The sequence below is a fragment of the Gleimia hominis genome (assembly GCF_032085515.1).
In the GTDB taxonomy this organism is placed as follows: Bacteria; Actinomycetota; Actinomycetes; order Actinomycetales; family Actinomycetaceae; genus Gleimia; species Gleimia hominis.
In genome coordinates, this window is record NZ_JASXSX010000001.1 from 656,980 (window position 1) to 1,118,352 (window position 461,373).

The window sequence follows — 461,373 nt, forward strand, 5'->3', positions numbered from 1 at the left end:
CGATCTGAATGTGGCCGGTGGGATGGCTGTCGTGTGGGACCGGTTGAAAACGGGAAACCAGGCTCTGGCGCAAACTGGTGAGGCGGCTGTGGAAACGGTGCGCGAAGCCCTCTTGGATGTGCGAGTCATGATGAGTGTGCTTGGGCTTGATCCCCTGTCTGAGCAGTGGTCGGCAGCGGAAGTTAGTGACGTGGATTCGCGTGGCGAAGCTGCGTTAGACACCTTGGTGACCCAGTTGATTGAAGAACGAGCTAGGGCGCGATCCGAGAAAGATTGGGCAAGCGCCGATGCGATTCGTGATCAGTTAACACATGCGGGAATCGTGGTTGAAGACGGGGCTCAAGGTGCACGCTGGCACCTAGCCTAGGTCTGTGACTAGTTCCTGGCTAGTACCCGGATTCTAATGCGTGTCCGGTTCCTGCTACATGTCTGGCACCTGGTTCGCGTCCGTATCCAATTTTTGTGTTTCGTGAGGTACTGGGTTTTCGATTACGTGAAAAGCTGGTTCCTCATACGGGTGGGCTCCGCGCAATGCTGCGAGTACTCGTGTGCGTATTTTTCGGTCAAAGGTTAGTTCAACCCGGTTTTCTTCTACGCGTTCTAACTGGTTTAAGCACCCTACTGTTGGGTGCGCGCCCCGTAGTGGTCGGAACTGGCCGGTACCGGCAGTGATGAACGCGCATTCACTGTAGTCACCCACGCTTCCTGCTCCAACATCGAACAGGGCACGCAGAACCTCATGCGTGTTTTCTTTGGGAACGTAAAAAACTAAAACATCCAAAAACACCCTAAGTACCCCCGTTAAATTTGGCTAGCTTGTCTGAATTGTAGGAAATGTTGGCTAGAGAAAACGGTGTTTTACGAGTGGGGAACGCGTTTTGGAACCGAAAGACGCGTTTATAAAAGTCGTTGGTAAAGAACTAGGTGAGTTCTTAAAGAAGGTGCTAGCGGTTGAGGATGTATATAAGAGCTGTTTCAAAGAGAATTGATTACGAGGAATGGTGAACCATGGGGAAGAAAATAGGTATCGTTATTGCTTGCGGTGCGTTCGGCGGTTTGATTTATGCCATTGAAGCTGGTCTCGGAATTGATCTCCATCCCGCGACATCACATGGTCTTCTGGATGACCATTTCTCGTTAACGGGATTCGCCATCTGGGTGGGGGTTGGTTTAGCGGTTGGAATTGTGGGGATCATAATCAAGGAGTTCAAAAACCGTAAGGATCACTAACTAAATTATAGGTACCCCCGTGGAAGATACACTGCTTGATCAGTGAATATCCACGGGGGTACGTGAATGCTTAACGCGTTAGTCCGCTGCTGACGGGTGGGTCATGTCCGCCGGCACAACCCACTTGTCGAACTCCTCATCGGTCAAGAACCCTAGCTCTAACGCCGATTCCCGTAGAGAAATTCCTTTCTTATGCGCATTCTTCGCGATCTGCGACGCCTTATCGTAACCAATATGGCGGTTAAGTGCAGTCACCTGCATCAGGTTGATCTCCAAGTTATGGTCAATCTTCTGTCGGTTAGGTTCAATCCCAACCGCACAGTGGTCGTTAAACGACACGCACGTGTCCGCAAGTAGTTCAATGGACTCAAGCACTGCCCACGCCATCACCGGTTTAAACACGTTCAACTGGAAGTTACCTTGTGACCCTGCGAACCCAACGGTCGCGTCGTTACCGAACACTTTCGCCGCCACCATCGTCATCGCTTCACACTGAGTGGGGTTCACTTTGCCCGGCATAATGGAAGAACCCGGTTCGTTTTCTGGGATATTCAGTTCACCAAAACCATTCCGCGGCCCCGACGCATACCAGCGCACATCGTTCGCGATCTTCATCAGAGCGTCCGCCAGAACACGCAGCGCGCCAGACAAGTGCACGAGTGCGTCATGGGCCGATAGGGAAGCAAACAAGTTATCAGCCTGTCTAAATTCAATCCCCGTTTCCGCAGAAATCTTCTTCGCACACAATGCGCCAAAATCCGGGTGAGCGTTAAGCCCCGTACCTACCGCGGTACCACCGATCGCAAGCTCACGGACTCCTTCCTCAGCGTCTTTAACGCACTTAATCGCAAAATCAATCTGCGCTACCCAACCAGAAATAACCTGACCCAACGTAATTGGGGTCGCGTCCTGTAAATGCGTGCGGCCAACCATCACAACATCCGCGTACTCCTCTGACTTCTTCGCTAACGTGTCCCGCAGTTTCTGCACTGAATCGTAGAAATGACGGTTAAGCTCTGACACAACCGCAATATGCATAGCAGTGGGGAACGTGTCGTTTGAAGACTGCCCGCGGTTCACGTGGTCATTCGGGTGGACGGGCGACTTAGAGCCCATCTTCCCACCAGCAAGTTCAATAGCCCGGTTAGAAATGACCTCATTCGAGTTCATATTAGATTGCGTACCAGAACCCGTTTGGAATACGACCAGTGGGAAATCCGCGTCGAGCTTACCTTCTATTACTTCATCAGCAGCCTGCGCAATCAGGTCCGCCACATCTTGAGGCAGTTCACCCAACTGTGCGTTCGCAAGTGCCGCGCTTTTCTTAAGTACCCCCAGTGCGCGGATCATGGGGCGGTTCCACACGAAAGTGGACCGTCCGATGTCGAAGTTATGCAAACTACGTTCCGTTTGCGCACCCCAGTGGTGCTCGGCCGGAACCTCGATCTTGCCCATAGAATCGGACTCAGTGCGAGTAGTCACAATCAGCTCCTAAGAAATTGTGTTTAATACCATTTCCAAGGTTAGCCCAGACGCAGCAGCTAATGCGGGTAAAAAGTCTGACACCAGGTACCCCCAACCACTTTCACCCACCTCGTTACCGACAGCACCATCGTGGCTGACACGGTACCGGCCAGTGTAAACCCCGATCGTGCGGGTGAAAGTTCCGCATGGTGAACACTCAACCGGGGGACCGGTAAAATGTAAGCCAGTGTTGATTAGCGCGGGGGTACTTACGTGGTTTTGCTCGTACACCCGTGGCAAACGGTGTGGCGGATGCGCTACGGGAAAGGGAAGTCATGGCAGCAAAGGGATCGCGTAAAGGCGCTGGGGGGAAGGGCTCAAATAGGCGTGCTAAGAAAGGAACGGGAGGTCACTCCCGCCGCGGCCTGCGGGGTAAAGGGCCAACCCCAAAAGCGGAAGACCGCGTGTACCATCCCGCACACCAGCGCAAACTTCAGCGGGAACAGGAAGAAGCAAAACAGGCTCAGCGGGAAGCTTACCGCAACCGCACGTCTATTAAGATCACGCCGGGAAATGAACTTATAGTTGGGCGTAACCCGGTTTTTGAGGCCGTGGATGCAGGCATAGGGATTACCCGCGTATTCGTAGCATCCGGGATGAACGATGAGCGGGTCATGTCCGTGGTTCGAGCCGCCACCGCGCAGGGCGCCCCCATAGTAGAGGTAACAAAACGGGACCTCGAGAACGCGTCTGGCCAGCCAGCCCACCAGGGAGTGGGAGTTGAAGCTGAGGAATACAGTTACTGCACTGCGCAGGACCTACTGGATCGGGCGGATCGGAAGGGGGTACCTGCGTTAATTGTGGCTCTGGACCAGGTGACGGATCCGCACAACCTCGGGGCAGTGCTGCGCTCCGGTGGGGCGTTCGGAGCGACGGGGGTACTTACGACTGTGCGCCGGTCCGCAGCGGTCAATGCCACCGTGTGGAAAGTGTCAGCCGGCGCAGTTGCGCGCGTCCCCGTGGCACGTGAAACAAATCTAGTGAACGCTCTAAAAGAGCTGAAAACCGCCGGCTGCTTTGTGGTTGGGCTCGATGGGAACGCGGACTTGCCATTGGAAGAACTGGAACTCGCCACCCAACCACTGGTGCTAGTAACGGGCGCGGAGGGACGCGGCCTATCCCGCCTGGTGCGCGAAACCTGCGACCAAATCGTATCCATTCCTATCGCGTCCGCAGTTGAATCCCTCAACGCTGCCGTAGCTACAGGCATCACACTGTACGAGGTCGCTCGCAAACGCCGCGCAGCCTAAACAGCGTAGGTACCCTCAACGGAAAACAGCTGCAAGTACCTCAGGGGAAAACAACCCTAAGTACCTCAGGGGAAAACAACCCTAAGTACCTCAGGGGAAAACAATCCCATGTACCCCCGGAGGGCAGAACGGGACCAAGAAAGGCAGAACAGGTCTTCGGGGGAAACAGGGTCCGGAGGGTAATGGAAACCCGGGTGTGGGAAATAACAAGTGCATAACAATGTTCGACCTTAAGTATGTTGACGTCGAGATTCTGGTACGTTGAACTAACCGAGCAACGATGCCTAAGACGAAGAATTGCAAGGAGGCGCTGTGAATATCAGCAACTACCAAGCCATAGCGATGATCATTTATTTCGTTGTCATGATCATGCTGGGCTTGTTTGCATACAACCGGACAAATGATCTTGACGATTACATGCTGGGCGGACGTACCTTAAACCCGTTCGTAGCGGCGCTCTCGGCCGGGGCGTCAGATATGTCCGGCTGGCTACTAATGGGACTACCGGGCGCGATCTACTTAAACGGATTCATTGACGCCTGGATGGCAGTGGGCCTAACGGTGGGAACCTGGTTGAACTGGAAGTTCGTGGCCCCACGGCTGCGTGCCTACACGGAAGTATCTTCTAACTCGATCACAGTGCCCTCCTTCCTGCACTCGCGTCTGCGCGATAAGTCGAATATTATCCGCGTGGTCTCGGGCGTAATCATCATGGTTTTCTTCACGTTCTACGTGTCTAGCGGCATGGTTGCTGGGGGAACATTCTTCGAAGCATCTTTCGGCATGAACTACCACGTCGGCATGATCATAGTGTCCGCCATCGTAGTTCTCTACACGCTGATCGGTGGGTTCCTCGCAGTGTCGTGGACGGACGTAGTGCAGGGCCTGATGATGGTTACCGCACTGGTTGCGATTCCCGTGGTTGCACTCTGGCACCTCGGTGGTTTCTCTGAAATGTTCAGCGCTGTGCAACAACTCGACCCCACGATGCTGCGTTTCACTGGCGATGGCAGCCGCGCCGCCGTCATCACCATTATTGGGGGTATCGCCTGGGGGCTGGGGTACTTCGGGCAGCCGCACATTATTGTGAGGTTCATGGCGCTGCGCAGTGCTCGCGAAGCTAAAAGCGCCCGCCGCGTGGGCATAACCTGGTTGTTACTGGCGTTCTTAGGGGCCACGTTCACCGCCCTTTGTGGTGCTGCGATCTACCAGCACGACACCGGTAAACTTCCGAACGCAGAAGGTATTTTCATCACCATGGGGCAACTACTGTTCCACCCCCTGATCGCTGGTTTCATGCTCGCAGCCATTCTTGCCGCAATCATGTCGACGATTTCTGCGCAGCTGCTGGTGACGTCCTCCGCCATCGTTGAGGACCTGTACAAGGCGTTTACCAAACGCAAACTCTCGAGTAACGACGGGGTACTACTCGGCCGAATCGCGGTTGCTGGGGTTTCCATCTTGGCGGCATTGCTCGCATGGCCCCGGTCAGACACGATTTTGGGGCTGGTTGCGTTCGCGTGGGCCGGTTTCGGATCCTCATTCGGTCCCACTGTTCTCTTGTCCCTGTACTGGAGGCGGTTCACCGCTAAAGGCGCCATTGCCGGTATGGTCACCGGCGCCATCATCGTAGGCGTGTGGGGTAATATTTCCGGCGGCATCTTCGATGTTTATGAGATCGTCCCCGGCTTCCTCGGTAACCTACTGGTAGCTTGGGCAGTTTCGAAGGCCACTTACAAACCGAACGAGCAGATCGACAAGGAGTTTGACGAGCACCTCGAAGCTCTCGACGCCAGCTAACCATTCTGTGCGTAGCGCACACTACGTAAGCACACACTAAGTTGTTGGCGAAGCGCTTTGCTTTCGCGGCTACTGTGCAGCTACAGTTTTTCGTTCGCGTCCCTCAGGAATTATTTCTTGAGGGACTGGCCGCGAACGGGGCCGTAAACACGCACGTCTATGCGGCGGGGGTATCTGCTGTTCCCAGGGCTGAGGCTTACCGGTTCTCGAGGCAGGGGCCGGCTGGCTCCCGCGGGGTCTGACCGGTTCCCGGGCTGGTACCTGCTGGTTGGCTTCAAAAATGAATCAGTTATTGTGCCTTAGGTTTGTTGAGTAAAGCTGGGACTTAGGGCACTAAAAACGCGTGTAGGCAGTACACTGAAAGATATCTGAGCGACCGGGAAAGCAACGAATCGGCAATCCTAGTGCAACACACATAAGAAATTAAGAAGGGGAGTTATGACTGAAGTAGGCGAAATGCGGCAAATAGCGGATCGCGCCCTCACCAGAGCCCAGCGTTGGGCAGAAGAATCCACCAAGTACCCGGTCGATAAAGCAGCGAAGCTTCTGGCAGATGTGCTTGAAGATCCAGAGGGCCTGGATTACACAGTGCAGTTCGTCGACGGTGTTGTGCGCCCAGAAGACCAGGAGGTCGCGGCGCAACACATGGCGGAAATCGGGGCGAAAAACCCTGATTTCCTCCCGTGGTACCTAAGTGCACCCGCTCTAGTGGGCGGATTGGCTGGCAAGCTCGTGCCCGAAGCCGTTGTTCCAGCGGCGCGCAGAGTGTTCGCGCACCTGGTTGGTGACCTCGTTGTAGACGTCAGTGAAGGCAAACTTGGGCCAGCCATTAAACGCCTCAAGCAAGAGGGATCACGCCTCAACATGAACCTGCTTGGCGAAGCGGTACTGGGCGACAAAGAAGCGCAGAAACGCCTGCGGGATACGCGTGAACTCCTTGAGCGTGACGACGTGGACTACGTGTCCCTCAAAGTGTCCGCAGTTACCGGCCCACATAACCCGTGGGGCTACGACCAGGTGGTGGAACACGCAACTAAGCAGCTCCTCCCGCTGTACCAGTACGCAGCTAAGGCGCCAGGCCGCAAATTCATTAACCTGGACATGGAAGAATACCGCGACCTGCACCTCACGATTGACGTGTTTAAGAAAATTCTAGGGCGTGAGGAACTTCTGGGACTCGAAGCGGGAATCGTGCTGCAAGCGTATATTCCCGACACGCTAAATGCGATGAAAGACCTGCAGAAGTGGGCAGCGGACCGGCGGGCACGCGGAGGGGCGCCCATTAAAGTCCGGGTGGTGAAAGGCGCGAACCTGGCGATGGAACGCGTGGATGCGAAGATGATGAACTGGCCGCTCACCACGTGGGAATCCAAACAGGCAACGGACGCGAACTACCTGCGGATCCTCAACTGGGCGATGACGCCTGAACGCACTCGCAACGTGCATCTTGGGGTGGCGGGGCACAACCTGTTCACGATCGCGGCCGCGTGGGAACTGGCGAATGCCCGTGGGGTCACAAATAACGTGGAAGTCGAAATGCTGTCTGGGATGGCGACCCAGCAGGCCTCCGCGGTACGGGAGGACGTGGGCAACCTACTGCTGTACGTGCCGGTGGTGCGGCCCGAAGAGTACGACGTCGCAATTTCCTACCTGGTGCGCAGGTTGGAAGAGAACTCCGCGGACGACAACTTCATGGCGTCCATCTTCGACATCGGCACCTCCGCCGCAGCTTTCGAAAAAGAGAAGCAACGCTTCTTAGCTGCGGTGGAACAGATGGAACGCGAAGGCACGTCCCGGGTTGGGGCGAACCGGCACCAGAACCGGCTGATGGAAAACGCGGAACAAGTCTCAAAACCCGTGAAAACCCCATCGGGAGACTGGACGTTCGAAAACACGCCAGATTCAGACCCATCGCTACCTGCGAACCTGCAGTGGGCACGCGAGATAGCTTCGAAAGTACCCTCTTCCAAACTGGGGGAGGACACAATCGAAAAAGCACTCGTTAAGACCCCTAAAGAACTCGATGACAAACTCGCCCGCGCCTACCAAGCGTCGAAAGCTTGGGCGGCCCGGCCGGCACGGGAACGCGCTGACATTTTGCACCGCGCGGGCGTCGAACTTGGTTTGCGCCGCGGTGAACTGATTGAGGTCGCGGGTTCAGAACTTGGTAAATCACTGCAGCAAGTTGACGTGGAAGTGTCGGAAGCAATCGACTTCGCTCACTACTACGCCCAGCAGTCTCTGGAGTTAGAGAAACTACAGGGCGCGCGGTTCAGCCCCGTGCCGATAACAGTGGTCACCCCACCGTGGAACTTCCCGCTCGCGATTCCGTTTGGAGGCACCGCCGCCGCGCTTGCCGCAGGTTCAACCGTGGTGCTGAAACCCGCGCGGATCGCCAAACGCTGTGGCGCGCTGCTCGCGGAGTGCCTGTGGAAAGCCGGAGTGCCCAAGGACGTGCTGACACTTGTGGACCTGTCGGAGCGCGACCTTGGCAAACAACTCGTCACAGACGAACGCGTTGGCCGGGTGGTGCTAACGGGTGGTTCCGAAACCGCGCAGAAGTTCCGCAGCTGGGATCCGACCATGAGGATCATGGCGGAAACATCGGGTAAGAATGCGATCATCATAACCCCATCCGCAGACCTGGACCTGGCCGTGAAAGACGTGGTGGCATCCGCGTTCGGACACGCAGGGCAGAAGTGTTCCGCGTGCTCGTACGTGATCTTAGTGGGATCCACAGGGTTCTCTAAACGAGTGCACGACCAGCTGATAGATGCGGTTGAATCACTGCACATCGGGTGGGGCAACGATCTTTCTGCCGAAATGGGGCCGCTGTCGGATGAGCCTGGCGAGAAACTGATGCGCGGGCTAACTCAGCTGGAACCCGGGCAGCGGTGGGAACTGCAACCCCGCCGGCTTGATAACACGAACCGCTTGTGGAGCCCCGGGCTGCGTTCCGGAGTTGAAGTGGGATCCGAATACCACATGGTTGAGTACTTCGGCCCGGTGTTGGGAGTTATGCGGGTCGACACGCTTGAGGAAGCAATCGACGCTCAGAACATGACTGACTACGGGTTGACCGCCGGGTTGCATTCGCTGGATGCAGACGAAATCAACTACTGGTTAGATAACGTCCAAGCTGGGAACGTGTACGTGAACCGCGGTATCACGGGCGCGATCGTGCGTCGGCAACCATTCGGTGGGTGGAAACGCAGCGTGGTTGGTGAAGGCACGAAAGCGGGTGGGCCGAACTACCTGTTCGGTTTCGGATCTTTCGAAGCCGTGCCCGTCGCAACCGCGAAAGAACGCGAACACTCACCGTTCCCACCAGCGGTTAAACACGATGCGCACGTGCGTAAACCAGCGTTGCGCTCCCTGTTGAACGCGGCGGAACCAATCTTGTCGGACCGTGACTACGAAACACTCGTCAAAGCCATGGAGTCGGACCAACACGCCGCAGACACCGAGTTCGATGTCCAGCACGACCCCTCACAGGTAGAAGTAGAACGCAACATTTTGCGTTACATTCCCACGCCCGTGACGGTCCGGTTGGGGGCGGACGCCTCGCAGTACGAAGTGTTCCGCGTCCTCTCCGCGTCCCTATCCGCGGGGCACATAGTGGATCCGAAACGGATTGTCGGTGAAGTCTCCACCGATTACGCGGGCGAACCCGTACGAGTCTTCGCAGGTGGGGGAGTGGCCCCCATCGGGGTTGAGGTGTCGTCCGCGCGGGCGCTTCCTCAAGAAGTGCAAACCATACTGGACGACTACGGGATTGAATACAAAGTGGAAGCGGAAGACGCGTTCCACTCACGCATGTCGCACAAAACCTACGCGCTCGACGAACGCGTCCGCGTGGTCGGTGAGGATGGCGACGCGCTGCGTAAAGCAGTGAACGGGTCCATTGACGTGGCGGTTTACGACGAGCCGGTCACCAGCTGTGGGCGGATTGAAATCCTCCCCTTCGTCCACGAACAGGCCGTGTCGATTACGAACCACCGGTTCGGTAACCGCACTCCACTAACTGACGAGGTGATGGCGGACTAACCCTGCGCAGACTCACGCTAACCCAACGCAGACTCACGCTAACCAAGCGCAGACTCACGCTAACCAAGCGCAGACTCACGCGCGGGCGCGATTTTCAGTGCGTGCCCGCGCAGTGAGTACTGTGCAACAGAAAATCCGGTTTCGGAAAATAGTTGCGGGCGTTAAACACCTGCTGTGTAGGCTTCTTGAGGTTCTGTGACCGTCTTTGAACCGAGTTAAGCGGGGCTGGATCTACGGGACTCGTATGCGAGTGCCTGTAGATGCCGGCCTCGCATTTATTTTCGGGTAAACTCTTGGAGGTAGAACCGAAGTTTCTACCTCGCAAGGAAGCATCTTGCGGGAATAGATGCCCAAAGGGGCTAGCTTTGGAGGCAAATAATGCCAGCGGTGGTTGTCGTTGGAACCCAGTGGGGCGACGAAGGTAAAGGTAAGGCAACGGATCACCTCGGATCCGATGTGGACATTGTCGTAAAGTTTAACGGCGGTAACAATGCAGGACACACCGTGGTGGTGGATGGTGAAAAATACGCGCTCCACCTACTGCCCGCCGGGATCCTTTCCAAAGGCGTCACCCCAATTATTGGTAACGGCGTAGTAATCGACTTAGAAGTCTTGTTTGAAGAGATTGACGCGCTTGAGGCCCGAGGCATGGACACGTCGGCGCTGAGAATCTCGGCGGACGCGCACATCATTCCCTCATACAATCGGCTCCTGGACCGGACGAGTGAGAAGTTCCTCGGGAAAAGGCAACTGGGGACAACCGGTAGGGGAATTGGCCCAACGTACGCGGATAAGATGAACCGAATCGGTATACGCGTGCAAGACCTGTTTGACGAATCGATCTTGCGGCAGAAGGTTGAAGGGGCGCTGCTGAATAAGAACCACCTGTTCACCAAGGTGTTTAACAAGCCGAAAGTGGATGTGGATGAGGTGACGCGTGAGCTGCTGTCGTACGCAGACCGTGTTAAACCCATGGTGGTTGACGGTTCCCTGCTGGCAAACAATGCATTAGACGAGGGTAAAACCGTGCTGTTTGAAGCGGGGCAAGCGACCATGCTCGATATTGATCACGGCACGTACCCGTTCGTGACTTCCTCAAACCCCACCGCCGGGGGTGCTTGCACCGGTTCGGGTGTGGGACCAACGCGGATCGACGCGGTTGTTGGTGTGTCAAAGGCATACACCACGCGTGTGGGAGAGGGGCCGTTCCCAACAGAACTATTTGGCGCCGAGGGTGATGAGCTGCGTGAACGCGGCGGTGAGTTCGGAGTCACCACCGGGCGTCCGCGCCGCTGCGGTTGGTTCGACGCAGTGGTCAGCCGGTACGCGTCGCGCATCAACGGGCTCACGGACTTGGTGGTCACCAAACTGGATGTGCTCACCGGGTACCAGCAGATTCCTGTGTGTGTCGCCTACGAGGTGGACGGGCAGCGCGTAGACGAAATGCCGCTAGACCAAACCGCGTTCCACCACGCCAAACCCATTTACGAAATGCTCCCCGGGTGGAGCGAAGACATTACGGGCGTGCGGTCTTTCGACGACCTACCTGAAGCTGCGCGCCGCTACATCGAGCGCCTAGAAGAGCTTTCGAAGTGCCGCGTGTCCGTGATCGGCGTTGGGCCCGGGCGTGACGAAGTGATTGTCCGACACCAATTCGACCTCTGAGCCCCCAGGTACCCTCGCTCGTAAAGCCGTTTAAGACGCTAGGTACCCTCGCGTGCAATGCGACTAAACAGCTGGTCCGTGCCCCGAAATGCCAATCGCGGGTAGTCCAATTTGCGGGTCCACCCACTGCTTTTAGCGTCTCGATTGTGAAGGGGGTACCTCCCCCCTCAAGTGGGGGTACTTGGAAGCGAATCGGTGCGTTCGGTGAGGGTACCTACGGGCCGGGCGGGCGCCTCAGGTCGGGTAGGGAAAAGACGGGGAACGGCGCAAAAGGTATAAATCTCAACGCAACAATGAAATCTGCGCTTTTAACCTGTACTGTGGACTTGGACACACGTGTTTTTGGGACTCCCGGCCCGCAAAAAAAACGGTGAATGGGAGATGATTAAACATGTGATCCGAACCGTTCCAAAATCGGTTTGGAACCTAGCCAATGGATGCAAATCGCATCCAGGAAGTACAAATGCCCAGGAGGCTAAGTATGACCGTTACATTGCAGGACGTTAAAGCTGCCGCTCCGTCTAACGCACCCGAAGAAGTTGTTGAATGGGTCGCGAAAATTGCGGAACTAACCACACCGGAAAAAGTGGAGTTCTCTGACGGCACGCAGGAAGAATGGGACCGGTTGACCAGCGAAATGGTCGAATCCGGAATGTTCACAAAACTGAACGAGGAGAAGCGTCCAAACTCTTTCCTCGCCCGTTCACTACCTTCAGACGTGGCGCGTGTAGAGTCGCGTACTTTCATTTGCTCTGAGAAAGAAGAAGATGCTGGCCCCACGAACCACTGGGCCGATCCGAAAGAGATGAAAGAAACCCTCATCGGCGAAAACGGTGTATTCCGCGGCGCCATGAAGGGACGCACCATGTACGTGGTGCCATTCTCAATGGGTCCGCTGGGCGGCCCGATCTCTCAACTGGGAATCGAGATCACGGACTCACCTTACGTAGTGGTTAACATGCGGATCATGACCCGCATGGGTGCTAAAGCGATGGACCTCATCAACGAGGGACGTCCTTGGGTACCTGCTGTTCACTCAGTGGGTGCGCCGCTTGAGCCAGGTGAGAAAGACACCGCTTGGCCATGCAACGACGAGAAGTACATTACCCACTTCCCCGAAACCAACGAGATCTGGTCTTACGGCTCCGGCTACGGCGGTAACGCGCTGCTCGGTAAGAAGTGCTACGCACTGCGCATCGCTTCGACAATGGCTCGCCGTGACGGCTGGATGGCGGAGCACATGCTCATCCTGCGTCTAACCAGCGAAGAAACTGGAAAACAGTACCACGTGACCGCCGCATTCCCGTCGGCTTGTGGTAAAACCAACCTCGCGATGCTGCAGCCCACCATCCCTGGCTACAAAGTGGAAACGGTTGGCGACGACATCGCGTGGATGCGTCCAGGGCCAGACGGGCGCCTGCGCGCAATCAACCCTGAAGCAGGTTTCTTCGGTGTTGCACCCGGCACGAGCTACAACACGAACCCGATGGCAATGGAGACCGCAAAAGCGAACTCCATCTTCACTAACGTTGCGTTGACCGACGACGGGGACGTGTGGTGGGAAGGCATCGACGGTGAGATGCCTGAGCACCTGATTGACTGGCGCGGCAACGACTTCACGCCAGCTGACGCGAAGGAAGGTAAGGTTGCGGCTCACCCGAACTCGCGCTTCACAGTCCCGGCTTCGCAGTGCCCAATCATCTGTGACGATTGGGAAGCACCTGAGGGTGTGCCGGTAGACGCGATCCTGTTCGGTGGCCGTCGCGCCACGAACGTACCCCTCGTAGCTGAGCAGTACGAACCGGCTCACGGTGTGTTCATTGGCGCATCGGTAGCGTCCGAGGTCACTGCCGCAGCAACCGACGTTAAAGCTGGTTCACTGCGTCACGACCCGTTTGCGATGCTGCCGTTCTGCGGCTACAACATGGCAGACTACTGGGGCCACTGGCTCGAGATGCAGAAGAAGCTCGGCGACAAGTTCCCGAAGGTCTACCAGGTTAACTGGTTCCGTAAGGACGAGAACGGGAAGTTCCTGTGGCCCGGCTACGGTGACAACTCCCGCGTACTCGACTGGATCGTTCGCCGCGCAGCTGGCGAGGTAGAGGCGATTGAAGGCGTCACCGGCCTTTACCCGAAGTTTGAGGACTTCAACCTCGACGGCCTCGACATCGACAAGACTGTTTGGGACAAGATGTACGACATCGACCCAGACGCTTGGGCAGCCGAGATGGACTCCACCGAGGAGTACTTCGAACAGTTCGGCGACAAGGTACCGGAAGAGATCCGCGAACAGCTCAAGAAGTTCCGCGATCGCATCGCCGCTGCGAAGAAGTAGCACATAACCGCTGCTTTGAAGTAGCTTACTGCTCAAAAGTTTGCTGCTCTGAAGCGGTAACGCAGGGTTAAGTAGTTATCCATACCCTGGAGGGCCTGCACCCACTTGGTGCGGGCCCTCGTTTTATCTGCGGCTATGCCGGTGCGGGGCTTGGTTTCTGGCGGCTTGCTTTTTGCAGGGCTTGGTTTCTGGCGGCTTGCTTTTTGGCGGCTTGTTTTTTGTGGGGGGCTTGGCTTTTGGAGGGAAGCTGGGTTTTTAGCGGCTACTTTCTGAATATTGGCCATTGCGGTCGACCGTGAAAGAATGGGCGTTGTAGGCATTTCCCGCGATAGGTGCGAGTTAGTTGAGGTGTGGGTGTGAGCGAAGCAGTAGAACTAGAACGGTTATTGCGCGAAACCCGCCGGCGTCTTTATGCAACGGCCGCAAATACTGCTTCCGACCCGTTTGAAGCGGATACAGCGCTTCCAAATAGTGAGGCAGAAGCTTTAGAAAGGCGAGTTCAAGGCGGGTTGCGTGCCGCCGAACTTGACCACCGGCGTGCAGTGGCGAAACTTGCTAGTTCAGACACCCCGCTTCCGTTCGCCGACGCTGCCCGCCGTATTAACGCGGAACCTGGCGAGCGGCCCACAGATTCGGCGTCTACCTCCGTTGATTCGCAGTGGACGTTGAATCCCGCTTCCTCAAAATACGGGAAAGTTCTGCGCACATTAGGATTTCCTGAGGGATTACCCACCGGTGGTGTCCGCGTGGTTGACGCTGCTGCCGGCGACGTGGTGCTGGTAGTAGGCCAGCAAGGTGCTAGTGAAACCGCTGTTGACGTGGCCGTGCGGTTACGAGGGCGCTTAGAAGGACGCGGAGTAGACACAGAAGTCGTGCTAGGGGGCGCGCGAACCGTGCTGCCCGGTGAGCAACGCCGCGTGCGCAGTGCGGAAGAATTTGAACAATTGAGAGCGCAAGTACCTCAAAAAGCAATTGTTCTGACGTTAATAAACTCTAAAATCGCAACGCATCACCGGATCGCCAGTAGAATCGCGGCGTCTGTGGATTTTGTGCAAGTGTGGGTCTGTGTTGACGCGTTAATGCAAAAGGCTGCATTGGACAAAGCTGTGACGGACCTACCGGGGCAGGTTAACGCAGATGCGGTCGCGCTCACACATGCGTGGGATGCGCGCAAACCCGGGCAGGGACTAAACCTGGGCGTGCCGGTGGGCCTGGTGGATGGTGCGCCGTCCACACCGCACTTGTGGCAGCTGATAGTTGAAGACGCGGTCGCGCGCATGCAGCTGTGAGCAGCCGACCGAGTCTTACACGTTTGGGATTCAAATTTGGTGTGAAACTGTAATTTGACAACGCGCCTTACTAAGTTATCCACAGGCGTTTCCACAACTGTGTAAATAGTTTGTGGACTTATCCTCACACCTGTGGAAAAACCAGTGGATAACTGTGTGAAAACACCCATTTCCCTCAGGTACCCCCTTAGTAAAACGCGTCAACTACAGCATTTTCCCCGCTGCGAATGAAATGTGAAATTGTGTACACACCTGTGTATCTCCTCTGCGGAAACCGGCGTTAGTGGCAGAAATCTGTGCTTCGCGTGGTGGTACTCACAGGTGTAAATGTGGAAAACTCCGAATTAAAACTATCGCTAACTACGTTGGCTGCGGTTTACTCTTTAGTGACTATTGCTTTCCTATTTGAAAGTACCCTCTATGAGGTAATGCCTAGGTGTCGTAAACACCTGTAGGTACCCCCTGTCGAACGACACGATCTTGAGGGGCCACAGGAGGGAAGACGCATGAGTAAACGTAAGGCAGCTCGCGAGAGTCGGTCTTAAGGAGGCTGGCGAGAGTCGGTCTTAAGGAGGCTGGCGAGAGTCGGTCTGAAGGAGGAATTGATATATGAGCCGAGTCGAAGAGGTATTCGAAGAAGTTCAGCGCCGCAATCCCGCTGAACCAGAGTTCCACCAAGCGGTACGGGAAGTGCTGGAGAGCTTAGAGCCGGCCATTAACCGGCATTCACACTACGCTGACTATGCACTGCTGGAGCGCCTGGTGGAACCTGAGCGGCAAATCATCTTCCGCGTCCCGTGGATCGATGACGCGGGGAAAGTACGGGTTAACCGAGGGTACCGCATAGAATTCAACTCGGCTCTTGGGCCATACAAGGGCGGTTTGCGTTTCCATAAAACGGTTAATCGCAACATCGTTAAGTTCCTCGGGTTCGAACAGATCTTCAAGAACGCGTTGACAGGCCAGGGCCTCGGGGGTGGAAAAGGTGGTTCTGATTTTGACCCACATGGAAAGTCTAATAACGAAGTAATGCGGTTTTGCCAATCGTTTATGACCGAGTTGTACCGCCACATTGGTGAAGCCACGGACGTACCCGCGGGAGATATCGGTGTGGGTGGACGCGAGATTGGATACCTCTTTGGGCAGTATAAGCGTTTAACGAACCGATTTGAGGCGGGGGTACTTACCGGTAAAGGGCTTGGGTACGGTGGTTCGCTGGTGCGGACGGAAGCAACAGGCTACGGCGTAGTTATGTTTGCGCAATCCATGCTTGCGGTAAAGAACGAGTCGATTGAGGGTAAGCGGATAGCTATTTCTGGTTCCGGCAATGTTGCTACTTACGCGATTGAGAAAGCCCTCCAGCTAGGGGCGAAGCCAATAACCCTATCGGACTCATCGGGGTGGGTACATGATCCAGAGGGGGTAGACGTGGACCTGCTGAAACAAGTGAAGGAAGTTGAACGCGGGCGCGTTTCTGACTACGCGGAGCGTAAAGCCGGTGCGCAGTTCTTCGAATCTGGAAACGTGTGGCAGGTACCCTGTGACGTAGCTCTACCGTGTGCCACGCAGAACGAGTTGAACGAACGTGACGCGCAAACCCTGCTTAATAATGGTTGTCACGTGGTAGCAGAAGGTGCGAATATGCCAACTACACCGCAGGCGATAGAACTTCTGCAGTCCTCGCACGTACTGTTTGGTCCGGGTAAAGCGGCAAATGCTGGTGGGGTAGCGACTTCTGCGCTAGAAATGCAGCAAAATGCGTCGCGGGCACACTGGTCGTTCGACGTGGCGGAAGCGCAACTGTCGAAGATCATGCAGCAGATCCACGACGACTGTGTTGCGACCGCGCAAGAATACGGTCGTCCCGGAGACTACGTTCTGGGTGCCAATATTGCGGGCTTTGAACGGGTCGCTGATGCCATGCTTGCCCACGGAGTTATCTAACCAGCCCGTCTGAATTCTACCTACAATATTGAAGGTGAGATATTTTCGCCCAATATCTAGGGGGTACCTGAGGGAGTATGAAACGGCGGATAAGTGACTCGCAGGGTTTAAACGCGGTGGCGAGTTGGCGGGCGGGGGAGCGATCGCGCCCTACGGTCGCCACGGCCGTGCGGTGGAGCTTAGAGGAACTCGCGGCAACTGTGCCCGGGCGTTCTGTTGAGGTGAGGGTACCTCCGTATGGTGCGGTGCAAATCCTTGGGGGTACCACGCACCGGCGCGGTACCCCACCTGCGGTTGTGGAAATGCGTGCGGACGCCTGGTTGGGGCTCGTTACTGGACTTCAGCAATGGGGGTACCTGGTGGAAAACGGTGAGGTACAGGCGTCCGGGGAACGAACAGAATTATCGGCGTATTTCCCGCTCGTACCCGAGTAGAAATAACGCTCGGCAGATTAGTCAGCGCACTACTCAGCAGAAACCGTCGCCAGATTACTCAGCAGAAACCGTCGCCAGATTACTCAGCAGGAGCCGTCGCCAAAAGAAGGGTTAGATTTCGAATATGCGCCGAGCCCGGTGCCGCGCATCCCCCTGGTCGCGCGCGGCCCGAACTGCGCGCGCAGCTTCTTGGCACTGCTCCAACGTGAACTGGCTCAGTTGCGCGCCGACTGCTTTCAGAGCCGGAGGAGCCACGGATAGTGAAGTCACTCCCATGCCTACGAGCACGCAGGAAAGTAGTGGGTCAGCTGCGGCTTCACCACACACCCCGACGGGGGTACCTGAACGGATACCGGCGCGCGCCACGTTCGAAATGAGTGCGAGCGCGGCGGGCTGCCACGGGTCTGAGTACTCCGCTAAATCTGCGGACAGACGGTCAGCAGCCATTACGTATTGCGTCAAATCGTTTGTGCCGACAGAAACGAAGTCAACGATTTCCATGAACTGATCAATCAGCACTGCCACGGAGGGTACCTCGACCATGATGCCGGCTTTCAACCCGCGTTCGTGAACTAGCTTTGTGAACCACTCGGCCTCAGGAATCGTAGAAATCATGGGGGCCATAACCCACGTGTCCTCATGATTTGCGGCGTGAGCGCACTGGGCGATCGCGTCTAGCTGGTGGAGCAGCAACCCGGGATTATGCCCCGATGTGCGCAACCCACGTACCCCCAGTGCTGGATTCGCCTCATCCGTTAGGGTCGCGTAGGGAACGGGCTTGTCCGAACCAGCGTCTAGGGTTCGGAAAACGATTTTAGAATGAGGGAAGGCGTCGAACGCAGGCTGGTACAGTGCGCGCTGCTGCTCAACGGTTGGTTCTGCACTTGCCCCCAGAAAGCACAGCTCAGTGCGGAGCAGGCCCACACCTTGTGCGCCAACTGACCGGCCGTCACGGGCCGTATCACCATCGCGCACATTCGTTAGTAGCTCCACGGGGGTACCATCAGCTAGCTGCGCTGGACCCGCCCATTTCTGGATGAGTTCTACGCGCTCACGGTCTGCGTCGACGCGTCGCTGCGCTTCCTCAGGGGTTGCGTCCGTGCGGATGGTGCCGCGCTGACCGTCCACCAGAACGTAGGTACCCTCATGAATATTAGAAATGTCGCGGGCCGCAACGATGCAAGGTAGCCCGAGTTGGCGGGCAATGATGGAGGTGTGGGAAGTGGGTCCGCCAAGTTGGGTGACGATGGCGACGAACAGGGTGGGGTCTAGGTCGGCGGTGTCAGCGGGAGTGAGTTCGTCAGCGAATAGTACGACCCGTTCAGATGGGGTTGGGATACCCGGTTCCTCACGACCAAGAAGTTTCGCAATCACGCGGTCGCGCACGTCGCGCAGGTCAGTGGTGCGTTCAGCGAGGATCCCGCCGGCTTTTTCGAACTTGGTAACAAACCGGTCGGTTGCATGCATTGTGGCCTGTACCGCTGGAGTGCCGCGGCGGATCATCCTGGTTACTTCTTTACGCCAAGCTGGGTCGGATGCGATCGACGCGGTTACGGATAGAAGAGCAGCCGCGTGCCCCGTGGTGGAATCCGCTCTTTCTTGGAGTTTCGCAGTGACCTCATCGGCGGCCTGCGTGAATTTCTTGGCTTCCTCGCCGCGTCTTTCCTCAGGCAGGTCCGGTGATGTTAAATCTGGAATAGGGGGCCGGCGGGTCCAAACAACTGGTGCGTACGCGATCCCGTCTACCACTGGAGTGCCGTATAGAACTGTTTGTTCAGGCTTTTCCTGTGCCACCTTAGCCACGTCCTTTCTGCAAGGGGGTACTTGGGTACCTAAAACAAAGATACGTGTTTTCTTAATAGGGTTTGAGTATTTGTAATGAAAAGCACGAAAAAGGGGTTAGTAAAGATAAGGAAAATGTGGAAACCTATGGGAGGAGCGAATATTACTAAAACAAGGAGGTTCCCGTGGTTAAACGGAGTGCCACCGTAGCCTCCGAAGTGGGGTTACATGCCCGCCCAGCAGCGATTATTGCGCGAGAAGCGAAACGGGCCACCAGTCCGGTTTATATTTCGTTGGGGGAAGAAACTGTTGAGGCGCAGTCCGGCCTGATGATCATGACTTTAGGTGCGCAATATGGCGATGAGGTAACTGTTACCTCGGACGATGAGAAGGCTGTTGAAGCAGTTTGCGAACTCATCGCATCCCCCATGAGTTCAGTCTGAGTGCTTGGTTAAGATCAGCGTTAACGTCTAGTCGGGGTCTGTTCGGGCACGTGGCTGCGGGCGCGAGCACTTGGTTGGGGGGGGGGAGCGTAAGTACTTGGTTGGATCCTTCCGAGATGTCGGCCGGGGTTGTCTGATTTGTCGACAGGGCCTAAAGAGAATGTCGGTTAAAGCGAGGTTGAACCCCTCCGTTTTATTAACAGCCGACTACGTATCTAAAACAAAAGCGCGCCAGTTGTATAACTAAGGCGCACTTTATTGTTTTGATATCAAACGGCATTGTGTTTGCCGCCGAACCAGCTAAGCCGGAATCTAGATAAACCTAATTTGTATCAATATGGTCGAAGCCGGAACCTAGATGGATTTGGCGAAGGCCTTCTTGGTGCCACGCAGCACGTACCGGCGAGCCATTGTTGCTAATACGCCAGAAATAGCGGCGAAAACTAGTAGCTCAACTAGTTCAACCTGGTCTTCATCTTCATTTTGAGGGGACTCGTGCCCGGTGAATACCTTCCAGCCTTGGTTGACAATCTGGTTTGCCGCAAAGCCCGCAGCTGCTAGCGCACCGGCTGTAGCAAGTTTGTATGGGACGTTCATTAGTTCCTCCTCAATAAGATGAACATGGTTCGCTATCTACTTCTATCATGCCCAATTGAGACCGAGGGTGCGAATGCACTGCGGAAGAGTCCAACAACCCTTGCCTGCTCAAAGTACCCTCGTGTATCCAAAGTACCTCCGGCTCATTCAAAGTACCTCCGGCTCATTCAAAGTACCCTCGCTAGTCCAAAGTACCCCGTCTACCAGATGTCGCATGCTGCTAAGCGTGTGGGTGTCGTTTTGACCGCAGTGAATCCCAGGTTAGGAGCATTAATCCAAGCCAAATGATGAGGGTACCTACCCAGCGAGCAGGTTCCATCGGTTCGTGAAAAATGAACACGCCGATTAGCAGCTGCATAATCGGGGAGGTGTATTGCAGCAGTCCAAGCACCGTGAGTGACAGGCCTCTAGCAGCCATGGCGAACATGATCAGCGGAATAACTGTCACCAGTCCGGCACCCACTAAAAGGGCGAAGTGCCCAACCATGGCTTCTGCTCCTGCCCCGTTACGCGCCAGTTTATGAAACGAGGTACCCCCGGTGCACGCGAGGTAAACAAAATACGCAATCAAAAGCGGAGCGACTGCCATTGTTTCCAAAGCCATGCCGGTCACTACGGGGGCAGTGGTAGAAACCTGTTTCTTTATGAGGGAGTAAACCCCAAACGTTACGGGCAGGCCGATCGAAACCCAGGGTACGTACCCCAGCCCGGCGATCATCACAATAATCGCGATGGCCCCTAACGCCAGTGACAATGCCTGAAGAACATTCAATCGTTCGTGCCGCACGGTTGCCGCGAGAAACACGGTAACAAGGGGATTAATGAAGTACCCTAACGCCGCGTCCACGGTGTGGCCGTGCAAAATGGCCCAAACGTACACGCCCCAGTTGATAACAATGGCGTGCCCCGCGAGGACGAGGAACCAGAAGGTACGTTTGTCTTTCCACAGGGTCAGCAACTGCCTCAAGCGCCCGGTACATGCCATTAATGAAAGGCAGAAAATCAGGCCCCAGATGGCCCGGTGCGCAATAACTTCGAATGCTCCTGCGGGGGCGAGGCGCGAAAAGTAGAGTGGAAAGAACCCCCAGAGAACGTATACGGAAAGTCCGAGCAGAAAATTCTTCTGAGAGTTCAGTTTCAGTTCGCGCATATACGTAAAGTTAGCACGCTGGTTCAGGCCTGTAGAAAACTAGTTCATTCGATCAAGACAGAAGATCGGCTGAAACGTGGCATTCACTTCCAAGGGCGATATCTGAACTTATTTTTCCTGCGTCACGAAGTTGGTGTAGTTGCGGCAGGACGCGGTCGCGAACACCCCACGGGTCGATCGTATTGAGGTAGATTCTTGTTCCCCCTTCAAAACCAGCAAGAGTGGAGATACGCCATTTAAGCAGCATCCGCCAACGCATGGGCGTATTGATGTCTGGGGGGCGGTGGTACCACTCTTCGTTGCAGGGTACTTGGCTGCCTGTTGCGGCGTGTGCGGCGTGCACAATGTCTGACACGCCACGCATCGTTTCGGCCGAGACTTCCCACGGATTACGCGCCGGCCCCAATGGCCAGATTGCGATAGTAGGGTAGCGATGTCCCCACCCCGCCATGGCAATTGCGTGTTCGTTTTGGGCTAGTATGAGGTCCCCGGTTACTCCAACGGACAGGATCTGCTCGTAGATCTGTGGATCTTTGCGGATACGGCGTAGTTCCGCCGCAGTTTGCACGGAATGCGCGTCGATAGCCACCAGCTGTTTGTGGAGGTGGTCGAACGAGGCACCCGCGGGTTTCAACCAGTTTTGGAAGCAGGCGACGTATCGCACCGCGGGGTCGAGTCCGTATAGATCCTCCATGGTTTGAGCGGTGAACTGCATGTACTGGTAGTGTTCGTCTTCCGTGAGGGTACCTGACGATGCGAGTTCAACGTTTGTTTTAGCGTCGTCCGTGTAGTGGCGGCGGGCGACGATGAGGTCGTGTCCGCCCGAGAAGAAGCCGTTGGCGTGCGCTAACAGTTGGGCGTCGTCCAGGCTTGCGTAATCTTCTTCGGACATTCCGGACGCTTTCAACCTGGCTTTAACCACGCGCATCACGTGGTCGTACCCTTGCGGGTGGGCGAGGTAGTCAGCCATGCGGCGGTGTTCAGTTTCTGAGGGTACGTGGCCGTGGTTTAGGTGCCAGTAGTTGTAAGAGACGATCTCAAAGAGGTTCGGGATCCGGCGGAACTCAGCTACCGTCTGATTGAGTTCGGAAGCTGAGAGGTCTGTGAGGGTTTGCCAACTACCCGCTGCGTCGCGGATTACGCGGGCTTTCTCTGGAGGGGTTTCTATGTACCGGTCTTCGCAGAACGCGCAGTAACGCCCTGCCTGAGCTTGGTCGATGGGTTCGATACTAGGGTCAAGAGGCGCGAGAGGGCGGTGGTCACGCCCAGGTACCGTCCACACCTCTGTGCCTGTAAGTAGGTTCTTTTGCTTCACAGTCCCATCTGCGAGGCGGTCTATTGAATGCATCTTTGTGCGCTCTCTTGCCATATCCACCAGCCTATAACGTCTAGCGCACGATTTTGCGGAACCTTTGGGTAAGAAGATCCTTTCCCTTAGGGCCGACGCTTACGCATTGTTGAACTCTGCAGTGCCGGCCCTCAGGCGAAAACGGTGTATTATAACGGGTTATCGAATAAAAACGGTGTCTTTCAAAGATCTAATCAGTAAAAACGGTGTCTGTTAAATACCTAGCCAGTAAAGACAGTGTTGTTTAACGAGGCAACCAGCCTTTGGCTTGCTCTTTTAAGTCCCGCATGATTGACAGTGCCTCATCGGCTTTATCGACCTGAACAAACAGGTGTTCATGATGGAAACCAGCTAACTGGTTGCAGGTAATAGAGCGCGCTGCCAGGGTCTGGCCGATGGTGGCGGCAAGGCCAATCGAAAGCAGGGAAGAGGGCAGTTCTAAGGTTATTCGTGCGAAACGGTTATCGGTTGGAAGCCCAGCTTTTTCGGCTCGATCCTCCGAAATGACGATCGTGGTGCCTTCTTTTTCGCGCACGGTAGCGAAGGGTTCAACCCCCTCGGGAATCTCGTCAAGATTAGCGAAAACATAGATGCCCTGCGATTGGATGTCCATGTTCGCGAGCATCTCGTCGAGTGATTGAGTGTTATCCATACTTAGAAAATACCCGAGTTACCTGAAAGTTTTAATACTGTCTCACGTGTAGAAGCCAACGTACCCCCGGTTAAGCCGTCAGTGAATTACCGCGCGTTATTCAGGTTCAGCGGTGCTGCTTCACGCGCGTTATTCAGGTTGTTGGTGTTGGTCGATGTGTCTTGTTTAAGTTTGCGGGGATTGCTTTTTGCACGTGGTGCAGTTTGCTCATGCTTCCTTCAGCTTGCCTACGTATCCTTCAGCTTGCCTACGTCTCCTTCAGTTTGCGTACGTCTCCTTCGGCTTGCCTACGTATCCTTCAGCTTGCCTACGTTTTTCAGTTCTGCGGTTTCGATGAGCCTTATTTGGTTTGTGGGTGCCGATTCAAGCGTTTTGTTCAGCCTTGAGTGAATTGCGCTCAACTTTGCTTGGCACTCGAGGGGGAAGAGTGCCAGAATGGAAGTGTTGCAAGACAGAAAGGAAGAAAAATGGCTAGGTATTACGAACCGTTCCGCGACATGAACCGTATGATGGATGCGATGCTGCGCCAGACGCCGACGTCGCCGGCAATGCCACTCGACCTTTACCGCGATGGCGATAAGTACTATGCGCAGATGGATCTGCCAGGTGTGGATCCAAAGTCCATTGATATTGATGTTGAGGACCGCACGCTGACTGTGCGTGCTGAACGTTCCGAAGTTGAGGGTGAGAAGGTAGAGTGGCTCACTCACGAACGCCCGGTCGGCACGTTTGCTCGTCAACTGACGCTCGGTTACGGGGTTGCGCTCGATGCGATCGGTGCTAAGTACGAAGATGGCGTATTGACGCTGACCATTCCGGTTGCTGAGGAGGCAAAGCCTCGCAAGATCCAGGTGCAGCACAACACTGGCGATAATAAAGTTATCGATCAGTAACGCGTTATCGATCAGTAACGCCATTGCGTTAGCTTGTGCCGCAACCTTGCGGTTCAACAACATAAACCTGTCAGGTGCATGCGGGCAGGCTAGTGAATCAACGCTGGGTCCCGAGTGCATCAGGATTGGTTTTGAGCAACTTGTTTCGTTCGGAACTTGTTCTTGAAAAACTTGTTTTTGAATAAGAAACAGCTTGTTCCCAAGGAAGGGGCCGTCCACAGAAAACGTGGGCGACCCCTTTTTTGTCTGCAACTAAGGCGGTACCTACCTGCTACCTACTCGCTCATTGCTTGATTGGACCTTGACCGTTCTGGCTATGAGCGCTCACCGTGTTCAGGCTTACATGCGATCCATCGTGTCTGGGTGTGAGCCCGTCCGGCCCTCCTCACCTAAATCCAAGCCTTCAATGATGTGCTTGTCCTTGTCCGTGAGTTTGAAATCGAAAATGTCCGCATTTTCCGCCATCCTCTCTTTCCTGAGGGATTTGGGGAACACGATGTCGCCACGCTCAATAGCCCAACGCAACGCCACCTGCCCAGCTGTCTTCCCGTGCGCCTTCCCAACCTCTGTGAGTACCGGATCGTCGATCACTTTCCCACGTGCCAGAGGCGACCACGCCTCAATCGCAATATCGTGACTTTGGCAGAACTCCCGCACCTCGTTGTTCGGCAAGAAAGGATGTACCTCAATCTGATTAATCGCAGGCTTAACGCTGCCCTCATCCAGAACCTTTTGCAGGTGGTCAACCTGGAAATTCGACACGCCTATCGACTTCGCTCGGCCATCCGCGTGAAACTCCTCAAGAACCTTCCAAGTGCTGACAAAATCCCCGCCATAAAGCGTAGGAAGTGGCCAGTGAATGAGGAACAAGTCCACATAGTCCACCCCCAAGTCCTTCAAAGACTGGTCGAAACTGCGACGAGCATCATCGGGTTCGTGATTGTTATTGTTCAGCTTAGTTGTAAGAAAAAACTCCGAACGCTCAAGCCCTGCGGTCTTCAGCCCCTCACCAACTTCTTTCTCGTTGTGGTACATCTGGGCGGTGTCGAAATGACGGTAACCGAGGCCAGCCCCCTCACGAACCACACGCGCAGCATCCTCAGGCGCAACTTTATACGTACCCAATCCAAGCTGGGGAATCCCATGGCCATCATTCAGCGTAATTGTCGGTACATTCAGTCCAGTCATTGATGCCTCCTTGACAATCTCTAAGTACCCCCTAGTCTATACAGCCCCTAATCCCTATTCAGAAGGGGAAACGGCGGCCAAGCAGTGTCAAAATAACAAGCCGTGCGTAAAGTTAGGGGAACCTCAAATAACGCAAAAACAAGTCAGTTTTAGACGCAAATGCGAAAATGCTTAGAACTCAACTGCGCTAACACAATTCTTTGAGCGCTAACGAGCGTTTTTAAAGAATCTGTGCCCAGCTTCAAGAAATGTCTCGCAATTAATCCTAAATAGCGCTATGGTGCTGTCCATAATATTAGCCACGGTATAACGTTAGGAGGCGGTGAATGCAGCACCAATATGCAAATCTGGGAATTTGCTGAAAACCCGGGTTAATCCACTCAAGTAGGGTGTGATGTGGCTCGCCAATATGGTAACTTAGAGCCAGCGAATGGAAACCTTTTCTCAAAAACGAACGCTCTTGTGGACGGGAAGTGCTGAGAAAAGCAGCTCTGTTCGGCGTCATTGATGTGCAATGTTAGTGATGCTAAAACTCGGAACATAACGTTGCGTAAAATGATCTACTATAAGCAAATAGAAAGAATGTACGAGGCCTATTTGGTAGAAAGAAAGTGATTGCGAATTTGTGAAGTGATCTTTAATATCCGGTAAACATTTGGAAACATCTGGTTACTGGCAAAAGAACTTTTAGGGCAGTTTTGAAAGCCGTATTAGAGAAACTACAGACGCAAGACTGGGAATCTTTCGCTCCACTTCTTCATAACAGGCCGCTAACATTCGATCGGTTCAAATAACACAAGTTGGCCCGTGACTGTAAGGTAAGCCTCTAGGTCACGTGACGTACTAGAATGCAGGAGCTATCAAGTCGACCATGATACAAAAACAGGCGTTTTCGCAAGAGCTGCTACTGCTAACGCTTTGCTACATCTACGCAAATGGCGTTAACTCTGACGAGCTCGCATCATCTTCAAATAAGTTTGACGGAGAAGAGCTCACTAAAGTTCTGAAACGTCTGAGGGTAAACGACGCCGAAGAGATAGCCGGCAAAATCACCGAGCGCGCAAACCGCTCTTACGCGACGATCCAAAACGAAGGCGGAAAACTTTCCGTAACCCGTTACGATGCCGTCCGTCGACTAGTCCTGCGCGACCTGCGGCTACAATCCGCCAAAGGAAAGCAGCTGTGGCCTCCAACGTCGCAGACAATCATCGCCCGGCTAGGCGGGCGATGGTCGCTAGCGCTCGAGCAAGTCGGTTTAGACGCAGGCTCCGACGGAAAACTCGGCCGCGCAAACGTCACATTCTCACCCGAAGACCGCGTCAAGGCCCTTAGAACCTTCATCAATGAATGCGAAGAACAGAACCAGGTAGCCTCCTACGCGGCCTACACCGAGTGGGCCCGAGAATCCGATAACCGGGTCCCATCAGGCGCATCCATGCGCCAAATCTATGGCACGTGGAAACACGCGCTTGAGGTAGCTTACGGAGAAGACGAGTAAAACCACTCCGGGAACGCTAGCGGAACCTTCCCTCATTAGTGTCCCGACCACGCAGAGCGTCAAGCTGGCGACGTTCCCGCTTCGTCGGACGTCCACTACCCGGTAACCTACGCACAGGCATAAAAAACCGCATCGGCTCCGGTCGCGGCTCGGAGTGATCCGCGTAAGCCTGCACCGCCAACGGAGCTCCCACTCGGGTTTTTAGTACCTGAAGAACCTCAAGAACCCGGTCAAATCCCTGAACGCGGTACGTCACGGTATCACCCACCGCAACCTTCTGGCTAGGTTTAGCGGTCTTGCCATTGACTTTAACGTGTCCCGCACGGCACTCGGCAGAGGCCTTAGATCTAGACTTGACCTGGCGCACACTCCACAGCCACGTATCTACTCTCGCGGTATCATCGCTCATAGCGCAATGGTACCCGCGCAATCGTAGCCGTAACCACCGCGAGGGAGAAATATTGTTTCAACTACTTACAGAGCACCCGCTGCTCACGTTCTTTCTGGTTGTCGCACTTGGCGCCACGTTGGGGCAAGTGCGGTTTGGGCCGCTTCGGTTTGGGGCCGCGGGAGCACTTTTTGTAGGTCTCGCACTGTCGGCTGCGCATCCCGCACTCGGGGAAAACATGGCGCTGCTGCAAAGCATGGGACTGGCACTATTCGTCTACACCGTAGGTATTTCAGCTGGGTCCACATTCATGTCACAGCTTCGCCAGCAAACACCACTCATGGTCGCTGCGGCGCTGGCTTCGATATTAGGTGCGGTAGTTGCGGTCTTAGTGGCTCTCAGCCTGAATATGCCATTTGATTTAACTGCAGGGCTCTACACCGGAGCGCTGACCGCCGCGCCCGCGTTAGACACGGCATTACAACTAACTGACACAGCCGCCCCCAGCGCCGGATACGCAGTTGGGTACCCCTTCGGAGTCCTGGTCGGACTCATAGCAGTCAGCATGGTAGCTAGAGCTAAGTGGAAAGGTGAAAAAGACACCCCCTCAATGGCTGGGACTAGGCTGGAAGCGCGTACGGCACACGTTAAACAACAGGTCAACGTCCGTGATGTTAACGCGTGGAAGCAAGGTAGAGTGCGCATGTCATACCTGCGTCGCGCGGACCGCACGCGGGTCGTCGTCCCAGGGGAAGATCTGCTACCTGACGATAAAGTCGTTATTGTAGGCCCGCCTCAAGCAGTGGAAGCTGCAATACGGGAAGTGGGGGAAGAGGCGGCGCAGCACCTGGCTGACGACCGGCGCCATGTTGACTTTGAACGCATCACCGTTTCAAACCCCGACGTTGCCGGTAGGTCCATTGCTCACTTAAATTTGCCCGTGAAATTTGGGGCGGTTATCACGAGGGTACGTAGAGGTGATTTGGAAATACTTGCTACCGATGAGCTCCAACTACAGCCCGGAGACCAGGTTTCAGTGGCGGTACCTAGCGCAGAATTACGGGCCGTGTCCGCTTATCTAGGGGACTCGGAAAAACGAGTTAGTGAGGTGGATGCGCTAGCTTTAGGCCTCGGGCTTGTCTTAGGGATGTTCCTAGGCCTGGTGACATTCCCGATGCCCGGTGGGGGTACTTTCAGTCTGGGGGCCGCTGCGGGGCCGCTAATCGTTGGGATGGTGCTCGGCGGTTTACGCCGCACCGGGGTGCTGGTGTGGTCCATGCCGGAAGCGGCGAATCTGACCATCCGTCAGCTAGGACTACTGTTCTTCTTAGGAGCCCTAGGGCTCGGAGCTGGGTCAGAATTCTGGGGTATCCTCACCAGCCCCTTGGGGTGGCGGGCCGTGCTCCTGGCGGTCGTAACCGTAGCGGCTTCATTGATACTGATCGTATTTGCCGGGTGGTTCCTAAAACTTTCAGCGCCGCGCACCGCCGGAGCGGTAGCAGGGTTCCTTGGCCAGCCCGCCGTGTACCAAGAAGCGAGCGCCAAAGTTTCCGACGAACGCGTTGAAGCTGCGTACGCTGGTTTGTTCGCGTCTTCTATAATCACGAAAATCCTGCTCGTCCCCGCCATGGCGATACCGTTCTAAACAACGCCTCGCACGTCGAAACGATTTCTCGCACGTCTAAACGATTTCTCGCACGTCTAAACGGTTCCCCCCCTCCTTGCCACGGTGCCCGCGGGCAATCGCATTGTCTTCGCGCGAGGGTACCTGGGCGTGGTGGGGGGGGGTACCTGGGCGTGGTGGGGTGTTTTTGGGTGGGGGTACCTAGGGCACTCGGGGTGTTAAGCAACGGGCGCTAGGCAGCTTCCCAGTAGCTACGCAATCCGCGCGACAGGTAGTGAAGATCTGCCAGATGACACATTTCTCTAGCGGAATGCATAGAAAGAATTGGGATCCCAACATCCACAGTCGTTATCCCCAGCCGAGTAGCGGTAATGGGGCCTATGGTGGAGCCGCACGGAATCGCGTTATTAGAAACAAATGCCTGCGAGGGTACCTCGGCACTCGCACACGCACGGTTCCACAAAGCACTCCCCACCGCATCCGTGGCGTAACGCTGATTCGCATTAAGCTTCAGCACAGGGCCTTTACCCAAGATTGGATGCGTTTGAGGATCGTGATACTCCGAGTAGTTGGGATGTACCCCATGTGAAGCATCTGCACTAACACACGAAGAGTGGGCAATCATCTGCTGATAATACTGCGTGGAGTCGTCAAAAAGCGATGCCAACCTCCGCAAAGTACCCTCAAGAATTGGGCCAGCAGCACCCGAACGTGAGGCCGAACCAATCTCCTCATGATCAAAAGCAACAAAAACACAAATGTCTTCGTGCCGTGACATATCCAAATCGAGGAACGCCACCAAAGCAGGGTGAACAGAACTGAGATTGTCCAACCGACCCGAAGCCAAAAACTGCTTATCGTTACCGAACCGCTCAGGTTTCTGAGTCACATACGCAACTAAATCGTGCCCCAAAATCCGTTTTTGAGATCCCAAACCTGCCTGGTCAGCTACATAATCTAAGAAATTCAGATCCGTATCGAGAGTCCATACAGGATGCAGGTGCCGTTGATTGTCTAACTTCAACCCATTGGTGTTAACGCCCCGGTCAAGATGTATCGCCAATTGAGGAATGCGCGCCACCGCATCGGTACGAACCAGAACCTGGGTACCCTCGTCAGAAATAAGCCGGCCGGCAAACCCTAGTTCACGATCAAGCCAAGAGTTAGTAAGCATCCCGCCGTAAACCTCGACGTCAATCTGCCCCCATCCGTCAGCAGTTACAGAAGACCCCGACGGCTTCACCTTAAAAGTGGGGGAATCAGTGTGCGAGCCAACGATTCTGAAGCCCTGAGGTTTCTTGGTTGTATCCGGAATCTTCCATGCTAATACTGCGCCATCGCGGGAAAATAGGTAACTACCCGGTTCGGATGGCCACGATTCAACTTCAGCTACCTCTGTGAAACCACCTTGTTTGAAACGATTAACGAGCGCGTTAGCCGCGTGGTATGAAGATGGCGACTCCTCAACAAATCGCGCAAAATCTGCTGCATTCTTGTCAATAAGGGTTTGATCATTACTCATAACTCCGATCGTACCTTGGCACTACAGCATAAACGGGAAGTTATAGCCATGCGAAGTGATGTGAGTGTGGGAATGCGGGGGAGGGGTAGGTTTCTGAAACCTAGCTTAAGTAGTGCCGAATAGTGTTGGAAGAATCCGCTATCGTAAAAACGGTGCTTGTTACTACAACTCGTGAGGAGGGCGTTAAGGTACATGCACGAGTTGTTTAAAATGCTGGTTTTTGGCATGTCGCAGGTGGATGCCACGATACTGCTGGTCATAGTTGCGGGTATGCATGCGCATGCATCAAATGGAAAGCTACATTTCTTGGCTTGGGGAATGGTCCCAGCCACTGCTTTTGTGATGCTCAGTTTGCGTGCCTTACTCATAGCTGGGCATTTGAACATTTCTGCTGAAAGTGACGAAACCCCAGTCTGGATGGGGTTTTTAGAAGCGGGGGTACTTGCGTTTTTGGTGGTCGCGACGCTTATTTTACTGAGGTACCCGGGCAGAACCATTCGTAAACTCGTACGCGTAAGCAGCGATTTTGAGGGCCAAAGTGGCGGGGGTACCTGGGAGTCGGAGCAGACTCACGCTCAAGGTACCCCCATTCACAGAGGCGCAGAAGTGGGTGAAAGTGGTAACGAAGCAACAAGTGCCAACGCAACCAAAACCTCAGGAATTCTTAAAGACATAGTGGGTAGTGCAGTTACCGCGATTGGACGAGCTGTCACCAATTCAACGTGGGTACCCCCGCTGGCATGCTTGCTGGTCGCGTGCATCCTAGTCTTGGACCCATCCTTCTTAGCCGCCACAGCATCGCTCTCTACGCAGACGATTTTCATGAGTATCCTGGGAGCTCTCGTCTTCGGTGCGTGTGTAAACCTGCCCGCGCTAGTAACCTCAGTGCTGGCGCGAAAAAAGGGATTCAAAGAATCTATGAGCATCATCGCCAGTTTCACTTTGAAGCACGCACGGCTTTCTGGATGGGCGCTGTGCTTAATAACCGCTTTAGCAACCGCATACGTTGCGGCACATTTTTACGCGACGTGGCTCACCGTCTAAGTACCCCCGACGGTATTGCCACCCAACTGCGCGGAGTGTAGGTGCGATAACAAGGACAGCACCTGCAGGTACCCTCCTTGTTACCGCGTCATTGCGCGGCCCACTGTTATTAGGTTATGTGCCGCTGATGTGCGGTTATGTGAAAGAGAACTGACGGGGCTGCGAGAGGTTTGCCGAGTTGCTATGCGCCATACCGGTAAACGTTGGTTTCGCGCAACTCAAATCCGCACCGTTTGTAAAGCCGGTTAGCGGCTTCACGGGTAGGGCGTGACGTCAGGTCGATCGTCCGGCACTGGCTTTCTTCCGCTTCCTTAATCGCCGCTTCGACCAGCCTCTGGCCTGCGCCTTTGCCGCGCGTGGAATCTAAGACAACTACATCTTCGATCCAGGCTCGCCTACCGGTGGGAATGTCGAATATTACGAGAGTTAGCATCCCCTCAATATTTCCAGTGTCGGGTGAGCGGTAGACAAGAAAATGGACGCACTCTTGATCTAGTAAACGCTTGAGTCCGTCCGCTTCCAGTGGTTTTGATGAGCGTGAAAGCTGGGGGATCAAACGATCCATCGCTTGTTTCAGCTCGTCGGTCGGTGTTTTGATTCGCTCAATGGGCATAGGTACCCCCTTAATGGACGACTAATTCCACCTCAGTGTACGCGTTAAGCAGTTAATAGTGTGCGAATAAACCTGTTCGCAACCCAAATTATGTGGTTTTCAAGGAAAAACACTTGGGGGATGCCGGTTTGTTTCTAGCGTTGGTTCGCAGGGGGGGTACCGCAATCACCTTTGTTCGCTAAGTACCCTCATGCTACTTTTTCGCAAAACGGTAGGCTTAAGCCATGAGATACCGTTCTACCCGTGGTAAGCCCCAGGACCCTTCTTTGTCGTTTACGGAAATACTGTTGGCTGGTCTTGCGCCCGACGGCGGCCTTTACATGCCGGAGCACTACCCGCATCTGTCAGAAGAAGACCTTCTTGCGTTGAAAACGGTTTTTGAACGCAGGGGGTACCCGGGTCTGGCTTGCGCCGTAATGTCGTTGTACATCGACGATATTCCGCGTGAGGCACTGCAGCGTCTATGCCTAAGAGCGTACTCGGAAGCGAAGTTTTCGACGGCAAAAGTGGCTCCGGTGTCGAAAATTGATGAGGGTACCTGGATGCTCCACCTGTCGAATGGGCCAACTGCGGCGTTCAAAGATATGGCAATGCAGATGCTGGGCCAGTTGTTCGAGTACGTGCTGGCAGCAAACGAGACTGAACTAAATATCCTTGGTGCTACCTCGGGTGACACGGGGTCTTCAGCTGAATACGCCATGCTTGGGAAGAAAAATATCCGGGTTTTTATGCTCACCCCTGCTGGGAGGATGACGCCTTTTCAACAAGCGCAAATGTTTGGGATCGATGATCCGAGAATCATAAATGTGGCTTTAGATGGTGTTTTTGATGATTGTCAGGATGTAGTTAAAGCGGTATCGGCGGATGCGCGGTTCAAACGCAGATACTCGATTGGCGCTGTGAATTCGATTAACTGGGCTCGGCTTCTCGCACAAGTGGTTTACTACGTTGCTGCGTGGATTCAGGTTAGTGGCGATCCCGGACAGCGGGTTTCTTTTTCCGTCCCCACAGGCAATTTTGGTGACGTTTGCGCTGGTCACGTGGCACGAAGCATGGGGGTGCCTATTGAAAAACTCGTGGTGGCAACTAACGAAAACGATGTGTTGGATGAGTTTTTCCGCACTGGAGTGTACAGGGTACGTTCATCCGCGGAGACTTTAGAGACGTCTAGTCCCTCAATGGACATTTCCAAGGCGTCGAACTTTGAGCGTTTCGTGTTCGATCTGCTTGGGTGCGATACTGGCCGGGTTCGGGAACTGTTTGGAAGCCAGTTGAACACTAGGGGGTACTTCGATTTGTCTGCCCACGAGGCTGTGGAGCGTGCGCGGGAGGAGTTTGGTTTCGACTCGGGTTCCTCCACGCATGCTGATCGGCTGAGGGGGATCGCGGAGGTGCATCGCCAGCATGGGGTACTTATGGACCCTCACACGGCGGACGCTTGGAACGTCAGCAGGAAGCACCTCGGTGAGGAACCAATGATTGTGCTAGAAACCGCCTTACCCGTGAAGTTCGCGGACACCATTGAGCAAGCACTTGGTTTTACCCCCAAGGTACCCCCTCGGTTTGCCGGTATTGAAAAAGCGCCGCGACACGTGACTCACCTGCCGAAAAGTGTTGATTCTGTGAAGAATCTGATTCGGAAGACAGTCGACGGGTAGCGGCGCCCCTAAACGGTCACTTCGCTCGCCTTCCGGGCGCGTAGCGGTTACTTCGCTAGCTTGCCGGCAACCTTAAGAACTCGTTTGGTCATGTGCTTGAGAGCAGCCTTCGTGGACTCTGGCAGCTCTTTGTCGTTGTTGATTCCGGTAACGTGCCCCACGCCGTACGGGTTTCCGTCGGTGAACTTGAGCGGATCCGTGTACCCTGGTGTCACAATGTAGCCTCCCATGTGAATAATGGTTTGGTACATTTTCATCAGGGTGGTTTCTTGGCCTCCGTGCAGCGTGTTCGATGAGGTGAATGCTGCGTACACCTTGTCCGCCAGCTTTCCCTCTGCCCACAAGCCGCCGAGCGTATCCAAGAAAGATTGGAACTGGCCGGTCACGTTTGAGAACCGGGTGGGGGAGCCGAAGATTACCGCGTCTGCCCACTCTATGTCCTCTCCGGTTGCGGGTGGCAGATCCTTGGTGGCGTTGTAGTTCGCCGTCCACGCTGGGTTGTTGGCAAACACCTCGGGGTCCACTGTTTCTTTAATGTGCCGCACGCGCACGTCCGCACCGGCTTCTTTCGCGGCTTCTTCCACGATTTTCGCCATTTTGGTGCCATGTCCTGTTGCTGAGTAGTAAATAACTGCAAGTTTCGTCATTTTGAATGCCTTTCGTTGGTTCGCTTTTTAGCGGTCTGTTTTCGTCGATTGCTTTAACGATTGCACGCAAGTTTTCGGTTTGCAACAGGGCCCGGGGCGCTAATTCTCACTAACAACTTGGGAATAAAACTCGCCTTTTGGTGCGCTAGTTCGCCTGTTTCTCACTTGAGGGTACCTTCACCGTTTGGAAGTGAGCTAATGCACATGAGGTTCGCGGTGGGTTTGGAATATAAATGAAGGTCCTAACGTTGAGTTAAGTAGACTCAAGTTTGAGGCATTCGAGTTGACACGTGAATGCGTGAAAGTAAACTTGAGTGCAAGAGACTCAATATGGATTTTTAAGGAGGCCACAATGGCACGTGCAGTAGGTATTGACCTTGGCACTACAAACTCGGCTATCGCCACGCTCGAAGGCGGCGAGCCCACTATTATCGCTAACGCGGAAGGTGCGCGCACTACCCCTTCCGTAGTTGCGTTCTCCAAAAATGGAGAGGTCCTGGTAGGTGAAATCGCAAAACGCCAGGCAGTGACCAACGTTGATCGCACAATCATGTCGGTCAAGCGTCACATGGGCAGCGACTGGGACGTAGCTGTTGATGACAAGAAATACACGGCGCAGGAAATCTCCGCTCGGATCCTCGGGAAACTGAAACGAGACGCGGAAGAGTACCTTGGTGAATCCGTAACCGACGCCGTCATCACCGTTCCTGCATACTTCAACGACGCGCAGCGTCAGGCAACCAAAGATGCGGGTAAGATCGCGGGTTTGAACGTGTCGCGGATTGTTAACGAACCAACGGCAGCGGCTTTGGCGTACGGCTTAGCTAAAGGTAAAGAAGATGAACTCATCCTAGTGTTCGACTTGGGTGGGGGTACCTTCGACGTTTCACTGCTGGAAATCGGTAAAGATTCAGACGACGGAGACACGTTCTCTACCATCGAGGTGCGCGCCACCTCAGGTGACAACCACCTTGGCGGTGACGACTGGGATAACGCGATCGTCAAATGGCTGGTTGAGCAGGTGAAGACGAAGACGGGCAATGACCTGTCGAAGGACCCGGTTGCTATGCAGCGTCTGCGTGATGCTGCTGAGCAGGCGAAGAAGGAACTGTCGTCATCCACGGCAACGAACATTTCCCTGCAGTACCTAACTATGGTTGATGGGGTACCTGTTCACTTGGACGAAACGCTAACGCGCGCACACTTCGAAGATATGACTTCCGACTTGTTGGAACGTACGAAAGCTCCGTTTGAGGCAGTAATCCGAGACGCCGGTGTTGATATTAAAGACATCGACCACGTGATTCTCGTCGGTGGTTCAACGCGTATGCCCGCCGTGGGTGAAGTTGTTAAGAAACTGACCGGTGGTAAGGAACCCTCGAAGTCAGTGAACCCGGACGAAGTCGTTGCCATGGGCGCCGCGCTGCAGGCCGGTGTAATGCAGGGCGATCGTAAAGACGTTCTGCTAATCGACGTGACCCCCCTGTCCCTCGGGATTGAAACCAAGGGTGGGTTCATGACGAAACTAATCGACCGCAACACGGCGATCCCCACGAAGTCCACGGAAGTGTTCTCCACAGCCGAAGACAACCAGCCATCCGTGCTGATCCAGGTTTTCCAAGGGGAACGCGAGTTCGCGCGCGACAACAAACCACTGGGAACGTTTGAACTCACCGGAATTGCTCCCGCACCGCGCGGCGTCCCTCAGATTGAAGTGACGTTCGATATCGACGCAAACGGTATCGTCCACGTTTCTGCGAAGGACCGCGGTACGGGTAAGGAACAATCGATGACCATCACGGGTGGTTCGGCACTACCTAAAGATGAGATCGACCGGATGGTGAAAGAAGCTGAAGCGCACGCGGAGGAAGATAAGAAACGTCGTGAAGACGCGGAGGTTCGCAACACTGCGGAGCAGACCGTGTACTCGATGGAGAAAATCCTGAAAGACGAGTCGGAGAAGATCTCGGACGAAACGGCTAACACCGTTCGTGCGGATGTGGATGCCCTTAAGAAAGCCCTTGAGGGGGACGACTCGGACGCGGTCAAAACTGCTTTGGACAAACTGAACGAATCCAGTATGAAGATTGGTCAGGAAGTTTACGCAGCCAGCCAGCAAGAAGAGGCAGCAGGTGCTTCTGAGGCGGGTGAGCAGCCGAAGCAGGAATCCAACTCGGGTGACGATGACGACGTCATAGATGCTGAAATCGTTGATGAAGAGGAAGATAAGTGAGTAACGAAGAACTGAATCATGACCCTGAAAACCAGGATCGTGAGGAGGTTACGCGTGATCAGGGCGTGAACCCCGAATCCGCGCAAACCGATGGTGAGGTGGGGGGTACCTCGGAGGAATCCCCCCGCCCCACCCCTTCGGAACCCGCAGGTACCCCCGCGGGGGATAACCCGGAAACCGGTGCACAACCTCAAGAAGAAACTGATGGCACCGAGGAAACCTTGGACCCGGAGGACATCTCACACCTGGAAGAACAGCTCGCCGACGTTGACACGAGTGCGGACGCGAACGAATTAGACGCAGCTCGCGAACAGATGGCTCAGCTCGGTGACGATCTCGCTCGTGCCCGCGCGGACCATTACAACCTGCAGCAGCAGCACAATAACTACGTGCGGCGGTCTAAGCAGGACATTTCGGACGCGCGCAAACTCGGGCATGGGGAAGTGGTGGAAGCATTGATGCCGGTACTTGACGACATTGATGCAGCCCGAACTGCCGGTGCTCTGGAGGAAGGTACCCCCTTCACCGCGATCGTCACGAAGCTGGAAACTACGCTGCAAAACCGCTACGAACTAACGCGGTTCGGGGAGGAAGGGGAAGAATTCGACCCCGCCCACCATGAAGCAGTCATGGCTGTGCCAACTGAAGGTGTGGAACACCCAACGATTCAGCAAGTCGTGCAGAAAGGCTACCGAGTGGGCGAGCGCGTGCTCCGACCAGCAAAAGTAATCGTGGCGAACCCTCAATAAATGACTGAAAAATACGTTGAAGGGAGGTGAGGGAACATGGCTGGTCACGATTGGATGGACAAAGATTTCTACAAAGTGTTAGGCGTTAAGAAAGACGCGAGCGCAAGTGAAATTAAGAAAGCATACCGTTCTCTCGCGCGTAAACTTCACCCAGATAAGAACCCGGGCGACAAAAAAGCGGAAAGCCGGTTCAAAGAGGTCGGTGAGGCCTACAACGTTCTGTCAGACCCTGAACAGCGGAAACAATATGATGCGATCAGAGCCATGGCGGGCGGAGGGGCGAGATTCTCCGCGGGCCCTGGAGGGGCCGGCGCCGGTTTCGAAGACGTATTCGGATCCATGTTCGGAGGCTCCGGAAACGGGCATCGAGTACGGTTTTCCACTTCAGGCGGCGCCGGCGGCGGCTTAGACGACATCTTATCCGGGATTTTCAACGGTGGCGGCGGCGCCGGTAGGGGCGGGTTCGGTGGTTTTGGTCAACACGCTTACCAGGACTACCAATCTCCCTCAAAGGGCGCTGACCTAGCCGCATCCACGACGATTTCCCTGCGACAAGCCGTGCAAGGGGCGACGTTGAAAATGACCGTTGAGGGACGTTCCCTGACGGTGCGGGTACCTGCTGGGGTGAATGATGGGCAGAAAATCCGGATCCGTGGGAAAGGCCGTCCCGGCGTTAACGGAGGAGCTTCCGGTGACTTGGTTGTCGCAATCGGAGTTCGGAAAGATCCCGTGTTTTCCCTTAGTGGCAAGAACCTGCACATGAAATTGCCGGTTTCTTACCCTGAGGCAGTGCTCGGCTCTAAAGTCGAGGTGCCACTACTGGATGGTTCCACCGTAACCGTGAAAGTACCCCCGGGTACCTCGGGAGGCACCCACCTGCGGGTACGTCGACGCGGTGTGGATGACGGTAAACGGCGCGGTGACCTCATTATTGAGGTGGAAATAGCTGTCCCCAGCGTAACCTCGAAGGCATTCAAGGACTCCGTGCGTAAACTCTCCGAAGCGACACAAGGGTGGGATCCACGCGCGGACCTTAACGCCCACGTGTGGCAAAGCTAAGTAGGCCTAGGCGAAACGCGGGTTCGCTGGCGGACGTGAACCACTTGGGGGTACTTTGGTTGCATCAGTTCCCGATGATCAAGGTACCCCCTCGTATTTAACAGCGAAGGTGTTTAACGGTGACGCATCGGTGTGTTGTAAATCGGGCCTCTGTGTGCATTGATAAGCGCTCGCGGGTGGAACGATAAATTGGCGGAAAGGAGGAGGGAAATGGCAGTAACAACGTTTGTTATTTCTGTTGCGGCAGAACTAGCTGGAATGCATCCACAAACCTTGCGCCAATACGACCGGTTAGGACTCGTGACCCCGGCAAGAACCAAGGGGCGAGGACGCAGGTACACATACCAGGATGTTGAGAAACTCCGTGAAATACAACGCCTATCCCAAGAAGACGGCGTGAATCTTGAGGGCGTGCGCCAGATTCTGCAGTTGCGTGAAGAGCTGCTCGAAACTCAAGAGAAACTGCAACGCTTGCAGACAGTAGCGGAAAACGTGCGCAATAAGCTGTCCGCTTTTGAGGCTAGGCGCGATCGCGTGTTTACGGCGTCACCGCGCGGCGACGTTTTTCAGAGTCGGCGTGGCAAACGGCCACGAGCACAGGCAGGTGCCTTAGTACCCGCAACCGGGGCTCTGGTGCACGTGCCGAAACGAGGGTACAAAGCACTTATACGGTTCAACGACGAACGGCTACCGTGACGAAGTGTATGACGGTAGTTATCCAACGTGTGATCTACCGCAGGCTTGCTGTAGTAATGCACGTACCCCCATTTTTCTGACAGACTTTGGTGATCTGCCTCCCACACTGTTTTGAACAGCTGTCCCACAGGTACCCCCATCGATTTCGATGACTCTAATATCCACGCGGTACCTTCGACGATCAGAAGGTGCATCAGGTGGGGTACTTGGAACGTTTTACTACTTGGCTGCTACGGTGCGGTTGTGAAGTAGCGTTCGCGGATAGCCGCTGCATGAGGTTAAGGTAAAGACTGGGTAAGAAATACAGCAGGATTTCATATGGGTAGTTCTAAGACACAGATCAACTGATGCAGACACCCACCAAAGAACCAATAGGTGAGAGACCGTGAATGGTTCGCGGCGAACATGCGCCGATGAACGCAACCAAACCGGAAGGAAGAACAATTTCACCGAGCAGCTCAGCTACCAGAGCCGAAAATAAGGATATACAAGCGCGCGCGGACAGAGCGTTTCTCGGCCATCCACGCGGCTTAGCGACACTTTTCAACCTAGAACTGTGGGAGCGTTTCTCCTACCTAGGGTTTCAAGCAATTTTGGCGCTCTACTTTGCGTCCGCAATAGCTCAGGGTGGATTGGGATATGAGGAATCCACGGCCTCATCAATCGTCGCCGCCTACGGGGCGCTGGTGTATTTACTATCAATCGCAGGCGCCTGGATAGCAGACCGAGTTTCCGGTACCCATCATGCCGTTTTGTGGGGAGGGATAATCATCGCAGCGGGACACATCGCGATGGGGGTACCTACAGAAGTTTTCACCTGGGTGGGGCTGGCTTTAATAATCGTTGGAACAGGCCTGCTTAAACCGAACGTGTCAACAATGGTGGGGGAGCTTTACGAGAAAGGTGATCAACGCCGAGATGCGGGGTTCTCCATCTACTACTCCGGTATAAACATCGGAGCTTTCTTAGGACCACTCATTGCCGGTTGGTTGGGCCAAACCTACAACTGGCACTACGGATTTGCTGCTGCCGCAGTAGGAATGATCGCAGGCGTAATCCAGTTCATCGCAGGAGGTAAGTACTTAGCGGGGCGCGAAAAGGGAGAAGAAATCCGCGCTGCCTTCAGAGCGGATAAACACTTCTTTACTACTGTCGGGTTGGTGGCCGCAGCGGTGGTAGTAGCCGTGGTTTTCGCAGTATCCTCACGCGATTCCTTAGGTACCCTCGTGAACCTAGTGACTATTGTGACGCTACTCGTGCCGTTCTTTTACCTAGTGATGATGAGCCGATCTTCTCAAGTCACCCAAGCGGAGAAAAAGAACTTGTTTCCTTATTCTTTGCTGCTCGTGGCTCTCGTCATGTATAACCTCACGTACTTCCAAACGGGTAACACGCTGAACTTCCTTGCCTTAGATAAAACTAATAATTCAATCGGTAGCTTCACGTACCCCTCAACCTGGTACATATCTTTAACCGCGATAGTTGAAATCGTCATGGGGCCGGTGCTCGCGTGGCTTTGGGTAAAACTCGGTAAGAGGCAACCGCATGTATCTGCAAAAGTGGGCATCGGGGCGATGCTCGGTGGCCTGGCATTTCTAACCGTTGCACTTGGAGTAACGCTAACGCCGCATGGTGGTCTACTTTCCGCTGGTTGGATGATCTTGTGTTACGTGTGCTTGGGCTTGGGAGATCTGATCTTGCAAACATCTGGCATGTCGGCCACAACAAAACTGGCTCCAAGGGCGTTCGCGTCCCAAACCATGGCACTTTGGTTTGCCGCAATGGCGCTATCTCAGGGCATTCAAGCACAGATTGTGAAGTATTTTGACCTTGCCAACGCGGGAGGGTACTTCGGGATCCAAGGGTTCATTATCGCTGGTTACGGGGTTTTTCTAGTGGTTTTAACCCCTTGGATGAACAAGCAAATGAATATCGTAGGTTAGGAGTGTAGGTGCGAATACAAACAAAGTTCCCCTATGAGGTGAAAGTTAACGAAGGCTGGGTACCCCTCAGTGACGGAACCCAGCTTTGGATGAAAGCTTGGATGCCGGTAACAACAGAAAAAGTGCCGGTAATCCTGGAGTACTTGCCTTACCGGGCGGGGGATTGGACAGCTCCTCGTGATCATGAGCGTCATCCTTACTATGCGGGCCACGGTTACGCTTCTGTGCGCGTAGACATTCGGGGTCATGGTAATTCTGAGGGGGTACCTGGGGATGAATACTCTGAACAAGAACACGCTGACGGAGTGGAAGTAATCAACTGGCTCGCAGCTCAACCGTGGTCGACAGGCAAAGTCGGTATGTTTGGGATCAGCTGGGGAGGTTTCAACTCGTTACAACTAGCTGCTTTACGCCCCGAACCATTGAAAGCCATTGTCACCACGTGTTCAACCGATGATCGCTACGACAACGATGTGCACTACTTCGGTGGTTCCATGCTGGCAGTCGACATGCATGCTTGGGCTGCGACAATGCTTGCGTTTGAGTCTCGCCCGCCCGACAAACGGGTGTGGGGCGATAAATGGCGAGACCAGTGGTTGTACCGTTTGGAGCGGATGGACCCGTATTTGAATACTTGGATGAAACATCAGGTTCGCGATGAGTACTGGAAGCACGGGTCAGTGTGCGAGGATTACTCGCAAATAAATGCGGCGGTTATGGCGGTTGGTGGCTGGAACGACCCCTACCGGGACACAGTGCTGCGTTTAGTTAAGAACCTTTCAAGCTTAGGGAAAAATGTGAGGGGCATCTTGGGCCCGTGGGCCCATCAGTACCCCGATCGAGACCTCAAACCTGGTCCACACATAGATTTTCTGGGTGAAACACTGCGTTGGTGGGATAAGTGGCTTAAGGATGAGGAGACCGGGGTTATGAATGATCCCTTGCTCCGAACGTGGATTACAGATCCGATCCCACCCTCGTCGGTTTATGAGGAGTTACCGGGCAGGTGGGTTGCGGAAGAATCATGGCCGTCACCGAATATCACTCCTACGACGTGGAAGTTAACTGACGCTAAAGGTTACAGCGTTGAAAACGAGAGGTGCTGTGGGGAAGCAGGGGAATGCATTGAGGAAGACTCTGCGGCGGTACCTAATGATTCTTGGGGCGTGTTGAGCGTGAATTCCCCGCAGGATACCGGGCAGAATGCTGGGCGGTACTTTCCTTTCGGAAATGATGCTGATCTGCCTACTGATCAGCGTGCCGATGATGGGAGGAGCGTTACTTTTGATTTCCCCGTTGAGCAGCCGCTGGAGATTTTGGGGAACGCGGAGCTTAAGCTACGCATCCAATCAGGTACCCCCAAAGGTCAGGTGTACGTTCGACTGGTGGATGTAGCCCCTGATGGGGCAGCGACGCTGGTGACGCGTGGGAACCTGAACTTTTCTGCGCGCGAGGGGCGGGATAAACGAGTCCTCATGCCTGCCGGAGAGTGGGCTGACGTGCACCTACAGTTGACAGGCGCTGGTTATCATTTCGCACAAGGCCACCGGGTACGTGTGTCGATTTCTTCTGCGTATTGGCCTTGGATCTGGCCTCAACCTGGTGGTGAGGGGTTCAAACTCGATGTTGGAGCCTGTGAGATTACGCTGCCGGTGAGGTGGATTGCGTCAGAGGGGGTACCTGCGCGGCAGTTAGATGAGTCTGTAACGTTTGGTGAACCCGTGCAGCCTCCCGGGTTGCCCGTCAAGTACCCTCAGGAGGGAAAGGCTGGATCCAGGCGGCCTGAACGACTAACTACGACTGACGTGGTTGCTCAGGAAACAATGCTGCAGGTGGACCCGGCGTACGGAGGTACCCGCGTGTATCCTGATGGGCTTCACTTTGATGAAGACTCTGTTGAACGCTACTGGATAAAGTGGGACGATCCAACGTCCGCGCGAACAGAATCTATTTGGCGAGTGGGGCTCTCGCGGCCCGACATGGATTGGGACGCGCGTTTGGAAGCTGACACGTGGATTTCTTGCGATGAGGAAAATTTCTACACCAAATCTAGTGTCACTTGCTACGAAGGTGCAGAAGAGATTTTCGCTAGGACTTGGGAAGAAACTATACCTAGGTACGCCTCGTGATCAGGCCCTAGCGTGCCCAACCGGTGTCGGCAAGGTATCGCTTCGGGTTGGCGCCAGGAACGCCTCGTTTTGCAACACTCGAAACGTGCCTTCCCGACCAAAGCCAGAGACGAACTGCTACCGGTGGATGACAAAACTCCCGGTCAGGCAGCGGAAAAGTAGACCGGACCAGGTTACTCGATGGCACGAGGAGGTCGGAGTGCTCGTCGGGGAAACCACGACCTGACGAGCTGAATAAAGCTATCGCTCAGTACCTCGTGCCATCCGGACCGGTACAGATACGGGTATTTTGCCGTCATCTGTTCCTCACGCGCATTTTGCTGGGTAATCTTCCGCTGAGGATCGTGTCGGTACTTGCTTTTACCATCTACCTCCAGAACGGTTTTCTGGCGGTCCCAAGCGAAGTCTGCGTAATATGTCTGCCCATTTGCACGTACGAAACGCTGCTGCCTTGGTTTTGGAACACCAGCTTCGCGAAGACGCAAACGCGTAATCGTTTCGAGTGGTGATTCAGACCTCGCTGACAGCAAGTGAATACGGGATAGAATGCGTTTCTTATCTACATTATGAGGGAGGTTCTGCGCAACTCTGAAGAGTGAGTTGCGAAGCCTTTCTATTGTGCTGTCCAGCAGTGTGCGAGGATCCCCATATTTCCTAAGCAGGAAGCGGAAAATGGAGTCACCCGTGACGAGTGCACTGTATACGTTCGGGGTTTGCAGAACCTCAAAAAGAAGGAATTTCGGAGTTATTATCCGCACGCCTTTGACCTGTGAGTATGCCTCACGGGGAAGACGGTGGCGCCGCCGATGTACGGAGCACCCCTTGAAATATCGGCAGTGTGACCCCGCTGTAGTGCTGCGGCGGTGGTGCTTACAAGTCACTAGAAACTCTATGTCTGTGCGTGCAGTCAACACCGAAAACCCATACCAAAGAGCCGCAGTTACCCCCGTGAGGTAGGTGTCCGGAGCTGATCTGGATTGACTTTCTAGCGCGCGAACCAGGTGGATTCGTTTCTCAATATCCCAAAGTGGGAAGCGGTCGGATGATTCGATCGCTCTATTTCGCGAGATCGGCGTAATGTTGGGCTGCTGTCTTTTGTAACTATGACGACTCGCACAGTATGGCACCGTGGGGATGAGCCAGGAACTATCGATTTTCGGAAGAATGTTCAGCATGCCTAGATTCTCTACGTGACACGCAGTGGGAATCCAAGGTGGAACGCGTGGTTGTGGATAACTTTGCCTGTGTGCACAGCGAGTAAACACCTCCTATAGCCAGCGTTAATGCGAATTCCACCAAGGTACCCCCACCGATCGGCTGAAAATGGGTGGTGCGCGTTCAGAAAGAATGAGTTTAAACTTGTGTACGTAGCTTGTCTATTACTTCTTAAGGAGAGAATGTGACGACGCCTTCGGACGCCCAGAACAGTGGACAGCCCAGGTATGGCCGCCGTGCTGCAGATGAACCGGGTTTTATGCCTCCAAGCCGACGCCCAGAAAATGACGAGCCCCTCGGGGAGAACAATTACGGTGCCTCGCAAGAGTGGGGTACTTACGAACAGCAGCCTCAGAGCGGGCAGGGGTGGGGCCAGAATCCCGGAGCGCCAAATGGTAGCTTCACTCCAAACGCTCCCCAGCCTCTGCCTAGTAGGGGGATGGCGATCACGCTTACTGTAGTTGGTGCAGTTTTGATGTTGCTGGTTGCACCGATCGTGGGGCTTGTAGGTGCAGGAGTTTCAATCGTTTCTAATAGTGCGGGCATGTCGCGCTCGGACGTGCAGAACGGCTCGACTGTAGAGCCGGGAAGTCTAGGTACCTTTGCCTTGTCCGTAACGCCTGCGTCCGATGAAACCACGTGCATGCTGGTTAATGACCGCACTGAGTATGAACTCGAGAAAACTGTATCTTCAGAGACTGGCGAGAACGCAGCATTTTTCTCCGGATCTGACTTGTCGGGTAAGTACACTTTGAAATGCGATGGGGTGCCCGATGATGCGAAGCTTCGAGAGATGTCCGTAAATGACGTGTTCAAAGGCCTTGGGACGGTGAGCATCATCTTTGTGGTGCTTGAGATTATTGGCTTGGTGGTATTGATTTGGGGCATCGTGAAACTTGTTAAAGTGAACCGGCGGCGCAGAGAAATCATGATTCAGTCGTCTCGCGGTTGGTAATAATGCCCGACCCGACGGTCAGCGGTTTTGTAGAGGCACAGTGCGCTCCGCTGGATCGTTAGGGTTTCCATTGAGTTAGTTTGCGTTAGTTTAGTTGCTTGAATAATAGCGTCATGAATAGGCCGTAGATCTTGAGGTTGTCTAACGCTGTTTCTAGTTTTGAGGGTACCTACGTTTGAGTGAGGAGAAAATGCGGTCGTTCAGCTTAGGGGTACATGGCGATATCGCAGCGGTTGCAGGCAAGTTTGCTGGCTGGGTCTCGAAGAAATCTGGCTTGGGGGCCGGAGGGATGATTGGCGGCCGCGTCGCTAGATCGCTAGATAAGAACATATTGCGAAAGGCCGCGAAAGATAAGACAGTTGTGCTGGTTACGGGCACTAATGGTAAATCAACCACGACGCGGATGGTTAGTGCAGCGTTAAGTTCATTGGGGGATGTTGCAACTAATGAACGTGGTGACAATATGACCGATGGCGTGCTGACAGCTTTGTTGCGGAAACCGCAGGCAGAGTTTGCGGTGTTGGAAGTGGATGAACTGTATCTGAGAAGTGTTTCAGAGCAGGTAACCCCAGATGTGTTTGTTCTGCTGAACCTGTCGCGTGATCAACTTGACCGGATGGGGGAGACCGCAAGTGTTGAGAAGCATATCCGCGAAACCCTTTCCAAGTACCCTCAGGCGCAGGTGGTGGCTAACTGTGATGACCCGTTAATCGTTTCTGCTGCCTGGGATTGCCGGAATGTTACGTGGGTAGCTGCGGGGTTGTCTTGGTTTGATGATTCCACAACGTTTCCGCGTGGTGGGCAATCCGTGGTCCGGGAAAACGGGAGTTGGTATGTTCCTGGTACTGACTACAGGCGTCCTGATCCGCAGTGGTACCTCGATGGTGATGCTCTATGCAAGGCGGAGAAAGGGAGCGGAAAAGGCGTGGGGGTACCTACGGTTTTGCGCAGGGATTTGCGGTTGCAGGTTCCTGGGCGGGCGAATCGGGGTAATGCTGCGCAAGCGGTTTCTGCGGCGCTGCTGCTAGGTGTGGATTTTGACACTGCTGTTTCAGCGGTCGAAGGGGTTGAATCTGTGGCCGGCAGGTACTCTGTTGTGTCTGTGGATGGGCGTGAGGTCAGATTGTTGCTGGCGAAGAATCCAGCTGGGTGGCAAGAGGCCTTAACAATGATCGATTCGGACGCGAAGTCAGTGGTCATAGCTGTCAATGGGCAAATAGCTGATGGTACGGATTTGTCTTGGTTGTGGGATGTTGACTTTGAGGGACTGCGGACCAAGTCGGCGAAGATAGTTGCCTGTGGAGAGCGAGGAGCTGACTTGGCGGTGCGGTTGGATTACGCAGGTATCGATTCAGACCTTGTAGGTACCCCCCAGGTTGCGGTGGCTAACTGCGAACGCGGACGAGTGGATCTGATCGCGAATTACACGGCCTTCCGTGATTTCAAACGTCAGCTTGAGGCAGGTTCCGGGCGGAAGAAGGAGAAGTAATGGGGCTGAGGATATGTGTCCTATTGCCGGAGGTACTTGGAACGTACGGTGATGGTGGGAATGCTCTTGTGCTGGCTCAGCGGGCGCGGTGGCGGAATGTGGATGCTGAAATAGTCAAAGTTTCGCACGGTGAGTCAATTCCTACTGAAGTGGATCTTTTTACGATTGGTGGCGGTGAAGACACGGCTCAGGCGATTGCTGCGGAGTACTTGCGGAAGAACAACGTGTTTTTTGAGATGTTGGAAAGCAAGATCCCGGTGCTAGCAATTTGTGCTGGGATGCAGATTCTCGGGCGTTCTTACACAGATGCGCAGGGGCGTGAGGTGGAGGGTGCGGGGGTACTTGATTGCGTGACCCTCCCCGGTGGGAAACGCGCCATTGGTGAACTTGTTAGTACCCCCTTGCTACCAGGATTGACGGAACCGCTAACTGGGTTTGAAAACCACGGGGGAGTTACTGAAATAGGGGTGAACGCACGCACTCTTGGCAAGGTGCTTAGTGGAGTAGGCAATGGTGGTGGCTCAGCTGCAGATCGGGTTGAGGGGGTTGTTCAGGGCTCTGTTATTGCAACTTATATGCATGGACCCGTGTTGGCACGTAATCCGCAGCTCGCTGATTACCTTCTTACTCAGGCCGGGGTGGATTGCACTGCTGAGCTGGAAATGCCCCACGTCAATCGACTTAGAAAAGAACGGCTGAAAAATCAGCTTGGAGCAGCTTAAGCCGTAAGTTTTAGGTTGGCGGAACCGCTTGAGCATGGGGCGTCTTGGTGCATTAGTTTGGCTGTCTTTTGTAAGTACCCCCAGGTACCCCCTCAAGGGACTGCAGCATTAGATGATGTGGGTTTGTGTTGATTGTGATTTGAGGTACTCAAACTACTCTAAGTAGTGATGTATGACACTCATAAAAGAGGGTTGAGTGGAATAGACTCAACCTTTGTTTTGTTTACTCATTTAGAGACTGAACGAAAAGGGGTAAACGAAAGTGAACAATAACTTCACTACAAAATCGCAGGAGGCGTTGGCGGACGCGTTGCAAACTGCTGCAGCTGCTGGCAATCCGCAGGTAGAGCCGATGCACCTCCTGAATGCGCTACTTAACCAGGAAGAAGGTATAGCGCTGAGGGTACTTGAGGCGACGGGAGCCTCACGTAAAACTGTTGGGGCAAGGGTCCGGGCGGCGTTGACAGCCTTACCGAGCTCGCAGGGTACCTCTGTTAGCACACCGCAGTCCTCGCGTGCACTAATGGGCGTCCTGTCTAAAGCGGGTGAGATTGCTTCGCGCATGGGCGACCAGTACGTGTCGACTGAGCACCTGTTGATGGGGGTTGCTGAATCCAACTCTGATGCTGGCGAGCTTCTTCAAAGCGTGGGTGCCGACGCAGGTACCCTCGAGAAAGTAACGAAAGAGCTGCGGCCAGAACCGGTTGCGTCAGCGAATCCTGAGGGTACCTTCGAAGCGTTGAAAAAATACGGCCAAGATTTAACGGAACGGGCTCGGGAAGGCCAGATGGACCCTGTCATTGGTCGTGATGCGGAGATCCGCAGAGTTATTCAGGTGCTCTCGCGCCGCACAAAGAATAACCCGGTTCTGATTGGTGAACCTGGCGTGGGTAAAACGGCTGTTGTTGAGGGGTTGGCGCAGCGTATTGTCGCAGGTGACGTTCCAGAGAGCTTGAAGGATAAGAAGCTCATCAGCTTGGATATTGCTTCAATGCTTGCTGGCGCTAAGTACCGGGGTGAATTTGAGGAACGCTTCAAGGGGGTGCTTAATGAGATTAAGAACTCCGATGGGGAAGTAATTACTTTCATCGATGAGCTCCACACGGTGGTAGGTGCTGGTGGTGGCGCTGACGGTGCTATGGATGCTGGTAACATGCTCAAACCCAAGTTGGCGAGGGGGGAGTTGCGGCTCGTGGGGGCAACAACTCTTGACGAATACCGGGAGCATGTTGAGAAGGATCCTGCGCTCGAACGTCGGTTCCAACAGGTTTATGTGGGGGAACCTAGTGTTGATGATACTGTTGCAATTTTGCGCGGTATTGCCCCTAAATACGAGGCCCATCACAAGGTAACGATTTCTGACGGTGCGATTTTGGCGGCAGCCCAGTTGTCGGATAGGTATATTTCCGGGCGGCAATTGCCGGATAAGGCGATTGACTTAATTGACGAGGCGGCGTCTAGGCTTCGGATGGAGCTGGATTCGTCGCCGACGGAGATAGACGTGCTTCAGCGGCAGGTTAACCGGTTGCGGATGGAGGAGTCGTACCTGACGGAGTCGGATCCTAATAATGAGGATGAGTCTAGTCAGGATCAGTTAGAGAAGGTGCGTTCTGAGCTGGCTGATCGGCAGGAAGAGTTGAATGCTCTGACTGCTCGGTGGGAGCAGGAGAAAGCGGGGCGTAACCGCGTTGGTGATTTGAGGGTACGTCTCGATGAGTTGCGTACTCAGTTGGAACTTGCGATGCGTGAGGGCCGGTATGAGGAAGCGGGGCGATTGCAAAACGGGGAGATCCCGCAGATCGAGAGGCAGATTGAGGAGGCTGAAGCACAGGAAGATACTGCTGACATCGAACCGATGATTGCCGAGAAGGTGGGGCCAGGTGAAATTGCTGAGGTAATTGAGTCCTGGACTGGTATTCCTACTGGGCGGTTGTTGCAGGGGGAGATGGAAAAGCTTCTTTCGATGGAGGATGTGATTGGTGAGCGTCTAATTGGACAGCGAGCTGCCGTGACTTCGGTGTCTGATGCTGTTCGCCGTTCGCGCGCCGGGGTGTCTGACCCGAATCGTCCTACGGGTTCGTTCTTGTTCCTTGGCCCTACTGGGGTTGGGAAGACTGAGCTTGCGAAATCGTTGGCTGATTTTCTTTTTGATGATGAGCATGCGATTGTGCGCATCGATATGAGTGAGTATTCAGAGAAGCATTCTGTGTCTCGTTTGGTTGGGGCTCCTCCAGGGTACGTTGGGTACGATGAGGGGGGTCAGTTAACGGAGGCGGTCCGCCGTCGGCCTTACTCGGTTGTACTGCTTGATGAGGTGGAGAAAGCTCATCCTGAGGTTTTCAACATTCTGCTGCAGGTGTTGGATGATGGCAGGTTGACTGATGGCCAGGGACGGACTGTTGATTTCCGTAACACTATCTTGGTGTTGACTTCTAACCTGGGGTCACAATTCTTGACGGATCCGACTTCAAGTGATGAGCAGAAGCATAATCAAGTTATGGCGATGGTGAAGCAGTCCTTTAAGCCGGAGTTTTTGAATCGGCTTGATGAGATCCTGATTTTCGATCCGCTTACTCGTGAGGAGCTGGCTCAGATCGTTGATATTCAGGTTGCACGGATGGCTGCACGTTTGTCGTCGCGCCGCATTGAGCTGGTTGTAAGTGATGAGGCGAAAGCGTGGTTAGCTGACCATGGTTATGACCCGGCTTTCGGTGCGCGTCCGCTTCGTCGGCTGGTGCAACGAGAGATTGGGGACCGCTTGGCGAAGCTGATTCTTAGCGGCGGTGTTGATGATGGAAGTGTTGTTGAGGTTGGGGTCGCCGAAGGTGATGATGTTTTGTCGCTAGCGGTAACCGAGTAGAAGGTACCCCCGGTCCGTAACTGGGGGAATCTGTTGAAGTGCGCGCTCTTCCACTGGGAAGGCGCGCACTTCTTTTTACAGATATACCTGGCTGCGTTCTCGACTTTTCACCGTAGGTACCCCCGCTGAATAAGCTCCTTAGCTCCCCTCGTAGCCGGTTGGGCGTTACTGTATCAACTTTTGCTCGCGGTGGCCGAAAAGACGAAGGAGGGTACCTGCGGCATCCGTGAGGGGAAAGACGCGGCTTTAGGCACCCTAATAACTAGGGGTACCCGGAAGAAAAGGGGAGGGGTACCTGCGGCGCACAAAAGTCCGGAGCGGGTACCTGGAGGGGGTGAGGCTGAGGGGGCGTTAAGACCGGCGGTATGGCACTGAGTAGTTCGCGAATTTGTTTAGGTTAGTATGCAGATAGAAACGAAAGGTAGATGATGCTTGAAATACCAGATGAGGTGCAACCACCATTCGACTGTGCCATTGGCTGCATGCAAAAGAGTGGGGCGCAGATGGTTTTTGGTGATGAAACAGAGGTGTTTGACTACATGTCGGTCACCAAGGTTTTCGCGTCTATTGGCGTATTAGTGGCAGTTGAACGCGGCCATCTGGAGTTAGGTACCCCCGTTGAGGTCGCCGGCGAAACTGTCACCATCAAGCATTTGCTTGCTCACGCCTCAGGGGTAGCATTCGACAAAAATGAACGCCAAGCGGAACCGGAAACGCGCAGAATATACTCAAATTTTGGGTTTGAAAGTATGGCAAACGCGGTCGAAGAACATGTGGGAACGGCGTTTAACGACTGGTTAGAAACCGAGGTACTTGAACCTTTAGGAATGGTCGAAACGAGCATCACCGGATCCTGTGCTTACAGTGGAACTGGTTCGCTTCGAGATCTCATGGCGCTTGCGAACGAGCTCTTAGAACCAACGCTGATTTCCACTGACTTGCATGAGCAAATGTTGACTGAGACTTATCCGGGGATACGCGGGATAACTCCCGGGTATGGTTCCTATCGGGATAATGCGTGGGGGCTCGGGGTGGAAATGAAGAAGGATAAGCAGAGAACTTGGTTCCCGCCTCAAGCTTCAGAAGGTGCCTTCGGACATTTTGGCCAGTCAGGGTCTTTTATCTGGGTGGATCCTGCGCGGGGTGCAGCGGGCGCGTTCTTGGGAGATGAGCCTTTCGGCAAATGGCATCAGCAGCATTGGCAACAGCTGGGCGATTACCTCCTGCAATGCGGGAACTAGTTTTCCCCACTCCGCCCGCATAATGGTCACCGTGCCCGGAAGCCTGTAGCCGGAAGCTGGTGGACGGAAGCCTGTAGCCGGAAGCTGGTCACCGTGCCCGGAAGCCTATAGCTAGCAAACGGGAGTGGTTAGCGGGCCAGAGCAGCGTTTCCCATTAGTACCGCTTACGGACGCTAGGCCATTCTTGTGAGGCTATTGGAAGTCAACGATAACTGGAACGTGATCGGAAGCGCCTTTACCTTTGCGCTCATTCCTGTCGATGTCCGCACCGATAGCGCGTTCCGCCAGGTCTGGTGAGGCATAAACGAAATCAATTCGCATGCCTTCATTTTTGGGGAACCGAAGTTTTTGGTAATCCCAGTACGTGTAGTTTGTGACATATTCGCGGGTTAGTTCCTTCATCCCCAGGCGGGAGAATTGGTTAAATGCCATTCGTTCAGGTTCGGAAACATGCGTGTCACCTTCAAAAACACTGATATCCCACACGTCTTCATCCAGAGGAGCGACGTTCCAATCTCCCACTAACGCTAAGGGGGTAGTGGATTTCTCCAGGTACCCTCGAGTGTAGTTCGCGAGATTATTTAAGAATTCCAGCTTGTATTGGTAGTGAGGGTCCTGCAGGGTCCGCCCGTTTGGAATATAGAGTGACCACACCCTTACCCCGTCACAAACAGCGCTGATTGCACGCGCCTCCAACTTGTCTTTGAAGGTGGGTTGCGTGGGGAAATTGGTTTCCACGTCTTTTAATCCGACTCGAGAGGCTATAGCGACACCGTTCCACTGGTTCATGCCAGTCATTTTTACTTCATAACCGGCATCTTCGAACCTGTCGAACGGGAATTGGTCGGGCTTGCATTTTAGTTCTTGCATAGCAAGGACATCGGTGTTAGATCGCTCCAAGAACGCGATCACGCGGTCGATGCGAGCGCGGATTGAGTTGATATTCCAGGTTACAAGTCTCATGCCTAGATGGTAGCGGATTGAGGGGGTGCTTGCGCCAATGCATGGGGGTGCTTGCGCCAATGCATGGGGGTACTTTCGCCAATGCATGGGGGTGCTTTCACTAATGTATGGCGGGGGGACCTTCGCTAATGTGGAGGTATGGGAACAGCGTTAATCACAGGTGCAAGTAGTGGTCTTGGGGAAGAGTTCGCGTGGCAGTTAGCTACCGCAAAGCACAACGTGGTGCTTGTAGCAAGGCGCCGAGAGAAACTTGAGCATCTAGCGAATAAACTCGAGCAGGCATGCGGTGTGCGCGCGGAGGTCATTGTGGCTGATCTTTCTGCTAAGCAATATCGCCAAGAAGTGCAACACCGTCTGCGCGCCTCCAGGTACCCCGTTGGGCTGCTGGTTAATAATGCTGGTTTTGGTTTGGGGTCGTCGTTTCTTGAAAACTCTCTGGAGGACGAGAACTATGGCCTTGACGTGATGGTACGCGCAGTGATGGAGCTGTGTCACACTGCGGCGCGGGAAATGGTTGGGCGAGGTCGGGGAGCGATATTGAATGTATCATCTGTGGCTTCTGAAACGGGGATGGGTACTTATTCGGCGCATAAAGCCTGGGTGAGGTCGTTTTCTGAAGGATTAGCTGAGGAGCTGAAGGGTACTAATGTGACCTGCACGGCTGTGGTACCCGGTATGGTTCGGACGCATTTTCACGATAATTTTGTGCTTGATACCTCCCAGGTACCCCCGGTGGTTTGGGTGAGCGCAGACACGGTTGTGTCGGAGTCTTTGCGCGCTGTTAGTAGGGGAAAAACGTGGGTGGTACCCTCATTAAAGTACAAGGTTACTGACACGCTCAGCCGGGTATCTCCACGCCGAATTGTGCGGTATGTGACCCGGCATTTGCCGCACGTGTAGGGCTGGTTTTTACGAGGAGGTGCCGCTCGGTCTGGCCGGGGGTACCTCAGGCACCAACACAGATCGCGCAGGTGCGGTAATGCATTCAGCGTTTTCCAAGGACAGTGTCATGGATTAGTCAGAGTGGTTTCGTACACTTTAATCACCTTCAGGAAAGAAATCCTGTTTGAGGAGAGTTTGTGGTTGCTTTGAGCGGCACCTTACTCGCACTGTGTTGATGGGATAGTAAGAAGACCACGCTTAACGCGTGGTCTTCTTACTCAATTAGAGGACTTCCCCGTAGCAGTATTAGACGGCTTGTGGGCTATAGCCCCCGTCGTCCCAGCATCTGGCTTACAGGCCCAATTTCTTGAAACGGCTTGGAATCCTGTTCGTTCTGCGACGTACAATGCTTGGATCCCTGTTTGCTTTGTGGTCTACAAGTCTTGGATCCCTGTTTGCTTTGTGGTCTACAAGCCTTCGATCCCTGTTTGCCCTCCAGGCCGGTGAGCCGGTAGGCCGGGACCGCTAGGTTAGTTCTTCATTGCTTGGATAGCTTCATCTCTTTCGAATGAGGCGCGCGCGTTCTCACGAACAACGTCTACTAGATCGGCGATTGAGTCGTGCACTTTCCATGGGCGGAATGGGAACCGGGTGATTTCTTCTTCTGAGGTTGAACCGGTTAGTACTAGGTGGGTGCGTAGTCCGGCTTCAATCCCCGCTTGTACGTCTGTGTCCATCCGGTCGCCTATCAGCGCTGTGGTTTCTGAGTGGACGTCGATTTTGTTCAATCCGGTGCGTAGCATTATCGAGTTAGGTTTGCCGACGAAGTAGGGGGTTTTCCCGGTTGCTTTCGTGATCATGGCTGCTACAGAGCCGGTTGCGGGGAGGGTACCTTCTTTTGATGGGCCGGTTACGTCTGGGTTTGTGGCGATGAATTTTGCTCCTCTTTCGATGAATCGGATCGCCTGTGTGATTGCGTTGAATGAGTAGTTTCGCGTTTCGCCTAAGACCACGTATTCGGGGTTCGTTTCGGTCATTACGTACCCTGCTTCGTGTAGCGCTGTGGTTAAGCCTGCTTCTCCGATTACGAAGGCTGACGAATTCGGGGATTGTTGCGATAGGAATGCTGCTGTTGATAGTGCTGAGGTCCAGATGCGCTCTTCTGGTATTTGCAGCCCGGAGTCTTGCAGCCGTGCGGATAGGTCGCGAGGAGTGAAGATTGAGTTGTTAGTGAGTACCAGGAAGGGTACTTCGAGATCGGTGAGTGTGTCGATGAAGTCTTGGGCCCCTGGGATGGCGTGTTGTTCGTGTACGAGTACGCCGTCCATGTCGGTTAGCCAGGATCTTACTGGGGGTAGCTCGTCGAGCGTATATGCGCTGGTGGTCATTATTCCTCCGTTTGTGTGTCTTCTATTGTGAGCATAGTAAACTGCGATGCGGTTGTGCATTGACTTAGCTGAAAATGGTTTGGGGGTACCTGGTTGTCTGAAGAGGTGGAGCCGGTTCGTAAGGGCGTTGGTCCGTGGCCGGGTGGTGAAGGGAATTGGCCTGAGGAACCATGGTATGACCCTGAGTTTTTGAGGGGCGGCGATAGGCGCAACGTGGAGGATCGGTTTAGGTACTGGCGGATGAGTGCTATCCGGGAGCAGCTGGATCGTGAGGCGTTGGGGTTAGAAGTTGCGGTTGAGAATCTGGGGCATGATTTCAACATTGGATCTATTGTGCGTACCGCGAATGGGATGGGGGTACGTCGGGTTCATATTGTGGGGAAGCGACGTTGGAATCGGCGGGGTGCGATGGTGACTGATCGTTATCTTGAGGTGGTTCATCATCCGAGTGTTGAAGAGTTTCTTGAGGATGTGACTGGCCGGGGGCTTGAAGTGGTTGGTGTGGATAATACTGAGGGGTCTGTTTCACTTGAGGGTACCTCCTTGCGTAAGGAGACGGTTTTGGTGATGGGGGAGGAGTCCTCGGGATTATCTGCGGAGATGGTGGCAGCGTGTAATCGAGTGCTGCACATAACGCAGTTTGGGTCTACGCGGTCAATTAATGTTGGGCACGCCGCGGCGATCGCAATGTGGGCGTGGGGTGTTCAGAATCGTTCCTGGTAGCGCACTTTACCCCAGGTACCCCCGCCGTTGAGCCTGCACGTACCCTCGCGTTGAGATCACCCAGGTACCCCCGCCGCCGAGCAACTAAACACCCGGCTAGCACCCAGGTACCCCCGCCCCGAGTACCCAGGCACCTAGCGTAGAGACACCAGGTACCCTCAGGAAAAAGATGGTGGGGGAACAGGTGATGGGAGGGGGACTAAGTCCCCGGTGATATTGGGGTACTAGTGTGGGATAATTAGAGCGTCACTGACGTCTACATCGAAGGAGTCATCGAAAGTGGCTATTGCAACTCCAGAAGTTTACAACGAGATGCTGGACCGGGCGAAGGAAGGTAAGTTCGCTTACCCGGCGATTAACGTAACTTCGTCGCAGACACTGACCGCGGCTCTTCAGGGGTTCGCGGAGGCAGAGTCCGACGGTATTATTCAGGTTTCGGTGGGAGGTGCCGAGTACTGGTCGGGCTCCACAGTCAAGGATCGTGTTGCAGGTTCGTTGGCTATGGTCGCGTATGCTCGTGAGGTTGCGAAGAATTACGACGTGACTGTTGCTTTGCATACGGATCACTGTGCTAAACAGAATCTGGACAGCTGGGTTATTCCTCTGCTTGAACTTGAGGAGAAGGAAGTTAAGGCTGGGCGTGAACCGTTCTTCCAGTCGCACATGTGGGATGGTTCCGCGGTGCCGTTGAAGGAGAACCTCGAGATCGCTCAGAAGATGTTGGATCTTTCTCAGAAGGCCAACACGATCCTGGAAGTTGAGATCGGTGTTGTTGGTGGTGAAGAAGACGGTGTTGTTGGTGAGATCAACGAGAAACTGTACACCACCACTGAAGATGGTATTAAGACGGTTGAGGCTCTGGGATTCGGCGAAAAGGGTCGTTATATGACGGCGCTGACGTTCGGTAACGTGCACGGTGTGTACAAGCCGGGTCACGTGAAGCTGCGCCCGGAGATTCTTGGGACCATCCAGGAAGAAGTTGGGGCTAAGTTCGACAAGGGCAATCGTCCGTTTGACCTGGTTATGCACGGTGGGTCTGGTTCTTCTGCCGAGGAGATCAAGACGGCTGTGGAGAACGGTGTTATTAAGATGAACGTTGATACGGATACGCAGTACGCGTTTACCCGCCCGGTTGCGGAGTGGATGCTGCGTAAGTACGACGAGGTTCTGAAGATCGACGGTGAGGTTGGTGTGAAGAAGTCCTACGATCCACGTTCATGGGGTAAGGCTGCGGAAGCTGGTATGCGTGCCCGTGTTGTTGAGGCGTGTGAGCGTCTCGGCTCGACCGGAACCAAGATGAAATAAGGTTCTTCGTTAACCTGTTTTCTGGTTAGGGCCCCAACTTTAGCGAGTTGGGGTCCTTTCTTGTGGGGCGAAACTTCTTGTGGGCGAAGCTGACTGAAACGGTAGCGTAAGTGCCGTGGGCAGAGTAGCGGCAAAAGGGATTCAGCTGCGTCTGTGAGTCGCGCGACGGAGCTTTAGGATGAAGAGGGTACTTAGTTAGGAGCCGTATGATCGTTGCATTGCTCGTGGGTGTGCTGGTTGGACTCGTAGTAGGAGTGCTGGGGGCGGGCGGTGGTATTTTGGCGGTACCTGCGTTGACGTTGCTGTTGGGACAGCCTCCGCACGGGGCGGCCGCCGGGTCGTTGTTGATTGTTCTTGCCACTTCTTTAGTTGCGTTGCCGCACAGGTTTAATCGGCATGAGGCGCGGGTTAAGGAAGGTGTTGTCTTCGGCTTATTGTCTGCGGTTGGGTCTGTAGTAGGTGCGAGACTTTCCGCGTTTGTGCCGGGTTGGTTGCTGTTCACGCTCTTCGGTTTGATGGTTGGGGTCGTGGGGGTGCAGATGCTGGTGAAAACCCGTGCGTCTAGTGCCGGCGCGGAACAAGCAGCTTCAACCCCCCAAAGTACCCCCGCGGAAAGTAGGCCTGATCAGCAGTTAAATAGCGCCTCCGCGGATGTGACGGGGGTGCAAATACCTGGGGGTACCTGGAAGCGAAATGGGGTGAAACTGTTTTTTGCGGCACTGGTAACGGGCTTGTTAACTGGATTCTTTGGCGTAGGTGGCGGGTTCTTGATTGTGCCGGTCTTAACTTTGCTAATGCATTACCCGATTAGGGAGGCGTCTGGGACCTCGCTTATAGTAATGTCACTTGCCTCAGTTTTCGGCCTGATTGCTCGGATAGGTCAGCCGCTGAACGTTGACTGGGGCGTGGTGGTTTTTTTCATGGTGGGTTCCATGGTTGGTGGGGTCGTGGGTGGGCCGCTGTCGACGCGTATCCGCCCGGTGATGCTTCAACGCATTTTCGGATTCTTACTTCTTATTGTGTGCGCAGCTAGTCTCGCATCGGTCGTTGTGTAGTTCCGTTTTGCATGTTCGGATATGGGGAGAAACCGTTCTGGCTCGTTTGGGTGTCTTTGTGTTTTGATTTAGCGTTGGGGCACAACCACGCCAGGTACCCCCAACTTTGTTTTTCCTAGTAGAACCTCGTTCGTGTGAGGTCCTTGGCTCAAGATAAATGTCGCTCGCGCCACTCCTATTAAATGTTTAAAGGAATGCGAGTAGCTTAACTGAGCATATTAACGGAGTGAACTTGTATAAATCTCGATAAATCGCAGTGTTCGCCATATGCCGTATTTATGTGTGAACATTTTTTGTGTATATGCACAATATGTAGTTATATCCCCACCTAGTGTCTCTGCGCTATTCAGCGCCGAAGGTCCCACTTGTTAGGTGCTTAAACTGTTGGTCATGGAATGGGGCCTCGTCTTGAGTACGGATATTGCTTGGAATACTAGGGTTGACGTGCTTGTCTGGTCCGGATTGTGGGAATGTTTTCCACAGTTGGGTTTGGGCTCTGGTTTTATTTGTGGGGTTCGTTTATTGTTCTTTTTAGCGGTTGGTTTTGTTAGCTGGCGGCTTGTTCGTGTAGGCGAGTTTGAGGATTTTCGATGTTGCGGACCCTCTTTGGTAATCGTGTGTCTCGACTAGTTTTGCTATTGGCTTTCTTGTTGGTTTGTGTGCTTACTGTTTCTGCGTGTGGTGGTAAGAGTTCTGGTGAGGAGTCTAAGGGCGCGGTGGGGGCTTCTCCTGCAGTGTCTCCCTCTGGTGGGGGTTCGTCTTCCCCGTCGGTGTCGGCTTCTGAGGAGACAGTGGTTCCTCCGCCGCCGGTGTCACAGCGTTATCCGCATGATAAGCCTGAGTATCCGCAGGAAGGGTATGTGCATTCCCAAGAAGGGGGCGATTAAGGTTGCACAGTATTTTACGGAGCTGATTGGGTATTCCTACAGCACGTTGGATACCAGGCCTCTTGAGAAACTATGCGACAAAAAGACAGCGCAAAACTGCTTGGAACTAATAGAGAGTGTTACTAAGACTGTTGAAGATCGTTCTTGGTATAAGAATGTTGACACGTTGGATTACTCGTTTAAGGGCGCGTATCTTCCCAAAGAGGATATCCCAGGTGAGATTTCTTTCCGTTTTATCGTCAAGGGAAAAACCTACGAGTTCTACAGCGGCATACGTAAAGGACCATTAAAGAATATTACGGACCCGGATCAAGAGGTCGTGGTCAATCTCTCTTGGAAGAACAATAGCTGGATCGTCGCTGACGGCACGTCATGGTTCGTTGAGGAGAAAAAGTGATCAAACAATTATTGTGTTCTCTTTGCGTGTTCTCCCTAATGGGAGCACCTGTTCCCGATGGTAGCGGGGATGAGCGTAGAACGGACTATAACCAACCGGTTTTTGGAAGCAAAGGGAAGATGTCTTCTTCTAAGAGTTATATAGATATTAATGTTCAGTCTCAGAGTGTTATTTATTCGTATGATACGGGTGGTGAGGCTTCGGTTGCTCAGCCTAGTTATGAGGCTTCTGTCCCTGCTGCGGGTGGGGTGAGTGCTTACCGTGGGGGTGGGGCTAGTGGTGGTTGGGGTGGGGGTAGGGACTTGTCGTTTAAGTCTTCTGCGGCGCCTTCTGGCCTGGGGGAGGAGCCGAAGGTGGTGACTCCTTTTCAGAAGGCGATTGCGGCGGTGGCTGCTGATAGTCCGCCTCAACCACGGTTGCATGTCCAGCCTGATCGGGGGTGGGTGTGGACTGGGTTGCCAACTATTTTCTACTATACGAATACGTCTAAGACCTCGCGGGTTGATGGGGCGGAGGTTAGTTGGTATGTGACTACTCACCGGTTGGATTATGCGGATGGGAGGACGCAGTTGTTCAGTGGTGATGGTGCTCCGTATCCTAATCAGTCGTTGGTGCATGAGTATGTGGAGCCGCTGCGTAATATTGAGGTTCATTCCACTACGTTTTGGAGTGCGCGAGTGAAAGTCGATGGGCAAGTGTTCACGCTCGACACTAATCGCACTACCCATGAGGTCAGTAGCATGTTTGATGCTAAACGCCCCCGCTCATCCCTAGTCGTCACTCCCGGATGGGACGAATAACCAACCAGCCAGCCGAATAGGCCAAATAACCAACCAGCCCCCAAATAGGCCAAATAACCACCATCCAAAACCAAAACCACCAGATTTTCGAAAAGTTCAGTTCCCATACCTTGTATTAAGGAGAGTCAGTAATGCGTAATACTGTTAACAACCGCAAATCCCAGCTAGCTATCCTCAGTGCAATCCTCCTAGCATGCACACCGGCACTATCAGCTTGCAGCCACACAAGCGCAAATGAACTAGAGCAAAAAGCAGGCGGGGAGGCCTCTTCTCCACCACCGGCTGAACGCTACCCTCAAGAAAAACCTGAATACCCCGAAGAAGGCCGGGAACACACTGAACGGGGCGCGTTCAAAGTAGCTGCCTACTTCACGGAACTAATCGGATACTCATACAGTACCTACGACACAAAACCTCTCGAACAACTCTGTTCCGAAGAAACAGCTAAAGAATGCAAAAAAATCATTACAAATATCGACCAAGCTCGTGAAAAAGGCGAATGGTACAAGAACTTCGACACAAGCAATACGAGTATGGGCATAACCCATGCGCCCGAAAAAGGAGAAATCGGAGACCTTGTAATCACCTTGAGTCCAGATAAAGTCAAGTACGAATTCCACACTCCTGAACAAAAAGACGGAAAGCAAGTTATTAAATCTCCCCGCATCAATAATGAATGCAACCTCTCATGGAAAACAGATCACTGGGTCGTAGCAGACTGCAAAACCACGTTTGTGAACGACAAGTAAAGAAACGATACGAGTCCGACCTTCCACCAACGACTGTCCGCATCTAATAAAAGCTTATTCCGCTAAATATTCACGAGTAAATACTCACGTAAATGCTCACGTAAATACTCACGAGTAAATAGTCACGACCACACACCACTACATCTGACAAACACTTTCTTAGCTTGAGGAGTTGAAAATGCGCAATCAAACAAAACAAAGTCGCCGGCAGGCTCTAACCGTTGTCCCTCTTTTAGCATGTTCGATGACGCTAGCCGCCTGCAGCAGCGACAAAAACACTGCTGTGGAATCTCCTCAAGAGGAAAACAAGGGACACCTTAAAGACTTTGCAAAAACCACAGAAGAGAACTCATTTGCCCAACAAGCAGATGGAACCGACCCAAACCAGAGTGGATCAGGTGCGCCCAACGGTGCTCCAGGCAGTTATGACGAACTGGTCGAACCTCCACCGGTAGAAGAACGATACCCGTACGGCAAACCCAAATACCCGACAGAGGGGCGCACGCATTCGCGTGAAGGCGCGTTGGCAGTAGCGAAATACTACACTGAGCTAATCGGTTATTCATTCAGCACTCTTGACACGAAGCCGCTAGAGGAATTATGCGATCGGGAAACCGCACGGCAATGCCGCGGAATCATCAATCTGATCCTCGACAAGAAAAAACATGGTGCGTGGATGTTCCGCGTGGATACCAGGAAAAACGAGGTCAGCCGGGTTGAGAAACCTGAAACTGGTATGCCCGGCGAGATCCTCGTGCTCCACACCGTAAAAGACGTGAGATATGCTAGTTACGATATGAGGAACGGGCCGAATATTGAGATAAAGGTACACGACTCGCTAATCGCTTCCGCCTACCTCGAGTGGAAAGATAACCGCTGGGTTCTTGCGGACGGCAGGTACCTAACACTCACGCGGACGCAGTAACCTTAAGTTTCAAAATGCAAAGGATATTTGCACAGCCGTACTATCTACCTACCTTTAGGACCGTGAAAACGATATTGTTGAGGTAGTACAGTCACAAAAAGAAGAAACATAGGGCAGAGTGTTTCAAGGAGGCCCAAATGTCAACGAGTAAACAAGCATGGGAACGAGTTGAAGGAATCATTGTGGCTCCACAACTGGACCCACAAGCAGTGTCAGACTACATCGCCAAAACAAAAGCTGTAGCTACCATTGACTGGTTCGACGCCACCCCAAACCTGCTGGGCCTAACACTAGCTGCTGAAAACGGACGCCTAGCTACCGTAAACGCAGAGAACCAAATCGCCCCCCACATCGCGATAGAGGACTTCGCACTAAAACTAGCGCAAACATTCAAAGCAGACGTGATGATCGGTGACGTGCAAGCTGACGCCATGGAAGAAGATGCAAAAGTAACTCACGGTGAAGAAACTGAAGACGAACACTTCACCGCCATCGAGTTCACCCAAACTCCCGCCTCGTCCGTGCCGCTACTAGCAGCTCTGCACGATGTGGACATCGCAACCATGGAACTGTCAGAAGACCAACGCGTAATCATCTACGAATCAGACAACCCTCGCAACCTACTGCTCGGAGGTGAACCAGCAGTAGTCATCGTTTACTCCGACGGTGAGCTGAAAATACGTCTCCAACGCGAAGAAACTGACGAAGACGAAACCATGCCCATGTTCAACTGGTCCATGCGCACCCGCACCGTGGCGGGCGCGCACAAGGATGACGCGGTTGAACAACAAGCACAAGATCTCGTCGGAGCTAAAACGGATCTAATCGAAATCGGGCAAGCAATTCCCTCCGCCGATGTTGAAGCTCTGCTCGCAACCGTCGGTAAAAAAGGCAACGACCTATGCCGCTCCGTCGTAACTGCACTAGGTCTTCCCCCCGAGGTTGCTCTGGTGCTGCAAGGATACGCCCCACTACGTGACCTGCCTGGCGCGGACTTCAATGACCCACGCGGAATCGCGAACGCCATCGGTCGAAGTGTTGACCGGATGCTCAACGAACCCGAATCACGAGCCCGCTCATTCTGGGACGGATACAACGACGTAGTCACAGAAAAACCGTGGATGGTTTACGGCGCATCCGCCGCGGAAGCAGTCACCGGATCCCTCGCAATCGCCAACTTCGCAAGGAAGAACAAAACCGAACGCAACTGGCTAACAAAACTCGGACTCGGAATCGGAATAGTGCTACTAATCGACTCAGTTGCCGAACTATCACTAGCCAAATACGTGTCACTACGTGACAACCGAAAACAACACTAGCGCAAAAAACCGGGTGCACCTGGGGCTTCAACCAAGAGGGTAAGCCCCAGGTGCCTTGCCGGCACGCTGACAATACACGTCCCAGCCACCCAGAGCCTCAGGCAACACGGACACGCCTCACGGCCACGAGCCACCTACCCATAGTGCGAACTGGAATCCACTCCTATCGGCAAGCTACAACCGCTGCTGGCGCACTTCCTCAGGAAAATCCTGGGGTCTATCCGTGATAACCGCATTCGCACCCCACTGCGCAAGTTCCACCGCACGCGAAACCTCATTCACGGTCCAAACATTCACGTCAAACCCAGCATCACGCATACGCTCAACCTCATGCTCGCGTAAAGACTCAAAACTCGGATGAATCGCCTCCGCACCCAAAACTTTCGCATGCCGAATCCACGCATCCACACGCTCTTCGCCAGGGGAAACCAAGAAATCCTCCGACGGATCATAAAGGCACGCTAAACGCGCCTGCGGCATAATCGAACGCACCCCCTGAAGCAACTCCAAATCAAAACTAGAAATCAGAAGCTGCCGATCCGCATCAAGTTCACGCAACGACACGCTGATCCCCTCAACCAACGCATCCCGCAACCGCGTACCCCCACGGCAAGGTTTAATCTCCAAATTCGCATCCAACTGCGCGGAATTCATCAGTGAAATAACAGAAGCTAACTCCGGAACAGGTTCAAAACGATACTGGCGTGAAAACCACCCGCCCGCATCTAGTTTGCGCAGGTCAGAGAAACCCTTATTGTAAAACCCGCCTTTACCATTCGTCGTCCGATCGAACTTGTCGTCGTGAATAACAATGAGGGTACCGTCACCCATGATGTCCACATCGAACTCGAACGTAGGTACCCCCACCTCAATACATTTACTAAACGCGGCAATCGTGTTTTCAGGAGCAAGACTGCTCACCCCACGATGCGCAATGACCTTCGGAAAATCCATAAGTACCCCCTCATCCCGTGCACACCAACAGTGCGCCAAAACCAGTAACTAACTGTTCTGCACCAACATTCTCTTGCGGCCACCAGCCTCTCGCAGTGCCGCCTGCCGATCCGTTTCAAAGTACCCTCGTTTTTTACCACCCTCTCGCAGCATCGTTGGCTTCAGCCGCCTCAACGTACCCTCGCTCTACCTCCCTACCGTTCCCCATTTCCGTTCCTCCTGTGTGCTACCAAATCCGCTCCGCATCCCGCATCGTCGTGTCCCAGTCTGCATCGTCGTGTCCTGGTCTGTAGACAGCTCCGTCGTGTCCTGGTCTGTAGACAGCTCCGTCGTGTCCTGGTCTGTAGACAGCTCCGTCGTGTCCTGGTCTGCATCGTCGTGCCACGGTCTGCAGTCCCCAGTCCGCATCGTCGTGTTCCCGCTTTGCGGTCAGTACAGTGTGTCCTGCACACCGGGATCTAGGTATAGTTCCTCATCCACACGGCTGGGAAGCACGTTCTTGATATAAGACTTCGTTGCCTCAGGTAGGGGTACGTCGCGTTGTTGTTGTTGCGCTAGGTACCACCGGTGGTCTAGAACCTCATGGAAAATCTGGGCGGGTTCACGCTTGCCCTTCAACTCGTTGGGGACAGCGCGGACAGTTGGTTCGAAAACGTCATTTAACCACGCGTGTGCTACTAACTCCAACGGCTCATTATTCCTGCCCTGCAATGCCCGGTAGGTGTGAAGGTCGTTGAGCATCCGCCGGGCCTGGCGTTCACCCACGTCCAACCCGGTTAGTCGCATTATCTGACGGTGATGATGCCCCGCATCCACCACCTTCGGTTGAATCACAATGCGGGTACCATCCACGTCGGTTGTAATGTTCAGCTCACCGACGTCGAAGCCCAGTTCGTTCAACCGTTTAATCCGCTGCGACACCCGCCACCGTTCGTTCCCTTGGAAACTTTCCTCTTCCGTAAGTTCACTCCAAAGCTTGTGGTAGCGTTCTTCGATCCGGTTACCTACCTTGATCACGTCCACATCTTCGTCGAGGATCTCGCCACCCTGCAGATCCATGAGCTCGCCAATGATGTTGGTTCGCGCAAGGTCCACGTCGTAATTGCGTTGTCCGGAGGTGAGTTTTTCATGCAACTCACCGGTCTCCGCGTCCACCAGGTACCCCGTGAACGAATCGGCATCTCGCCGAAATAATGTGTTCGACAGCGACACATCCCCCCAGTAGAAGCCCAGCAAGTGCAGGCGCACCAGTAGTGCAGCCAGTGAGTCAATGAGGCGCGTAGCTGTTTCAGGCCTCATAATTTGTGAGAAAACCGCGCGATACGGCAGGGAGAACTGCAGGTGCTCAGTAACCAGTGCGGGAGTCAGCTCCTCCCCATCCCGACTACGCCGACCCGTGATCACAGCCGTGGGGGTCACGGACGGCGCGCCAAGCCGAACCAGGTCACGAAGCAGCCCGTACTCATGGTACGCAACGCTTTCACCAATTTCTTTCACGGCAATCACGCGGCCAGAGAGGTTCACGAACCGAACGGTGTGCCGGGAAATACCACGTGGCAGTGCTGCCAGAAGATCCTCCGGCCAATCCTCCAACGCAACATCCCAGGGGAGGTCCAACAACGCGGGGTCCAGGTTCGCCGCCGTAATCTGCATTCCTTGTGGCATGCTTCCATTGTTGCAAAAAAGTGCTTCCCGCATAGCGAACGCGCGGCACCAACCTCGTCTTGAGTATGTGCTGGCTTAATCTTGCGATTATTTTACCTGAGGTCCGGCCTTCCAATTATTTTCCTGAGGGTGGGCGGCGGACACGCGAAACTATGCTGCAAAAAGCTGGAAAAGATTTAACCGGTGTCGGACCAAAAAGCGCCTGTCGGCGCGAAGGCCGCTCGTAGCGGCAGATGTTGGAGCCCGGGGCTTTATTGGCCCGACACCTTGTGGTTAGTCTACTGCATATGACGTTTAAAATCGCGCCGGCATGCCCTCAGTGCGAGTGGTCGGAGTCCCTTTTGTGAACACGCGGCATTTCCAAGCTGGAGTGCCCGGCACGCCTCAGGAAATCCCAAAGTAAACAGGTTGACGTGCCAAACCTGCCTAACCGTCCAAAGCCGTCTGGCCTGTCAACGCAGCCAAACCCGCCAAACTGTCCAACGCGGCCAAACCTGCCAAACCGCGCGTTTGCATCCTGGAAAACGGTGTGGAGAATGTGGCACGATGCAGTCATGACCGACACGCGCGACAACCAGTTTCCCCGCAAACCCCCACGGCCGGGTATGCCACGCTCCGGTGCTAATAGCAGATCGGCCGGCCGAAGCCCTTCAACTTCAAGAAGGCGAGGGCCAACCCCAAGGGGCCGTGCCGCAGCCCCAAGCAGTCGCACTTCAACTTCAAGAAAGCGAGGGGCAACCCCAAGGGGCCGCACCGCAACCCCAAGCAGCCGCACCGCAACCCCAAGCAGTCGTGCAGCAACCCCAAACAGTCGGGCCTCAAAGTGGAATAACCGAACGAAAACGCGACGTGGCCGCGGCAGTGCCAGCGGAAGCGGTGGAAAGAAAAGCCGGTTTGATACGGTACTGCGCTTATCTGCACGGCATGTGTCCGCCTCGTGTGCAATCTTGCTAAGCGTGCTGATGGTGGTGCTGTATGCGGGTACGGGGAAGCAGGACGTGGTTACATTTGTGCTGCTTGTCGCGTTTTCAATCTTGTCGTACGGGTGGGCAGAATTGGTGGGGGTACCTGGGCGGAAAACCATTGGGGTAAGTGTTGCTTTAGTAGGTGTTTGCGCTTTGGTGGTAACGCGTTTAAGCGGTACCTTCGCGTGGGGTGCCGTTGCCGCGGTGTTCGCCATTGCTGTTTCCGCGGTAGGGCAAATGGTGCGCAAACCACCTCGGGAACACTTAACCGATTCTTTGGCCGCCAGCGTCTGCGGCGGTATTTTCACGGCGGTGGGAACCGTGTGGCTGTCGGCTGCTAGCTCACCTGACTGGCAGCCGGTGCTAACCAGTGCCGCACTAATCCTCGTTACGTGCGTGGTGGGTAACCAATGGGGTACCTCGGTTCGGTCGAACCTCATCGGCAGTGTCGTGTGCGGTGCTGTGAGCGGCCTGATTCTCGGTGGTGTAACCGTTGCGATGTCCCTACATTCCCGCGTTGTCCAGATGATGATGCCCTCCATTTCCAGTGGAATATTGAGCGCATTAACCACCCTGACGCTCACCATGCTTCTGGGAATAGGTATCGGACTCGTTGTTGCGGCAATAGATATTGTTTTCGGTGAACATGGCCGGCGCTGCAACGAAACGGGTGCGCTGGCTCGTGGGGCGTTGAAATTTGTTGCGTCCGGCATGCCCGTTTACGTACTACTGCGCATTGGGGGGATGTGACCGCGCGGTTTTGCAGCACACGGACTTGGGGGTACCTTGCGGGGCAGTACGCTTGTTTTGCGTTAAATGCGCTTGAGGTACCCGCTTGCTCAGAGCGTGTGATTAGATCAACGGGTTTTCTAACAGAGGGTGCCTTAGAGTAAAAGCATGATTGTTATTCCTGAGAACTTACCTCCAAAGCTAGCGAAACTAACGTGGCTGCTCGGGTCGTGGCGTGGATGGGGTACCTCCGGTGAAGGTGCTGGAGATCCCGTCTTGATCCGATTCGACGCGCAAATCCTGGGTGAACAAGTGCGCACAAATACGCAGCTAATAGCTGTTGAACAGGTGGGCGAACTGAGCGCAGAAACGAACGCGGTAGATGGGGCTGCTGCGCTGAAGCCTGTAAAACTGCTGTGGGAAGAATCTGCGTACTGGTCTGTTGTGGACCCAGACAAAGGCGTGCTGCAAATATCCTCAACCCGCAGTGACGGGCTCTGTGCCCTGTGGGCCGGCAAGGTTGATGGGCCGCGGATGCGACTACTCGTTGACACGCTCGTGAGAGCCAGTGGGGCACCGGAAATCAAGCAGGGTGAACGGCTCTACGGATTAGTGGAATCGGATGTGTTCTTCACAGAAACCCTGAAGGGCGCGGAGCAAATGGTGACTTCCGGCCGCGTCACCAGGGTTGAAGATCCGAAACCTGGTGGTGAGAACGGTCTTGCACCGAGTGAGGGTACTTCGGATGCAAGTGAGGGTACTTCGGATGAGTGAGCAGCAAGCTGAAGGTACCACTCCGCAGATAAACCAAAGTACCCCCGCCGGTAATCCAAGTACCCCCGCGAGTACCGAGGGTACCTCGGTAAATACCGAAGGTACCCCCCTGCATTTTGGGGACATGTCGGGCGAGCAGTGGGCATTAGAGAAGGGGGAGGCCGTTACCCCCCTGAGCCATCTGGGTGTCGTGAGGGTATCTGGGGCGGATCGGCAGTCTTGGCTCACGACGCTTTCGTCTCAGATAATTACTGGAATGCAGCCCGGGCAGTCGCGTGAGCTGCTGCTTTTGGATGTGCGCGGGCACATAGATTTTGCTGCGGCTGTGGGTGACGACGGTGAAGGTACCCTCCTGATTTTGGAACGTGAACGCGTGGATTCTCTGGTTGAATTTCTTAATAGCATGAAGTTCATGTTGCGCGTTGAAGTTGCGGATATTTCAGACGATGTTGAGGTCTTCGGTCGCGTGGTACCTAAGGGAACTGCGTTTGATGTGTTGGAGGGATCGGCTTTCACGTGGGTGGATCCTTGGCCTGACGTGCAGCCTGGGGGTGCTACCTATACGCCTGAGGGATTCAACCACCCAGCGGATTCACGTCGGCGCGTGTTAGATCTGATTCCGAAGGCGAAAGCGCAGGCAGTGAGCTCCAAGTACCCTCAAGCGGGAATGGTCGCATGGGAGGCACTTCGGGTGGAGGATTTGCGGCCCCGGTGGGCTACGGAAGTGGATGCGAAAGCGGTTCCGCACGAGCTGGATTGGCTCCGTACTGCAGTGCATATTGATAAAGGCTGCTATTGCGGTCAAGAAACGGTGGCGCGGATTCTGAACTTAGGGCGGCCCCCGCGACGTCTGGTGCTGTTGCAGTTAGATGGTTCGCGTTCGTGGCAGGCCCAACACGGTGATGAAGTCAAGGTTGGGGAGCGGCGAGTGGGAGTGGTTACGACTCCGGTTCGGCATGCGGATTATGGCCCCATGGCGCTCGCGCTGGTGCGTCGCGGTTTGGACCCGGCGGTGCAAGTGGATGTAATGACTGAGGATGGTCCGGTAGCTGCTGCGCAAGAAATAGTCGTTGACCCTCAGGGGAAATCGTCTGTATCTCCCGAAGAACGGCCTGGCGCAAATTTGCGGGGCGGACTGGGGCGGCAACTGCGGCGCGGACGCAAAACAAAGTGAGCCTAACGGTCAATCGCAAAACAAAGTGAGCCTAACGGTCTACCGGGGTAAGGAAGCTGGCTCAACGAAATCGTGTGGAAGTAATTGAGCTAAGGAAAGAGGGGTAATGCGGGCGTTAATTCAGCGGGTAAATGGTGCACAGGTGAGTGTCGACGGGGAAGTGATCGGCGCGATTGAGGGCGAAGGTCTGTGGGTGCTCCTGGGGGTTACGCATGCGGATGGGCCGGACCAGGTGAAGGTGATTGCCCGTAAGATCGCGTCTTTGCGTTTACTGCATGAGGAAAAGTCCGTGACCGATGTGGATGCACCCGTGCTGCTCATTTCGCAGTTCACCTTGTATGGCGATGCGCGGAAAGGTCGGCGTCCTACGTGGAGTAAAGCGGCTCCCGGTGAGGTTGCGGAACCGCTTGTTGATGCGGTTGCGAAGTCCCTGCGCGAAGAACATGGAGTGCATGTGGAGACGGGCCAGTTCGGTGCCGACATGCAGGTGCGACTAGTTAACGATGGCCCGTTTACCATAATGGTGGAATCCGAAGCGTAGCTCGTTGCGCTTGCGCGGCGAGTTTTGTGGTCGCGCACTTGGTCCTGGTTACGTGACGAGTTGTGACTGCCGAGTTAGTTGCGCTTGCGTAGCTCGTTGCGCTTGCGCGGCGAATTTTGTGTAAATCGACATTTTTGCTTATATAGCGGTTCAGCCTCGAGGATAAGTATCTTGAGGTGCTCGCGGTGAGGGTACCTAGCTTACGTTCCACGAGGGTACCTGAGCGGAAACCCTCGTTTGCCTGGTCCGTAAACCACGCGGGTACCTGGGCAGAAACTCCCACTTGGCGGGTTCGAAAACCACGAGGGTACCTGAGCAGAAACCCCCGCTTGGCGGGTTCGTGAACCACGCGGGTACCTGGGGAGTTTTCTTTCTCGCCCTTGGTGAACAGGCGGGACTTTGTGGGCGCAGTTAAATAGTCTTGTACCAGTTGTATAGGCAGGAGGATTCATGTTCGAACGGTTTACCGATCGTGCCCGTCGCGTTGTGGTGCTTGCACAGAACGAGGCGCGCAACTTGAACCACAATTACATTGGTACTGAACACCTTTTACTGGGGTTAATCCAGGAGGGTGAGGGAGTTGCGGCTAAAGCGCTCGAAATGATGAACATCGAACGCGAAGCCACCCGGAACGCTGTTATTGAAATAATTGGTGAGGGACAGCAGACAAGCACCGGGCACATTCCTTTCACGCCCCGGGCAAAGAAGGTGCTGGAGTTGTCGTTGCGCGAAGCGCTGCAGCTGGGGCACAACTACATCGGTACCGAACATATTCTGCTGGGTCTGATCCGTGAAGGCGAGGGCGTGGCTGCGAAAGTGCTGACGGAACTGGGGGCGGACCTGTCTCAGGTGCGGCAAACAGTTATTCAACTTCTGCAGGGGTACCAGCGTTCAGGTGCGGACGGGCGCGAAAGCGTGGGGGTTGGCGCGCCCACGCGCGGTGGTCAGCAGCAGGCTAACTCCGCGGTTTTGGAACAGTTCGGCCGGTCCCTCACGAATGCGGCGCGGGAAGGTGAACTAGACCCGGTAATTGGCCGCAAGAACGAGATGGAACGGGTCATGCAGATCCTGTCTCGGCGCACTAAAAACAATCCTGTGCTGATTGGTGAACCCGGGGTTGGTAAAACCGCGGTTGTAGAAGGGTTAGCGCAAGCGATTGTCCACGGCGAAGTTCCAGAAACGATCCACGATAAGCAGATTTACAGTCTGGACATGGGCTCCCTGGTGGCGGGTTCGCGTTACCGCGGTGATTTTGAGGAGCGCCTCAAGAAAATTTTGAAAGAGATTAAGAGCCGCGGGGACATCATTTTGTTCATTGACGAGATCCACACGCTCGTCGGTGCCGGTGCGGCTGAAGGTGCGATTGATGCGGCGCAGATTTTGAAGCCGATGCTGGCGCGGGGTGAACTGCAAACCATTGGTGCGACCACGCTGGATGAGTACCGGAAGTATATTGAGAAGGACGCGGCTTTGGAGCGGCGGTTCCAGCCGGTTAAGGTGGATGAACCGTCGGTTGATGAGACGATTCAGATCCTCAAGGGGCTGCGCGATCGGTACGAAGCACATCACCGGATCATTATTACGGATGAGGCCTTAGCGGCGGCCGCGCAGATGGCGGACCGATACGTGTCAGACCGGTTCTTGCCGGATAAGGCGATTGACCTGGTGGATGAGGCGGGTGCGCGGATGCGTATCTTGCGGATGACGGCTCCGCCGGAACTGCGGGAGCTTGATGAGAAGATCGCGGACGTGCGTCGGGGCAAAGAATCAGCGATTGACGACCAGGATTTCGAACGGGCCGCGTCACTGCGTGATGAGGAGAAGCAGCTGATTGCGCAGCGCGAAGAAAAGGACGCTTCTTGGCGGTCTGGGGACATGGATACGATAGGTGAAATTGGGGAACCTGAGATCGCTGAGGTTCTGGCCATGTCGACTGGGATTCCGGTGGTTAAGCTCACGGAGGGTGAGTCGAAGAAACTGCTGCGGATGGAAGACGAGCTGCATAAGCGGATCGTGGGGCAGGATGAGGCGGTTCGGGCGATTGCGCAGTCGATTCGCCGTACGGGTTCTGGTTTGAAGGATCCGCGCCGGCCCGGTGGTTCGTTCATTTTCGCTGGTCCCACGGGTGTTGGGAAGACGGAGTTGGCGAAGGCGTTGGCGGAGTTCTTGTTCGGTGATGAGGACGCGCTGATCCAGCTGGATATGAGTGAGTACTCTGAGAAGCACACGGCTTCGCGCCTGTTTGGTGCGCCTCCGGGGTACGTGGGGTATGACGAGGGTGGTCAGCTGACTGAGAAGGTTCGTCGCCGCCCGTTCTCCGTGGTTTTGTTCGATGAGGTTGAGAAGGCGCATGCGGACATTTTCAACTCGTTGCTGCAGATCCTGGAGGAAGGCCGGCTCACGGATTCGCAGGGCCGGGTCGTGGACTTTAAGAACACGATCATTATCATGACCACGAACCTAGGTACCCGCGATATTAACAAGGGTGTGCTGACTGGTTTCCAGGCTGAGGGGTCGTTGGTGAATGATTACGACCGGATGAAAGCGAAGGTTAATGAGGAGCTGAAGCAGCATTTCCGGCCGGAGTTCTTAAACCGTGTGGATGAGACGATTGTGTTCCCGCCGCTGACGAAGGAACAGATTGTGAAGATCGTGGATCTCATGATTGTCCAGTTGGAAGGCCGGATGAAGGAGCAGAACATGGGGCTGGAGGTCACGCCTGCTGCCCGGCTGCTGCTTGCAGATAAGGGGTTTGACCCGGTCCTTGGGGCCCGTCCGCTGCGGCGCGCGATTCAGCGTGAGGTGGAGGACGCGTTGTCTGAACGGATCTTGTTTGGCGAGATTCATGAGGGTGACACCGTGGTTGTCGACACGGAAGGTGAGAAGGGGGAAGAGGTTTTCACATTCACTCCGCGTCCGCACGCAGATGATGGTGAGAAAGCTCTGACCGCGGGATCTGATGACGCGGAGTCTGAGAAATAGAATCAGCAGCGCACCAAAAGTGGGCTGACTGCTCGCCGCTGGTGTTGCTATGTTGAGGTGCCGGTAGTTACCTGTCGGGTAGCTACCGGCATTCGCGTGCTTGGGCACTACGGCCTAGACACCCAGCTGCTAAGGTGACTTAAGTCGCACTAGTTTGGTAGTCTTGATGTCGCAAAAGAACAAACGTCGCGTAAAAAACGATGTGACAACGAAGCACATGAAAGGACCGTAAATGGTCAAGTACGTTTATGACTTCTCTGAAGGCGACAAGGACATGCGTGACTTGCTGGGTGGCAAGGGCGCGAACTTGGCGGAAATGACGAAACTGGACCTTCCAGTACCTCCCGGGTTCACGATCACAACGGATGCGTGCCGGGCGTACCTGGAGAAAGGGTCGGTTCCAGAGAAGCTATCCGTAGAGGTCACGAAGCACTTGCGGGGGATGGAGGACCTCATTGGCCGGCGGCTAGGGGATAGTGAAGATCCGCTGCTTGTTTCGGTGCGGTCGGGTGCGAAGTTCTCGATGCCCGGCATGATGGAGACGGTCCTGAACATTGGTTTGAATGACGAGTCCGTTTTGGGGCTGGCTAAAGTAGCTGATGACGAGCGGTTTGCGTGGGATTCGTACCGGCGTCTAATTCAGATGTTCGGTAAGACCGTTATGGATATTGAGGGAGACGGGTTCGAGGAAGCACTGTCTGCAATTAAGGAAGAACGCGGAGTGCGTTTCGACTATGAGCTGACGGCAGATGATTTGAAGGAACTCGTTTCGACGTTCAAGAAGATCGTTAAAGAAGAAACGGGGCGGGAGTTCCCGCAGGATCCTCGTGAGCAGATGGATCAGGGGATTGAAGCTGTGTTCCGCTCGTGGAATACGGAGCGGGCGAAGATTTACCGGCGCCGGGAACGGATTCCACACACTCTGGGTACAGCTGTGAACGTGCAGACAATGGTGTTTGGCAATATGGGGGAGACGTCCGGTACGGGCGTGTGCTTCACTCGCGACCCCTCCACCGGGCACTCAGGTGTGTACGGTGACTATTTGATGAACGCGCAGGGTGAGGACGTGGTTGCGGGGATCCGGAACACGGAGGCACTGGCGACTTTGGGTGAGCATGATGAGAAGTCGTACAAGGAACTGCTTGGGATTATGCGTCGGTTGGAGACGCATTACAAGGACATGTGCGACATTGAGTTCACGATTGAGCGGGGCAAACTGTGGATGCTACAAACCCGCGTGGGGAAGCGGACTGCGGCGGCTGCGTTCCGCATCGCGACCCAGCTTAACGATGAGCGTTTGATCACGCAGGATGAGGCGTTGGGACGCGTGTCGGGTGCACAGTTGACTCAGCTGATGTTCCCACAGTTCGACGACGAAGCGGAGAAAGTTCTGCTGACTCGTGCGATGGCCGCTTCCCCAGGTGCTGCAGTGGGGGAGATTGTTTTTAATAATGAGGAGGCTGAGGAGGCCGCAGCTGCGGGCCGCCCGTGCATCCTGGTGCGCCGGGAAACTAACCCAGAGGACCTGCCGGGCATGGTCGCTGCTGAAGGTGTGTTGACGTCACGCGGTGGGAAAACCTCGCACGCGGCAGTGGTGGCGCGCGGCATGGGGAAGACCTGTGTGACGGGTGCTGAAGCGCTGACGGTGGACGTCAATACGCACACCATCAAAGTGGGCGACAAGGTCTTGAAAGCGGGGGACACGATCGCTATCGACGGCACCACCGGTGAAGTGTTCGTCGGTGACGTACCGGTCGTTGATTCCGTGGTGACCACGTACTTGACGCGTGGTTTAGAAGAGGGATTGGCCGCAGCTAAGGGCGACAAGGACATGATTGAACTTGTGCATTCCGTGGATCGCCTGTTGACTCACGCTGATAAGGTCCGTCGTTTGGATGTGCGCGCGAACGCGGACACGCCTGAGGATGCAGCGCGTGCCCTCGGGTTTGGCGCCCAGGGGATTGGACTGTGCCGGACTGAACACATGTTCCTAGGGTCTCGACGGGCTCTGATTGAACGGGTAATTCTGTCTGAGGAAGGTACTAGCGACCGGCAGGAAGCGTTTGATGCGCTTGAGGCACTGCAGAAAGACGATTTCAAGAAGATCTTGAAAGAGATGGATGGCAAGCCCATGACGGTGCGTCTAATTGACCCGCCGCTGCATGAGTTCTTGCCGGATCTGACGGATCTGGAAGTGAAAGTCGCTGTCGCTAAAGCCACGGATGGGAAAGCGGATGAGAAAGACGAGCGTATGCTTGAGGCCGTGCGGCGGATGCACGAGTCGAACCCCATGCTCGGTCTGCGCGGTGTGCGCTTAGGGATTTACTTGCCGGGCTTGTTCACGCTGCAGATCCGCGCGCTCGTCGATGCGGCTGTGGAGTTGAAGAAGGAAGGTGCGGATCCGCATCCGGAGATCATGGTGCCACTGGTTGGGTCTGTGTCGGAGCTGGCGCATATTCGCAGTGAAGCAGAGCAGATCGTGGCTGAGAAGACGAATGGTTACGACCTGGACGTGCAGATTGGCGCGATGATCGAGCTGCCGCGCGCCGCGATTACAGCTGAAACGCTCGCGGAGGAAGCGGACTTCTTCTCGTTCGGCACTAACGACTTGACGCAGACAGTTTGGGGTTTCTCCCGCGACGACGTTGAGGGCGTGTTCATCCCGAAGTACATTGAGGAACAGATTTTCGGGGTGTCTCCGTTTGAAACCATTGACCAGCACGGTGTGGGCCGCCTCGTCCAAGAAGGGGTTGAGCGCGCCCGGTCGACGAAACCCGATATTAAACTCGGCGTGTGTGGTGAGCACGGTGGGGACCCAGATTCCATCCGGTTCTTCCACCAGGTTGGGTTGGATTATGTTTCTTGCTCACCTTTCCGGGTGCCTGTTGCCCGCCTTGAGGCTGGTCGCAGCGCAGTGCTGGACTAGGTGCTGACTCGGTGCTTGGCTGTACTCGGCTTGTTCCGTGTAAGTGCCTGACTGCACGTTAATGGTGCTGCGTTAGGGCCTGACTGCACGTTAATGGTGCTACGTGAGTGCCTGATTGCACGTTACTAGTGCTGCGTAAGTGCCTGATCTAGCGCTGGTTTGTTGCACAGCCTGCAATTTGAGTCCGTGCTGCAGGGCTGTCGCGCGAGCCGTCTTGGTGGGCCTCGTATCGGAATAAGAATAAAGCTCCCGGTCTCTACTCAGCTGTTTAATCGGTTGAGTAAAGACCGGGAGTTCTTGTTTGCGCCCCGTTAACTCAGCTCGGGGTGAGCCGCAATGACCTCATCGACATCATCACGGGATGGTGCGAACGCACCATTGTGGCTTACCGTGAGGCCAGAAGTTATGGTGGCGATGTGCAGCGCGGAGGTCACATCTGACCAGCGTGCGGAACGCAGCCGTGTTTTCGCGTCGGAACTCCCCAGCAGCCCCGCGTCGAGCAGGGCAGACAGCAGCCCTGCCATGAACGAATCCCCAGCCCCAACCGTGTCTGCCAGTTCCACATCGAGCGGGTCAATGACGAGCATGTCGCGCTCACCTTTGAGCATCACGTAGGCACCCCATGGTCCACGCGTCGTAATCATCATCGATACGCCCTCACGCAACCAGCGGCGCATAACCTCCTCAACGGGGGTATCTGGGTAAAGCCACTGCAAATCTTCATCGGAGGCCTTGACCACGTCCGCGAACCGCACAATCTGCTCAATTCGATCGCGGACTAAACTGGGGTTTTCCATAATCGCCGGGCGAATATTCGGGTCGTACGAAATCGTGGACGACAACGACATTTCCTTAACCGCGCGCAGAACCTTATCGGCGCCAGGGGCGATGGTGGCGGCCATCGACCCGGTGTGCAAGTGCCCGTACTCGCGTGCGTTAGAGATCGGGGGGACGTCCCACAAGATGTCGAACTCGTAGGTGGCGCGGCCCTGCTCATCCAAAGTGGCTTCCGCCAAAGTGGTTCGCTGCGCCCCGTCCACCCCCGGAACCGTACGTACCCCCTGCTGTTTGCAGTGTTCAGCGAGCCGGTTTCCACGCTCATCGGGCCCCCACCAGGCAGCTAACGTGGAGTCGTGGCCCAGCTGCGCAACCCCAACTGCAACATTGAGAATACTGCCGCCAACGAATTCAGCGGTGTCTGTACCTGGGCGTGACACCCGGTCTATGAGCGCTTCTCCGATGCTTAGAACCTGCGTTTTTGGTTGCGTAGTCAACGTTTTCTCCTTCAAATACGAAAGGGGGTACCTACCTATTTTATGGCCTTGAGGCACATGCGCCTGGGACTTGCGCGAACTAAAACGCACAATGCAAGCTGAAACCACTGCAATGCGGGCCTAGCGGTGCTGTGGACGAAGACGTGCCACACTGGAGGTATGTCCACACTACCGCTACCAGCATTATTCACTGACGCACCCGGAACCAACGTACCCCCACCCAGGGTCTACCAAAAATTCGCGGACGCGCTGGCTGGCTGCCGGGGAGAACTGGACTTCACAACCCTCGCGCGCACAATCTATTCTTCCGATGCAGGAAACTACCGGGTGGTACCCCAATGCGTTTTCGCTCCATTCAACAAAGACGAAGCAATCCTAGCTATTCGAAGTGCTCTCGCATTGGGGATCGCGATAACCCCTAGAGGCTCAGGTACCTCATGCGCTGGTAACGCGATTGGACCTCAACTAGTAATGGACTACGCGCGGCATATGAACCGCGTGCTAGAAATAGATCCGCACACCCGAACCGCGGTAGTAGAACCCGGTTGTATCGAAGGTACCCTCCAAGCGCAGGCAGGTAAATACGGGCTGCGGTTCGGACCAGACCCTTCCACGCAAAACCGCTGCACCATTGGGGGGATGGCAGGCAACAACGCTTGCGGCCCCCGGGCGATGGCGTGGGGGAAGACGAGCGCGAACGTGCTTGGCCTCGAGGTGATCGATGGTGCTGGCCGACACTATTACGCGGAATCTGGGGACTTGAGCGCTGTGAATGGGCTTGAGGAGCTCGTGGATGCGAATTTGGAACCGATCCGCAAGCACATGGGGCGGTTCAATCGGCAGGTGTCTGGGTATTCACTGGAGTATCTCCTTCCGGAAAACGGACGTAACCTCGCGTCCGCACTGGTGGGGTCTGAAGGTACCCTCGTGTCAATACTGCAGCTCAAAGTCCGTTTGGTGGAGGTACCCCCGAACCCGGTGCTGGTTGCCGTGGGGTATGCGGACATGATCGCAGCGGGCGATGATGTTCCCACGGTTTTGAAATACAAACCTCTGGCGGTGGAGGGGTTGGATTCGCGGCTCGTTGAAGTGGTGCGTGATCACAAGGGGCCTGGTGCTGTCCCCGCTTTGCCCGACGGCAACGGGTGGTTGCTGTGTGAAGTCGGTGGAGAGGACTTGTCCACAGCCATGGCGACTGCCCAGGAGCTCGCCGCAGCTGTGAATTCTGAGGATGTGCGCGTATATCCTCCTGGTGAAGATGCAGTTAGACTCTGGCGGATTCGGGCTGATGGAGCTGGGTTAGGAGGGCGCACCCCGCGCGTGCGGGACGAGCAAGGTAAAACAATAGGTGGTAATGAGCAGGCGTGGCCGGGGTGGGAGGATGCCGCAGTACCTCCCGAGTACCTCGGGGATTACCTGCGTGACTTCACCGCACTGATGCGTGAGCACGGTGTGGATGGTTTGCTGTACGGGCACTTTGGGGATGGTTGTGTGCACGTGCGGCTTGACATGCCGTTGGGCTCAAAAGCAGGTGTGGGGCGTTCGCGTGCTTTTCTTGAGGATTGTGCGCGCCTCGTCGGACGCTACCGCGGTTCTATTTCGGGTGAGCACGGCGATGGGCGTTCGCGTTCGGAACTGTTGCGGCACATGTACCCGGCGAAGATCGTGGAGTTGTTCGCGCAGGTAAAGCACTTGTTTGACCCGAATAACCTCATGAACCCGGGGGTGTTAACCAGGCCGCTCGCGGTTGACGTAAACCAGCGAGAGGGAACGCGGAAGAACGCGCAATCGGTTGCTCCGGACCCGTTCGATGTGGGGTTGCGGCGCTTGCACGCCCGCGCAGTTGATGTTGACGGCGGGTTTTTCTTCCGCGAAGATCATGGAGACTTCACGACCGCGGTGCACCGTTGCACTGGGGTTTCGAAATGCCGGGTGGATAACTCCGCGTCGGGTGGGTTTATGTGCCCGTCGTACTTGGCGACGCGGGAGGAAACGGATTCGACGCGTGGCCGCGCCCGAGTGCTTGAGGAACTAACAAACGGTGGTCTGGTGGCGCGTTGGGACGATCCGAATGTGACTCGTGCACTGGACCTGTGTTTGGCGTGCAAGGCGTGTGCAACAGATTGCCCCGCGGGCGTTGACATGGCTAAGTATCGCAGTGAGGCCCTGTGGCGGCGGTATCGTAATCGGATCCGCCCGTTGACTCACTATCTATTGGGGCGGCTTCCTTCAATAACGCGTTTGAGCGCGAGCATGCCGCTGGGGGCGAGGTTCATAAATGCGTTGATGGCGGTACCTACCCTCAAGAATATGGTGTTTAACCTGGTGGGGATCGATTCACGGCGGCCTATGCCGAAGCTTCAAGATCACCGTTTCAGCAAAGTCGCTAGAGGGTACCTGCGGCAAGAGCGAAAAGGTACCCCCAGCCAACATAAGGCGGACGTACACAAGGCAACACCCACACCAGGTACCTCCACGGAAATGCCAGATTCCCAAACGCGAACGCCAGGTACCCCCACTGATGCTGAGGGCCGTAGATACGTGCTTTTGTGGGCGGATTCTTTTTCTGAGGCGCTGGATGACGCGGGTGCGTACGATTCTCTGCAACTGCTGGTTAAGGCGGGGTATAAGCCGTTGCTCCCACCGGAGGACACGTGCTGTGGGCTGACGTGGATTACAACTGGGCAGTTGCCACAAGCACGGAAGAAGCTTGAACATTTGACACGCGTCTTGCTGCCGTTTGTGAGGGCGGGGGTACCTATTGTGGGGGTGGAACCATCGTGCACGGCGGTGCTGCGCGATGACATCAAGGATCTTCTGCCGGATTCAAAGGTGGCGGGGGAGATCGCTGCAGCAACGTGCACGCTCGCTGAATTACTCACTGATGAGCGCACACGGCCTGCGGACACCGGGTGGCTACCTAATCTTGAGGGGAAGACGGTGGTGGCGCAACCGCATTGTCACCAGTACTCAGTTATGGGCTGGGGAGCGGACGAACAACTGTTGAAGTTCGCTGGTGCGAATGTGATTAAGCTGTCTGGCTGCTGCGGATTGGCAGGCAATTTCGGTATGGAGAAAGGCCATTACGATGTGTCTGTGCAGGTGGCGAATCATTCGCTTTTACCACAGTTAGCTAAGTACCCTCAGGCAATTTTCTTGGCAGACGGGTTTTCGTGTCGAACCCAAGCGGAACAACTGGCGGGGCGGCGGGGGCGCCACTTGGCAACGCTACTCCTTAAGGGAGTGAAAGGGACGGCACTTGGCAACGCTACTCCTTAAGGGAGTGACGGATGAGGTTTCGTAAGTAACCTGCGAGTCCGCACCAGGTATATGTGAGTCTCCGCCGAAGTCTATGAACCTTTGCTAGATATACCTTTGCCAGATATACCTATGCCAGGGATTTATAGGTCGTCGCGGGGATCGAATGCGCGCAGAAAACGTGGGTTTCGCAATGGGGGTACCTTGGGCGTTTCACCTGGCGCCGTTACGTGTGATAATAGAACTTGGCGATTGATTTGGAAGGGCGTGACATGCCTCTGTTTGAGTTCGACGAGGGTCGTTTAGTTCCCGCTCAGTTCGGGCGGACTGTTGAGAATGGTCTGACTGATGACATCCTCACTAGCGTTCGTGAACAAGTCCTGGAGATTGTGGGGCGCCCCCTTTTCCCAATAACTTGGCAAGATACCGCACCGGTTGGGTCTGGGATGGATGGTGGGGCACCGCGTTTAACGGCGCTGGATGCGTCTGGTCAGGTTGTGTCGGTGGAGGTTTTCGCTTCACTGGACTCAAAAACGATGATAGATTCGCTTTCTCGCCTGGCGGACACGGCGTCACTTGGGTGGAATGATTTGGCGGCAGCGTACCCGGGTGGGATTCAGAATTTCCGGCTTGGATGGGCGGAGTTTCGTGATGCGATGCCACCTTCTCCCGCTCCGGGTCCGCGTCTAATCTTGGTTGTCGGGCAGATTGATGCCGCTGTCCGCCCCGCTTTGGATGTGCTCGCCACTTCTGGGGTTGAGGTCCATGAGATCGCGGTTCGTTCCATGTCTAACGGCCGCCAGTTTTTAGACGTTGAGGCTGTGGGCCCGCGGCTGTACGGCCACAACCCTAACTTGTTGGCCTCCACTGGGCAGATACCGCTGCTAACTGGTGCGGATCAGTCAGTTGTTGAGGAACGCGGTACCTCTCTTGGGAAAGAGGGTACCACTGCTCAGGAACGGGGTACCTCGGGGCAGGCAGCATCGCGACGAGTTGAAAAACCGCAGGTCACGGCCCCTTCACAAGAAAGTACCTCCGAGGAAGTTACTCCCGCAAATGAGTCGACTGCCGCCGCAGAACCGGAACCACACGCTGCGCAAAACGAGGTTGAACCTCAAGACGCAAGAGTAAAGCCAGAACCTCAAGATGGAAAAGTAGAACCGGAATCTCACGCTGCGGAAGATAAACCGGAATCGCATCGTCGTCTGGAAAACCAGGTGACACAGGAGCATCAAACGGGGGGTGCGAATTCCCATATTCCAACTCTTGAACGTGGGGCGCGAGCACTGGCGATTATCGGCCAGATTTTGACGGAAGATACCACTGTTGTGTGGCGTGACCAGGCGGATCAAACGGCGGTACTGACTGTTGATGGGCAACTGCGTACCGACCAGTGGTCAACAACCGACCCGAATGAGGCGGCGGCGATTGTAAGTGGTTCCTCCGAATATGACGGGTGGGCCGTGTGGAAGCTTGGGGACACGTCGGGCCCTTCCCTGGGGGAGGCGTTGGACGAAATTAACGACCAGATTCGCGCGGAATATGAAACTGTGGGGAAACCGCAGCGGGGTAGGCGAGCGCGCCGCGGGTAGCGTTCTAAGCGCGGGTAATAACTTAAGCTAGCGTCCGCCCATCCGACGACACGATTGCGCAACCTTCCCGTTATGAATACGCCAGGTTTATTGATTTTGCAGAATGGGTTACCTCACGCGTTTACCGGGCGTGCGAGTTCACCTGCGTACAGGTTGAACCTTTCAGCCCGTATAAATCCTGCGAGTGCCACGCCTGAGGCGGTTGCTAACTCCACGGCAAGACTTGTGGCGGCGGACAGGGACGCCACCGCGGGAATGCCCGCCATCACTGCTTTTTGTACTAGTTCAAATGAGGCTCTAGACGACATTACGAGCATGGTTTCACCGAGGGGTACCTGGTTGCTCATGACGAATGAACCAATCAGTTTGTCCGCAGCATTGTGCCTACCCACGTCCTCACGAAACCGTAAAAGCTCACCTGAAAGTGTGAATAAAGCAGCTCCATGACTCCCCCCGGTGCGGCGAAAAAGCTGCTGTTGCTGGGCAAGTGCGTCCGGCAGACCCAAAATCACCTGCGGGTCCAACGAAACCGACTCAAGCACACCATGCCGGCGGCCTAGTACCCGCTCAATCGAAGTGCTGCCACAGACCCCGCACGCAGAGTTCCCAGCGACGTTCCGGGCCGCGCTCTCCCACTCGACGTGCGGCGCTAACCGCACGTTCACCACATTGTAGGTGTTGTGGCCACTCACTTGTGCACCGAAAGTACCCCCGGCTAACCCACCTATTTCTTGGGCCCAGGTACCGCTGATACTGCCTTTGGACGCGAGGGTACTTTCGGTTGAGGCACCACCGAAACCGCTTTTGGACGCGAGGGTACTTTCGCTATAAATACCGCCTTTGGATGTGAGGGTACTTGCGTTTGAGGTTCCGCCAACATCTCCGCCAATACCACTGCGGGTACCTGCGGTTCGGTTGGCAATTGGGATGAGGTCCTCGGGCTTGCGTATCGTGGTACGCCCCGCGCAGTACTGCATGGAGAGCACGTCATCGCTGGAGCTGATAACACCTTCGGAAAATAGGAACCCGTGGATTAACTCGTAGTCATGCCCGGGGGTACGCATGGTGGTTGCGAACGCCTGTCCGTTTATGCGTATTTCCAGTGGTTCTTCCACAACAACGCGGTCTCGGCGTGCACGTACCCCCTGCGGGGTTACGCGCACCACCCGCACGTTTCTAGCTCCCTGAGCCATGCTACCTAGCTAAATCCTCACTCGAAATCCGCATCTACAATCTGCCCCAAAAGTACTCAAGCCCACTCAGACCTAACCGCAGAATCTTTTGACCACGCAACCGGGTCACTCCGGCCGGCCTAAAAGCTCACCGTAGCCCCTCTGGCCGACCCAAAACGCAGATAAGTTCCCTCACCCACATTGGCGCGGTCACTTCACCTACACTGCTGTGGTCACTTCACCCGGCCCAGCAGCCTCCCCGCCAGCCCCACGGCTAGACCCGGAAGCACCACCATCACCCAGCTCAGCAGCTCCAGCTACCACAGCAGAAGGATCAGCAGTGGCTTGGGCAAGCAGCGCGGGTTCCAGGCGTACCTCAATGGATTTCATGATCGGTGTTTCCGAAGAATCCCCAAAGGAATCCATAGAGATCAGCACGTTCGTTTCCGGCATGTAGGTTGCTAAGCAGCCGCGTGGGGTGTCGTACTCCACGATCCGGAAGTTCGGTGCCCGCCGCGTACCATCCTCGTAATCGGCATAAATGTCTACCAAGTCACCCTGCTCGTAACCGCACTGGCGCATGTCAGCTGGGTTCATCAGCACAACTCTGCGGCCACTGTGAATCCCGCGGTAACGGTCGGACATACCGTAAATCGTGGTGTTGTACTGGTCGTGCGAACGTAGCGTCTGCATCAAGAAGTACCCTTCACGAGCCCGCGTGGTATTCATCTTGTTAACCGTCAGGTTCGCTTTCCCATTCGGCGTGGTGAACTCTCGCACCCGCGGCCCGTTGTACAAGATCAGGCCCGCAGGGTCCTTCATCCGTTCCTCATAGTTCTCAAAGATTGGGAACACACCTTCAATGTGCTTACGGATCTCGGTCGTGTAGTTCCCCATGTCCCGCCAGTACTGCTCATGGTGAAGCCGGTACCCGATCTCCCCAAAAATCTTCATCTCACTAGGCAGATCCTGCAAAATCTTGTGCTTGCCATACGACGCGGTTACGTACCCCATGGAGTCCTCTGTAGACACCGCCTGCGGATTCCCCTCAGGATCCAAATTCAGATCAGAACGCGTCAAAACCGGCAAAATCAAACCAGTCTTCCCCGGGTACAAGTGCGACCGGTTCAACTTAGTGGACAACATGACAGTCATGTCGACCTGGTCAATCACTTCCTCCAGCACCGCCGTGTCTCCGGCCGCACGCAAAAAGTTACCGCCAAGCGACAAGAAAAATCGAACCTTACCATCCCGCATCGCCTGACACGTGCGGGTCACGTTGTAACCGTGGTGGCGCGGTACCTCGAACCCAAACTCTTTCTCCACGCCATCCAGCAGGGCTTCACTGGGCTCTTCCCAAACCCCCACGGTGCGGTCCCCCTGAACATTCGAGTGTCCGCGCACAGGGCAGGTACCCGCACCGGGCCGGCCAATATTACCAGTCAGCAGATGCATGTTAACGATCTCGCGTAGCAAGGGGACGGAGTTCTTATGCTGGGTGGCACCCAACGCCCAACAGGTCACGACACCGCGTTCACCAGCCTCGATAATGGACTCAGCCACCATCTCCACGTCTTCCCACGGCAGCCCACACTTGCGTACTACCTCATCGGGATCCACACTGCGCAAATACGCAATCGTTTCCTCATAATTTGCGCAGTACTTACGCAAGAAATCCCAGTCAATGTACCCGCGCTCAACTAGAACATGGTTTACGCCCTGCCAAAACGCCAAATCTCCATCCAGGCGAATCTGCAGATATTCATCCGCTAGCTTTTCCCCAATCCCCAGGGCGCCCACTGGTTTTTGCGGGTTCAAAAAGTTCTGCAATCCCGCTTCCTTCAGCGGATTTATAGCAATCATCTTCGCCCCATTCTTCTTCGCTTTCGCAAACGAAATGAGTTGGCGCGGATGGTTAGTGCCCGGATTCTGTCCAACGGTTACAATCAACCCGGTTTTCTCCAGGTCGTCAAGCGTAACGGTTCCCTTCCCAATCCCAATCGTCGGGCCGCACGCCTTGCCGGTGGCTTCATGGCACATATTCGAACAGTCCGGCAGGTTGTTAGTTCCCACGCGTTTTGCCAGTACCTGCAGCATAAACGCGGATTCGTTTGAGGCGCGCCCCGACGTGTAATACACGGTTTCGTCCGGGTGGTGTTTCTTAATTTCATCGGCGATGAGGTCGTAGGCCTCGTCCCAACCAATTGGTTCGTAGTGGTTGCTGCCTTCGCGAATGATCATCGGGGTGGTTAAGCGGCCCTGTCGGCTGAGCCAGTAATCCGTTTCTGCCCGCAGGTCCACAATCGAGTAATCCGCAAAGAACTGCGGTGTGCACCGCCGCCCCGTTGTCTCTTCCGCCAGTGCTTTCGCCCCGTTTTCGCAAAAGTCAACTACGCCACCTTCACCCGGTTGGGCGTCCGGCCACGCACACCCCGGGCATTTAACACCCTTGGGGGTGTTCAGCACGATGAGTGGTAGTAGACCGCGTTCACGCACCCCAAAGAACGCGCCGCGAACAGCTCCTTCGACGCCAGCGGCTTTCGTATGTGGGGCAGAAATGCGCGGGTGGTCAGGCACGTTTGCGGCAGCATCGCCGACGGCCTCAATAATATTGACCCTCTTAATGGCCTTATTTGCGGGAACAGTAGTAGACATACCTCCAGTTTAAGGCTTTTTTCCTATTGTTTCACGAGGCCTGAGGCGTATCTAAGCCACCCTCACACCCCTCAGGGGGCACCTGTCAAAAAGCGCCGCAAATGCGCTCTGAAATGTGTTAATGTGACGGGTTTGCGACCCCAATATAGTTGAGCCATTTTTGAGTGTCTCGCCACAGTGCCTCACGCGTGTCCGGAAGCGACAAAGTTAGGTCGTGCACACCGCGGTAACGGCGGATCGTTATCCACTCACCGAGCCGCGCAGCCCGCTCCACGATGTCACGCACGTTCAGCACCGCATCCGCGAACCGTACGTCCGCACTCCACTCCTCCCGGTCGTAAGAAGAAGCTGACGCGAGCGTCAAAATCGGACACGTGATGTCCAATCCTTTCGCTACCCGCTGATGCCCTTCTCCGATCGCCGCAAGCCATCCAGCGAGAGTTTGCCGGTTGTCAGACTTCCATTCCGGCAGAATCGACCACCCGCGGATCGCAGGGTCGTTGGCCCACTGCTGATACATCTGGGGCAGGGCACCGTCGCGTTTTTGCCAGCCCTGCAGTGACTCGCCGTAGAAATTGTTCCCACCCGTGTTAATCACCCACCGCGGGTCACGGCTCGCCATGATCTCAACCAGTTGCTGCGTTGCCGAGCGCATGAAGGGTGAAGTCTGCAGATCCAACCAAGGCGAGTTCAACCACAGTGCCGCGAGTGCCCCCGGGTTGCGATGCGCCCACAGCGAAGCCGTTAACCCACCTGTGGAGTGCGCCATCATTACCACGGGTAAATCCGTTCCGATGACGCTCAGCGCTTCCGAAATGTCCTCATCGTACGTGCGCAAGCTTGTGATCCACCCAAACGTCTGATTCTTACGCCACGAACGACCGTATTTACGTAAGTCCAGTGCGTAGAACTGCCCACCCATCAGTGCGATTGCGCGTGCCATTTCGCGATTAAAAAAGTAGTCGTTCCACCCGTGAATATACAGGGCGTTAAACAGCGGCTTCCCCCGGTGGGCAGGGAGGTTTTTCAGCACGAGGGCAGCCGGGTCCGCCTCGGGTTGACCTGCCTGCAAAGCCGGGCTCGCCTGCGCGTGTGCATCGCGTAAACCCGGGCCCGCCTGCGAGCTGGCGTCGTGTAAACCTGGGTCCGCCTGCGCGTGTGCATCGCGTAAACCCGGTCCCGCCTGCGAGCCGGCGTCGTGCAAACCGGGATTGAGGGCGCGCATAACTGGATCCGCCGCAGGCGTGTGCCGAACCAGCGTGGCGACAACCTCGCCTTCCTCATCCGGCAGTAGCTGCAGGGCCATCGCCTCGAAACCATCGCCAAGGATATCTGGAGTCCACACTCCCGCCCGGGGGATCGCAGTATTGCCAAATGCGCGCGTGGGGTCAAACGTTTCCATTCCTCTACTTTAGAAGAATCCGCTTCTTGACACGATTTCCCCGTGCCTGGTGCGAATCCAAATTAAAACTATGAGGTACTTAAAACTCGCCTGCCTCACGGTTTCGGTAAAGCCGGTTAGGCGCGTGGTTTTAGCTGTATTCTCCGCGTTAAAGACGCGCGGGCGATATTCCTCAAAAATAGTAAAATCAAGAGGACACGCCGACCAATCAATGGGACTAGTGTTAATGATGTTGCGATAGTTGTTGCTGTTGCGATAGTTTAGTTTCAACATAACGTTTTGGAAAAGAAATGTCTCGCGCGCCTGAGTGTGCGCGAGAGGTTTGGAATGAGGTTACATTGACGCGAATCCGGTCTAGAGGGACTATGGTAGTCACCTCTTTGTTGCTAACTTCTGGGTTGGTGTTAAGTGCAAACGCACTACCGTGGGGCAGCGAACAAACCACTGCTTTCGCAGCTACGGATCCCTCAGAAATGTCCGTCGCACAAATCGAAGTGGAACTAGCGAAAGTTCGCGCTAACGCTTCCCAAAGCGACATCAACGCCCGCATGGCGGAGGAACAACTCGCGCAATCACGCGACCGGCTCGACCAAGCGAACGCCCGCGTTAAAGAAGCACAAGACGCGGTCAACGCGTCAAAAGCTGACCTCGACAAAGCCCGCGACAACCTCGCGGAAGTAAGCCAAACTGCGTACCGCGCCGGCAACGGTGGACTCGACCAGTTCGCGCCCTACCTGAAAACAGATGGCCTGGCGGAACTGGAACGGTCCGACAAAGCAATCTCCACGTTCTCCGCAGAAGTAGACCAACGCATGCAACAAGTGTTGGCGCTAGAAAAAGTGACAAACACGCTGTCGGGGCAAGCACAAGAAGCGCAGCAGCAAGCGCAAAAAGCTAACGATCAGGTACAGGAAAAAACCACTCAGGCGCGTGGTGAAGCCAAACAGGCTCGCGACGAAGTGACGCAAGTGGAACGCCGCCGCGAAACCCTGATCAACGCGCTCGCGCAGCGCCGTAAGACCTCGGTGGAAGAAGAAACGCGTCGGCAAAACGAGCGTGACGAACAGCAGGCCCGCCGCGTTGAAGCAGACGAACGCATCCGCGTTGAGCAGCAGCAAAACCGGCCGCAACCAACCGCACCGGAAGCGACGCAAACTCCGCAGCCAAGCCCGTCCCGGCCCGCACCAAGCCAGCCGGCTCCCAGCCGGCCTGCACCGACGCGGCCCGCACCGACGCAGCGCCCAGCCCCGCGTCCAACCCCACCGAAACCGAAACCACAACCAGCACCGGCCCCCGCTCCAGCACCTTCACTGTCTGGAGCTCAGCAAGCGATCGCATTTGCCCGCTCTAAGATCGGTGCCACCTACGTGTGGGGTGGGGAAGGCCCCGGCTACGACTGCTCCGGTATCGTAATGATGGCTTGGCGTTCAGCAGGCCGCGCCTCGCTACCGCACTCCTCACAACAGCAGTACTACGCCACCGCGCGAGTACCGATTAGCCAACTGCAACCCGGAGACCTCATATTCTACGGTCGCGGCGGCAGCGCAAACGCGATCTACCACGTAGCGATGTACACGGGCAACGGCCGGATGATCGAAGCAGTTGACTTCGGGTACCCACTCACAGAGGGACCACTGCGTTACACCGGCCTGGTTCCCTCAGGCGGACGGGTACTGTAAAAAACTAAAAACCGCGTTAAAACGCCGGTGGTGACCTAAGCGTTACCCACCGAAACGAAAAAGTGGGGTACTGACACCAGTCGGTACCCCACTTGGCTTACCAGATAGTTTTAGTCGTAGTAACCTGCATCCTTAGCTCGCTGGTAAGAACGATTGACTTCCGCTTCCGCTTCCTCACGGCCAACCCAGTGCGCGCCCTCAACAGACTTACCGGGCTCCAAATCCTTATACACCTCAAAGAAATGCTGAATCTCAAGCCGGTGGAACTCCGAAATGTCCTCAATCTCAGTGCGCCACGACGCCCGCTGGTCGCCCGACGGCACGCAAATCACTTTGTCGTCGCCACCGTTCTCATCGCGCATCCGGAACATCCCGAGCGCGCGGCAGCGAATCACGCAACCGGGGAACGTGGGTTCCTCCAAAATCACCAACGCATCCAGCGGGTCCCCATCCTCACCCAACGTGTCCTCAATAAACCCGTAATCATCCGGGTACCGCGTAGAAGTGAAGAGCATGCGGTCCAAACGGATCCGCCCCGTCTCATGGTCCACCTCATACTTATTGCGATTGCCCTTCGGGATTTCAATCGTTACATCAAATTCCAAAGCCATTCCCTTCCCGTGTTGTAGGACTCCAGATTACCTGACTAAACCTTCAATGAATCACACTACACTTAGAACGGGACATAAAGGCACCAACGGAAGGAAAACATGGGGAAGCGACTGCGAATCATGCTGGTCGGCGCCGCCACCGCAAGCGTACTGGTAGGCGGATACGCGGTTGCGGACGCGTTCGACATAGTCCCCGGGTTCATAACTACTCAGCGCCCCCCAGTGGGTGCCCCACCGCCCACACCTTCCACTCTGTCTGCAGACCCGAACCTACCCACTCACATGGAGTTAAACCTGCCTCCAATCAGCGGCAAGGACCTCAGCAAACCGTGGCAAAACCTGCAAAAAGCGGCGAAAGATGGCAAATACACGCCCGCTGCCTACGTGGTGGACGCACTCACCGGTAACGTGCTACTGGACGGGAATGGACGCAAACCCCTCACGCCCGCATCCACCACCAAACTACTGACAGCCGTGCAGATCGCCAAGCAACTCAAGGCAACGGAAACGCTAAAAACCACGGTGTGGCAAGCAGCGAACGGTGACCTTCACCTGGTGGGTGAGGGGGACCTCATGCTCGCGGAAGACAAAGGTAACTCGCAAGCGGTCGTGGGACGTGCGGGGCTGGGGGACCTGGCGGAACAAGTGGTGAAAAACACGCAAAAACAGCGGACACCGCAGCAAACGCGGGGAACGCAGAACCCAGCGGAATCGCCCAAGGGAAAGAACACAGAAGAATCGCCTAAGGGAAATACGCCGGAGCCGGAGCAGCAGGCAACGAAACTGATTTACCACGACGCAATTTTTGATGGGGCCGCCCGAGAAAAACTTGCCGACGGGCTGACTAGGTGGGTCGGGCCGGCAGCAGCATTCGGCACTGACACTGGGAATAGTGAAGGTAAGTACACGAGTGCGGACGACCCCGGTGCGGATGCGGCTAAGACGCTGGCGAAACAGTTGGAACAGCGGGGAATCAAAGTGGATGTAAGCCGGTCGGCCACACCATTTACGGTAGGTACCCCAGGCGAGAAGGCGAAACCGCAGCAGGTGGGACAGGTGGAGTCCGCGCCAATTGCCGCTCTAACCCGCCGCATGCTCGAGTATTCGGATAACACGTGGGCGGAACAGTTGTGCCGGCTCAGCGCGCAGAAAGCGGGGAAAAAGTCGGATGTGAGCGGCGCGGCACAGCTCGTGCATGACACCATTTCGAAACACGGGGTTTACAGTGACGGGCTGGTGCTGCATGACTGCTCCGGGTTGAATGACGCCAACAAGATCGCGCCGCGCACCACCGTGGAAGTGCTGCGGTCCCTGTGGAACAGTGAAGACCCGCAGCAACGTACCCTGTCGCGGAGCTTGTCGGTCGGACATTTTGTGGGCACGCTCGAAGACCGCCTAGATAAAGCCCCCGCAGCCCGCGTGGTTGCGAAAACGGGGAGTCTAGACACTGTGTCTGCCATCGCCGGGTATGCGACCACCAAGTCCGGTCGCGTACTGGTCTTCGCGGTTCAAGCCGCAGATGCCGAGGAGGGTGCCTATATTGCACGCGAAGACATTGACGCTTTTATTAGAGAGCTTATTTCCCTATGAGGCACCCGGCCGAACCTAAGTACCCCCCGCTGGAACCTAAGTACCCCCCGCTGGAACCTAGGTACCCCCAGTGCTCGAAGGGGAAACAAAACACTGGGGCGGAGCACGCTGAGGCGCAAAACGGCCCTCGAACTGCTCGCTCGAAACGCGAAGAAACCCGCGGTGCCGCCCGTCCCGCGGTGTGTGATTTGGTGGGGGCAACTCCGCGCGGGAGTGTGCGGGCCGTGTCGTTGGCGTTGCGCCAGTGGATGTTACACCACCAGCCAAACCGCGTGGTGTGTGCGTGTTCAGGTGGGGCTGATTCGCTATCTTTGACGATAACGGCGGCTGACCAGGCGTTTCGCATGGGGGTACCTGTGGAAGCACGGATTGTGGACCACGGCTTGCGCCCAGAATCCGCGGACGAATCCGCAGGTGTTAAGCAGCTGCTAGAAAAACTGGGGGTACCTACACGGGTCTTGGCTCCCACTGTGGGCACGGATGGTGGGGTTGAAGCAGCGGCACGCGACGCCCGCTACAGTGCACTGCAGAGCGACGCCGCGCAAACCCCAGGAACTACCGTGCTGCTCGGACACACAATGGACGACCAGGCCGAGAGCGTACTGCTGGGCCTCAGCCGTGGTTCCGGAGCGCGATCAATCGCAGGAATGCGCCCGTACGCCCGCACCGACCACGGGGGTACCTCGGTGGGATGGGGCCGGCCCCTACTGGGGGTACGTCGCGAGCAAACACTGCAGGCGTGCGCAGAACTGGGGGTACCTGTGGTGCACGACCCCACGAATGAGCTCGACGGCCCATGGGAAACCGCACAAGGTACCCCCCGGCCCAGAATCGCATTACGACACCGTGCAATCCCAACGCTGTGCCAAGCCCTCGGGCAAGATATAGTCCCCGCCCTGGCGCGTACCGCCCAACTACTGCAGGCCGACACCCAGGCGTTAGATGCGATTGCAGCGAGGGTACTTAGCGACCACGGGTTAGATGTAGACGTGCTCGCAGCGCAAAGCCAGGCGGTCCGCACGCGGGTGCTGCGAATGGCGGTGCAGGCCGTGCAATCCCCCCAAGTACCCCTCACTTTGGAACACACGCGAGCGCTAGACAAACTGGTGACCGATTACCGCGGGCAAGGCCCCATCGTGCTGCCACGCAAGTTACGCGCCTGGCGAACCCAGCGGGACGAAAGTGGTAAACGGTGGATCAGAATACGTTTCGTCGAGTAAGTGTGGAAAACTGGGAAGCATCGAGTAACCGCGAGGGTACGTGCAAACCACCGGGTGGGGCGCGGACACTACCAGTTGGGCAGCAAACCGCGCGTGCACGCGAATGCGAGAGGAAAAGGATATGGACGCTCACGACATGGGAGCGGACCTGGAGAAGGTCCTGATAACACAACAGCAACTGAACGAACGCCTCACGCAGATGGCAGGCGAAATCGACCGGGACTACGCGGGCCGCGACATCCTCATGGTGGGGGTACTTAAAGGAGCGGTAATGGTGATGGCAGACCTGGCTCGCCTGGTGCACACGCCGCTGCAGATGGATTGGATGGCGGTGTCCTCTTACGGAAAAAGCACTAAATCCTCTGGTGTTGTCCGCATTTTGAAGGACTTGGACACGGACGTGGCGGGTCGGGATGTGCTGATCGTGGAAGATATTATTGACTCGGGTTTAACCCTTGCATGGTTACAATCAAACTTGTTAGAACGAGGCGCGGCTTCCGTTAGGATCGCCACCGCCTTGCGTAAACCGGATGCCTTGAAGGTGGACGTTACCGTTGACTACGTGGGGTTCGACATTCCGAACGAGTTCGTTATCGGATATGGCTTAGACTACGCAGAAAAGTATCGGAACCTACCTTTCGTAGGGACGTTGGCTCCGCACGTATATTCCAATTAGTAGAGGTACGCAGTGGCTAAAGGAAAAAAGAAACGTAACTGGCTTGCCGTTTGGATTCCTATCCTCGTTATTTTGGGGGTTGCCTTCACTATGTGGCAACTGTTCCAACCCGCGTCTATTCGCACGGATGAGGGGATGGAGCTGCTCAAAGGTAAGACGGTGGAGAGTATTGTTGCGAACGACCGCACCCAGGTGGTGTCGTTGGAGTTGACGCAGGATTTTGTGCATGAGGGCACGGGGCCGCGCGATCCGCGTAAGAATCAGGGTCGGAAGGTGACGTTCACGTATTCTCAAGCGCAGGCGGAGACGGTGTATAAACGCATTGAGAGCAACGATGCCCGCCTTGGTTACAATGTGGAGAATCCTCAGCCATCGGCGTTCGGGTCGATTTTGACGCTCGCGGTACCGATGCTGATTATCCTCGGTGGTTTCTACTGGCTTTCGATGCGCGCTGGTGGGCGCGGCCTCATGGGCGGTATGGGGCAGTCGAAAGCGAAAGATGTTACGAAAGAGAAACCGAAAACCCGGTTCAAAGACGTTGCGGGTGCGGATGAAGCCGTGGAGGAACTGCAGGAGATCCGCGAGTTCTTAGCGAAACCAGAGAAGTTCTTGGCGGTGGGCGCGAAGGTGCCGCGCGGCGTGCTGCTGTACGGCCCCCCGGGAACGGGTAAAACTTTGCTGGCCCGGGCGGTAGCGGGGGAGGCGAATGTTCCGTTCTACTCCGCGTCTGGTTCTGAGTTCATTGAGTTGTACGTCGGGATGGGTGCCTCGCGCGTGCGGGATTTGTTCCAGAAGGCGAAGAAAGCGGCGCCGGCAATTATTTTCATCGATGAGATCGATGCGATTGGTGGCCACCGTGGGCGCGGTGACGGTAGTGGCGCCACGTCTGAGCAGGAGCAGACTCTGAACCAGATCCTGGTGGAAATGGATGGGTTCGACGAGCGCACCAACGTGTTGTTGATTGCGGCGACGAACCGGCCGGATATTCTTGATTCCGCGCTGTTGCGCCCGGGCCGGTTTGACCGCCAGATTGGGGTGGAAGCGCCGGATATGAAGGGGCGTGAGGCCATTTTGCACGTCCACGCGCAAGGCAAACCGCTTACCGGGGACGTCGATTTGAAGATGGTTGCCAAACGTACCCCCGGGTTCACGGGTGCGGATTTGGAGAACGTGTTGAATGAGGCGGCTTTGCTAACGGCGCGTTCGAATGCGGATCTGATTGACAATCGGGCGATTGATGAGGCGATTGACCGGGTTATCGCGGGCCCGCAGAAACGCACGCGGGTGATGAATGCGCACGATAAGGCGGTGACTGCGTATCACGAGGGTGGGCACGCACTGTGTGCGGCTGCGCTTCGGTACACGGCTCCGGTAACTAAGGTGACGATTTTGCCGCGTGGGCGGGCGCTTGGCTACACAATGGTGATGCCTACGGAGGATCGTTATTCGAAGACACGCAACCAGTTGTTAGACGACCTCGTGTACGCGCTGGGGGGCCGGGTTGCGGAGGAACTAGTGTTCCGCGATCCGTCTACGGGTGCGTCGAATGATATTGAGAAAGCGACCTCTACTGCCCGCGCCATGGTGGTGGAGTACGGGATGTCGGACGTGATTGGCCCCGTGAAGGTGGGCAGTGCGGAGAACGACCCGTATGCGATGCGGGCTGGGAAACCGGTAATTGAACTGTCAGACGAAGTGACTGCGAAGGTGGATGTGGAGATCCGCCAGCTGATGGACACTGCGATGCGGGAGGCGTGGCAGATCCTGTCGAAGAACCGGGAGCTTTTGGACCGGTTGGCGGGCCGTTTGCTTGAGGAAGAGACGTTGAACGAGAACGAGCTGTCGGAACTGTTTAAGGATGTGATTAAGCAAGACGAGCGGCCCGTGTGGAACTACCAGTCTGATGCCGCGGTTGAGGGAGTTAAGTGGGGTGACCCCGTGGGGATGGAGTCGCAGTCACAAACCCCACCAACCCCGGAGCATCCGGCACCGCAGACCACGCGCGTGGCTGATCCGAATGCGGAACGTTTCGACTCAGCACCCATGCGCGGCGAGGCTGGCGAATAAGGCATGTATGACGAAGCTGGGGTGCGCACTGCCGTGACGGATCTGTTGCGTGCACTGGGTGAAGATCCGACCCGTGAGGGACTGCGTGAAACACCGGCCCGAATGGCGCGCGCTTGGAAAGAAATGGTTTCTGGTCTGGGGCAAGACCCGTCTAAGCATCTGGATAAGCTGTTCGACGTGCAGACGGAAGAGATGGTGTTGGTGCGCGACATCAAGTTCTACTCGGTGTGCGAACATCATTTGCTCCCGTTTTTTGGCCGCGCGCACGTGGCGTACATTCCGGCTAACAACCGGGTGACGGGGCTTTCTAAACTCGCGCGCGTGGTGGAAGGGTTTGCGCGCCGCCCACAGGTGCAGGAGCGGCTCACCACGCAGATTGCGGATGCACTCGTGGAGAAGCTCGAGCCTCAGGGGGCAACGGTGATTATTGAAGCAGAGCACTTGTGCATGACGATGCGGGGGGTGCGTAAACCCGGTGCCTCGACTGTTACCTCTGCGTTGCGTGGGGTTATGAACAATGCTGCGACCCGGCAAGAGATGATGACCCTCGTGATGGGAGGACGCCGGTAATGACCCAGGTAATTAAACGCAAACCGGTTTTTAAGGACGGGCACGCGTTCCCAGATCGCACGCTCGTAATGGGCATTGTGAATATGACGCCGGATTCTTTTTCCGACGGGGGAAAGTGGAACACGGTGGACGCCGCAGTGGAGCGCGCTCACCTGCTGGTGGAGCAGGGGGCGGACATTATCGATGTGGGTGGGGAATCAACTCGCCCGGGTTCGCGTCGCCTCAGCACTGAAGAAGAACTAGCGAGGATACTTGAGGCCGTGAAGACGCTGACGCAAGAGGGGATCGCGGTGAGCGTGGACACGGTACATGCGGGTACCGCGCAGCAGGTGGCGGCAGCGGGAGCAGCGATACTGAACGACGTGTCAGGGGGATGCTACGACCCGGACATGTTGCGGGTTATGGCGGATAGTGACGCGGTGGTTGTGCTGCAGCATTGGCGCGGTTTCCCGGGTAATCCAGATGAGCGGGTGCTTAAATCGGACGCGGTGCCAACGGTGATTGACGAACTGCAACGGCAGGTGGAAGCTGCCCTCGAGGCCGGGGTTAGACGTGAACGGATTGTGATTGACCCGGGTTTGGGGTTTGCCAAAACAGCGTCGATTTCTTGGGAGGTGTTCGCTGGCCATCAGCAGATTGAGGAGGCGCTGGATCTGCCGCAGCTGATTGGGGCGTCGCGCAAGCGGTTCTTGCAGACAATCAGTGGGCCGAATGCGAACGTGGACGATTTGACGCGGGCCACCACAGCGATTTGTAGTGCGCACGGCACCTGGGGGGTGCGGGTGCACGAAGCGGTGGGGAATGTTGCGGCGGTGCAAGCTGCGAGTACTTATTGCCATGCGAGAATGGAAATAGAATAATTTCGATATGAGGGGGATGCAGTGCAACGAAACGGCTTAGACGTTATCACCATCTCTGGTTTGCGTGGGCACGGCAGACACGGTGTCTACGACTTTGAAAACGAGCGTGGACAAACTTTCGTTGCGGACGTGTCTCTCTATTTGGATGCGGCTAGTGCTGCCGGTGGGGACGCGTTAGAGCGTTCCGTGGACTATTCACAGGTGGCGGTAGCGGTGGAGCACATTCTCACCGGCCCGGCGGTGAACTTGATTGAAACGCTCGCGGAACGGATTGCGCAGTGCGCCCTCGAATTCGAAGCCGTGCAGGCCGTTGACGTGGTGGTGCACAAGCCGCAAGCCCCGATTGACGTGCCGTTCGCAGACGTGACTGTGCGGATTCACCGGGAAAAACAAGGTGCGCGCGCGTCTGATGGCGAAGTGCGCGCGAACCGCATACCGGCGAGGGGTGCGCCCATTTCGCGGTCCCAGCGCCATAAACAGCATTCGCGCGTGCAGACAAGCGAGGACGCTTTCATCGCTTTGGGAGCGAACTTAGATCAGCCGTGGCGGCACTTGGCGCAGGCTGTGCTGGCTCTTGATCAGCTTGAGGGCGTTGAGTGCACCGGGGTGTCTGGATTGTTCCGAACCGAGCCTGTGCTGCGGGCCGACCAAGCGCCTCAACCGGATTATTACAATGCGGTGGTGCGGGTGCGAACGCAACTGGATCCGCACGACCTCCTGGCGGCTTTGCAGTATCTTGAGGGGCAGCACGGGCGGGCAGAAAAAGGTGGTTGGCAGCCGCGCCCGTTGGATTTGGACATCATTACTTACGGGCAGCAGCAGATCGACACACCGGAACTGCAGGTCCCGCACCCGCGGGCGTGGGACCGCGCGTTCGTGTTGGCTCCACTGTTGCAAGTGGATGCCGACGCGCACCTACCGGGGTACGGGGCGGCGCGCGACCTTCTGGCTGCGATTCGTGATCAAGAGATTGAACTGTGCGCAGACGTGTGGGTAGAACAAGCCGTGGCCGGACATGACTTCGACACCCCCAGTGAGCATTCCGCGGCCCCCGGGGCCAGAGAAACAGTACCTTCCGATGTAGCCGATTCGTTTGAGGGGGTGGGCCCGGCCGAGGGGAACGGGCGCGGGAGCGCGCGTGGGAACCACCGACCTGCACTGCGGATTGTTGATGACGCGGATGAGTTGCATCGCTTAGATTCAGACCCGGTGGTGAGGCAGCGGCGAACTCCGCGGTTAGAAACTGGGCTCCCCGAAGATTACGCCCGGGGTCTGCTTCCGGTGGACGGTGATGTGCGGGCGCGGCGAACCACAACGGTGCGGCCCACGGTTACTGGGGCGATTCCGGTTCAAAGACAGCGGGGGAAGCGGTGAAGCCACTTTCCCTAACCACCTTAGCTATTTTAGCTACCGTTGGACTCGCCGCTGGGGTGGCGGTTACGCAGACCCAGAAAATGGGGGCGTACTCGTACTGGTACATTTCCCCACTTCTGGCCGCAATGTTCCTGCTGGTCGCAGCGGTGCTTGGCGGGTTTGGGTGGCAAGTGAGGCAAAGTGAACGCTCGAAGCGGCCGCGTGTAGACCCCATGGTGGCGTTTAACACCGCCGTGTTTGCGAACTCGATCGCTTGGACTGGTGCTGGTACTGCCGGGTTCCTAGTCGGTATGGCAATTCCACTGGTGACGGAACTGAGTGTTTCTTACGCATCCCTCACGTTCTGGTGTGACCTGGCGAATGCGGTCGCGGCTGTGGTGATGATGATTATGGCTGTTGTAGTGGAACGCTGGTGTCAGATTGACGATGATGACACGGATGTGAGTGGTAAACCCACTAAGAATTTGAGTTAGAACGAGGCCCCGAGTATGCGACTAAGTGGTCACGAATCCCACCGCAAACCGACCCGCAAGTCTGCCCCCAGCAGAGCTGGGCAGAACGAAGCGAGTAAAAACCGGCTGCGCCCCAAACGAGGTACCCCCACGCGAACTGGGGCCAAGCCTAAGCGGGGTACCCCCGTGCGAACTGGGGCCAAGCCTAAGCGGGGTACCTCCACAAGAATCGGTGCCCGCCCCGAGGATGGTGCGTTCACAAGAAACCGAACTCGGCCCGGGCAGGTTACCCCCGTGCAAACTCGCGCGCGAGGGGTGGGGGAGAGGCAGCTGCCGGCGGATATTTATGTGCGGCGCGTCCTCTCGATTGTGCTGCTGCTGGTGTTGGTAGCTGCTTTGATTGGCGGTCTCATTTGGGTGGGGCACCAGATTAAAGCGGGGATCAACGCTACCGCGCAAACGCAGAAGAAAGCAGTTTCGAGCGCACCTCCAATCGTGGATTGTAAACCGCAAGACTTGTCAATCTCGTTCCTAGACGCGCCGGCGCAAACCCGCGTGGGGGAAGGTTGGGTGGGGCGCGTAGCCATGGTGAACCGTTCGAAAGAAGCGTGTTTAACCGATGGGGGGCCGGCCTCCGTGGGGCTCATCGTTAAATCTGGTGACCAAACGGTTGTAGACCAACCCAAATGCGCCTCCAAAGACGCAAAGAAACCACTGCTCATTGGGCCGGGACGCAAATGGGAAGCGGACCTGAAGTGGGATGGGCTCAGCTACTCGAACTGCGAGGGACAATCGAACTCTGGTGCCGGCACCTACGTGGTCGCGATCCAACACGCGGGCGAAAGTAAACCCGTAGACCAACGCGTCGTTATCGTCCGCTAACCCCGCTCGTGCGCGCAAAACAGTCCGCGAGCATCGGCGCGCATGTGCGTAGTACAGTCCGTGAGCATCGGCGCGCAGGTGTGCAAAACAGTCCGCGAGCATCGGCGCGCATGTGCGTAACACCGTCCGCTAGTAGCGCTTCGCATCCACCAGTAAAGCACGGTGCGCCGCCGCCTAGCGCCTACCGGCAGAGCGCAGCGTAACGCACCGGCAGCGTTTACCAGCCAACGGATTCGGGCGAAGACGCTTCCGCCTGGCGCACGAGTGAGTCGTGGATCAGTTGCGCCCGGTACGGCCCCACCCCTTCGATTTCTTGCAGTTCATCGCTTGAGGCTTCCCGCAGCTGCGTGAGGGTCTGCCAACGCTCCCCCAGTTTCTCAATAATTGCCCACTGCAACCGCGGCACCATCGTGAGGGCCCGCAACCCCCGTGTTTTCAACACTTGGTCGAGGTCCGACGCGTCCACCGTGGGGTGTCCAATGGCCTGAGCGATCGCATCCAGCCGCACCAGTGCCTCCCCATCCAGGTTCGCTAGCTCATCTTGAGCGCGATGCAGCGCCGACCGGGGGTGAACATAGTCGCACAGCACCAAGTTACGTTCCTGCGCCGCACCACTCACGAGGTCATCTAACTGTAGAGCCAGTAAACGCCCCTCAGTACCCAGTTCCTCAAGGTAACTACTAATCTCAGAATGAATCCGCCGAATCATCTCCATCCGCTGCAGTACCGTCGTTACCTCCCGCAGCGTAGCCGCATCCCGATGCTCCAAAACCGTGAGGGTACCCAGGTCCTCATCAAGACGCTGCGAATACCGCTCCAACGTGTCCAAAGCCAGGTTCGCGCGCGAGAGCAACACTTCAGGTTCCACCAAAGTCTTGCGCAAACCACCAACGTAAACGGTGATAACCCGCATGGAAGCTGACAGGGAAATCACCGGAATCCCAGTGCCACGCGAAGTGCGTTCCGCCGTGCGGTGGCGCATCCCCGACTCCGTAGTGGGAATAGACGAATCGGGAATCAACTGCACGTTCGCACGCCGAATCCGCCGGTGGTCAGACGAAATAATGACGGCCCCGTCCATCTTCGCAAGTTCGCGCAACCGCGCTGGCGAAAGCTCCACATCAAGCTCAAACCCACCAGAGCACAACTGTTCGATCTCGTCGTCATACCCCAAGACAATCAGGGCCCCCGTGTGCCCGCGTTGAATGCGCTCCAACCCTTCGCGCAAACGAGTGCCCGGCGCTAACGCCTGCAGCACCTTCCGCATATTCTGCGCGTCAAGACTCATGACCTGTTTTATTAACTCCGTTTCTCAAGTGCCTCAGTAGACGGTTTTGCCTGTAGCGCTACGCGTCCGGCCGACGCCAAATCGGCAATGGGGTAGATCGTAATGCCCGGGATGCGAGCTAACGCATCCGCCCCATGATCCGGAACGATCGCCTTCTTAAATCCTAACCGCGCGGCCTCACTTAAACGTCTGGATAAACCAATCGTGGCCCGTAACTCCCCGGTGAGGGAAACTTCCCCAACCGCAATCAAGTCTTTCTTAACGGGCCGGTTCGTGGTTGCAGATAGGATCGCCAACGCAGTCGCTAAATCCGCCGCCGGTTCCGAAGTGCGGGCCCCACCCACGGTAGAAACGTACACATCCGCCGCGGAAGTGTCCACGCCAAGACGCGACTGCATCACAGCTAGCATCATTGTAACCCGGTTGTGGTCGATCCCGGAAGTGGTGCGGCGCGGACTCCCCGCATTCGTGTGCGCAACCAGGGCCTGCACTTCCGTCGGCATGGGACGGCGCCCCTCCAGCGTCACCGTAACGCACGTGCCCGGCGTGTCCGCACTAGCGGCCGAGAGAAATAAGCCCGACGGGTCCGGTAGTTCCACAATGCCCGAATCGTCCATCTGAAAACATCCCACTTCGTCCGTGGGGCCGTAACGGTTCTTCACCGCACGCAGCAGCCGCAAACCCGCGTGCCGTTCGCCCTCAAACTGACACACGACATCCACCAGGTGCTCCAATATGCGCGGGCCCGCAATCCCTCCGTCTTTCGTTACGTGCCCCACCAAGATGACCGGGAGGTTCCGAGTTTTCGCCGCGGCAATTAGACGCGCGGCTACCCCTCTGACTTGCGACAAGCCTCCGGCCGCGCCCTCAATCTGGGAAGAGTACATGGTTTGAATAGAATCGACTATTAACAATGAGGGGGCGTGCGAATCCGCGTGTCCCAACGCGGTCTCTAAGTTGGTTTCTGCCGCCAACAGGAGGTGGTCAGTGATCGCTCCGATGCGCTCGGCGCGCAAGCGGATTTGTGAGGCTGATTCTTCCCCAGAAATGTACAGTACGGGTCCGCCACCTCGCTGTGCGGCGGCGCGCGCTGTTTTCGCCGCTACGTCCAGCAGGAGCGTGGACTTACCCACTCCCGGTTCCCCAGCCAGGAGCGTTACCGCGCCAGGCACGATTCCGCCGCCGAGTACGCGGTCGAGTTCCGCCACCCCGGAAGGGTAGGCGCGCGCGTTGCTGGCACTGACCTCAGAAATAGGGGCGGCTGGAGTGCGCGGCGCAATGGCTTGCACAACGCCGGACGCTACTTCGGTGGGATGGTCTTCCTCTAAGGTGCCCCACGAACCGCACTCGCGGCATTGCCCAACCCACTTTGTGGTGGTCCACCCGCATTCACTGCAGCGGTACTGGTCTTTCTTCTTAGCCATCAAAGTACCCCCAACTTTCCACAGTGCAACCTACCAACTATGGCCGGTTCGCGAAGTATTCCAGCAGGGCCCCTTCGCCTGAGACGATAATGATGTCTTCGCGGTCAATGCGGGTGGAACCGTCGGCGTATTCAAACCCGCGCCCAGGTTCAAGTACCCCCAGGACGTTCACCCCGTATTTAGCGCGCACATCCGATTCCGCCAACGTGAATCCCTGCACTTCTTTGGGAGGCCGCATCTTCATGATCGCGAACCCCTGCTTATCCATTTCAATGTAATCGAGCATGCGTCCCGACACTAGGTGGGCGGTACGCTGCCCCGCGTCGAACTCGGGGTAGACCACGTGGTGCGCGCCGATGCGCCGCAGAATCCGCCCGTGTTCACGCGACGTTGCTTTCGCCCAGATTGATGGGATTTCGAGGTCCACCAGGTTCGCGGTGATGAGCACGGATGCCTCCAGGGAAGTGCCGACCCCCACCACGGCGGAAGAGAAGTCACGTGCCCCGAGTTGCTCCAGTGCCTCAACGTTACTGGCGTCGGCTTCCACCAGGGGAACGCGGCCAGAGAACTGTTGCGCCCGAGTCGGATTCTTCTCGACAGCTAAGATTTCGCGGCGCAGACGATCTAGCGTTGCAGCTACGGCGGAGCCAAAACGTCCCAAGCCGATCACTAAAGTACCGCTGGATTGCTGCCAATCTGTTTCCGCCAAGACCTTCTCCTAATCACAGTTGCGTTGCTTATATTTTACCGGTAGTTCTTACCTGAGGTGCGGCGGCCTTCCGTACCTGAGGTGCAGCAGCGTCCCGGTGGCTAGCCAGGTTGGCGTGCAAGCCGAAGCTGGGCTAGCTAGCGCGGGTGAGTTGCCCACGTGCAGCCGCGCTAGCCGATAATGGGTTGTTCAACGGACATGCGGATTACGCGTCGGCGTTGTCGCAGTGCGAGGGCGGCGGCGACAGTCATGGTGCCGGTGCGTCCTAGATACATGAGGCCAATCAGCACGTACTTGCCGGCGGCCGGTAGTTCCGGCGTGATCCCGGTGGATAGCCCGACGGTGCCGAATGCGGAGATGGATTCGAAAAGCACCACGTCGAGTGAATACGGAGTAATGGTCAGCAGGATTAGGACGGCAACGGCCACCAGGAACGTGCCGATGAGGGCCACTGCGATGGCCAGGCGCACGGTGGTGTAGGGGATGCGCCGACCGAACGCTTCGATATCGCGGTCACCGCGTGCTTCCGCGAGCACCGCGAGGGAGAGCACGGCGATGGTGGTGACTTTAATGCCCCCGGCTGTGGATGCGGACCCACCACCGATGAACATGAGGATGTCTTGGATGAACCACGTGCCCTTGTGCATCTGCCCTACGTCTATAAAGGAGATGCCGGATGAGCGCGTATTCACGCCCGACAGGAGTGCGTGGGGGATCCGCTGCATGGCGCTTAGTTGACCGTAGGTTTCGGGGTTGTTCCATTCGGATGCGCCCACCAGGAGTGCCCCAATTACCGCCAGGGACAGGTAGGTGGTGAGGGTAATTTTTGTGTGCAGGGACAGGCGCCGAGGTTCGAACCAGTGGCGGCGCAGGTCCATGAACGCGGGGAATCCGATTGCACCCATTGCGGTACCGATTATTACCGGCACGATTATTGACAGGTCGGTGGCATGTGGGGCGAGCCCGTCGGGCAGGACAATGAGGCCCGCGTTGTTGAACGTGGACACGGCCATGAATAGTGCGTGCCAGGCGGCTTTCCCAACGGGGAGGTTGAGTGAGAGGAAGCGCGGGAGGAAGCAGATGAAGAGCAGCACGTCGACCCCGACGGCGGTGAATACAACGGCTTTTAGCAGGGAGCCGACTTGCCCGAGGCTGGAGGTTTTTGTTTCGGAGGCGGCGAGCATCCGCTGGGTTAAACCAATGTGGCGGGATACGGCGAACCCCAGGATGGACGCCAGGGTCATTACGCCAAGACCGCCAATGGAAATGCCGATCATCACCACGAACTGGCCGAACGTGGACCAGTAGGTACTCATGTCCACAGTGGTGAGGCCGGTGACGCATACGGAAGTGGTGGCGGTGAACAGGGCATCCACGAACGGGGGTACCACGCGGGCGCGAGTGGAGATCGGTAGGCACAGCAGCGCTGTAACCAGGGCGATGATGAGGGCAAACACGATCACCGCAAGCCGCGTGGGGTACTGCCGGGCAATGTGGTCTATCCACGCGCGGAACTGTGCGAGCCGCCCGGGTGCGCTTGCGCTGATGGCGACCCGCCGGTCTTTGGGAATGGAGGGGCCGCTAAAGCGTGCCGGCGGGGCAGTGTCAGGCCGAAAATGCGCGTTGCCGGACCCCGCGAAGGGAGGGGAAAGGCGTAGCCGATGCCACCACGACCCGCGGGGTGGTTTAGACTTTGGCGCCACACTTCCTCCTCATGCACAAATTTACGCCAAGCGGAAAGACACGCCATAAAACTATCCGTCGTTCGCTTCTTGTATTAGGATAGACCTATGCGCCCCGTTTGGGCACGTTAAACCCTACTTAACGAAATGGAAAGTGATGTCGCAGCAGGAAAGACCGCGTTTCGTCACTGTCGCAGAGGTAGCTGAGCTTATGCGGGTATCTCGGATGACGGTGTACCGGATGATTCATTCCGGTGATCTTCCGGCGATGCGTGTTGGGAAGTCTTTCCGGGTGCCGCAGGCTGCTGTGTCTCAACTTATCGATGCGGGTTTATCGGGTTGGGAAGAAAGTGGGACGGGTACCGAGAACCAGTAGGTTCTTGCCTGGCAGTACCCACGATTTCGCGTCAAAGTGCGTGCCGCGCTAGAGTATCAACAGTTAGTAGACGTGATTGCTAATTTATGTGAGGAGGGGTCATGGGCTCCGTAATTAAGAAACGCCGCAAGCGTATGTCCAAGAAGAAGCACCGCAAACTGCTGCGGAAGACGCGCCACCAGCGTCGCAACAAGAAGTAGCTTCGCAAGGCAGCCCCGATAAACCGGGGCTTTTCTTGTATATACCTTTATTGTGTGTACTTTTCTCGGGTAGTTGGCTTTTGTTTCCTAAAATCGTTTCAGGAGGGGACGTGCGAACGGTTGTTCATGTGATGCGTCACGGTGAGGTGCATAATCCGCAAGCCGTTTTGTATGGGCGCATGCCGGGGTTCCGACTGTCAGCGCTTGGCCAGCAGATGGCGCAGGCCGCCGCGCGGGGGCTGCAAGATGCGGGCGCGCAGATCACCGGGGTGGTGGCGTCCCCGCTGTTGCGTGCACAGCAGACGGCGCAACCTACCGCGGATGCGTATGGGCTGGAAGTGGAGTCTGATGCGCGTCTGATTGAAGCGTGGAATTCGTTTGAGGGCGTGCCCGTGAATCGTAACCGCGCGGTGTTGGCGAACCCTAAGTATTGGTGGCGCTACCGCAATCCGCTGCGTCCCTCTTGGTCTGAGCCGTACGTGGATTTGGTGCGGCGGATGCGCGCTGCGGTGGCGGCGGCGCGGAAGAAGTACGCGGGGGGTGAGGTGCTGGCGGTGTCGCACCAACTCCCGATTTGGACGCTGCGTTCGTGGGTTGAGGGTCGGCCGCTGGCACACGATCCGCGTAAACGCGAGTGTTCGCTGGCGTCAATAACTAGTTTCGAGTTCGACGACGCGACGTTGCGCTCCGTTACGTACTGGGAGCCGGCGAGTAAATACCTGGTTGATGCGGCGGATATGGTGCCGGGCGTGTCGGATGCGGCGCTGGCGAAACAGAACTAGGGGAGAACTAGGGGAGTAATTGAAAACGGGGGACCATAAGCACGTGGAACAGCAGGCGCGGCGCAACCAGATTGCGTCCATTGTGCTGTCAGAGGGAGAGACTTCAGTTGAGGAACTGAGCGAGAAGTCCGGCGTGTCCGTGATGACGGTCTACCGCGATGTGGCGGTGTTAGAAAACGCGGGGGTACTAGCGCGCGACCGCGGGAAAGTGTTCGCAACCGCATCGGGGTTGCACGAGGCGAGTGCGCGTTACCGTTTGATGCAAGAAGAACCTCAGAAAAAAGCGATGGCGCAGTGTGCAGCGCAACTGATTGTGCCCGGATCTTCACTGCTGATTGACGATTCCACGTCGGCGGTGTGGGCACTGCGGGAACTGTTGGATGGCCCGGCCCTTTCGGTCGTCACGAACTCCATGCTGGTTGCGGGCGAAATGGCGGGTAAAACAAAGCATTCACTGATGCTGCTCGGCGGGGAGTATCAGGCCTGGGCGGAGGCGACGATGGGGCCGGTTACGTGCGATACTCTGCTTGGAATTCACGCGGACGTGTGTATTTTATCGGCGTCCGGTGTTAAAAACCTCACGCTCTACCATCCGTATGCGGATGTGGCGGCGGTGAAGAGGCAGATGATGCAGGCGGCGTCGCGCACCATAGTCATGCTGGACCACACGAAATTCGCGCGGCGGGCACTGCACGCCTTTGGGTCGCTCGCCGATGTTGACACTGTGGTCGTTGATTCCCTAACTCCTCAAGAAACCCTTGACCGGCTCGAAGATGCGGGCGTGCATGTGCTCGTTGCGCCGTGCTAACGCAATTGGGCCCGGGTTTCGCCCATTGAGGTGAGATTACCTCAAGAATCTGAAACAATCGTTATGTGCGTCACGAAAAACGTGGATACTAGAAAGAACTAACAGGAAAGCTGTTGTTTTTATCTAACTATCTGATATGTTTGACGTGTTCGGTCACATTGACGGTCTACCCAAGGAAGGGGAAAAGATGGGTCTGAGGATTGTCGTCGCGGCTGACATCGCGGGGTACGAATACAAGGAGGTTCTAAAGCAGGACCTCGAACAAGACGATCGCGTTGATGAAGTGATTGACGTTGGTGTCCATAAGGATGAGGACGTGGACTACCCGCACGTAGCGGTTAAAGGTGCGCGTCTGATTGCGGATGGTAAAGCCGACCGCGGACTCTTCGTGTGCGGCACCGGGATGGGCGTCGCCATGGCAGCTAACAAGGTGCCGGGCATCCGCGCATCCGTGGCTCACGACTCGTTCTCTGTGGAACGCCTGATTATGTCCAACAATGCGCAGGTGCTCACGTTCGGTGAGCGCGTGATCGGGCTGCAACTAGCTCGGCGTTTGGCGAAAGAATGGTTGGGTTACGAGTTCGACCCGAACTCTGGCTCGGCGGTTAAAGTGGCGGCTCTGGAAGAGTACGACACGGGCAAGACCGATAGTGAAGCTGAGGGTGTTGGCGGTTGCTGACACGCTAATATTGTAGATTGTGTGGCCGCTGCAGCGGCCACACAATCTATGCCGCTACGCACAGCGGATGTGGCGAAGACGCCACAGTAGTTTGCCAACGGGTTGCGACCAAAGGGGATCGCAACAATATCGAAGGAAAAATTATGTTAGACATTTTGCCTGATGCGAGTATCCAGTTCCTGGGGAACATGGACCTGTTCTGGCTAATTGCTGCCGCTGGTGGTGGCTTTTTCGGTGCGGTGATCGGCGGTAACTTCGCCTTCGGATTCACCGGCGTACTTATTTTGCTCGGGTTCGGAATCGCATTCGCCACCGGGTCCGACGTGGGATTCACGTACTTAGCATTCGGACCGGTCTTCGGCCCGCACGTCGCCTTCGCAGGTGCTGCGGCCGCATCCGCATACGCTGCAAAGACCACGAACGCGCTCGACGACACCGGGTATGGACGCGACATCAACACTTCGCTGGCTGGGCTCGGGCACCCTGCGATCCTGTGGGTCGGTGCCCTGTTCGGCATGGGCGGATACATCGTGGAACGCCTCATCCAACACATTCCCTGGTTCGGATCACACACGGACACCGTGGCTGCCACCGTAGTTGTCTCCGGCCTCACCGCCCGCGCGATCTTTGGGCGCACTAAAGTGTTCGGCTGGACCAGCAAGCTCGAAGGTTCAAACCGCTGGCTTGAGTGGCAAGAAAAGCCTTCCCAGTACCTCACTCTCGGTTTCCTCTCCGGTATTTTCGGTGCCGGCGCTTCCCTCATGCTCGTTTCCTATGCGCAGGGCGCGGGCCTACCTGAAGGAGCGGAAGAAGTAATCCTCGCGAACGCAAAGACGCTCCCCTTCGCAATCTCTGCAATCGCGATCCTCCTGCTAGCCCTGGGCTCCACCATTGGCGTAACCCACCACATGACAATCATCGGTGGGCTCGCAGGTGTCACCTTCCTACCCATCGTTGGCAACGGCCTCGTCGCCCTCCTGCTCGGTGGGCTTTTCGGTGCGATCGCTGCGTGTGCCGGTGAGCTCTTCGCCCGGATCTTCTACGATCACGGCGACACTCACATTGACCCGCCCGCGTGGGCCATCTGGCCATGCACCACGCTCGTTATGGGATTGGGGGCAATGCTGGGATAGGACCTCAAGCTGAAAATGGTGGCGCTAAACAAGGTGTTGTGAAGCCGGTAAAGCCATACGCTACTAAGGTAATAAAAAGGCAAATCGGCTCGGTGCAACGCATGGGTTTAGCGCCCCATTCGACAGCGAACCACACCCCCAAACCCGACGGGGTTAAATCGGGAGTAAACAACGAGGAAACCTGAAGTGCAAATGCCAGCGGCACACAAGACGCAGCACAGACGTCAGCGGCACACAAGACGCAGCACAGGAGTCAGCGGCGCACAGAAGTTAGCGCACAAAACACAGTAAAAAACGACAGTAAGGAACTATCGATGACAGACGCGAATGCTCACATTTCGTTCCCAGAGGAGTTCTACGACGCCTACGTCTTTGACATGGACGGCACGATCTATTTGGGAGACCACTTACTGCCAGGTGCGAAGCGGCTGATCGAAGAACTTCGCCGCCGGGAAATCCCTGTGCGCTACCTATCCAACAACCCCACTAAAGACCCGCAGCAGTACGTAGAAAAACTACACAAACTCGGGATGCCCACGGACATATCTGAAATCGCGAACACCGTGGTGACCATGACCAAGTGGCTCAAACACAAGCATCCCGGCAAAGTTGTGTACCCCATTGCGGAACAGCCGCTGATCAATGCGTTCAAAGACGCGGGAATCAAAATGAGTGACGACCCGAAAGAAATCGACATCGTCGTCGCCTCCTACGACCGCACGTTTGAATACAAGAAACTGCAGATCGCTTTCGACGCCATCTGGTTCTACAAACGCGCGATCCTAGTAGCAACTAACCCGGATCCGTTCTGTCCTTTCCCCGGCGGTCGTGGCGAACCTGATGCCGCCGCCATCATCGCAGCTATCGAAGCGTGCACCCGCACCAAATGCCAAATGAACGTGGGTAAACCCAACCCCGTGATGCTTGAAGAAGCAATCTCGGGCCTGGACGTAGACCCAACGCACTGCATGATGGTGGGTGATCGCCTCTTGACGGACATCGGGATGGCGGTGAACACCGGCATGGTTTCCGCCATGCCACTGACCGGAGAGAACACTGTTGAAGACGCGCTCGCACTGCCGGCGCAGCAGCGCCCCACCTTTATTCTCGACCGGGTGGACCGCCTAATCCCCGCTCAAGAGTGGGAGTCACTGGGGTGGTCTGAAACGGACGAATAAACTTCCGGCGAGTAGACGCGCCAGAGCCGAACAACTGAACGGCCGGCCCCGTGCCGACCGTTTCGCTCGAACACTAAACAAAAGCAGCGTTGCTGAAAGGACAAAACAATGGTTACACCTGGATACGAGGGGCCCTACCTGCTGGGGATTGACTTCGGGACGGAATCGTGCAGAGCCGCGATTTTCGACCTGAGGGGCAACTCCATTGGGTTTGCCGCCACCCCGTACAAGACACACTTTCCCCGACCCGGTCGTGCCGAACAAGACCCAGTGGACTGGTGGGAGGCGCTGAAAGCCTCGGTTACGCGTGTGCTTGACCAAACGGGTGTGGCCGCGCGGCACATCGCCGGGATCTCCTACGACGCCACCACGATGACGGTAGTGGCCCTCGACAAACGCGGTAACGCGCTGCGCCCCGCCATCATGTGGATGGACGTGCGCGCCACCGAACAGGCAACCCGCGGGGACGAAATCGAACACTGGGCGAAGAAATACAACGGGGATAACACCATGCCGGTAACCGCCGAATGGTACCCCTTCAAAGCCACGTGGATTAAAGAAAATGAGCCAGAGGTCTACAAAGAGGCCTACCGGATTGTGGACGCTCCCGACTGGCTCACCTACAAACTGACGGGTGAGTGGACAGTCAACCTCAACACCGCGGCGATCCGCTCCTACTACAACGGAGATCACGGCGGCTGGCCCACGGACTTCTTTGAACACATCGGGTGCGGAGACGTGTTCGAGAAACTCCCCGAACGCGTGCTCGCACTCGGGGAAGTGGTAGGTACCCTCTCGGCCAGTACCGCGCACGAACTGAACCTTATCCCCGGTATTCCCGTGGCTCAAGGTGGGGGTGACGCGTGGCACGGACAGATCGGACTGGGGGTTGTTGAACCCGGGGCGCTCGCGGTGATTACCGGTTCGTCCCAGGTGATGACTGGGCAGAGCGCGGAACCGATCTACGGTAAGGGCTTCATGGGTTCGTACACGGACGCGGTGATTCGCGGCCAGTACACAGTAGAAGGCTCCCTGGTGTCTTCCGGGTCGGTGCTGAAGTGGTTCAAAGACGGTTTCGCCCGCGACATCGTGCAAGCCACGGAGCGGATCGGGTTGAACCCATATGAGATCTTGGACCGGCAGGCCGCGGAAATTCCGATTGGTTGCGACGGCCTCATTATGAATGAGTACTTCCAAGGCAACCGCACGCCCTACACGGATTCGAAAGCCCGCGGATTGATGTTCGGCCTGTCGCTGTCACACACGCCCGAGCACATGTACCGGGCGATTTTGGAGGCCGTTGCGTACGGGACGCAACACAACCTCTTGATGATGAAAGAATCGGGATTTGAACCGAACAAACTTGTGTTCTGTGGTGGTGCTACGAAGTCGCCACTGTGGATGCAGATGTACGCGGACGTGACTGGTAAGCCGATTACGTTAACGGAAGTTGGGGACGCGGTGGTGCTTGGATCGTGCATGCTGGCGGCTGTTGGGGCGGGTCTGTATAAGGATTTGCCGGCGGCGGCACGCAATATGGTGCACGAGAAGAAGACTATTGAACCGAACATGGATGCGCATGAGGAATACCAGTTCTACTTGCAGCAGTACATGGATGCGTACCCGCTAATGCAAGAGTTGACCCACAAGACTGTGGATCACATTTCTTAGAAGATTCACATTTCAAAGGGAGTAGTGAAAATATGACCACTGAACTGATTAAGAAGGCGCTGGGGACTGCCACGGAGACGCGTGAGATCGCGTTTGGTCGCGGCGTAGTCACCCGCACGGGGGAGATTTTTAAGAAGACATTCCCCGGGAAGAAAGTTCTGGTTGTTGCCGATGGGAATACGTTTGAGGCGTGCGGTGACGCGGTTGTGAAATCCCTGGTGGATGCCGGGGTGGAGGCGGTTGAGGAACCCTACGTGTTCCCAGGTACCCCCACGCTGTATGCCGGTTATGAGAATGTGACGAAACTGCGTGAACACTTGGAGCCGCTGGGTGATGGCGTGGTTGTGTGTTCGATCGCTTCGGGTACGTTGAATGATATTGCGAAGCTCACGTCGGGCGAGTTGGGCCGCGAGTACATGAACGTGTGTACGGCCCCGTCCGTGGATGGTTACGCAGCGTTCGGCGCGTCCATTGCGATTGATGGGTTTAAGATTACGCGTTCGTGCCCGGCTCCGGCTGCTTTGGTGGCGGATTTGAATGTGATTGCGCATGCTCCGAAACGGTTGGTGGAAACCGGATATGGGGATTTGATTGAGAAGATCCCGGCGGGTGCCGACTGGATTGCGGCTGACGAGTTGGGGATCGAAGCGATTGACGATTACGTGTGGGGCCTTGTGCAGGGTAATTTGCGTGAGGTTCTGGGTGATCCGCAGGCGATTGCTGATGGCGATGTGGATGCGATCGGTTTGTTAACCGAGGGGAATATCATGTCGGGTTTGGCGATGCAGGCGGCGCAGTCTTCCCGTCCGGCTTCGGGTGCGGGCCACCAGTTCTCTCACGTGTGGGAGATGGAGGGCCACGGCTTGGATTGGGAGCCGCCACTGTCGCATGGCAACAAGGTTGGTGTGGGCACGGTTGCGTCGTGTGCTCTGTGGGAGGAGCTCTTGAAGGTCGACGTTGCCGCGTTGGATACCGACAAGATTGTGGCTAACGCGAAGTCGGCGGATGAGGTGGAGCGCTACGTGCGGTCTATGCAGATTGATAAGATCGCAGACCAGGCGGTTAAGCATTCGTTGAATAAGCACCTTGAGGGTGAGGCTTTGCGTGAGCGCGTTGAGTTAATTAAGAAGCAGTGGCCTGCGATTAAGGAACGCGTATCCAAGCAGTTGATGTCTCCTCAGGAAGCGATGGATAAGTTGCGTACGGCGGGTGCGCCGTATCACCCGGAGATGTTGAAGATTGATTGGGAGCGGTTCCATAAGACGCATTTCCAGGCGCAGCAGATTCGGTCAAGGTACACGGTTTTGGATATTTTGGTGGATTTGGGTCTGCTGGATGAGGTTGTGGAGAACCTGTTTGCTGAGAATGGTTTCTGGGGGCGTCACCGTCACCCGGAAGATAAGTAGGTTGCCGTAGCGGGTACCTTTTTGAGCGGCCCTGGCCTGGGGGCTGGGGCCGCTCGTTTTCCGCCCCTTTGGTGGCTAGTGTTGTCTGCCTGGACGGGCACGATTTTGATTGTTTTGTGAGCGCGATCCACGCGGTCGGGCACGATCTCAATGAGGATGATACCGGTGAGTGAAAAAGAGAAATACGTTATTGGTTTAGATTTCGGCACTTTGTCGGGCCGTGCTGTTGTGATCCGCACGTCTGACGGCGCGGAGCTCGGGACCGCTGTGATGGACTATCCGCATGGCGTTATGGATTCGACGTTGACTGCGGGTGATAATCGCACGCTCCCACCCGAGTTTGCTTTGCAGGTGCCAGCGGATTACCTGGAGGTTCTGGCGCAGATCATTCCGGCGGCGCTGAAGGATGCGCGGGTAGAGCCGGAGGAGATCGTGGGGCTGGGTGTGGACGTGACGAGCGCAACCGTGTTGGTGACGGACGCGGATGGCACACCGCTGTGCGAGAAACCGGAGTTTAAGAATAATCCTCATGCGTATGTGAAGCTTTGGAAGCATCATGGGGCGGAGGAGCAGACTCGCCGGATCGTTGATTTGGCGAAGGAAATGAACGTGGGCTGGTTGGAGCGCTACGGCGGGACGCTGTCTTCAGAGATGCTGATGCCGAAGGCGTTGGAGACGTTGGAGAAGGCCCCGGAAGTCTATGAGGCTGCGGATCAGATTGTGAACGCTTTGGATTGGTTCACGTGGATGCTGACGGGCAACTTGACGTACGCTGCGGGCGATTCGGGTTATAAGCGCATGTATCAGGATGGGCGGTATCCGACTGAGAAGTTTTTGGCGCGTTTGAATCCGAAGTTCCAGAAGGTGTTTTCGCAGAAGATGTCCGCTGAGGTTCTTCCACTGGGCGCGAAGGTGGGGACTTTGTCAGAGCGTGGGCAAAAGTTGACGGGGCTGCCGGCGTATGTGGCGGTGGCGTCGGGCAACATTGATGCGCATGTGACGGCGCCGGCGGTGCAGGCAACGGAGTCTGGACAGTTGACGGCCATTATGGGGACGTCTTCGTGCTACGTGGTTTCGGGCCCGGAGTTTCAGCCGGTGCCGGGTACGTTCGGCACGGTTGATGGTGGTTTGATTGATGGCCTGTGGGGGTTTGAGGCCGGTCAGACTGCCGTTGGTGATATTTACGCGTGGTTTGTGGAGAACTGCGTGCCCGCGGAGTATTACGAAGAGGCTGAGGAGCAGGGCCTGTCGATTCACGATTTGTTGACGCAGAAGGCACAGCAGCAGGAAGTGGGGGAGCACGGCCTGGTGGCGCTCGATTGGCATAACGGGAACCGGTCTATTTTGGTGGATTCGCAGTTGTCAGGTTTGATGGTTGGGCAGACGCTTGCGACCCGGCCGGAGGATCAGTATCGGGCGATTATGGAGTCCACGGCTTTTGGGGCGCGGGTGATTATCGAGAACTTTGTGGATCACGGGGTTGAGATCACGGAGTTTGTGGCTGCGGGTGGGTTGATTAAGAACCCGTTTTTGATGCAGATGTTTGCAGATGTGACGCGTCTACCGGTGTCGACGGCGGAGTCGGCGCAGGCACCGGCGTTGGGGTCAGCTATTTTCGCGGCGTGCGCGGCGGGTGTGTACGAGTCGGTTGCGGATGCGGCGGCGCATATGGGCAAGCGGATTAAGGCGGCGTACGTGCCCGATGAGGAGCGTGCGAAGCAGTACGATGAGCTGTTTAAGCATTACAAGTATTTGCATGATTTGTTTGGTCGTGAAAATGATATGATGCACGATTTGAAACGGATCCGGGCGCAGGCGTTGAAACGTAAAGGAGAGAGGGCGTAGATGTTGGTGTTGTCTGATCAGCCTCTTGAGGTTCAAAAGGCGGTGGCGCACACCCGTGAGGTGGTTGCGGATCTGCATGCTGAGTTGCCTCGGTGGCAGTTGGTGGTTTGGACTGCGGGGAACGTGTCTGAGCGGGTGCCTGGCGCGGACTTGTTTGTGATTAAACCTTCCGGGGTTTCGTACGATGAGTTAGCGCCGGAGAACATGGTGGTGTGTGACCTGCAGGGCAATAAGATCGACGATGGGACGGCGCAGAATTTGCAGCCGTCGTCGGACACGGCCGCGCACGCGTATGTTTACCGCCATATGCCTGAGGTCGGGGGTGTGGTGCATACTCATTCGACTTATGCGACCGCGTGGGCGGCGCGGGGGGAGGAGATCCCTTGCGCGCTCACGATGATGGCTGATGAGTTCGGTGGTCCGGTGCCCGTGGGGCCGTTCGCGATTATTGGTGATGATTCGATCGGGCGGGGCATTGTGGAGACGCTGCGTGGCCACCGGTCCCCAGCGGTACTGATGCAAAACCACGGGCCGTTTACAATTGGGAAGGATGCGCGGGCTGCTGTGAAAGCCGCGGTGATGGTCGAAGAAGTTGCCCGCACCGTCCACATTGCTAAGCAGCTTGGAGACGTGATTGATGTGGAGCAACCCCATATCGATGCCCTGTATGACCGCTATCAGAACGTGTATGGGCAGTAAAGCCGGAGGCTGGATTAACGCTATCGCCGCTAACTTTGCAGCACATTCGAGCGAGAGTGTTCAGTGTTTTAACCTTTGAGGTATTGGGATACGGCTAAGGCGGCGCGCCAGCCGAACCGGTTGGCACCCACTGTGGATTGGCTGGGGCCGTATCCCACGAGGTGCAGGTTAGGGTACTTACGCACCCGTGTGTCATCCATCGGTATTCCGCCCTGCGCGTTTTCTAACCTCAGGGGCGCTAGATGCTTGAGTGCGGGCCGGTATCCTGTGGCCCACACGATCGCGTTCAGGGTTGTGAATGAACCGTCTGCCTCCACCACCCCTTTGGGTTTAATTTCGGTGAACATGGGGCGGCGTTTAAGCGCTCCCCGCTGCCACGCGGCCCGTGCGTAATCTGTCCATGGCAACGCCGTGAATGACACGATCGACCGGGGAGCCCCGCCTGCCTCAGTGTGCTGCGTAACCCGGCGGATGGTTTCGCGCCCCTCAAGTTCACCCCGAAACGGGGTATCCAAAAACTCGGGTGGCCGGCGCGTATACCAAGCGGTGCGCTGCGTCCGCGAAACCTGCTCCAGCAGCTGCACTGCAGAAATACCCCCACCTACAACCCCGACGGGGCCAAGTAGATTCTCTGCGTCACGCACATCGCGCGAATGCAGCTGCACTCCCGCAAAAGTATCCATCCCCGGGTAATGCGGGCGAACCGGGTTGTTCCACGTGCCTGTCGCATTAATAATGGCTGCGCACGTGAAAGTACCCGCACTAGTGCGGACACGAAAACCCGGTCGGTCCTTCGAGTTGGGGCTGCCAGGTAGGTCCGTCAAGATGGGACCGCTCGGTTCGCTCTTCGAGTTTAGACCGCCAGGTACCTCTATCAAGTTGGGCCCGCTACTGGTATTGGGGTCGCTGGGGGTACGTGCGGACGTGGCTTGAACGGGGGTACGTGCGAGCGTGGCTTGAACGGGGGTACGTGCGGAAGCGGTAGTATCCGAAAGCGCGATCGCCTCAACACTACTAACCGTGACGGGGCGCACAACCCCCAGGTTTTTCGCTTGTTCAAACGCAGCGAAATACTGAGGTACCGCCTGGTTCGCGGGCGTGTTCACGTCCGGCAGTCCCGCTTGCTTCACACTGAATTGCGGCAGGTCGAAAATACCGTTTAACGTCGTCATGGTCAGCGAATCGGGGCGGTGCAACCATGCGCCGCCAGCGGATTCTTCCGCGTCGAGAATCAGGTAAGTGGGGGAAGTGAGTGCTTGGGGTGCGTAAGTGGCGGGCCGCGGTGTCGTGATATCAGGGGGTAGGGTAGCGCGGGTGAATCCCCGGCGTTTGAGGTGGTAGCCCGCGGACAAACCGGCCCCTCCAGCGCCAATTACAATAACACTTACGTACACACCACAACCCTAGTGGCAAGTATTCACGGCAGCATGTTCACCGTGCGATCTGCGGTATGCACATCTTCGCGGTTGGTCTGCAAGATGCACATGTTTGCGGTTACGTCTGCTAGAAGCGCATGTTCACCGTGACGTCCGCCAGCTCCCGGGGGGTATTCGCCGCCCAGTGCGCGGATTCCTGCGCTGCCCAAATATCCCACCAAGCATCGAACGCACCTTGGTCGCGGGTTAATGCCCGTTTCTTACGCGCCTGAGGGGCCGCCGTCATCCACACTCCGGTAGATGCATACCGGCGGCTAACGCGGGTGAGGGACCCACACCCCTCCACAATTAAAGGCACGTCCGCGGGAACCCGAACCCAAGAGCCGGGTTCGTTATGCTCCCAGTCCCAACGATAATAACCCGGCTCGTCATGGTTGCCGTGCGCTGTGGCGCGGGGGGAAGTGCAGTCAGTTGGAGGATGCGCCGGGGTCGCATGAGGCGGTTGTGGCGCGTTCTGAGTTGTTGGGGTTTCAGAGCGGTACCTCAGAATACTCGATTCGAGAATGTGTGAACCAGCAGCTAGACCGTGCCAGCCGGGGTAGAAGTCATCTAAGTGAACCAGCTGCAACCTCGGAGCATAGGGGCAAAGTGCCTTAAGTAGCTGTTGCGCGAGCGTGGTTTTCCCACTCCCGGAACCACCATCGATAAGCACAAGCGGGAAGGCGTTCGGGAGCGGCGGTAACGCAGGGTGAGGTGCAGTTGAAATGCTGTGTTGCGGGTCTAACGCAAGGGGTTGTGTTGCGGACGGGGTGGGATGCGATTCAAAATCGCTTCGCGCTGCACGCACAATACGGTCCACTAACTGTTCAAAATCGCGGGGTAGTTCCAGCTGAATTTTTCGCGAGGCATCTTGGGGTGCGTTTAGCTGGCAGAGAGACCGAGGTGCCTTTTGCCGACAGGCAGCTTGGGGTGCGTTTAGCTGGCAGAGAGACCGAGGTGCCTTTTGCCCACAGGCAGCTTGGGGTGGGCTGTGCTGCGAGCTAGCTTGGCTGGCACTTTGCTGAGTGGAGCCGAAGCTTTGCCCGCCAGCGTCGCGCGTGAGGTGGTGGCCGGGCGTGCTGCTCCTCGTGTTGCTGGCAGCGGGGTCGGAAGCGTTCACGACAGCACGGTCCAGAATGTGCCCGCCCACACGGCAGATCCCAACGCAACCGCGGACCCCGCAATAGCTAGAACGAACGCGATCGTATCGGCCCTGTGGAACGTCGATGGGCGCGCCCAAGTGCGGGGGGTACCCTGGTCAAAACCACGCACCTCCATTGCAGCAGCGAGCTTCGTGCCTCGCCGAATCGCCAGTACCAGCAGCGCGAACACCATGGTTAGCCAGCGCCGTAACCGACCCGTGTCGCCTAAGCCGCGCGCGCGGCGGGCCATCGCCATAGTCCGCCAATCCTCAGACAACAAACCTGCCATCCGCACCGCAGCCAGCACGCCAAGTACAAACCGGGCCGGCAAGTGCACGCGTTGGGCCAGACCATCCGCCATCCGGGTGGCATCCACACTCCCCAGCAGTACGATTGCAGTTAACCCCAGCACCAGAACGCGTAGAAACACCGCTATTGCAAGGATTACCGACCGTTCAGACACGGTGATTAGCCCCCATGAGAACCAGACGGTGCCCTCCACCTTCCCGTACAAGGCCATCGAAACCGCGGCAAGCAAAGCGACAATCGACAGGCCCAGTGCGCGTTTCAAGAGCCACAGAAACGGCACGCGTGCCCACGCGAACGCGCACACTAAAAGTGCGAACATGACGCTCGCACTCACCCAATCCAAGGTGATCAAAATCGGTACGGACAACAGTAGGGTAAGCCCCAAGCGGGACACCGGGTTCAAAATATCAAACCGAGTTTTCATGCTCGCCCTCCCGCCTCAGAAGCGGTGCGCGCCGCGCTCCTATCAGGTTCCACGGAGTCAATGCGAGCCCTAGCTTCGGTGGGACTTGGTTGGGATCCGCTTGCAGTGGCGGTACCCCGGTGTCCAGGTTCCGCGTGGTCGCCACCGGAGTCGAGGTGAATATGGCGTTCTCCCAGCACGTCAATGAACTCCTCATCGTGCGTTACGGACACCACCGCGTGGTCCTCATCAATCAACTCCTGAATTAATTTGCACAACCCCAACCACGTGTTGCGATCCTGCCCGAACGTGGGTTCGTCCAAAATCATTACTTTCGGCGACGTTGCCAACACGGTCGCTACCGACAAGCGCCGCGCCTGCCCACCCGAGAGTTGGAATGGGTTACGGTCCGCCAGATCCGTCATCCGCAGCATGTCCAGCAGGTAGTCCCGCCGCTTCCCGATGCGCTTATCGTCCCACCCGAGGGCCCGCATCCCCACTTCAAGTTCACGCGCCACCGTGGATTCCACAAACTGGTGCTCCGGCTGCTGAAACACAGTGCCCACACGCGTCAGCAGATCTTTAGACGCCCACCTGGTCACATCTACGCGGCCTTTAGGTGGATCCAGAACCTCAGTGGCTTCCACCTGCCCAGACAAGGGGGGTAACAAACCCGCTAACGTCATTGCGAGGGTAGATTTCCCAACCCCGTTCGGCCCCGTGATCACCGTGGAAACTCCGGACTCCACCTCTAGGTCCAAACCGGTCGAAACCACGTGCTTGCCATGGCCCGTCGTTAGATCAACCGTGCGTAAACACGTGGGAAAGGTGGTACCTGCAGCAGAAGAATCCGCGGGGGTACCTAGAGAAGATGAATCGCGTTTTGACAGGCCGGTGGGGTGCCCGGGCACCCACACGCCCGCATCTAACAGACGCTGTGCCTCAGCCTCCAGCACTTCCTGCACCGGTCCGTCCGCAATGACTCCGTCGTGACCAATCACAATCAGCCGGTCCACCACATCCAACCACGGTTCCACCCGGTGTTCCACAATAATGAGGGTCGCATCCGCAGTCAGCGCCCGCTTTGTGGCATCACGAATCTCCGCGATACCTTCCGTGTCTAAGTTAGCGGTCGGTTCGTCCAAACACAGGATCCGATGATGCTCATCTTGCATCGCTAGGGTGGCGGCTAAGATCAAGCGTTGCTGCTGCCCACCGGACAGCGCTGCAGTAGGCCGATTCAGGGGTACCTCAAGCCCAACTTCTTGCAGCGCAGCTTCGACTCGGGGCCAAATCTGGTCTGGGCTAACTCCCATGTTCTCAAGTCCGAACGCAACATCATCACCCACGCGTTGCAAAATGACTTGGGACTGCGGGTCCTGCATCACCAGGCCCACCTGGCCTTTCATGCGCGAGGGATGCACGCCGTCAATCAGTAAAGAACCCGATTCAACTCCGTCGTGCTGCGACCCCAACAACCCAGCCAACGCTGTCAGCAAAGTGGACTTACCACTCCCGGACGGGCCCAGCAGAAGCACGCGTTCACCCTGCTCTACCTCAAAATCAATATGCTGAACCGCAGGCCGTGTCTGACCTTCAAACGTGTACCCCCAGTCGGTCGCTCGGATCAACGTCAACTCCCGCCTTACTAGAAACTCCGCAGAATACTTTCGCTATATATGTTCGCTAGATATTTTCGCGACGCGCACTCGCCAGCAAGCACTTAAGCCCGAGCACGCCAGCGTGCAACTAAGCCCGCACTCGCCAGCAAGCACTTAAGTCCGAGCACGCTGGCAAGCATCTAGCCGAACTCCCTGGCAAGAACTATGCCCGGGCTTTGCCAGCTGAATGGTGTTCTACGACTGGCGTCCAGAGTTAAAAGCCGCTAACGCCCCCGTCTTGCGCAGTGCCGCGACCAGCAGGTAGCCCAGCAGGCCCGCCAAGAAGAGTCCAGAAATGCACAGCGTCACCAGGTAAATCGAGTTGTACGCTAGGCCCTTAGGCAGGTTGGGGGACATGAACAGTTCCAGGAACCAACCACCTGCACCAGACAGAGCGCCGGACGCCAGAGCGATTGGGAGCGAGAACTTGCGGTACCGCGTCGCTAGGAACGGAATCTCACCGGCGATACCTTGCGCCAACCCCGAGTACAGCGTGGTGATTCCCCACACGTTCCCCAGCAGCGCTGACACACAGGCAGCTAGGACCTCAACAAAAATCCCGGCACCAGGTTTGCGAATAATCAAAGCACCCAAAGGTGCGCCCAAGAACCAGATCCCCGTGGCTATCCCACCAAACCCGGGTGTTACCGCGTCCATGGATTTGTACCAGGCGTACCCAACTGAGTTCCACGCGAAAAAAATCAGTCCCGTGGCAATACCTAGAATAGCGGCGACCACAATGTCTACTACGCGCCACCCCTGGGAAGAAACAGGTTTCGTGAGGTCTTCTTGGTTACTCATTTTGTGCCCTTTCAGTTGATCGGTGGGCACGGGTACAAGCCCACCCGAGTGGGCGTGTGAAGAGGTCTCCCTGCGCTGGCATTACCCAGATCAGGTTTGACGGTCGAAGGTCATGGCCTTCCTCTCAGCCATCCGGCTCCCGTGATTGCTTCTTTAGGTTAACAGAAACCACAGCGGCTCCTCGATCAGAAACCACAGTGGAAGATAAGGCGGCTACCGCGCCTCGTCCGGGCCATTATCGCACCTGTTCGCACGCGCTCGTAATCCTCGTCGACGCCACCCCTGCGTGCGTTCCGGTGCGCTTTTCAGCCAGCGCTGTCTTCGTTTGAATCGTCGTCGTTTCCGCGCTCGTTTGCGTCTTGGGATTTTCTGTCTGCACTTGGATCGTGGTCAGGTTCCCCTTCGCCTGGCCCCTCACCATTATTTTCCTGAGGCTGTTGCTCCCGCGGCAGATCCGGTTCCTGTTCGGCGTTCTTGCGGGCTTGACGTTCTGCGCGCAACTCTTTTTCTAACCGCCACAAGAACTCCGGGTCATCATCTGGACCCAGATCTCGAGGAGGGCGGTTGTGCTGATGCCCAAACTGGATGCCTTGAATAGAGGACTCGTCTGAAGACCAGATACTGGCATCGAGCCGGCCGCCATTGTTCTCTGCCCTCATGACCCGTGAAATAATAATCCACCCAATTGGCCCCAGTGGGGTGGTTAGCAAAATAATTAGGAGCCAAATAGGTTTCGGAAGGTGAGCGGGCATTTGGTCGTTAGGGGTGCGGGCGCAATCTGCAATCGCATAGATCGCCAACGCAATCGCGGCTGCAATCAGAAGTATCCGCCCCATTATGTCCTCTCAAAACGACTACTGCCCCAGTGTACCCACATGCGCTGATTGAATGCTGAACAGTGCCGCAAAGCTCGTGGATGATGCCAGCGGTAAGGCGCCGGACTGCTGGGAAAGGCCAGTGCAGCAACGCTAGAAACTGGCCAGCTCCAGTGCAGCAACGCTAGAAACCGGCCAGCGCTAGGGAAATGCCGACGCTAGAAACTGGCCAGCGCTAGGGAAATGCCGACGCTAAAAACCGGCCAGCGCTAAGAACCCACCAACTAGCAGGCCGTAGGCGAGGGTGAGGATCCCGGTCATCTTCAATGGGTGCAGCAAATCGCGTCCACTCGCTCCCTGCCACACTGGGCGGGCCGCTATCACCGCAAGTGCGGCAAGTACCACCAGCGTGCACAAGCTGCCTAAAAACCCAGGGGCCGCAACCGTGCCCGCGCACACCCCGACGATAACCAGGCCGTAATACGCTAGCCGCGACCGCGAATCCCCCAGACGTACCGGCAAAGTACGCTTGCCCGAAAGCTTGTCGGTAGGGATATCGCGAATGTTGTTAATGAACAGCAAGGCGATTGACAAGAGCCCTACGCCGGTAGCGCCAACCCACAGGCGGGCAGGCGCGGAGGGAACTTGCACCCACGTGGTCCCAACGGTGGCGAATAAACCAAAGAAGAGGAACACGAACAACTCCGATAGGCCCACCCCCATGTAGCCGTACGGATGGCGTCCACCCGTGTAGAACCAAGCGGCCACCACCGCTGCCACACCGGGAATCAGCAGTACCCACTGGCCGGAGATCCACAGCAGTACGAGGCCCAGCAGCCCCGCCAAACCAAAACACGACAGGGCTATCGTCAGTACGGTACGCGGGCTGGCTCCACCTCCGGCAGTTAAGCGTGGCGGTCCCGCCCGGTGCTCATCCGTGCCCCGCACGCCATCGGAGTAATCATTCGCAAAATTTACTCCCACCTGCAGTAAAAGCCCCACCAGCAAGGCCAGTGCAGACCGCCAGAAAGAGAAACCACCCAGGTACGCGGCCCCGCCCATACCGATAAACACAGGCGCTGCAGCAGCCGGGAGAGTACGCAGGCGCGCGCCCTCCACCCAATCGTTCAAGGAAGCCATTAGCGTTCCCACACCTTTCCGTCTCCGCGGGCATGCTCAATCAGGGTACGCACCTGCTTGCGGGGAATCTTTCCGATACCCGTGGTGGGCAGCTGCGCGGCTACTGCGACGACACGTGGACTTTGGTCTCGTCCCAATGCGTCCCCCACGCGGTCACGCAACCGCGGCCCCCACTCTTTGGCCGCCGCGGCGTCAAACCCATCCCCGTCCGTGTTCGCTGCCGTACCAGACGCAGTTTTCAATGTGACTGCAGCTGCTACTACGCTGCCCCAAACCGGGTCGGGCAGACTCACCACGCACACCTGGTCCACTTCCGGGCACGTGGCCGCGATCGCGTGCTCCACCTGGGTCGGATCAACGTTCACTCCACCGGAGATAATCACATCATCGGCCCGGCCCAACACGGTTAACTCACCATCGTGCAACCGCCCTCGGTCACCGGTACGCAACCACCGAGTGGTGCCCTCAAGCGAAATCTGGGCGCTACCGGGCGCATCAATATAATCGGAAAACAGCGTGTTACCCGCCAACTCAACGCACCCGTCTTCGATGCGAACGCGCGTACCAGGCAGCGGGCGGCCATCGTATACGCACCCACCCCCGGTTTCCGTCATCCCATAGGTGGCCACAACCGTCAGCCCCGCCTCGGTAGCACGCTCACGCAACTGCGGGTCAAACGCAGACCCGCCAACAAGAATCGCATCCAACTGCCCCAGCAGGTCAACCAACTCCCCACCGGTATCGAGCGCGTCACGCAACTGCTTCGGCACCAGCGAAAGGTACGTGCGCCCAGTTGGGTTGTTACCCGAACTCGGCAAAGCTGAGCGGCATGCGCGCGCCAAATTATCCGCGCTGAAACCATTGGACATATCCGCAATCGCCGGGGAAGTACCCGCCACGCACGAGCGCACCAGCGTCTGCAACCCCGCAATGTGATATGCAGGCAACGCTGTAATCCACCGGCCCGGACCCCCCAACACCTCGTGGGTCGCCCGCGCACTTGCCACCAAAGCTGAGTAGGACAATCCCACCAAATGCGGCGAGCCAGTGGCCGACCCAGACGTTTCCACAATCACATCCACATCTTCTGGAACCGCGCGGAACCGCGCCTGCAACGCTGCTGCATTATCCGCTAGCACGTCCGGATAGCACTGCTTGTCCGGGCGGGGCGCAACAATAATCCACTGCGCTCTGGCCTGCCCCGTTTTTTCCTCCCGCTCAAAAAACTCCCACAATTTATGAATAGCCGAATACGTGCGAGTCAACGCGAACGGGTCCGTACTCCCAGGCACCAGCATCAACTGTGGATCACTCAAAACACATCACCTTATTAATTTCCCTATCGCCACTTACGCGAGTTGTGAACAACGCTCCGTCAACACCCTAGTGCACCAACAAACCCTTGTGCGCCAGTGCAGCTACGACACGTGTTGCTAATAGTAATACGGGTAATCCGTCCAGTTCGGGTCGCGCCGTTCAACAAACGCATCCCGGCCCTCCTGCGCTTCGTCCGTCATATACGCCAGACGCGTTGCTTCCCCCGCGAACACCTGCTGGCCCGCCAACCCGTCGTCCGCCAGGTTGAACGAGAACTTCAGCATTCGAATAGCCTGAGGCGATTTCGTCGCAATGATCGCCGCGTACTCTAAAGCCTTGTCCTCTAATTGTGCGTGGGGTACCGCTTCGTTTACCACACCCCAGCGGGCGGCCGTTTGCGCGTCGTATTCGCGGGCGAGGAAGAATATTTCGCGGGCCCGTTTGTCACCTACCTGGCGGGCCAACAGCGCGGACCCGTACCCACCGTCAAAAGACCCCACGTTCGCATCCGTTTGCATAAACCGGGCGTGCTCAAGTGAAGCCACCGACAAGTCACAAATCACGTTCAGTGAATGCCCACCCCCGGCTGCCCACCCGGGAACCGCGGCGATAACAACCTTGGGCATCGTCCGGATCAGTCGTTGAACCTCCAAGATGTGCAACCGCCCAGCCCGCGCCGGGTCAATCGCTTCCCGCCGCTTCGCTACGGGCGCGTCCGCCCCCACCTCGGATTGTTCATACTGGTAACCGGCCTTACCGCGGATCCGCTGGTCCCCACCGGAGCAAAACGCGTAGCCCCCATCTTTAGGGGAAGGGCCGTTACCGGTCAAGATAACTGCCGCCACAGTCGGGGTTTGCCGCGCGTGGTCGAGCGCCCGGTAGAGTTCGTCCACTGTGTGCGGGCGGAACGCGTTGCGCAGCAGCGGGCGGTCAAACGCGATCCGCACCACCGGTAGGTCCGCACCCGCCGGGTGGCCATCGCCCTCACCGCGACTAATCCCTCGGTGATACGTAATGTCTGTAAAATCAAACCCTTCTACCGTCCGCCACCGCTGCGGCGTAAAAGTGTCCGAAACAAAAGGTAAAGCCGTCATGGCCTCTAGTCTAATCTTTAGGCGGCACACAGCCTCAAACGTAAATGTGAAACACCCCGCCCCGGTCGCAACTTAAGGTTAGGCTATGGTAACCTCGCGGTGAATGTCGCGCTACTTAGCTAGTGTTTCTCCCGCGACCAAAGGAAGAAACATGTTTTCAAGTGCACATTTAGGCCGGCGGCGCACAGACGTCGCATCGACCCAGACTGCAGAGTCTAGAAAAGGAAAACATGCGTAATAAGAAAATGATGAACCTGGCGGCAATCATCGCTACGGGTGCGCTCATGCTCGGAGCCTGCAGCTCCTCCACGTCCAACAGCAACGACGCCGACGGAACAAAAGATGCGAACGCTTCCAGCGCCTCAACCGTAGAAATTACGGACATGCGGGGCGAAAAAGTGGAGGTACCGGTAAACCCCAAAAAAGTTGTGGCACTCGACAACCGCACGTTCGACACGCTTGCGGATTGGGGAATCAAACCCGTTGCAGTACCGAAATCCGTGATGCCCGCCGACAACCCGTTTGTTAAGGACGATTCCATAACCGATATTGGCGACCACAAAGAACCAAAACTGGAAGCCATCACTGCGGCAGACCCCGACCTGGTGATCGTGGGGCAGCGATTCGGAAAATACTACGACAAAGTTAAAGAAATCGCGCCATCAGCAGCCGTCATTGACCTGAACTTGAAACTCGACGAAGAAGGATCCGGTAAAGCGCTCGTGGACGGCCTCAAGAAGGCAAACACGATCCTGGGGGACATTTTCGAAAAGAAAGATGAAGCGAAAGAACTGAACGACAAGTTCGACGCCTCAATCGCAGACCTCAAGGAAGCAAGTAAGAAACTTGGGGACAAAACCGTGATGTCCCTGAACGTGTCGGGCGGAAACATCGGTTACATCGCACCGCACGTGGGGCGTTTCTTCGGCCCATTCTTTGAGATTTTCGATTGGAAACCCGCGTTGGAACACGTTGAAGGGGAATCCTCCGACCACAAGGGAGACGAGGTTTCTGTTGAAGCGATTGCGCAGGCTAACCCCGACTGGCTGCTGGTTCTAGACCGTGACGCAGCGATCTCAGATTCAGATTCGAAGCCGGCTCGCGACGTAATCGACAACTCGCCGGCCTTGCAAAACGTGACTGCCGTGAAGGAAAAACACATTTATTACGCGCCGAACGACACGTACACCAACGAGTCCCAGCAAACCATAACTAAGGTCTTCGAAGAACTCGCTGAGGCACTCAACTCCTAATGCGCACAGCTAGCACCGCGGTGTCCGCGCAGAACGCCCCCGCCCGCGAGGGGGGACTTGCACCACATGGCGCACCCGCCCGCAAGGGGACGCCCGCTTCCAGGGGCCCCTCTCGCAAGGGGACGCCCGTTTCCAAGGCTGGCCCCACACGCAAAGGGGTGCGTTCGCGCGGACGCCTGTTCACGTGGCCGCTGCTGGTTGGCGTGGTGATTACGGTAGGGCTCATCTACTTGTCGCTGCGCACCGGCGTGTACGATGTGGACGGGCAAGCCGACGGTGCTGCTATCTTCCAAATCACCCGCATTCCTCGCACCATTGCCCTGGTGCTGTCGGGGGCCGCGATGTCGATGTGCGGTTTAGTAATGCAACTGCTGACGCAGAACAAGTTCGTAGAGCCCACCACCACTGGCACCACCGAGTGGGCTGGGTTAGGGCTGCTATTAGTGCTCGCAACCGTGCCGAATGCGTCAATCGTTACCCGCATGGCAGGGGCGATTGTTTTCGCATTTATCGGCACCATGGTGTTTTTTAGTTTCTTGAGGCGCGTCACGCTCCGTTCGTCGTTGATAGTGCCGATTATTGGGATCATGCTTGGCGCGGTAGTGAGTTCAATCTCCACATTCATTGCGTTGAAAACGAATCTGCTGCAGTCCATTGTAGTGTGGTTTGCCGGTAGTTTCGCCACGATCCTCAAGGGGCGGTACGAGTTCTTGTGGGTAATCGTGGCGGTCACTGTAATTATCTTTATCTCTGCGGACCGGTTGACTATTGCGGGCCTGGGGGAGGACATTGCCACGAACGTGGGGGTGAACTACAACCGGATCGTCACGTTTGGTACGGGCGTGATCGCGGTCGCCACGGGCGTGGTAACGGTGGTGGTCGGGAACTTACCGTTCCTGGGGTTGATTGTGCCGAACATGGTTTCGCTTGTTCGAGGCGACGACTTGCGCTCAAACTTGCCTTGGGTTTGTTTGGTTGGGATTTGCCTGGTGACGGTGTGCGACCTGCTGGCCCGTACGGTTATCCGTCCGTTTGAGGTACCCGTGTCCCTCATTCTTGGAGTGCTGGGCGCAGTTGTGTTCGTCGGCCTGATTTTGTACCGGAGGCGATCGATGTGAGTGTACGCAGTAGTTTACAAACCCGCGAACGGGTGCGTGGAAACACTGGTAGCCGCGAAAGATGGCGCGTTAAAAGCCCAGCGAATAGCTCGCGCGTTGAAATCCAGGCGGGCAGCGTGGGCGCTGAATCTGTCGCGACGCGCAGGGAGCAGCGTCAGGTGGGGGCGTTTGCCCGCCCGTTTCAACGTAGACGGTACTTTGCCTTGCTGGCGCTGATTGGTGGGTTGGGAGTACTGTTCGCAGCGGGCTTGCTGCTGTACAACAACCCGGTGCCGATTACGAAACCTGGGTTTTGGATTGTTGCGCGCCTGAGGGCCGACGCGCTGGTTGCGATCGCGTTCGCAGCAGTGTGCCACGCGTTGGCGACGGTGGCGTTTCAAACGGTTACGGCGAACCGGATCATAACGCCGTCGATCATTGGGTTCGAAGCCTTGTACACGCTTATTCACACGGCCACGGTTTACTTCTTGGGGCTGGGGGCGCTCGTGGCGTTCACCGGCGTGGTGCCTTTTTTGCTGCAGGTTGCGGCCATGGTGGTGCTAGCAGTGGTTCTGTACTCGTGGTTGCTGTCTGGTAGACGCGGGAATATGCAGGTGATGCTGCTGGTGGGGATCGTACTTGGTTCCGGTTTGGCGGCGATGGCTTCGTTTATGCGGCGCATGCTGTTACCGTCGGAGTTCGACGTACTGCAAGCGCGCCTATTTGGTTCTATTAATAACGCGGACCGGTCTTATTACCCGTATGCCCTGGTATTGGTGGTAGTCGCCGCGGCAGCGTTGTACGCGTATTCGCGTCAGTTGAACGTGATTGCCCTGGGGCGCGAGGCATGCACGAGCCTGGGGGTTAACCACCGGCGGGGTAGCGTGTATGTGCTCACGTTGGTGGCGGTGCTGATGGCGGTATCTACGGCGCTGGTGGGGCCGCTAACGTTTTTCGGGTTCTTGACCGCCACCTTGGCGTATCAGGCAGCGGATACGTACGACCATCGTTACTTGTTCCCGATGGCGATTGCGATTGGGTTCGCGATTCTTACGGGCGCGTATTTTCTGATGAACCACGTGTTTTATGCGCAGGGTGTGGTTTCGATAATTATTGAGATGGTGGGGGGACTAACGTTCCTGGTGGTGATCGTGAAGAAGGGGTACTTGTGATTGATATTCGCGGGGCACGCAAGGATTATTCCACCACTGTTCAGATTGGTCCGCTTGATATTCAGATTCCGCAGCGTGGTTTGACGGTGCTGATTGGGGCGAATGGGGCGGGTAAGTCTACGTTGTTGAATATGATTGGCCGGCTGCTTGATATGGATGCGGGTGCGATTGAAGTGGCGGGCTACGACGTGTCGACTACTAAGTCGAAAGACTTGGCGAAGATTTTGGCGATTTTGAAGCAGGAGAATCATTTTGTTACCCGCTTGACAGTGCGCCAGCTGGTTGGTTTTGGGCGCTTCCCTTATTCACATGGCCGGTTGACCGCCGAAGATGAGCAGATTGTTTCGCGTTATATTGATTTTTTAGGGCTTGAGGACCTGGAGTCTCGGTACCTCGATCAGCTCTCTGGTGGGCAGCGACAGCGCGCGTACGTGGCGATGGTGCTGGCGCAGGAGACGGAGTATGTGCTGCTGGATGAGCCGTTGAATAATCTGGATATTGCCCATTCGGTGCAGATGATGCGGCATTTGCGGAGTGCTGCGGATAAGTTTGATCGCACGATTCTAATGGTGTTGCACGATATTAATTTCGCGGCGCGGTACGCAGATCAGATTTGCGCTATGAAGGATGGGGAAGTGTACTGCCTAGGTACGCCAAAGCAGATTATGACGCCGCAGATACTTTCGGATATTTTTTCTTGCGAGATTGAAGTTATTGAGGGGCCGCGTGGCCCCGTGGCAGTCTACTAGCTGATCAAATGGTTTTTAAGACCGCGTGGGGGCATTAGCTGGGTGGTGCTTGCCCCGGGGATAACTGTGCGATAGCTAGGTTTTGGCCTGCAAACCGTGATTTGTTATCGCTTATTTTTTCCCCGGTACGGGCTGTTGATCCGCCATTTAGGTAGGAGCCATCGGGGAGTACTGGCGTTGAATAGTCCCATTAGGGAGCCGATTAAGCCGATGAGGGCGCTGGTGCCTCCAAGTATGAAGAAAATGATGCGCAGCGCAGGTAGTGAACCGGAGAGCATGCCGGCACCCACGAGAACTAGCCCGAGCAGTAGGGCGCTTAGGGCGGGTAGGAAGAGGAACGCGAAGGTTTCGTCGATAATACCGTTAGTGCGTTCCCACCATCGTGATCGCGGTGACCCGACGCGGAGGTAAACGGTGGCGGCCAGGCTGAATAGACCCAGGATAAACGCGAATAAGAACATGCCCGAAGTCTATCGTAGGGTCGGGAACGCGAGCGGACTAGATCCGAAGGACATGCGGGTATCTGGTGCGAGTGATCGACAAATAGCCCTCGTCACTAGGAGAAGCGCAACATATTGCCCGTAGGGATTGGTCTAAGGAGTGCCGGTGAATCCCTCAATGAGTTCGACGGTCTGAGTGTGGCTTGTCGTGAGTAGTGCTTGGATTTTATCTAGCGACACATCTTGATATTGTTCCCAGATTTCCTGGTTCAAAGCTGGTGTGGTGCGCCGCGATCATGGCGTTAGACTGAGCCATCAGAAACGGAACCGCACCAAGTGGCGGCGGTGTATATGACGAGCGTGGGCTGTTGTTAATTTAAGTGAAAAAACTATTGACGAGAAAATGGGACTTATGACACACTATTTTCAATCCTTGAAGATAAGGAGGTGTTCTCCGTCATCCCCACATACGGATGTGGCGAAACAGAGTCTGCCAGCATCGGACTGGCAGTGAGACACACAAGGAGAAAACATGAGTATCAAAAAGGCCGCTATCGTTCTGGTTTCTGGTTGCGTTCTAGCTTTTCAAGGCACAACGTTTGCTGTTGCAGACGAGATTCCTGATAGCATCGAGCCAAGTTCAGTGAGCTATCAGCAATCTGCGGGAACGCTCACGTATGTTGATGCGCGTTCAATGCTCTTCACCCCAGCCAGCGGAATTGGAGGGGGGCTAACCGGTGCGGCAACTTTTTGCTGGTAAGCGACGGGTCGCATGCTACCTGTGTGGCTCTGTTGGTTTCGCACTTGCTTCTGTGGTTCTTTTTATGGCGCTCGGAAGAACTGTGCTTGAGGCAACGCTACTGAATCCGATTTTTCTTTCCGGAGCAGGTTTAGCATTCGTTGTTTCCGTGATGCAACTGAAAGGAAAACAGCGAGAATGACCGTTAGTTAGCGACGTGTTAACGCTAATTGAGGGGCTTCGGTGAATGATCGGAGCAGTCTTGCTCATAGATGGGCACCTACCTGTATGTGTGGGTGCCCATTTTCATGTCTGCTCTTCCAGGAGGTAGGAATCACGGGTTTTCTTTACTGGCTACGCGGCGAAACGAAGCGCGAAGCAGTGGATCATGCGGTGTGTCGGATTTTGCATGATGAGTCGAACCCGGAGATGCCGTCCTCTGTGTTTCGTGAAACCCTGATGACGCATTTGTTGTTGTGGGGTAATGCGTTTGCTCAGGTGATCCGTAACGGCCGTGACGATGTCATCGGCCTGTATCCGCCCATGCCCAACCGCATGACCGTGGGGCGTGACGAAGCCGGCGTTGTTTGTGAAGTTCAACCTCGAAGGCTTACTACGCGGTGATTATGAGTCACGGATGAACGGGTATGCGGTAGGGCGGCGGAACGGGTGGATAAGCGCGAACGAGCCGTTTATAGTCAGCCTGAAACTGAGTGTCGAAGACGATTTTCATGACAGATTGTCCAAGAAGGCGGTCGCTTCGCCCGCACTGGTGAAATGCGCCCCGTCATCTGCATGGTGGCCATCGATAATGCTTTGGGTATGGTCGATAGCCTGCATGGTCTGCTGATTCGCTGACGTGCTCAAAGCCAACCTCGCCTCCAAAGCGATCGTCGCCAGGGTGCAGGCTATCGATTATGAACGACAAGATGGTAACCGACAAGTTCTACGGCTTCTTCTCTTTGGAATCAGAAAACTCGTTAAGAAGTAAGCACAAGAAGTGCAGGGTCTTACGCTAAGTGCCTTGTTCAAGCTCTAGGTACAGCTTTCATTACACGGGTGGGGAAAGCTCTTGGTAGACACACTCGCGAAGCTTCGTGTTGCTCAGTACTATTACTTACACGAGTTTGCGATCCAACTGCGCGCTGACTGCAAGTCTTCCGTAAAGATGTCTGGATAGATAAAAGCTTCGTGATCCTTACCTAGTTGTGGATTAAATTTCTTAATCGCTTCCAAGTGGGGGAATTTACGCACCATTTTCTCTGCATTTTTGGCACGCGAGTTGTCTTGTGCTTCACGGGCGCTGACATATTCACTTATCCACTTGCATTCCCAGTCATGCGCTGCAAGAACAGCCACGTCACCTTTATTAGTAACGACCCGCACTTTGTTCGACAGAGAATCGCGATCTGAATGATCCTTATCGTTATTTATTACTTGTCTTGCAGCTGGATTATCTTTTGGGGCAGAAAGCACCACGGTAGAATTGTCCATTTCTTCGATCTCGCTACCAACCGCCCAAGGTAAGAGCTCAGCTAGTAATGGGGCGCGCTCACCTGGCGGATATGCTTCGTTAACCATGCTTATTTCTGGTGCTAACTTGGTTAGTACTGGATCTGGTACAGGGTGTTCTTGCTCGTAACTATTAAGGGTGGGGTTGGTGAGTTTAGGCTTGTCAGCGTGAGCGGAGTTAGTTAACGTGCTCCAGGCAACAATAGCTGACACTGATAGCATCACAACAAGCACTATTATTAAAAGAAATTGGCGTGAAAAAGTGCGCATCATATTCTCTTTCTCTCGTTAAATAAACTGGCTCCACCTGGCTGGTGTGCAGCTACATAATCGGGCGCGCCCCCACATCTGCTTGTGTTGGTAGCTCCATTGCTCCATTTGGTAGTCCCGCCCTGGTTTTCCCAAGACATATTACCTGCGTGGTGTGTTCGCACAGTAGTGAATATGGTCCAAAATTTGTAATAAGTAGCGTAGGTGTTGCTCGATAAGGCAAAACTGGGCGCAAATGAGCTTACCCCAATGCAAGTTAACGTAGTTATGAGAATCGCGTAGGTTAACGTTCTTCTGCTGATCTCCAATGAACTCATGGTGCTCACCCTCATTGGTTCGTGGTATACGGAGCATCTTCTAGTGTATAATGCCTCTTTAACACTAGTAAAGTGTCCGACGGCCTTACATATATTGAGCGCGTAATCGGAGTTGTGCCTCACATATTTTGATCGCGTGCTCGGGTTTGCTGTGGGGGTGGTTGGCTGAGTATCTTGCATCTTTCTGCGTGTGAGGCACGTACTAGCCACCATCGAATAAAATAATACTGTCCAAAGAACGTGGGTAGCGGAGTTCCTCGTTGGCAATAAGGGGAGGGATGAGACTTCGCTGAGCTGCAGTCTGTCTGGTTTTCTTTTGCTTTACCCGTCCGGTTTTGGGTTTCTGAGGGACGTGTAGGTGAGGGCAAAAAATTCCGGAGCTTCTCATCCGGTGTTCTGGACCCCTCCGTGGCAGGTATTTGTTTGCCTAGAGTTAACAACTGATTTCTAAAAGGAAGAATCATGGCAGATTAAATGGTGTTGAAAACACAGCAATGGTTGAATAAGACCTATAAGAACCGCACCGGGTTCGGTTCGGTGGGCGAGGATGGCCAGACTGGGTGGGGTACGATCAACGCTCTTATCCGCGCGCTGCAGATCGAACTGGGGATCACGCATACGGCGAATAATTTCGGTCCTGGCACCCAGTCGCGTTTCACGAAGCGCTGGCCGGGCGGTATTAGCCAGTCAGACGCAAGAGATAATATCCATGGGATTATTCAAGGTGCCTTGTGGTGTAAGGGATACCCAGGCGAATACGGCGGAATCACCACCACATTTACAGATAACGTAGCCAGCTCTATTCGGAAGGTGAAATCCGATATTGGGCTCGCTGATACAAGCGCCACGGTTGATCTGGAGTTGATGATGGTATTGCTGTCGATGAAGCAGTTCCGGCTGCTATCGGCTTATGGTGGCAAGAGCACGGTTCGTACCATCCAGCAAGAGATTAACCGCCGTTATAGGGCATACACTGGCATCATTCCTACCGACGGTCTTTATGGCCGGGAGATGAACAAAGCCCTAATTCAGGTATTGCAAGCTATTGAGGGGTTCACTGCGGCTGAGGCTACTGGGAGTTTTGGGGCAGGTACCCGCTCGCGCCTGCAAACCATCAGCGGTGGTAGCAGTGAATGGGTTTGGCTCGGGACAACTGCACTCGTATGTAACGGGTTTGGAGAGCGTGCAGTCAAGGCGTGGGATTCTTCAATCCCCGATGGGATTAAGAATTTCCAAAACACTTATAAGATCCCGCAAACCGGTGTATTTGATCCGACCACGTGGATGAGCCTACTTACCTCGAAAGGTGACCCAAACCGGGCGTGCGTTGCCTGCGACACGCGTTTTGAGATTACCGATGAACTAGCTGGCTGTCTCAAAGCGGATGGATACCAGATTGTGGGACGCTACCTTAGTGAACCTAATCAGGCCAACAAGAAGGAATCAGATTATTTCAAGGCACTTCGTAGTGGCGAGCTTGAGGGCATCGTCAAGCATGGGTTGAAGTATTTCCCGATTTTCCAGGAATACTCTACGAAGCTTTCGCACTTCACACCCGAATCTGGTGCTAGGCATGCGCGTGAGGCTACTACAGCAGCGTTGCGCCTTGGCATTCCGGGAACCGTGATTTATTTCGCCGTGGATTTCGATGCTACCGACCCGCAAGTTACCAGTCATATTCTTCCCTACTTCAAGGCTGTTAAAGCTAATCTGGGAGGTGGTTATGGCGTTGGTATCTACGCTTCACGCAATATTTGTACGCGAGTAGCCGAAGCTGGGTATACGGTCTCGTCCTTCGTTTCAGATATGTCTACCGGATTCTCAGGCAACCTGGGCTTCCCAATTCCAAACAACTGGGCATTCGACCAATTCCACGAAATCAGTGGCTACCACGGCAGGTGGGATCTCGATCGAGTGGCCTACTCAGGACGTTCAACTGCATGTTCAACTGTTGTGGAAAACGTACACGCCGGAGAGTACAACTCCAGCCGAGATTGTTGCAGCGCGCCTGACGTGTAACGCAATATGCGATAAGCAACCAAAGATAAAAAACACTCTCCCGCGCCGAGACATAGCACATATGGCGGCAACTGCCCTCGGCTATTTAAACTGGGGCATTGAAGAAAACCAGTCAAACTACGGTCTGGGCGACCTTGGAGGCTGGCCTCTAGATCTGCTCCAAATCTGGGGGGCCTATCAAAACAAGGCTAATTCTGCTGACCTGTATGCGTGGATTAACTCTCATCTTGGAAATGTAAGTGACGGGCAGGGCTTTGGATATGCTGACGTTCTTGCTGACGCTGACGCCTGGTTGATTGCCAAGTACATGAAACTCCACCCAGGAGAGCATCAACTTTCGCAAGCAATGGCATATACATTCAAACAATCCGAAACCAATCGGATCAGGCGATTCTACCGTGAACGCTTCGCCGCGAGTGCTGACAACCTTGTTTTAGCGTTCCAAACAGTCTCTAATGGAATCGATGCGTTGGGGCTGACAAATATCGTTGGAACAGCGAAACTGCTTGAAATAGCGTCGCATGCTAGTTCTCTTCCTGACGCTCATGAGGCTGAGACCTTAGCACGTGCATACGCAGCATTTATTGCCTCCCCTCATCGCTGACACTCTCATTTTGGCCTGTAAGCCTCATACGTGCCCAGATGAATACACATGAAATATCTGGGCAAGCATGAGGCTTATTTATAAGGAGTCAGCAAAACATATCAGTCCAAATACGGCATAAATCCATAAAGTCAGGATAAGCGCAGAAAAAGTGACGAAGCAAACGATCGCTTTGTGAATAACTCTTCGGCTGCGCCAGCCATCAGATTTTTCTATTTCACTCTTACGAAATAATTCGAGAAGCCAAACCAGCCTATTAGTAATCCACATTATGTAACCAAGACTCGTTACGATGACAAGACGCTGCGAAGCTAGAACAATATAAGGCCAAGAACCTTTAGCGAACGATGAGACAGCCTCCGCGTTTCGTGCTCCTGAGAGCAGTGCCACTACGCCATTTTCGTCAATATACATCAAAAGTGCCGGTATGAAACATATAAGCCCAATCCACCATAAAGCCCTACGGGCATAAGGAGCGCCGGTTAGAAACTGCCCCTGATCCGAGGTGGTTGATTCAATGCTGTTCGGTACCAAGACAACAATCTCCGCCCAGAGTTCCGTGCCGAAGTATTTCTTTGGTCTCTAACATCCGGAAATCCTCCTACACTCCTGAACCTTCGTTCTTAACAGAGTCAGTGGCATAAAATATACATTTTCCTATCATACTGAAATGTTGCTATTCAATAGGATACGGCTCTGAACTCGACACCGGCGGATTCAAACTCCACTTACACCCCTAAACCGGATGCGTCACTTTAGGCTTGTCAGCGTGAGCGGAGTTAGTTAACGTGCTCCAGGCAACAATAGCTGACACTGATAGCATCACAACAAGCACTATTATTAAAAGAAATTGGCGTGAAAAGTGCGCATCATATTCTCTTTTTCGTTATTGGGCGTGTGCCGCAAATACTCGTGTTGGTAGGCCCAACGCTCCATCTTCTCCGGCTCTTCAATGAAGCCATCGTGCCCACCCTCGTTGATTGAATAGCATATGGAACACTGCTCAGTGTATAACCTCAATGCGGTGCTAGTGAAGTGTTTTGCGTAGGCCCCATTATTTGCGGTTGGACTCTATTTGCGGTTGGACTCCAAAAAGGGACAATGGGGACGTGACTACAATGGGTGAAGCCTGCAGCTGTGACCGCGCAGAGAATCAAGATAGAGTTGGTGCCTCACGTGCCGCCAAACGGGTTATGCATGAGGTTCCGGCGTCTCAGTGGCCTCCAGCGGCTCGGCGGGTGCTTAAAGGTGTGGACAGGGTTGTGTACTACTCTTTGCCTCTGCGGAACCGGTTCCGTCGCATTAACGTTCGCAATGGTCTGTTGCTGCACGGAAAAATGGGGTGGGCGGAATTCTCACCTTTTTGGAACTACGATCCACACGAATCCGCCCGGTGGCTCGCCGCAGCGCTAGCAGAGATCAGCGAACCACCCATGCCATTGCAGCGCGATCGGGTTCCTGTAAATGTGACGATACCCGTTGTGAATCCTGATCGCGCGCAAAGAATGGTTGCGCAATCGGGTGGTTGTACTACTGCGAAAGTGAAAGTGGCAGACCCGGGCGTGCCCCTATCGGAAGATCTGGAACGTGTCGCAGCAGTTAAGCAAGCTCTGGGGCCCCATGGGAAAGTCCGTGTGGATGCGAATGCGGCATGGACGGTGGAGCAAGCGGTGACGGCAGTGAAGGCCCTAGATACAGCGGCAGGGGGATTGGAGTACGTGGAGCAACCGTGTGCGACGGTTGCGGAATTAGCGCAGGTACGAAAGTGCGTGGATGTTCCGGTGGCTGCTGATGAGTCAGTGCGCCGTGCGGAGGATCCGCTCGCGGTAGCGCGGGCCGGCGCAGCCGACCTGGTGGTAGTAAAAATGCAGCCACTAGGGGGTACCAGAAAGCTGTTAGAGATTTGCGAACAAGCCGGGTTGCCAGCAGTCGTTTCTTCCGCTCTGGAATCCTCAGTTGGGATTGCTAGGGCAGTGGCTTGCGCAGCAGCATTGCCCCAGCTTCCATATGCGTGTGGGCTAGCTACCGCACAGATGTTCACTGAGGACGTGTGCGTGCCCCTGCGACCTCAAGACGGGGCGATATTAGTTGAGGACTGTGCGCCCGACGAAACGTTGATTGATACGGGGGAACGCGGCCCTCATGAGGAAATCATAAACAGGTGGATGCACCGCCTTGAAGCGATTGCGAATCTCAAGTCAGACGCGCACGGGGGAAAATAAAATGGTGGCGGCGGTAGAAGTTGCGCGTCAGATCGTGAAAACACTGCTGGAACTGGGGGTGCGCGACTGGGTAGTATGCCCGGGTTCGCGGAACGCCCCGCTGCTATATGCGCTCGCGGAAGCAGAGGCAGAAGCGGAAACGGAAGCTGCGATCAGTGTGGAAGCATCGGCAGCCACTGGTGCAGACCCGATTCGGGTGTATCCAGAGATTGATGAGCGTAGCGCAGGTTTCTTTGCGCTCGGTTTGGGGCGGGCCTCCGGTAAGGCTGCGGCCGTGGTGACCACGTCGGGTACAGCGCCTGCGCACCTGCTGCCAGCGGTAGTTGAGGCCTCGCACTCCCACGTTCCCCTCGTTGTTATTTCAGCGGATCGGCCGTGGGATTGGCATGGGGTGGGGGCGTCGCAAACAACGGATCAGACCGCATTGTTCACACCGTTTGCGCCGGGTTTGAATATTCCCGACCAGATGGTGGAAGGGCCCCAGTGGCGCCGAGGGCTGGTGAACCAGATTGTTCATAAAGCTGCCCGAGCTGTAAATATGCCGGGTGGTCCGGTCCATATTAATGTGGCGTTCCGCGAACCCCTGGTGCCCCCTTTGGCTTCCCCGCGTGTTGCGGTAGATTCTGTTCGTATTCCTGAGGTGCACGCCGCGCAGTCGAAGCCGGCCGCTTGGGAAGAAGTGGTGGATCCGTCTCTTAGAACCGTGGTTGTGGCGGGCAATGGGGACGATGGTGCCTCGGTAGCATATGCATCAGCCACGGGGTACCCCCTGTTAGCTGAACCGTCCGCACCCGCTTTTGGAAGCTCCTGGTGGACACCGCACCAGCAAGAAATGCTCCGGCGTTACAGCAGTGAAGTACAGCAGGTGGTGCTGGTGGGTACCCCCACTATTTCGAGACCTGTTTCCGCACTCCTTTCCCGGTCGGACGTGCGGATAATCGTAGTTGCTGAGGGTAGCGAGTGGCCCGATGTGCGCGGATACGCGGACGTGGTGGTTCCCCGTTTGGCGCCGCCGTGTAAACCAGGTGATGTGGCGGGGGTACCTGGCGAACCACGGGGAATAAACGAGGGCGAACGCAAAGAAGATGCTGGTGTCCCCGAGAAGGTAACGGCTTGGGCGCAGCAGTGGAAACAAAGAGCGGCTGCACTGCGAACCACGGGGGTGCCGGACGCTGCTCGAGCAGCGCAGCTGGTGTGGCGCGCATTTGCGCAGGGGGTACCTGAGCACGCGTTGGTACTTGGTGCGTCTAACGCTATCCGGTACGTGGATTTGCTGGCGAAAGAACCCGCTGGGGTCGAGCAGTCCTGCGTTGAGACCGGTAAACGGCGGGTTTACACGAATCGGGGTCAGGCCGGAATTGACGGAACCGTGGCGTTCGCGAAGGGGGTACATGCGGCGCTTGGGGTGCCGGTGCGCGTCCTGCTGGGGGACGTTACTTTTCTGCACGACGCCTCTTCGCTGCGGCAATCGCAGGACTGTGCGCAGTTGGACATCGTCGTGTTAGACGATGCTGGTGGGCGAATTTTTGAGTCCTTAGAGCACGGTCAGGCAGCCTCAAAAGAAATGTACGAACGCTATTTTGCGCAGAAACAGAATGTGGACTATGAGGCACTTGCTCACGCTTACGGGTATTCGTACCGGCATGTTGAGATGTCAAAAATGGCGGATGCACCCGGCGGGAAATTAGGGGAATTAAAAACGTCATCCGGCGTGGAACTAAAAACGCTGCGCGACGACGAGGCATTTTTGAAGATGCTGACCGCTCCGTTTGAGGGTGGGCGCATAGTTCACGTGGTCTGCAACCCACACGGCGCCGCACAAGCCCTGCGAGAAATGTTCACTAAATAACGCCCTCTGGGGTCGAGCAACAAATTGCTAGGTAATCTTTGGATAGCAACTTCTTGTCTAGATACCTGCAATATAGTTCGGGATCGGCTTACCCTGATTCGAATCGGGTACTTGTAGGGCAGGGGGCCTGAACACGTATTCGCCGCGGCAAAAACATACCCATGAGGCTTCCAGGAAACGTTCAGATGATACTTTATGGGTATTAAGTTTGGTGCGTAAACATAGCTACGTTGACAGTTTTAGAGGAAGCTCTAACTAAAGAGTAGGACGCTTAATGAATAACGATGAAACATGGGATCCGAACTCACCGACGTTTACCGGTGACAGCCAAACAGGGATCCCACACGTGAACCGTGAGGAAAACGACTCGCAGGCCAATGCTGAACAAGGCTTTCAAGCACCTTCGCAGGCACCCCGTGAGCAAACCGATACCCGCGAGATGCCCCGTGACAGCTACTCCGATGCGGAAGCGCAAACCTGGCCGCCTGTAGTACCTCAAGAAAAACCACGAAACAAAAATAAACGCGGTGGAAAGTCTAAAATCGTGGTGGGCGCAGCTGTTTTGGCGCTACTGGTCGGCGGCGTGTCCGGTGCTGGCGCAGGATACTACATGGCGAAAAACGCGTCACAACCAGTTTCTTCCCAAACCCAGACCCACGAACCGCAAGGTAAGTCCGCAGACATCGTCCAGGCTAAAGGGGATTCGCAAGACTGGCAGGCAGTAGCGAAAGCTGTGCGTCCAGCCACCGTTTCTATCCAGGTGTCAAATGGTAGCTCGGCTGACACCGGTTCGGGAGTGATTTGGGATGGGGAAGGGCACGTGGTCACCAACTACCACGTTGTTTCAAATGCCACGAACGGCGGGCAGATAATCGTTTCTCTAACCGACGGGCGGCTGTACAAGGCAGAAATCGTCGGAACCGACCCGGAAACTGACCTGGCGGTAATCAAGCTCGCCAACCCACCGAAAGACCTGACTGCTGCCAACATGGGGGACTCCGAGAAACTCTCGGTAGGCCAATCTGTCATGGCGATCGGATCTCCCCTTGGGTACAACGACACCGTCACCACGGGCATCGTGTCGGCTCTAGACCGGCCCGTAGCGGTTAAAACAGCGGTCCCGGACGACGAAATGGGATCGCTACCCAACCCGTTTGGGATGCAACGCGAATCCCGGCAAGCAGACACCGTGGTTACCAACGCGATCCAAATTGATGCGTCGATTAACCCTGGGAACTCAGGTGGCCCACTGTTCGACGAGACCGGGCGGGTGATTGGCATTAACTCCTCGATCGCTTCCACCGGGTCCAGTGAAAGCGCTGGGTCAATTGGGGTTGGTTTCGCCATCCCGTCCAACCTCGTTTCGAACGTGGTTAAGCAGCTGATTGAAAACGGGAAGGCGCAGCACGCGTTCCTTGGAGTGTCGATCAGTTCCTCACCCGTGCAAGTTGACGGGGTGAATCGCGTTGGAGCGCAAGTGCAGTCCGTTGTGCGTGGTGGTCCTGGGGAAGAAGCCGGCTTAAAACAAGGGGACGTGATCTTGAGTATTGACGGTAAAGCAGTGACGAACGCGCAAGCACTCACCGGTTTCGTCCGCCGATACAACGCTGGTGAACAGGTGACTATTGAGTTCGCGCGCAGCGGCAAAATCCAAAAAGTGCAAGCCACGCTGCAGGCCCGTAGCGAAACCCAAAGCTAGCATTTTGCGGTAGGTCGCTACCCGGCGACTGCACGTAAGTGTTTGTACCTAGGTGGCCGCACCTAATATTAGGGGAGCTCGGTAACCAGGAGCGTCTGGTTGCGCTCATTTTGCTAGACCTAGAGTGGTTTCGCCAGACCTAGAGCTGTGAGGACAGGGGCGAGTTTCGCTTCTGTCTCCGCTAGCTCTAGGTCTGGTTGCGAATCTGGCATAATGCCACCGCCTGCCACGACCTGCATCGCCTGCCCATCTGGGGTCAACTGTCCGCATCGCAACGCGATCGCGCATGCACCTGCCCCTCGCGCGTCCATCCACCCCACCGGCCCGGAATACCGGCCGCGCTCAGTTGACTCGTGTTTTACGATCAACTCGTATGCAGCTTGCGTTGGTGTGCCGCACACTGCGGCCGAAGGGTGGAGTGCACTGACCACATTCCACAACCCGACCGGCTGAGACACCCGCGCCGTACCAGTGTGTGGTCCAGCGCCTGCCAGTTCCGGCGCGTGTGCAGACCCGGCGCGTGATCCAGCGCCGGCCAGTTCCGGCGCGTGCTCAGACCCGGCGCGTGGTCCAGCGCCCGCCAGGGTAGTACCTGGGAGGGACGCCACCACGTCAGAGGCCAGGTGCGTAACATTCGGTAACTCTAAGAGGAACGGCACCTGGGGTGCGTGCACCTCACCGGCTACTTCCTGCAATGCGGCAACAACGGACTGGACGGCTAACCGGTGCTCCTCCCGATTCTTCCGAGAACGCATCAAAGCCGCGCCCTCACCCGGCGGGCACGTGCCAGCCAGAACGCGGGAGCGCACTTGCCTATCCCGTACACTCGCGAGCATTTCCGGGGAGGCACCCTGCAGGCCAGCGACTGCAAACACCCAGCACGTGGGGTACTGCTCCGCGAGCCGGTGAGCGAGGAAACGCGAATCAATATGGCTGCCAACTAGGTTAATATCACGCGCAAGCACAGCTTTTTCAGCCATACCACGCTTCAGGTCGGACACCAGGTTCTGCACCGCGGCCTGCCACTGCGTGGGCGTCATCTTCCCCGACTCTCGGCTAATCCCACTGGGCGCACACATAGGGGTCGGATCCATTCGTGGTGCGGTTGCTCCCGCTTCTGGCATGGCTGCTTCTGACGCTCGTGCGGCTGCATCAGTGCTACATGGGGCCGGATCCGCAGACCGCGAGGTGGAACTGCTTAGCGTAGCGTGGTTTTGAACAGCGCCGGAGGCGTCCACGTGGTGCGTTATCGACCATGCTTGGCCCGCATACTCTACGTACATGCGTTCTGGCACCACCGCGACGGCAGGCGTGTGTGGTCCGAACCCGCCGGAAATCAGCGTGAGAGGTAACTCCAGCCCCATTGCAGCTGTGAATGCCGCCAACCTTTCCGCATCAGAACGGGCAGCTGCATCTTGTGCCAGTTTGCGCCACGCTTGTCCAATTTTAGGTAGATGAGGTTGATGCCCCACCGAAGCAACCGGCGTGCCTGGACGAACCGGCCGCTCGGGCTCGCTTGCACGCGCAAGGTCAGATGCGGTTGGCTGCACCAGAGTCCGCACCGCAGCACCGTCGCTGATGAGTGCGAGTGCATACCCACTGCCCACAACCGTGGGTTGCGCCGCACCTGCGTAAGCGGGCCCCCGCCAAACCGAGAGGGTGGACGCATCGGCCTCACCTAGAACCTCATGAAAAGAACGAGGGGCAACGGTCTGGCACTGAACGGAAAACGAAATACTAGCCACGAGACCCTACTCTAATGGAAGCAAACGCGAAGACGTCTAATGGACGCGAACGGGAATGCGTCTAATGGACACCAGCGCGAGGACGTCTAAGGGACACCAGCGCGAGGACGTCTAATGGACGCCGGGGGAGACGCGAGAACTGGAATCCAGGGGGAGTGGCGAATGACCCGCGCGGGCACAAGACGCAAGTAACCCCGGGCGTGGCCCCAGCCCAAGTGGGTGAATGTGCACCCGAAGCTGACGGGCGTGCGCACGTTTCGACGCCATCGCGCTGAAAAGTGTAAGAATTGTGCCCATGAATGAAAAGATCAGTGCCGCAGACGTAGACCGCGCAAACCTAGACAAAAATCCCAGTGAAGTTGCGGGAATGTTCAACAAAGTCGCAAAACGATACGACGCCACCAACGCCGCCCTAAGCTTTGGAACGGTGTGGTACTGGCGCCACGAGCTAGTAAAAACTCTCGCCCCCAAAGCCGGACAAAAAGTGCTTGACCTCGCAGCGGGAACGGGACGCTCTACCGCGTCACTGGCAAAAACGGGTGCGGATGTGGTCGGCGCAGACCTGTCGGAAGGAATGCTAGACGTTGCTCGCAAAACGTACCCCGACCTCAAATTCGTACAGGCCAACGCCACCAACCTCCCGTTTGAAGACAACGCGTTCGACGCCGCCACCATTTCATTTGGACTGCGTAACATCGTCGACACGCGCGCTGCCCTCAAAGAAATGGCTCGCGTAGTTCGTCCCGGTGGCCGTCTTCTGGTATGCGAGTTCTCACACCCCCAAAATAAAGTTTTCAACGCCGCATACAGCACCTACAACCGATACGCACTCCCGCGAATCGCCCGCCTCGTCTCGTCCGACGACGTGGCGTACGACTACCTGACGGAATCGATCACCGATTGGCCCGACCAGGAATCCTTGAAACGCACCATCGGTGAATGCGGGTGGCGCAACGTGAAATACCGCAACCTAACCTTCGGGATAGTGGCCTTCCACACGGCGCTTGCATGGTAAAACACGCAAAGAATTTTGCGAAAAACATGCCAAGTTGTGGTGAAAAATAAATAAACAACACGAATGTGGCTTAAAGACGTTAGTCCCTTGCGAACCAGGCAGCCTACTATCCGGTAGAACAAGCGGATCATGACTACCTATAACCGAATAAAAGGCAAGTAGGTAGTGTGGAGTAGTGGCTGTGGGCCGTACCAAAGGTACACCCAGGCTTTAGGTAATGCGCCTGAGGGGCAACCATGATTGGAGGAACACCTGTTGGAGGCGAATGTGGCGGACGTGATTGACACCGACGTCCTCGTCGTAGGTGCCGGCCCCTCGGGGAGCGCAACCGCGTACTACTTAGCGCGCGCCGGTGTAGACGTCGCGCTAATAGAGAAATCAAAGTTCCCGCGCGACAAAATCTGCGGCGACGGGCTAACCCCCGCGGCCGTTGCTGAAGTGCACCTAATGGGCGTGGACACCACGGGGTGGACCCGCAACACGGGCCTGCACGTAATTGGCGGCGGACACTCCATTTACCTCCCGTGGCCAGAGCAGAAATCCACCCCGGACTTCGGCATGACCCGCACCCGCATGCAGCTAGACGAAGAGCTTGCTCGGCGTGCACAATCTGCGGGCGTACACCTGTATGAAGAACACGCGTTCGTGCGCGCCCTCGAAACTAAAACCGGGCGCGTGTGTGGAATCATCGCGCGCGTAGGGCGGGGCAAGCAGGCGCGCGAAGTCACGTTCCGCGCCAAAGCCGTGGTGGACGCCGGTGGGGTAGCCGCGCGCCTAGCAACCTCGCGCGGCATCGAAAAACTAGCGCACCGCCCACTGGGGGTAGCGGCCCGCGCCTACTTTAAAACCCCGCTTGGGGACGGCGACTGGATGGAGTCGCACCTAGAACTCTGGAGCGGCACACGCGGTGAATCCGAACTCCTCCCCGGGTACGGCTGGATCTTCCCCATGGGCAATGGGGTAGCAAACGTTGGGCTCGGCTCCGTGTCCTCAAACGCAAAAGCCACCACTTTGCCGTACCGCGACATCTTCCGCACCTGGACCGCGAACCTCCCCGAAGAATGGGAGCTGACGGAACAAAACCAGCAAGGACCACTGCGCAGCGCAGCTCTGCCCATGTCATTTAACCGAAAGCCGCATTACGAAAATGGCCTCGTAATCGTCGGTGACGCCGGTGGAATGGTCTCACCTTTTAACGGCGAAGGAATCGCCCCAGGAATGCGTGCTGGGCGATACGCCGCCGAATCAATTGTGTCCGCTCTGTCGCGCCGATCCGACGCCGGATTCGACCTCGCGATGGAAACGTATACGCAAGCGCTCGCGGAAGACTGGGGTGGCTACTATTCGCTCGGCCGCGTGTTCGTGCGCCTAATTGAGAATCCTAAAATTATGCGGTTGTGCACCAAATACGGTCTGCCCCGCCGCCGCCTCATGAAACTCGTACACAAGTTACTGTCCGACAGTTTCGAACGCAAAGGCGGCGACTTCGACGACCACCTGATTGCAACGCTCTCAAAGGTGGTGCCGAAAGTATGATCACACAGCAGCCGCACGCAGCCTACAATCTGCGTTTAATAGCGGGCATGCCTACACTGGCAGCAGAGTTCATGAACGAGCCGCAGGGCTCACCGAAAATTTCAAGCACGTATTGGAGAGGGGACGCGCAATGACCAATCCGTACATCCCGTTGCTAATAATGGCGGCGGCAGCGGTGGCTGTGGCGCTGGGAGGTTTGGGAGCCTCCGCGATTTTGGGGCCCACGGTCAAAAACAAAATCAAAACCGCTAACTACGAATGCGGTGTGGAACCCACCGAAGCGGAAGCAGACCACGGGCGTTTCCCCGTGAAGTACTACCTGGTGGCGATGACGTTCATCGTGTTCGACATTGAGGTCGTGTTCCTGTACCCGTGGGCGGTTTCGTTTGGAAAACTGGGTTTGTTTGGCCTGGTTGTAATGATGACGTTCCTACTATTAATCCTCGTGCCCTACGTCTATGAATGGCGCCGCGGCGGCCTGGACTGGACCTGATGGGAGGTATGACTAATGGGTCTTGAAGAAAGCTTGCCCGCTGGTGTCGGGCTGACGTCCATTGAGAAAGTACTGGGGCTTGCCCGTAAGCATTCCCAGTGGCCAGTAACCATGGGGCTTGCGTGCTGCGCTATTGAAATGATGGCAGCCGGTACCCCCCGGTTTGACATGTCCCGTTTTGGGCTTGAGGTGTTCCGCGCCTCGCCGCGTCACTCCGACTTGCTGATTGTGTCGGGGCGCGTATCCCACAAGATGGCGCCGATTGTGCGTCGCCTTTACGATTCGATGCCCGAACCCAAGTGGGTGATTTCAATGGGGGCATGCGCATCCAGTGGGGGCATGTTCAATAATTACGCGATTTTGCAAGGCTGCGACCACATCGTTCCAGTAGACGTGTACTTGCCTGGGTGCCCACCGCGGCCTGAAGCACTTATTAACGCGATCTTGGTGCTGCGCGAGCAGATCGGTAAGGAACCTCTGGGGGCGCACCGCGAAGAAATTGCGCGTAAGGCGGAGGCCGCAGCGCTCGCCGCCACCCCCACGCACGACATGAAGGGGCTGCTGGCATGAGTGAAAACATTCCATCAACCACAGGTGAGGGCGCAGTCCCAGAACCGCAGCAACCATCCGGACGGGCCCAGGCTCAACCGGAGCTGGTGGATATCCGCACCGGCCAGTGGGGAGTACACGGTAGTGGTGACACCACCGGGTTCGGTGGCTTAACCCGCGAAGTGCGCCTGCCCGGTGAGTCCGAACGCCCCTACGGCGGCTGGTTCGACACCGTTGTCGACGTGCTCGAAGAACTGATTACCGACGCGGGCGAGCAGGTTGCGGACGTGATTGAACGCGTCTCCATCTACCGCGACCAGATCACCATTTTCATTACCCGCGAGCACATCAAGCAGGTCTGTCAGTTCTTGCGTGACGATCAGGACCTGCGGTTCGAACTGTGCCTCGGCGTATCTGGCGTTAACTACCCGCATGACAAGGGGCGGGAACTGCACGCGGTGTACGCCCTCATGTCAGTTACGCACAATCGCATGCTGCGTCTAGAAGTCACGTGTCCGGAAGAGGACCCGCGCATCCCCTCGGTCGTTTCCGTCTATCCAGGTAACGACTGGCACGAACGAGAAACCTGGGACCTCATGGGAATTATTTTCACAGGACACCCCGGTTTAACCCGGACCGCGATGCCCGATGACTGGGTCGGACACCCGCAGCGGAAGGACTACCCGCTCGGTGGCGTACCCGTTGAATACAAGGGCGCTACGGTTCCCCCAGCGGACGTTAGGAGGTCTTACAACTAATGAAGGAAAAACCTGTTTTTCATGCTACGGCCTCCGCGTTGGACGTGGAGGAACTCCCCGAAGTTGTTGCCAACGGTGGGGACTGGGAAGACGTACTCGCAGAAATTGATGAGCTAAACAACGAACGCATCGTGCTGAACATGGGGCCAGTCCACCCCTCAACGCACGGTGTGCTGCGCGTAATCATCGAGCTAGACGGCGAAGTGGTGCGAGAAGCGCGCCTGAACACCGGGTATCTGCACACGGGTATCGAAAAGAACATGGAATACCGCACGTGGACCCAAGGCGTCACATTCTGCACGCGGATGGACTACGTTGCGCCGTTCATGAACGAAGCCGTGTACGTCAAAGCAGTGGAGGAACTGCTCGACATTGAAGACGACATTCCCGAGCGCGCCAAGTGGATCCGCGTCCTCATGATGGAACTGAACCGCATCGCCTCCCACGTGGTCGCGATCGGTACCGGTGGGAACGAACTGGGTGCCACCACGATGATGACCATTGCGTTCCGTGCGCGCGAAAATATTCTGCGCGTGTTCGAACGCGTCACCGGCCTGCGGATGAACCACGCGTATTTCCGTCCCGGTGGGGTAGCGCAGGATTTGCCTGAGGGCACCACTGATTACATCCGCGAACTGCTGCCGAGCGTGCGCAACGATATTGGGGAGCTGCAAGACCTGACGCTGCAGAACCCGATCTTCAAACTGCGTCACCAAAACGTGGGCTACATGTCTTTAGCGGCGCTCATGGCGCTCGGCACCACGGGCCCGGGTGTGCGCGCTGCCGGCCTGCCCCTGGACCTGCGGAAAATGCAGCCGTACTGGGGATACGACCAACTCGAGTTTGACGTGCCAGTACAGAACAAGTCTGACGCGTACAACCGCGTGCTCGTGCGTTTTGACGAGTGCTACCAGTCGCTGCGGATCATCAACCAGGTCCTCAAGAAACTCGACGCGACTGAGGGTGAACCGGTTATGGTTCAGGATCCGGCAATTAAATGGCCCGCACAACTATCTGTCGGAGCCGACGGTCAAGGCACGTCGTACGAACACATCCGCGAAATCATGGGCACGTCCATGGAATCGCTGATCCACCACTTCAAACTCGTAACTGAAGGCTTCAAGGTACCGGCCGGGCAGGTGTACTCCACGATTGAGCACGCCAAAGGGATTATCGGCTGCCACCTGGTATCCATGGGAGGCACCCGGCCGTGGCGTGCACACTTCCGCGACCCCTCCTACTCGAACCTGCAAGCCTTTGCCATGATGACTGAAGGAGGCCAGCTAGCGGACGTGGTTGTTGCAATGGCATCCATCGACCCGGTTCTAGGAGGTGTAGACCGCTAATGTTCGACGCTCAAACACAGGCGCGGTTAGAAGAAGAAGCAGCGCAGATCCTGTCTCGTTATCCCACGGGCCACGAACGCTCTGCCCTGTTGCCCCTGCTGCACCTCGTACAATCTGTAGACGGCTACGTTTCGGCAGACGGAATCACGTTCTGCGCGGAGCAGCTCGACATCACCAGAGCGGAAGTCTCCGCAGTCGCCACGTTCTACACGCAGTACAAACGCCACCCCAACGGTGACTTCAACGTGGGCGTGTGCACCAATGCGCTGTGCGCAGTGATGGGCGGCGACCAGATTTACGAGGCACTTGAAGGTCACCTCGGAGTGGGACATGACGAAACCACGGCCGATGGCAAAATCACCCTCGAACGTTTGGAATGCAACGCGGCGTGCGACTACGCGCCCGTGGTGATGGTCAACTGGGAGTTTTTCGACAACCAAACTCCCGAATCTGCGATCGCGCTGGTGGACGACATTACCGCAGGGAAAGACGTGCAGCCCACTCGCGGTCCCCACAAAGTGCGCACTTTCAAAGAAATCTCGCACCTACTAGCCGGTTTTGAAGACGGTCTAGTTGACGAGGGACCATCCGCTGGGGAAGCATCCCTGCGCGGCTTGAACATTGCCCAGCAGCACGAATGGGCCGCCCCGGTGCAAGCAGCTCCGGACGCAACTGGTGACGACGCACCCCCGCACGCAGGGGAACACGGTTCGTCAGCAGACCGCCCAGCGGTAACACCCGAAGATAAGGGAGGTAACGGACAGTGAGCGCCGTTAGTTTCAGTAAACCCGGTACCCTAACGCCGGTAGTTACGGAAGGATGGGGCGAAGACCGTTCCTGGACGCTCGAATCCTACCGTTCCCGCGGAGGATACTCGGGTCTGGAAAAAGCTATGCGCATGGAACCGAGTGACATCACAGAACTCGTGAAAAACTCCGGTTTACGCGGCCGTGGTGGCGCCGGGTTCCCCACGGGCCTCAAGTGGTCATTCCTCCCACCCGACGATGGGAAACCACGCTACCTCGTGGTCAACGCCGACGAATCCGAGCCCGGCACCTGCAAAGACATGCCGCTACTCATGGCGAACCCCCACGTCCTCATCGAAGGAATGGCGATCACCGCCCGCGCAATCCGCTGCGAACACGCATTCATCTACCTGCGTGGCGAAGTGGCGCACGTCTACCGTCGCCTGCTCGCCGCGGTGCGGGAAGCAGAAGAAGCTGGTTACCTGGGGGAGAACCTGGGGCCAAACAAAGACCAGACCCTGCGCATCACCGCGCACGCCGGGGCGGGCGCGTACATCTGCGGTGAAGAAACCGCGTTGCTCGACTCGCTCGAAGGCCGGCGCGGACACCCGCGGTTGAAACCACCTTTCCCCGCTGTCGCGGGCCTCTACGCCCGCCCCACCGTGGTGAACAACGTGGAATCAATCTCGCAAGTAGCGGGCATTTTCCGCCATGAAACCGGCTGGTTCAAGTCAATGGGCACAGAAAAATCCTCTGGCCACGGCCTGTTTTCCATCTCTGGACACGTGAACAACCCCGGCCAGTTCGAAGCCCCATTCGGGATCACGATGCGGCAACTACTAGAAATGGCAGGCGGAGTTCGCGACGGGCACAAACTCAAGTTCTGGACCCCCGGCGGGTCATCGACCCCACTGTTCACCGAAGAACACCTAGACGTGCCTTTGGACTACGAATCAGTGGTTGAAGCCGGCTCCATGCTCGCCACCCGCGCGCTGCAAGTATTTGACGAAACCACTTCCGTGGTTCGCGTCATCACCCGGTGGATCGAGTTCTACCAGCACGAATCGTGCGGTAAATGCACGCCGTGCCGCGAAGGTACGTACTGGATGAAGCAGATCATGCTGCGGCTAGAACAAGGCCAGGGCCAACCTGGTGACATTGACCTACTGTACGAAATCGCCGGAAACATCGCCGGCCGGTCTTTCTGCGCACTAGGGGACGCAGCCGCAACCCCGGTACGCAGCGGCATTGACCATTTCCGCGAAGAATTCGAAGCGGGCATGCACACGCCGGCGCGCGAAATGTTCCCGTACGAAGCATCCGCCGTCTTCAAACAGGGGGGAGTGCGATGAGTGAAGCACAAGAAATGGTGACGCTCACGATTGACGGCACCGAAGTTAGCGTGCCCAAAGGCACCCTGATTATCCGCGCCGCAGAACAAGCTGGGATCCGAATCCCCCGATTCTGCGACCACCCGCTACTAAAACCAGCGGGCGCATGCCGCCAATGCCTAGTGGAGGTCGCAGCCCCCGGGCGGGACGGCAAGATCTCCACCATGCCGAAACCACAAACCTCATGCACCATGACGGTTATGCCCGGCATGCAAGTAAAAACCCAACGCACGTCCGAAGTGGCGAAAAAAGCTCAGCACGGAATCATGGAGTTCCTGCTGATCAACCACCCACTGGATTGCCCGGTGTGCGACAAGGGTGGCGAATGCCCCCTGCAGAACCAAGCGATGACGGAAGGGCGCGAAGCCACCCGCTTCATCGACGCGAAACGCACATTCCCCAAACCCGTGCGGGTCACCTCGAACATCCTGCTGGACCGCGACCGCTGCATCCTTTGCCAGCGCTGCGTGCGGTTCGGCAAAGAAATCGCAGGGGACGCATTCATTGACCTGCAAGGCCGCGGCGGGGGCAGTTCCCCCACGGACGACCACTACTTCATGGGGGAGCAAGTTGGTGGTTTCGACACGCAAATCCTCGGTTACCACAACGAAGCCATCACCGATGGGGTCTTGCCTCCCGACCTGTCTGTATCCGGCCCGGAAGGTGACGCCGGTGTGGAAGCAGGTGTCGGCGCGGGCCCGCTTACGCAAGCGCAGCGGGACCAGTCGGACCGCCCGTTCGGCTCCTACTTCTCGGGTAACATCATCCAAATCTGCCCGGTCGGCGCACTCACGGCGGCGTCCTACCGGTTCCGCGGACGACCCTTCGACCTGGTGTCCACTCCGTCAATCACGGAGCACGACGCCTCGGGTTCGGCGATCCGCGTGGATATTCGCCGCGGCGAAATTGTTCGTCGCCTAGCCGGTAACGACCCGGAGGTGAACGAAGAGTGGATCACCGACAAAGACCGGTTCGCATTCGAATGGGCTACGGGCAGCGACCGGCTGCAAAGCCCGCTGGTGCGTGAAGATGGAAAACTGGTTCCCACGTCGTGGGGCGACGCACTGAACCGCGTTGCATCCGCTCTGAAGGATGCCAAAGCCGGGAACAACGTGCTGCTCCCAGGTGGGCGCCTGACCGTTGAAGACGCATACGCGTGGAGCAAGTTCGCGCGCGTCGCGGTGGGAACCAACCAGATTGACCAGCGCATGCGCAACACCAGCTTGGAAGAAACCCAGTTCCTCGGGGCGCGCGTAGCGGGCCGAGGCCTGGATGTGACCTACAAAGATCTAGAGAAGGCCGGGCGCGTCCTCCTGGTTGCACTTGAACCTGAGGACGAGATTGGCTCCGTGTTCTTACGCCTGCGCAAGGGCGTCCTCGCCGGGAAGACGCAGGTGACGACCGTTGCTCCGATGACCACTCCGGGAAGCCGCAAACTCGCAGCAAACGTGCTGCGTGCTGCTCCCGGAACAGAACCGGAAGTTGTTGCCGCGATCGACGGAGAGCTGGCGGACCAGCTGGCCTCGGGCATCATCCTGGTTGGTGAACGCGCCGCCACTGTGCCGGGGCTTTACACGCAGGTTGCAAAACTCGCTCAACGCACGGGCGCGCGGCTGGCGTGGATTCCACGTCGCGCCGGTGAACGCGGCGGCTTAGACGTAGGGCTCGTGGGTGGACTCCTCCCATTCGGCCGCAGCGTAGAAGACCCGGAAGCACGCGCCGACCTGTCGGCCGTGTGGGGTACCTCGGTGCCCGACGACACCGCCAAGTGCGCTGAAGGAATCGTGGCTGACGCCGCGCAAGAAGCGCGCGACGTAATCGTGCTCGGCGGGGTTGACCCCCGCGACGCAGCGGACCCACAAGCCCTGCGCACCGCAGTGCAGAAAGCGAAGTTCGTGGTCAGCCTGGAAGTGCGTCAGTCTGAACTAACTGAGATGGCGGACGTAGTCCTCCCGGTTGCACCCGCACCGGAAAAGAACGGGACCTACATTAACTGGGAGGGGCGCCTGCGTCCCTTCGGGCAAGTCCTATCTTCCCGGGCACTAACCGACCGCGAAGTCCTCAGCCGAATCGCAGAAGACATGGGCATCGACCTGGGCATTGCGACGCTGAAGGCAACGCATGCGGAAATGAACGAACTCATGAACTGGGACGGGAACCGCATGTCCGACCCGGACGTCCAGGCCGACCCCGTGGCCGCACCTGCAGCAAACGAAGCGGTGCTAGCCACGCACAAACCCATGCTCGACAGCGGACGCATGCAAGACAACGCCCCGACCCTCGCGGGAACCGGACGCAAACCGGTTGCCTACCTGTCGGCACAAACCGCGCAAAGCGTGGGCGTTACCGTAGACGAACCCGTCACGGTCGGTTCCGAACGAGGAACCATCACACTACCGGTCGCTATCGCGGACCTGCCGCAAAACGTCGTGTGGGTACCCGAATGCTCAGAAGGTAGCGTTGTACACGAAAACCTGGGGGCCCGCGCGGGCAGCGTGGTCTCGCTGGTAAAAGCGGAGGTGAAATAAGTGGCCCTGCTGGTACCGTTCGCACCGCCCACCACGGCGGCAGCGGACTTTAGTCAAGAAACGTGGTGGATCACCCTCATCAAGGCAATCTGCATAGTTTTGTTCTTGATCGTGTCCGTGATCATGGCACTGTGGGTAGAACGCCGCGGCCTCGGGCGCATGCAAACCCGCCCCGGCCCAAACGTTGCCGGCCCCCTCGGACTATTCCAAGCGTTTGCAGACGCCGGGAAGCTCCTGTTCAAAGAGGACATCTGGACCGACCGGGCAGAGAAGTTCATCTACTTCATCGCCCCGGCAATCTCCGCGTTCTCAGCGTTCATGGTGATGGCCGTGATCCCAATGGGGCCGAACGTGCACATCTTTGGCCGTTCAACCCCGCTACAGCTAGCGGACACCCCGATTTCCGTACTTTACATTCTTGCGATCGCCTCAATCGGTCTGTACGGCACCGTTCTGGGTGGCTGGTCAACCCGCTCGACACTACCTCTGCTCGGTTCCGTGCGTTCCGCAGCACAAGTGATTTCGTACGAGCTTTCAATGGGAATGTCACTCGTCTCGGTGTTTATTGTGGCGGGATCCATGTCCACGTCGCAGATTGTGGCGTCCCAATACCCAGTGTGGTGGGCCTTCGCCCTGCTTCCCGCGTTCGTGGTCTACGTCATTTCGATGGTCGGTGAGGTTAACCGCCTCCCGTTCGACCTGCCAGAAGCCGAAGGTGAACTGGTTGCCGGGCACATGACGGAATACTCATCCATGAAGTTCGGCTGGTACTACCTGTCCGAATACATCAACATGTTCAACGTCTCCGCCGTGGCAACCACAATCTTCCTCGGCGGGTGGCACGCCCCGTTCGGCTTAAGCTACGTCCCATTCATCGACTTCAATAGCGGCTGGTGGGGCTTCCTATGGTTCAACCTGAAGATGTGGACCATGTTCTTCTTCATGGTCTGGACTCGCGGTACCCTCTTGCGGTTCCGCTACGACCAGTTCATGCAGCTGGGATGGAAGATCCTTATTCCCGTCTCCATGGCCTGGCTCGTAATCGTCGCCGTAGTGCGCGGCGTACAGACCTGGGTGACCTCCTCCTACACCGTCCTCCTCGGCGGGGTTGCGGGAGTGTTCGTAATCGCCCTGATCATCTTGTGGATCACAGATAAACCCGAGGTGGAAACCCCACCGTCGGACGAACCATTGGATGCCTTCGCAGATGGTTACCCGGTACCTCCACTTCCGGGACAGCATTTACCACCGTCGCCACGCGCCGGTCGCGTGTCGGCCACGGCTAGTGGGAAAGAGACAGACAATGAGTGAGAAGAATCAAAAACACGGTGACGACGAAATGCGTTACGAACAAGATCCAAAAGGATTTTTCGGTTCGTTATTCGCACCCGTAGCGGGATACGGCGTGACCTTCACGTCGTTCTTCCGGCCCACAGTTACCGAACAGTATCCGTTTGAGGGCCCCTTCACAATGCCCCGGTTCCACGGCCGCCACCAGCTGAACCGCTACGCCGACGGCCTCGAAAAATGCATTGGATGCGAACTTTGCGCATGGGCTTGCCCTGCGGACGCAATCCTCGTGGAAGCCGGCGACAATAAACCCGGTGCGCAGTACTCTCCGGGTGAACGCTACGGCAGGGTCTACCAGGTGAACTATTCACGCTGTATCTTCTGCGGCCTGTGCATAGAAGCGTGCCCCACGCGAGCGCTCACCATGACCAACGACTTCGAACTGGCCGACTACACGCGCCGCGACCTCATTTTTGAAAAACAGCAGTTGCTCGCCCCCCTCGAAGAAGGAATGCTGAGTGCCCCCCACCCGATGGCGGAAGGTACCACGGACGACAACTACTATCGCGGTGAAGTAACCGGACCTCAGCAATCACAAGTGGACTGGGTGAAGAAACACCGGCCGCAAGACGCGACAATCGAATCGGCGCAAAGTGCAGTGACCGACCGCCAGCCGGCAACAAGCTCCGCGCAGGAGGCGAAGAAATGATGCTTACATCCGAAATGGCCACCGCGGCGGGCGCAACCATGGGCTCAACCGGTGAAGCCATCCTCTTTTGTGGCGTTGCGGTGGTAATGATCGCCGGTGGGCTAGGGGTCCTATTCTTCAAGAAAGCAGCGTACGCAGCGATCTCCATGGTGACCGTCATGGTGGGCCTGGCAGTCATCTACATCATGCAGTCCGCCCCCTTCCTTGGGATCGCACAAATCGTGGTGTACACGGGCGCAATCATGATGCTGTTCCTGTTCGTGCTCATGATGATCGGGATTCAAGCCTCCGACGAATACGCGCGTCAACGGCGCGGATACATAACCACCGCGGTGATCGCCGCGATTCTACTCGCTGTAGCGCTAGTGACCGCCGTAGTGTTCTCGAACCTCCCAGTCGCCCGCGGATTCGCAGAAGAAGCGGCGTCGGACCAACCGATTGAAGGGCTGGCCCAAACCCTGTTCGGTGGGCACTGGTTCTCAATGGAACTCGCGGCCGCCCTGCTGATTACTGCGGCGCTCGGCGCCGTGTTCCTAACGCACGCGGATCGGCTCACGCCGAAGCGGACCCAACGCCACGTTGTTGAAGCAAAAATGGCTGCCTACGCAGCTGAAGGTCGGCACATTGGCCAGCACACCGCACCCGGTGTATACGCTCGGACGAACGCGGCGGACATCGCGGCCCTGTCGGGCGAAACCGAACAGCCAGTTGAAGAATCTGTGCCGCGCGTACTGCGTGTACGCGGCCTAGACCGCGAACTATCCGCAGTGGACCCCAAGCTTGCCAGGCAGCTGGCGGAAGTGGCGCGCGGTGACTCCACGCAGTCGCTGCACGGAAAGGCAGCTAACGACCGGGTCGGTGCTTCGCAAGCGTGGGGCATGGCAGGTAAAGCAGCGCCCACCGGCCTGGAACAACAGGTCGCACCGACCGCTATCGAAGCGGGAGAATCCAAGAAAGAACTTGAGGAGGACGACCAATGAGCCTCGGTTACTACCTAGCGCTCGCGATAATCATTTTCTCCATCGGCACCGCCGTCGTGGTGGTGCGTAAGAGTGCGGTGATATCGCTCATGGGCGTGGAACTGATGCTGAACTCAGCTAACCTCACCCTCATAACTTTCGCCCGCATCCACGGGGACTACACGGGGCAAGTGATGGCATTCTTCGTGATGATCGTCGCCGCCGCCGAGGTTGTGGTCGGCTTAGCGATCATCGTCTCCATATTCCGTTCCCGTCGCACCACCTCGGTCGACGAAGTCAACCTACTGAAGAACTAGGGAGGTTCAGATGTCTTTAGTACCAACGCTTGTGCCTTCCCTAGCGTCCGTGGCGCCAGCTACTGGCGCGGCGCAATACGCGTGGCTCATGATCGCGATCCCCATGGCGGTTTCTGCGCTCCTACTTGTAATGGGGCGTGCCAGCGATAAGTGGGGACACGTTTTAGCCACAGTCGCGTCCTGGGCTTCGTTCGTGATCGGACTAGTAATCCTCATCCAAATGATTGGGGTCGGAGCCGGAGACCGGACCATGGTTTCCGAACTGTTCTCATGGATCCCAGCGGGCGACTTCGCAGTCAATGCGGGGCTCCTTGTTGACCCCCTATCGATGACATTCGTGATGCTCGTGACCTTCGTAGGGTCCCTCATTCACGTCTACGCAATCGCCTACATGGAACACGACACGGACCGGCGCCGGTTCTTCGCCTACTTGAACCTGTTCATCGCCGCGATGCTCACGCTCGTGCTCGGCTCGTCCTACGTCGTCCTATTCGTTGGCTGGGAAGGCGTCGGCTTGGCATCCTACCTCCTCATCGGATTCTGGAACCAAGTGCCAGACAACGCTACAGCCGCGAAGAAAGCGTTTGTGATGAACCGTGTCGGCGACGTCGGGCTACTCCTCGCCATGATGGTGATGGTGGCCCAGTTCGGTTCCGTTAACTTCACGGACGTGCTGGCCGGGGCGGAAACCGCGCCCCGCACCGCGATGACCCTCGCGGGACTTTTCCTTCTGCTCGCCGCCTGCGGTAAATCCGCGCAGTTCCCACTGCAAGCCTGGCTCGGTGACGCGATGGCGGGCCCAACCCCCGTGTCCGCACTGATCCACGCGGCCACAATGGTTACCGCCGGCGTTTACCTAATAGTGCGTTCCGGCGCGATCTACCTGGCCGCGCCCGCAGCCGCCACTGCAGTGGCAATCATCGGGCTAATCACCTTGCTGTTCGGCGCGATCGTCGGGTGTGCAAAGGACGACATGAAGAAGGTGCTTGCCGCCTCAACCATGTCGCAGATCGGCTACATGATGCTCGGCGCAGGCCTTGGGCCTATCGGCTGGGTGTTTGCGATCTTCCACCTGTTCACCCACGGGTTCTTCAAAGCCCTCATGTTCCTCGGTGCAGGTTCCGTAATGCACGGCATGAACGACTCTGTGAACATGCGTCGCTTCGGGGCCCTAAGCAAAGTTATGAAAGTCACGTGGATTACGTTCATGATGGGCTGGCTCGCGATCCTCGGGGTGCCGCCATTCTCCGGTTTCTTCTCGAAAGATAAGCTGATCGAAACCGCGTTCACCGCCAACCACTTCGGTGCGATCGAAGGCACCGCGTGGACCGGGTGGGTGTACGGGCTCATCGCCCTAATCGGTGCTGGTATCACTGCGTTCTACATGTCCCGCCTGTTCTTCATGACTTTCCACGGGGAAGCCCGGTGGGGAGACACGCTCGGCGGACAGAAAGTAGAACCTCATGAATCACCCGCACTGATGACAGTACCGATGATCATTTTGGCAATCGGAGCGGTGGCGATCGGTGGCCTGCTGACCATAAACGGCGTGTTCGTAGACTGGCTCGCCCCCGTAGTTGGCACCGCCGAGGAAGCACAACCCGTGCTCCCGGCAGTCGTGATTGAAGTATCGACCCTGGTAGTCGTACTGATTGGTGCTGTGTGGGCGTGGGCTAAATACGGTCGGCGCGAAGTGTCCGTGGCCATCCCAGCTGGGAACTCTCTGGTTCACGCCGCACGCAATGACCTGTACCAAGACACCCTGAATGAAACGATCTTCATGGCTCCTGGCCAAGCCCTCGTTAAGGGCACGGTCGGAAGTGACAAATACGTCGTGGACGGAGCGATCTACGGTGGGGCACGCCTCGCAGCCTGGTTTGGCCGCGTGGTGGCCTCGCTACAGACCGGTTTCGTGCGCGCTCACGCCGCCTTCATACTGGGTGGCGTCGTCGTTGCTCTTATCGTCGTCGCAGTGACCAGACTGTAGGAGCGGAGGAATACCCATGCACATGCTTGAAATAACCCATGCATCATTCCCATGGCTCGCAACCCTAGTGGCGCTACCAGCCATCGCGGGCATCGCAACCCTTTTGGCTGCGCCCCTGCGAGCAATCGGACGGCAAATCGCACTGGTCGTATCCTTAATCGAACTCGTGCTCGCAATCGCCGCTGGCCTCATGTTCAACTGGAGCGCCGCAGGCACCTACCAGCTGGCTGAAACCCACAACTGGATTCCCCAGCTAGGTATCTCTTGGGCACTTGGGGTAAACCAGTTGAGCCTCGCGATGATCCTCTTAGCAGCCGCTCTTGTGCCCCTGGTACTAGTGGCTGCGTGGAAAGAAGACGGAGCCAACCACGACAGCGCCGGGACCGCAGGTAACTACGCGGCGCTCGTGCTGATCCTCGAAGCGTTCATCATGCTGATCTTCGCTGCCCGCGACGTCGTACTGTTCTACCTGGTGTTCGAAGCGATGCTGATCCCCGTGTACTTCATGATCGGCCGCTACGGTGGCCCCCGCGCGGGCGCAGCCGCCCTCAAGTTCCTGCTGTACTCACTAGCCAGCGGACTCGTAATGCTAGGTGGCGTAATCGCTCTAGTGGTTTACGGTGGTAACGCCGAAGGAGCGTTCCTATTCGAAAACCTCGCGAACTTGCAGCTGCCGCACGCCGCAGAGATGGCTATCTTCGCCACCTTCTTCGTCGCATTCGCGGTGAAAGCACCCATGGTGCCCGTGCACACCTGGCTGCCAGACGCGGCTGAGCAAGCCCGCCCCGGCACTTCCGTACTGCTCGTGGGCGTGCTCGACAAACTCGGCACCTACGGGATGATCACGCTGTGCCTACCGCTGTTCCCACACGCGTCCGCGAAAGCCGCCCCCGTAATCCTGGTGCTCGCAGTGATCTCCATCCTTTACGGTGGGTTGGCCGCAATCGGACAAAAGAACCTCATGCGACTGATTTCCTACACCTCGGTATCCCACTTCGGATTCATGGTGCTGGGGATCTACATTGGCACGCACGTGGCCCTGGTGGGCGCGATGTACTACATGGTGGCGCACGGTATCTCGATCGCAGCCATGTTCCTCATCTCCGGCTTCCTCACGCAACGTCGCGGAAGCCGCACGATCGCGGACTTCGGCGGATGGCAACGGGTAACGCCCGTCCTCGCGGGCACCTGGCTCGTAACTGGGCTGGCTTCGATCGCGCTGCCCACACTGTCGGGCTTCGTCCCCGAATACCTGGTGCTAGTCGGAACGTGGCAAGTTAACCGATGGGTTGCGTTCTTCGCAGTGCTCGGCGTGATCCTCGCGGCACTGTACGTGCTGATTCCATACCAGAGGATGTTCACCGGCCCTGTGCCCACCGAAGGTACTGTGCCCACCGAAGGTACAGCGCCCACTGACGCGTCCGCACGCGAAAAAGTAGTGATCGCACCGCTGATCGTCGCCATGGTCATCTTCGGTGTGTGGGCTGCGCCGCTCGTGCAGTCCCTCAACCCGGTTGCGGACACCGCGCTCTCGCACCTAAACGCGGGGGCATCAACCAGCGCACCTGCTCATGAAGGGAGCGATAAGTGAGTCCGTTAATGAATGTCGAAACACTGCAGGCACCCCCGATTGACTGGTGGGCACTATCGCCCGTAATCGTCGTCCTCGGCGCCGGTGTACTGGGCGTGCTCGTCGAAGCATTTGCTTCGCGCAAAATGCGCCGGACCGCACAGATCCTCCTGTCAATAATCGCGGTACTATCCGCCCTCGTGCTGATCGTGTCCCGCTGGACAACCGTGCTAAAGGCACCCGCTTCACTCGGGGAGTACGTGGAAGACCCGCTGACCCTCGCGTCCCAAGCGATCCTGCTGGTCATCGGTTTCCTCTCTATCCTGGTGTTCGCCGACCGGTCCGAACTGGGCGACGGGTACTTCGCAAACCAACCTGCGGACGCCCCCGGATCCTCAAACGAAGACCAGAGCATTGCCGCGAACTACCAGCGGACGGAAATGTTCCCCCTCATGCTGTTCTCCCTGGGTGGCATGATGGTGTTCCCCGCTGCGGACAGTTTCATTACCCTGTTCGTAGCCCTGGAAGTCATGTCCCTACCGCTGTACATTTTGGCTGCGAGTGCGCGGCGTCGCCGGCAGCTTTCGCATGAGGCGGCGCTTAAGTACTTCATTTTGGGTGCCTTTTCATCTGGTTTCTTCCTGATGGGCCTGGCGTTCTTGTACGGTTATTCCGGTAGCCTGTACTTCTCGCGTGTGTCACGGCTCGCACCGGTCGTTCCGGGCATGGACTGGCTCCTGGTTGCCGGTGTGTTCATGGTGATGGTGGGCCTACTGTTCAAAGTTGGTGCTGCCCCGTTCCACGCGTGGACCCCAGACGTGTACCAGGGTTCCCCAACGCCCGTCACCGGGTTCATGGCGGCTGCCGTGAAGATCGCGGCGTTCGCAGCGATGATCCGCATTTACCTAACGGTCACCAACCAGTTCCGCTGGGACCTGCTGGTGATCTTCATGGTCGTGGCGGTGCTGACAATGCTGGTGGGGACGTTCGCGGGCCTGGTTCAAACCGACGTGAAACGCCTGCTGGCATACTCTTCCATCGCGCACGCCGGGTTCATTCTGATCGGCATCATTGCCGCGGACAAAGCCACTACCGCGTCCGTACTGTTCTACGCACTGGCTTACGGCATTGCGACGGTGGGCGCGTTTGGAGTGATCGCCTTGGTGCGGCACGCGGACGCGAACGCCAACATCACCGGTGAGGCCACAGAGCTGAAACACTGGGCGGGTGTGGGGCGTAAATCCCCGCTGGTAGCCGGTTCCATGCTCCTGTTCTTGCTGTCATTCGCGGGTATCCCCTTGACCTCCGGGTTCGTTGGGAAACTGTTCCTGTTCTCCGCCGGTATCGGAGGTGGGCAACTGGCGCTCGTAATCATCGCGCTAGTCTGTTCCGCGATTACCGCGTTCTACTACTTCCGGCTCGTTGTCCTCATGTTCTTTGAGAAACCGAATGAGGGCACGGTTGTAGTTAAGTCTGAGGGATACACCTACATTGCGGTGCTCATCGCTGCAGCGCTCACGATTGTGCTGGGGATTTTGCCCGGCCCAGTTCTCGAAGTCCTGTCGAATGTGGTTGTATTGCTACCGTGAGTGATATCCCTGTAGCGAGCCCACTAGAAGAGCAGATAAACGCGGACCTGGCGCGTGTGGAAGAACTGTTGTCCACAAGCGTGCGTGAATCCCGAGCGTTCGTTGACGAGTTGCTGTCGCACCTGTCGACCGCTGGAGGTAAACGCATCCGCCCCCTCCTGACCCTACTGTGCGCACACCTAGCGGGAGCGGGGGAGGCAGCTAGCGAAGAGGTGATTGCGGCTGCTACGTCCGTGGAGATGACACACCTGGCTTCGCTGTACCACGACGATGTCATGGACGCGGCCCCTCAACGACGGGGTGTCCCTGCTGCGCAAATGCAATGGGGTAACAACCGGGCAATCTTAGCCGGTGACGTCTTGTTTTCTCGGGCATCCAAGCTGACTGCCAGTTTGGGAACCGAGGCGGTGGACTACCACGCCCGCACGTTTGAACGGCTGTGCTTAGGACAGCTGAACGAAACGTTCGGCCCCGCAGATGGGGAAGACCCCGTGGATTTTTACGTGCAGGTGCTGGCAGATAAAACGGGCTCGCTAATAAACGCGGCCGCGGTGTTCGGCGCCATGTTCGGTGGGGCCCGGCCGCAAACCGTGGAAGCAGTGGGGGAGTACGGGGAGCAAGTTGGGATTGCGTTCCAACTAGCGGACGACGTGATTGACTTAACTTCCGATTCGGAGTTGACGGGCAAGACCCCGGGAACGGATCTCGTTGAGGGCGTCTCTACCCTTCCGGTGCTACTGCTGCATCAGGACCGCGAGCGCGGTGAACTGGATGAGTGCGGCAAGCAGATCCTGCAGGCATTAGAACACGAGGACCTGCGTGACCCCACGGTTTTGAGTGGTGTCGTGGAGAAGCTTGCGAATCACGCGGCGGTGGATCGCACTCGGTCTATGGCCCGCACGTATGTGAACAAAGCAATTGATGCGTTAAGTGCGGTGGAGGAATGTGAGGCGAAGAACCTCCTAGTCGATTTTGCTCATCAGATGGTGGATCGCATTTCGTAGAATTGTTACATGAAGGCCCGCGTGGGGTGCGAGATAGCGCCTGACGCGGGTTTTTCATAAACTAGATGTTGTTTTATTCTTCTGGCGTGAAGGTGTTTTGATTTAAAGTGACTGAGAAGAAACCACTGAACGTAGCTGTTGTAGGCGCAGGGCCGGCCGGTATCTACGCGTCTGACATCCTGTCGAAATCAGGTTTGGACGTGTCCATAGACCTGTTTGAGCGTCTCCCAGCGCCATACGGCCTGGTGCGCTACGGGGTGGCTCCTGATCACCCACGAATCAAACAGATCATCGTGGCGCTGTACAAGATTTTGCAGCGCGGGGACATTCGCCTGCTCGGCAACGTGAACATCGGTGAGGATGTGACTGTTGAGGAGCTACACGAGCACTACGATGCCGTGATTTTCGCGACCGGTGCGGACCGGGATCACCCGCTGGACATTCCAGGTGTGGAGTTGCCGCAGGTGTATGGGGCTGCCGACTTCGTGTCTTGGTACGACGGGCACCCGGACTACCCGCGGGAGTGGCCGCTGGAAGCGAAAGAGGTAGCGGTGATCGGCGTGGGGAACGTGGCTTTGGACGTGTCCCGGATGCTTGCGAAACACGTTGAGGACCTGTTGGTGACGGAGATTCCGCAGAACGTGGCGGAAGGCCTGGCTAAGAGCCCCATCACGGACGTGCACATTTTCGGTCGGCGCGGCCCCGCGCAGGTGAAGTTCACGCCGCTGGAGCTGCGGGAGTTAGGGAAGCAGCCGGACGTGGACGTTATCGTTTACGAAGAAGATTTTGATTTCGATGAGGCTTCTGAGGGTGCGATCGCCGGGTCGAATCAGACTAAGCAGGTTGTGAAGGCCCTCACGAACTATGCGATGGAAGAAGAGCATGAGGCGAGCCGGCGGATCCACATCCACATGTTCCACTCTCCGAACGCGGTGCTGGCGGACGACGATGGGAACGTGGCGGCGATCCGGACGGAACGGACCCGGCTGACGGGGGATGGTTCCGTAGAAGGCACAGGTGAGTTTGTGGAAACTCCGGTGCAAGCGGTGTACCGGGCGATCGGGTACTTCTCCAGCCCGATTGAAGGAATCCCATTTGACCACGTGCGCGGCATAATCCCCAACATGGGGGGACGCGTGCTGGGAGATGACGGTGAGCCAATTTTGGGTATTTACGCAACCGGTTGGGTGAAGCGTGGGCCGGTGGGGCTGATTGGTTCCACGAAGTCTGATGCGCAAGAAACCATCGGCCACTTGGTGGAAGATGCGCAGGCGGGCAAGCTGAAAGCCACGAGCGATAACGTGGGGCACGAAGCGATGCTTGAACTGTTGGATTCGCGTTCAATTGCGTACACCACGTGGCATGGTTGGGAACTGTTGAACGCGTACGAACAGCAACTAGGTGAGGACTACGGTGAGGTGATTGGTGACCGCGGCCCACGAGAACGCGTGAAAGTGGTGTCGCGCAACGCGATGACTTCGATTTCGCACGGCAAGGACATCGACGGTATCGACCTGATTGGCGTGCCGGAGGAGTAGGGGCACGATACGGGAGTAGGGGCACCAGGTTGACCGCCTGACACAGAGGTTTGGCATCTTAACCCAGCCAAGAGCTTGATCTCTTAACTCAATCACCAAGCCTGGCGGTCTGCCGTGCACCCCTAGCCTGGCGGTCTGCCTTGCGCCCTCTAGGGGACGCGCGTTTTGTTACAACAAAAGTGTCGGCTACGCGGTTTAGAGTGCGTAGCCGACACTTACTGTATGTAGCGTACTGTATCTAGCGGGCGCAGCAGGGGCGTGTTAGTTCGAGGCAGTCAGCGTCCTTTTTGACCGCTTGGCCCCGCCGCGACAGTCGGTTTGACGCAGCCAGTTCTGCGTTTGAAACCGCTAGATTCCAGACCGTTAGATTTACGCCGCTAGATCAAGCCGCTAGATTCCGGACCTCTAGATTTACGCCGCTAGATTCTAGCGCTGCTAGATCAAGCTACTAGATCTTGGTGCCGAAGGCCCGCCCGATGAGGAACGTCCCAGCCAGTGCCATCACTGCACCGAGGCCGTAGAGACTGCGGATGAGCCACGTGCGGCCCGGCGCGGCAGAGGTATTTGCCGAAGCGGGGCGGGCAGCTGGGTTCTGCCCGGCCGCGGATTCCCCGGGAGTACCCAGTTCTAGAGGCGCGTCGCCGGGCTCCGATTGATCTTCCGTAGCCTCTGCAGCTTTCGGCGCGCCCGGTGCTTCCGGTGCGGAAGCTGCGTTTCCAGCTTCCTGGCCAGCCGAGGGGCCTGAGGAGCCCGAAGGTGCACCGGCAGCAGAAGGCGATCCGCTAGCTGCAGCGCCCGCACCTGGTTGAGATCCAGCGTGGCCTCCGGTGTTCTCACCCGGTTTGGAGCCAGCGTAGCCTCCCATGTCACCACCTGCGTTATTGCCTGAGGGTGTGCCTTTGCCGGGGCGGCTCGGTTGCGCGGGTGCGGACCCACCGGGGCGGCTCGGTTGTGCAGGTGCGGACCCACCGGGGCCGTTCCCATCTCCCTGGACATTACCGGTTGCGAGGCAGTTTGCGGACGGACGCGTTTGCGTGCCCACCAGGAAGCACACGGACTCGCCCGGCGCCTCAACCGTATTGCCGCGAGTGGTCGTGCCTTTTGCCTGTAGCTCGAGGATGTACTCACCGGGTTTTGTGAACACCCAGTTCACATGCTTGTGAGTAGGGGATGAGCCATCGACCACCCCAGGCTTATCCGCCGACGCGATGTGCTCCACACCGCTGTTGAACCCCGCGGGAATCTCGAATGCCCACCACTTGCCGCCCTCAGGAATAGAACGAGATTTAAGCGTTAACTGCACGCCCTTGGGGAAATCTTGGTAATTTACGCGTTCGGTAGAAAAACCGGGCCACACTTTGGATCGCTCCTGGGTTTGCCCCAGGGCATACAGCTGCGTGCCAGTTGGGCCCAGAAAGTCGAAAGCACTGCCTGCGAATATCCGGCCGGAACGCTTGACTCGCGCATTGTCTTTAACCCGCAAGGCGACGGCACTTGGTTTGCGCAGCACTGCCTGATTAGCGTGGGTGCGTGAATCGTCTCCGACTGCGATACCTAAGTGCTGCGCGGACGGGTTGTACACGGCGATGTCGACGTGTCCGGTGGCGATTTCAACGGGGGTACTTTCGAGTTTGCTGGTTGTCTCCGGTGGTTTTTCTGACCCCCCGGAGCCGCCGGGTTTGGTGGGCGGGTTCGAAGACGGGGGAGTGTTGGGATTGCCAGACGACGGGGGCGTGTCAGGGTCCCCAGAAGAGGGCGGTACCTCCGGGTCACCAGAAGAGGGCGGTACCTCGGGGTCGCCAGAAGAAGGCGGTACCTCGGGGTCACCAGAAGGAGAGGGCGAAGGTGGGGTGGACGCGAAGTCGGCGGCCGCATCCATGGGTTCCAGTGAGTCCGTGGTGCGTGCCTGGAACGCTGCCTGCGGCATCTGAACTTCGGTGCGCATGCCGCGGTTCAAGTCGGGCTGTGCCGGCTTTGTGTTCGTAACTCCCAGGTTGGTGCGCGTGGTGGGGATTATCTGCAGTTTCAAAAAGTACTTGCCGTTGTCACAACCGTCCCACGTGACCACTTGGTCGCGGTGCCCGGGGGTGGACATGAAGTCGATGGGGCAGGATTCGTACTTCTCATCTGCCGACTCGTATAGGCCCCCGACCACGCGGGCGGAAACGCGCGGATCAGCGAGGTTCGTGTGAATCACCCCGGACCCGTCACCCGCACCACTGGGTTTCAGTTCGATCGTCATTTTCCCCGAAGCTGCGGCAATATCTGCGGTGTCATAGGTTTGCGCGCCGCGTTTCGGGGTGGGAAACGTTCCCGCATCAGTGGTTTCGCCGGCACCTGGTTTCCCCGCGTATTTGACGGGCGCGGTGACGAACCGCCTGCCGTTGTCGCCGCTACTGTTCGGAATGTACACGGCCTGCAGATCAGATTCGGTTGAGCCCAGCACCTCACTGAACTGTCCGATCCCGGCTTTCACGGGTACTTCCGCAAGAAAATACCCGTCTAGGTAGAACACCACGGTCCCTTGGTCGCTGTCGTTTCCAGTTTCAAATTTCATGAGGGTCTCTTGGTCCTCACCGGGTTTTTCTGGGTCGGGGCGTGGGGATAGCGAGAATCGGTAGGCACGCGCCTGCCCGGTTTGTTGAGAGGCGTTGAATGCGGTGGCGACATCCCCCAACCCGTCTTTGGATGGCTGGGTACCCCCGGCTTGCCACCGCAGCATCTGGGGTTTGGAGGCGATGAACCGGCCTTTTTTGTCGCGTGCCGTGACCCGGTAGGTTAGTTCGTACGCACCGGGTTTAGTGAAGGTCGTGATGTTGTGCGTGTGCTGACCGGGCGTGATCCACGCTTGGTTTAGGCCTTTTACGTGTGAGGACAGCATGTGCGTCAGTGGCCACCCCTGCGCCCAGGTGAATAGGTCCACGTCCCCCGGCCCGGCAAATCCAACGAGTTCGAGGTTAAATGAGGAGTCACGCATCCCCTCAACGGGAATGTTGGCGTCCGCCCCGAAACCAGAGAATATGGGGGAATTGTTAGGCCCAGCCACTTTCGGAGCGGCGTACAGGATCTGGCCGGGGGCGCCGATTGACGCGAACTGCGGGTCGGAGGGGATTTGGAACATGTGCAGAGGGGTTTCTTCGAAGGCGTCCCAGCCGTGTCCAACGTAGTTCACGGTTTCCTCAAGGCGAGGTAGCGCTCCTTTGAACTCGGAGTGCAGCGCGAAGTTCTTGCCTTCCCAGAAAACCTTCGGGGAGTCCACGTGTGCGGACGTGGCAACTTGGCGGTCGTCCGCGGGGCCAGCCCAGGCGGTGACGCCCGATGGGACGGCGGCGGCGAGTGCGGCGCACAGCAAAGTTGCGATGCTCAGTGCCAACGAGCGGGGTAGTGCTCGCGGTGAAAAGCGGTGTTCAAAGTTGTTGTTTAACATGGTTTCTTCCTAGCAGCGTGCAGTTTCACGTGCGCGTTCGTTCGTTTCTTCACATGCGTGTTCGTTCGTTTCTTCGCGTGCGGTTCCGCGTGCGGGCAGGTTCGTTTCTTCGCCTGAGGGCAGAGCGCGGTTGCGTTGGAACCGTGCGGTTAGAAGACCTCGGCGCGGGGCGACTAAAAACAGAACAATGAAGATGAGGGTGAGGACACAAACGATTGAGGCGCCGGTGGGGATGTCGAGGGCCCAAGAGAAGTACAGGCCGAAGAAGGAGCCGACTCCACCGAGTGTGGCGGCGAGCGCCATCATTGGGACCATCCGGTCCGTCAGCATCCGCGCTGCTGCCGGAGGGGCAACCAGTAGAGCTAAGACCAGCACGTTACCGATGGTGCGCACGGAAATGACTACCGCGCCGGCCACGCAGGCGTACAGGAGGATGTCGAGGAGCATAACGGGCAGTCCCATTGCGCGGGCCATTTCGCGGTCCAACGCGACCATCGTCAGGTGCTTGTGCCACACCATGAGGGGGGTGAGCACGAGCATGCCTATGCCCGCGGTCACGGCGATATCCCAGTTGGTTACGCCCGTGATTGATCCAAACAGGAACGAGGATAGGGACGCGGAGTACGCCTGCGAAGTGGAGATGACAATCACCCCCACTGCGAACGCACCAGCGAAAAGGATACCGATCAGAGCGTCTTCTTTGATCCGCCGATGCTGAGACAGGACGGCGACGAGTACAGCGACGCTCACGCCGGCGATCGCCCCTCCGGCTACTAGGGACCCGCCCAGTACGAAAGCGATGGCGATGCCGGGAAAAACGGCGTGCGCAACTGCGTCCCCGATGAACGCCATGCCGCGCAGCACCACGTGGGTTCCGACGATTCCGCACAGGGTCGCGGCTAGAACCGCGATTATCAGGGCTTTTGGGAGGAAAGACAAAACGGGGTTCGTCATGTCGAGTAGAAAATCGAAGAAGGAAATCACGACGCCACCTCCACGGCATGTGCGACGCGTTCGCGCCGAGAGATTACGGCGTGCACGGTTGCGATTAATGGTGAGGACGCGCGCACCCCGAACGCGTCGACCCACATCTGCGGGTCGGCAAGGCCCCGCGGATGTCCCTGTGCGTGCACCGTGCGGTTGAGGAGGATCACGCGGTCCGCAGTGTCGAGGGCCTGCCCGATGTCATGGGTGGACATGAGCGTGGTTTTCCCGGTTTCCGTAAGGTGTTGCAGCAGGTCTGTGAGCGTGTCGATTGTGGGTTGGTCCAGACCGGTGAACGGTTCGTCGAGGACGAGCACGTCCGGGTCTGTGACCAGTGCACGCGCCAGGAGTACACGTTGCCGCTGCCCACCGGATAGTTCCCCTACTTGGCGTTGGCTCATATTGGTCATGCCCACGAGGTCCAGGGCTCGCTCCACTCGTTCTATGTCGGCCGTGGAGGTTAGGTGTAGCAGCTTTTGTGTGGGAAGAAGGCCAAGTTGCACTACTTGGGCGACGCTCACTGGGAAGTCCCAGGCGAACGCCCGAGTTTGGGGGACGTACCCGACGCGGCCACGTACATACGCGCTACCAGTGGATTTCACGAGCCCCAGCAGAGCCCGGATGAGCGTGGTTTTCCCCGCTCCGTTTGGACCAATGAGAGTCGCGAACTCACCGGTGTGCACGGTTGCGTTCACGTTCTGCAACACGGACCGCCCACCTAGGTGCACAGACAGCGCTTCCACGCTTATGGCCGCGCGCTGATCATTTAAGCTCTTCACGCGCTTGCACCCCCAGCCGAGTCATCGCCCCCGCGTGGTCCCTGTGCCTGGTGGGTCCCCTCGCTCCCGCGGGTACTTTCGTTTTCGCGCGGGTCCTTGGTTGCGATCGGGAGCTCGGTTTCGGGGGTACGCTGGGTTTCACCTGTGGGGGTACCTTGGGTGCGGGCGCTTTGCCCCGTGGGGGTATCTTGAGTGCGGACGCGCATTTGCCGACGCAGTTTCGCATTGTGCCGCAGGTAGATACCGACGCCACCGGCGAGAATCAGTGCGCCCACCACGAGCACTACGATCAGCATCGTGGGCACCGAGTCTTGCTCCGCATTCTGCTGCGATTCCTGGCTGTTTTCCCGGGTGGTTGCGGATCCGGATGCACCCTGAGTTTCCGCCCCTTCCGACTGCGCGGCCCCAGCGCCATCCTGTGCTTGCCAAGTGGCGTCAAAAGCTTGCGCGGAATCCGCGCCTCCCACTGCGAACCGCAACGTAGCTTCCCCGCTCAGACCCGGGTTCTTCCCATCCCCATCCGTGGTGATGCGCATGCGCACTAAGTGCACGCCGGGGCGCGAGAACACCCAGTTCGCATGCGTGTGCGTGTTGCGTTCAACCCAGAGTTTGCGCGGCTGACCTTTTTGCGACGACCACAGCACTTGCGGCTGCGAGAACCCACCGGCTTGCTCAAACACCGTGAAGGTACCCTCACCGGAATGCCCCACGTATTCAAACGTGACCCCCCGCGTATCACCCAGGGTGGGGGACTGCGTATTCCACCCAATCCACGGCACATTCGCGATCTGCGCCTGCGGACTAGCCCACACGGCGTCCCCCGCTTTCGCCCCCGTGAACGTGAAATCCCCACTGTCGGGAAGCACCTGTTTCGCTGGTTCCCCCAGTTCGAACACGACGTCATCCAAACTGCGCCACACCGGTTTTTCTTCCGAATCGTCCCGCAGCTGCAAAGACAATTTCCCCTGTTCAATCACGGGCGAAATATCCATGTGCCCGGCCTTAACGACCTTGCGCGTCCCCGGTTTCGCCTGTTCTTCATCGCCGGAAACCGTTTGGTCCAGATCGTTATTGTCCATTGGCTGTGTGCCTAGCTGCGTACCCAGCTGCATGCGCGGCGTGGAATGGATTTGCTTGAGGGACTGCGCCGCTGCTTGCGCCCCCGTGACCGGTGCGACGGCGAAACACCCGCAGGCCAGGGTAGCTACAGCGCAAACGAGGGCGGTACGCAACCGGGGTTTTTGTGTCTGTGCCTGGCCTTGCCTCGCAGTGGTGGGGCGCATGCGTGTCGGTGGGATGGGCGGTGTCATCAGTGGTGTCCTCCTAGGCAGCGCAGTAGATTCTGCGCGTTCGCGGTCATCATTTTTTCGTAGCTGTTAACAGTTTCAGTAAAGGAATCCCCGTAGATCGGGCACACGCGAATGCCTTGCTGTTCGGCAGCGCGCTGCAGGTCATTGCTTGACCCGCTGGCGTTCGGTTCCAAGAACACTGCGTTCACTTTCAGATTCGTCAGTGTCCGGGTTAATGCGATCAAGTCGCGTGGTGACGGCTGGGTCGTTGGGGAAGAGGTGACAAAACCCGCGATGTTAATCCCATAGGCCGCGCTTAAGTACCCGTAGCCGTCGTGAGTTGTCACCAAGTTGCGTTTAGACGGGGGAATCTGTGCGATATTGGCCCGCATCTTCTGATCCACCTGCTCAAGGCGGCTTTGCAGCGCCTTCATGTTGCGCGCGTATTCCGCGGCCCCGTCTGGGTCCAGGCGAGAGAGCTGGTCCGCAATCGTTTGCGCGTACAAAATTGCGTTTTGCGCGTCGTGCCACAGGTGCGGATCCAACTCGCCGTGCACGTGTTTACCAATTACCCCTTGAGGCAGTAGGTAAACCTCAGAGTTTTGTGCCCCAATAAATCGAAACTGCGGGTCCGCGGGTACTTGCTGCAAAGTTTTGGATGGAACTGAAACCACCACGTCCTCTGGGGCTTGCGAGAACTGCGTGTCCGACGTCCGGGTGCCGTTGGATCGGTTTTGCTCCCCCGATTCCCCCTTTGCGGCGGCCTCGTTTTTGTCTGCGGTTTCTGCTGCGTCCTCATTCTTGCGCGTGGGGCGGTCCCCTTGGATGGTGATGGCCCCTCGGGTGAAGTCCGCGGTAATGTCCTGGTGTCCGCTAGTGAGCACGCGTTTATTCGAATCCGCAGGTACCCCCACTGCGAACGTGACGGTACGCGGCGGCAACGTTGTTTTTGTGCCGGTAACGTGGGCGCGGATTCGCGCGCGGTACACGCCGGGGCGGGTGAATGCCCACGACACATGCGTGTGCGCCCCGGCGGGTAGTTCCACTTCTCGGTGGCTTGTCGAAAGCAGTACCTGAGGGGTACCGAACGTACCGGTCAGGTAGGCGAATAGTTGCCCCGGCCCTTCTACGTGGTCCAAATGCATCGTCACTGTGCTCGCCGCAGCCGTATTGTCTGAAGTCCCAGAGGTGCCAGAGTTTTCAGCGCTCCCAGAATCTCCAGAGTTTTCAGCGTTCTTAGAGTCTCCAGAGCTCTCAGAGTCTCCAGCGGGTTTCCCGATGGTGCGTAGCCCCAGCCAAACGGTGTCTAGTGCCGCGTCCTCCACCAGGGGAATCAGGCGCGCCCCCTGATCTTGCGCGGCTTGCGCAAGCGCGATTGCCTGCACACCCGGTTGCAGGTTTGCATCAATCGCCCGGGTCAACGCCTGTTCTTCTAGCATGAGGCCGTTGGTGAACACCACGTCCGCGTTCGCCACATTGCGGATGTCACGCAAAGACGGCTCATAAGTGTGCGGATCAGACCCGGGTTTCATCAACCCGGTTACGCGCGCGCGGTTGCCCGCCACCTGCCGGGCGAGGTCCGTGATTATCGGGGTGGAGGTAACTGCGTTGATGCGCCCATCCGCCTCGAAGGTGTGCCGGTCGCATCCCACCGCGGTTAGGGGCAGTGCCGCGCACAGGCTAATAACGAGTGCGGGTAAACCAAAGTGGCGGACCCCAAACCGGGTGCGGATGCGAAAACGGGCAGACCTCATCGGTTGAAGCTACCCCGCTTCGCAGCGAGCTCACTGCGCCGCGTCGCAATAAAACCGAGCCCCAAGATCCCCATGCCTGCCGCAAGTACCCCCAGGGCAAGAGCAAGTGGAGAACTACCGGTTTGCGCCAACGCGCCGTTTTGCTGCTGGTCGGCACTGGGGGTACATTCTTCACCGTCGGGGGTTTGCCAAACGGTCTTGCTACCCACCGTGCTTCCCAGGTCAAAGTGGCCGGACATGGAACCGGAACCCACTTGGAACGACAGGTTCGCCACCGCAGTTTTCTTCTGCCCATTAATTGTTGCAGTTTGCGTGATCCCAACGCGGTAGGTACCCGGTTTTGAGAACACCCAGTTAGGGTGCACGTGCGTGTTGCGTGCGATCGTGACGGAACCGGAAGCTTTGTTGCCACTACCTTGGAACCATTCTTTCCCCACTACTTGCCCGAAGTTCCCAGATTCGTACACGAACATGGCGCCCGGGCCGCTGAATGACGTGAGTGTCCACGTGACGTCACCGGTGGATTCTTGCAACAGTTTCGGGTCCATCGTGTTCGCCCCGAGCCAAGGCACCCCCTGCTGCTGCGTGGATCCGATGGCCCACACGTCCCCGGCGGCAACCGGCCCAAGTGCTTGCGGTAGTTTCTGCTTCGCACTCTCACCCAGCTGAAACACAATACTGTCCGCCGGCACGTTCTTTGCGGGGCTGGAACGGTCGTCTTTAATCTGCGCAACTAGTTCGTTGCCTTCCGACTGAACTTGCTGACATTGATCACTGCCGCCCGCGTTTTTGCCCGCGTTGCCTGCCTGTTGTGCAGTTGCGCTTGCCGTTGCGTCCGCTGCCTGGGTTTTGTCCGCGGCCCGGTTTTTGTGGGCGTCTTGCGTGTTCGCCGCATTTTCCTGAGGGGTTTGCCCATCCGTGGGCTGCGCGGCCCACGGTGCAGACCTGTCGTTCGTGGTGGCATCTTCGCGAGCTTTTGCAGTCGGGGTAGCGGTGGTGGCTGTGCCGTCCTTGTCTGCTACTACCCACGTGTAGGTAACCGGGGCGGATTCCACGGTTTTCTGCGCACCAGATGCGCGTGCAACCACGGTCATTTTGTACGTACCCGGAGCGGTGAATGCCCAGTTCAACGCGTTTTTACCGCCAGGTACCCCCGCAAACTTTGCGCCGGGAGTAATGGCGTAAGACGCTGTCTTCGCTCCTTTTGCGTCCGTTAGGATCGGCGCCCGCCCGTCTTTCTGGTTACCACCGAGGAGGTAGGCATCGCCGGGTCCCTCAACAGTTTTGAAGGTGAATGTCAGGTCCTCAAACTCTTCTCCAAGCGCTTGCGCGTTCCAGCTCGTGCGCACACCCGTTGGAGCGTCAGCAGGGTAGAAGAACGTGGATTTGCCGATCCCACGAATTTGCTTGGTCTGGTCCGATAATGCGGTCGGGGCGGGACGCAGAACCGGGTTGGCAGATGCGGACGGTGCCGCTGTCTTGTTCGCGTTGGTGCCGGGGACCGCGGGCATTTCTAGCTTGAGGGTACCTCGGTGGGGTTGGACGAAGAACATGTCCAGATCACCGGAAGTGGGCGCATCCTGCGTGGGAGTGGTTTTAGCGGAAGCGTTAATCAGCGACCAGAAAGTGCTGGTGGAAAGCGCGGCGGCTGAGGAAGCGTGCGCGGCCGAGGGGGTGTGCGCGGCGGTTTGGGCATGCGCTGGAGCGCCTGCAAGCGGGGTGGTTGCAAGCGGAGTGGTTGCGAGTGTGGCCGGGGTCGATGCGGCAAACGCGGGGCCGGTGGTTAAGCACAGTGCGCAGCCGGTGGCCAGGAGGGCACGGGTTTGGGGTTTCATCACACCTCAATCTAAAAATCAATCAGTAATGAGAACAATTATCATTACAAGGTTAGGTTTGAGGGAATGAATGTGTCAAGCTCCGCCTGTTGGCATTGAGGTTTCTTTCAGCCAACTGTCGTAGCGTAGATTTGGCTAAACAAAGTGGGGAAGAGGACATATGGGTTCAAATAGGCTTAAAACCGCTCTGCTGTTCGGCGTTCTGTGGGGCCTGCTGGGCGCAATCGGCGCTGGGTTATCCGCGTGGCAATCAACGCCAACATTTTTCTGGATCTTCATGTTCGCGGGCGTGTTCATGTCCCTATACACGTATTGGAACTCAGACAAAATAGCGTTGCGGTCAATGCGGGCAGTGGCAGTGTCGTCGGAGCAGGAACCGCAGTTGTACGACGCAGTTGCGGAACTGTCTAGCAAGGCTGGTCAACCTATGCCAGCGATCTACATGGCGCCCACGCGCACACCGAACGCGTTCGCAACGGGTCGGAACCCGCAGCATGCAGCTGTGTGCGTAACGGAAGGTATCATGGAGCTTTTGGAGCCGCGTGAACTCCGTGCAGTGCTCGGCCACGAACTGTCACACGTGTATAACCGAGACATTCTCACGTCCACGATTGCCGGTGGGATCGCCTCTCTAATTACTTCGATCGCGCAGATCTTCATGTTCGGCAGCTGGCGCTTGCGGAACGCGAACCCGCTGATCCCAATGCTAATGATTTTCTTGGCGCCCCTCGCGGCGACAATGCTGCAGCTGGGGATCAGTAGGACCCGTGAATATGAGGCAGACCGCGCGGGCGCGTTGCTCAGTGAAGACCCGTTGGCGCTTGCGAGTGCTCTGCGCAAGTTGGAGCGAGGGAACACGCAGACACCGCTGCAGGCCACGCCGAACCAGCAGAACGTGGCTGCGATGATGATCACGAATCCTCTGCGTGGTGGAAAAGCGCAACTGTTCTCCACCCACCCACCAATCGCGGAGCGCATCGCTCGCCTCGAAAAAATCGCTGGCTACTAAAACGCCTAGGGGAATGCTGAGTGTCGTCCCGCCTGGAAGGTGGTAAGTAACCGGCCCGCCCGGAAGAGCCTGGCTACTGGCCGAAGTAGAAGGCGCCCTTCTACCCCATGTAGACGACAGCTCGCCTTCCGGTGGTTCCGCCTTCAGGCGGTTATCTCCTACCGATAGTTGGTTTTCGCCAACCGATAGTTGGTTCTCTTATACCGCTACGTAGCTCGCCTACCGGTAGTTCTTGAACTGCAGTGCGACGTCCAGGTCCGCTTTCTTCAGCAGTGCAATCACGTCCTGCAGCGTGTCGCGTGACTTGTGGGAAACCCGCACTGTGTCCCCCTGAATCTGCGCTTTCACACCTTTCGGTCCTTCGTCGCGGATAAGTTTCGTAATCTTCTTTGCTTGGTCTTGTGAGATTCCTTGCTTGAGGTCCCCGGTGAGCCGGAAGATCTTCCCCGACGGTTTCGGTTCCCCGTCCCCGAGGTCTAAAGATTTTAGTGAAACGCCGCGGCGAATCAGCTTTGACTGCAACACGTCCAAAATAGCCAATGTTCTTTCAGCCGTGTTCGCCTCCATCAGAATCTGATCCCCACTGAGTTCAATCCGCGCATCTACGCCGCGGAAGTCGTAGCGGTTTCCAACCTCCTTAGCTGCCTGATTTACCGCGTTATCCACTTCTTGCCGGTCAATTTCACTTACAACGTCAAATGATGAGTCCGCCATTTTCCCCTCCACTACTCTCGGTCGTTCCTAACGTCGGCGCGTACCCCCTCAAGGGTACCTAAATAATGCAATGTGGGAGCTTCGTCACGCCACCCTAGTGTAATTGGCATTTAAGGCGGGCGGTCTGATAATCTTTCCAAGCGTCGTTGAACGCGAGCTAGTGTTCAATCGTTAAAGGCGGAGTGCCCGAGTGGCCAAAGGGAGCTGACTGTAAATCAGCCGCGATTCGCTTCGGGGGTTCAAATCCCTCCTCCGCCACCATTTCGCAGTAGCGGAAGATGTGACGACAAACGCACCGCAAACGTTTGCCCGCAGGGCGCGTGTGCCGGTAAAGTTGTTCGCGTTGCCCCGATAGCTCAGTCGGCAGAGCGTCTCCATGGTAAGGAGAAGGTCAAGGGTTCGATTCCCTTTCGGGGCTCGGTTTGTGGTTTAGGGCCGCAACCACCCTTGCGGCGGGGTAGCTCAGTTGGTGAGAGCGCACGACTCATAATCGTGAGGTCGCGGGTTCGAGTCCCGCCCCCGCTACCGGATTTTCTACCCGGGCGTCATCCGAGGGCACTCAGGCGACTCCTAGGCGGGAAACCGATAACCATTCTCCGACAGATATAAGGAAGTTAAAGTGGCTAGCAAGTCGTCTGATGTTCGCCCTAAGATCACTCTGGCCTGTTCGGAGTGCAAGGAGCGGAACTACATTACGAAGAAAAACCGTCGTAATACGCCGGACCGCCTAGAGCTAAAGAAGTACTGCCCGCGTTGCCGCAAGCACACGGCTCACCGCGAGACCCGCTAGGCGTCACGGAAAACTTTCAACCCCTCACAATCGTGGGGGGTTGTTTTAACGTTTGAGGATCGCATTGACTGAAAAGCAGATCACCCGCGCGTCCATCGCCACGATGCTCACCTTCTTCCTCTCCGGGTTGTCGGTCGCGAGTTTCCTCGCCCGAATCCCCACCATCCGCAGTGAACTCGCGTTAGAACCCTCCCGCATGGGGCTGCTGCTCCTGATTGGTTCACTCGGTTCCCTCATCGCCCTACCTTCATCCGGTCCCGTCGTGGGCCGCTGGGGGCCACGAGTCACGATTTGGGGTGCGTACGCAGTATGGGCCACTGGGATCACGGGAGTGATTCTTGCGTATGAGGCCCGAGCAGCTGGCCTGCTTGCCCCCGCCCTGGCGTTCGCGCAAATCGGAATTGCGATGGCGAATGCAACTATGAATGTGGAAGGTGGCTACGTGGAAGTCGTGGCCCACCGCGTCCGCATGCCCTGGTATCACGCAGCGTATTCCGTGGGGACCGTGGTGGCAGCCCTGATTGGCGCAGCTTGTTCGTATTTCCACATCGGGGTGGCGCAGCACTTAGCTGCCGTTGTGGTGTGCGTCGTGCTGGGGATCGTTTGGGCGGGTTTGAACTACGTTCCGCAACCTATTATTGAGGATCTAGCTGGAACCTCAACGCGTGGAAACAAACGCACTTCCCGGGCGTGGCGCGAAAAACGTACGCTACTGATCGGCGTGTTCGTACTCGGCACCGGGCTGATGGAAGGGGCGGCGAACGACTGGTTGCCACTGGCGATGGTAGATGGGTTCCACGTTAGTGACACGTTGGGAACGGCAACGCTCGCGCTGTTCTTGACGGTGCTTACCTTCACGCGGTTCGCGTCCTCCACGTTGCTGCACCGCTGGCCGGTGGAACGCCTGGTGCCCACCCTGCTGCTCATCGCAATCGGCGGGCTGATCGTGCAGGCGGTAGCGCCCTGGCAGGCGCTGGCGCTGGTGGGCGTGGTTGCATGGGCAATTGGTGCGGCCTTGGGCTTCCCCTCGGCAGCGTCGGCGTTATCAAAAGAACCAGCCATGGCGGCGGCGCGCCTGTCCGTACTATCCACCATCGGTTACGGCGCGTTCCTCGCCGGACCTCCGCTAATCGGTTTCTTAGCCGAGCACTTGGGGTACCGCGGGGCATTGGGGTTCATTGCGATCCCAGTTGCCGTATCGGTGGTGTTGTCCGCACAGCTGAAAGACCCTCAAGAAGAAGACCCTCAAGAGGGTACGGTGGGCAATAAACCCCACTAAGGTGCGCGCCGCAATCGCCCCAATAACGAAAGTGAGCCGGGCGAATGACATACGTACTGAGCAATCTCCGTGAACTAGAGTGAGACATATGGAAGCATCCCTTGATTCATGCACTGACCGCATTGACTCGCGCGTCGGCGGTGTTGACTCGTGCGCTGGCGACTCTTGCGTCGACCGTGCTGACTCGCGCGCTGACGGTGTTCCAACTGGCAAGCAACCCGTGTCCGCACGGCCGTCACATCGGCAGTACCACCCGGATTCGCACCGGTTGGCGGACTGGACCACTCTCGGGGTGGGGGCGGATGCCGAAACGGTGGTGTGCGCCCGCAGTGAAGAAGAGATCATTGAAACGGTCACCGAAGCAGACCGGGTGGGCAAGCCGCTGCTCATGCTCGGTGGTGGGTCCAATATTGTGCCGTCCGACCAGCCGTTTGAGGGCGTCGTGGTGCGCGATATGCGCGAGGAACTCGAGGTTTTGCATAACTCCGGATGCGGTGGGGTAGAGGTGCGGGTAAGTGCCGGCCACGCGTGGGACACGCTGGTGGCGCGGGCAGTGCAGGAAGACTGGATGGGGTTCGAAGCCCTGTCTGGGATCCCGGGTACCGTGGGGGCCGCACCCGTGCAAAACATTGGGGCGTACGGGCAAGAAGTGGCGTCCCTCGTGTCGTCCCTGTGGGTGTACGACCGGCTCACTCGCAGCCGGCGGCAACTGTTCGTCGCGGACCTGCAAATGGGGTACCGCACGTCCGTGCTGAAACGCTCGCTGCACGACGCACGTATTTCGCAGGGGAAAACGTGGCGTAACACGGGGCGGTGGATCGTGCTATCCGTAGATTTCCACACTCCGCACGCGTCCCTCAGCGCCCCGATTGGGTACGCGCAACTAGCGAACGCGCTCGGTTGTGAGCTGGGGCAGCGGGTGGACAACCGGCAGGTACGCGCTGCCGTGCTGGCGTTGCGCGAATCCAAATCGATGGTGTTGGACGACGCGAACCAAAACACGTACTCCGCCGGATCCTTCTTCACCAACCCCATCGTCGATGCCGAGCGCGCGAGCCAAATCGACCCGCAAGCCCCCCGGTTTCCGGTGGGTGACGGGCAAGTGAAGCTATCCGCAGCGTGGCTGATTGCTCATTCGGGTTTCGACAAAGGATACCGGTTGAACCCGCAGGCACCAGCGAGCTTGTCCACCGACCACGTGCTCGCAATCACCAACCGTGGTGGTGCGCGAGCGCAAGATATTCGCGCTCTCGCCAGCGCAGTGCAGCAGGGTGTGCGTGCCCAGTGGGGGATTGAACTAGTTCCCGAACCCGTTTACCTGCAGTGAACGCATCGCGGTGAGCAGCGCTTGCGTGGCCTGCGGTTCGTCTAGAAGCCGGTTGTGCCCGTAAACCGGAATCGTGTCCACTGTTGCCCCCGGGAGCCAGGTTCCCGCTGGCACGTGCTCATCCCATTTGGCCTGTAAAGAAATGATGCGGTCATTAACCTCAGTGGACAAGAACTCAGAAATAATGTCCTGGTTACTGGGGCTGAGCCCGGCCATCCCTAAGAATCGGGGGACGTGGTCGGCTAGGGACGATCCGGAGTACGGCGTGCCAAGTGACACGAGTCCGCGGATGCGCCACCCCTGGGCCCGTCCCATTGCCTCTTTGGCCACCAAACCGCCCTTAGAGTGGGCAAATAAAGTGACGTCGCGTAAATCATTGTGCACCAAATAGTCCTCTAACCGGCGCGCCAGCAGCGTAACCGGCCCAAGCATGCGCCCAAAATCCGCGGGTAAATGCACATCCCAACCTTCGGCATGCAGTGCCTTTCCCCAAGTGGAGAGGTACCGCCAGTTCTCGTACACTCCCGGGATCCCGAGTGCCACCGGGCCACCGGGCGTGCGCAGCGACTGTGCATCCACCCCGGTGCCGAGCATGGTTTGCACCCCGCGTACCGCACTCAGCTTCAGTGACCGCGCGTAGTCTAACCCGATTATTCTTGCGCGCTTACACACCGGTGGTGACTGCGGCCGATTCTCCGTCAACGCCTCGTAAATACTCGTCCGATTCTCATCCGTAATTGTCCGCGCGGGACGGGGTGGCTGGTAGGGCAGAGGATCCGTGTTCGCAAGCTGTTTCAAAATCTCCGCCACCCGCTTATCGTTGTGCACCACCACCGCGTGCGCACCCCCGGGGACCGTAAACGCCGGTACTGGCGCGCCCGTGCGGTCCCGAGCTGCTAACTGCAGGTCGCGAATCCACCGCGGCGGCGCAATCTGATCGTGCTCGCCCCGAATGAGGGTGGTGCGCGCCGCCGCGTCCGCCACCCGGTGGCCTATCGGATACGTCATCATGGCCGGCAACGTCTGCGCAAACCAACTCAGCCCACACTTCGCGTACGCCCGCAACGCAAACAACGTCACGTCCCACGGTTCGTACACGGAAGACTGCAAGAACCGCCACGCAACTTGCACGAGCATGCGTTCCGTTGCGTTCACCGGCGGGCCAATCAACGCGAGCTTACGGAACACCCGCGGGTCCCGCGCCGCCACCTCCGTCACCACTTGGGCGCCCATGGAGTGGCCCACCAACACGGGGTGCGCCGCGCCCTCATGCCGACAAACTGCGTGTACCACCGCTGCGAACCCTGGAACCGACAGGTACCGCTTCGGTTTTGGTGCATCCCCAAACCCCGGCAGGTCCATCGTTAACACATTCCCCACGTCCACCAGCTGGTGGGCTAAGGCAAGAAAATATTTCGAAGAAACCCCAATCCCATGCACCATCACAAACGTGGGATCACTGGAGCGGTGATGCGGACGCAAGAACTTGTGCGTACGCACCGCAACCCCATCAACACTAATCAACGAGTTCACAACTCTGTACTCAGCCACCGCCGGATTCCTTCCTGCCACTGCCGTTTACACGCCGCCGGGGCAAACGACGCGTCAATCGAACTGCTCGCCAAGTGCGCCAACTCTTCGTCACTGAACCCAATCCGGCGCGCATACTCATACTGATCCAGTAGGCGTGAACGAAACAGTAGGGGGTCGTCCGCGCCCAACGCGATTTGCGCGCCCGCGTCAGACAGCACTCGCAACGGGACGCGCTCCAAATCCTCATACACGCCCAGCGACACGTTCGACGTTGGGCACAGTTCGAATGCAACCTCAGAGTCAATGAGCTGGCGCATCAACTCCGGATCCTCCGTTGCCCGCACCCCGTGGCCGAGCCGAGACGGTTTCAAATACTGCACTACCTCGCGCACGTGGCCAGGCCCCAGCAGCTCTCCTCCGTGTGGTACCCCCGGCAGCCCCGCCTGGCGCGCAATCCGGAAAGCAGCGCCGAACCGCGAGGTTTCCCCCGCAGTCTCATCGTTAGACAGTCCAAACGCCACCACTTCGCCCGGGCCATCCCCAGCGTACTGGGCAGCCAACCGCGCTAGGGTGCGCGCATCCAATGGGTGGCGCATCCGCGAGGCCGCCACAATCACCCCCACGGACACACCCCACTTGTGCGACGACTTCTTCGCCTGGTCCAGAACTATCTCCAACGCCGGAGTTAACCCACCCACGTGCGGGGCATAAGACGTTGGATCCACTTGGATTTCTAACCGCACCGACCCTTCTTGCGCATCGTCGGCCACCGCTTCGTCAACCAGACGGCGCATAACAGTTTCGCTGCGCACCAGGGCGCGAGCCGCATCGTAAGAGCGTTGGAACCGGAACCACCCGCGCGAATCCTTCGGCACACTCAGCGGATCATCCACCAGCAAATGCGCGGGTAACCGCACCCGTTCCGCCCGGGCGAGCTCCACCATGGTTTGCGGCCGCAAACTCCCCGTGAAATGCAGGTGCAGGTGTGCTTTCGGTAATGTCTTCAGGTCGCGCATCGCTCGCGGTCCCACGCCCCTTCCCATCTCTAAAGTTATTGCAGCACTAGAACGCCGATTCAGCTTACGTGCAGGTTATATGCGCTCATTTAACCATGCAATCAACTGGGCGCGCAGTTTCGGGGCTTGTGGCTCATTGAACACCTCATGGTAGGCATCCGCCACCGGCACGTACGTGACGTCCGCGCTCCCGCGGGTGGCGCTGCGCGCAAACCGCTCTGTTGCCCGCGGGTTCACCAACTTGTCGGCGGTACCTTGAAACACCAGCAGCGGCAGCGACCACTGCTGTGCCCTTCGCAGTGCCTGGTAACCGTTCCGCACCATCGTAATGGCCGTCAACACGGGAACCCGCCCGTGGTAGTTAAGGGGGTCCCGCTCGTAGTCCGCCACCACCGCACGGTCGCGACTCACTGCGCTAGCCTCAAGCGAAATCAACGGCAGACCCGGCAAAACCCGCGCCAGAATCCCCAGGGGAGCGAACGCCCAAGTGGGAACCGGTGCCGTTTCAAAAGCCGGCCCGGACAAACACACGCCCGCCACGCCCTGCGGGTGCAGCAAAGCCGAAGCGGCGGTAACTAAACCACCCATCGAATGCCCAAACAAAAACAGTTTGCGCGTGCGCATCTCGCGCAGTACTTGCCGGCGCATATCCTGATGCACCCGAATCAGATGCCCCACGTCCACCCGCGCTCGCGGCCCACCCGTATGCCCATGCCCCGGGTGGTCGTACCCATACACGTCGTATCCCGCGTTCTGCAGCGCCTTCGTGAGCGCGTGGTACCGCCCGTAATGCTCCGCGTACCCGTGTGCTACGAGCACGGTTGCGCGCGGAGATTTTGCCTTCGCGGATTTTAGTTCCGGTAGCATGTGCCACCTCCAGTGTTTCCTACCACCCCTGAGGTTCTGGCCGCTACCTTTGCCCCTGAGGTTCTTCGCTACTGATTGATGAGGCGCTTAATCCTCTCAATACCTTCTTCCAGGTTAGCGTCGGAAACCGCGTAGGACATGCGGATGAACCCCGAGGGGCCGAACGCCTCGGAGGGAACTACCGCAACTTCAGCTTCGTCCAGCAGGACTGCCGCGAGGTCTGCGGAAGAGTTAATCGTGCGGCCCGCAATCTTGGTCCCAAACAGATCGCTCACCGCGGGGAACGCGTAGAACGCTCCGTGTGGGGTGGGCACGTCAAAACCCTGCACCTGGCGGAGTCGACGCACCATCTCTTTGCGCCGCCGGTCGAACGCTTCACGCATCTTCGCTACCGCCGACAGGTCCGAAGACACCGCTGCCAGTGCCGCTGCCTGCGCCATGTTGCACACGTTAGACGTCAGGTGCGATTGAAAACTCGTCGCGGCCTTAATCACATCGGACGGCCCAAGCATCCAGCCGACGCGCCACCCCGTCATCGCGTACGTTTTCGCCACACCATTCATGATGATCGCCGTATCCGCCAGCTGCGGCACCAGATTCACAATATGTGCTGGCTGCGCCCCGTCGTACAGTAGGTGTTCGTAAATCTCGTCCGACAGCACCCAAATCCCATGTTCAAGCGCCCACTCACCAATCGCTTTCACTTCCTCGGGGGTGTACACCGCGCCCGTGGGGTTCGACGGTGAGCAGAACAATAGTGCCTTCGTTTTTGAGGTGCGAGCCGCTTCAAGCTGGTCAACGCTCACCTTGTAATCCTGCGTTGCGTCGGCGAAGACCTCAACCGTTTTCCCGCCGGCCAGCGCAATCACCTCGGGGTAAGTGGTCCAGTACGGTGTGGGGAGCAGAACCTCATCCCCGGGGTCAATTACCGCTGCAAACGCCTGGAACACCGCCTGCTTGCCCCCATTGGTTACCAAAATGTTTTGCGCCGGATCCACTTCGTAACCCGAATCGCGCAGCGTTTTCGCAGCAATCGCTTCGCGCAGCGGCGCTAACCCCTTACTCGGGGAGTACTTGTGCATCGCTGGATCTTGGGCGGCCTCAACCGCTGCCTGCACAATGTAATCAGGCGTGGGGAAATCGGGTTCGCCCGCACTGAAACTAATCACGGGCCGACCCTGCTCGCGCAGCTCACGGGCACGGCTAGTAACCGCCAACGTAGCGGACGGGGTGATCGCCCCGAGTCGAGATGACACGCGAGGTTTTGCTGCAGTACTCAAATTGGGAACTCCTTAAAACTTGGAAACTGCGATCCGGAAAACACTATAAAACGCGCTCCGAGAACACAAGAAAACACGATCCAAAAACACTATAAAACGTGGTTCGAAACCACATTGTATATTCTTCGCGTAAACCGCATCGAGACAGCGGGTGAAGAAATGGTGAACCACAAACCTGTGGGGTGCGGCATAGATTCGGACCACCAGTTGGACTTGTTCGCCGCGGACCTATAAACTTTTACCCGCACGCTAAGTGCACCAATCCGTCGCGTTAAAAGCGTGAGGGAAGGGCAGTGGCGCAATTGGTAGCGCACCGGTCTCCAAAACCGGCGGTTGTGGGTTCGAGTCCCTCCTGCCCTGCGGTATAATAACGAGTGTTTTAGATTTAAGGAGGTCGCGCCCGTGTCGAATCAGCCGTCCGCTGGAACCTCCGGTACTGACACGAAAACAGGTTTTTTTGGCCGCATCATCCTGTTCGTTAAACAGGTGATCGCCGAGCTCAAAAAAACTGTGTGGCCCACCGGGGAACAGTGGTGGACCTTCTTCCTGGTAGTGCTCGTATTCGTCCTTTGCGTCATGGCGTACACCGGGCTTCTAGACCTACTGTTCGGCTGGTTAAACAAACTAGTTTTCGCGTAATGGCGGTTTGAAACCCGATCGTTTATACTAGACACGTCGATTCACACACCCTAGTTACTAGGGTGTGTTCCTTTTTATACGAGCACTAATCCCCTGTGAGGTACAGGCATATGACTACAGAAGAAACATCACCTACCCCTGAGGAACAGGCCGAACCGGCCACCTCAGGTGAAACCACAGCTGAGACCACTTCTAACGAAGCTGCGGCAGCAGCCCCCTCAGGTGAAACCGGGGCGGCTGAACAGTCGGCCGACGCGGAGAACGCGGCAGAGCAGTCGGCTACCACCGAGCCAGCGGCAGAGCCTCAGGAAGAAAAAACTGCGGAAGCTGAAACTGGAGCGGACTCTGAAGCCGAAGCGGACGGTGAAGCGGAAGAAGTGGATCCCGTCCAGGCGAAACGGGAAGAACTTATGTACCTGCCGGGCGACTGGTATGTAATCCATTCCTACTCCGGGCACGAACGGCGCGTAAAAGCGAACTTGGAGCAGCGGATCACGTCGCAAAACATGGAAGACTACATCTTCCAGGTGGAAGTGCCGATGGAAACCGTTACGGAACTGACCAAAGCGGGGAAGAAGAAAAAGGTGGACCGCGTGCGCATTCCCGGCTACGTGCTCGTGCGCATGGACATGAACGAAGCCTCCTGGCGCGTAGTGCGCGACACCCCGGCGGTAACCGGGTTCGTGGGGGACGCGTACGACCCGTTCCCCCTCACACTCGACGAAGTTGTGAGCATGCTGACGCCCATGTGGGAATCGAAAGAAGAAGCGCAGCAGGCACAAGATCAGGTTGTTACCGCACCAGAAATCACCTATGAGGTGGGTGAATCCGTCACCGTTAAGGAAGGGCCGTTCGAAAACATGCCCGCCACGGTTTCGAGTGTGGATGCGGCGCAGCGGAAAGTCACTTTGTCCATCATGATCTTCGAGCGGGAAACCCCGATCGAACTGAGCTTCGACCAGATCGAGAAGATCGACTAGGTGATTTGCCGCACGCTTAGTGGCATTCAACGCCCTCAACGCGTTAAGATAATCGATCGTGTAGTGTGCGAAAACGCGGCCCAAAACCGGGAAGCATTCCGCTTGGGTGGGTGGAGCGCACGCACGCCCGTGGGCACAACGCCTCGGGAAACGAGTAAGTATTAAGGACCCTTATATATGGCACCGAAGAAAAAACCAGTGGGCCTAATTAAACTCCAGATTCAGGCTGGTGCAGCTAACCCAGCGCCTCCGGTTGGTCCGGCGCTGAGCCAGCACGGCGTGAACATCATGGAGTTCTGCAAGGCCTACAACGCAGCAACTGAATCCCAGCGTGGCGACATCGTTCCCGTTGAAATCACGGTTTACGAAGACCGCAGTTTCACGTTCGTAACGAAAACCCCGCCGGCCGCTCAGATGATCAAGAAGGCCGCTGGCGTGGCGAAAGGTTCGGGCACGCCCCACACGGACAAAGTGGGTAAGCTCACCAAGGCGCAGGTACGCGAGATTGCTGAGACGAAAATGCAGGATCTGAACGCGAACGATATTGCAGCCGCGTCCAAGATCATCGCCGGCACCGCCCGCTCCATGGGGATCACCGTAGAATAAGCAAGTGTTCGTGGGAGGGCCACGCTGCCCAAACCGCAACTGCAGAAAGAGAAGAGCAGATGAAAAAGCGTTCCAAAGGCTACCGGAAGGCAGCTGAAAAACTACATGAGGGGGAGGTTTACGCTCCTCTTGAGGCGTTCCGCCTCGCTAAAGAAACGTCAACTGTTAAGTTCGACGCCACCGTTGAGGTCACGTTCCGCCTAGGCGTTGACCCGCGTAAAGCCGATCAGATGATCCGCGGCACCGTTTCGTTGCCGAACGGTACGGGCAAGACCCAAAGGGTCCTGGTTTTTGCTCAGGGTGACCGCGCGCAAGCCGCTATCGACGCGGGTGCGGACGAAGTTGGATCTGACGACCTGATCGAGAAGGTCGCGGGTGGGTACACGGACTTTGACGTGGCCGTCGCAACCCCAGACCTCATGGGTAAAGTTGGTCGCCTCGGCCGGGTGCTGGGTCCGCGTGGCCTCATGCCTAACCCGAAAACCGGGACGGTGACGATGGATGTGGCGAAAGCCGTTAAAGAGATTAAGGGTGGGCGGATTGAGTTCCGCATCGACAAGCACTCGAACCTCGCGTTCATCGTTGGGAAAACCTCGTTCACCGCGGAAGCTCTCACGCAGAACTACGCGGTCGTGCTCGACGAGATCCTGCGCCTGAAGCCAGCTGCTTCGAAGGGCCGTTACATTCGTAAAGCAACGGTTTCCACCACGATGGGGCCGGGTATCCCACTGGATGCCACGAAGACACGGAACCTCGACAGCGACGACGCCGCGTAACGCGTTTTAACACTGAGTGGTGGGAGCTTCTAGTTCCCACCACTTTTTGTTACCCACCCGACCGGCCTCCATTACTTTGGTGGGGTGGCGGTGGTTTCTCGAAGTGCTCGCTTGTGAGTAGGTCTGGTTGGCGCCGCGTTTGTGAGTAGGTCTGGTTGGCGCCGCGTTCGTGCGGTGGTGAGCAAAGCGCCTCAGGGTAGGGCCTGTGACTGAATGCACCTGGTGGTGGGTTGGCAAGCGCGAATACGCGGGCTAAGCTAATGATTAGCCAAAGACCGTTGGTACCCCTTGGGGTTAAATCCGTGATGGAGCCTACGCAGGTGAGTTACAAGCTGATTTTTCGTCCTTGTGCACCCGCGTGTGGCACAGGGATTTTTTAATTCCCGCACGTTTAACCACATTGGGGCCGCGGCTGATCACGGAAGGAGGACCATGGCAAGGTCCGATAAGGAAGCGACAGTAGCTCGTTTGGCGGAGCGTTTCCGCGAAGCGAATGCGCTTGTGCTGACTGAGTACCGTGGCTTGAGCGTGGCGCAGATGAAAGACCTGCGTCGCTCGATGGCCGGGAACGCCGAATACTCCGTGGTGAAAAACACGCTCGCTAAGATCGCGGCGAAAGAAGCCGGCTACGACTTCCTCGCTGAAGACCTGGTTGGCCCCACCGCGATCGCGTTCGTGACCGGTGAGGTTGTGGACGCCGCGAAGGCACTGCGTGATTTCTCCAAGGAGAACGAGGCACTGGTCCTGAAGTCCGGTGTCATGGAAGGCGCTCACCTGTCTGAGGAAGAAGTTAAGAAACTCGCGGACCTGGAGTCTCGCGAAGTTATGCTCTCCAAGACTGCAGGTGTGCTCAAGGCTGGCATGTCCAAGGCCGCATTTGCATTCGCTGCGCTACCCACGAAGATGGTTCGCACCGTCGACGCGCTGCGTGAAAAGCAGGAAGAAGCGGCTTAAAGCCGCGTAATAGCGAGATAATTTAAACCACCCCACCTGGGGTAAACGGAAGGAAGTGCCATTATGGCTAAGCTCACCGCTGAAGAGCTGATTGATGCTTTCAAGGAACTCACCCTTGTAGAACTGTCCGACTTCATCAAGAAGTTCGAGGAAGAATTCGACGTTGAGGCTGCTGCTCCAGTAGCCGCTGTTGCCGCAGCTCCCGCTGCTGGTGGCGAAGCAGACGCCGCTGAAGAGCAGACCGAGTTCGAGGTCGTCCTCGAATCCTTCGGCGACAAGAAGGTCGCTGTGATTAAGGCCGTTAAGGCGATCACGGGTGAGGGCCTGAAGGACGCCAAGGACCGCGTTGAAGGTGCGCCTTCCACGGTTGCCGAGGGTGTCTCGAAGGAAGACGCTGAGAAGATGAAGGCCGACATTGAGGCCGCAGGCGGTACCGTTACCCTCAAGTAACGAAACCAGCTTCAAAAAAAGGGAGGTTCCACGCCGGGGCCTCCCTTTTTGCTACCCGAATTTCGTTCCATTTGCCATATCCCTTATTCCCGCACACCAATGGCCGCACGTGGCCCGGTCGTGTCCTGCACCTGCCCGCTACTGCCTATTGCCGAGCGCATATGGCCACATGGATTGCAGCGTGCGAAATGCGTCCCAGTTTGGGTTGAACCAGGTGAGAAGTGACGTACTGAAGCGGCCAGAGTGTCGTGATTTGCCACACGATACAGTTAGTGGTATTGGCAAACACTATTAGTGCTGGTAGTGTAGACAGTTGCGCATATTGTCCGATGCTACCTGCTTCACGTACATGAAAAGAGCGCTAGTGTCCGTGAGTGGGGTTTAGCGAGGGGCATGGGCGCCGCGCGCATTAAATGAAAGCTGGGAAGGATTGCCCTTTGGCTGCACAGAGTCATTCTGCCGCTAACCATTTGTCGCCGCGCATCTCGTTCGCCAAATTCCGCGAACCGATGCAGGCCCCAAACCTCCTAAGCCTACAGACAGAAAGTTTCGAGTGGCTCCTCGGCACCGATCAGTGGCGTGCCCGAGTGGAAGCTGCAAACAGTTCCGGCCGGAAAGTGCTGCCGGAAACGTCTGGCTTAGAAGACATTTTCAACGAAATCTCACCAATCGAAGACGTGGCTGGCACCATGTCGCTCGCATTCCGCGAGTTCCACTTTGAACCACCGAAGTACTCCGTGGAACAGTGCCGCGAGAAAGACAAAACGTACGAAGCACCGCTGTACGTGCAAGCCGACTTCATGAACCACACCACGGGTGAGATCAAATCTCAAACCGTGTTCCTAGGGGAATTCCCCCTCATGACACCCCGCGGTACCTTCATTATCAACGGCACCGAACGCGTCGTCGTGTCGCAGCTCGTCCGTTCACCCGGCGTTTACTTCGAAGCCGGAGCCGACAAGACTTCCGACCGGACAATCTACACGGCCAAAATTATTCCCTCCCGCGGTGCGTGGCTCGAGTTTGAAATCGACAAACGCGACGCCGTGGGCGTGCGGATCGACCGCAAACGCAAACAGCCCGTAACCCACTTCCTGAAAGCCCTCGGCATTCCCGAATCAGAACTGCGAGACATGTTCGCGGAATACCCCGTGCTCATCGAAACCCTCGAAAAAGACACGGTATCCACGCAAGAAGAAGCGCTTACGGACATCTACCGCAAGATCCGCCCAGGGGAACAGGTTTCAGCGGAAGCCGCGCAGAACCTCATTGAAAACTTCTACTTCAACCCCAAGCGGTACGACCTAGCAAAAGTTGGTCGCTACAAGATCGACAAAAAACTGGGGCTTGAAACGGACCTCGACGAATCTGTGCTGCGTCTTGAAGACATCGTGCAGACCGTGAAATACCTGCTTGCACTGCACAAACGCGGCAACGCCACCGGTCGGGAACGTGAACAAATTAAATTCGCGGGGATGCGCAACGGGGAACCTGTTGAACTGCCCCTCGACGTGGATGACATTGACCACTTCGGTAACCGCCGGATCCGTGCGGTAGGCGAACTGATCCAAGCGCAAGTGCGCACCGGCATGGCACGCATGGAACGCACCATTCGCGAACGCATGACGACGCAGGATATCGAAGCGATCACGCCGACGTCACTGATTAACATTCGCCCCGTAACCGCGGCGATCAAAGAGTTCTTCGGCACGTCACAGCTGTCGCAGTTCATGGACCAGAACAACCCGTTGGCCGGGCTGACGCACAAACGCCGCCTGTCCGCCCTCGGGCCCGGTGGTCTATCCCGCGACCGCGCCGGCATGGAAGTGCGCGACGTGCACCCGTCCCACTACGGCCGCATGTGCCCAATTGAAACTCCTGAAGGTCCGAACATTGGTCTGATCGGTTCGCTCGCAACCTTCGCGCGCATCAACCCGTTCGGCTTTGTGGAAACCCCGTTCCGCGTCGTTAAAGACGGTCAGGTAACGGATGAAATCCACTACATGACAGCCGACGAAGAGAATGGGCACTTCATCGCCCAGGCATCCGCTGATCTGGACGAGCAGGGCCGATTCGTTGCCGAACAGGTGCTGTGCCGGATCGCTGGGGAAGACCCAGGCCTGGTACCCGCAGAAGATGTAGACCTCATGGACGTGTCTGCCCGCCAGATGGTGTCCGTCGCTACCGCGATGATCCCATTCCTCGAGCACGACGACGCGAACCGCGCTCTGATGGGTGCGAACATGCAGCGTCAAGCCGTGCCACTGCTCACCACGGAAGCTCCGCTGGTGGGTACCGGGATGGAACGACGCGCAGCAGTGGACGCCGGCGAAATGATCATCGCCAAGAACGCGGGCGTAGTCACAGAGGTGTCTGCCGACCTCGTGTCCATCATGACTGATGAGGGGGGAACGGATTCCTACCGACTCGAAAAGTTCGGGCGCTCCAACCCCGGTAACTGCACGAACCAGCGCGTAGTCGTAGATGAAGGCGACCGCGTTGAGGTTGGGGACTTACTTGCGGACGGCCCCGCCACACAGGGCGGGGAACTAGCGCTCGGCAAGAACCTCCTGGTCGCATACATGTCCTGGGAAGGTTTGAACTACGAGGACGCGATCATCCTGTCGGACCGCGTGGTCCAGGACGACGTACTCACCTCAATCCACATTGAGGAATACGAGATCGCGGCGCGCGAAACGAAACTGGGTTACGAAGAGATCACCCGCGACCTGCCGAACGTGTCTGAAGAGGCGCTCGCGGACCTCGACGAACGCGGTATTGTCCGTATCGGCGCAGAAGTGGAAGCGGGCGACATCCTGGTTGGTAAGGTCACGCCTAAAGGCGAGACGGAACTGACCAGTGAGGAGCGTTTGCTCCGCGCGATCTTCGGTGAGAAAGCCCGCGAGGTGCGGGACACGTCGATGCGCGTACCCCACGGTGAATCCGGAATCGTGATCGGGGTGCGCGAAGCGAACGCGGACGAGGACGAACTGCAGCCAGGTGTGCAGCAGAAAGTCCGGGTCTACGTGGCGCAGCGCCGCAAGATCCGCGTTGGTGACAAGCTCGCGGGCCGGCACGGTAACAAGGGTGTTGTGTCCAAGGTACTGCCGGTAGAGGACATGCCGTTCCTTGAGGACGGCACCCCGGTCGACATCATCTTGAACCCGCTGGGTGTGCCCGGGCGTATGAACGTTGGGCAGGTACTGGAATACCACCTGGGGTGGATCGCAGCGATGGGCTGGGACGCCTCCGCAGCGGTTGAAGCGGCGAAGGAATGGACGAAACACATTCCTGCGGAAGGCATTAAAGCGCCTGCACGCACCAACGTTGCTACCCCCGTGTTCGACGGTGTGGAGCAAGAAACCCTCATGGGGCTGCTGCGCAACACGCTGCCGAACCGCGACGGCCAGCGCCTCATTAACGACGAAGGTAAAGCCCAGCTTTACGACGGGCGCAGTGGGGAACCGTTCCCGTACCGCATGGCGGTGGGTTACACCTACATGCTGAAACTGCACCACTTGGTGGACGACAAGATCCACGCTCGTTCCACGGGTCCGTACTCGATGATTACGCAGCAGCCGCTGGGTGGTAAAGCCCAGTTCGGTGGCCAGCGTTTCGGCGAGATGGAAGTGTGGGCGCTGGAGGCATACGGCGCGGCGTACGCGCTGCAGGAACTGCTGACCATTAAGTCGGACGATATGAAGGGCCGCGTGTCGGTTGTGAACTCGATTGTGAAGGGTGAGGACATTCCTGAGGCAGGGATTCCCGAGTCCTTCCGCGTGCTCATGTACGAGATGCGTTCACTGTGCTTGAACGTTGAGGCACTGGACGCGGAAGGCAATGTGATTGACCTGACGACCCACGACACGGCGCGTTCAGCGACGGAAGAGTTGGGGATTACCCTCGACACCCGTCCGCAGGCCGGCGCCTTGATTGACGACATTTAATAAGGAGTTCTCATCGTGATCGATGCCAATACATTTGAAAAATTACATATTGGTCTGGCAAGCACCGAGGACATCCTGTCCCGGAGCCACGGTGAAGTTAAGAAGCCGGAGACCATTAACTACCGCACCCTGAAGCCCGAAAAGGAAGGTTTGTTCTGCGAACGCATCTTTGGGCCTACTCGGGACTGGGAATGTGCGTGCGGTAAGTACAAGCGGGTGCGCTACAAGGGAATCGTGTGCGAACGCTGCGGGGTTGAAGTTGCGCGTGCGGACGTGCGTCGTGAACGCATGGGCCACATTGAACTGGCCGCCCCCGTAACCCACATCTGGTACTTCAAGGGCGTGCCTTCACGCATCGGGTACCTGCTGGACCTCGCGCCAAAAGACTTGGAAAAAGTCATTTACTTCGCGGCGTACATGATTACCGAGGTGGATGAAGACGCTCGCCACGAGGACCTTCCCACCTTGAGTAATGAGCTTGAGGTAGAGCGCAAGCACATTGAGGATAAGCGTGACGGCGCGATTAACCAGCGGGCGCAGGCTCTGGAGGAAGAGCTCGCGCAGATGGAAGCTGATGGCGCTACCCAGAATGCGCGTGACAAGGCGCGTAAAGCTGGCGAGCGGGAGATGAATCAGATCCGCCGTGGTTTCGAACAGCGCTTAGAGCGGTTGGAGCAGGTTTGGGATCGGTTCCAGTCCCTCAAGGTCGGGGATCTGGAGGGAGACGAAGGGATCTACCGCGAACTGCAGGCCCGCTACGGGATCTACTTCAAAGGATCCATGGGTGCGGCAGCGGTGCAGGAGCGGTTGAAGAACTTCGATCTAGAAGCCGAAGCTGCGAAACTACGCGAGGTTATTAATACGGGAACGGGACAGCGCAAAACCCGTGCGCTCAAGCGTTTGAAGGTAGTGAACGCGTTCCTCACCACGGATAACAAACCGGAGTCCATGGTGCTGGACGTGATCCCGGTTATTCCACCGGACTTGCGGCCCATGGTGCAGCTCGACGGGGGGCGTTTCGCAACGTCCGACTTGAACGACCTGTACCGGCGCGTAATTAACCGCAACAACCGGTTGAAGCGACTGCTGGATTTGAATGCGCCCGAAATTATCGTGAATAACGAAAAGCGCATGCTGCAAGAATCTGTGGATGCCCTGTTCGACAACGGTCGGCGTGGCCGGCCCGTGTCCGGCCCGGGGAACCGTCCTCTGAAGTCCCTGTCTGACATGCTGAAGGGTAAGCAGGGGCGGTTCCGGCAGAACCTGCTCGGTAAGCGCGTGGACTACTCCGGTCGTTCCGTGATCGTGGTGGGCCCAAGCCTGAAGTTGCACCAGTGCGGTCTGCCCAAGCAGATGGCGTTGGAGCTATTCAAACCGTTCGTTATGAAGCGGCTTATCGAAAAGAAGTACGCGCAGAACATTAAGGCGGCGCAGCGGAAGGTGGACCGGCAGCGTCCTGAGGTGTGGGACGTTCTCGATGAGGTTATTGCTGAACACCCCGTTTTGCTGAACCGTGCGCCCACGCTGCACCGTTTGGGGATCCAGGCGTTCGAACCGCAGCTTATTGAAGGGAAAGCAATTCAGCTTCACCCCCTCGTTTGTGGCGCGTTCAACGCGGACTTCGACGGTGACCAGATGGCAGTGCACCTGCCGCTCGGCGCAGAAGCACAGGCTGAAGCGCGGATTCTGATGCTCAGCTCGAACAACATCCTCAAGCCGTCGGATGGTCGTCCGGTCACGATGCCTTCACAGGACATGGTGATCGGCCTGTACCACCTGACCAACGACCCGGACCCACGTCTGGAAGTGCCGCGCGACGAAGAAGGACACGAAGTGCTGCCGCGCTACACGTCCGTGTCGGAAGCACTCATGGCGTTTGACCTGGGTAAGGTGCATTTAAACCAGCGGATTCGCCTGCGTTTGGACAACGAGACGATTCCGCCGGCCGGTTGGGAACCGCAGGCGGGCTACCGCGAGGGGGACCCAATTGAGGTGGTCACCTCGCTTGGCCGCGCACTGTTCAACCAGCTATTGCCCGTGGACTACCCGTTCGTGGACAAGCTGGTGGACAAGAAAGCGCTTGGCAAGATCGTGAACGACCTCGCGGAACGCTACCCGAAGGTCCTCGTTGCAGAATCTTTGGACGCGTTGAAGGAAGCCGGTTTCTACTGGTCCACCTGGTCTGAGATCACGATTGCATTCTCCGACCTGGTTAGCCCCTCATCGAAAGAAGCGATCCTCGCGAAATACGAAGAAAAAGCCGCGAAGATCCAAGGTGACTACGACATCGGTAAGATCACCGACGACGAGCGCTACGCCGGCCTGGTGGAAACGTGGACGGAAGCGACGCGCGAAGTGGCGGATGCCATGGAAGACGCGTTCCCTGCCCGGAACACGCTGTACCAGATGGTGTCGTCAGGTGCGCGTGGTAACTGGGATCAGATCCGCCAGGTAGCGGGTATGCGTGGTCTGGTGTCGGACCCGAAGCAGAAGCTGATTGAACGGCCGATTAAGTCGAATTACCGCGAGGGCCTGTCTGTGCTGGAGTACTTCATTGCTACTCACGGTGCTCGTAAGGGCTTGGCGGATACGGCGTTGCGTACCGCAGACTCGGGTTACTTGACTCGGCGTCTGGTGGACGTGTCGCAAGACGTGATCGTTCAAGAAGAGGACTGTGGTACGCGCCGCGGGCAGACGATGACGATCGCGACTCTGGATGAAGACGGGGTGGCGCACGTGGCGGACAACGTGGAAACCACTGTGTACGCGCGTACGCTCGCGTCGGATGCGAAGGACGCGGACGGTAACGTGATCCTCGAAGCGGGAGCGGACGTTGGGGACGTGGCGATCGAGAAGCTCGTCGCGGCGAACATTACCCAGATTAAGGTCCGTTCCGTGCTCAACTGCGAGTCCGCAGTTGGGACGTGTGCGGCTTGCTACGGCCGCTCGCTCGCCACGGGTAAGCGCGTGGACATCGGTGAGGCCGTGGGGATTATTGCCGCGCAGTCGATCGGTGAGCCCGGTACTCAGCTGACGATGCGTACGTTCCACACGGGTGGGGCGGCGTCCGCAGCGGACATTACCCAGGGTCTGCCGCGTGTCCAGGAGCTGTTTGAGGCCCGCACCCCGAAGGGGGAGGCACAGATGGCGGAGGCTGCTGGCGTGGTTTCCATTGACGATTCGGACCCGGCGGTACGCAAGATCATCATTAAACGCGATGATGGGGAAGCGGACCTGGTGGTGGAGACGTCGCGGCGGCAAGAGCCGCTGGTTGCGGACGGCGAGCACATCGGGGTTGGCACGAAGCTCACCGAGGGCCGTTTGGACCCGAAGAAGATGCTGCGGATTCGGAACAAGTCGCAGACGCAGCGTCAGCTGGTGAACGAGGTGCAAGAGGTGTACCGCTCGCAGGGTGTGGACATTCACTCCAAGCACATTGAGGTGATTGTTCGCCAGATGCTGCGTCGCGTCACCGTGCTGGATGATCCGGGTGACACGAAGCTGCTGCCCGGCCAGTTGGTTGACGAGGTCGAGTTCAAACGCGTGAACCGCGCTACCGTGGCGGAAGGTGGCCGTCCGGCTGCTGGCCGTCCGGAGCTGATGGGGATCACGAAGGCGTCGTTGGCCACGGACTCGTGGTTGGCGGCCGCGTCGTTCCAGGAGACCACTAAGATCCTTACGGAAGCGGCGATGAACGCGAAGTCGGATCCGCTGGTTGGTCTGAAGGAGAACGTGATTCTCGGTAAGTTGATTCCCGCTGGGACGGGCCTTGCTCGTTACCGCGATATCCACGTGGAGCCCACGCCCGAGGCGATGGCGAACTCCGATTACGTGGAGGCGGATTTCCAGATGGGAGAGGTACCCGAAGATTTCCTCGCTTCTTTGAACGCGATTGATTTTGACGCGCCGTTCACGGAAGGTGAGTAGTCGGTTCAACTAGTTGAAGATGGCGGGAGCTCGGGCAGCCGGGTTCCCGCCATTTTGCGACCCGTACAATTGGGACTGAGCTTGGCTATTGGGACTGAGTTTGGCTGAGATTTAATTGGGCCGGGATTGACTTCGCAATTGAAACTATGCCTGGCAGTTGGGATTTAGTTCGGCTGGGATTGACTTCGCTATTGGGACTGAGCTTGGCAGTTGGAGTTGAGTTTGGTTGGTTTAGTTCTTGAAAGGAGTGTGGAGTAGCGTGCGTGTTGCGCAGCGCGGTTTCCGCCTATTTGTTGGCGTGTTCGCGTTTGTGCTGATTTTTTGTTGTGTGTGGACCGTTCAGGCGCGGGCCGTGTCACCGGATACGTCCGATGAGGTGACGCAGGCCGTTTTGTTTGATTCCCGTTCGTTTATGGATGGGTGCGAGGATGCGGATTGGGTAGATATTCCCGAGGTTGAGGGCGGCGTGTTCTACTACAAGGGGCAGCCGGCGCCGAAGCGGGTGACGTTGCGCGATGGGGAGACGTTGCAGCTGGTAGTGGGCTCGCGGATTGGGACGATTACGCGCAAGATGCTTGGGTTTACAAATGAGCCGTGCGATGACGATGGGGTTGGGGCCCGGTTGGGATACCGCACGGAAGTTTACGTTCCGATGTATCCGATTCATCGGTCTCCTTCGCCCGGTCAGTATGCTCCCCAGGCGGCAGTAAATACGCCTGAGGCGTCCGCGTCGGATGGTGAGCCGGGTCCGTCTGCACCTGCTCACCGGTTAAATTCGCATAATTTGGTTTATGAGGCGGTGGCCCTGGTGGGTGTGGTGGCTTTGTTCGCGGCCGGTACGGTTATTACGGTGAGGCGCAGACGCAAGTGAGGGGCGGGGCTTTGCGCGTAGAGGCGATGGTGCGTCTAAGTGAGTTTGATAACGAAGGCTGCTTGCGGGGAAGTAAATATTGACCTTTAGCGCGCAAAACCGTAGATTTATACACGGTGCCCGCGTCGCCGGGTATCATTTTTCAGCTTTAGTGCTGATAGCGGGCTCCTAGACGGTTCGTCGGAGCTCCGGACGTTACCTAAATGAGCGATCAACTTCAGGCTTTCCCGGGGTTATGCGTTTCAAGCGGTGGCGGGCCGGCCCTGACGGACACCGGTGTGTCCGAAATCAGTGCAGGGCCTGGCAGAGCCATTCCGGCGCCGCGAAGACTATTGAAAACAACGTGTAAGAAGAATACGGAGAAGTAGTGCCTACAATACAGCAGCTGGTGCGCAAAGGACGTAGCACCAAGCACGCGAAGGTAGCCACCCCCGCGTTGAAGGGAAGCCCTCAGCGTCGTGGCGTGTGCACCCGCGTGTACACCACAACCCCGAAGAAGCCGAACTCCGCCCTGCGGAAGGTGGCGCGTGTGCGCCTGTCCACGGGTATCGAGGTCACGGCTTACATTCCCGGTGAGGGACACAACCTGCAGGAGCACTCCATCGTGCTCGTGCGCGGTGGTCGTGTGAAGGACCTCCCGGGTGTTCGTTACCGCATTGTGCGCGGCTCCTTGGACACGCAGGGTGTGCGTGACCGGCAGCAGGCGCGTTCCAAGTACGGTGCGAAGAAGGAGAAGAAGTAATGAGTCGTAAAGGTCCAGCTCCTAAGCGTCCGCTCGTTGAAGACCCGGTATACGGCTCGAAGGTCGTGTCGCAACTGGTGAACCGCGTGCTCCTCGACGGTAAGAAGTCGCTGGCGCAGCGGATTGTATACGGTGCGCTCGAGGGCATTGGTTCGAAAACAGAGCAGGATCCGGTTGTAGTGCTCAAGCGCGCGCTCGATAACATTCGGCCGCAGCTTGAGGTGCGTTCGCGCCGCGTTGGTGGCGCTACGTACCAGGTGCCGGTGGAGGTGCGTGCTTCGCGCGCAACTACGTTGGCGCTGCGTTGGCTAGTGGATTTCTCGCGCAAGCGTCGTGAGAAGACCATGACGGATCGTTTGATGAACGAAATTCTCGACGCCTCCAACGGCCTTGGGGCCGCAGTGAAGCGCCGTGAGGACGTTCACAAGATGGCGGAGGCCAACAAGGCGTTCGCTCATTACCGCTGGTAAGAAACAAGGGTTAGGAAATACTTCGTGGGACAACAAGAGGTACTTACGGATCTCACTAAGGTCCGTAACATCGGCATTATGGCGCACATCGATGCCGGTAAAACTACCTGTACCGAACGCATTCTTTTCTACACCGGTATCAACTACAAGATGGGTGAAACCCATGATGGTGCCGGCACCATGGACTGGATGGAGCAGGAGAAAGAGCGCGGCATCACCATTACGTCAGCTGCGACTACTTGCTACTGGAAGAACCACCAGATCAACATCATTGACACTCCCGGTCACGTGGACTTCACGGTTGAGGTGGAGCGCTCCCTGCGCGTACTCGACGGTGCAGTAGCGGTATTCGACGGTAAAGAGGGCGTTGAACCTCAGTCGGAAACCGTGTGGCGTCAGGCTGACAAGTACAACGTGCCGCGCATTTGCTTCATCAACAAGATGGACAAGCTGGGTGCGGACTTCAAGTACTCACTGCAGACGATTCGCGACCGCCTCAAGGCAACCCCGATCGTGATCACCATGCCGATCGGTGCGGAGCACGATTTTGAGGGCGTCATTGACGTGCTCGAAATGAAGGCCCTGTACTTCCCGGAGAAGGACGACAAGGGTAACCCCACGTTCGGTGCGGTAGTGGAAGAACGTGAGATTCCAGCTGAGTTGAAAGATGAGGCTCAGGAATACCACGATGCTGCGATTGAGGCAGCTGCCGAGGCAAATGACGAGTTGATGGAGAAGTACCTCGACGAAGGGGAACTGAGCCTCGATGAGGTACGCAAGGGAATTCGCGACCTGACGATCTCCTCAACCGCATACCCCGTGTACGCCGGTTCTGCGTTCAAGAACAAGGGTGTCCAACCGATGCTCGATGGCGTGTTGGAGTACCTGCCGTCGCCGCTGGATGTAGAGGCCGTGCAAGGTCACGTTGCTGGCAATGAAGAAGAACTCATTACCCGTGAGGCGGATGAGAACGCTCCGTTCGCAGCGCTCGCATTCAAGGTTGCGGTACACCCGTTCTACGGCAAGCTCACCTACGTGCGCGTTTACTCCGGCAAGGTGGAGTCCGGCAGCCAGGTGCTTAACGCAACCAAGGGTAAGCGTGAGCGCGTTGGCAAACTTTTCCAGATGCACTCGAACAAGGAAAACCCGGTTGACGTGGCTCACGCAGGCCACATCTACGCATTCATTGGTTTGAAGGATACGACCACGGGCGATACGCTTTCGGCGCAAGATAAGCCGGTTATCCTCGAATCCATGACGTTCCCCGAGCCGGTTATTCACGTGTCCATCGAACCGAAGTCGAAGGCGGACCAAGAGAAGCTTGGGGTTGCGATCCAGAAGCTCGCGGAAGAGGATCCGACGTTCACGGTGCGTTTGGATGACGAAACCGGCCAGACCGTTATCGGCGGTATGGGTGAGCTTCACCTAGACGTGCTCGTTGACCGCATGCGTCGCGAGTTCAAAGTGGAAGCGAACGTGGGTAAACCCATGGTTGCTTACCGCGAGACGATCCGAAAGACTGTCGAGAAGCTCGAGTACACGCACAAGAAGCAGACCGGTGGTTCCGGCCAGTTCGCGCGCGTGATTTGTAAGTTCGAGCCTCTCGAGGTTGATGACGAGAATACGTACGAGTTCGTGAATGAGGTCACTGGTGGCCGCATTCCGCGCGAGTACATTCCGTCGGTCGATGCGGGTATTCAGGATGCTATGCAAACTGGTGTGCTCGCCGGCTACCCGGTGGTGGGTGTCAAGGCTACGCTCCTCGACGGTGCGTACCACGACGTTGACTCATCGGAAATGGCGTTCAAGATTGCTGGTGTGCAGGTATTCCGCGAGGGTGCCCGCAAGGCTTCACCGGCTCTGCTTGAGCCGATTATGGCTGTTGAGGTTCGTACGCCTGAGGAGTACATGGGCGACGTTATTGGCGACCTGAACTCCCGTCGTGGTTCCATCCAGGCAATGGAGGATGCTCACGGCGTGAAGGTTGTACGGGCCCAGGTGCCACTGTCGGAAATGTTCGGGTACGTTGGGGACTTGCGTTCTAAGACGCAGGGCCGCGCTGTTTACTCGATGCAGTTCGACAGTTACGCAGAGGTTCCTAAGAGCGTTGCGGATGAAATCATCGGCAAGGCTCATGGCGAATAGCAATAGTTAAGCCAAAAGCGGCGTTAACCCGCGCACAATATGTAAACCCCGTAGTATCGATCACGTTTTTGGTGCTAGGCTAATTCCTAGCCAAAGGCTGTAATCATCTACCCGAGTCCAGGAGGACACAAGTGGCGAAGGCCAAGTTTGAGCGGACAAAACCGCACGTAAACATCGGTACCATTGGTCACGTTGACCACGGTAAAACTACGCTGACCGCGGCAATCACCAAGGTACTGCACGACAAGTACCCTGAGTTGAACGACTTCACGCCGTTCGATCAGGTGGATAACGCTCCCGAGGAGCGCGACCGTGGTATTACCATCAACGTGTCTCACGTTGAGTACCAGACCGATAAGCGTCACTACGCTCACGTGGACGCACCCGGTCACGCTGACTACGTGAAGAACATGATCACGGGTGCCGCGCAGATGGACGGCGCAATCCTCGTGGTAGCTGCAACTGACGGCCCGATGGCTCAGACGCGCGAGCACGTACTGCTCGCCCGCCAGGTGGGCGTGCCAACGATCATCGTGGCGCTGAACAAGTGCGACATGGTCGACGACGAAGAGATGCTGGAACTGGTTGAAGAAGAGGTGCGCGAGCTCCTCGACTCCCAGGGTTACGACGGTGAGAACGCGCCGATCATCCACGTATCTGCTCTGAAGGCGCTGGAAGGCGACGCGGAGTGGGTAGCTGCGGTTGAGAAGCTCATGGAGACCGTTGACGAATACATCCCGACCCCCGAGCGTGACATGGACAAGCCGTTCCTCATGCCGATTGAGGACGTCTTCACCATCACCGGTCGCGGCACCGTGGTAACGGGCCGTGTTGAGCGTGGTAAACTCCCGCTGAACGCGGAGGTCGAGATCCTCGGTATCCGTGATCCGCAGAAGACCACTGTTACCGGTATCGAGATGTTCCACAAGGCTATGGACGAAGCATGGGCAGGCGAGAACTGTGGTCTGCTGCTGCGTGGCACCAAGCGTGAGGACGTGGAGCGCGGCCAGGTTGTCGCAATCCCCGGTTCCATTACGCCGCACACGAAGTTCAAGGGCCAGGTTTACATCCTGAAGAAGGAAGAGGGCGGTCGTCACAAGCCGTTCTTCACCAACTACCGTCCGCAGTTCTACTTCCGTACCACGGACGTGACGGGTGTTATTGAACTGCCTGAGGGCACCGACATGGTTATGCCCGGCGACACCACGGAGATCACGGTTGAGCTGATTCAGCCGATCGCTATGGAGGTCGGCCTCGGCTTCGCTATCCGTGAGGGTGGCCGTACCGTCGGTTCCGGTCGTGTGACCGAGGTACTTTCCTAATCTGATTTAGGATTTACTGAATGTGGCCCGGATTCGGCCGGGCCACATTTTTGTACTTTGACGTGATTCACAGTCTAATTGCTGTTGTTCGGGTTGGAATTTCGCTGTGAATCTGAAAGACTGTCATGGTTGCGTCAAACGAGGCAATGCCTCGCTAGATAGATATCGTTACGCGACTTTGTCGCAAACGATGGGTAATCACCCAAAGTTCTTTGATCACAATACGGTCCAGCTCCTCCGTGAGGAAAGAGCGCCGCGCTAATGCGTCGCAAATAGCGACACGCCCGAGTGCGGGGACCGGTGAGTAGCTGTTAAGAGAGGAAAGACGGCATGGCGGGACAAAAGATCCGCATCCGGCTCAAGTCCTATGACCACGAGGTCATTGACAGCTCCGCGCGCAAGATCGTCGACACCGTGCAACGCGCCGGTGCGACGGTAGTGGGCCCGGTGCCGCTGCCGACTGAACGAAACGTCTTCGTAGTAGTTCGGTCGCCCCACAAGTACAAGGACAGCCGCGAACACTTCGAGATGCGTACACACAAGCGTCTCATTGACATCATCGACCCGACGCCCAAGGCAGTGGATTCGCTCATGCGACTCGACCTGCCCGCTGACGTGAAAATCGATATTAAACTCTGAGGAAACCTGTAAAAATGACTACTGACACCAAGCACGCGGTTGCGCCCGTTAAGGCGCTACTTGGCCGCAAGCTCGGCATGACCCAGGCGTGGGACGCAGACGGTAAAGTCGTTCCACTCACGGTCGTGCAGGTGGGCACCAACGTCGTCACGCAGGTGCGCACCGAAGAGACTGATGGCTACACAGCCGCACAAATAGGCTTCGGCGAGATTGATCCTCGCCGCATTACAAAACCCCTCGCGGGACACTTTAAGAAAGCGGGTGTAACGCCGCGCCGTCACCTCGTGGAAGTACGTACTTCCGACGCGGACAACTACGAAGTGGGCCAAGAACTGGCTGCTGATATCTTCGAGGTTGGCCAAAAGGTAGACGTTTCCGGAAACACCAAAGGTAAAGGATTCGCAGGCGTTATGAAGCGCCACGGATTCGGTGGTGCTTCCGCTTCGCACGGTGCACACCGCAATCACCGCAAACCCGGCTCAATCGGGGCTTGCGCAACTCCCGGACGTATCTTCAAAGGCCTCCGGATGGCAGGCCGTATGGGGAACAAGCGGCGCACAGTTCAGAACCTGCGCGTTTTCGGTGTCGACACCGACAAAGGCTTGCTGCTCATTAAGGGCGCCATTCCTGGCCCCAAGAACGCCGTGGTGCTCGTGCGCACGGCCGTGAAAGGAGCGTAACGATGGCTAACAAAGTTGACGTTCTAGACGTTGAGGGCAAGAAGGTTGAGACCGCGGAACTACCCGAACAGTACTTCGGCCGCGACGTCAACGTGCCCCTCATTCACCAGGTAGTGAAAGCGCAACTAGCCGCTTCTCGCGCGGGTACCGCGAAAGCGAAGACCCGCGGTGAAGTTTCTGGTGGCGGTAAGAAACCGTGGCGTCAGAAAGGCACCGGCCGGGCACGCCAAGGTTCAATCCGCGCACCCCAGTGGGCTGGTGGCGGTGTGGTTCACGGACCGCAGCCGCGCTCCTACGCGCAACGTACCCCTAAGAAAATGAAGCTCGGGGCTCTGTACAGTGCGCTTTCCAACCGGGCGGACGCAGACCGGATCCTCGTGGTCACCGGTTTCATCGCGGAAGACAAAATCTCAACAAAGGAAGCGCGCGTAGCGGTAGACCGCCTCACGGCGGGGGAACGCACGCTGTACGTAACGTTCCGCGGCGACGACAACAACATTTTGTCGGTACGCAACCTTCCTAACGTACACATCCTGTACGTAGACCAGTTGAACACGCTGGACGTAATGAACTCCGAGTACGTTGTCTTCCACAAGACCGCGCTCGAGCAGTTCCTTGCAGCTAAGGAGGGCAACAAGTGAGCCTGGAACTAGCGAAAAACCCTCGCGACATCATCATCGCGCCGGTCATTACCGAAAAGTCTTCGGGACTAATGGATCTGGGGAAGTACACCTTCCTCGTTGACCCGCGGTCGAACAAGACTGAAATCCGCCTCGCGATTGAAAAGATCTTCAACGTAAAGGTCTCGCACGTCGCGACGCAAAACCGACAGGGCAAAGCCTATCGCACGCGCGACGGGATCGGCCGCCGAAAGAACACGAAACGTGCCATTGTCACACTGCGTGAAGGCACGATCGACATCTTCGGTGACCTCGCCTGAGACACGAAGAGTAGAGGATAAACATGGGAATCCGTAGATACAAGCCGACGACGCCGGGACGTCGCGGCAGCTCTGTGGCGGACTTCGTGGAGATCACCCGGTCTACTCCGGAAAAGTCTCTGGTTCGCCCACTGACCAAGACCGGTGGTCGTAACAACCACGGTCGCATCACGGCACGTCGCCGCGGTGGCGGGCACAAACGCGCCTACCGCCTCATCGACTTTCGCCGTAACGATAAAGATGGCGTACCCGCAAAGGTCGCGCACATCGAATACGATCCGAACCGTACCGCGCGCATTGCCCTGCTGCACTATGTAGATGGGACAAAACGGTACATTCTGGCGCCAGCAAAACTGAACCAGGGTGACGTTGTGGAATCTGGTGCGAACGCGGACATCAAGCCGGGGAACAACCTGCCGTTGCGTAACATCCCCGTCGGCACCGTGGTTCACGCTGTCGAGATGTACCCGGGTGGGGGCGCAAAGATTGCGCGTTCCGCCGGTACTTCCGTGCGCCTAGTGGCCCGCGAAGGCCGTTACGCTCAGCTGCGCATGCCGTCCGGAGAGATCCGGAACGTCGAGGTCATGTGCCGCGCCACCGTTGGTGAGGTTGGGAACGCGGAACAGTCCAATATCAGCTGGGGTAAAGCCGGCCGGATGCGTTGGAAGGGACGCCGCCCGAAGGTTCGTGGTGTTGCTATGAACCCGGTGGATCACCCACACGGTGGTGGTGAAGGCCGCACCTCTGGTGGTCGTCACCCAGTGTCACCTTGGGGTCAGCCTGAGGGTCGTACTCGTCGTCCGAACAAGGCCAGCGACAGGCTCATTGTGCGCCGTCGCCGGACTGGCAAAAAGCGCTGATAGGAGCTGACAAATAATGCCACGTAGTCTGAAGAAGGGTCCTTTCGTCGACGAGCACCTGCTAAAGAAGGTGGACGCTCAGAACGAAAAGGGCACGAAGAACGTTATCAAAACCTGGTCACGTCGTTCCGTCATCACCCCGGACTTCCTGGGGCACACGTTCGCTGTGCACGACGGGCGCAAGCACGTGCCGGTGTACATCACGGAATCGATGGTGGGGCACAAGCTCGGCGAGTTCGCTCCCACTCGGACATTCCGCGGCCATGACAAGGACGACCGCAAAGGACGCCGTTAAGGCGCCCGATGAGAAGTGAGGCAAGGACAATGGTAGCTAAGGCGCAGGCGCGCTACGTTCGCGTCACGCCCATGAAGGCTCGCCGGGTTGTGAACGAGGTTCGCAACAAGCGGGTCCTTGAGGCAGCTGACATCTTGCGGTTCGCTCCGCATGCTGTAGCAACTGATGTGAACAAAGTATTGAACAGTGCCGTCGCTAACGCACGCGTGTTGGCACAAAACGCTGGGGAAACTTTCCGGGAGGAAGACCTGTACGTCGTGGAAGCCTTTGTTGACGAAGGTCCAACGATGAAGCGGTTCCGCCCCCGCGCACAGGGCCGGGCGGGGCAGATTCTGAAACGCACCAGCCACATCACTCTAGTAGTGGGCACGAAGGACGAGACTGGGAAGGAAGGCCGGTAATGGGTCAAAAAGTTAACCCCACCGGGTTTAGGCTGGGTGTAACAACCGAGCACCGCTCTCGCTGGTTCGCTGACTCCACTACTAAAGGGCAGCGTTACAGCGATTACGTAGCTGAAGACTTCGCGATCCGCGATTTCCTCAACGCGAACCTGGAACGCGCGGGTGTTTCCCGCATCGTCATTGAACGCACAACCGACCGGGTGCGAGTGGATCTGTACACCGCTCGCCCGGGGATTGTGATTGGTCGCCGCGGAGCGGAGGCCGACCGGTTGCGGCAGCGGCTTGAGAAGCTGACGGGCAAACAGGTTCAGCTGAACATCCTGGAAGTTAAGAACGCGGAAATGGATGCGCGTCTGGTTGCGCAAGGGATTGCAGAGCAGCTTGCGGCGCGTGTGTCGTTCCGCCGCGCTATGCGCAAGGGCATGCAGTCCGCTCTTCGTGCGGGCGCTAAAGGTATCCGCGTTCAGTGCTCCGGCCGTTTAGGGGGCGCGGAAATGTCGCGCTCGGAGTTTTACCGTGAGGGCCGGGTACCACTGCACACGCTGCGCGCGAATATTGATTACGGTTTCTACGAGGCCGTGACCACGTTCGGCCGCATTGGTGTGAAGGTGTGGATTTACAAGGGTGACTTGACGGAGCGGGAGTTCGCTCAGCAGCAAGTCGAGGCTGGTAACCGTGGTGGTCGTCGAGGCGAACGCCGTGGTGGTCGCCGGGGCCAGCGTCGCTCCGGTGGGCAGCGTAGGAACAATCAGTCAGAAAAGCGTGAGGCAGCACCCGCTGCGGACGCGAAGGCTGAGCAAAAAGGATCGGAGGGCTAGGCCGTGCTTATCCCAAGACGTACTAAGTACCGCAAGCCACACCGCCCAACACGTAGCGGTATGGCTAAAGGCGGCACCGAAAGTTCGTTCGGTGATTACGGCATCCAGGCATTGGAGCCGGCTTACATTACGAACCGTCAGATTGAGGCAGCGCGTATTGCCATGACTCGGTTCATTAAGCGTGGCGGTAAAGTGTGGATCAACATTTTCCCCGATCACGCGCTCACAAAAAAACCGTTGGAAACGCGTATGGGTTCCGGTAAAGGTGCTCCGGAGTTCTGGATTGCGAACGTGAAGCCCGGCCGGGTGATGTTCGAACTAGCTGGTGTGCCGGAGAGCGTGGCTCGCGAGGCCATGCGTCGTGCCCAGCACAAGCTTCCTATTAAGACTCGTTTCCTTGTTCGTGAAGGTGGTGACGCATAATGGCAGACAACAATCGTCTGACAACCGCCGCTCTCGATGAGATGGACGACACGCAGCTGGCTTCCGAACTAGAGAAGGCTAAGGCGGAACTGTTTAACCTTCGGTTCTCCAAAGCTCTCGGTCAGCTAGAGGATCACGGTCGCTTCAAGGCGGTGCGTGGAAATATTGCCCGTATTTACACTGTGGCGCGCGAGCGTGAGCTGGGGATCCGCACGGCGCCTGGGAGTGAGGAGTGATCTAAATGGCTGATGCAACGAAACCGGTGCGGGGCGAACGTAAAGTTCGTCGCGGCCACGTGGTTAGCGACAAGATGGACAAAACGGTCGTAGTGGAGCTGGAAGACCGGGTTAAGCACCCGCTTTACGGCAAGGTTATGACCAAAAAGAAGAAGGTTAAGGTGCACGACGAAAACAATGAGTTGCGCATTGGTGACCTTGTTCGGATCATGGAGACCCGTCCACTGTCGAAAACGAAGCGTTGGCGCGTAACCGACATCATCGAACGCGCGAAGTAACTTTTTGATTGTTACTGGAGGCCGCCCCTCGGGGCGGCCTTTCGCTTTATCGTGAGCAAAGGCACAGGCAGCGCGGCTAATCCTCCTTCCAATTGGGGAAGCGGATGGCATAGACTAATGAGGTTGCGTTTTTACGCGGAACCAGTGTACGCGCGCCTATTTTCAGAGCGTGGGGATACCGAGGTTTAGGCGTAAACGCGAGCCAGGCACTAACCGGCACCGCATCGCACGAGTGTGGTTCGTGTGCCGCACGTGCAGGAACTGGCGAAGAAGATGTGCAGCCACTTGGTTGCACGAGTCCGTATACGTTCGACAAGGCTCAGCCCGCTGGGCTGGAGAACCGGTTCGACGATTGGAGAACAACTAATGATCCAGCAGGAGTCGCGACTAAAGATCGCCGACAACACGGGGGCGAAGGAAATTCTTTGCATCCGCGTGCTCGGTGGATCCGGTCGACGCTACGCGGGTGTAGGTGACGTCATCGTCGCCACAGTTAAGGACGCGATCCCTGGCGGCAACGTCAAAAAGGGTGAGGTCGTTAAGGCAGTGATTGTGCGTACGCGCAAGGAACGCCGGCGTCCCGATGGTTCCTACATTCGTTTTGATGAGAACGCAGCCGTAATCCTCGGCACCAACAACGAACCTCGCGGTACCCGTATTTTCGGGCCCGTGGGCCGTGAACTGCGTGAAAAACAGTTCATGCGGATCGTGTCACTAGCGCCGGAGGTGCTCTAATGGCAGCAAAGATTAAGAAGGGCGATCTGGTTGAGGTCATCTCTGGCCGCACATCAGACCAGAAGAAGATTGATGCACGCAACGCCCGTCGTGCAGAGCAGGGACTAGAACCACTCAAACCCGGTGACAAGGGTAAGCAGGGGCGTGTCATTAAGGTATTCCCCAAAGACCAGAAAGTCTTGGTCGAGGGTGTGAACCTAAAGACGCGTCACGTGCGTCAAGGGCAGACGGCCCAGGGCGCGGCAACCGGTGGTATTGAAATGGTTGAAGCACCGATCCACGTGTCTAAAGTAATGCTCGTTGACCCCGATACGAAGCAGCGCGTACGCGTTGGCTTCCGCATCGATGTTGACGAGAACGGCAAGCGCGTTAACCGCAACCCGATCCGCGTTATCCGCGGTGGAGCGGCACGCGGCCTCGAGACCGGGAAGGAGATCGGAGCATGACCCCGCGTCTAAAAACTAAGTTCGTAGACGAGGTACGCCCGAACCTCGAGAAAAAGTTCAACTACGAGAACACCATGCAGGTGCCATCACTCGTGAAGGTAGTTGTGAACATGGGTGTCGGGGCTGCAGCGCACGACTCTAAAGCAATGGATGGGGCGATTCGGGACCTCACGGCAATTACGGGCCAGAAACCGTCTGTGAGCCGTGCACGTAAATCCATTGCGCAGTTCAAACTGCGTCAGGGCCAGCCAATTGGTGCGCACGTGACCATGCGTGGGGATCGCATGTGGGAATTCATGGACCGTCTGATTTCTACGGCTCTTCCCCGTATCCGCGACTTCCGCGGCATGAACCCCAATCAGTTCGACGGTCAGGGTAACTACACGTTCGGCCTCACGGAGCAATCGGTGTTCCACGAGATCGACGTGGATTCAATTGACCGCGTACGTGGCATGGATATCACGATTGTCACGTCAGCTAAGACCGACGAGGAAGGTCGCGCTCTGATTCACGGGCTCGGCTTCCCGTTCAAGGAGAAGTAAGCATGGCGAAGACATCTTTGAAGGTTAAAGCGAACCGGAAACCAAAGTTCAAGGTTCGTGGATACACGCGTTGCAACCGGTGCGGGCGTCCCCGCTCGGTGTACCGCAAGTTCGGACTATGCCGCGTTTGCTTGCGTGAGCTCGCCCTTGCGGGTGAACTCCCAGGCGTGACGAAGAGCAGCTGGTAAACCACTACAGCGCAGGTCCTTCACTGGAGGAAACCACGTTGAGGAAGGGGAGAAACCCCAATGACAATGACTGACCCGATCGCAGACATGCTGACGCGTCTGCGTAACGCGAGTCGCGCGCACCACGATTCCGTGTCTATGCCGCACTCGAAGTTGAAGGCAGCAATTGCACAAATCCTCGTTGCGGAAGGTTACGTTGCCGCGACGAAGGTAGAGGAAGCGCCGGTCGGTAAGACCCTGACGCTTGACCTCAAGTACGGCCACAACCGTGAGGCCGCCATCTCAGGTGTACAACGCGTATCCAAACCGGGTTTGCGCGTGTACGCGAAATCGTCCGAGCTGCCGCGCGTGCGTGGTGGTTTGGGTGTCGCGATTCTTTCGACCTCATCCGGTCTACTGACGGATCGTGAAGCGTTCAACAGGGGCGTAGGTGGGGAAGTCCTCGCCTACATCTGGTAAGGAGGAAACCAATGTCACGTATCGGTAAGACTCCTATCGCAATCCCAAACGGTGTGGATGTCACTATTGATGGCGCCCACGTGATTGTAAAGGGCCCGAAAGGCAGCCTTGAGCACACGATTGTTGAACCAATCACCGCTGTTGTTGAGGACGCACAGGTGTTTGTGAAGCGCCCTGACGAGTCCCGGGTGGCTCGTTCCCGCCACGGGTTGGAACGGTCCTTGATTGAGAACATGATCATCGGCGTTACCGAAGGGTACACGAAAGCCCTGGAGATCGTGGGTACCGGTTACCGCGTAGCAGCTAAAGGCAAGAACCTGGAGTTCGCGGTTGGATACTCTCACCCCGTGCTATTTGAAGCGCCTGAAGGTATCGAGTTCAAAGTTGAGTCTGCGAACAAGTTCTCGGTGGCGGGTATCGATAAGCAACTGGTTGGTGAAACCGCTGCTCGTATCCGTAAGATCCGCAAGCCCGAACCCTACAAGGGTAAAGGGATTCGTTACGCGGGTGAGCAGATCCGTCGCAAGGTTGGAAAGGCTGGTAAGTAATGTCTTACACCGTTAAAGGTAAAGGTAAGCGCGTTGCTCGGCTCCGCCGCCACCACCGCGTGCGTAACAAGGTTCATGGCACCGCTGAGCGTCCCCGCCTGGTTGTCACCCGGTCTAACCGCCACATGGTGGCGCAAGTGATCGATGACGACTTGGGGAACACACTCGCGTCGGCGTCAACAATGGAATCTGGCCTCGAGGGTGCGGAAAACAAAACCGATGCCGCCCGCAAGGTGGGCGAGGCAGTTGCACAGCGCGCTAAAGAGGCTGGAATCACCGCAGTGGTGTTCGACCGTGGGGGAAACAAGTACCACGGACGCGTAGCTGCTGTGGCCGAGGGTGCCCGTGAGGGTGGCTTGAAGCTATGAGTGAGCAGAAGAAAGAGAACACGCAGATGGCTGCAGAAGAGACGAAGAAGGGCGGCCAGCAGACGCAGGAGCGGCAGGATAACCGGCGGGAGCGTCGGTCGGGCCGTAACGAGCGTCGCGACAACCGCCGCAATGATAGCCGCGACCAGTACGAAGAGCGCGTGGTCACCATTAACCGCGTTTCCAAAGTGGTTAAGGGCGGGCGCCGGTTCGCATTCACCGCTCTGGTAGTGGTCGGTGACGGCGAAGGCACCGTGGGCGTTGGCTACGGTAAAGCAAAAGAAGTACCTCAGGCGATTGCAAAAGGTGTGGAAGACGCGAAGAAGAACTTTTTCCGCGTCCCCATGATTGGCCGGACGATCACGCACCTGGTGCGTGGCGAAGATGCGGCTGGAATCGTGTTGCTGCGCCCCGCTTCCCCCGGTACTGGGGTAATCGCGGGTGGTCCAGTGCGCGCCGTGCTGGAATGCGCCGGTGTGCACGACGTGCTGACGAAGTCCTTGGGATCGCAAAACGCGCTGAACATCGTTCGGGCTACGGTTGCTGGTTTGAAGGAATTGGAGCAGCCTGAGGCCGTGGCAGCTCGCCGCGGACTCGCACTGGAACGCGTTGCACCAGCTTCGATGCTGCGTGCCCGTGCTGAAGGTGAAGAGGCGGAGCGCCTCATGGCTGAAATTGCTGAGAACGAGGCAGCAGCAGGGGTAGGTGCGTAATGGCGAAACTGAAGATTACCCGTACGCGCTCGTCGATTGGTCGCACGCCTAAGCAGCGTGCCACCATCGTGACTCTGGGTTTGCGCAAGATCGGTCAAAGCGTTGTCCGTGACGACACGCCGTCCGTTCGCGGCCTCATCCAGGTTGTCCGCCACATGGTTGAGGTAGAGGAGGTCGAGTAACCATGGCTGAGAAGAAGGTTCTACGCCTGCACGACCTAAAGTCCGCACCCGGAGCTACCACGCGTAAGCAACGCGTTGGCCGCGGTGAAGGTTCGAAGGGTAAAACTTCGGGCCGTGGTACGAAGGGTACGAAGGCTCGTAACACCGTTCCCGCAGCGTTCGAGGGTGGGCAGATGCCGATGCATATGCGCATGCCGAAGCTGCGTGGGTTCAAAAACCCGTTCCGCGTTGAGTACCAGGTTGTGAACCTGGGGCGCTTGGAAGAGCTTTTCCCGGAGGGTGGCGACGTAACTGTTGACGCGCTCGTGGAGAAGAACGCGGTTCGTAAGAACTGTCCTGTGAAGGTACTTGGCACGGGCGAAGTTACGAAGAAGTTCAACATTACCGTCGACAAGTGGTCTGCTTCCGCTGAGGAGAAGATCACCAAGGCTGGCGGCACCATTCAGGCTCGGTAATTCGAGGCTGGTGAATATGTAAGGTGGCTCGATCATTCGTGGTCGAGCCACCTTGCTGTGTGAGCTTTCAGTTTTAGAGTTTGGGCGATTTACCGCCAGCGATTATTTTCCGGTACGCTAGGTCGTGCACTAGTGCGCATAATTTTGAGGAGGACGCGTGCTCAGCACATTTGCACAGGCATTCCGCACGCCTGATCTGCGGGGTAAACTGCTGTTCAGTTTGCTCATAATGGGGCTGTTCCGCCTGGGGTCTTTTATCCCTACACCGGGTGTGTCCACGCCTAACATTCAAACGTGTGTGGCGCAGCAGGGGGAGAACTCCCTGCTGGATCTCGTTAACTTGTTTTCCGGTGGAGCATTACTGCAGCTGTCAGTGTTCGCACTTGGGATCATGCCCTATATTACGGCGTCGATTATTGTGCAGTTGCTTCGTGTTGTGATTCCCCGGTTCGATGACCTCCATAAGGAAGGGCAGCAGGGGCAGACGAAGTTGACGCAGTACACGCGTTACCTAACTATTTTCTTGGGCGTCCTCCAGTCTTCTACAATGATCAGTTTGGCGATGGCAGACCGGTTGTTCCCCGGCTGTTCCGCCCCGGTGATCCCAGAGAAGAACGCTGGTACTTTCTTGATGATGCTACTGGTTATGACTGCCGGTACCGGCGTGATCATGTGGATGGGTGAGCTCATCACCGAACGCGGCATTGGCAACGGCATGTCCCTGCTGATTTTCACTTCGATTACCGCGACACTGCCGGCGCACTTGTTCTCCATTGGCCGCGCTGGGGCATGGGGGAAGGTCTTCTGGATTCTGGCGCTCATCTTGGTTATCACCATGGTGGTGGTTTACATTGAACTGGCGCAGCGCCGCATCCCGGTACAGTACGCGAAACGGATGGTGGGGCAGCGCCTCATGGGTGGGTCATCCACCTATATTCCACTGAAGATCAACATGGCGAACGTTATTCCCGTGATTTTCTCGACCTCAATTCTGGCGTTGCCGACTATGATCGCGAACTTCGGTAATCCCAATGACTCGTGGGTGCAGTGGATTCACGCTAACTTTGCGCGCACAACCGTTGTTTATCTGATTGCGAACGGGCTTATGATCCTGTTCTTCACGTTCTTCTACACGTCGATCACGTTTAACCCCGACGAGGTTGCGGACAACATGAAGAAGTACGGCGGGTTCATTCCAGGTATCCGCGCCGGGGTTCCGACTGCAGAGTACTTGCGGTTCGTTATGAACCGCATAACCACTGCGGGCGCCCTATATTTGGTGATTGTCGCTCTGCTACCTTCCATTGCGATGATTCCACTTCATCTTGAGGGCGGGCAGATGCCGTTCGGTGGGACTACGCTGCTGATCGTTGTGGGGGTTGGCCTGCAGACGGTGATGCAGATTGATTCACAGCTTCAAAAACACCATTACGAAGGATTCTTGCAATGAGCAAACCAGTGATCATTATGCTGGGTGCCCCAGGTGCGGGTAAGGGCACGCAGGCGAAGCGCATCGCGCAAAAACTTGGCATCCCAGCGATTTCTACGGGCGCGATTTTTCGAGAGAACCTGGCTCAGGACACGGTTTTGGGGCAGCAGGCCCGCGAGTACATCAATAAGGGTGAGTTCGTGCCCGATTCCGTGACGAACCCGATGGTTCAGGCTCGTTTGAAAGCACCGGACGTGCAGGATGGCTACCTGTTGGACGGTTACCCCCGCACGCTCGAGCAGGCGCATTTTCTGCGTGACGCCATGGCAGCGCTGCACCAAGAGATTACTTTGGTAATGGAGATTGCGGTTGATGAGGATTCGGTTGTTGACCGGCTATTGAAACGTGCTGAGGAAGAGGGTCGTGCCGACGATACTGAGCCGGTGATTCGCCACCGCCTGGAGGTCTACCACCGGCAGACGGAGCCGATGGCTACGTACTACGCGGACCAGGACATGCTAGTTCAAATCGATGGTACCGGCAGCGTGGATGAGGTTTGGGCCCGGGTCGAAGCGGTGCTTGATGAAGCGTTGAAGGAGAAGTAACGTTCTGGCGTCGGCAGTTTCGTATCTACTTAGCAGTGCTTTAGCTTAATACCAATGCTTTAACTAGTAACCAGTGCTTTAACTAGTTAACGGCGAGACGACATGCTAATAGCTTTGTAGGTCGGTTGCACTGCCTTATGGGCCAACTTTAGATCGTATTCCACCCGCTGTTGCCGCACGAACAGTGGGTGGTTTCACATAGTGAGGAGTTAACAGTGGCGCGGATTCAACGAAAAAACCGCAAGCAGATTGAGTACATGCGCGAGGCCGGTTTGATTGTCGCAAAGATTCACGAGGCCCTGAGGGAGGCGGCGCAGCCGGGCGTGACCTTGCTGGAATTGGACGCGGTGAGTGCGCATGTGATCGAGTCTTCGGGAGCGAAGTCGAACTTCCTTGGTTACTACGGTTACCCAGCAACCGTGTGCATCTCGGTAAATGACACGGTTGTGCATGGAATTCCAGATGAAACTCCGTTAAAGGCTGGAGACCTGGTGAGTTTCGACTGTGGCGCGTACGTGGAGCGCGAGGGGAAGCAGTGGCACGGGGACGCAGCGTTCACAATGATCGTTGGAGGTGACGAACATGGCAGTGAGGCCGCACGTCGTTTGAACCGAATTACGGAACAGTCAATGTGGGCGGCTTTAGCTGCAGTGGCGACGGGTAACCGCACTAATGACATTGGCCGCGCGGTGGAACAGGTGGTGGCTGCGAACCGCGATGGCGATTGGGAAGCGGGCATTATCGAGGAGTACACGGGGCACGGGATCGGGACCGCGATGCACATGGATCCCTCGGTATACAACTATGAGGTGACGGGCCGAACCCCGGCTTTGAAACGTGGCATGGTGCTGGCGGTGGAACCCATGCTGGTCGATGGCAAGATTGACACAAAAACGCTGGCCGATGAGTGGACGGTGAAGACGGTGGATGGCCGTCTGGCGAGCCACTGGGAACACACGATCGCTCTCACTGATAACGGGGTGTGGGTACTCACCGCGCCAGATGGTGGGGAGGCCGGGCTTGCGCCTTATGGCATTACTCCGCAGCCGTAACGTTTTCCTCAGACGTAACGATGCTTTGCAGATGTAGCGTTGCCTCGTAGATGTAGAGTTGCCTCGCAGATGTAGCGTTCACGCACTTCAGCCCTCTAGTCGTTTCGGTAGACGGCAAAGGGTTCTTGCAAGCGCGCCACGGGAGAGTGAGTAAAATAACAAGGTCTGCCCTGTAGTTGAGCTTGGTTTTCCATTAAACTGATTAGTCGGGTCATTGTCTGTATCCGCGGTATTTGTGGAGGCAGGCGGACCGGGCTTTGTGAACGCAAAGCTTAGATACACTTGAGGGGTTAGACAAAGCGTATGGCCAAAAAAGATGGCGTCATTGAAATGGAAGGCACCATTTCGGAGGCATTGCCGAACGCAATGTTCCGCGTGGAGCTTCCTAATGGGCACATCGTGCTCGCGCATATTTCTGGGAAAATGCGTCAGCACTACATTCGTATTCTGCCGGAAGACCGTGTTGTTGTAGAGCTTTCGCCCTACGATCTGACGCGGGGCCGGATTGTTTACCGCTACAAGTAAATAAGACACAATAACACCGATTGGCGGAGGTAAACCATGAAGGTACAGCCGAGCGTCAAGAAGATCTGTGACAAGTGCAAGGTGATTCGTCGCCACAGCAAAGTCATGGTGATCTGCGACAATCCGCGACACAAGCAGCGTCAAGGCCGATAGGGCACCGCTGTTCAATAAATAAAGATAAGCACTTTACCGGCCGCTTAGGCGGGACCCTCGGACCGGAGGCCGAGGCTGGTTGGCAGCGTCAGCTCGCTACCAGATGGTAAGGTGACCACCTCCCTTTCCAAATTTGGAGAACAAGTATGGCACGTATTGCCGGCGTTGACCTCCCCCGCGAAAAGCGGTTAGAGGTAGCGCTCACCTACATTTTCGGAGTAGGTCGTTCACGCGCTAAAGAAACTTTGAAAGCCACTGGCGTTTCACCTGATACGCGCGTTAAGGACGCTACCGAAGAAGAGTTCGTGAAGCTCCGCGAGTACATCGAAGGTAACTACCAGGTGGAGGGTGACTTGCGCCGTGAGGTGCAGGCTGACATCCGCCGCAAGATTGAGATTGGCTGCTACCAGGGTCTGCGCCACCGCCGTGGCCTACCCGTGCATGGTCAGCGCACCAAGACAAACGCGCGCACCCGTAAGGGCCCCAAGCGCACTGTTGCCGGAAAGAAGAGCGCGTAAGCTGCGGCTTCGCTGATACTCGTAGGAGAAAATGATCTATGGCTACTAAATCTTCAGTGGCGCGCAAAGGGAAGCGTAAGGAACACCGGAACGTAACCCACGGGCACGCCTACATTAAATCTACTTTTAATAACACGATCGTTTCGATCACGGATCCGACCGGTGGGGTGCTTTCTTGGGCTTCATCCGGACAGGTTGGTTTCAAAGGTTCGCGTAAGTCAACGCCGTTCGCAGCACAACTGGCGGCTGAATCTGCTGCTCGTCGCGCTCAGGAATACGGTGTTAAGAAAGTTGACGTGTTCGTTAAGGGCCCGGGTTCGGGCCGTGAGACCGCTATCCGTTCACTTCAGGCCACCGGCATTGAGGTGGGGTCAATCCAGGATGTGACGCCGCAGGCTCACAATGGTTGCCGCCCCCCGAAGCGCCGTCGCGTCTAAGGGAAGTACGAAGACTTCGCGTCTTCCACGTCGAGTTACGCACAACGCCTTTGCGTAACGCCGCACTTGTTTCAGGACTGACCTGTAACGTACCTGAAGCGTCATATGGCGGATGCTTCAGGAAGAAAGGACCAAAGACGTGCTAATTGCACAGCGACCCACTCTTACTGAAGAGCAGGTTAGCGAGTACCGTTCACGATTCACCCTGGAGCCGTTGGAACCAGGTTTTGGCTACACACTTGGTAACTCGCTGCGCCGCACACTGCTTTCCTCAATTCCGGGGGCGGCAGTAACATCGATCCGCATCGATGGGGTGCAGCATGAGTTCTCAACTATTCCCGGGGTTAAGGAAGATGTTGCGGAAATTATCCTCAACATTAAGGACCTCGTACTTTCCTCAGAAAACGACGAACCTGTCGTCATGTACTTGCGTAAGGCGGGTACTGGTGAGGTGACCGCAGCGGACATTACCCCGCCTGCGGGAGTGCAGATCCACAACCCGGACTTGCACCTAGCTACCTTGTCTGAAAAGGGCAAGCTGGAGATTGAACTGACAGTTGAGCGTGGCCGCGGCTACGTGTCGGCAGATCAGAACAAGGATCCGAACGCCGAGCTGGCGCGGATCCCGGTGGACTCGATCTACAGCCCCGTTTTGAAGGTGAGCTACAAGGTTGAGGCGACTCGTGTGGAACAGCGCACGGACTTCGACCGTCTAATCGTTGATGTAGAAACAAAACCAGCTATTTTGCCACGTGATGCGATTGCGTCTGCCGGCAAAACCCTCGTGGAGTTGTTCGGCCTGGCTGGGGAACTCAACACGGAAGCTGAGGGCATTGAGATCGGCCCGGCGGCGACGGATGAGACGCTGTCTGCAGACCTGGCACTGCCGATTGAGAACCTGGGGTTGCAGTCGCGTTCGTACAATGCGTTGCGTCGCCGTGGGATCCTCACTGTTGGTGAACTGGTTGCTCATTCAGAGGCAGACCTGTTGGACATCCGCAACTTCGGTTCCAAGTCGATTGAGGAGATTAAGGAACAGTTGGCGGGCCTGGGGATGACCCTGAAAGATCAGGCGCCAGCACCTGGCAGTGGTGATCAGTCCGGTTCCATTCAGTTCAGTGACGAGTAAACTCGTCCGTTAAGTTTTAATAGGAGTAACAATGCCCACACCTACAAAGGGCGCTCGTTTGGGAAGTGGTCCCGCACACGAGAAACACATTCTGGCTAACCTGGCCCGCGACTTGTTCGAGCACAAGCAGATCACGACTACGCGTGCGAAGGCTCGCCGTTTGCAGCCGTACGCGGAGAAGCTGATTACCAAGGCTCGTCGCGGTGACATTCACGCGCGCCGCACGGTTGCGAAGAAAATCCAGGACAAAGACATCCTGTACGTTCTGTTTGATGAGGTTGCGAAACAGATCGATCCGGAACGTGCCGGCGGGTACACCCGGATTGTTGACCTTCCGCCGCGCCGCGGAGACAACGCGCCGATGGCGCAGATCTCTCTGGTGCTAGAGAAGGTTGAGAAGAAGGCTGTTGTGAAGGAAGCGCAAAAGACCGCGCAGAAGGCAGCTGACAAAGCAGAAGCTGAGGAAGTGTCGAAATCTGCTGAGGATAAAGAGGCGCAGGAAGCTAAGGACGAGGCTGGTAAAGCTGCGCCCGCTGCAGAAGCGGAAACTGGCTCCGCTTCGGAATCTGAAGCTGCTGACACCAAGGATGCTTCTGAGGAGAAGTAACCGGCTTCGGTTGAACTTCTGCTTAGCGGCTGGCGTTCAGGTGGCTGCATTCGCTTAGTTCAGTCTCAATACTATAGGTGGCGTTCCTCCTTTTGGGGGAGCGCCACTTTTGTTGTTTGTACCAAGGCGTGCAGAAGCCGCTTCATATGCTCAGAAAGGTGCGGACGCCGGTTTGTTTCAGACAGTATGATCTAAGGCATGGACGATGTTAGAACGCTGGCAGTGGATTGTGGTGGTGGGGGGATTAAGGCCTCCGTGTTGGACCGTTCGGGAACCATGGTGGCGTCAGCGGTGCGGACAGCTACTCCGTACCCGTTGCCTCCCACGCTCCTGGTGTCCACGATCGAGGAGCTGGCCGGGCAATTACCCGACTTCGACCGAGTTACAGTTGGCATGCCAGGGATGATTCGACACGGCGTGGTGATCGCCACCCCGCATTATGTGACGCGTGACGGCCCGCGCTCAAGGGTGCTCCCGGAACTGGTGGAGCAGTGGGAGCGGTTTGACATGCGCAGTGCGCTCAAAGCCGCGTTGAACTGCCCTGCCCTGGTCTTGAACGACGCCGAAGTCGCAGGTGCTGGTGTGATCACCGGAACGGGCTTAGAGATGATTGTGACGCTTGGAACCGGGTTGGGTAATGCGGTGTTCGATGGTGGACGGTTAGCGCCGCATACAGAAATCTCGCAGGGCCCTGTGCGGTGGGGACTCACCTATGACGACTACGTGGGGGAACACGAGCGACTCCGATTGGGGGACGCGCACTGGTCGCGGCGGATCCGGCGCATAGTCGCAGCGTTGCGGTCGATGTACATGTGGGATCGGTTGTATTTGGGTGGAGGTAACTCGGTGCGGATCACGCCCACTCACCGGCAGCGGCTGGGGGACGAAGTGGTGATTGTGCCAAACGATGCGGGTATCCGCGGGGGTGTGCGCGCTTGGGACCTCTAGTTTCAGCGAGAGCGGTAAGCGAACCGGAACCTGGTTCAAAACGTTCCTTTGAGGATGGGGAACTGGTGCGTATCCGCTTGGATTTGGCGTATGCGGGCGCGGGGTTTCACGGTTGGGCAAAGCAACCGGGGTTACGGACCGTGCAGGGTGAGGTTGAGGCTGCGCTGCGAACCGTGGTGCGCGCTCCAGTGGAACTAACGGTCGCGGGCCGCACTGACGCGGGAGTTCACGCGGCTCACCAGGTGGCTCACTGTGATGTCCCAGCTTCTGCGTGGGCGAAGCTGCTTCCCGGAAATGATTCACCTGAGGCTCTTGCGAAACTGCGTAGGCGTTTTAACTCCCTGCTTGCGCGCGGCACTGAAACGCCGGGAGCTGATGTGGTGATACACCGCGTGCGGCGGGTAAGCACAGATTTTGACGCCCGGTTTTGTGCCCTCACGCGCCACTACCAGTACACGCTGTGCGACCGCGACGAAACGCTGAACCCAACCACCGCGCAGCTCGTGTGGTGGACGGGGGCGCAAGGCCTCAGGCTAGAAAAAATGAATGAAGCGGCGGGCTTGTGGGTGGGAGAGCATGACTTTTTGTCGTTTTGTAAACCCAGAGCGGGGGCGACGACGATCCGGACTTTGAAAACCCTGGTGGTTGCGCGCAATGCAAATGGTGAGGTGGAAGTGCAGGTGAGTGCGGACGCGTTTTGCCACTCGATGGTGCGGTCACTAGTGGGGGCGCTAGTTGAGATTGGGCGGGGCCGCCGCGACACAACTTGGGCGCGGACACTGGTGCGGGAACCAGCGCGGACTCATGGGGTGCCGATTGCACCGGCGCACGGGCTTACTCTTGTGGGGGTGGACTATCCGCCGCCGGCGCTGTGGGCTGAACAGCAGAGGAAAACCCGGCGTGTCCGCACAAGTCCGTGTGGGTGCTAGCTCGGGTTACGCGTAACGATTACTGATCGTTCCGCCTTGGAGCAACGGTTTTCCGTGCAGGTACGTTAGTTTTGAAACTGGATTATTTGGCGCCTACACGTGGGTGTGGTTGTGCTTGAGGAATGGACCACAAATGGGCATAAGCTTTGACGAGTAGCCGCCCGCGCGGTTAAGCTGTTAGATGTTGTGCGTCCTAGGGAGCACCAGACCGATATTTTCCCACTCGTCGGATGGTCGGCTCGGACGCAGACGTGAGCAAGATCTTATACGTGCGGCGCGCGAACCTCTGGAAATCCAGGTGGTATTCGTTGCGCCCCTGATTTGGAAGAAGAAGGCCACGCCCGTGCGCACTTATAGTCCTAAGCCTGGGGACCACGAGAAACAGTGGTATGTCATTGACGCCACTGACGTCGTCCTCGGCCGCCTAGCAACAAACGTTGCTACGTTACTTCGTGGGAAGCATAAGCCAATTTTCGCCCCGCATGCTGATCAGGGCGATTTTGTGATTGTCATTAACGCAGACAAGGTTGCGTTGACTGGTAACAAACTCGATCAGAAGTTCGCTTACCGCCACTCCGGGTTCCCGGGTGGGTTAAAGTCCATGTCTTACCGTGAACTGCTAGACAAGTTCCCAGAACGCGCCATTGAAAAGGCCGTTCGCGGCATGCTTCCACACAACAGCCTCGGCCGCGCGCAGATGCGCAAGCTCAAGGTTTATCGCGGCTCCGAGCATCCGCATGATGCTCAGAAGCCGATTCCCTACGAGATCACCAAGGTAGCCCAGCAGGCGTAACCCGCTGGACGATACCGGTAGAAACTGAGGATAACTGTGGCTGACACCACGCAAACTGACGTGCTCGAAGAGGAGAATGCCCCGAGCACTTACACATCTGAAACAGAGTCAGCACCTGAGGGTGCTGGACAGTCAATCACCGCTCCTGGTCACGGACTGGGCCGTCGTAAACGTGCGGTTGCGCGCGTGCGGCTGGTTCCGGGCACGGGGCAGTGGAAGATTAACGGCCATTCGCTAGACGAGTACTTCCCGAACAAGCTGCACCAACAGCTGGTGCGGTCGCCGTTCGCACTGTTGGATATTGAAGGGCGCTTTGACGTCATTTCGATTATCCGCGGTGGGGGTACGTCTGGGCAGGCGGGTGCGTTGCGTCTTGGCATCGCTCGCGCGCTGAACGAGATTGATCGGGATGCGAACCGTCCGGCTTTGAAGAAGGCTGGGTTCTTGACGCGTGACGCCCGTTCGGTGGAACGCAAGAAGGCTGGTTTGAAGAAGGCCCGTAAGGCCCCGCAGTTCTCGAAGCGTTAATCTTTGCTTCTTTAAAGGTCCCTGCGCTCTTTTGTTGGAGCGCAGGGATTTTTGTATGCCCGCAGGTTCGCGCGTGTTTGTAGGGTAGTTGGTGCATTATGATGGAGTGGTTAATGGTCGTTGAAAGGATCGATAATGCCTAGATTGTTTGGTACCGACGGTGTGCGCGGGTTAGCGAATCGTGACATTACCCCGGAGCTGGCTTTGCGGTTGGGTGAGGCTGCAGCCCGGTATGTGATGAAGGACCGCGCTGCGGATGCGGCCAAACCGAAGGCAATTATTGGGCGTGATACCCGTATTTCTGGCGAGTTTTTAGATCATGCGTTGGCAGCGGGTTTGGCTGCTGCGGGTATGGATGTGGAACGTATTGGGGTGGTGACTACCCCTACGGTTGCGTATATGACGGCAACGGAGGATGTGGCTCTTGGCGTCATGATTTCTGCTTCGCACAATCCGATGCCGGATAATGGGATTAAGTTTTTTGCGCATGGCGGTTTCAAGTTGGAAGACGCGGTTGAGGATGAGATTGAGGCTCTGTTGGAGTCGCAGTGGGATCGGCCAACCGGCGCGCTAGTAGGGCAGATTGAGCCGGGTGCGCAGCACGCGGAGCACGTGTACGTGGATCATTTGGTGCGTGCTTGTGGAACGAACCTTTCGGGTTTGAAGATTGTTATGGATTGTGCGAATGGGGCGGCATCTAGTTTGGGGCCGGAAGCTTTGCGTAAGGCGGGCGCTGAGGTTGTGGTGATTAACGCTAGCCCGGATGGCTTGAATATTAACGACGAGTGCGGGTCGACGCACCCGCAGATGCTGCAAAGCAAGGTGGTGGAGGAGTCCGCTGACTTTGGGGTTGCATACGATGGGGATGCGGACCGGTGCTTAGCTGTTGACCATGAGGGCCAGTTGGTTGATGGCGATAAGATCATGGGGGCTTTGGCGGTGGACCTCAAGAAGCGTGGGGAATTGAATAAGGACACGCTGGTGGTGACCGTTATGTCTAACCTGGGGTTGCTGTTGGCGATGGAAAAAGAGGGGATTAAAACGGTTCAGACTGCCGTGGGCGACCGGTATGTACTTGAATGCATGCGTGCTAATGGGTATGCGTTGGGCGGTGAGCAGTCTGGCCACGTAATTTCTGCCGAACACGCAACTACGGGTGATGGTGTGCTCACGTCGCTGCTGGTAGCGCGCATGGTGAAGGAGTCTGGGGAGTCGTTGGCGGCTCTTACAGGTTTTGTACAGCGTTTGCCGCAGACGCTGGTGAATGTGCCGGGTGTGGACAAGGTGCGTGCTTCTACGGATGAGGGGCTGGCTGAAGCGGTGGCGCAGGCGGAAGATCAGTTGGGTGAGACGGGACGCGTTGTGTTGCGTTCGTCGGGTACGGAACCGTTGGTGCGAGTTATGGTGGAGGCCGCGACGCAGGCGGAGGCGGATGAGCACGCGAATCGTCTGGCCGCAGTGGTGAAGGAACGGTTAGCCCTGTAGGGGCGCGCAGCATAGGGGCCTATCAGCGGGCGTCTAGCGGCCATTGATCGTTCTGACTAGGCGTCTCGCATCGTAATGTGGCGGGACTTTAGTCCCTTTAGTAGTGTGGTCTGGAACGCAAATGTTTCACTACGTTGTTTGGAGACTTTATGCGCCTGAGGAACCGGGTTATGGCCGTGTGGTTAGTGCTCTCGATTTCATTGCTGGGCCTTCTGCCTATAGCTACCACTGCGGTGGCAGACGATACGGAAAACCATGACTTCGATCCAGATAGGTGTTCTGAGTTCGTCAGCCGGGCCCCGATTCTTTCTGCTCCTAAAAATTGGAAACTTGGAAAATCCAAGCCGGAGCCATGGCGACAAAAGGCGGAAAAGGAAGAGGAAGTAGACAGGCGCCGGAAACCTACGATAACTGATATTCCTGTCGTGTTTGTACACGGTTGGGTAAGTAGTTCTACTCATAATGTAGAGCGAACAGGGGCGTTTTCGCGAGCAATTGATATGGGATCAGATCATGCATCGAACGTCATCGCTATGGGAGTCAATGCGAGGAAAGTTTCGCTGATTGACTGGGTTCAAGATCATACCGAAACTGTAGTCTATACATTTGATTATTCTAAGGTGAATGGGCGGTGGGTAACGGATAAGGATATTGGTCCTAAGTTGGCTCGCGGCTTGGAGTGTTTAGCGAAAACGTATTATCGTCCAGCAGTGGCGGTAGCTCACTCGATGGGAGGGCTTGCACTTCGCCAGGCAGCGTCAATGATTAACATGCCAATCAAGCGAGTACTGTCACACGTATTCACCATAGCGACGCCCAACGAGGGGTCTGATCTAGCTGCGGTTATCTCGAATAAGTTACTCTCTCCAACTGAGGCGCGGGAGACTGCTGTTCAGAAGTTATTAGTAAGCGCTTTACGTGAAAGTGCCCATTCATACGAAGAGAAATGCAAGGGAGATACTGGAGTTCCATTTGTGGATGCGTTTGAAGGAGAAGCGGGTAGGGCGCTCCGGACTGGTTCTCCTGAGTTGAAACAGCTTCCAAAAATGCCACGGGAAGTGGAAGTGCACGCAGTAGCCGGAGAAATAGAAATCAAGCAAGGCGTAACACTGTTTGGTTTTACGAAGTCGTCGTCTACTTCTGTTGGTGATGTGATTGTCTCTAAAGAATCTGCATTGAGTGGCGCCTCTGCGAATTTTAGATATTCGAGTGTATGTACTACTCGGATCGTTGTGAGGCCGATGATGGCCAAATCTCCCAGGATGCTGGGAGTCAACCTTTTATATCAAGGTAAAAAAGCAGTGTCGTCTAGTTTTCCTTGTTTTCACACTAACCTAACCCGGGAAACAAATGCCGCATGGAAAATGATTAACGTCTTAGACAGAGCGATGTCCTATGAAAATTTCGACTAGTAAACGTAAGCTCCTGTTTGTCATCTTGGGAGTCGTGGTGGTGGTGCTAGCAGTTCTACTAGTCTGGGCTATCCACCATCAGAGAACTACGTTGGCGGAAGGTGCTTCTGGTGGTGCGCAATCGCAGGCGGATAACGCCGACCCCACGAAGCGTAAGATCCAGCGGAGTAAACGCGAGGTTCAAAATACGGTTGCGAAGCTGGAAAACATTGTGGAGGAACCCGAAGCGATCGTGGATCCAGAAGTAGCAAAATCCTATGGGGTTGAAGTTAACCAGATACTTCCAGAGGGCACCAAAGTAGAGGTAGACCAGGAAAGCTGGACAGATGTCGATGAAACCACGGCGATGGTGCCCACAACTGTCAAACTTCCCGATGGGGAAGAAGAGCAGTACGCCGCCGTCGTTAGTAAAACTACGCGCGGCTGGCAACTCACAACCACCCTGCCAATAGAAGAAGCCAGCCCCGAATCTTAAATGCGGCGCAACCGAAGCTGTGACACGCGGTGGTCCGCACCTTTAGTAATAATCAGATCGGCCCGTCCCCGCGTGGGCAAAATATTCTCTTCCAAGTTCGGTAAGTTAACACTCTTCCAAATATGCCGTGCCCGCTCTATCGCTTCCGTATCCGACAACTGCGCATAGTTCTTAAAGTACGAGTCCGGTTCCGTAAAAGCGGTTGAACGCAGCTTTAAAAACCGTTCCACGTACCACGCTTCGATATGAGCGGGCTGTGCATCCACATAGATCGTGAAATCAAAATAGTCCGAAACAGCAACCACCCCAGTGCGTCCCTGCGCAGTACGGGCCGACTGCAACACGTTCAAACCCTCAACAATCAAAATATCTGGACGCGTAGTAACCTGCTTTTCACCCGGAATAATGTCATAAACCGTGTGGTCATAAATCGGGGACTCCACCCGCGGATACCCCGCTTTCACCGCAGCTATGAACTCAAGCAACTCCGCGCGATCGTAAGACTCCGGGAAGCCCTTGCGGTTCATAATGCCACGGCGCTTAAGCTCCCGATTTGGTAGCAAAAACCCATCAGTAGTAACTAACTGTACGCGGGGAATAGTGGGAAGACGCCGCATCAACTCCACCAGCAGGCGGGCCGTGGTGGACTTCCCCACAGCCACAGACCCCGCAATCCCAATCACAAAAGGTGGGCGCGGGCGGTTCGGCTCATGCAAAAAATGTCGCCGATCAAACGCCAACCGCTGCTGCGAATCAAAATACATCTGCAGCAAAGCCGAAAGCGGCCGGTAAATCGCATCCACTTCCCGCAAATCCATGGGGTCAGCAATACCCGCTAGGCGCCCCACTTCCGCTTCCGTGAGCGGCAGGGGAGTTTCTTTTGCGAGCGCGCTCCAAGCCTCACGCGTAAAAGTTTCGTAAGGGGACAAGCCGAGTTCTTTCATAATGTGCACACATAAATGGTGCCCCAAAATGGAACAGAATGCGCAATTAGTCGCAATACAGCGTGTAGTTACCCCCAATTCCCAGTGTCGTTACATCCCGCGGGCTCATGTGTGGCACCATAAAAAGCATGTGTGGAATTGTTGGATATGTCTGTGAACATGATTCTTCTCGCCCCCGCGACGTAGTTATGGGTGGGCTCGCCCGCCTGGAGTACCGCGGGTACGATTCCGCGGGGATCGCTGTTGGTTCCCGTAACCAGATGACGGTTGTGAAAGCGGTAGGCAAGCTTGCGAACCTGCAAGCCGAACTGGATAAGCTTGAGGACCTAGCTGGGCGCAGTGCGATTGGGCACACGCGGTGGGCAACTCATGGCCGTCCGTCTAACGAGAATGCGCATCCGCACGTCGCCCTGGGGGGTGCGTTGGCGCTTGTGCATAACGGGATCATTGAGAATGCGGACGCGTTGCGTGGCGAGTTGAAGGCCGATGGGATCACGTTCGTGTCGAACACGGACACGGAAGTTGCAGCGCACCTGCTGGGGCAGTTGTTCCTGGAGGAATACGGTAAAGGCGACTTGGTTGGGAACAAATTGTCGCTTGAGGGCGTGCCAGCTGACGCGCGGGTGGCAGCGGCTGCTTTGACGCGGGCGATGGAGCGGCTCACCCCGATGCTGCATGGCACGTTCACGCTGCTGGCAGTGCACGAGGACGCGCCGAGCGTGGTGGTGGCGGCGCGCCGTTCGTCCCCACTGGTGGTTGGCCTGGGTGAGGGAGAGAACTACTTGGGGTCCGACGTACTTGCGTTCGCGGAGCACACGCACCGGGCGTTAGAGATTGGGCAGGACGAAGTGGTGGTAGTTACCCCAACTGCGGTTACTGTCCTGGACGCAGATGGTAACCAGGTGGAACCCAAAGCATTCGACGTGGAAGTGTCAACTGACAACGTGGATAAGGCTGGTTGGCCTACGTTCATGGAAAAAGAGATTCACGAGCAACCGCTGGCAATTGCGAATACGCTTAAAGACCGAGTGGATGCGGAGGGCCGGTTAGCGCTCGACGAACTGCGGATCCCCTCCGAAGTGTTGCGCACGGCCGACAAGATGATCATCGTGGCGTGTGGAACCGCGGCTTACGCTGGGCAGGTGGCTCGCTATGCGATTGAGCATTGGTGCCGCATTCCCGTTGAAGTGGAGTTGGCGCACGAGTTCCGCTACCGAGACCCGGTGGTGAATGAGAAGACCCTGGTGGTTGCTATCTCCCAGTCCGGGGAGACGATGGACACGATCATGGCTATCCGCCACGCCCGGGAGCAGGGGGCGCGGGTGATTGCCATTGTGAATACGCCCGGGTCCACGATTCCACGTGAGTCGGACGCGGTCATTTTGACTCACGCGGGTCGCGAGATCGCGGTGGCGTCTACGAAAGCGTTTACCGCGCAAATCGGCGCGACCTACATTTTAGGTCTGTATTTAGCGCAGGTGCGGGGCAATAAGTACGTGGATGAAATCCAGGATTACTTAGAGAAACTGGCGCGCGTTCCCGCAAAAGCGCAGGTGGTGTTAGACCACGCGGAAGATATGCGCCAGATTGCGCGGCAGATGAAAGATGAGCAGTCTGTCATTTTCCTGGGCCGGCACGTGGGGTACCCGGTGGCGATGGAAGGAGCGTTAAAGCTCAAAGAGATCGCGTATATTCACGCGGAAGGTTTCGCTGCTGGGGAGTTGAAGCACGGTCCGATTGCTTTGATTGAGGAGGGGCACCCGGTGATCATTATTGTGCCTACGCCCCGCCGGCCGGAGCTGCATCGCAAGGTGGTGTCGAATATTCAAGAGGTGCGTGCCCGGGGTGCGCGGGCGATTGTAATTGCGGAGGAGGGAGACACCTCGGTGGATGAGTACGCGTCGTTCGTGTTCCGCGTGCCTGCTGTGCCCACGTTGTATGCCCCGCTGCTGTCGGTGATTCCACTGCAGATTTTCGCGTCCGAACTAGCCAGTGCGAAGGGGCTGGATGTGGATCAGCCCCGTAACTTAGCGAAGTCGGTGACGGTGGAATAGTTCGATGCGCACGACCCAACCGCACCAACCAGACTCCGCGGGCGCTCACAGGCCGGTGGAAGCCGCGGGCGAAGTGAACGCGGCGGTTGAAGTGAACGCTTCGAGCGAACCGCCGGAGCCTAGCCGCGCGAGCTGTGCGGAGGCCATTAATCGAGCGAGATCCGCGCGGGTCTTTAACCGCACGGACTTTGCGCGGGTTTACCGCGTGCCGGATGCGCGAGACCACAAGTACACGCGGGGAGTAGTGGGGCTTGTGGTTGGGTCAAATAAGTATCCGGGAGCAGCGGTGATGGCGGCCGCTGGGGCGTTGCGTGTGGGCGTGGGGATGGTGCGTTACCAGGGGCCGGACTTGCCCGCGCGGTTGGTGCTGAACCATTTCCCCTCTGCAGTGGTTGGGGGTGGTCACGTACAAGCTCATGTGGTGGGCAGTGGGATTGACGAACGCGAGTTCGACACCCGGGTGCGGCCCCTCCTCAAGCAAACCAATTCGGCACTGGTGGTGGATGCTTCCGCGCTTCCGGGGTACACGAAATTTGTTGCGCAAGAAGGTGGTCGTGAGCAACGTGCTGCCGCGCACACGGTACTAACCCCTAATGTGACGGAAGCCGCCCGGATGCTGTCGGTCTTGTCCGGGCGAAAGACCGCGTGGAATGAAGTTCATGAGGCACTTGCGGACTGTGCGGCAAAGCTCGCGGATTTAACTGGGGCAACCGTGGTGGTAAAGGGTGCGAATACGGCTGTGTGTAGCCCGGGTGGGGCTCCGCTTGTGATTACGGGGGCGACCCCGTGGGTAGGCACGGCGGGTAGCGGGGATGTGCTCGCTGGGGCGATCGGGGCGCGCGTGGCTGCGTGGCAGGCGGACCGTGAGAATGGTCGCACGGTTGAACCTTTGGACCTGGTGGTGGCCAGTGGTGTTTGGATTGTGGCTGAAGCTGGACGCGCGGCAGCAGAAGTGGAACGCTTTGCATGGGGCCACCCCGTAGAACCAATGGAAGTGGCAGATGCGATACCACGCGCTATTGCGCAGCAGTTAGAGGAGTGAGCATGCAGGCGGATGACAACGCGATTGCTTGGGCAACGGTGGATTTAGATGCGTTGAAGGCGAATGCTCGCAGGCTTGAAGAACTCGCGCAAATAGGTGAGCCACCTGGGAACGTTCCACGCGACGGTACGCGGGTTCACGAACCGACGCGGAACCAAACTGCACCGGTGCACATGGCGGTTGTGAAAGCGGATGCTTATGGGCATGGGCTGGTGCCAGCCGCTACCGCGTTAGCGCAGGCTGGCCGTAGCGTGTTTGGGATTGCTCAGATACCAGAGGCGATTCACCTGGCGCAAGCTTTGCGCGAAACCGAAGTTGGGAACGCGCGGATCTTCTCTTGGCTCGTCCCCCCAACGGGTGGGCAGCAGCTGATCGAGCATGCGCTGGATCTGGGGATCGAGCTGTCTGTTTCCACGCCGCAGCAAGTGCTGGCGATTGCGGCGACGAAGCGACCCGCACGCGTGCATTTAAAAGTTGACACGGGGATGGGCCGCGCGGGTTTACTACCCGGCGAGCTTGAGGGCGTGTTAGCAGCGTTGCAACAGTGCGCGCCCCGCGTGCAACTGGTGGGTATGTGGAGTCACTTGGCTAAAGCAGATGAAGACACGGCTGAGGGTAAGCAGTTCACTGCGCGTCAACTCGAATACTTGCGTCAGGCTCACCACGAGGTGCAACGGGCCCATCGCGGTATTCTAAAGCGAACGGGAGGTAACTCTTCGGCTAATCTAAAGCAAATGGGGGCAGAATCCTTGTCGCTCGCACTGCATTTAGCGGCCACCGCCGGGCAGATTTGGCACCCCGATACCCGCTTAGATATGGTCCGTGACGGAATTGGCCTGTACGGCCTTAGCCCAAACCCTCAGGTAGAAACGGAACAAGAACTGGGGCTGCACCCGGCGATGACTTTGAATGCGCGGCTAATGCAAGTGAAGCGGATTCCGCGTGGGTGGACTGTTTCGTATGGGGGCACGTGGCGGGCTGAACAAGACACGTGGATTGGTTTGGTGCCACTCGGATATGCGGATGGGATTGCGCGGGCGGCGTCGAATCGAGCGTGGGTGCGGGTGTATTCTCAAACGGGTGCGTGGAACGCGCCGGTTGTGGGACGGATTTGTATGGACCAGTTCATGATCAAACTTGGTGAAGGTAAGCGGCCGCCAGCGGCTGTGGGGGACCGCGTGGTTATTTACGGAGATCCTACGCGCACGCAAACGCGCGGTTGCCCTACAGCCAGTGACTGGGCGGGTTGGGCAGACACGATCTCTTACGAGGTTTTAACCCGCGTTGGTGCGCGCGTTCTGAAATGTTACGTGGGTGGTAGTGAAGGATAGGCGATGAAGTACAGTTTCGAAGTTAACGACCCGGCGCAAACCCGTGCGATTGGGAGTGCATTGGCGCCAATTGTGCGTGCGGGAGATTTGATTATGCTCACGGGCGAGTTGGGCAGCGGAAAAACCACGTTAACGCAAGGTCTTGGCGAGGCAATGGGGGTGAGTGGGCGCGTTTCTTCTCCCACGTTCATCATCACTCGGATCCACCCGAACGATCACGGTCCAGATCTGGTGCATGCGGACGCGTACCGGGTTACGGACCTGGAGGATCTGGAGACGTTGGATTTGGATACGCAGCTGCAAGACTGCGTGGTTGTAGTCGAGTGGGGAGAAGGAAAGACGGAACCGCTATCGGCTTCCCGTTTGGAAATCGTATTGCGTGGTCCATTCCCTGCTGGTGGTGCGATTTCGAATGATCTTGAGGGGCTAGATGATGGTCGGCGCGTGGTGGAAATCTCCCCGGTGGGGCCGCGCTGGGACGGCGTAGATGTGGAACAGGCGGTAGAGAGGGCTCTAACGCAGGTACAGGAAGGCAATGATGATTGATTTAGTGATCGACACTTCCGCAGGAACTTCGGTTGCAGTGGTAGAAGGCGAAAAAGTGGTGCGCAAGCGGTCGGGGAGCAATCGTGAGCACGCCGAGAAGCTGTCTCCTCTTGTGCAAGAAGCGTTGGAAGAAGTGGGGGTTGAACCCGGGCAGATTCACGCGAAATTGCGACAGATAATCGTGGGCACCGGGCCTGCGCCGTTCACCGGGCTGCGGTCTGGATTGGTGACTGCACGCGCAATGGGGTTCGCGGCGGACCTGCCGGTGCGGGGAGTTTGTTCGCTCGATATTTACGCGCGAGAGTACCTGGACAATATGAGCGCTGACCAGGACCTCGTGGTCGTCACGGATGCGCGTCGCAAAGAGGTGTACTGGGCTCACTACCGGGCGAGCGGGCCCGATGATGTGACACAGGTGGAAGGACCTGCGGTGGATTTACCGCAAAGTGTTGCCAACCGATTTTCATCCGGTACAACTGTGTTTGCGGGGCCTGCGTGCGAGCTTTATCCGCAGGTGTTTGACTCGCCGGTTTCGACGAGTGTGATTGATCCGGCTGTGGCAGCACGGATTGTGTGTGCGCGTTTGGAAGCTGGATTGCTGCACTTCGACACGGAACCACTGTATTTGCGGCGGCCAGATATTCATCCGGGGCATGGGCAAAAAACCGCTTGAGATTGACCTTGGGGTGCTTACGAGTGCAGACGCGTTCGCTGTGCTCGCGTTGGAACGCACTATTTTCACGGCTGAAGCTTGGTCTGAGGCACTTGTTTTAGACGAGTTGACTCGGCCCGATAGGTTGTATGTGGGTAGTTACGAATCGGGCGAGCTGGTGGCATACGGCGGTGTGCGCCTGGCGGAAGACACGGATTTGATGACCTTGGGAGTTGCCGAAGCTGCGCGTGGCAAAGGTTTGGGGCGCGCGGTGTTGGAGGAACTTCTGCGGCGCGTGCAGTTGGTCCGGTTTTTGGGTTCGCGTGTGTTCCACCTGCCTGAACGCGTTCCCGTGCATGAACCGGGCACGATTGAGCACCAGGTGCGCCGTGTTCAACGCGTCTTGCTGGAGGTTAGGGCAAGTAATGCGGTGGCGCAGCGGCTTTATGAGTCGGTTGGATTCCGACGGTTGGGCACGATCCGCGGGTACTATCACGAGCCCCGTGAGGATGCGTTGGTGATGGCATGCCGGATCGCGCCGAATCTGCAGATGAACTACTGAAGTAACGTATCTAGTTAGAGTTAACCGATAACATGTTAGCAATCTAAAAAGCTCAACTAGGTACGCACAACCTAGGCTTAGCCGATATCAAAATATGAGACGGGCAAAACGTGCTTGTTTCCACCAGAACGGAGCTTATTAACTTAATGTAGGTCAATAGTCCTACGTTGTGTCGTGTTTTCCTATCGCGTTATTCTTGCAGTAGTGCATTCAGAGCTGATTGCACCGTTTCCAAGAAATCAAACTATATGTACCCAGTAGGGAGTATTCATATGAAAATCAAAACACGTAAGGTTTCTAAACCGTAGACGAATATGGCAGTTATGTACTGTTACAAGAGTCCAAAAATGAACTGATTGTCCTTAAATGAATCGTGCAGGCATGTGTTGTCGAGAGTAGCCGTGCCTGCCCATTTATCTTACGAGGGTGCAAAGGTTTGAATTTAGACAAAACTAAAATTGACGTGCGCGCTCCATTTTCTCTTCTACGAATTCTGATACCAAAACTTGACTGTGTTGCTGACACGCATTGGGCTAAATCTGCTCTAACGAGAGCAGTTTTCCATCGTATTGGTAGAAGTGATGAAAGCTTGAGCGAAAACCAAAATCCTAGTGAAGGTAGGATCAAAATCAACATTTCGTTCCCGTCCGACACAAGTGACTTAACGCTCGATGAGCACTCTGAATTGTTTCGAAATGTTCTCAGCGGGGTTACGGATGGAACTGTGTCGTCTAGCGCGCTTTCATCTTATCTTAGCTTGCTGTTGAGATATGGGGATTCCTGGACTGCTAGACAGGTAGCTGCTGTCTACCTTGACGCAGTTGATGAGGTGGATCCTAGTTTAACGGATGTACTGGGTATCTCGTACGCCTTGCAGGGGGAAACTGGGATGGCGAAGGCGCTTTGGGAACTGTGGCTTGAGAACTCGACAATTGACGAAGCTCGAGCAATGCTCGAAAACGGTATTGAGTATATTCAAGAGTCAGAACTTGCAGGCAAACTTCATCACACGGTCTTGACTTCTAATCAAGCTCGTGTAGTTGAAGCTATCGGGGATTCTAATGAGGCCGAGCGGTTATATGAACGGGCCGTCTTGTTGGATCCTAAGTTTGCTGAATCTCACCAAGATTATGCGTCATTCTTGTGCTGCATGGGTCGTTTCGAAGAGGCTCTGAGAGAGGTTGAATGCGCTCTGGAGCTAGATCCAAGCATGGCCGAAGCATACAGTCTCTTAGGGTACGTTCTTATGCAGTTAGGAGATTTGCGTAGGGCGAGAGATTCGTATGCAGTATCGGCAGGTCTGGGGAATGAATCCGCTAATTTAGATGCATTGCGTGCTTCATATGAGGCGGGAACACCAGAGTGGACCTTGCAGTTCGGCTCGAAAGTAGTAATGACGGGGCTCGATGCTGATTCACAGGCGGAGGTTGAACTGTTGCTCTTGCACGCGAGAAGTATTGTTGACTCGGATTTCGATTTCCAAAGAGCATTAAAGGAGCTTAAATCCTGCTTTCCCGACAATGAACTAGTTGACGAGACTATTCAAGCTAATTCTCAAAAGGAGGTGCGTTCGTGTTGAAAGAGGATATTTACAGTTCCCGGAACAGTGTGAACCGGTCTTGTCTCACGTGTTTGCGAAACATTCCTATAAAGGAACTATATGAGCGTCAGCAATACCTACAAATGCGTCTACCGAGGCGGTTCCGGTGGCTCTCTCTTGTTCTTGCACCCACAGGAATAAGCTTAAGTGTGCTCATTGCGGGTTTGGTGAGGATCGCTGCTGGAATAGCAATCACGATAGGGATCGGGCGGATAATCTCTGGTGGAACTACCTCAGTATCCGCAGCGTGGTTACTAATTATCGCCTTTTTGGCTGAAAGTGCCGGAAGTGTGGTTAAGGAGCGTCAAGAGCTAATCCTCACCGTGGTTGTGCGCCAGCTGGCATACAGACGTTTTCACAATGTTTTTGAGACATCCTTGTATGCACACGAGGCACGGGCACATGTGCTTACTCACCCTAGGCAGCTTAGCCAGTTTGCCTATGTAGTCGATGGGGCCGTGTCTATGGTACAGATAATCGCATTCTTGGTGATTTCTCTATCGTGGTATGGAATTGGTGGTGCTATTGCGGTGCTGCTCATTGTCTGTCTTCTTCTCGTGAGCGTTAAGCTAATAACTTTGGTAGGTAGACTATGGGAGAGATACATTGATCTTGAAGCAGAGCGACGAAGTTGGATCAAACGTGCAGCAGACTCACTACCTCGGGGAAAGGTGATCCCGGGCTGGCGTTCCACGTTGACCACTATAACTCGCATTAGGGGGATGGAAGAGCAGCTTCTGCGTAGACGTGTCTTCTTACAACTCGTAAGTGGATTCATTGACCGCAGTGCGATGACGGTAACGCTTTCTGTTGTTGTTATTCTTGGTTCTTGGCTATGGCCAAATGCAAGTTTTGGAATTGGCATCATTTTGGCTGCTCGGTATCTTTATTCAGGTGTGCAGAATAACCTTGTAAACTACAGAGTTATTCGTCTCGCTTGGCCGATGATGCGAGATCTTGAGAATTTAGAAGCTTCAGAGGTACCCGGAGGTGAAGCTAAACCTCTGGCGGAAGGTCCTTTGCGTAATATCGAGGTACTGACAGACAAATCCCGCCGTGCTCGGCTGCTACGATCCTCAGCGACTTTACCCGGAACTGTATTCGTGCCTTGCAATCCACGGTTATCCCAATCTGTATTATCAGCGTGGAAAACTCTTGCAACATCAAAAGAGCTCTACGACTTCACAGCCTTTGCGTCGGCTATGGGCTTATCTAGCAATGTAATAGGACGATTCTGGTACGATGCTACTACATTGTCGTCAGGAGAACATCATCGTGCGGTGGTAGCTTTGGTACTGGCAGAAAAACCGAAATGGCTCATTCTAGATAACACCTTCGCGGCACTTGATCCCGCCACGCGCGACAAGGTTGCAACGATTATTTTTGCAAACGTGGCCGCATGTACTATTATTACAAACTCTGAGGAATACGTGCCAACTGTCTTCACATCCGAATTAAACACCGAACTTTCGAAGCGTGAACAGCAGTTCCCCACTTCTCAAACCGATCAAGTCCATTCTGTAGATATGGGACCGGAGTATAAACTCCCTGATCCATCACCAGAAAAATCGACGTTCTTACGATCAATCCGCTTACTATTTGGGCCACACGTAATATGGATTATTCTTGGCGCAATTCTTATCGCCAGTTCGGAGGTGGTATTCGCACTCTCAGTTGCTGGACGTGATACCTCTTCCTTGCAGATCACTTTCGCCGCAGGTTTTTGCGCGCTGGGAGCTACTATTGGAGCAATCTTGTTCTTTGGTCCGCTATATTTTGTTCCAATTGCTCGGCTAAGTGAGTTACATGGACGAATAATTCGTAGAATTGATCAGTTTGCAAGTTCTCGAATAAGCGGAGCAGTCGTGGGGCGCATCGGTGACGATTTTTCTGACCTGCAGATGTCAGTACCCGGAGCTTTGGGATCAGTATTCATCGTTACTGTGCAAAGTGTAATGCTCATAGCGGGTGCGGTAGCAGGAGTTCCCTTATTTATTGTTGCCGTAGCTATCGTGATGCCGCTCGCGCTGCTCGTGATGAGACAAGGAAAAAAATACATAGTGCCTGCAGCAACTGAAGCTGCGAACCGTCGAGGAGAGTTCTTAGGTGCAGTTGGTGCACAGGCAGGTTTGCATACAGCCCCCCTAAGCGAAAGAGTGCGGCTCGCCGGCGAAGTGGCTTACGAGAAATGTGAAGCCGAGTATTTAGAGGCCTCAACTCGCCAGGCTAATGCGTATGCATACCGGTCAATTCTGATTCAATCCCTTAGTTTAGTTCTAAATATCTTTGCAGTTGTGTTGATAACAATACTTGGAGGGGCGAATCCCTTCGTAGCGCCCGCTGCCGTGATCTTCTTTGCTGTGACATTGTCTTCGGGAATTGAGTCAACGGTGGAAACGCTCCAGGAGGTAGGTGTTATTGGTGTTACTACTGAGCGTGTAAGACTCCTTGAGGAGTTCGAATCGGCCCGTAGTTATCCGCCGGTGCGTACAGGTGATCTTAATCGGCTTGAGAAGGCTCTCAGTTCGGGTATTGTATTGATTGGCCTCATTGGGGCAACTGGTGCCGGGAAGTCTGTACTACTTGACGCACTTTGTCGTCGAATTCCTGATGGTGAGGTAGTAATTATTCCTGACGCAGATCCATTTGCACTTGAGCAGACTGACCTGAGCGGTTTGCTCCTTGCTCGTTCCGAATCGCAATATGGCACGGCTCGACTATTGTTACTTGATGAGACGATGAGGAACCTTTCTCCACAACAGGAGCGAGCCGAGCTGAAATCGCTCTCTGAAGCGTTGGAGTGTAGGGGCAAGCAAGGAGTAGTTGTTCTTCACTCCCGATCAAACCTCGACTGCTTTGCAGCGGTGATAAATATGGATGAATAATATGGCTCCTAAAATACGCTTTTCTCCGAAGACAGTCATTGATGAGATGCGCATATACAGGGCTACACCAGCCACCTGGACAGACTCAACGGTCATGCTTCTTAACGATTATGGCGCAACCATGTGCAAATCTAACGGCGAAACAATGCCTCTGGAACTCCCAGATGGCGATGAGGTTTTGCTTGGTCAGGATGGGATAATTTACGCGTGCACGTTTGATAGAAATCAGCTTGAAGTGCAAACTTACCGACAGGGCGATGGAGCGCTTGAGTCCACCCGACAGTCGTGCACTGTGGATATTAGTGGTCTAATCTGCGACCACTTAGTCGTTCTCAGCCTTCCTGAAGGTTTAGAGTTATGGCTGGACTCACCAGGACAGTGCAAGAGAATCTGCACTATATCGAATGGAATCGCTAAGAAAAATCCCGTAGTGGTGAAGCAACGACCTAGGGGTAAGTTACATTTTAGTTCCGGTGATATCGTGGCGTTTGCCGAAGATAACGGGGTTGATGGGCGCTTTTTGAATATCGTTGATCTATGCAGTCAAAGAATATGGAACATTCGATCTGATTTTGTTTTCGCTGCCTTGAGGCGTGTTTTTGCGTTCTCCAGTAGTGTTCCTATAAGTGATGACAAGCCCTATGGACTATATGTATTCAGCTGCCACGGGGATATTTCATTCTTGAAAACCGATGGACCAGTCTTGGACGCAGGAGGTAACGCCACTCGTGTTGTTGTTTCAGTCTTCACGGGTACTGACGCGCATCTCCGTGATGTGACCGAAACTGTTGCCGGCAATTTGGAAGTGCGCCACGTGGAATCACTTAGTGGGTACAAGTCCCTGTCACTTGACGGTAGTGTTTACGCGGTGCGGGGTTTCTCAGATGTACTTACTATCACGTCAACGTTTGATAAAAGTGGGTCATTATCAGCGTCTCGTCAATTAACTCCAATTCGAGGGGCACTTCCAGAGTGTGGAAAATATATCATTTCTCGCTCACCTACTAAGTCTTTGGGGGCAGTAATTCATTTTCATGGTGGTCCCGAAAGTCAAGAAGTTCCCGAGGGGCGCTTCTTCGGACTTCCACAATGGTGTAATGAACATGGACTGGATTGGATTGGTGTCAACTATCAGGGCTCGCTCACGCCAAATCTCCTGTATACTCGATCGGCGTGGCACAGATGGAGCTCTACGTTGCGCAAGGATGTGTTAGGTGCAATTGAGCTTACTACTGGTCCCATAGTGCTAGCGGGTTGGAGTTTTGGAGCCACGATTGCTCTCGCACTCGGCGCCTCGAATGATCGTATTAAAGGCTTGTTACTAGGTGCTGCTACGGGTGACTTGAAAAAACACGTGGATTACGCGATTGGAATAGATCCAAAGCATCGTGACTGGTTTATTCAAAGGTTTGATTTCGAGAATGGTGATGCCTTGTTTTTCAATGGTGTAAACAGCTTTAGAGCTGATTTGCACGTTCTGGAATTCCACGGCGAGAATGACATGAACTGCCCTGCTTTCCTGGCTAACCAAGTTGCGAAGCAGTGGGAAAAACTAGGTAATCCTTGGACGCGTGTTAGTTAAGAGATAACTCTATGCACGCATAAGTGATGTAGAGGTTGGGGAGTCAAAGCAGTTGGGGACGATGGACTTAACTAGACGATGGTCTTAACTAATTGACTAGCCCAATACCACTGCGCGATGGGCACGATCCGGGGGTGCTATCACGAGCCCCGTGAGGATGCATTGGTGACGGCATGCCGGATCGCGCCGAATCCGCGCGCGGGGTATTAGTGCATTGTAACGGCGTTTAGTGCGTGGTGATTACATCTGTATCTTCGACTCGACCACTGCGTGGCCGCATGCCTTCGTCTGTTGGGCGCGTACCTGCTACTAGAACGAGGAATGGATGGCGCGAGGAGTCGCTGAACACCGTGTCGTTCATTTCCTCGAAGTTCGCGCCCGACATGGGGCACAGGTGTAGGCCCAACGCACGTAGTGTCAAAATCAAGTAGCCGGCCTGCATGATGGCGTTGTCGTGGGCCATCTCCAGATTGCCCGTCAAACTGTCTATCAGCTGGTTACCTAACCCCAGTTTGGGGAGCTGGTTTTCAAATGCTTCGTCGTAAGACAAAACCAGTAGGTACGGTGCGGCTTTCACTGCGGCCCGGTTGCCGGGCGACATCGTTTGCGCCACGGATTCGCGCGCGTCCTCAGACGTAAAAAGATCCAGGCGAAGAGAAGAAATATTGAATTCTGTGGGCGCCCACTTCATGAGGTTATAGGCACGGCGAATCAGTTCCACATCGGGTTCTTCAGGCTCAAAAGTCCGTTGCGAATGCGCATCGGCAAAGAGCTTGTTGAACTGGTCTTCAGTTAGTACAGCGTGTTCGAATTTGTTAGTCATAGCAGTTTCAATTCCACCATGTTCAAGCAGTGGGTACAAGGTCCTAGAAGCCAATTTTGCTCTCAGCACATAGTGTGAGTGACGGCACAGAACGGATTTTCGAACTTCGTGTTTGCGTAATTGACGCATGAGGGGCCGGGGAGGACACCCTGAATGCCCCAGCCAACACGGCTGGGAACGTTGAGTAGGTGAGGTGATGAAACCGTGGTAGAGACGGGTTTTGACGTCTAAGTGTCATCAAGATTGGCGCGGCTAAATGGGGACTAGGACTGTTGGCAGCCCGACGTAGCTTGAGCGCGGGTAGGCTCAAAGTATGACCAATACGACCATTGCTAAGAAGACACGCCCCTGGGGCACAAATGTGTTCGTAAAGCAGTTGATGGCTATCTCTGGCCTCTTCTTCGTCCTGTTCTTAATTGTGCACGCGTACGGCAACTTGAAGATGTTCGCCGGGCAGGAAGCTTACGACCACTACGCACACTGGTTGAAGAGTGATGCGTTCTACCCATTGTTACCGGAAGGTGGGTTGATCATCGTGTTCCGCGGCGCGATGATCCTGTTTGCCTTACTGCACATCCTTTCGGCATTCCACGTTTGGTTGCGTTCCCGTAAGGCGCGGCCAACCAAGTACGAAATGAAACGTAATATCGCGGACTCGTACGCGGCCCGGACGATGCGGGTTACCGCCATCGTGATTCTGCTGGGAGTCATTTTCCACCTCCTGCACTTCACAACCGCCACGATTCCCGCTGGATACGGCGCGGGAGTGACATCGCCGTACATGCGGATGGTTGGGGCGTTTAGCCACTGGTGGGTACTGCTGATTTACATCGTTTTTGTCGGTGTAGTAGCGTTCCACATCGGTCACGGCATCTGGTCTGCGCTGCAAACCATGGGGTGGTTGCGCCGCAATACCCAGCACGCAACGATCGTTATTTCTGGGATCGTAGCCGCTATTGTCTTCATCATGTTTATGGCGCCACCGTTCGCCATTGCAGTGGGATTCATTACTGCCTGAGGAAAGTGAAATGACTGATCAACTAATCCACGGGCTCTACCGCGAGGGCGAAAAAGTCGCGGACAAGAAAGCACCAACGAACGTGCCGATCTCCCAGGTGTGGGAGCAACGCAAGTTCGAAGCGAAACTCGTTAACCCAGCTAACCGGCGTAAGCTCCACATCATCGTGGTGGGTACCGGTTTGGCAGGCGGCGCTGCAGCTGCCTCATTGGGGGAAATGGGTTACCACGTAAAGACGTTCTTCTACCAAGATTCCCCCCGCCGCGCACACTCAATTGCTGCGCAGGGTGGGATTAACGCGGCGAAGAACTACCGCAACGATAACGACTCGGTGTTCCGCCTGTTCTACGACACGGTCAAAGGTGGGGACTACCGTTCACGCGAAACAAACGTGTATCGTTTGGCGGAAGTTTCCGCATCGATCATTGACCAGTGTGTGGCGCAGGGCGTGCCGTTCGCACGCGACTACGGGGGGATGCTCGATAACCGTTCCTTCGGTGGTGTGCAAGTATCCCGCACGTTCTACGCGCGTGGTCAGACAGGGCAGCAGCTGCTGATTGGTGCGTACCAGGCGTTGGAACGTCAGGTTAAGGCCGGCACGGTCGTGCAGTATCCGCGGCACGAAATGGTGGAGCTGATCGTTCACGACGGACGCGCCCGCGGCATCATTACCCGGAACATGGAGACGGGTGAGTTGGAAGCTACAACGGCTGACATTGTTGTGCTCGCAACCGGTGGCTACGGGAACGTGTTCTTCTTATCAACCAACGCAATGGGGTGCAACGCCACCGCGATTTGGCGGGCATACCGTAAGGGCGCGTATTTCGGTAACCCGTGTTACACGCAGATCCACCCGACGTGTATTCCACAGCATGGGGACCAGCAGTCGAAGCTGACCCTCATGTCGGAGTCGTTGCGTAACGACGGGCGGATTTGGGTTCCGAAACGTAAGGAAGACTGCAAGAAAGACCCGCGGGAGATCCCAGAGGAAGACCGCGATTACTACTTGGAGCGGATTTACCCCTCGTTCGGTAACCTCGTGCCGCGTGATATTGCCTCTCGTCAGGCGAAGAACATGTGCGACGAAGGTCGTGGTGTGGGTCCGGAGATTGGTGGGGTTGCCCGCGGGGTTTACCTCGATTTCGCTGAAGCGATCGAACGCATGGGCCGCGATGGGGTGAGTGCGAAGTACGGGAACCTGTTCGACATGTACGAACGCATCACGGGTGAAGACCCGTATGAGGTTCCGATGCGTATCTACCCGGCGGTGCACTACACGATGGGTGGCTTGTGGGTTGACTACGACCTGGAATCGAACCTGCCGGGCTTGTACGTGGCTGGGGAAGCGAACTTCTCTGATCACGGTGCGAACCGGTTGGGTGCGTCCGCGTTGATGCAGGGCCTGTCCGATGGGTACTTTGTGCTACCAAATACAGTTAATGACTATTTGGCGGATGCGTCGAAGCTAGCGAAGATCGATCAGGATACCCCGGAAGTGCAGGAAGCGTTGAAGTCCGCGCAGGATCGGGTGGATCGCCTGATGGCTGTGAAGGGTTCGCGTTCCGTGGATTCGTTCCATAAGGAACTGGGGCACATCATGTGGGAGTACTGCGGTATGGAACGTACTGAGGAGGGCCTGAAGAAGGCGATCGGTATGATCCGTGATTTGCGTGAGGAGTTCTGGCGGGACGTGCGCGTGCCAGGGAAGACGATTGGGGAGATGAACCAGTCGTTGGAGCGTGCAGGCCGGTTGGCGGACTTCATGGAGTTGGGTGAGTTGATGTGTATTGACGCCCTTCACCGCGAGGAATCCTGTGGCGGTCACTTCCGCGCGGAGTCGCAGACTGAAGAGGGTGAGGCTTTGCGTCACGACGACAAGTTCTTGTACGTGGCGGCGTGGGAGTTCGGTGGGGATGGTCAGCCCCCGATCCTGCATAAGGAAGACCTCGTGTACAACAACATCGAGTTGAAGCAACGGAGTTACAAGTGAACATTACACTCAAGATTTGGCGCCAAAATGGTCCTGAGGATCGGGGCGCGATGCACGAGTACGAGGTGCACGGTGTTTCCGAAGACTCCTCGTTCTTGGAAATGTTGGACATTCTCAATGAGGATTTGTTCCAGCGTGGGGAAGAACCGATCGCATTTGACTCGGATTGCCGTGAGGGCATCTGCGGCCAGTGCGGCGTGGTGATTAACGGTGTTGCACACGGCCCGGAGGTTACGACCACGTGCCAGTTGCACATGCGTTCGTTTAAAGATGGGGACACGATCACGATTGAGCCGTGGCGTGCTAGCCCGTTCCCGGTAATTAAAGACTTGGTGGTTAACCGTTCGGCGTTGGATAGGATTATTCAGGCCGGTGGCTACATCAGTGTGAACACGGGGGCGGCGCCGGATGCGCATGCGACGGCTGTGCCGAAGGATAATGCGGATCGGGCGTTCGAAGCCGCGGCGTGCATTGGGTGTGGCGCGTGTGTGGCGGCGTGCCCGAATGCGTCTGCGATGCTGTTCACGTCTGCGAAGGTCACGCACTTGAACATGTTGCCGCAGGGGCAGCCGGAGAACCTGGCGCGCGTCACCGCGATGCTTGGTCAGCATGATCGTGAGGGGTTTGGTGCCTGCACGAATATTGGTGAGTGTGCGGCTGTGTGCCCGAAGCAGATTCCACTGGACGTTATTTCTACGTTGAACCGTCAGCTTGGTAAAGCAGTGCTGAAGGGGACGAAAGCGTAGCTGTTTCGACTGGCGCTAGGTTAACTAGCGTTGCGCAGTGGTTGTGTAATGCGGGTGGGGTGAGCACTTGGTTGCTCATCCCACCCGCGTTTGTTTCCTAACAGTGTTCTCTTAACCTTATTTAGGCTGTGAGCCCGGCGTGGTTGAGTGCGGCGGCTAGGCCGTTATCGTCGAGTGGGGGAGCGACCCAGTTAGCCACTTTTTTGACTTCGTCGATTCCGTTTCCCATCGCGATACCAAGTCCGCTGGTTTCCAGCATGGGGATGTCGTTCGCGGAGTCACCAATCCCAATGGTGTCTGCCATGTTGATCCCGAGGTGTTGCGCGAGTTTGCGTAAACCTTTCCCTTTGGTTACGTGTTGCGCGGTGAGTTCCGTGGTGATCCCGCCGACGGAAACGGAACCGGGAATCAGCAGGTAGTCACCACCAATCTGACTGGCGACTTGTTCGAATGTGAGTGGTGAATCCGTGGGGATTGTGAATGTGCATTTCGAAGAGTCTTTAGGCAAGTCCCAAGTTACGTACGGTTCGATTTGCTGCACGTATTCCGACCAGTCCCCACTGAGCCCTTCAGTTTGCTGTCCCTCTTGAGTGGCCGCTTGAAAAGCTTCGTAATAGCTGCGTGAGGGGACAATCTGATCGTGGGACTGCCACACCCAGTGGGCTTTCGCTGCCTCAAGAATCTTGGTGATGCGTTGGATTTCCGGGTGGGGGATTAGGTGGGTGTCCACAACCTCGTTTTCGTATTCCACGAACGCACCGTTCGCACCTATTAGACCCCGGAAACCAAGATCCCAAAGCTTCGGATAAATCTCGGGGTGCGAACGGCCCGTGCACATCACCAGAGTGTGTCCGTTAGCTACGGCCTGTTTAATCGCCTTTGCCGCACTGGCGGGCACGCGCTGATTGTGGTCAATAATCGTTCCATCCACGTCAATGCAAACAAGTTTCATACCCCTAATTATCCCACACCGCCCCTAACCAAGTGAGGGGTAACTTAGCGTCTGCAGATTAGCTAGCTCAGCACACCCGCCGCTGATAGAGCGGCCAACGAAATCGCGTCACGCAGTTCACCTTGATTGATGAGCTCGTGGATTTCTGGTTTGCTGAACCAGGCTTGGTCGTCCACTTCACCGTCCGTTTCCCCAGCGTGCACTCCCTCATGAGGGACCACAAACAAGCCAACGCCCGTCTGGGTGGCCAGCAGACCTGAATCAGGGTAAATCAAACCGCAAAACTGGCCTTTTCCCCCATCTATCCCTGTTTCTTCCAACAGTTCGCGGTGGGCTGTAGCCAGAGGGTCAGCATCAGACAGCTCCGCCATGCCCCGCGGGACCTCCCACAGTGAACGATCTAAACGAATCCGGTACTGGCGCACCAACAGGACCCGCTGTGTATCCTCAGCCACCAGAACCGCAGCCCCACCACCGTTGGCAGTCTCACTGTTACGCACCCGCCACTGAGTGCGTTCCACCCCCGACGCATCCGCAGCTACCACCGACTCCACCCGCAGTGGAAAATCCGGCGCCTTCCACACGCTTTGCCAATTAACCATCACCGCTCCTCCCTCAAGATTTTAAATCTAAAAACGAAACCTAAAGGCGTCACTCACAAACCAGTAAATCACCTATAAAGACTGAACCCCAGAACTACTCACTCAGTTTGCACCATCGACAACGTCGCGGTCATCGACGACTTCCGCAACTGCCACATCTGCGCGATATCATCCCACGGCATCGACGACACCGCTCCCAGCACCGCCGCCAACACCAGTAACGTCCCGCGCGTAACCGCCGACAGATTCACCGAATCCGTGTACAGCCCCAAGAATGCAACGAACAACACGATGGTCGTCATGATCGCCATCCGCAGCAGCGTCACCCGTTTCTTACGTTGATGCGATTGCTTCTGCCCCACCAGCTCACGCGCAGCCAAAGCGATACTGAACATGGCGCCCGACTGCCCCTCAAGAAACAACGCCTGTGCCTGCTCGCGCGTAACCTCATGTAACTGCGCGAACAAAGGTGGGGCAATCACCCGCATATGATCTAAAATCTCGCCTTCCACACGTAGCTTAGACGCGCGCGCGGGCGTAAACGTTCGATCGCGAAGACGCTCAAACCGACTGCGCACAGGTAAAACCAGACCGTACGCGCGCGCCAAATCCAGGTCTGCGCCCAGTGATTCCTCCTGATCATAAAACGTGAGGTACGTGCTGGAACCACGCTGCGCAATCGCTCGGTAATATGCACGTGACCACATCTCCATACCAGCCCGCCCGTGCGTTTCACTCAACCCCAACTTGGGAAGCAAAGTAGTTACCAACGCGGTGACACTTTTGCGGGCAGTCAAACCTGGGTTATCGAACAGGTAGCGTGCTAACAGCGGTACCTCACCGCGGGCTTCCAAATCAGCCTGCGCATCCCCCAGCGCCGAAGCCATATCCAACCCGCCGGATTTCCATAAGGCCACGCGCACGCGCCCATCCAATATAGCTTGCACCCACTTGTCTTGCGCCCGTTCAAGTAGTGCCACGACCTCAAAGCGGTCCAACCCCTCATGCTGATCCTGCCCATTCAAACCGTTCGCGGGGAAGGCTAATCCAGCCCCCGGGTACCAGTTGGGGCCACGCGGAGCCCACTGCCAATCGTGAGGCTGATGCGCCCGAGTGGTAGCCATGATTGCTGAAGAAGCCGCTCGGAATTCCGCGCTGCGCACTTTCTCTAACTGAAACCCCAAATCGACAGCTCCCGCACCGCCGGGTGCCGGCTGGCAGTTAACGGTTATTGGAATGCGATCGTTTGGACCTAAACCCAGCTCAAAGGCGATTCCCTCGGGGCCTTGCGTGAGGAAAAATATTCCATCGAACAGTTGATTTCGATCTAAAGAAATGTGATCACCCAGCAACACCGCGGTGCGTAACGCGGCATTCAACTGCGCGGTTGCCTCAGCGGCACCCAAGGACCGCCAAAGCGAAGCCTGCCGCACTGAATCAAAATCGTAAACCACCACGCTAGGCGTGGAACTAGACTGCGGCGGTGAATAGACACCACGGTCCGAACCGCTCATACGCACCTCCTATTCCTCTAACCGATCCTAATGCGATTCCCGCCACGAGGTCACCCGCACTACCACTTCCGCCACGCCGCATTCCCTCAAGGCTGCGTACATTGCTCAAAAAACCACCTGTCTGCTCACAGCAGGTTATGGCGCCCAACGTGGGTAGGTTATGGCGCCCAACGTGGGTAGGTTATGGCGCCCAACGTGCGTAGGTTATGGCGCCCAACGTGGGTGGAGGACTAGAATAAGGCGCGTGGATACGGCTTTGAAAACACCCCAGTTAGAAACCTCGCAGCAGTGGCGTAAAGAAAAACCACTGGTACTAGGTATCGAATCAACGTGTGACGAAACAGGATTCGCACTGGTACGCGGCGGTGAACTGCTCGTAGACCGGACTGCGACCTCCATGGATGAATACGCGCGATACGGGGGAATAATCCCCGAAATCGCATCCCGTGCCCATTTGGAATCCTTCCTGCCCACGCTCGAATCCGCGCTCACCGAAGCACACGTACGCCTCGAAGAGATTGACGCAATCGCAGTGGCAGCAGGCCCGGGGCTCATCGGATCACTCACCGTGGGGATATGCGGAGCTAAAGCACTCGCGCAAACCCTGGGTAAGCCCATATACGGGGTAAACCACGTGCTCGGACACCTGGCGGTCGACGAACTCGTCGACGGGCCAATGCCAGAACAGTTCATCGGCCTCGTGGTATCCGGGGGACATTCAAACCTATTGCACGTACGGGACCTAGCTACAGACGTGGTAGAACTCGGCGGCACCCTAGACGACGCTGCGGGCGAAGCGTTCGACAAAGTGGGGCGCCTACTCGGCCTGCCCTACCCGGGTGGCCCCCACGTAGATAAACTCTCGCAAGCTGGAAACGTGGAAGCCATCAAGTTCCCCCGCGGCCTGGCCAGTGCGCGCGACAAAAACAAGTACCGCTACGACTTCTCTTTCTCTGGGTTGAAAACCGCGGTGTCCCGCTACGTATCCGCCCACGAGAAGCAGGGGGAACCATTCAGCCCCGAGGACGTGTGCGCCGGTTTCTCTGAGGCAGTTAACGACTCCCTAACCGCAAAAGCCGTGCAAGCCTGCCTGGACCTAGAGTGCTCAACGATTGTGGTCGGCGGTGGTTACAGCGCCAACTCGCGGCTACGCAGCCTCATTGAAGAACGCGCTCAAGCTAAAGGTTTGACTGTGCGCATGCCACCGCTGCGGTTCTGCACCGACAACGGAGCTCAAATAGCAGCAATCGGATCCACCTTAGTGCGGGCAGGGGTGCGGCCATCCGAATCGGATTTCGCCCCGGATTCACAAATGTCCCTCACCGTGCCCGTCATGTAAATAACCGGCAAGGTAGATGCCCATATAGGTGCGCGGGCCTCGCGGGCGTACCACAGTCTTAGGCGCCCATGGTTTTAGTACTGATGTGGTTGGAACGTGTGTTCTCGGCACTTACGTTCTTGACACTTATGTTTTTGGCACTCAACTTGCCAGAGTGCTAACTGGGGAACTAATCTAAAGAGTGAACGTAGCAACAGCTACGAGACCCAACGTTAGGGGTCCGACCACCCGCGACGGCGGACCAGTAACGCACAAACTAATCACACATGGAAGGGGAGTTGACCAGTGTCGATTTCCATTAAACCGCTTGAGGATCGCATTGTGATCCAGCAGGTCGATGCCGAGCAGACCACGGCGTCTGGCCTGGTTATTCCCGACACGGCAAAGGAAAAGCCGCAGGAAGGCACCGTCGTCGCAGTAGGCCCAGGCCGCGTAGACGACAACGGTAACCGCGTTCCCATGGATGTTTCTGAGGGAGACGTAGTTATCTACTCGAAGTTCGGTGGTACCGAAGTTAAGTACCAGGGTGAGGAATACCTGATTCTCTCTGCGCGTGACATCCTCGCGATCGTAGAGAAGTAACACCGAGTTAACTTAGAAATAAGTAAATAAACTTCCGTTACGGGCAGCCAACCAGCCGGCAGAGCTGGCACTGGCTGCCCGTAACGTTACCCTGCGCGCCGGTAATTTTTGGCGATGCCGCATGGACCCGTAATGCTTGGACCGGGGTGTTTGCCCCACCATTTTTTACCCGGCCGAATAAACATTAAACCCCCACCCGCCTGGGTGGGGGTCGCGCTACTGCGCGCAGTAGCGCGATTTATGCTTACTGTTTAAATCTGTACTGAGCTTCTAAGCGTAAGCACGGGGCAGCTGGCTAATGCTGAAGCTTAGGCACGGGGCTTAAGCCACCGAGAAATAGAAGCTTCGGTACGCGGCTTAAGCCACCGAGAAATAGAAGCTTCGGTACGCGGCTTATGCCACCGAGGCGCGCCGACGTTTCCGACTGCGGGCAACTTCGCGACGCTCCTCTTCCGTCATACCACCCCACACACCGTAGGGTTCCATTACGCGCAACGCGTGTTCGCGGCACTGTTCAAGCACCGGACACGTCGCGCAAATCGCTTTCGCCGCCTCCGCTCGCCGGCGACGGGTAGAGCCGCGCTCTCCCTCAGGATGAAAAAATAGTTCCGTATCCATATCGCGACAAGCAGCCTGGAATTGCCAATCCCAACGATCCATAACCGGACCTGGCAACCGTGAAACATCGGTCATTCGCACATTCCTTTCCGCGCGAAAATACCGCGCTGCTGTGGAAACGTTTTTAACATTATCGATTTCACGCGCTTTAATCAAGGAAATTTTTGCGCTCACTGCGAAGTGATCACCTAAAATGACTTCGCCCACGCATATGCGGCACAAATCTTAAGCAAGCAGCATCTGCAAATACAGATACGTTAAACTTGCAAGATGACAGCTATGAAAGATCCCTTTGCTCTAACCGGTTTAACCTACGACGATGTGCTCCTCCTGCCCGAACTGACGGACGTGGTGCCATCAGAAGTGAACACGCAAGCGCAACTATCGCGCAACATAACACTGCGCATCCCCATTCTCTCCGCCGCGATGGACACGGTAACGGAAGCGCGGATGGCGATCGCCATGGCCCGCCAAGGTGGGATAGGTATCTTGCATCGCAACCTCTCGATCGAAGACCAAGCCCAGCAGGTGCGGCAAGTGAAACGGTCCGAGTCGGGGATGGTGGCCGACCCGGTGACAATTCACCAAGACGCCACGATTGAGGAACTAGATGAACTGTGCGGCCACTACCGCGTGTCCGGCCTACCCGTGGTAGACCCACAAAACCACCTGCTAGGAATCATCACCAACCGCGACTTGAGGTTCGTGCCACCCGAACGGTGGGCCACCACTAAAGTCCGTGAATGTATGACTCCCATGCCGCTGATCACCGCGCACGTTGGGATCTCCCGCGAAGACGCGAAAGCCCTCCTGGCTAAACACCGGATTGAAAAACTCCCCATCGTGGACGACGCGGGGAAGCTATCGGGGTTGATCACCGTTAAAGACTTCGTTAAAACCGAAAAGTACCCCAACGCCTCAAAAGATAAAGACGGTCGCCTACTGGTGGGGGCCGCAATCGGATACTGGGGGGACTCGTGGGAACGCGCGCAAGCCCTCGCAGACGCCGACGTGGACGTGCTGATCGTCGACACAGCTAACGGCGGGGCCAAACTGGCGTTAGAAATGATTGAGCGCATCAAAGCGGACTCCCGGTTTGAGGGAATCGACATCATTGGCGGCAACGTCGCCACCACGGAAGGGACGCAAGCGCTGATCGAAGCGGGAGTGGACGGCGTGAAAGTCGGGGTGGGCCCCGGATCGATCTGCACCACCCGCGTCGTCGCCGGAGTGGGCGTACCCCAGGTCACCGCTATCCACCTGGCCGCGCAGGCAGCGGGCCCCGCCGGCATACCGATTATCGCGGACGGGGGAATGCAGTACTCAGGTGATATCGCCAAGGCCCTGGTGGCGGGTGCGTCAACCGTAATGGTCGGATCCATGCTCGCGGGCTGCGAGGAATCACCGGGCGAACTCGTGTTCACAAACGGTAAACAATACAAGCGTTACCGCGGTATGGGGTCGCTAGGGGCCATGAGTTCGCGCGGACGCAAGTCGTATTCCAAAGACCGCTACTTCCAAGCGGACGTCACCAGCGACGACAAAATCGTGCCCGAAGGTATCGAGGGGCAAGTCCCGTACTCCGGCTCACTCGCAGCCGTCATGTACCAACTAATCGGTGGGCTGCACCAATCCATGTTCTACCTTGGGGCCGCGAACCTCAAGCAAGTACGCGAAAACGGGCGGTTTGTGCGCATCACCAGCGCGGGGCTAAAAGAATCACACCCCCACGACGTGGCGATGACCGTGGAGGCACCGAACTACCACTTTGGCCGGTAACTACCCGCTTGTTTGGCCGGTAACTACCCGCGAGTGCGGGTGGCAGTTACCCACGAGTGCGGGATTAGTTGCGTTTAGATGGGCCACGGGCCGCGTGGGCGCGGGGTACGGCCCCGGCTGCGTAAGAACGCGGCGTAGGAATCTTCCAGTTCCTTCGCCCACTGTACCTGGTGGGCGTGCAGCTCACCGGGGTCCATCTGCGCGACCTTCGGGTAGCGCGCCGCAATGGCCTGCGCTAAATCGAGTGTTGCCCGCACGTCCACTTCCGCGGTGTGCATGTCCTGTGCCACGGTCAATCCGTAGGCCGGCAGGGTCGCCGATAGGGTGCGTTTACCTTTGCGGTAGCGCCAACAGTACCGGTCCAACACGTAGGGGTCCACGATTGGGCTTAAATGCCCCAAACGTTCCCGCAATGTCGGCAGGTTGTGGCGGGCAAGTTCTGCCTCCATCAAAGCCAGGTCGAACGGGGCGTTAAACGCCACCACCGGCAGGCCCTCATGCAACTGCTCCACCAGCATGTCCGCCACTTCCGCCAGCACCTGTGGGGCCGGCGAACCGTTTTCGCGCGCGTACTCCGTACTGATTCCATGTACCCGCTGAGCAGCCTGAGGGATCTCCACCTGCGGGTCCGCAAGCCACGTGACCGTCTGGTCCTGCCCGCCGTCGCGAACCACTATCGCAGCGGTAACTAAACGTGCTTGCGCGGTATTAACCCCCGTGGTTTCCGTATCGAACCCCAGTAGGCGCCCGTCACTCCAGGACATGCGGATCCTCCTTCAATGGTGGACAAAATGAACAGTTAGGCTCAACAGCCTATGTTACCTGCATAGGATAGAACCATGAGTTATGAGATTGAAATCGGACGTGGCAAACGGGCGCGACGCGCGTACACGCTAGATGACGTGGCGCTCGTCCCCGCCCGCCGTACCCGCGATCCAGAAGACGTGAACGTGAGCTGGCAGATTGACGCCTACCACGTGCAAATGCCGCTGCTGGGTGCCCCCATGGATTCAACCATGAGCCCGGAAACCGCCATTGAACTGGGTCGTTTAGGTGGGATTGGGGTGTTAGATCTTGAGGGACTGTGGACGCGGTACGAGGATCCGCAGCCACTGCTGGAAGAAATCCGCCAGCTAGACGCCCACGCGTCGAACGCGCGGCTGCAAGAGATTTATTCCGAACCGATTAAACCTGAACTCATGGCAGCTCGACTTGGGCAACTGCGGGACGCAGACGTGGTTGTGGCCGGTAAACTTTCACCGCAGCAGACCGAGAAGTACTGGCGGTACGTGGTGGATGCCGGTGTGGACCTGTTTGTGATCCGGGGGACCACGGTGTCGGCCCAGCACGTATCATCGCGCGCGCAACCGCTTAACTTGAAGCGGTTCATCTACGAACTCGACGTGCCCGTCCTGGTCGGTGGAGTCGCTACCTACACCGGGGCCCTACATTTGATGCGCACCGGCGCCGCTGGTGTGCTCGTGGGGTTCGGTGGGGGAGCTGCGCACACCACGCGGCAACTACTGGGGATTCACGCGCCCATGGCCACCGCGATCGCGGACGTGGCGGCAGCGCGGCGCGACTACTTGGATGAATCCGGAGGCCGCTACGTGCACATAATTGCTGACGGTGGTATCGGTAGGTCCGGGGACTTCATCAAAGCAATCGGCTGCGGTGCGGACGCGGTGATGATCGGTGCGGCGCTCGCAAGGGCGCGTGAAGCTCCCGGTGGGGGCTGGCACTGGGGGAGCGAGGCATACCACCCGGAACTTCCCCGCGGCCAACGCGTGCACGTGGGAACCGCTGGCACAATGGAGCAGATCCTGCTGGGGCCATCCTCGCGGGCCGATGGGAAAGTGAACTTCATCGGGTCCCTGCGCCGCGCGATGGCCACCACCGGGTACGCGGAAGTAAAAGACCTGCAGAGGGTCGAAATGGTCGTTTCACCCTACGAAAAATCACTTTGACGCCATAAGTGTGCGTGCCACGCGTACTCACGAGGCCGGCTGGGGTTCTCAAGTGAGCTAGCCCGATCCTCAACTGGGGCATCTAGTCACGCAGTACTGCGCGCAGCGTTTGCGCGATAATTTTCAGATCCCCAAGCGTGGAACGCTCGCGCACGTACTTGGCGTAAAGCCGGGTTTTTTGAGGCAAAATCACCTCAATGTAGTACCGTTCCGGGTCGTCCGCACGGGCCAACTCATCGGCCTCATTGCGGTAGCGAATCGACGCGGGATCCGTGATTCCCGGTCTCACCGAAAGGATCAGGCTGCGCCACTTCGCAGGCCAGTGCTGCACGTACTCCGGCACTTCGGGGCGGGGCCCCACCAACGCCATTTCGCCGCGCACCACGTCGATCAACTGAGGGAGCTCATCGAGCTTAGTTTTGCGCAGTACCCGCCCCACGCGGGTCACGCGCGGATCGCCCGTGGCAGAAATGTTCACGCGCGGAACCTCATCAGTCATGGTGCGGAACTTGTGGATTCTAAATGGCCGTCCACCTAACCCCACGCGGCGCTGGCGGAAAAACACTGGGCCCGCCGAATCTAGTTTGATTGCCACACTGACTGCAGCGAACACGGGGCTGAGCAGCACGAGTGCGGCAGAGGAAGTCACAACGTCAAAAGCGCGCATAGTCAGAGGCTACCGCACCGGCCCAAGCGTCTGGTAGCGCACCAGTTGCCCAGCGGAGGTACGTGCCCAAATGTCGTCTATATTTGCGCTCATGAGGGTGGTGAAACTGCCCCAGCCACGGCCCGTTACCCGCGGTTGCTTCGCGGTGCCGGACGCCACCGACTGAATGAACAGTTGGCCGGCCCCATCGCGGAACAGCAAATCGGAATACCCATCCTGATCCAAGTCCGACACGGCAAACCCGTCTTTCAAGTGGTTAAATCCAACCCCTAGATTCAGTGGGGAAGTGAACTGCGCTCCGCCGCGCGTCACATACAGCCGCAGGCGCCCCGCCTTATCTAACGCTCCGATCGCCGGGTGGCCGCCGGCTGCATCTTGGAACGCGAACAGGCGCACAAAACCTTGCCAGCCCGTGCCGATGCGCCGGGTGGGGTTAAAACCGCCCCCGCCGTTACCTGGATATAGCATGAGGTCGCCGGCGCGGTTCACCGCCATCACGTCCGGGGTGCCATCACCGTCAAAATCCACCCCCGTCATAATGTGCTTAACCGTGTTCCACCCACTGCCGATCTGCCGGGCAGATGCGAATGAGGTTCTGGACCGGGCCTGTAGAAGCTTGAGGTTCCCGCGCGCGTCCACAAACGCTGCGTCCGTGTACCCATTGCCAGAGAAGTTGCCCATCGCGAACGTTTGCGTGGGGAAGCCCCGGCCGATCGGCATGGACTCGCCCCACCTTAGCGCCCAAGAATTAGGGGAAGACACCGGTGGGGTACCTATGGTCCGGGTGAAGATACGTAGTTCGCGCAGACCATCCACTACGGCGAACACGTCTTGTTTTGCGCTTGAAGAAAGTCGGGTTACCCCACTGCCCGTGCCGAGCACCCGGCTGCCGCGCGCATAACTGGAGGAAACCGCAACTGTTGGCGCACTTGGAAGCGCGGTGAACCCCGTGGCGGAAGCCAACCGGACTTTAATGCCCCGCGCGTCGCGCTGCGCTAGGTCGTCGAACCCATCGCGGTTCAAATCTCCAATCGGGAAGGCGCCGCTCAGACCCGTGCCCCGCGCTGGCCGCTGCATCGGCCGGGAGGTGTATGCCACCGCTGGATCACCCGCCAGATTCGAGTAATCCCCGGGAAAGTTCGCGATTCCACTGGTGAACCGGCCCGACCCGTCGGTGGGGTAGGCACGCAACGTACCGCTCGGGTACAAACCGAACACCGTGGGGCGCTGGCCCACGCCGTGTTCTACCGCGAACGTGCGCGCAAAGTTATGCCACCCCGTTCCCACCTGGCGGCTTGCACGGAACCCTCCGCGCCCATTCCCTGGGTAAAGCAGTAGGCGCCCATCTTGGGCACGTGCCAGAACATCTGGGTGCCCATCGCCGTCAAAGTCGATGCCCGTCATGAGGTCTTCGAAACCACCCCACCCCCGGCCAATGTCACGCGCCGTGGGCACCGCCGCGGAATTCTTGTGGTTAAACAACGTGAGGCGACCGTCGGGGCGGACCAGCAGAGTGTCCCGCACCCCGTCGGAGTTAAAATCCCCCGCGTCATACGTGGCGCTCGCGGTAAAACCGCGCCCCACCTGCGTGCCAATATCAGTGTAAGCACTTGGGTTAGTGGGAGTGGCTGGGGGGACGCTCGGAGCCGTGTTCGACAGGATGCGAGCGACGTTCGTGCGAATCCGGGGCAGCGTGTACCGGTAGAACATTTCGCCCGGACACGCGGTGGCGAACACATCGCGGTGGCCAACGATATTGCTACTTATCGTTCCTTTACCCGGGATACTCATGGGGGCACCTGCTTTCAGGCCCCGCAGCCGGAACTTCCAGGCAACAATGTTGCTCACCGCTGCCACCGCCTCATTAGTTGGCTGCACGCTAGTGAACGTGCCTAGTACGGAAATGCCGAACGTGTACGAGTTAGAACCTATTGCGTGCGCTCCAATCGGGTCGCGGGTGAGTCCGCCCGCGCGGCCTTCCCACGCGTTCCCGAATTTGTCGACCAGCACGTTGTACCCAATGTCGCCCCACCCCAGGGTGACAGCGTGGTAGTAGTAAATGTCGCGGATAATTCCCGGCACGTCAGCCTTAGAATAATTGTTCGACCCTACCGTGTGGTGAATCACAGCCCCGCGCATGCCCAGGGTGTATTGCGTGGGCCACGTCATGTACGCCGGGTTCGCCCCCCATTCGTTGCGCGTGTGAATAACTGTGCTCGTGTCGGTTGCAACCGCTCGGCTTCGCAGTTGCCCCGAAACCCACTGGTCCGCCTGTGTCATTTGCGAGTTAATGACGTGCAGTTTCGGGTCCGTAACCGGCTGTTCTTTATTGCTTATGAGGCGGGCGCGCACCTTCTGCGCATCCGTCACCACAGTGGGGGTGATGCCTTGCCGCCCATTTCGCTGAGGGGCTTCCATGTCGATGTGTTCGGCATCTTGCCACTGGCCATCGCGCAGTAACTGCACTTGCACGGACACGCGGGCACTGCCCGTCCAGGTCACGCCAATCACTGCGGGGTGGCCCGCGGGAATGTCCACGGGAGCAAGGTCAACCGTAGTGCCGGAGGATTGCTGCGGGGCAGTAGCGTCACCGGGGGCAGTGGTGTCACTGGGGCTGGCTTGGCTGTTGGGGGTAGTGGTGTCACTGGGACCAGCTTGGCTGTTGGGGGCAGTAGCGTCACCGGGTTTAGCTGGGGTACTTGGCTGCGAGTCGTGCACGTCGGCGTCCTCGCTCGGCTGTTGTGCCTGCGAGTCGGGCACATCGGCGTCCTCGCGCGGCTGCTGTACCTGCGAGTCGCGCGCGTTCGTGGTGGCATCAGTGTTGTCGATGTCGTCCGATATCCGCACGGGCGGGGTGCCTGCCGCTGGTCCCTCATCGGAATCTGCGGCGAAACTGGCGGGCGCAAAACCCCACCCGGCCACAGCTAAAACGGAAGTGGTGAAAACGGTGACGATGGCCAGCAGCCTGTGGCGGAACGTGGACGAGGGGGACATTGAATAGCCTTCCGAATAATAAGGACAAACCCAGCTGCGCGCCTACTGGGACACGAGTTTTAACCCAGCCACGCAGGCGACGATACCGAGTATAAGGAGGATCTTGATGACGGACACGGATTCAGCGCCCGTGGTGAACGCGTACAGGGCGGTGGTGGCGGCGCCAACTCCAACCCAGGCGGCGTAGCCGGTGCCGACGGGGATTTCGCGCAGCGCCCACCCGAGCCCACCCATGGAAACGACCATTCCGAGTATAAACAGTGCAATCGGCCCAGGGGTTGATAGACCTTCGATTTTTGAAAGTGCAACGGCCCACACGGCTTCAAACATGCCGGAGATAACCAGTACTAGCCAGTGCATGCAAACTCCTTTAGGGTCGGGGCACCCACCTGGTGCCGCGTGTTCGCCGTCAACCACTTGAAGACGTTCAGTACAGCACTTCGTCTTTCGCAGTGGTTTTCGCGTGAATTTCTTCCAGTCTAGCTGGGTCCAGTTCGGGTACCGCCACGTGGCTGATGAGGGGGTGGAATGGGCGGTCGTCGTGCTCGCCGCGGCCCCGCAGAGCTTCGGTCATTTTCTCACCCGGCCGCATGCCGGTGAACACGATGGGAACGTCTTTGTGGCTCTTCGCGATCAGACCTTTGGCGATGTCAAGGATTTTCACGGGCTCACCCATGTCTAGTACGAGCACTTCACCGGGCCGGCCGATTGCCCCCGCTTGGATCACGAGGGTGCAGGCCTCGGGAATGGTCATGAAGTAGCGTTCCACTTCCGGGTGGGTGACGGTCACGGGCCCACCTTTGTCGATTTGCTTACGGAACGTCCACAGCATGGATCCGCGGGAGCCAAGTACGTTACCGAACCGCACGGACACGAGGCGCGTGCTGGAGCGATGCGAATAATACGACACGATTTCTTCGGCAACGCGTTTGGTGCGCCCCAGCACAGAAGTGGGGTCGGCAGCTTTATCGGTGGAGATGTTAACGAAAGTTTCTACGTTGAATTCGTCTGCCAGTTCCACCAGGTTTTTGGTGCCCAGTACGTTCGTTTTCCACCCTTCCTCCGGGTACTGTTCCAGCATCGGCAGGTGCTTGAGGGCCGCCGTGTGGAACACTACTTGCGGCCGGTGCTGAGCGAAGATTGCTCGCAGCGCGTCTTTGTCCCGAATGGAACACAGCACCATGTCTGGGGTGTCTAGCAGACCTTTACCGTATAGTTCCAGCTGCATTGCGTGCAGAGCAGATTCGTCGCGGTCCAGTAGCACGAGTTCGCGCGGACCGAGCGCGTTTACTTGCCGGCAAATCTCCGAGCCGATGGATCCGCCCGCCCCGGTTACCATCACCGTTTTCCCCGTGAGGTACCCCGCCACTTCCGTCAGGTTCGTTTTAACTTGACGCCGGCCCAGCAGGTCGGTCACGTCGATTTCACGGATGTCGTTGAGGTCTATTTTGGAGCCAAGCAGGGAGGACACCGGGGGGATGGTCATCATCGTCAGGCCCGCTTGGTCGCAGATTTGGGAGTATTCACGCGCGGTGTTGGAGGGGGCGTTGTTGATGCAGTAAACGACGGTGGACACTCCGTGTTTGCGTGCCACGTCGGGCAGGTCAGCGCGTTTTCCGAGTACGCGCACGCCTTCTAACCGCAGGTTTTGTTTGGATTCGGAGTCGTCGATGAGGCCCACTGCGTTGAACCGGGCGTGTTCATCGAGCCGCAGTTGGCGCAGTAGTTGTTGAGCGGCGATGCCCGCACCGATAACCAGCACTGGTTCGGGGTCGGCGTCACTGTGCCGGGTGAGGGTTTTGTAGGCGCGCCACAGGGTGCGGGCGGCAGCCATGAGTAGTAGCGCGAGTGGGGGAGTGGAGACGGCGACGGCGCCGGAGAGGAATTCGCCGGGGTACAGCAGGGTAGATAGGGCGCCAACAACGGACGAGCCGACCGCGAGGAATGCGAGCGCCACCATTTCTTCGAACGTGCCGATCCAGTAGCGGTTGCGGTATTGCTTAGTGATGAACCCGACGCACCATTGCACGGCGATGGTTACGCCCGTGTACATGATTACGGCGTTGCGGTCTAGTGCGGAGAGGCTGAAGCTGAACCGCAGAGCGGTGATCGCAACCGCTGCGAGTATCCAACATAATGCGTCTGAGGTCGCCAAAGTGGCACGTCGCAGCCATGTCGAGATACTCATCGTCCCCCCGGTTTGTGAACAGGTGTAAATGTAACAGTTTAGATACTACCCGTCGCGGCGGCTTGATTGTACGACCAACTTGGGTGGTGCGTTACAGGGGCCACAAAGGGCGGGGTCGGCATTAAGATGGGAAGCATGGTTGATAAAACGCGTGTGCCGCAGCAGCAAGACCGGATGTCAGTTCCGTTTTCCCCTCCTGATATTTCCCCTGAGGATATTGACGCGGTGGTGGATGTGCTCCGTTCGGGGTGGATTACGTCTGGCCCGGTGGGGGAGCGTTTTCGCGATGCGTTAACGAACTACTGTGGCAGCGCGGACACGGTTTTGACGAACTCGGCGACTGCGGCTTTAGAAACCGCGTTGCGGGCCCTGGGGGTAGGCCCGGGCGATGAGGTGGTGGTGCCGGCCTACACGTACACGGCGTCTGCATCAGTAGTTGCCCACACCGGGGCGACGATCCGGATGGTTGACGTGCAGCCGGGACGATTTGTGCCGTCGCCGCAGCAGTGGGCGCAGGCGATTACGGAGCGCACTAAGGCGATCATTCCCGTTGACTTGGCGGGTTACCCGGTAGATACGGCGGAATTGTTTGAGGTTATTGAGTCGCATCGGCACCTGTTTAAACCCGCTAGTGACTTGCAGGAGGCATTGGGACGGGCCGCAGTGATTGTCGACGGGGCGCACTCATTGGGGGCGCGGCGCGACGGTAAACGTGCGGGCGCGCTGGGGGACTTCACGGCGGTCAGTTTTCACGCGGTTAAGAACCTCACCACAGCAGAGGGTGGGGCGCTAACGTGGCGCAAAGAACTTCCGGTGGGGCCGGAGCTAACGCAGTACGTGCAACAACTGATTTTGCATGGGCAAACCAAAACCGCACTCGAAAAGTCGCGAGGAGCCTCGTGGGAATACGATATTGCATTCCCCGGCTACAAAATGAACATGCCGGATATAACCGCGGCCCTGGGACTGTCGCAACTGGGGCGGTACGAGCAAATCCTACGGCGGCGCGCGGACCTCATAAAACAATACGACACCGGCTTAAGTGGACTGCCCTGCACGCCGTACGCACACCGGGGGCAAGGTTGGACGTCGTCAGGCCACCTGTATTTGCTGCGTCTAAATGGTAAAGACGAGGCGGCGCGGAACCGCTTTATTGACCAAATGTTTGAACAGGGCGTGGCGACGAACGTGCATTACAAGCCACTGCCGATGCTCACGGCGTATAAGCAGCTGGGGTTCGACATCGCCCACTACCCGAACGCGTATGCGCAATACGCCAACGAGGTAACCTTGCCTTTACACACGCGGCTGACGGACGCGCAAGTTCAATATGTAGTGGAATGCGTTAGAGAAATAATTTAAGCCTGGGGGCGGCGCGCGCACCCGCGGACCGGGTGGTTGCCGCTCGCGTTGGGTTCCGGTTGCACCGCGCGCTGGTGGTGGATTGCAGCGCTGGTTGCGGTTGGTGGTAATTGCATGTGGTGGATTGCAACGCTGGTTGCGGGTTACTCCTGGGATTGGGAGTGGATAGAGGGGGAAGTGGGACTATGGATTGTCCAACGATTAGCATCGGGATAATAGCGTTGAATGAGCGCGCGTCTTTACCGGACTTGCTGGCTGATATTGCGCGGCAAGACTATCCGGCGGAGCGGATCGAACTGGTACTCGTGGATTCAGGTTCGACCGATGGCACGCGCGAGTTGATGCACCGCGTTGCGCGCAAGAATCCGTACTCAAGCGTGATCGTGGCGGATAACCCGGGACGCATTCAGGCGTGCGGGTGGAACGTGTTTTTACGCCGCTTCACCGGTGAGGTAGCGGTGCGAGTCGATGCGCACGCGCGTGTCGCACCGGATTTCTTATCCGCCATCGCCGCAGTACTGGCCGAAGGTGAGGACGTGGTCGGTGGCCCGCGCCCAGCGATCGTGCCTGACGACGCGGGAGAGTGGGAGCACGTGTTGTTAAAAGCCGAAACGTCCGTGTTCGGATCTTCCCCAGCTAACTACCGCGGGGACACGCGTGAATCGAAGGGGAAGCCGGCGCAGCGGGAATACGTGAACTCCCTGTTTCACGGCGCGTACCGGCGGGAAGTGGTGGAAAAAGTAGGGTTCGCAAACGAAGCTCTGGTGCGCACTGAGGACAACGATTTTTACTACCGGGTCCGCCATGCGGGATACCGGCTGCGGTTTGACCCGCGGATCCGCTCTTACCAATTGATCCGCCCGAACCTGCGGGCCATGGTGAAGCAAAAATACGGCAATGGCTACTGGATTGGCCGTACCCTGTTCATCCAACCCGGATGCGTGGGCAAACACCACTTGGTACCGCTCGCGTTCGTCACCGCACTGGGCATCACGGGCGCAAGAGCAATAGTGGGGAAACCCGGGTGGTTTACCGCTGTGACGGGTTCGTACGCAGCCGCCGACGCCCTCATGAGCGCGTCCGCACAACCTGGTGACCCCAAAACCGCGGTCACGCTCGCGGGGATTTTTCCACTGCTGCACGTGGCGTACGGCGCGGGTACCCTCGTGGGAATTGCGCGTGGAAGCGTGCAGTACCTACAGCGCAAACTCCGCAAAGCCAAGCGGTAGATCAATCGCGTGCCCGCCGCAGATGGATCGTAAGTTAGCTAGATGACCAGGAGGTTCCCGTGCCCCGTTTTTCCGTGATCATTCCCTACTACAACGGTTCCGCGCACCTACCCACCTTGGTGCGCACCCTCGAACCCCATGACGTGGAGGTGATTGTCGTTGACGATGTCTCTACGCGCCGGCACGCGCAGAACCTCAAGCACGTCGCAGAAAAACACGGGTGGACGTGCCTGCGGCAACCAAAAAACCAAGGACCCGGCCCCGCGCGTAACCGCGCGATCCAAGCCGCCACCGGGGAATACCTGATTTTTTTGGACGCCGACGATCAGCTTGCCCCCTCAATAACCCAACAACTGGAACGGGTGGTGGCTGACCACGAACCCGACATTATTGCTTACGACCTGCACGCAGTGACCCCGAAAACGGACTTCATCTACCCCATGGTCGCCGACGAACACGCGGGCTGGGTGGAGCCGAGTGTCGCGCTTGCACTAATCATGGGCATAACTTCGGGTAAATGCTACCGGCGCAAATTTGTAACCGAAAACGACCTGCGGTTCGCGCCGTTGCGCCGCCACGAAGACACGGTGTTCACAAAAACGGCGTGTGCGCGAGCGGAAAAAATCTTCTACCTACCCGAACCCCTGTACCAGTACTCCGTGGACCCAGGTTCCCTATCTGCGCGCAACCGGGCGATAACGATTGAGAACTCGTTCGCGGCCTTCAGTTTTATTGCCCAGCACGTTGGGGACCGTTACCCGGACGCGTTGGAATACGTTTACATCCAAGAAGTAATTATGTCGTGCGTGATGCAGGTGAATCGGGCGCGGCTTAGCGGGCAGAAAATGCGGACGCTATTTGACAAGTTTGAGGCCCAATACCCGCACTGGAGCAGCAACCCGTTCTTGCGCTCGCGGGCACCACTGCGGTATCAGGTAATGGCACAGCTGGTGCACCACCGCAGTACGTGCGGCCTGAGGGCACTGATGCTTGCCGACGCCGCTGCCCGCAAAATCCGCGGCGTTAACTAACGGTTGCACCCGTGTTCTAGCCGTGTTTTGCCCGCATGGTGGCTGCATTAACCTCCGGGCGGCGCTCCCCACGCCCACGCACAGGCAGGGCTTACTTCATGATTAGTTCAACGAGGATGTTGATGGAGTTTAGGATCGACTGCCCCTTACCCCGCGAGTAATCCGTGTACCGAATGTGCGTGGGCATCTCTTTCCACTTCAACCCGGTGTCTAACAGTGCGTACACAATCTCGGTTGCGTGCGCCATCCGGTTTTGCTTCAAATTCACCTGCATAGCCGCATCCCTGCGGATTGCGCGCAGCCCATTGTGCGCATCCGTCAGCACCGCCCCGGTGCGCAAACGCGTGATGAACGCTACGAAACGAAGCATTATGCGCTTAATGAGCCCAGCCTCAAGCTTGCCACCCAAAAAACGGGACCCGAACACGAACCCTAAATCTTCTTTCTCAGCAGCCTGCACCATTGCGAGCGCATCGTTCACATCGTGCTGACCATCCGCGTCAAAAGTCACCAAGTACCGGCCATCAGTTTGGGTGAGGAAAAAATCAATCCCCGTTTGTAACGCCGCTCCCTGCCCCAAGTTAACCGGGTGGGTAGCCACGTAAGCACCCGCAGCATGAGCCTCCTGGGCAGAATTGTCGCGCGAACCATCATCTACGCAAATAATGTTCGGAAAAGTACGCTTGGCTTCTTCAATTACGTTCCTAATTACTGTGCCCTCGTTGTAAAGGGGAATAACTAACCACGTTTTATCTACCAAGCTCATGCTCCTCATTGTGCCATGAAAAACCCGTAATCCACGCATTCGAAATGTGATCCACATCGATTTCCAAGCAAACCCATGGGCGGGTAAACTCGAAGCAGTCAACATTAAGGGAGACGTATGGCAACGGTTGTTAGTAGTGCTGACGTATCTGCAGACGCCCAGTTGGGTGACGGCGTTAAAGTTTGGCACCTAGCGCAAGTTAGAGAACACGCGCAGTTAGGTGAAAACTGCATCATAGGCAGAGGTGCCTATATTGGTGAGGGCGTGCGGATGGGCAATAACTGCAAAGTTCAAAACTACGCCCTCGTGTACGAACCCGCTGTGATCGAAGATGGGGTGTTCATCGGACCGGCCGTGGTCCTCACTAACGACCACTTTCCCCGCGCCGTAAACCCTGACGGTACAATCAAATCTGCGTCCGACTGGGACAGCGTGGGAGTAACCATCAAAGAAGGAGCCGCCATTGGGGCGCGCAGCGTATGCGTCGCCCCCGTGACTATTGGCCGTTGGGCCACCGTAGCAGCTGGAGCGGTAGTGACGCGCGACGTGCCCGACTTCGCACTGGTAGCTGGTGTGCCCGCAAAAAGAATCGGTTGGGTCGGAAAAGCTGGAGCGCGATTAGAAGACCGCGGTGACGGCGTGTTCGTCTGCCCGCAGACCGGTTCGCGATACCGTGAAGTAAACGAAGATCAACTGAAAGAGGAAAACTCTCATGAGTGACATGATTCCCGCAGCTCACCCCCTGATTGGTGAGGATGAGATTGAGGCAGTTTCCGAGGTACTGCGTTCCGGCATGGTTGCGCAAGGACCTCAGGTGGCAGCGTTTGAAGAAGAATTCTCTAACCAAATGGTTTCGGGTGCGCACAGCGTAGCGGTGAACTCCGGTACGTCCGCGCTCCACATTGGGTTGCTCGCCAGCGGAATCGGCCCGGGGGACGAAGTGATCGTTCCGTCTTTCACGTTCGCTGGTACCGGCAACTCGGTAGCCATCACGGGTGCCTCCCCAGTGTTTGCGGACGTTGAACTCGACTACTACTGCCTGGATCCCGAAGCGGTTGAAGCGGCAATTACCCCGAAGACCCGCGGCATCATGCCGGTGCACCTGTACGGGCACCCCGCGAATATGCCGGCTTTGAAAGAGATCGCGCAAAAACACGACCTCATGCTGTTTGAAGACGCAGCCCAAGCCCACGGCGCGGGCATTGACGGGCAGAAAGTAGGTACGTTCGGTACGTTCGGCGCGTTCTCGTTCTACCCCACTAAGAACATGACGTCCGGTGAGGGCGGGATGATCACTACGGGTGATGACGAACTGGCGCGCAAAGCCCGGCTGATTCGCAACCAGGGGATGGAAAAGCGCTACGCGAACGAACTCGTGGGCCTTAACAACCGGATGACGGACATTCACGCGGCAATCGGACGGACGCAGCTGAAGAAGGTGGAAGCGTGGACGAAGAAGCGGCAAGAAAACGCTGCATTCCTCACGCAGAACCTGGAAGGCGTAGTGACCCCCAAGGTGGCGCCGGGCGCGGAACACGTTTACCACCAGTACACGATCCGCGTGGTTGAAACGGACCGGGATCGGTTCATGGAGGCGCTGCGCGATGAATACCAGATCGGCTCCGGTGTGTACTACCCGATTCCGAACCACCGTCTGCCTTCCCTAGCTCCGTACGCCCCGAACCTCGAGCTGCCCGCCACGGAAGAAGCGGCGAAGCACGTGGTGTCCCTGCCGGTTTACCCCTCGCTCACACAAGAAGAGCTTGACCGCATCGTCACCGCGGTGAACGCGCTCGCTAAGGCGGGTGCGTAATGACTAAGTTGCGCGTAGGTGTACTTGGCCTGGGGTCGATGGGCCGCCACCACGTTCGGAACGTGCGTGAAAATGATGACGTCGACTTGGTGGCGATTGCAGATCCTAACGGCGACAGGTTCGAAGTTGCCCAGGGGATGGAAGTCCTTTCGGGCGTAGACGAAATGATCGACGCGGGGATTAATGCGGCGATCGTTGCGGTTCCAACTGTTTACCACCATGAGGCTGCGTTGAAACTCGCGCAGGCCGGGGTGCACACGATGGTGGAAAAACCCTTGGCGGCGTCCCTGGAGCAGGGCACGGAAGTGGTGGAAGCGTTTGAGGAAGCCGGCCTGGTGGGCGCGGTTGGGTATGTGGAACGCTGCAATCCCGCACTTCTGGAAATGCGGCGGCTGCTGTCTGAGAATTTCTTGGGGGAGATCTACCAGATTTCTACCCGGCGCCAGTCCCCATTCCCCGCGCGGATTTCTGACGTGGGTGTAGTGAAGGACCTGGCAACCCACGACGTGGACTTAACCGCTTGGGTTGCAGGTTCACCCTATAAGTCCGTGTATGCGCAAACTTCGTACCGTTCTGGCCGCGAATTTGAAGACATGGTGACCGCGTCCGCACGGCTAGAAAACGGTGTGCTCGTGTCGCACCTGGTTAACTGGCTGACTCCGTTTAAAGACCGGATGACGATTGTTACCGGTGAGCGGGGCGCGCTGGTGGCGGACACGGCGATGAGTGATCTGACGTTCTACGAGAACGGTAAGTTCCCCCTCGAGTGGGAGCAGATCGCTGCGTTCCGCGGTGTTTCCGAAGGCGTGGTAACCCGGTTCGCGTTGATTAAACGCGAACCACTGCGGGTGGAGCACGAACACTTCTTTGACGCGATCCAAAATGGTGGGTCCGAGCACGTGTCGATGCGTGAGGGGCTGCAAACCATGCGGGTTGTGGAAGCGGTGTTGCGTTCCGCAGAGTCGGGTGAAGCGGTTCAACTCTAAGTGTTCACGCGGATAAAAGAATACGTAAAAACGGTGAGTGAATCCTCACCGTTTTTACGTCACGTCCTCACCCTGGTTTCTGGTACCGCTATCGGCCAGGTAATCGTGTTCTTGATGATGATGATCATCACCCGGATGTACGGCAGCCAAGCGGTTGGGGAACTTGCTTTGTTCAACTCCTTCGTGGGCATCATCGTTGCGGTGGGCGCGGGCCGCTACGACATGGCTTTGATGCTGGAGCACGATGATCGCAACGCGAAGGTCATGCTGCTGCTAGCGTTGCGGCTGCTGGCGTTCTCCGCGGCGGTCGCGACGTTGGTTCTGGTGCTGGCGCGCCCACTCTTGACTCAGCACTTCACCCCCGCTCTGTCGCGCATGATACCCCTGGTGGGCGTCGCTGCCTTTTTGCTGGGTGGGATGACTGCGATCCAGTTTTGGTTTAACCGCAAAACTGAGTACAAGACCATCGCTTTGAACCGTCTGAACCAGCAGGTGGGGTCTACGGGAAGTCAAGTAGCCGTGGGGGCCGTGGGGTTCCGTGGTCTCCCCGGCATGGTCACTGGCCTGATTGCGGGCTACGCGATCGCGTTCACGTCGATTATGGTGCGGGCAAAGGATTTTCGCCGGCTCGACACAAAGGGCGCGGATTCAATGCGTACGCTTGCGCGTAAGCACTGGAAGATGCCGGTGTTGAACGGGCCGAACGCGCTGGTGGATGCGCTGCGGTTAAATGGCATTAACTTACTGATCGGGATGGCGGACGCGTCGGCGTTGGGCCAGTACGATATTGCTAACCGCGTGGTGAACGTGCCGGTGATCTTAATCAATTCCGCGGTTTCGCAAGTGTTCTTTCAAAAACTTTCGCTGGTTAAACCGGGGGACATGTACCGCGAGGTGAAGAACGCGGTGGTGCGATCCATCAAGATTGGGGTGCTACCGTTCGCTGTCCTGTACGTGGTGGCGCCCTGGTTGCTGCCATTCGTGTTTGGTTCGCAGTGGGCAGATTCGGGGTATTACGCGCAGGCACTTATTCCGGGAGTGGCGATGCTGCTGATCACCTCCCCGATTTCAACGATGTTCGTGGTCACTGGGACCCAGCACTGGCTACTTGGTTTCGCCGTATTCTATGCGGCGGCTCCACTGGCTTGGCTGTGGTTCTCTCCGTTCGAACTGCTGCCCACGGTTTACGGTTTGGGTGCCGTCCTGTTCGTGTGCCTTGTGATCATGACGACCATGTCGCTTATCGCCGCTAAACGCTACGACCGCAAAGGAACTGACGCGCAGTAGTCGCCGCTGGGCAACGTGCGCACTACGCAAGCACACTAGAAAAACACGTGGCAGATACCGTGCGGCACGGCATTATTTAGCGCCCAGCAAGTTCCTGGTACAGCTGCTGGTATTGGCGGGCAATGGTGTGGGGTTCGAACCGGTCACCTACGGTTGCAGCGATTTCTTGGGCGCTGAGGTTCTGGGTGCGCCGGTGGACGTCTTCGATCGCGTCCGCGTATGCCACCGGGTCTTGAACCGGTACGGTTGCGCCCACGCGCGGGTCAATGTACTCACCTTGACCACCGTTCGCACCCACCACGAGGGGCCGGCCGTTAACAATCGATTCCGCTGCGGCCACAAAGAAGTTATCGGCCCGAGTGGGGCCAAAGAAAATGTCTGCCTCCCCGAGGGCAACCCGTACTTCAGCGGGCGATTTAGTGCCCGGGAAGGTGGCGTTCACACCGAGTTCCTTAACGAGCTGTTGCGCCGATTCCCTCAAGGGCCCTTCTCCAAGCCACGTTAACGACACCGCATGCCCGCGATCTTGCAGTACTTTCAGTGTTTTTACCGCGATAATCGGGTCTTTGCGTTCAATCAACGCGCCCGTGCAGATCAGTCGCAAGTCTTTCGGATCAGGCCGGCGCGGCATCAAACGGGTTGGTGAAGGTACCTGGCACGGAATAATCTCAATGCGTTTACTGCGCGCTGGGCGGATTGCGTCCGCTAAGAACTGGCATACGGAAACCGTTACGTCCGGCAGTGCGGACATCTTCAACAGGTACGGCAGTAGTTTCTGTTCGCGTTCACTCAGGGTGCTGGGGGTAGTGATGGCAGACCAGTGCTCGGTATGCACCCACGGTTGCTTCGGGCGTTTAAACACAAACGGTTCGATTGCGCTCAGGGCTTGCGTGTGCACGATGTCCGCGCCCTCCAGATAAGGGGTGAGCGCAGTTCGGGCCCGCATCATATCCACCGGGTTCTTAGTAGACATGGGGATTCGGATAGTGCGGATCCCCTCAACGTAGGTTTGCCGCACGCCATCGTCCTCATGCGGAGGAACCAGGTGTAACACCAGAATATCCAAGCCCGCACGCTGGAACGCGGTGGCATCTTTCAACACGAACGAACCGGAAACGGGATTGACCCGGGTTGGAAACCACGGCGTGACAATAGCGATACGCAACTGCATCCTCCAGCGGATATCAAAAGACTACGAAGCGTTTATAGACTACCATGCTGATGAGGGACAATTTGGGCGCAACCATAAGAGGGGAAGCATGAATCAGCTAGTTCTGGTGCTTACAGATTTTTTTCCGTACGAAGTAGGAGAAGAGTTCTTTGAGCAAGAAATAGGGTACTTAGCTGATGCGGTTGATGAGGTACTGTGCGTGCCCATGCGGGCGCACAAACCCGATCGGCAAACCCGCGCCCTACCAAAGAACGCGAGCGCGGTGCTGCCAGATCGACCGTTCAGCGACAACAAGTGGGTTACCGCTGGCGCGTACTTGCCGAAACTCATGGCCACGTGCCCGGAACTGGTGGACTGGAGTAACTGGCGTAAACCTGAATGGATCATGATGGATATCCGGTTCGGCACCCACGCGTTAGAGGTCTACGACAGGGTGTCGAAAGCGCTTAAAGGCAAGGATTTTTCGCAGTACTCGTCGGTGGTGCTGTACTCCTACTGGTTCTACACGGGCGTGGCGGTAGCGCAGCAGCTGAAAGAGAATGAGTTCAAAGGGGTTCCGGTTACGATCATGTCGCGCGCCCACGCCTACGATGTGGACGAAGACGATTCGCCCCGCGGTTACCTCCCCGCCCGCCCGTATTTAATGCAGGTGGTTAACCGGGTGTGTGCGATTTCGAATTATTCTGAGGAGATTTTGAAGCGGCGGGTTCCGCAACTGGCTAACAAGGTTGCGGTGCGCCGGCTGGGGGTTCCGCAAGCCCGGCGGGTACGCCGCACCCGGAAGGCTCCGTTTTGGATTGTCAGCTGCTCGCACCTGGCGGATTACAAGCGTATTGAGCTGCTCATTGAGTCGCTCGCGGTGCTGGAAAGCTGGGGGTACCGTTTCCGGTGGACGCACGTGGGGGAGCGGGACCAAGCGAAGATTGCGGCTAAGCAGGCGTTGGTGAAAGAACTGGGGATTCGCAACGAGGTGGAGTTCACCGGTTATATCCCCAACGAGCAGGCGCGCGCCCTTTATGCGAATCCGGATATGAGCTTGTTCGTCAACTCTTCTACCGGCGAGGGTGTGCCCGTTTCGATTATGGAGGCGCAGGCTTATGGCCTGCCGGTGGTGGCGACCTCTTCGGGTGGTACCGCGGAGATTGTGCACGATCAGAGTAACGGGGTTGTGGTCCCGGTTGATTGCACTGCGGAGGATTTTGCGCAGGCGATCCGTCAGGTTATCGATAGTGATGATGAGCAGTACCAAAGCATGTGCATCGCTGCGCACGACACGTGGGATGCAATGTCGAACGCTAAACGGCAGTACCGGTGGATGGCTAACGACATCGCTAACCGGCTGAAGCAAACCGCGAAGTAACGCCAGGCAAACCGCGAAGTAACGCGAAGTAAACCTCGAAGTAGCGTTGGTAGCATGGCGCGTGAAATGCGACACTTGTAGTGGCAAATTGAGGGGATTTTCGACCCTGGACTTATAAAATTACGTCCATGACATATCCAGATGTGGTACTTGCGCATCGATACAGTTCCGACAGCATCGAGGTCCGACTCGCAGCCGCCGGGTGGCGCAAGATTGAGGGCACTGATTCGCAAGGTAACGCCTACACGTTGTTTTGGCGCTCTAACTACCACCAAGTTGCGCCGCAGGGGTTTTCGATAGAACAACTGCAACGCTGGGCGACGCGCCAAACCGGGATGTTCGCCGCCGTAGTGATTTGCGCAAACGAGGCCGCGATAGTGACGAACCGGTCGCGCGCGTACTCTGTGCTGTTTGCCCACGCCGCAGGTAAGTGGGTGATTGCTGACCGGCCTGAGCCGCTGCAAAATGAGTTCGGGCTCAACGCGTTGAACCGCGCTGCGGCAGCGGAGTTTGCGCACACCAGCTTCGTTGTTGGCACCGACACGTTGCTGCAGGGCGTGAGTGCGGCGCCAGCGGGCAGCGTGGTTACCCTCAGGCCAAAAAATGGGAAAGATAGCGGGGAAGGGACGGCAAAAATCCGCCCCTACCACATGCATGGTTACGGGCCTGAGGAGGTTACGGACCCCGTGCAGATGTCCCAAATGATGAAGCGGGCGCTGGAAGTGGTGCTGCGCCGCACGATGGAGTATGCGGATGGGCGGCAGTTGTTGATCCCGCTTTCGGGTGGGATTGATTCGCGCCTGCTGGTGGCGTTACTGAGCCGCGCGCAGTACCCGAATCTGCGCGCGTTTACGTACGGTAAAACGGGTAGTAGCGAGGTCGCGATTTCGCGGCAAGTAGCCGGCCGTTTTGGCGTGAGTTGGGTTGGTATCGATTTGGATCCGCGTGAGGTCCGCCGAAGCTGGGCTGGGAGCGAGGCGAAACGGTTCGTGGAGTACTGTTGGGACGCGCAGGCACTGCCGCATATCCAGGATTGGTATGCGCTGTCGCAGCTAAGGGCGCGTGGCCTGGTGGATGAGGATGCTGTAGTTTTGCCTGGCCACACGGTGGTGGGGGTGTGGCACGATGAGCTGAGTGAAACACCTTTAGGGCAGCAGCTAGACACGCCAACCGAGGAGCTGGTGGAGATCATTAGCCGGCACCACTACATGCTGCGGGGCGAACCTTTGTTTGGGGCGCGGTGTGCTTATTCGAAGGCGAAGATTGAGCGCTTTATTGAAGATTACCGCGCGTTCGCTAGCGTGCCGAGCCGAGTCAATATTGTGGAAGCATTTGATGTGTTGAACCGGCAGTCGAAGTACATTAATAACTCCATGCGGGCGTACGAGTTTTTTGGCTACGGTTGGGATCTGCCGATGTGCGATGTGGAAATGTGGCAGGTGTGGAACCAGGCGGGGGCGGTATTTCGCGATAATGCGCGCACGTGGTACCGCGAGTTTACGGATGCGCTTGTGGCGGATGAACCTGTGGAAGGCGTGTTTGGAGCGCGTCAGACGCAGGCGTTGTCGCAAGAACAGCTGAAGTATCAGGGGGCGCCAGTAGATCGGATTCCCCCGGCTTTGCGCCGCGTGCTGATTCCGATGCTGATCAAGATCGGTCTGCGCCACAAGCTCAACCGGATGTCCAGCATTGTGACGGAGATGCGCCACCCAATGGCGTTCGAAGCGTTGTGCGGAAATCTGTCGCAAAGTGAGATTGGCCTCCGTCTGTTGGGTGGGATGCGTCAGATTGGCCTTTATTGCGAGCTGTTCTTGGATAATCAGTGGAATCAAGCAAATGTGGTGCCTCCGCTACGGTAGGTGATGGGTGCAGGTAGAGTGCTAGACTCAGCTAAGTTGTATCCACTTTGTGTTCAGCTGGTGTACCGCGCGACGATTTGAAGGGATCTGTCCATGCCTGCCTGCGTATTCCATACGCCCTATGCTCTTGAGCCGGAACGGGTTTCTGCATCAGCTATCCGCCCTATCAAGATGCGTGATGCGTTGGAAGAAGCGGGGTACAAGGTATTTGAAATTACTGGCCACGCGCGTGAGCGGCGGGCGCGGTTGCGGTATTTGCGTGAGCATATGGATAACGGTTTGCGCATTGATTTTGTTTACAGTGAGAACGCGACGATTCCACCGTCCATTACGGAACCGAAGCACCTGCCGGTGTACTTGGGGTTGGATCGGGCAATTTTTCGTTTTTTCCACCAGCAGGGCGTGCCGGTAGGGGTTTTTTACCGCGATATTTATTGGAAGTTCGATTCTTTGTGGCGCAGCCAGGTGGGAGCGTTGGCGTGGCCGCTGACCAAGTTGTATCAGCACGAGGTTGCTACGTATAACAAGTATGCGGATGTGGTGTATTTGCCGAGCCGGCGCATGGAAGCGTTTGTGCCTGAGTTGCACGCGACTACTTTAGAGTTACCCCCGGGCGGGCAGCTGCGTGGTGATGGCCAGGTGCCGGCGCATTTTAATGTTTTTTACACGGGGAGTATTACCGGGCAGTACCGGTTGAAGCCACTTACGCAAGCGGTAGCAGATTTGCCTGAGGTCCGAGCAACTCTGTGTGTTCCGCGCAATCAGTGGAACGAGCATGGGCATGAGTACCCAGCTTGTGAACGCATTCAGGTGTCGCATGCGTCTGGTGATGGGTTGGACCCGCTATATGATGCTGCGTCTGTGGCGTTTGTGGGGTTGGATTCGCAGTACGGTAGTTTTGCACAGCCGGTAAAGTTTTATGAGTATTTGGCTGCGGGTAAACCGGTGATTGCGAATACGGGAACACTGGTTGCGGAACTGGTTGAGCAGATGAATGTGGGGTGGGTTGTGAACAATGAAGTGGCTGATTTGAAACGGTTGCTGGCCCGCCTGCAGTCTGATCCGCAGGAGGTCAAGGCGGCGACGCAGCGGGTGCTGGCGTTGCGGCACCAGCATACGTGGGTTGCGCGTGCTCGGCAGGTGGCGCGCGACCTGATGGGAGGGGCAGCATGATCGCTTACGTGGCTTCGCGGATTTTTATGCCAGAACCAGCGGCAGCGTCTTTTCGACTAAAAGCCTTAGCTGACGCCTTGTCAGAAAAATGTGTTACGCGGGTTTTAACCACCAGAACTGAATCTGAAGCCGAGGAACAGGCTTTTGACGCGAGCGTCCCCTTCGCGGTCAAACGTTTCCCAGTTTTGCGCGATAAGACGGGTTACGTGCGCGGGTACCTGCAGTACATGTCGTTCGACATTCCACTGTTTTTCCGCCTGCTGGGCGTCCCCTCTGATGCCGTGGTGGTAAATGAGCCGCCACCAACCACGGGGGTGGTTACTGCTGCCGCTGCGCTTTTGAAGCGCTTCCGCCACGTGTACTACGCGGCAGATATTTGGTCTGACGCTTCCGAGTCCACCGGGGTGCCACCGATTGTGGTGCGCGCGGTTCGGGCAATGGAATCCTTTGCGATGCGACGGGCAGATGCCGTAATCGCGGTGAGTGATGGCGTGGCTCAGCGTTGCCGTGAACTGGGGGCAAAGCGGGTTGTAGTGGTCCCCAACGGTGTGGATACGCAGGTATTAACTCCCGAGGGGCCGCGCGGCCCCGTGGAAGGCGAGTACTTTATTTACGCTGGCACCACCTCGGAGTGGCAGGGGGCGGATGTTTTTATTCGCGCGGTACGTAAGGTGTGGGAGACTGCTCCGCAAACAAAGGTTGTTTTTGTGGGCCAAGGAGCGGACTGGCAGCATTTGCAGGCGGTAGCTGACGGGGATGAGCGCATCATTTTCCACGATCTCATGCCGCCGCAGGAAGTGGCGAAGTACTACCGCGGGGCAGTGGGGAATCTAGCGTCTATTAAACCCGGTTTAGGCTACGATTTTGCGTATCCGACTAAGATTTTGGCGGGTTTGGCATGCGGCACTCCCGTTGTGTACGCGGGCCCGGGCCCTGCCGTAGACGATATTGGCCAGTATGATTTGGGGGTTGCGTGCGCCCATGACGTTGAGGCTGTTGCCGATGCAATGCTGCAAGTGATGAATGATCAACTAGACCGGTCTCGGTTACATCGGTGGGTGGTGGAACATCGCTCTACGAAGAAGACGGGGTTGGATGCCGCGAAGGTCGTTTTGGAGGCGATGAATGGCTGAGTTGGGCACACTGCTGTGGCTATCGGTTCTTGCAGTGGCGGTAGCGTTCCTACCCGGTGCCCTGTGTGTAAGACTGCTGGGGTTGCGTGGCTTGAGCATGTGGGCGGTAGCGCCGGCGTGGACTGCGGGACTAACGACCGCGGCCTCACTAGCATTCTCGTTCCTTTCTATCCGCTGGTCACCGGTGTCTTTCGCAGTGTTTTTTGCCGTTTCCGTGGTGCTGTGCGGGGCTTTGGGGCTGCTGGTACTTGGGCGTGAACGGGTGGTACACGGTGCTTTTGCCGGGCACGTGTATGTGCGGATGAGTAGGCGCGACAAGGTATTGTTGACCGCCTTTATTGTGGTGGCGGCGCTGCTGATGTGGGTGCCGATCACGTTTGCTTCCGGGCTGGATTTACCACCGCAGCAGAATGATCCGATCTACCACATGTCGGCTGCGCAAGGCATTCTTAACACGGGGGATGCTTCGCCCCTAACCGCGTTCCGATCCATGTACGGCCTGGGTAGGGCTGCAGCGATTTACCCGGCGGTTTGGCATCAGTTGACGGCGTTGATAGCTACGCCTACGACAGTGGTGTTGGCTTCAAAAGCAGTGCTCTTGGCCGTGTGCCTCATCTGGCTGGTGACGATGGCTTCGTTAGCACAGGTGGGGCTGCCACGGCTGTGGGGGGCTCCGTTCTACGTAGTGGGCCTTGCGTCGATTTTGCCGGTGTTCCCCGTATACTTTTTGGTTACTACCGCGCGGTGGCCGAACGCGTTGGGGCTGGCGATTGTGCCGGGGTTAATTGCGTTTGCGTTAACGTTTTTTAGGGCAATTCGCAGGCCTGAGGACGATCCGAGCCACCACGTGCGCGTGCTAATAATTCAAGGGCTGCTGCTCGTGCTGGCGGTTGCGGGCGCGACCGCGGCGTATCCAGCTACGTTCTTCGCGCTGACGGTCACGCTGTCTGCGGGCGTGCTGGTGGGGAATGCACGCGTGTGGTTTACCTCTTGGACGTTTAAGCAAAAGATTGTGCGTTCGTCTGCGATCGTGATCGGGTTGTTGCTGGTGCTCATTGTGCCATTGATGAACACGAGTATTTCTAACATGCTGGAGTATAGCCAGAGCGTGGATTGGCACAATCCGATTTTCAAACTGTGGTCAGCAGTGTCGTTCTTTCCCCGTGGGGGCGGCGGGATCGTCCTCAAGCTGGTGTTGCTGGTAATGGGGGCCGCAATTTTGCTGGGGGTAGTGCTTGCTTGGCGCGCGGGTTACCTCAGGTGGCTGTCGGTGTCTTGGGCGATACTCACGTTGCTGCTGCTGAGCACCATGTTCCCTCTGGGCATCATCTCTATGTACGCCAGCGTGTTCTACGCGTCCACCTACCGGGTTATGCCAATTCTCGCGATCCCATGTTTGCTGTTAGCGGCGCTCACTGTGCACCTGGTTGTTACTGGCAGAGTGGGGGATGGCAAGCTGAGTCGGACTGTGCGAAGGCGCGTGCAGTTTTCCCCGAAGAAGCCGGTTATTGTGGCTACCTGCGTGCTCATGTTGCTGGGAGCGGGATTGCATGCACCGAACCGCGTGGCGGATGCGCACACGCTGTACGAACCGGGGCCGGATGATTTGTATGATCTGGCGGATGCGTCTGAGCTGGCGATGATTAAGCGAATTCCCGCTGAGGTGGAACCTGGGTACAAGGTACTGGGGGAGCCATCTAATGGTTCGGTACTGCTGTATCCGATGGAGAACGTGCCCGTGGTGTATAAGCAGTTGGAGTACTGGTCGGTTTCCCAGCCGGATGAAGAGAACATGTACTTGGCCAACAATTTCTGGCGGATCCACACGGATCCGCGGGTGTGCCAGATTTTGAAGAAGTACGAGATCCGCTATTTCTACTCAGATAACATGAGGCGATTCCCCGTTCCATCACAGTTGAGGCGGGGGCCTGGGATGTACAACGTGGATCTGTCCAAAGGCTTCACTTTGTTGGATGAGGGTGGGAGCGCCAAGTTCTGGCAGATTGATGCGTGCGGCCGCTGGTAGTGCTAACGCGGTCTTTGATGGGGTGTCCCAGCATTGCCGGTGGGAGAGGTTCCGGACGCGCAAGCTGGGAAAGGAGTTACTGCTGCGCGAGGAGTGTTTCAATAACCTTCTGCGCGGCATGTCCGTCCCCGTAGGGGGCAACATCCGTGTCCGTGGGGCGCGGACGCATTGCTGCGGACACGAGTTCATCACCGGGGTTAACCAGCACGTTCCACCCCAGCTCAACCGTTTCTACCCACTCGGTTTCCGTGCGCACAGTCGTACACGGTGTCCGCAGCAAGAACGCTTCTTTCTGCAGGCCGCCGGAATCCGTAATCACCCCGCGTGCATGCAGGCACGACGCCACTAAATCCGGGTACGCGAGCGGCGGGTGCGAAAGCAAATGCCCACGCTTAAGCGCCAACCCATGTTCTTTCGCCTTCGCAACCAACCGCGGGTGAGCGAGCAAAACAACAGGTGCATCCACCCGGGCCAGCGACTCCAACACGGCGTCCAACTGCTCTTTCGAATCCGTGTTCGCAGGCCGGTGAATAGTCGCTAGGAAGTACTCGCCTTCCGAGAAACCGAACTCATCCATAATCGGTGAGGGCCGGTGCGCCACCGAATCACGCGTTTCAAACAACACGTCCGTCATCACATCGCCCACCACTTTAGTGCGAGCTGCTAACCCCTCAGACGCTAAATGCTGCGCAGCCACCTCAGTGGGCGCCAAAAGCAAATCGGAACAGTGATCAGTGACCACGCGGTTAATCTCCTCCGGCATGGAACGGTTAAAAGACCGCAACCCAGCCTCAAGGTGCGCAACCTTAAAATGCAACTTCACTGCAGACAGGGAAGCCGCTAACGTCGAGTTCGTATCCCCGTACACCAGCACCCAGTCGGGCCGGTGCTTTTCTAAAATTTCGTCCAGCGCCGCCAGCATCGCGCCCGTCTGCTTACCGTGCGATCCAGACCCAACCCCCAGGTGCTCATCGGGTTTAGGGATCCCCAGATCCTCAAAAAAAACATCTGAAAGCATCGGATCATAATGCTGACCCGTGTGAACCACCGTGTGCTCAACACCCGCAGCCGCAGCCGCATGCGCAATCGGAGCTAACTTCACAAACTGAGGGCGCGCCCCCACGACAGACATAAGCTTCATAACTACTAGTTTACACAGCGCAAAAACGAGCCCCACCAGTTCCCAACCACAACCCGCGCAGGGGCTGTGGCTCACGGTTGCACGGCCATTTATAATATTGGAAGCTGTAGAATCGATTCAGCACATGAACGATCGGAAGGGTATCAATGCGCGTAGCAGTAGTTGCAATGGGGAAAATCGGCTTACCACTAGCCGTTCAGTTCGCAGAAAGTGGCCAAGAAGTCATCGGTGTGGACGTGAACCAGAAAACCGTCGACACCATTAACGAAGGTAAAGAACCCTTCCCTGGGGAAGCGCACCTAGCAGAAAAACTAGCGGAACTAGTGCCCGCAGGAAAACTGCGCGCAACCACTGACTATGCAGAGGCGATCCCAGACGCAGACGCGGTCGTTATCGTAGTGCCCCTGTTCGTCAACGACGAAACGTGGGAACCAGACTTCAAATGGATGGACGCAGCCACGAAATCACTGGCTGAACACCTCACGGCAAACACTCTCATTTCATACGAAACCACCCTGCCCGTCGGCACCACCCGGGGACGCTGGAAACCGATGATCGAAGAAATCTCAGGTCTCAAAGAAGGCAGCGATTTCCACCTCGTGTTCTCACCCGAACGCGTACTCACCGGCCGCGTCTTCCAAGATCTGCGCCGCTACCCGAAACTGATTGGCGCGCTCACCGAAGAAGGCGCAAAACAAGCGCGCAAGTTCTACGAAACCGTGCTCACTTTCGATGAACGCCCCGACCTGCCGCGTGAAAACGGGGTGTGGGACCTGGGGACAGCAGAAGCATCCGAAATGGCTAAACTAGCCGAAACCACTTACCGCGATGTGAACATCGGGTTAGCGAACCAGTTCGCGGTTTACGCAGACAAAGTAGGGCTCGACGTGAACGCGGTAATCGACGCGTGCAACTCGCAACCTTACTCGCACATTCACCGCCCTGGCATCGCCGTCGGTGGACACTGCATCCCCGTGTACCCACGGCTGTACCTATCAACCGACCCCGACGCCTCCGTAGTCCGCACCGCCCGCACTTTCAACGCCGGCATGCCCGCCTACGTGGTGGGGCGTGTAGAAGAGCTCCTCGGTGACCTCAAAGGGCAAACCGTGGCTGTACTCGGTGCCTCTTACCGCGGCGGCGTAAAAGAAACTGCGTTCTCCGGTGTTTTCGAAACCGTCAACCAACTGCGTGAACGCGGCGCGAAAGTATTGGTGCACGACCCCATGTGGACTGATGAAGAACTAGCCGGCTTCGGTTGGGACGCCTACCACCCGGGGGAGGAAGTTACCGCCGCGATCGTGCAAGCTGACCACGCGGAATACAAAACCCTCAAACCTAGTGACCTGCCTGGAATCAAACTACTTTTCGACGGCCGCCGCGTGACCGACCCGCAACTGTGGCAAGGTACGCCACGTATCGTGATTGGTGACCGCGTCCCAGAAGAAACTGGCCACCAGGCGTAACCCAAAGTCCGTGCAGCACAAACCCAGGTGGGTGAGCCCTGGCAGCAGACACCGATCTGCAACAGCTGGCACACCAGCCGCGCCACTGGCTGCGCGGGACACAAAACGGCGCTGAGGATACAAACAAATGCTGAACTGGTTTTCCCTGATACTGCCATTTTTCTTGGCGCTCGTAGTGATTTACGTGCCGGGCGCGATGCTCCTATCCGCGCTCGGCACGCGCCGCTTCAACCTGTGGGCATTCGCGCCCGCCGTGTCGATCGCGTGGGTTGCGGGCCTCGCCGTCGCGCTCCCCTTCTTAGACCTAAAGTTTTCGTGGCTTCCACTAGTAATCGCCACGCTAGCTGCGTTCGCCGTCCTTCATTTCCTGCGGTACATCTTCCTGAGGTACTTCGCGACCCGGCTGGTTCCCCGCGAACCTCAGTCAGGTGAACTCCGCGCCGCGGGCGGCTCCCAGTTGGAAACCGGTAGCGCAAGCAAGCGGCCGCGGATAGGCCCGGCAGTATGGGGGACGCTAATCAGCTTCCCATTCGCACTCGTAGCATTCATCGCCGGAATTAAAGACCCGCATCTGCCACCGCAAACCTGGGACGGCATCTTTCACCTATCCGCAATCCGGTGGATCCTCGAGTCCGGTAACGGATCCACCCGCAACCTCGCGGCCGTGGCAACCATGCTGCAAGAGAACCAGTCCGTCCGCGGCGGCCTCTACCCAGCTGCGTTCCACGACATCGCCGCCCTCATCACCCCGGGCACAGACGTGATAGTGGCGGCGAACGCGCTGTCGCTGGTTACGTGCGCGGTCATCTGGCCGATGGCCGCCGCATGCCTCGCGGCGGTACTCGCACCCGGCCGACGGTTCGTACCGGTCGCCGTGGCGCTCGCGGCAACCACGTACTCCACCTTCCCAGAGCTCACCGCCACCCGCGGTACCCTCTGGCCCCTCACCCTGTCGTACGCACTTCTTCCCCTGCTTCTGGCGGGCTTAGTACAGCTGTTCCTTGCCGCGCCCTCACGTGCGCTGCGCGTGCGCACAGCCGCCCTGTGCCTCGTGGTAACGCTTGCGATTGGCCTGGCCCACCCGCAGGGCGTGCTGGCAGCGATCGTGCCACTCGTGTTCCTCATGCTATTTGGGACGTTCAAAATCTTGAGGAACTGGCGGCTCTACCACGCGGGCCAATACCTGGTGCTGGGGCTGTGCCTGCTGGGAACAGTCGGGGGGATAGTGCTGATCTACCGGATGCGCCTGTGGGAATGGTTTGCCGAATGGGAATCGCAACGCATCGTTGAAGGTAATGCGCTGCGCGAACTGGTGAAACTGGGGTTAGATGTGCAGAGCCCATACCGGGTACCTGCGGTAGCGCTGGGAATTGTGCTGCTGGTTGGCATGGTGGTGAGTGTGCGGCGCTTGCAAACCCTGTGGCTCGTGGCCGCGTGGATTGGGTTCGCCTGGGTGTACATCGCGTTGCAAACAGACCAGCTGCCCGGCTACCAACTGGCCGCTTTCTGGTACTACGACCAAGCGCGCCTGGGCGGAATACTCCCGATATTCGGTGCCGTGATGGCTGGGATCGGGTTAGACGCGCTGCGGCACTTAGGTAAACCCCGGATCGGGGCACGGTCGCACGCACGCCCATGGGGTGCGGTTACCACCACAGTCGTGTTCATAATCGCCTCGCTCGGCTTGGGCGTGGGGGAGGCGCAGGCGAAGTTTGCGCAGTTCTATCAGTACAAACCCGGGGTGGGGCCAAACTCGCTGGTGAGCGCGGACGAAATCCAGATGATTAAACGCCTGGGCAGCAAACTCCAACCCGGTGGCGTGATGATTGGTGACCCGCGGGCAGGCACCACCTTGGTGTACGCACTAACGGGACAACCCGTGCTGTTCCGCCACCTGGATGGCGCGTGGCAGTACCCGCAGTACTACATCGGCCAGTATTTCGACAAGTTCGGACACGACGCACCCCTGTGCGAGCGGATTGCGCAGCACAAGATCAAATACGTGTACGCCGACAGCTCACACTACTGGATTGGCAAGCAATCCGACGGCCAATTCGACGGGCTCGCAAAGTTCAAACCCGAAGCGTTCCCCGATGCCCTCAAGCTGATAGACGAGGCCGACGGGGCCCGCGTGTTCGAAATCAAAAACTGTCCCGTCCATAACCATAAATAAATAACGCGCAAAAAAGGACGTAACGCGGGGGCGGCGCTCTATGCAAGTGACACAAGAGAACACGCGCGTATTACCGGAGACTGAACGCGGCTTATCCGACGAAGCGGTTAACAAACCCCAACCCAAGAGCGTTTGCTTCCAGCAGGGCCCGCCGCTTCCACGTCAACGCCCGCACCAGCGGGTTCTCGCGCCACTTCGGATACAGTGTCCGCAGCGTGTCGCGCAGCACCGGCAGCTCCGGGGCGCGCCGATCAATCTCATAAACCCGCCGGTAAGTAGCCGCCATCAAATGAACCACCGCTAAAAACTCCGCCTCCAAGTACACGCGTGGATCGTCAAAATCTAACGCGTACTGCGTAAGCATCTTTGCCACCGGAATAATATCCAGGTTCTGCCGCAAATCTGGCGTGTTCATAATCGAACCCACCCGGTTGAAGTACCAGCACAACGGCTTGCGACTCACCCGGATGCCACGCGCCGCCATGGTAAGACGCGGCAGAGTCGCCAGGTCCTCATAAATCAAACCCGGTGGAAAATCCAAGCCAGAACGATCAAACAAACTCCGGGCAATCACCCGCATCCCCACCTGAATATCCAAGTTCACCAGCCAAGGTGCCTGCGTCACACTTGGGAAACGACGCTTCACATTCGCATGCCGTTCAATCCGATGCCGCTGCGGATGCATATACGTCATGAGCACGCGCTCATCACCCGACAAATCCGTATTCTTCAACACCATCGGGTACGCGAACAATTCCGTGTCCGCCGCCCACCTATCCAGGTCCGCTTTAATTACCTTGAGGGCATTGGGCGCAACCATGTCGTCAGCGTCCACGAACCAAATGAAATCCCCCCGGACCTCACGCAACGCCGTATTGCGCGCCCGTGATACCCCACCGTTCTTCTGCGTCACCACCCGCAGCCGCGGATCCGCTTCGAACTGCGCCACAATCTGCATCGACCCATCTGTGGAACCATCGTTGACAACCAGGACCTCAAGCCAATCGTAGTTTTGTGCCGCCTCAAAAATAGAAGACAAGCACGCCCGCAGATACTGCTCTTTGTTGTACAGGGGAATCGCAATCGACAACAGGGGAGTATTAACCACAGCAGACTTCCTATATAGGTAGAATCGTTGAGGACAATTGTAGACTACCCGCGTAAGCAGCGGACGGGGACGAAAACACGGTTGCGCAGGAAGGCCAGGGTGAAAGCGTGGTCGCGCAGGAAGGCCAGGGTGAAAGCGTGGTCGCGCAAGCGGCAGGCCAGAGCGAAACCGCCTCGCTTTCGTGAACCGTGAGCAACTGCGGATGGGTGCGGATAGGTGCGCGCCTCTTACGGGTGGTTGCTGGCGCGTGCCGGACGCGTATGCTAAAGAAGTTCAAGAGGAGGGACTAGGTGGGGAAACTCAAACAGAGATTCGCGGGTAGACGCGGCACTCTGGCGAAGAACACGTTCTTCCTCTACATCCTCATATTCTCCAGCTACGTTCTTGGCGCCATCACAATCCCTTACCAAACCAGGGTCATGGGTCCGCAAATTTATGGCAAACTCAACTGGGCGATAGCGACCATGGCGTACTTCGCGCTCCTCGTTGACTTTGGCTACATGCTTTCGGGTACCGAACAGGTTGCGCGCAACCGCGAGAACCGCGAAGAAATCGAACGCATCGTCGGTGGCATCACTATAAACAAAGTGGTGACAGTGCTGATCGGCCTGGTCGTCCTGGTTCCCCTGGCTTTCACCTGGTCGAAAATGAACACCGACCCGTGGTTCTACATCCTCGTGTACTTCTCTACCGTGTCGGCCTCATTTATGCTCGACTTCTTCTATCGCGGAATCGAACAGATGAAAGTGATCACGATGCGCACCGTTGGCATCCGCGTCATCTTCACCATCTGCATCTTCATTTTCTTACGCGAACCGGCGGACTACTGGGTTGTACCCGCCATGTCTTTAATAGGCGACCTGCTGTCGCTCGGGTTCGTTTACTACTACATGGTGAGGAAGTTGGGTTACCGCATAGTGTTCCCAAACTGGCGGTACTGCTGGAAGCTCGCGCGCTACTCGTCGATCTTCTTCTACTCCCGCGTGGCCGCTTCCGTGTACTCGTCAACGAACATGTTCCTGGTGGGCATCATTAACCCCGTTGGCGCACTCATCACGGGTGCATACGCGTCAGCCGACAAGATCTTGCAAACCATGCGGCTGGGGCTCGGGCCGATTGCCGATAGCCTCTACCCGTACATGGTGCGTAACCGCGACTTCAAGCTGTTGAAGAAACTACTTATTTGGCTGATGCCCCCGGTGGTTATTGGCGCGACCATAATCGCGATTTGGGCCGAACCCATCTGCGTATTCATCCTCGGCAGCGAGTATGCGCAAGCGGGGGAACTGCTGCGCCTAATGATGCCTATCTTTGTGGTTACGCTACCGATATTCCTCCTTTCGTTCCCCACCCTTGGGGCAATGGGGCATTCGAGGGCCGTTAACAACTCCGTGTTCGCCGCCTGCGCGGTACACGTGGTACTGCTCGCGGTCCTCTACGCCACCTCCACTTTGAGTGCGAAGTCAATTATCTGGTGCACCCTATTCACGCAAATCATTGAGCTGGCGTACTGCGTGGCAGCGATCTACAAGTACCGTGCGGAACTGAAACCAGCGGAAGCTGAACCGCAGGCAACTGACGCGCACTTGGACGTAACCGAAGCCCGCTCAGAATCGGCATGCGAAGAGGAAGAATGAGAGGCACATGAACGACAACCCCGAGGTCTCTACCAACCGTGATTCTTCCGCGGCCCAACCGGCAGCGTCCCCCTCGGATTCGCGGCAGCGGTGGGCAGACCCAGCGCGTTCGCATACCTTGCTGCGCGCAGTGGTGAACCCGCTGTATTGCTTCAGCGCCTACCTCACGTTCTTATTTTTGAATCAAACGCAACTGCTTAACGCGCACCTGCGTTACGTGCAGTATGGGCTCGTGCTGTGGGCAGCAGTGGTAATCGGGCACAAAGTCATGTTCGACCGCACGTGGTGGCGCGTGCGGTACTTAAAAATCCTGCTGTGCCTGCTTCCGGTGGCGGCGTTAACGGCGCTGCTAACCGGCCTCACAGAACCCGCGTTCAACGTGCTGGACCAGGTTAAATCCGCGATCTTACTGTGCGTTTCCCTGATGCTTGCCTACCCGTTGGGTGGGTACCTTACGCGTTCGCGCACTCCCGTTAAAGACGCGGTGGTGGCATTTTGCCCATCCGCAACGGTGGTACTGCTGCAAGCACTGGGGGTGATCGTAACGTTTCTGGCGCGCGTGAGTTTTTGGTACGGGCAGCCCGGGGCGGAACACTTTGTGGGCGTGCGGTTCATTAACTACGACCCAACCCACCGGCCCATGATCGTTTTTGGGCTCAACGAAGATTCCAACCACGCGGCCCTCTTTGCAATTGTTGCGCTCGTGTTCTTTTTCTGGCTGTTTGCCCGCCGAAATAAGTTTGAGGCAGCGTGGGTGCGGCGCGTAATCACAGCGGTGCACGCAGTGGCGTGGGTGGTGTTGCCGGTCGCGATGATCCTGTCTAACTCCCGTGGGGCCAAGGTAGCGCTGTACGTTTCATTGCTGTTAGTTGCCCCGATTGCGGTGCGGGCCCGCTGGCACAGGGTATCTAGCCGGCAGCGAGCCAAACGCGGCCTCGTGTCCGTGATGGTTGCACTGCTCGCGGTGACAGGCACCGGGGTTGCTGTGCAGTGGGCAGCCAGCATGTACCTCACGGAAATAACGAACACGTACGTGGATCGCCACGGGTTCTTGGTTACGGGTGATTTGACGCCGAAAGAAAAGAAAGATGAGGGCGCGCAAAAACCTACGGTGGAGCAAGACAAGGGCGCGGTAGTTCGGTCTGTGCGCAGTGCGATCTGGGCGGACACGCTGGAGATTTGGAGTCACCGCCCAGCGCTGGGAATCGGGCCGTACAACACGCGGATTGCCGCGGCGGAATACGGGGTGGGAACTCCTGAATCGTATATTCGTATCAGCGGCGTAGTGCATAACTCGTACTTGGATGTGCTGGTCTACTACGGGCTAGCTGGGGCGGCTGTGTACTTAACTGCAGGCACGGCGGTGATAGGGCGCACCGTTCGGCGATTGCGAGGCTCAGGGAACCTTTTGGGGCAGCCCGCGTACCCAGATGTTTCGGATACGTGCATTATCTTTGCCGCGGTATTCATAGGTGTGGGTATGGCGTTCTTGTCTTCCCTTTATCTTGGGTTCGATTGCCTGCAAGGAATACTCATGGTGCTCGGCGGTTTCTTAGCCAACCGAAAGAGCGAACCAGCGCGTATAGTGGTGCAAAACCCCGTGGTGCAAAATTGAGGAAAACAAACTGTAAGCGCGGCGGAAGCTAATCTGCAAGCACAGCAGTAGTTAATCTGTGAGCGCGCCAGTAGCTAATCTGCAAGCACGGCAGTAGCTAATCTGTAAGCGCAGCGCCGCCCGTGGGTGGCCGGGAAAGATGGAGGGACGCGTTGGAGAGTCCACTAGTCACGGTGGTTATCCCCGTGTACAACATGGAGCCGTACCTGGCCGCTAGCCTGCGGTCAGTATGCAACCAGGATTACCAGAACCTGCAGATCATTGCGGTTGACGATGGCTCGACCGACAAGTCGGGCAGCATTTTGGATCAGTGGGATGATCCGCGGCTACAGGTACTGCACGTGCCCAACGGGGGATTGTCGTCGGCCCGTAACCTAGGGATCGAGCAGGCAACCGGGGAATACTTGGTCTTCTTTGATTCCGACGACTTACTGCGCCCCAACTACGTGTCCGCCCTGCTTAATGCCGCGCGAGATACGGGCGCGGACGTGGCGGTGTGCGGTTTGGAATCGTTCGCTGACGGAACTACACCTGATTTAGACAAACGCCCGCCCAAGCCCGATGGTTCGCCCCGGTCTGGTGGTCACCCCGGCTCGGATGCAGGTGCGTGTGCGCAGGCAGATGCAGCTGGGAACAAAAGTGCAAATACGAATGCAAATGCGGAAGCGAATGCAAATGCGGACGCGAATGCGGGTGCGGGGGCGCAAGCGAACATGGGGGACGGGCAGCCGCGCCTGCCAGTTAATCTGTTGACGCCCGATCAGGCGATTGATGCTATGTACAGCACTGACACGCTCGCGCAGTTCACGGTTGCTTGGGCCAGGTTGCTGCACCGCCGGATCTACCGCGGGTTACGTTTTCCAGTTGGGATGATTCATGAGGACGTGGGGACCGCGCTGGGGGTTTACCAGCAGGCCAATGCGGTGGCGGTAGTGGATGCGCCCCTGTACCTGTATCGGGATACTCCGGGGTCGATTATGAACCAGGAGCCGCGGTGGAACCGGTTGGATGCGTTGAAGTTCTACGAGCGGGACGCGCATGCTTTAGCGCTTGAGGGAAGTGAGCACGCGGTGCAGGCGCTACACTGCGCGTTCAAAACGGCGATCTCTAACCTCGCGTGGTTCTCCAAGTCCCCCCACATGCGCGGCGACCCTCGGTTTAACAAGCTGAAAGCGCACGTTCAGGGGTTGGCCCGCCGCGTGCTCGCCAACTATGCACAAAACCGGCGTCAAACTGAGGGGCCACAACTGCAGGCGCGCGCATTCTGGCGGCATCCACAAGCACTCTGGCGGCACCCACAAACACTTTGGCGGCAACTACAATCAGGTGCCAGTTCCCCACATCTTCGAGCAAGCAGCGGTCTAACTAAACCCAAGTTGGGAAGCAACTTGCCTCACCCTAGCGTTTTAGAAAAAGCGATTCTGCACGCATTCGCAAGCAGCCCAAGTTTAGCTCTGCCAATCTACCGGGCTGCGTTAGAACTAAAGCAGCGCGGAAATTAAAGCGACTTGGGATCTTGAATCGCCTGCTACTAGGTGAGTTAGGGAACTCATGTCGACTGCTACTAGCCTGGGAACTCAAACCGCGCTAGAACTGTGGACTTGGCCCTGCTGATCTATGGTGAACCACCGTGCACCACCAAGTAATTCCCGGTTCGGCTCACCGGTAACCAGTAGGGCAGTGGAGGCAACTTCCGCGCGGATACCACTGTCGCAGATCACGCTCGCTTGTCGCACCCCACTGTCGGACGGGCAGCCGGTGCGTGGGTCAATCACGTGATGCACCACTCGGCCATGCACTAGCTGCGGTAGGCGCTGCAGGTAGTCGCCGGACGTAGACAGTGCTCCGCGAAAACGCACGGTGGTTGCCACGCCCTCATGATTCAAATCGGAAATCCCAACCCGCCAAGAATCATCCGTAGACGAAACCGAAGAAGTCCCAACGGAAACCAACGCGGAATGGGCCCCGTGGGTGAGGCACAGGTCTCGCAACTGGTCTGCGGCCGCACCTTTCGCCACCCCGTCGAGGTTCAACAGCGCGCCACCGCGCACCCTGTACTCACACGCCCCTCGTTTTTGCAGTAACTGCGGGTCACACTGCTGGCGAGCCCGGGCAACCACGCCATCGGAAGGTAGCTGCGGGGCCTGGCCATTCGCGACGGCAACGGCCCAGCGTTTAACACTCCACAGGCGGGCTAAACGGCCAATTACCGGGGTAAACGCGCCGCCGGAAAGTGCGGCATAAGCAAGTGCGGCGTCCAACAGTTCAGCGGTGAGTGGCGCCACCGCGACCCATTCGCCAGACGCACGGTTTATCCGCGACACGTCCGAATCCTCAATGAAACGCGACCACAACCGCTCCTGATACGCCAACAGCTGCGCAAGCGCGTCAGGTAACGCATCAGAAATACGTCCGCGCGCCCACACGTCAACGACCGTGCCCATGGCCGGCAAAGACAAATGCCAAACCGGTTCGTCCTGGTCCGCTAGCTGCGGTGCATGGGGCGCTCGCCCCGCCCCGGTGCCCGTCTCATGCGAAACGAAACCGCTTGGGCGCGAACCTCGTTCAGCCTCGCGTGCCCCACCCGCCCGATGCTGAGGGTGAGCATTCGCCTGGAGGCGGGGGTTAGTAGTCGGATTCATCTAGTTCCAGGTCTGGCACGGTAACGGAATCGACCGTGCCATCATCCTCCCGTCCCTGCGCCTGCAAAATGGCGCGCGCAGCCGCTTGGATGAACTGTGAATGCCCCACAGTGGCCCCAGAGATCACCGCGATCTCATCAGGATTCTGCTTTTCCACCAGGGCGTGTGCGTACTGCCCGTAAGAGGCCACCGCTTTCTGAGCGCTCTTGTAATACTCTTCGTTACCGATCTGCCCGTCCGACGACTTGCCGTAGTTCGCGTCTTTCTTGGTTCCGTCTTTGCGTAGCGTCACGTACTTCGCGTCGGCGATCTTCCCGTCTTTCACGGTGATCGTCACGTGCCCAACCGCCCCCTGGTTGTCGGGGTTCGACGCGCCTTCAAACTGCCCGTCCTTCATGGGTGCGGACATGTCCACCAGCTGCGGCGCGGAACATGCTGCTAACAGTAGGGCCGAAAGCGCACCCGCAGTTACCGCACTTTTTCGTTTCATTTCGCTTCTTTCGTAATGAGGGAACCCACCGGTTCCGTATCCGTCGCACCTTCCGCGTGGTACAGCTCGTTCACAATCTGCCCGTGGTCCAGCCGGATTTCCCGCTCCCCACGCGCCGCCACCGTCGTGTCGTGAGTAACCACAATCAGCGTTGTCCCGTCCGCGTGCAACTGGCGGAAGATGTCGAGCACAATATGCTCGTTTTTCGCATCCAAGTTACCGGTAGGTTCGTCAGCCAAAACTAGTTTCGGATAGTTAATGAGGGCGCGGGCAACGCACACGCGCTGCTGCTCACCGCCCGACAGTTGGCGCGGCAGGTGGGTGGCCCGATCCGCGAGCCCCACGCGATCCAGGGCTTCCAGCGCCTCTTTTTCATCTGGCATTGAGTGGTAGTACTGCGCCACCATTACGTTCTCCACGGCTGTTAAGTGGGGGATCAGGTGGAACTGTTGGAACACCAGGCCCACGGTTTCACGCCGAATCTGCGTCAAATCGTCTTTCGACGCGGTGGAAATGTCGTGGCGGTCCAACACCACTTTGCCTTTAGACGCCGTGTCCATGCAGCCAATAATGTTCATCATGGTGGTTTTCCCAGACCCAGAGGGCCCCACAATGGACAGCCACTCACCGGGCGTGACCTTCAGGTTCACCCGGTCTAGCGCGTGCAGCTCCCCGTAGATTTTCGAAACGTCCTCAAGTTCTAACAGCGTTTTATTCGACATAGCTAGTTCTTCTACTCTCCCTATTCCCCACGCAGAACCAGCGCGGGATCAACGTCTACGGCGCGGCGTACCGGCACCAAACTTGCCAGTGCAGACACCGCGATAGCAGCCAGTATGGTCACCAGCAGGATCCACGGGTGCAGGCCGATCGACCGGTGGAACACGGACGAAGACACGGCTCCCGCGAGCGCGAACCCGAGGATCGCTCCGCCTAAACCACCAACTAGGCCAATGACGATGCCTTCACCGAGGAATTCGCCGACGATTGAGCGGTTCGACGCTCCTAGTGCTTTACGCAGCCCGATTTCGTTGCGCCGCTCTGTCACCACCGCCATCATCGTGGTGGATACCCCGATCATGATGAGGGCCAGCACTACGACCGTGATTATGCCCATCAGGGACCGCAGCATGTTCAGCACGTTCGCATCCGAATGTGCCAGGCGGGCAACCGGTTCGGCAGAAACTCCTTTCGCGGCCGCCTGCATGTGTTCCGCCGCCGTGTTGAGCGCCGCTTCGTCCGCTGCGATTGAAAACTCCGCGACCGTCAGCGCTGTTTTCTTACCCGTCAGCGTGTTCACGTTCTTGTAGTCCGTGTACACGAACGCGTCTTCGGGCCCACCGGTTTCGACGATGCCACTGATTTTCAAGTCAACCGTGTTCGCGGATTCGCCGGCGCCGGGCGCTGCCGCCTGTGCGTCGGACGCGTTTGGTTCTTCAGGCCCGCTCATACCCTCCATGTGGGCTTTACCGTCGTTACCCTTACTGTCGTGGTCGTGCGGGGATTCCGATTGCTTTTCTTCTTGGGTGGGGGCGTTCCCCACTTTTTTCGACACCATTTGTTTCAGCTTGAGGCTCTGGCCAACCTGCGCGCCGAACCGTTCCGCCACTTCTTTGCCCACCAGCGCGTCAGTGGGGGAGCTGGGCCATTTCCCATCCACGTACCAGTACGGGTTGATGCGCTGCAAAGCCTCCACGTCGGTGCCCGCCGCCATGAAAGGCATGTCGTTAATCAGCACCGGTTGGTACTCTAAGCCCACGGCTTCCACCAACTGTCCGCGCGGCACTGTGGACTTAGCGGTGTTTAGAACCTCAGGGGAAAATCCCTTTTCGGTATCATCCGGTAAGACCACCAGGTTCGCGCCGTAACTACGCATTTCGCGGGCCATCTGCTTGGGCACGTCAATCGCGAGGGTAGCTAAACCAGACAGGGTGGTAGCGCCAATCATCACCGCTAGAATCGCGATCAAAACGCGGGAGCGGCGGCGCAACACGGATGACAGAATCATCCGCACGAACATTTTTCGCTTATTCATCAGTTAATCACCGTCCGTGTAGAACCTCAGCGGGCCGCAGTCGCAGCAGGTAACGCACAGCGGGAATACACCCGCCGAGCACCACCAGCAGCACCAGGGCCGACACAATTAGGGCCACTGCGGGCGCCACCGTTATGGATGAGGAAAACACCAGGTGGCCAATCAGCTGCGCCAACCCTACGCCCACGCCGAAACCAACTGCGCCACCAACCAGGCCGATCAGCAGAATCTCCGTCAGCAGCAGGCCCACCACGGAGCTGTCGCGGGCGCCAATGGCTTTCAGCAAACCGATTTCACGCGAACGTTCCATTACGTTAGCGGTAACGAGGTTCGCGATCGCTAAGGATGCACCCGCCATCGCCAAGACTGTGACCAGCAGCATCAGCAACTGGGTCTTTTCTAAGATCATGCCTTCGGATTCCGACACGGCACGCACGGGGCGGGCCACGGAGTCCGTCATCACCTCTTCAATCTGGTATGCAATCGAAGATACGTACGCGGTGCAGTACCACGTTTCCCGCTCCGAAATGGACAGGGACTCAGGGTTCTTGGCGGCCTTGCGGGCCAGGTCGTTGTCGGGCGTGGTCAGCGCCGACACTTCCACCTGCCCCACCGCACCCGGTTTGTTCAGCAGGGTTTGCGCCTGGTGGAGGGGCAGGAACAGTTGGTCGTCTTCGTCCCCACCCGTGGTGGCCACCGCCGCAACCGCAACAGTTTCGTCGCGCCCATTGCGCTGCACTTGCACGGTTCCCCCCGGTTTTACCCCCAGTTTCTTCGCGAGCCGGGTACCCACAACCGCCTGAGGCGTGGCCCCAGTTTTCGACTTCGCAGCCACCTGGGTAGCCGCCGCCGTTTCTTTCGGCCACTTCCCATCTAGCTTCCACCAGGGCCGTAGTTTCGCCAGCCCCGTATCCACCTTGTCGCCGGTGGGGAGGTCTAGGTGCTCATCGAACCACGTGCCCACCGCGGGAACTGTTTGCGCTTGGGAACCGTTCTTCACTTCCGCCTGCACGTTCAACAGGGGAGTGAAGTCCAAAATATTGTAGGTCCAAAAAATCGTCTTTATATTAGGCAGTTCAGACTCTTTGAGGTACGACTGCTGCTCTTTTTGATCGTGGAACTGGTACAGGTCCTGCACAATCGCCGCGTCCTTTGGCCGCACCGTAATATTCGCACCATAAGACTTCAGTTCTTGGTTCACCTTATCGCCCACGTCAAACATGACCGACAGCATGGATGTGGCCACGCACGTGCCGAGCGCCACGGTGAAAATAATCATGGCTCTACCGCCGCGCTGGCCCAGCAACGCTTTGCGTATCATCCGGAAAAACATTCACCTACCCCCTCACGCAAAAATCTTTTCGGAATCTTCAAGTACGGAAGTGGGGATCGTGATCTGCCCAGACGCAATCTCGTATTCAATCGGAATCGGGTTGCACCCACCTTTAAATCCAATGGTGGCAATGTTCATCGCCACTTCGCACAGCTTGCAGATAACCTTGTCATCTTTCTCGTAATACCCTGTGGCCCCGCAGATTTCACACGCGTCCAAACCAATGCCGTACGAGGAGCCGGCTTTTTGAATCACAATGAACCGCACGGGCACGTGGCCTTTCGTTGTGTACTCAAACCGGTGCAAATGCCCATCATCCACCGCGGACAGGGGGATCACCGCATGCCCGTCCTTCACGTCAAACGGCTCCGGTGGGGACAGCTGAACTTCTTTGTACGCGTACTTCGCGCCCGCCGTCAACGTGAGCACGGACGCGCTGAACGCCGCCAGAGTTAAGGCGCTGCGACGCGTGTAAGTTTTAGATTCTGCGCGCTTAATGCGTCGCGCAGCCGCGTTCGGACCGCGCTTATCAGCTGTGAATGCCTTAAATAGGATTACGAGGGCCAGCACTGCGCACACCAGCAGCGCTGCGAAAACGAACAGTTTCTCGTTATTCACCAACCACAGCAGGAACGTCACGGTAGCTTGCGGCAGGTAGATCGCCCTAATCGAGTTCAGTAGGCGCACAATCAAAAAAATGTGGGTGGCAGAGGTTACGACAATCAAGGCGGTTGAAACCCACGCGGCATACTGCGGGGCTGAACGCACTAGTTTCGCCACCCCGGCGCCGCACGCCACAACCAGCAGTAAGCCCAGCAGGAAGAACAGGGTGTTAAAAAACGTGTCGGAAGAAAAAACAGAGCTGGTGGCCGGTACCAGCGTGAGGGTCTGCATGTACACGCGTTGGGAATCGCGGAACACGGCAAGCACAATCCAAACGCAACCCGTGATCGCGGTGGCGTACCGCAGGGGGCGGGGCACCGGGTTCGTCAGTAGCCGCGGATCGGTTTTAAGTGCCCGCATGGTGTAGCGCATACCGGCGAACAGTAGGCCAATCAAAATAAGCCCCAGCACCACAGTGGGTTCCAGGGTCGTTAGAGTTAGGCGTTGCCGGTCAAAGCGGATAATAGAGTTCTCGTGCACGTACACGAACGCGAGGCCCAGCAGGGCGCCTATTAGTGTGGCCCACACCGTGTAGTGCCGGCCGCGACCGCGAGTGGGGTAGCCGGTCGCTAAACGTAAAGTGGGGGTTAGTGCGCCAATGCTGAGCCCCACCAACAGCACAGCAGCAGTGACATCAACGAGATGCTTCACGGGACTCCTCTCCAATAAGTAACGTGAAGACAATCCGCTGACCCGCAGTCCGCAGGTCAGCGGCTTCGTCATCCTACCGGTTTAGTCCCAGTGGTTTACCACCAAGCATCAGCCGGATCGTAGTTCCAGTTATCAAACTCCGCCACCAGGTCTTCACCCCAGAAACGGCCTTTAACACCGGTCTCCGGGTCCGTGTGCAGCATCCAGCTGGACGCCTTCTCGGGCGACTTCACCTTGATCCGCAGCTTGTACGTACCCGCGTCAAGTTTAGGCAGGTTCAGCCCGTAGTGCGGGCCGTCGGACGCGTTCATCGGCATGAGGGTACCGGACAGTACTTCTTTGTTGCTGGACTGGTCGAGGATTTCGTAGTCCACGCCCAGGCCGGGAATGAAGTCGCCGGCACCGTAGCCGAGGTCGTTGTCCGGCATTGCGGAAATGTCGGCCTCCAAGTGGATGGAAGCTTCTTTAGCGGGGGTACCGCCCGCGTTTTCCGGGGTCATGGGAACGGGCTGGAAGTAAACAGCAGAAACCTTGATGGGTTTGACGATCACGTCATCACCGACGGGCTCTTCACGGAAGCCGGCGTCGTCGTCGCCTCCGTCTTCTTTCTGGTCGTCACCCTTGTTTTCATCTTGCGACTGTGACGCAGCGGTGTCTTTGCCGGCATCCGCTTTGTCATCTTTCGCCTGCGGCGAGCACGCAGCTAAGGTTCCGGCCAGAGCCACGGCGGAACCGATGGCGAGTGCGCGCTTAAAAATAGTGTTCATTGAGTTGTCTCCACAGATTTGTCAATAAATAGTGCTTATTTGGCATCTGCCGAGTCCAGACGCTTGTTCTTGGAACGCGCGTATATGAACAGGGAGATGATAATCAGAAGAACTACCGCTTGTGCGATGAGGTTCTCCACCCGGGGGTATACCCCCAGGAGGTCTATGGTGGGGAAGCCGTTAACGGGCGTGGCGCGCAGCACGTCAGCTTCCTGCAGTTCCTTAATGCCCGAACCGGTGAAGGTCACGGCCATTACGGCTAACAGTATTGAGGTAACGATAAAGAATGGGCGCAGTGGAATGCGGATCGACAGTAGTTGAATCGCCGTGTAGATAACCACCAGGCACACCGCGCCGATAGCGAGCCCGATCCACACCCAGTGCTTGTCGTCCCCAGCCATCGCGAGGATCGGCTGGTAGAACAAGATGGTCTCGGCGCCCTCACGCAAAACCGCTAGGAACGCCACGAAAGAAAGCGACCACAGTGAACCGGTAGATAGGGAAGAGTCAGTTTTTGACTTAATGTACTGGTCCCACGCGGACTGGTGAGACTTGCCAAGCATCCAGTTCGACACGTAAATCAGCATGGCGACGGCGAACAGGGCGGTAATACCCTCCACGAGTTCTTGACTCTTACCAGCTAGCGCCGTGATTTTCGACAATCCGATCGCCATGATGACCGACAGGATGAGAGCCGCCCCAGCACCGTACCAAACGATGCGGGTCTTGTCTTTGTGGCCGGCGCGCACCAGGTAGGCAACCACCGCGGCGACCACCAGGATCGCTTCGACACCTTCACGGAGGATCACGAGTAGGGAAGAGAGGAAGATCGTGGTGCTGGAGGAGCCGCCTTCAGCACCGGATTCAGGGTCGAACCCGTCGAGTTTGTTGGCGTCTTCCACGAGTTTCGGTTCGAGATCGTCGATGCGCTGCACGGCAGAGTCGCTGTTCCCATCACTCATGTCCTGTTTGATTAGGGAAAACTCAAGTTCAATCTCGGATACCCGGCCGCCGGATACACGGGCCATGGTGACTTTTTCGAACCCCGTGGTTTCGTAGTGCCCGTAGTACGCTTCGTTAACTTTGTCTTTCGCGGCCTGCGCGTCGCCTTTCTTCATGATGTCTTTGGCTTCGTCAAGAATGCCGATCATGGTGGATGCGACTTGCCCCCATTTGCCTTTACTTACTTCTTGAGGGGTGGCCTGGTCGGTGCCAGAGAGTTTCTGCGCAGAGGATTCGAGCTTGTCTTTGATCTCTGCGGCGGCGTCTGCCACTTGAGCCTTGTCATCAGTTTTGATCGCGTGAATCAGCAAGGAGAAGTTGAGGTCGATCTGGTTCGCGTCTGAACCGGAGAGTTTCGCAGAAATCTGCTTGTCAAGACCTTTGCCTTGGTACACGTCGTAGCGGGCTTTGTTCGCTTTTGCGCGGGCCCCTTCGGTGTCGCCGGCTTCGAATGCCTTTGTCGCTTCGTCAATGAGCGCGGCAGTTTGCTGTGCGGTTTTGCCCCACCCGTCTTTCGACTCGGCTTTCACGATTGCGCCGCGTGTGTGGGTGGGTTGGGTGGATGCGAAACTGTCCGCGTGTGGTGCGACCACTAGCAGTGCTACCGCCATAATGAGTACCGCTAGTAGATCTGCCCTTCCAAAAGTGGGGCGCAGACGCGACAAAGGAGAGTTCACTGTGTACCTCGATCAATGTTGATGACATTGTGTGATTAGCCTGGGCTAACCTAAGCTCCACGATACACCGATGCTAAGGCAATCAAAACTCTAGTAAAGTGTCACCTTGTCATTATGTGCATTTTCGCATGGTAGTCGCCGTGGCAGACGCGCCTGAGGTACTTAGGTAGGACTAAGGTCATGCTTTTTGTGAGGTGTTAATCCGCGGCTTTCTTCAAGAATCTCAAAACCACCAGGCTGACCCCAACGCACGTGAAGATCCCAGATCCGATTACCACCCACACGGGCATAGGCCCGGGAGCGGTACCCGCGAACCCGCGTACCCCCATGGTGAGCAGAGCCAGCCCGTGGGCCCACGCGATCACCGCTAGCACCGCGATCAGCGGGAAAGCCCTGCGGGACCGCTGTGCGAGCTGCCCCCGCTGTGCGAGCTGCTCCCGCCGCGCCCAAGCATCCGCTTGCGCGCCAGCTTGAAGTTGTCTGCGTGTGCTCGCCCCCGGGTCCAGCTCAGTTGCGCGAGGCGGTTTCGGCTGAGTTGTGCCAGATAGTTCCGGCTCGGTTTCGCTACGCGGAATGGATCCGTGTGCGTTAGACAGGCCTGATTCTGCTTCGCTATCCAGCTTTGATTCGGCCTTGCCAGGCTCTTTCCATTGAGCAGCCTCAGGGTTTTTCGGTTCGGCTGCGCTGGGTAGCTGTCCTTTTGCGGCACTGAAGGCCACGCGCGTGGTAAAAGACGCAAAAGCAAGGAAAACTAGGGCGACCAGTGTTGCAACGTAGCTCACGCGGGCCGCCGCCCCGTGGTTTGCTCCGCGATTAATGCGTCCATCTCGGCCACCCACGCGTGGGCGCGCGCGTCCGAAGGCATCAGCCAACCCCCTCGGGGGGAAACACTGCCAAACGCAAGTGCCGACGGGCCATTAGGAAGCGTTGACCGTTTGAACTGATTATTAATAAACCGACGGTAGAACACGCGCATCCAATGCAGAATTTGCTCCTCCGAGTACGCGCTACGATCGCGTTCCCCGGTGCCCTCAGGCCAAGAACCACGCTCAATATCCTCCCACGCGTGGCGGGCTAAAAACGCAACTTTGCGCGGACTGAACCCGTAACGCAACGTGTAATACAACGTGAAATCATGCAGCGCGTACGGCCCAATCGAGCCCTGCGTAGACTGCGCTTTCGCCCCCGGTTTAGTGGGAATCAGCTCCGGAGTGATTTCCGTATCCAAAATCGACTGAAGCGTTTGGTTAACTTCGGTGCCGAACATGCTGGTGCGGATTGTGTATCGAATCAAATGCTGCATGAGGGTCTTGGGCAGGCCCCCGTTCACAGAGTACGCACTCATGTGGTCACCCACCCCGAATGTGCACCAGCCCAGCGCCAACTCCGACAAGTCACCCGTGCCGATCACGAGGCCGCCGCGGGCGTTCGCGATGCGGAACAAGAAGTCGGTGCGCAACCCCGCTTGAACGTTCTCAAACGTGACGTCGTAAACCTCTTCTCCCCGCCCGAACGGGTGCCCCATCGCTTGCAGCATCTGCGTGGCCGTGGGGCGGATGTCGAGCTCTTCAAACGTGGTGCCAAGCGCCACGCACAGGTCGCGGGCATTGTTCTTCGTGTGGTCCGTGGTGGCGAAACCCGGCAGGGTAAACGTGAGGATCTCCTCGCGGCCCCGCCCCATCAAATCCATGGCCCGGGCAATCACCAGCAGTGCCTGCGTGGAATCCAACCCCCCGGAAATACCGATCACCGGCTTCGGATCGCCAATCGCCCTCATGCGCGACGCCAGGGCAGCGGCTTGCAGTTCGTATATCTCGCGTAAATCCGCACCGGAACCATCCGCGTCCGCCGGAGTGTACGGGAACCGGGCAATCGGGTCGAGCAGACTCGTGGCAACTGGGCTCAGAGTGATCGCTTCAGTGCCGACCAGTTCGTCTTCTTTGGTTTGATGTTCGCTTTCGAGCGACAAGGCTTCTTCGGCGTGCTGCGCGAGTTTGAGGGGCTCGGTCACCCCGATTCGTCGTTCGATTGCGAGGGCCTGCACGTCTATGTCGGCGCAGACACCCGCGGTTTCTTGCGCGTACGTGGCGCCGCGCTTCACGGTGCCGGCGTGGTCGATTACAAACGTGTGGCCCGACCACGCGGCGTCGTTCGCGGACTCGCCGAACCCCGCGTTCGCGTGCACCACCGCGCAGTTGCAGCGGCGTGCCAGCGCGGCGGCGTCAAGCTCCACTGTTTTAATGCGCCCCACCTGCGCGGGAGCAGCCGCCATGTGCAGCACCACCGTTGGCGCGGTGGCAGGTACGCACGCGGATTCGAAATCCTCACCGACACTAACCCCAAGCGTGAATGCGTCCACTGCTGTACCGGGAAGGGGAGTGTCGTGACCCAAGTTCACCCGCAGCTGTTGAGCCACTGGACCCCACTGGGTTTGCAAACCTGCGGACGCGGGGGCGAACCAACGTGCTTCCACCGCGCTGGGGCGTGCCTGCGCGAACACGGCTTTGACCTCGCCCGACTGGACGGCGAGCGCGCCATTAAAAACGCGGGTCGAAGATTCGCTCACTACCGGCGCACCAACCACCAGCAGGGCCGGGTTGTCCGCAGTTGCGTGTAATAACTCAACCACCGCGCGGTTAGTAGCCTCAAGTAAATGCGCCTGCGTGAACAGGTCCGCGCACGACGCTCCCGTAAGGGACAACTGCGGCGTGAGGATAATATCCGCCCCCTGCTGGCGCGCATCCGCCGCCGCGTGGGCGATACGGCGGGCGTTCTCAACCGGGTCAGCTAGCGCTATGGGGATAGACAGGGCGCAGGCGCGGATAAAACCATATTGAGCAATGCGGGTCGATCCCATAGCTATACCTCTTAACTTCTTAGCTGATAAAGCGGTTTAAGCTGCGCGCGCTGCCTCCAAAAGGCAACTGCTACTTTTAAAGGTGAGTGGCTGCTACACCAGCGTCATGGCTTGGCGGGCGATCTCCAGCTCCTCATTAGTCGGAACTACCCACACCTGAACTTTAGAGTTAGGGGTAGAGATGCAACGCGCTTGCTTAGAGCGTACCTCATTCTTCTCAAGGTCTAACTCAATGCCCGTGTATGCGAGACGCTCACACAGTTCCCGCCGCAGGTCGCTATCATTCTCACCGATCCCAGCGGTAAACGTGATGGCGTCCAAACCACCCAAAACCGCGGTGTAGGCCCCCACGTATTTTTGCAGGCGGTGCAGCGCCACATCCAGTGCTAGGCGCGCGTCCTCATCACCCTTATCCGCCAGCTCCCGCACCGTGCGCATGTCGTTGAACCCAGACAGGCCTTTCAAGCCCGATTCCTTATTGAACAGGTGATCAACTTCTTCCACGTCCATCCCCGCGTTGCGTTGCAGGTGGAACACGGCAGCCGGGTCAATGTCACCGGTGCGGGTGCCCATCACTAGGCCCTCCAACGGCGTGAGCCCCATCGAGGTGTCCAGGGCCCGACCGTTTTTAACAGCTGACACGGACGCGCCGTTCCCCAGGTGCATCACGATCTGTTTCAAATCCGTCTTCCCGGTCAGCTCCGCCACCTGCTTAGATACGTACAAGTGGGAGGTGCCGTGCGCACCGTAGCGGTAGATACCGTACTTTTCCGCCACCTCTTTCTTCAGCGCGTACGTCGAAGCTTCCGCGGGCAGGCGCTGGAAAAACGCGGTGTCGAACACCACCACGTGCGGTACTTCTGGCAGCAGTTCGCGAGCCACTTCAATTCCCTTGAGGTTACCCCCGTTGTGCAGCGGTGCCAATGGGATTAGCGTGCGGATCCGTTCGCTCACCTCATCGGTCACTAACGCGGGTCCGTCAAAGTACTTCCCGCCCTGCACCACGCGGTGGCCCACGGCCTCAATACTGGCTTCTTTAAGTACCGGACCGTACTTGTTGAACATGTCGAGTACGAGTTTGAGGGCGACCTCGTGGTCTTCGATGTGGCGTTCCAGCCGGTACTCCTCACCTTCGTGCTCGTGCTTGAGCATCGCGGTTTCTTCGCCGATGCGTTCCACGAGGCCAGACGCGTTAGATTCGCCTGTCGTGGGGTTAACCAGTTGGTATTTCAACGAGGAAGAACCCGCGTTTATTACTAGAACAGTCATAAGTACCTTTCGCTTACGAGCCTAAGGTGTGCATTCAGGTTTGAGTTTAGTACCCAGCCACGCACAGCGGACCATGCTGTGGCGCGGCCGGGTTTAGTTCCATGGGGCGGTCAGGTTTAGTGCTGCGCCTGCACGGCGGTGATCGCAATTGTGTTCACAATATCGGCCACCAGGGCGCCGCGTGACAGGTCGTTAACGGGCTTATTCAAGCCTTGCAACACTGGGCCAACCGCGGTCGCACCCGAGGTACGTTGCACCGCTTTGTACGTGGTGTTGCCCGTGTTGAGGTCCGGGAAAATGTACACGGTTGCGCGGCCCGCAACTGCCGATCCCGGCATCTTCTTCGCAGCCACAATCGGGTCGGTGGCAGCGTCAAACTGGATGGGCCCATCAATCGGGAGGTCCGGTGCTTTTTCTTGCGCGATCCGCGTGGCTTGCGCTACCGCGTCCACGTCCGGGCCCGCCCCGGAAGTGCCCGAAGAGTAAGACACGAGCGCAACCCGCGGTTCCACACCGAACTGCTGTGCGGTCTGCGCGGACGTGAGGGCAATGTCCGCCAGCTGCTCCGGGGTTGGGTTCGGGTTCACCGCGCAGTCCCCGTACACGTGCACGCGGTCTTTCAGCAGCATGAGGAACACGGACGAGACGATAGAGGTACCCGGCCGGGGCTTAATGATCTGGAATGACGGCACGATGGTTTCCGCCGTGGTGTGGGATGCACCCGAAACCATGCCGTCCGCGTCTCCCATGTGCACCATCATGGTGGCGAAGTAAGAAAGGTCCGCGAGTTTCTGCCGCGCCTGCTCCGGCGTTACCCCCTTCTTCTTCCGCAGCTGCACAAACTCGGGGACGTACCGATCCAAGTAGGCCGGATCCGTGGGGTCCACCACCTCGGCAGCAGACAGGTCGATATGCAGTTCTTCGGCCCGCTGGTTGATTTGCTCGCGGTCCCCAACGAACGTGATGTCCGCAGTGTGGGATTTCAAAATGATCGCCGCGGCCTGCAAAATCCGCTCGTCATCCGACTCTGGGAGCACTATGCGACGCACCTGCGACTGCGCGCGCTCCATCAACGCGGATTCGAACATCAACGGCGTTGTAGTTTTCAACTGGTGGCGCAGCAGGTCCGGCACCCGATCGTCATCCCCACTGGTGAGTACTTCCACGCCCTCCAGCTGCGGCAGCTGGTCGGGATCACCTAGGATCCACGCGGCCACAAGCGGAACGTTCGCTAACGCCACTTCCTCACGCGCCAACTCCAAATAGCTCGTAAGCGCGTCCGCAGACCGGTTCTGCGGGTCCACAATAAATGCGATCGCAGCTCCCACGTTCGCTGCAGTGCGGGCCGAACGAGCCAGCAAACCCGGGTTAGCTGGGTCCCCATCGATACGGCCAACAATCACCACCGCATCGTAGTGGCGAACGAACTCGCGGTACTGGCGAACCACCGTCTGCATCGCACTCAGCTCGTCTTCCGCGTAGTGCGCCCGAACGGTACCGTAACCACCGTCGAACTCTTTCACCACCGGGTCAGCGGTCCCCTCACCATTAACAAAAGCGCGAAAAACCCCAACTTTCTCGTAGGAATCTTTCAACTTGTTTACAACCGAGCGGATTACTGCTAAACCACCTTCACCCGGTTCCGTGGCCGTGATGTACAGCGAATAGGTCACGTCCTAATCCCTTCCACGCGAATACGTTGTTAACAACCTGTTCGTACCTATTAATATCACCACATTTTGCGTGCGAAATGCGAAAAATACTGGTCAACATATGATCTTCGTCCCTTCCCCGGGGTGCAGACGCTGCCTGCGGGCGAAAACTGGGGGGTGAACAAGTACAGTGAAATGGCTGGCATAACCCGGCGTAGCAAGGTAAACCCGGCACTAATGGAAGGTGTATCGCACATTTGAGTACCCCCGTGAAGATCGCCCGCCAACCCCGGCGCTGGCCCAAGTTCCTCCAGGTAGATAAAAAACAGGCCCACGACCTGCCCACAACGGCAGGTGGGGTGCTGTGGACACTAGCGAAAGAAAACCGCGTGCCCCTAATTTTGGGTTCGATTGCGAACTCGGTTAACTACATTTCTATGGCGCTCGTGCCGATGGGGCTGGGGAAGCTACTGGACTCGGGGTTAGAAAAGGGTTTCGGCGTCCACATGTTGCCGTGGACGTTCGGGCTGATTGGGATTGTGATGATGACCGGGGTGGGCAGTGCGATCACCCAGCTGACGGACATTGCCGGGTGGATGAGCGGCCCCGTGCTGGGCGGTAAGTCCGTTGCCGCACGCACGTCTAAACGCGGCCGGTCTATCACCCAGAAAATAGCGCCGGGCGATATCGTTACCACAATCACGTCGGACACGGACTACGTGGGCGCATTGTTTGCCTTTATTCCCGCGATTGTGGCGGCCCTGACTTCTACTGCCGTGGTGGCGTACTTGATGCTGAAAACGTCAGTGGTCTTAGGGCTCGTGGTGCTGATCGGGTTGCCGCTAGTGATTATTGGCTTGGCATGCGTAGTGCCAGTTTTGCAGCGCCGCCAGATGTGGCAGCGTGAGGCCCGGGGGGTGCTCACAAACTTGGGGGCAGACTCGGTGGCGGGCCTGCGGATTCTGCGTGGTATTGGCGGGGAGGACGAGTTCCACAGTCGGTACACGAAACAGTCCCGTGTGGTGCGTGACCGGGGGATAACGGTGGCGGCTTTCCAAGCGATTTTGGATACGTCGCGGGCAGCGGCGCCGAGCGCGTTCACGATTATTGTGGTGGCGATCGCCGCGATGATGGTCTACGACGGTGAACTTTCGGCCGGCCACCTGGTTGCGTTCTACGGGTACACCACGTTCCTGTCGAGCCCCTTGAACGCGGCTACGAACACGATCCAGGTGGGGACGCGCGCCTGGGTGGGGGCGAAGAAGATTGCGCACCTGCACCAGATTGAATCGCGCATTAACTCGCGCGGAGACAAGCGGGTGGACTGGCCGGCAGCAGATTTGGTTGATGAGGCCACTGGAACCCGTGTGGAACCGGGTAAAATCACCGCGTTGGTAGCGGTTGATCCGGACGATTCCGCGCGGGTGGCCACACGTTTAACCCGGGTCGATGATCAAGACCGCGTGTGGTACGCGGGTGTGGATGCCCGCGAAATCCCGGTGTCGAATATTCGCGAGAACCTTGTGCTTTCTGGCGCTAAAGCACAGCTGTTCGTTGGAACGTTGCGCGATGCCATCTTGGGGCCCCGGGCCCAGCAGGCACCCGCCCGGCCCCTGTGGCGCATAATCACCGACTACGTGAAATCAGAAGGAAAAGAACCGCAAGCGCACTACAGCCGCCAAGCGGTGGATGACGCCGTGATGCACGCCCTGTGGGTAGCTGACGGAGAAGACATCGCCGGCTCCCTTGCCGGCGGATTGGATGGTCACCTCACGGAAAAAGGCCGGTCCCTCTCGGGTGGGCAGCGCCAACGCGTGGCCCTCGCCCGCGCTATCTACACGGACGCCACCGCACTAGTTTTGATTGAACCGACCTCCGCGGTGGATTCGCACACTGAGGCACGCATTGCCTCAAGAATCGCAAAAGAACGCGCGGGAAGAACCACGCTGATCGTGTCCGAATCCCCCCTAGTACTGGAACAGTGTGACGAAGTGATCGTACTGGACGAAACGGGACGGCGGGAACTGGGCCGCGGCACGCACAACGAGTTAAGTACGCGCGAAGACGCGGCGGGACGCACGTATAGACGGATCGCGCAACGAGCTACGGGGGTGGAACAATGAGGCTACCTATCGCATCAAACCGGTCGGTCTGGCGCGGGTGCGTGCGCCTGTTCAAAGACTACAAGCGCCTCATGATCGTGATTTTGGTGTTCCAACTGGCCGCCACGTTCGCGATTGTGGCGACCCCGTGGGTGATTGGCCACATCATTGACCTGATTGTGGCGGGCACAACCCGGAACGTGGTGATGAACTGGATTACGTTCGTGGTGATCCTGGTGGTCGGGCAGGCGATTTTGACGTACATCGGGGAGTATTACGCGCGCGTGCTGGGCGAAACCGTGTTTTCTAAGTTGCGTGAGGACCTGGTGTACGACCTCACGCACATGCCCCTGTCGGTGGTGGAATCGGCGGGTACCGGTGACCTGGTGGGCCGCACGACGCACGATATTGATCAGATCGATTTCTTGGTGCGGCGGGGGATATCGCGCATCCTGGTGGTGGTAATAACTATTTTGGGGACGTACGGGGCGGCATTTTTGACGTCTCCGCTGCTGGGGTTGTTCACGCTCGTGCCGTTGCCGCTGCTGTACTTTATTGCCCGCTGGTATTTGCGCCGGGCAGTACCGGCCTACCGGACGGCGTCGGCGCAGTGGGCAAAGATTTCGGGGTCGATTTCAGAAACGGCTGAGCACGCGTCTACGGTCGATGCCCTGTCGATGGGGCGGCTGCGGATGCGTAACTTCGAAGCTGTGGTCGATGAGTTGTTCCGCACTAAACGGTACACGTCTTACGTGCGCGGGTTCTTGCTGGCTGGGTTCGCGATCATTTTCTTGTCCCCAACCGTGCTGGTGGTGCTGGTGGGCGCGTGGGCGTCTTCCGCAGGTTTGGTTACGATCGGGGCGGTTACCACGGTGGCGATGTACGCGATGGGACTGCGTTCCCCACTGATCCAGTCCGTATTTTTGATTGATACGCTGCAGTCTTCCTTTGTTTCTTTGTCCCGTATTTTTGGTGTCGGTGAGGTTCCCGCTGACCGCCACGCCAGCGGCGACAAGCCCGACTCGGTGCAGATCCGCGCCCACGACGTCAGCTACGAATACCGCGAGGGCAAACCCGTGTTGCATAGCGTGAGCTTGGACCTCAAGCCAGGGGAGACCTTGGCGATAGTGGGGCCGTCTGGGGCGGGTAAATCTACGCTGGGGCGGATGCTTGCGGGGATTCACCCACCGACCTCTGGGTCCGTGACTGTGGGTGGGGTGCCGCTGGTGGATTTGGAGCAAGAGGACCTGCATAAGAACGTCATTTTGGTGACGCAGGAGCACCATGTGTTCACCGGGACGCTGCGCGATAACTTGACTCTGGCGCTGCCGGATGCGTCGGATGAGCAGTTGGAAAATGCTTTGCGGGCAGTGGATGCGTGGGGCTGGGTGGAGTCCCTGGGTGGTTTGGACACTGCCGTGGGGGCGTCCGCGCAAGAACTAACGCCGGCGCAGGCGCAGCAGGTGGCGTTGGCGCGGATTGTGCTGATGGACCCGCACACGCTGATTTTGGATGAGGCCACGTCGCTGATGGACCCAACGGCGGCTCGCAGTTTGGAGTCCGCACTGTCGCGCGTGCTGGCTGGGCGTACGGTTATTGCGATTGCGCACCGTCTGTACACCGCGCACGACGCGGATCGCGTGGCCGTGATGATTGACGGGAAGATTGAGGAACTGGGCACGCACGAAGACTTGGTGGCGCGCGGCGGCGAGTACGCCTCCCTGTGGCACGCCTGGCAACACGCGTAGTGGGCTTGGTTAACCTGCTGGCCAACCCGCATTGCAAACTTGCCTTGCCGACCCGCTTGGTGCGTGGGAAGTGGGCTCTACTAACCGGCTTGGGAAATGCGCTTGGCACCATGTTTGCGACCGCGGGGATTTGGTGGGTGGTTGAATGGCTGGGCGTGTGATTCGCACGCGGTGCACCTGCTAGTGTGGAGGCGTGAGTGAAGTTCAAACTGGCGCTCAGCGCCCTGTGCTTGTTGTTGATTTCGGTGCCCAATACGCCCAGTTGATTGCGCGGCGTGTTCGAGAGGCGAATGCGTATTCAGAGATTGTGCCGCACACGATGCCGGCGCAGCAGATGCTGCAGAAGCAGCCTGCGGCGATTATTTTTTCGGGTGGTCCAGCTTCCGTGTACGCGCAGGGTGCGCCCAGTATCGATAAGGATTTGTTTGAGGCGGGTGTGCCGATCCTCGGGATCTGCTATGGGTTCCAGTTGATGGCGGCTTCGCTTGGAGGGACGGTGGGGCGCACCGGAACTCGCGAGTATGGGCATACGACCACGCAGGTTAAGGGCGGTTCGAAGATCCTGGGGCCTAGTGGCGAGCAGACCGTGTGGATGAGCCATGGTGACGCGGTGCAGGAAGCGCCGGTTGGGTTCACGGTGACGGCTTCTACCGAACAGACTCCGGTGGCTGCGTTTGAGGATGCTGACCGCGGTTTTTATGGGGTGCAGTGGCATCCGGAGGTGGCGCACACCCAGCAGGGGCAGGCGCAGTTGGTGGCGTTCTTGGATTCCGTTGGAGTGGAACGGAGTTGGACGTCCACTTCGATTATTGATGACCAGGTTGCGAAAATCCGCGCGCAGGTGGGTGATAAACGCGTGATTTGTGGCCTGTCGGGCGGCGTGGATTCCTCTGTTGCTGCCGCGTTGGTGCACAAGGCTGTGGGGGATCAGTTGACGTGTATTTTTGTGGATCACGGCCTGTTGCGCCAGGGGGAGCGCGAGCAGGTGGAGCGTGATTACGCGTCTTCGATGGGGATCCGCGTGGTCACGGTGGATGAGACGGACCGGTTCTTGGGCGCGCTCGCGGGCGTGAGTGATCCGGAGCAGAAACGCAAAATTATTGGCCGGGAGTTTATCCGTTCGTTTGAGGATGCGCAGCGCAAGCTGGTTTCTGAAGCGGGGGAGTCCGGTGAAGAAGTGAAGTTCTTGGTGCAGGGCACGTTGTACCCGGATGTGGTGGAGTCCGGTGGTGGTGAGGGCGCTGCGAATATTAAGTCGCATCACAACGTGGGTGGTTTGCCTGAGGATTTGGATTTCGATCTTATTGAGCCGCTGCGGGCCTTGTTTAAGGATGAGGTGCGTGCGGTTGGTTTGGAACTGGGGGTGCCGGAGAATATTGTGTGGCGCCAGCCGTTCCCCGGGCCTGGGCTTGGGATCCGGATTATTGGTGAGGTTACGCGTGAGCGTTTAGCTGTGTTGCGGGCGGCAGACGCGATTGTGCGTGAGGAGTTGACTAACGCGGGGTTGGACCGTGAGATTTGGCAGTGCCCCGTGGTGTTGCTAGCCAACGTGCGTTCAGTTGGCGTGCAGGGGGATGGCCGAACCTATGGGCATCCGATTGTGTTGCGCCCAGTGTCGTCGCAAGATGCGATGACGGCGGATTGGTCGCGCTTGCCGTTCGAGTTGCTGGCCCGGATTTCTAACCGGATCACGAACACGGTGGAGGACGTGAACCGGGTAGTGCTCGACGTCACGAGCAAGCCCCCAGCCACGATTGAATGGGAGTAATCAGACCAACAACGTGGCTAAACCAGTTCCCCGAAGGCAGATTATTAGTCTGAGCCTTCGGGGAACTAGTTATTCCATGCTTTAGGTATACCTGAATATTAGGTGTAGTTGAAGAACCTATTTAGACACCGCAAGCGTTTCGCGTTCCGCCCTGGTTAATGGGCCTGCGTAATGGGCTTGTGGTACCCGTGCACTTATAGCGATTGTTGGATGCGGTAGAACACGTTGTTCCAACGCAACTGGTCTTCGAAAGCATCGACCTGAGTGTGTTCGTCAATCGCGGCGAACTCAACCCCGGCGATTCGGGCGAACATTTTCCACACGTCCAACCCAACTTGTGTGCTCATCACCGTGTGGTGGGCTGCGCCGGAGGCGAGCCAGCAGCGAGTTGCGGTCTGGAAATCCGGCAGTGGTTTCCACACGGCGCGCGCCACAGGCAGAATCGGCAGTGGCTCATCCGGGTTCACTACCTCCACCTTGTTCGCAACCATGCGGAATCGATCGCGAATATCCGATAGAGCAACCACCACCCCAGTTGATGGGGATGCCGTGAACACTAGCCGCACTGGGTCTTCGCGGTCTCCAATGCCGAGCGGGTGGATCTCCAGTTTCGGTTTATCCACCGTGAGGCTTGGGCAGACTTCAAGCATGTGTGCACCCAGGATTTTCTCGTCCCCGCGCACCAGGTTGTACGAGTAGTCCTCCATCAAAGACGCGCCGCCGTCTAACCCGTATCCCATCACTTTCGCTAGCCGAATGAGGATCGCGGTTTTCCAATCCCCTTCCGCTCCGAAACCGTAGCCGTCCGCCATGAGCCGCTGCACCGCCAGGCCGGGTAGTTGTTTGAGCTCACCAAGATCCTCAAAAGTATCTGTAAATGCTTTCGCCCCCTGCTTGTCCAGGAAGGTGCGCAGCGCTATTTCTTGCCGGGCGGCGTAACGCAGGGAATCGTGGCGTTCACCTTCGGGTTTCAGTTCTGGCGCCACGTCGTAAAGATCTAGGTACTGCTGTATTAACGCATCAACGTCCGCTTCTTCGACCTGGTTGATCTGTGCTACCAGATCGTTCACACCCCAGGTGTTGACGGAGGTGCCGAACCGGATTTCCGCTTCCGTCTTATCGCCTTCTGTTACGGCTACGTTACGCATGTTGTCGCCAAATCGTACTAGTTTGAGGTTCCGGGCTTCATGCCAACCGATGATGGCGCGCGCCCAGGTGGCGATCTCGTCGTGCACCTCGGTGTCGGTGTAGTGGCCAACCACGGTGGTGCGGGCGATGCCCATGCGGGTGAGGATGTAGCCGAACTCCCGGTCGCCGTGGGCCGCTTGGTTTAGGTTCATGAAGTCCATGTCCATGCGCGACCACGGCATCTTCTGGTCGATCTGCGTGTGCAGGTGCAGCAGTGGGGTGTGCAGTGCCTCAAGGCCACGAACCCACATTTTGGCGGGCGAGAACGTGTGCATCCACGCGATCAGTCCAACTACTTGGGGGTTGTTCTCGGCTTCAAGAATGGTGCGCTGAATGTCATCAGAAGTGGTGAGCACCGGCTTCCACACGATTTTAAGCGGAATCTGCTGCGCGCTATTCAGGGTCTGGGCGATGGTTTGCGACTGCTCGGCCACCTGATCCAAGGTTTCTTTCCCGTACAAGAACTGGCTGCCGGTTAGGAACCAGATTTCCTTGTTTTCAAATGGATTCTGCATGTACTTACTCCTTTGTGTGCTATTAAATGCAAATTTAAAGTGCTACTGCGGTTTAAATACGTCTCATACGGTTTCGTTTACTGGCCGTACACGTTTTGGTATCGGTCGTAGAGCCGGTCAATTGCCTCTTGAGGAATCGCTTTGAGTTGCCCCTCGCTGCGTGCAATGTGGACGGTGCGAGCCACTTCTTCGGTCATCACCGCGGCTTTAACCGCGGCTCGCGCGTCTTCGCCAATTGTGAACGGGCCGTGATTTTGCATAAGTACCGCAGGGGAGCGGTGATCTTTGAGGGTTTCCACGATGCCGCGTCCAATCGAGTCGTCACCGATTATTGCGAACGGGCCAACGGGAATAGGTCCGCCGAACTCGTCTGCCATCATGGTGAGTGCGCACGGAATCTCTTCTCCGCGCGCGGCCCACGCTGTCGCGTACGTGGAGTGCGTGTGCACGACCCCACCCACGTTCGGCATGTGTGCGTAAACGTAGGCGTGGGCAGCGGTGTCAGATGAGGGACTCTTGCTGCCCTCAACCAGTTCTCCGTTCAAGTTGCACACCACCATTGCATCTGGAGTGAGCTCGTCGTAGCTGACGCCGGAAGGTTTGATTACCAGCAGGTCGTCCGCGCTGGGTTCGGCGCCGACCACTACGCGTTGACTCACGTTACCTGCGGTCCAAACGACAAGTCCCCACCTGGGCAGTTCCGCGTGCAACCTGGCCACGACCTGTTTTGTTGTCTCGATTTTTTCGATTACTTCCGATGAATAGTTCAGCAAAACCCGTTCCTTCCTGTTAAATCATTGTTTGACGTTTCTATCGCTATTCACTGCTTCCCGACAGGACATCGGTCGATTTCAGTGGCGTTTTATAGTATTTGCTGAGGTCGACTGGCTAAGCGTAGTTCCCACTGGGTTCGCATGGCTTCACGTAGTTCCCACTGGGTTCGCTTGCCAATAACCATGTCCGCCAGTCTTGGTGCACAGCGTTGTTTTCGCCAGGTTCCGCACCGCGCGGAGCCGGGGTGATGCGATGCGGTTATAGTGCGCGTGGCGGGAGGGCCCGAATTGCGTGAGGTTGGATGGTTAACGCTTGCCTGTAGCCGGCGAGGAACGTAGCGAAACCACGTTCATCAGCTGCGGACGGGGCAATTGTTTCTTGCGCAGCAGAGGCAAACACGGTGCCTGTTAAATATTCGGCAAGTGGTTGTGGCGTGGCGGCGTTCTGGCAGTAAGCGCTGTAAGCAGCTAGTACCGCCATTCCCCAAGCCCCGCCTTCGGACGCGCTGTCTTGCACGGTTATGGGGGTGTGCGTTGCGGCTGCGAGTAGGCGCTGGGCTACCTTTTCGGTTCGGAAAACACCGCCGTGTGCGGAAAGTACGTCCAGTTGCACTGCTTCCGTCTCTAGCACTTCCAAACCAATCGCGAGAGCTGCGAACGTGGAGTACACCTGTGCCCTCATGAAATTCGGTAGGTTCAATGTGGCCCAAGGGGAACGGGTGATGAGGGGCCGCCCTCCATCCAAGTGGGTGACGGGTTCGCCGGCGAGGTTGTTGAACGCGAAGACACCTCCCGCGTCCGCTTCACCTTCAAGTGCGGCGCCGAGTGTGGCTGCGTAAACGGCGTCCGCACTCGTGTCTGGGGCGTTGAGTAGCTGCGCAACTTCACGGAACATGTCTACCCAACGTGCAAGTTCGTCTGCACCATTATTGCAATGCACCATGGCAACGGGGTGACCATCTGGTGTGGTGACCAGGTCAATCTCAGGATGCAGGTGCTTCAACGGATTCTCCAACACGGCCATCAAAAAAATGGAGGTACCGACACTGACGTTTCCAGTGCGCGGCTTTACCGCGTTGGTTGCGACCATCCCGGTACCCGCATCGCCTTCAGGGGGTGCAAATAGGATCCCTGGTTCCAGTTCTCCGGTTGGGTCCAGTAATTTAGCGCCTGCTTCAGTTAGCTTCCCACCGGATTGCCCGGCGGTGCGGATTGCAGGGAGTAGTTCTTTAATGTCTCGTTCGCTGGTACTCATCTTGTTAAATATTTCGATGAGGTCCAGTCGGTACTCGGTGCCGTCACTGTTTAGTGGGAACATGCCTGAAGCATCCCCCACCCCGAGAACTTTTTCGCCCGTTAATTTCCAGTGCACGTAACCGGCGAGGGTAGTTAGGAACGAAACGTCTGCCACGTGCGGTTCTTGATCTAGCATCGCTTGATAGTAGTGGGCGACGGACCAGCGCAGCGGGATGTTAACTTTAAAAGCCTTAGTCAGTTGTTCGGCAGCGGGGCCCGTGGTGGTGTCACGCCAAGTACGGAACGGCACCAGAAGCTCGTCGTTAGCATCGAACGCTAAATATCCATGCATCATCGCGGAAACACCTATTGATGCGAAACGAGTGGGTTTGAATGCATACTTTTCTTCGCACTGCTTTATTAGCGAGGTGTAAGCAGCCTGCACACCGGACCAAATACTTTCAAGCGAGTAGCTCCAATGCCCATCGACCAACTGGTTCTCCCACTCGTGCACACCCGTTGCGATCGGGGTTGCATCCGGGGCCACAAGGCAAGCTTTGATCCGCGTTGAACCAAATTCAATCCCTAAAGACGTGTCTCCAGCGGCAAGCAACTGTTTAGGATCAAAATCCGTTGGCATAAGACTCTCCTTCGAGTGTTGAATCAACTGTAAACCCATCACTTCTTAAATGTGAACGTTAACATCGCTCTTTGTTAAGTATGCCAAAGCAGTTTTAATCCCGCAAGTTGTTTTGATAGGGCGGGTGAGCATCTTAAATCCGCCTGGACGTCGTAGTGTTAGCGCAGTAGGTCGAAGAGCGACGAAGCAATTCCCCCAATGATGAGGCCCTAGCGTAACGTAGTAGTGACATTTACTAATGCAGCAGAATCTATGCGCAAGACAGCGGGGAGGTGTGTGGTGGGAAGAGGTAATCGCGCGGTTTCAATGAACCAAATTGCAAAGATGGCTGGGGTCTCGCACCAAACCGTCTCGCGCGTCATAAATGGTGGCTCAGGAGTTAGGCCGAAAACGCGTGAACGGGTCGAAGAGGTCATACAACGAACTGGCTACATCCCAAATACCGCCGCCCGAACGCTAGTCACCAATCGGTCAGGAATGATTGGGGTAGTGGCAGTTGGGTCATTTCTTTTCGGCCCCACGCACACTCTCACGACCATTGAACAAGCTGCCCGAAAACGCAACTATGCAACCTTGCTGGCTACCGTAAAAGAAGACTCGCAAACTGAGTTCCTCAGAGTGGTGAACACGTTCTTACAGCGTTCCGTAGACGTGATAATCGTTATTGCGGCCAGAGAGCGCACGTGGAGATATGCTGCTGAGCTCGATTGCAAGACGCCCATCGTCATGGTTGGTGGGCAGGCGCAAAACGTGCGGAACATGAGTTACGTTAGCGTAGACCAGGCGCAGGGAGCCAGACTGGCTGTGCGGCATCTGAATCGGTTGGGACACAAAAAAATAGCGGTTATCGCTGGGCCCTCGAACTGGACGGACGCACAACTTCGATTAGCTGCAACGAAAGATGAAGTTGGTCGACTAGGGATGTCGGCCACCTACAAATACGGTGATTGGAGTGCGCAATCGGGTTTTGAAATCGGCATCGATTTGGCTTCCACAATAGATGAAAGTGGGATTACCGCAGCGTTTGCTGCCAACGACCACATGGCCTTGGGAATGCTATCGGCCTTCTATAAGTGCGGGGTTAGTGTTCCCTCTGACGTATCCGTGGTGGGCTTCGATAACGTGCCAGAAAGCGCCTACTACACGCCCGCACTAACTACTATCTCTCAAGATTTCGAGCAACTTGGGGTGGCGGTACTTGAAAAAGCTCTAGATCTGCTGGAGAACTCAAAGGTTTCGCACACGCTCGTGCCTGCCGTGCTGGTGGTCCGAGAATCTACAAAACGTCGGTCCAAACAAGGACAAAAGTAGAGCCTCCGCCTTGTAGATACAGGTTTTCGCCCTTCCGCTTGTGGGTAGTGGCCGCGTGATGATCCAATAGAGCGTTTGCACTTGGCAGAAGCGTCTGCATATACTCACCAATGTTAACGTTCACATTGGCGATTGTGGCTATGAGCCGCTGCCGGTGAGTATTTAACAACTGAACTCGTGAACACATTGTGGTGAGAACACAAGAAACAGAGGAGTTTCTCAAAGGAGCTGAGATGGCCGAAACCAAAAGAGGCAGTCGGAAGATTTCGGGTGCGTTTATATATTTCTTCGGAGCATTTGGGGGCATCCTATTCGGATATGACATCGGAGTAATGACCGGGGCCCTACCGTTTCTGCAACACGACTGGAACCTGGAAGGACACGCCAGCGTAATCGGATGGATTACTTCAGGCGTAATGCTAGGTGCCGTATTTGGTGGAGCGCTTGCCGGTATGCTCTCTGACCGGTTCGGGCGCAGACGAATGATCCTCGTCTCGGCAATTATTTTTGTTACCGGGTCAATACTCTGTGCGATCGTGCCCGACAATGGCGCAGCCTGGCTCATCGCGATGCGGATATTTCTAGGCCTCGCAGTCGGCGCGGCATCGGCATTAGTGCCGGCATACATGTCCGAGCTTGCGCCAGCCCGTTTGCGGGGCAACTTATCGGGTCTCAACCAAACTATGATCGTTTCGGGAATGCTGATTTCCTACATTGTTGACTACCTTCTAAAAGGCTTACCGCATCAATACGCATGGCGTGTCATGCTCGCGGCCGCAGCAGTGCCAGCGATCATTTTGTTTTTCGGCGTGCTCAGGCTACCCGAATCGCCGCGTTACCTGATCCGTCATGGTGAAGAGCAACAGGCGCGTGTGGTACTAACGTACATCCGTAATGCGAGCGAAGTTGATACGGAAATAGATGAGATTAAAGCAACTGCGATCGCTGAAGAAAAAGCTTCAAACAAAGTCAGCTGGGGCATGTTGTTCAGTTCTCGGTACCGCTACCTGGTTATTGCAGGTTTAGGAGTGGCAGCATTCCAACAGTTCCAGGGTGCGAATGCGATCTTTTACTACATTCCCCTCATTGTGGAAAAGGCAACGGGTCAGGCGGCGGGTGAAGCGCTGATGTGGCCGATTGTCCAGGGGGTAATCCTGGTTCTAGGTTCCCTACTATTTATCGCAATAGCCGAAAAGATTAACCGCAAAACGCTGATAATTATAGGTGGGTCAGTTATGGCCCTATCCTTTATTCTCCCTTCGTTGCTGAACTGGATGTTCCCGGGAATGCCTCCGATGATGATCGTCGCACTCCTAAGCCTGTATGTGGCGTTCTACTCGTTCACTTGGGCGCCTTTGACCTGGGTGATTGTTGGAGAGATCTTCCCGCTTGCAATCCGCGGGCGTGCCTCTGGGCTAGCGTCTTCTTTCAACTGGATCGGATCGTTCCTGGTTGGACTCGTTTTCCCAATCATGACCGCGCACATGCCACAAGAGTCAGTGTTCCTGATTTTTGGCATAATCTGCCTGTTGGGCGTCTTATTTGTTACGAAAATGGTGCCAGAAACTCGAGGCCGTACCCTTGAGGAGATCGAACAGAGCGCGACAGCAAACTAAAGGCGCGGCCCTAAACTAGTGGTATGAGTAAGAAGAAACGCTCGTGGCCGCCGTTGGCACAGCCGTTGCCAGCGGCGGTTACGGATAACCACACACACCTACCGTTACACGAAGGGGAAATCCCCGCGGCTGGCGGCATCAAAATGAGCCTCGAAGAACAGCTGCAACGCGCACTCAACGTTGGGGTCAAGCGGATTATCACGGTTGCGTGCGAACTCCCAGACTTCGCACCGGCCTTACAGCAAGCAAAGGACCTCAGGAATAAAACCGAAACGCATCCGGCTGTGCGACTCGCACTCGCCATCCACCCCAACGAAGCCCCACTGCACGCCGGCGTAGTTGAAAAAGCGCCCGACGGCAATACCTACCAGCCGCAGGCACACCACGTGCCGCTCGATGAAGCGCTCGCGCAAGTGGAACAACACCTCGACAGTGCGGACGTGGTGGCAGTAGGGGAAACCGGGCTCGACCTATATCGAACCGCGGAGGCCGGGCTCGCAGCCCAGCAAGAAAGCTTTAGCGCACACCTCAAACTAGGAATGGAACGCAACCTACCCGTGCAAATACACGACAGGGAAGCGCACGAACAATGCGTGCGCACGCTCTACCGCGTGGGCGCAGACAAAACGGATATCCCAATCGTGTTCCACTGCTTCTCTGGTGGGCTGCAGCTAGCGGAAGAATGCGCGAAAAACGGGTGGTACGCCTCATTCGGAGGGTCCCTTACGTTTAAACCGAACGAAGCGCAACGCGACGCTTTTAAGTCACTGCCACGTAACCAAATTCTGGTAGAAACCGACGCCCCATACCTAACGCCAGTGCCATACCGGGGAAATCCAAACGCAAGTTACGTCATGGCGCACACCATCCGATTCATCGCCGACCTGTGGGAAGAGAGCCTGGAAACCACGTGCGAGCAGCTAGAACGCAACACCGAACAGGTGTACGGCAAATGGGGCTAAACCAACTGGTTTGTGAAATGAGTCGTAAAGGGTGACGAAAAGATAACAAATTGGTTACGGTTAAACAGTTAAGGAAACGACCGTAAGGAAAGACTTTGACGCACTCGAATCAGACCGAGCCCCGCTGGGCTACGTACTGCTCGAAAAAAACCGTTACGGCAGCTGCCGGTCTGGCCGCTGCTGCGCTAGTGGCAACCTCCGCAGTGGGGGTCGCGGCCTCGCATCACACGGTAACCGTGGAAGCAGAAGGTATCACCCGCCCCGTTGACGTCTGGGGTGGAACCGTAGCAACCGCACTAGACAGCGCGGGCGTAGACGTGTCGACGCACGACCAAGTCACCCCAAACGTAAACGCGCGGCTCCAAAACGGGCAAAACATCAAAGTGGAACGCGCCAAGTCGTACCGGGTTAAAGAAGGTAGCACCTCGCGCGCCGTCTGGTCTGCTGCTAGCTCCATGGACCAGGTTCTGGCCGGGGCTCAACGCGGCCGCGACAACACAACCGTCGCCGCAGACCGCTCGTCGGTGCGCTCCGCACTACCTGCAGTCGTATCCGAACCCAAGAGCATCCGCGTAGTGGCCGATGGGAAAACCCACTCCGTTGCCGCGTCCACCGAAGACACGGTGCCGAGCGTACTGGAAAAATCCGGGCTAAAAGTTTCTCCAATCGACCAGGTGCACGTCAGCTCCGATGAAAAAGGTATGCTCATCGACGTCACCCGCGTCAGCCGCGGCGTCAAAGAAGAAGTTAAAGACATCGACTTCAAAACCGTGGAACGCGACACTGACGAACTGTACAAAGGTGAAGAGCGGGTCGTCTCCGAAGGTAAGAAAGGTCAAATTAAGACCACTACCTACGAGCAAAAACGCGGTGACGACGTCCTCGTCTCCACGCAGGTGAAGCAAACTCGCACCGAACCTGAGGACCGGGTAATCGAACGCGGCACCAAGGAACGCCCGGAAGAAACCGAAACGGCGGAAGCCAGCGACAATGCTAGTGCCAGCCCGCAGCCAGGTGCCGGCACCGGTAGCGCACCCGACGGGGTTTGGGGAGCGTTAGCGCAGTGTGAATCCGGGGGCGACCCCTCAACAAACACGGGTAACGGATTCTACGGTCTATACCAATTTACGGCGTCCACGTGGCAGTCCGTAGGTGGATCCGGACTCCCCTCAGACGCATCCGCTGAAGAACAAACGATGCGCGCCAAAATCTTGCAGCAACGCGCCGGCTGGGGCCAGTGGCCCGCCTGCACATCGCAACTGGGCTTGCGCTGACCCTAGGCTTGTACTAAACGCTGGGCTTGCGCTGAAGGCCGCGGGCAGTAAACAAGGCCGCTCATACGCCTCCGTTGGAAACGCAAAACCGCGTCCTCCAGCGGAGGCGTTATACTAGGTAGGCACCAAAATCTGTTCGCTACATCCAGTGGGTTGGTAATACATGCTCCTATCTCCCGCGCACGTGCGCGAGATCTGCAAAACACTCGGCATACGCCCAACAAAAACGCTTGGGCAAAACTTTGTGCACGACGCCGCCACCGTACGCAAAATCGTGCGCGCAGCCAACATCCAACCCGGCGACCACGTCCTAGAAGTCGGGCCCGGACTCGGATCCCTAACTCTTGGCTTACTAGAAGCTGGTGCGCGGGTCAGCGCAATCGAGATCGACCCCATTCTCGCGACCGCCCTGCCCGCCACCGTGCAAGGGTTCACCGACGAACCCCAACCACTGCGAGTGCTCCAAGCAGACGCGCTGGCCGTAACCTCAAGCGAAGAACTAAACCAAGCCGTGAACGCGCAGGGTGAAACGGAAAACTGGGAAGCGCCAACGCGGATGGTCGCAAACCTGCCATACAACGTGGCAGTACCTCTAGTTCTAAACGTTTTGAAGCACTTCGAAACCGTGTCCGAAATGCTGGTGATGGTACAAACCGAAGTTGCGCAGCGCCTCAGCGCACAGGCAGGCTCAAAGATCTACGGGGTGCCGTCGGTTAAAACCGCGTGGTACGGGCATGCCCAGCTGGCGGGGGCGATTAGCCGATCCGTGTTCTGGCCCGTGCCGAACGTAGATTCCTCAATCGTGCGCATAACTCGCAGCGAACCCACGTGGCTGGCCCCGCGCGAAACCACGTTCAAACTGGTCGACACCGCCTTTGCGCAACGACGCAAAATGCTGCGCGCCGCCCTAAAAAACGCTTTGAGTGACGTGGACCTAAACACGGTTTTCTCCCGCGCCCAAATCGACCCCACGCGCCGGGGGGAAACTTTAACGGTAGAAGATTTTGACCGCCTCGCCTGGGCCGTGCACCAACAGCGGGAGGTCGGTCGGTGAAAGCAGTTACTGCTTCCGCGCCGGCTAAGCTGAATCTAGTACTCCAGGTTGGTCGGTTAGAAGACGGGTACCACCCCCTTTACTCCATTTTTGAGGCCCTAAACATGCGCGAAACCGTGCGGGTAACACCGTGCGCTGGGCCCAGCCATGTGCACACCACCGTGCAGCTAGGGCCCGGTAGTAAACGGATTGAAGAGGCCATCAACGCGCTCGAACCGCAGCAAAACTTGGCGGTCAAAGCGGGGGAGCGGTTGCTACAAGAAGCGCAAAAGCGTATGCAGCAAGCCCGGTGTGCGCATAATCAGGGCCCGCGGTCCATAGGGGACGATGGCGCAGCTGCCTTACCGCCCGGATTAGAGTTTGAGGTTCTTAAACGCGTACCCATGGCTGGGGGAATGGCCGGAGGGTCAGCGGATGCGGCGGCAGCGCTCGTGGCCGTCAACGAACTACTGGGCCTCAAACTAACAATGCAGCAGCTGTTAGAAATCGGGGCAGAACTCGGGGCGGATGTGCCGGCATGCCTCATGGGTGGTACCTCGCTCGGGTTGCGCTACGGCGATCAGATGACAAAGCTGGGGCACGGGCAAACGCACCACTGGGTGATGGTCCTGGTACGCAACGGCCTGTCCACCCCAGCTGTGTTCAAAACATTCGACACTCACCAGCGTGGCCGCGAGAAGCTGCCAACCAGTTTGCGCACACAGGACCGGTATAAGGCCCTCGGGCCCGCCACGGACCTCAAGCACCTTTTGACCAACGACTTGCAGGCCAGTGCCCTCGAAATGCGCCCAGACCTGGCACGCATCATGACGCGTATAAACCACACGGATGCGCTCGCTGCGCTCGTGTCTGGTTCGGGACCCACGATCGCGGTGCTTGCGCGCGACGGCGAACACGCGCAGCAACTTGCCCAAACAATTAGCGAATTTGCCGATGTGGAAGATTGCCTATGCACCCACGGGCCAGTGGTGGGCGCTCGCGTGGAAACCCTGGCAGGCCCGGCGGCCACCGAGAAGCCGCGCACCGACGTCACGGCCACTGAGAAATCGCGCACCGACGCCCCCGCCACCAAGGAATCGCAGACCGACCCAGCGGCCACCGAGAAGCCGTGCACCGACGCCCCGGGGCCTCAGGAACCACAAATGCTGACGCTGGCTAGAACAGAGGAATAATGGCTCACCTTTTCTCTACCCACAACCTGAAGGCCATCGGGGGTTCGCGCGAAATCCTGGCGGATATTAACGTGTCTATCCACGAGGGTGACCGCGTGGGCGTGCTGGGGCCGAACGGGGCCGGTAAGTCAACGTTACTGAATCTGCTCACGGGTTTGCGCGAGCCCGACGACGGGTATATTACCGCTCGCGACGGCATGCGGTTCACTCACTTGACGCAGCGTGATAACACGGACCCGGTGCCGGCAATCCAGCTGATCCACCCTGGACTAGAGGAATACGAGTGGGCGTCGAACCCAGATATTCGCGACATTCACGCAGGGCTGCTGGCCGATATTGACATCACCCGCCCGATGAACGAACTATCCGGCGGTCAGCGCCGCCGCGTTTCGCTCGCCGCAGTCCTGTCCGAAGGCGTGGTGCAAGGCCGGCCCGCAGACGTGGTGGTGTTAGACGAACCCACGAACCATTTAGATGTTGAGGGCGTGGCGTGGCTCGCAGCGCATTTGAATAAGCGCTTGGCACGCGGCCATGGCGCGTTGATTGTGGTGACGCACGACCGGTGGTTCTTAGACGCCGTGTGCAACCAGGTGTGGGAAGTGGTACCGGGGGTGGAACCGGGTTACGGCCGCGATCAACGGCCGGGGCGGATTGAGTTTTACGAAGGCTCCTATGCGGCGTATGTGCTGGCTCGGGCCGAGCGGGCACGGCTGGCGCAGTTAGCGGAAGAGAAACGGCAGAACCTGTTGCGCAAAGAACTGGCGTGGCTGCAGCGGGGCGCCCCGGCCCGCACTTCGAAACCACGGTTCCGCGTGGATGCGGCGGAAGCGTTGATTGGGAACGAGCCCCCACCGCGCGACGAAGTGGAGTTGGTGCGGATTGCTTCCGCACGGCTTGGCAAGCAGGTCTTAGATCTCGAGGGCGTGAGCTTGAGGTTTGGTGACCGAATGATTTTTGATGACGTCACTTGGCGGCTCGCACCGGGCCAACGCGTGGGCGTGGTGGGAGTTAATGGCGCTGGTAAAACCACGTTGATGCGGCTGCTGGCGGGCGATTTGCAGCCCGACCACGGCCGGGTTAAACGCGGGAAAACCGTGCAGGTGGCCACGTTGTCGCAGGACACGCATGAGCTGGATGAGGTTTCGCACTTGCGGGTCACGGAGGCAGTGGCGCAGGTGGCGCTGTCGATTGACGTCGGTGGCAAAGAGCTGACTGCCAGCCAGATTGTGGAACGCATCGGATTCAACCGCGATCGCGCGTGGACACCAGTGGCCGATATTTCAGGTGGGGAACGGCGCCGCCTGCAGTTGGTACGCCTATTAATGGCCCAGCCGAACGTGCTGCTGCTGGATGAGCCCACTAACGATTTAGACACGGACACGCTTGCAGCGATGGAGGATCTGCTGGATTCTTTTGCGGGCACACTCGTGGTGGTTTCGCACGACCGTTACCTGCTGGAACGCGTAACTTCCTCTCAGGTTGCTCTGTATGGGGATAGGAAAATCGTTGACCTACCGGGTGGGGTAGAGCAGTACCTGCGGGTACGTGCTGGTCAAACCATGGATGGGGCCGGTGCGGTTGCGGCCGGTGCGGCGGCTGCTGCGGATGCGGGGCCGTCTGATGCCCAGCTTTCGCGGGAAGCACGCAAGGAAGCGCAGCGGGTGGAGCGGCAGATGAAGCGCAGTAGCACGCAGATTGAAAAAGTTGAAGCGCAGCTTGCGGACGTTTCGTCTATTCCCGCTCCGAACGCGCAGCAGATTCAAGAGATGGCGGATTTAGCGGCCCAGTTGAAGTCGCTTCAATCTGCCCATGAGGCCTTAGAGACCCAGTGGTTAGAAGCCGCCGAGCGGGCGGAAGACCTCAGCTAAGTTGGCTTGAGCGCAAAGCACAAGCCAAGCGCGCCCGAAGCCGGAGCTTCGAGCGCGCTCAGTTCTGACTTTTGGCCAAGGCTTAGTGGCCGGGCCAGGAGCGGATTAGATTAAGTAGTTTGACCTGGCCGGAGTCGAACACTTTGCCGCCGATTGCCATGCCGGCAAGCAGGATGATTACGGACCAGGCGAGCATTACAAGACTGCCCGCTATGCCGGGGAGGACCTTCCAGTAGATCAGTAACCCTGGGAGCGAGAGGATGAATCCGCCTGCCATTAAGCCGAAACTAATTAGCATGTTCACCATCTGGTTCCCCGTGCCTTTCGACGCCAGTGGGGAAGACCCTGGTGGTTGCACGCCAATACTGTAACGCCCAGTGAACGTGGAGCCTAAACCAAACGTCACCAGGTAAATAGACAGTAGTTTTAACGTCCAGTTGATAGCGGAGCCAGCTTCGGGCAAGAACGCGCCGAAGGCAATCGAAGAGATTACGATTACGGTTACTGCTGGTAGCAGGCTTCCGAGAAAGCGACCGAACCTATCTTGCCAGCCTTTGACACCTGCACTGACATGCATCCAGAACGCTGTGGAATCGTAGGATACCAACAGAGCCATGGTGGAGCCCATAAGAATTGGTACGAGGTAAATGAACATCCCCGCGATCGAGCCCGTGGTCGGATCAGAATCTACGGTAAGTTTCGTCATTGCAATGCCCAGGATTGGGAAAATCAACGTGGCGATGAACGAGGTGAACAGCCTTGGGTCACCCAGGCAAGCAGACAGGGTACGGGCAGCGATAGCACTGGTGGGGTTTGATACGCCCAGGCGGGTCCACATGCCCAGTAGAGGCAGACCATTGTCTTTAGATTGTTTCTGCTGCCGTGTTGCTTCTTGCGTGGGGTCCACCAGGTGGCGCCCAGCTTCAATCGCTTCGCGTGCCTGTTGGCTAATGGGGTGGGAACGCCCGCGCATACTGGGGGCTAGTGCCCGAGTCCACAGCCACAGCAAAGCTGCTATTCCCACGGCTGCGTACAGCACACCTAACAAAGCGGGGACGTACTGTCCGCCCGCTAACAGTGGTGGTAGGGCAGTGGGGTTCGTTAGTGGCGTCCAGCTTAAGACTTCGCCGATTCGCAGGACGGTGCTGAAAATATCCTTGTCTGCCAACGCGTTCATCCAGGCGCCTGCGGGGGCGACAAATAGAAGGAAGACAACCGTGGCGATGGTTGCCGAACGGTCCCGCCATTTAGATGAGTGCGACAGGGAACCGTCCACAGCCACCCCTATAAGGCGGCTTACTAGCGCACAAATATAGGTAAAAACTAGAGCCGCGACGATTGCTAGAACGCCCGCTAAAACGTGGCCGGCAGAAAATAGGTATGTAGCTGGCAGTATTGCGACCGCGAAGGTGACGAAACCTCCGGGGCCAACCATGGTCGCCAAAATCAAAGCGTGGGCTAGTGACCGCGATGGGGCTACGAAAGGAGCAAAATTCGATGGTGTCAGCGAGTTATCTAACCCGAACCCGAAGAAGGGTGCGCCCGCCCAAGCAAGTGTAATCAGCAGGCCCACGAGAATGCTGCCATAGGCCACGGAGGTAGGGGCGGTCCCTACGCGTCCGAGGTGGAACATAGCTGCCTGCGTTACACCGTAGATAGTTAAGAGGTACAGGCCGACGAGGGCAAAAAGAATGATCTTCCATTTGGCGTGGACAAAATTAGCCCAAGAGATTCTAAGTTTTAGGGAAACTACTGTTGCAACCATTCGAGCCCTTCCGCATGGTGGACGCCGCCAATGAGGGAGGTGAAGACGTCGTCTAAGTCCTTGCCTTGGGAAACCTCTTCGGTGGTTCCGTGGGTGAGTACTTTACCGTGGTTGATGATTGCCACGTGGCTGCACATTTTCTGCACGTTCGCCATCACGTGGCTGGATAGCACTACGGTGCCACCGCCGCCCACGAAGTTGCTGAGGATATCGCGGATGTTCGCTGCCGAAATCGGGTCCACTGCTTCGAAGGGTTCGTCTAGCACCAGCACCCGGGGGCCGTGCACGAGGGAACAGGCGAGCGCGATCTTCTTGGTCATCCCGGCGGAGTAGTCGGACACGGGTTTTTTCTGCGCTTCTTCTAACCCGAGTGCCCGCACAAGCGCGTCCGCACGTTCTTGAGCAACATCTTTGTCGAGGCCGCGCAGCATTCCCATGTAGGTCACGAGGGCCGGGCCCGACAGTCGGTTGAACAGGCGCATGCCGTCAGGCATTACTCCAAGTTTTGTTTTCGCCTCAGCCTGGTTGGTCCACATGTCGATGCCGCAGATGCGGGCGGTACCGTGGTCTGGTTTCAGCAAGCCGGTGGCCATGTTCAGGCACGTGGTTTTACCCGCCCCGTTGGGCCCAACAATGCCGTAGAACGATCCGGTGGGGATGGAAAGCGTCATGTCTGCTACCGCAACTGTGTTGCCGAACACTTTAGCGAGCTGCAGCATTTCTAGCGCAGGTTCGTTCGATTGTGGTTGTTCTTTGGTGAAGTTTGGCAGTGTCGGTTGCCCATCGGTTTTTGATTCGTTCCCGACGGGGGCATCTTCGTGCGCCATGGTCCTCCTTAAAAAGGGGTGTCGAAATGGTAGTGGATACACGCATTTGCGCGCTAATCCGCACTATTACCCACTTAGTTTAATAAACCACAGGTATGCGAACAAGGTTCACGCGTGCCCTCAGTGCCGCGTTTTTGGCGCAAAAGTCAGCAGTATGGGCCGCAGGAGTTTACTGAGGTTTTCGCGTTGTCGTTTCGTCAGACTCACCAGGAGCGCGCGTTCGGCGTCGAGTAATGAGGATAGGGCCGCGTCAACTTTTTGCTTCCCGTTTGACGTGAGGGTGACGAGCACTGCGCGACGGTCGGTGGAGGAGCGGGATCGTTCCACTAGACCTTTGGCTTCTAGACGGTCAATCCGGTTGGTCATGGTACCGGACGAGACGAGTAGTTCGTTCATGAGGTTCCCGGGCGTCAGTGCGTAGGGCTTACCGGCGCGTCGCAGAGACGAGAGCACGTCGAATTCCCACGGTTCGAGTTCGTGGCTCGAGAATGCGGCTCGTCGAGCCAAGTCGAGGTGCCGGGCGATGCGGGTGATTCTGGAGAAAATGAGCATGGGGGAGGTATCCAGATCGGGGCGCTGCACTTCCCACGCCCCCACGATCCGGTCTACGTCATCCTCATGACTAGTTTGACTAGTTTCATTACTCACAATTTCAAGATACTTGATATCGAGAGGTTTGTGTGGGACTTTCGGCTCTTATGTTGCGTGTCGCCGCCTTGTTTTTTTGAGGCTGTGCTTGTGTTTGGTTTCTATCCCTTCAGGTGGGGATCTGATTCAAGGTTACGTAAACCTAGCCAGGTGAGGTTCACCACGTGTGCGGCAACTGTGTGTTTGTCGAACGCGTTTTCTTCTAGCCACCATTGGCCAACTTGGGCGATGAGGCCAACGAGCATCTGGGCGTATAGTGGTGCCCATTTTTTATCCATTCGCCCGACTTCGAATTGGCGTGCAAGTAGGTGTTCCACGCGAGAGGCGACGTCACCAATGACGGACGAGTAGGAGCCGAGGGATTGCGCTTTCGGCGCGTCGCGCACAAGTACGCGGAACCCGTCCGCGTGGTTGTCGATGTAGTCCAGTAGGGAGAGGGCTGTGTTTTCTACAATTTCACGTGGGTGTAGGGAGGATTCGAGTGAGTTTGCGATTGTGCTGACGAGCCGGCGTACTTCCCGGTCGACGATTACTGCGTAGAGGCCTTCTTTACCACCGAAGTGTTCGTATACCACTGGTTTTGTTACGCCGGCTGCGGACGCTATTTCTTCTACCGAGGTGGTGTCGAACCCTTTGGAGGCGAACAGTGTGCGTGCCACTTCTATTAGTTGTTCGCGGCGTTCGATTCCGCTCATGCGCGTGCGTTTGACGGTAATTTTGAGGCCTCCATCCGCAAGTATTAAGGTCGCCCACTCGGTGGGGCTAAACCTAGGTTCCGGTTAGTGATCAGTGTACTTGCCTCGCCGTTTTGAACGGGGTGTGAGCAGGTTATCTCACACGCATTGGATATCTGAGGAGGAAGTATGGCAAAATAGCTGTTGCTAATCCGCCCTGGTGTAATGGCAGCACAGAGGTTTTTGGTACCTCTAGTCTGGGTTCGAATCCTAGGGGCGGAACTTTTTAGGTTAGAAAGCTCTATAGGTGAAACCCTCCTTGGTGGGTCTTCACATACGGGGTGTTAGCGCTCCATAACCGGTTCGCCACGGCAGCAGTGGAAGCCGCTCCACCTGGCTGACGAGTTCCCCCTATCACGCCCATTCCGGGTTGAACGCCCTCGTCCTTTTTACGTCGCGGTATCCACGCCTTGATCAAACTTCTTCCGCATAACCCAAACTATGCCCATCTACTCAAACAGAAAGCCCCGACCACTTCACTGTTAGGGGGTACCGGTAGTACGTGCGGGTGCGGCCAGTGGCTTTAGCTAGACGGTCGTAACGGTGAAGTAGGTCAACGGGTAGACGTACCGCTGTTGGCGCGGTTACTGGTGCGGACATGAGAACCTCACTAGTTTGTATGAAGTGTAAACATTGTATTGTAATCGGTGCGGTTCGGCTAGGTCGTGTGCATACTTGTTTACATGAGTGGTGTTACAGATGTGGTGAGTGTGCGGCTTCCTCGGGATACGAAGAGGCGTTTAGACGCGTTGAGCGAGCGTACGCGTAGGCCTAGTGCGGTGTACGTGCGGGAGGCTCTAGAAGCCTATCTGGAGGACTTGGAGGACTATTACATGGCTGTGGCTGCTCTGGAGCGTATTCGGGCTGGTGAGCCTACCTACGCGCTGGAGGATGTGAAGGCGGACCTGGGGCTTGACTAGGTGGAGGATTCGCCTGTCCCGCACGGCGCGGGTGGAGTTAGCGAAGCTGGATCGGCCGATCAGGGCTCGGATTGTGGCTAAGCTCGAAGAAATAGCCGATGGGGACCCGCGTCAAAGCGGTAAAGCCCTAACCGGTAACCTAGCTGGTTTGTGGCGGTACCGGGTCGGAAGCTACTGGATTATCTGCCAGATACAAGACCAAGAGCTAGTGATTTTGGGCCTACAGATAGGACACAGAAGCACTATCTACAAGAACTAAACCCACTCCCTGCAGCGTGGGTGCGAAGGCAGCGCTAAGGGGTGTCCTGGCGGGTCTGGTCCTGGTCTATACGCATGCGTTTTAGGCCGTGCTGGTGAGCACTACCTGCGTGTGGGCCTCCGATGATTACGGGGCCGATAGCGTGCTCTGTGGGGGAGAGATTCCCGGTCGAGTACTGCTCGTCGATACGCGCGATCATGTCCTCAGTAAGCACTCCCGTAGTGGTCTGTTCTGGTTTCATTTACCCCCCCCGTTACGACACCACAGAAGAACGCGAAATACTAGCGAAACTATGGAAATCTGATGCGGTCTGCGTATTCATTCTACGTGTTTACCCTATTTTCCGTTTTGGCTGGCTCTCCGGTTATCGTATGGCAATAGTAAGTAACTCTATAAAAATGATTTCTATGTGACCGGGCTGTTCCCAACATGGGGATCGCACTCACTCCCGGTGGGCACCTGTTTCTTCGCAGGTGCCCACTTTCAGATGAATCCTTACCCACTTTCAGATCAATCCGAAATTGCTTAAGAAAACACCGTCTTCGGCATTAGGAATTACACAAAGATCCCCAGCGAAGGGCATTGGCAACGGGAGCGAGTGAGTTATTAACAGCTCATTTGGCGAAGGTGGGCGCGCTAGGCTTACAATCGAGACAGAAACGCTTGGTATGTACGCGTTTTGTACACGCACGATTCTTGAAGTGAGGGGCACTTGACCACGCCATCCGCTGTGATAATCCTGGCTGCTGGGCAGGGGACGCGCATGAAGTCGGCAACACCTAAGGTGCTGCACACCATGTGTGGGCTGCCGCTAGTAGGGCACGCGATTGACGCCGCCGAAGAGTCCGGCGCGGAGCACACGGTGGTGGTGGTTCGCCATCAGCGTGAGGCCGTGGCAAACGCCGTGCAAGAGTTGAAACCTGATGCGATTATTGCCGATCAAGACGCCGTGCCCGGCACTGGCCGCGCAGTGTGGTGCGGTATGCAGGAGCTTTCTAAGCACGCGTCTTTGCAAGGCACCATCCTCGTGATATCAGCGGACGTACCCCTATTAGAAGGTGACACGATCCGTGAACTTACGCGGATGCACGAAGAATCAAAACGCGCAGTAACCGTGGTGACCACGGTAGTCGATGACCCAACGGGATACGGGCGGATAATCCGCGACGGCGAAACGGTCACAGCGATCGTTGAACACCGTGACGCCACCGCGCAGCAGCGTGAAATCAAAGAAATGAACGCGGGTATCTACGCGTTCGACGCTCAGTTCTTACAAGAAGCGCTCCAGGGCCTCGAACAAGACAACGACCAGGGTGAAGTCTACTTAACCGACACCATTGCCCTCGCCAAACAACACGGGGGAGCGGGCGCGTACTTGCTGAAAGACACGTGGCAAGCTCAAGGCTGCAACGACCGCGCTCAACTAGCGCAACTGCGTGACGAAATGAACCGCCGTATCCTGCGCAAGCACATGTTGAGCGGAGTGGCGATCGTATCCCCAAGCGAAACCTCAATCGATAAAGACGTGGCAATAGGCCCCGACGTAACCATCGAACCCGGATGCGTACTCGAAGGCACCACTATCGTGGAACCCTTCGCCACAATCGGCCCTCACACTACGCTGCGGAACACCCGCGTAGAAGAAGGGGCGGTACTGCCACACGTGTTCGCCTACGACACGACAATCGCGGCCGGCACCGTCGCCTCCGCATTTTCCGAATTTAAAGACTCTGACCCGCAATAAGATCCCGTAACCGCCGCAAGGAGAATTAGTACAGTGTCAGGAATCATCACCTCCGGAGAAAAACGCTTGGTACTCGTTACCGGCCGAGCTCACCCAGAACTAGCGGAGGCGGTGGGGAAAGAACTGGGAACCGGCGTGCTCCCAACCACGGCATACGATTTCGCTAACTCTGAAATCTACGTGCGGTTCAACGAATCCGTGCGCGGCTGTGACGCGTTCGTACTGCAATCCCACACCGAACCAATCAACCAGTGGATTATGGAGCAACTAATTATGGTGGATGCGCTCAAACGCGCATCCGCTAAACGCATCACCGTAGTCGCCCCGTTCTACCCGTACGCACGGCAAGACAAAAAACACTTAGGCCGCGAACCCATCTCCGCACGCCTGATGGCAGACCTATTTAAAACCGCGGGTGCGGACCGGCTCATGGCAGTGGACTTGCACGCCGCACAAGCCCAAGGTTTCTTCGACGGCCCCGTAGACCACCTGTGGGCCATGCCGGTGCTTGTGGACTACGTGAAATCTCGCGTGGACCTATCGCACGTGGCAGTTGTTTCCCCCGACGCGGGTCGTATCCGCGTGGCGGAGAAGTGGGCGAACAAGCTCGGTGGCTGCCCCCTGGCGTTCGTGCATAAGACGCGTGACACCTCCCGGCCGAATGTCGCGGTCGCTAACCGCGTGGTTGGTGACGTGGAAGGTTTGAACTGCGTGCTCGTTGACGACCTCATCGACACCGGTGGGACTATTGCGGAAGCTGTTAAGGTACTCAAAGACTCGGGTGCGAAATCCGTTATTGTTGCCGCCACCCACGGGGTGCTGTCCCCACCGGCGGCCCAGCGCCTGTCCGAATGCGGGGCAACCGAAGTGGTTATCACCGATACGCTCCCTATTAAAGCGGAGAAACGGTTTGATAAACTCACGATCCTTCCGATCGCGCCCCTGCTGGCACGGGCGATACGTGAGGTATTTGACGACGGCTCGGTGACCTCGCTATTCGACGGTGTGGCCTAATTGCGCTAAACTCTTTCCTGTTGCCTCGGCGAGGGCGCACCGGAACCGGTGTTGCCGTTATCGACTGGGCGTGGAAACACCCCTCTTTTGCAACGCTCGCATTATGTGCGCTGCAAAACCTGTGGTTCCGCTCCTTCCGGGGTCCAAAAATAAGATTCTGAAAGGATAAACAATATGGCTACTCACATTACCCGCCTAGACGGCGTAGCCCGTAAAGAATTTGGTAAAGGCGCTGCTCGTCGCGCTCGTCGCGCCGGCATGATTCCCGCGGTTATTTACTCAAGCTCAGTTGAGCCCGTGCACATGGACATGAATGCGCACGACGTTTTCCTCATCGTTAAAGACAACGAGAACGCCCTTGTGAACGTGGTTTGCGACGGGGAGGAACAGCTGGCGATCGTTAAAGACATTCAGCGTCACCCGGTGCGCCGCGAAATCATCCACCTGGACCTGCTGGCTGTGCGCCGCGACGAGAAGGTAGATGTGGACGTGCCCCTGGTGTTCGTGGGTGAGTCCGCACCGAACACGATTTTGTCGCAAGAGCACTTCACGCTGCTGGTGCACGCCCCCGCGATTGACATTCCCGAGTCCATTGAGGTGTCGATTGAAGGTCTTGAGGAAGGCGCCGTGCTTACGATCGCGGACGTTAACTTCCCAGCCGATGTGGAATCGGACCTGGAGCCGGACACGGTTATTGGTTCCATCATGATTCCGGAGGAAGAGCCGGAAGAAGAACCGGAGGAAACCGAGGAGTCCGCGGAGGCCGAAGAGGGCTCCGAGGATGGCGAGGACGACTCCGAAGAAGAGTGACCTCACTTTCACGCTTAAGAGCCAAGGCCCGGCGGAACGCGCTGGGTCTTGGCTTTTCTTATGTCCTCTTTTACGCTGCGTCCATGCTGGCCGTGTGGTGCTTGTGGCAGCTCACTGGTTCGTGGGGCATAACCGGGGACGTGAACTACTACTACCAGTGGGGCCGGTTCGCCCTCAAGCATGGTGTCAGTGGGGCAATGGTGGAATACCCAACCCCGGCGGCGGCACTGCTGTTTCTTGGGGCTGCGTTCACCAATGACGCGCAGACCTACCAGGCTGGCTTCGCGTGGGCCATGGTTCTGTTGGTAGGCGCGTGGTTCCTAGTGCTTTGGCGCAAGCAGCAACCGCGGCTGGATCCCCAACCTCATGGGCATAACAACAGTTACTGGCGCGATGGGCGCAGTGGTGCGCGCGCTGTACTTGGCAGCGGTGAACGTAGCAGCGTAAGTAGCGGCGAGCATTCTCCGAACTTGTCTGGCTCTTTGCACGATCTGTCGATGCCGCGTTGGGTGTGGTTGTTTACCGAACCGGGGTGGATGTGGGCGTTACTGACGGCCTGTATGGGGCCGTTGCTGTTAAACCGGTTCGACCTGGTGCCCGCCTTGCTGGGGGCGGCTGCGTTTCTGGCCACCAGCCGTGCGTGGGCCGGTCACCTGCTGGCGTGGGGGACCGCGATGAAACTCACGCCAATCACCCTGTTCGCGGCCTTCACCCGCTCTTGGAAACGCGCGGGCCTAGCTCTGCTTGGAACGGGCGTGGGGCTCATTTTGATTAGCGCGCTGTTAGGTGGGTGGCAGCGTGTGTTCTCCCCTTTGGGATGGCAGTTCGGCCGCGGGCTGCATTCAGAATCGATCGTTGCTACCGCAATCACGTGGGTGAGAGCTTTTAACCCGGGTGCTTACACCGCCGCGCTTTCCACTAACAACTCAATCGACTACTCGGGGCCAGGCGTATTTTTGTCGCTACACGTGGGGACCGTTCTGACGGTACTGACTCTAGCGTTGATCGTCACGTTCGGCGTGCGCGCCTACCGGATGCCCACCACGGCGGGAACGAAGGCATTGCTGGCATGCGCGATCACTGGCCTGTTGATCTGCTCAAACAAAGTTTTCTCCCCGCAATACATGATCTGGCTGCTGCCCCTGTGGACGGCAGTGCTGGTATTTGAACGCACCCGCTGGCACGCCGAAATGGGCCTTGCACTGGCCGGGATAACCGCGATGACCCAATGCATCTACCCCACCCTCTACCCCTATTTCCTGGCTACAACCACTTCTATACCGCACACGTGGGCGTGCATTTTTGTGGTAGTGCGCAACGTAGCGCTCGTAGTCTGGACACTCACCGTATGCTGGAGGGTGTGGAAAAGAACTACCCGGACCCGAAACTACACGTCATAATTCCCGCCGGTGGCGCAGGAACCCGCTTGTGGCCCCTGTCGCGACGCGCTACTCCGAAGTTTTTATTGAACCTCGCGGATCCAAACCGGTCACTGCTGCAAATGACGGTGAGCCGGCTTGCCCCAGTGGCCGCGTCAATCACGATCGTCACGGGAGCTGAGCACGCGGACGCGGTGCGCGCACAAGTTGGTTCCGCAGCACAGGTGCTGGTGGAACCCAGTGGGCGCGATTCCCTCGCTGCAATAGCGCTTGCCACCACCCACCTGAAGTTGCAATACGGTGCGGACGTCGTAGTGGGTTCGTTTGCTGCAGACCACGTTATTGACGATGAGGACTTATTTCGCCAGTGCGTCCAAACGGCTGCTCGCATTGCTCAGCGCGGAAAAATCGTCACGCTCGGGATCGAACCCACAAGTGCGTCCACCGCCTTTGGATACATCAAACCCGGCCGCCCCTTAGATCAGGGCAACGAGGGTGAGGCTCAAGACCAGCACGGTCAGCGCGTAGATGTGCTCGACCAGGGGCGGGCTCTAGACTCGCACAACCTGGGGCAGGCTCTAGACTCGCACGACCTGGGGCCAGCACCTGCGTATGCGCGGGACCAGCTTGTGGGAAAGCCAGGGCAGACACCCGCTTATGCGGCAGACGCATTTGTGGAAAAACCCGACCAGCAGCGCGCCGAACAGTTCGTATCCGAAGGGTACTTGTGGAATGCGGGAATGTTCATAATGCGCGCCGACACCTTCACCCAGCATTTGCGCAACCACAACCCCCGCATGGCAGACGCGGTTCTAACTCTTGCGCAAGAATGGGACAGCGCGGCAGTAAACCGGCGAGAAGAACTGTGGGAGTCACTGGAGAAAATCGCGTTCGACTATGCAATCGCCATGCCCGCAGCCGACCAGGGGGAGGTCGCGGTGGTTCCCCTGCACACAGAATGGTCGGACCTAGGAGACTTTGAGTCCCTCAAGCCCCTAAAAAATAAGACCGCGCGAATTGTACAAATTGATGCCAACGCCCGCGTATTCACTACCGGACCGGCTGTTGTAACACTAGGCGTAGAGGGAATAACTGTGGTAAGTACCCCTGACGCGGTGATGGTGATGGACTCCAACCGGGCGCAAGACGTGAAAAGCATCCCTAAAGCGCTGCTCAACGCGGGTTTCGATGATCTAGTATAAATACTTCTAACTTCGTTAAAACTAAAGTTTCTGCAGCTGATTTATCCCATTGGCCGCCACGTATGAGGTAAAATGATCTGGCAACCAGCGAACCAGAGCGGAGCCTTAACCAAGGCTTTGGGTTCATCACTCCTAACGAATCCCAACTAGGGGGGAAAGTGAAGAAAGCATCCAAGATCTCGGCCGCCATTGCTGCAACGGCGCTCCTACTCACCGCGTGTGGTGCAGCACCTGAAAGTGGGGACAAAGGCAAGTCCTCATCAGAAGGCGGTAACAAAGTCAAAGCCTGCATGATTTCGGACTCCGGCGGCTTCGACGACAAATCTTTCAACCAGTCCGGACACGAAGGCCTCATGAAGGCTAAAGACGAACTCGGCGTAGAGGTTTCCGCAATCGAATCCCACTCCGAAGCTGACTTCGAACCCAACATCGACGCTGCGGTAAGCGACAAATGCTCCGTAATCATCGGCGTGGGCTTCCTCATGGTAGACCAGCTAGAAGCCAAAGCAAAAGCAAACCCGGACATCAAGTTCGCGATTGTAGACTCGCAGTTCAAAGACGCACCTGAGAACGCGCGCGCCCTCGTGTTCAACACCGCTGAAGCCGCCTACCTCGCAGGCTACGCAGCGGCCGGCATGACGCAAACCGGTAAGGTCGCCACGTTCCTCGGCATGAAGATCCCCACAACCGCGATCTTCGCCGACGGATTCGCCGACGGCATCAAGCACTACAACGAAGAGAACGGCTCCGCCGTCCAACTCCTCGGTTGGGACAAAGAGAAACAAAACGGCGCTGCCACCGGTAACTTCGAAGACGTTCCGAAAGGTAAAGAGACCGCTAAGCAGTTCCTCGACCAGGGTGCGGATATCATCATGCCCGTCGCCGGCCCCGTTGGTTCCGGTGCGCTCGCGGCCGTTAAAGACGCGTCCGATAAGAACGCATCCATCGTGTGGGTTGACGCCGACGGCTACCGCACGCAACCGGAGTCGAAAGACATCATTCTCACCTCGGTGGTTAAAGAAATCGGGAACTCCGTGTTCGACACCATCAAGTCTGTTAAGGAAGGTAAGTTCGACTCCAAACCCTACATTGGGGACCTGAAGAACGGGGGTGTCTCCATGGCACCGTTCCACGACTTCGACTCCAAGGTACCTGCCGAGCTGAAAGAGAAACTGAAGAAGCTCCAAGAGCAGATCACGAGCGGTGAGATCAAGGTAGAAACCCAGAACCAACCGTAAACTGATGTGCTGCCCCTAACTGATTACAGGCCCGTTCCCACCGGGAGCGGGCCTGTAGTTAAGCCGTAACACACCGATAAAGTTAAGGAACACCGTGAAGCTCGAACTACGAGGAATCACCAAAGTGTTCGGCCCACTCGTGGCCAATGACCACATCGACCTCACAATTGAACCCGGGCAAATCCACGCGTTACTGGGGGAAAACGGTGCGGGAAAATCCACTTTGATGAACGTACTGTACGGTCTGTACCAGCCAAACGATGGGCAGATCCTCATTGACGACAAACCCGTGTCATTCTCCGGGCCCGGCGATGCGGTCGCCGCCGGTATTGGCATGGTCCACCAACACTTCATGCTCGTACCCGTGTTCACCGTCGCGGAATCCGTAGCACTCGGCTACGAACCCACGAAGGTCGCGGGCATTATTGAAACCAAAAAAGCGCGCGACCAAGTTCGCGAACTATCCGCCCGCTTCGGATTCGACATCGACCCCGACGCCCCCATCGAATCCCTATCAGTCGGAGCTCAACAACGCGTTGAAATCATCAAGGCCCTCTCGCGCGACGCCCGCGTACTGATCCTCGACGAGCCCACCGCCGTGCTCACCCCTCAGGAAACAGACGAACTAATGGATATCATGCTGCAGCTAAAAGCGGCAGGAACGTCAATCGTGTTCATCACCCACAAACTCCGGGAAGTACGCGCAGTTGCAGACCACATAACCGTGATTCGACGTGGAAAAGTAGTGGGTGAAGCGAGCGCGGAATCAACCGAAGAAGAACTCGCGTCCATGATGGTGGGCCGGCCCGTGATGCTCAACGTCGAAAAAGACGAACCGAACACCAGCGACGTCGGCCTGTCCCTACAAAACGTTTCGCTCGTGAGCAAAAAAGGGAACCTGCTGCTCGACGACGTGAACTTGGACGTGCGCCGCGGCGAAGTGGTATGCATTGCGGGGGTGCAAGGGAATGGGCAAACAGAACTGTCCGAATGCCTCCTCGGCGCAACTGCTCCAAGTGCAGGCACCATTGAAATCGGGGGCCAAGATGCCTCAGGCCAGACCATTAAAAACCGGCTGCAAGGCGGCCTCGGGTTCGTGCCTGAAGACCGCTCCAAAGACGGCATGATCGCCTCGTTCTCAATCGCAGAAAACATGATTCTCGACCAGTACGACAGGCCCCCGTTTGCAAAAGGCATCAACATGCGCCCCCAGGTGGTCCTGGACAACGCGCAGAAACTGCGCGAAGAATACGACGTGCGCGTCACCTCCGTAACCGACCCAATCGCAACCCTATCCGGTGGGAACGCGCAAAAAGCGATTCTGGCACGCGAACTGTCACGTAAACTTGTGGCGCTCGTGGCCTCCCAACCCACCCGTGGCCTCGACGTCGGGTCAATCGAATTCGTGTACAAACGCATCATTGAAGAACGCGACGCGAACACCGCCGTACTCGTAATCTCCACAGAACTCGACGAAGTGGATGCGCTCGCGGACCGGATCGCTGTCATGTACCGCGGCAAGATCGTTGGGATTGTCCCCGCCGGCACTCCCCGGTCCGTGCTGGGCCTAATGATGGCTGGGGTGCCGCTAGAAGAAGCCCAGCGAGCCGCTGAATCTGGCCACGAAGCCAGATTAGTCGCTGATGCCAGCCAGGCAACTGCGCAAGCCGCGGGCTCTGGTCGGGCAGATGGTCAGACCGTTGGTTCGAGCCGCGCAGGCGGACAGACGCCCCGGCCATCAGATGACGCAAAGCCCGAAACTGGGAGCGAAGTTAAGGAAGGTAGTGATGAGTGAAGCACAACCGGGTTCCCTAGCCCCCACGGGCGTTAAACCACCTCAGGAACCAAAACAAAACCAAGATCAACACGTGCCGATGGCGAATCGCATACTGAAGCGGATTTTCTCCATTTCCACGGCCACGATCTTGGCGGCAATCGCCCTGTCACTCGTAATCGGCGCGGTGATCGTCGTGATCTTCAACGAAGACGTACAAACCACCGCCGGGTACCTACTGGCCCGCCCGTCGGACTTCTTGAGTGCATCCTGGAACGCGTTCAGCGGATTTTTCTCCTCCCTATTCCGCGGTGCCGTGGTGAATTACCAGGCGGACAGTTTCGCGGCGGCAATCAAACCGTTCGTAGAAACACTCACGCGGTCCGTGCCCCTGATTCTCGCGGGGCTAGCGGTCGCGGTATCGTTCCGCGCCGGCCTGTTCAACATCGGTGTGCAAGGCCAACTCGCAGTCGGAGCCCTGTGCGGCACAATCGCTGGTATTCACCTGCACCTCCCCATCGGCCTGCACCTGCTGGTCGCCATCATTTGCGCCATTCTTGGTGGTGCGATCTGGGGTGGGATTCCCGGTGCCCTCAAATCCTGGGTGGGAGCCAACGAAGTGATCGTCACGATCATGCTCAACTCCATCGCCGCATACCTAGTGGCCTACATGCTGAAGCAGAAGTTCCTGGTGGGCGAAGGGGTGAGTGGTAAATCCCAGTACGTGGCCGACGCCGCCATGTACCCGCGGCTGCTTGGCTCCACGATGCGGCTCGACCTGTCATTCCTACTGGCACTCGGTGCCGCCGTGTTCGTCTGGTGGCTCCTAGAGCGATCCACCTTCGGATTCGAACTGCGGGCAGCGGGCGCAAACCCAGCTGCCGCGCGGACCGCCGGCATTTCCGTGCGCAACGTAATCTTCTTAACCCTCGTGATCTCCGGGGCTCTAGCCGGTTTGGCGGGCACCGCACCCGTGCTCGGGACGGAGCGGTTCCTCACTAACGGCACCGCCGGTTCATACGGTTTCGACGCGATCACCGTGGCACTGCTCGGCAAATCCACCCCGCTGGGCACGGTGCTGGCCGGCATCCTCTTTGGTGGCCTGGCTGCGGGCGCATCCACAATGCAATCCTCCGCGGGCATCCCCGTGGATATTGTGCAGATCACCCAGGCGGTTATCGTTTTGCTGATCGCTGCTTCTGAAGCCGTTCGTTACTTTAGAGAAAAACGCTCCGTACAACGCCGAACATCTGCCGCCGCCACGGAGAAAGGAGAAACGAAATGAGCACGCAGATCCTCAAGAAAACTCCTGAAAATACCCCAGCGGTGCAGCGGAAAATGACGTTGCGCGACCCGATTGCCGCAACCGTGATGGCTGCGCTGACAGTTATCTTGGCGCTGCTTTCGAAAGGTAAGTCCGTGTTCTCATGGTCGGGGGCCACGAGTTGGTTCACGATTCCAAACACGCACATTCCCTCGAAGCCAACGATTGCTATTTTGGCGGTCATCGCGATTGCCCTCACCGTGTATATTTGGCGCGTTGCCCAGCAGCGGCGGGAAGCTTCCGGCTGGTTCCTGGTGGGGGTCGCCACGTGTTTCGTAATCGCGTTTTTGATCTACACGGTAGCGGGCCGAGAAAGCGCCCACCTACCCGTGATTTCCCTGTTGATTGGCGGTATCGCCTTCGCAACCCCCCTCGTGTTCGGCGCCCTGTCGGGCGTGGTGTGCGAACGTTCTGGGGTTATCAATATTGCCATTGAGGGACAACTGCTGCTCGGCGCGTTCATGGGGGCCGTGGTGGCGTCCCTGTTCAAGAACCCGTACCTGGGGCTGATCGGAGCGCCCCTGGGAGGCATGGCGCTAGCTGTCCTGCTGGCATTGTTTACCGTGAACTTGCGTACCGACCACATCATCGTCGGGGTGGTGCTGAACATGCTGGCCGTGGGCATTACCTCGTTCATGTACTCCACGGTTTTGAAGCAGAACGCGGAATCGTTGAACGCGAACTACTCGCTGGGTGCCATCCGCATCCCTGTGCTCGCAGACATTCCCGTGATCGGCCCGGTGCTGTTCAACCAGTCAATCCTCGTGTACCTGATGTACTTCGCGGTACTGTTCTTGCAGTTCATGGTGTTCAACTCCCGCTGGGGCCTGCGCATGCGCGCGTGCGGTGAGCACCCCCGGGCCGCAGACACGGTTGGGATTAAAGTGAATGCGACCCGGTGGCGCAACGTACTCCTTGGTGGTGCGCTCGCTGGACTAGGCGGCGCATTCTTCACCGTCGGGCAAGGCCTGGCGTTCAGTAAAGATATGGCGGCGGGCAACGGGTTCATCGCTCTAGCAGCAATGATCCTCGGCCGGTGGAACCCCAAGGGCGCGGCAGCAGCTGCACTACTGTTCGGATTCGCCACCAACCTGGGGGCGATCATGCAGGCGGTGGGTTCGCCGATTCCATCAGAATTCTTGCTGATGATCCCGTACATCATCACGATCCTCGCAGTCGCCGGCTTTGTGGGTGCGGTGCGCGCACCCGCAGCGGAAGGGAAACCGTATCCGTGATGAACCCGCAGCAGAATAAGAAGGTAGTGGACGAGAAGGTGTGGGCGCAGCTGTTAAAGCAAGCGCAGGCAGCCCGCACCCGCGCGTACTGCCCGTACTCGCACTACCCGGTTGGAGCAGCAGCCCTCGTTGACGACGGCCGCGTAGTGACGGGCTGCAACGTTGAAAACGCTGGCTACGGAGTGACCCTGTGTGCCGAATGCGGACTCGTGTCGAACCTCGTGAACACCGGTGGGGGCCGCCTAGTTGCATTCGTGTGCGTAGGCGGAGAAGCCGGGGCAGTGTGCGCCCCGTGTGGCCGCTGCCGGCAACTACTGTTCGAACACGGCGGACCTAAACTTGCGATGCGCATGCCCATTGGTGACACCACGATGGCGCACGTGCTGCCCGACGCGTTCGGGCCCGGCGACCTTGCGGGCGCGAATCAAGCCGCTGCAGGTGCTGCGGATGAGCCGAAAACCCGCGTGCTACACGACGTTCCGGCGCAAACGCAAGAGCCCGCTAGTGATGGGCCAGGTGCTGCGGGGAATACAAGAGTTTGATAGAGGTGAGTGGATGAGTGAGAAATACGATGTAGTAGACGTTATCCGGACTAAACGCGATGGCGATCCCCTCAGTTGCGGGCAGATCGACTGGACGATCGACGCGTACACCCGCGGGGTGGTGGGTGATGAGCAGATGGCGGCGCTCGCCATGGCGATCTTCCTCAAAGGCATGAACCGAGAGGAGATTGCCCGGTGGACCCAGGCGATGATCAACTCTGGGGAAACCATGGATTTCAGTTCGCTGCCACGCAAAACAGCGGACAAGCACTCAACCGGCGGGGTGGGCGATAAGATCACGTTGCCACTTGCCCCACTGGTGGCGGCGTTTGACGTGGCGGTACCGCAACTATCGGGACGCGGCCTGGGCCACACTGGCGGCACGTTGGACAAGTTAGAGTCGATTCCCGGTTGGCGCGCAGACTTGTCTAATGAGCAGATCATGCAGATCCTCGGCACCGGTCCGGGAGCCGTGGTTTGTGCCGCTGGGGCAGGGCTTGCGCCCGCGGACAAGAAACTGTACGCACTGCGCGACGTGACTTCCACGGTGGATTGCATTCCGCTGATCGCCTCTTCGATTATGTCGAAAAAAATTGCTGAGGGTACGGATTCCCTGGTTTTGGACGTGAAAGTGGGTAGTGGGGCCTTTATGAAAGACCTTGAGGCGGCCCGCGAGCTGGCGTCCACCATGGTCGACTTGGGAACAGACGCCGGGGTTCGCACCACCGCGTTGCTGACGGACATGTCCACTCCACTGGGCCTGACAGCCGGGAATGCGCTTGAGGTACGTGAGGCCGTGGAGGTTCTAGCGGGCGGCGGCCCTGCCGACGTTGTGGAACTGACGCTCGCGTTAGCAAAAGAGATGCTCACTGCCGCAGGCTATGCGGATGCAGATCCGCAGGCCGCACTGCAAGACGGGCGGGCAATGGACCGGTGGCGGCAGATGATCACGGCGCAAGGTGGGGACCCGGATGCACCCCTGCCGCAGGCGCGTGAAACCGAGGACGTGGTTGCACCAACAGATGGTTATTTGACGAAGCTCGACGCTTTAGCAGTGGGGGTAGCGGCGTGGCGCCTGGGCGCTGGGCGCGCTAAGAAAGGGGACCCTGTGCAGGCGGAAGCTGGGGTGGAGATGTTCGCAAAACCCGGTAACCGGGTGCGAAAAGGCCAGCCGCTGCTGCGTTTGCACACTCAAACTCCCGACCGGTTCGACCGGGCACTAGAGGTTCTGGATGGTGCCTTTGAGATTGCGCAGTCTGCACCCACTACCCGCCCGGTCGTGTTAGATCGAATCTGCTAGCGAGGTCATACGTACACGCATCTTGAGGCCTCGCTAAATCTCGTGACGTCACTAATACGCGAAGCCTCGCTGAATCTCGAAGCGTCACTGATTCGCGAAGCCTTGCTGATTCGCGAAGCCTCGCTGAATCTCGCAGCGTCACTGAATACAGGCAGGTTCTTACGAGTTACAAATGTGTGTTTGCTGGTTTGTGACGGGAAGTGACTAGTCACAGGCGGATTTTTACTAGATTGTTTCCGATAGGAGGAAGTATGGATAAGAAAACTTTGGCCCACATGGTGGATCACACGCTGCTTAAACCGGAGTCGACCGCCGACGATGTGAAAGCGTTGATTGCGGAGGCTGCGCAGCTAGGCACGTATTCCGTGTGCGTCAGCCCGAACCAGTTGCCGATTGAGGTTCCGCAGGAACTGTCTGTTGCCGCGGTGTGCGGTTTCCCGTCCGGCGCCCACCCCTCAAGCGTGAAGGCTGCGGAGGCCGCGGATTCCGTGTCGAAAGGCGCGCAGGAAATCGACATGGTAGTGAATTTGAAACTCGTGTTCGAAGGCGATTTTGAAGGCGTTGAGGCAGATATTCGCGCGGTGCGGGAAGCGACTAGCGGCGCGGTACTGAAGGTGATTATCGAATCGGCACTGCTGTCGGATGAGCAGATTGTGGCGTGCTGCCATGCAGCGCAGGCAGCGGGCGCGGACTTCGTGAAAACTTCCACGGGGTTCCACCCAGCTGGGGGTGCGTCGGTGCACGCGGTTAAGCTCATGCGCGAAACAGTGGGTGATTCGATGGGCGTGAAGGCCTCAGGTGGAATCCGGGATGCGCAAACCGCGCTCGCCATGGTCGAAGCGGGAGCGAACCGGCTCGGCCTGTCCTCCACCGCGAAAGTTCTAGCAGGCCTAGACAGCTAACAAGCACGCGCTCAAGTAAGCGCAATGTGCAGGCAAAGCTGGCGTAGTTCTCACTAGGCAATCAAAATAGCGCTCGCTGAAATAGAACTGCAGGTGGCTGCGGCCCTTCAAAACGAAGGCGTCGCAGCCACCTGCTTGTTCAGTGCATCAGATTTCTATCGATATTGCCCTCGCCCTAGATCCCCATTCCTGCCCGCATATCAGCTTTCATGGCCTCCAGGCGGTTCGCGGCAATGTCCCGCGCTTCATCAACCGTTGCAGCGAGTTCAGACGCCGGCCCACCACCGGCCCCGGAGCCACCGGCCTTAGAGCCAGCACCCACCCGAGCGTCACCGCCAGCCTTAGAGCCAGCACCCACCCGAGCGTCACGGCCAGCCTTAGAATCAGCACCAGCCTCAGGCGAATTACCTGTATCTATCGGCACGATGGTTTCTAGGTAGCATTTCAGTTTCGGTTCCGTGCCAGAGGGGCGGGCGACGACGCGGTCACCACGTTCCGTGAGGAAGATCAGGCCATCTGTGGGTGGCAAGTCCGCGCTGCCGTCAGACAGGTCCTCAACGGAAATAACTGGGGAACCACCTAGGGATTTAACGGACCCCGAACGCAGGTTCTGCATGCCTTTGGCAATCAAAGACAGGTCGGACACGCGAATCGACAGGGGAGCGGTGGCGTGCAAACCATACGCACGCGCAAAATCATCTAACGCATCCACCAGGGTGCGGCCCGCCGCCTTGTACTGCGAAGCCATCGCGGAAATTTTCAGGCAAGCGCTGATCCCATCTTTATCACGCACGTGGTCGGGGTCCACGCAGTAACCCAGGGCTTCCTCATAACCAAAGACGATTCCGGGAGTGCGGGAAATCCACTTGAAACCCGTTAACGTCGCCCGGTAAGACACCCCGTAGTGCTGCGCAATTCGCCGCAGCAACCGCGAAGACACAATCGAGTTCGCAAGCACTGCGTCCGCATTGCCCTCATACTCGCGGGCAACCGCTGTGCCCAGAAGTGAGCCCACTTCGTCACCGGTGAGCTGACGCCAACCCCCCTCACCACGCGGATCCGGCACTGCAGCCGAGAACCGGTCCGCATCCGGGTCGTTCGCTAAAATAATGTCCGCACCTAACTCCCGGGCAAGCGCGAACGACAGGTCCAAAGCCCCCGGCTCCTCCGGATTCGGAAATGGAACAGTGGGGAAGTCCGGGTCGGGTTCATGCTGAGCCTCAACCACGTGCACATCCGTAAACCCGGCGCGCGCCAAGGCCTTCAAAGTCGTCTCCCCACCCACGCCATGCATGGAAGTGAGCACGATCTTCAAATCTGCCCGCGAACGCGCCACCGCCTCATCCGACTGTACCGGTGGCACCAGGGAGGTAGCGCGATCCAAATACGCGTCCACAATTTCAGTGCCAATCAGCTCCCACCCGGATTCGGCGCGCTCAACCGCGCTAGCTGAATCAACCGCCTGGATCGCCTCAAAAATCTGCGCGTCGTAAGGCGGCACGATCTGCGCGCCCTGCCCCGCGTCCGTAACTACGCGGCCCCCCAAGTAAACCTTGTAACCATTGTCTTTAGGCGGGTTGTGTGAGGCCGTTACCATAACTGCCGCGTCCGCATCCAGGTACTTGAGGGCGAACGCGGTCAGCGGAGTGGGCAGGTGCTGGTCGAACAGCGAAACGCGGCCACCGGCGGCAACCGCAACCGCAGCGGTGTCGCGTGCGAACTGCTCCGAACCGCAGCGGGCGTCGTAACCGACCACCAGGTGGAACCCTTGCCCCACCTGGTCGAGTAGAAACTGGGTGAGCCCAGCGGCCGCCCGAATCACAACTGCACGGTTCATCCGGTTCGGGCCCGCGCCCAAGCGGCCGCGCAGGCCCGCGGTGCCAAACGTTAGTGTGCCCGCGAACCGGTCGGCCAGGTCATCACTGGCCTCAGTGTCGCCGGACTTCGCCCGTTCCAGTAGGGTTTCAAGTTCGGCTCGGGTGGTTGCGTCGGGGTCGTCCGCGATCCAGGCGCGCACCGTGTCTTCGTTGAACTTAGCCATTGGTTTCCTCTCTACGCCACCACGCTGGTGGGTTGAATGCTCGTTGGGAGTTAAGGGACGTGCAAACCCGGGTTATTGACTTTCTGCCACGCGCTGCACAATGTTTGCCAGTAGTTTCGCAATCCTTGGGGCCGCTGCCTTGCCCGCTGCAATCACTTCCTCATGGGAAAGTGGGGTGAGGGAAATCCCGGCCGCCAGGTTCGTCATCAGGGAAATTCCCAGTACTTCCATCCCCGCTTCGCGCGCTGCAATGGCTTCCAGGGTAGTGGACATACCCACTAGGTCCGCGCCAATAATGCGTGCCATCTGCACTTCCGCGGGGGTTTCGTAGTGGGGGCCGCGAAATTGCGCGTACACCCCTTCGGGCAGGTTCGGGTCCACTTCGCGGGCAATATTGCGCAGTCGCGTGGAATACAGGTCGGTTAGGTCCACAAAGTTCGCGCCTTCAATGGGGGACGTGCCGGTTAGGTTAATGTGGTCGCGAATCAGTACCGCTTGGCCGGGTTTCCATTCTGGCTTGAGGCCGCCGCACCCGTTGGTGAGTACCGCAATGCGCGCACCCGCCGCAGCTGCTGTGCGCATCCCGTGGGCGACAGCGCGCACGCCCTTACCTTCGTAGTAGTGGGTGCGGGAACCGAGCACGAGCGCGTGTTGCCCGTTTTCCAGTTCGATTGACCGCATGGTGGCCCCGTGGCCAGCTACTTCGGGGGCGAAAAAGCCGGGCACTTCGTGCGCGGGAATGGTGTGGGTGCAGTGTCCAATCAGGTCGGCAGCACCGGACCATCCGGATCCGAGTACGAGGGCAATGTCGTGTTGTTGCACACCGGTGCGTTCAGCGATTACAGCGGCGGCATCGCGCGCGGTTTGCGCAGGGTTTTCAATCAGTTCTTTCACAGTGCCCAATTCTACTGTTCGGGGCGTGTACAGTAAATGCTTTAACATGGTAAAACATGGTTTTGTAAGTGTTTAGGAGCAGACATGTCCCCATCTGATCAGTCGGGTTTCCCTTCGCAAAGCTACCGTCAGGGCCCCGTGTTGTTGCGTGGCCACAAGATTCCCCGCAAGACTTCCGATGAGCATTTGCTCGCAAAGAATGATGGGGAGGATTGGCGGCACTCTGACCCGTGGCGGGTGATGCGGATTCAGTCTGAGTTCGTTGCAGGGTTTGAGGCGTTGTCTGGGTTGGGGCCGGCGATTTCTGTTTTTGGGTCGGCCCGGATTGCGCCGTCGGACCCGGTTTACACGCTGTCGCGCGAGGTCGGTCGGCTGTTGGCGCAGGCGGGTTTCGCGGTGATCACCGGTGGTGGCCCGGGAGTGATGGAGGCAGCGAACCGGGGTGCGGATGAGGCTCAGGGAACGTCGGTTGGGTTGGGGATTGAACTACCGAAGGAACAGGGGATGAACCCGTGGGTGAACCTGGGGGTGAACTTCAGGTATTTCTTTGCGCGCAAAACCATGTTCGTCAAGTATTCGTCGGGGTTTATCGCACTGCCAGGTGGGTTTGGCACGATGGATGAACTGTTTGAATCCCTCACTTTGGTGCAGACGCATAAGATCCGCTCGTTCCCGGTCGTGATGATTGGCCGGAGGTTCTGGGCGCCGCTTGTGGAGTGGATTGAAACCACGATGTTGAGGCAAGGCATGATCTCTGAGGGCGATGAACTGTTGTTGAAGGTGGTGGATACGGCGGATGAGGCCGTGGGGATCGTTCGTGAGTACTGCAGTGTGAATGGCGCGAAGTAAAGATCCGTGCGCGGAGGCGCGGATGGTGGAGGTTATTCACCATGTGAACGCGAGGTGTCAGTAAGCTTTTGCGCGGGTGAACAGCAGCTGTCTGCGAGCTTTTTCGCGTGCGAACGCTAGTTGTTCGGTAGAATGGGAGCTAAAGACTGGTTTCGCGGTTTAGCGGGCCGGTTGTGATTCAAGAGAGGACTAGTGGAATATGGCTGCAATGAAGCCCCGCACCGGTGATGGCCCCATGGAGGCTACGAAGGAAGGGCGCGGAATCGTCATGCGTATCCCCAGTGAGGGAGGCGGACGCCTCGTTATTGAACTGACACCTGAGGAGGCCCAGACGCTAGCAGGAGAGCTCGCCGAAGCGGTGAAGTAGGTGGCGAAATAGTTTAATCCCAGCGGGATGGTGGGCGCGAAAGCGCTTGCCATCCCGTTTTTGCTGCGCCGCTCTGATTGTCGCTGCCAGGCGTGCGCATACTCTTGTCGTCTGCGGCAGATGTCCACTGTCTGAAAACGGCAGCGTTTGTTAGCTACCGGGTAAAAAGCTCTTACCCGCCCGCAGTCGGGAATAGGTTGCTGGTGAGACGCGGTCGCTGCAGGTTCCGCGTGAGAAACGGTCGCTGCAGGTGACGCGTGAGAAGCGGTCGCTGCAGGTGATGGGGTAGCTGCTTATTGGCGTACAGCTATGAGGAGGCCGTCACCGACGGGTAGGAGGTTGGTGATGAACTGGTCGGATTCTGCGAGTTCTTTGTTCAGTTGACGCATGGTGACGGTGCCGGGTTCGCGCCGGGCGGGGTCCGCGACCGTGTCGTGCCAGAGAGCGTGAGCGTAGGCGAGGACCCCTCCGGGCCGGAGCATGCGTGCAGCATGCTGGATGTACGCAGCATTTTCTGAGGGGGTGGCGTCAACGAACACCATGTCGTAAGCGTGCGCGGCCATGCGGGGAAGGACATCCAACGCGCGGTCAGTGATTAACCTGGTGCGGGGTGGGCGCGAGCCGGCGGCGGCGAAAGCGGCGCGGGCTACGCGGTGGAACTCGGTTTCGTGGTCAATGGTTGTCAGCACCGCGCCTTCCCGCATTCCAGATAGGAGCCACAGGCCGGATACTCCCACGCCAGTACCGATTTCTGTTACGGCTTTCGCCCCGCAGGTAGCTACGAGTGTGCGTAGTGCGGCGCCGGTTCCTGCGGAGATGGGGGTGCAGCCCAGTTCTTCGGCTTGCATGCGGGTTGCGGCTATGACGTCGCCCTCGGGAACAAAATCTTCGCAGTATGACCAGCTGAGGGCTTTATCGGTACTGATGGTGACCTCCTGAGCGCATTAGTGTGATTGTTTCTATTCTAGTCGGTTCGAGGCCCCCGCGGGTTCTGCTTAGAATAGAGCCATGTTCGGAATTAGCGGGGCGGAGTTTTTGGTGATCGCCGTGGTCATCGTGGTGGTTGTGGGCCCGTCTCGTCTTCCTGAGGTTACGCGCACTCTGACGCGGTGGGTTAAGAAGTTGCGCGTGCAGCTAACTAAAGTGCGGGCGTCTTTGGATTCTGAGGTTGGCGACGACCTGCGGAATATGAACTTGTCTGCCTTGGATGTGCGCCAGTACGATCCACGTCGGATTGTGCGCGAAGCCGTACAAGAAGAAATGGATGAGTGGCGTAAACTCGTAGGCCCGTTCGGGCAGGCGAATGCAAGTGCCCAAGCTAATGCGCAGGAGGCGGCAAACGCTAATGCCGCGGCCTCCACCACGAATCAGACTGCTGCGCCAGCTGGCCCCAGCCAAACCTCGTCAGCAGCTACCTCGAACCAGACAGCAGGCTCTGTTCAATCTGCCGGAGCGGCTGCGGCTAGTGCAACCGCAGTGGGTTCGGCCACTGGGGTCGCAACCGGGGCTGCTTCCGGTGCCACCTCTGGGGCCGCGGGCGAAACAGGAGTGGTACGCGCGCCGCTGAACCCGGTTGCACCGCAAAAACGGGGGGTGCGCGTGGGGCAGTGGTACGTGTCGGACCGGCGCGGCTATGGGGCGCAGCTGGCACGTGCGGTGCGGGCGGCTGCGTCCACTAAGAAAACCCGACGTCTGACTGGCCAAGACGTGTACCGGAATCCGCATCCCCGCCACTGACCTGGCTGCTTAAACAGGCCGGGCGCTTGAGCTAGCGCATCGCCTTAAACAGGCCGGGCGCTTGAGCGAGCGCATCGCCTTAAACGGGTCGGGCGCTTTATCGGGCGCGTAGTTAATCCTGCGGCTGCCAGGGTTTCGCGTCTACCATCACCAGTTGCATTCGGCAATCTGTTAACGCGGTTAGTGAATGCGAAGCCTTCGGAGCTAGATATATCGAGTCACCCGCAGTGATCGTGTGGTCTTGTCCCTCAACAGAAAAATTCATGTCCCCTTCTAGAAGCGTTACCACTACCGCTTTGGGGCTCGCGTGGGTGGAAAGGGACTGGCCTTTTCCGAACGTGAATATGGTTAACTGCAAGATTTCGTTGTCAATAGGTACTTTTGAGGTCGTGGCATCCGCAACGATCGGGAGCGAATCCGATAAACCGGTTGCAACCACGCTGTCAGTGAATGGGGTCTTCCGCATATTAGTACTCCTATCGAGTGAAGATTATCTGAACCTGCAATTACTAAGCCTATATCCGTGAAAAAGGTTTGGGTAGGCCCAGCTTCTAGACCAGGATCGTCTTGTAACGGCTGTCTTGGAAGCGTCGAATGCCTTCCCCCGGGTAGTGGATATCTGTTGGGTCCTAGCATGTTCGTGGACTAATGTAGGTAGGCGCAAAAGGTGTGGGTTACCAGGTGCCCGTGGTAGGTATCAGCTGGCAGGTAGTTGAGGGAAGTTAGCGTGACAATCGGAGCGATTTTGGGCATTATTGCCGCAGGGGTTGGGGCCGGGGCTATCAACACGATGGTTGGCAGTGGATCCCTCGTGAGTTTCCCAATTTTGCTTGCGTTCGGCTACTCACCGCTAGTGGCGAACATCACGAACACGATTGGTTTGGTGCCCGGCTCAATATCTGGTGCGTGGGGGTACCGGCGCGAACTCGAGGGACAGAAAAACCGGATTATCGGGTACGGTATCGTGTCCCTACTCGGCGCTATTATGGGCGCCGCGCTACTTCTTATTTTGCCCGAGAGCGCGTTCAAAGCAATCGTTCCGATTATCATTGGCCTGGCCGTCCTTTTAGTTTTAGTGCAACCGTGGCTGAATCGCGTGCTGGAACACCGCCGGGAACAACGGCCGGTTGCGCAGTCGAAAAACGTTATCTTGGCAACCGGGGTCGCCGTGTTTTTCGCAAGTGTGTACGGAGGCTACTTCAGTGCTGCGCAGGGCATACTCTTGCTGGCCATTTTAGGGCTCGGCTTGCCGGAGTCACTGCAACGAGTTAACGGGCTTAAAAACGTTTTGCAAACACTCGTCAATATCGTTGCCGCCATCGTGTTTGTGGTTGCGTTTCCCGTTTCTTGGGACGCGGTTGGGTTAATGGCGATCGGCACCATAATCGGCGGTCAGCTCGGCGCAGTAGTGGGCCGGCGCCTACCCGCCTGGGTGCTGCGCGCCCTAATAGTAGTCGTGGGTATCGTCGCCATCTTCATGCTTCGCTAGACAGGCTTTTGAATGCTCCGTTGGGCACAGTTCCTCATGCTGTGTCGACCAACTTTCCCCACGCCCTGCCGGTAACGCACGGTTTGACCTGTGCAGCACTGATAGTGCAATGCCCTCAAGGGGAATAAATGGCGGTTTTAAAACCCGCGAGCCGTTTTGTCTAAGATGAGTATGCGAAGGAAGCTACGGCGGGGAAGAAGGAATGATTAGCTGATGCCGGCGGATACTACGCAAGCAACCCAGGTGCAACGCACAGACGATTTAACACCGAAAACGCAGAAAGTTGTGCTGGTGGGGTCGGCGGTTTTCACGCTCGCGGTAGCACTGTGGGCGTTTATTTCCCCCAAACGCATGAACTCGTTTCTAGAAGGTGCGGTCACGTGGATTTCCACGTACCTGGGGTGGTTTTACATTCTTCTGGGCGCCGTAGTTTTAGTTTTCGTGGTTTATATTGCCCTGAGGTATTCGCGCGTGCGGCTCGGTAAGGACACGGACCGGCCGGAGTACTCCACCCTCACTTGGGGGGCGATGCTGTTTGCCGCGGGGATCGGTACGGACGTCATGTTTTTCGCCGTGGCGGAACCAGCGTCGCATTTCGTGGCGCCGCCGCAGGGAGCAGGGGGGACGATTGACGCGGCGCGTCAGGCAACGGTGTGGATGATGCATCACTACGGGCTCGTCGGCTGGGGCATGTACGTGCTGATGGGGATGACGCTTGGGTATTTCGCCCACCGACACGGTCTGCCGCTCGCGGTGCGGTCCGCCCTGTACCCACTGATTGGTAAGCGGGTTAAGGGTGCGGCTGGGCACGCGGTGGATATCGCCACTGTTACCGGCACCATTTTTGGTGTGGCTGCGTCACTGGGAATCGGCGTGGTGATGCTGAACGTGGGGCTCGACATGCTGTTTGGGGTCGAACAGGGCTTGCCCGCGCAAGTGGGTTTGGTGATCGTCGCGGTGGTGATGGCAACGGTGTCCGCAACCACGGGGGTGGATAAGGGAATCCGCGTGCTCAGCCAGTTGAACGTCTTGCTGGCGATCGCGATCTGCGTGTTCGTGCTGATAGCGGACGACACCGCGTTCTTACTGCGCGCAATGGTGATGAATATCGGTGATTTCATCTCGATGTTCCCCGGCATCACCCTGGACACGATGGCGTATAACTATCCGACCGAGTGGATGAGTGCTTGGACCCTGTTTTTCTGGGCGTGGTGGATCGCGTGGGCATCGTTTGTGGGCATGTTTTTGGCACGGATTTCGCGTGGCCGCACCATTGGCCAGTTCGTGTTGGGGTGTTTGACGATCCCGTTTTCTTACATCGTCATGTGGGCAACGATTTTTGGTAACGCAGCCATTAAACGTATCCAGCAGGGCGATAGTGCGTTTGGTGAGTTGGCGCTGACGAACCCGGAGCAGAGTTTTTTCACGCTCTTGTCGGGCTACCCGTTTGCCACGGCGATTATTGGGTTGGCAACGTTTGTTGGCTTGTTGTTTTATGTGACGTCGGCGGATTCGGGGGCGTTGGTGATGGCGAACCTGTGTTCTAAGTTGCCGGCTCCGGAGGTGGATGCGAAGTCTTGGCTGCGGATTTTCTGGGCTGGGTCTACCGCAGTGTTGACGATTGCGATGCTCACGGTTGATGGGGTGCCTGCGTTGCAGAATGCGACGGTGATTATGGGGTTGCCGTTTGCGTTCGTCATGATTCTTGTGATGGTTGGTTTCTTGAGGGCGCTGCGCAGTGAACAGAAACGCGAAGCAGCGTTTATGACGACGGTGACGTCGCAGGTGTTGGGGCGTACTAATGACGATTCGCGTGGGTCGTGGCAGGCACGTTTGAGCCGCCAGTTGACAGGTGTCTCAGCAGCGCGGGCCAGTAAACGCATGCAGCGGGTGGTGATTCCCGCGTTGCAGAAGATTGCGCAGGAGTTGCAGCGTTTGGGCGCGAATGCGCAGGTTGATATTTCTGAGGTTCTGTCTAAAACCGGGGGGAAGAACTTGCGGGCGGAACTGTATGTGACTTCGCATCTGCACGATGACTTCCTGTATGCCGTGCAGGTGCACCGTGTGTTGCAACCGGTGTACGGGGGTGGGCGCGTGTCTCACCAGGACGACACGACGTGCCGGCTTCAGGTATCGCTACCCACCGGAGTTAATTACAATATTTACGACTACACCGAAGACCAGGTGTGCCACGACGTCCTAGATCACTACGAACGCTGGGTCGGCACGGAAGTTCGGTTAGATCTGAGCTGACCGGTTCCTAGCGGTGGGAGTTTATCGGTTTCTGCATCGGCAGGGTTTAGGCCGCGGGGTCGATGGTCGGTGGTTTTGAACCGGGTGGGTTTAGGCCGCGGCGTCGATGGTCGGTTGGCTTTGCGCCGGCTCGGTTTAGGCGGCGGGGTCGGTAGTCGGTTGGCTTTGCGCCGGGTCGGTCCAAGTTGGTTCGGGCTACAGGTTGGCGCGTTCAACTAGGCGTGCCATTTGGATCCGGTTCATTCCCAGGGTGCTTGAGGCAGACGATAAGTGCGCTTTTGCTGTTCGCTCGGAAATGTACATCGCATCCGCAACCTCCGCGTTTGTTAGCCCCTGCGCTGCCAACACCACTGCCTGGCGTTCCCGCTCGGGGAGGGCATTAAGCTGAGCGCGGGCCCTATCGCGGCGTGAGTATGGTTGTTCGCTAACGAGGTAGTTCATTAGCTGACGTTGCCCCGAGGCGTCGAACTGCGGTTTTCCTTGCGCCGCTTCAATAACGCGTTCAATTATTCTTTTTGGTTCCTCAGTTTTAGAAATAAACCCACACGCACCTGCTTCCACTGCCGCATTTACGGTCTCTTTTGGGTGCAAAGAGGTGAGCATTAAAACTTGAGGTGGGGAAGGCAACTTCCTAACCAGAGCAGTGGCTTCAATACCACTCATGCCCGGCATCGCGATGTCCATCAACAGCACATCTGGTTGCATCTCTTTCACATTCTGTACCGCTTCGCTGCCGCTGGTAACGGTGAATAAGACTTGGATCTGGGAGTTAGAGTACTCGGAAAGAATCAACTTCAAAGATTGACATACCATCGGGTCATCATCCACAAGCCCCACGGTAACCGGCAGTCCTCCACTCATGACCGCAATTGTACTCCAAAATAATACGCTGGATTTCACCTCATATAAACGATAAATCCACCACCTCGAAATACTGGTAGGTGCTCTTCGGCAAGCCCTAGCTGCCTTGTACTATCTGGTGGAACACTACGCCCTAGCCATGTTGTATTACCTGGTGGAACCCTACGCCCACGGGATCGTCGCATCCACGTGGAACAAGTGCCTGTCGTCGAAACCGAACTGAAGCTGCCCGCCCTCCGCTTCAACGCGCCTCGTGAGTCCGATTAGCCCAGTGCCACCAGGTGGTGTTGGATTTTGCTCAGCTTGTGGCGTGTTTTCTTGATCGTTTTGCTGTGCAGCGTTCGCGGTTTCGGCACTTGTAATGCCGGAATCTATGTTGCCTGCTGACTTGGAACTACCCTCAAGCGAAATACTTGCGGCACTATTGGAAACGTGAATATGTACTCCTGCCTTTGGGGTAGCGGTAATTTCAGCCATAATCTCAGCTCCTGGAGCGTGGCGCATAGCATTCGTCAGCGACTCTTGAAGACCGCGGTACGCAACTTTACTGATTGAATCACGCAGGCCAGAGAGTTCTTCAATTTCAATCCACGTGTTCACCTGCACACCGGCCTCACGCACATTATTTAGTAGCTGCTGTAATGATTCTCGCGTCAAACAAACCTCAGTGGAAGGAACGGACAACTGTTCCCAAGCCAAATCAGGGTGGCGCAACATGTCAATAATCGAATGCGTTTCATCCATCGCACCCGCAGCTTGTTCACGTAGTGTCCGTGCTGTAATCAGCATTTGCTGTGTCTGCTGTGGGCTGAGAGTCCGATCTTGCTCTAGCTGCCCCATCTGTGCTTGCAACACGGACGCATTCAGAGAAATCAGTGAGAGTGAATGCGCTAACGTGTCGTGAGCCTCCGCAGCTATCGCGTCGGCAAGCTTCTGGTTGTGCAAAGTTTGCTGCAGATCGTCACTTCGATGCTGCTCCGCTTGCACCTTCTTACTCGCAAGCGCCAGGCCGGCACGCGTTCGGATATAGAAACCTATCAGCACCGCAACACCCCAACTAGCGAATGCGTAAATAATTGCAATCACGATTATCGTTGCGTTAGAAACAAGCATTTGGGTGGTATCAACGGCATTCGAAACGGTTGAGTTAGCGTTGCCCGCAAACACGCTGTGCCACATAGAGTTTTGAGGTGGTTGCAACGCGTCCCGCATATGCGCGAGAACTACAACTGGTAGTGAAACACCACATACCAAAAGCGTTACTGCCTTGTTTCTGCGCCGCGCCACATGGGCCGTGAGGGCCATCAGAAGAAGTAGGGGATCGAACGGGAACACCAGTACAGTTACAAAGCAAAGCCAGAACACCATCTCTGGCTGAGTTGAGCGGCGGAGCAAACTAAAAGGGATAACGAATGCGAGCAGCAGAGCAAAAAGAGTAAAAACTGCCGCCAGAAGCTGGATGGCAGAAATAGGGCCCGTGCCTTTTGGTAAAAAACGAATCCCGATTGCACTGGCTTGCACTAGGCAGGTGAAAACTGCCAGTGGAATCATAATGAAAGTGCACCACCACCGCGTGTGCACGGGAACATCGTCGGCAAATGCGCGTCGTTTCGGTTTGAACGCCAGAGTCAGCGCCTGTTTGAGCGCGGGCACAAACGACTTGGGCGTCGCGTTACCCCCAGCGGATGCGCTACCACGGTTTTCCCTCATGTCCCTCATAAATCTAACTGTAAATCAACAAAGGCCCGGAACCTATAAGCCAAACGGGTACAAGCAAGTGAACGTTCAGACATAACCGAGCGGCATTATTGCCCGAAGGGGACACTTTTTCTGCCTAATCGTACAATGTTGTGTTTTGCGCCGAATCGGTAGTGTGAAGTTGTTGGTCAGAAGAGTGCGACCGGGTTTTAATAAAACCTGGCGTTGAAGCGTGCAAGACCATAACAAACAGTGCGCAAACCCTAATAGAAGGATTTTCACATGAGTAATAATGGCGTGGAACCGCAGCCCAATGGTGCGGTGAATCAGGCCGGCGGTTCAGTGAATCAGCCTGGCGGCGCAGTGAATCAGCCTAAAGGTACCACCGTATGCGGGATCATTGGTTTAGTTCTGGGGGGAGTAGCGGCTCTAACCTGTTTTATTCCGCTAATTAATAATATCTCTTTCGTACTCGGAGCAGTGGGGCTGGTGCTGAGTATCATCGGTCTCGTTGGAACGCGGCGCGGTAAGAAATCTGGTAAGGCACTGGCGATTGTGGCGACTGTGCTGTGCGTGATTTCCCTGATCGTTACACTGTGGGTTCAAAAGAGTATTTCGGATGCGTTTGATGAAGCCGGTAAAGCGTTCGAAACCAACCAAAGTACTAGCGGGGAGTCAGACCAGGCGGGCAACGATGGTGACTCAAGTGATCAGGCGCAGTCGGACGACAAGGACGCGCAGGGCTCAGCTAAGAACGTGCAGGATATGGAAGGTGACCTATCTGAATCCCACGTGAAGATTGTGTCTGCCGTTAAAGAAGGCGCGGATGTAGATGGGAAACCTACGGTTGTAGTTACCTACGAGTGGACTAACAAGTCGGATGAGAACCAGTCGTTCATGGGGCTCATGCATTCTGAAGTGTTTCAAAACGGAAACCAGCTAGAGAGCGCTCTAATTACTGACGACAGTGCCGGTTCATATGATGTTAAATCTGAAATGCAGAACCTTCAGCCGGGCGCTAAGGGGACAGCTACGCAGGCGTTTGTGCTGAAGGATGATTCTGAGTTAACCGTGGAAGTGTCTGATATGTTCTCTACTTCGAAAGCGAAAGTAGTGGGCAAGTTCAATATGGAAGGTTAGTAACGCGCGCACCGCAGAGGTGGGATAACAGCTAGCCTGTAAGCATGAGCACATTACAGATTTCCACACAGTTAGCTGACATCACTACTTTGACTGTTGACGCGATTGTTAATGCCGCGAACTCCAGTTTGCTTGGGGGCGGGGGCGTGGATGGAGCGATTCATCGCGCTGCCGGCCCCAAGCTGCTTGAAGCTTGTAAGCAACTTCGCGCCACATCCCTGCCAGATGGCCTGCCGGTGGGGCAAGCGGTGGCAACCAGCGGGTTTAACTTGCCGGCCCGCTGGGTGATACACACGGTTGGGCCCAATAAACGCGCCGGCCAAACTGACCCGCAGCTGCTGCGTAACGCGTTCACGAACAGCCTTAACGTAGCCACTGAGCTCGGTGCCCGCACTGTCGCGTTCCCCGCCATTTCCGGTGGTGTTTACGGGTGGGATATGCCTGAGGTCGCCCACCATGCCATTGCCGCGATGCGCGCGTGGAAACCCGAAGAACGCTACACCACCGCAGAAGAAACCCCAGTTACGGAAGAGCCACAAGAAATCACGTTCGCACTATTCAGCGAAGATGCAAAACGGATCTTTGACCAAGAACTCTCCCGTTAAGACGAGGCTCGCGGCGCAGCCCGAAACCGGATTAAACGGGGCTGACCCCCAGGTTGCGGCCGGCAAGCCCGCGGGCGCGCTTACCCAGCGCGGTCGCAACCTCGCCGAGGGCGTCAGCAGCCGGCCCGGATTCCAGAGCCACGGGCTTACCAGCGTCGCCGCCCTCACGCAAAGCAACATCCAACGGCACTTGAGCCAGCAAAGGCACTTGGTAACCAAGCTGGGCGCTCAACCTGTCCGCCACGGTTTGGCCCCCGCCCTCACCGAAAATATTTAAACGCGAACCGTCATCTTGCGGCAGGTAAGACATGTTCTCTACCACGCCAATTACCCGCTGGTTCGTCTGCTGTGCAATGGAACCAGCCCGCTCCGCCACTTCCGCAGCGGCGATCTGCGGGGTCGTGACCACCAAAATCTCCGAATTCGGTAGCAGCTGCGGAATCGAAATCGCTACGTCACCCGTACCCGGCGGCAAGTCCAGCAAGAGCACATCCAGGTCACCCCAGAACACGTCCGCCAAGAACTGTTGAATCGCCCGGTGCAGCATCGGACCACGCCACACTACGGCCTGGCCGTCCGGCACGAACATGCCGATCGAAATAACTTTCACCTCGTGCGCAATCGGGGGGATGATCATCCCGTCAATAACAGTTGGTTCGTGTTCAACCCCCATCATTCGGGGGATGGAGAACCCGTAAATATCCGCGTCCACAACCCCAACCTTCAGACCCTGCTTCGCCATCGCAGCCGCCAGGTTCGCTGTCATTGAAGACTTCCCAACCCCGCCTTTACCGGAAGTCACGGCGATCACGCGGGTTAGGGAACCGGGTTTCGCAAACGGAATTTCTCGTTCCGTAACCCCACCGTTTAACTGTTCCCGCAGGGCCTTGCGCTGTTCCTCATTCATCGCACCCAGGTTGATGGTGACGGATTCAATCCCATCTTCTTTCAGTAGGCGCTGTTCCACGTCGTTATTAATCGTGTCCTTGAGGGGACAGCCGGCGACGGTGAGGAGGATTCCCACGGTCACATGGGTGCCGTCAATTTCGACGGAGTCAACCATGTTTAGTTCAGTTATGGGCCGGCGAATTTCCGGATCTATGACGTCCTCTAACGCCTTACGTACAGACTCTTCGGTGACAACACTCATGCATGCCATACTAGTAGATGTTGCTGTAACTCTCCCAGTGCGGCATATAATTTAGGTTCAGGAACGCAGGCGAGAAAGTTAGGGAAGTTGTGGAATCCGCTAATGTAGCATCCATGAAGAAGCGCCGAGTTAAGGGCCTTGACGGTCTGCGAACCATTGGTGCGATTGCAGTGCTTGCATACCACTTATCCCCATTTGCTCCCGGAGGTTTCTTGGGGGTCGACGTGTTCTTCGTGCTCTCCGGGTTCCTGATCACCGCGCTGCTCGTTAAGGAGCATCACAGATCGGGTCGCATCAACCTGTGGAGCTTCTGGCTGCGCCGTATCCGCCGCCTACTTCCCGCGTCCGCGTTGATGGCGGTGGTGACGTTAATTGTTGCGGGCACCGTGAGTATGGACCTGCTTGCGGGGATCCTCCCACAGTTCCTGGGGGTAATTACCTTTTCATATAACTGGGTGGAGATCGCTCGGGGCGCGTCTTATTTCGACCAGGCGAATCCGCATTTGTGGACGAACGTGTGGTCGCTTGCAGTTGAACAGCAGTTTTACTTACTTTGGCCCGCGATCGTCCTGCTGGTGATTCTTCTGAGGCGGGGCGTGCGTTGGATTGTGCCCACTTTGTTGGGGGCGTTGTCCGCCGGGTGGATGGCGTATTTGATTTCGAATGCGGATGATTTTACGCGCGCTTACCAGGGCAGTGATTCCCACGCGTTTTCCCTCATGGTGGGGGCCACGTTGGCGTTGGTTACGGCGAATCCGCTGGGGGTGGGCCGGCGGAGGTACCCGGTAGCACGTGGGGTTGGTGCTTGGCTCGGTTTGATTGGAATCGTGCTGTGCTGCTTGTACATTCCGGATAGTCAGACGTGGGTGTACCCGTGGGGCACGCTGTTGGCTTGTGTTTGTAGTGCGCTAGTTATCCAGGGTGTGCTTGGGCCGATTGATGAGCGTTACCCCGCGAAGCTCCTGGTGGGTTTGTTGGAGTGGAAGCCCGTTAAGTGGTTTGGCGTGCGTTCGTATGGGGTGTATTTGTGGCATTGGCCGGTGTGGGTGATTTTGTCGCACGAGTTACCGCACGTGGATACGTGGATCATTGGTTGCGTTGTGGTGGTTGTGTCCATTGTGGCTGCGGCTTTGTCTTTCCGGTTTGTTGAGGAGCCGATGCGTCGCGATGGAATTGGCCACACGCTGCGGCGCTGGTTGGGCTCGTCGTGGGCGTTTATGCGGCCTTCGCGTGGATACAAACCCGCGGCACTGGATTACGTTAAGTTTGTGACCCCACTGGTGGCGGTGATTGCCGTAGTGGGAGCCGTGGTTGGTTTCTTGATTGGGGCGCCAGAAAAAACTTCAGCTGAGTTAGCCGTGCAGAAAGGCCAGCAGGCGGTGCATGGCGATGAGACACATGATGGTAAGCAGGGCGAAGGTCCTCAGGAAGGTGCTAAACCGGGTTCGGGTAAGGAAGGCAAGGACCCCGGCGCCGGTAATACCGATGGGAATAAGGGTGAGTCTGCGGACGGGGAGTCTAAGAAGCCTGGTGGCTCTGGGCATGCGCCGCAAGTGGTGGGGAAGAATGTGACGGTGATTGGTGATTCCGTTACGCTCGCGGCCGCACCGGCGTTGCAGCAGGCGCTACCGGATGTGAGTGTGGATGCGGAAGTGTCGCGCGCGATGCCGGCAGGGATTTCTTTGGTTGAGTCTTTAAAGTCTGAGGGCGCGTTGCGGCCTTATGTGGTGTTGTCCTTGGCTACGAACTCCGCGGTGACAACTGAGCAGTTGGATCAACTGTATGAGCTGATTGGGAAGGACCATTATTTGGTGCTGGTGACCGCGTTTGGGCCGGAGCGGACCACGTGGATTGAGCCGAGTAATGACGTGATGCGCAGCTGGGCGGCTGGGAAAGACCGGGTGCAGCTCGCGGATTGGGCGGCTGCTATTGGAGCACATACCGAGAACCTGGCGGGAGACTACGTCCACCCCGACGGTCAAGGCGGGAAGTATTATGCGGAAGTAGTGAAAAAAGCACTGACTTCGTTTAAATAGTGGGTGAGAGAGGCAATTAGTTACCCCAAGGAGATTCGAGCGTGAAACGGAAAGCAAACAAGCAACATCAGCATGTTGCAGATCTACATTTCGACACGAAAGATGGTCGGAAAAGCTTTTGGTCCACCATAATTTCCATCTGGCTAGGTACCACAATGGAGTACGTAGACTTTGCTCTGTACGGGCTTGCCGCGGGCCTTGTTTTCGGCGACGTATTCTTCCCAGAGCAAACCCCAATCGTTGCCCTTTTGTCTTCGTTCGCCACTTGGGCCGTTGGGTTCATCGCCCGACCAATCGGAGCGATTGTTCTCGGTAAACTCGGTGACACTCACGGGCGCAAGACGATCCTGATCGTAACGGTAGCTTTAATGGGAATCTCCACAACCTCTATTGGTCTGATCCCGAGTTACCACAGTATTGGGTTCTGGGCTCCATTGTTGCTGGTGCTTTGTCGATTAGGACAAGGGTTTGGAGCTGGAGCAGAACTATCTGGTGGCGCCGTCATGCTGGCCGAGTCTGCGCCCTCAAAACGACGCGGTTTAATTACTTCTTTAATCGGTGTCGGGTCTAATAGTGGTACCCTGCTTGCTTCCACCGTGTGGCTGCTGGTGCTCTTGCTTCCTCACGACCAAATAATGTCGTGGGGGTGGCGCATTCCATTCTTATGCTCATTCTTGGTCGCCTTGCTAGCACTCTTGCTGCGCAGAACTATGAAAGAAAGCCCAGTTTTCCAAGAGTTTCAAAAAACTAAAGAAAAATGGGTTTCGGAAGCGAAAACTCAAACGGAAACGAATGCCGGTTGGAAGGCCTTCTTTGTAATGATGGGCCTGCGGATTGGTGAAAATGGGCCCTCGTACATTGCACAGGGTTTCTTGGTGGGGTATGTGGTGAAGGCACTATCGATTGATAAATCGGTACCAACGACGGCTGTGTTCGTAGCATCTATATTGGGTTTCGTAGTGATCCCACTATCTGGCTGGTTAACAGACAAATTTGGACGCAGAATCGTTTACCGCTATTTCTGCCTAGCACTAGTACTCTACGGGATACCAGCTTTCTACCTGATGGAATCGCGCAACCCCTGGATTGTAGGAACCGTAATCGTTGTGGGAATGTGCATTGCTTCGCTAGGAATTTTTGGTGCACAAGCCGCGTACGGCGTGGAACTTTTTGGAGTTCAACACCGCTACTCAAAGATGGCAGTTGCGAAAGAGCTAGGTTCGATACTCTCTGGTGGAACGGCTCCCATGGTGGCTTCCGCACTGCTCGCCGCCAGCGGATCGTGGATTCCACTTGCTGCTTATTTTGTCGTTATGGCGAGTATCGGCTTGGCAACAACGTTTGTGGCCCCGGAAACGCGTGGGCGCAACCTGTCGCTGATGGACGACGCGATCTAGAGAGACTGCAACACCATGCGCGTAATCGTTGATTGTGATCCTGGGAACGGTATCCCAGGGGCAAATGTGGACGATGGGTTGGCTCTAACATACGCACTGGCAGCGAAGGAGCTTGAAGTAGCTGCTATATGGACCGTATTTGGAAACACTTCACCTGAGGAGGGTGCGGCTTCGGCTTCGAAAATAGTCCAAGCATTCGTTCGTAGTTCGAAACAGGACACTCATATTCCCATACGCGTAGGCTCGAGTTCGCCTTTATCAGGTAACGCCCGCGCATGGAGGGCAAAACTAGATGCGCCAAGCCAGGATCCGTCCGTCTGTGCACTGTGGGGAATCGATGGTTGCGCCGAACGAAATTGGGATCCACAAACAAACCGCCGTGCTACTGCACTGCAAAACATGGCTGAAGATCTGCTTTGTGCTCGGGAACCCACAACCCTTGTGTGTATTGGTCCGCTTACGAATATTGCGAGACTGATTACGAATTACCCGCAAGTAGCAGCAAAAATTAAACAAATATCGTTGATGGGTGGCTACTTTAAACAAACTAGTGAGGTTGACACCAATTTTGCGGTTGACCCACGAGCTGCGCAAGTAGTCCTGTCCTCTAAGATTCCTATCTGGATGATCCCACTTGACGTAACGCGCACAACTTGTTTGACGCTACAGGAGTGGCGTGAAATTAAACAGAGTGCGCATGATCTAACAGCTTCGAATTTATGCTCTCGACAGGATGCTCCCATCGACTGGTCCGCTCGAGAAGCCGGTGCTATTGCAGAGGGAATCTCAAAATGGTTGGAGCCCTGGATACGGTACAGCGCGCAAACCCGGCCAGTGGACGGAATGTGGATTCACGATCTACTTGCAGTCGCGCATCTGGTAAATCCGGATGTACTGCACTGGAGCGCAGAACCTACAGCGGTAAGCGTGCTCCCTAATGGAAAAACAATAATAAGCCCGACTGGTTGTCCCACAAGGATTGCGAAAAGTGCCGATAACCAACTACTAATATCCGACTGGGCACGAACAGTATTCGGATGAAATACCGCGGGCACTAGTCTCAGCTGTTTTCTGGACTTAAATAATCTCGGCTTCGAGGATTTAAACGCAATCTGCTTAGAAAAACATGGGCTTGCCTGAGTTTAACAGGCAAGCCCACTGGTTTATATCACTAGGTCAGCATCTCCAACTAGTAGGGGCCAACTATTATTACGGCCCAACAAGTAGTAAGACGGCTACCGTCTGTCGATTCCTTTGAACGAGAACGCGAACTCCATTGGGCCAGCTGGGATCCGGTACTGCGGCAGAGTTTCCGCACCCCACGCGTTATCACCACCCACACCGCGCCGCGCCAAGGCCGGGCGAATATGCGTATACAACGGGTACGGCAACTCGTTCGGATGCCGAGCCTGCTCCACCTGGAACGGGTTCCACGGCAACGCCGAGAACTCCATCGGGGTATCGGCCTGCAACCGCACGCCAAACCCGTCCTCAGACGTCACTTCTACCCAACGCACACCCACGTGATTACCAGACTCCTGCGGACGCAAATAATGCGCAAAATCCGACCGCGTATCCGACTCCCACACGCCCAAACGCGCCCCCAAACACCGGTCCGAATAGGTTTCATCAGGGCCCGCACCGTAAAAACGGATCTGATCCAAATCCGAATCCACCGTCAACAACATCCCAAACTCCGGCAAATCCGGTAAAGAACTATCACAGTCCAAACGCTCCACCACATGCACAGTTCCATCCAAACCAACGCGGTAAGAAACCGTGCACGTAGCCTCAAACGGGGGAGTGGGAATCCGGTAATCATAACTAATCACCACAAACTGCCCATCAACCCGCGCCTGAAGATCCATCGACTGATCCTCCAAACGCGGCCACGCAGACGCCATCGCCCACACCGCATCATCAAACGAAGAATGCCAACCCCGCTCATTAGACGTGGGCGCATGCCAAAAATTCGGTTTCGGCGACGTACGCAACAACTCCCGCATCGACCCTGGAGTCTCACCAAACTTATACGACGTCATCCCCTGCGTAGTCCTAGAAAACAACGCGCTAAAATTCGGGCCCGACACCCCAATATTATGAATCCCCGTGATCACCCGCGGCGCTTCACGCACCTCAACTGCGCAGCCAGCGGGTGCGGCCGCACTTGTATCGGCATCACCACCGGCAGGCGCGGCTGTACCGCCGCCAACAGTGTGCGCACGCGCGGCAGCAGGGGCGCCAATCGTAGTCACAGGCGCGTCAGTAAGCCCACCAACGCACGCACCGAGCGCAGCTGAACGTGAAGTGGGGAACACAGCCTCAAGATTTGCAACCTCAAAACCCGCCTTCGCATACGCAGTATCGGCCTTCAACAAGAACGAAACATCCACAATGCACTCGCCCGAAACCGTCTCTTCAGGTAGCGCAAACGGAAGGGGATAACTGCGGGTCTCACCCGGCGACACATCCGTGTCCACCACCGCGGTCTGCAACGTCGTCCCCTCATCGCGCAACGTCACCTTGCAAATGAACCGTGAACTATTCGTAAAGTTATACAAGTTAGAGACCGTGAACGTATCCTCTTCCACAGATCCCGTCAACTTCTGGTAAACAAACTTAGCTTCCTGCACCGGAGGTTTCGGGCTCCGATCCGCATAATACAAACCATTGCCGCAAAAGTCCTCATCATTAGGGGCATCGCCATGATCGCCACCGTAAGCCATGTACTCGTTGCCATACCGATCCACAGCCAACAACGCCTGATCCGCAAAATCCCAAATAAAACCACCTTGAAAACGCGGCAAACTCTGCATCAAATCAGTGTAAAGATGCACCGCACCAAAAGAGTTCCCCATGCAGTGCGCAAACTCGGCCAAAATAAACGGCTTATCCGCATTCTCCTCAACAAACTGCGGGACCTTCGCAGCGGGCATATACATGCGGCTATGCACATCACTCGTATCCGGATAGCGATTATCAATCGACGTACCCTCGTAATGCACCGGCCGGTCATCTACCCTGCGCAGATACTGGCCGACCTCAAAAATATTCTTTCCCCCATACGACTCGTTGCCGCACGACCACATCACCACGCACGCATGGTTCTTATCGCGCTCAAACATGCTCGCCGCCCGGTCCAAAGTCGCGGCCGACCAATCCTCAGAATCCCCCGGAACCGCATGCGAAACCGGAAGCCGGCGGTACTCCAACATGTCGAACAAACCATGCGTTTCCAGGTTCACCTCATCCATCACATAGAACCCATATTCATCCGCCAGCTCGTAGAAGAACGAGTTATTCGGATAGTGGCTCGTGCGAATCGCATTCACCCCCAGCCGTTTCAAGGTCACCAAATCCCGCTCCGTCTGCTCCCTGGTGATCGTGCGCCCATCCAAACAGAACTCGTGCCGGTTGACCCCGTGGAACACAATGCGCTCACCGTTGATCTTCAACAAACCGTTTTCAATCCCGAACCGGCGCACCCCGACCCGCAAAGGCACTACCTCAACAGGTTCCCCGGCCCGGTCACGCACCACAAGCGTGCCTTTATACAGATGAGGATCTTCAGCACTCCACAGCCGCGGGCGCTCCACCACCAGCCGCAACCGATGATGCTTACCACGCGCAGGCGTGGCCGCAGTGCTACTCTCTGGATCGTCTGGGGCGGCTTCACCGCTGCTTGCGTGCTCGTTTGTGGCGGCTTCACCGCTACTTGCGCGCTCGTTTGTGGCGGCCCCACCCTCAGGCTGCGCAGAGAATTCCCCCACGCCATCCAGGTGGGCAACCACGCTGCCCTCACCAATTACTTCCACATCCAGGGTTACGGTGGCGCGTGCAAAATCCTCACTCAACCGCGTGGAAACGGCCAAATCATAAGCGTGGGTACGCGGGTACCTGCGCAAGTTTACGCTGCGGAACAAACCGGAGAACCGGAAGAAATCCTGGTCCTCCAACCACGAACCCGAACACCACTTAAAAACCTGCACCGCCAGGCGGTTATTGTGCAGCTTAACTAACTCGGTGACATCAAACTCAGAAGGTGAAAACGAATCCTCCGAATACCCCACGTACCGGCCGTTGAGCCACACCGCGAGCGCACTCTCGGCCCCCTCAAACACAATCGTCACCCGCTCACCGGGCCCCACCTGGCTATCTAAATCAAAATCCTTCACGTAACACGCAGTCGGATTCGACTCGGTAGGTACCTGCGGCGGGTTCACATCAAACAAGCCATCCCACGGATACTGCTTATTCGTGTACTGCGACTGATCATAACCCTGCGTTTGAATATGCCCCGGAACCCGAATCGAATCCCACAATGAAGTGTCGAAAGCTGGTTCTGCGAACCCATCCACAACCTCATGCGGATTCTTAGCTAAATGGAACTTCCAAGTGCCATCTAGACACTGAACCAAACTGGAATCACCGCGCTCACACTCCCGCGCGGAAGCGTAGAAAGCATGGTCAGAATGCGGCCTCATCCTATTTTCAGAAACGAAACGCGGGTTTGCCAGGTTATCAATAGAAAACACGAGGGTCCTTCCGAACTAGAGGGAACTTGCTACGGCCAGAGGAAACCGACGCGTGTCAGAGGGGAACTGGCCAGAAAAGTGGCGCTAACCTTTCAAAGCGCCGTCGGTAATCCCGGAAATGAACTGGCGGGCACCAATGATGAACACCAAAATCAGGGGGACAACCGCGATCAGTGAAGAAGCCATCAACATGCCGTAATCCGTGCCGTGCGCAGACTTCAACTGGCTCAACGCCACCTGCAAAGTGAGCTTATGCGGATCATTGAGCACAATCAATGGCCACATAAAGTCGTTCCACGAACCAATGAACGTGAACATCCCCAAGAACGCTAACGCAGGTTTAATGGTGGGCAGGCACACGTGAATGTACTGGCGGAAAAACCCGCACCCATCCAGCCGCGCCGCTTCCAGAAGCTCAGTTGGGATCGCACTGGTGGCGTACTGGCGCAGCCAGAAAATCCCGAACGCGCCCGCGAGAGCCGGGAAAATCAGGGCCTTCAACTGGCTCACCCACCCGAGCTTACTGATCAGCAAGAACTGCGGGATAGTAGCCAACTGAGCGGGCAGCAGGAACGTGGCCATGATGATGCCAAACAGGAAGTTCCGCCCCGGGAACCGGTATTTCGCGAACGCGAATGCGGTGATGGAAGAGATGAACAAGCCCAGGAACGTCACGGTTAACGCAACGAACGTGGTGTTGAGCATCGCGCCCCAAATGTTGACCCTAGACATCACCGTCCCGAAGTTCTCCAAGAACTTTTCGCCCGGCAAAACCACGGGTGGGAACTTGAAAATCACCGATGACGGGTGCGTGGACAGCACTATCATCCAGTAGAAGGGGAACAAAGAGATTAGCGCGCCCACAATCAAGAACCCGTGCCGGGCAATCACGGAGGGCCGCGGTGGTTTGCGGCGTAAAGCGATTTCGCGTTCGGGCTGCCCGTCGCGCGCCTTGATTTTAAATATCTTAGGTTTGCGGGTCAAAAGAGCCATTACCGCACCTTATCCTTACGTTCCTTGGTGATAATCCAGTTGATAAACGAGAAGAACATGACGATCACAAACACACCCCATGCGATCGCCGCGCCGTACCCGTACCGGTTTTCTTGGAAGGCAACCGAGAAGAAGTACAGCACCATCGTTAGACCCGAGTTCCCCACACCACCAGCAGATGCAGCGCCCGAAGACGTGGAAGAAGTTAGCACCTGCGCTTCCGTGAAGCTTTGCAGTGAACCAATCGTAGACATGAGGGTGATGAACAAGACGATGGGCCGCAACTGGGGGAGCGTGATGCGGAAGAAGGTTTGCCAACCGTTCGCGCCATCGAGTGCGGCCTGTTCGTACTGCGTTTTATCAATCGCCTGCAACCCCGCCAGAATCAGCAGGGCGTTATAACCCACGAACGCCCACGTGGTGAGTGCAGAAATTGCGATCTTAATGCCCCACTCGCTTTGCAACCAGGGGATGTTTGACATGCCTAGGGTGCGCACAAACGCGTTCGCTAAACCGAACTGGCTAGAGAAGATTGAACTGAAAAGAATCCCCATCGCCACCATCGAGGTGATGTTGGGAATCAAATAAATAACCCGATACGTGGTGGAAAACCGGATCACCGAGTTGAGCATCAACGCCAAAATCGTGGCGATCGTCAACGTCGGGACCGTGCCCATAACCCACAGTATCAACGTGTTGGCTAATGACTTGTAGAACAGCGGGTCGGAGACTAGGTACTTGAAGTTGGTTAACCCAACAAAGTGAATCTCACCTAGCCCCGACCAGTCTGTAAACGCCAACACCATCGTAAAAAGAATGGGCATGGCGCCGAATACGGTGAAAAAGAAGAAGTAGGGAGAGACGGCTATGTATTGTGGTATCGCCTTAATCCATCTGGCTCGCTTCCGTTTTTTAGCTCTTTCATCGTATTCAGCTGTAGTGCCCTGTTTTTTACGTAATCGAGGCGATGCCATACCGTTTACCTAACCTTTAAACCAACTTGCTCGGCCATACGCTTAGACGCGGTAACCGCATCTTTCCACGCTTGGTCGCGATCTTTACCGGAAGATTCCACGTTCTCCAGTTCCGCCGTGAACGGTGCAGACACGGTGTCGGAGTGCGCGTGTTTGAAAACAGGTTTCACCTCTTTCGCTGCGTCGCCGAACACTTCCGCTGCTTTCTGGCCGCCCAAGAACTCAACCGGGCCCGACACTTCCTCCATCTCGTATGAGGCGGGGGTGGAGGGGAAGTTCCCTTTATCTTGGTATTCGTAAGCCTGGTTCTTCGGGTTCAAAATGAACTTAATCAGTTCAAACGAGGCCTTCGGATCGTCCACGCCCTTCGGGATCGTGAGGAACGAACCACCGTTGTTAGTGGGGCTGCCCGGGTGCTTGCACACGCGCCACTTACCTTTTGTCTCTGGCGCGTCCACCTGCAGGTCCGCGAGGTGCCAGGAGGCCCCGAAGTCTGCGGGGAGCCGGCCATCGTTCACAGCTGCCGCTGTGTCCGCCGTGTCTGCCTGCAGTTTCGCAACAATCCCCGCGTCGAGGGCCTTCAAGCTCTCGTCCCACGCGTGGCGTACGTGCTCCTGGTCGCCAATGTAGTTGTCATCCTCGTCGATGAAGTCTTTACCAGACTGCGCACGGATGGTACCGAACATGCCCGAGCAGTTACGGATCAAGAACGTGTTCTCTCGCTTGCTCTTCAGCTCTTTGCCCAGTTCAATGAACGCGTCCCACTCGTGGATGGCCTTCGCCAGCTCATCGGGCTCTGACGGCAGGCCCGCTTCTTCCATCACGTCGTTACGGTAGAACAAGACGGTGGGGCCAATGTCGATTGGGATCCCGATTTGTTTACCGTCGTGCGTGGTGGCCTCATCCCATTTCCACTCGAGGTACTGGTCTTTGATGTCTTTGGCACCGAGCTCGTTTAGGTCTTCGAAGTACTTATCTTGGGTTAGGAAGAAGGGGAGGTCTTGGCCCTTAACCCCAGTGACATCGGGAAGTCCCGACGCAGCGGTGAACGCTGTGGTTAGTTTCTGTTTGAAGTCCCCGCCAATAACATTTTGGCTCAGGTCATACTGTTTTAGATTTGTCTTAACTTCCTCCAGCAGCTTCTCACCAAAACCCTCTGGCCATGTCCACAGGGTCATTTTCTTAGTTTCGCCGTCGCCGCCTTTTTTAGATCCAGATGAGGCCTCGGTTGAACAACCGTTTAAACCTACTAGTCCAAATAGGCCTAGCCCCAATACGCCCGATTTCAACAACGATCGTCGTGTTAACTGCATCCTTAACTCCTTTATGAAAAGAAACCTCGAGTGAAGGTGTTCGTGATGTTTACCACGTCATTTGGAGAGTAACACGGTTTGCTCATTTATGGAACCATTTGAACGTATTGCTCGAAAATGAACGATTGTCCATGTATTATGTTTATATGCTTAAAGTGGAGCGCCAGGCAGCAATCGTTGATTTACTGCGGGTAAAGGGTAGTTTGTCGGTTTCCCAAATAGTTGATGAGTTAGAGGTGAGCCCCTCGACGGCCCGCCGTGACTTGATTGACTTGCAGGAATCTGGGCGAGTTGGGCGCACTTGGGGTGGGGCTAGATTAATTGACCAGGTCGACGACCCTTTTGAGGAAGCGCTGGAACGGCAAACCGCAGCTAAACAATCGATAGGAACAGCGGCGGCAGAACTGGTGCCCGATGGTGCGGCCGTGTACATCGACGTGGGCACCACTTGTTATAACGTGGCTGCATCATTGGTGCGCCGCAACGTAGTTGTAGTAACCGCGTCGCTTCCAACATTTGAGATGCTGCGTAAACAATCGCGCCCAGACAGCCCCCGCATCTGCCTGGTGGGCGGGGAATGGTCCGAACGCTACATGTGCTTTTCCGGTAACGACGTCGTGTCCGTACTAGAGCGCCGCTCGATCGATATCGCGTTCATCGGCTGCTCCGGCATCGACCTGGGCGGGCGGGTGCGCGACAACTCGTCCTCACAAACCACTATTAAACAAGCAGTCCTCGCCGCGTCGGCACGCAGCTACGTACTGGCGGACGCACGCAAATTTCCAGGGAAAGGAGCTTATATTCCATTCGCAGTTTCTGACACTGCGGGCATCATCACCGACGTCGACGTTCTTCCCCCAACTGTTAAAGAACTGCGCGTCAAAAACAGAATTGAGGTTATTAACGTATGATTTTGACGATTCTAGGCGGCGGGGGCTTCCGCGTACCTCTGGTCTATCAAGCGATCTTAAAAGACACCTCGGACGAGCGCGTTACTGAACTGCGTTTGTACGACATTGACGAATCTCGACTCCAAACCATCTACCGAGTCCTCACTGAACTGAACGAAACCGCTGACTACCATCCGCGTATCGTGGCCACGACGGACCTGGTTGAAGCGATCGCGGGCGCGGACTTCATCTTCTCTGCAATCCGCGTGGGCGGCACCCAGGGACGGGCGCTGGACGAAGTCATTTCCCTTAAACACGGCGTTATCGGCCAAGAAACCGTTGGGGCAGGCGGGATTTCGTACGCGCTTCGGGGGATTCCTGAGGTGGTGGCAATCGCTTTACAGGTTAAGAAACACGCTCCGAACGCATGGGTCATCAACTTCACGAACCCCGCGGGCATCATGTCCGAAGTGATGCAGCGCTACATCCCCGGCCGTATCGTCGGAATCTGCGACTCCCCGGTGGGGCTGGCCCGCCGGATCCTCACCGCCCTGCAGCGCGCCCAACTCCTTCCGCAGGACCTACCTACAAACGTGCCTGGCAACAAACGCGTGCACGTGGAATACGCAGGGCTTAACCACCTCGGGTGGATCACAAAACTCCTGGTAGATGGGCAAGACGTAATCCCTGTTTTACTGCAACGCCCAGACCTCATTGAATCCTTCGAAGAAGGCCGCCTATTTGGCGCAAACCTAGTGCAAAGCCTGGGGAGTGTACCCAACGAGTACCTGCACTACTACTATTACCCGCGCGAGAACCTCCAGACCGATCAAAAATCGGACCACACGCGCGGCCGGTACCTAGAAGAACAACAAAACCGGTTCTACACGCAAGCCGAATCAACCGAAACGGGTGTGTTTAACCTGTGGGAACGCACGCGGCTGGAGCGCGAACAAACCTACATGGCGACGAACCGGGAGGCGACCGGTAACTTTGAACGCGACACGCAAGATTTGGAAAGCGGGGGGTACGACAAGATTGCGCTCGCCATCATGCACGCGATCGCGAACGACGTGCCGGCGGAACTGATATTAAACGTTGCGAACCAAGGAGTCATTAAAGAACTGGATGATTCCGCGGTTGTGGAAATCCCCTGCCGGGTGGATGGGCGCGGAATCCACCTGCCCGAAACCGCTCACCTACCAGACCACGCACGCGGCCTGGTGGTGAACGCGAAGTACGTGGAGCGAGAAACGATTCTGGCGGCGCTGGACCACTCGCGTGCCGACGCGATCTTGGCGCTCGCACACCACCCTCTGGTGGATTCCTTTAACGTAGCCACGCAGCTGCTAGACGATTTAGTAGACCACTTTGAAGCCTTGCAACCGTTAGGAAAACACGATGTTTGATGATCGCAACCTGGTGGAAGAGCGCATATCCGACCTTGTGGAACGGCTAGAACGCGCATCCACCCGGACAGTGACCACCGCTACCTCGGGCGCGTGGCGGGCACCGGGGGAACCGGTTGATTTCCGCACCGCCACCGTGCAAACTTACGAACCGTTTGCGGCGGGCACGCCGTGGGGGCCGGCGTGGAGCACCTGGTGGCTTGAGATTCGCGGTCAGGTACCTGCCGAGTATGCGCACGCGGACCTGGAGTTGAAAATCGATTTAGGGTTTGAGGGTGACTGGCCGGGCAACCAGTCCGAAGGCATGGTCTACACCCGGCAAGGCACGCCTTTGAAAGCGATTAACCCGATGAACAACGAGGTGGCGCTAAACCACGGCCACTTCGCCAGCCAACCTGACACGCAGATATTAGACGGGGAAGGCCGGTTCCACGTGTTCGTTGAGGCCGGATGCAACCCGAACATGGGTGGGTTCATGAACCACCCGTCCGCGCAGGGGGATTTACGGACCCGCACGGAGGAGAACCTGTGGGTTTTTAAGGGCGCGGAAGTTATTGTGCGCGACCAGGACGTGTGGGGTTTGCAGCTCGACATGGAGGTGCTGAATGACCTCATGCGGCAACTACCAGTGGATTCCACGCGGCGGGCGGTGATTTTGCGGCAACTGGAGCGGGCGGCGAACACGCTCGAAGCCGGGCCCCTGGAACGAACGGCGAGTGAAGCGCGGCAGGTGTTGGCGCCGGTAATTGATTCTGGGGTTGGTGGTTCGGCGCAGCAGATGACTGCGGTGGGGCATGCGCATATCGACTCGGCGTGGTTGTGGCCGATTAGGGAAACCCGGCGCAAAGTGGTGCGCACCTACTCGAATGTGACGGCGCTGGCACAGCAGTATCCGGACATGCGTTTTGCCTGCACCTCCGCGCAGCACTACGAATGGCTGCGACAAGACAGCCCCGAGGTATACGCGCGTGTCAAAGACATGATTGCGCGCGGGCAGTGGGAAGTGGTTGGTGGCATGTGGGTTGAACCCGACGCCAACCTGCCCAGCGGGGAAGCCCTGGTGCGGCAACTGACAGTGGGGTTGAAGTGGTTCCAGGACCACCTGGGGGTGCGGCCACGCTGCTTGTGGCTTCCGGATTCGTTTGGGTATAACGGTGCGTTGCCTCAGATTGCCAAGCTTGCGGGCATGCAGTACTTCTTCACCCAGAAGCTGAACTGGAATCAGACCAACACGATGCCGCACCACACGTTCTGGTGGGAAGGCATTGACGGCACGCGTATTTTTACGCACTTCCCACCCGTGGACTGCTACGACTCAATCGTTAGCCCTAAAGAAGTGCGGTTCGCAGAAAAGAACTTTAAGGAAAAAGGCCTCACCCCTTATTCACTCCTGCCGTACGGGTACGGAGATGGTGGAGGCGGCCCCACCCGGGAGATGGTTGAGCGGGTGCGCCGGCTGTCGAACTGTGAGGGTGCGCCCGCAGTGAGATCCGGTGGGGTGGAAGAGTTCTTTGACCGCGCCCGCGCGGACTATCCGGATGCACCCGTGTGGTCGGGAGAAATGTACTTGGAGTTCCACCGCGGCGTATACACTTCTGCGCACCGGTTGAAGCAGGGGAACCGGCGGGTTGAAGCCGCCATGTTTGAGCTCGAATGGTTAGCCACCGCGGCGAGCCAGCTGGGGAACACTGAAGATTCACGCTTGTCTTCGCATGAGGGAGACAAGTACCCTCAGGTGGAAAACAAGCACTCGCAAGTGGAAACCAAGTACCCTCATGCGGAATTGACGGGGCTATGGGAACGAATGCTGCTGCTACAGTTCCACGACATTTTGCCGGGAACGGGAATCGCGTGGGTAAATCAGGACGCGCAGGCGGAATACGCGCAGCTAGCAGATGATATTGAGGGCATGCGCGGCCAACTAATACGGCAACTGGACCACGCCGCGCAGGCGCAGGCGGGGGAGCATGAAGCGCTCACTGTGCTTAACGCCGCGCCCATTGATCGCACAGAAGTGATCGAGATGGCGGGTGAACTAGCGCTGGTGGACGTGCCAAGCATGAGCGCGACCCCGCTAGAAGAAGCGGTGCGCGAACCAGAAAACACCGTGACGCTAGAACACGCTGCCACGCGCGGTAAACGCGAGCGGGCAGACTCGGAATTGGCTAAACAAGCCCGGCCGGCTGAGCCGGCCGCTTCAAAAGTAGGTAAACAAACCCAACTAGTTACGCAAGTGGATGCGGTTAAGCATGCAGACTCCAAAGTGGAATCCGGGTACGTGCTCGACAACGGCAAGGTCCGCGTGACCATAAGTGCGGACGGGCTGATCACGGGGCTGCGTGACTTGGTGGCGGGTCGGGACGTGCTGGTCGACGGGGCAGTAGCGAACCTGCTGCGCCTGCACCCGGACAATCCAAGTTGTTTTGACGCGTGGGAACTGCAGCACCACTACCGTGCCAGCCACGAAGACGTCACCGCAGTGGAATCAATCGAAACACATGCGGAACCTTTGCGTGCAAGCATCACGGTTACCCGCCGGCACGGCGATTCCACGTTTGTGCAGACAATCAGTTTGGATGCGGATGCCACTCACGTTGATTTCGCGTTGGACGTCGACTGGCACGAGCGGGCGAAAGTGCTGAAAGTACTATTCCCACTAGATATCGCCGCCACCGACGTGAAAGACGAGATCCCATTCGGATGGATCAGCCGCCCAATGCAGACGAACACGCCGTGGGACTTCGCGCGGTTCGAAACCAGTGGGCAGCGCTGGATGCTTCTGGATGAACCCGGGTACGCAGTGGCGCTTGCCAACGACTCTACGTACGGCCACGACGTCCGCCACCTAACCGCGGCCGGTGCTCGGCGGGCTGGGGTGTGCGTGGGGCTTACCGCGTTGCGCTCGGCTCAAGCGCCGGACCCGCATGTGGACGAGGGGCAACAAAGCCTGCGTTACCGCCTGCAAGTGGGCTCTGACGTGCGCAAGGCAACTGAACTGGGGATCGGCTTAAACCAGCCGATCCGAACCCGTACCGCGAAAGTAAACGCAACGTCGCTGGTGTCACTCAACGCCGCCTCAACGCATGCGCACGCCGTGATTGACTCGGTTAAACGCGCGGACGACGCATCTGGCGACCTGATTGTCCGCCTGCACGAAAACGCGGGGACGCGCAGCGAAGTCGCCCTGACCCTGGGGGTACCAGCCGCAAACCTGCGGGAAGTAGACCTGTGCGAAGATCCACTGGCAGCTGACAGTGAGTTCGCATCCACACAGCAACTTCCAACCGAACTGCGGGCCGGGCAGCCGCTCACCCTCAAACTACGACCCTTCCAAATCTTGACCCTAAGGATGGTGACCCAATGAAACTGCTTTTAATCTGTCTTGATGGCGTGCGTGCAGACTACGCGCTGCCGGACTTTATGGAAGAAAACCCGCTTTTCAAAACCCCAGACCACCCTGCGGACCCGCGTTTTTCCAGTGGCGGCAAAGACCACACGCTCCCACCGCAAGAGCGGCCTAAAAACCTGGCGCGCACCCTGAATCGGCTCGGTCGGGGCGATGAGCATTCCGAAGGGAAAGTGATTCCCATGTGGATGACTCCACCCACGGATTCCGGGCCCGGCTGGTCCACGATCATCACCGGGGCAACGCACGAGGAATGCAACGTGTGGTGGAATGAGTTCGTTGGCCACGAGCTAGCGAAAACCCCTGATATTCTTTCGCGCGTTTTCTTCGCCAACCCGAAAGCCCGCACCCTGGCGGCGTGCACGTGGGATGCGTTCACCGTCGGATCTGGGCCTGGACCCATGGTTCACCAGCGCGTGGACCAGCAGCGAACAGGCCAGCACAAAGTGTTCCACCCGGACGTTTCAAACGGCGTGCCAGCTGCGGACGCGTCCGTTATCCAGTGGGCCACTTGGCATTTATTACATGAGGGTCCAGACGCGGCCGTGGTCTATCTGGAGGGGGTGGACGCGGCGGGGCATGCGCACGGCGCGGAGTCTGAACAGTACCGCGACGCCATCTCTCAGGTGGATGAGTGGGTGCGGTACCTCATTAAAGCCGTTGCGGAACGCTACGAGCAGTTGGGCGAAGAATGGCTGGTGGCAGTCACCACGGACCACGGGCATAAACCAGAAGGTGGGCACGGTGAAGATGAAGTGGAGGTGCGCCGCAGCTTCCTCATCACCCACATGATTGGCGGTAAGCTTCCGCAAGTTATTCGCGATAAAGAGGTTCTTCATTCCCATGAGGTCATGTGGTTGCTCCTTGACGCGATGGGCGTTAAAAACGGTAGTTATGACGCCCCCGGGGTAGGCGAGCTACAGGATATTGAAACCGTGGGCCCCACCCGGAACCTCGACTTCGAATGGTGAACTAACGCAGCCCGCGCCACCTATACGAATGGTGAACTAACGCAGCCCGCGCCACCTATACGAATGGTGGGCTTACGCGGCTGGCGTCGGCCACCCATCCGAATAGTGACTAGGAACTAAATAACTGGTGATGGCACCTCGCGCATCTAAACCAGGAGCCGCGGCTCTAGTTGTGCGCGAGGTGCAGCATCAGTTCGCACGCCATGGAGTTAGACCAGCTGAACCATTCGCGGGTAAACACGTTCGGGTCACTCGGGTCAAAACTCTCGTGCGTCCACCCGGTACCCCCGTCGGTCGTGAGGATGGTTTCTAAGCACTGAGCCGCGTCATCCACAGAGCCCGTCAGTCCCTCACAGGCAAGTGCAATATGCCAAATGTACCCCTTGGGAGTGTGGGGGCTACCCACCCCACAGGCATACGGACCCGTGTAATAATACGGGTTCGCGGGGCTCAGTACGCGCTCGCGGGTCGCGCAATAAATCGGATCACTACTGGGAATATCAGACACTAGCGGCAGGGACAGCAAAGACGGCATGTTCGCATCGTCGGCCATTAACGCGTTGCCCAGACCATCGACCTCGTAGGCATAAACTCCGTCAATAATCCCGTGTTCTTGCACGCCCGTTTCAATCTCGCGGGCGAGCTGGAGGGCGGATTCTTGCAACGCAGGGTCGTCCCAAACCTCGCAGAACTCGGCGATCATGCGACACGCGGAAACCGCCATGAGTTGGGCGGGAATGTTGTACCCGTAGGTGCACGCGTCGTCTGAGGGGCGGAATCCACTCCACGTCATGCCCGTTACCGCAACGGGAGCGCCGCGGCCCTCGCGCGCCAACGTGTCCACGGGTTCACTGGGCCGCACATGCCGGTAGGGGGAGCGTTCCTCGTGATCCTGTTCGGTTCGCCACAACGCAACTATTTTCGCAGCAGCCTGGTGAACTTGCGGCGTTAAATGCGCGGGGCCGTTTAGCTGCCAGAACCGGTGTGCCAGGCGGACGGGGAACGCGAGCGAATCAATCTCGTACTTACGTTCCCACACCTGCGGGCTGAGGTCCAGGTCGTCCGCAGCGAAATGAGCGCCCGACGCGGTGGCGTTGAACGCGTTCGCGTACGGATCAATATTGATGAACTGCCACTGCTGGCGGATCACCGCGCTGACAGTGCGGGCCACGACGGGGAGGGAAGTGAACCGTAAGAACGGCAGTAGTTGAGCTGAAGAATCGCGCAGCCACATCGCAGGAATATCGCCTGTGATAACAAATACACCCCCGTCAGAAGGGGACATCGTGGTCTGCCACGTATTCAACATCAGGCGCGTGAACCACTGCCCCGCAACCTGCCCACACGCGCGGGTAATCTTTTGCGCAGCTTGGTTTAGCGCCTCAACCAGTTCCGGTGGCGCCGGGTTCGTTATCTTCTGCAACTGCGTACTCCTATTCCTCTAAAACGATTTATTCGCACCACGCGGCTCCACCAGCCCAGCAACCGTCAGTTGTGCTGCAAGCAGTTTTCCTGCCGCGCGGGGTAATGCCGCGTGCAGTAATTATTCGGCCAGCCCACACGCATATTTAGTTGGCTTGCGTGGGTTTACTTGGCTTGCGCGGGTTTACTTGGCTTGCGCGGGTGGGCGGCACCAATTAATCTCCGCTGCCGTCAACCGAGCTAGATGCGGCATTAGTTGATCCACTGACTCCACGTGTTCACTGCCACCAGTCCACAACTGCTGCGCAACTGAGCACCCGCGCGGCCACGCGGAGTACTCTGCGCGCGGCCACGTGCGGATGTACTCGGCCCACACTTGGAACTGTCCGCCGAGCACCCGCCCGCGTGCAGCCTTGTTTTCAGCTGTAGTGGTTTCAGTGCCAGCGGCCTCAGTTTCAGCAGTTTCAGTTTCGACGGGTTCAGTGCCACCGGTTTCACCTTGAGGCACAATCGCCTCATGATATTTCGCAACCTTCTCAAACGTCACCGGACCACCAATCGAAAGGGGCTCATTCGCGCTCTCGTACTGACTGTTATCCAGATACGTGTATTCCGCGATTGCGGCAATAACGTCGTGACCAGCGTTAACAGCCTCGGTAATGGCTTTCTTGTCGCGCCACACCATTACGGTCACCTCTTTAGGAGCCCCGCCTTCAAGCACCTCATCCCAAGCAACTACTTGGCGGCCATGTTCAATCAGGTGGGCGGTGATCTGTTCTTCAAACCACGCCTGTGCCTCATGCGTATTCTGCGCTCCGGCTTTACGCATCGTTTCTTGCGATGAGGGGTCAGTCAGCCACTCGTCACCTGGGCATTCGTCACCCCCAATATGAATAGGGGAGTTGGGAAACACAGTCATCACGTGGTCCAGCACGTCTTTGCAGAACTGCACGGTGGTTTCGTTTAGCTTCAGAACGTGCCCAGAAATACCGAAACACGTGCGCGGGTGTTTAACGTGGTCGCACCCAAGGTACGGGTACGCAGCGATCGCGGATTCCATGTGCCCGGGCATATCAATCTCGGGCATAATCGTGATTCCAAGCTCATCCGCGTGCTCATTCAGACGTATTAACTGTTCTGTCGTGTAGTACCCACCGTGGGGAACCCCGTCGTGAGCTGCGTAGTCGTCACAATCGTTTTCATCCGGGGGCGGTTGGTGTCCGCGCACCGTGCCGGGTCGCCACGCACCCGTGCGCGTTAGTTCCGGATATTTCGGGATGGGGATGCGCCACCCCTGGTCGTCCGTCAAGTGCAGGTGCAGCACGTTCAGTTTGTGCATCGCCATTACATCGAGGTACTTGAGGAGACCTTCAAACGGTAGAAAGTGGCGGGCCACGTCGCTGTGTGCGCCGCGCCAAGCGTACTGGGGTTCATCTTCAATCTCCACGCAAGCCACGGTGACTTCCTGCATGGGCCCCGGCCCGTAGATCTGCACGGGCATGAGCTGCAGCAGGGTTTGCACTGCCCGCGCTGCTCCCTGCTCCGTACCGAAGAACAGTTGCGCTTGGTGCTCGTTCACTACCAGTCGGTACTGTTCCCCGGCAAGAGTTTCGTCCCATTCAAAACTAATGGTGCCATCTGGGCCATCTTGCACCGTGAGCCCCCCGGCCTGCTGTAAATGGCGCTTTAGCGTGCGTACCGCTTTCACGTCACCGGTAATGACAACCGGGTCGGGGAGGGTAAGCTGACCGCTCTGCCAGTGAACTTCCTTTGGAGTTGGGATCAGGAGCATGTTCTTCCTTTCGTCATCGGCAAACTAAGAATACGGGCGTAAAGCATTGCAGTTGCGTTGCGGCTGATTATTTGAGTTGCGGATTCCACTGGGTGATAGCGGGATCTTGAAGGCTGGCAACATTCTTGTCACCGAGTTCGCGTGCGTCGGGTCCAATAGTCACGAGGTACCCTGCTCCCGCCGCGCGCGCAGCCTGCGCGCCCATCGCGGAATCCTCAAACACAACACAGTTTTCAAGCGCTGCGCCGCATCGGCGGGCGGCCTCAAGATACAGGTCGGGGGCGGGTTTAGGACTGTCGACTTCATCGGCTCCGAGCATGGTGGTGAATAGGTCCGTCCAGCCTACAGCTGTGGTTACTTCGCGCACTATCTGACCCGGTGAGTTAGACGAGATTGCGCGCGGAACTGTTAGCCGCCGAACTAGCGCGTCGGCTCCGGGGGTAGGAATCACTTCCGTTAGGTTCGCGCGCAGTAGCTCGAGCATGCGCTGCGCCGTTGTTTGTGGATCCGCGGTGGGGAAGTCGCTGCGGTAAACGGTGACGACGTCTTCGACCGTGCCGCCCAGCGGGATTTCTCGCTCCAATTTCTTGCCGGCCTCTGCCCAGAGGGATTGAGCCGCTTTGTCCCACGCGATTTCTGAGTCCGTGAGGGTGTTGTCCATGTCGAATAAAACAGCGCTGACGTGTGCAGGTATCTCCTTCATTGAATAAATTTTACCGTATTGAACGATTATGATCAGAGGTATGGGACGTGGACCAACTCAGCGAACTAACAAAACAGAATCTACGAATCAGCAGGCCCAAAATGTTAAGAGCGTGGATAGTGCAAAATGCGTGTTTAGTGAAAATGACGTGCGTGAGGGTGCTTCCGTTTTAGTACTGGGCACAGTGTTTCGTGACATTACGCTAACCGGTTTGAACCGTCTGCCCGTTGAGGGCGAGGAGATCTATGCGAATGCGATTGGTTACAGCTGGGGTGGGATCGCCACGATGGCGCGCGTGTCTGCGCGTCTGCGTCGCCGGACGTTTCTGTGCGCGCCTGTTGGAGATGATGAGGTAGGCGCAAAACTGCTTGCCGACATGCAGGCAGAAAACGTTGACTGTAGTTTGTGTGAACCAGCTAAAGGCTGGTCGATTCCCACTACTGTGGCCCTGTCTGTGGCACAGGACCGGGCGATGGTAACAGTGGAGGAACCACCCGTACACCCAATTGGTTTTGCCCCCATCACCGCACAAGCTGCGGGTGAGCACGCGATTGACCACGCGATTATCGACATGCAGACGCAAGTACCCGCGTGGCTAGCGCAGCAACGGGAGAGTGGGGGTGCGCAGCGTGGGCTGCGGGTTTATGGTTCGTGCGGTTATGACTCATCGCAACGCTGGGATCCGCAGGACTTACCGGCGTTACCAAACACGGACGTGTGGATGCTTAACGAGCTGGAAGCGCAAAAATATGGGGCGGTAACCGATCCGGAGGAGACCGCGCGGAAACTCACTCGTTATGTGCCGGTAATAGTGGTGACACTGGGCGCTGAGGGGATGCTCGCATTTGATAGTCGCACCGGCGAGTATGCGCGGGTGCCCGCTTTTCCCGTGAAGGTAGCGAACTTTACGGGGGCGGGTGATTCTACGCTTGCTGCTTTTAGTTATTTCGACCAGTTCGACGTTCCGTTGCAGCAAAAACTGTTGGGGTGCGCGTACCTCGTGAGCGAAATTCTAAAACACCCCCAGGGGGCGGCGAACCCACCGGACATTAACGAGCTACGCAAAACTGCTAATAAATACTCCGATCTTCAGGTAAAGGAACTAATTGCGAAGCTCCTGTGAAGAACAATCGCATACTCAATACTGCGGTCTATCTAGCGGATAGGCCCATCTGCGTGGGATCACTCAGAAAGTAATCTCGTTCGGTCACATATGTTCATGTTTTGCTCGATAGTGGTGCGTTTCACTTTAAGGTTCACGTTTAATGGAATGTGTGCTTTCTCTCGATTGTGACATAACCACGAAGTGGACAAATCTGCAGGGGAAATGTGACCACAACAATTGTTGACACTAGTATTGAAGGGCACCTTCTACAGGGGAAGGTGCCCTTCGGCAATTATCCGACAGTGTAGAAAGATTAAATATGAGTAAAGCAAGCCCTAAGGGGGCTGACCAACCCGGTGCCCCCACCCAGGCCGCAAATGCGCCAATTAAAGAATTAACGTTCAGAGGAATCGTGATCGGCGGTGTGATCACACTGATCTTCACGGCCGCGAACGTTTATTTAGGGCTCAAAGTTGGTTTGACGTTCGCTACGTCTATTCCTGCCGCAGTTATTTCCATGGCCGTCCTTAGGGCTTGGAAGGATCACACGATCCAAGAGAACAATATTGTTCAAACCATTGCTTCCGCTGCAGGCACCCTCTCTGCAATCATTTTCGTCCTCCCCGGCCTCGTACTGATCGGCTGGTGGCAAGGATTCCCCTACTGGACAACCGTTGCGGTGTGCGCCGTCGGTGGCTTCCTTGGGGTCCTATATTCCATTCCGCTTCGACGCGCCCTCGTTACGCATTCAGACTTGCCTTACCCTGAGGGGGTAGCGGCTGCAGAGGTCCTCAAGGTTGGTGACACGCACCAAGCGGGGGCAGACAACCGGCATGGCTTAAAGATTATTGGTGCTGGCGCAGGTGCGTCCGCGCTGATGCAACTGTTGTCCGCAATGAAAGTGGCGGCCGGTGAGCTTTCTGGTGCGCTGCGCATCGGCAGCGGGGGCACCCTCGTGGGTGTGTCCCTGTCAATGGCGCTGATGGGCATTGGGCACCTAGTTGGCGTTGCCGTTGCAGTTGCCATGCTGGTAGGTGTTGGAATCGGCTACTTCGTATTTTTGCCTTACTACACTTCAGGTCAAGTTGGTGCTGGCGCGGACATAGCTCAGGTTGCCAGCGACGTGTTCAGCTCCGACGTGCGTTTTATCGGTGCAGGCGTCATGGCGGTAGCAGCTGTGTGGACCCTCATTAAGGTAATGGGCCCAGTGTTTTCTGGCATCAGCGAATCCCTCGCCTCCTCGCGCGCACGGCACGACGGTAAAGTGGTGGGCCGGGAAGAGCAAGACATTCCAATCACCGTGGTAGGTGTGTCAATCCTTGCGCTACTTATTCCAGTGGGCGCACTGATTTTCATGTTCGTGCGCGAAACCCACCTGACGAACGACGCGTTCAAACTTGTTATCCTCTCGGTCGTGTTCGTACTTCTAATCGGCTTGTTCGTAGCCGCAGTGTGCGGGTACATGGCGGGTCTGATTGGGGCATCGAACTCACCAATTTCCGGGGTTGGCATCCTCGTGGTAATTATTGCCGCCCTTCTAGTGAAAGCACTGCATGGTGCGGCGTCGGGCGATGAAGTGTCTGCTCTGGTTGCTTACACACTATTCACCGCGGCCGTCGTATTCGGTGTAGCAACTATTTCTAACGACAACCTGCAGGACCTCAAGACGGGGCAGCTGGTTGGCGCAACTCCTTGGAAACAGCAGGTCGCGTTGATGATCGGCGTTGGGTTCGGTTCTCTGGTGATTCCCCCGGTTCTCGATCTGATGGCGTCTTCGTTCGGTTTCGGTACCAAACCCGGCCAACTTGCCGCCCCGCAGGCTTCCTTGATTTCTTCCCTTGCTAAAGGCGTGTTCGGTGGTTCTCTAGATTGGGGTTTGATCGGTATTGGTGCCGCCGTTGGGGTAGTAGTCATTATTATTGATGAGGTTCTGAGCCGGAACACGCGCTGCTCGCTGCCTCCACTGGCGGTGGGAATGGGAATGTACCTGCCGTCTGCGGTTACAATCATGATTCCCATCGGCGCGTTCGTTGGGTATTTCTACGACAAGTGGGCGAACACCACTAAACGCCCGGGAGTGACGAAACGGTTCGGGGTGCTGCTAGCTACCGGCCTGATCGTCGGAGAGTCTTTGTTCGGAGTTCTGAACGCCGCTATCATCGGTGCAGCTGGGGACGACCAAGCGTTAGCTATCTCCGCGGATGGGTTCGGTGCAGTCTCTGACTTAGCGGGTGTTGTCTTGTTCATTGGTGGCATGTATGCGCTCTACCGGTGGGTGCAGCACGTCTCGGTGAAATCCTCCAAAGAGGTTGCAGCTGAGAAATAAAGTCAGCCCCCAAATTGAGTAAGGATTCAGCCCCGTGTTTTTACACGGGGCTGAAACATGCTGGTGTGAAGTGTATTCTTACAATATTCAGAAAGGCCAAGAGGGGAGGTGTCAGCATTTCCACCTAGTCAACTATCACCAGTGACCCGGCGTATATTTGGAAGGATTACAACAATGAAGTTTACATCTATTATTTCCGCAGCAATTTCGTGCGTACTTGCTGTGATTCTCAGCTTAAGTACAGGCACAGCGCGTGCGTCTGAACTATCGATTCATTCTTCGCCTACGAAAGCGATAAAAATGCGAACCGTGCCTCAGCCTCAACACAAGGTAACGTCGGAGGAATTTGTTCAAGGGTTAAATGAGTTGTTGGAACAAGGCAAGCTTAAACTCATTTCCTCTGAAGAATCCCCATCCGAAACCTCGAAGGTATACGGAGTAGTTGACCCTAGTAGCAACAAGGTATTCATGAGGTTCATCACCTGTATTCCCAAGCATAAAGATAGAATCTGGGGCGCAATGTGGGGATGGGAACCTGCACTTACCTTCAACCAAACTGATCAGGAAGCAATTGCAACTGGTGGCGCTGCAGCAGTAACGGCGATGGCGGCGGCAACAGCGGCTGCATTGTCGGAAACGGTTGTAGGCAGTGTCCTTTCAGCTGGTGTAATTGCCTTCGTAGGCGGTGCCGCGACAGTTTACGTTAATAAGTACGGTCATTGCCCTGCATCTCGCCCCACACTCTGGGTAGGTACTGTAACGAATAGCGTGGCCTGCCGATGAAGAATCGTGGGGTTACAATTATAGTTATTGCGCTTTATGGACTTTTTGCTGGATTATCAACTGCTGGGGTGGTTTACATGGGCGCGTGGTTGTTCCCCGGCCACCAACTAGTTTCGACGGTGGTATGGGTACTCTTTCTTTGTATTATCCCCGCCGCTGTACGTTACTCAGCCCATAAATAATACTGGCTAGCGATCTTGGGTCCCCTGTGTTTCAGCCCCGTGTTTTTACACGGGGCTGAAACACGCGGCAGAAATCATTTCACATACTTATCGATTTCTTCCCGGAGCCGATTCTTAATCCCCTGCGGCGCCCAAGAAACCTCAATCGCGTTCTTCGCTAGCCGGGTGAGCATCGCCTCGTCAACCTCATCACTATCTTCAGCGACGCGTTCAAAACACTCCCCGATGTAACCACCGAAGTACGCGGGGTCGTCAGAGTTCACTGTTATGAGCACACCTTGCTTATCTAGCTCAACCAGCAGTTCTACCTTCGACGTGTCAGACACCCACGTGTTCGAAATCGGGCACGACGTCAAACCAATCCGGTGCTTCACCACGTACTGCACGAGCTCCGGGTTCTCCACAATGTTAGTGCCGTGGTCAATGCGGTCCACCCGAATGTCTTCTAGCACCTGGCGAATATGCTCAATCGACCCGGGAATGTCCACGTCACAGTGCATGGTCAACAGGTATCCTTCTGCGCGGGCTCGTTCGAACACTTGCGTGAACTTCTCCGGTGGGTTCCCGTTTTCATCCGAATCCAAGCCCACACCCACGATCCATTCTTTGTACGGGAGGGATTCCAGCAGCGTAGCCATCGCGAACTCAGCTTGGAAATCACGTAGGAAACACATGATTAGCTGCGACGACACCCCCAGGTTCTGGTCGGCCTCCAACTGTGCGCGCCGAAGCCCACTGATCACATCGTGAAACGACACGCCCCGCGCAGTGTGTGCTTGAGGGTCAAAAAACACCTCAACATAACGCACATTCTGCTTCGCAGCCCGACGGAAGTACTCAATCGCCAGCTCGTAAAAATCCTCACTGGTCTGCAGCACATTCATGCCTTCGTAATAGGCCTCCAAGAACGATGGGAGGTCCGTGAAAGAATACGAATCCCGCACCTCCTGCTCCGTCTTGTGCTTCAGTTCAATCCCGTTTCGCTTAGCAAGCTTAAACTTCAAATCTGGCTCCAGCGTGCCCTCAATATGAAGATGCAGCTCAACCTTCGGAAGCCCCGCAATAAATTCTTTCAACGCCATAACACATGCCTTTCTTCTTAAATATTCCTGAGGGAGGAACAACCCCGGGAGAGGAAACGACGCCTCAAAACTCGTCTAAACCACCGGGTCAGTAACCACGAAATTAACGCAGTCAATGAGCCCTAAATCCGTCATCGCCCAATCGGGGATCGCGGTTATAGATAGGAAAAACAGTTGAATGAACGGAAAATCGTGATGGACGTGGTTCCTGTGCGCGGACCTTGCAGTGAGGTGAGGCCCAGGAGGGGGTAGGCAAGTGCGTTGCCCACGATGATTGCGATTAGTGCTTGAAAAAATGAGAGCTGGAAAACTACTACTAGCATCGCCCCGTAGGTCAGGGTGAAGATGTTAGTGGTGGTTCCAGCCCACACGAAAAATAACCCAGAGGGTTTTCCATATCGATTTTGGTTAGGGATCTGATCAATCCCCGTTTTTTCAACGTAGCCCGACAAGTTGTCTCCTTGAAAAACTAAGGTGCCCAGCATCACCTGGGTTGAGGCACCTTCAACGTTACCGCCCTAAAACGGAAACAACCAAAACGCGCTACCAAAGGCTAGGTTTACGGCCTTATGTCATTGGATGGAAAGCTGTTAGTAGAACACTGGGAACGTTGCTAACTAGTAGAAGCCTGCTAGCTAGAATTAACGCGTCTGCTTGTAGGAGAAGCAAGTCTGTTTGGAGGAGACGCAGAACCTGAATCAAACTAAGTACGCAAATCACTTAGATTTACGCCAGAATGTTTTACACCCCTGCTTGTCTTGCATGTTGAACTCAATGAGGCGTGCGAGCAGGTCGAAATCGAACGGTTTCGCCCACGGTTGGCGCACAAACATTTTCCCGTGGTCAACCCCTCGGGCTTCGAACTCGTCCGCAAAATGTAGAATCCCCGCGCGCTCAGGGGCAATCGCCATATGTTTCTTAGCGGCCGAAAACCCCACGATAAACGTGCCATCCATCGTGAACATGGGTTGGCTCCACGCGATCCGCATCTGCAACGTGGGGTAGTTGTCCCCAACCCACTGCAGGACTTCCACCATGCGGGCACGATGATCCTCATGATCAATAGTGGCTAAAAACTCTTCTAACGTTTTCAATGCTGGCATGGAAAGATTATACGCACGCCCTAAGCGAAACGGCGCGCATCCCACAGGATCCGCTAAGCGTTATCTGTAAAAATGGTTGTCATGAGTGGAAATATTAGTGTTAAAGGCCCTGCAGCGGGGCTCCTGCCTCAGCTGCCAACCGGCACGGAAGTGGCGTCATACCGCACCTACCCGCAAGCCCAGGCCGCAGTCGACAAAATCTCTGACATGGACATAGACGTCCGTGGCGTCACCATCGTAGGTACGGACCTGCGGCAAGTGGAACGCGTAACCGGCAGACTCACCATCTGGAAAGTGCTCGGCCGGGCCGCCCTGTCGGGAATCTGGATGGGCCTGCTGTTTTCCCTGCTTATCTACCTGTGGATGCCGAACCGCACCCCACTGATACTCGTTGCTGGCATTGCGCTGGGCGTGATCTTCTACACCGCCATGTCGGTAATTCCCTACCTGCTCTCAAAAGGGAAACGGGATTTCACGTCCGTAACCCAAATCGTTGCGGGCCGCTACATGCTGCTCGCCACCATTGAGGCCGGGCGGATCCGCGAAATACTGGCGGACTCACCCGGAAACCTCACGCGCGAACCAGAACCGGAACCTGCCACGCAAACTGGGCCAACCGCGTTCGGATCCAGGCCCGACGAACAACCCCGCTACGGCGTGCGGCTGAGCGATGCCCAAAAAGCCGCGGCCTCGCAGCAAGCGGGGGAGCAAGCAGGGGAGCAAGCGAACTCGCAGCAAGCAGGGCAGCAACCAGGGCAGCAACCAGGGCAGCAAGCAGGGCAGCAACCAGGGTCGCCCGCACCACAGCAGCACCACCCCAGGCACGCAAAACCCGCGGACGAGTCCGAACCACCAACCCAGCCGGGCACCGACTCCGCCTCTACGCCCGCGGAGCCAGCAGAACCCACAGAGCCCGCGCCTGAACGTGAGCACACCGACGAGTAACCTCGGACGCGCTCTACCCGCAGCACACCGCGTTAACTCGTCGGCTGAGCTTTGTGGAACATACAAACCGAAGGGCGTTCCGGTGAGAAATGGGCGTCCAGGTTCGCAGCTCGGCCGGTGAGGGGCCTGCACTTGGTTCGCAGCCCGGCCGGTTAATGCGCCCGTACTTGGTTAGTGGCCCTGAACCTGCTTAGCGGCTCTGCACCTGAGCGATCCACCGCTCCACATCCGCAACCGTTCGGGGAATATTCTCCGAGATTCGGCGCACAGACCCATCCTCATTAACCAAAATGTCGTCTTCAATGCGCACCCCGATCCCACGGAACTCCTCAGGCACTAAAAGGTCATCGGCACGGAAATAAAGCCCCGGCTCAATCGTGAAGCACATTCCGGGCTTCAACTGCGCATCCAAATACATTTCCCGCCGGGCCTGTGCGCAATCATGCACATCCAACCCCAAGTGGTGCGACGTGCCGTGTGGCATCCACCGGCGGTGCTGCTGCCCAGAAATCGACAGGGACTCCTCAGCCGACACGGGCAATACCCCCCAGTTCTCCAAATGATTCGCCAGAACTTCCATCGCGGCCGTGTGAATATCACGGAACCGACAACCCGGTTCCTGCGCCCGTGCTAAAGCCGCCTCACACGCTTCTAAAACTGCCTCATAAATCTGCCGCTGCGGCGCCGTGAAAGTCCCATCCACCGGTAACGTGCGGGTAATGTCCGCGGTGTAAAGCGAATCCAACTCCACTCCAGCATCCACCAACACCAGATCACCACTGCGAACCGGCCCATCATTATCAATCCAATGCAACGTATTCGCATGGTTCCCAGCCGCTGCAATCGTGTCGTACCCCAGGCCATTACCTTCCTCGCGGGCACGAGCCCCAAACGCGCCCTCCAACACGCGTTCCCCACGCCGATGCTCGGCCGCGCGGGGCAGTGAGCGGATAATCTCCTCAAACCCCTCCTTCGTCACCTGCACGGCACGCTCCATCTCCCGCACCTCAAACGCGTCCTTAATAAGACGGATTTCCGACAGGTGCTCCAACAACTCATCGTCAATCTTCTGCGCGTCCGCACCGTGCGGCAAACCAGCCTGCTGCCGCACCTCATTAACCAGCTGAGTCACATTCGCATCCGCCTGCGCAACCACCCGCACCGGAACCTGCCCCGCGTCCTTCGCGATCCCATCGCGCAACGTGTCAATATGAGCGCACCGCAGCCCCGTCATCTGCTCCATCTCTTGCAGTGACGGTCGCGCGCCCACCCAGAACTCGCCGTAACGAGGATCCGCGTAAAACTCCTCCGACGACCTTGCCGCCCGAGGTTTAAAATACAACACCGCCTCATGGCCCCCGTCAGTTGGGTGCAGCACCAACACGGAATCGGGTTCCAACTCGCCCTCAAGCCCCGTCAAATGAGCGAACGCAGAATGCGCGCGGAACCGGTAGTCACAATCATTGTTCCGCACCTTCAAACCACCCGCTGGGATCACTAGGCGCTCACCCGTGAATGGTTCGCCCGCTTTCTCATGACGAGCCGGTAAATAGTCAGCCACCTCCTGGCGGCCGCGCGGCGCCGGCCGATCTCCCCAACCGGATCCAATAAACTCTCGGAAAGCTTGCGAATCGGGGCGGCGAGACCGATTCTCCCCACGGTTCGCCATGGACTGCTCAACATTTTTCTCTTCACTCATACGGCCCATTGTGTCACCTCCCACGCGGGCCGCGCAGAGTGATGCGCATAGTGGAAAACGTTGGACTAAGACGTTGATACAAAATAAGAGTGTGCGTGAGTGTGTACTCGCCGCGTGAAATGGCACGGTAAAGCGGGAAACTGTGGTCGATGGCCGGTGCTGCGGGTTTCTTATTTGAGGATGTAGCCACTTGATCGTACGAACGACGGTATTGACGGCGGCAAAGCTATAAGCGGCGGTCACGATAGGCAGAAGCCAGCCCTTAGCCCGTGCAGAAGATTCCGCTATTCGTGGGATGATCGATTGGATGAACGTTAGATGTTGGCGCCGCTCCTCTTCTGAAGGTCGGTTTACAACAGAGGTGACTGCTCTTAGCTTGGCTAGAGTTTCGTCTAGCTCTTCTGGTGATGAATCAGTGCCTTCTGGCTAAAAGTCTGGGATTCTGTCATCTTTCCAGCGTAGAACGACGTGCACATGTACATGCGGTACTGTTGGGTTTGCTGTGGGCTTGGTTGACAGTTTTCCTGTTTGTTTTTAGGACGCGTGTGGTGCGGTTGGTTTCATGATTGTCTCATATTCGATGGGTGTTAATTTTCCGAGAGCTCTTTGACGGCGCTCGCGGTGGTATGCCCGCTCGATCCAGTGGGTGATCGCTACAGATAGCTCGCTCCGACTATCCCAGACTGTCCGATCTAGAACACTCTTTTGTAACAGAGAGAAAAATGACTCCATCGCAGCGTTATCCCCGCACGCCCCGACCCTACCCATGGAGCCTTTGGCCTCACATACAGCTTCCCGCCACGCGTCCAATGCTCGGTAATATCCGTAACCCACGCAATGTTAGGCGTATCTGCATGGAAGTGACGTTGAAGCAGATCCTCACCAACTGACGCCCCAGCCCGAACACTACATCCCTTCCGGCTAGCAATAACCGAGATAACACCAAGACCGTGACACAAGCGCCACACGCGCTGCCCCGAAACAAGGAAGACACACTCTACAAGCTCATCAGCAATAAACCGATACCCAAACTCAGGAGCAGCCTCATGAATCTCACGAATAGCCGACATATCTCAGCTTCCTCGCGCTCTCGAGCGCTGAGGCGATTCTTTGTCTACCGATAGAAAGCCTGACGAGAAAAACCTAACACCAGAGTCGCGACCTGGAGGGGTGCCCTCCCCTGAGCGATTAGTGCTTCCACGGTCGGGTAGATAATCTTGGGCGAATCACAGCTCCTGAGAAAGATAAGCCGCCGCAGCTGGCAATACCTCATTTTACATTTCCAGCTCACGAATCCGCTTCAACGCTGCCCGCATCTGTTTAACGGTCTCTGGATCGCTTGACGGGTTTATTCCGTGAGATACCAGACGCGCATCCATGACCCATTTTTGAAGCCAGGAACGCAAGACCCCCAGATCGGCACACACCTGGCGCCTACCCATCCCCGATTCCACCAGTGCCACAGCATCTGCTTTGAACTGATCACTATAACCCTTCGGCATGACCAGCATCCTCCCTTGCCCACCCAGTGAAGCAAACTCCATGGCAACCAAACCATCAGCAGACCCACCACATCCGGGGGCCAATACGCCCGATGAGGCACTGCCAGGCCCGGGTGGTCTCTCCTTTGGCCACGTACCACCCCAAGAAGTGAGTCTTCATACACGCGATTAAGACCACGAGAGTGTGGAAAAGGTAGATCTCATCAACGAAGACCGCATGATGAACCTCATCAACGAGTGAAAAAACGGGCCACAGATGACAAAACGGTTCGTTATGTCGACGTAGTGTGCGTGCTTGAGATCCATGGTCACGCAACGTATGCCGGCCCGCAGTCTTTCTATGCTTCATCATCACCCGGCCACAAATCTTGGATCGAGGATTCCCCATCCCTTCATTCAAACCGACTTCAAACCTGATTTTTCCTTATTCCCAAGCCGACAACCCGGCCTAAAAACAACACGAAATGGCCAACCAAAAACTCGATTCAATCCCAGTCCAACAACAACTTTCCCGCACCAGCACAACGAAAAAGTCCCAAAAAACCAACACGAAATGGCCTTAAACCGGAGATGGGTTGGGAGAACAACTAAATGTTCTCCCAACCCATCGGAAAATGTAACTACTTATCTATAGTAAATAGTCATTTAGCTTCCCTATCTGACTCAGGACGCAACTTCTGAATCATCATTACGAGACTACCAAGGATAAGGGCTGGAATCGTGATAGATAGAACCGACTTTATTTCGAAAAATAGAGACGTTAGCACAGTAATAATGGTGATAACTACTAAAAACGCAACGAAACCCATCAGCAGTTCCCGCCAAGATATGTGATTTAACCGATCCACCAGTCCCACGCTTCCTTTCCTGCGCAACCTACTGCATATACTCCCAGCCAAGCTGCGAAGCCAGCTGGCGTGGACTTGATGATTTGCTTAAGGACAACGCTACCAGCCTTCTTCTTAATCTCTTTCTTTGCATACTTTTGTAAAAGGTCAGCTACCTTATTCCAAGCTTTTTCTTGAATGTATTTACCGAGCAGGTTGTAATCTATTTGGAATGGTGAAAAGCCCAGCACTCCGGTCACAACACACTTTCCAAAAGAACTCCAACTACGTTCCGTGTAGACACTGGTGTAACGGTTATTCGCTCCCTTATTTAGCGAATCAACAAGCTCTTCGATCAAATCTGCCTCGTTAGAGAATCCCGCAGCAGACAACACGTCATCGTTGCTTCTGAAACTACTTCCATCGTAAATGATGCCATCTCGCATGAGAATAACGAATTTATCAGCAACGTCCTGAGAAAAAGCATCAATCTCAGCCTCAGTAATCGCACTATCGACAACGGCAGTTTGCGACTCAAGTGGCGTAGTCTGAGTTTCTTGAGCATTAGCGACGCCCGCTCTTGAGAAAGCTAGCGCCAGCGAGATTCCAGTGGCGACTATCGTCTTTGTAAAGGCTTTAGCTATCGTTATTCCCCCTTTGATCGTTTCGAGGTCACTCTACCGCACAATTCGATACGTCGTCTACGTATTTTACCCAGACGCAACAAACGTGCTGGCTCATCAGTAGCTATAGACCCTGGGCGCTTGGCTCCATCGGCCCCCGTCAAGCGCGGACTGTCGGGAGTGGCACGGTTTACGCAAGGCGCGCAGGTCGCTTCGGCATCGGCGCGTGTCCCTTCCCGGCTGCGGTGAAACCCCAAGGTTCCCGTCGTGGGGTTCCTTGGGGCTTCTCCTATTTTTCAAGCACTTACATCATTACAGGCTCAGAAGCGGTTTTCCACCGTACGGTTCGGATACCTTTCGGCGCAACGGGTGCAAACGCTAGCCGTAGAGGGCAGTGGCGAGCCTGTCCAACGCCAGGCATGCAACGTGGCGATAGCATGCTTAAGGAACTCATCATCAGTAAGCAGCTTGTCGGATGCGTACATGCCGTGGCGGCGAATCGTCGGCAACACTTCATCGAACACCCAGGCTTCGAACTTCTGCGCTTCTGGGAGCTTCGAGGAGATGATGAGACGATACAAGTCATCTTCAGTGATGAAGGTGGCTTCTTGTTCGCGTCCCATGGCATCGACGATGGGGTAACGTTTTAGCCCCCATCGGCGCGAGCATGATCGCGTATTGCCTTGCTGGGATTGGCGTACCCGAGCGCGGCGGCGACGTTCTTGCCATAGAAATGAATCTGGCCGTCGCCCATGCGCCCTCGAGCACCGGCGAATCCGGACGGGGTACGCGAAAATTGCTCTAGATTTGAGCCGTCTTTGTCTGTTAGAACTGGTGTGAAGCCCCGGTGGAGCGCTGCTTGCCAGAGTGATCTGGTAGGTATTCTCGCCGGGGCACTGATGTTTCCAAAACAACGAGACAAGGTAGGGGCATGGCTGACAGCAACTGGGTTGAAACGTGGTTGTCCACTGCGCGTTGGCATTCCTACCTTGCAGCCTGCTCTCACAATGACCAGTTGGCTCTTCGATCCAGATTCACCTGTCTATACTGAACTGTGGCGTACCCGACGAGGTAAGCGAATAGACTTGAATGCCCGTAATCGCGCTAGCATTCGCGAGGCAATGGCTCATACTCACAATAAACATCCATCTGCCGGGCAAGTCATCGCAGAACTACCTTTCCGGTCTTGGCGATATCTTACTGACGCGGCTCACGAGAAAACCCTGTGGGTCACCTATCTCAATCGAGCATTCCCAAAAGGCACCGACCGTAGACATATTGAACGATCCTTGGCAATAGTAAATAAGGTCCGTAACCGTGCTTCGCACCATGAACCGTTGTTTACACCCCAACGGTTTTCACCCAGACGCGGATGCACATAGGCGAGCCGCCTACCTGAGGGCAGCTGGATGAAGAGAATCCCAGACTCGACACCGAACCGCGGGTTCCGTAGTCGAATCGGCTGGCGAGACGTGATGGCAGCGATGGCTGCTTCCTCGACATCTGCCCTCAGCCCAACAATGTGCGCGTTAGCGACCCGCCACGCGTCCACGATCGGCTTCAACGAGGCCGCCTTGCCCATCCTTCGGAACCTAAAAATCGCAGCTATAAAGCCGAAAGCGGTAGTGTGGGGCCATGATGATCGACCTCCATGCGCACACGAACATTTCGGACGGCACCGACACGCCCACGCAACTAATGGAACGTGCGCACGCAGCCGGTCTAGACGTCGTTGCCCTAACCGACCACGACACCACCCGCGGGTGGGACGAAGCCGCGAAGCAGGTTCAAACCAGTGGCGTCACCTTAGTGCGCGGCATGGAAATCTCCTGTTCCTTCCCAGTGCCGCAACTACGCAGGCCCATCAGCGTCCACCTGCTTTCCTACCTGCACGACCCCACCGATGAGGCCCTGGCAAACACGTGCGAGCACACCATTACCTCCCGGCAAACCCGCACCCAAACCATGGTGAGGCGCCTCGAAAAAGACTTCCCCATAACCTACGCGGACGTGCTCGCCCACGCTCCTAAAGATGGGCCAATCGGCCGGCCCCACATCGCGGACGCGCTCGTTGCCGCAGGCTGTTTCAAGAACCGCTCCGAGGCCTTCACCGCGGCGCTGCATCCCTCAGGAAAATACTACGAACCCATGCGCACCCCCACGGCAACCGAGGCGATCAAACTGGTTTTAAACGCCGGGGGAGTGCCCGTAATCGCCCACCCGTGCGCACGCCTACGCCAAAAAACACTGCCCACCTGGGCATTAGACAAACTGGTGGTAGCCGGACTCAAAGGAATCGAATGCTACCACCGTGACCACACACCCCAAGATGCGCAGCAGCTAGCCGCATACGCTTCCTCCCATGATTTACTCATCACCGGATCATCCGACTATCATGGGAAAGGAAAACCAAATCGCTTGGGTGAGTATCAAACGAGCGAAACGGTGCTCAACAAAATCGTAAAACTCGGACATTTAGGGTTAATAGAAGCATGACCCAGTGGTTTGACACTTTCGTTTTCCTAACGACGTTCACCACCCTCGTGGTGATCATGGATCCGGCTGGTAACCTGCCGATCTTCCTGTCTTTAACGCGCCACTACGACCGGCCCCGCAAAAAACGTGCCTCCATGCAGGCAACCATCACGTCCCTGGTGGTGATCGTGGTTTTCGCGGTTTTTGGCCAGTATATTCTCGCGTTCCTCCGCATTTCCGTTGAGGCACTAAAACTCAGTGGGGGAGTACTACTGTTCATCGTGGCCATGGAACTACTCACCACGAACCAAGAAGACTCCGTGGAATCAGACAGCATTGACTCCAACGTGGCTCTGGTACCACTTGGCACCCCACTGATGGCTGGGCCCGGCACAATTGTGGCCGTCATGGTGGCAGTCAACGAATCCCACGGCTCATTTGGCAAAACCTTCGCTGTGGCCGTGGCGGTACTCGCTGTGCACATAGTTATTTGGCTTTCTTTCCGCTTCTCCGTGTTCCTCGCTGACTTCTTAGGTAATGGCGGCATCATGCTGCTCACCAAAATCGCGGGGCTCTTACTTGCCGCGATCGCCACCCAAATGGTGGCGGACGCAGTGTTCGATTTTATTCGCGAAAACCCAATCAGCTAGCGCGGCCAAGACACTTGTGGGTTTTATACGCATTCGCCGCCGCATTCTTCGCCGGGCTGGTTAGCCTGCTTGGCAAAGCTCGGGTGCGCACCACGCCATCCACCACCGCGCCCGCGAAATCACTGGGCTCGCACTGGTAGTTGCCGGCACCATGCTAATGCTGGTGTGCGCCCTCTAGATCTATTTTGACCGCCGACGTCGCGTGCGTTTACGCGAGCGCGGGGAACGCTTCGCAGGTGCGTCACCACTGTTGCGGCGAGTGCGTTTACGGGGTTTGCGCCGGCGCCGTCCCCGCCCACCGTTTCGACTTTTACCGCGGCCGCGGCCTTCCTTCCCGGACACATCCACGAACTGTTCCGCATCCAGACCCGCCCGGGTGCGTTCGGACCGCGGCAGACGCCCGTTCACATCCGTTGGAATGTTCAGGTCTGTGTAAAGATGCGCTGAGGTGTGGTAGGTCTCCAACGGTTCGGGTACCCCCAGGTTCAGTGCCTTCGAAATCAGGCTCCACCGCGGCACGTCGTCCCAGTCAACGAACGTGATTGCGGTTCCTGAGGCTCCGGCCCGACCCGTGCGTCCAATGCGGTGCAAATACGTGCGTTCATCTTCGGGGCACTGGTAGTTAATAACGTGCGTTACATCGTCCACATCAATCCCGCGGGCCGCCACGTCGGTGGCTACTAGCACGTCAACTTTACCGTGGCGGAACGCGCGCATCGCCTGCTCCCGCGCACCCTGACCCAAATCCCCATGCAGGGGAGCGGCCGCGAAACCACGGGCTGCTAACTCGTCACACACCTGCGCGGCCGTGCGTTTAGTGCGCGTAAAAATAATGGTCAAACCCCGTCCGCGGGCCTGCAGGATCCGGGCCACAACCTCAATCTTATTCATCGCGTGCGTGCGGTAAATAACCTGTTTAACCGTCTTAACGGTTGCCCCCTGATCCGTGGGATCTTGCGCGCGAATATGCGTTGGCTGCACCATGTAGCGGCGGGCGAGTGCCACCACCTCACCGGGCATAGTGGCAGAAAACAGCATGGTGTGCCGCGTGGCTGGGACGCGCGAAAGTAATACCTCCACATCGGGTAAGAATCCAAGGTCTAACATTTCGTCCGCTTCATCGAGCACCACGGTGGACACACCATTGAGCTTCAAAATCCGGCGTTTCAACAGGTCGATCAGCCGGCCCGGGGTGCCCACCACCACGTCCGTACCACGCTTAAGTGCACTGATCTGCGGGTCGAACTTAGCGCCCCCGTAGATTTCCGTCACCCGAATACTTGTGAGCGATGCCGCGTCACGCAAATCGCGCGCCACCTGCTTGCACAGCTCGCGGGTGGGCAAAATAACCAGGGCCTGCGGGTGGCCTGCAAACGGTACGTCCTGGTCGTAATTCTTCGCATCCGGTGGGCACACGTGCGACAGCAACGGCAGCCCAAAACCCAAGGTCTTCCCCGTCCCAGTTTTCGCCTGCCCAATAATGTCGCGCCGCCCAAGCGCAACCGGCAGCGTCAACGCCTGAATTGGGAACGGGTGCGTAATATCCTTGCGGGCCAGGGCCTCACAGAACGGGGTGCTAACCCCGTAGTCCGCGAACGTTTTGCTCTCCAGCTCGGAGTGAGCAACTTCCTCATCAATATCTGGTTTCGCATCCTGCTGAGGTGCCTGAACCTGCACGCCTTCAAGGTTAACTACAGCCGACGAATACGTGGTCGGCTCCATATTTTCTTCACTCATTGTCGATCTTCCTCGCGGTACCATCCGCGCCACGCGACACTCCGTCGCTACCATGCCGATCGCGCAATGCCCAGCAGCTCGGTGCTGCCCCAAAAAGTTAATCTCAAAACCCGGCGACCGGTCTTAACCAACCTCCATTGTAAAGGTAAAAACAGGGCTTGCCTATTCGCTACCACACAACGCGTTGGGCCACTTGCGAAGGAGCGGTTGCCTGTACCTCACGGGAGTGCGTTGGAGTAATCGTTCGCAAGCCGCCGTGGTGAGAAGCGGCGGGTTCGAAACATGCTTAATATGGAGGCAGTATGTGCTCATAAAACCAGGACGAAGGAGACGATTGTGAGCAACCCGCAAGAAACCACTTTTGCACGCATCCTCGGTGTGTCCGGCTACGGTGCACTCGCGGCGCAAGCCCGGTTAGCGAAAGACGCCGATCAAGCTCCCGAAACTTTTGAACACATTGCCATGGCCCGCATGTCCGCCCGCGCCTGGGACTCATTCACGGCAGTAGAACGCACTGCACAGAAATTAGACGTGGACCTCCCGGTACAAATCACTCCGTTCGAAGGCATGCTTGACGAACTAGATGCCCGCACGCGCCCCACTACCTGGTGGGAGCGGCTCACAAAAACCTATGTCGCGATCGGGATTTTCACCGACGCGTTGCGCGCTGCCGCGCAAGGCCTGGAACTACCAGAAGTGGCGGATGCCGTATCCGACTTCGGTCACGGCCAGTGGACCCGCGACCGGCTCGAACCGGTCACTAAAGACGATCCGCAGATGCAAGCCCGCCTCTCCTTGTGGACCAGGCGCGTGGGTGGGGAAGCGCTCGGGCTGGTGCGCGCTTTCTTGTTCACCGACGAGGGGGCAAGCGCGAAACTGGATCTCGATGAGGTGGTAGCGGATATATCAAAGGCCCACAAGGAACGCTTAGACGCGGTTCACTTGAAGGCCTAGATACGACTAGTCAAAACCCGATATTCACAACCTGAGTTTATTAAACCGGCCTCAGCTGACGGTGAAACCAACCGGGTTCGTCTTATCTTCGTCTAACAAGACGTAGCCAAGCTTGTCAGCTGGGATAATGACCTCCCGATCCTGCGTGTCCCGCAGCGTGAGCACCCCGGGCGTGCCGGTGGTGGCATCTTGTGCGAGCGCGGTGTTAACGCGTTCACGCAGGTCCTCGCTAGTAATATCGACACTTAACGAAATGTCGCGGGCAATCCCAGCGACCCCAATCGTGAGTTTCATAAAACACTCCTTACACTATTCGTAACCACCCTCAATGGTAGAGGGTTGAGTAGAAGAAGTCTGCCTGGCCCGTTCGAAAAAGATGGTTGAATAGGGATATGACAAGCCACACTTCGCTCCGCCACCCGAGTTACCACGTGGATCTGCATATTCCGCCTCGAGCCGTGCTGCCACCGTTGGATCCGCACCAAAAGCGGGCAGTCGAGTCGATACAGCAGTCAGATACGCACGCCCTTGTGCGTGGTTGCCCCGGTTCAGGGAAAACCCGGGTTGCGATTGAAATGGCAGTTAATTCGCATGAGGGAGGGCAAACCGTGCGGATGCTAGCTCCCGACCGGTCACGAGCCGACCTACTGCAACCCATTTTGGAGCCGCGCATAACCGGGGTGGTGCGCCCAGTGCGTACCCCCGTGTCGTTTGCCTACGACATTGTGAACGAGTACTGCGTGCACGCCGAGTTGGCGCCTCCACGGTTACTCACAGGCGCGCAACAAGACCAGTACCTGAAGGACCTCATTGAACAAGAAGCGGTGCAGTGGCCGGCCCTGATCACCGAGGAGGTGACGGCACTGCCCGTGTTCCGCATGCAGGTGCGGAACTTGATTGCGCGGGTAGAAGAATCGGGGCGCGATGGCGCGTGGTTAGCGCAGCTGGGGCAGCGGGTTGGCCGGGAAGTGTGGGTGAGTGTTGGGCAGCTGATGCAAGTCTGGGACGAACGCATCAGCAGGTCAGAAACCAACCCGCACCTGAGCGCGCCCGCACTGCAGCAAAGAGCCGCGCAGATACTGCGTGACAACCCCCCGAGCAGCTCCCTGAGCAGCGCCGGCTCGTTCGAATTACCGCAGCTGCTGGTAGTGGACGACTTACAGGACTGCACGGCAGCGACTCTGCAGCTACTGACCCAATGCGCCGAACTGGGAACCCGGATCGTCGCGTGCGCAGACGCGGACGTTGCAGTCGCCACCTACCGGGGTGGGGAACCACACTTAGACGGAAGGCTCGCCACCAGATTGCGGGCAGCTGAATACGAACTTGGCCCCACCCACCGCGGCGGGCAAGCCCTGCGCGCCGCAGTACAGGAAATCACCGCGCGAATCCCCACCACGGGCCCGCACGAGCGGCGCACGCAGGGAGCAGTGAATCCGCATGAGGACAACCAGAACCTCAACTTGGAAGTATTTGGATCTCCCACCCAAGAAATGTCCGCTCTGGTGGGCCGCGTCCACACCCTGCAGTACCGGGGGATGGCCCTGTCGGACATGGCGGTGATTGTGCGTGATAGCGCCGAGATCGCGCGCGTGCGGTCCGCCCTCATGGCTGCGGACGTTGAAACGACCATTCCGCGGCGGGCCATTAACTACGCAAAAACAAACGTGACCGCCACACTTTTGAACCTGCTGGTTGAACCGGAAAACCCGGACGACCTCATCACCACAACGGCCGCGAGCGCCCTGGTGAACATTGATGCCATCTTGCTGCGCCGCCTCATCGACGTGGTTGGGGTGAGTGCAGAAAAAACAGACCTAATAGACCTGGCGAAACAAGTGGACACGGCACTAGCAGGGGATACGGAACTAGCTGCGCGGATTAGTGCCCAGCACCTATTGGGAGTCGCGCATGACCTGCGCACCGCCTACCACTTGATCCAAGTGGGGCAAGAAAATGCGAACGCAGCTCCAACGGTGGCGCTGTGGAAACTGTGGGATGCCAGCCACGTGCAGAAACGCTGGCGCGAACGCGCCCTGGTTCGCACCGCAAGCTCGGTCGAATACGACGAGCGGTTAGACGCTGTGATTTCTCTGATGCGCAGCGCGGACGTGTGGTCGCAACGGAACCCAGCGGACACGGCCCGCGACTTCGCCCGAGCCCTGCTGGAAGAAAACCTTCCCACAGATACGCTGGCGCAACAGGCTCAGCGGCCCGCGGGGGTGAGTATCCTCACGCCCCAACAAGCGGTTGGCCGTGAATGGGACGCGGTGTTCATCGTAGGAGTGCAAGACGGTGCGTGGCCCAACTTGACGTTGCGGGACCGCATTACGTGCGCCGCGGACATCACCCAGCTGGCCGCCGGGCAGGTAGACGAAACCCAATTGCAGCGCCCCCTCCCATCGGCCCTCACGCGCCGCGCTATGCTCACCGACGAACTCCGCCTCATGGCTGCGGCGATGACGCGTGCGCGCCAGCAACTGTGGATTAGTGCGGCCCGCACCGAAGACACAACCGAGTCAGCATTCATCGACATTCTGGCCCCCCACATGGGAGCCAAAATAGAAGACATGAGGGTCGTCACCTCCCAGGTTGCCCCCGGGGTAGACACGCGTTCACTAATTGCCCGCTTGAGGTACTTGGTGAGCCAACCGGATGCACAACCCGGTTCGGCCGCTCAGCCAGCGACGGCGCCCGTGGCTGCCCAGCCTGCGACGGCGCCCGTGGCTGCCCAGCCTGCGGTCCGCGCCACTGGACCTGCTGAGACAGCTAGCGAAAGCGCGGCTGGAGGGCCCGAAGCGCCCGCCGTTTTGAACCCAGCGGCTAATGCTCGCCAGCGCACACTTGCGGCGCAGCTACTAGCGCTCGCGGCCAGTGAAGGTATCGATGCGGCGGATGCGCGCACTTGGATCGGGTCCGGTGGGATGAGTGTTGCGAAACCCCAGGAAACCAAACGGGAGGGCAAACCCTTCCTCTCTCCCTCGCAGGTGGAGACACTGCTGGAATGTCCCGCGAAGTGGTTCATGACGCGCCACGGCGGCGACTACTTTTCTACCGACGCGGCCCGCCTGGGGAACATGATTCACCAAATCGCGGAGGAACACCCCTACGGCACCGCGCAAGAACTGCTCGGCGCTCTCGATGAACTGTGGGATGAAAACTTTGGGCGCGAGAATGAACTCGACCAACAACTGCTAGAAAAAGCACAGGACATGGCTGCGAAACTCGGTGACTACTTCCAGGCGGACACTCACAGGCAAGTAGAAGTGGAAAAAGCAGTTACCGCGGACGTGGGACCAGCCATCATTAACGGGTACATCGACCGCGTAGAAACCAGCCGGGGTGCGACCACCATTGCGGACATCAAAACGGGTACCAAACTGCCTTCCAAAAAAGAACTACCAGATTTTTTGCAGCTTTTGTTGTACCAGTTGGTCCTAGCGCAATTAGAAGGCCCCGATGGGAAACCGTATGACGTGCAGGGCGCACGACTAATCGCGCTGACCCGAGCAGCTAGCGGACTTGTACTTCCCCAACCGTCAATTTTTGCGTCCGACGAAGACACTCAGCAGCGGTATAAAGCACTGCTGGAACAGTTAGAAACCGCGGCGGAACTAACGCGCGGCCCCCTGTTCTTACCTAAACCATCAAAAGATGCCTGCGACCATTGTGCAGTGAGGCAGATTTGCCCCGCGCAGACCGAAGGAATGAGGACCATAGAATGAACCACCCGCACATTCGTGCGCGCGAGATCGCGCAAGCACTGAACGACCAGCCGGGGGTTAAACAGATCCTGCTTTCCGACGAGCAAGAAAGCGTCGTTGAAGCCCCCCTCGCGCCCACCCTCGTGGTTGCCGGTGCGGGATCTGGGAAAACGGAAACCATGTCCCTGCGCGTGCTGTACCTGCTGTGCCAAGGAATGGACCCAGAACGCATCCTCGGGCTGACCTTCACCCGCAAAGCGGCGGGTGAGCTATCTGCGCGGCTGCGGCTAAGGATTGAGCAGCTTATCCGCACCGGGCTGATTACCCCTCAAACGGATACCGCCTGGTTTGCTGGCAGCCTAAACGTATCTACCTACAACGCGTTCGCATCGAACGTGGTTAAAGAATACGGTCTACTACTCGGCGTAGATCCGGGAGCGCAGTTAATTACGGACGCCTTGAAGTGGCAGATTATGGATGAGGTACTGAGCCACTACACGCAACAGCTGCCACGCTTGAGCCGCAATAGCCTCATAGAACTCGCATTAAAACTAAGTGATGCAATGGCTGAACACGCCGTTTCGGTGGCCGACATGCGCCAATACTGCGCGGCAACAATTGCCAGTATTGAAGAGGCACCCCCCTCAGGAAGAACTAAGAATCCGAACCCTTCATTCACGAAACCCTACCTAGAAACCGTGCGCAGACAAGTGCAACTACTGGGCTTGGTAGAGGAGTATCGGCGGCAAAAACGGGTGCGTCAGATGATCGATTTCTCCGACCAGATGTCGTACGCCAGGCAGATCGTTGAGCAGCATCCGCAAGTAGTTGACACCCTTCGGGGAGACTACGACGCAGTATTGTTGGATGAGTTCCAAGACACGTCGGTGGGGCAGCTGGAACTGCTGTCGCGGCTTTTCAAAGACAAACCAGTGATGGCAGTGGGGGACCCGAACCAAGCGATCTACGGGTTCCGCGGCGCATCCGCAGCATCACTCGAAACTTTCCTAGAATACTTCGACACCCGCGGTCAGGGCGTTCGCAGGTACATGACGTACGCGTGGCGCAACGACCCAAAGATTCTAGACCTCGCCAACACTATTTCTGGTGCAAATAAACAAACAGATGGGACGGTGAAGCCACTGCGCAGCCCCAAACCTGAGGGGGGTAACGTGCAGTACCTCTACACGCAGTGGCAGGAGGATGAATACGAACTAGTCGCGCAGATTATTGGCCAGTGGAAACGGGAAGACCCCACCGCAAGCATCGGCGTTCTCGGACGCAAATCAGGTTCGCTCGAGCCCATGTTGGAAGCGTGCCGAACACACCATATTCCCGCTGTCGTCACGGGCATGGGAGGGTTGCTAACCCAACCGGTGGTGGCGGATCTGCGGGCAGTGTTGAAACTAAGCGTGGACCCCACTCACGGGCCCTCGGCAATGCGGTTGCTGGCAAACCTGGACCTCGCCGCATCAGACCTGCGGGTACTGTACGAGTACGCGAAGCATCAGCGTAAGCGTCGGCGCGCACCGGAAGACTCGAGTCGCACCGAGTTCTTAGCGGACGCGATTGACTCGCCCCCACCGGCGGGTTGGCGTGCCCGCGGCGACGTGTTCTCTGAAGAAGCGAGTGAACGCGTCCTTGATTTAGCGCGGCGCCTAGAGCACGTGCGCGAACACATGGATCGGCCCTTACCGACCTTGGTTACGACTGCGCTGCACATTTTTGACCTCGATATTGCAATCAAATCTGACCCACTCACAAACGCGGGAATGCAAGCAGTGGACGCATTCGTGGACACGGTCAACGACTACGTGTCGCAGACCCAACAGGCGTCACTGCGCGCGTTCCTAGACTGGATTGACGTGGCTTTAGAGGCGGAACGGGGGCTTCCCGCTCCAAGTCCGACGGTGGACCCCACCACGGTGCAGATCATGACGGTACACCAAGCGAAAGGCCTGGAGTGGGACCGCGTAGTAGTGCTAGATCTGATGCACGGTTCCTTCCCGAGCGTTGACCAGGCGCACAACTACAAACTAGCCACACAAGCGCGGTTAGATAAGCACTTCCAGCTGAAGCCCCGGGCTCAGAAAGGGTGGATGTCTGACGCGGGGGAGTTACCGTTTGAACTGCGCATGGACCGCTGCAAACTAGATAACACGCCGATCCTGCCGCTCCTACCTGGGCTCGGGAGCTTGGACGTGCGCGAGCAAAAAGATGTAATCGAGCAGTACCAGTACGAGCTGGCAGAATATCTAGAACGTGAGGAGCGGCGCATCGCCTACGTGGCATTCACCCGCCCGCGCACCCACCTGCTCCTCGCGGGCGCATGGCGAAAAGCTGATGCTAAGAGCCTGCAGAACCCATCACTTTACCTAGTTGAAGCGCTGGCATCTGAAACCGCGAGCTCGTACCCGGACCTTTGCGACGACCTGCCCGCCGTAGTTATAGAACCCGACGAAGACGCAACGCAGCCGCCCAAACGCGCAAGCCACATGTTTCCGCGCAAACCCGGGCCCGCGCGCGAACTAATCACTGCGGGGGCCGAACGAACCCGCGAACAAGTGATGCGCGTGCACACCGGCGAACTATCGTTCAACAACCTGGACCTGGACCCATCCAATAAAGATGAGGCACAACTAGTCGCTCAAGTGCAAAGTGCAATCGCGCATCAGCGTGCCAAACAAAAACCAGCGGACCTCACGGTGGACCTATCGCGCCTGTCCGCAACCACCATGCCACAACTGCTGGAATCAACCACCGAGTTCGCACTGCAGTTGCGCCGGCCACTACCTCAAGAACCATCTGACAGTGCACAGTTGGGAACCGTGTTCCACGAGTGGGCAGCCCAGTGGGCGCACCTACCCGCGCCACTACCCGAAACCGCAGAAGGACTAATCCAAGACGACCCCGACACGGTAGGGGAGTTTGAAACGAACCCGGCTTTTGAAGCGCTCACCGAAAAACAACACGAGCAGCTGCGTGTCTACCAAGACCGCGCGATCGCACTATTTGGTGACCACCCCGGGTTTGAAGCCGTCGAAACCCCTTTCTCGGTACAGTTCGCAGCCCTAACTGTGCGCGGGCGGATAGATGCGCTGACCACCACCGCGGGTAAACCTCACGTGATCGACTGGAAAACCGGTGCGCCACCGACCCGCAAACGTCTTGGCCGCGCCGCCCAATACGCCACCCAGCTGGAAGTTTACCGGCACGCGGTAGCGCAAGAACGCGGTATCCCCACCGCCGACGTGTACGCAGAACTCGTGTTCCTAGGTGGAAAAACGAGCCTGCAAAACCGGCGAGTGAGCCTGGCGCAACTACTTGAACTACTGCCCGACTACGACTTCGAAAAACAGCTCGCGCAACTCAGTGAGCGCGAACGCGCTTAGAGCCTGCCCTAGCCTGCGGTGGATGTGCGTACTGCCCCACGAGTGTTTTTACTAAAATCCGCCTGCGGCTAATCCCGACCCAGCCGGCGCAGCACCTCGCGCAGGTCAACGGTTGGGGCATCGGGATCAATCTGAGAGGTGCCCTCGGCGGATGAGTCCAGCGTGTCATCTTCGCGTGGCTTCGGTTCGGGGGCCGCGACACGGTTCGCCTCAAAGCGCGCGGTCTGGCTTGGTTCGGGGTCCGCAACCGCTTCCTGTTCGGGCGGAGCAACTAGTTCCTGTTCGGACGGGGCAACCAGTTCCCGTTCGGCAGCCGCGTCCTTTGGTGATTCGGCGTCCATGGAGGACTGCGTGCCAGCGGTGGAGGCACCAGGATCCTCAGGCGAAAAAGCGGAATCATCTGCAACACTGCCATGCAATAGCGGTTCATCACCCACGTTAGCCGCCAGGTCTTCTAGCATCTGCACAGCATCCGCCACCACATCCGCATCGTCATTACGCTTCCCGTGCAACAACCACCGCAGCAACGCCATCTCCGAATGCAACACCGCGCGCGAAGCCAAATGCAGATCTGAATCATCTTTCCGAGCCGCATGATAAGCATCCATAAACGCCTGGCTCGCCTCCGGATTCGCACAAGTGGTAACCCACGCCAAATCCTGCGCCGGATCCCCCAACTGCGCGGACGCAAACGACTCCAACCCAACCACCGCCTCGTAGCTGGAAACGAAACACTCCGGCGCCAAATCCCCATGCACCGGCACGCAGCGGAACCGGAACATGGACACGTCCTCAAGAGCTTCCTCCCAGCGCGTATACAAGTTCGGTGGCAAAACCGTTGCCTGCACTGCCTCATCAAGCAGGGCCAGCATGCGTTCGCGACACTCAGCGGGGGAATACATCGGCATGCCTGTCGCTTCAATAACTTCACTGGGCAGATCATGCAACGCCGCCACCGCACGGCCCATGGAACTTGCAAGCGTGGGAGAGTTCTCCAACTCCTCCCACGTGGCGTGCGTCCCCGCCATCTGCTTGTAAATCATCACGGCAGGCCGGTTTCGCCGCGCCCGCGAATACGCCTGAGGAGCCGGAACACTAAACGGTACCCGTCCCACTTTGAACGCTTTGGCCAAAATCGCCAGGAGCATCACCTGCGCTTCAATATCCACCCCCGCCTGCTGCGTCAGTGGTGAACACACACTCCAGTGTGTCCCATTTGAATCTACGATCCCTTGGACCGCCATGGCTCCATCGTTGGATTGAGGTTCGCACAGGCTCACGACCGACAGGTCTGGAATGAGGGTGGTTGCGTGTGCAGCTAGCGTCAGAGGGGTCAGTGGTTTACTCACATAACTAATCTAGGGCAAAAAAGTTATCCACATGGCGGAAAACCCTTGTGTCGGCGTGGCGGTTATCCATTATTGTGGTTGTTGTCAACGTAGATATAACGCGGTGGAGCACGTATGTCGAGTATGACCTTGCAGCAACGCGGAGAGAAGATCCGCGCAATAGTGGCCGACAAGAACTTTGACCCCATAGTTGATTCAGCACGGTTGCGTCGTGTAATTGACGAGTCCTTCCAGATGGTTCCAGCTGCTTCCGCAGAGGAACGGGCAGCCCAAACCACGGCATTACTTGCCGACATCGGTGGGTACGGGGCGTTGCAAAGACTCCTGGACGACCCCCAGATTGAGGAGATCTACGTGAACTCCCCATCGAAAGTCTTCGTTGCCCGCGGCGGTGTGTCCGAACTGACTTCGATTATCCTGGGTGCCGACGAGGTTAAAGACCTGGTGGAACGTATGCTGCACCACTCGGGGAGGCGACTTGACCTGTCCGCACCGTTTGTCGACGCGATGCTTCCCGGTGGCGAGCGGTTGCACGTGGTGATCCCACCGGTGGCGGGCCGCGACTGGGCGTTGAATGTGCGCAAACACCTGCACCAGGAATTCAGCTTGTCGAAACTCGTGCAACTGGGATCCCTGCCCGCTGGTGCGGCGCGCATGCTCACCACCTTCATGGAAGCCGGGTTTTCGGCGGTTGTTTCGGGCGCAACCCAAGCGGGGAAAACCACGTTTTTGCGAGCTTTAGCCGGAGCGATCCCACCGCGGGAGCGAGTGATTACCTGCGAGGAAGTGTTCGAACTAAATATCCGCAACCGCGACTCGGTGGCCATGCAGACGCGAAGTGCAAATATTGAAGGGCGCGGCGAAGTGACGCTGCGGGATTTAGTTCGGGAGTCACTGCGGATGCGTCCGGACCGCATTGTGATCGGTGAGGTGCGGGGCGCCGAAGCATTCGACATGCTCCTCGCGCTAAACGCGGGTATACCCGGGTTGTCAACCGTGCATGCGAACAGTGCTTCCGAAGCATTGAGTAAACTGTGCCTCCTGCCCCTGCTGGCAGGTGAAAACGTAACTAGCAGCTTCGTGGTCCCAACTGTAGCCCGGTCTATCGATCTGATAATCCAGGTGAGCCGGGACAGTAATGGGCGCCGCCACGTAGAGGAAATCAGATACGTGTCTGGACGCAGTGAGGGCGCCTACATTGAATCCGATTGCCTGTGGCGTTGGGACGGCACCAAACTAGTTCCCACCGGCCGGGCTGTGGAGGACCCGCGGCTAGCGCGCGTATCCATGCGGGAGTCCGCATGAGTTTACTGTTTGGATCCGGCCTGGGAGTTGGGCTCGTGTTGATCATCGCGGCTGTGCGGCGCGACCCAATGCCCAGACCACCACAGGGACAGTGGCGCACGCGCATCCGCGAGCGTTTTCTGGATGCCCAGCTAGGCCACCGCGCACAGGTTCTGTTCTGGGGCGTGCAACTGGCGCTACCACTGGTTCTACTGCTGCTCGTCTATGCATTCACCCGCGCCTGGCCGGTTGCAGTAATGCTTGCGATCATGGTGGCGGCCCTACCGTGGCAGTGGGTGAAAACTCGTTCTAACCGCCGGCGCCGCCAGCTCGCCGCCGCCTGGCCCGATGTTGCCGACTCCTTACTTTCCGCGATCCTAGCGGGGGTTTCCCTGCCTCAGGCGGTTATTGAACTGGAACACCACGGGCCGGAAGTGACGCGCCCACTATTTGAAGAATTCGCGCGGATAATGCGGTCTACGGGCCGGTTCAGTCAGGCGCTGGACACCCTCGAAACAAGAGTTACAAACTCGCAGGCTAGACGCATGTTAGAAGGGATCCGGTTAGCACGCGAACTTGGGGGTTCGGAACTGGGGAACCTGCTTCGTGACCTGGCGGTAGTGATGCGTGAGGACGCGCGGGTTCGCGGTGAGATTGAGGCGCGTCAATCCTGGACTGTGAACGGGGCGCGCCTGGCGGTTGCGGCCCCATGGATTGTGCTGCTACTTATTTCTCTGCGCACGGACGCGGCAGCCGCTTATTCCACGCCTACGGGAATGAGTATTCTGGCTGCCGGTGGACTACTGTGCGTCTTCGCATACGCGGTTATGCGGCGGATCGCTTCGCTGGAGGAAGACGCGTGATTATCATACTTTCCGTACTGTTCACCGTGGGGGTGCTGAGTGTGTACTCGGCGCTCACCGCGCGTTCCCGCCTGCTTATTGAACGTGTCTTAGGAGGTCAGGCAAGTTCACGTCGCGTGCCCTTTGCGTTCATAAGGGTCAGTGGACTGTGGGCGGTATTTGGCTCCCCGGCTTCTTCGGTACAAGAACGGTTGGAACTCACGGGTGAAGAGATGACGGTGCAGCAGTTCCGGGTGCGGCAATTGATAGCCGCGGTGCTCGCCGCCGCAGTGGCCACCAGTCTGCTCGTAATTATTGCGGCGATGCGACCCGTTAGCGTCATCCAGTGGCTCATCCTCGTGTCCATCAGCTTTGTGGTTGGGGCCGCGTTGTACGACAAGTGGTTAACGTGGCGAGTGTCTGCGGTGGCACGCAAAGTTGGGCACCAGGTGGCGGATTCCGCAGACCTGCTGGCACTCGCGATTTCTGCGGGAGAGTCCATTCCGGGAGCGCTTTCGCGCGTCAGCCGTGCTTGCGGCCGCGAACTGCGCCTCCAACTGGAGCGCGCGCTTGAGGACATTGAAGGCGGCATGTCCGTCACCCGCGCCCTCGGTTCCTTGAGTTCGCGCACGAACTCACCGCAGTTATCACGTCTGCTAGACACACTCGTTATGGCTGCGGAACGGGGCGCACCCCTCGCACTCGTGTTACGGGAGCAAGCGCGGGACCTACGCGACGAGTCCCGCCGGGCCCTCATGGAATCGGGAGGACGTAAAGAAATCGCGATGCTAGTCCCAGTCGTCTTCTTAATCTTGCCGGTTGTTGTTCTGTTCGCGCTATACCCGGGGCTGGTCGCACTGAAGCTTTAAATGCCGCACTGCGTCAGCTGCGCGGTTCTAAGTAAATAAGGAAAGAGTAAAACCAAACCTCAAGAGAGTGGAGGAAACATGCAAGACACACCCATCGTCCACGCGCTCGCGCACACGCCCTCGTGGATTCTTGGGCAAGACGAATCAGAACGTGGGGACGTGCCCGGATGGGTTCTGGTCACTCTCATGACGGCGGGTCTCGTGACCGCAATCTGGGCGGTTGCCAGCCCCACCCTCGTGAACCTGTTCCAAGAGGCAATCTCGGGAGTTACAGGTCCGTGACCCCACCCCTGGCAGACAAGGAACGGGCCGGCGCTGAAGCGGGTTCGCAAGTTGTCTCTCACGTGCTCGTGCAAACCTTCGTGGTGCTGATCGTGTTGACAATCATGCAGATAGCGTTCGCAGTTCACGTGCGTAATATGTCGCTAGATGCAGCGTCTGAGGGGGCGCGGCGAGCTACGTTTGAGAACGCTACCGACAAAGACGCGATGGAACGGGCGCAAGCACTGCTGGATAAATCCGTGGGTGCAGACAGGGGTGCACGCGTAATTATCTCTCGGGCGGAAGAAGCGTACGGCACGAAGATTACGGTGCGGATCAGTGCGCGCCTGCCGGTGCTCGGACCGTTCGGGCCAGACCACATGCAGACGGTGGAAGCTAGTTCCTGGTTGAACCCGCGCGAACCCCCCGGTGGTAGACCGGGGAAGAAACCCCCGACCGCGACCGCGAGCACGCCATCGACCTCCCCGAGTTCAAATCCGGAGCCCCCTCACCCCAGCACAGACACACCAACCGAGCAGGACCCGCCCGGTACTGAGCGTGGCAGTGGCACTGATGGGGGTGGCCGATGAATACGCAGGGGGCAAGTGGGACCGCCGAAAGTGGTGAGGCGACGATCGAGTTCATTGGTTTAGCGTTAGTGCTGCTCATCCCGGTCGTATACCTGGTGTTCACGATCGGCACTGTTCAAAGCACGTCCTTAGCGGTGGAAGCGGCGAGCCGGGAATCCGCGCGGATACTGTCCGAAGACCCCACGAACTACGAGTACGCGGACCGGCAAGTGGCACAGATTTTCTCCGACTACGGGGTGTCCGCACCTTCGGAAGTGAATGCAAGATGCGAACCCGCCTCGTGCACCGGGCAGGCGCGCATCCACGTTACTGTAAACGCGGTAGTTTCCTTACCACTCGTACCCGACCGGTGGGTGGGGTCAGTTCCGATCCGCGTGCATTCCAACCGCTACGCCCCAGTGAAACACGCGCGCTTGCACGCAGAACCCTGATTTGCGCGGTTGGACGACTAATGCGATTGGACACCGAATGCGATTGGAATCCCAGATGAATGCCAAACCGGAAGATGGCCAGGAGGGCCGCATCAGCCTCATGGTGATAGTGCTGGCAGCAATACTGGTGGCACTCGCATTAACTCTCGCGGCGATTTCAACAGTGCACCTGCAGCGGCGCGGCCTGTACACGTGCGCCGACGTACTATCGCAAAACGTGGTTCTCACCATGGAGGCCGATAAGTACTTTGACGGCTACCAAGACCTCACGATCACATCCCAAGTAGCACACCAAGAAGCGCAAACCCTCCTGGAAAAACTTGGTGATACAACATGCGATGTGGGGCAATCCCCACGTGTAGTGCGGGTGGATGTGGAACCCGATGCCGTCACCGTGTACCTAGAAACGAACGCGCGGTTCAAGATTCTGCCACGCAGCCTGCAAGCTGTAACACAAGCTGTGCGTTTGCGCGTTGCGTCTACCGCTCACGCCTATTAGTCCTCTAGGGTGGAGGGGTGAATATCGATTTTCCCACTGAAATCAGCAGCCTGAGGGACACGCTGGGCAACATCATTGCCGTCACGCACCCCGACGAGTTGAAAGAACGCATCCGCGACCTTTCACAGCAAGCAGGTGACCCAGCCCTGTGGGACGATCAAGAAAACGCGCAGCGAGTCACGTCCCAACTGTCCTACGCACAAGCGAAACTGAAACGTCTCGAATCCATGGAAGAACGCGTGGACGACCTCGAAGCCATGGTGGAACTAGCGGGCGAAGCTGCGGACGAGGAACGCGGCAGCCTCCTGGACAGTGCGGCGCAGGACCTGAAGAAAATTCAAACTGATCTCGCGGACCTAGAAATTAAAACGCTCCTGTCGGGAGACTACGACGAACGCTCCGCAGTGGTCACAATCCGCGCTGGAGTTGGTGGGGTAGACGCTGCGGATTTTGCGCAAATGCTGCTGCGCATGTACCTGCGTTGGGCAGAACACAACAATTACTCCACAAAAGTGTTAGACACCTCGTACGCAGAAGAAGCCGGGTTAAAGTCAGCAACGTTCGAAGTGAACGCCCCCTACGCTTACGGAACCCTCTCGGTTGAAGCGGGGACGCACCGGCTCGTGCGTTTGAGTCCGTTCGACAACCAGGGGCGGCGACAAACCTCGTTCGCAGCCGTTGAAGTCATCCCCCTCATCGAAACTACCGACCACATCGAAATCCCGGAATCCGACTTGAAAGTGGACGTGTTCCGCTCTTCCGGCCCGGGTGGCCAGTCAGTGAACACCACGGACTCTGCGGTGCGGATGACCCACATTCCAACCGGGATAGTGGTGTCGATGCAAAACGAGAAAAGTCAGATCCAAAACCGGGCGGCTGCGCTGCGGGTCCTCCAGTCGCGACTGCTGCAAAAACGCCACGAAGAAGAAATGGCGCAAAAACGAGCGTTAGCGGGGGATGTGAAAGCGTCGTGGGGCGACCAGATGCGTTCGTACGTGCTGCACCCCTACCAGATGGTGAAGGACCTGCGGACCGGTTGGGAAGATGGGAACACTTCTGCTGTGTTCGACGGGCAGATTGACGACTTCATCAACGCCGGTATTCGGTGGCGTAAAGACCAACAGGGCAACGAGTAGGAAAACATGATTCGATTCGATCAAGTTACCAAAATATATCAGCGCGGAGCCATCCCGGCGCTCAGTGACATATCACTGGAAATTGAACGCGGCGAGTTCGTGTTCTTGGTAGGTAAATCCGGTTCCGGCAAGTCCACATTCTTGCAGCTAGTTATTCGTGAGGAAAAAGCTACCAGCGGCGACGTGTGGGTGCTGGGTCAAAACGTGGGTAAACTTTCGCGCTGGCACGTGCCGAAAATGCGTCAGCAGATCGGCATGGTGTTCCAAGACTTCAAACTATTAGAGAACAAAACCGTGTACGAAAACGTGGCGTTCGCAATGCAGGTGCTGGGGAAACCGAAACACCAGATCCAAATCCAGGTGCCAGAAACACTGGAGCTCGTGGGGCTTTCTGGGAAAGAAAAACGGATGCACTACGAACTGTCCGGGGGTGAGGAGCAGCGTGTCGCGATCGCGCGCGCTATGGTGAACCGGCCGCAGTTGCTGCTGGCAGACGAACCGACCGGGAACTTGGACCCGGAAACGTCGCTGGGGATCATGCGTTTGCTCACGCGGATTAACCGAACGGGAACCACAGTGGTGATGGCCACGCACGATGCGGATATTGTTGACCAGATGCGTAAACGCGTGATTGAGCTGGATGAAGGCCACGTGATTCGTGACCAAAAGGGCGGCGTTTACGGGACACAGGGGTAGGTATGCGAGGACGTTATATTCTTTCTGAAGTTGGTAAAGGCCTGTCGCGCAACAAGGCGATGGCAGTGTCAGTGGTGATTGTGACGTTCGTGTCCCTGTTCTTTGTGGGGGTTGCGGCGTTGGCGCAGATGCAAGTGTCGATGATGAAGTCGCAGTGGTACGACAAGATTGAGGTGTCGATCTACATGTGTGCCAAGAAGGACCTGATGGCCACATGTAACCAGGCGGAGGCGACGCAGGAGCAGATTGACGCTGTCGATAAGAAACTGAAGTCACCGGCGATGTCCGCGTACGTGAAGAGCGTGCATTTTGAGACGAAGGAGGAGGCGTATGAGAACTTCCAGAAGATCGCGCCTCAAAATCCGATTGTGCGGTGGACTAAACCGGATTCCCTGCAGGCCGCATTCCGTGTGAAACTGGTGGATCCGCAGCAGTACCGGTTTATTGAGGAGGAGTTCGCTGGGACCCCGGGGATTTCGGAAATTAAGGACCAGCGCGACGTGGTGGAACCCCTGTTTGACGTGGTGGATCGGGCGAAAATGCTGTCATTGGGCCTGGCGGGCGTGATGATTGTCGCGGCGGTGTTGCTGATTACCACAACGATTCGCCTATCCGCGATTTCGCGGGAGAAAGAAACGACGATTATGCGGTATGTCGGGGCGTCTACGCTGACGATTCAGTTGCCATTTATGATTGAGGGGGCGCTCGCGGCGCTTACCGGCGCGGTGCTGGCAGTGGGAGCACTGTGGGGTGGTTTGCACATGCTGGTGGATAATTGGTTGGCGCCTTCGATGATGTGGACTAACTTCGTGGGCGTTAAACATCTGCTGATTGTGGCGCCACTGTTGGTGTTAGCAGCGATCTTGTTGGCAGCGATTGCTTCCATGGTGTCGTTGGCGCGTTACACCAAGGTTTAGGGGGCGTTTCGCGTAGGGTTTAACTGGTATCTACGGTTTTTAACTGTTGCCTGTGGCGCCTTGCGTAGTGAGGGTCCGGTTAAGGCACTGAGTGTTAGGAAGTAGTATGAGGTTTCGGGCTGGCTCGATTGCCGCAGCTGTGACGGCGGGGCTTTGTGCGCTGTCACTGACCGGTGGGTTAGCGTTCGCGGATCGTGACGACGAGGTGAGTAAGCGCGACAGTGCGGCGGCGAAATCGCAGGAGTTGGCGAACCAGTTGAACGGTTTGGATGCGAACTTGGCGAAGCTGTATGCGAATCTGCAGCACGTGCGCAACCAGCTGCCGGGGGCCCGCACCCAGGTGACGCAGGCGAAGTCTAAACTGGCAGCAGCGCAGCGCGAGCACGAGGCAGCGGTGAACCAGTTGGAGGTGTCGCAGGCGCAGCTCGATAAGCTCAATGAGCAAGCCCAGGCTAGGCAGGATGAGTCGGATCAGAGTGCGGATGCGATCGCAGATTTAGCGCGTGAGTACTACCGGTCAGCAGGGGAAGTGTCTTCTCCGCTCGTGTTGGCACTCAGCGCTGAGTCTACGGCGGATATTTCTAGCCGGGCGGCAGCAGCGCAGACGATGACGCGTTCGCAGTCGAGCGTGCTGGAAGCGGCTCAGGGGGAGTTGGCGGCGATTAAGAACCGGATGAGTCGCCAAAAAACCCTCACGAATCGGGTGAAGAAACTCGAGCAGAAGGCGGCGCAGGCACGGGGAGCGGCGGACAGTGCCGCTAAGAGTGCGGACGCGAAGTTGAAGACACTGCGCGACTTAGAGTCGGAAGAAAAGTCGAATGCGAAGAAGGCTGAGCAGAGTAAGTCGCAGGTAGCCAAGCAGCTGCAGGAGCAGAAGGCAGCGCGGGATGCGGCGCAGGCGAAGATTAATCAGATTGATGAGCAGAACCGGCGGGCGAAAGCACAGTTCGCGCAGGCTTCTGCACCGACCACTGGTTCTGGTGGAGCAGTGGCCACTTCGTCTGCGTTCGGTTACCCGTTGCCCAGTGTTTACCCGATTACCTCGCCATTTGGTGGCAGGTACCACCCCGTGTTGGGAATGTGGATTGTTCACGAGGGAACTGACCTGGGGGCCCCGTGTGGCACGAATGCGATTGCGACGGCTAATGGGCAGGTCACCGACGTTTCTTACAACGGTATTTCTGGTAACTACGTGACGGTTAACTACGGGCTGATTGGCGGGAAGTCTTACCAGGCGATGTACATGCACTTACAGCGGCAAGTAGTGTCGGTGGGACAGCGGGTGTCGCGCGGTGACACCCTGGGATACGTGGGTTCCACTGGACGTTCCACGGGCTGCCACCTACACTACGAGTTCATTGTGAATGGGCAAAGTGTTGATGGGAGCCAGTACTTCTAGCTCGAACCGACGCATGAGCCCCGGCAGCCCCACCCGCGGAGGCCACAGCGCGCGTGCTACAGACCGGTAGGTTTCGTAGCGGGCCGCGGCGTAGTTGGGGTTTGGTTGGTATTTTGGCTGCTAGAGCAGTTTGAGGCCTGGTTTGCACGATTGAGGGGAATGACGATGCCGAAGGAATGGAAGAAGCAAACGGCGGCGCAGAAGGCGAAGGAAGCGTCGGATGCGAAGAAAGTGATTGCCCGCAACCGCCGGGCTACGCACGACTATTTTATTGAGGACCGGTTAGAGGCCGGATTGTCACTCACGGGTACGGAAGTGAAGGCGTTGCGGATGGGCCGGGCGTCGTTAGCGGAAGCGTGGGTGGAGATTTACGACGGCGAGGTGTGGCTGCACCAGGCGAATATCCCGGAGTACTTGGCGGGGACGTGGACGAATCACGCGCCCACGCGCAAGCGCAAACTGCTGCTGCATAAAGAAGAGATCGCGAAGTGGGGGCAGCGCAGCGCCGCGAAGGGGTACACGATTGTGCCGCTGGAGTTGTATTTTGTGCGCGGGATCGCGAAAGTACAGATCGGGCTTGCGAAGGGTAAGCAGGAGTGGGATAAGCGCCAGGCACTGCGCGAGGCGCAGGATAAACGGGAGGCTCAGCGGGAGATACAGCGCTTCGCAAAAGGCCACCGGTAGGCGGTCGCCACAGTTAGACGGTAGGCAGTCGCTACAGTTAGGCGGTACGCGGTCGCCACAGTTAGGGTCTGCACCTGCTTAGTTGAACGCACTGTACTAGTGTGAAAAGTATGAAAGCAGCAGTAGTTAAAGCAGTTGGGCCTGCATCTAATATTGTAACTGGGGATGTTCCCGTGCCGGTTTTACAGGCCGGGCAGGTGCTCGTGCGCTTCATTGCATCCGAAGTTAATCACGTGGACCTGTTTGTGCGTTCCGGGGCATATCGCACCCCATTGCCTACGCCGTTCACAATTGGACGTGATTTGGTCGGGCAGGTGGAGCAGTCCGAAGATTCCGCGTTCGCTCCCGGTGACTTGGTGTGGACGAATTCTTTGGGGTACGCGGGTCGTAACGGCGCGTATTCACAGTTTGTTTGCGTGGATGCCAACCGTTTGTATCCATTGCCTGAGGGGGTGGAGCCGCGCGATGCCGCAGTGGTGCTCCACGGTGGTCTGACTGCGTATTTAGGTTTGTTCCGTGAGGGCGGTCTGACGCGGGGGCAAACCGTGGTGATTGGTGGTGGCTCCGGTGCGGTGGGCAGCGCGGCGATTCAGATGGCGAGCCGCGCTGGTGCCCGCGTGATCGCTACCGCGTCCGCTCGTAACCACGGGTACTGCCGCGAGCTAGGTGCGGACACGGTGGTGGATTACCACGATGAAAACTGGGTGCAGCAGGTCCGCACGGCAGCTAGTGAGGGCGTGGATATTTGGTGGCAAACAGCCTCGGCCCTAGACGCTTCGGAGGCGCTTGAACTGATGAACCACGGGGGCAAACTCTTGCTGACCGCCGGGATGCAGGACGCGCTTCAGGTACCGGTTGGGGGTTTGTACACGCGTGACTGTTCTATTCGCGGTTTCGCCGCGTCGAACGCTTCGGTTTCGGATTTGCGCGCAGCTGCTGAGCACATTAACGCTGGTTTAGCTGCCCACGAGTTGCGCGGACGCGTCGCTTTGAGCTTGCCACTTGATCGGGCTCGGGAGGCTCACGAGGCGTTGGAATCTGGTTCCGTTAGAGACGGGCGGATCCTCATGATAAGTTTTCAGGAGGGATAACGGTGACTCAACTGCATATACGCAGGGCATACGAAAAAGCGCAGAAAGCCGATGGGGCGCGGGTTCTGGTGGACCGTTTGTGGCCGCGCGGTGTGGCGAAAGCGGATGCGCAGATCGATAAGTGGTTTAAAGAGGTCGCGCCGTCTTCGCAGCTGCGTAAATGGTACGGGCACGACCCAGATAAGTTCGAGGAGTTCAAATCTCGATACGAACAGGAACTGCAAGACGAGCAGCACGCTGAGCAGTGGCAGGAGTTGCAGAAACTAACTCACACCCGCAACGTCACACTAGTCACGGCAACGAAAGATGTGGAGATTTCCGCTGCCCAGGTGCTGCACGACCTGCTTAAGAGCAGTTAGCTTCTGCTAGTTTCCAGGTGCGCGGAAGGCACGCAGGTAGTGGCGCACTACGTTGGTGGTTGCTTTGCGCGACTCGGCTCCGCGCTTGTGCGATTTCGCGAAGTGGTCAGAATCTACCCAAGCCTGGTATGATTCCTCATCTTTCCAGTGGGTGATTACGAGCCAGCGGTCGTCCTGCGGGTCGGTGGGTTGAGCGAGGTCGAACCCTTCAAAACCCTCCGCTTCTGCGAGTCCTTTGGAGTTGGCTTCGAACCCGGCGATAACTTGTTCTGCACGTTCAACTGGAATATGTAATTCATTCGTAACGATAATACTCATGAGTCTACCGTATCGCGATAAACTCAGACTGTCTTGCAAAAAACAAACCTGTGTAGAGAGGACACGATCATGTTGCTAGCGTTTTCAATCGCGCCGCAGTCCACTGATGATCCCGATGGGTCGGTAGCTAAAGCTGTGGCTGCTGCGATTAAGGTGGTGCGCGAATCAGGTTTACCGCACGAAACCACTTCCATGTTCACCACTCTTGAGGGGGAGTGGGATGAGATCATGGCGGTCGTAAAGCAATGCGTGGACGAGCTCAATAAACACACTAACCGCATCTCCCTGGTGATGAAGGCAGATATTCGCCCGGGTTATGAGGGGCAGTTGAGCGCGAAAGTGGAACGCGTTAACGCACTTATTGGTGAGGACAAGTAGTTGTTGCTCAACTGTTGATTAAGACCTCAGGGGTACGCAGCCACGTGGGGACCCCAAGAAAAGCAAACCAGTATATAAGCCTGAGCACGCCCGGGAAGGCATAAAAAAGATGCTGGTTTGGATTGTGTCCAAACCAGCATCTAGTTGGTGGAGGCGACGGGAATTGAACCCGTGTCCAACGTTGAAACCCGATGTCTTCTCCGGGCGCAGTCTGCGAAGAGAATTTCTCAGCCAACACTTAACGCGCAGACACGCGAAGGGCTGGCTCAGTTAACTAAGTGTCGGTCGCTACCGGTTAACGCGATAGAAACCCAGTGGCCTTGCAAACGACGCCAGGATCCGGGCTCAAGGCAGCACCCGGGCTGACGGACTTGCTCGCTAGCTTAGGCTGCGAGTGCGAAGTCGGTGCGGTTATGTTCAGCACCTATTGTTTGAATACGTGGTTAACGAGGTCAGTAAACATCCTCGGCCCGCTTCATACCGATCAATCAACGCTGTCGAAACCGATCGCCCCCTATGCAATTCGCAATTGCGCAAACAGAACTGCTGACGCATCTTCAATGTGCTATTGACACATCGTCAACGTGCCACCGGCGCATCTTCAACGTGTTTGTAAACAAGAGTGCCGAAAAATTCGGCGAAACCTGCTTAACACGCGTGCCTGCCTAGCACTTGAGTGTAGTGCGCTCTGAATGCGGTCTTTTAGTATATGCGCACGGCGGCGTAAAGGCAATCCCTAAACGGGTTCTAAATGGTTGGTTGCGAAGAGGAAGCGGTGAATGGCATAACTTGGCGTTGGTGCTACTGTGGCGTTGCGGCGGTAGTTTCGTAAAGTGATAGCAGCGAAGGCTAAAACAGTGTAAAGTGTGCGTGTGATGCGTGCCACTGAAGATTCTAATGAAAGCCAGTTCAACGAGGGCCACTCAACGGCCGACGCCTACCAAAAAGAACTCTTAGGTGGGCGCCCATCACTGACCGCTCACGACCTCGCCACCGAAACAGAAACGCCTTTGTCCCGCGTTAAAGCGTACTGGGTTGCGATGGGGTTTGAACCTCCAGAACCGGATCATGTTCAATTCACCCCCGAGGACCTACGGGCCTATCAGAGGTGGACGGACCTCATCGAATCAGGCAAAATCGACCTCCCCACCGGCCTGTCGTTGGTGCGCGCGCAATCTCACATTACCGACCGGTTAACCCTATGGCAGTCAGAAGCGCTGATCGCAGACGTGGCGCGGCGCCACACCCTCGACGACACCACTGCCCGCCTAATGGTAATGGACAAATTCCGCGAGTTTTTCGAGTTCTTTGAAGATGAACTAATCTACTCGTGGCGCCGCCAACTCAACTCCCTCATACACCGGCTAGATCAAGAAGTGGGGCACCGGGGAATGGAACACGAACGCGACCACTTCCCACTAATCCGCACACTCGGATTTGTAGACATGGTTTCTTACACGTCCAACTCCGTGAAACTGCCCAGTCAAGACCTCGTGGGCTTAATCGACAAGTTCGAAACCGTGTGCCGCATGGCAATCCCATCAGCGGGAGGAAGGCTCGTGAAAACTATTGGCGACGCCGCGTTCTACATCGCAGACGACCTGCACACCGGTCTGAACGTAGTTACAAACCTGGTGGAAGAAATCAACTCTTCAGGGCAACTCCTGCCGGTGCGGGCCTCCGTGGTGCAAGGGTCCGTGTTCTCCAGATCCGGAGACGTGTTCGGACCATCCGTTAACCTCGCGTCTCGACTAGTAGATGTTGCCCCAGTGGGGCAGATATTAACGGACGCAACCACCGCCTCCCACATCGCGAACGGCGAAGCGGGGCAACAGTACGAAGTGCAAGCGGCAAAAGAAGCGGACTTACGCGGAGTAGGGCGCGTAGTACCTTTTCTAGTGACAACCAAGACGAGTGACAAGTGGGAAGAGATGGAACCAAACGAGAACTAATTGAGACCACGGACACGTCACGCCAAACAATAAAATAATGGTAAAGTGCAATTTGAGATTGGGTTTTTCCCTACAGAACTGACGACATTGAAGAACCGTCCACCATTAGTTGGGGAACACAAAGTTAGGAAACACCGTGACTACAGTACTTTTGGTAGAGGATGATACCGCCATTGCAGAACCGCTCACGCGTGCACTTTCACGCGAAGGCTACGAGGTGCGCGCGCACGAAACTGGGGGAGCAGCACTCAAAGAAGCAGCTCGCAGCGACCTCATCGTGCTGGACCTGGGATTACCAGACATGGACGGACTCGATGTGGCACGCCAGGTACGAGCCGAAGGGTTGAGCACACCGATTCTGATTCTAACGGCCCGCGCAGACGAGGTAGACATGGTTGTCGGCCTCGACGCCGGGGCCGATGACTACGTGACAAAACCGTTCCGCTTGGCAGAACTGCTGGCCCGCGTGCGCGCACTGCTGCGCCGCGCCTCCGGAGAAGACCACGAAGGGGACTTGATCGCCCAGGACGTGCGGGTAGATGTGAACGCACACCGCGCCTTCTTAGGGGACGAAGAACTGCAGCTTACCGTGAAGGAATTCGAACTGCTCCGCGTCCTAGTGCGAGAAGCTGGCAACGTGGTGGGGCGCGAAACACTGATGCGGGAAGTGTGGGGATCGGACCCAACTGGATCCACTAAAACTTTGGACATGCACGTTTCTTGGTTGCGCCGCAAACTGGGTGACGACGCTATGCGTCCGCGTTACATCTCAACGGTTCGCGGCATGGGGTTCCGGTTCGAAAAATAGCAAGCTCCCGGCTTCAGTTCGACTAGTAGTAGGTTAATTTGCGTTCACGCACCATAAAAATGATCGCCACGGCTGTGACCGTGGCGGTCCTCATCCTCGGGATTCCCGCGATCGTGGTTTCTTCTATGCTCGTGTGGAACTCAGAAGAAAACGTGGTGCAGATGCGAACGCAGACAATCGGGAACGCGATTGAACGTCGCATCACCGAAGGGCAACCGTTGGTTCGCAACATTGATGACTTGTGGGCGCGCAGCTCCGGGTCGGATGTGGCAACGATGATCCGGATCTACGCTCCTGGACACGACCCCATTGTGATCGGAAAAGAAGTCGTGGGCCCAAGGTTGCGGGGGATGACGGTAACTACCTCCGGTGCCACAGTGCGCATCGAGCAGTCCGCGAAAACGGTGGGCTGGCGCATCTTCCGCGTGTGTCTAGCGTACGTGGGGGGCATAGTCGTTTCCCTAGCCGCCGGCTGGTGGTTAGCCTTACGCGGCTCCCGGCAGATTTCCGCTCCGCTAATTTACCTCGCTGCGCAAGCCGAGCAGATTGGTGCGGGCCAGGTGCGTGCCCGGGTGCGTCCTTCTGGGATTGAGGAGATTGACCTGGTCCAAGAAGAACTGGCGCGCACCGGAGAGCGCATGGCTGGGCGCCTTGCTGCGGAACGGCAGTTCGCTTCCAACGCGTCACACCAGTTACGCACGCCCCTCACGGCGCTTTCCATGCGGCTGGAAGAAATCGAACTCACCACTGACGACGACCACGTGCGAACGGAAGCGCACGCGTGTTTGGAGCAGGTGGATCGGCTCACGCAAGTCGTTAGTGATCTGCTTGCGCAAACGAAACAAGCGGGGGCTAATACCGAAGCAGTACACGTGCTAGAAGTGTTCAACCAGCAGCGCGAAGAGTGGGAGTCTGCGTTCGAAGCGCAGGGCCGCGAACTCGTGTTCAAAGATGAAGCAGCGCAGCCCGTGCTGGCGGATCCGTCGATCTTGTCACAAGCCCTCGCGACCCTCATTGAAAACTCACTGAATTACGGGGATGGGACCACCCGGGTGGTGTGCCGCCCCGGGACGAGCAGCCGCAGCGTCTTCCTGGTGGTGTCCGATGAGGGCGAAGGAGTGGGCGAGGACCTGCAGCAGCGGATCTTTGAAAAAGGTGTGTCCGGCCACGGTTCCACCGGGATCGGCCTGCCTCTCGCGCGTTCACTCGTGCAAAGTGCTGGTGGGCGGTTGGAACTCACAGATGCGGCCACCGCGGAGTTCACGATTTCACTCGCCGCCATGCCCGCATCCCTCGACCCCGATGTAGTTATGCCCCAAGGTCCGCTCGTGTCAGTGGGAAGACGCTCCCGGCGCCTGTGATTGCTTAGCATTGGTCCCGGAACGGTGAAACCAAAAAGGGTAAGCTGGAGCACATGAGCATTATGGTTGTAGGAGGCGCCGGTTATATCGGTGCGCACGTCGTGCGGCTGCTGCAAGAACGCGGTGACACGGTCGTGGTAGTTGATGATCTTTCTTACGGTAAGGCCGATCGGATCGGTAATTCGGAGCTAATTGAACTCGATGTTTCCACCGACCCTGCGTGCGACATCCTGGAAGATGCGATGAAGAAGCACGAGGTCAGTGCCGTTATCCACTTCGCGGCTCGCAAGCAGGTGGGTGAATCCGTGCAGCGCCCCAACTGGTATTACCAGCAGAACGTGGGTGGGCTAGCGAACCTCATGACAGCAATGGAACGAGCCGGCGTTAAGCAACTAATCTTCTCTTCCTCAGCAGCCGTTTACGGGATGCCTCCCGTTGAGGTAGTTAAAGAGGACGAACAGTGCCATCCCATCAACCCGTATGGGGAAACAAAACTCGTGGGCGAATGGATGATGGCGAACAGTGCACGCGCGTGGGGACTGCGGTGGACAGCGCTGCGGTACTTTAACGCTGCGGGCTGTGGTTGGCCAGACTTAGAGGACCCCGCTACCCTCAACTTAATTCCAATCTTGCTGTCGAGGTTAGAGCAGGGCAAGAACCCGGTGATTTTCGGAACTGACTATGACACACCTGACGGCACGTGCATCCGCGATTACATCCACGTCACCGACCTGGCGAAAGCCCATATTGACGCGTTAGACGCGTTGGAATCCGGTGGGGAGCAGACCCACAACGTTTACAACGTCGGAACGGGCAAAGGCACATCCGTTAAGGAAATCATTGACGAACTGCGCCGCGTGTCAAACCTGGAACTGGAAGTGGAAGAAGCGCCGCGGCGGGCTGGCGATCCACCTCGCCTAATCGCTGACACCACGCGCATTACCACGGACCTGGGATTCAAGGCGACGCACAGTGTTCACGACATAGTTCGGTCCGCCTGGGACGCGTGGAAGGCGCGCCAATAGGTAACTGCAGCTTAGGTAACCGCTCCAACGAGCAAGCTGTTTCTAACCGGCAGGCCACCCCCTCCAGCCAATAAATAACCGGCTTGGAGGGGGATTTTACTAGTAGGTCACGCCCCGAACCTGGTTCAAATCTGCTTGCGTTAAAGTGCCGTCTTTCATTTTTTCGAAGAAGCTGGGGGTGCGTTCTTCATCGAGCTGCACCGCCGACCCCGCGTAGGTAGGCAGGTTAATGCGCGCGATTGGGGGAGCGCCGTTCAGGTCCGACTTCATTACGGAACGGAAATCCCACGCCAGCCGCGCCACGCCAAACGAACCCGTGCCGGAGTCCGTAGTTAGCGCGTGCGCGGTTGCCCCGACGAGTGCTTTTTGTTTAAACGGGTTCAGCAGCAAGGATGGGGTCATAGCTTCAGATGAGATAGCGCTGATAACCTGCCGCTGCCGTTTCGCCCGCCCGATATCCCCCTCGGGATCTGCCATGCGCATGCGCGCGAACGCCAGCGCGGTGTCCCCGTTGGAACGGTGGCACCCGGACTTCCAAACCAGTTGCGAATCGTGGTCGTTCACGTCGTAATCAAGGCACAGGTTCACCCCGCCGACGGCGTCAACCACGGACTTTAAACCATCCATACCGATTTCTACGTATCGATCTACCTTGAGGCCCGTTAGTCCCTCAACGGTTTCAACCATGAGCGATGGGCCACCGAGAGAGTACGCGGCGTTCAGCTTATTCTGGTTATGACCTGGAATGTTCACCCACGTGTCGCGCGGTAGAGACACGAGGGAAGTCTGCCCATTGGGGGCGCGGCGCAGCAGCAAAATCGTGTCCGTGCGCCCGCCTTCAGTGCCGTCGTCTGGGGTGGCGCCATCACGCGAATCTGAACCGGCCAGTAGGTACGTGGTGCCCGATTGCGCTGGGGCGGAACTCAACGCGTCAACGTGACTGATCTGTGTAGACGCCCAAAATGCTAAATAAGCAGGCCACGCCACCACCAGTAACACAAGTACAAGTAAGGTCGTGAGCACAACTCGGCGGCCGCGGTGAGGGCGGCGCCGCCGAACCGGGGCTGATGGAGGTGCGCTCGGGCCGCTTGGTGGATTCGAATACTGCGGCTTGTACCCGCGGTTGTATTGAGGTGAATACTCGCGATTTACGTTCGCACTCTCGGGTCGCCGCCTACCTGCACTTGGTGCATACGACGGGGGCTGCTGGGCATAAGCAGCTTCCCTGGCAGAAGCGCCCTCCCTGCGGGCCGCCTGCGCGCGGTAATAATCGCGGTCGGTTGCAGCTGCCTCAGAACGATCAGTGGCCGCGCCCGCTTGGTTTTGGTGGAACACGGATTGGCGGCGTACCGAACGCGCCTGGTTCCTGGCCGTAAAAACCCGGTCCCGCGCAGGGGTTGAAGACGAACTGCGACCGCTGGGAGAGCGCCGAACGGCGTTATCCCTATCTTCGCTGGGGAGCGGCTGCCCGCTGCTGGAACGGCGGGAAACCCGTTTGGCACCACTTGAGGAAGGGCGCACCCGGCGACCCTTCGGGTTAAAAGACGGGGGGTTAGCCATTGGTCCGCGGCCGTTCCGGAACGTACTGCTGGTTGGGCTTGTCGTAGTCCTTAGAGTGTTCCTTGTCGGGTTCTAACGAGCCATCCTCGCGGACCTTAAACCAGGATCCATCCATGGTCCGATAAGTGGTGCCCGCTGGGAACGGCTTGTCGTTCTTGAGTGCGTTCCACATGTTCTCGGTGTCTTGGTTTGGAACCACCCGGTTCGAATCCTGCAGGTCTGGATCCACCGGCATCGTGGAGAACTGCACTCCACTACCCGGAATGTCCTTAAGCGAGTTAGCGAGCCCCGCGCTCACAGACAGGTTCGTGAGGTTCTTCGATGTCTTCACGGATTCCAATGCCGTCTTCACGAAGTTGTAAAGCTGGAGGGAATCTCCCAACCCCTTCTCTTTTGCGGTCGCTACAATTTTGCCGATCATCTGCTGCTGGCGAGTGATCCGGTCTAGGTCCGAACCCGACCCGAGACTGTGGCGCAACCGCGCGTATGCGAGTGCCTGATCTCCGTTCAACACGTGGCATCCGGCCTCAATATTCAAATCCGCTTCGTAATCGTGAATGGGTTCGTCAAAACACATCTCGATTCCACCGAGGGTTTCCACGGTCTTGATGAACCCGTCGAAATCAACGACCATCACTTCGTTAATATCAATCCCCGTGAGAGCCTCCGTGGTCTTTTTCACGCACGCCACACCCGCGGCCATATTCTTCGGGTTTTCTTGCGCTCCCAGGCCCAGCGCCCAGTTGAACTGGCCGTAGTGCGGTACCGTCTGCGAACCATTGGTTAGTTTGCAAGCAGGTAGGTTCATGAGGGTATCTCGCGGAATCGCAATGAACTGGGCGCGCGAGCGGTCTGCGCTGATGTGCAGCACCATCGTCACATCGTTGCGCATTCCCTCCTCATTGTCTTGATTGAAGTCTTGGTCTGCACGCTGATCAGACCCGACCACGAGGACGTTCAGTGCCTTGCCCGCATATGAGTCCACCAGGTTCGGTTGCTTATTGTGGTCTTCAAACGAATCCAAATTCAGCGCATTATTATCCAGCGAGTTTTTGAGGTCGTAGTACAGTAATCCACCAAATGTGACAGCGAAAAGAACAGCCGCTAGGGCCGCTAGGGCCACGTATTTTTTCCATCTGGATTTGGTCTTGAGGTCCGTGGCGTGACGATACTTCTGCTTTTTCCGTACGCGGGAGCGGCGGGGAAAACTGAGGGTTAACGCGTCTTCTGCGCGGCGTTTAACATTGCGTTGAATCGTGTCCGGCGTGGGGTCGTTCGGGGTGTTAGTGCTCATTCGCCGCTCCTGTCGGAGGCTCGTGGTGGGAGAACGTTTTGTAGCGCCTGGTGACGTGCCAGCCGGGTGAGGCGCTTTTCCATATTGGATTCGCGCCGGTACGACGTGATCATTGTTGAAATAACCACCAGGGTGAGTCCGTATAGCAGCAGGTCACTCCCACGCCCAACGCCCACGGCGTTCGCAACGCGAGTGAGTAGGGTGGGGAATACGGCCGCGATCATGGCTAACAGTATGAACAGCCAGATGCCCAGACGGCGGACAGCCAAGTGCTTGGCGGTGCGCACAGGCTGCATCATCACTAACCCAACGAAGCATAACGCCAAGATCAATAGGGTCTTAACAACCCACTGTGAACCCAGTACTGCTGTCACTTAAAACTCCCCGTTCAAGGTCGTGTGCTTGCTGGTATTCGAGTGCCACGCTCTTAGTAAACTCACGCGTAACATTGTCCCATTTTGGTTCAAAAACATAGTTATTTCCACTCTAGCGCGTGTGGGTCAATGCCTTCCTGTTCTATAACAGAGCCCACTTTCCACCCGGAACCGACCCATAGTACACGCCGGTTTTGTTCAAATCCAGATAGTATTCGCGCTGCCCAACCACGCGGGTTAGGCGCAGCTGTAGCGTCAAAAATCGCTACTTCTGACGTGAGTGCTTCCACCAGCCCCGCACTTGCCTTTCCCGCACGCACAGTTGAAGGTACCGGGTTTCCGTGCGTGTTTTCAGGCTCGTTTTCCTGAGGTACTTCGCACACCGGTGCGGGCAGGAACTCCATTTGGTCGGGTTGCCCATGGGTTTGTGCAATGGCGTCCACCACGCCTGCCGGGAGCTCACCGGTCCACCCCAGTGCCATGGGGGAGAGGTCGTGCAGTGCAACCACCAGGCCCGGGTCTGCTGCAGCCCACCGCTTTGCCCAGTCCGCGTTGTCCGTGATGATTACCTCAAACTCCGCAGGCTCCACGTGTGCCGGGTTTGCGAACCACAGGGCGGTACCCTCAGTGAAACCAGTTCCAGTAAGCCACATGAGGGCCTGCCATGAGGGGGGCATCGCCACGGCCACGTGAGCCTGCTCGTCTGCGAACTCGTAAATCGCGCCCGCGCACTTGGAAATCCAGCGGGCCACATTTGAGCCAACGAGTTCCGTTCGCGCCTGCCCGTACCACGTTAAACACGGCTCAGCAGACGCTTCGAGTGCCCTCAAGGTGTCTAAAGAAAACATACTGTCACTTTGGCACACAAAAAGTCCGGGCGGGAAGCGACTGTCAGAAAGTAGAGTAATCTCATATACTCTTAAACAACTTGACTATGCGGAATAACACGCGTGTAATTCTAAAAGGCAACAAAAAGCAATCGAGGGGAAAACCAGTGTGGAATATTCTTGGTGACGGTCCGCTGACAATCGATAATCAGGGTACCGTTTCTCTCGACGACGGCGTTTTAGCTTGGCAGGCAAATGCCCTGTGTGCGCAGACGGACCCAGAGGCATTCTTCCCAGAAAAGGGAGGCTCCACCCGCGAAGCCAAAGCCGTATGCCAAGAATGCGCGGTTCGGGAACAGTGCCTGCAGTACGCACTCGCCAACGACGAACGGTTCGGCATTTGGGGTGGCATGTCCGAGCGGGAACGAAGGGCGTACAAACGCCGCGCCGTTTAATGAGTCCGCGTGATGAGCTCGCAAACTAACTCCATCACCGCCCTGATCGTCACCGGTGGGAACACTCCGTATCTACAAGAAACGATCGCTGCGGTCACCCGTCAAACCCGCCTGCCAGATCGACTGCTCGTAATCGACTGGTCCAACCAAAATGTTGACCTTGAGGACGTGCGCACCCTCCACGTGGGGCCGTGCCAAAACTTCGGTGACGCCCTCAAAAAAGCAATCGAACAAGACCCAACCATTACCAACTGCGACTGGATGTGGCTACTGCACGACGACGCGGCGCCGCTAACGAACTGCCTGCAAGAACTGGAACGTGCCGCCGTTAACGGCCCCACCGTCGGAGCCGTGGGCCCAAAGTACATGGCGTGGTCCGACCCCACGCGCCTGCTGTCAGTTGGGATTAAAGCGTCACGAACCGCGCGGCGAATGGACGACATTGCGGCAGAAGAAATAGACCAGGGGCAATACGACGACACCGCGGACGTGCTCGCCGTGGGGACCGCCGCGATGCTGGTCCGCACCGATACTTACACGCACCTAGACGGATTCGACCCCGCGTTGGGCCCATTTGGGGACGGTTTAGAGTTCGGCCGTCGAATCCGCCTGGCCGGGTACCGCGTAGTCGTCGCGCCGGGCGCAAAGATTCGGCACGCCCGCGCCTCATACCGGGCCGTTAGAGACCATGCTGAAGCTCAGATAGACCGCTCGTATGCGCCGCGGCGTAGCGCGCAAATATACAACGCCCTGGTGGCCGCACCGGCGATACTAACGTGGGTGATGCTAGCGTTCCTACCCGTCGTCACGGCGCTGCGATGGGCGTGGCGAGTGGTTACCAAAAACTTCGAACTGGGCCGCGCTGAATGGCAAGCCATGGTGCAGGTTCTGCGCCGAACGCCCGACGTCTTCAGAGCGCAGCGTCGCATCCGCAGAACCTCGCGGGTACCCCGCAGCGTCCTGCGGCACCTCGAGGTGTCCAACCGTGAAGTGACGCGAGCGGCTCGCATTCGGGCGCGCAAAGAAAAACGTCGCGAACCCGCGCAACAACTGGAACCCATCGCTGCGCGCCTACTGCGCAACCACCGGGCCAGAACCCGCGCTGGCGCGGCCGCGGGCGCACTCATTACCCTCATCCTCACCGTGCTTCTACTGCGCCCGGTAGTCACCGGACTATGGGGGCAGGCGTGGGTGAACCTTCCAGATTCGTGGCTGCTCCTAGTTAAACAAGCCTGGGGCGGATGGGTGTTCTCTGCCGGCGGATACCCCGGGCCCACAGACCCGCTGCTCGCAGTCTGGGCCTTACTCACCGCCCCGTTCGCGGTTTTCACCATCCAACCGCAAACCGTTCTGCTGTGGTTTTGGCTGCTTGCCCCCGCACTGGCCTGGGCAGCGATGTATGCGGCCGCCGGCGCGCACAGTCAAAGGGTTGCGCTCAGACTCATTGCCGCAACCGTGTGGACCGGCCTGCCCACGTTCCTGCTCGCCTGGTCCGATGGGCGCCTAGCCGCGGTGTGCACACACGTTGCCCTGCCACTACTAGTGCTTGGGATAACGCGTACCAGTGGGTCCGCGCGGCCGCTGCTGATCCGCGGGGCGCAAAACCAAATCGAGCAAACCCCACCGGTGCGCAGCGAGTACGCGGCCATAGCTGCACTGGCCACCCTCGTGATTGCCAGCAGCGCCTCGTGGACGTTTGCACTAGTGCTCCTGCTGATCGCGATCTTGCTGGTGCGCGGTAGGAACCACCGCTGGGCACTACTGCTGACCGCCCTGCCAACCGCAGTTTTCCTCGCCCCCACGTATGCGCACACTTTCGGGCTTGGCATGCAACAAGGCGTGCAGTTCTTACTGGCCGAAAACGGGCAGGCGCTCGACTACGCGGCCCCCTCAAGCCTGGACCTACTGCTCGGTATTCCCCACGAATGGGTGGGAACAACTGCGGGCTACATTATTTGGCTCCTGCCCACCGCACTCGTTGGAATCTGTGCGCTCGGCGCCCTGGCGAGCCGCAGGCAGGCAGTTAGCGTGCGCGTGCTGATGCTGTTCGCAGCAGCCAGCCTGGTGGTAGCCAACCTCACCACCCGCACGGTCGTGGACCTGCAAGATTCGTGGGTGCGGGCCTGGCCCGGGACCGCGCTCAGCATTGCTGCAGTCGCACTAATCGTGGCCGCGCTGCGTGCGTTCGTACCACTGTGCCTAGTGGACCGACCCAACCGCGCAACCCGTTACCGCCGAGCGTTCGACACGGCCGCGGCCGTGGGCTTCGTGCTGGCAATGGCAGCGCCCCTCACCGTGATCGGCACGTGGCTTCCCCGGGCGGTCGACACCGACCAGAGTGTGCAAACCCACGCCCCGCGCGCACCTCTAGCCAGTGTTGACGCTCAGCATTCGAGCCGGCACACGCGCCTGCTGGTACTGAGTGCGGACGCGGGGCGGTTGAGCGCAGCCGTGCGGCGGGCGCAAGGACCTCAACTGGCGGATTCGAGTGCGCGCCTACGCTGGGACAGGGCCCACGCAGTCAAGCAAGCGGAAAGTGCTCACGCAGACGAACAAGCGGACAGCTCCCATGCGGTAAAGCAAACGGATACGGTGGACGCGCTCACCACGGGTAGTGCGGAAGACAGGGACCTGGCGCAGATGCTGACTCGGCTGGTGCAAGCCCCAGATGAAACCACTGCGCGGGCGCTGCAAAGCTTTGCGATAGACCAGATCGCACTCGCCCCTGGAACCGGGGTGGCGCGAGACCGGACGATGGCAACTCTAGATTCATTCGGCGCGCTGCAACGCGCAGGGGAATCGGAGTTAGGTACCCTCTGGCGCGTGCGCCCGGATGGGCAAGCCCCAGCCCGGTTATACGCCGATGCTGCAGCGCGGGGTAGCGGCTACATAAGTGCGGAGACGACCGCGCGGGCCGGGCAGAAACTCACGCTCACCGAACGCGCGGACGCTAACTGGCACGCCACGGTGCAAGGCCAAGCGCTGCAGCCCACCCAACACGGGTGGCAGCAAGCCTTCGACATGGGCACGAGCAGCGGAACGGTGCATGTTTACTACGGCAACCCGTGGCTTTACACCTGGTGGGTGGCGTGTGCCGTGACCGCAGTGGGGTTGGGACTCATGCTCATTCCTGTTAGAAGGAGGCGCCGCAGTGCCGTTTAACTGGAAAGAAGGATTAAAACTGTCTGCGCTGGGCGTGTCTGCGCTCGTGTGCGCCGGCGCACTTGGAGCCACTGGGTTCATTGACGTATTCACTTCCAGTGCTGCGGTTCAAACCGCGCCCGCTTCCGTGTCCGCTTCGCTGGAAAACTCACAGGCCCAACTCACCTGTATCCCACAGGCACTAGCGGCCGATGGGGCAGACACTGTCGCCGGTGACCTTCAGGTACTTGAAGATGGGGGCCAGTGGGTCGATGAACTCCAAACGCTGAGCACTAACGGTCCCGGCAGCCAGGTAGACCGAAAGAATGCAAAGAACCTGCGTGATCCAGTGCGCATTCAGGTGCGCACCCAGGCAGACACCCGAGTTTACACTTCCGCGGTTACGCAATCTCACACCGCGCATGACAACGGGTTAGCGTGGAGCCAGTGCGACGCTCCAACCATGGAAGGTTGGTTCGCGGGCGCGTCCACCGCGGTTGGGAATCAATCCGTTCTGGTCTTAGCCAATCCGTCGGATGCGGCGGCAAACGTGAGCCTGCAGGCCTGGACTTCCGTTGGCCCCCTGGATATTCACCCCAGCGTGGTGGTCCCCAAGCTCAGTAGCGTACGCGTTAATTTAGCTAGTTATTTTCCGCAGGAGGAGGCGCTCGCGGTGCATGCGCGCGTCGATGGACCCACCCTCGGAATGAGTTTGCTAACCACTTCGGTGGCGGGCGTAGCCCCTCAGGGAATGAATGTGACTGGCCCGGCTGCGCAACTGGAACGCAAACTCGTGTTTCCCGGGTTCGCGGCCACTAACTCACACCCGCGGCTGCGGCTCGTGAACCCCGGGCAAAAAGACGCGGCGGTGACGGTGCAGGCACTCACACCTAAGGGAATGCAGGACGTGCCGGGCGCCACGGACCTCACGGTTGATGCTGGAGCGGTACTGGAACTGAACATGGATGGGTTGCCAGGGCCGCAAGTGGGGATAACAGTAGACTCGTCAGTGCCAGTTACGGGCGTGCTCACAGCGGACGTGGAGGGAAAACGCAACGAAGATGGCGACGCGGTGTCCGACCGCGGCGTATGGGTGCCCGCGGCCGCCAGCAAGAACCTCGGGGGACTGGTTCCCGACTTAGCGGGGCATAATGCGGAACTGTCGCTCGTGAACCCAGCGGGGGAACCAGCGCACGCTCGCGTGATGGGCAAACCGGTCACGGTGCCTGCGAACTCCACGGTCACGGTGGCGGCGAAAGGCAACGTGCAGGTGAGTGCGGACCGCCCCCTCTTCGGTGCTGTCACGCTCACAAAAACAGGGGATCAACCGGCAATCGCTTCGTTACCACTGACGGATCCCACTCAGCTTAACCCCCCGCTACAGCTGAACATAACGCGCTAACGCAGGCGTTTCGGGCGTGCACAACTCGCCAGCGTGGGTGCCTTATGAGCGCATAACTCGCTAACACAGGCGCGTCGGACGGGCACAACTCGCCAGCGTGGGTGCCTTATGCGCGCATAACTCGCTTCGTGCGCGTCTAGTTCACTGCGGGCGTTTTGTGCGTATAACTCCCGGACGCGGACGTTCCGGGCGCGGGATCCGCGTGGTTTAATGGTTGGTTTAATCGTTGGGGCCGCGCATCTTAATCGTTGGGGCCGCGCAGCAGGTCGTCGCGGTTTATTCCCGTGAGGTCCCCGAACTGCTCCGCAAGTAGTGCCCGCACGAACGCGTGCAAACCCGACGAGAACTCGCGGTGGCTCGCGCGCCCAGCCCGGTAGCTGATTGGGAGTCGGTACAGGATAATCCGGGCCCGCAGGCCAGCCATTCGATCCACTGCGAAAGCGCGGCAGAGGTTAACCATCGGGGATTCCCACGGTGCCGGATCAACGGGTGGACAGTCTTCCACCGCCACCTCAATTTCTCGCAACTGCGGGTACCTGGCGGCCATTTCGTTCGCATGCATCATCACGATCTCGTTGAACGATTCCGACCACGTACGGCGGGCGGGGACGACGGGGGAAAACAGGGGGCCGCGCGCGCCTCTGCCATGCCTATCTCGGTTCCGAACCACTGGACGCATAGCTGCATTCTAAACCATGCTCGCCGCTGTACCGGCGCGGTGGCCTACAGAAACCCTGGACATTCACCTATTCTGGATGGGTGAGTGCGATGCGAGTTTGTTCCCGACCTACCTGCCGTGAAGCGGCGGTAGCTTCGTTGACGTATGACTATTCTGAGGCCACAGCTGTCTTAGGACCCCTACCACCCAACCGGGAGCCGCACGCGTACGAGCTGTGCGAAAAGCACGCCCACAACTTCACAGCGCCCCGCGGCTGGCAGGTGATCCGCTTAGAAACGAACTTCGAACCCGCTCCACCTTCACCCGATGACCTGCTGGCACTGGCGGACGCGGTGCGGGAAGCGGGACGCAAACCTGCGGGCAACAACCCGCCGGCGGCACGGCGTGAACCGGGGCGCGGTGACAGTGCTGCGAAGAGGCGCCACCACTTTCGGATAGTAGAGGGCGGTTAGGGCGCAGCGAGGATATGATCGATGTTAGAACCGAGCTGAACGGAACAGTGAACTGATGAGCGCCAGTATTCTTGTTGTTGACGACGACGTTGCCCTCGCGGAAATGATCGGCATTGTGCTAGGTGGGGAAGGCTTCAGCGTCTCTTACTGCCACGACGGGGACGAAGTGATGGGTGCGTTCCGCGCCTTGAACCCAGACCTGATTTTGCTTGACGTGATGCTCCCCGGGCTGAACGGTATCGAACTGTGCTCCATGATCCGCGCTGAATCTGACGTGCCGATCGTGATGTTAACGGCCCGCACGGACACCAGTGACGTCGTCGCTGGGCTAGAAGCCGGGGCGGATGATTATGTTCCGAAACCCTTTAAACCCAAAGAACTGGTGGCACGCGTGAAAGCTCGGTTGCGGGGTCGGGAAGTGCTTGAAGAAGAGCACCTGCAGTTCGGAGAAATCCGAGTGGACGTGTCGGGCCACCAAGTGTTCCGCGGGGAAGAAGAGATTGCTTTAACCCCACTGGAGTTCGACCTGCTCGTAGCGCTTGGGAGGGCCCCTTGGAAAGTATTTTCGCGCGACGAACTGCTTGAAAAAGTGTGGGGCTACCGCCACGCGGCCGACACTAGGCTAGTTAACGTGCACGTGCAGCGGCTGCGTTCAAAGATTGAACGAGACCCCGAACACCCCGAAGTGGTGGTCACCGTACGTGGGGTTGGCTACCGCATCGGTAACACTGGAGCGTAACCACTCGTGTCTTCGCCCTCGAAGCTATTTCGTCGAATTGCCCATTCACGGTTGACGCTTCCGCTGCGCCGGTCCCTATCCTTGCGGATCGCGGTCATCATGAGTTTCGTGGCGATCGCAATCCTCGCCGCCCTATTCTTGGTGGTGACCTACCAGGTGCGGGCAGACATTTTTGACCAGCGGCGCGGGCAAATCCTCGACGACGCCTCCGTCCGGTTCACGCAAGCGCAATCCACATTCGACCAGTCCACCGCCACCACCCCGGACCAGGTACAAGACCTCGCCAACCAACTGGTGTCTTCCCTGCAAACCTCCTCCGCCGGTTCAGGGGTTATCTCCACGGTTTTGCTGCGTTCCCCCAGCGCTTCAAAAACTTTTGCGATTAACGAGTTGATTGACCGGGACCTCGTGGACGTCATCAGCGCGAAAATGCGCGCTCAGGTAGCTGCGGGCGCGGAGTCTTACTACCAATCCGTTTCCATTCCCTCCGAAAACGGCACGTCCGTACCCGCAATCGTAGTGGGCTCCCTGGTTCGACTCCCCATGGCGGGTGATTACGAACTGTATTTGATCTATTCTCTGCGTTACGACCAGACCGTTATTTCCACCATGTTCTCCACGCTGTCAGTTGGCGCCCTCCCGGTGGTGTTCATCCTGGCACTGTCGATCTTCGCAATCGTGTACAACCAGCTTCGCCCCGTGGGAGTCACCGCCCGTGCCGCCACGAAACTGGCGGACGGAGACCTCACGGCCCGCGTGCGCATCCGTGGGGAAGACGAGATGGCGAAGCTGGGCCGGGCATTCAACAACATGGCGGACTCCCTGCAAGAAACCATCGCGGAATACGACAAGCTCTCGCAGTTAGAGCAACGCTTCGTCTCCGATGTCTCCCACGAGCTCCGCACCCCCCTCACGACAATCCGGATGGCGGAAGAAATCCTCTACGACGCCCGCCAAAATCTGGATCCCATGATGGCGCGTTCAACGGAACTGCTGCACGAGCAGGTGGATCGGTTCGAAAAAATGCTCGCGGACCTGCTGGAGATTTCTCGATACGATTCGCGCAAAGCCAGTTTGGAAGCCGAAGTCACGGACCTGCGCGGAGTGGTGAGTAAGGTGGTGGAAGCGAACCAGACACTTGCGAATAAACTGAGTGTTCCCATTGAGGTGGATATGCCCTCTACTCGCTGTATTGCAGAGGTGGACCACCGGCGGATCGAACGGGTGCTGCGTAACTTGCTGGTCAACGCGATTGAGCACGCGGAAGGTAAACGCGTGAAAATAACCGTGGCAACAGACCCGACGTCAACCGCGGTGCGGGTGCGTGACTGGGGCGTGGGCATGGATGAGCAGACCCGCGAACACGTATTCGAACGGTTCTTCCGCGCAGACCCGGCGAGGACCCGCACCACGGGAGGTACCGGGTTGGGTCTATCTATCGCGAAAGAAGACGTGGCTCTGCACCACGGGGTGATTGAGGCCTACGGGGTACCGGGTGAAGGATCAGCCTTCCTCGTGACCGTGCCGAAAGTGGCTGGTGAAGACGTGCGTTCGTTCCCGCTGCCACTGTGGGAAGGGGTAGATCACGCCACCACGTCGGAAGGTGGCTTATCTTCGTGAGTAACCGGGCAGGAGGAGAATACGCATGAGCGGATCACAAGAACGCGGGCCCCGCTCGCTCATTAAAGTGCTCGCACTGGTGTGCGCATTCGGCCTGGTTGGCTGCCAGACTTTCCCCACGTCCGGGCCCGTGACCGCGTTTAAACGCAGTGAACCGGATTCGGAAACGGTGGTGTTGAAAGGCTCCGGCCCGGTTAAAGATGCGCAACCGGAACAGATTGTCCGTGACTTTATTCGCGCCTCCGGAGCGGGGTGGTCGGATGACTTCCAGGTTGCGCGCAGTTATTTGACCGCTACGGCGCAGCGGGACTGGTCGGCGGATACGCAGATCCTGATTTACCCGGACGATAAACCCCCGGAAGTTAAACAAGACGGGCAGAGAGTTAAAGTGTCTGCTGCGGTTAGTGGCCACGTTAACGGCGCTGGCCTGTACGAACCTCAGGCGCGGAAATCGCGTGACGAACTGGAGTTCCGCCTGTCGCAAGACCGCGATGGGCAGTGGCGGATTAACTCGTTACCTGCGGGCGCTTTGGTGTCACGCAACGCGTTTGATGCGGCGTTCACGCAAGCCGCCTTGTATTTCCTTTCGCCCGATAAGAAAACACTGGTTGCGGACCAGCGGTGGTATCCGCGGCGCCGATTGGCTTCGCACCTGATGCAGGGGCTGATTCAAGGGCCTGCGGAAGGGATTCAAGCGGCGGTAGTGAATGCGGTTCCTGAGGGGGCGCGCCTGCCGTTGCAGTCGGTGGAGGTGAATGCTGGCCGGGCGAATGTGCGCGTGGAGGCGGAGGAGATCCGCTCGCTGGAGTCGCAGTCACTGTTCAAGTGGCAGCTCACGTCAACGCTGATGCAGGTGCCGTCGGTGACGGAAGTGGACATTGAACTGAATAGTAAACCTTTGGCGGACGTGGCGTTGCCCGCGGAACCGCAGTGGGCGCTGGGCCGGAACGTGGGGCTGTCTGAGCGGGGGATTGAGATTCGAAGTGGAGGCAGTTTCTCGGTGGCGGTACCGGCGTCAACGGTTGGTAACTATTCGGCGGATTACCCCACTATTGGTCCGCTGGAGCATTCCCCGATCGCGTACGTGGCGAACCGCAGCGCGCTGGTGGCGGTGACGCGCGATGGGGTGCCGTCGGTGATTTACCGGGGCCAGGATTTAGGGGCGCCGTCGGTGGACCGCGCCGGTTGGGTGTGGAGCGTGGATGCGGGCGAGTTGATTGCTGCCAGTGTGAATAATGAGGTCGCGAACCTGCCGCAACCGTGGGATAGTGGCGGACCGTTGCAGCAAGTGTGGGTGTCGCCAGATGGGGCGCATGTACTGTTGAAACGCGGTGGGGAGCACCGGAGCGTGTGGATCGCGGAAGTGAAGCGGTCCCCGTCAGGCACACCGCTTGGGCTGACTAACCCGCGGCAAGTGGATGACCTTAACGATTCCGTGGACTGCTCCTGGGCGGGCAATGGCGTAGCTGTGGGATTGAAAGACGATGGAGACCACTCCAAAGTTGTGTTCAAAGACCTCGTTTCAGGAAGTTCCACCATGGCGGTCCCAGGACGCGCCAACCGCGTGTCTGCCGGATCTAGCCCGCAAAACGTTATCTTGGAGCAAGCTGACGGCGGGTACCTCACTCGCGTAGGGGCCTCGTGGCGCGCCGATTCCGTAGATCAAAAAGCTTTGACCTTCCCCCGGTAAACCGCCCGGTGAGTTAGATGACTGGTGCGGTAGGTTTGTGCGTTAGCTAGGTATCTGGGTGCCGTCGGCTTCCAGGTTCGTGAGGTTCTTGGGCGCCGGAGGTTTTCAGGCTTGCGACGTTCTTGAGAGCGGTCGGTTGCCAGGTTCGTGAGGTTCTTGGGCGCCGGAGGTTTCCAGACTCGTGAGGTTCTTGGGCGCCGCCGGTTTCCAGGTTCGTGAGGCAAGCGGCCCATGTAAGTGATAGGGCCCGCCACTTGGCGTGGGTGTGGATGAGCGGCGTCCACAACGCTTGTTTTCCACGACCTGCTGACACTGAGCCCCACGGTAGGGGAGTGAGCGTAATACTGGTGGCATGTACGCGCGCCCTCTTTTGGATCTGCTGTTGCCCACCGCATGCGCCGGTTGCGGCCGGTGGGACACGCCCCTGTGTGAGGCATGTGGGAACCTAGCGCGCACCCACCCGCGCCCGCACGTGCTTGAGGAAGTGGGGAGCCCCGCGGTTGCCGCACTGTCACTCGGCAAATATGACGGACCTTTGCGACGCGTAATCCTCACCGCAAAACACGATTCAGGAGCGCGGTTAGATAACTGGCTTTACCACTGCGGAATAACGTTGGGGGCAGCCGCTGTGGAACGCCTGGACTGGGCCGGGTCTGCGCAAGTGTGTGTTGTGCCTGCGCCGTCCAAGCTGCGGCGCCGCTGGCAGGGAATGATGGTCACTCCGCAGGTAGCGCGTGCGGTGGCGCAAACACTGCGGGCAATGGGGGTGCAGGCGCAGATGCGAGAGGTGCTGGCACTGCGGGTGGGGCAACGCACCCAGTCGGGCCGGGATGCGCAGACGCGCCGCCGGGGTCGCCACGGGGCAATGTTCTTGCGTACCCCGGTGGGGCAGCGGCAAGCAATCGTGGTGGACGACGTGATCACCACGGGCGCCACGATCCGAGAATGCGTTCGGGTGTTAGAAAACTCGGGGGTGCAGGTGCCGCTCGTGCTCAGTTTGGCTGTAGTGAAGAAACCCCAGCTCATGGGGTAGAATCTAACACCATAAGGTGACGTAGTTCACCGCAGTCAGGTATCATAGGTGTATGCCTAGTGAGTTAACACTTACAAAGAGGTAGGCGACCGGGAGGTGGTAGTTAAACTCACCGCTGGCACAGCCGTTGTGTCAGTAATCAGTCTCCCTGCGTAGGGATGGACCTATATTCCAGGAGGAATCATGGATATCACAGTTGTCGGACGCAATGCCGAAATTCACCCGAACTTCCGCGAATACATCGAAGATAAGGTTGCTAAGGTCACGCAGTTTTATCCTCGTGCGCAACGCATCGACGTGGAGCTAACGCACGAACGCAACCCCCGGCAAGCGGAAACCGCAGAACGCATAGAGCTCACCGTATTTGGTAAAGGCCCTATTATTCGCGCGGAAGCCTCTAGTTCGGATAGGTACGCAGCTGTAGACATTGCAACCGGTAAGCTGTTCGAGCGACTCCGCCGTGCTCGCGACCGGGCGAAAGACCACCGCAGGCGCTTCCACCAGCCAATCGCAGATGATTTGGGTGGGATCGTGCCCGACGAACCAGAAGAGAAACCGGAACCTAAAGAACCTGTTTCGGACAAACTGCGTTCCGCGGAAGATCTTAAACTCGGTGAAGAACGCGAAGAGCAGCTGGGAGACTCCCCCGTTATCGTCCGGCAAAAACTACACGAAAGCCAACCGATGACGGTAGATCAGGCACTGTACCAAATGGAATTGGTGGGCCACCCGTTCTTCCTATTCATTGATTCAGAAACCGGCCAGCCCTGCGCGGTCTACCACCGCTCCGGCTGGACCTACGGGGTTATCCGCCTCAACGCCGTAGTCGCAGGAGTAGTAGACGACGACTAGCGCATATAACCCATAAAATAGCGCTTAAACTCATAAGTTAGTGCTTAAATCCATAAGCTAACGAGGATGAGCAACACTCCCTGAAAGTAAGATTGGTTTCCTATCTCCTCTTTCAGGGAGTGCCTCATTGCGCGGCAAGTATCGCCGAAACTAGACCCGGACATTGCCTAAGCGGGCCGAAACTAGACCCGGCAGTTACCTAAGTGGGTCGAAATTAGACCCGGCCGGTACCTCATCCAGCCGGTATTAGGCGCGGCGGTGACGCAATATAATCGCCCCGGCGCCGAGCAATACCAGGAAAGCCCCGGCGTACAGTAGGTTCAATCCGCTCAAACCCGTGGAAGCCAAGGCGTCTCTAGGGCTGCCGGCAGACCGGTGCTGTTCACGCTTCCCAGTGTTTTTCGCCGTCAGTTTCGATTTTCCTGGCACCCGCATGGTCGGAGCTGTCTCGGCACGCTGCGTATTCGCAGGTGGTGCGGTGCTTGTCGGTGGCTCCGAAGTTACCGGTGGGTTTGTATTTGCAGGCGTGTGCGGGGGAGTAGCTGCACCTTCCGGGTTTTGCGGTTGGCTACCCGCTGGCTCCATTCCCTCAGGAATTTCAAAACTGTTGGGCAACTCGGTTCCAACCGCGAATTCCCGCCCCACTATTTCTTTCCCGTAGATACGCTCCCCGTCTACCTCCCGGTATGCCTGAACTTTCGGAACATAAACCCCATCGTCAGCATCTTCGAACACGTGCTCGCGGTCCGCGGACTTCCACTTGTCAGCCGAGCGGGTTGTGCGCCCAAACTTGTCTGCGCACTTGTCTACGCAGTCAATCGACACCCGCCACTTTTGCCCAGACGTGTCCCCATCAACACCCCACCGCACCTGCACGTTCTTCTTAGCGTCTACGGTAGCCTTCACACTCTTCGGATCCGTAACCTTAGAAAACGCGTTGTGCGGAATTTTCAACATGACGCCCCGGTCAAAATAACGACTGTTCAAAGATGCCGCATGCGCAGCGAGCGTTCCAATCGCATACGTGCGTCCGGGAATAAAGTTGTCGGCACCAATAGTTATCGTGTGCTCGAACGTGCCATCAGAGTTAATTTTTGGAATATACCCCGCGTACAATCCCCCTGGGCCCGTCAACGTTAAGCACTCATTGATAACCCACTCGTCATCTTGCGTCACCAGCACGTACACACCGTTACCAACCGGGTCCTTCGGATCGTTAAACCCAGAGCCTCTAAGCGTGAACTTCATTTCTTTCCCCGCATCAATCACCTCGGGCGCAATGACCTCGAGTTTCGCCTTAGACACGCGGGTATCCCTTGGTTCATCGGCTTTGCAGCGGCCCGCGTACGTTCCCGCGTTCGGTCCACCGCCGGGCGCAGCAGGTTGGTGCGCGCGGTTTTGTTTCAATGTCACCGTAATTTCCGCCAGGTCCTTGCCTGCTTCGTAGAACCCACCGAACGCCGCGACCCCGGATTCCAAGAGCGTCGAACCATCCGTTTTTAAAGTAATTGAATCGCCTGAGGTTCTTACGTCAATCTTTTGCAGACGCGCGAGCTCTACGCGTTTGTAATCAACCAGCTCACCCTGGGTAGAGGTGTCCACAAAACTACGCGACTTCACCTGTGCAGACAGTACTCCACTTTGCTTACCCTCAAGCGTGTTATCTGCTGCATCAAACCGGATTGTGGGGTTGGAAATCGTCATCTCTAGGATCCCCCCATGCCCACTCAAATGGACCGTGCCCTGAAACTGAAGTTCACCAGACGGGTGATTCCAGTCCAGTTTCTGGCCGCGAATGGTTTCAAAACTGAAGTGGGTAACCATGCCGTCCGCATTCTTAACGGCAGTCGCACCGTCAGTGGCTTTCACAGTTCCGTGAGCAATCGGGCCTTGAACATACTTGAGGAACGAATCGCGCACCGACCAGTCGAGGTTCCCCTCAACCACTCTAGGCTGGGACTCAGAACTACCATCGGTAGGCGTCTGGGGATTAACCCCGCTGTTCGCGTTGGGAAGCTGAGCCCCCGGCTGTGTTGTGGATGGCGCGGTACTTGCCCCCGGCTGCGTTGTGGATGGCGCGGTACTTGCGCCCGGCTGCGTTGTGGACAAGGCGGTGCTCCCACCTGACTGCCCTGCAGGCGGGGCGGAACTGCCGACGCTTGGTTGCCCCGTAGCCTTGTTAAGCGGGGCGCAATAGTGCGGTTCCTCGTCATCACTTCCATCATCTAAGTGAACGTTCGCGGCATTATTAATGAGCTTCAGCGCCGTCGCGGCCTTGCTAAGCGCCTGCGCAAAATCTCCTGTTTCTTTCAGCTCTTTCGCGCTGTCCAAAAACGCCTTCCCCTGTTCTATTCCCTTGAGGTAACCGGTTTTAGCGTTCGCATCACATTTGGAGAAATCCGTGGCAACCTCTTTGAGTGCCTGCTCGACTTGCGCCACCTGTTTGTCGAGTCGTGTTTTCAACTCCGAATCTGCGTGCTGATTATTGGCACTCACAACTGCACTGGGAGTAGTTGCCGCAGTGCCAACTGCGTGCGCGGGGATTGTCGCGACGCTGACCACAAGTGCTGCGAACGCGAAAATGGAAGAGCTTACGCGCGTTAAAATTCGTTTGCTTGACACGTTTATTTTCCTCTCAGTCTGAAACTGCTTGAAAGGCCCTACACCGTTCAAGACGTGTCCGAAAAAGAAAGCGAACCCAGTTGCATGCGCAGTTTCCGCTGAGTAGAGACACCTAACATGCACTCAGGTTAGCCTTGCCTAATTTAGCATGAGGGGGTTGGGTTCTGATACATCCGCCAAGTAGCCGCGAAACCCTCATGGTGAAAAACGAAGGGAAGTGAAGAAAAACAGGTGGTAAAAGTGTAAACCGTGTTCGCTAGCTGCTAATCCGCGCGCAAGAGTACGGCCTTGTGGAACTTAGGATTAGAATGGGAGGGTTGATAGTGTAGCTAGGCTACTTTGCCCGAACTGACGATGGAGAAACGTGTCTATTCTTGACAAGATTTTGCGAATGGGTGAAGGGCGTGTCCTGCGTAAGCTCGAGCAGGTTGCAAAGCAGGTGGACGCCCTTGAAGACGACTTCAAAGCTCTAACCGATGAGGAACTGAAGGCGAAAACCCCGGAGTTCAAAGAACGCCTCGAAAACGGGGAATCGCTAGATGACCTGATGGTAGAAGCTTTCGCCACCGTCCGTGAAGCTGCGGACCGCGTATTGGGGCTGCGGCCCTTCCACGTCCAACTGATCGGTGGGGCGGCGCTGCATCAAGGCAACATCGCAGAAATGAAAACGGGTGAAGGCAAGACCCTGGTGGCCACCCTTCCCGCGTACCTGCGGGCACTGTCCGGCAAAGGCGTGCACGTTGTAACCGTGAACGATTACCTCGCGTCATACCAGTCAGAACTAATGGGACGCGTCTATCGCTTCCTCGGTCTAACCTGCGGCTGTATCCTCACCGGGCAAAGCCCATCAGAGCGGCGGGAACAGTACAACTGCGACATCACCTACGGGACCAACAACGAGTTCGGTTTCGACTACCTGCGCGACAACATGGCCCAGCGCCCCGAAGACATGGTTCAGCGCGGCCACAACTACGTGATTGTCGATGAGGTCGACTCCATCCTGATTGACGAGGCCCGGACCCCACTGATTATCTCCGGCCCCGCCACAGGAGATGTGAACCAGTGGTACCGCACGTTCGCGGACCTGGTTTTGAACCTCAACCGGGATAAGGACTACGAGGTTGACGAGAAGAAGAAAACGGTTGGGATTCTCGATTCTGGTATTGACTATGTGGAGGACCAACTGGGGATCTTCAACCTCTACGACGCCGCTTACACGCCTCTGATCGGGTTTTTGAACAACGCGATTAAAGCAAAGGAACTGTTTAAACGCGACAAAGACTACATCGTGCAAAACGGGGAAGTGCTGATTGTTGACGAGCACACGGGGCGCGTTTTGCCGGGCCGGCGTTACAACGAGGGCATGCACCAGGCGATCGAAGCGAAAGAGCGCGTGGAGATTAAAGCTGAAAACCAGACGCTTGCAACGATTACTTTGCAGAACTACTTCCGCCTTTACCCTGAGGGGTCGCGAGCGGGCATGACGGGTACCGCAGAGACGGAAGCAGCGGAATTCGCGTCCACCTACAAGATTGGGGTGGTGCCCATTCCGACTAACCGCCCGATGATTCGTAAGGACCAGCCGGACGTGATTTACCCACGGTTCGCGTCGAAAATGAAAGCGGTTGTGGACGACATTGAACGCCGGCACCAAGAGGGGCAACCTGTGCTGGTGGGCACCACGTCGGTGGAAAAGTCCGAGTTAGTTTCCCAACTGCTGCGGGAGCGGCACATTCCGCACGAAGTGTTGAACGCGAAGCAGCACGAGCGCGAAGCGGATGTCGTGGCGATGGCTGGGCGTAAAGGCGCGGTGACGGTAGCGACGAACATGGCTGGGCGTGGTACCGACATTATGCTCGGTGGTAACGCGGAGCACCTTGCGGTGGCGCAGATGAAAGATCGTGGTTTGGACCCTCAGGAGGATGCGGAGGAGTACAACGCGTTGTGGCCGCAGGTGCTGGAGGAAGCTCGGGACGCGGTGGCTGCTGAACACGATGAGGTCACGGCACTCGGTGGCTTGTACGTGTTGGGGACGGAACGGCATGAGTCCCGACGGATCGATAACCAGCTGCGGGGCCGGTCTGGCCGTCAGGGGGACCCGGGGGAATCGCGATTCTACCTGTCGATGGAAGATGACTTGATGCGCATGTTCAACTCCGCGATGGTGCAGCGGGTGATGCAGTCGGGTCGGTACCCGGAGGATCTGCCGATTGAGTCGAAGATGGTGTCGAAGTCGATTGCGTCGGCCCAGTCGCAGGTTGAGGCTCGGAACTTTGAGATCCGTAAGAACGTGTTGAAGTATGACGATGTGATGACGGGTCAGCGCGAAACTGTTTACGGTGAGCGGCAGCGCGTGTTGAATGGTGAGGACATGCGCCCGCAGATGGATTTCTTCATGGAGCACATCGTGTCGGGTGTGATTGAGAACCGGGTGAGTGAAGAGAACATCACGGAAGACACGTTGAAAGAGTTGGATCAGATGATGCGGACCCTGTATCCGGCGACGATTACTGCCAAGGAAGTGGCGGAAGCGTCCGGTGGGGTGAACGCGGTCAGTCTTGCGGATTTGGAGTTTGAGTACACGTCGGATATTAAGACGGAGTATCAGAAGCTTGAGGAGAAGATTGAGCAAAACCCGTTGGCGCAAGCGCAGCTGGGGGAGAATCCGATGCGCGAGTTGGAGCGTCGGGTGATTTTGGCGGCTGTGGACCGGTCGTGGCGTGAGCATTTGTATGAGATGGATTATTTGAAGGAAGGCATTGGGCTGCGTGCGATGGGTCAGCGGGACCCGCTGGTTGAGTACGCAGCTGAGGGCGCGCAGATGTTCACGGCGATGATGGATCGGATCCGGGAGGAGTCGGTGCAGCAGGCGTTTGCTTACGCGGGCCAGTTCCAGTTGGTGTTCGCCCAGCAGCAACAGGAGGCTGGGCAGAAGGAGTCGGAGCAGGTTGCGACGATTACGACGACGCCGCTGAGTGGGTCCACTCAGAATAATGTGATGGGTAATGTGGGTCGGCAGGAGATGGAGAAGAACCTGCAGACTTCTGCGGCCACGGATGAGGGCGATGCGGAGAAGCCAGAGCGTAAGCGGGGGAACCGGGCGGAGCGTCGGGCTGCGCGGAGGAAGAAGAAACGCTAAGTAGCGCGACGTACTTGTCACTACGTACCTGCGGGGCTATGCGATTTCGATCGCGGTTGCGATCCATTGGCTCCGCCGGGCTTCCAACCGGATGCCCACACCCCTGGTGTTCGCACCGTCCGTGACGATGTGCGTTGTTTCGTAAGTTCGTGCGCTGATTGCGCACACTCGGCTGGAGCGCAGCTGGGGGCGACGGATACGCGTTGGGCCATTCAGACGGCGGGCGAGCGCTACCCTGCGCTCTAGAGCGGTGTACAGGTTAGGCACCATCCACCTTTCCAGTGCGCTGGCGCGGCGGCATCCGAGCATAGATTCGATTACAGCTAGCGCTAGGGCGCCTGACCACCGAGCGGGTTCTGGTAGCTCCACGCGCTGCAGCCATGGGCTAGCGGTTTCTTCTGGCCGAGAGTAATCCCACGAGACGTCGAGGTTAAGCCACGGAGAGTGGACTGGGGTTGGCCGGACTGGTTTAGTTACTGCGGCGCGCGGTGGGATGCGTTTGAAACTGCGGATAGGAGTGGTTGTTACCGGGGCGGTCATCGGGATTGCCTTCCTGAGTGTTAGTGATTGTGATGGTAGTAGCATTACTGGTTGCTACCTCGGTCGATTACGAGTTCGGTGCCCGCGTAGATTAATGCGGGATCGTTGCCTATGGCAGCTTTGTTCTGCTGGTAGATCCTCTGCCATGCGCGGGATATAGCTGCTTGCGTCTGTGCTCCACACTGTTCTTGCGCGATAGTCCACAAAGTGTCGCCGTTTTTGACGGTGTAGGTGAACGAACTTGCGGCCCCTGCGTTGGCTGCGCTATCTGCTGAAGCGCCTGCAGTGGTGGAACCAGCTGTGCTAGGGGCTGCCAGATTGCGCGCGGAGGACGCGGACGAGGAGCCGGAGTTAGACCCGCCTGAGGGAGCGGACTTCGAATCGGCAGAGGAGGGGGAGCTAGAATCGGCGGGATTGCCCTGTTCAACCGCGGTACTCGTTACGTCCGTTGTGGTTGTTCCCGCAGGCCACATTAGGTCGACACTGTCGAGCGCGAACGCGGGCGTGACCATACTGGCGCTCAATGCGACGCTAAGCACCGAGCGGCGCAACAGTTTGCGCGCCAGTGGACTAAGGAAGCGCGAGGACAGGACCACGCCAACACTGCGCCGCCTAGTGGTGAGCAAAAACTGTGCGTAGAACAGTGACAGAGTCGTCCACAAAGCCAGCACCCACGCACCTGTGGAAACCGCGAAAACAACCACGGTAATAATCGGGGCGTTGAGGCTAAACGCGCCTTGGACGAGGATGCCAGGAGAGCGTAGTAGCGGGAACGCGCTCGCCCCCGACCAGACTACAAGAGCAGTGAGAACCACGGTGAATAGCGCCATAACCACGGCTATGCGTCCCGATACGAGCGACGTTTCCTCTGATGTCGTATTTGATTCGATTGGGGTTTTGATGGTCCGAGTGGGCACTGTTGTGGCTGCGGTGGGCACTGTGGTGGGGTGTGCGGACACGGTGCGTTTTCCTCTCTGAGCCAAGATGCGGCTCGCGTACGTGTGGTCTCCTCACGTTAAACCGGTGGTTCTCGTGCGGATGCTGGGCTTGCACTGACGGGAACCTGTTTGATTAGCACGGGTTTACGCTGAATTCATATCTAACCGTTTCAGTTCATGTCAGTTCGTTGTGTTTATGGTTACATCGTGAATGTGGGTTGTCAAGGTGTGATCCAAGATTCAAGATCAGGTGGGGAACTGTGGGGAAAGTGGTAGCGGTCATGTGTTTCAATGAGCGTATGGAACTAAGCGGACTCATCGATGAGTTAGAAGCAACGTTTTCAGCAGCCCGCAGAGCGCAAGAACGCGAGGAAGTCTATGAGCTGGCGCAGGCTGAGCTGACGGAAATAACCCTTGTAGAACGGCTGCGCACAAGCATTGGAAGCGAAGTTAGATGCATGAGTGACGCTGGGGCGCAGGCCCAGGGGCGGCTGCTGCGGGTAGGGCAAAACTGGTTGCTGTTAGACCAGGCCGGACGACAGGTGCTGGTGAACCTCTCGAACTGCAGTGTGCTTCAAGGAGTTGCCCGCCATGCGAGTGCGGCATCCATTCTTGAGCGGAAGCTGCCAATGAACTCCGTGCTTCGCTCTTTGATGCACAATCGCCAGCGAGTAAAAATAGCTGTTCAGCAGCTATCGATAGCCGGTTGGATAGGCGCGGTTTACGCGGACCACTTTGAAATCCGTAGCGCAGAGCGGGCCTATACTGTTCGGTCCGAATCGATTTTTAGTTGCGAATGCGTACTTTAGGACGCTTCACCCGCTTCGATTCTCTCTCGCGTTACCGCGTACTGGCGTTCGATGTATTTTTCGAGTTCGCTTGCCTCTACCCGCCACTGCCGCTTACCTCCAATTTGGATTGCAGGTAGCTCGCCTGAGGAAACGAGCGCGCGCGTGGCGGACATCGATAAGTTCAGGATCTCTTTAACGTCGGCCAGGGTTAAAAAACGAGGTTCCATACGACAACTATCTCACTTTATACCAGTGGGTGCTAGTCTGTGACAGTTGCTGTAGATATCTGTGACAGTCGCTGTGGATATCTGTGACAGTCGCTGTGGAGAGTAGTGGCGCTGTGGCTACATGAGCAGAATGTGGACAGTTTCTGTGGAAAACCACTAGGCCGCGGATTTTTTGGCATGATTTAACTATGAGTGCGAAGAAGCGAAATGCTCCAAAGCTCGCGTATTCAAAAGGCAGGTCAGTACTGCGCGACCCACGATTCGTTATCGGTTTGATAATCGTGGTGATATCCCTAGTGGGAACCACTTTACTCGTGAGGCATGCGCGCAGCGGTGAAGCCCTGTATTTGCTGCGAGAAAACGTTGCGATGGGGCAGACAATTGACGAAGGCAAGTTGGAAGTAGTGGATGCCCGGCCAGAAACCCACGTGTACGTAAAACGCGGAGCGCTGCCAAAAGGAGCGGTGGCAACCCGGTCACTATCCGCCGGCGAGCTGCTTCCCCAATCCGCTGTGTCAGACAGTACCGCTCAAGGCCGGCGGCAAGTGGTGGTGAACGTGTCTGGCGAGGTACCTTCTTCCGTGAAAGTGGGATCTGCCGTTGAAGTTTGGCAGGTGGAAGACACCGCGGTTGACCCGGCCTCGCACCAGGAAGCAGCGAAACCCCTTTCTGGGGACGCCATCGTGCTGGGAGTACATGAGCCAGGTAAGGGGTTATCTATTCGCGCGGGGCGGGCAGTGGAAGTGTCCGTACCAGAAACGGACCTTCCGGGGGTGTTGGCCGGCATGTCGCAAGATAAGAACCTCGTGGTTGTGCCACGAAATTAAGTCGCAAGAGGTTAATCCGCAAAACTAGCGCACGGAATCTGGAGTAGGAATGAGCGTTGAAAACGTCATCGTTTGGTTAACCGGTGATTTCGAAGCGGACGTGGTGGCGGCGCTTAACCAACAAAGCGCCCGATACCGAGTGGCGCGCAGATGCGCCGACAGAGGAGAAGTGGAAGCCAGTGTCCTCGCGGGCGTGGGACGGATCGTTCTACTCGACGAGCTGTGCGGTATCGATAGTGCATTCGTGGAGGCACTGCACGCCGCACACGCACTGGTTCTGCTGGTGGTCACGGATACTTTGGCGACCCCATCATTTGGGGAGGACGTGCGCGTTGAACGCACGAGTGCGCACGAACTGCTGGAATCCTTGACGTTGGCGATTCGCGAAGACTTACGCGGTGAAACCACGGTTAGCCCAGGGGTGGAGAGGGAGCCAGAACCTCAAGCGGATAAAAACGGGCAAATGGTAGCGATATGGGGAACGGCGGGAGCGCCAGGGCGGTCAACAATAGCGGCGAATCTGGCGCACTGCGTAGCTACTCTGGAACGCGATGTGACGCTTGTGGATGCGGATACGACGGCACCTGCATTGGCGATCATGCTGGGGGTAGAAGATGGGGGATCTGGCTTGGTGCGGGCCTGTTCCCTACAAAACCGAGGGATGTTAGAAGTTACGGAGCTAGGGGAATTGCGTGAGGAACTGGCGTCGCACCTGACGATCCTAACTGGCCTGACGCAAGCGGATACGTGGCAGACACTCAGGTCGGAGGCAGTGGCGCAAACCGTGGAGCAGCTGCGCTACTTCGGTGACGTGATAGTGGATATAGGAGCGGGATTCACGGAAGCGGATCCGGCGCAACTGTCGTTCATTCCCAGCCGCGAAGACGTGAACTTAGAACTGCTACAGGCAGCGGATCGGCGAGTGCTCGTGGCGAAAGCAGATGCGGTGGGGCTGACGCGGCTGAACCAAGCGTTAGCGCAGTGCAAGGACGCTAGTGTGGATATCGACCTGGTGGTCATTAACCAGGTGCGCAACGCGGCCAGTGGGAGCCGCTCGCGCAGGTCGCTGATCACGGTCGCGCGTTCCATCTGTAAAAACATTCCGTTCGAACTGATTGACGCCACGCCAGCAGTGGATGATGCAGTTTTGAAAGCAACCACAGTCGTTGAAACCGCGCCGCAAAGTTCTTTTACGCGCAGCATCACACAGATAGCCAGTCAACTATTTGACATTGCCCCCGCTGCTCCCAACGCGCAGCGGCAAGAAGGTGCGCAGCGGCAACAAGCTGCGCAGCGGAAACCTAAACTGTTAGGGTATCGTCTGCGACAGTGGGTAAAACGGATAACCGGCGAGAAGACTGCGAAACACGGATGACATCTGGCTGCACCGGTGAGACTCGTGGCACACTGTAGCCATGCGAGTTTTTCTTCCCATCACCGCCCAAGAACTACAGTTGTCCACACCCCCTCAACGGGAATACTACGCTCCCAAAGCAGATGCGCAAGGCGCAGCGGACCAGGAAATCGCGGAATACGAAGCCACAATGGAAGCGTGTTTAGCATCGCTCGAACTCATCCGCGACCGAGGGGACTTTACGCGCCGCTGCGTGCTCGCAGTTGACCTGCCGAACCAGGGGCCAATCCAATGGTCAGACGTGGTGGCGATCCTGATTGACGATCCGCACGTGAGTTCCCTTGTGAATGCAGCGTGTCAGGCACAAACACAAGATGCGGCCGATGAGGCGGTGGCCGCCTTATATAACCACCTTCCCCTGTGGTACGACATCAGTGAACGGGAACGACTGATCTACCAAGTTGGCGCGGACCTGTAGGCCAGCAAGCAGGCAGCCAGTGCCCACGCAACTGGGGGCGCAGTGGTTAGTCCTACGCTTTCCGAAACGATTAGGTGCACACCTTCAGCAGTAGTTAGGCATACACCTTTAGCGTGGAGTACCGCTGGCCGGGCGCGCGCATAACGTGGATGCCATCCGCGATCCGCTCCTGCATCTGCTCCACGTGTGATACTAGGCCAACGGTGCGGCCGCTATCACGAATCGCTTCGAGTCCACTCATCACCAGGTCTCGCGTGTACGCGTCGAGCGAGCCGAATCCCTCATCAATAATCATGGACTGGAACTCCACGCCACCTGCGGCACTGGACACAACTTCCGCCAACCCGAGTGCTAGCGCGAGGGACGTGTAAAAAGTTTCCCCACCCGACAAAGACAGGGGAGCGCGATCCGTGTCCGTATTGTAATCGTGGATCGCCAACCCCAACCCCACTTTGCTGCTGCGCGACCCCGGATCCGCCTCCACGCGCGCCAGTGCGTACCGGTCCGCGGAAAACCGGGCTAAAAACGGGTTCGCGGCCGCGAGCACGTCGTCAAACTGGTTGAGCAGAACCCACGTGGCTAACGGCACCCGGTTCCCGGCGTCGCTCGTGTCCCCATTCGCAATCCGCGCGAACAAACGCACCGTCTGGGTCTGCGTCAACTCGCGGCGCAGTGCCTGCCATTCTTCGCGCCAACTTTGCAGCTCAACTGCACCCCGGTGCGCGCGGTCCGCCGCGGTGGCCGCCGCATCTTGGGCTGCCTCCTGCTTGTCCTTACACGCTTGCGCAACGCGCGCGAGCGCCTGCGAATCCGGGAGCACGCACTCGCGCACCCCCGAGGTTTCCAACTGGTCCAACTCCTGGGTGCATGCGCGCACGTTCAGTTCGAACTCGTTGATCCGCGCCTCCAAATCCTCGCTGTCCGCAGTGCTTAGGGACGCATCCTGTACGGATTTAGCGGTGTCAAAAACACTTTCCGCAACGGCGCGCCGCATTTGCGCGGACGCGTTCTCAAACGAGTGTTGCCCATGGTGGACCTCGTCGATTGCCCGCTGCAAGTCCCGCACCTGCTGGCCAGCCAAGCGGACCGCGTCAATGTGCGCACAAACGCTGTCAAATGGGCCGCGCGCACCCCGCACAGCCGCTTCGTTTTCGGCAATGCCGCGGCTCATTTCTTCGATGCGTTCCGCTAACGCTTCGAGTTGTTCCTCGTGGTGCACCCGCCGGTCCGCTAAGCGTTCCTGCTTCCCCGTTATGCGCGTGAGCTCTTCCGACAGGGCCGCTAACTGCGTGCCGGCGTTGCGTGCGGCCTCCCACAGTTCTTGCGCGCGCCCGCGCGCCTGCTCAAGTGCGTCGGCAGAATCACCCGCCACCTGATTCAAATCCGCAATCCGCTTAGTAATCTGCTCATGTTCGCTTCGTGCCTTCCCAAACGCCGATGTAGCTTTCGACGACGCGTCCGCGGCCTCCTGCAGATCCGAAGGAGAAACGACCAGGCGTTCACCAGTTACCGGAGCGGGATGCTCGGTTGCACCGCACACCGGGCAAGGCAACCCGTCTTTCAAGTACCCAGACAGAGCTAACGCAGAGTCCGCCAGCCACTTATTGCGCAGCTGTTCATACTCTTGCCGCGCCCGGTCATCTTCATGGGCGGTGCGCGATACCTTATCGGCCGCATCTTGTAACTGTGGGATCATCTGCTGCACCTCGCGTGCCGCCCGCAAGCGGTCGTCGAGTTGATTGCGCTTGGCCTCGCGCTGTTCAATCGCTTCCGACTCGGTTCGGGCCTGCTCCATTTGCGTTTTAATCTGCTCAATCTGCGGGGGAATAGCGTCTAGCTCACGCTGATCCGCCTGCATTTGTTCGCGTCTGCGTTCAGCCTGTTCCCGGGCATCTGCCAGGCGTTCGCGCAACTGCTCTAACTGTGCTTCGTGTTCGGCGGCGTCTTCTAACCGCGTGAGCTCTTGCGCAAAGCTTTGATAAAGAGGGTCTAGAGTCTCGCTATTTGGCAGTTCAGCTTCCGTGGTATTTTCTGCCTGGCCGCGTTCTAGCAAGGAGTGGCCGTTCTCACCGTCGCTCGCGTGCAAGTAGTCGCCGCGCTCCTCGGCGCACTCGCGCGCGTATTTGCCCACCGCGTCGATCAGTGCTGCGCTGGTTTGCGTGCCTTCCTTCCCACTGGTTTTGAAGGCCGGCAAATCCGCTAGGTGCGGGGCAGAAGCGAGCGTGCTGTGCACGGAACTCAAGTGGGTGTTCGCGCGTGTAAGCTCGCTCTGTGCCGCCTTTGCCTGTTCAATATGAGGCACAATCGCCCGCGCTGTCCGCGCCCGGTTCAGCGTCTGCCGGCACTGCTCAATCTCGGTCTCGCGCGCACGCAGGCTGTTTAACTCGCGCTCCAACTCATCGGCGCGTGCCCGAGAGCGCTGGAGGGCACGCACCTGCTCGAGCGTGAACGCGGCCTCCCGATAATTCTCCCGCGCCCGCTCGCGGGCAGTTGCGCGCGCCTGAGCCGCTATCTCTAACTGTTCTTGGTGCGCCAATAGCCGCTCGTGCGCAGCATCGAAGTCTTCTTTCTCAAGTGCCTGCGCAAGCGCCGCATCCTCCCCGTCATGAATATGCACGGCGAGGGTAACTAAGCGGTCTGCCCGCTGCTGTGTTTGCCGATTTGCCTCATGCGCCTTATCCAACAGCAGTTTTGTGAACGTTTCGAACGAGCGGGTGCGGAAAATGTCAGCCAGTAACTCTTTGCGTTGCAGGGAGGAAGCGCGGATAAATTGCGCGAATTTCCCCTGAGGTAAGATCACTGTTTGCAAAAACTGGTCAAGACCCAGCCCAACTACGTGCGCAACCTGCTCATCAACTTCTCGCTTACGGGACGCGAGCGTCTCCCGGCCCACTACCTGCCCATCCACGAGCGTGAGTTTCGACAAAAAACTACTCGCAGGGGTCAAACTTTTGCGCCCTGGCTTGTGGTACGCAGGGGTACGCACCACCTCAAACACCCCGTGCGGTGTTTCGAACCGCAGCTGCACCAGTGTCTTCGTGTCTGGATCCGCGTAGGTTGACCGCAACCGTGAGTTAGAAGACGTGTTCTGCCCTGCAACCTCACCATAGAGCGCGTACGTGATCGCATCTATGATGGTGGACTTACCCGTCCCCGTGTTGCCGCGCAGCAAGTAGATTCCACTGGCTTCAAACCCGGTGAAGTCAATCGTGTGCTCGTTTGGAAACGGTCCGAGCGCACTGAACTTCAACTCAAGCAGACGCATTATGTTCCTCTTTTCGTACTTGCTCCCACGTGTCTCGAACCAGAATCCGCTCGGACGGGGAGAGGTTTCGGTCCAAAGTCGTTTCAAAGAACGCTGCTACCAGGTCCGTTGGGTCCAGGTTGCGGCGCTGCGGCGCCTGATCTACCGGTACCGTACCTGTGTGGCGCACCACCAGTGCAGTTTCGAACCGGTTCTTAACCTGCTCGTACGCGCGTTCGGGGCGGATCGGGTCGGTTAACTCAATGGAATAGAACGCGTTTGAAACTACCGGCTGATTCAAAACCTCCTGTAGGGAGCCACGCAAGTTCACCAATTGGTACGGCTGAGGGACGGGCACGGTACGAATCGACACGTCTTTGCCGGTAACTGTCACGATAGTGGTGGAATGGGCGTAGTTCGCCTCAGAGAACGAGTACGGAAGCGGGGTGCCGCAGTAGCGGATTGGCGTGCCGCCGGCGTGCAGCTGCTGGGCGCGGTGCAGGTGCCCTGCCGCTACGTACGCCAACTGGGAGGCGGGCGCATTGCTGCCCATTCGGGCGAACGTTTCCGGGTAGCTCGCTTGCGAACCACCCACCGCGATGTCACGTTCGGACTCACTGGTTTTACTGCCCGCCACGAACGCGTGCACCATCGCGATCCCAACTCCACCGCGGGCCGACAGATCCGCGTCAATGCGCCGCAGAGCAGCTGCCATCACATCGTCGTGGGTGCGCGGCAACGGTTCGTCTAATGAGGGTGCCAGTTCGAAACGTGCCTCATCGGGTTCTAAAAACGGAACCGGGTACACGTGCACGTCACCGAACGAAACCGGGGTCCCCACCTGGGCACAGCGAATAAACACGCGCACCCGGTCCGTGTACAGACTCGACCCGTACCCCAACCGCACGGGCGCGTCGTGATTTCCAGAGATCATCACCACCTGGGTCAGTTCCGCCAGCCGCCGCAGCGTATCCTCAAGCAACACCATCGCCGATTGCGGTGCGATCGCCCGGTCAAACACGTCCCCGGCCAACAAAACCGCGTCGGGCCGCTCGTGAGTGACCAGGTCGACGAAGTGGTCTAAAAACTGCTCTTGAAAGCTCTGCAGCGGATAGTTCGCAAGCGTGCGGCCCAAATGCCAATCAGACGTGTGGATAAACTTCATCGCCAGCCTACTGTGGCTCGGGCCAGTTCAGAATGCTCAACACTTCGTCGTGGAAGTGGCCGTTGGACGACAGGGCAGTGCCACCCCACGGGCCGTCATCACCGAGTAAGGACGTGAACACGCCACCGGCTTCTTGCACCACCGCCACCGGTGCGGCCATGTCGTAGGCCTCCAACTTCGGGTCCAGAGCAAAATCAACCGCCCCTTCCGCCACAAGCATGTGAGACCAAAAATCACCGTAGGCCCGGGTGCGGGCCGTGCGCTGCGTGAGCGCGTTGAACTCTTCGAACCGCCCGGCTTTGCGCCAGTTGTCAAGGGAAGCATAAGACAGGGAAGCGTCCTCTAACCGGTCCACATTGGACACGTGGATTTGCTTGCCCCGCAGCAGGGATGTCCCCGTGTACGCCCCCTGTCCTTTCGCTGCCCACCAGCGCCGCCCCAGCGCGGGCGCGGACACGACCCCCACTACGACGTCCCCGTCCTCAACCAGGCTAATTAGCGTGGCCCACACGGGCACGCCGCGAACAAAGTTCTTTGTGCCATCGATCGGGTCAATCACCCACACGCGCGTGGAACGACCGGTTGTGCCCATTTCTTCGCCGTACACGCTGTCGCGCGAACGGGCGGTGGATAGTTGCCGGCGGATCGTCTCTTCTGTTTGCCGATCCGCAACCGTGACGGGGGAGTGGTCGGATTTTTCTTCCACCCGCAGGTCGGGTGATTGGAAATAGGATGTGGTGACGCTATCCGCCTGGTCTGCCAGCACGTGCGCCAACCGCAGGTCGTCGTTGTACAGGTTGCGCTGATTCATACTCTCTACGCTACCGGACTACGTGCCGATTCCGGCTAGTTTGCCCCTAGTTGCCCGTGCCGCGTGTCAGTTCTCCCACGGGTTCTCTTGTGCTTTCTTGAGGGATTCGAGCAGTCGGCGCACGGACGCCACGCGCACGGCCCGCATACGCTGCTCCTCTTGCGTAGGCGCTTGGGTGATCCACTGGTCTAACCCGCATTCGGGGGCGCCCACCCGGTGGTCACATCCGCGTGGGCAGTTACTGGTTGCGGCGTCGAGGTCCGCGAACGCTCGAATCACGTCCGCGGGGTCCACGTGTGCTAAGCCGAACCCACGCACCCCGGGGGTGTCGATCACGAGGCCGGATGGGGCAAGTGGGAACGCAACCACGTTCGTGGACGTGTGCCTGCCCCGCCCGGTAACCGCGTTAACGTCCCCGGTTTGCCGCTGCGCCTGCGGTACTAACGCGTTGATGAGGGTGGATTTCCCCACGCCGGAATGGCCGATAAAAACCGACACGTGGGTGGCAAGACGCTGACGCAACTGTTCTATCCCCGCGTGCGTGGGGTGGTGGGTGTCGGTGGATGTTTGCACGGTTTCCACGTCGAGCGCTTCGCACAGTGCCGCCACGTTGTCCGGGTCCCCCAGATCCGCTTTCGTTAAGCACACAACTGGGGTTAGGCCCGCGTCAAATGCGGCAACTAGGCAGCGGTCAATGAACCCGGGCCGCACCGGCGGGTCGGCCATCGCGGTTACGAGCACCATTGTGTCAGCATTTGCGACCATTACTTTCTGCGCGTGCGCATCCGCGTCTTCACCGCTGCGCCGCAGCGTGGTGGTGCGCGGTTCTACCAGCACGATCCGTCCCAGCGTGTCTTTTCTGCCCGTGAGGTCCCCGGTGAGCCGCACCCGGTCGCCCGTCACAATCCCTCCGCGCGCAATCTCGCGGGCTTTAACCGCGATCACGCGCTCACCCGTATCCATGTTCACGTGGTAGCGCCCCCGGTCCACGGCGATCACGCGTCCCAATGGCCGGTCGGAATAGTCTGGGCGTCGCTTAGTGCGCGGCCGGCTGCCCCGCCCCGGGCGTACCCGCACGCGGGGGTCGTCGGTACCTATATCACGCCGAGACATGTTCACCTGCCAGCATCTGCGTCCACATGGTGGGGAAGTGGGCCATAGTTTTCGCGGTGGTCGCGATGTTGCGCACCTTCGTTCCCGGCACTACCAGGCCGATGATTGCCCCGAACGTAGCCATCCGGTGGTCTGCATACGATTCGACAGTAGTGTTTTCTTTTGGTTCCTGAGGGAAGATCTTGAGGTAATCAGCTCCCTCTTCTACACCTATACCTAAGCGCTGCAGCTCCTGAGCCAGCGCGTGCAGGCGGTCGGTTTCGTGGCCGCGCAAATGTGCGATCCCCACCAACGTAGAGGGGGTTTGCGCGAAGGCACACACGGCAGCGAGGGTGGGGACGAGCTCCCCGAACGCGTGCATATCCACCTCAATCCCACGCAATTGTTCGCGCTTAGGGCCGTGCACCGTCAGTGTCTGCAGTTGGGCATGGGGGCCTCCCTCAACCTGCACGCGCGCGCCCATGCGTTCAAAAATGCTCGGCCACTGCACCCCCGCCTGCGTAGTGCGCTCGGGCCACTGCTCGATCGTGACAGTTCCCCCAGTCACCATGGCGGCCGCTAAGAACGGGCCGGCGTTCGACAGGTCCGGCTCAATCACCGTGTTTAAACCCCGGTAAGGAGTGCGGGGGACCTCAAGAATATTCTTGCGGCACCAAACTGGAACGCCGCGCCTGCGCATGCAAGCTAGCGTCATGTCTATATGCGCCTTCGACGGGGCCGCGCCAACTAACTCAATGGTCAGGGGCGTTCCCGCACGGTCTTGTGCACTGCGCGAAGCCGCGGCCGGGGCGATCCGCGGGGCGACTAGCAGCAGAGCAGAGAGGAACTGAGAGGAAGCGCTCGCGTCAATAAGAACGTGGTTTCCGGCAATGGGGCCGCAAATGGTGAATGGGAGGCACGCCTCAGACTCAAATTCCACGCGCGCGCCCAGCTGAGTTAACGCATCCAACAGGGGACGGAGGGGGCGAGTCTGCGCCTGTGGATCCCCAGTGAAGCGCACGGGCACGTTCCCCAGCGCAGCGACCGCAGGTAAGAACCGCATGACGGTACCGGCTAACCCGCAGTCCACTACGGTCGGGCGGACAGATGTGAGCGGTGTGATCCGCACGCGCGTGCCCGCAGCCTCAACCTTGGCACCGAGGCCGTGCAGCGCGCGCATGCACAAATCCGTGTCGCGAGCGCGAAGCACCCCGGTCAGCTCCGAAGACGATTGTGCAAGCGCAGACAAAACCAGTTCGCGGTTCGAAAGTGACTTTGAACCGGGTACTTGCACCGGTGCATCCATTGGTGCATGGGCAAATGGTGCGGGCCAGGGATCAGGAAATGCCGACTGGCAGTGCGAGTGCTGCAGGCGGAAACTATTTGTCAAAGACGTCCTTAGCGTTCTGCCACGTCTTATTGCGCTCCTCAATCAAGTCGGTGCGGTGCTCACGCCAGTTGCCGAGCTTCCAAGCGGCCGACGGTTCCCCTTCGCGGTCCGCGGTTGCTAAAAGCACACCGCCCAGCGCGGCCCCGAGGCGCTGCAAGCCACGGTAGTAACCGGCTTTCTCATCGCTGTCTTTAGCTAGAGGCACGGGGTTTTGAATCATCGCGATTGGAATAGCGGCGGCCGCAAGCACCGTGGCGCACAGGCGGGGGGCTTTACCGATCGCCAACCCGGCGGCAGCAGCTGCGGTGACCCCACCGGTGACCTGCGCCAGCATCTTCGCATCAGACGCCAACACCGGGGGCAGACCAGCCTTTTCAAGAATCGGCGTGACCTTCTGGAACTTCTCCACGTGCTTATCCGGGTGGCGGACCGCATCCACCCCATCAACTAGGAACGGCAGAGCAACGAGTGGGCGAGCAACAAGACGCAAGATATTCATAGTCCTTATGTTACCGGGGTAATACTTTACGCGCAGGGCTAAAAGGCGGGGAGTTGAAATAATTTCGCCGTCCTAATAGTTAGAACCTAATAGTGAAGCCACGTATGCTCAAGGTGATGGATAAAGAAAATGAACTGCGCGAAAGGTTCGAGGCGGAGGCACTGCCTCTACTTGACCAACTCTACGGGTCTGCCATGCGCCTAACCCGCAATCCTCAAGATGCGCAAGACCTAGTGCAAGACACGTACGTGCGCGCATTCTCCTCATTCCACACCTTCAAACCGGGGACGAACCTGCGGGCGTGGATGTACCGCATACTGAAAAACACGTTCATAAATAACTACCGCAAGAAACAGCGGCGTCCGCAGCAAACAGACGGGGAGACCGTGGAGGACTGGCAGCTTTACGAAGCCGCTAACCACCATGCCGTCGGACTGCTGTCGGCCGAAGAGGAAGCGTTGGACTTTCTGCCTGACGATCAGGTAAGACAGGCTCTGGAGGAACTGCCGGAAAACTACCGGGAGGCCGTGATCTTAAGTGATATTGACGGGTTTTCGTACAAAGAAATATCGCAGATCATGGATAGTCCAATGGGGACGGTAATGTCGCGGATACACCGCGGCCGGGCGTTACTTCGCGAGGCGCTGGCCCAGTACGCGGTAGAGAACAATATTGTGAGTAAGGAGAATGTCGATGCATAAGCCTTGTTGCTGCGCGGACCTGATCGACTGCCTCGATGCTTTTACCGATGAGGTCCTGGATGAAGTTCGGCGCGCAGAAATTGAACAGCACGTCCTGAACTGTCCGCACTGCCGCGCGATTATCCGCCGCGAACTTCGGTTGCGACAGCGGGTGCGTGAATGCAACCAGTACTCAGCTCCCGTTCAACTGCGGGCGAAAGTGATTATGCGGCTGCGTACGACGCACCTGCAGGCGCGGTAGAGGTTCCGTTGGTGAGTGGCGGCGGTGGATAGGCTCACATTCTTTTGGGATTTAGCTTTTCTTATGCGAAAATGTACGGGTTACGTAACCGCCGCACACCTGTGTGGCACATGATCCGAGGAGATAATTATGAGTAAGCGCGGTCGCAAGCGTCGCGCCCGTCGTAAGGGCGCCGCGAACCACGGCAAGCGTCCCAACAGCTAGTTACTAGCGTGGGAAAAGAGGGGGCTGGTTGTTCCAGCCCCCTCTTCGTGTACCTGCGCTTACCACTAAGTATTCATTTCTACTTTGGAGCCAAACCCGGACGCAATGCGCTGCGTCACCTGTTTTCTTGAACCGGTCCGCCAGCACCTGCCGCTGCGTCCACCACCACGCGCGTGCCAGGCTGCAACTGGGCATGCTCTCCAGTTTGTGCCACCGCCACGAAGTCACCCGCACTGGTTTCTACGATGATTAGCCAGCCGCGCCCAGTGGGGATGGACTCCAGTACCTCAGCACAAACCTGGTTAGAGTTAGCGGGCTCTACCTGTTCCGTCTTCAGTGCGAGCGCTTGCGGGGCAGCAACTACCGAGCGTCCATTCACGTCCAACCGGTTCGCACCGGTGAGCGCCACGAGGAAGTCCGACTGCGGGTGCGCTAGCAGTTGCTGCGCCGGCCCGGCTTCCACCACTTTGCCGGATTCAATGACAATCAAATCATCTGCCAGCGATGCCACGTCATCCAGGTCGTGGGTAACCAAAATGGCGGTCACATTGGAAGCAGCGATCCGGTTGGCGAGCACCAACCGCAGGTTCCACGCGGTAGAGAAGTCCACGGCTGCAAGCGGTTCGTCAAGTAAGACCACATCCGGATCCAACGCGAGCGCCCGGGCGATCGCAACGCGCTGCGCTTGCCCACCCGACAGCTGGTCGGGATGCCGCTGCGCCAGATGTGCACACCCCACGGCCCGCAGCTCTTCGAGGGCGCGTTTATGCGCAGTCTTCGCCGGCACGCCGTGGGTGGTAAGCCCGTAGGTAACGTTCTCAAGCACACTCATATGCGGGAACAGTAACGCCCGCTGCTCCAACCACGCGAGCTGCGGAGCCCCGTCGCCAAGCAGCCAACTGACACGCCCCTCATCGGGAGTAAGCGCCCCCGAAAGCATCTGTAACAACGTGGATTTACCAGCCCCGTTTGGGCCCACAACTGCCGTGAGCTGGCCGCGTGCCAGATTCGCCGTCAAGTCGACGCTGCGAACGTTCACGCGCGCATGGTCAAGAACCGCTGCCGCGCCTTCCGCTTCTTGAGGCCGATTCCGCCGCGTGCGCGCCAACCCTGCCATCGCGCGGATTTCAGATGTGGTGTCCGTTTTTTCCCGAGGGGTCCGCGCGCTCGAAAGTGCGCGCCGAGCGGTGAGTAATGAAGTGAGGGCGATGACGACCACCGCGATGATCAAGAGGATCAGCGACAGCGTCAGTGCTGATTGCGTGTCCAACTCGCGCTGCACGTAGATCTCCAGTGGAAGCGTACGGGTCACGCCCTGCAGGGATCCCGCGAACGTGAGGGTGGCACCGAACTCCCCGAGGGCACGCGCGAACGTCAACGCGATCCCGGACGCCAGTGCGGGCAGGGTTAGCGGCAGCGTGATCGTGCGGTAGACACGCCACGGGCGGGCCCCCAAGTTGGTGGCTGCGCGTTCCAGTGAGGTACCGCGCGTGCGCAGCGCGCCCTCATAAGACACAATCAGGAACGGCATCGCCACGAATGTTTGCGCCATCACCACGGCGATGGAAGTAAATCCGATGGTGATGCCCCAAGCGTCTAGCGTGGCCCCCAGCAGTCCGCGGCGCCCAAAGGTGACTAGCAGAGCCAGACCCGCCACCACGGGGGGAAGCACCATCGGCAGCGTCACTAGTGCGTTCATCACTCTAGAGACAATCGCTCCTGCCTTCCCACGCTTACCTATGAACGCCATGAAATGCGCGGTGGGAACCCCCAGTATGGTTGCGATTATCGTAGACGTGATGCAGGTGCGCAGTGATAGGAACAGTGCGTCTTGCGCCTGCTGCGTGGTTAGTACCTTACCGATCGAACCCCACGAGATCTGCCCAAACATCCCCGCGAACGGGCTGATTACAAAAATCAGCGCCAGCAGGGTGGGGACCAGGAAAAAGCGGGGGACTACCGCCCGTGGTTTACGAACGGTAGTCCCAGTTGCTTGCTTCGATACCATCGATATCAGAAGCTATTTATTTGCGGTAGTGAAACCGTACTTAGCCATGATCTTCTGGCCGTCTTCAGAAAGTACCGCGTCGATGAACTTCTGCGCGAGATCCTTGTTCTTCGAATCCTTCACAATTGCGATCGGGTAGATGTTCTTGTTTTCAATCTTGCTGTCCACGTCCTCACCGAACGGGATGGTTTCTACTTTGTCACCAGCGGCCATCGCGTCGGTTTGGTACACCAGACCCGCGTCGCCCTCACCCTGTTCAATCTTGCCGCGAACGTCCGTTACCTTCTGTTCCTCGGAAGCGGGTTTAATGGTTACACCCGCCTGCTCAGTAATATTCTTCGTGAGGTTCCCGCAGGGGACCTCAGGCGCACAAATAACTACTTTCGCGTTATCGAGTGAATCATTCAGCCCCGTAACTTTCGCCGGGTTACCCTTGGGGACAATCAGGACGAGCTTGTTATCGGTGAAATCTTTCGGTTCTTCCACCAAGTCTGCGTCCGTTGCCTTCTTCATGTTGCGTTGATCAGCGGAAGCGAACACGTCCGCCGGCGCCCCCTGCTTCAGCTGATCAACCAGTGTGGAGGAGCCCTCGAACGAGAACTTAGCGGTGGAACCAGGGTTGTCGCGTTCGAAAACCTCCTTGTTGATTTCTTCGAAGGTCTTATTCAATGAGGCGGCAGCAAACACGGTGAGTTCCGCGGAAGCCTCCGCTTTTGGTGACTCACTGGACGTGGATGGTGCGTCCGAAGAGCCGGAGGGCGAACAGCCAACCAGCAGCAGTGCGGACGCGAGGACGCCTCCGACAATAGTTTTCAAACGAGACATAGTTAATATCCTTTTAACGTGAGATTGATACGTTCGTGGCTTTCATGTTTGCCACGGCAATGGTGCCCACTTCTAAGCCGAGCTCGGTAGCGGCCTCAGTGGAGATGAGGGAAACGATCCGGAACGGACCGCACATCATCTCAACCTGTGTCATAACCTTGTCGGACGTGATTTTCGTAATCAGGCCCCGCAGGTTGTTGCGCAGCGAGGAATGCTCGCGGTATTCCTGCATGTCCTGCGCCCGGTCCTGCATGTATCCAACTACTGAAGGTCCCTCAATTTGGATGCGTGACCCAACCCGCTCACCGGTAATTGTCTTGTCGTCGACCAGACGTCGGACCGTGTCGTCTGACACGCCCAAAATGTTTGCGGTATCGCGTACGGACAAGTGTTCCATGTTTTCATCCTATCTGTTTTTGCGAGTAATTTAAACTACAATGGACGCAAATGCGTCTTAATGCTCGTGCTTAGTGACGTATTTGATGGATCGTCCGCTTGAGGTTCTGCCATTTAGCGGGCGTCAACACCAAATCTCACAGCTGAATGTAGGCTACCGAGCTTCCCTCATCTACGAAAGAGGTTTCCGCAGGAATCAAAGCTAAACCAGTGGCGCGCGGCAGAGTAGCGACCATATGGGACTTGCCTGCGAGCACGTGAGTTGGAGTAATTTCCAGACCCCGATCTGTCTGCCGGGCTACCACGGGCGCGTATTGGCGCCGGTTTCTTGCCGACTTCCAGCCGGTGGCCGCAATCGCGTGGGTGGTGGCTAGCTGTTCACTCCGCCCCGCCATCGCGGCGAGCACGGGGCGGACGAACAGGGTGAAGGAAACGAATACGCTCACGGGGTTTCCTGGTAGGTTGATTGCTTTCACGCGTCTGCCCCCGGTTTCCCAATGGCCGTGTCCTTGAGGTTTACCCGGTTGCATACACACTTTTGTGAACTCAAAACCGTGTTCCACCCCGAGGGCTTTGACCACGTCGAACGCGCCGGCAGAGACCCCACCGGAGGTGATTATGAGGTCTGCCTGCTCGGCTGCCTGGTCGTAAACCTGGGCGAGTGCCTCTGGACTGTCTCCACTACGACCGCGGAACACAACCTCCGCCCCCCAGGTTTGCGCTAGGGCCGCTATCAGCAGGGAGTTCGAATCGGGAATCTGCCCGCCGCTGAGTTCCCGGCCTGGGGCAACCAGCTCCTCCCCGGTAGAGATTACGGCGACGCGGGGCCGGGCATGCACGGGCAGTTCGTTGTATCCTACGGATGCGGCAGCGGAAATCAGTGCGGGCGTTACTTCCTCACCCGCGTGGATCACCATGTCCCCCACGTTCACGTCTTCACCTTTGGCGCGCACGTTCGCACCTTCGTTACCCACCTGGTAGAACGTGACGGTGCCTGGCAGGTCGGTTGGCCCCGGGGCGATATTCGTGTCTTCAACTTTCACCACGGTGTCCGCCCCTGCGGGCAGAGGAGCGCCCGTCATGATCCGCGCCGCATTCCCGGGTTTGAGGGCGTGTTCTCCGCCCACACCAGCAGCCAGATCCTCTTGAACGGGTAGTTGTGTGGGGTGATCTGGGTTGGTGCCCCGCACATCTTTGAAGCGAACTGCGAAACCGTCCATCGCGGAGTTCGTGAACGGCGGCACCGCCAACTGTGCCTCGAGGTCCTTAGCCACCACCGTTCCCAGCGCGTCCAGGAGCGGAGTTTGAACGGTTGGGAGTGGGCTTACTCCCTCTAGGATTTTCGCTAGGTAGTCTTCAACGGGAATCATCGAGCCTCCAAAAAATCTGACACGCTAGTATTCTATGTGGAAAAGATGGGGGAAAGCAGATGGCGTTAGTGCAGGTAATTACTGTTTCTGATCGCGCTCACCGGGGCGAGTACGCGGACCGGTCGGGGCCGCTGGCACGCGAGCTAATGGAAGCGGCCGGTTATGACTGCGCGGATGTTGCGGTTGTGCCCGATGGGGTTGAGTCGGTGCGGGAGGCCGTTATTGATGCGCTTGAGGCGGGGGCTCGGATTGTGATCACCACCGGTGGCACTGGGGTTGGGGCGCGTGATTGGACGGTTGAGGCACTGGAGCCTCTCATTGAGTTACCGATGCCGGCGGTGAGTATGCAGATCGCTCTGAACGGGGCTTCGAAAACGCCTTTTTCCCTGCTAACCCGGGGGGTAGCGGGGGTGACGAAACGCGGCGGCGGGCAAGCGTTTATTGTGAGCTTACCGGGTTCAACCGGGGGTGTGCGCGATGGTGTGCGCGTGATCGCCCCGATTGCCCGGCACGTGCTAGACCAGTTGGACGGCCTAGACCACGCGTAACTACTGCCCGAGAAAGGGGGCGGATGGGAGGTGCCGTATTTGCCCAGGCTTAGGGGGCGTCTGCTTGTGCGGATGCTCGCGTGCGTTTGTGTGGGCTCGCTTGGGACGCAACGTCACCTGTGAAGGTGCCGTGTTCCCTTGAGTGCATTTAGGCGTTGGGCC

At 57.3% G+C, this 461,373-nt stretch carries 395 protein-coding genes, 5 tRNA genes, 1 other RNA gene, 4 pseudogenes and 1 riboswitch (2 of these 406 cut by a window edge); of the genes and pseudogenes, 272 read left to right on the plus strand and 133 right to left on the minus strand.

Going from position 1 to position 461,373, the window contains the following annotated elements:
- Positions 1-367 carry the 3' portion of a cysteine--tRNA ligase gene (gene cysS / locus QS713_RS02710; RefSeq protein ID WP_313272244.1) on the plus strand. The gene continues 1,082 nt to the left of window position 1, outside the view, so only the last 367 of its 1,449 coding nucleotides appear in the window; its start codon lies off the left edge, out of view; the stop codon is at positions 365-367.
- 54 nt (positions 368-421) lie between these two features.
- Here the strand turns inward: cysS and QS713_RS02715 are convergent, their stop codons facing one another.
- The gene (locus QS713_RS02715; protein ID WP_313272245.1) at positions 422-781 is read right to left on the minus strand and encodes a YqfO family protein; all 360 of its coding nucleotides are present in this window, start codon (positions 779-781) and stop codon (positions 422-424) included.
- 227 nt (positions 782-1,008) lie between these two features.
- Here QS713_RS02715 and QS713_RS02720 point away from each other — a divergent pair, with 227 nt between their 5' ends.
- Positions 1,009-1,230, plus strand: coding sequence for a hypothetical protein (locus QS713_RS02720; protein WP_313272247.1), 222 nt, complete (start codon positions 1,009-1,011; stop codon positions 1,228-1,230).
- Positions 1,231-1,308: 78 nt separating this feature from the next.
- Here the strand turns inward: QS713_RS02720 and fumC are convergent, their stop codons facing one another.
- Positions 1,309-2,718 (minus strand): class II fumarate hydratase, encoded by a 1,410-nt coding sequence (fumC, locus tag QS713_RS02725; RefSeq protein WP_313273721.1) that lies wholly within the window; start codon positions 2,716-2,718, stop codon positions 1,309-1,311.
- A gap of 311 nt (positions 2,719-3,029) precedes the next feature.
- Between fumC and rlmB the strand changes: the two genes are divergently transcribed.
- From rlmB to QS713_RS02765, 8 genes are all read left to right on the plus strand, one after another.
- Positions 3,030-4,004 carry a 23S rRNA (guanosine(2251)-2'-O)-methyltransferase RlmB gene (gene rlmB / locus QS713_RS02730; RefSeq protein WP_313272249.1) on the plus strand — a complete coding sequence of 325 codons (975 nt, stop codon included), beginning with the start codon at positions 3,030-3,032 and terminating at the stop codon, positions 4,002-4,004.
- 312 nt (positions 4,005-4,316) lie between these two features.
- Entirely contained in the window at positions 4,317-5,804 is a 1,488-nt protein-coding gene (gene putP / locus QS713_RS02735; RefSeq protein ID WP_313272251.1) for a sodium/proline symporter PutP, read from the plus strand.
- Between the two features lie 438 nt (positions 5,805-6,242).
- Entirely contained in the window at positions 6,243-9,851 is a 3,609-nt protein-coding gene (locus QS713_RS02740; protein ID WP_313272252.1) for a proline dehydrogenase family protein, read from the plus strand.
- Positions 9,852-10,229: 378 nt separating this feature from the next.
- A complete protein-coding gene (locus QS713_RS02745; protein ID WP_313272254.1) occupies positions 10,230-11,516 on the plus strand; it encodes an adenylosuccinate synthase in 1,287 nt (428 codons plus the stop codon).
- 481 nt (positions 11,517-11,997) lie between these two features.
- Positions 11,998-13,851 carry a phosphoenolpyruvate carboxykinase (GTP) gene (locus QS713_RS02750; protein WP_313272256.1) on the plus strand — a complete coding sequence of 618 codons (1,854 nt, stop codon included), beginning with the start codon at positions 11,998-12,000 and terminating at the stop codon, positions 13,849-13,851.
- Between the two features lie 356 nt (positions 13,852-14,207).
- Complete coding sequence (locus QS713_RS02755; RefSeq protein ID WP_313272257.1) at positions 14,208-15,140, plus strand: hypothetical protein; 933 nt, start codon at positions 14,208-14,210, stop codon at positions 15,138-15,140.
- Positions 15,141-15,749: 609 nt separating this feature from the next.
- Complete coding sequence (gdhA, locus tag QS713_RS02760; RefSeq protein ID WP_313272259.1) at positions 15,750-17,084, plus strand: NADP-specific glutamate dehydrogenase; 1,335 nt, start codon at positions 15,750-15,752, stop codon at positions 17,082-17,084.
- A gap of 77 nt (positions 17,085-17,161) precedes the next feature.
- Positions 17,162-17,518, plus strand: coding sequence for a sterol carrier family protein (locus QS713_RS02765; protein ID WP_313272260.1), 357 nt, complete (start codon positions 17,162-17,164; stop codon positions 17,516-17,518).
- A gap of 111 nt (positions 17,519-17,629) precedes the next feature.
- On the opposite strand, the gene QS713_RS02770 is transcribed toward QS713_RS02765, so the two are convergent.
- Positions 17,630-19,321: a phosphoenolpyruvate--protein phosphotransferase gene (locus tag QS713_RS02770; protein WP_313272262.1), complete on the minus strand. Its 1,692-nt coding sequence runs from the start codon at positions 19,319-19,321 to the stop codon at positions 17,630-17,632.
- A 164-nt stretch (positions 19,322-19,485) separates the two neighbouring features.
- On the opposite strand from QS713_RS02770, the gene QS713_RS02775 reads away from it, so the two are divergent.
- Positions 19,486-19,743 carry an HPr family phosphocarrier protein gene (locus tag QS713_RS02775; RefSeq protein ID WP_102216370.1) on the plus strand — a complete coding sequence of 86 codons (258 nt, stop codon included), beginning with the start codon at positions 19,486-19,488 and terminating at the stop codon, positions 19,741-19,743.
- Between the two features lie 354 nt (positions 19,744-20,097).
- Here QS713_RS02775 and QS713_RS02780 read toward each other — a convergent pair whose 3' ends face one another.
- The 4 genes from QS713_RS02780 to QS713_RS02795 all read right to left on the minus strand — a co-directional run bounded on the left by QS713_RS02780 (position 20,098) and on the right by QS713_RS02795 (position 23,490).
- Complete coding sequence (locus tag QS713_RS02780; RefSeq protein ID WP_102216369.1) at positions 20,098-20,340, minus strand: DUF4235 domain-containing protein; 243 nt, start codon at positions 20,338-20,340, stop codon at positions 20,098-20,100.
- 220 nt (positions 20,341-20,560) lie between these two features.
- The gene (gene rarD, locus QS713_RS02785) at positions 20,561-21,490 is read right to left on the minus strand and encodes an EamA family transporter RarD (RefSeq protein WP_313272264.1); all 930 of its coding nucleotides are present in this window, start codon (positions 21,488-21,490) and stop codon (positions 20,561-20,563) included.
- 52 nt (positions 21,491-21,542) lie between these two features.
- Positions 21,543-22,859, minus strand: coding sequence for a DUF4921 family protein (locus tag QS713_RS02790; RefSeq protein WP_313272265.1), 1,317 nt, complete (start codon positions 22,857-22,859; stop codon positions 21,543-21,545).
- Between the two features lie 223 nt (positions 22,860-23,082).
- Positions 23,083-23,490 (minus strand): ACT domain-containing protein, encoded by a 408-nt coding sequence (locus QS713_RS02795; RefSeq protein WP_102216366.1) that lies wholly within the window; start codon positions 23,488-23,490, stop codon positions 23,083-23,085.
- Positions 23,491-23,957: 467 nt separating this feature from the next.
- Between QS713_RS02795 and QS713_RS02800 the strand changes: the two genes are divergently transcribed.
- On the plus strand, positions 23,958-24,383 hold the full coding sequence (locus QS713_RS02800; RefSeq protein WP_313272266.1) for an Hsp20/alpha crystallin family protein: 426 nt from the start codon (positions 23,958-23,960) through the stop codon (positions 24,381-24,383).
- A 339-nt stretch (positions 24,384-24,722) separates the two neighbouring features.
- Here QS713_RS02800 and QS713_RS02805 read toward each other — a convergent pair whose 3' ends face one another.
- Entirely contained in the window at positions 24,723-25,571 is an 849-nt protein-coding gene (locus QS713_RS02805) for an aldo/keto reductase (protein ID WP_313272267.1), read from the minus strand.
- 871 nt (positions 25,572-26,442) lie between these two features.
- On the opposite strand from QS713_RS02805, the gene QS713_RS02810 reads away from it, so the two are divergent.
- Positions 26,443-27,069 (plus strand): hypothetical protein, encoded by a 627-nt coding sequence (locus QS713_RS02810; RefSeq protein WP_313272268.1) that lies wholly within the window; start codon positions 26,443-26,445, stop codon positions 27,067-27,069.
- 16 nt (positions 27,070-27,085) lie between these two features.
- On the opposite strand, the gene QS713_RS02815 is transcribed toward QS713_RS02810, so the two are convergent.
- Positions 27,086-27,478, minus strand: coding sequence for an Hsp15 family ribosome-associated heat shock protein (locus QS713_RS02815; RefSeq protein WP_313272270.1), 393 nt, complete (start codon positions 27,476-27,478; stop codon positions 27,086-27,088).
- Between the two features lie 52 nt (positions 27,479-27,530).
- Here QS713_RS02815 and QS713_RS02820 point away from each other — a divergent pair, with 52 nt between their 5' ends.
- Entirely contained in the window at positions 27,531-29,102 is a 1,572-nt protein-coding gene (locus QS713_RS02820) for an aspartate:alanine exchanger family transporter (RefSeq protein WP_313272271.1), read from the plus strand.
- 211 nt (positions 29,103-29,313) lie between these two features.
- Here QS713_RS02820 and QS713_RS02825 read toward each other — a convergent pair whose 3' ends face one another.
- A complete protein-coding gene (locus tag QS713_RS02825; protein WP_313272273.1) occupies positions 29,314-30,603 on the minus strand; it encodes a M18 family aminopeptidase in 1,290 nt (429 codons plus the stop codon).
- Between the two features lie 192 nt (positions 30,604-30,795).
- Here QS713_RS02825 and QS713_RS02830 point away from each other — a divergent pair, with 192 nt between their 5' ends.
- Complete coding sequence (locus QS713_RS02830; RefSeq protein WP_313272274.1) at positions 30,796-31,647, plus strand: hypothetical protein; 852 nt, start codon at positions 30,796-30,798, stop codon at positions 31,645-31,647.
- Positions 31,648-31,828: 181 nt separating this feature from the next.
- Here QS713_RS02830 and QS713_RS02835 read toward each other — a convergent pair whose 3' ends face one another.
- Positions 31,829-32,260 (minus strand): GNAT family N-acetyltransferase, encoded by a 432-nt coding sequence (locus tag QS713_RS02835; RefSeq protein WP_313272276.1) that lies wholly within the window; start codon positions 32,258-32,260, stop codon positions 31,829-31,831.
- 224 nt (positions 32,261-32,484) lie between these two features.
- On the opposite strand from QS713_RS02835, the gene thrC reads away from it, so the two are divergent.
- Positions 32,485-33,918: a threonine synthase gene (thrC, locus tag QS713_RS02840; protein ID WP_313272278.1), complete on the plus strand. Its 1,434-nt coding sequence runs from the start codon at positions 32,485-32,487 to the stop codon at positions 33,916-33,918.
- Positions 33,919-33,965: 47 nt separating this feature from the next.
- On the opposite strand, the gene wrbA is transcribed toward thrC, so the two are convergent.
- Positions 33,966-34,565 carry an NAD(P)H:quinone oxidoreductase gene (gene wrbA, locus QS713_RS02845; protein WP_313272280.1) on the minus strand — a complete coding sequence of 200 codons (600 nt, stop codon included), beginning with the start codon at positions 34,563-34,565 and terminating at the stop codon, positions 33,966-33,968.
- A gap of 352 nt (positions 34,566-34,917) precedes the next feature.
- Between wrbA and dnaK the strand changes: the two genes are divergently transcribed.
- From dnaK to QS713_RS02900, 11 genes are all read left to right on the plus strand, one after another.
- Entirely contained in the window at positions 34,918-36,798 is a 1,881-nt protein-coding gene (dnaK, locus tag QS713_RS02850) for a molecular chaperone DnaK (RefSeq protein WP_313272282.1), read from the plus strand.
- Positions 36,795-37,547, plus strand: a complete 753-nt coding sequence (locus QS713_RS02855) for a nucleotide exchange factor GrpE (protein ID WP_313272283.1) — start codon at positions 36,795-36,797, stop codon at positions 37,545-37,547. Before dnaK ends, QS713_RS02855 begins: the two co-directional genes overlap by 4 nt.
- Before the next feature lie 36 nt (positions 37,548-37,583).
- Positions 37,584-38,606, plus strand: coding sequence for a DnaJ C-terminal domain-containing protein (locus QS713_RS02860; protein ID WP_313272284.1), 1,023 nt, complete (start codon positions 37,584-37,586; stop codon positions 38,604-38,606).
- Between the two features lie 210 nt (positions 38,607-38,816).
- The gene (locus QS713_RS02865) at positions 38,817-39,302 is read left to right on the plus strand and encodes a heat shock protein transcriptional repressor HspR (RefSeq protein WP_313272286.1); all 486 of its coding nucleotides are present in this window, start codon (positions 38,817-38,819) and stop codon (positions 39,300-39,302) included.
- A gap of 413 nt (positions 39,303-39,715) precedes the next feature.
- The gene (locus QS713_RS02870; protein WP_313273724.1) at positions 39,716-41,245 is read left to right on the plus strand and encodes a peptide MFS transporter; all 1,530 of its coding nucleotides are present in this window, start codon (positions 39,716-39,718) and stop codon (positions 41,243-41,245) included.
- A gap of 8 nt (positions 41,246-41,253) precedes the next feature.
- A complete protein-coding gene (locus tag QS713_RS02875; RefSeq protein ID WP_313272287.1) occupies positions 41,254-43,374 on the plus strand; it encodes a CocE/NonD family hydrolase in 2,121 nt (706 codons plus the stop codon).
- A 1,399-nt stretch (positions 43,375-44,773) separates the two neighbouring features.
- Positions 44,774-45,544 carry a hypothetical protein gene (locus tag QS713_RS02880; RefSeq protein WP_313272288.1) on the plus strand — a complete coding sequence of 257 codons (771 nt, stop codon included), beginning with the start codon at positions 44,774-44,776 and terminating at the stop codon, positions 45,542-45,544.
- 175 nt (positions 45,545-45,719) lie between these two features.
- Positions 45,720-47,033 carry a MurT ligase domain-containing protein gene (locus tag QS713_RS02885; RefSeq protein WP_313272290.1) on the plus strand — a complete coding sequence of 438 codons (1,314 nt, stop codon included), beginning with the start codon at positions 45,720-45,722 and terminating at the stop codon, positions 47,031-47,033.
- The gene (locus tag QS713_RS02890; protein WP_313272292.1) at positions 47,033-47,755 is read left to right on the plus strand and encodes a type 1 glutamine amidotransferase; all 723 of its coding nucleotides are present in this window, start codon (positions 47,033-47,035) and stop codon (positions 47,753-47,755) included. Before QS713_RS02885 ends, QS713_RS02890 begins: the two co-directional genes overlap by 1 nt.
- Before the next feature lie 262 nt (positions 47,756-48,017).
- Positions 48,018-50,615 (plus strand): ATP-dependent chaperone ClpB, encoded by a 2,598-nt coding sequence (gene clpB / locus QS713_RS02895; protein WP_313272294.1) that lies wholly within the window; start codon positions 48,018-48,020, stop codon positions 50,613-50,615.
- Positions 50,616-51,040: 425 nt separating this feature from the next.
- The gene (locus QS713_RS02900) at positions 51,041-51,856 is read left to right on the plus strand and encodes a serine hydrolase domain-containing protein (protein ID WP_313272296.1); all 816 of its coding nucleotides are present in this window, start codon (positions 51,041-51,043) and stop codon (positions 51,854-51,856) included.
- A gap of 192 nt (positions 51,857-52,048) precedes the next feature.
- Here QS713_RS02900 and QS713_RS02905 read toward each other — a convergent pair whose 3' ends face one another.
- Positions 52,049-52,819, minus strand: coding sequence for an exodeoxyribonuclease III (locus QS713_RS02905; protein WP_313272297.1), 771 nt, complete (start codon positions 52,817-52,819; stop codon positions 52,049-52,051).
- Positions 52,820-52,957: 138 nt separating this feature from the next.
- Here QS713_RS02905 and QS713_RS02910 point away from each other — a divergent pair, with 138 nt between their 5' ends.
- On the plus strand, positions 52,958-53,719 hold the full coding sequence (locus QS713_RS02910) for an SDR family NAD(P)-dependent oxidoreductase (protein WP_313272299.1): 762 nt from the start codon (positions 52,958-52,960) through the stop codon (positions 53,717-53,719).
- Between the two features lie 512 nt (positions 53,720-54,231).
- Here the strand turns inward: QS713_RS02910 and QS713_RS02915 are convergent.
- Positions 54,232-55,089, minus strand: a complete 858-nt coding sequence (locus QS713_RS02915; RefSeq protein ID WP_313272300.1) for an HAD-IIA family hydrolase — start codon at positions 55,087-55,089, stop codon at positions 54,232-54,234.
- A gap of 93 nt (positions 55,090-55,182) precedes the next feature.
- On the opposite strand from QS713_RS02915, the gene QS713_RS02920 reads away from it, so the two are divergent.
- From QS713_RS02920 to QS713_RS02960, 9 genes are all read left to right on the plus strand, one after another.
- Entirely contained in the window at positions 55,183-55,812 is a 630-nt protein-coding gene (locus QS713_RS02920) for a TrmH family RNA methyltransferase (protein WP_313272301.1), read from the plus strand.
- Positions 55,813-56,091: 279 nt separating this feature from the next.
- Positions 56,092-57,117, plus strand: a complete 1,026-nt coding sequence (gene fbaA, locus QS713_RS02925; protein WP_313272303.1) for a class II fructose-bisphosphate aldolase — start codon at positions 56,092-56,094, stop codon at positions 57,115-57,117.
- A 206-nt stretch (positions 57,118-57,323) separates the two neighbouring features.
- The gene (locus tag QS713_RS02930) at positions 57,324-58,172 is read left to right on the plus strand and encodes a sulfite exporter TauE/SafE family protein (protein WP_313272305.1); all 849 of its coding nucleotides are present in this window, start codon (positions 57,324-57,326) and stop codon (positions 58,170-58,172) included.
- Positions 58,173-58,831: 659 nt separating this feature from the next.
- Positions 58,832-59,059: a hypothetical protein gene (locus QS713_RS02935; RefSeq protein ID WP_313272307.1), complete on the plus strand. Its 228-nt coding sequence runs from the start codon at positions 58,832-58,834 to the stop codon at positions 59,057-59,059.
- On the plus strand, positions 59,031-59,456 hold the full coding sequence (locus tag QS713_RS02940; RefSeq protein ID WP_313272308.1) for a DUF6318 family protein: 426 nt from the start codon (positions 59,031-59,033) through the stop codon (positions 59,454-59,456). The genes QS713_RS02935 and QS713_RS02940 overlap by 29 nt, the downstream gene beginning before the upstream one ends.
- 119 nt (positions 59,457-59,575) lie before the next feature.
- On the plus strand, positions 59,576-60,256 hold the full coding sequence (locus QS713_RS02945) for a hypothetical protein (protein ID WP_313272309.1): 681 nt from the start codon (positions 59,576-59,578) through the stop codon (positions 60,254-60,256).
- A gap of 131 nt (positions 60,257-60,387) precedes the next feature.
- Positions 60,388-61,005 (plus strand): DUF6318 family protein, encoded by a 618-nt coding sequence (locus tag QS713_RS02950; RefSeq protein ID WP_313272311.1) that lies wholly within the window; start codon positions 60,388-60,390, stop codon positions 61,003-61,005.
- A gap of 178 nt (positions 61,006-61,183) precedes the next feature.
- Positions 61,184-61,930: a DUF6318 family protein gene (locus tag QS713_RS02955; RefSeq protein ID WP_313272313.1), complete on the plus strand. Its 747-nt coding sequence runs from the start codon at positions 61,184-61,186 to the stop codon at positions 61,928-61,930.
- A 137-nt stretch (positions 61,931-62,067) separates the two neighbouring features.
- Positions 62,068-63,249 (plus strand): hypothetical protein, encoded by a 1,182-nt coding sequence (locus tag QS713_RS02960; protein WP_313272315.1) that lies wholly within the window; start codon positions 62,068-62,070, stop codon positions 63,247-63,249.
- A gap of 174 nt (positions 63,250-63,423) precedes the next feature.
- Here the strand turns inward: QS713_RS02960 and QS713_RS02965 are convergent, their stop codons facing one another.
- Together QS713_RS02965 and QS713_RS02970 are read right to left on the minus strand one after the other, a co-directional pair.
- Positions 63,424-64,203, minus strand: coding sequence for a glycerophosphodiester phosphodiesterase family protein (locus QS713_RS02965; protein ID WP_313272317.1), 780 nt, complete (start codon positions 64,201-64,203; stop codon positions 63,424-63,426).
- Between the two features lie 429 nt (positions 64,204-64,632).
- The gene (locus QS713_RS02970) at positions 64,633-65,868 is read right to left on the minus strand and encodes a DUF4032 domain-containing protein (protein WP_313272319.1); all 1,236 of its coding nucleotides are present in this window, start codon (positions 65,866-65,868) and stop codon (positions 64,633-64,635) included.
- 926 nt (positions 65,869-66,794) lie between these two features.
- On the opposite strand from QS713_RS02970, the gene QS713_RS02975 reads away from it, so the two are divergent.
- From QS713_RS02975 to ppdK, 6 genes are all read left to right on the plus strand, one after another.
- Entirely contained in the window at positions 66,795-67,583 is a 789-nt protein-coding gene (locus QS713_RS02975) for a hypothetical protein (RefSeq protein WP_313272321.1), read from the plus strand.
- Positions 67,584-67,730: 147 nt separating this feature from the next.
- On the plus strand, positions 67,731-68,336 hold the full coding sequence (locus tag QS713_RS02980) for a heme-binding beta-barrel domain-containing protein (protein WP_313272322.1): 606 nt from the start codon (positions 67,731-67,733) through the stop codon (positions 68,334-68,336).
- On the plus strand, positions 68,329-69,510 hold the full coding sequence (gene ygfZ / locus QS713_RS02985; RefSeq protein WP_313272324.1) for a CAF17-like 4Fe-4S cluster assembly/insertion protein YgfZ: 1,182 nt from the start codon (positions 68,329-68,331) through the stop codon (positions 69,508-69,510). Before QS713_RS02980 ends, ygfZ begins: the two co-directional genes overlap by 8 nt.
- A 106-nt stretch (positions 69,511-69,616) precedes the next feature.
- The gene (gene dtd / locus QS713_RS02990; RefSeq protein WP_313272325.1) at positions 69,617-70,051 is read left to right on the plus strand and encodes a D-aminoacyl-tRNA deacylase; all 435 of its coding nucleotides are present in this window, start codon (positions 69,617-69,619) and stop codon (positions 70,049-70,051) included.
- Positions 70,052-70,501: 450 nt separating this feature from the next.
- Positions 70,502-73,033 carry an ATP-dependent Clp protease ATP-binding subunit gene (locus QS713_RS02995; protein ID WP_313272327.1) on the plus strand — a complete coding sequence of 844 codons (2,532 nt, stop codon included), beginning with the start codon at positions 70,502-70,504 and terminating at the stop codon, positions 73,031-73,033.
- Between the two features lie 232 nt (positions 73,034-73,265).
- Positions 73,266-75,959: a pyruvate, phosphate dikinase gene (gene ppdK / locus QS713_RS03000; RefSeq protein WP_313272329.1), complete on the plus strand. Its 2,694-nt coding sequence runs from the start codon at positions 73,266-73,268 to the stop codon at positions 75,957-75,959.
- A 311-nt stretch (positions 75,960-76,270) separates the two neighbouring features.
- On the opposite strand, the gene QS713_RS03005 is transcribed toward ppdK, so the two are convergent.
- Positions 76,271-77,233, minus strand: a complete 963-nt coding sequence (locus QS713_RS03005; protein ID WP_313272331.1) for a carbohydrate kinase family protein — start codon at positions 77,231-77,233, stop codon at positions 76,271-76,273.
- A 159-nt stretch (positions 77,234-77,392) separates the two neighbouring features.
- Here QS713_RS03005 and QS713_RS03010 point away from each other — a divergent pair, with 159 nt between their 5' ends.
- Positions 77,393-80,512 (plus strand): FAD-binding and (Fe-S)-binding domain-containing protein, encoded by a 3,120-nt coding sequence (locus tag QS713_RS03010; RefSeq protein ID WP_313272333.1) that lies wholly within the window; start codon positions 77,393-77,395, stop codon positions 80,510-80,512.
- A gap of 251 nt (positions 80,513-80,763) precedes the next feature.
- Complete coding sequence (locus QS713_RS03015; RefSeq protein WP_313272335.1) at positions 80,764-82,083, plus strand: hypothetical protein; 1,320 nt, start codon at positions 80,764-80,766, stop codon at positions 82,081-82,083.
- Positions 82,084-82,196: 113 nt separating this feature from the next.
- On the opposite strand, the gene fdhD is transcribed toward QS713_RS03015, so the two are convergent.
- The 3 genes from fdhD to QS713_RS03030 all read right to left on the minus strand — a co-directional run bounded on the left by fdhD (position 82,197) and on the right by QS713_RS03030 (position 87,312).
- Positions 82,197-83,276 carry a formate dehydrogenase accessory sulfurtransferase FdhD gene (gene fdhD, locus QS713_RS03020; protein ID WP_313272337.1) on the minus strand — a complete coding sequence of 360 codons (1,080 nt, stop codon included), beginning with the start codon at positions 83,274-83,276 and terminating at the stop codon, positions 82,197-82,199.
- A 198-nt stretch (positions 83,277-83,474) separates the two neighbouring features.
- The gene (locus QS713_RS03025; RefSeq protein WP_313272339.1) at positions 83,475-85,910 is read right to left on the minus strand and encodes an FdhF/YdeP family oxidoreductase; all 2,436 of its coding nucleotides are present in this window, start codon (positions 85,908-85,910) and stop codon (positions 83,475-83,477) included.
- A gap of 118 nt (positions 85,911-86,028) precedes the next feature.
- Positions 86,029-87,312 carry an alpha/beta hydrolase gene (locus QS713_RS03030; protein ID WP_313272341.1) on the minus strand — a complete coding sequence of 428 codons (1,284 nt, stop codon included), beginning with the start codon at positions 87,310-87,312 and terminating at the stop codon, positions 86,029-86,031.
- A gap of 365 nt (positions 87,313-87,677) precedes the next feature.
- Between QS713_RS03030 and QS713_RS03035 the strand changes: the two genes are divergently transcribed.
- On the plus strand, positions 87,678-88,991 hold the full coding sequence (locus tag QS713_RS03035) for a C40 family peptidase (RefSeq protein WP_313272343.1): 1,314 nt from the start codon (positions 87,678-87,680) through the stop codon (positions 88,989-88,991).
- A gap of 110 nt (positions 88,992-89,101) precedes the next feature.
- Here the strand turns inward: QS713_RS03035 and QS713_RS03040 are convergent, their stop codons facing one another.
- On the minus strand, positions 89,102-89,596 hold the full coding sequence (locus tag QS713_RS03040; RefSeq protein ID WP_102216599.1) for an inorganic diphosphatase: 495 nt from the start codon (positions 89,594-89,596) through the stop codon (positions 89,102-89,104).
- A gap of 105 nt (positions 89,597-89,701) precedes the next feature.
- On the opposite strand from QS713_RS03040, the gene QS713_RS03045 reads away from it, so the two are divergent.
- The 9 genes from QS713_RS03045 (at position 89,702) to QS713_RS03085 (ending at position 99,293) form a co-directional block, all read left to right on the plus strand.
- Entirely contained in the window at positions 89,702-91,192 is a 1,491-nt protein-coding gene (locus QS713_RS03045; protein ID WP_313272345.1) for a D-alanyl-D-alanine carboxypeptidase/D-alanyl-D-alanine-endopeptidase, read from the plus strand.
- The gene (gene tilS, locus QS713_RS03050) at positions 91,189-92,412 is read left to right on the plus strand and encodes a tRNA lysidine(34) synthetase TilS (protein WP_313272347.1); all 1,224 of its coding nucleotides are present in this window, start codon (positions 91,189-91,191) and stop codon (positions 92,410-92,412) included. The genes QS713_RS03045 and tilS overlap by 4 nt, the downstream gene beginning before the upstream one ends.
- A 121-nt stretch (positions 92,413-92,533) precedes the next feature.
- Positions 92,534-93,088 carry a hypoxanthine phosphoribosyltransferase gene (gene hpt / locus QS713_RS03055; RefSeq protein WP_313272349.1) on the plus strand — a complete coding sequence of 185 codons (555 nt, stop codon included), beginning with the start codon at positions 92,534-92,536 and terminating at the stop codon, positions 93,086-93,088.
- Positions 93,089-93,100: 12 nt separating this feature from the next.
- Positions 93,101-95,155 carry an ATP-dependent zinc metalloprotease FtsH gene (gene ftsH, locus QS713_RS03060; protein WP_313272351.1) on the plus strand — a complete coding sequence of 685 codons (2,055 nt, stop codon included), beginning with the start codon at positions 93,101-93,103 and terminating at the stop codon, positions 95,153-95,155.
- Positions 95,156-95,158: 3 nt separating this feature from the next.
- Entirely contained in the window at positions 95,159-95,725 is a 567-nt protein-coding gene (gene folE, locus QS713_RS03065; protein WP_102216317.1) for a GTP cyclohydrolase I FolE, read from the plus strand.
- Complete coding sequence (gene folP / locus QS713_RS03070) at positions 95,725-96,585, plus strand: dihydropteroate synthase (RefSeq protein WP_313272354.1); 861 nt, start codon at positions 95,725-95,727, stop codon at positions 96,583-96,585. Before folE ends, folP begins: the two co-directional genes overlap by 1 nt.
- 21 nt (positions 96,586-96,606) lie before the next feature.
- A complete protein-coding gene (gene folK, locus QS713_RS03075) occupies positions 96,607-97,959 on the plus strand; it encodes a 2-amino-4-hydroxy-6-hydroxymethyldihydropteridine diphosphokinase (protein ID WP_313272356.1) in 1,353 nt (450 codons plus the stop codon).
- Positions 97,956-98,432, plus strand: coding sequence for a DUF3180 domain-containing protein (locus QS713_RS03080; protein ID WP_313272358.1), 477 nt, complete (start codon positions 97,956-97,958; stop codon positions 98,430-98,432). Before folK ends, QS713_RS03080 begins: the two co-directional genes overlap by 4 nt.
- A gap of 15 nt (positions 98,433-98,447) precedes the next feature.
- The gene (locus tag QS713_RS03085) at positions 98,448-99,293 is read left to right on the plus strand and encodes a hypothetical protein (RefSeq protein WP_313272360.1); all 846 of its coding nucleotides are present in this window, start codon (positions 98,448-98,450) and stop codon (positions 99,291-99,293) included.
- A 217-nt stretch (positions 99,294-99,510) separates the two neighbouring features.
- Here QS713_RS03085 and disA read toward each other — a convergent pair whose 3' ends face one another.
- The 4 genes from disA to QS713_RS03105 form a co-directional block, all read right to left on the minus strand.
- Positions 99,511-100,581: a DNA integrity scanning diadenylate cyclase DisA gene (gene disA / locus QS713_RS03090; RefSeq protein WP_313272362.1), complete on the minus strand. Its 1,071-nt coding sequence runs from the start codon at positions 100,579-100,581 to the stop codon at positions 99,511-99,513.
- 11 nt (positions 100,582-100,592) lie between these two features.
- Positions 100,593-102,005: a DNA repair protein RadA gene (gene radA / locus QS713_RS03095; RefSeq protein ID WP_313272363.1), complete on the minus strand. Its 1,413-nt coding sequence runs from the start codon at positions 102,003-102,005 to the stop codon at positions 100,593-100,595.
- Positions 102,006-102,042: 37 nt separating this feature from the next.
- Positions 102,043-102,714 carry a potassium channel family protein gene (locus tag QS713_RS03100; protein WP_102216310.1) on the minus strand — a complete coding sequence of 224 codons (672 nt, stop codon included), beginning with the start codon at positions 102,712-102,714 and terminating at the stop codon, positions 102,043-102,045.
- Positions 102,715-102,884: 170 nt separating this feature from the next.
- A complete protein-coding gene (locus QS713_RS03105; RefSeq protein WP_376779546.1) occupies positions 102,885-104,417 on the minus strand; it encodes a TrkH family potassium uptake protein in 1,533 nt (510 codons plus the stop codon).
- Between the two features lie 136 nt (positions 104,418-104,553).
- Between QS713_RS03105 and QS713_RS03110 the strand changes: the two genes are divergently transcribed.
- The 11 genes from QS713_RS03110 (at position 104,554) to QS713_RS03160 (ending at position 115,173) form a co-directional block, all read left to right on the plus strand.
- A complete protein-coding gene (locus QS713_RS03110) occupies positions 104,554-104,772 on the plus strand; it encodes a helix-turn-helix domain-containing protein (protein WP_313272367.1) in 219 nt (72 codons plus the stop codon).
- A gap of 101 nt (positions 104,773-104,873) precedes the next feature.
- Positions 104,874-104,972, plus strand: a complete 99-nt coding sequence (locus tag QS713_RS03115; RefSeq protein ID WP_005504750.1) for a 30S ribosomal protein bS22 — start codon at positions 104,874-104,876, stop codon at positions 104,970-104,972.
- 110 nt (positions 104,973-105,082) lie between these two features.
- Positions 105,083-105,754, plus strand: coding sequence for a histidine phosphatase family protein (locus QS713_RS03120; protein ID WP_313272370.1), 672 nt, complete (start codon positions 105,083-105,085; stop codon positions 105,752-105,754).
- Between the two features lie 19 nt (positions 105,755-105,773).
- Entirely contained in the window at positions 105,774-106,562 is a 789-nt protein-coding gene (locus QS713_RS03125; RefSeq protein ID WP_313272372.1) for a DeoR/GlpR family DNA-binding transcription regulator, read from the plus strand.
- 187 nt (positions 106,563-106,749) lie between these two features.
- Entirely contained in the window at positions 106,750-107,241 is a 492-nt protein-coding gene (locus QS713_RS03130; RefSeq protein WP_313272374.1) for a ribose-5-phosphate isomerase, read from the plus strand.
- 143 nt (positions 107,242-107,384) lie between these two features.
- Entirely contained in the window at positions 107,385-108,374 is a 990-nt protein-coding gene (locus QS713_RS03135) for a DUF7973 family transport facilitator (protein ID WP_313272376.1), read from the plus strand.
- Positions 108,375-108,688: 314 nt separating this feature from the next.
- Positions 108,689-109,552 carry an HAD-IIA family hydrolase gene (locus QS713_RS03140; protein WP_313272378.1) on the plus strand — a complete coding sequence of 288 codons (864 nt, stop codon included), beginning with the start codon at positions 108,689-108,691 and terminating at the stop codon, positions 109,550-109,552.
- Between the two features lie 108 nt (positions 109,553-109,660).
- The gene (locus QS713_RS03145) at positions 109,661-111,223 is read left to right on the plus strand and encodes an FGGY-family carbohydrate kinase (RefSeq protein WP_313272380.1); all 1,563 of its coding nucleotides are present in this window, start codon (positions 109,661-109,663) and stop codon (positions 111,221-111,223) included.
- Between the two features lie 32 nt (positions 111,224-111,255).
- Positions 111,256-112,629, plus strand: a complete 1,374-nt coding sequence (locus QS713_RS03150; RefSeq protein ID WP_313272382.1) for a sn-glycerol-1-phosphate dehydrogenase — start codon at positions 111,256-111,258, stop codon at positions 112,627-112,629.
- A gap of 165 nt (positions 112,630-112,794) precedes the next feature.
- On the plus strand, positions 112,795-114,474 hold the full coding sequence (locus QS713_RS03155) for a ribulokinase (RefSeq protein WP_313272383.1): 1,680 nt from the start codon (positions 112,795-112,797) through the stop codon (positions 114,472-114,474).
- Positions 114,475-115,173 carry an L-ribulose-5-phosphate 4-epimerase gene (locus QS713_RS03160; protein ID WP_313272385.1) on the plus strand — a complete coding sequence of 233 codons (699 nt, stop codon included), beginning with the start codon at positions 114,475-114,477 and terminating at the stop codon, positions 115,171-115,173.
- Between the two features lie 68 nt (positions 115,174-115,241).
- Here QS713_RS03160 and QS713_RS03165 read toward each other — a convergent pair whose 3' ends face one another.
- The 9 genes from QS713_RS03165 to QS713_RS03205 all read right to left on the minus strand — a co-directional run bounded on the left by QS713_RS03165 (position 115,242) and on the right by QS713_RS03205 (position 125,270).
- Positions 115,242-116,525, minus strand: coding sequence for an NAD(P)-binding domain-containing protein (locus QS713_RS03165; RefSeq protein WP_313272387.1), 1,284 nt, complete (start codon positions 116,523-116,525; stop codon positions 115,242-115,244).
- A gap of 151 nt (positions 116,526-116,676) precedes the next feature.
- Positions 116,677-117,177 (minus strand): nucleoside/nucleotide kinase family protein, encoded by a 501-nt coding sequence (locus QS713_RS03170; RefSeq protein WP_313272389.1) that lies wholly within the window; start codon positions 117,175-117,177, stop codon positions 116,677-116,679.
- A 527-nt stretch (positions 117,178-117,704) separates the two neighbouring features.
- On the minus strand, positions 117,705-118,463 hold the full coding sequence (locus QS713_RS03175) for an energy-coupling factor transporter transmembrane component T family protein (RefSeq protein ID WP_313272391.1): 759 nt from the start codon (positions 118,461-118,463) through the stop codon (positions 117,705-117,707).
- On the minus strand, positions 118,460-120,079 hold the full coding sequence (locus tag QS713_RS03180; RefSeq protein ID WP_313272393.1) for an ABC transporter ATP-binding protein: 1,620 nt from the start codon (positions 120,077-120,079) through the stop codon (positions 118,460-118,462). The genes QS713_RS03175 and QS713_RS03180 overlap by 4 nt, the downstream gene beginning before the upstream one ends.
- 219 nt (positions 120,080-120,298) lie before the next feature.
- A complete protein-coding gene (locus QS713_RS03185; RefSeq protein ID WP_102216592.1) occupies positions 120,299-120,904 on the minus strand; it encodes an ECF transporter S component in 606 nt (201 codons plus the stop codon).
- A gap of 50 nt (positions 120,905-120,954) precedes the next feature.
- Positions 120,955-121,057, minus strand: a riboswitch (TPP riboswitch).
- Positions 121,058-121,209: 152 nt separating this feature from the next.
- Positions 121,210-121,740, minus strand: a complete 531-nt coding sequence (locus tag QS713_RS03190; RefSeq protein WP_313272395.1) for a PLDc N-terminal domain-containing protein — start codon at positions 121,738-121,740, stop codon at positions 121,210-121,212.
- A gap of 231 nt (positions 121,741-121,971) precedes the next feature.
- On the minus strand, positions 121,972-122,859 hold the full coding sequence (locus QS713_RS03195; protein WP_313272397.1) for a 1,4-dihydroxy-2-naphthoate polyprenyltransferase: 888 nt from the start codon (positions 122,857-122,859) through the stop codon (positions 121,972-121,974).
- Positions 122,859-124,175, minus strand: a complete 1,317-nt coding sequence (locus QS713_RS03200; RefSeq protein ID WP_313272399.1) for an AMP-binding protein — start codon at positions 124,173-124,175, stop codon at positions 122,859-122,861. The genes QS713_RS03195 and QS713_RS03200 overlap by 1 nt, the downstream gene beginning before the upstream one ends.
- Before the next feature lie 117 nt (positions 124,176-124,292).
- A complete protein-coding gene (locus tag QS713_RS03205; protein ID WP_313272401.1) occupies positions 124,293-125,270 on the minus strand; it encodes a 1,4-dihydroxy-2-naphthoyl-CoA synthase in 978 nt (325 codons plus the stop codon).
- Positions 125,271-125,500: 230 nt separating this feature from the next.
- Here QS713_RS03205 and QS713_RS03210 point away from each other — a divergent pair, with 230 nt between their 5' ends.
- The 4 genes from QS713_RS03210 (at position 125,501) to QS713_RS03225 (ending at position 129,541) form a co-directional block, all read left to right on the plus strand.
- Positions 125,501-126,523, plus strand: a complete 1,023-nt coding sequence (locus tag QS713_RS03210) for a siderophore ABC transporter substrate-binding protein (RefSeq protein ID WP_313272403.1) — start codon at positions 125,501-125,503, stop codon at positions 126,521-126,523.
- Positions 126,523-127,641 carry an ABC transporter permease gene (locus QS713_RS03215; protein WP_313272405.1) on the plus strand — a complete coding sequence of 373 codons (1,119 nt, stop codon included), beginning with the start codon at positions 126,523-126,525 and terminating at the stop codon, positions 127,639-127,641. Before QS713_RS03210 ends, QS713_RS03215 begins: the two co-directional genes overlap by 1 nt.
- A 116-nt stretch (positions 127,642-127,757) precedes the next feature.
- Positions 127,758-128,792 (plus strand): iron chelate uptake ABC transporter family permease subunit, encoded by a 1,035-nt coding sequence (locus QS713_RS03220; protein ID WP_313272407.1) that lies wholly within the window; start codon positions 127,758-127,760, stop codon positions 128,790-128,792.
- Positions 128,789-129,541, plus strand: coding sequence for an iron ABC transporter ATP-binding protein (locus QS713_RS03225; protein WP_102216292.1), 753 nt, complete (start codon positions 128,789-128,791; stop codon positions 129,539-129,541). The genes QS713_RS03220 and QS713_RS03225 overlap by 4 nt, the downstream gene beginning before the upstream one ends.
- 104 nt (positions 129,542-129,645) lie before the next feature.
- Here the strand turns inward: QS713_RS03225 and QS713_RS03230 are convergent, their stop codons facing one another.
- Together QS713_RS03230 and QS713_RS03235 are read right to left on the minus strand one after the other, a co-directional pair.
- On the minus strand, positions 129,646-130,002 hold the full coding sequence (locus QS713_RS03230; RefSeq protein WP_313272409.1) for a hypothetical protein: 357 nt from the start codon (positions 130,000-130,002) through the stop codon (positions 129,646-129,648).
- A gap of 132 nt (positions 130,003-130,134) precedes the next feature.
- Positions 130,135-130,254 carry a ClbS/DfsB family four-helix bundle protein gene (locus tag QS713_RS03235; protein WP_313272410.1) on the minus strand — a complete coding sequence of 40 codons (120 nt, stop codon included), beginning with the start codon at positions 130,252-130,254 and terminating at the stop codon, positions 130,135-130,137.
- A 259-nt stretch (positions 130,255-130,513) separates the two neighbouring features.
- Here QS713_RS03235 and QS713_RS03240 point away from each other — a divergent pair, with 259 nt between their 5' ends.
- Together QS713_RS03240 and QS713_RS09185 are read left to right on the plus strand one after the other, a co-directional pair.
- Positions 130,514-130,741 (plus strand): hypothetical protein, encoded by a 228-nt coding sequence (locus QS713_RS03240; RefSeq protein WP_313272411.1) that lies wholly within the window; start codon positions 130,514-130,516, stop codon positions 130,739-130,741.
- A 267-nt stretch (positions 130,742-131,008) separates the two neighbouring features.
- The gene (locus QS713_RS09185; protein WP_313273729.1) at positions 131,009-131,344 is read left to right on the plus strand and encodes a phage portal protein; all 336 of its coding nucleotides are present in this window, start codon (positions 131,009-131,011) and stop codon (positions 131,342-131,344) included.
- 489 nt (positions 131,345-131,833) lie between these two features.
- Here the strand turns inward: QS713_RS09185 and QS713_RS03250 are convergent, their stop codons facing one another.
- Positions 131,834-132,505, minus strand: a complete 672-nt coding sequence (locus tag QS713_RS03250) for a hypothetical protein (RefSeq protein WP_313272413.1) — start codon at positions 132,503-132,505, stop codon at positions 131,834-131,836.
- Between the two features lie 788 nt (positions 132,506-133,293).
- Here QS713_RS03250 and QS713_RS03255 point away from each other — a divergent pair.
- The 5 genes and pseudogenes from QS713_RS03255 to QS713_RS03275 form a co-directional block, all read left to right on the plus strand.
- Positions 133,294-134,772: pseudogene (locus tag QS713_RS03255) on the plus strand (glycoside hydrolase domain-containing protein); the annotation flags it as partial.
- Between the two features lie 127 nt (positions 134,773-134,899).
- A complete protein-coding gene (locus QS713_RS03260; protein ID WP_313272416.1) occupies positions 134,900-135,442 on the plus strand; it encodes a hypothetical protein in 543 nt (180 codons plus the stop codon).
- A 1,118-nt stretch (positions 135,443-136,560) separates the two neighbouring features.
- Positions 136,561-137,664, plus strand: a complete 1,104-nt coding sequence (locus tag QS713_RS03265; RefSeq protein ID WP_313273732.1) for an o-succinylbenzoate synthase — start codon at positions 136,561-136,563, stop codon at positions 137,662-137,664.
- 1 nt (position 137,665) lies between these two features.
- Positions 137,666-139,513 carry a 2-succinyl-5-enolpyruvyl-6-hydroxy-3-cyclohexene-1-carboxylic-acid synthase gene (menD, locus tag QS713_RS03270; protein ID WP_313272418.1) on the plus strand — a complete coding sequence of 616 codons (1,848 nt, stop codon included), beginning with the start codon at positions 137,666-137,668 and terminating at the stop codon, positions 139,511-139,513.
- Between the two features lie 274 nt (positions 139,514-139,787).
- On the plus strand, positions 139,788-141,212 hold the full coding sequence (locus tag QS713_RS03275) for a S1C family serine protease (RefSeq protein WP_313272419.1): 1,425 nt from the start codon (positions 139,788-139,790) through the stop codon (positions 141,210-141,212).
- Between the two features lie 119 nt (positions 141,213-141,331).
- On the opposite strand, the gene QS713_RS03280 is transcribed toward QS713_RS03275, so the two are convergent.
- The gene (locus tag QS713_RS03280; RefSeq protein WP_313272421.1) at positions 141,332-142,957 is read right to left on the minus strand and encodes an isochorismate synthase; all 1,626 of its coding nucleotides are present in this window, start codon (positions 142,955-142,957) and stop codon (positions 141,332-141,334) included.
- Between the two features lie 295 nt (positions 142,958-143,252).
- Here QS713_RS03280 and ubiE point away from each other — a divergent pair, with 295 nt between their 5' ends.
- The 18 genes from ubiE to QS713_RS03370 all read left to right on the plus strand — a co-directional run bounded on the left by ubiE (position 143,253) and on the right by QS713_RS03370 (position 164,282).
- Entirely contained in the window at positions 143,253-143,972 is a 720-nt protein-coding gene (gene ubiE, locus QS713_RS03285; protein WP_313272422.1) for a bifunctional demethylmenaquinone methyltransferase/2-methoxy-6-polyprenyl-1,4-benzoquinol methylase UbiE, read from the plus strand.
- A 255-nt stretch (positions 143,973-144,227) separates the two neighbouring features.
- On the plus strand, positions 144,228-145,508 hold the full coding sequence (locus QS713_RS03290) for a geranylgeranyl reductase family protein (RefSeq protein WP_313272424.1): 1,281 nt from the start codon (positions 144,228-144,230) through the stop codon (positions 145,506-145,508).
- 130 nt (positions 145,509-145,638) lie between these two features.
- On the plus strand, positions 145,639-146,001 hold the full coding sequence (locus QS713_RS03295) for an NADH-quinone oxidoreductase subunit A (RefSeq protein ID WP_102216282.1): 363 nt from the start codon (positions 145,639-145,641) through the stop codon (positions 145,999-146,001).
- Between the two features lie 15 nt (positions 146,002-146,016).
- Entirely contained in the window at positions 146,017-146,571 is a 555-nt protein-coding gene (locus QS713_RS03300) for an NADH-quinone oxidoreductase subunit B (RefSeq protein WP_102216281.1), read from the plus strand.
- On the plus strand, positions 146,568-147,308 hold the full coding sequence (locus QS713_RS03305; protein WP_313272427.1) for an NADH-quinone oxidoreductase subunit C: 741 nt from the start codon (positions 146,568-146,570) through the stop codon (positions 147,306-147,308). Before QS713_RS03300 ends, QS713_RS03305 begins: the two co-directional genes overlap by 4 nt.
- Positions 147,308-148,654 carry an NADH-quinone oxidoreductase subunit D gene (locus QS713_RS03310; protein ID WP_313272429.1) on the plus strand — a complete coding sequence of 449 codons (1,347 nt, stop codon included), beginning with the start codon at positions 147,308-147,310 and terminating at the stop codon, positions 148,652-148,654. Before QS713_RS03305 ends, QS713_RS03310 begins: the two co-directional genes overlap by 1 nt.
- Positions 148,654-149,421 (plus strand): NADH-quinone oxidoreductase subunit NuoE, encoded by a 768-nt coding sequence (gene nuoE, locus QS713_RS03315; RefSeq protein ID WP_313272430.1) that lies wholly within the window; start codon positions 148,654-148,656, stop codon positions 149,419-149,421. The genes QS713_RS03310 and nuoE overlap by 1 nt, the downstream gene beginning before the upstream one ends.
- A complete protein-coding gene (gene nuoF, locus QS713_RS03320; protein WP_313272431.1) occupies positions 149,418-150,752 on the plus strand; it encodes an NADH-quinone oxidoreductase subunit NuoF in 1,335 nt (444 codons plus the stop codon). The genes nuoE and nuoF overlap by 4 nt, the downstream gene beginning before the upstream one ends.
- A complete protein-coding gene (locus QS713_RS03325) occupies positions 150,749-153,319 on the plus strand; it encodes an NADH-quinone oxidoreductase subunit G (RefSeq protein ID WP_313272433.1) in 2,571 nt (856 codons plus the stop codon). Before nuoF ends, QS713_RS03325 begins: the two co-directional genes overlap by 4 nt.
- Positions 153,320-154,630 (plus strand): NADH-quinone oxidoreductase subunit NuoH, encoded by a 1,311-nt coding sequence (gene nuoH, locus QS713_RS03330; protein WP_199171058.1) that lies wholly within the window; start codon positions 153,320-153,322, stop codon positions 154,628-154,630. It begins immediately after the preceding gene.
- A complete protein-coding gene (nuoI, locus tag QS713_RS03335) occupies positions 154,623-155,318 on the plus strand; it encodes an NADH-quinone oxidoreductase subunit NuoI (protein WP_313272435.1) in 696 nt (231 codons plus the stop codon). Before nuoH ends, nuoI begins: the two co-directional genes overlap by 8 nt.
- Complete coding sequence (locus QS713_RS03340; RefSeq protein WP_313272437.1) at positions 155,315-156,298, plus strand: NADH-quinone oxidoreductase subunit J; 984 nt, start codon at positions 155,315-155,317, stop codon at positions 156,296-156,298. Before nuoI ends, QS713_RS03340 begins: the two co-directional genes overlap by 4 nt.
- Complete coding sequence (nuoK, locus tag QS713_RS03345; protein WP_102216274.1) at positions 156,295-156,594, plus strand: NADH-quinone oxidoreductase subunit NuoK; 300 nt, start codon at positions 156,295-156,297, stop codon at positions 156,592-156,594. The genes QS713_RS03340 and nuoK overlap by 4 nt, the downstream gene beginning before the upstream one ends.
- 10 nt (positions 156,595-156,604) lie before the next feature.
- The gene (gene nuoL / locus QS713_RS03350) at positions 156,605-158,581 is read left to right on the plus strand and encodes an NADH-quinone oxidoreductase subunit L (RefSeq protein WP_313272439.1); all 1,977 of its coding nucleotides are present in this window, start codon (positions 156,605-156,607) and stop codon (positions 158,579-158,581) included.
- A 16-nt stretch (positions 158,582-158,597) separates the two neighbouring features.
- Positions 158,598-160,172 (plus strand): NADH-quinone oxidoreductase subunit M, encoded by a 1,575-nt coding sequence (locus tag QS713_RS03355; protein ID WP_376779547.1) that lies wholly within the window; start codon positions 158,598-158,600, stop codon positions 160,170-160,172.
- Between the two features lie 8 nt (positions 160,173-160,180).
- A complete protein-coding gene (gene nuoN, locus QS713_RS03360) occupies positions 160,181-161,740 on the plus strand; it encodes an NADH-quinone oxidoreductase subunit NuoN (RefSeq protein ID WP_313272442.1) in 1,560 nt (519 codons plus the stop codon).
- The gene (locus QS713_RS03365; RefSeq protein ID WP_376779566.1) at positions 161,728-162,744 is read left to right on the plus strand and encodes a polyprenyl synthetase family protein; all 1,017 of its coding nucleotides are present in this window, start codon (positions 161,728-161,730) and stop codon (positions 162,742-162,744) included. The genes nuoN and QS713_RS03365 overlap by 13 nt, the downstream gene beginning before the upstream one ends.
- 107 nt (positions 162,745-162,851) lie before the next feature.
- Entirely contained in the window at positions 162,852-164,282 is a 1,431-nt protein-coding gene (locus QS713_RS03370; protein WP_313272444.1) for an FAD-dependent oxidoreductase, read from the plus strand.
- Positions 164,283-164,730: 448 nt separating this feature from the next.
- Here the strand turns inward: QS713_RS03370 and QS713_RS03375 are convergent, their stop codons facing one another.
- Genes QS713_RS03375 through QS713_RS03400 form a run of 6 tightly spaced genes read right to left on the minus strand, consistent with a single transcriptional unit; the run spans position 164,731 to position 174,350 of the window.
- The gene (locus QS713_RS03375) at positions 164,731-167,709 is read right to left on the minus strand and encodes a choice-of-anchor M domain-containing protein (RefSeq protein ID WP_313272446.1); all 2,979 of its coding nucleotides are present in this window, start codon (positions 167,707-167,709) and stop codon (positions 164,731-164,733) included.
- Between the two features lie 9 nt (positions 167,710-167,718).
- The gene (locus QS713_RS03380) at positions 167,719-168,693 is read right to left on the minus strand and encodes an anchored repeat-type ABC transporter permease subunit (RefSeq protein ID WP_313272448.1); all 975 of its coding nucleotides are present in this window, start codon (positions 168,691-168,693) and stop codon (positions 167,719-167,721) included.
- On the minus strand, positions 168,690-169,472 hold the full coding sequence (locus tag QS713_RS03385; protein WP_313272450.1) for a metal ABC transporter ATP-binding protein: 783 nt from the start codon (positions 169,470-169,472) through the stop codon (positions 168,690-168,692). The genes QS713_RS03380 and QS713_RS03385 overlap by 4 nt, the downstream gene beginning before the upstream one ends.
- A complete protein-coding gene (locus tag QS713_RS03390) occupies positions 169,469-170,782 on the minus strand; it encodes a choice-of-anchor M domain-containing protein (protein ID WP_313272452.1) in 1,314 nt (437 codons plus the stop codon). Before QS713_RS03390 ends, QS713_RS03385 begins: the two co-directional genes overlap by 4 nt.
- Positions 170,782-172,515 (minus strand): metal ABC transporter solute-binding protein, Zn/Mn family, encoded by a 1,734-nt coding sequence (locus tag QS713_RS03395; protein WP_313272454.1) that lies wholly within the window; start codon positions 172,513-172,515, stop codon positions 170,782-170,784. Before QS713_RS03395 ends, QS713_RS03390 begins: the two co-directional genes overlap by 1 nt.
- Positions 172,512-174,350, minus strand: coding sequence for a TIGR03773 family transporter-associated surface protein (locus QS713_RS03400; RefSeq protein WP_313272456.1), 1,839 nt, complete (start codon positions 174,348-174,350; stop codon positions 172,512-172,514). The genes QS713_RS03395 and QS713_RS03400 overlap by 4 nt, the downstream gene beginning before the upstream one ends.
- A gap of 160 nt (positions 174,351-174,510) precedes the next feature.
- Between QS713_RS03400 and QS713_RS03405 the strand changes: the two genes are divergently transcribed.
- Positions 174,511-175,359, plus strand: coding sequence for a M48 family metalloprotease (locus tag QS713_RS03405; RefSeq protein ID WP_313272458.1), 849 nt, complete (start codon positions 174,511-174,513; stop codon positions 175,357-175,359).
- Between the two features lie 219 nt (positions 175,360-175,578).
- Here QS713_RS03405 and QS713_RS03410 read toward each other — a convergent pair whose 3' ends face one another.
- A complete protein-coding gene (locus QS713_RS03410; protein ID WP_313272460.1) occupies positions 175,579-176,073 on the minus strand; it encodes a YajQ family cyclic di-GMP-binding protein in 495 nt (164 codons plus the stop codon).
- Positions 176,074-176,249: 176 nt separating this feature from the next.
- On the opposite strand from QS713_RS03410, the gene QS713_RS03415 reads away from it, so the two are divergent.
- The 6 genes from QS713_RS03415 (at position 176,250) to QS713_RS03440 (ending at position 179,469) form a co-directional block, all read left to right on the plus strand.
- Positions 176,250-176,334, plus strand: a tRNA-Tyr gene (locus tag QS713_RS03415).
- Positions 176,335-176,418: 84 nt separating this feature from the next.
- A tRNA-Thr gene (locus tag QS713_RS03420) sits at positions 176,419-176,491 on the plus strand.
- Positions 176,492-176,524: 33 nt separating this feature from the next.
- Positions 176,525-176,598: transfer RNA gene (locus QS713_RS03425), tRNA-Met, on the plus strand.
- Between the two features lie 94 nt (positions 176,599-176,692).
- Positions 176,693-176,863: a 50S ribosomal protein L33 gene (gene rpmG / locus QS713_RS03430; protein ID WP_102216262.1), complete on the plus strand. Its 171-nt coding sequence runs from the start codon at positions 176,693-176,695 to the stop codon at positions 176,861-176,863.
- A gap of 64 nt (positions 176,864-176,927) precedes the next feature.
- Positions 176,928-178,142, plus strand: a complete 1,215-nt coding sequence (locus tag QS713_RS03435; protein WP_313272462.1) for an MFS transporter — start codon at positions 176,928-176,930, stop codon at positions 178,140-178,142.
- Positions 178,143-178,230: 88 nt separating this feature from the next.
- A complete protein-coding gene (locus QS713_RS03440; RefSeq protein WP_313272464.1) occupies positions 178,231-179,469 on the plus strand; it encodes a UDP-N-acetylmuramate dehydrogenase in 1,239 nt (412 codons plus the stop codon).
- Here QS713_RS03440 and QS713_RS03445 read toward each other — a convergent pair.
- The 4 genes from QS713_RS03445 to QS713_RS03460 all read right to left on the minus strand — a co-directional run bounded on the left by QS713_RS03445 (position 179,440) and on the right by QS713_RS03460 (position 184,165).
- Complete coding sequence (locus QS713_RS03445; RefSeq protein WP_313272466.1) at positions 179,440-181,020, minus strand: alpha/beta hydrolase; 1,581 nt, start codon at positions 181,018-181,020, stop codon at positions 179,440-179,442. The genes QS713_RS03440 and QS713_RS03445 overlap by 30 nt on opposite strands.
- Positions 180,999-182,018: an adenosine deaminase gene (locus QS713_RS03450; protein WP_313273739.1), complete on the minus strand. Its 1,020-nt coding sequence runs from the start codon at positions 182,016-182,018 to the stop codon at positions 180,999-181,001. Before QS713_RS03450 ends, QS713_RS03445 begins: the two co-directional genes overlap by 22 nt.
- Positions 182,019-182,093: 75 nt before the next feature.
- Positions 182,094-182,885: an alpha/beta hydrolase gene (locus QS713_RS03455; RefSeq protein ID WP_313272467.1), complete on the minus strand. Its 792-nt coding sequence runs from the start codon at positions 182,883-182,885 to the stop codon at positions 182,094-182,096.
- A 68-nt stretch (positions 182,886-182,953) separates the two neighbouring features.
- Positions 182,954-184,165 carry a pyridoxal phosphate-dependent aminotransferase gene (locus QS713_RS03460; protein WP_313272468.1) on the minus strand — a complete coding sequence of 404 codons (1,212 nt, stop codon included), beginning with the start codon at positions 184,163-184,165 and terminating at the stop codon, positions 182,954-182,956.
- Between the two features lie 287 nt (positions 184,166-184,452).
- Between QS713_RS03460 and QS713_RS03465 the strand changes: the two genes are divergently transcribed.
- The 51 genes from QS713_RS03465 (at position 184,453) to QS713_RS03715 (ending at position 225,225) form a co-directional block, all read left to right on the plus strand.
- Positions 184,453-184,525: transfer RNA gene (locus QS713_RS03465), tRNA-Trp, on the plus strand.
- 42 nt (positions 184,526-184,567) lie between these two features.
- Positions 184,568-184,804: a preprotein translocase subunit SecE gene (gene secE, locus QS713_RS03470; RefSeq protein WP_313272470.1), complete on the plus strand. Its 237-nt coding sequence runs from the start codon at positions 184,568-184,570 to the stop codon at positions 184,802-184,804.
- 110 nt (positions 184,805-184,914) lie between these two features.
- The gene (nusG, locus tag QS713_RS03475; RefSeq protein WP_313272471.1) at positions 184,915-185,784 is read left to right on the plus strand and encodes a transcription termination/antitermination protein NusG; all 870 of its coding nucleotides are present in this window, start codon (positions 184,915-184,917) and stop codon (positions 185,782-185,784) included.
- A gap of 177 nt (positions 185,785-185,961) precedes the next feature.
- Entirely contained in the window at positions 185,962-186,390 is a 429-nt protein-coding gene (gene rplK / locus QS713_RS03480; RefSeq protein WP_102216254.1) for a 50S ribosomal protein L11, read from the plus strand.
- Between the two features lie 59 nt (positions 186,391-186,449).
- The gene (rplA, locus tag QS713_RS03485) at positions 186,450-187,166 is read left to right on the plus strand and encodes a 50S ribosomal protein L1 (protein WP_313272473.1); all 717 of its coding nucleotides are present in this window, start codon (positions 186,450-186,452) and stop codon (positions 187,164-187,166) included.
- A gap of 432 nt (positions 187,167-187,598) precedes the next feature.
- Positions 187,599-188,120, plus strand: a complete 522-nt coding sequence (gene rplJ, locus QS713_RS03490; RefSeq protein ID WP_102216252.1) for a 50S ribosomal protein L10 — start codon at positions 187,599-187,601, stop codon at positions 188,118-188,120.
- 63 nt (positions 188,121-188,183) lie between these two features.
- Positions 188,184-188,570, plus strand: coding sequence for a 50S ribosomal protein L7/L12 (gene rplL / locus QS713_RS03495; RefSeq protein ID WP_313272475.1), 387 nt, complete (start codon positions 188,184-188,186; stop codon positions 188,568-188,570).
- A gap of 413 nt (positions 188,571-188,983) precedes the next feature.
- Complete coding sequence (rpoB, locus tag QS713_RS03500; RefSeq protein ID WP_313272477.1) at positions 188,984-192,517, plus strand: DNA-directed RNA polymerase subunit beta; 3,534 nt, start codon at positions 188,984-188,986, stop codon at positions 192,515-192,517.
- A 15-nt stretch (positions 192,518-192,532) separates the two neighbouring features.
- Positions 192,533-196,444 (plus strand): DNA-directed RNA polymerase subunit beta', encoded by a 3,912-nt coding sequence (locus QS713_RS03505; RefSeq protein ID WP_102216249.1) that lies wholly within the window; start codon positions 192,533-192,535, stop codon positions 196,442-196,444.
- Between the two features lie 259 nt (positions 196,445-196,703).
- Complete coding sequence (locus QS713_RS03510) at positions 196,704-197,315, plus strand: hypothetical protein (protein WP_313272480.1); 612 nt, start codon at positions 196,704-196,706, stop codon at positions 197,313-197,315.
- 367 nt (positions 197,316-197,682) lie between these two features.
- The gene (gene rpsL, locus QS713_RS03515) at positions 197,683-198,057 is read left to right on the plus strand and encodes a 30S ribosomal protein S12 (protein ID WP_102216247.1); all 375 of its coding nucleotides are present in this window, start codon (positions 197,683-197,685) and stop codon (positions 198,055-198,057) included.
- Positions 198,057-198,527, plus strand: coding sequence for a 30S ribosomal protein S7 (gene rpsG, locus QS713_RS03520; RefSeq protein ID WP_102216246.1), 471 nt, complete (start codon positions 198,057-198,059; stop codon positions 198,525-198,527). Before rpsL ends, rpsG begins: the two co-directional genes overlap by 1 nt.
- A 24-nt stretch (positions 198,528-198,551) precedes the next feature.
- On the plus strand, positions 198,552-200,672 hold the full coding sequence (gene fusA, locus QS713_RS03525) for an elongation factor G (RefSeq protein WP_313272482.1): 2,121 nt from the start codon (positions 198,552-198,554) through the stop codon (positions 200,670-200,672).
- Between the two features lie 131 nt (positions 200,673-200,803).
- Positions 200,804-201,994: an elongation factor Tu gene (tuf, locus tag QS713_RS03530; protein ID WP_102216245.1), complete on the plus strand. Its 1,191-nt coding sequence runs from the start codon at positions 200,804-200,806 to the stop codon at positions 201,992-201,994.
- A 330-nt stretch (positions 201,995-202,324) separates the two neighbouring features.
- The gene (gene rpsJ, locus QS713_RS03535; protein WP_102216244.1) at positions 202,325-202,633 is read left to right on the plus strand and encodes a 30S ribosomal protein S10; all 309 of its coding nucleotides are present in this window, start codon (positions 202,325-202,327) and stop codon (positions 202,631-202,633) included.
- Between the two features lie 14 nt (positions 202,634-202,647).
- The gene (gene rplC / locus QS713_RS03540) at positions 202,648-203,313 is read left to right on the plus strand and encodes a 50S ribosomal protein L3 (protein WP_102216243.1); all 666 of its coding nucleotides are present in this window, start codon (positions 202,648-202,650) and stop codon (positions 203,311-203,313) included.
- 2 nt (positions 203,314-203,315) lie between these two features.
- Positions 203,316-203,954, plus strand: a complete 639-nt coding sequence (rplD, locus tag QS713_RS03545; RefSeq protein ID WP_313272485.1) for a 50S ribosomal protein L4 — start codon at positions 203,316-203,318, stop codon at positions 203,952-203,954.
- Entirely contained in the window at positions 203,951-204,253 is a 303-nt protein-coding gene (gene rplW / locus QS713_RS03550; protein WP_102216241.1) for a 50S ribosomal protein L23, read from the plus strand. The genes rplD and rplW overlap by 4 nt, the downstream gene beginning before the upstream one ends.
- Positions 204,254-204,276: 23 nt before the next feature.
- Positions 204,277-205,113 carry a 50S ribosomal protein L2 gene (rplB, locus tag QS713_RS03555; RefSeq protein WP_313272489.1) on the plus strand — a complete coding sequence of 279 codons (837 nt, stop codon included), beginning with the start codon at positions 204,277-204,279 and terminating at the stop codon, positions 205,111-205,113.
- A gap of 16 nt (positions 205,114-205,129) precedes the next feature.
- Positions 205,130-205,408, plus strand: coding sequence for a 30S ribosomal protein S19 (gene rpsS, locus QS713_RS03560; RefSeq protein ID WP_102216239.1), 279 nt, complete (start codon positions 205,130-205,132; stop codon positions 205,406-205,408).
- Positions 205,409-205,437: 29 nt separating this feature from the next.
- On the plus strand, positions 205,438-205,809 hold the full coding sequence (gene rplV, locus QS713_RS03565; RefSeq protein ID WP_102216238.1) for a 50S ribosomal protein L22: 372 nt from the start codon (positions 205,438-205,440) through the stop codon (positions 205,807-205,809).
- The gene (rpsC, locus tag QS713_RS03570) at positions 205,809-206,627 is read left to right on the plus strand and encodes a 30S ribosomal protein S3 (protein WP_313272492.1); all 819 of its coding nucleotides are present in this window, start codon (positions 205,809-205,811) and stop codon (positions 206,625-206,627) included. The genes rplV and rpsC overlap by 1 nt, the downstream gene beginning before the upstream one ends.
- A gap of 3 nt (positions 206,628-206,630) precedes the next feature.
- Positions 206,631-207,050: a 50S ribosomal protein L16 gene (gene rplP / locus QS713_RS03575; protein ID WP_313272494.1), complete on the plus strand. Its 420-nt coding sequence runs from the start codon at positions 206,631-206,633 to the stop codon at positions 207,048-207,050.
- Positions 207,050-207,286: a 50S ribosomal protein L29 gene (gene rpmC / locus QS713_RS03580; protein WP_102216235.1), complete on the plus strand. Its 237-nt coding sequence runs from the start codon at positions 207,050-207,052 to the stop codon at positions 207,284-207,286. Before rplP ends, rpmC begins: the two co-directional genes overlap by 1 nt.
- 5 nt (positions 207,287-207,291) lie before the next feature.
- Positions 207,292-207,564, plus strand: coding sequence for a 30S ribosomal protein S17 (rpsQ, locus tag QS713_RS03585; protein WP_102216234.1), 273 nt, complete (start codon positions 207,292-207,294; stop codon positions 207,562-207,564).
- A 366-nt stretch (positions 207,565-207,930) separates the two neighbouring features.
- Positions 207,931-208,299: a 50S ribosomal protein L14 gene (gene rplN, locus QS713_RS03590; protein WP_102216233.1), complete on the plus strand. Its 369-nt coding sequence runs from the start codon at positions 207,931-207,933 to the stop codon at positions 208,297-208,299.
- The gene (gene rplX, locus QS713_RS03595) at positions 208,299-208,745 is read left to right on the plus strand and encodes a 50S ribosomal protein L24 (protein WP_102216232.1); all 447 of its coding nucleotides are present in this window, start codon (positions 208,299-208,301) and stop codon (positions 208,743-208,745) included. The genes rplN and rplX overlap by 1 nt, the downstream gene beginning before the upstream one ends.
- Complete coding sequence (gene rplE / locus QS713_RS03600) at positions 208,742-209,287, plus strand: 50S ribosomal protein L5 (protein ID WP_313272499.1); 546 nt, start codon at positions 208,742-208,744, stop codon at positions 209,285-209,287. Before rplX ends, rplE begins: the two co-directional genes overlap by 4 nt.
- 2 nt (positions 209,288-209,289) lie before the next feature.
- Complete coding sequence (locus QS713_RS03605) at positions 209,290-209,475, plus strand: type Z 30S ribosomal protein S14 (protein WP_102216230.1); 186 nt, start codon at positions 209,290-209,292, stop codon at positions 209,473-209,475.
- A gap of 60 nt (positions 209,476-209,535) precedes the next feature.
- Entirely contained in the window at positions 209,536-209,934 is a 399-nt protein-coding gene (rpsH, locus tag QS713_RS03610; RefSeq protein WP_102216229.1) for a 30S ribosomal protein S8, read from the plus strand.
- An 11-nt stretch (positions 209,935-209,945) separates the two neighbouring features.
- Positions 209,946-210,482 carry a 50S ribosomal protein L6 gene (gene rplF, locus QS713_RS03615; protein WP_313272502.1) on the plus strand — a complete coding sequence of 179 codons (537 nt, stop codon included), beginning with the start codon at positions 209,946-209,948 and terminating at the stop codon, positions 210,480-210,482.
- Positions 210,482-210,850: a 50S ribosomal protein L18 gene (gene rplR, locus QS713_RS03620; RefSeq protein WP_102216227.1), complete on the plus strand. Its 369-nt coding sequence runs from the start codon at positions 210,482-210,484 to the stop codon at positions 210,848-210,850. Before rplF ends, rplR begins: the two co-directional genes overlap by 1 nt.
- A 26-nt stretch (positions 210,851-210,876) precedes the next feature.
- A complete protein-coding gene (gene rpsE, locus QS713_RS03625) occupies positions 210,877-211,563 on the plus strand; it encodes a 30S ribosomal protein S5 (RefSeq protein ID WP_102216581.1) in 687 nt (228 codons plus the stop codon).
- A complete protein-coding gene (gene rpmD, locus QS713_RS03630) occupies positions 211,563-211,745 on the plus strand; it encodes a 50S ribosomal protein L30 (protein WP_102216226.1) in 183 nt (60 codons plus the stop codon). The genes rpsE and rpmD overlap by 1 nt, the downstream gene beginning before the upstream one ends.
- A 2-nt stretch (positions 211,746-211,747) precedes the next feature.
- Positions 211,748-212,200 carry a 50S ribosomal protein L15 gene (gene rplO / locus QS713_RS03635; protein ID WP_102216225.1) on the plus strand — a complete coding sequence of 151 codons (453 nt, stop codon included), beginning with the start codon at positions 211,748-211,750 and terminating at the stop codon, positions 212,198-212,200.
- Between the two features lie 157 nt (positions 212,201-212,357).
- A complete protein-coding gene (secY, locus tag QS713_RS03640) occupies positions 212,358-213,650 on the plus strand; it encodes a preprotein translocase subunit SecY (protein WP_313272505.1) in 1,293 nt (430 codons plus the stop codon).
- Positions 213,647-214,234 (plus strand): adenylate kinase, encoded by a 588-nt coding sequence (locus QS713_RS03645; RefSeq protein WP_313272507.1) that lies wholly within the window; start codon positions 213,647-213,649, stop codon positions 214,232-214,234. Before secY ends, QS713_RS03645 begins: the two co-directional genes overlap by 4 nt.
- Before the next feature lie 215 nt (positions 214,235-214,449).
- Positions 214,450-215,286: a type I methionyl aminopeptidase gene (map, locus tag QS713_RS03650; protein WP_313272509.1), complete on the plus strand. Its 837-nt coding sequence runs from the start codon at positions 214,450-214,452 to the stop codon at positions 215,284-215,286.
- 303 nt (positions 215,287-215,589) lie between these two features.
- Complete coding sequence (gene infA, locus QS713_RS03655; RefSeq protein WP_102216221.1) at positions 215,590-215,811, plus strand: translation initiation factor IF-1; 222 nt, start codon at positions 215,590-215,592, stop codon at positions 215,809-215,811.
- A 36-nt stretch (positions 215,812-215,847) separates the two neighbouring features.
- Positions 215,848-215,964, plus strand: a complete 117-nt coding sequence (gene rpmJ / locus QS713_RS03660) for a 50S ribosomal protein L36 (protein ID WP_102216220.1) — start codon at positions 215,848-215,850, stop codon at positions 215,962-215,964.
- Positions 215,965-216,110: 146 nt separating this feature from the next.
- Complete coding sequence (gene rpsM / locus QS713_RS03665; RefSeq protein ID WP_102216219.1) at positions 216,111-216,482, plus strand: 30S ribosomal protein S13; 372 nt, start codon at positions 216,111-216,113, stop codon at positions 216,480-216,482.
- Positions 216,483-216,520: 38 nt separating this feature from the next.
- A complete protein-coding gene (gene rpsK / locus QS713_RS03670) occupies positions 216,521-216,919 on the plus strand; it encodes a 30S ribosomal protein S11 (protein WP_102216218.1) in 399 nt (132 codons plus the stop codon).
- A 139-nt stretch (positions 216,920-217,058) separates the two neighbouring features.
- Complete coding sequence (locus QS713_RS03675; RefSeq protein ID WP_102216217.1) at positions 217,059-218,048, plus strand: DNA-directed RNA polymerase subunit alpha; 990 nt, start codon at positions 217,059-217,061, stop codon at positions 218,046-218,048.
- Positions 218,049-218,079: 31 nt separating this feature from the next.
- Positions 218,080-218,655 (plus strand): 50S ribosomal protein L17, encoded by a 576-nt coding sequence (gene rplQ, locus QS713_RS03680; protein WP_313272512.1) that lies wholly within the window; start codon positions 218,080-218,082, stop codon positions 218,653-218,655.
- Between the two features lie 198 nt (positions 218,656-218,853).
- On the plus strand, positions 218,854-219,603 hold the full coding sequence (locus QS713_RS03685; protein WP_313272514.1) for an ROK family protein: 750 nt from the start codon (positions 218,854-218,856) through the stop codon (positions 219,601-219,603).
- Positions 219,591-220,532 (plus strand): tRNA pseudouridine(38-40) synthase TruA, encoded by a 942-nt coding sequence (truA, locus tag QS713_RS03690; protein ID WP_313272515.1) that lies wholly within the window; start codon positions 219,591-219,593, stop codon positions 220,530-220,532. Before QS713_RS03685 ends, truA begins: the two co-directional genes overlap by 13 nt.
- Before the next feature lie 343 nt (positions 220,533-220,875).
- Positions 220,876-221,325: a 50S ribosomal protein L13 gene (rplM, locus tag QS713_RS03695; protein WP_313272517.1), complete on the plus strand. Its 450-nt coding sequence runs from the start codon at positions 220,876-220,878 to the stop codon at positions 221,323-221,325.
- 36 nt (positions 221,326-221,361) lie between these two features.
- Positions 221,362-221,853: a 30S ribosomal protein S9 gene (gene rpsI / locus QS713_RS03700; protein WP_313272519.1), complete on the plus strand. Its 492-nt coding sequence runs from the start codon at positions 221,362-221,364 to the stop codon at positions 221,851-221,853.
- A gap of 135 nt (positions 221,854-221,988) precedes the next feature.
- Positions 221,989-223,338: a phosphoglucosamine mutase gene (gene glmM / locus QS713_RS03705; RefSeq protein ID WP_313272521.1), complete on the plus strand. Its 1,350-nt coding sequence runs from the start codon at positions 221,989-221,991 to the stop codon at positions 223,336-223,338.
- Between the two features lie 233 nt (positions 223,339-223,571).
- Positions 223,572-224,750: an esterase/lipase family protein gene (locus QS713_RS03710; RefSeq protein ID WP_313272523.1), complete on the plus strand. Its 1,179-nt coding sequence runs from the start codon at positions 223,572-223,574 to the stop codon at positions 224,748-224,750.
- Positions 224,734-225,225, plus strand: a complete 492-nt coding sequence (locus tag QS713_RS03715; RefSeq protein WP_313272524.1) for a hypothetical protein — start codon at positions 224,734-224,736, stop codon at positions 225,223-225,225. Before QS713_RS03710 ends, QS713_RS03715 begins: the two co-directional genes overlap by 17 nt.
- Here the strand turns inward: QS713_RS03715 and coaA are convergent.
- A complete protein-coding gene (coaA, locus tag QS713_RS03720; RefSeq protein WP_313273744.1) occupies positions 225,222-226,169 on the minus strand; it encodes a type I pantothenate kinase in 948 nt (315 codons plus the stop codon). The two genes, QS713_RS03715 and coaA, sit on opposite strands and share 4 nt — an antisense overlap.
- 128 nt (positions 226,170-226,297) lie before the next feature.
- On the opposite strand from coaA, the gene glmS reads away from it, so the two are divergent.
- From glmS to QS713_RS03765, 9 genes are all read left to right on the plus strand, one after another.
- A complete protein-coding gene (gene glmS / locus QS713_RS03725; protein ID WP_313272526.1) occupies positions 226,298-228,223 on the plus strand; it encodes a glutamine--fructose-6-phosphate transaminase (isomerizing) in 1,926 nt (641 codons plus the stop codon).
- Positions 228,224-228,227: 4 nt separating this feature from the next.
- On the plus strand, positions 228,228-229,265 hold the full coding sequence (locus tag QS713_RS03730) for an ADP-dependent NAD(P)H-hydrate dehydratase (RefSeq protein ID WP_313272528.1): 1,038 nt from the start codon (positions 228,228-228,230) through the stop codon (positions 229,263-229,265).
- A gap of 2 nt (positions 229,266-229,267) precedes the next feature.
- On the plus strand, positions 229,268-230,596 hold the full coding sequence (alr, locus tag QS713_RS03735; RefSeq protein ID WP_313272530.1) for an alanine racemase: 1,329 nt from the start codon (positions 229,268-229,270) through the stop codon (positions 230,594-230,596).
- 3 nt (positions 230,597-230,599) lie between these two features.
- A complete protein-coding gene (gene tsaE, locus QS713_RS03740) occupies positions 230,600-231,142 on the plus strand; it encodes a tRNA (adenosine(37)-N6)-threonylcarbamoyltransferase complex ATPase subunit type 1 TsaE (RefSeq protein ID WP_313272532.1) in 543 nt (180 codons plus the stop codon).
- Positions 231,132-231,815 (plus strand): tRNA (adenosine(37)-N6)-threonylcarbamoyltransferase complex dimerization subunit type 1 TsaB, encoded by a 684-nt coding sequence (gene tsaB / locus QS713_RS03745; protein ID WP_313272534.1) that lies wholly within the window; start codon positions 231,132-231,134, stop codon positions 231,813-231,815. Before tsaE ends, tsaB begins: the two co-directional genes overlap by 11 nt.
- Positions 231,796-232,356 carry a GNAT family N-acetyltransferase gene (locus tag QS713_RS03750; RefSeq protein ID WP_313272536.1) on the plus strand — a complete coding sequence of 187 codons (561 nt, stop codon included), beginning with the start codon at positions 231,796-231,798 and terminating at the stop codon, positions 232,354-232,356. The genes tsaB and QS713_RS03750 overlap by 20 nt, the downstream gene beginning before the upstream one ends.
- 436 nt (positions 232,357-232,792) lie before the next feature.
- Entirely contained in the window at positions 232,793-233,935 is a 1,143-nt protein-coding gene (locus QS713_RS03755) for a tetratricopeptide repeat protein (RefSeq protein WP_313272538.1), read from the plus strand.
- 743 nt (positions 233,936-234,678) lie between these two features.
- Entirely contained in the window at positions 234,679-236,841 is a 2,163-nt protein-coding gene (locus QS713_RS03760) for an ABC transporter ATP-binding protein (protein ID WP_313272540.1), read from the plus strand.
- Complete coding sequence (locus QS713_RS03765) at positions 236,834-238,423, plus strand: alpha/beta hydrolase family protein (protein ID WP_313272541.1); 1,590 nt, start codon at positions 236,834-236,836, stop codon at positions 238,421-238,423. The genes QS713_RS03760 and QS713_RS03765 overlap by 8 nt, the downstream gene beginning before the upstream one ends.
- 226 nt (positions 238,424-238,649) lie before the next feature.
- On the opposite strand, the gene QS713_RS03770 is transcribed toward QS713_RS03765, so the two are convergent.
- Positions 238,650-239,246 (minus strand): nitroreductase family protein, encoded by a 597-nt coding sequence (locus QS713_RS03770; protein ID WP_313272543.1) that lies wholly within the window; start codon positions 239,244-239,246, stop codon positions 238,650-238,652.
- Positions 239,247-239,559: 313 nt separating this feature from the next.
- Between QS713_RS03770 and QS713_RS03775 the strand changes: the two genes are divergently transcribed.
- Genes QS713_RS03775 through QS713_RS03785 form a run of 3 tightly spaced genes read left to right on the plus strand, consistent with a single transcriptional unit; the run spans position 239,560 to position 243,000 of the window.
- On the plus strand, positions 239,560-240,264 hold the full coding sequence (locus QS713_RS03775) for a succinate dehydrogenase cytochrome b subunit (RefSeq protein ID WP_313272544.1): 705 nt from the start codon (positions 239,560-239,562) through the stop codon (positions 240,262-240,264).
- Positions 240,265-240,274: 10 nt separating this feature from the next.
- On the plus strand, positions 240,275-242,254 hold the full coding sequence (locus QS713_RS03780; protein ID WP_313272546.1) for a fumarate reductase/succinate dehydrogenase flavoprotein subunit: 1,980 nt from the start codon (positions 240,275-240,277) through the stop codon (positions 242,252-242,254).
- Complete coding sequence (locus QS713_RS03785) at positions 242,251-243,000, plus strand: succinate dehydrogenase/fumarate reductase iron-sulfur subunit (RefSeq protein ID WP_102216200.1); 750 nt, start codon at positions 242,251-242,253, stop codon at positions 242,998-243,000. The genes QS713_RS03780 and QS713_RS03785 overlap by 4 nt, the downstream gene beginning before the upstream one ends.
- 121 nt (positions 243,001-243,121) lie before the next feature.
- Here QS713_RS03785 and QS713_RS03790 read toward each other — a convergent pair whose 3' ends face one another.
- From QS713_RS03790 to QS713_RS03800, 3 genes are all read right to left on the minus strand, one after another.
- A complete protein-coding gene (locus tag QS713_RS03790; protein WP_313272548.1) occupies positions 243,122-243,952 on the minus strand; it encodes an HAD family hydrolase in 831 nt (276 codons plus the stop codon).
- A gap of 62 nt (positions 243,953-244,014) precedes the next feature.
- The gene (locus QS713_RS03795) at positions 244,015-244,554 is read right to left on the minus strand and encodes an NUDIX hydrolase (RefSeq protein WP_313272550.1); all 540 of its coding nucleotides are present in this window, start codon (positions 244,552-244,554) and stop codon (positions 244,015-244,017) included.
- Between the two features lie 98 nt (positions 244,555-244,652).
- Complete coding sequence (locus QS713_RS03800; protein ID WP_313272552.1) at positions 244,653-246,068, minus strand: hypothetical protein; 1,416 nt, start codon at positions 246,066-246,068, stop codon at positions 244,653-244,655.
- A gap of 244 nt (positions 246,069-246,312) precedes the next feature.
- Here QS713_RS03800 and tsaD point away from each other — a divergent pair, with 244 nt between their 5' ends.
- A complete protein-coding gene (gene tsaD, locus QS713_RS03805; RefSeq protein WP_313272554.1) occupies positions 246,313-247,407 on the plus strand; it encodes a tRNA (adenosine(37)-N6)-threonylcarbamoyltransferase complex transferase subunit TsaD in 1,095 nt (364 codons plus the stop codon).
- 285 nt (positions 247,408-247,692) lie between these two features.
- A complete protein-coding gene (gene groES / locus QS713_RS03810; RefSeq protein WP_102216193.1) occupies positions 247,693-247,989 on the plus strand; it encodes a co-chaperone GroES in 297 nt (98 codons plus the stop codon).
- A 393-nt stretch (positions 247,990-248,382) separates the two neighbouring features.
- Here groES and QS713_RS03815 read toward each other — a convergent pair whose 3' ends face one another.
- Positions 248,383-248,682, minus strand: coding sequence for a WhiB family transcriptional regulator (locus QS713_RS03815; protein WP_102216578.1), 300 nt, complete (start codon positions 248,680-248,682; stop codon positions 248,383-248,385).
- A 195-nt stretch (positions 248,683-248,877) separates the two neighbouring features.
- On the opposite strand from QS713_RS03815, the gene guaB reads away from it, so the two are divergent.
- Positions 248,878-250,386 carry an IMP dehydrogenase gene (gene guaB / locus QS713_RS03820; protein ID WP_376779548.1) on the plus strand — a complete coding sequence of 503 codons (1,509 nt, stop codon included), beginning with the start codon at positions 248,878-248,880 and terminating at the stop codon, positions 250,384-250,386.
- A 74-nt stretch (positions 250,387-250,460) separates the two neighbouring features.
- Here guaB and QS713_RS03825 read toward each other — a convergent pair whose 3' ends face one another.
- Positions 250,461-251,150 carry an exonuclease domain-containing protein gene (locus tag QS713_RS03825; protein WP_313272558.1) on the minus strand — a complete coding sequence of 230 codons (690 nt, stop codon included), beginning with the start codon at positions 251,148-251,150 and terminating at the stop codon, positions 250,461-250,463.
- Positions 251,151-251,225: 75 nt separating this feature from the next.
- Between QS713_RS03825 and QS713_RS03830 the strand changes: the two genes are divergently transcribed.
- Positions 251,226-252,353: a GuaB3 family IMP dehydrogenase-related protein gene (locus tag QS713_RS03830; protein ID WP_313272560.1), complete on the plus strand. Its 1,128-nt coding sequence runs from the start codon at positions 251,226-251,228 to the stop codon at positions 252,351-252,353.
- A gap of 82 nt (positions 252,354-252,435) precedes the next feature.
- Here the strand turns inward: QS713_RS03830 and QS713_RS03835 are convergent, their stop codons facing one another.
- The 4 genes from QS713_RS03835 to QS713_RS03850 form a co-directional block, all read right to left on the minus strand.
- Positions 252,436-253,020 (minus strand): sugar transferase, encoded by a 585-nt coding sequence (locus QS713_RS03835; RefSeq protein ID WP_313272562.1) that lies wholly within the window; start codon positions 253,018-253,020, stop codon positions 252,436-252,438.
- Positions 253,021-253,029: 9 nt separating this feature from the next.
- Positions 253,030-256,014: an FG-GAP-like repeat-containing protein gene (locus QS713_RS03840; protein ID WP_313272563.1), complete on the minus strand. Its 2,985-nt coding sequence runs from the start codon at positions 256,012-256,014 to the stop codon at positions 253,030-253,032.
- 42 nt (positions 256,015-256,056) lie between these two features.
- The gene (locus QS713_RS03845) at positions 256,057-256,374 is read right to left on the minus strand and encodes a DMT family transporter (RefSeq protein ID WP_313272565.1); all 318 of its coding nucleotides are present in this window, start codon (positions 256,372-256,374) and stop codon (positions 256,057-256,059) included.
- A gap of 67 nt (positions 256,375-256,441) precedes the next feature.
- Positions 256,442-258,202: a polysaccharide biosynthesis protein gene (locus tag QS713_RS03850; RefSeq protein ID WP_313272567.1), complete on the minus strand. Its 1,761-nt coding sequence runs from the start codon at positions 258,200-258,202 to the stop codon at positions 256,442-256,444.
- Positions 258,203-258,337: 135 nt separating this feature from the next.
- On the opposite strand from QS713_RS03850, the gene QS713_RS03855 reads away from it, so the two are divergent.
- The 3 genes from QS713_RS03855 to QS713_RS03865 all read left to right on the plus strand — a co-directional run bounded on the left by QS713_RS03855 (position 258,338) and on the right by QS713_RS03865 (position 261,824).
- The gene (locus QS713_RS03855) at positions 258,338-259,564 is read left to right on the plus strand and encodes a DegT/DnrJ/EryC1/StrS family aminotransferase (protein WP_313272569.1); all 1,227 of its coding nucleotides are present in this window, start codon (positions 258,338-258,340) and stop codon (positions 259,562-259,564) included.
- A gap of 185 nt (positions 259,565-259,749) precedes the next feature.
- Positions 259,750-260,793, plus strand: coding sequence for a glycosyltransferase family 2 protein (locus QS713_RS03860; protein WP_313272571.1), 1,044 nt, complete (start codon positions 259,750-259,752; stop codon positions 260,791-260,793).
- A gap of 59 nt (positions 260,794-260,852) precedes the next feature.
- Positions 260,853-261,824, plus strand: coding sequence for a glycosyltransferase (locus QS713_RS03865; protein ID WP_313272572.1), 972 nt, complete (start codon positions 260,853-260,855; stop codon positions 261,822-261,824).
- A 91-nt stretch (positions 261,825-261,915) separates the two neighbouring features.
- Here QS713_RS03865 and QS713_RS03870 read toward each other — a convergent pair whose 3' ends face one another.
- Positions 261,916-262,590: a glycosyltransferase family 2 protein gene (locus tag QS713_RS03870; RefSeq protein ID WP_313272573.1), complete on the minus strand. Its 675-nt coding sequence runs from the start codon at positions 262,588-262,590 to the stop codon at positions 261,916-261,918.
- A gap of 117 nt (positions 262,591-262,707) precedes the next feature.
- On the opposite strand from QS713_RS03870, the gene QS713_RS03875 reads away from it, so the two are divergent.
- From QS713_RS03875 to QS713_RS03890, 4 genes are read left to right on the plus strand one after another with little or no spacing between them, the layout of a single operon-like run.
- A complete protein-coding gene (locus QS713_RS03875; RefSeq protein ID WP_313272575.1) occupies positions 262,708-263,310 on the plus strand; it encodes an acyltransferase in 603 nt (200 codons plus the stop codon).
- Positions 263,303-264,403 (plus strand): DegT/DnrJ/EryC1/StrS family aminotransferase, encoded by a 1,101-nt coding sequence (locus QS713_RS03880; protein ID WP_313272576.1) that lies wholly within the window; start codon positions 263,303-263,305, stop codon positions 264,401-264,403. The genes QS713_RS03875 and QS713_RS03880 overlap by 8 nt, the downstream gene beginning before the upstream one ends.
- Complete coding sequence (locus QS713_RS03885; RefSeq protein ID WP_102216181.1) at positions 264,403-265,389, plus strand: Gfo/Idh/MocA family protein; 987 nt, start codon at positions 264,403-264,405, stop codon at positions 265,387-265,389. The genes QS713_RS03880 and QS713_RS03885 overlap by 1 nt, the downstream gene beginning before the upstream one ends.
- Positions 265,390-266,676 carry a lipopolysaccharide biosynthesis protein gene (locus tag QS713_RS03890; RefSeq protein ID WP_313272579.1) on the plus strand — a complete coding sequence of 429 codons (1,287 nt, stop codon included), beginning with the start codon at positions 265,390-265,392 and terminating at the stop codon, positions 266,674-266,676.
- Between the two features lie 76 nt (positions 266,677-266,752).
- On the opposite strand, the gene QS713_RS03895 is transcribed toward QS713_RS03890, so the two are convergent.
- Positions 266,753-267,841: a glycosyltransferase family 4 protein gene (locus tag QS713_RS03895; protein ID WP_313272581.1), complete on the minus strand. Its 1,089-nt coding sequence runs from the start codon at positions 267,839-267,841 to the stop codon at positions 266,753-266,755.
- A gap of 94 nt (positions 267,842-267,935) precedes the next feature.
- Between QS713_RS03895 and QS713_RS03900 the strand changes: the two genes are divergently transcribed.
- From QS713_RS03900 to QS713_RS03920, 5 genes are all read left to right on the plus strand, one after another.
- A complete protein-coding gene (locus QS713_RS03900) occupies positions 267,936-269,207 on the plus strand; it encodes a glycosyltransferase (protein ID WP_313272582.1) in 1,272 nt (423 codons plus the stop codon).
- Positions 269,208-269,335: 128 nt separating this feature from the next.
- Positions 269,336-271,066 carry an asparagine synthase-related protein gene (locus tag QS713_RS03905; protein ID WP_313272584.1) on the plus strand — a complete coding sequence of 577 codons (1,731 nt, stop codon included), beginning with the start codon at positions 269,336-269,338 and terminating at the stop codon, positions 271,064-271,066.
- A gap of 93 nt (positions 271,067-271,159) precedes the next feature.
- The gene (locus tag QS713_RS03910) at positions 271,160-272,239 is read left to right on the plus strand and encodes a glycosyltransferase (protein WP_313272586.1); all 1,080 of its coding nucleotides are present in this window, start codon (positions 271,160-271,162) and stop codon (positions 272,237-272,239) included.
- The gene (locus QS713_RS03915; RefSeq protein ID WP_313272587.1) at positions 272,236-273,372 is read left to right on the plus strand and encodes a glycosyltransferase family 4 protein; all 1,137 of its coding nucleotides are present in this window, start codon (positions 272,236-272,238) and stop codon (positions 273,370-273,372) included. Before QS713_RS03910 ends, QS713_RS03915 begins: the two co-directional genes overlap by 4 nt.
- Positions 273,365-275,398 (plus strand): DUF6541 family protein, encoded by a 2,034-nt coding sequence (locus tag QS713_RS03920; RefSeq protein ID WP_313272589.1) that lies wholly within the window; start codon positions 273,365-273,367, stop codon positions 275,396-275,398. The genes QS713_RS03915 and QS713_RS03920 overlap by 8 nt, the downstream gene beginning before the upstream one ends.
- A 76-nt stretch (positions 275,399-275,474) precedes the next feature.
- Here QS713_RS03920 and wecB read toward each other — a convergent pair whose 3' ends face one another.
- Positions 275,475-276,539 carry a non-hydrolyzing UDP-N-acetylglucosamine 2-epimerase gene (wecB, locus tag QS713_RS03925; RefSeq protein WP_313272591.1) on the minus strand — a complete coding sequence of 355 codons (1,065 nt, stop codon included), beginning with the start codon at positions 276,537-276,539 and terminating at the stop codon, positions 275,475-275,477.
- A gap of 146 nt (positions 276,540-276,685) precedes the next feature.
- Here wecB and QS713_RS03930 point away from each other — a divergent pair, with 146 nt between their 5' ends.
- Complete coding sequence (locus QS713_RS03930) at positions 276,686-278,005, plus strand: nucleotide sugar dehydrogenase (RefSeq protein WP_313272592.1); 1,320 nt, start codon at positions 276,686-276,688, stop codon at positions 278,003-278,005.
- A 127-nt stretch (positions 278,006-278,132) separates the two neighbouring features.
- Positions 278,133-280,178 (plus strand): DUF6541 family protein, encoded by a 2,046-nt coding sequence (locus QS713_RS03935; RefSeq protein ID WP_313272594.1) that lies wholly within the window; start codon positions 278,133-278,135, stop codon positions 280,176-280,178.
- Positions 280,179-280,269: 91 nt separating this feature from the next.
- Here the strand turns inward: QS713_RS03935 and QS713_RS03940 are convergent, their stop codons facing one another.
- Positions 280,270-281,286, minus strand: coding sequence for a glycosyltransferase family 2 protein (locus QS713_RS03940; RefSeq protein WP_313272597.1), 1,017 nt, complete (start codon positions 281,284-281,286; stop codon positions 280,270-280,272).
- 290 nt (positions 281,287-281,576) lie between these two features.
- Here QS713_RS03940 and QS713_RS03945 point away from each other — a divergent pair, with 290 nt between their 5' ends.
- The 3 genes from QS713_RS03945 (at position 281,577) to QS713_RS03955 (ending at position 286,040) form a co-directional block, all read left to right on the plus strand.
- The gene (locus tag QS713_RS03945) at positions 281,577-282,923 is read left to right on the plus strand and encodes an oligosaccharide flippase family protein (RefSeq protein ID WP_313272599.1); all 1,347 of its coding nucleotides are present in this window, start codon (positions 281,577-281,579) and stop codon (positions 282,921-282,923) included.
- A 7-nt stretch (positions 282,924-282,930) separates the two neighbouring features.
- Entirely contained in the window at positions 282,931-284,538 is a 1,608-nt protein-coding gene (locus QS713_RS03950) for an O-antigen ligase family protein (protein ID WP_313272600.1), read from the plus strand.
- 152 nt (positions 284,539-284,690) lie between these two features.
- Positions 284,691-286,040, plus strand: a complete 1,350-nt coding sequence (locus tag QS713_RS03955; protein ID WP_313272601.1) for a glycosyltransferase family 2 protein — start codon at positions 284,691-284,693, stop codon at positions 286,038-286,040.
- Positions 286,041-286,115: 75 nt separating this feature from the next.
- On the opposite strand, the gene QS713_RS03960 is transcribed toward QS713_RS03955, so the two are convergent.
- The 12 genes from QS713_RS03960 to pta form a co-directional block, all read right to left on the minus strand.
- Positions 286,116-287,180: an FAD:protein FMN transferase gene (locus tag QS713_RS03960; protein WP_313272603.1), complete on the minus strand. Its 1,065-nt coding sequence runs from the start codon at positions 287,178-287,180 to the stop codon at positions 286,116-286,118.
- Complete coding sequence (locus tag QS713_RS03965) at positions 287,164-287,670, minus strand: FMN-binding protein (RefSeq protein WP_313272604.1); 507 nt, start codon at positions 287,668-287,670, stop codon at positions 287,164-287,166. Before QS713_RS03965 ends, QS713_RS03960 begins: the two co-directional genes overlap by 17 nt.
- Entirely contained in the window at positions 287,667-288,392 is a 726-nt protein-coding gene (locus tag QS713_RS03970; RefSeq protein WP_102216165.1) for an ABC transporter ATP-binding protein, read from the minus strand. Before QS713_RS03970 ends, QS713_RS03965 begins: the two co-directional genes overlap by 4 nt.
- 20 nt (positions 288,393-288,412) lie before the next feature.
- On the minus strand, positions 288,413-289,705 hold the full coding sequence (locus QS713_RS03975) for an ABC transporter permease (RefSeq protein ID WP_313272606.1): 1,293 nt from the start codon (positions 289,703-289,705) through the stop codon (positions 288,413-288,415).
- A 7-nt stretch (positions 289,706-289,712) separates the two neighbouring features.
- Positions 289,713-291,038, minus strand: coding sequence for an ABC transporter permease (locus tag QS713_RS03980; protein WP_313272607.1), 1,326 nt, complete (start codon positions 291,036-291,038; stop codon positions 289,713-289,715).
- Positions 291,039-291,050: 12 nt separating this feature from the next.
- Positions 291,051-292,352 (minus strand): Fe-S-containing protein, encoded by a 1,302-nt coding sequence (locus QS713_RS03985; protein WP_313272608.1) that lies wholly within the window; start codon positions 292,350-292,352, stop codon positions 291,051-291,053.
- Positions 292,353-292,447: 95 nt separating this feature from the next.
- Positions 292,448-293,119 (minus strand): iron transporter, encoded by a 672-nt coding sequence (locus tag QS713_RS03990; RefSeq protein ID WP_313272609.1) that lies wholly within the window; start codon positions 293,117-293,119, stop codon positions 292,448-292,450.
- A gap of 35 nt (positions 293,120-293,154) precedes the next feature.
- Positions 293,155-294,732, minus strand: coding sequence for an FTR1 family iron permease (locus QS713_RS03995; RefSeq protein ID WP_313272610.1), 1,578 nt, complete (start codon positions 294,730-294,732; stop codon positions 293,155-293,157).
- A gap of 263 nt (positions 294,733-294,995) precedes the next feature.
- The gene (locus QS713_RS04000; RefSeq protein WP_313272611.1) at positions 294,996-295,580 is read right to left on the minus strand and encodes a hypothetical protein; all 585 of its coding nucleotides are present in this window, start codon (positions 295,578-295,580) and stop codon (positions 294,996-294,998) included.
- Entirely contained in the window at positions 295,577-297,655 is a 2,079-nt protein-coding gene (locus QS713_RS04005) for an NAD(+) synthase (RefSeq protein ID WP_313272612.1), read from the minus strand. The genes QS713_RS04000 and QS713_RS04005 overlap by 4 nt, the downstream gene beginning before the upstream one ends.
- 93 nt (positions 297,656-297,748) lie before the next feature.
- Entirely contained in the window at positions 297,749-298,924 is a 1,176-nt protein-coding gene (locus QS713_RS04010; protein WP_313272613.1) for an acetate/propionate family kinase, read from the minus strand.
- Positions 298,925-299,040: 116 nt separating this feature from the next.
- The gene (gene pta / locus QS713_RS04015) at positions 299,041-300,597 is read right to left on the minus strand and encodes a phosphate acetyltransferase (RefSeq protein ID WP_313272615.1); all 1,557 of its coding nucleotides are present in this window, start codon (positions 300,595-300,597) and stop codon (positions 299,041-299,043) included.
- A 236-nt stretch (positions 300,598-300,833) separates the two neighbouring features.
- Between pta and QS713_RS04020 the strand changes: the two genes are divergently transcribed.
- The 3 genes from QS713_RS04020 to guaA all read left to right on the plus strand — a co-directional run bounded on the left by QS713_RS04020 (position 300,834) and on the right by guaA (position 306,194).
- Entirely contained in the window at positions 300,834-302,699 is a 1,866-nt protein-coding gene (locus QS713_RS04020; protein WP_313272617.1) for an ABC transporter transmembrane domain-containing protein, read from the plus strand.
- The gene (locus QS713_RS04025; RefSeq protein WP_313272619.1) at positions 302,696-304,426 is read left to right on the plus strand and encodes an ABC transporter ATP-binding protein; all 1,731 of its coding nucleotides are present in this window, start codon (positions 302,696-302,698) and stop codon (positions 304,424-304,426) included. Before QS713_RS04020 ends, QS713_RS04025 begins: the two co-directional genes overlap by 4 nt.
- Before the next feature lie 193 nt (positions 304,427-304,619).
- Positions 304,620-306,194 (plus strand): glutamine-hydrolyzing GMP synthase, encoded by a 1,575-nt coding sequence (gene guaA / locus QS713_RS04030; RefSeq protein WP_313272621.1) that lies wholly within the window; start codon positions 304,620-304,622, stop codon positions 306,192-306,194.
- A 194-nt stretch (positions 306,195-306,388) separates the two neighbouring features.
- Here guaA and araA read toward each other — a convergent pair whose 3' ends face one another.
- The 3 genes from araA to QS713_RS04045 all read right to left on the minus strand — a co-directional run bounded on the left by araA (position 306,389) and on the right by QS713_RS04045 (position 310,546).
- Positions 306,389-307,897 carry an L-arabinose isomerase gene (araA, locus tag QS713_RS04035; protein WP_313272622.1) on the minus strand — a complete coding sequence of 503 codons (1,509 nt, stop codon included), beginning with the start codon at positions 307,895-307,897 and terminating at the stop codon, positions 306,389-306,391.
- Positions 307,898-307,974: 77 nt separating this feature from the next.
- Entirely contained in the window at positions 307,975-308,670 is a 696-nt protein-coding gene (locus tag QS713_RS04040) for an L-ribulose-5-phosphate 4-epimerase (protein ID WP_313272624.1), read from the minus strand.
- Positions 308,671-308,929: 259 nt separating this feature from the next.
- Positions 308,930-310,546, minus strand: a complete 1,617-nt coding sequence (locus QS713_RS04045; protein WP_313272626.1) for a xylulokinase — start codon at positions 310,544-310,546, stop codon at positions 308,930-308,932.
- A gap of 306 nt (positions 310,547-310,852) precedes the next feature.
- On the opposite strand from QS713_RS04045, the pseudogene QS713_RS09130 reads away from it, so the two are divergent.
- The 8 genes and pseudogenes from QS713_RS09130 to QS713_RS04080 all read left to right on the plus strand — a co-directional run.
- Positions 310,853-310,975: pseudogene (locus QS713_RS09130) on the plus strand (LacI family DNA-binding transcriptional regulator); the annotation flags it as partial.
- Between the two features lie 48 nt (positions 310,976-311,023).
- The gene (locus tag QS713_RS04050; RefSeq protein WP_313272628.1) at positions 311,024-311,857 is read left to right on the plus strand and encodes a substrate-binding domain-containing protein; all 834 of its coding nucleotides are present in this window, start codon (positions 311,024-311,026) and stop codon (positions 311,855-311,857) included.
- Between the two features lie 233 nt (positions 311,858-312,090).
- A complete protein-coding gene (locus QS713_RS04055) occupies positions 312,091-313,473 on the plus strand; it encodes a sugar porter family MFS transporter (RefSeq protein WP_313272630.1) in 1,383 nt (460 codons plus the stop codon).
- Positions 313,474-313,496: 23 nt separating this feature from the next.
- Positions 313,497-314,435: a TatD family hydrolase gene (locus QS713_RS04060; RefSeq protein WP_313272631.1), complete on the plus strand. Its 939-nt coding sequence runs from the start codon at positions 313,497-313,499 to the stop codon at positions 314,433-314,435.
- A 95-nt stretch (positions 314,436-314,530) separates the two neighbouring features.
- A complete protein-coding gene (locus QS713_RS04065; protein ID WP_313272633.1) occupies positions 314,531-315,709 on the plus strand; it encodes a resuscitation-promoting factor in 1,179 nt (392 codons plus the stop codon).
- A gap of 163 nt (positions 315,710-315,872) precedes the next feature.
- Positions 315,873-316,763: a 16S rRNA (adenine(1518)-N(6)/adenine(1519)-N(6))-dimethyltransferase RsmA gene (gene rsmA / locus QS713_RS04070; RefSeq protein ID WP_313272634.1), complete on the plus strand. Its 891-nt coding sequence runs from the start codon at positions 315,873-315,875 to the stop codon at positions 316,761-316,763.
- Positions 316,760-317,935, plus strand: coding sequence for a 4-(cytidine 5'-diphospho)-2-C-methyl-D-erythritol kinase (gene ispE, locus QS713_RS04075; RefSeq protein WP_313272636.1), 1,176 nt, complete (start codon positions 316,760-316,762; stop codon positions 317,933-317,935). Before rsmA ends, ispE begins: the two co-directional genes overlap by 4 nt.
- Positions 317,935-319,803: an ABC-F family ATP-binding cassette domain-containing protein gene (locus QS713_RS04080; RefSeq protein WP_313272638.1), complete on the plus strand. Its 1,869-nt coding sequence runs from the start codon at positions 317,935-317,937 to the stop codon at positions 319,801-319,803. Before ispE ends, QS713_RS04080 begins: the two co-directional genes overlap by 1 nt.
- An 82-nt stretch (positions 319,804-319,885) precedes the next feature.
- Here QS713_RS04080 and QS713_RS04085 read toward each other — a convergent pair whose 3' ends face one another.
- From QS713_RS04085 to QS713_RS04100, 4 genes are all read right to left on the minus strand, one after another.
- Entirely contained in the window at positions 319,886-321,568 is a 1,683-nt protein-coding gene (locus tag QS713_RS04085; RefSeq protein ID WP_313272640.1) for an ABC transporter permease family protein, read from the minus strand.
- Positions 321,553-322,395, minus strand: a complete 843-nt coding sequence (locus tag QS713_RS04090) for an ABC transporter ATP-binding protein (RefSeq protein WP_376779549.1) — start codon at positions 322,393-322,395, stop codon at positions 321,553-321,555. Before QS713_RS04090 ends, QS713_RS04085 begins: the two co-directional genes overlap by 16 nt.
- A 120-nt stretch (positions 322,396-322,515) precedes the next feature.
- A complete protein-coding gene (locus QS713_RS04095; protein ID WP_313272642.1) occupies positions 322,516-323,043 on the minus strand; it encodes a MarR family winged helix-turn-helix transcriptional regulator in 528 nt (175 codons plus the stop codon).
- 101 nt (positions 323,044-323,144) lie between these two features.
- The gene (locus QS713_RS04100) at positions 323,145-323,738 is read right to left on the minus strand and encodes a TetR/AcrR family transcriptional regulator (protein ID WP_313272644.1); all 594 of its coding nucleotides are present in this window, start codon (positions 323,736-323,738) and stop codon (positions 323,145-323,147) included.
- A 190-nt stretch (positions 323,739-323,928) separates the two neighbouring features.
- Here QS713_RS04100 and QS713_RS04105 point away from each other — a divergent pair.
- Positions 323,929-323,999: transfer RNA gene (locus QS713_RS04105), tRNA-Gln, on the plus strand.
- A gap of 231 nt (positions 324,000-324,230) precedes the next feature.
- On the opposite strand, the gene QS713_RS04110 is transcribed toward QS713_RS04105, so the two are convergent.
- On the minus strand, positions 324,231-324,377 hold the full coding sequence (locus QS713_RS04110) for a YlcI/YnfO family protein (RefSeq protein WP_313272646.1): 147 nt from the start codon (positions 324,375-324,377) through the stop codon (positions 324,231-324,233).
- 83 nt (positions 324,378-324,460) lie between these two features.
- On the opposite strand from QS713_RS04110, the gene relB reads away from it, so the two are divergent.
- Positions 324,461-324,697, plus strand: coding sequence for a type II toxin-antitoxin system RelB family antitoxin (gene relB / locus QS713_RS04115; protein WP_313272648.1), 237 nt, complete (start codon positions 324,461-324,463; stop codon positions 324,695-324,697).
- Complete coding sequence (locus QS713_RS04120; RefSeq protein WP_313272650.1) at positions 324,690-324,956, plus strand: type II toxin-antitoxin system RelE family toxin; 267 nt, start codon at positions 324,690-324,692, stop codon at positions 324,954-324,956. Before relB ends, QS713_RS04120 begins: the two co-directional genes overlap by 8 nt.
- 34 nt (positions 324,957-324,990) lie before the next feature.
- Here QS713_RS04120 and QS713_RS04125 read toward each other — a convergent pair whose 3' ends face one another.
- Positions 324,991-325,197: a hypothetical protein gene (locus QS713_RS04125; RefSeq protein ID WP_313272652.1), complete on the minus strand. Its 207-nt coding sequence runs from the start codon at positions 325,195-325,197 to the stop codon at positions 324,991-324,993.
- Positions 325,198-325,668: 471 nt separating this feature from the next.
- Here QS713_RS04125 and QS713_RS04130 point away from each other — a divergent pair, with 471 nt between their 5' ends.
- From QS713_RS04130 to deoC, 12 genes are all read left to right on the plus strand, one after another.
- Positions 325,669-326,700 carry an NTP transferase domain-containing protein gene (locus tag QS713_RS04130; RefSeq protein ID WP_313272654.1) on the plus strand — a complete coding sequence of 344 codons (1,032 nt, stop codon included), beginning with the start codon at positions 325,669-325,671 and terminating at the stop codon, positions 326,698-326,700.
- 33 nt (positions 326,701-326,733) lie between these two features.
- Positions 326,734-327,714, plus strand: coding sequence for a ribose-phosphate diphosphokinase (locus QS713_RS04135; RefSeq protein ID WP_102216140.1), 981 nt, complete (start codon positions 326,734-326,736; stop codon positions 327,712-327,714).
- 174 nt (positions 327,715-327,888) lie between these two features.
- Positions 327,889-328,524: a 50S ribosomal protein L25/general stress protein Ctc gene (locus tag QS713_RS04140; protein ID WP_313272656.1), complete on the plus strand. Its 636-nt coding sequence runs from the start codon at positions 327,889-327,891 to the stop codon at positions 328,522-328,524.
- Between the two features lie 83 nt (positions 328,525-328,607).
- A complete protein-coding gene (locus tag QS713_RS04145) occupies positions 328,608-329,924 on the plus strand; it encodes a glycosyltransferase family protein (protein ID WP_313272658.1) in 1,317 nt (438 codons plus the stop codon).
- Positions 329,885-331,105: a mannose-1-phosphate guanylyltransferase gene (locus QS713_RS04150; protein WP_313272660.1), complete on the plus strand. Its 1,221-nt coding sequence runs from the start codon at positions 329,885-329,887 to the stop codon at positions 331,103-331,105. Before QS713_RS04145 ends, QS713_RS04150 begins: the two co-directional genes overlap by 40 nt.
- A gap of 158 nt (positions 331,106-331,263) precedes the next feature.
- Complete coding sequence (locus tag QS713_RS04155; RefSeq protein WP_313272662.1) at positions 331,264-332,343, plus strand: BMP family lipoprotein; 1,080 nt, start codon at positions 331,264-331,266, stop codon at positions 332,341-332,343.
- 94 nt (positions 332,344-332,437) lie between these two features.
- The gene (locus QS713_RS04160) at positions 332,438-334,138 is read left to right on the plus strand and encodes an ABC transporter ATP-binding protein (RefSeq protein WP_313272664.1); all 1,701 of its coding nucleotides are present in this window, start codon (positions 332,438-332,440) and stop codon (positions 334,136-334,138) included.
- Positions 334,131-335,402, plus strand: a complete 1,272-nt coding sequence (locus QS713_RS04165; protein ID WP_313272666.1) for an ABC transporter permease — start codon at positions 334,131-334,133, stop codon at positions 335,400-335,402. The genes QS713_RS04160 and QS713_RS04165 overlap by 8 nt, the downstream gene beginning before the upstream one ends.
- On the plus strand, positions 335,399-336,676 hold the full coding sequence (locus QS713_RS04170; RefSeq protein WP_313272667.1) for an ABC transporter permease: 1,278 nt from the start codon (positions 335,399-335,401) through the stop codon (positions 336,674-336,676). Before QS713_RS04165 ends, QS713_RS04170 begins: the two co-directional genes overlap by 4 nt.
- Positions 336,676-337,218, plus strand: coding sequence for a cytidine deaminase (locus QS713_RS04175; protein ID WP_313273750.1), 543 nt, complete (start codon positions 336,676-336,678; stop codon positions 337,216-337,218). The genes QS713_RS04170 and QS713_RS04175 overlap by 1 nt, the downstream gene beginning before the upstream one ends.
- 13 nt (positions 337,219-337,231) lie before the next feature.
- On the plus strand, positions 337,232-338,518 hold the full coding sequence (locus QS713_RS04180; RefSeq protein ID WP_313272669.1) for a thymidine phosphorylase: 1,287 nt from the start codon (positions 337,232-337,234) through the stop codon (positions 338,516-338,518).
- A 251-nt stretch (positions 338,519-338,769) separates the two neighbouring features.
- The gene (deoC, locus tag QS713_RS04185) at positions 338,770-339,420 is read left to right on the plus strand and encodes a deoxyribose-phosphate aldolase (protein ID WP_313272671.1); all 651 of its coding nucleotides are present in this window, start codon (positions 338,770-338,772) and stop codon (positions 339,418-339,420) included.
- Between the two features lie 175 nt (positions 339,421-339,595).
- Here deoC and QS713_RS04190 read toward each other — a convergent pair whose 3' ends face one another.
- Together QS713_RS04190 and QS713_RS04195 are read right to left on the minus strand one after the other, a co-directional pair.
- Positions 339,596-341,461 (minus strand): phospho-sugar mutase, encoded by a 1,866-nt coding sequence (locus QS713_RS04190; protein ID WP_313272672.1) that lies wholly within the window; start codon positions 341,459-341,461, stop codon positions 339,596-339,598.
- 72 nt (positions 341,462-341,533) lie between these two features.
- Entirely contained in the window at positions 341,534-342,355 is an 822-nt protein-coding gene (locus QS713_RS04195; protein WP_313273753.1) for a purine-nucleoside phosphorylase, read from the minus strand.
- A gap of 84 nt (positions 342,356-342,439) precedes the next feature.
- Between QS713_RS04195 and QS713_RS04200 the strand changes: the two genes are divergently transcribed.
- The gene (locus tag QS713_RS04200) at positions 342,440-343,204 is read left to right on the plus strand and encodes an LOG family protein (protein WP_313272673.1); all 765 of its coding nucleotides are present in this window, start codon (positions 342,440-342,442) and stop codon (positions 343,202-343,204) included.
- 199 nt (positions 343,205-343,403) lie between these two features.
- Positions 343,404-343,571 (plus strand): DUF3117 domain-containing protein, encoded by a 168-nt coding sequence (locus QS713_RS04205; RefSeq protein ID WP_102216127.1) that lies wholly within the window; start codon positions 343,404-343,406, stop codon positions 343,569-343,571.
- Positions 343,572-343,864: 293 nt separating this feature from the next.
- Here the strand turns inward: QS713_RS04205 and QS713_RS04210 are convergent, their stop codons facing one another.
- Positions 343,865-344,497 carry an O-methyltransferase gene (locus QS713_RS04210; RefSeq protein WP_313273756.1) on the minus strand — a complete coding sequence of 211 codons (633 nt, stop codon included), beginning with the start codon at positions 344,495-344,497 and terminating at the stop codon, positions 343,865-343,867.
- An 82-nt stretch (positions 344,498-344,579) separates the two neighbouring features.
- On the opposite strand from QS713_RS04210, the gene QS713_RS04215 reads away from it, so the two are divergent.
- Positions 344,580-345,308 (plus strand): twin-arginine translocase TatA/TatE family subunit, encoded by a 729-nt coding sequence (locus QS713_RS04215; protein ID WP_313272675.1) that lies wholly within the window; start codon positions 344,580-344,582, stop codon positions 345,306-345,308.
- A gap of 112 nt (positions 345,309-345,420) precedes the next feature.
- Here the strand turns inward: QS713_RS04215 and QS713_RS04220 are convergent, their stop codons facing one another.
- The gene (locus QS713_RS04220) at positions 345,421-345,774 is read right to left on the minus strand and encodes a cupin domain-containing protein (RefSeq protein ID WP_313272677.1); all 354 of its coding nucleotides are present in this window, start codon (positions 345,772-345,774) and stop codon (positions 345,421-345,423) included.
- A gap of 261 nt (positions 345,775-346,035) precedes the next feature.
- On the opposite strand from QS713_RS04220, the gene QS713_RS04225 reads away from it, so the two are divergent.
- Together QS713_RS04225 and betT are read left to right on the plus strand one after the other, a co-directional pair.
- Positions 346,036-346,797: a sulfite exporter TauE/SafE family protein gene (locus QS713_RS04225; RefSeq protein ID WP_313272678.1), complete on the plus strand. Its 762-nt coding sequence runs from the start codon at positions 346,036-346,038 to the stop codon at positions 346,795-346,797.
- 213 nt (positions 346,798-347,010) lie between these two features.
- On the plus strand, positions 347,011-349,050 hold the full coding sequence (gene betT / locus QS713_RS04230) for a choline BCCT transporter BetT (protein WP_313272680.1): 2,040 nt from the start codon (positions 347,011-347,013) through the stop codon (positions 349,048-349,050).
- Positions 349,051-349,245: 195 nt separating this feature from the next.
- Here the strand turns inward: betT and QS713_RS04235 are convergent, their stop codons facing one another.
- Together QS713_RS04235 and QS713_RS04240 are read right to left on the minus strand one after the other, a co-directional pair.
- Positions 349,246-349,911 (minus strand): response regulator transcription factor, encoded by a 666-nt coding sequence (locus QS713_RS04235; protein ID WP_313272682.1) that lies wholly within the window; start codon positions 349,909-349,911, stop codon positions 349,246-349,248.
- A 162-nt stretch (positions 349,912-350,073) separates the two neighbouring features.
- Positions 350,074-351,621: a sensor histidine kinase gene (locus tag QS713_RS04240; protein WP_313272684.1), complete on the minus strand. Its 1,548-nt coding sequence runs from the start codon at positions 351,619-351,621 to the stop codon at positions 350,074-350,076.
- A gap of 270 nt (positions 351,622-351,891) precedes the next feature.
- On the opposite strand from QS713_RS04240, the gene QS713_RS04245 reads away from it, so the two are divergent.
- Entirely contained in the window at positions 351,892-352,749 is an 858-nt protein-coding gene (locus tag QS713_RS04245) for a DUF5067 domain-containing protein (protein WP_313272686.1), read from the plus strand.
- A gap of 44 nt (positions 352,750-352,793) precedes the next feature.
- A complete protein-coding gene (locus tag QS713_RS04250) occupies positions 352,794-353,354 on the plus strand; it encodes an O-acetyl-ADP-ribose deacetylase (protein WP_313272688.1) in 561 nt (186 codons plus the stop codon).
- 31 nt (positions 353,355-353,385) lie between these two features.
- On the opposite strand, the gene QS713_RS04255 is transcribed toward QS713_RS04250, so the two are convergent.
- The gene (locus QS713_RS04255; RefSeq protein ID WP_313272689.1) at positions 353,386-354,504 is read right to left on the minus strand and encodes an Mrp/NBP35 family ATP-binding protein; all 1,119 of its coding nucleotides are present in this window, start codon (positions 354,502-354,504) and stop codon (positions 353,386-353,388) included.
- An 89-nt stretch (positions 354,505-354,593) separates the two neighbouring features.
- Between QS713_RS04255 and QS713_RS04260 the strand changes: the two genes are divergently transcribed.
- The 3 genes from QS713_RS04260 to QS713_RS09135 are packed head-to-tail and all read left to right on the plus strand — an operon-like array spanning position 354,594 to position 358,978.
- Positions 354,594-356,540 (plus strand): acyltransferase family protein, encoded by a 1,947-nt coding sequence (locus QS713_RS04260; RefSeq protein ID WP_313272690.1) that lies wholly within the window; start codon positions 354,594-354,596, stop codon positions 356,538-356,540.
- Positions 356,541-356,581: 41 nt separating this feature from the next.
- Entirely contained in the window at positions 356,582-357,937 is a 1,356-nt protein-coding gene (locus QS713_RS04265) for an MFS transporter (RefSeq protein WP_313272692.1), read from the plus strand.
- A gap of 15 nt (positions 357,938-357,952) precedes the next feature.
- Positions 357,953-358,978, plus strand: a complete 1,026-nt coding sequence (locus QS713_RS09135; RefSeq protein WP_376779550.1) for a nucleoside hydrolase — start codon at positions 357,953-357,955, stop codon at positions 358,976-358,978.
- Between the two features lie 194 nt (positions 358,979-359,172).
- Here QS713_RS09135 and lacZ read toward each other — a convergent pair whose 3' ends face one another.
- The 4 genes from lacZ to QS713_RS04285 form a co-directional block, all read right to left on the minus strand.
- Positions 359,173-362,472: a beta-galactosidase, LacZ type gene (gene lacZ / locus QS713_RS04270; RefSeq protein WP_313272694.1), complete on the minus strand. Its 3,300-nt coding sequence runs from the start codon at positions 362,470-362,472 to the stop codon at positions 359,173-359,175.
- Between the two features lie 84 nt (positions 362,473-362,556).
- Positions 362,557-363,465 carry a carbohydrate ABC transporter permease gene (locus tag QS713_RS04275; protein WP_313272696.1) on the minus strand — a complete coding sequence of 303 codons (909 nt, stop codon included), beginning with the start codon at positions 363,463-363,465 and terminating at the stop codon, positions 362,557-362,559.
- Positions 363,465-364,289 carry a carbohydrate ABC transporter permease gene (locus tag QS713_RS04280; protein ID WP_313272698.1) on the minus strand — a complete coding sequence of 275 codons (825 nt, stop codon included), beginning with the start codon at positions 364,287-364,289 and terminating at the stop codon, positions 363,465-363,467. The genes QS713_RS04275 and QS713_RS04280 overlap by 1 nt, the downstream gene beginning before the upstream one ends.
- A 155-nt stretch (positions 364,290-364,444) precedes the next feature.
- Positions 364,445-365,752, minus strand: a complete 1,308-nt coding sequence (locus tag QS713_RS04285) for an ABC transporter substrate-binding protein (RefSeq protein WP_313272699.1) — start codon at positions 365,750-365,752, stop codon at positions 364,445-364,447.
- Positions 365,753-365,883: 131 nt separating this feature from the next.
- On the opposite strand from QS713_RS04285, the gene QS713_RS04290 reads away from it, so the two are divergent.
- From QS713_RS04290 to QS713_RS04305, 4 genes are read left to right on the plus strand one after another with little or no spacing between them, the layout of a single operon-like run.
- Entirely contained in the window at positions 365,884-366,663 is a 780-nt protein-coding gene (locus QS713_RS04290) for a DeoR/GlpR family DNA-binding transcription regulator (protein WP_313272701.1), read from the plus strand.
- A complete protein-coding gene (locus QS713_RS04295) occupies positions 366,660-368,051 on the plus strand; it encodes a 6-phospho-beta-glucosidase (RefSeq protein ID WP_313272703.1) in 1,392 nt (463 codons plus the stop codon). The genes QS713_RS04290 and QS713_RS04295 overlap by 4 nt, the downstream gene beginning before the upstream one ends.
- A complete protein-coding gene (locus QS713_RS04300; protein ID WP_313272705.1) occupies positions 368,044-371,415 on the plus strand; it encodes an alpha-mannosidase in 3,372 nt (1,123 codons plus the stop codon). Before QS713_RS04295 ends, QS713_RS04300 begins: the two co-directional genes overlap by 8 nt.
- A complete protein-coding gene (locus QS713_RS04305; RefSeq protein WP_313272707.1) occupies positions 371,412-372,428 on the plus strand; it encodes an alkaline phosphatase family protein in 1,017 nt (338 codons plus the stop codon). The genes QS713_RS04300 and QS713_RS04305 overlap by 4 nt, the downstream gene beginning before the upstream one ends.
- 166 nt (positions 372,429-372,594) lie before the next feature.
- Here QS713_RS04305 and QS713_RS04310 read toward each other — a convergent pair whose 3' ends face one another.
- The 3 genes from QS713_RS04310 to QS713_RS04320 all read right to left on the minus strand — a co-directional run bounded on the left by QS713_RS04310 (position 372,595) and on the right by QS713_RS04320 (position 376,345).
- Entirely contained in the window at positions 372,595-373,851 is a 1,257-nt protein-coding gene (locus QS713_RS04310; RefSeq protein WP_313272709.1) for a glycoside hydrolase family 125 protein, read from the minus strand.
- Between the two features lie 183 nt (positions 373,852-374,034).
- The gene (locus QS713_RS04315) at positions 374,035-375,642 is read right to left on the minus strand and encodes a beta-N-acetylhexosaminidase (protein WP_313272710.1); all 1,608 of its coding nucleotides are present in this window, start codon (positions 375,640-375,642) and stop codon (positions 374,035-374,037) included.
- A gap of 67 nt (positions 375,643-375,709) precedes the next feature.
- The gene (locus tag QS713_RS04320; RefSeq protein WP_313272712.1) at positions 375,710-376,345 is read right to left on the minus strand and encodes an HAD family hydrolase; all 636 of its coding nucleotides are present in this window, start codon (positions 376,343-376,345) and stop codon (positions 375,710-375,712) included.
- Positions 376,346-376,475: 130 nt separating this feature from the next.
- Between QS713_RS04320 and QS713_RS04325 the strand changes: the two genes are divergently transcribed.
- The 3 genes from QS713_RS04325 to QS713_RS04335 all read left to right on the plus strand — a co-directional run bounded on the left by QS713_RS04325 (position 376,476) and on the right by QS713_RS04335 (position 380,559).
- Complete coding sequence (locus tag QS713_RS04325) at positions 376,476-377,468, plus strand: carbohydrate kinase family protein (protein WP_313272714.1); 993 nt, start codon at positions 376,476-376,478, stop codon at positions 377,466-377,468.
- Positions 377,469-377,769: 301 nt separating this feature from the next.
- Positions 377,770-379,776, plus strand: a complete 2,007-nt coding sequence (locus QS713_RS04330; RefSeq protein WP_313272716.1) for an OPT family oligopeptide transporter — start codon at positions 377,770-377,772, stop codon at positions 379,774-379,776.
- 174 nt (positions 379,777-379,950) lie between these two features.
- Positions 379,951-380,559: a hypothetical protein gene (locus tag QS713_RS04335; RefSeq protein WP_313272718.1), complete on the plus strand. Its 609-nt coding sequence runs from the start codon at positions 379,951-379,953 to the stop codon at positions 380,557-380,559.
- Between the two features lie 256 nt (positions 380,560-380,815).
- Here QS713_RS04335 and add read toward each other — a convergent pair whose 3' ends face one another.
- The 4 genes from add to QS713_RS04350 all read right to left on the minus strand — a co-directional run bounded on the left by add (position 380,816) and on the right by QS713_RS04350 (position 382,926).
- Positions 380,816-381,823: an adenosine deaminase gene (add, locus tag QS713_RS04340; protein ID WP_313272719.1), complete on the minus strand. Its 1,008-nt coding sequence runs from the start codon at positions 381,821-381,823 to the stop codon at positions 380,816-380,818.
- A 75-nt stretch (positions 381,824-381,898) separates the two neighbouring features.
- On the minus strand, positions 381,899-382,003 hold the full coding sequence (locus tag QS713_RS09140; RefSeq protein ID WP_376779568.1) for a hypothetical protein: 105 nt from the start codon (positions 382,001-382,003) through the stop codon (positions 381,899-381,901).
- On the minus strand, positions 381,979-382,308 hold the full coding sequence (locus tag QS713_RS04345) for a cytosine permease (RefSeq protein WP_313273759.1): 330 nt from the start codon (positions 382,306-382,308) through the stop codon (positions 381,979-381,981). Before QS713_RS04345 ends, QS713_RS09140 begins: the two co-directional genes overlap by 25 nt.
- 231 nt (positions 382,309-382,539) lie before the next feature.
- Complete coding sequence (locus QS713_RS04350; protein WP_313272721.1) at positions 382,540-382,926, minus strand: iron chaperone; 387 nt, start codon at positions 382,924-382,926, stop codon at positions 382,540-382,542.
- Between the two features lie 81 nt (positions 382,927-383,007).
- Between QS713_RS04350 and QS713_RS04355 the strand changes: the two genes are divergently transcribed.
- On the plus strand, positions 383,008-383,871 hold the full coding sequence (locus QS713_RS04355; protein WP_313272723.1) for a general stress protein: 864 nt from the start codon (positions 383,008-383,010) through the stop codon (positions 383,869-383,871).
- Positions 383,872-384,061: 190 nt separating this feature from the next.
- Here the strand turns inward: QS713_RS04355 and QS713_RS04360 are convergent, their stop codons facing one another.
- From QS713_RS04360 to QS713_RS09160, 5 genes and pseudogenes are all read right to left on the minus strand, one after another.
- A complete protein-coding gene (locus tag QS713_RS04360) occupies positions 384,062-385,570 on the minus strand; it encodes an aminopeptidase P family protein (RefSeq protein ID WP_313273761.1) in 1,509 nt (502 codons plus the stop codon).
- Between the two features lie 534 nt (positions 385,571-386,104).
- Positions 386,105-387,072: pseudogene (locus QS713_RS09190) on the minus strand (integrase core domain-containing protein).
- A 58-nt stretch (positions 387,073-387,130) separates the two neighbouring features.
- Positions 387,131-387,400, minus strand: a pseudogene (locus QS713_RS04370) (IS256-like element ISAod1 family transposase); the annotation flags it as partial.
- Between the two features lie 507 nt (positions 387,401-387,907).
- A complete protein-coding gene (locus QS713_RS04375; RefSeq protein ID WP_313272725.1) occupies positions 387,908-388,294 on the minus strand; it encodes a hypothetical protein in 387 nt (128 codons plus the stop codon).
- A gap of 548 nt (positions 388,295-388,842) precedes the next feature.
- Positions 388,843-389,145, minus strand: coding sequence for a BRO-N domain-containing protein (locus tag QS713_RS09160; RefSeq protein WP_376779552.1), 303 nt, complete (start codon positions 389,143-389,145; stop codon positions 388,843-388,845).
- A 1,012-nt stretch (positions 389,146-390,157) separates the two neighbouring features.
- On the opposite strand from QS713_RS09160, the gene QS713_RS04385 reads away from it, so the two are divergent.
- Both QS713_RS04385 and QS713_RS04390 read left to right on the plus strand, forming a co-directional pair.
- The gene (locus QS713_RS04385; RefSeq protein ID WP_313272726.1) at positions 390,158-391,018 is read left to right on the plus strand and encodes a PHP domain-containing protein; all 861 of its coding nucleotides are present in this window, start codon (positions 390,158-390,160) and stop codon (positions 391,016-391,018) included.
- Positions 391,015-391,647 (plus strand): MarC family protein, encoded by a 633-nt coding sequence (locus QS713_RS04390; RefSeq protein ID WP_313272728.1) that lies wholly within the window; start codon positions 391,015-391,017, stop codon positions 391,645-391,647. Before QS713_RS04385 ends, QS713_RS04390 begins: the two co-directional genes overlap by 4 nt.
- A gap of 180 nt (positions 391,648-391,827) precedes the next feature.
- On the opposite strand, the gene QS713_RS04395 is transcribed toward QS713_RS04390, so the two are convergent.
- Positions 391,828-393,384, minus strand: coding sequence for a DEAD/DEAH box helicase (locus QS713_RS04395; RefSeq protein ID WP_313272730.1), 1,557 nt, complete (start codon positions 393,382-393,384; stop codon positions 391,828-391,830).
- 336 nt (positions 393,385-393,720) lie between these two features.
- Between QS713_RS04395 and QS713_RS04400 the strand changes: the two genes are divergently transcribed.
- The gene (locus QS713_RS04400) at positions 393,721-394,338 is read left to right on the plus strand and encodes a ferritin-like fold-containing protein (protein WP_313272732.1); all 618 of its coding nucleotides are present in this window, start codon (positions 393,721-393,723) and stop codon (positions 394,336-394,338) included.
- Between the two features lie 51 nt (positions 394,339-394,389).
- On the opposite strand, the gene QS713_RS04405 is transcribed toward QS713_RS04400, so the two are convergent.
- On the minus strand, positions 394,390-394,632 hold the full coding sequence (locus QS713_RS04405) for a DUF3107 domain-containing protein (protein WP_313272733.1): 243 nt from the start codon (positions 394,630-394,632) through the stop codon (positions 394,390-394,392).
- Between the two features lie 98 nt (positions 394,633-394,730).
- Here QS713_RS04405 and QS713_RS04410 point away from each other — a divergent pair, with 98 nt between their 5' ends.
- On the plus strand, positions 394,731-398,063 hold the full coding sequence (locus tag QS713_RS04410) for a PD-(D/E)XK nuclease family protein (RefSeq protein ID WP_313272734.1): 3,333 nt from the start codon (positions 394,731-394,733) through the stop codon (positions 398,061-398,063).
- Positions 398,060-401,434: an ATP-dependent helicase gene (locus QS713_RS04415; protein WP_313272735.1), complete on the plus strand. Its 3,375-nt coding sequence runs from the start codon at positions 398,060-398,062 to the stop codon at positions 401,432-401,434. Before QS713_RS04410 ends, QS713_RS04415 begins: the two co-directional genes overlap by 4 nt.
- A gap of 68 nt (positions 401,435-401,502) precedes the next feature.
- On the opposite strand, the gene QS713_RS04420 is transcribed toward QS713_RS04415, so the two are convergent.
- Entirely contained in the window at positions 401,503-402,783 is a 1,281-nt protein-coding gene (locus QS713_RS04420; RefSeq protein WP_313272737.1) for a phosphotransferase, read from the minus strand.
- A gap of 114 nt (positions 402,784-402,897) precedes the next feature.
- Here QS713_RS04420 and QS713_RS04425 point away from each other — a divergent pair, with 114 nt between their 5' ends.
- The 14 genes from QS713_RS04425 to QS713_RS04490 all read left to right on the plus strand — a co-directional run bounded on the left by QS713_RS04425 (position 402,898) and on the right by QS713_RS04490 (position 413,841).
- Positions 402,898-404,088 (plus strand): TadA family conjugal transfer-associated ATPase, encoded by a 1,191-nt coding sequence (locus tag QS713_RS04425; RefSeq protein WP_313272738.1) that lies wholly within the window; start codon positions 402,898-402,900, stop codon positions 404,086-404,088.
- Entirely contained in the window at positions 404,085-404,930 is an 846-nt protein-coding gene (locus QS713_RS04430; RefSeq protein ID WP_313272740.1) for a type II secretion system F family protein, read from the plus strand. The genes QS713_RS04425 and QS713_RS04430 overlap by 4 nt, the downstream gene beginning before the upstream one ends.
- Positions 404,927-405,778: a type II secretion system F family protein gene (locus QS713_RS04435; RefSeq protein ID WP_313272742.1), complete on the plus strand. Its 852-nt coding sequence runs from the start codon at positions 404,927-404,929 to the stop codon at positions 405,776-405,778. Before QS713_RS04430 ends, QS713_RS04435 begins: the two co-directional genes overlap by 4 nt.
- Positions 405,779-405,856: 78 nt before the next feature.
- A complete protein-coding gene (locus QS713_RS04440; protein WP_102216083.1) occupies positions 405,857-406,060 on the plus strand; it encodes a hypothetical protein in 204 nt (67 codons plus the stop codon).
- On the plus strand, positions 406,057-406,629 hold the full coding sequence (locus QS713_RS04445) for a TadE family protein (protein WP_313272747.1): 573 nt from the start codon (positions 406,057-406,059) through the stop codon (positions 406,627-406,629). Before QS713_RS04440 ends, QS713_RS04445 begins: the two co-directional genes overlap by 4 nt.
- Positions 406,626-407,060, plus strand: coding sequence for a 1-hydroxy-2-methyl-2-(E)-butenyl 4-diphosphate synthase (locus QS713_RS04450; protein ID WP_313272749.1), 435 nt, complete (start codon positions 406,626-406,628; stop codon positions 407,058-407,060). Before QS713_RS04445 ends, QS713_RS04450 begins: the two co-directional genes overlap by 4 nt.
- Positions 407,061-407,097: 37 nt before the next feature.
- The gene (locus QS713_RS04455) at positions 407,098-407,559 is read left to right on the plus strand and encodes a hypothetical protein (protein ID WP_313272752.1); all 462 of its coding nucleotides are present in this window, start codon (positions 407,098-407,100) and stop codon (positions 407,557-407,559) included.
- 17 nt (positions 407,560-407,576) lie between these two features.
- Positions 407,577-408,695 carry a peptide chain release factor 2 gene (gene prfB, locus QS713_RS04460; RefSeq protein WP_313272754.1) on the plus strand — a complete coding sequence of 373 codons (1,119 nt, stop codon included), beginning with the start codon at positions 407,577-407,579 and terminating at the stop codon, positions 408,693-408,695.
- A gap of 6 nt (positions 408,696-408,701) precedes the next feature.
- Complete coding sequence (ftsE, locus tag QS713_RS04465; protein ID WP_102216079.1) at positions 408,702-409,391, plus strand: cell division ATP-binding protein FtsE; 690 nt, start codon at positions 408,702-408,704, stop codon at positions 409,389-409,391.
- A gap of 2 nt (positions 409,392-409,393) precedes the next feature.
- On the plus strand, positions 409,394-410,308 hold the full coding sequence (gene ftsX / locus QS713_RS04470; RefSeq protein WP_102216078.1) for a permease-like cell division protein FtsX: 915 nt from the start codon (positions 409,394-409,396) through the stop codon (positions 410,306-410,308).
- A 106-nt stretch (positions 410,309-410,414) separates the two neighbouring features.
- Complete coding sequence (locus QS713_RS04475) at positions 410,415-411,707, plus strand: M23 family metallopeptidase (RefSeq protein ID WP_313272758.1); 1,293 nt, start codon at positions 410,415-410,417, stop codon at positions 411,705-411,707.
- Positions 411,708-411,872: 165 nt separating this feature from the next.
- Positions 411,873-412,391, plus strand: a complete 519-nt coding sequence (gene smpB, locus QS713_RS04480; protein ID WP_102216566.1) for an SsrA-binding protein SmpB — start codon at positions 411,873-411,875, stop codon at positions 412,389-412,391.
- A gap of 110 nt (positions 412,392-412,501) precedes the next feature.
- Positions 412,502-413,482, plus strand: coding sequence for an NADPH:quinone reductase (locus tag QS713_RS04485; protein WP_313272761.1), 981 nt, complete (start codon positions 412,502-412,504; stop codon positions 413,480-413,482).
- 2 nt (positions 413,483-413,484) lie between these two features.
- Positions 413,485-413,841, plus strand: a complete 357-nt coding sequence (locus tag QS713_RS04490; RefSeq protein ID WP_313272763.1) for a DUF488 domain-containing protein — start codon at positions 413,485-413,487, stop codon at positions 413,839-413,841.
- A gap of 6 nt (positions 413,842-413,847) precedes the next feature.
- On the opposite strand, the gene QS713_RS04495 is transcribed toward QS713_RS04490, so the two are convergent.
- Complete coding sequence (locus QS713_RS04495; protein WP_313272765.1) at positions 413,848-414,159, minus strand: antibiotic biosynthesis monooxygenase family protein; 312 nt, start codon at positions 414,157-414,159, stop codon at positions 413,848-413,850.
- Between the two features lie 69 nt (positions 414,160-414,228).
- Here QS713_RS04495 and QS713_RS04500 point away from each other — a divergent pair, with 69 nt between their 5' ends.
- A complete protein-coding gene (locus QS713_RS04500; RefSeq protein WP_102216073.1) occupies positions 414,229-414,537 on the plus strand; it encodes a thiamine-binding protein in 309 nt (102 codons plus the stop codon).
- Positions 414,538-414,682: 145 nt separating this feature from the next.
- Here QS713_RS04500 and ssrA read toward each other — a convergent pair.
- Positions 414,683-415,052: a transfer-messenger RNA gene (gene ssrA, locus QS713_RS04505) on the minus strand.
- A gap of 360 nt (positions 415,053-415,412) precedes the next feature.
- Between ssrA and QS713_RS04510 the strand changes: the two genes are divergently transcribed.
- The 4 genes from QS713_RS04510 (at position 415,413) to galE (ending at position 419,683) form a co-directional block, all read left to right on the plus strand.
- Positions 415,413-416,489, plus strand: a complete 1,077-nt coding sequence (locus QS713_RS04510) for an adenylate/guanylate cyclase domain-containing protein (protein ID WP_313272768.1) — start codon at positions 415,413-415,415, stop codon at positions 416,487-416,489.
- 136 nt (positions 416,490-416,625) lie between these two features.
- Positions 416,626-417,297 (plus strand): response regulator transcription factor, encoded by a 672-nt coding sequence (locus tag QS713_RS04515; RefSeq protein ID WP_102216565.1) that lies wholly within the window; start codon positions 416,626-416,628, stop codon positions 417,295-417,297.
- A 38-nt stretch (positions 417,298-417,335) separates the two neighbouring features.
- Complete coding sequence (locus tag QS713_RS04520) at positions 417,336-418,658, plus strand: sensor histidine kinase (RefSeq protein ID WP_313272771.1); 1,323 nt, start codon at positions 417,336-417,338, stop codon at positions 418,656-418,658.
- Between the two features lie 53 nt (positions 418,659-418,711).
- The gene (gene galE / locus QS713_RS04525; RefSeq protein ID WP_313272774.1) at positions 418,712-419,683 is read left to right on the plus strand and encodes a UDP-glucose 4-epimerase GalE; all 972 of its coding nucleotides are present in this window, start codon (positions 418,712-418,714) and stop codon (positions 419,681-419,683) included.
- Positions 419,684-419,782: 99 nt separating this feature from the next.
- Here galE and QS713_RS04530 read toward each other — a convergent pair whose 3' ends face one another.
- From QS713_RS04530 to QS713_RS04545, 4 genes are all read right to left on the minus strand, one after another.
- Positions 419,783-421,243 carry an LCP family protein gene (locus QS713_RS04530; RefSeq protein WP_313272777.1) on the minus strand — a complete coding sequence of 487 codons (1,461 nt, stop codon included), beginning with the start codon at positions 421,241-421,243 and terminating at the stop codon, positions 419,783-419,785.
- Positions 421,236-422,537 (minus strand): LCP family protein, encoded by a 1,302-nt coding sequence (locus QS713_RS04535; protein ID WP_313272780.1) that lies wholly within the window; start codon positions 422,535-422,537, stop codon positions 421,236-421,238. The genes QS713_RS04530 and QS713_RS04535 overlap by 8 nt, the downstream gene beginning before the upstream one ends.
- Entirely contained in the window at positions 422,534-422,911 is a 378-nt protein-coding gene (locus tag QS713_RS04540) for a DUF2304 domain-containing protein (protein ID WP_313272783.1), read from the minus strand. Before QS713_RS04540 ends, QS713_RS04535 begins: the two co-directional genes overlap by 4 nt.
- 101 nt (positions 422,912-423,012) lie before the next feature.
- Positions 423,013-423,759 carry a hypothetical protein gene (locus tag QS713_RS04545; protein WP_313272786.1) on the minus strand — a complete coding sequence of 249 codons (747 nt, stop codon included), beginning with the start codon at positions 423,757-423,759 and terminating at the stop codon, positions 423,013-423,015.
- A gap of 146 nt (positions 423,760-423,905) precedes the next feature.
- Between QS713_RS04545 and QS713_RS04550 the strand changes: the two genes are divergently transcribed.
- The 3 genes from QS713_RS04550 to QS713_RS04560 are packed head-to-tail and all read left to right on the plus strand — an operon-like array spanning position 423,906 to position 428,736.
- Positions 423,906-424,193 carry a WhiB family transcriptional regulator gene (locus QS713_RS04550; RefSeq protein WP_284667740.1) on the plus strand — a complete coding sequence of 96 codons (288 nt, stop codon included), beginning with the start codon at positions 423,906-423,908 and terminating at the stop codon, positions 424,191-424,193.
- A gap of 12 nt (positions 424,194-424,205) precedes the next feature.
- A complete protein-coding gene (locus QS713_RS04555; protein WP_313272792.1) occupies positions 424,206-427,355 on the plus strand; it encodes a glycosyltransferase in 3,150 nt (1,049 codons plus the stop codon).
- The gene (locus QS713_RS04560; RefSeq protein ID WP_313272794.1) at positions 427,345-428,736 is read left to right on the plus strand and encodes a DUF5719 family protein; all 1,392 of its coding nucleotides are present in this window, start codon (positions 427,345-427,347) and stop codon (positions 428,734-428,736) included. The genes QS713_RS04555 and QS713_RS04560 overlap by 11 nt, the downstream gene beginning before the upstream one ends.
- Before the next feature lie 241 nt (positions 428,737-428,977).
- Here QS713_RS04560 and QS713_RS04565 read toward each other — a convergent pair whose 3' ends face one another.
- Positions 428,978-429,415 (minus strand): metallopeptidase family protein, encoded by a 438-nt coding sequence (locus QS713_RS04565; RefSeq protein WP_313272797.1) that lies wholly within the window; start codon positions 429,413-429,415, stop codon positions 428,978-428,980.
- 89 nt (positions 429,416-429,504) lie between these two features.
- Between QS713_RS04565 and QS713_RS04570 the strand changes: the two genes are divergently transcribed.
- The 6 genes from QS713_RS04570 to hpf all read left to right on the plus strand — a co-directional run bounded on the left by QS713_RS04570 (position 429,505) and on the right by hpf (position 435,801).
- Positions 429,505-429,867 carry a DUF3499 domain-containing protein gene (locus QS713_RS04570; RefSeq protein WP_376779553.1) on the plus strand — a complete coding sequence of 121 codons (363 nt, stop codon included), beginning with the start codon at positions 429,505-429,507 and terminating at the stop codon, positions 429,865-429,867.
- A 55-nt stretch (positions 429,868-429,922) separates the two neighbouring features.
- Positions 429,923-430,606 (plus strand): MtrAB system response regulator MtrA, encoded by a 684-nt coding sequence (gene mtrA, locus QS713_RS04575; protein ID WP_313272802.1) that lies wholly within the window; start codon positions 429,923-429,925, stop codon positions 430,604-430,606.
- Between the two features lie 6 nt (positions 430,607-430,612).
- Entirely contained in the window at positions 430,613-432,226 is a 1,614-nt protein-coding gene (gene mtrB / locus QS713_RS04580) for an MtrAB system histidine kinase MtrB (RefSeq protein WP_313272804.1), read from the plus strand.
- 25 nt (positions 432,227-432,251) lie between these two features.
- On the plus strand, positions 432,252-433,916 hold the full coding sequence (locus QS713_RS04585; RefSeq protein ID WP_313272806.1) for an LpqB family beta-propeller domain-containing protein: 1,665 nt from the start codon (positions 432,252-432,254) through the stop codon (positions 433,914-433,916).
- Between the two features lie 352 nt (positions 433,917-434,268).
- A complete protein-coding gene (locus QS713_RS04590; protein ID WP_313272809.1) occupies positions 434,269-434,949 on the plus strand; it encodes a ComF family protein in 681 nt (226 codons plus the stop codon).
- 183 nt (positions 434,950-435,132) lie between these two features.
- Entirely contained in the window at positions 435,133-435,801 is a 669-nt protein-coding gene (hpf, locus tag QS713_RS04595; protein ID WP_313272810.1) for a ribosome hibernation-promoting factor, HPF/YfiA family, read from the plus strand.
- 246 nt (positions 435,802-436,047) lie between these two features.
- Here hpf and QS713_RS04600 read toward each other — a convergent pair whose 3' ends face one another.
- Entirely contained in the window at positions 436,048-438,423 is a 2,376-nt protein-coding gene (locus tag QS713_RS04600) for an HtaA domain-containing protein (protein ID WP_313272813.1), read from the minus strand.
- Between the two features lie 364 nt (positions 438,424-438,787).
- On the opposite strand from QS713_RS04600, the gene secA reads away from it, so the two are divergent.
- The gene (gene secA, locus QS713_RS04605; RefSeq protein WP_313272816.1) at positions 438,788-441,562 is read left to right on the plus strand and encodes a preprotein translocase subunit SecA; all 2,775 of its coding nucleotides are present in this window, start codon (positions 438,788-438,790) and stop codon (positions 441,560-441,562) included.
- A gap of 36 nt (positions 441,563-441,598) precedes the next feature.
- Here secA and QS713_RS04610 read toward each other — a convergent pair whose 3' ends face one another.
- Together QS713_RS04610 and QS713_RS04615 are read right to left on the minus strand one after the other, a co-directional pair.
- A complete protein-coding gene (locus tag QS713_RS04610) occupies positions 441,599-442,102 on the minus strand; it encodes an Rv3235 family protein (protein WP_313272819.1) in 504 nt (167 codons plus the stop codon).
- A gap of 44 nt (positions 442,103-442,146) precedes the next feature.
- Positions 442,147-443,061, minus strand: a complete 915-nt coding sequence (locus QS713_RS04615; protein ID WP_313272822.1) for a LysM peptidoglycan-binding domain-containing protein — start codon at positions 443,059-443,061, stop codon at positions 442,147-442,149.
- 239 nt (positions 443,062-443,300) lie between these two features.
- Between QS713_RS04615 and QS713_RS04620 the strand changes: the two genes are divergently transcribed.
- Entirely contained in the window at positions 443,301-443,849 is a 549-nt protein-coding gene (locus QS713_RS04620; protein ID WP_313272824.1) for a hypothetical protein, read from the plus strand.
- Here the strand turns inward: QS713_RS04620 and QS713_RS04625 are convergent.
- Positions 443,846-444,058 (minus strand): helix-turn-helix domain-containing protein, encoded by a 213-nt coding sequence (locus QS713_RS04625; RefSeq protein WP_102216051.1) that lies wholly within the window; start codon positions 444,056-444,058, stop codon positions 443,846-443,848. The two genes, QS713_RS04620 and QS713_RS04625, sit on opposite strands and share 4 nt — an antisense overlap.
- Positions 444,059-444,246: 188 nt before the next feature.
- Here QS713_RS04625 and QS713_RS04630 point away from each other — a divergent pair, with 188 nt between their 5' ends.
- From QS713_RS04630 to QS713_RS04640, 3 genes are read left to right on the plus strand one after another with little or no spacing between them, the layout of a single operon-like run.
- The gene (locus QS713_RS04630; RefSeq protein ID WP_313272826.1) at positions 444,247-444,885 is read left to right on the plus strand and encodes a hypothetical protein; all 639 of its coding nucleotides are present in this window, start codon (positions 444,247-444,249) and stop codon (positions 444,883-444,885) included.
- A gap of 49 nt (positions 444,886-444,934) precedes the next feature.
- The gene (locus tag QS713_RS04635) at positions 444,935-446,260 is read left to right on the plus strand and encodes a CpaE/TadZ family protein (RefSeq protein WP_313272828.1); all 1,326 of its coding nucleotides are present in this window, start codon (positions 444,935-444,937) and stop codon (positions 446,258-446,260) included.
- A gap of 40 nt (positions 446,261-446,300) precedes the next feature.
- Positions 446,301-446,717, plus strand: coding sequence for a DUF6912 family protein (locus tag QS713_RS04640; protein WP_313272830.1), 417 nt, complete (start codon positions 446,301-446,303; stop codon positions 446,715-446,717).
- Between the two features lie 94 nt (positions 446,718-446,811).
- Here the strand turns inward: QS713_RS04640 and QS713_RS04645 are convergent, their stop codons facing one another.
- From QS713_RS04645 to QS713_RS04670, 6 genes are all read right to left on the minus strand, one after another.
- Entirely contained in the window at positions 446,812-449,982 is a 3,171-nt protein-coding gene (locus tag QS713_RS04645) for an AAA family ATPase (protein ID WP_313272832.1), read from the minus strand.
- Positions 449,969-451,126, minus strand: a complete 1,158-nt coding sequence (locus QS713_RS04650; protein ID WP_313272834.1) for a metallophosphoesterase family protein — start codon at positions 451,124-451,126, stop codon at positions 449,969-449,971. The genes QS713_RS04645 and QS713_RS04650 overlap by 14 nt, the downstream gene beginning before the upstream one ends.
- A gap of 7 nt (positions 451,127-451,133) precedes the next feature.
- A complete protein-coding gene (locus QS713_RS04655; RefSeq protein ID WP_313272836.1) occupies positions 451,134-451,937 on the minus strand; it encodes an inositol monophosphatase family protein in 804 nt (267 codons plus the stop codon).
- Positions 451,938-452,003: 66 nt separating this feature from the next.
- Positions 452,004-453,050, minus strand: coding sequence for a ribosome small subunit-dependent GTPase A (rsgA, locus tag QS713_RS04660; protein ID WP_313272838.1), 1,047 nt, complete (start codon positions 453,048-453,050; stop codon positions 452,004-452,006).
- Entirely contained in the window at positions 453,037-454,419 is a 1,383-nt protein-coding gene (gene aroA, locus QS713_RS04665; RefSeq protein WP_313272840.1) for a 3-phosphoshikimate 1-carboxyvinyltransferase, read from the minus strand. The genes rsgA and aroA overlap by 14 nt, the downstream gene beginning before the upstream one ends.
- Positions 454,409-454,918 carry a DoxX family membrane protein gene (locus tag QS713_RS04670; RefSeq protein ID WP_313272842.1) on the minus strand — a complete coding sequence of 170 codons (510 nt, stop codon included), beginning with the start codon at positions 454,916-454,918 and terminating at the stop codon, positions 454,409-454,411. Before QS713_RS04670 ends, aroA begins: the two co-directional genes overlap by 11 nt.
- A 104-nt stretch (positions 454,919-455,022) precedes the next feature.
- Here QS713_RS04670 and QS713_RS04675 point away from each other — a divergent pair, with 104 nt between their 5' ends.
- The 3 genes from QS713_RS04675 to QS713_RS09165 all read left to right on the plus strand — a co-directional run bounded on the left by QS713_RS04675 (position 455,023) and on the right by QS713_RS09165 (position 456,064).
- Positions 455,023-455,619: a sigma-70 family RNA polymerase sigma factor gene (locus tag QS713_RS04675; protein WP_102216043.1), complete on the plus strand. Its 597-nt coding sequence runs from the start codon at positions 455,023-455,025 to the stop codon at positions 455,617-455,619.
- Positions 455,612-455,860 (plus strand): anti-sigma factor family protein, encoded by a 249-nt coding sequence (locus QS713_RS04680; protein WP_313272844.1) that lies wholly within the window; start codon positions 455,612-455,614, stop codon positions 455,858-455,860. The genes QS713_RS04675 and QS713_RS04680 overlap by 8 nt, the downstream gene beginning before the upstream one ends.
- A gap of 129 nt (positions 455,861-455,989) precedes the next feature.
- Positions 455,990-456,064 carry a 50S ribosomal protein bL37 gene (locus QS713_RS09165; protein ID WP_376779569.1) on the plus strand — a complete coding sequence of 25 codons (75 nt, stop codon included), beginning with the start codon at positions 455,990-455,992 and terminating at the stop codon, positions 456,062-456,064.
- Positions 456,065-456,179: 115 nt separating this feature from the next.
- Here QS713_RS09165 and QS713_RS04685 read toward each other — a convergent pair whose 3' ends face one another.
- From QS713_RS04685 to QS713_RS04700, 4 genes are all read right to left on the minus strand, one after another.
- A complete protein-coding gene (locus tag QS713_RS04685; protein WP_313272846.1) occupies positions 456,180-458,072 on the minus strand; it encodes an ABC transporter permease in 1,893 nt (630 codons plus the stop codon).
- A 12-nt stretch (positions 458,073-458,084) separates the two neighbouring features.
- The gene (gene modA / locus QS713_RS04690; protein ID WP_313272848.1) at positions 458,085-458,897 is read right to left on the minus strand and encodes a molybdate ABC transporter substrate-binding protein; all 813 of its coding nucleotides are present in this window, start codon (positions 458,895-458,897) and stop codon (positions 458,085-458,087) included.
- 13 nt (positions 458,898-458,910) lie between these two features.
- The gene (locus QS713_RS04695) at positions 458,911-459,294 is read right to left on the minus strand and encodes a TOBE domain-containing protein (RefSeq protein WP_313272851.1); all 384 of its coding nucleotides are present in this window, start codon (positions 459,292-459,294) and stop codon (positions 458,911-458,913) included.
- A 136-nt stretch (positions 459,295-459,430) separates the two neighbouring features.
- Positions 459,431-460,663, minus strand: coding sequence for a molybdopterin molybdotransferase MoeA (locus QS713_RS04700; protein WP_313272853.1), 1,233 nt, complete (start codon positions 460,661-460,663; stop codon positions 459,431-459,433).
- Between the two features lie 59 nt (positions 460,664-460,722).
- On the opposite strand from QS713_RS04700, the gene QS713_RS04705 reads away from it, so the two are divergent.
- Positions 460,723-461,211: a MogA/MoaB family molybdenum cofactor biosynthesis protein gene (locus tag QS713_RS04705; RefSeq protein WP_313272856.1), complete on the plus strand. Its 489-nt coding sequence runs from the start codon at positions 460,723-460,725 to the stop codon at positions 461,209-461,211.
- 148 nt (positions 461,212-461,359) lie between these two features.
- On the opposite strand, the gene moaC is transcribed toward QS713_RS04705, so the two are convergent.
- Positions 461,360-461,373, minus strand: partial view of a cyclic pyranopterin monophosphate synthase MoaC gene (moaC, locus tag QS713_RS04710; protein WP_313272859.1) — the 3' end only. It continues 475 nt past the right edge of the window; the window shows 14 of its 489 coding nt (coding positions 476-489); its start codon lies off the right edge, out of view — the gene reads right to left on this strand; it ends in the stop codon at positions 461,360-461,362.

Coding starts and splice junctions, on each gene's coding strand:
- dtd (WP_313272325.1), top strand. CDS start 69,617: ATGCGGGCGTTAATTCAGCGGGTAAATGGTGCACAGGTGAGTGTCGAC.
- QS713_RS04215 (WP_313272675.1), top strand. CDS start 344,580: ATGTTCGGAATTAGCGGGGCGGAGTTTTTGGTGATCGCCGTGGTCATC.
- QS713_RS04565 (WP_313272797.1), bottom strand. CDS start 429,415: ATGCGTCCAGTGGTTCGGAACCGAGATAGGCATGGCAGAGGCGCGCGC.
- smpB (WP_102216566.1), top strand. CDS start 411,873: ATGCCGAAGGAATGGAAGAAGCAAACGGCGGCGCAGAAGGCGAAGGAA.
- QS713_RS03920 (WP_313272589.1), top strand. CDS start 273,365: ATGGCTGAGTTGGGCACACTGCTGTGGCTATCGGTTCTTGCAGTGGCG.
- QS713_RS03845 (WP_313272565.1), bottom strand. CDS start 256,374: ATGCACTGGCTAGTACTGGTTATCTCCGGCATGTTTGAAGCCGTGTGG.
- QS713_RS03190 (WP_313272395.1), bottom strand. CDS start 121,740: ATGGGGCGGATACTTCTGATTGCAGCCGCGATTGCGTTGGCGATCTAT.
- rplF (WP_313272502.1), top strand. CDS start 209,946: ATGTCACGTATCGGTAAGACTCCTATCGCAATCCCAAACGGTGTGGAT.
- QS713_RS02865 (WP_313272286.1), top strand. CDS start 38,817: ATGGCAGTAACAACGTTTGTTATTTCTGTTGCGGCAGAACTAGCTGGA.
- QS713_RS03760 (WP_313272540.1), top strand. CDS start 234,679: ATGGAAGAGCAGCTTCTGCGTAGACGTGTCTTCTTACAACTCGTAAGT.
- nuoI (WP_313272435.1), top strand. CDS start 154,623: ATGAGTGAGAAGAATCAAAAACACGGTGACGACGAAATGCGTTACGAA.
- QS713_RS03400 (WP_313272456.1), bottom strand. CDS start 174,350: ATGAAACCCCAAACCCGTGCCCTCCTGGCCACCGGCTGCGCACTGTGC.
- QS713_RS03030 (WP_313272341.1), bottom strand. CDS start 87,312: ATGGAAACGTTTGACCCCACGCGCGCATTTGGCAATACTGCGATCCCC.
- modA (WP_313272848.1), bottom strand. CDS start 458,897: ATGTCTCGTTTGAAAACTATTGTCGGAGGCGTCCTCGCGTCCGCACTG.
- glmS (WP_313272526.1), top strand. CDS start 226,298: ATGTGTGGAATTGTTGGATATGTCTGTGAACATGATTCTTCTCGCCCC.
- QS713_RS02740 (WP_313272252.1), top strand. CDS start 6,243: ATGACTGAAGTAGGCGAAATGCGGCAAATAGCGGATCGCGCCCTCACC.
- QS713_RS04080 (WP_313272638.1), top strand. CDS start 317,935: ATGGCTCACCTTTTCTCTACCCACAACCTGAAGGCCATCGGGGGTTCG.
- QS713_RS04360 (WP_313273761.1), bottom strand. CDS start 385,570: ATGAGTGAAGAGAAAAATGTTGAGCAGTCCATGGCGAACCGTGGGGAG.
- QS713_RS04100 (WP_313272644.1), bottom strand. CDS start 323,738: ATGAGCGGAATCGAACGCCGCGAACAACTAATAGAAGTGGCACGCACA.
- rplO (WP_102216225.1), top strand. CDS start 211,748: ATGGCTGAGAAGAAGGTTCTACGCCTGCACGACCTAAAGTCCGCACCC.
- QS713_RS04535 (WP_313272780.1), bottom strand. CDS start 422,537: ATGAGCACTAACACCCCGAACGACCCCACGCCGGACACGATTCAACGC.
- QS713_RS03905 (WP_313272584.1), top strand. CDS start 269,336: ATGACATATCCAGATGTGGTACTTGCGCATCGATACAGTTCCGACAGC.
- QS713_RS04285 (WP_313272699.1), bottom strand. CDS start 365,752: ATGCAGTTAACACGACGATCGTTGTTGAAATCGGGCGTATTGGGGCTA.
- alr (WP_313272530.1), top strand. CDS start 229,268: ATGCAGGCGGATGACAACGCGATTGCTTGGGCAACGGTGGATTTAGAT.
- QS713_RS04190 (WP_313272672.1), bottom strand. CDS start 341,461: ATGGCTAAGTTCAACGAAGACACGGTGCGCGCCTGGATCGCGGACGAC.
- QS713_RS04205 (WP_102216127.1), top strand. CDS start 343,404: ATGGCTGCAATGAAGCCCCGCACCGGTGATGGCCCCATGGAGGCTACG.
- QS713_RS04110 (WP_313272646.1), bottom strand. CDS start 324,377: ATGTCCGCACCAGTAACCGCGCCAACAGCGGTACGTCTACCCGTTGAC.
- QS713_RS03305 (WP_313272427.1), top strand. CDS start 146,568: ATGAGTGAAAACATTCCATCAACCACAGGTGAGGGCGCAGTCCCAGAA.
- tilS (WP_313272347.1), top strand. CDS start 91,189: ATGAGGCACCCGGCCGAACCTAAGTACCCCCCGCTGGAACCTAAGTAC.
- QS713_RS03855 (WP_313272569.1), top strand. CDS start 258,338: ATGGTTGATAAAACGCGTGTGCCGCAGCAGCAAGACCGGATGTCAGTT.
- QS713_RS03025 (WP_313272339.1), bottom strand. CDS start 85,910: ATGTCTACTACTGTTCCCGCAAATAAGGCCATTAAGAGGGTCAATATT.
- QS713_RS04395 (WP_313272730.1), bottom strand. CDS start 393,384: ATGAGTGAAGAAAATATGGAGCCGACCACGTATTCGTCGGCTGTAGTT.
- QS713_RS04650 (WP_313272834.1), bottom strand. CDS start 451,126: ATGAAGTTTATCCACACGTCTGATTGGCATTTGGGCCGCACGCTTGCG.
- QS713_RS02860 (WP_313272284.1), top strand. CDS start 37,584: ATGGCTGGTCACGATTGGATGGACAAAGATTTCTACAAAGTGTTAGGC.
- QS713_RS04125 (WP_313272652.1), bottom strand. CDS start 325,197: ATGAAACCAGAACAGACCACTACGGGAGTGCTTACTGAGGACATGATC.
- QS713_RS03390 (WP_313272452.1), bottom strand. CDS start 170,782: ATGACACCGCCCATCCCACCGACACGCATGCGCCCCACCACTGCGAGG.
- QS713_RS03140 (WP_313272378.1), top strand. CDS start 108,689: ATGACAGACGCGAATGCTCACATTTCGTTCCCAGAGGAGTTCTACGAC.
- QS713_RS02905 (WP_313272297.1), bottom strand. CDS start 52,819: ATGAGACTTGTAACCTGGAATATCAACTCAATCCGCGCTCGCATCGAC.
- QS713_RS04350 (WP_313272721.1), bottom strand. CDS start 382,926: ATGCCAGCATTGAAAACGTTAGAAGAGTTTTTAGCCACTATTGATCAT.
- QS713_RS03840 (WP_313272563.1), bottom strand. CDS start 256,014: ATGTCCCCCTCGTCCACGTTCCGCCACAGGCTGCTGGCCATCGTCACC.
- QS713_RS04045 (WP_313272626.1), bottom strand. CDS start 310,546: ATGCCAACGGATTTTGATCCTAAACAGTTGCTTGCCGCTGGAGACACG.
- QS713_RS04295 (WP_313272703.1), top strand. CDS start 366,660: ATGATTTTGACGATTCTAGGCGGCGGGGGCTTCCGCGTACCTCTGGTC.
- rplV (WP_102216238.1), top strand. CDS start 205,438: ATGGTAGCTAAGGCGCAGGCGCGCTACGTTCGCGTCACGCCCATGAAG.
- rpsS (WP_102216239.1), top strand. CDS start 205,130: ATGCCACGTAGTCTGAAGAAGGGTCCTTTCGTCGACGAGCACCTGCTA.
- QS713_RS02950 (WP_313272311.1), top strand. CDS start 60,388: ATGCGTAATACTGTTAACAACCGCAAATCCCAGCTAGCTATCCTCAGT.
- rarD (WP_313272264.1), bottom strand. CDS start 21,490: ATGCGCGAACTGAAACTGAACTCTCAGAAGAATTTTCTGCTCGGACTT.
- rpsM (WP_102216219.1), top strand. CDS start 216,111: ATGGCACGTATTGCCGGCGTTGACCTCCCCCGCGAAAAGCGGTTAGAG.
- QS713_RS02835 (WP_313272276.1), bottom strand. CDS start 32,260: ATGCCCATTGAGCGAATCAAAACACCGACCGACGAGCTGAAACAAGCG.
- QS713_RS04060 (WP_313272631.1), top strand. CDS start 313,497: ATGAGTAAGAAGAAACGCTCGTGGCCGCCGTTGGCACAGCCGTTGCCA.
- QS713_RS04530 (WP_313272777.1), bottom strand. CDS start 421,243: ATGGCTAACCCCCCGTCTTTTAACCCGAAGGGTCGCCGGGTGCGCCCT.
- QS713_RS03790 (WP_313272548.1), bottom strand. CDS start 243,952: ATGAAACTTGTTTGCATTGACGTGGATGGAACGATTATTGACCACAAT.
- QS713_RS02960 (WP_313272315.1), top strand. CDS start 62,068: ATGTCAACGAGTAAACAAGCATGGGAACGAGTTGAAGGAATCATTGTG.
- QS713_RS03815 (WP_102216578.1), bottom strand. CDS start 248,682: ATGACCGATGTTTCACGGTTGCCAGGTCCGGTTATGGATCGTTGGGAT.
- QS713_RS04250 (WP_313272688.1), top strand. CDS start 352,794: ATGAGCACATTACAGATTTCCACACAGTTAGCTGACATCACTACTTTG.
- QS713_RS04585 (WP_313272806.1), top strand. CDS start 432,252: ATGAGCGGATCACAAGAACGCGGGCCCCGCTCGCTCATTAAAGTGCTC.
- QS713_RS04485 (WP_313272761.1), top strand. CDS start 412,502: ATGAAAGCAGCAGTAGTTAAAGCAGTTGGGCCTGCATCTAATATTGTA.
- araA (WP_313272622.1), bottom strand. CDS start 307,897: ATGCAGAATCCATTTGAAAACAAGGAAATCTGGTTCCTAACCGGCAGC.
- QS713_RS04405 (WP_313272733.1), bottom strand. CDS start 394,632: ATGAAACTCACGATTGGGGTCGCTGGGATTGCCCGCGACATTTCGTTA.
- QS713_RS02980 (WP_313272322.1), top strand. CDS start 67,731: ATGATTGTTATTCCTGAGAACTTACCTCCAAAGCTAGCGAAACTAACG.
- QS713_RS04680 (WP_313272844.1), top strand. CDS start 455,612: ATGCATAAGCCTTGTTGCTGCGCGGACCTGATCGACTGCCTCGATGCT.
- QS713_RS04175 (WP_313273750.1), top strand. CDS start 336,676: ATGAACCCGCAGCAGAATAAGAAGGTAGTGGACGAGAAGGTGTGGGCG.
- rpoB (WP_313272477.1), top strand. CDS start 188,984: ATGAAAGCTGGGAAGGATTGCCCTTTGGCTGCACAGAGTCATTCTGCC.
- QS713_RS04275 (WP_313272696.1), bottom strand. CDS start 363,465: ATGGCTCTTTTGACCCGCAAACCTAAGATATTTAAAATCAAGGCGCGC.
- QS713_RS04245 (WP_313272686.1), top strand. CDS start 351,892: ATGAGTAATAATGGCGTGGAACCGCAGCCCAATGGTGCGGTGAATCAG.
- QS713_RS04640 (WP_313272830.1), top strand. CDS start 446,301: ATGCGAGTTTTTCTTCCCATCACCGCCCAAGAACTACAGTTGTCCACA.
- QS713_RS04625 (WP_102216051.1), bottom strand. CDS start 444,058: ATGGAACCTCGTTTTTTAACCCTGGCCGACGTTAAAGAGATCCTGAAC.
- QS713_RS03965 (WP_313272604.1), bottom strand. CDS start 287,670: ATGAAACGAAAAAGTGCGGTAACTGCGGGTGCGCTTTCGGCCCTACTG.
- QS713_RS04475 (WP_313272758.1), top strand. CDS start 410,415: ATGAGGTTTCGGGCTGGCTCGATTGCCGCAGCTGTGACGGCGGGGCTT.
- QS713_RS03215 (WP_313272405.1), top strand. CDS start 126,523: ATGCGCACAGCTAGCACCGCGGTGTCCGCGCAGAACGCCCCCGCCCGC.
- rplC (WP_102216243.1), top strand. CDS start 202,648: ATGACTACTGACACCAAGCACGCGGTTGCGCCCGTTAAGGCGCTACTT.
- betT (WP_313272680.1), top strand. CDS start 347,011: ATGCCGGCGGATACTACGCAAGCAACCCAGGTGCAACGCACAGACGAT.
- QS713_RS02915 (WP_313272300.1), bottom strand. CDS start 55,089: ATGACCACCAGCGCATATACGCTCGACGAGCTACCCCCAGTAAGATCC.
- QS713_RS03775 (WP_313272544.1), top strand. CDS start 239,560: ATGACCAATACGACCATTGCTAAGAAGACACGCCCCTGGGGCACAAAT.
- ygfZ (WP_313272324.1), top strand. CDS start 68,329: ATGAGTGAGCAGCAAGCTGAAGGTACCACTCCGCAGATAAACCAAAGT.
- QS713_RS02790 (WP_313272265.1), bottom strand. CDS start 22,859: ATGGCAAGAGAGCGCACAAAGATGCATTCAATAGACCGCCTCGCAGAT.
- rplN (WP_102216233.1), top strand. CDS start 207,931: ATGATCCAGCAGGAGTCGCGACTAAAGATCGCCGACAACACGGGGGCG.
- QS713_RS03275 (WP_313272419.1), top strand. CDS start 139,788: ATGAATAACGATGAAACATGGGATCCGAACTCACCGACGTTTACCGGT.
- QS713_RS03045 (WP_313272345.1), top strand. CDS start 89,702: ATGGGGAAGCGACTGCGAATCATGCTGGTCGGCGCCGCCACCGCAAGC.
- rsmA (WP_313272634.1), top strand. CDS start 315,873: ATGCTCCTATCTCCCGCGCACGTGCGCGAGATCTGCAAAACACTCGGC.
- QS713_RS03145 (WP_313272380.1), top strand. CDS start 109,661: ATGGTTACACCTGGATACGAGGGGCCCTACCTGCTGGGGATTGACTTC.
- QS713_RS09160 (WP_376779552.1), bottom strand. CDS start 389,145: ATGGGACGCGAACAAGAAGCCACCTTCATCACTGAAGATGACTTGTAT.
- QS713_RS03450 (WP_313273739.1), bottom strand. CDS start 182,018: ATGCGCGACCTGAAGACATTACCGAAAGCACACCTGCACCTGCATTTC.
- QS713_RS03990 (WP_313272609.1), bottom strand. CDS start 293,119: ATGAACACTATTTTTAAGCGCGCACTCGCCATCGGTTCCGCCGTGGCT.
- QS713_RS03780 (WP_313272546.1), top strand. CDS start 240,275: ATGACTGATCAACTAATCCACGGGCTCTACCGCGAGGGCGAAAAAGTC.
- QS713_RS04430 (WP_313272740.1), top strand. CDS start 404,085: ATGAGTTTACTGTTTGGATCCGGCCTGGGAGTTGGGCTCGTGTTGATC.
- coaA (WP_313273744.1), bottom strand. CDS start 226,169: ATGAAAGAACTCGGCTTGTCCCCTTACGAAACTTTTACGCGTGAGGCT.
- nuoL (WP_313272439.1), top strand. CDS start 156,605: ATGTCTTTAGTACCAACGCTTGTGCCTTCCCTAGCGTCCGTGGCGCCA.
- QS713_RS04085 (WP_313272640.1), bottom strand. CDS start 321,568: ATGGTTGCAACAGTAGTTTCCCTAAAACTTAGAATCTCTTGGGCTAAT.
- QS713_RS04635 (WP_313272828.1), top strand. CDS start 444,935: ATGAGCGTTGAAAACGTCATCGTTTGGTTAACCGGTGATTTCGAAGCG.
- QS713_RS03135 (WP_313272376.1), top strand. CDS start 107,385: ATGTTAGACATTTTGCCTGATGCGAGTATCCAGTTCCTGGGGAACATG.
- QS713_RS04425 (WP_313272738.1), top strand. CDS start 402,898: ATGTCGAGTATGACCTTGCAGCAACGCGGAGAGAAGATCCGCGCAATA.
- rpsE (WP_102216581.1), top strand. CDS start 210,877: ATGGCTGCAGAAGAGACGAAGAAGGGCGGCCAGCAGACGCAGGAGCGG.
- ppdK (WP_313272329.1), top strand. CDS start 73,266: ATGGTCAAGTACGTTTATGACTTCTCTGAAGGCGACAAGGACATGCGT.
- QS713_RS04025 (WP_313272619.1), top strand. CDS start 302,696: ATGAGGCTACCTATCGCATCAAACCGGTCGGTCTGGCGCGGGTGCGTG.
- QS713_RS02830 (WP_313272274.1), top strand. CDS start 30,796: ATGCACGAGTTGTTTAAAATGCTGGTTTTTGGCATGTCGCAGGTGGAT.
- QS713_RS04240 (WP_313272684.1), bottom strand. CDS start 351,621: ATGAGGGAAAACCGTGGTAGCGCATCCGCTGGGGGTAACGCGACGCCC.
- QS713_RS02800 (WP_313272266.1), top strand. CDS start 23,958: ATGGCTAGGTATTACGAACCGTTCCGCGACATGAACCGTATGATGGAT.
- rpsH (WP_102216229.1), top strand. CDS start 209,536: ATGACAATGACTGACCCGATCGCAGACATGCTGACGCGTCTGCGTAAC.
- QS713_RS04685 (WP_313272846.1), bottom strand. CDS start 458,072: ATGGTATCGAAGCAAGCAACTGGGACTACCGTTCGTAAACCACGGGCG.
- ubiE (WP_313272422.1), top strand. CDS start 143,253: ATGAATGAAAAGATCAGTGCCGCAGACGTAGACCGCGCAAACCTAGAC.
- guaB (WP_376779548.1), top strand. CDS start 248,878: ATGACAGCTATGAAAGATCCCTTTGCTCTAACCGGTTTAACCTACGAC.
- QS713_RS02750 (WP_313272256.1), top strand. CDS start 11,998: ATGACCGTTACATTGCAGGACGTTAAAGCTGCCGCTCCGTCTAACGCA.
- QS713_RS03405 (WP_313272458.1), top strand. CDS start 174,511: ATGGGTTCAAATAGGCTTAAAACCGCTCTGCTGTTCGGCGTTCTGTGG.
- nuoE (WP_313272430.1), top strand. CDS start 148,654: ATGTTCGACGCTCAAACACAGGCGCGGTTAGAAGAAGAAGCAGCGCAG.
- QS713_RS04455 (WP_313272752.1), top strand. CDS start 407,098: ATGCGATTGGAATCCCAGATGAATGCCAAACCGGAAGATGGCCAGGAG.
- QS713_RS04055 (WP_313272630.1), top strand. CDS start 312,091: ATGGCCGAAACCAAAAGAGGCAGTCGGAAGATTTCGGGTGCGTTTATA.
- rpsJ (WP_102216244.1), top strand. CDS start 202,325: ATGGCGGGACAAAAGATCCGCATCCGGCTCAAGTCCTATGACCACGAG.
- QS713_RS04590 (WP_313272809.1), top strand. CDS start 434,269: ATGTACGCGCGCCCTCTTTTGGATCTGCTGTTGCCCACCGCATGCGCC.
- QS713_RS03015 (WP_313272335.1), top strand. CDS start 80,764: ATGCCTCTGTTTGAGTTCGACGAGGGTCGTTTAGTTCCCGCTCAGTTC.
- QS713_RS04170 (WP_313272667.1), top strand. CDS start 335,399: ATGAGCACGCAGATCCTCAAGAAAACTCCTGAAAATACCCCAGCGGTG.
- QS713_RS03995 (WP_313272610.1), bottom strand. CDS start 294,732: ATGGCGGTAGCACTGCTAGTGGTCGCACCACACGCGGACAGTTTCGCA.
- rlmB (WP_313272249.1), top strand. CDS start 3,030: ATGGCAGCAAAGGGATCGCGTAAAGGCGCTGGGGGGAAGGGCTCAAAT.
- rplX (WP_102216232.1), top strand. CDS start 208,299: ATGGCAGCAAAGATTAAGAAGGGCGATCTGGTTGAGGTCATCTCTGGC.
- QS713_RS03835 (WP_313272562.1), bottom strand. CDS start 253,020: ATGCGCGCTTTTGACGTTGTGACTTCCTCTGCCGCACTCGTGCTGCTC.
- add (WP_313272719.1), bottom strand. CDS start 381,823: ATGGCGTTGAAAGAATTTATTGCGGGGCTTCCGAAGGTTGAGCTGCAT.
- QS713_RS03875 (WP_313272575.1), top strand. CDS start 262,708: ATGGCAACGGTTGTTAGTAGTGCTGACGTATCTGCAGACGCCCAGTTG.
- QS713_RS02940 (WP_313272308.1), top strand. CDS start 59,031: ATGTGCATTCCCAAGAAGGGGGCGATTAAGGTTGCACAGTATTTTACG.
- QS713_RS04300 (WP_313272705.1), top strand. CDS start 368,044: ATGTTTGATGATCGCAACCTGGTGGAAGAGCGCATATCCGACCTTGTG.
- QS713_RS03765 (WP_313272541.1), top strand. CDS start 236,834: ATGAATAATATGGCTCCTAAAATACGCTTTTCTCCGAAGACAGTCATT.
- rplK (WP_102216254.1), top strand. CDS start 185,962: ATGGCACCGAAGAAAAAACCAGTGGGCCTAATTAAACTCCAGATTCAG.
- nuoN (WP_313272442.1), top strand. CDS start 160,181: ATGAATGTCGAAACACTGCAGGCACCCCCGATTGACTGGTGGGCACTA.
- QS713_RS04345 (WP_313273759.1), bottom strand. CDS start 382,308: ATGCTGGGCACCTTAGTTTTTCAAGGAGACAACTTGTCGGGCTACGTT.
- QS713_RS09135 (WP_376779550.1), top strand. CDS start 357,953: ATGCGCGTAATCGTTGATTGTGATCCTGGGAACGGTATCCCAGGGGCA.
- QS713_RS04610 (WP_313272819.1), bottom strand. CDS start 442,102: ATGACCGCCCCGGTAACAACCACTCCTATCCGCAGTTTCAAACGCATC.
- QS713_RS04695 (WP_313272851.1), bottom strand. CDS start 459,294: ATGGAACACTTGTCCGTACGCGATACCGCAAACATTTTGGGCGTGTCA.
- QS713_RS04705 (WP_313272856.1), top strand. CDS start 460,723: ATGGCGTTAGTGCAGGTAATTACTGTTTCTGATCGCGCTCACCGGGGC.
- QS713_RS03085 (WP_313272360.1), top strand. CDS start 98,448: ATGCGACTAAGTGGTCACGAATCCCACCGCAAACCGACCCGCAAGTCT.
- QS713_RS03195 (WP_313272397.1), bottom strand. CDS start 122,859: ATGGCTTCCTTGAACGATTGGGTGGAGGGCGCGCGCCTGCGTACTCTC.
- QS713_RS03230 (WP_313272409.1), bottom strand. CDS start 130,002: ATGTTCTTATTCGCGTTTATCCTGGGTCTATTCAGCCTGGCCGCCACC.
- QS713_RS03950 (WP_313272600.1), top strand. CDS start 282,931: ATGAACGACAACCCCGAGGTCTCTACCAACCGTGATTCTTCCGCGGCC.
- QS713_RS03160 (WP_313272385.1), top strand. CDS start 114,475: ATGTTGGTGTTGTCTGATCAGCCTCTTGAGGTTCAAAAGGCGGTGGCG.
- QS713_RS02890 (WP_313272292.1), top strand. CDS start 47,033: ATGGGGCTGAGGATATGTGTCCTATTGCCGGAGGTACTTGGAACGTAC.
- QS713_RS03130 (WP_313272374.1), top strand. CDS start 106,750: ATGGGTCTGAGGATTGTCGTCGCGGCTGACATCGCGGGGTACGAATAC.
- QS713_RS03850 (WP_313272567.1), bottom strand. CDS start 258,202: ATGAGTATCTCGACATGGCTGCGACGTGCCACTTTGGCGACCTCAGAC.
- folE (WP_102216317.1), top strand. CDS start 95,159: ATGTATGACGAAGCTGGGGTGCGCACTGCCGTGACGGATCTGTTGCGT.
- fdhD (WP_313272337.1), bottom strand. CDS start 83,276: ATGGCTCAGGGAGCTAGAAACGTGCGGGTGGTGCGCGTAACCCCGCAG.
- folP (WP_313272354.1), top strand. CDS start 95,725: ATGACCCAGGTAATTAAACGCAAACCGGTTTTTAAGGACGGGCACGCG.
- gdhA (WP_313272259.1), top strand. CDS start 15,750: ATGAGCCGAGTCGAAGAGGTATTCGAAGAAGTTCAGCGCCGCAATCCC.
- hpf (WP_313272810.1), top strand. CDS start 435,133: ATGGATATCACAGTTGTCGGACGCAATGCCGAAATTCACCCGAACTTC.
- QS713_RS03770 (WP_313272543.1), bottom strand. CDS start 239,246: ATGACTAACAAATTCGAACACGCTGTACTAACTGAAGACCAGTTCAAC.
- rplL (WP_313272475.1), top strand. CDS start 188,184: ATGGCTAAGCTCACCGCTGAAGAGCTGATTGATGCTTTCAAGGAACTC.
- QS713_RS04510 (WP_313272768.1), top strand. CDS start 415,413: ATGCGTGCCACTGAAGATTCTAATGAAAGCCAGTTCAACGAGGGCCAC.
- QS713_RS03645 (WP_313272507.1), top strand. CDS start 213,647: ATGAGCAAACCAGTGATCATTATGCTGGGTGCCCCAGGTGCGGGTAAG.
- QS713_RS02815 (WP_313272270.1), bottom strand. CDS start 27,478: ATGAGCGATGATACCGCGAGAGTAGATACGTGGCTGTGGAGTGTGCGC.
- galE (WP_313272774.1), top strand. CDS start 418,712: ATGAGCATTATGGTTGTAGGAGGCGCCGGTTATATCGGTGCGCACGTC.
- wecB (WP_313272591.1), bottom strand. CDS start 276,539: ATGAAGCTTATGTCTGTCGTGGGGGCGCGCCCTCAGTTTGTGAAGTTA.
- rplJ (WP_102216252.1), top strand. CDS start 187,599: ATGGCAAGGTCCGATAAGGAAGCGACAGTAGCTCGTTTGGCGGAGCGT.
- QS713_RS04700 (WP_313272853.1), bottom strand. CDS start 460,663: ATGATTCCCGTTGAAGACTACCTAGCGAAAATCCTAGAGGGAGTAAGC.
- rplD (WP_313272485.1), top strand. CDS start 203,316: ATGGCTAACAAAGTTGACGTTCTAGACGTTGAGGGCAAGAAGGTTGAG.
- QS713_RS03110 (WP_313272367.1), top strand. CDS start 104,554: ATGTCGCAGCAGGAAAGACCGCGTTTCGTCACTGTCGCAGAGGTAGCT.
- ftsE (WP_102216079.1), top strand. CDS start 408,702: ATGATTCGATTCGATCAAGTTACCAAAATATATCAGCGCGGAGCCATC.
- QS713_RS03395 (WP_313272454.1), bottom strand. CDS start 172,515: ATGAGGTCTGCCCGTTTTCGCATCCGCACCCGGTTTGGGGTCCGCCAC.
- QS713_RS04355 (WP_313272723.1), top strand. CDS start 383,008: ATGAGTGGAAATATTAGTGTTAAAGGCCCTGCAGCGGGGCTCCTGCCT.
- QS713_RS03795 (WP_313272550.1), bottom strand. CDS start 244,554: ATGGTTAATTGGCAAAGCGTGTGGAAGGCGCCGGATTTTCCACTGCGG.
- QS713_RS09185 (WP_313273729.1), top strand. CDS start 131,009: ATGTGTGGGTGCCCATTTTCATGTCTGCTCTTCCAGGAGGTAGGAATC.
- QS713_RS03970 (WP_102216165.1), bottom strand. CDS start 288,392: ATGTCGAATAAAACGCTGTTAGAACTTGAGGACGTTTCGAAAATCTAC.
- rsgA (WP_313272838.1), bottom strand. CDS start 453,050: ATGTCTCGGCGTGATATAGGTACCGACGACCCCCGCGTGCGGGTACGC.
- QS713_RS03930 (WP_313272592.1), top strand. CDS start 276,686: ATGCGCGTAGCAGTAGTTGCAATGGGGAAAATCGGCTTACCACTAGCC.
- rplB (WP_313272489.1), top strand. CDS start 204,277: ATGGGAATCCGTAGATACAAGCCGACGACGCCGGGACGTCGCGGCAGC.
- QS713_RS03880 (WP_313272576.1), top strand. CDS start 263,303: ATGAGTGACATGATTCCCGCAGCTCACCCCCTGATTGGTGAGGATGAG.
- radA (WP_313272363.1), bottom strand. CDS start 102,005: ATGGCTAAGAAGAAAGACCAGTACCGCTGCAGTGAATGCGGGTGGACC.
- QS713_RS03325 (WP_313272433.1), top strand. CDS start 150,749: ATGAGTGAAGCACAAGAAATGGTGACGCTCACGATTGACGGCACCGAA.
- QS713_RS03750 (WP_313272536.1), top strand. CDS start 231,796: ATGGGCAAAAAACCGCTTGAGATTGACCTTGGGGTGCTTACGAGTGCA.
- QS713_RS03295 (WP_102216282.1), top strand. CDS start 145,639: ATGACCAATCCGTACATCCCGTTGCTAATAATGGCGGCGGCAGCGGTG.
- QS713_RS02995 (WP_313272327.1), top strand. CDS start 70,502: ATGTTCGAACGGTTTACCGATCGTGCCCGTCGCGTTGTGGTGCTTGCA.
- rplQ (WP_313272512.1), top strand. CDS start 218,080: ATGCCCACACCTACAAAGGGCGCTCGTTTGGGAAGTGGTCCCGCACAC.
- QS713_RS02780 (WP_102216369.1), bottom strand. CDS start 20,340: ATGAACGTCCCATACAAACTTGCTACAGCCGGTGCGCTAGCAGCTGCG.
- QS713_RS03340 (WP_313272437.1), top strand. CDS start 155,315: ATGATGCTTACATCCGAAATGGCCACCGCGGCGGGCGCAACCATGGGC.
- rpmJ (WP_102216220.1), top strand. CDS start 215,848: ATGAAGGTACAGCCGAGCGTCAAGAAGATCTGTGACAAGTGCAAGGTG.
- QS713_RS03960 (WP_313272603.1), bottom strand. CDS start 287,180: ATGAATCCGACTACTAACCCCCGCCTCCAGGCGAATGCTCACCCTCAG.
- QS713_RS04290 (WP_313272701.1), top strand. CDS start 365,884: ATGTATTATGTTTATATGCTTAAAGTGGAGCGCCAGGCAGCAATCGTT.
- QS713_RS03355 (WP_376779547.1), top strand. CDS start 158,598: ATGCACATGCTTGAAATAACCCATGCATCATTCCCATGGCTCGCAACC.
- QS713_RS03300 (WP_102216281.1), top strand. CDS start 146,017: ATGGGTCTTGAAGAAAGCTTGCCCGCTGGTGTCGGGCTGACGTCCATT.
- QS713_RS04500 (WP_102216073.1), top strand. CDS start 414,229: ATGTTGCTAGCGTTTTCAATCGCGCCGCAGTCCACTGATGATCCCGAT.
- QS713_RS02910 (WP_313272299.1), top strand. CDS start 52,958: ATGGGAACAGCGTTAATCACAGGTGCAAGTAGTGGTCTTGGGGAAGAG.
- dnaK (WP_313272282.1), top strand. CDS start 34,918: ATGGCACGTGCAGTAGGTATTGACCTTGGCACTACAAACTCGGCTATC.
- QS713_RS02805 (WP_313272267.1), bottom strand. CDS start 25,571: ATGACTGGACTGAATGTACCGACAATTACGCTGAATGATGGCCATGGG.
- QS713_RS04410 (WP_313272734.1), top strand. CDS start 394,731: ATGACAAGCCACACTTCGCTCCGCCACCCGAGTTACCACGTGGATCTG.
- QS713_RS03870 (WP_313272573.1), bottom strand. CDS start 262,590: ATGAGCTTGGTAGATAAAACGTGGTTAGTTATTCCCCTTTACAACGAG.
- ftsX (WP_102216078.1), top strand. CDS start 409,394: ATGCGAGGACGTTATATTCTTTCTGAAGTTGGTAAAGGCCTGTCGCGC.
- QS713_RS04235 (WP_313272682.1), bottom strand. CDS start 349,911: ATGAGTGGAGGACTGCCGGTTACCGTGGGGCTTGTGGATGATGACCCG.
- QS713_RS04220 (WP_313272677.1), bottom strand. CDS start 345,774: ATGCGGAAGACCCCATTCACTGACAGCGTGGTTGCAACCGGTTTATCG.
- QS713_RS03115 (WP_005504750.1), top strand. CDS start 104,874: ATGGGCTCCGTAATTAAGAAACGCCGCAAGCGTATGTCCAAGAAGAAG.
- QS713_RS03440 (WP_313272464.1), top strand. CDS start 178,231: ATGGAAGCATCCCTTGATTCATGCACTGACCGCATTGACTCGCGCGTC.
- QS713_RS04330 (WP_313272716.1), top strand. CDS start 377,770: ATGAGTAAAGCAAGCCCTAAGGGGGCTGACCAACCCGGTGCCCCCACC.
- QS713_RS04010 (WP_313272613.1), bottom strand. CDS start 298,924: ATGACTGTTCTAGTAATAAACGCGGGTTCTTCCTCGTTGAAATACCAA.
- QS713_RS04145 (WP_313272658.1), top strand. CDS start 328,608: ATGCTGGCCGTGTGGTGCTTGTGGCAGCTCACTGGTTCGTGGGGCATA.
- QS713_RS03205 (WP_313272401.1), bottom strand. CDS start 125,270: ATGACGGCTTTACCTTTTGTTTCGGACACTTTTACGCCGCAGCGGTGG.
- QS713_RS03885 (WP_102216181.1), top strand. CDS start 264,403: ATGACTAAGTTGCGCGTAGGTGTACTTGGCCTGGGGTCGATGGGCCGC.
- QS713_RS02945 (WP_313272309.1), top strand. CDS start 59,576: ATGTCTTCTTCTAAGAGTTATATAGATATTAATGTTCAGTCTCAGAGT.
- QS713_RS03860 (WP_313272571.1), top strand. CDS start 259,750: ATGGATTGTCCAACGATTAGCATCGGGATAATAGCGTTGAATGAGCGC.
- QS713_RS04050 (WP_313272628.1), top strand. CDS start 311,024: ATGATTGGGGTAGTGGCAGTTGGGTCATTTCTTTTCGGCCCCACGCAC.
- QS713_RS03830 (WP_313272560.1), top strand. CDS start 251,226: ATGAGTTATGAGATTGAAATCGGACGTGGCAAACGGGCGCGACGCGCG.
- QS713_RS03375 (WP_313272446.1), bottom strand. CDS start 167,709: ATGTTAAACAACAACTTTGAACACCGCTTTTCACCGCGAGCACTACCC.
- rplA (WP_313272473.1), top strand. CDS start 186,450: ATGAAAAAGCGTTCCAAAGGCTACCGGAAGGCAGCTGAAAAACTACAT.
- QS713_RS04440 (WP_102216083.1), top strand. CDS start 405,857: ATGCAAGACACACCCATCGTCCACGCGCTCGCGCACACGCCCTCGTGG.
- QS713_RS02745 (WP_313272254.1), top strand. CDS start 10,230: ATGCCAGCGGTGGTTGTCGTTGGAACCCAGTGGGGCGACGAAGGTAAA.
- QS713_RS02795 (WP_102216366.1), bottom strand. CDS start 23,490: ATGGATAACACTCAATCACTCGACGAGATGCTCGCGAACATGGACATC.
- QS713_RS02825 (WP_313272273.1), bottom strand. CDS start 30,603: ATGAGTAATGATCAAACCCTTATTGACAAGAATGCAGCAGATTTTGCG.
- QS713_RS04655 (WP_313272836.1), bottom strand. CDS start 451,937: ATGAATCAGCGCAACCTGTACAACGACGACCTGCGGTTGGCGCACGTG.
- QS713_RS03210 (WP_313272403.1), top strand. CDS start 125,501: ATGCGTAATAAGAAAATGATGAACCTGGCGGCAATCATCGCTACGGGT.
- QS713_RS04390 (WP_313272728.1), top strand. CDS start 391,015: ATGACCCAGTGGTTTGACACTTTCGTTTTCCTAACGACGTTCACCACC.
- infA (WP_102216221.1), top strand. CDS start 215,590: ATGGCCAAAAAAGATGGCGTCATTGAAATGGAAGGCACCATTTCGGAG.
- QS713_RS04495 (WP_313272765.1), bottom strand. CDS start 414,159: ATGAGTATTATCGTTACGAATGAATTACATATTCCAGTTGAACGTGCA.
- QS713_RS03260 (WP_313272416.1), top strand. CDS start 134,900: ATGGCGGCAACTGCCCTCGGCTATTTAAACTGGGGCATTGAAGAAAAC.
- menD (WP_313272418.1), top strand. CDS start 137,666: ATGGTGGCGGCGGTAGAAGTTGCGCGTCAGATCGTGAAAACACTGCTG.
- hpt (WP_313272349.1), top strand. CDS start 92,534: ATGGACGCTCACGACATGGGAGCGGACCTGGAGAAGGTCCTGATAACA.
- QS713_RS04140 (WP_313272656.1), top strand. CDS start 327,889: ATGGCTACTCACATTACCCGCCTAGACGGCGTAGCCCGTAAAGAATTT.
- rpsC (WP_313272492.1), top strand. CDS start 205,809: ATGGGTCAAAAAGTTAACCCCACCGGGTTTAGGCTGGGTGTAACAACC.
- QS713_RS03730 (WP_313272528.1), top strand. CDS start 228,228: ATGCGCACGACCCAACCGCACCAACCAGACTCCGCGGGCGCTCACAGG.
- rpmC (WP_102216235.1), top strand. CDS start 207,050: ATGGCAGACAACAATCGTCTGACAACCGCCGCTCTCGATGAGATGGAC.
- QS713_RS03455 (WP_313272467.1), bottom strand. CDS start 182,885: ATGCTACCGGAACTAAAATCCGCGAAGGCAAAATCTCCGCGCGCAACC.
- rpsK (WP_102216218.1), top strand. CDS start 216,521: ATGGCTACTAAATCTTCAGTGGCGCGCAAAGGGAAGCGTAAGGAACAC.
- QS713_RS03935 (WP_313272594.1), top strand. CDS start 278,133: ATGCTGAACTGGTTTTCCCTGATACTGCCATTTTTCTTGGCGCTCGTA.
- QS713_RS03265 (WP_313273732.1), top strand. CDS start 136,561: ATGGGTGAAGCCTGCAGCTGTGACCGCGCAGAGAATCAAGATAGAGTT.
- QS713_RS03410 (WP_313272460.1), bottom strand. CDS start 176,073: ATGGCGGACTCATCATTTGACGTTGTAAGTGAAATTGACCGGCAAGAA.
- glmM (WP_313272521.1), top strand. CDS start 221,989: ATGCCTAGATTGTTTGGTACCGACGGTGTGCGCGGGTTAGCGAATCGT.
- QS713_RS02900 (WP_313272296.1), top strand. CDS start 51,041: ATGATGCTTGAAATACCAGATGAGGTGCAACCACCATTCGACTGTGCC.
- QS713_RS03975 (WP_313272606.1), bottom strand. CDS start 289,705: ATGAATAAGCGAAAAATGTTCGTGCGGATGATTCTGTCATCCGTGTTG.
- QS713_RS03825 (WP_313272558.1), bottom strand. CDS start 251,150: ATGTCCTGGAGTGACGGGCGCCTACTGGGGTTCGATACGGAAACCACG.
- nusG (WP_313272471.1), top strand. CDS start 184,915: ATGACTACAGAAGAAACATCACCTACCCCTGAGGAACAGGCCGAACCG.
- QS713_RS02930 (WP_313272305.1), top strand. CDS start 57,324: ATGATCGTTGCATTGCTCGTGGGTGTGCTGGTTGGACTCGTAGTAGGA.
- QS713_RS03175 (WP_313272391.1), bottom strand. CDS start 118,463: ATGAAAACTCGGTTTGATATTTTGAACCCGGTGTCCCGCTTGGGGCTT.
- QS713_RS04090 (WP_376779549.1), bottom strand. CDS start 322,395: ATGGCGCACGAAGATGCCCCCGTCGGGAACGAATCAAAAACCGATGGG.
- QS713_RS04385 (WP_313272726.1), top strand. CDS start 390,158: ATGATGATCGACCTCCATGCGCACACGAACATTTCGGACGGCACCGAC.
- QS713_RS03910 (WP_313272586.1), top strand. CDS start 271,160: ATGCCTGCCTGCGTATTCCATACGCCCTATGCTCTTGAGCCGGAACGG.
- QS713_RS04280 (WP_313272698.1), bottom strand. CDS start 364,289: ATGCCCATTCTTTTTACGATGGTGTTGGCGTTTACAGACTGGTCGGGG.
- rplR (WP_102216227.1), top strand. CDS start 210,482: ATGTCTTACACCGTTAAAGGTAAAGGTAAGCGCGTTGCTCGGCTCCGC.
- rpsG (WP_102216246.1), top strand. CDS start 198,057: ATGAGTCGTAAAGGTCCAGCTCCTAAGCGTCCGCTCGTTGAAGACCCG.
- QS713_RS04320 (WP_313272712.1), bottom strand. CDS start 376,345: ATGAAGGAGATACCTGCACACGTCAGCGCTGTTTTATTCGACATGGAC.
- QS713_RS04570 (WP_376779553.1), top strand. CDS start 429,505: ATGCGAGTTTGTTCCCGACCTACCTGCCGTGAAGCGGCGGTAGCTTCG.
- nuoK (WP_102216274.1), top strand. CDS start 156,295: ATGAGCCTCGGTTACTACCTAGCGCTCGCGATAATCATTTTCTCCATC.
- wrbA (WP_313272280.1), bottom strand. CDS start 34,565: ATGACGAAACTTGCAGTTATTTACTACTCAGCAACAGGACATGGCACC.
- QS713_RS03035 (WP_313272343.1), top strand. CDS start 87,678: ATGGTAGTCACCTCTTTGTTGCTAACTTCTGGGTTGGTGTTAAGTGCA.
- QS713_RS02955 (WP_313272313.1), top strand. CDS start 61,184: ATGCGCAATCAAACAAAACAAAGTCGCCGGCAGGCTCTAACCGTTGTC.
- QS713_RS04675 (WP_102216043.1), top strand. CDS start 455,023: ATGCTCAAGGTGATGGATAAAGAAAATGAACTGCGCGAAAGGTTCGAG.
- deoC (WP_313272671.1), top strand. CDS start 338,770: ATGGATAAGAAAACTTTGGCCCACATGGTGGATCACACGCTGCTTAAA.
- QS713_RS03240 (WP_313272411.1), top strand. CDS start 130,514: ATGAGTATCAAAAAGGCCGCTATCGTTCTGGTTTCTGGTTGCGTTCTA.
- disA (WP_313272362.1), bottom strand. CDS start 100,581: ATGAGTCTTGACGCGCAGAATATGCGGAAGGTGCTGCAGGCGTTAGCG.
- tsaB (WP_313272534.1), top strand. CDS start 231,132: ATGATGATTGATTTAGTGATCGACACTTCCGCAGGAACTTCGGTTGCA.
- thrC (WP_313272278.1), top strand. CDS start 32,485: ATGAGATACCGTTCTACCCGTGGTAAGCCCCAGGACCCTTCTTTGTCG.
- QS713_RS03150 (WP_313272382.1), top strand. CDS start 111,256: ATGACCACTGAACTGATTAAGAAGGCGCTGGGGACTGCCACGGAGACG.
- QS713_RS03900 (WP_313272582.1), top strand. CDS start 267,936: ATGAATCAGCTAGTTCTGGTGCTTACAGATTTTTTTCCGTACGAAGTA.
- QS713_RS03800 (WP_313272552.1), bottom strand. CDS start 246,068: ATGAGCGGTTCGGACCGTGGTGTCTATTCACCGCCGCAGTCTAGTTCC.
- QS713_RS02970 (WP_313272319.1), bottom strand. CDS start 65,868: ATGCCACAAGGAATGCAGATTACGGCGGCGAACCTGGACCCCGCGTTG.
- QS713_RS04255 (WP_313272689.1), bottom strand. CDS start 354,504: ATGAGTGTTGTCACCGAAGAGTCTGTACGTAAGGCGTTAGAGGACGTC.
- QS713_RS04555 (WP_313272792.1), top strand. CDS start 424,206: ATGAGCTCGCAAACTAACTCCATCACCGCCCTGATCGTCACCGGTGGG.
- QS713_RS03250 (WP_313272413.1), bottom strand. CDS start 132,505: ATGATGCGCACTTTTTCACGCCAATTTCTTTTAATAATAGTGCTTGTT.
- QS713_RS04180 (WP_313272669.1), top strand. CDS start 337,232: ATGAGTGAGAAATACGATGTAGTAGACGTTATCCGGACTAAACGCGAT.
- QS713_RS04670 (WP_313272842.1), bottom strand. CDS start 454,918: ATGAATATCTTGCGTCTTGTTGCTCGCCCACTCGTTGCTCTGCCGTTC.
- QS713_RS04305 (WP_313272707.1), top strand. CDS start 371,412: ATGAAACTGCTTTTAATCTGTCTTGATGGCGTGCGTGCAGACTACGCG.
- QS713_RS03715 (WP_313272524.1), top strand. CDS start 224,734: ATGAAAATTTCGACTAGTAAACGTAAGCTCCTGTTTGTCATCTTGGGA.
- QS713_RS04315 (WP_313272710.1), bottom strand. CDS start 375,642: ATGCTCCTGATCCCAACTCCAAAGGAAGTTCACTGGCAGAGCGGTCAG.
- rpsQ (WP_102216234.1), top strand. CDS start 207,292: ATGGCTGATGCAACGAAACCGGTGCGGGGCGAACGTAAAGTTCGTCGC.
- QS713_RS04005 (WP_313272612.1), bottom strand. CDS start 297,655: ATGGGATCGACCCGCATTGCTCAATATGGTTTTATCCGCGCCTGCGCC.
- rpmD (WP_102216226.1), top strand. CDS start 211,563: ATGGCGAAACTGAAGATTACCCGTACGCGCTCGTCGATTGGTCGCACG.
- rplE (WP_313272499.1), top strand. CDS start 208,742: ATGACCCCGCGTCTAAAAACTAAGTTCGTAGACGAGGTACGCCCGAAC.
- QS713_RS03310 (WP_313272429.1), top strand. CDS start 147,308: ATGAAGGAAAAACCTGTTTTTCATGCTACGGCCTCCGCGTTGGACGTG.
- tsaE (WP_313272532.1), top strand. CDS start 230,600: ATGAAGTACAGTTTCGAAGTTAACGACCCGGCGCAAACCCGTGCGATT.
- QS713_RS04415 (WP_313272735.1), top strand. CDS start 398,060: ATGAACCACCCGCACATTCGTGCGCGCGAGATCGCGCAAGCACTGAAC.
- QS713_RS04335 (WP_313272718.1), top strand. CDS start 379,951: ATGAAGTTTACATCTATTATTTCCGCAGCAATTTCGTGCGTACTTGCT.
- QS713_RS03010 (WP_313272333.1), top strand. CDS start 77,393: ATGTCCACACTACCGCTACCAGCATTATTCACTGACGCACCCGGAACC.
- QS713_RS04200 (WP_313272673.1), top strand. CDS start 342,440: ATGTCCCCATCTGATCAGTCGGGTTTCCCTTCGCAAAGCTACCGTCAG.
- QS713_RS02965 (WP_313272317.1), bottom strand. CDS start 64,203: ATGGATTTTCCGAAGGTCATTGCGCATCGTGGGGTGAGCAGTCTTGCT.
- QS713_RS03185 (WP_102216592.1), bottom strand. CDS start 120,904: ATGAGTAACCAAGAAGACCTCACGAAACCTGTTTCTTCCCAGGGGTGG.
- QS713_RS03605 (WP_102216230.1), top strand. CDS start 209,290: ATGGCGAAGACATCTTTGAAGGTTAAAGCGAACCGGAAACCAAAGTTC.
- QS713_RS04165 (WP_313272666.1), top strand. CDS start 334,131: ATGAGTGAAGCACAACCGGGTTCCCTAGCCCCCACGGGCGTTAAACCA.
- QS713_RS04630 (WP_313272826.1), top strand. CDS start 444,247: ATGAGTGCGAAGAAGCGAAATGCTCCAAAGCTCGCGTATTCAAAAGGC.
- QS713_RS02810 (WP_313272268.1), top strand. CDS start 26,443: ATGATACAAAAACAGGCGTTTTCGCAAGAGCTGCTACTGCTAACGCTT.
- QS713_RS02720 (WP_313272247.1), top strand. CDS start 1,009: ATGGGGAAGAAAATAGGTATCGTTATTGCTTGCGGTGCGTTCGGCGGT.
- QS713_RS04450 (WP_313272749.1), top strand. CDS start 406,626: ATGAATACGCAGGGGGCAAGTGGGACCGCCGAAAGTGGTGAGGCGACG.
- relB (WP_313272648.1), top strand. CDS start 324,461: ATGAGTGGTGTTACAGATGTGGTGAGTGTGCGGCTTCCTCGGGATACG.
- QS713_RS03915 (WP_313272587.1), top strand. CDS start 272,236: ATGATCGCTTACGTGGCTTCGCGGATTTTTATGCCAGAACCAGCGGCA.
- QS713_RS04545 (WP_313272786.1), bottom strand. CDS start 423,759: ATGTTTTCTTTAGACACCTTGAGGGCACTCGAAGCGTCTGCTGAGCCG.
- QS713_RS03685 (WP_313272514.1), top strand. CDS start 218,854: ATGGACGATGTTAGAACGCTGGCAGTGGATTGTGGTGGTGGGGGGATT.
- mtrA (WP_313272802.1), top strand. CDS start 429,923: ATGAGCGCCAGTATTCTTGTTGTTGACGACGACGTTGCCCTCGCGGAA.
- QS713_RS02870 (WP_313273724.1), top strand. CDS start 39,716: ATGAACGCAACCAAACCGGAAGGAAGAACAATTTCACCGAGCAGCTCA.
- QS713_RS04645 (WP_313272832.1), bottom strand. CDS start 449,982: ATGCGTCTGCTTGAGTTGAAGTTCAGTGCGCTCGGACCGTTTCCAAAC.
- QS713_RS03980 (WP_313272607.1), bottom strand. CDS start 291,038: ATGTTTTTCCGGATGATACGCAAAGCGTTGCTGGGCCAGCGCGGCGGT.
- QS713_RS02765 (WP_313272260.1), top strand. CDS start 17,162: ATGAAACGGCGGATAAGTGACTCGCAGGGTTTAAACGCGGTGGCGAGT.